Origin of the sequence: Ectopseudomonas alcaliphila, from assembly GCF_900101755.1 — a bacterium.
Classification (GTDB): domain Bacteria; phylum Pseudomonadota; class Gammaproteobacteria; order Pseudomonadales; family Pseudomonadaceae; genus Aquipseudomonas; species Aquipseudomonas alcaliphila.
The window spans coordinates 57,672-385,230 of sequence record NZ_FNAE01000004.1 but is presented as its reverse complement, the minus strand read 5'-3'; the positions used below and the strand labels follow the sequence as shown (position 1 = coordinate 385,230).

Annotated in this window: 301 protein-coding genes, 2 tRNA genes, 4 pseudogenes, 1 CRISPR repeat array and 2 riboswitches (1 of these 310 running past the window's edge); of the genes and pseudogenes, 153 read left to right on the top strand and 154 right to left on the bottom strand. The window is 62.8% G+C overall.

Translation table 11 applies throughout. The annotated features are described in order from the left end of the window. Positions 1-111 precede the first annotated feature (111 nt). The 4 genes from msrQ to ilvC form a co-directional block, all read right to left on the bottom strand. Positions 112-738: a protein-methionine-sulfoxide reductase heme-binding subunit MsrQ gene (gene msrQ / locus BLR77_RS16225; RefSeq protein ID WP_074679547.1), complete on the bottom strand. Its 627-nt coding sequence runs from the start codon at positions 736-738 to the stop codon at positions 112-114. Beyond that, positions 738-1,748, bottom strand: coding sequence for a protein-methionine-sulfoxide reductase catalytic subunit MsrP (gene msrP / locus BLR77_RS16220; protein ID WP_074679545.1), 1,011 nt, complete (start codon positions 1,746-1,748; stop codon positions 738-740). The genes msrQ and msrP overlap by 1 nt, the downstream gene beginning before the upstream one ends. Positions 1,749-1,814: 66 nt before the next feature. Continuing rightward, complete coding sequence (pssA, locus tag BLR77_RS16215) at positions 1,815-2,630, bottom strand: CDP-diacylglycerol--serine O-phosphatidyltransferase (RefSeq protein ID WP_074679565.1); 816 nt, start codon at positions 2,628-2,630, stop codon at positions 1,815-1,817. Between the two features lie 147 nt (positions 2,631-2,777). After that, positions 2,778-3,794 carry a ketol-acid reductoisomerase gene (ilvC, locus tag BLR77_RS16210; protein WP_037001483.1) on the bottom strand — a complete coding sequence of 339 codons (1,017 nt, stop codon included), beginning with the start codon at positions 3,792-3,794 and terminating at the stop codon, positions 2,778-2,780. Between the two features lie 126 nt (positions 3,795-3,920). Between ilvC and ilvY the strand changes: the two genes are divergently transcribed. Further along, the gene (ilvY, locus tag BLR77_RS16205; RefSeq protein ID WP_074679543.1) at positions 3,921-4,802 is read left to right on the top strand and encodes an HTH-type transcriptional activator IlvY; all 882 of its coding nucleotides are present in this window, start codon (positions 3,921-3,923) and stop codon (positions 4,800-4,802) included. Between the two features lie 53 nt (positions 4,803-4,855). Here the strand turns inward: ilvY and ilvN are convergent, their stop codons facing one another. Both ilvN and BLR77_RS16195 read right to left on the bottom strand, forming a co-directional pair. After that, positions 4,856-5,347, bottom strand: a complete 492-nt coding sequence (gene ilvN / locus BLR77_RS16200) for an acetolactate synthase small subunit (protein ID WP_003462832.1) — start codon at positions 5,345-5,347, stop codon at positions 4,856-4,858. A gap of 1 nt (position 5,348) precedes the next feature. Beyond that, the gene (locus BLR77_RS16195) at positions 5,349-7,073 is read right to left on the bottom strand and encodes an acetolactate synthase 3 large subunit (protein WP_074679563.1); all 1,725 of its coding nucleotides are present in this window, start codon (positions 7,071-7,073) and stop codon (positions 5,349-5,351) included. A gap of 401 nt (positions 7,074-7,474) precedes the next feature. Here BLR77_RS16195 and BLR77_RS16190 point away from each other — a divergent pair, with 401 nt between their 5' ends. After that, complete coding sequence (locus BLR77_RS16190) at positions 7,475-7,909, top strand: DUF4124 domain-containing protein (RefSeq protein ID WP_074679541.1); 435 nt, start codon at positions 7,475-7,477, stop codon at positions 7,907-7,909. Between the two features lie 18 nt (positions 7,910-7,927). Here BLR77_RS16190 and BLR77_RS16185 read toward each other — a convergent pair whose 3' ends face one another. The 3 genes from BLR77_RS16185 to mrcB form a co-directional block, all read right to left on the bottom strand. Next, positions 7,928-8,257, bottom strand: a complete 330-nt coding sequence (locus BLR77_RS16185; protein WP_074679539.1) for a YqcC family protein — start codon at positions 8,255-8,257, stop codon at positions 7,928-7,930. Then, on the bottom strand, positions 8,257-8,937 hold the full coding sequence (locus tag BLR77_RS16180) for a tetratricopeptide repeat protein (RefSeq protein WP_074679537.1): 681 nt from the start codon (positions 8,935-8,937) through the stop codon (positions 8,257-8,259). The genes BLR77_RS16185 and BLR77_RS16180 overlap by 1 nt, the downstream gene beginning before the upstream one ends. Positions 8,938-9,003: 66 nt before the next feature. Further along, on the bottom strand, positions 9,004-11,322 hold the full coding sequence (gene mrcB / locus BLR77_RS16175) for a penicillin-binding protein 1B (RefSeq protein ID WP_139203003.1): 2,319 nt from the start codon (positions 11,320-11,322) through the stop codon (positions 9,004-9,006). A 114-nt stretch (positions 11,323-11,436) separates the two neighbouring features. On the opposite strand from mrcB, the gene BLR77_RS16170 reads away from it, so the two are divergent. The 4 genes from BLR77_RS16170 (at position 11,437) to BLR77_RS16155 (ending at position 14,707) form a co-directional block, all read left to right on the top strand. After that, positions 11,437-12,999 carry a bifunctional aminoglycoside phosphotransferase/ATP-binding protein gene (locus tag BLR77_RS16170; protein ID WP_074679533.1) on the top strand — a complete coding sequence of 521 codons (1,563 nt, stop codon included), beginning with the start codon at positions 11,437-11,439 and terminating at the stop codon, positions 12,997-12,999. Between the two features lie 87 nt (positions 13,000-13,086). After that, positions 13,087-13,431, top strand: a complete 345-nt coding sequence (locus BLR77_RS16165; protein WP_017675297.1) for a pentapeptide repeat-containing protein — start codon at positions 13,087-13,089, stop codon at positions 13,429-13,431. A 100-nt stretch (positions 13,432-13,531) separates the two neighbouring features. After that, positions 13,532-13,804: a TfoX/Sxy family protein gene (locus BLR77_RS16160; RefSeq protein WP_074679532.1), complete on the top strand. Its 273-nt coding sequence runs from the start codon at positions 13,532-13,534 to the stop codon at positions 13,802-13,804. Between the two features lie 105 nt (positions 13,805-13,909). Then, on the top strand, positions 13,910-14,707 hold the full coding sequence (locus BLR77_RS16155; protein ID WP_017675299.1) for a cyclic nucleotide-binding domain-containing protein: 798 nt from the start codon (positions 13,910-13,912) through the stop codon (positions 14,705-14,707). Positions 14,708-15,076: 369 nt separating this feature from the next. On the opposite strand, the gene BLR77_RS16150 is transcribed toward BLR77_RS16155, so the two are convergent. From BLR77_RS16150 to BLR77_RS16125, 6 genes are all read right to left on the bottom strand, one after another. Continuing rightward, entirely contained in the window at positions 15,077-15,484 is a 408-nt protein-coding gene (locus tag BLR77_RS16150; protein WP_074679530.1) for a nuclear transport factor 2 family protein, read from the bottom strand. Between the two features lie 61 nt (positions 15,485-15,545). Further along, complete coding sequence (locus BLR77_RS16145) at positions 15,546-16,430, bottom strand: ChaN family lipoprotein (protein ID WP_074679528.1); 885 nt, start codon at positions 16,428-16,430, stop codon at positions 15,546-15,548. A 15-nt stretch (positions 16,431-16,445) separates the two neighbouring features. After that, positions 16,446-17,213: a heme ABC transporter ATP-binding protein gene (locus BLR77_RS16140; RefSeq protein ID WP_074679526.1), complete on the bottom strand. Its 768-nt coding sequence runs from the start codon at positions 17,211-17,213 to the stop codon at positions 16,446-16,448. Further along, complete coding sequence (locus BLR77_RS16135; RefSeq protein WP_074679524.1) at positions 17,213-18,253, bottom strand: FecCD family ABC transporter permease; 1,041 nt, start codon at positions 18,251-18,253, stop codon at positions 17,213-17,215. The genes BLR77_RS16140 and BLR77_RS16135 overlap by 1 nt, the downstream gene beginning before the upstream one ends. After that, entirely contained in the window at positions 18,250-19,149 is a 900-nt protein-coding gene (locus tag BLR77_RS16130; RefSeq protein ID WP_074679522.1) for a heme/hemin ABC transporter substrate-binding protein, read from the bottom strand. Before BLR77_RS16130 ends, BLR77_RS16135 begins: the two co-directional genes overlap by 4 nt. Before the next feature lie 59 nt (positions 19,150-19,208). After that, on the bottom strand, positions 19,209-20,273 hold the full coding sequence (locus BLR77_RS16125; RefSeq protein ID WP_074679521.1) for a hemin-degrading factor: 1,065 nt from the start codon (positions 20,271-20,273) through the stop codon (positions 19,209-19,211). Between the two features lie 301 nt (positions 20,274-20,574). Here BLR77_RS16125 and BLR77_RS16120 point away from each other — a divergent pair, with 301 nt between their 5' ends. Further along, on the top strand, positions 20,575-20,892 hold the full coding sequence (locus tag BLR77_RS16120) for a Rieske (2Fe-2S) protein (protein ID WP_074679519.1): 318 nt from the start codon (positions 20,575-20,577) through the stop codon (positions 20,890-20,892). A gap of 2 nt (positions 20,893-20,894) precedes the next feature. Here the strand turns inward: BLR77_RS16120 and sfsA are convergent, their stop codons facing one another. Then, positions 20,895-21,602: a DNA/RNA nuclease SfsA gene (gene sfsA, locus BLR77_RS16115; RefSeq protein ID WP_074679517.1), complete on the bottom strand. Its 708-nt coding sequence runs from the start codon at positions 21,600-21,602 to the stop codon at positions 20,895-20,897. Then, a complete protein-coding gene (locus BLR77_RS16110; protein WP_074679561.1) occupies positions 21,592-22,773 on the bottom strand; it encodes a pyridoxal phosphate-dependent aminotransferase in 1,182 nt (393 codons plus the stop codon). The genes sfsA and BLR77_RS16110 overlap by 11 nt, the downstream gene beginning before the upstream one ends. A gap of 258 nt (positions 22,774-23,031) precedes the next feature. On the opposite strand from BLR77_RS16110, the gene dksA reads away from it, so the two are divergent. The 10 genes from dksA to pgi all read left to right on the top strand — a co-directional run bounded on the left by dksA (position 23,032) and on the right by pgi (position 35,476). Beyond that, positions 23,032-23,478, top strand: coding sequence for an RNA polymerase-binding protein DksA (gene dksA / locus BLR77_RS16105; RefSeq protein WP_017675309.1), 447 nt, complete (start codon positions 23,032-23,034; stop codon positions 23,476-23,478). Between the two features lie 50 nt (positions 23,479-23,528). Continuing rightward, positions 23,529-24,413, top strand: a complete 885-nt coding sequence (gene gluQRS / locus BLR77_RS16100) for a tRNA glutamyl-Q(34) synthetase GluQRS (RefSeq protein WP_074679515.1) — start codon at positions 23,529-23,531, stop codon at positions 24,411-24,413. 142 nt (positions 24,414-24,555) lie between these two features. Then, positions 24,556-24,732 carry a hypothetical protein gene (locus BLR77_RS25135; protein WP_003244646.1) on the top strand — a complete coding sequence of 59 codons (177 nt, stop codon included), beginning with the start codon at positions 24,556-24,558 and terminating at the stop codon, positions 24,730-24,732. Further along, a complete protein-coding gene (locus BLR77_RS16095) occupies positions 24,716-27,670 on the top strand; it encodes a sensor histidine kinase (protein WP_074679513.1) in 2,955 nt (984 codons plus the stop codon). Before BLR77_RS25135 ends, BLR77_RS16095 begins: the two co-directional genes overlap by 17 nt. 53 nt (positions 27,671-27,723) lie before the next feature. Next, positions 27,724-29,157 carry a sigma-54-dependent transcriptional regulator gene (locus BLR77_RS16090; RefSeq protein WP_074679511.1) on the top strand — a complete coding sequence of 478 codons (1,434 nt, stop codon included), beginning with the start codon at positions 27,724-27,726 and terminating at the stop codon, positions 29,155-29,157. Positions 29,158-29,926: 769 nt separating this feature from the next. After that, on the top strand, positions 29,927-31,318 hold the full coding sequence (locus BLR77_RS16085) for a polynucleotide adenylyltransferase PcnB (protein ID WP_074679509.1): 1,392 nt from the start codon (positions 29,927-29,929) through the stop codon (positions 31,316-31,318). Then, positions 31,315-31,803, top strand: coding sequence for a 2-amino-4-hydroxy-6-hydroxymethyldihydropteridine diphosphokinase (gene folK, locus BLR77_RS16080; protein WP_074679507.1), 489 nt, complete (start codon positions 31,315-31,317; stop codon positions 31,801-31,803). The genes BLR77_RS16085 and folK overlap by 4 nt, the downstream gene beginning before the upstream one ends. Before the next feature lie 273 nt (positions 31,804-32,076). Beyond that, on the top strand, positions 32,077-32,877 hold the full coding sequence (gene panB, locus BLR77_RS16075) for a 3-methyl-2-oxobutanoate hydroxymethyltransferase (protein ID WP_074679505.1): 801 nt from the start codon (positions 32,077-32,079) through the stop codon (positions 32,875-32,877). Continuing rightward, positions 32,874-33,731 (top strand): pantoate--beta-alanine ligase, encoded by an 858-nt coding sequence (gene panC, locus BLR77_RS16070; protein ID WP_074679503.1) that lies wholly within the window; start codon positions 32,874-32,876, stop codon positions 33,729-33,731. Before panB ends, panC begins: the two co-directional genes overlap by 4 nt. 80 nt (positions 33,732-33,811) lie before the next feature. Further along, on the top strand, positions 33,812-35,476 hold the full coding sequence (pgi, locus tag BLR77_RS16065; RefSeq protein WP_074679501.1) for a glucose-6-phosphate isomerase: 1,665 nt from the start codon (positions 33,812-33,814) through the stop codon (positions 35,474-35,476). Between the two features lie 71 nt (positions 35,477-35,547). Here pgi and BLR77_RS16060 read toward each other — a convergent pair whose 3' ends face one another. Further along, positions 35,548-36,411, bottom strand: coding sequence for a DMT family transporter (locus BLR77_RS16060; RefSeq protein ID WP_074679499.1), 864 nt, complete (start codon positions 36,409-36,411; stop codon positions 35,548-35,550). A 115-nt stretch (positions 36,412-36,526) separates the two neighbouring features. On the opposite strand from BLR77_RS16060, the gene BLR77_RS16055 reads away from it, so the two are divergent. From BLR77_RS16055 to BLR77_RS16025, 7 genes are all read left to right on the top strand, one after another. Next, a complete protein-coding gene (locus tag BLR77_RS16055; protein WP_074679497.1) occupies positions 36,527-37,912 on the top strand; it encodes an aminotransferase-like domain-containing protein in 1,386 nt (461 codons plus the stop codon). 126 nt (positions 37,913-38,038) lie between these two features. Beyond that, positions 38,039-39,976: an acetate--CoA ligase gene (gene acs / locus BLR77_RS16050; protein ID WP_074679495.1), complete on the top strand. Its 1,938-nt coding sequence runs from the start codon at positions 38,039-38,041 to the stop codon at positions 39,974-39,976. Positions 39,977-40,055: 79 nt separating this feature from the next. Next, complete coding sequence (locus BLR77_RS16045; protein WP_074679493.1) at positions 40,056-40,928, top strand: oxygenase MpaB family protein; 873 nt, start codon at positions 40,056-40,058, stop codon at positions 40,926-40,928. A 100-nt stretch (positions 40,929-41,028) separates the two neighbouring features. Then, positions 41,029-42,045 (top strand): class I SAM-dependent rRNA methyltransferase, encoded by a 1,017-nt coding sequence (locus BLR77_RS16040; protein ID WP_074679491.1) that lies wholly within the window; start codon positions 41,029-41,031, stop codon positions 42,043-42,045. 102 nt (positions 42,046-42,147) lie between these two features. Further along, the gene (locus tag BLR77_RS16035; protein WP_074679489.1) at positions 42,148-45,030 is read left to right on the top strand and encodes a DUF748 domain-containing protein; all 2,883 of its coding nucleotides are present in this window, start codon (positions 42,148-42,150) and stop codon (positions 45,028-45,030) included. Continuing rightward, complete coding sequence (locus tag BLR77_RS16030; protein ID WP_074679487.1) at positions 45,027-45,335, top strand: DUF2845 domain-containing protein; 309 nt, start codon at positions 45,027-45,029, stop codon at positions 45,333-45,335. The genes BLR77_RS16035 and BLR77_RS16030 overlap by 4 nt, the downstream gene beginning before the upstream one ends. 13 nt (positions 45,336-45,348) lie before the next feature. Continuing rightward, complete coding sequence (locus tag BLR77_RS16025) at positions 45,349-45,651, top strand: DUF2845 domain-containing protein (RefSeq protein WP_074679485.1); 303 nt, start codon at positions 45,349-45,351, stop codon at positions 45,649-45,651. Between the two features lie 216 nt (positions 45,652-45,867). Here the strand turns inward: BLR77_RS16025 and BLR77_RS16020 are convergent, their stop codons facing one another. From BLR77_RS16020 to rlmE, 17 genes are all read right to left on the bottom strand, one after another. Next, positions 45,868-46,065, bottom strand: a complete 198-nt coding sequence (locus BLR77_RS16020; protein ID WP_013716987.1) for a CsbD family protein — start codon at positions 46,063-46,065, stop codon at positions 45,868-45,870. 57 nt (positions 46,066-46,122) lie between these two features. Then, on the bottom strand, positions 46,123-46,476 hold the full coding sequence (locus BLR77_RS16015; RefSeq protein WP_074679483.1) for a BON domain-containing protein: 354 nt from the start codon (positions 46,474-46,476) through the stop codon (positions 46,123-46,125). 1,216 nt (positions 46,477-47,692) lie between these two features. Further along, positions 47,693-49,798, bottom strand: coding sequence for a polyribonucleotide nucleotidyltransferase (gene pnp / locus BLR77_RS16010; protein ID WP_074679481.1), 2,106 nt, complete (start codon positions 49,796-49,798; stop codon positions 47,693-47,695). Positions 49,799-49,969: 171 nt separating this feature from the next. Beyond that, complete coding sequence (rpsO, locus tag BLR77_RS16005) at positions 49,970-50,239, bottom strand: 30S ribosomal protein S15 (protein WP_004424394.1); 270 nt, start codon at positions 50,237-50,239, stop codon at positions 49,970-49,972. Between the two features lie 170 nt (positions 50,240-50,409). Beyond that, positions 50,410-51,330 (bottom strand): tRNA pseudouridine(55) synthase TruB, encoded by a 921-nt coding sequence (gene truB / locus BLR77_RS16000; RefSeq protein WP_074679479.1) that lies wholly within the window; start codon positions 51,328-51,330, stop codon positions 50,410-50,412. 3 nt (positions 51,331-51,333) lie between these two features. Then, positions 51,334-51,726, bottom strand: a complete 393-nt coding sequence (gene rbfA, locus BLR77_RS15995) for a 30S ribosome-binding factor RbfA (RefSeq protein WP_004424397.1) — start codon at positions 51,724-51,726, stop codon at positions 51,334-51,336. A gap of 109 nt (positions 51,727-51,835) precedes the next feature. Continuing rightward, the gene (infB, locus tag BLR77_RS15990) at positions 51,836-54,310 is read right to left on the bottom strand and encodes a translation initiation factor IF-2 (protein ID WP_074679477.1); all 2,475 of its coding nucleotides are present in this window, start codon (positions 54,308-54,310) and stop codon (positions 51,836-51,838) included. A 27-nt stretch (positions 54,311-54,337) separates the two neighbouring features. Continuing rightward, entirely contained in the window at positions 54,338-55,819 is a 1,482-nt protein-coding gene (gene nusA, locus BLR77_RS15985; RefSeq protein ID WP_074679475.1) for a transcription termination factor NusA, read from the bottom strand. 160 nt (positions 55,820-55,979) lie between these two features. Continuing rightward, a complete protein-coding gene (gene rimP / locus BLR77_RS15980; protein ID WP_004424406.1) occupies positions 55,980-56,438 on the bottom strand; it encodes a ribosome maturation factor RimP in 459 nt (152 codons plus the stop codon). Positions 56,439-56,567: 129 nt separating this feature from the next. Beyond that, a tRNA-Met gene (locus BLR77_RS15975) sits at positions 56,568-56,644 on the bottom strand. Between the two features lie 97 nt (positions 56,645-56,741). Then, positions 56,742-56,827, bottom strand: a tRNA-Leu gene (locus BLR77_RS15970). Between the two features lie 7 nt (positions 56,828-56,834). Continuing rightward, positions 56,835-57,212: a preprotein translocase subunit SecG gene (gene secG / locus BLR77_RS15965; RefSeq protein ID WP_004424408.1), complete on the bottom strand. Its 378-nt coding sequence runs from the start codon at positions 57,210-57,212 to the stop codon at positions 56,835-56,837. 3 nt (positions 57,213-57,215) lie between these two features. Beyond that, a complete protein-coding gene (gene tpiA, locus BLR77_RS15960; protein WP_074679473.1) occupies positions 57,216-57,971 on the bottom strand; it encodes a triose-phosphate isomerase in 756 nt (251 codons plus the stop codon). Positions 57,972-58,036: 65 nt separating this feature from the next. Next, positions 58,037-59,374 carry a phosphoglucosamine mutase gene (gene glmM, locus BLR77_RS15955; protein WP_074679471.1) on the bottom strand — a complete coding sequence of 446 codons (1,338 nt, stop codon included), beginning with the start codon at positions 59,372-59,374 and terminating at the stop codon, positions 58,037-58,039. A gap of 13 nt (positions 59,375-59,387) precedes the next feature. Then, the gene (folP, locus tag BLR77_RS15950) at positions 59,388-60,239 is read right to left on the bottom strand and encodes a dihydropteroate synthase (protein ID WP_074679470.1); all 852 of its coding nucleotides are present in this window, start codon (positions 60,237-60,239) and stop codon (positions 59,388-59,390) included. 8 nt (positions 60,240-60,247) lie between these two features. Then, a complete protein-coding gene (ftsH, locus tag BLR77_RS15945) occupies positions 60,248-62,161 on the bottom strand; it encodes an ATP-dependent zinc metalloprotease FtsH (protein WP_055987051.1) in 1,914 nt (637 codons plus the stop codon). 172 nt (positions 62,162-62,333) lie between these two features. Beyond that, positions 62,334-62,957 (bottom strand): 23S rRNA (uridine(2552)-2'-O)-methyltransferase RlmE, encoded by a 624-nt coding sequence (gene rlmE, locus BLR77_RS15940; RefSeq protein ID WP_074679468.1) that lies wholly within the window; start codon positions 62,955-62,957, stop codon positions 62,334-62,336. 90 nt (positions 62,958-63,047) lie between these two features. On the opposite strand from rlmE, the gene yhbY reads away from it, so the two are divergent. Next, positions 63,048-63,359 (top strand): ribosome assembly RNA-binding protein YhbY, encoded by a 312-nt coding sequence (yhbY, locus tag BLR77_RS15935; RefSeq protein WP_074679466.1) that lies wholly within the window; start codon positions 63,048-63,050, stop codon positions 63,357-63,359. Positions 63,360-63,432: 73 nt separating this feature from the next. Here the strand turns inward: yhbY and BLR77_RS15930 are convergent, their stop codons facing one another. The 8 genes from BLR77_RS15930 to grpE form a co-directional block, all read right to left on the bottom strand. After that, positions 63,433-63,873 carry a DUF4149 domain-containing protein gene (locus BLR77_RS15930; RefSeq protein WP_074679464.1) on the bottom strand — a complete coding sequence of 147 codons (441 nt, stop codon included), beginning with the start codon at positions 63,871-63,873 and terminating at the stop codon, positions 63,433-63,435. Next, the gene (gene greA, locus BLR77_RS15925) at positions 63,851-64,327 is read right to left on the bottom strand and encodes a transcription elongation factor GreA (RefSeq protein WP_074679462.1); all 477 of its coding nucleotides are present in this window, start codon (positions 64,325-64,327) and stop codon (positions 63,851-63,853) included. The genes BLR77_RS15930 and greA overlap by 23 nt, the downstream gene beginning before the upstream one ends. Further along, positions 64,324-67,545 carry a carbamoyl-phosphate synthase large subunit gene (gene carB / locus BLR77_RS15920; protein WP_074679460.1) on the bottom strand — a complete coding sequence of 1,074 codons (3,222 nt, stop codon included), beginning with the start codon at positions 67,543-67,545 and terminating at the stop codon, positions 64,324-64,326. The genes greA and carB overlap by 4 nt, the downstream gene beginning before the upstream one ends. A 36-nt stretch (positions 67,546-67,581) precedes the next feature. Next, positions 67,582-68,730, bottom strand: coding sequence for a glutamine-hydrolyzing carbamoyl-phosphate synthase small subunit (gene carA / locus BLR77_RS15915; RefSeq protein ID WP_074679458.1), 1,149 nt, complete (start codon positions 68,728-68,730; stop codon positions 67,582-67,584). 190 nt (positions 68,731-68,920) lie between these two features. Beyond that, positions 68,921-69,724, bottom strand: coding sequence for a 4-hydroxy-tetrahydrodipicolinate reductase (dapB, locus tag BLR77_RS15910; protein WP_074679456.1), 804 nt, complete (start codon positions 69,722-69,724; stop codon positions 68,921-68,923). Between the two features lie 85 nt (positions 69,725-69,809). Continuing rightward, on the bottom strand, positions 69,810-70,937 hold the full coding sequence (gene dnaJ / locus BLR77_RS15905; RefSeq protein WP_074679454.1) for a molecular chaperone DnaJ: 1,128 nt from the start codon (positions 70,935-70,937) through the stop codon (positions 69,810-69,812). 135 nt (positions 70,938-71,072) lie between these two features. Then, positions 71,073-72,989, bottom strand: coding sequence for a molecular chaperone DnaK (gene dnaK, locus BLR77_RS15900; protein ID WP_074679452.1), 1,917 nt, complete (start codon positions 72,987-72,989; stop codon positions 71,073-71,075). A 99-nt stretch (positions 72,990-73,088) separates the two neighbouring features. Then, complete coding sequence (gene grpE, locus BLR77_RS15895) at positions 73,089-73,796, bottom strand: nucleotide exchange factor GrpE (RefSeq protein ID WP_274379657.1); 708 nt, start codon at positions 73,794-73,796, stop codon at positions 73,089-73,091. A 19-nt stretch (positions 73,797-73,815) separates the two neighbouring features. Between grpE and recN the strand changes: the two genes are divergently transcribed. Further along, entirely contained in the window at positions 73,816-75,492 is a 1,677-nt protein-coding gene (gene recN, locus BLR77_RS15890) for a DNA repair protein RecN (RefSeq protein ID WP_074679448.1), read from the top strand. 114 nt (positions 75,493-75,606) lie between these two features. Here the strand turns inward: recN and fur are convergent, their stop codons facing one another. Further along, positions 75,607-76,011, bottom strand: a complete 405-nt coding sequence (gene fur / locus BLR77_RS15885; protein WP_003240531.1) for a ferric iron uptake transcriptional regulator — start codon at positions 76,009-76,011, stop codon at positions 75,607-75,609. A gap of 94 nt (positions 76,012-76,105) precedes the next feature. On the opposite strand from fur, the gene BLR77_RS15880 reads away from it, so the two are divergent. Then, positions 76,106-76,624, top strand: coding sequence for an outer membrane protein assembly factor BamE (locus tag BLR77_RS15880; RefSeq protein ID WP_074679446.1), 519 nt, complete (start codon positions 76,106-76,108; stop codon positions 76,622-76,624). A gap of 69 nt (positions 76,625-76,693) precedes the next feature. Here BLR77_RS15880 and BLR77_RS15875 read toward each other — a convergent pair whose 3' ends face one another. Genes BLR77_RS15875 through BLR77_RS15865 form a run of 3 tightly spaced genes read right to left on the bottom strand, consistent with a single transcriptional unit; the run spans position 76,694 to position 78,845 of the window. Next, the gene (locus BLR77_RS15875) at positions 76,694-77,014 is read right to left on the bottom strand and encodes an RnfH family protein (RefSeq protein ID WP_074679444.1); all 321 of its coding nucleotides are present in this window, start codon (positions 77,012-77,014) and stop codon (positions 76,694-76,696) included. Further along, positions 77,007-77,441, bottom strand: a complete 435-nt coding sequence (locus tag BLR77_RS15870) for a type II toxin-antitoxin system RatA family toxin (protein WP_055987035.1) — start codon at positions 77,439-77,441, stop codon at positions 77,007-77,009. Before BLR77_RS15870 ends, BLR77_RS15875 begins: the two co-directional genes overlap by 8 nt. After that, complete coding sequence (locus BLR77_RS15865) at positions 77,442-78,845, bottom strand: sodium-dependent transporter (protein WP_074679443.1); 1,404 nt, start codon at positions 78,843-78,845, stop codon at positions 77,442-77,444. A gap of 128 nt (positions 78,846-78,973) precedes the next feature. On the opposite strand from BLR77_RS15865, the gene smpB reads away from it, so the two are divergent. After that, complete coding sequence (smpB, locus tag BLR77_RS15860) at positions 78,974-79,456, top strand: SsrA-binding protein SmpB (RefSeq protein WP_074679442.1); 483 nt, start codon at positions 78,974-78,976, stop codon at positions 79,454-79,456. Positions 79,457-79,514: 58 nt separating this feature from the next. Here the strand turns inward: smpB and BLR77_RS15855 are convergent, their stop codons facing one another. After that, on the bottom strand, positions 79,515-80,282 hold the full coding sequence (locus BLR77_RS15855; RefSeq protein WP_074679441.1) for an FCD domain-containing protein: 768 nt from the start codon (positions 80,280-80,282) through the stop codon (positions 79,515-79,517). A gap of 295 nt (positions 80,283-80,577) precedes the next feature. Here BLR77_RS15855 and BLR77_RS15850 point away from each other — a divergent pair, with 295 nt between their 5' ends. The 3 genes from BLR77_RS15850 to dld all read left to right on the top strand — a co-directional run bounded on the left by BLR77_RS15850 (position 80,578) and on the right by dld (position 85,231). Beyond that, positions 80,578-82,272 (top strand): L-lactate permease, encoded by a 1,695-nt coding sequence (locus tag BLR77_RS15850; RefSeq protein WP_074679440.1) that lies wholly within the window; start codon positions 80,578-80,580, stop codon positions 82,270-82,272. 84 nt (positions 82,273-82,356) lie between these two features. Then, positions 82,357-83,496: an FMN-dependent L-lactate dehydrogenase LldD gene (lldD, locus tag BLR77_RS15845; protein ID WP_074679439.1), complete on the top strand. Its 1,140-nt coding sequence runs from the start codon at positions 82,357-82,359 to the stop codon at positions 83,494-83,496. A 4-nt stretch (positions 83,497-83,500) separates the two neighbouring features. Further along, on the top strand, positions 83,501-85,231 hold the full coding sequence (gene dld / locus BLR77_RS15840; protein ID WP_074679438.1) for a D-lactate dehydrogenase: 1,731 nt from the start codon (positions 83,501-83,503) through the stop codon (positions 85,229-85,231). 112 nt (positions 85,232-85,343) lie between these two features. Here the strand turns inward: dld and clpB are convergent, their stop codons facing one another. The 4 genes from clpB to BLR77_RS15820 all read right to left on the bottom strand — a co-directional run bounded on the left by clpB (position 85,344) and on the right by BLR77_RS15820 (position 90,060). Then, complete coding sequence (gene clpB, locus BLR77_RS15835; RefSeq protein ID WP_074679436.1) at positions 85,344-87,908, bottom strand: ATP-dependent chaperone ClpB; 2,565 nt, start codon at positions 87,906-87,908, stop codon at positions 85,344-85,346. Positions 87,909-88,037: 129 nt separating this feature from the next. Continuing rightward, on the bottom strand, positions 88,038-88,775 hold the full coding sequence (locus BLR77_RS15830; RefSeq protein WP_074679434.1) for a nitroreductase family protein: 738 nt from the start codon (positions 88,773-88,775) through the stop codon (positions 88,038-88,040). Positions 88,776-88,909: 134 nt separating this feature from the next. After that, complete coding sequence (locus tag BLR77_RS15825; protein ID WP_074679432.1) at positions 88,910-89,395, bottom strand: glutathione peroxidase; 486 nt, start codon at positions 89,393-89,395, stop codon at positions 88,910-88,912. A gap of 179 nt (positions 89,396-89,574) precedes the next feature. Next, positions 89,575-90,060: an FKBP-type peptidyl-prolyl cis-trans isomerase gene (locus BLR77_RS15820; protein ID WP_074679430.1), complete on the bottom strand. Its 486-nt coding sequence runs from the start codon at positions 90,058-90,060 to the stop codon at positions 89,575-89,577. An 11-nt stretch (positions 90,061-90,071) separates the two neighbouring features. Between BLR77_RS15820 and BLR77_RS15815 the strand changes: the two genes are divergently transcribed. The 4 genes from BLR77_RS15815 to BLR77_RS15800 all read left to right on the top strand — a co-directional run bounded on the left by BLR77_RS15815 (position 90,072) and on the right by BLR77_RS15800 (position 94,826). Next, positions 90,072-90,356 carry a DUF3565 domain-containing protein gene (locus BLR77_RS15815; protein WP_074679428.1) on the top strand — a complete coding sequence of 95 codons (285 nt, stop codon included), beginning with the start codon at positions 90,072-90,074 and terminating at the stop codon, positions 90,354-90,356. Beyond that, the gene (locus BLR77_RS15810; RefSeq protein ID WP_074679426.1) at positions 90,357-91,541 is read left to right on the top strand and encodes an acetate kinase; all 1,185 of its coding nucleotides are present in this window, start codon (positions 90,357-90,359) and stop codon (positions 91,539-91,541) included. It begins immediately after the preceding gene. 9 nt (positions 91,542-91,550) lie between these two features. Then, entirely contained in the window at positions 91,551-93,644 is a 2,094-nt protein-coding gene (gene pta, locus BLR77_RS15805) for a phosphate acetyltransferase (RefSeq protein ID WP_074679424.1), read from the top strand. A gap of 285 nt (positions 93,645-93,929) precedes the next feature. Next, positions 93,930-94,826 carry an acyltransferase gene (locus BLR77_RS15800; protein WP_074679422.1) on the top strand — a complete coding sequence of 299 codons (897 nt, stop codon included), beginning with the start codon at positions 93,930-93,932 and terminating at the stop codon, positions 94,824-94,826. Positions 94,827-94,841: 15 nt separating this feature from the next. Here the strand turns inward: BLR77_RS15800 and BLR77_RS15795 are convergent, their stop codons facing one another. The 6 genes from BLR77_RS15795 to BLR77_RS15770 all read right to left on the bottom strand — a co-directional run bounded on the left by BLR77_RS15795 (position 94,842) and on the right by BLR77_RS15770 (position 104,205). Beyond that, on the bottom strand, positions 94,842-96,989 hold the full coding sequence (locus BLR77_RS15795; protein WP_074679420.1) for a putative bifunctional diguanylate cyclase/phosphodiesterase: 2,148 nt from the start codon (positions 96,987-96,989) through the stop codon (positions 94,842-94,844). 45 nt (positions 96,990-97,034) lie between these two features. Then, entirely contained in the window at positions 97,035-100,751 is a 3,717-nt protein-coding gene (locus tag BLR77_RS15790) for a response regulator (RefSeq protein WP_074679418.1), read from the bottom strand. A 252-nt stretch (positions 100,752-101,003) separates the two neighbouring features. Further along, positions 101,004-101,660 (bottom strand): YiaD family glycine zipper/OmpA-like lipoprotein, encoded by a 657-nt coding sequence (locus BLR77_RS15785; RefSeq protein WP_074679416.1) that lies wholly within the window; start codon positions 101,658-101,660, stop codon positions 101,004-101,006. A gap of 142 nt (positions 101,661-101,802) precedes the next feature. Further along, the gene (locus tag BLR77_RS15780) at positions 101,803-102,471 is read right to left on the bottom strand and encodes a YiaD family glycine zipper/OmpA-like lipoprotein (RefSeq protein WP_017675366.1); all 669 of its coding nucleotides are present in this window, start codon (positions 102,469-102,471) and stop codon (positions 101,803-101,805) included. Between the two features lie 64 nt (positions 102,472-102,535). Next, a complete protein-coding gene (locus BLR77_RS15775; RefSeq protein ID WP_074679414.1) occupies positions 102,536-103,183 on the bottom strand; it encodes an MBL fold metallo-hydrolase in 648 nt (215 codons plus the stop codon). Beyond that, positions 103,183-104,205: an AraC family transcriptional regulator gene (locus BLR77_RS15770; RefSeq protein ID WP_074679412.1), complete on the bottom strand. Its 1,023-nt coding sequence runs from the start codon at positions 104,203-104,205 to the stop codon at positions 103,183-103,185. The genes BLR77_RS15775 and BLR77_RS15770 overlap by 1 nt, the downstream gene beginning before the upstream one ends. A 212-nt stretch (positions 104,206-104,417) precedes the next feature. Between BLR77_RS15770 and BLR77_RS15765 the strand changes: the two genes are divergently transcribed. Further along, positions 104,418-105,263 carry a metal-dependent hydrolase gene (locus tag BLR77_RS15765; protein ID WP_074679410.1) on the top strand — a complete coding sequence of 282 codons (846 nt, stop codon included), beginning with the start codon at positions 104,418-104,420 and terminating at the stop codon, positions 105,261-105,263. A gap of 93 nt (positions 105,264-105,356) precedes the next feature. Here the strand turns inward: BLR77_RS15765 and BLR77_RS15760 are convergent, their stop codons facing one another. The 5 genes from BLR77_RS15760 to BLR77_RS15740 form a co-directional block, all read right to left on the bottom strand. Beyond that, on the bottom strand, positions 105,357-106,298 hold the full coding sequence (locus tag BLR77_RS15760; RefSeq protein WP_074679408.1) for an alpha/beta fold hydrolase: 942 nt from the start codon (positions 106,296-106,298) through the stop codon (positions 105,357-105,359). Positions 106,299-106,435: 137 nt separating this feature from the next. After that, positions 106,436-109,177, bottom strand: a complete 2,742-nt coding sequence (locus tag BLR77_RS15755) for a winged helix-turn-helix domain-containing protein (protein WP_074679406.1) — start codon at positions 109,175-109,177, stop codon at positions 106,436-106,438. A gap of 149 nt (positions 109,178-109,326) precedes the next feature. Further along, on the bottom strand, positions 109,327-110,694 hold the full coding sequence (locus tag BLR77_RS15750) for a DUF1329 domain-containing protein (RefSeq protein ID WP_074679559.1): 1,368 nt from the start codon (positions 110,692-110,694) through the stop codon (positions 109,327-109,329). A gap of 32 nt (positions 110,695-110,726) precedes the next feature. Next, a complete protein-coding gene (locus BLR77_RS15745) occupies positions 110,727-112,580 on the bottom strand; it encodes a DUF1302 domain-containing protein (RefSeq protein ID WP_074679404.1) in 1,854 nt (617 codons plus the stop codon). 216 nt (positions 112,581-112,796) lie between these two features. Then, on the bottom strand, positions 112,797-114,479 hold the full coding sequence (locus tag BLR77_RS15740; RefSeq protein WP_074679402.1) for a fatty acid--CoA ligase: 1,683 nt from the start codon (positions 114,477-114,479) through the stop codon (positions 112,797-112,799). 190 nt (positions 114,480-114,669) lie between these two features. On the opposite strand from BLR77_RS15740, the gene BLR77_RS15735 reads away from it, so the two are divergent. Further along, positions 114,670-115,845, top strand: a complete 1,176-nt coding sequence (locus tag BLR77_RS15735; protein WP_074679400.1) for a thiolase family protein — start codon at positions 114,670-114,672, stop codon at positions 115,843-115,845. A gap of 71 nt (positions 115,846-115,916) precedes the next feature. On the opposite strand, the gene BLR77_RS15730 is transcribed toward BLR77_RS15735, so the two are convergent. Then, positions 115,917-116,546, bottom strand: coding sequence for a LysE family translocator (locus BLR77_RS15730; RefSeq protein ID WP_074679398.1), 630 nt, complete (start codon positions 116,544-116,546; stop codon positions 115,917-115,919). A gap of 79 nt (positions 116,547-116,625) precedes the next feature. Here BLR77_RS15730 and BLR77_RS15725 point away from each other — a divergent pair, with 79 nt between their 5' ends. The 4 genes from BLR77_RS15725 (at position 116,626) to BLR77_RS15710 (ending at position 120,099) form a co-directional block, all read left to right on the top strand. Beyond that, a complete protein-coding gene (locus BLR77_RS15725) occupies positions 116,626-117,591 on the top strand; it encodes a 2-hydroxyacid dehydrogenase (protein WP_074679396.1) in 966 nt (321 codons plus the stop codon). Positions 117,592-117,715: 124 nt separating this feature from the next. After that, complete coding sequence (locus BLR77_RS15720) at positions 117,716-118,711, top strand: class I SAM-dependent methyltransferase (protein WP_074679394.1); 996 nt, start codon at positions 117,716-117,718, stop codon at positions 118,709-118,711. A gap of 37 nt (positions 118,712-118,748) precedes the next feature. Next, positions 118,749-118,869, top strand: a riboswitch (yybP-ykoY riboswitch). Between the two features lie 93 nt (positions 118,870-118,962). Further along, positions 118,963-119,544: a TMEM165/GDT1 family protein gene (locus BLR77_RS15715; RefSeq protein WP_139203007.1), complete on the top strand. Its 582-nt coding sequence runs from the start codon at positions 118,963-118,965 to the stop codon at positions 119,542-119,544. A gap of 111 nt (positions 119,545-119,655) precedes the next feature. Then, entirely contained in the window at positions 119,656-120,099 is a 444-nt protein-coding gene (locus BLR77_RS15710; RefSeq protein WP_074679390.1) for a ketosteroid isomerase-related protein, read from the top strand. Between the two features lie 53 nt (positions 120,100-120,152). Here BLR77_RS15710 and BLR77_RS15705 read toward each other — a convergent pair whose 3' ends face one another. Further along, positions 120,153-120,974 carry a M48 family metallopeptidase gene (locus tag BLR77_RS15705; RefSeq protein WP_074679388.1) on the bottom strand — a complete coding sequence of 274 codons (822 nt, stop codon included), beginning with the start codon at positions 120,972-120,974 and terminating at the stop codon, positions 120,153-120,155. A gap of 194 nt (positions 120,975-121,168) precedes the next feature. On the opposite strand from BLR77_RS15705, the gene BLR77_RS15700 reads away from it, so the two are divergent. After that, positions 121,169-123,319, top strand: a complete 2,151-nt coding sequence (locus tag BLR77_RS15700) for a methyl-accepting chemotaxis protein (RefSeq protein WP_074679386.1) — start codon at positions 121,169-121,171, stop codon at positions 123,317-123,319. 101 nt (positions 123,320-123,420) lie between these two features. On the opposite strand, the gene BLR77_RS15695 is transcribed toward BLR77_RS15700, so the two are convergent. From BLR77_RS15695 to BLR77_RS15685, 3 genes are read right to left on the bottom strand one after another with little or no spacing between them, the layout of a single operon-like run. Then, the gene (locus BLR77_RS15695; RefSeq protein ID WP_074679384.1) at positions 123,421-124,038 is read right to left on the bottom strand and encodes an SOS response-associated peptidase; all 618 of its coding nucleotides are present in this window, start codon (positions 124,036-124,038) and stop codon (positions 123,421-123,423) included. A gap of 27 nt (positions 124,039-124,065) precedes the next feature. Then, positions 124,066-124,326: a putative signal transducing protein gene (locus BLR77_RS15690; RefSeq protein WP_074679382.1), complete on the bottom strand. Its 261-nt coding sequence runs from the start codon at positions 124,324-124,326 to the stop codon at positions 124,066-124,068. Then, positions 124,326-124,508 (bottom strand): CPXCG motif-containing cysteine-rich protein, encoded by a 183-nt coding sequence (locus tag BLR77_RS15685; protein WP_074679380.1) that lies wholly within the window; start codon positions 124,506-124,508, stop codon positions 124,326-124,328. The genes BLR77_RS15690 and BLR77_RS15685 overlap by 1 nt, the downstream gene beginning before the upstream one ends. Positions 124,509-124,607: 99 nt before the next feature. Between BLR77_RS15685 and BLR77_RS15680 the strand changes: the two genes are divergently transcribed. Beyond that, positions 124,608-125,771 carry a 1-acyl-sn-glycerol-3-phosphate acyltransferase gene (locus BLR77_RS15680; RefSeq protein WP_074679378.1) on the top strand — a complete coding sequence of 388 codons (1,164 nt, stop codon included), beginning with the start codon at positions 124,608-124,610 and terminating at the stop codon, positions 125,769-125,771. 63 nt (positions 125,772-125,834) lie between these two features. On the opposite strand, the gene BLR77_RS15675 is transcribed toward BLR77_RS15680, so the two are convergent. Further along, on the bottom strand, positions 125,835-126,110 hold the full coding sequence (locus BLR77_RS15675) for a hypothetical protein (RefSeq protein ID WP_074679376.1): 276 nt from the start codon (positions 126,108-126,110) through the stop codon (positions 125,835-125,837). A gap of 273 nt (positions 126,111-126,383) precedes the next feature. Between BLR77_RS15675 and BLR77_RS15670 the strand changes: the two genes are divergently transcribed. Beyond that, positions 126,384-126,590, top strand: coding sequence for a hypothetical protein (locus tag BLR77_RS15670; RefSeq protein WP_004424534.1), 207 nt, complete (start codon positions 126,384-126,386; stop codon positions 126,588-126,590). A 61-nt stretch (positions 126,591-126,651) separates the two neighbouring features. On the opposite strand, the gene BLR77_RS15665 is transcribed toward BLR77_RS15670, so the two are convergent. After that, positions 126,652-127,236 (bottom strand): YajG family lipoprotein, encoded by a 585-nt coding sequence (locus BLR77_RS15665; protein ID WP_074679374.1) that lies wholly within the window; start codon positions 127,234-127,236, stop codon positions 126,652-126,654. A 166-nt stretch (positions 127,237-127,402) separates the two neighbouring features. Here BLR77_RS15665 and BLR77_RS15660 point away from each other — a divergent pair, with 166 nt between their 5' ends. Beyond that, complete coding sequence (locus BLR77_RS15660) at positions 127,403-127,633, top strand: hypothetical protein (RefSeq protein WP_074679372.1); 231 nt, start codon at positions 127,403-127,405, stop codon at positions 127,631-127,633. 462 nt (positions 127,634-128,095) lie between these two features. Next, positions 128,096-129,595: a malate dehydrogenase (quinone) gene (mqo, locus tag BLR77_RS15655; RefSeq protein WP_074679370.1), complete on the top strand. Its 1,500-nt coding sequence runs from the start codon at positions 128,096-128,098 to the stop codon at positions 129,593-129,595. Between the two features lie 56 nt (positions 129,596-129,651). Here mqo and BLR77_RS15650 read toward each other — a convergent pair whose 3' ends face one another. The 5 genes from BLR77_RS15650 to rplU form a co-directional block, all read right to left on the bottom strand. Beyond that, positions 129,652-130,113, bottom strand: coding sequence for a CreA family protein (locus BLR77_RS15650; RefSeq protein ID WP_074679368.1), 462 nt, complete (start codon positions 130,111-130,113; stop codon positions 129,652-129,654). Between the two features lie 18 nt (positions 130,114-130,131). Next, complete coding sequence (proB, locus tag BLR77_RS15645; RefSeq protein ID WP_045736328.1) at positions 130,132-131,250, bottom strand: glutamate 5-kinase; 1,119 nt, start codon at positions 131,248-131,250, stop codon at positions 130,132-130,134. A gap of 81 nt (positions 131,251-131,331) precedes the next feature. After that, positions 131,332-132,552, bottom strand: coding sequence for an Obg family GTPase CgtA (cgtA, locus tag BLR77_RS15640; protein ID WP_055986966.1), 1,221 nt, complete (start codon positions 132,550-132,552; stop codon positions 131,332-131,334). 166 nt (positions 132,553-132,718) lie between these two features. Further along, positions 132,719-132,976 carry a 50S ribosomal protein L27 gene (rpmA, locus tag BLR77_RS15635; protein ID WP_004424545.1) on the bottom strand — a complete coding sequence of 86 codons (258 nt, stop codon included), beginning with the start codon at positions 132,974-132,976 and terminating at the stop codon, positions 132,719-132,721. 37 nt (positions 132,977-133,013) lie between these two features. Then, on the bottom strand, positions 133,014-133,325 hold the full coding sequence (gene rplU, locus BLR77_RS15630) for a 50S ribosomal protein L21 (RefSeq protein ID WP_004424548.1): 312 nt from the start codon (positions 133,323-133,325) through the stop codon (positions 133,014-133,016). A 246-nt stretch (positions 133,326-133,571) separates the two neighbouring features. On the opposite strand from rplU, the gene BLR77_RS15625 reads away from it, so the two are divergent. Beyond that, positions 133,572-134,540, top strand: a complete 969-nt coding sequence (locus BLR77_RS15625; RefSeq protein ID WP_074679366.1) for a polyprenyl synthetase family protein — start codon at positions 133,572-133,574, stop codon at positions 134,538-134,540. A 146-nt stretch (positions 134,541-134,686) separates the two neighbouring features. Here BLR77_RS15625 and BLR77_RS15620 read toward each other — a convergent pair whose 3' ends face one another. Continuing rightward, the gene (locus BLR77_RS15620; protein WP_013717062.1) at positions 134,687-135,445 is read right to left on the bottom strand and encodes an SDR family oxidoreductase; all 759 of its coding nucleotides are present in this window, start codon (positions 135,443-135,445) and stop codon (positions 134,687-134,689) included. 108 nt (positions 135,446-135,553) lie between these two features. On the opposite strand from BLR77_RS15620, the gene BLR77_RS15615 reads away from it, so the two are divergent. From BLR77_RS15615 to BLR77_RS15575, 9 genes are all read left to right on the top strand, one after another. Further along, positions 135,554-136,288, top strand: coding sequence for a HugZ family pyridoxamine 5'-phosphate oxidase (locus BLR77_RS15615; protein ID WP_074679364.1), 735 nt, complete (start codon positions 135,554-135,556; stop codon positions 136,286-136,288). Positions 136,289-136,353: 65 nt separating this feature from the next. Next, positions 136,354-136,803: an FxsA family protein gene (locus BLR77_RS15610; protein ID WP_074679362.1), complete on the top strand. Its 450-nt coding sequence runs from the start codon at positions 136,354-136,356 to the stop codon at positions 136,801-136,803. A gap of 293 nt (positions 136,804-137,096) precedes the next feature. Next, complete coding sequence (locus BLR77_RS15605; protein WP_017675400.1) at positions 137,097-137,390, top strand: co-chaperone GroES; 294 nt, start codon at positions 137,097-137,099, stop codon at positions 137,388-137,390. A gap of 49 nt (positions 137,391-137,439) precedes the next feature. Next, a complete protein-coding gene (gene groL / locus BLR77_RS15600) occupies positions 137,440-139,086 on the top strand; it encodes a chaperonin GroEL (RefSeq protein WP_074679360.1) in 1,647 nt (548 codons plus the stop codon). A 202-nt stretch (positions 139,087-139,288) separates the two neighbouring features. Then, positions 139,289-139,993 carry a lipopolysaccharide kinase InaA family protein gene (locus BLR77_RS15595; protein ID WP_074679358.1) on the top strand — a complete coding sequence of 235 codons (705 nt, stop codon included), beginning with the start codon at positions 139,289-139,291 and terminating at the stop codon, positions 139,991-139,993. 359 nt (positions 139,994-140,352) lie between these two features. Then, positions 140,353-140,589, top strand: coding sequence for a hypothetical protein (locus BLR77_RS15590; protein WP_074679557.1), 237 nt, complete (start codon positions 140,353-140,355; stop codon positions 140,587-140,589). Between the two features lie 314 nt (positions 140,590-140,903). Further along, a complete protein-coding gene (locus tag BLR77_RS15585; protein ID WP_074679356.1) occupies positions 140,904-141,635 on the top strand; it encodes a carbonic anhydrase in 732 nt (243 codons plus the stop codon). 84 nt (positions 141,636-141,719) lie between these two features. Then, a complete protein-coding gene (locus BLR77_RS15580; RefSeq protein WP_074679354.1) occupies positions 141,720-143,231 on the top strand; it encodes a SulP family inorganic anion transporter in 1,512 nt (503 codons plus the stop codon). Positions 143,232-143,350: 119 nt separating this feature from the next. Continuing rightward, positions 143,351-144,181: an NYN domain-containing protein gene (locus tag BLR77_RS15575; protein ID WP_074679353.1), complete on the top strand. Its 831-nt coding sequence runs from the start codon at positions 143,351-143,353 to the stop codon at positions 144,179-144,181. Positions 144,182-144,832: 651 nt separating this feature from the next. Here the strand turns inward: BLR77_RS15575 and BLR77_RS15570 are convergent. Continuing rightward, complete coding sequence (locus BLR77_RS15570; protein WP_074679351.1) at positions 144,833-145,660, bottom strand: arylamine N-acetyltransferase family protein; 828 nt, start codon at positions 145,658-145,660, stop codon at positions 144,833-144,835. A gap of 179 nt (positions 145,661-145,839) precedes the next feature. On the opposite strand from BLR77_RS15570, the gene BLR77_RS15565 reads away from it, so the two are divergent. Continuing rightward, complete coding sequence (locus tag BLR77_RS15565; protein ID WP_238380581.1) at positions 145,840-146,043, top strand: hypothetical protein; 204 nt, start codon at positions 145,840-145,842, stop codon at positions 146,041-146,043. A gap of 210 nt (positions 146,044-146,253) precedes the next feature. Further along, positions 146,254-146,649, top strand: a complete 396-nt coding sequence (locus tag BLR77_RS15560) for a phosphatidylethanolamine N-methyltransferase family domain-containing protein (RefSeq protein ID WP_074679347.1) — start codon at positions 146,254-146,256, stop codon at positions 146,647-146,649. 214 nt (positions 146,650-146,863) lie between these two features. Here BLR77_RS15560 and BLR77_RS15555 read toward each other — a convergent pair whose 3' ends face one another. Continuing rightward, positions 146,864-148,360, bottom strand: coding sequence for a CoA-acylating methylmalonate-semialdehyde dehydrogenase (locus tag BLR77_RS15555; protein WP_074679345.1), 1,497 nt, complete (start codon positions 148,358-148,360; stop codon positions 146,864-146,866). A 101-nt stretch (positions 148,361-148,461) separates the two neighbouring features. Then, the gene (locus tag BLR77_RS15550) at positions 148,462-149,808 is read right to left on the bottom strand and encodes an omega-aminotransferase AptA (RefSeq protein ID WP_074679343.1); all 1,347 of its coding nucleotides are present in this window, start codon (positions 149,806-149,808) and stop codon (positions 148,462-148,464) included. A gap of 178 nt (positions 149,809-149,986) precedes the next feature. On the opposite strand from BLR77_RS15550, the gene BLR77_RS15545 reads away from it, so the two are divergent. From BLR77_RS15545 to BLR77_RS15515, 7 genes are all read left to right on the top strand, one after another. Beyond that, entirely contained in the window at positions 149,987-150,904 is a 918-nt protein-coding gene (locus BLR77_RS15545; RefSeq protein WP_074679341.1) for a LysR family transcriptional regulator, read from the top strand. Positions 150,905-151,090: 186 nt separating this feature from the next. Next, positions 151,091-152,467 (top strand): uracil-xanthine permease family protein, encoded by a 1,377-nt coding sequence (locus BLR77_RS15540; RefSeq protein ID WP_074679555.1) that lies wholly within the window; start codon positions 151,091-151,093, stop codon positions 152,465-152,467. 160 nt (positions 152,468-152,627) lie between these two features. Next, positions 152,628-153,290, top strand: a complete 663-nt coding sequence (locus tag BLR77_RS15535) for a TetR/AcrR family transcriptional regulator (protein WP_074679339.1) — start codon at positions 152,628-152,630, stop codon at positions 153,288-153,290. Further along, on the top strand, positions 153,290-153,874 hold the full coding sequence (locus BLR77_RS15530) for an IMPACT family protein (RefSeq protein WP_074679337.1): 585 nt from the start codon (positions 153,290-153,292) through the stop codon (positions 153,872-153,874). Before BLR77_RS15535 ends, BLR77_RS15530 begins: the two co-directional genes overlap by 1 nt. Then, complete coding sequence (locus BLR77_RS15525; RefSeq protein ID WP_074679335.1) at positions 153,871-154,440, top strand: DUF922 domain-containing protein; 570 nt, start codon at positions 153,871-153,873, stop codon at positions 154,438-154,440. The genes BLR77_RS15530 and BLR77_RS15525 overlap by 4 nt, the downstream gene beginning before the upstream one ends. A 353-nt stretch (positions 154,441-154,793) precedes the next feature. Beyond that, positions 154,794-155,480 carry an SDR family oxidoreductase gene (locus BLR77_RS15520; RefSeq protein WP_074679333.1) on the top strand — a complete coding sequence of 229 codons (687 nt, stop codon included), beginning with the start codon at positions 154,794-154,796 and terminating at the stop codon, positions 155,478-155,480. Between the two features lie 207 nt (positions 155,481-155,687). After that, positions 155,688-156,248: an MFS transporter permease gene (locus BLR77_RS15515; protein ID WP_074679331.1), complete on the top strand. Its 561-nt coding sequence runs from the start codon at positions 155,688-155,690 to the stop codon at positions 156,246-156,248. A gap of 345 nt (positions 156,249-156,593) precedes the next feature. On the opposite strand, the gene BLR77_RS15510 is transcribed toward BLR77_RS15515, so the two are convergent. From BLR77_RS15510 to BLR77_RS25110, 6 genes are all read right to left on the bottom strand, one after another. Then, positions 156,594-157,136, bottom strand: a complete 543-nt coding sequence (locus BLR77_RS15510) for a hypothetical protein (RefSeq protein WP_074679329.1) — start codon at positions 157,134-157,136, stop codon at positions 156,594-156,596. A 137-nt stretch (positions 157,137-157,273) separates the two neighbouring features. After that, the gene (locus BLR77_RS25125; protein WP_139202999.1) at positions 157,274-157,744 is read right to left on the bottom strand and encodes a hypothetical protein; all 471 of its coding nucleotides are present in this window, start codon (positions 157,742-157,744) and stop codon (positions 157,274-157,276) included. Positions 157,745-157,851: 107 nt separating this feature from the next. Beyond that, a complete protein-coding gene (locus BLR77_RS15505; RefSeq protein ID WP_074679327.1) occupies positions 157,852-158,259 on the bottom strand; it encodes a VOC family protein in 408 nt (135 codons plus the stop codon). Positions 158,260-158,353: 94 nt separating this feature from the next. Beyond that, entirely contained in the window at positions 158,354-158,719 is a 366-nt protein-coding gene (locus BLR77_RS25120; RefSeq protein ID WP_139202997.1) for a hypothetical protein, read from the bottom strand. 47 nt (positions 158,720-158,766) lie between these two features. Next, positions 158,767-159,369: a hypothetical protein gene (locus BLR77_RS25115; protein WP_139202995.1), complete on the bottom strand. Its 603-nt coding sequence runs from the start codon at positions 159,367-159,369 to the stop codon at positions 158,767-158,769. Between the two features lie 73 nt (positions 159,370-159,442). Further along, positions 159,443-159,937, bottom strand: coding sequence for a hypothetical protein (locus BLR77_RS25110; RefSeq protein WP_074679325.1), 495 nt, complete (start codon positions 159,935-159,937; stop codon positions 159,443-159,445). Between the two features lie 562 nt (positions 159,938-160,499). Here BLR77_RS25110 and BLR77_RS15495 point away from each other — a divergent pair. From BLR77_RS15495 to BLR77_RS15460, 8 genes are all read left to right on the top strand, one after another. Continuing rightward, positions 160,500-162,047 carry an ABC transporter ATP-binding protein gene (locus tag BLR77_RS15495; protein ID WP_074679323.1) on the top strand — a complete coding sequence of 516 codons (1,548 nt, stop codon included), beginning with the start codon at positions 160,500-160,502 and terminating at the stop codon, positions 162,045-162,047. Positions 162,048-162,058: 11 nt separating this feature from the next. Continuing rightward, on the top strand, positions 162,059-163,162 hold the full coding sequence (locus tag BLR77_RS15490; protein ID WP_074679322.1) for an ABC transporter permease: 1,104 nt from the start codon (positions 162,059-162,061) through the stop codon (positions 163,160-163,162). Positions 163,163-163,271: 109 nt separating this feature from the next. Next, entirely contained in the window at positions 163,272-164,198 is a 927-nt protein-coding gene (locus BLR77_RS15485; protein ID WP_074679320.1) for an ABC transporter permease, read from the top strand. A 140-nt stretch (positions 164,199-164,338) separates the two neighbouring features. Then, entirely contained in the window at positions 164,339-164,788 is a 450-nt protein-coding gene (locus tag BLR77_RS15480) for an REP-associated tyrosine transposase (RefSeq protein WP_074679318.1), read from the top strand. Positions 164,789-164,987: 199 nt separating this feature from the next. Continuing rightward, entirely contained in the window at positions 164,988-166,343 is a 1,356-nt protein-coding gene (locus BLR77_RS15475; protein ID WP_074679316.1) for an 8-oxoguanine deaminase, read from the top strand. A gap of 326 nt (positions 166,344-166,669) precedes the next feature. Further along, on the top strand, positions 166,670-167,752 hold the full coding sequence (locus BLR77_RS15470) for a BMP family ABC transporter substrate-binding protein (RefSeq protein WP_074679314.1): 1,083 nt from the start codon (positions 166,670-166,672) through the stop codon (positions 167,750-167,752). A gap of 192 nt (positions 167,753-167,944) precedes the next feature. Continuing rightward, entirely contained in the window at positions 167,945-168,910 is a 966-nt protein-coding gene (locus BLR77_RS15465; RefSeq protein ID WP_074679312.1) for a 2-oxoglutarate and iron-dependent oxygenase domain-containing protein, read from the top strand. A 198-nt stretch (positions 168,911-169,108) separates the two neighbouring features. Next, on the top strand, positions 169,109-170,056 hold the full coding sequence (locus BLR77_RS15460) for an adenosine deaminase (RefSeq protein ID WP_074679310.1): 948 nt from the start codon (positions 169,109-169,111) through the stop codon (positions 170,054-170,056). Positions 170,057-170,194: 138 nt separating this feature from the next. On the opposite strand, the gene BLR77_RS15455 is transcribed toward BLR77_RS15460, so the two are convergent. The 6 genes from BLR77_RS15455 to BLR77_RS15430 form a co-directional block, all read right to left on the bottom strand. Then, a complete protein-coding gene (locus BLR77_RS15455; RefSeq protein WP_074679308.1) occupies positions 170,195-172,279 on the bottom strand; it encodes a TonB-dependent copper receptor in 2,085 nt (694 codons plus the stop codon). 62 nt (positions 172,280-172,341) lie between these two features. After that, on the bottom strand, positions 172,342-172,716 hold the full coding sequence (locus BLR77_RS15450) for a DUF2946 family protein (RefSeq protein WP_074679306.1): 375 nt from the start codon (positions 172,714-172,716) through the stop codon (positions 172,342-172,344). After that, positions 172,716-173,210 (bottom strand): copper chaperone PCu(A)C, encoded by a 495-nt coding sequence (locus tag BLR77_RS15445; protein WP_174578091.1) that lies wholly within the window; start codon positions 173,208-173,210, stop codon positions 172,716-172,718. The genes BLR77_RS15450 and BLR77_RS15445 overlap by 1 nt, the downstream gene beginning before the upstream one ends. Before the next feature lie 44 nt (positions 173,211-173,254). Next, positions 173,255-174,655, bottom strand: coding sequence for a PepSY-associated TM helix domain-containing protein (locus tag BLR77_RS15440; RefSeq protein WP_074679302.1), 1,401 nt, complete (start codon positions 174,653-174,655; stop codon positions 173,255-173,257). A gap of 81 nt (positions 174,656-174,736) precedes the next feature. Beyond that, positions 174,737-175,123 (bottom strand): DUF2946 domain-containing protein, encoded by a 387-nt coding sequence (locus BLR77_RS15435; protein WP_074679300.1) that lies wholly within the window; start codon positions 175,121-175,123, stop codon positions 174,737-174,739. A gap of 106 nt (positions 175,124-175,229) precedes the next feature. After that, positions 175,230-176,144: a LysR family transcriptional regulator gene (locus BLR77_RS15430; RefSeq protein WP_074679298.1), complete on the bottom strand. Its 915-nt coding sequence runs from the start codon at positions 176,142-176,144 to the stop codon at positions 175,230-175,232. 105 nt (positions 176,145-176,249) lie between these two features. Here BLR77_RS15430 and BLR77_RS15425 point away from each other — a divergent pair, with 105 nt between their 5' ends. The 3 genes from BLR77_RS15425 (at position 176,250) to BLR77_RS15415 (ending at position 178,103) form a co-directional block, all read left to right on the top strand. Further along, positions 176,250-176,543: a putative quinol monooxygenase gene (locus BLR77_RS15425; protein ID WP_074679296.1), complete on the top strand. Its 294-nt coding sequence runs from the start codon at positions 176,250-176,252 to the stop codon at positions 176,541-176,543. 22 nt (positions 176,544-176,565) lie between these two features. Next, positions 176,566-177,582: a zinc-binding alcohol dehydrogenase family protein gene (locus BLR77_RS15420; RefSeq protein ID WP_074679294.1), complete on the top strand. Its 1,017-nt coding sequence runs from the start codon at positions 176,566-176,568 to the stop codon at positions 177,580-177,582. 338 nt (positions 177,583-177,920) lie between these two features. Then, positions 177,921-178,103, top strand: coding sequence for a hypothetical protein (locus tag BLR77_RS15415; protein ID WP_074679292.1), 183 nt, complete (start codon positions 177,921-177,923; stop codon positions 178,101-178,103). A gap of 81 nt (positions 178,104-178,184) precedes the next feature. Here BLR77_RS15415 and BLR77_RS15410 read toward each other — a convergent pair whose 3' ends face one another. After that, positions 178,185-178,841: a TetR family transcriptional regulator gene (locus BLR77_RS15410; protein WP_074679290.1), complete on the bottom strand. Its 657-nt coding sequence runs from the start codon at positions 178,839-178,841 to the stop codon at positions 178,185-178,187. Between the two features lie 179 nt (positions 178,842-179,020). Between BLR77_RS15410 and BLR77_RS15405 the strand changes: the two genes are divergently transcribed. Genes BLR77_RS15405 through adeC form a run of 3 tightly spaced genes read left to right on the top strand, consistent with a single transcriptional unit; the run spans position 179,021 to position 184,757 of the window. Beyond that, positions 179,021-180,169, top strand: a complete 1,149-nt coding sequence (locus tag BLR77_RS15405) for an efflux RND transporter periplasmic adaptor subunit (protein WP_074679288.1) — start codon at positions 179,021-179,023, stop codon at positions 180,167-180,169. A 14-nt stretch (positions 180,170-180,183) separates the two neighbouring features. After that, positions 180,184-183,327: an efflux RND transporter permease subunit gene (locus tag BLR77_RS15400; protein WP_074679286.1), complete on the top strand. Its 3,144-nt coding sequence runs from the start codon at positions 180,184-180,186 to the stop codon at positions 183,325-183,327. After that, the gene (adeC, locus tag BLR77_RS15395; protein WP_074679284.1) at positions 183,324-184,757 is read left to right on the top strand and encodes an AdeC/AdeK/OprM family multidrug efflux complex outer membrane factor; all 1,434 of its coding nucleotides are present in this window, start codon (positions 183,324-183,326) and stop codon (positions 184,755-184,757) included. Before BLR77_RS15400 ends, adeC begins: the two co-directional genes overlap by 4 nt. 258 nt (positions 184,758-185,015) lie before the next feature. Here adeC and BLR77_RS15390 read toward each other — a convergent pair whose 3' ends face one another. Continuing rightward, positions 185,016-186,032 carry an AraC family transcriptional regulator gene (locus tag BLR77_RS15390; RefSeq protein ID WP_074679282.1) on the bottom strand — a complete coding sequence of 339 codons (1,017 nt, stop codon included), beginning with the start codon at positions 186,030-186,032 and terminating at the stop codon, positions 185,016-185,018. A 164-nt stretch (positions 186,033-186,196) separates the two neighbouring features. Between BLR77_RS15390 and BLR77_RS15385 the strand changes: the two genes are divergently transcribed. Next, a complete protein-coding gene (locus BLR77_RS15385; RefSeq protein ID WP_074679280.1) occupies positions 186,197-188,023 on the top strand; it encodes a long-chain-acyl-CoA synthetase in 1,827 nt (608 codons plus the stop codon). 251 nt (positions 188,024-188,274) lie between these two features. On the opposite strand, the gene BLR77_RS15380 is transcribed toward BLR77_RS15385, so the two are convergent. Genes BLR77_RS15380 through BLR77_RS15365 form a run of 4 tightly spaced genes read right to left on the bottom strand, consistent with a single transcriptional unit; the run spans position 188,275 to position 191,895 of the window. Beyond that, positions 188,275-188,868 carry an HAD family hydrolase gene (locus BLR77_RS15380; RefSeq protein WP_074679278.1) on the bottom strand — a complete coding sequence of 198 codons (594 nt, stop codon included), beginning with the start codon at positions 188,866-188,868 and terminating at the stop codon, positions 188,275-188,277. After that, on the bottom strand, positions 188,865-189,734 hold the full coding sequence (gene tesB / locus BLR77_RS15375) for an acyl-CoA thioesterase II (protein WP_074679276.1): 870 nt from the start codon (positions 189,732-189,734) through the stop codon (positions 188,865-188,867). The genes BLR77_RS15380 and tesB overlap by 4 nt, the downstream gene beginning before the upstream one ends. Further along, positions 189,731-191,338, bottom strand: a complete 1,608-nt coding sequence (locus tag BLR77_RS15370) for a SagB/ThcOx family dehydrogenase (protein ID WP_139202993.1) — start codon at positions 191,336-191,338, stop codon at positions 189,731-189,733. Before BLR77_RS15370 ends, tesB begins: the two co-directional genes overlap by 4 nt. Then, positions 191,335-191,895 carry a GNAT family N-acetyltransferase gene (locus BLR77_RS15365; protein ID WP_074679274.1) on the bottom strand — a complete coding sequence of 187 codons (561 nt, stop codon included), beginning with the start codon at positions 191,893-191,895 and terminating at the stop codon, positions 191,335-191,337. The genes BLR77_RS15370 and BLR77_RS15365 overlap by 4 nt, the downstream gene beginning before the upstream one ends. Before the next feature lie 26 nt (positions 191,896-191,921). Between BLR77_RS15365 and BLR77_RS25940 the strand changes: the two are divergent. The 6 genes and pseudogenes from BLR77_RS25940 to BLR77_RS15335 form a co-directional block, all read left to right on the top strand. Next, positions 191,922-192,101, top strand: a pseudogene (locus BLR77_RS25940) (hypothetical protein); the annotation flags it as partial. 19 nt (positions 192,102-192,120) lie between these two features. Then, positions 192,121-192,738 carry a PAQR family membrane homeostasis protein TrhA gene (trhA, locus tag BLR77_RS15355; protein ID WP_074679270.1) on the top strand — a complete coding sequence of 206 codons (618 nt, stop codon included), beginning with the start codon at positions 192,121-192,123 and terminating at the stop codon, positions 192,736-192,738. A gap of 195 nt (positions 192,739-192,933) precedes the next feature. After that, positions 192,934-194,016: an L-dopachrome tautomerase-related protein gene (locus BLR77_RS15350; RefSeq protein WP_074679268.1), complete on the top strand. Its 1,083-nt coding sequence runs from the start codon at positions 192,934-192,936 to the stop codon at positions 194,014-194,016. A 13-nt stretch (positions 194,017-194,029) separates the two neighbouring features. Beyond that, positions 194,030-194,248, top strand: a complete 219-nt coding sequence (locus BLR77_RS15345; protein ID WP_074679266.1) for a hypothetical protein — start codon at positions 194,030-194,032, stop codon at positions 194,246-194,248. 27 nt (positions 194,249-194,275) lie between these two features. Beyond that, a complete protein-coding gene (locus tag BLR77_RS15340; protein WP_074679264.1) occupies positions 194,276-195,196 on the top strand; it encodes a histone deacetylase family protein in 921 nt (306 codons plus the stop codon). A gap of 60 nt (positions 195,197-195,256) precedes the next feature. Then, entirely contained in the window at positions 195,257-196,081 is an 825-nt protein-coding gene (locus BLR77_RS15335; RefSeq protein WP_074679262.1) for a class I SAM-dependent methyltransferase, read from the top strand. Positions 196,082-196,096: 15 nt separating this feature from the next. On the opposite strand, the gene BLR77_RS15330 is transcribed toward BLR77_RS15335, so the two are convergent. Then, entirely contained in the window at positions 196,097-197,230 is a 1,134-nt protein-coding gene (locus BLR77_RS15330; protein ID WP_074679260.1) for an aminotransferase class V-fold PLP-dependent enzyme, read from the bottom strand. A gap of 113 nt (positions 197,231-197,343) precedes the next feature. On the opposite strand from BLR77_RS15330, the gene BLR77_RS15325 reads away from it, so the two are divergent. From BLR77_RS15325 to BLR77_RS15310, 4 genes are all read left to right on the top strand, one after another. Further along, a complete protein-coding gene (locus BLR77_RS15325) occupies positions 197,344-198,579 on the top strand; it encodes a TIGR03862 family flavoprotein (protein ID WP_074679258.1) in 1,236 nt (411 codons plus the stop codon). A 178-nt stretch (positions 198,580-198,757) separates the two neighbouring features. Beyond that, entirely contained in the window at positions 198,758-199,759 is a 1,002-nt protein-coding gene (locus tag BLR77_RS15320; RefSeq protein WP_074679256.1) for a response regulator, read from the top strand. Positions 199,760-199,763: 4 nt separating this feature from the next. Then, positions 199,764-200,201, top strand: a complete 438-nt coding sequence (locus BLR77_RS15315) for a PAS domain-containing protein (protein ID WP_074679254.1) — start codon at positions 199,764-199,766, stop codon at positions 200,199-200,201. An 88-nt stretch (positions 200,202-200,289) separates the two neighbouring features. Further along, positions 200,290-200,655 carry a VOC family protein gene (locus BLR77_RS15310; RefSeq protein WP_074679251.1) on the top strand — a complete coding sequence of 122 codons (366 nt, stop codon included), beginning with the start codon at positions 200,290-200,292 and terminating at the stop codon, positions 200,653-200,655. An 86-nt stretch (positions 200,656-200,741) separates the two neighbouring features. On the opposite strand, the gene BLR77_RS15305 is transcribed toward BLR77_RS15310, so the two are convergent. The 3 genes from BLR77_RS15305 to BLR77_RS15295 form a co-directional block, all read right to left on the bottom strand. Next, entirely contained in the window at positions 200,742-202,085 is a 1,344-nt protein-coding gene (locus BLR77_RS15305; RefSeq protein WP_074679249.1) for an RNA helicase RhlE1, read from the bottom strand. A gap of 284 nt (positions 202,086-202,369) precedes the next feature. After that, the gene (locus BLR77_RS15300) at positions 202,370-202,972 is read right to left on the bottom strand and encodes a 3'-5' exonuclease (protein ID WP_074679247.1); all 603 of its coding nucleotides are present in this window, start codon (positions 202,970-202,972) and stop codon (positions 202,370-202,372) included. 8 nt (positions 202,973-202,980) lie between these two features. Beyond that, positions 202,981-203,460 carry a LabA-like NYN domain-containing protein gene (locus BLR77_RS15295; RefSeq protein WP_074679245.1) on the bottom strand — a complete coding sequence of 160 codons (480 nt, stop codon included), beginning with the start codon at positions 203,458-203,460 and terminating at the stop codon, positions 202,981-202,983. 102 nt (positions 203,461-203,562) lie between these two features. On the opposite strand from BLR77_RS15295, the gene BLR77_RS15290 reads away from it, so the two are divergent. From BLR77_RS15290 to BLR77_RS15280, 3 genes are all read left to right on the top strand, one after another. Then, positions 203,563-204,048 carry a YbaK/EbsC family protein gene (locus BLR77_RS15290; RefSeq protein ID WP_074679243.1) on the top strand — a complete coding sequence of 162 codons (486 nt, stop codon included), beginning with the start codon at positions 203,563-203,565 and terminating at the stop codon, positions 204,046-204,048. Positions 204,049-204,111: 63 nt separating this feature from the next. Beyond that, entirely contained in the window at positions 204,112-204,777 is a 666-nt protein-coding gene (locus BLR77_RS15285; protein WP_074679241.1) for a hypothetical protein, read from the top strand. A 34-nt stretch (positions 204,778-204,811) separates the two neighbouring features. After that, the gene (locus tag BLR77_RS15280; RefSeq protein WP_074679239.1) at positions 204,812-205,249 is read left to right on the top strand and encodes a VOC family protein; all 438 of its coding nucleotides are present in this window, start codon (positions 204,812-204,814) and stop codon (positions 205,247-205,249) included. 9 nt (positions 205,250-205,258) lie between these two features. Here the strand turns inward: BLR77_RS15280 and BLR77_RS15275 are convergent, their stop codons facing one another. From BLR77_RS15275 to BLR77_RS15265, 3 genes are read right to left on the bottom strand one after another with little or no spacing between them, the layout of a single operon-like run. Beyond that, positions 205,259-206,002 (bottom strand): substrate-binding periplasmic protein, encoded by a 744-nt coding sequence (locus BLR77_RS15275; RefSeq protein ID WP_074679237.1) that lies wholly within the window; start codon positions 206,000-206,002, stop codon positions 205,259-205,261. Then, positions 206,002-206,847: an SDR family oxidoreductase gene (locus BLR77_RS15270; RefSeq protein ID WP_074679235.1), complete on the bottom strand. Its 846-nt coding sequence runs from the start codon at positions 206,845-206,847 to the stop codon at positions 206,002-206,004. Before BLR77_RS15270 ends, BLR77_RS15275 begins: the two co-directional genes overlap by 1 nt. A gap of 32 nt (positions 206,848-206,879) precedes the next feature. Next, entirely contained in the window at positions 206,880-207,119 is a 240-nt protein-coding gene (locus BLR77_RS15265) for a CDGSH iron-sulfur domain-containing protein (protein WP_074679233.1), read from the bottom strand. A 90-nt stretch (positions 207,120-207,209) separates the two neighbouring features. Between BLR77_RS15265 and BLR77_RS15260 the strand changes: the two genes are divergently transcribed. Together BLR77_RS15260 and BLR77_RS15255 are read left to right on the top strand one after the other, a co-directional pair. After that, positions 207,210-208,301 (top strand): endonuclease/exonuclease/phosphatase family protein, encoded by a 1,092-nt coding sequence (locus tag BLR77_RS15260; protein ID WP_074679231.1) that lies wholly within the window; start codon positions 207,210-207,212, stop codon positions 208,299-208,301. A gap of 93 nt (positions 208,302-208,394) precedes the next feature. Beyond that, positions 208,395-209,129, top strand: coding sequence for a substrate-binding periplasmic protein (locus tag BLR77_RS15255; protein WP_074679229.1), 735 nt, complete (start codon positions 208,395-208,397; stop codon positions 209,127-209,129). A 4-nt stretch (positions 209,130-209,133) separates the two neighbouring features. On the opposite strand, the gene BLR77_RS15250 is transcribed toward BLR77_RS15255, so the two are convergent. Continuing rightward, positions 209,134-209,940: a TlpA disulfide reductase family protein gene (locus tag BLR77_RS15250; RefSeq protein ID WP_074679227.1), complete on the bottom strand. Its 807-nt coding sequence runs from the start codon at positions 209,938-209,940 to the stop codon at positions 209,134-209,136. A gap of 7 nt (positions 209,941-209,947) precedes the next feature. Beyond that, positions 209,948-212,482 carry an ATP-dependent helicase HrpB gene (gene hrpB / locus BLR77_RS15245; protein ID WP_074679226.1) on the bottom strand — a complete coding sequence of 845 codons (2,535 nt, stop codon included), beginning with the start codon at positions 212,480-212,482 and terminating at the stop codon, positions 209,948-209,950. A 131-nt stretch (positions 212,483-212,613) separates the two neighbouring features. Here hrpB and BLR77_RS15240 point away from each other — a divergent pair, with 131 nt between their 5' ends. The 5 genes from BLR77_RS15240 to BLR77_RS15220 all read left to right on the top strand — a co-directional run bounded on the left by BLR77_RS15240 (position 212,614) and on the right by BLR77_RS15220 (position 215,560). Continuing rightward, positions 212,614-213,033, top strand: a complete 420-nt coding sequence (locus tag BLR77_RS15240) for a polyribonucleotide nucleotidyltransferase (protein WP_074679224.1) — start codon at positions 212,614-212,616, stop codon at positions 213,031-213,033. 4 nt (positions 213,034-213,037) lie between these two features. Beyond that, positions 213,038-213,919, top strand: coding sequence for a cation diffusion facilitator family transporter (locus tag BLR77_RS15235; RefSeq protein ID WP_074679222.1), 882 nt, complete (start codon positions 213,038-213,040; stop codon positions 213,917-213,919). A 376-nt stretch (positions 213,920-214,295) separates the two neighbouring features. Then, complete coding sequence (locus tag BLR77_RS15230; protein ID WP_004424680.1) at positions 214,296-214,775, top strand: Lrp/AsnC family transcriptional regulator; 480 nt, start codon at positions 214,296-214,298, stop codon at positions 214,773-214,775. Positions 214,776-214,865: 90 nt separating this feature from the next. Then, a complete protein-coding gene (locus BLR77_RS15225; RefSeq protein ID WP_074679220.1) occupies positions 214,866-215,084 on the top strand; it encodes a DUF2788 domain-containing protein in 219 nt (72 codons plus the stop codon). A gap of 83 nt (positions 215,085-215,167) precedes the next feature. After that, on the top strand, positions 215,168-215,560 hold the full coding sequence (locus BLR77_RS15220; protein WP_074679218.1) for a globin: 393 nt from the start codon (positions 215,168-215,170) through the stop codon (positions 215,558-215,560). 217 nt (positions 215,561-215,777) lie between these two features. On the opposite strand, the gene BLR77_RS15210 is transcribed toward BLR77_RS15220, so the two are convergent. After that, positions 215,778-216,398, bottom strand: a complete 621-nt coding sequence (locus BLR77_RS15210) for a pseudouridine synthase (protein ID WP_074679214.1) — start codon at positions 216,396-216,398, stop codon at positions 215,778-215,780. 122 nt (positions 216,399-216,520) lie between these two features. Here BLR77_RS15210 and ahr point away from each other — a divergent pair, with 122 nt between their 5' ends. Then, the gene (gene ahr, locus BLR77_RS15205; protein ID WP_074679212.1) at positions 216,521-217,552 is read left to right on the top strand and encodes an NADPH-dependent aldehyde reductase Ahr; all 1,032 of its coding nucleotides are present in this window, start codon (positions 216,521-216,523) and stop codon (positions 217,550-217,552) included. A gap of 61 nt (positions 217,553-217,613) precedes the next feature. Beyond that, a complete protein-coding gene (locus tag BLR77_RS15200; protein ID WP_074679210.1) occupies positions 217,614-218,060 on the top strand; it encodes a GNAT family N-acetyltransferase in 447 nt (148 codons plus the stop codon). Between the two features lie 255 nt (positions 218,061-218,315). Here the strand turns inward: BLR77_RS15200 and BLR77_RS15195 are convergent, their stop codons facing one another. Next, a complete protein-coding gene (locus tag BLR77_RS15195; protein WP_074679208.1) occupies positions 218,316-219,659 on the bottom strand; it encodes an aminotransferase-like domain-containing protein in 1,344 nt (447 codons plus the stop codon). A gap of 80 nt (positions 219,660-219,739) precedes the next feature. Here BLR77_RS15195 and BLR77_RS15190 point away from each other — a divergent pair, with 80 nt between their 5' ends. Then, the gene (locus tag BLR77_RS15190) at positions 219,740-220,711 is read left to right on the top strand and encodes a threonine dehydratase (RefSeq protein ID WP_074679206.1); all 972 of its coding nucleotides are present in this window, start codon (positions 219,740-219,742) and stop codon (positions 220,709-220,711) included. 2 nt (positions 220,712-220,713) lie between these two features. On the opposite strand, the gene BLR77_RS15185 is transcribed toward BLR77_RS15190, so the two are convergent. Together BLR77_RS15185 and amn are read right to left on the bottom strand one after the other, a co-directional pair. Further along, on the bottom strand, positions 220,714-221,523 hold the full coding sequence (locus BLR77_RS15185) for a hypothetical protein (RefSeq protein WP_074679204.1): 810 nt from the start codon (positions 221,521-221,523) through the stop codon (positions 220,714-220,716). A gap of 103 nt (positions 221,524-221,626) precedes the next feature. Beyond that, complete coding sequence (gene amn / locus BLR77_RS15180; RefSeq protein ID WP_074679202.1) at positions 221,627-223,099, bottom strand: AMP nucleosidase; 1,473 nt, start codon at positions 223,097-223,099, stop codon at positions 221,627-221,629. A 127-nt stretch (positions 223,100-223,226) separates the two neighbouring features. Between amn and BLR77_RS15175 the strand changes: the two genes are divergently transcribed. After that, complete coding sequence (locus BLR77_RS15175; RefSeq protein WP_074679200.1) at positions 223,227-223,955, top strand: hypothetical protein; 729 nt, start codon at positions 223,227-223,229, stop codon at positions 223,953-223,955. Between the two features lie 9 nt (positions 223,956-223,964). Here BLR77_RS15175 and BLR77_RS15170 read toward each other — a convergent pair whose 3' ends face one another. After that, positions 223,965-224,645 carry an energy-coupling factor ABC transporter permease gene (locus BLR77_RS15170; protein ID WP_074679198.1) on the bottom strand — a complete coding sequence of 227 codons (681 nt, stop codon included), beginning with the start codon at positions 224,643-224,645 and terminating at the stop codon, positions 223,965-223,967. 52 nt (positions 224,646-224,697) lie between these two features. Then, positions 224,698-224,899: riboswitch (cobalamin riboswitch) on the bottom strand. A gap of 326 nt (positions 224,900-225,225) precedes the next feature. On the opposite strand from BLR77_RS15170, the gene BLR77_RS15165 reads away from it, so the two are divergent. Then, a complete protein-coding gene (locus BLR77_RS15165) occupies positions 225,226-225,969 on the top strand; it encodes a carbonic anhydrase (protein WP_074679196.1) in 744 nt (247 codons plus the stop codon). A 235-nt stretch (positions 225,970-226,204) separates the two neighbouring features. Beyond that, a CRISPR array of direct repeats spans positions 226,205-226,843; the repeat unit is 29 nt; unit sequence CGGTTCATCCCCGCTGGCGCGGGGAACAC. Positions 226,844-226,927: 84 nt separating this feature from the next. Here BLR77_RS15165 and BLR77_RS15160 read toward each other — a convergent pair. The 8 genes and pseudogenes from BLR77_RS15160 to BLR77_RS15130 form a co-directional block, all read right to left on the bottom strand. Continuing rightward, positions 226,928-228,577 (bottom strand): acyl-CoA dehydrogenase family protein, encoded by a 1,650-nt coding sequence (locus BLR77_RS15160; protein WP_074679194.1) that lies wholly within the window; start codon positions 228,575-228,577, stop codon positions 226,928-226,930. Then, positions 228,574-229,215: a TetR/AcrR family transcriptional regulator gene (locus tag BLR77_RS15155; RefSeq protein ID WP_074679192.1), complete on the bottom strand. Its 642-nt coding sequence runs from the start codon at positions 229,213-229,215 to the stop codon at positions 228,574-228,576. Before BLR77_RS15155 ends, BLR77_RS15160 begins: the two co-directional genes overlap by 4 nt. Positions 229,216-229,436: 221 nt before the next feature. Beyond that, positions 229,437-231,848: a hybrid sensor histidine kinase/response regulator gene (locus BLR77_RS15150; protein ID WP_074679190.1), complete on the bottom strand. Its 2,412-nt coding sequence runs from the start codon at positions 231,846-231,848 to the stop codon at positions 229,437-229,439. Between the two features lie 91 nt (positions 231,849-231,939). Beyond that, positions 231,940-232,749, bottom strand: a pseudogene (locus BLR77_RS25815) (ABC transporter substrate-binding protein); the annotation flags it as partial. 77 nt (positions 232,750-232,826) lie between these two features. Next, positions 232,827-233,423, bottom strand: coding sequence for an iron chelate uptake ABC transporter family permease subunit (locus tag BLR77_RS25810; protein ID WP_274379658.1), 597 nt, complete (start codon positions 233,421-233,423; stop codon positions 232,827-232,829). A gap of 127 nt (positions 233,424-233,550) precedes the next feature. Continuing rightward, positions 233,551-234,699 (bottom strand): annotated as a pseudogene (locus tag BLR77_RS25805) (iron chelate uptake ABC transporter family permease subunit); the annotation flags it as partial. A gap of 116 nt (positions 234,700-234,815) precedes the next feature. Then, a complete protein-coding gene (locus BLR77_RS15135; RefSeq protein ID WP_074679186.1) occupies positions 234,816-235,583 on the bottom strand; it encodes an ABC transporter ATP-binding protein in 768 nt (255 codons plus the stop codon). 195 nt (positions 235,584-235,778) lie between these two features. Next, positions 235,779-236,939 carry an MFS transporter gene (locus tag BLR77_RS15130; RefSeq protein WP_074679184.1) on the bottom strand — a complete coding sequence of 387 codons (1,161 nt, stop codon included), beginning with the start codon at positions 236,937-236,939 and terminating at the stop codon, positions 235,779-235,781. 143 nt (positions 236,940-237,082) lie between these two features. Between BLR77_RS15130 and BLR77_RS15125 the strand changes: the two genes are divergently transcribed. From BLR77_RS15125 to BLR77_RS15100, 5 genes are all read left to right on the top strand, one after another. Then, a complete protein-coding gene (locus BLR77_RS15125; RefSeq protein WP_074679182.1) occupies positions 237,083-237,880 on the top strand; it encodes a hydroxymethylpyrimidine/phosphomethylpyrimidine kinase in 798 nt (265 codons plus the stop codon). Beyond that, on the top strand, positions 237,877-238,506 hold the full coding sequence (gene thiE, locus BLR77_RS15120; RefSeq protein WP_074679180.1) for a thiamine phosphate synthase: 630 nt from the start codon (positions 237,877-237,879) through the stop codon (positions 238,504-238,506). Before BLR77_RS15125 ends, thiE begins: the two co-directional genes overlap by 4 nt. 22 nt (positions 238,507-238,528) lie before the next feature. Beyond that, positions 238,529-239,818: a glutamate-1-semialdehyde 2,1-aminomutase gene (gene hemL / locus BLR77_RS15115; protein ID WP_074679178.1), complete on the top strand. Its 1,290-nt coding sequence runs from the start codon at positions 238,529-238,531 to the stop codon at positions 239,816-239,818. Then, positions 239,818-240,450 (top strand): DUF6962 family protein, encoded by a 633-nt coding sequence (locus BLR77_RS15110; protein ID WP_074679176.1) that lies wholly within the window; start codon positions 239,818-239,820, stop codon positions 240,448-240,450. The genes hemL and BLR77_RS15110 overlap by 1 nt, the downstream gene beginning before the upstream one ends. A gap of 250 nt (positions 240,451-240,700) precedes the next feature. Next, positions 240,701-241,249, top strand: a complete 549-nt coding sequence (locus tag BLR77_RS15100) for a tetratricopeptide repeat protein (protein WP_074679172.1) — start codon at positions 240,701-240,703, stop codon at positions 241,247-241,249. A gap of 137 nt (positions 241,250-241,386) precedes the next feature. On the opposite strand, the gene BLR77_RS15095 is transcribed toward BLR77_RS15100, so the two are convergent. Next, positions 241,387-241,710, bottom strand: coding sequence for a DUF1820 family protein (locus BLR77_RS15095; RefSeq protein WP_013717157.1), 324 nt, complete (start codon positions 241,708-241,710; stop codon positions 241,387-241,389). A 109-nt stretch (positions 241,711-241,819) separates the two neighbouring features. On the opposite strand from BLR77_RS15095, the gene BLR77_RS15090 reads away from it, so the two are divergent. From BLR77_RS15090 to lnt, 6 genes are all read left to right on the top strand, one after another. Then, the gene (locus BLR77_RS15090) at positions 241,820-242,614 is read left to right on the top strand and encodes a hypothetical protein (protein WP_074679170.1); all 795 of its coding nucleotides are present in this window, start codon (positions 241,820-241,822) and stop codon (positions 242,612-242,614) included. Positions 242,615-242,681: 67 nt separating this feature from the next. Beyond that, the gene (gene miaB / locus BLR77_RS15085; RefSeq protein ID WP_074679168.1) at positions 242,682-244,025 is read left to right on the top strand and encodes a tRNA (N6-isopentenyl adenosine(37)-C2)-methylthiotransferase MiaB; all 1,344 of its coding nucleotides are present in this window, start codon (positions 242,682-242,684) and stop codon (positions 244,023-244,025) included. An 87-nt stretch (positions 244,026-244,112) separates the two neighbouring features. Further along, positions 244,113-245,105 (top strand): PhoH family protein, encoded by a 993-nt coding sequence (locus BLR77_RS15080; RefSeq protein ID WP_074679553.1) that lies wholly within the window; start codon positions 244,113-244,115, stop codon positions 245,103-245,105. Beyond that, the gene (ybeY, locus tag BLR77_RS15075; RefSeq protein WP_074679166.1) at positions 245,098-245,577 is read left to right on the top strand and encodes an rRNA maturation RNase YbeY; all 480 of its coding nucleotides are present in this window, start codon (positions 245,098-245,100) and stop codon (positions 245,575-245,577) included. Before BLR77_RS15080 ends, ybeY begins: the two co-directional genes overlap by 8 nt. Before the next feature lie 6 nt (positions 245,578-245,583). After that, on the top strand, positions 245,584-246,423 hold the full coding sequence (locus BLR77_RS15070; protein WP_074679164.1) for an HlyC/CorC family transporter: 840 nt from the start codon (positions 245,584-245,586) through the stop codon (positions 246,421-246,423). 231 nt (positions 246,424-246,654) lie between these two features. Then, complete coding sequence (lnt, locus tag BLR77_RS15065; RefSeq protein ID WP_074679162.1) at positions 246,655-248,178, top strand: apolipoprotein N-acyltransferase; 1,524 nt, start codon at positions 246,655-246,657, stop codon at positions 248,176-248,178. A 107-nt stretch (positions 248,179-248,285) separates the two neighbouring features. On the opposite strand, the gene BLR77_RS15060 is transcribed toward lnt, so the two are convergent. Beyond that, positions 248,286-249,056 (bottom strand): YdcF family protein, encoded by a 771-nt coding sequence (locus BLR77_RS15060; protein ID WP_074679160.1) that lies wholly within the window; start codon positions 249,054-249,056, stop codon positions 248,286-248,288. Between the two features lie 104 nt (positions 249,057-249,160). Next, positions 249,161-249,589 (bottom strand): hypothetical protein, encoded by a 429-nt coding sequence (locus BLR77_RS15055; protein ID WP_074679158.1) that lies wholly within the window; start codon positions 249,587-249,589, stop codon positions 249,161-249,163. 178 nt (positions 249,590-249,767) lie between these two features. Between BLR77_RS15055 and leuS the strand changes: the two genes are divergently transcribed. The 6 genes and pseudogenes from leuS to lipA all read left to right on the top strand — a co-directional run bounded on the left by leuS (position 249,768) and on the right by lipA (position 257,000). Next, entirely contained in the window at positions 249,768-252,380 is a 2,613-nt protein-coding gene (gene leuS, locus BLR77_RS15050; RefSeq protein ID WP_074679156.1) for a leucine--tRNA ligase, read from the top strand. Positions 252,381-252,434: 54 nt separating this feature from the next. After that, on the top strand, positions 252,435-253,046 hold the full coding sequence (locus tag BLR77_RS15045) for an LPS-assembly lipoprotein LptE (protein ID WP_074679154.1): 612 nt from the start codon (positions 252,435-252,437) through the stop codon (positions 253,044-253,046). A gap of 57 nt (positions 253,047-253,103) precedes the next feature. Then, positions 253,104-254,138, top strand: a complete 1,035-nt coding sequence (gene holA / locus BLR77_RS15040) for a DNA polymerase III subunit delta (protein WP_074679152.1) — start codon at positions 253,104-253,106, stop codon at positions 254,136-254,138. Between the two features lie 131 nt (positions 254,139-254,269). Further along, a pseudogene (gene arfA / locus BLR77_RS15035) lies at positions 254,270-254,416 on the top strand (alternative ribosome rescue factor ArfA); the annotation flags it as partial. Between the two features lie 81 nt (positions 254,417-254,497). After that, positions 254,498-255,754, top strand: coding sequence for a lytic murein transglycosylase (locus BLR77_RS15030; protein ID WP_074679148.1), 1,257 nt, complete (start codon positions 254,498-254,500; stop codon positions 255,752-255,754). A gap of 193 nt (positions 255,755-255,947) precedes the next feature. Beyond that, the gene (lipA, locus tag BLR77_RS15025) at positions 255,948-257,000 is read left to right on the top strand and encodes a lipoyl synthase (RefSeq protein WP_074679146.1); all 1,053 of its coding nucleotides are present in this window, start codon (positions 255,948-255,950) and stop codon (positions 256,998-257,000) included. 201 nt (positions 257,001-257,201) lie between these two features. Here lipA and lipB read toward each other — a convergent pair whose 3' ends face one another. The 11 genes from lipB to BLR77_RS14970 form a co-directional block, all read right to left on the bottom strand. Next, positions 257,202-257,819, bottom strand: a complete 618-nt coding sequence (gene lipB / locus BLR77_RS15020; protein ID WP_074679144.1) for a lipoyl(octanoyl) transferase LipB — start codon at positions 257,817-257,819, stop codon at positions 257,202-257,204. Positions 257,820-257,824: 5 nt separating this feature from the next. Then, the gene (locus BLR77_RS15015) at positions 257,825-258,103 is read right to left on the bottom strand and encodes a DUF493 domain-containing protein (RefSeq protein WP_072424419.1); all 279 of its coding nucleotides are present in this window, start codon (positions 258,101-258,103) and stop codon (positions 257,825-257,827) included. Between the two features lie 190 nt (positions 258,104-258,293). Beyond that, positions 258,294-259,454 carry a D-alanyl-D-alanine carboxypeptidase family protein gene (locus tag BLR77_RS15010; RefSeq protein WP_074679142.1) on the bottom strand — a complete coding sequence of 387 codons (1,161 nt, stop codon included), beginning with the start codon at positions 259,452-259,454 and terminating at the stop codon, positions 258,294-258,296. A 112-nt stretch (positions 259,455-259,566) separates the two neighbouring features. After that, entirely contained in the window at positions 259,567-260,580 is a 1,014-nt protein-coding gene (locus BLR77_RS15005) for a septal ring lytic transglycosylase RlpA family protein (RefSeq protein ID WP_074679140.1), read from the bottom strand. Beyond that, entirely contained in the window at positions 260,577-261,587 is a 1,011-nt protein-coding gene (gene mltB, locus BLR77_RS15000) for a lytic murein transglycosylase B (RefSeq protein WP_074679138.1), read from the bottom strand. Before mltB ends, BLR77_RS15005 begins: the two co-directional genes overlap by 4 nt. Positions 261,588-261,606: 19 nt before the next feature. Further along, positions 261,607-262,752, bottom strand: a complete 1,146-nt coding sequence (rodA, locus tag BLR77_RS14995; RefSeq protein WP_074679137.1) for a rod shape-determining protein RodA — start codon at positions 262,750-262,752, stop codon at positions 261,607-261,609. Further along, complete coding sequence (gene mrdA, locus BLR77_RS14990) at positions 262,749-264,641, bottom strand: penicillin-binding protein 2 (RefSeq protein WP_074679135.1); 1,893 nt, start codon at positions 264,639-264,641, stop codon at positions 262,749-262,751. The genes rodA and mrdA overlap by 4 nt, the downstream gene beginning before the upstream one ends. Positions 264,642-264,651: 10 nt before the next feature. Then, a complete protein-coding gene (rlmH, locus tag BLR77_RS14985; RefSeq protein ID WP_003240195.1) occupies positions 264,652-265,119 on the bottom strand; it encodes a 23S rRNA (pseudouridine(1915)-N(3))-methyltransferase RlmH in 468 nt (155 codons plus the stop codon). 9 nt (positions 265,120-265,128) lie between these two features. Continuing rightward, positions 265,129-265,482, bottom strand: coding sequence for a ribosome silencing factor (gene rsfS, locus BLR77_RS14980; RefSeq protein WP_003240193.1), 354 nt, complete (start codon positions 265,480-265,482; stop codon positions 265,129-265,131). Between the two features lie 66 nt (positions 265,483-265,548). Continuing rightward, positions 265,549-266,208 (bottom strand): nicotinate-nucleotide adenylyltransferase, encoded by a 660-nt coding sequence (nadD, locus tag BLR77_RS14975; RefSeq protein WP_074679133.1) that lies wholly within the window; start codon positions 266,206-266,208, stop codon positions 265,549-265,551. Then, the gene (locus BLR77_RS14970; RefSeq protein ID WP_074679131.1) at positions 266,209-267,474 is read right to left on the bottom strand and encodes a glutamate-5-semialdehyde dehydrogenase; all 1,266 of its coding nucleotides are present in this window, start codon (positions 267,472-267,474) and stop codon (positions 266,209-266,211) included. It lies immediately after the preceding gene. Positions 267,475-267,725: 251 nt separating this feature from the next. Between BLR77_RS14970 and BLR77_RS14965 the strand changes: the two genes are divergently transcribed. Together BLR77_RS14965 and BLR77_RS14960 are read left to right on the top strand one after the other, a co-directional pair. Continuing rightward, on the top strand, positions 267,726-268,445 hold the full coding sequence (locus tag BLR77_RS14965; protein WP_074679129.1) for a DNA-3-methyladenine glycosylase: 720 nt from the start codon (positions 267,726-267,728) through the stop codon (positions 268,443-268,445). Then, positions 268,442-269,758 (top strand): bifunctional DedA family/phosphatase PAP2 family protein, encoded by a 1,317-nt coding sequence (locus BLR77_RS14960; protein ID WP_074679127.1) that lies wholly within the window; start codon positions 268,442-268,444, stop codon positions 269,756-269,758. The genes BLR77_RS14965 and BLR77_RS14960 overlap by 4 nt, the downstream gene beginning before the upstream one ends. Before the next feature lie 9 nt (positions 269,759-269,767). Here the strand turns inward: BLR77_RS14960 and BLR77_RS14955 are convergent, their stop codons facing one another. The 3 genes from BLR77_RS14955 to BLR77_RS14945 all read right to left on the bottom strand — a co-directional run bounded on the left by BLR77_RS14955 (position 269,768) and on the right by BLR77_RS14945 (position 271,630). Beyond that, positions 269,768-270,352 (bottom strand): LON peptidase substrate-binding domain-containing protein, encoded by a 585-nt coding sequence (locus BLR77_RS14955; protein ID WP_074679125.1) that lies wholly within the window; start codon positions 270,350-270,352, stop codon positions 269,768-269,770. A 205-nt stretch (positions 270,353-270,557) separates the two neighbouring features. Continuing rightward, positions 270,558-271,274 carry an LrgB family protein gene (locus BLR77_RS14950; protein WP_074679123.1) on the bottom strand — a complete coding sequence of 239 codons (717 nt, stop codon included), beginning with the start codon at positions 271,272-271,274 and terminating at the stop codon, positions 270,558-270,560. Continuing rightward, the gene (locus BLR77_RS14945; RefSeq protein ID WP_074679121.1) at positions 271,271-271,630 is read right to left on the bottom strand and encodes a CidA/LrgA family protein; all 360 of its coding nucleotides are present in this window, start codon (positions 271,628-271,630) and stop codon (positions 271,271-271,273) included. The genes BLR77_RS14950 and BLR77_RS14945 overlap by 4 nt, the downstream gene beginning before the upstream one ends. 243 nt (positions 271,631-271,873) lie before the next feature. Here BLR77_RS14945 and BLR77_RS14940 point away from each other — a divergent pair, with 243 nt between their 5' ends. The 6 genes from BLR77_RS14940 (at position 271,874) to BLR77_RS14915 (ending at position 278,513) form a co-directional block, all read left to right on the top strand. After that, the gene (locus BLR77_RS14940) at positions 271,874-272,329 is read left to right on the top strand and encodes a MaoC family dehydratase (RefSeq protein WP_074679119.1); all 456 of its coding nucleotides are present in this window, start codon (positions 271,874-271,876) and stop codon (positions 272,327-272,329) included. A 134-nt stretch (positions 272,330-272,463) separates the two neighbouring features. After that, positions 272,464-274,188 carry a C13 family peptidase gene (locus BLR77_RS14935; protein ID WP_074679117.1) on the top strand — a complete coding sequence of 575 codons (1,725 nt, stop codon included), beginning with the start codon at positions 272,464-272,466 and terminating at the stop codon, positions 274,186-274,188. Between the two features lie 30 nt (positions 274,189-274,218). Then, on the top strand, positions 274,219-274,860 hold the full coding sequence (locus tag BLR77_RS14930; protein ID WP_074679115.1) for an oxidoreductase: 642 nt from the start codon (positions 274,219-274,221) through the stop codon (positions 274,858-274,860). Between the two features lie 16 nt (positions 274,861-274,876). Next, on the top strand, positions 274,877-275,218 hold the full coding sequence (locus BLR77_RS14925; RefSeq protein WP_074679113.1) for a DUF5629 family protein: 342 nt from the start codon (positions 274,877-274,879) through the stop codon (positions 275,216-275,218). Between the two features lie 3 nt (positions 275,219-275,221). Next, on the top strand, positions 275,222-275,833 hold the full coding sequence (locus BLR77_RS14920) for a class I SAM-dependent methyltransferase (RefSeq protein WP_074679111.1): 612 nt from the start codon (positions 275,222-275,224) through the stop codon (positions 275,831-275,833). 70 nt (positions 275,834-275,903) lie between these two features. Further along, positions 275,904-278,513: an EAL domain-containing protein gene (locus tag BLR77_RS14915; protein ID WP_238380579.1), complete on the top strand. Its 2,610-nt coding sequence runs from the start codon at positions 275,904-275,906 to the stop codon at positions 278,511-278,513. Positions 278,514-278,523: 10 nt separating this feature from the next. Here the strand turns inward: BLR77_RS14915 and BLR77_RS14910 are convergent, their stop codons facing one another. Together BLR77_RS14910 and BLR77_RS14905 are read right to left on the bottom strand one after the other, a co-directional pair. Beyond that, complete coding sequence (locus BLR77_RS14910) at positions 278,524-279,162, bottom strand: response regulator transcription factor (protein WP_074679109.1); 639 nt, start codon at positions 279,160-279,162, stop codon at positions 278,524-278,526. A gap of 134 nt (positions 279,163-279,296) precedes the next feature. Continuing rightward, positions 279,297-281,231: a sensor histidine kinase gene (locus BLR77_RS14905; protein ID WP_083366075.1), complete on the bottom strand. Its 1,935-nt coding sequence runs from the start codon at positions 281,229-281,231 to the stop codon at positions 279,297-279,299. Between the two features lie 141 nt (positions 281,232-281,372). Here BLR77_RS14905 and BLR77_RS14900 point away from each other — a divergent pair, with 141 nt between their 5' ends. From BLR77_RS14900 to BLR77_RS14875, 6 genes are all read left to right on the top strand, one after another. After that, positions 281,373-282,992: an acyl-CoA synthetase gene (locus BLR77_RS14900; protein WP_074679107.1), complete on the top strand. Its 1,620-nt coding sequence runs from the start codon at positions 281,373-281,375 to the stop codon at positions 282,990-282,992. Positions 282,993-283,117: 125 nt separating this feature from the next. Further along, positions 283,118-284,491, top strand: a complete 1,374-nt coding sequence (locus tag BLR77_RS14895) for a solute carrier family 23 protein (RefSeq protein ID WP_074679105.1) — start codon at positions 283,118-283,120, stop codon at positions 284,489-284,491. Between the two features lie 59 nt (positions 284,492-284,550). Then, positions 284,551-286,323: an acyl-CoA dehydrogenase C-terminal domain-containing protein gene (locus tag BLR77_RS14890; RefSeq protein ID WP_074679103.1), complete on the top strand. Its 1,773-nt coding sequence runs from the start codon at positions 284,551-284,553 to the stop codon at positions 286,321-286,323. A 132-nt stretch (positions 286,324-286,455) separates the two neighbouring features. Next, positions 286,456-287,634, top strand: a complete 1,179-nt coding sequence (locus tag BLR77_RS14885) for an acetyl-CoA C-acetyltransferase (RefSeq protein WP_074679101.1) — start codon at positions 286,456-286,458, stop codon at positions 287,632-287,634. A 79-nt stretch (positions 287,635-287,713) separates the two neighbouring features. Continuing rightward, complete coding sequence (locus tag BLR77_RS14880) at positions 287,714-288,580, top strand: MBL fold metallo-hydrolase (RefSeq protein ID WP_074679099.1); 867 nt, start codon at positions 287,714-287,716, stop codon at positions 288,578-288,580. 165 nt (positions 288,581-288,745) lie between these two features. Continuing rightward, positions 288,746-289,225, top strand: coding sequence for a YbaK/EbsC family protein (locus tag BLR77_RS14875; protein WP_074679097.1), 480 nt, complete (start codon positions 288,746-288,748; stop codon positions 289,223-289,225). 155 nt (positions 289,226-289,380) lie between these two features. Here BLR77_RS14875 and BLR77_RS14870 read toward each other — a convergent pair whose 3' ends face one another. The 4 genes from BLR77_RS14870 to mpl all read right to left on the bottom strand — a co-directional run bounded on the left by BLR77_RS14870 (position 289,381) and on the right by mpl (position 292,094). Further along, positions 289,381-289,668, bottom strand: coding sequence for a YceK/YidQ family lipoprotein (locus tag BLR77_RS14870; RefSeq protein ID WP_074679095.1), 288 nt, complete (start codon positions 289,666-289,668; stop codon positions 289,381-289,383). Then, positions 289,665-289,949, bottom strand: coding sequence for a DUF2845 domain-containing protein (locus BLR77_RS14865; RefSeq protein ID WP_238380578.1), 285 nt, complete (start codon positions 289,947-289,949; stop codon positions 289,665-289,667). Before BLR77_RS14865 ends, BLR77_RS14870 begins: the two co-directional genes overlap by 4 nt. A 14-nt stretch (positions 289,950-289,963) precedes the next feature. Continuing rightward, positions 289,964-290,593: a flavin prenyltransferase UbiX gene (ubiX, locus tag BLR77_RS14860; RefSeq protein WP_074679091.1), complete on the bottom strand. Its 630-nt coding sequence runs from the start codon at positions 290,591-290,593 to the stop codon at positions 289,964-289,966. A 148-nt stretch (positions 290,594-290,741) separates the two neighbouring features. After that, on the bottom strand, positions 290,742-292,094 hold the full coding sequence (gene mpl, locus BLR77_RS14855) for a UDP-N-acetylmuramate:L-alanyl-gamma-D-glutamyl-meso-diaminopimelate ligase (protein ID WP_074679089.1): 1,353 nt from the start codon (positions 292,092-292,094) through the stop codon (positions 290,742-290,744). Positions 292,095-292,377: 283 nt separating this feature from the next. Between mpl and BLR77_RS14850 the strand changes: the two genes are divergently transcribed. After that, entirely contained in the window at positions 292,378-292,833 is a 456-nt protein-coding gene (locus BLR77_RS14850) for a GNAT family N-acetyltransferase (protein ID WP_036998299.1), read from the top strand. 27 nt (positions 292,834-292,860) lie between these two features. Here the strand turns inward: BLR77_RS14850 and BLR77_RS14845 are convergent, their stop codons facing one another. Next, positions 292,861-294,444, bottom strand: a complete 1,584-nt coding sequence (locus BLR77_RS14845; protein ID WP_074679086.1) for a serine/threonine-protein kinase — start codon at positions 294,442-294,444, stop codon at positions 292,861-292,863. A 114-nt stretch (positions 294,445-294,558) separates the two neighbouring features. Between BLR77_RS14845 and BLR77_RS14840 the strand changes: the two genes are divergently transcribed. From BLR77_RS14840 to BLR77_RS25100, 4 genes are all read left to right on the top strand, one after another. Next, entirely contained in the window at positions 294,559-295,386 is an 828-nt protein-coding gene (locus tag BLR77_RS14840) for a M90 family metallopeptidase (protein WP_074679084.1), read from the top strand. 78 nt (positions 295,387-295,464) lie between these two features. After that, a complete protein-coding gene (gene ppa / locus BLR77_RS14835; RefSeq protein WP_074679082.1) occupies positions 295,465-295,992 on the top strand; it encodes an inorganic diphosphatase in 528 nt (175 codons plus the stop codon). A gap of 216 nt (positions 295,993-296,208) precedes the next feature. Continuing rightward, a complete protein-coding gene (locus tag BLR77_RS14830) occupies positions 296,209-297,417 on the top strand; it encodes a tyrosine-type recombinase/integrase (protein ID WP_074679080.1) in 1,209 nt (402 codons plus the stop codon). 57 nt (positions 297,418-297,474) lie between these two features. Beyond that, positions 297,475-298,269 (top strand): hypothetical protein, encoded by a 795-nt coding sequence (locus BLR77_RS25100; protein ID WP_139202991.1) that lies wholly within the window; start codon positions 297,475-297,477, stop codon positions 298,267-298,269. Between the two features lie 73 nt (positions 298,270-298,342). On the opposite strand, the gene BLR77_RS14825 is transcribed toward BLR77_RS25100, so the two are convergent. Further along, on the bottom strand, positions 298,343-299,407 hold the full coding sequence (locus BLR77_RS14825) for a YagK/YfjJ domain-containing protein (protein WP_074679078.1): 1,065 nt from the start codon (positions 299,405-299,407) through the stop codon (positions 298,343-298,345). A 272-nt stretch (positions 299,408-299,679) separates the two neighbouring features. Beyond that, entirely contained in the window at positions 299,680-299,907 is a 228-nt protein-coding gene (locus tag BLR77_RS14820) for a helix-turn-helix transcriptional regulator (RefSeq protein WP_074679076.1), read from the bottom strand. 337 nt (positions 299,908-300,244) lie between these two features. Between BLR77_RS14820 and BLR77_RS14815 the strand changes: the two genes are divergently transcribed. From BLR77_RS14815 to BLR77_RS14785, 7 genes are all read left to right on the top strand, one after another. Further along, positions 300,245-300,574 (top strand): hypothetical protein, encoded by a 330-nt coding sequence (locus BLR77_RS14815; protein ID WP_074679074.1) that lies wholly within the window; start codon positions 300,245-300,247, stop codon positions 300,572-300,574. Between the two features lie 91 nt (positions 300,575-300,665). Beyond that, positions 300,666-301,634 carry a DUF932 domain-containing protein gene (locus BLR77_RS14810; RefSeq protein WP_074679072.1) on the top strand — a complete coding sequence of 323 codons (969 nt, stop codon included), beginning with the start codon at positions 300,666-300,668 and terminating at the stop codon, positions 301,632-301,634. A gap of 75 nt (positions 301,635-301,709) precedes the next feature. Continuing rightward, the gene (locus BLR77_RS14805) at positions 301,710-302,714 is read left to right on the top strand and encodes a YqaJ viral recombinase family nuclease (RefSeq protein ID WP_074679070.1); all 1,005 of its coding nucleotides are present in this window, start codon (positions 301,710-301,712) and stop codon (positions 302,712-302,714) included. Positions 302,715-302,802: 88 nt separating this feature from the next. Beyond that, the gene (locus tag BLR77_RS14800) at positions 302,803-303,753 is read left to right on the top strand and encodes a recombination directionality factor (RefSeq protein ID WP_074679068.1); all 951 of its coding nucleotides are present in this window, start codon (positions 302,803-302,805) and stop codon (positions 303,751-303,753) included. Further along, positions 303,725-304,222: a JAB domain-containing protein gene (locus BLR77_RS14795; protein ID WP_074679066.1), complete on the top strand. Its 498-nt coding sequence runs from the start codon at positions 303,725-303,727 to the stop codon at positions 304,220-304,222. Before BLR77_RS14800 ends, BLR77_RS14795 begins: the two co-directional genes overlap by 29 nt. Before the next feature lie 13 nt (positions 304,223-304,235). Then, positions 304,236-304,445 (top strand): hypothetical protein, encoded by a 210-nt coding sequence (locus tag BLR77_RS14790; protein WP_074679064.1) that lies wholly within the window; start codon positions 304,236-304,238, stop codon positions 304,443-304,445. 60 nt (positions 304,446-304,505) lie between these two features. Beyond that, positions 304,506-304,811: a hypothetical protein gene (locus BLR77_RS14785; RefSeq protein ID WP_074679062.1), complete on the top strand. Its 306-nt coding sequence runs from the start codon at positions 304,506-304,508 to the stop codon at positions 304,809-304,811. On the opposite strand, the gene BLR77_RS14780 is transcribed toward BLR77_RS14785, so the two are convergent. Further along, the gene (locus tag BLR77_RS14780) at positions 304,798-305,145 is read right to left on the bottom strand and encodes a helix-turn-helix domain-containing protein (RefSeq protein WP_074679060.1); all 348 of its coding nucleotides are present in this window, start codon (positions 305,143-305,145) and stop codon (positions 304,798-304,800) included. The genes BLR77_RS14785 and BLR77_RS14780 overlap by 14 nt on opposite strands. Before the next feature lie 137 nt (positions 305,146-305,282). Here BLR77_RS14780 and BLR77_RS14775 point away from each other — a divergent pair, with 137 nt between their 5' ends. Both BLR77_RS14775 and BLR77_RS14770 read left to right on the top strand, forming a co-directional pair. Continuing rightward, on the top strand, positions 305,283-305,636 hold the full coding sequence (locus BLR77_RS14775) for a hypothetical protein (RefSeq protein ID WP_074679058.1): 354 nt from the start codon (positions 305,283-305,285) through the stop codon (positions 305,634-305,636). 131 nt (positions 305,637-305,767) lie between these two features. Then, a complete protein-coding gene (locus BLR77_RS14770; RefSeq protein WP_074679056.1) occupies positions 305,768-306,556 on the top strand; it encodes a hypothetical protein in 789 nt (262 codons plus the stop codon). A gap of 529 nt (positions 306,557-307,085) precedes the next feature. On the opposite strand, the gene mads8 is transcribed toward BLR77_RS14770, so the two are convergent. From mads8 to mads1, 8 genes are read right to left on the bottom strand one after another with little or no spacing between them, the layout of a single operon-like run. After that, positions 307,086-312,644 carry a methylation-associated defense system ATP-binding protein MAD8 gene (gene mads8, locus BLR77_RS25685; protein ID WP_074679054.1) on the bottom strand — a complete coding sequence of 1,853 codons (5,559 nt, stop codon included), beginning with the start codon at positions 312,642-312,644 and terminating at the stop codon, positions 307,086-307,088. After that, complete coding sequence (mads7, locus tag BLR77_RS14760) at positions 312,641-314,314, bottom strand: methylation-associated defense system protein MAD7 (protein WP_074679052.1); 1,674 nt, start codon at positions 314,312-314,314, stop codon at positions 312,641-312,643. The genes mads8 and mads7 overlap by 4 nt, the downstream gene beginning before the upstream one ends. Next, entirely contained in the window at positions 314,314-318,474 is a 4,161-nt protein-coding gene (gene mads6 / locus BLR77_RS14755) for a methylation-associated defense system protein kinase MAD6 (protein ID WP_074679050.1), read from the bottom strand. Before mads6 ends, mads7 begins: the two co-directional genes overlap by 1 nt. Before the next feature lies 1 nt (position 318,475). Then, entirely contained in the window at positions 318,476-319,867 is a 1,392-nt protein-coding gene (gene mads5, locus BLR77_RS14750) for a methylation-associated defense system restriction endonuclease subunit S MAD5 (RefSeq protein WP_074679048.1), read from the bottom strand. Continuing rightward, positions 319,864-320,520: a methylation-associated defense system protein MAD4 gene (gene mads4 / locus BLR77_RS14745; RefSeq protein ID WP_074679046.1), complete on the bottom strand. Its 657-nt coding sequence runs from the start codon at positions 320,518-320,520 to the stop codon at positions 319,864-319,866. Before mads4 ends, mads5 begins: the two co-directional genes overlap by 4 nt. Further along, a complete protein-coding gene (gene mads3, locus BLR77_RS14740; protein WP_033997110.1) occupies positions 320,517-321,854 on the bottom strand; it encodes a methylation-associated defense system AAA family ATPase MAD3 in 1,338 nt (445 codons plus the stop codon). The genes mads4 and mads3 overlap by 4 nt, the downstream gene beginning before the upstream one ends. Beyond that, positions 321,851-323,857 (bottom strand): methylation-associated defense system DNA methyltransferase MAD2, encoded by a 2,007-nt coding sequence (gene mads2, locus BLR77_RS14735; RefSeq protein WP_074679044.1) that lies wholly within the window; start codon positions 323,855-323,857, stop codon positions 321,851-321,853. The genes mads3 and mads2 overlap by 4 nt, the downstream gene beginning before the upstream one ends. Positions 323,858-323,885: 28 nt before the next feature. Continuing rightward, complete coding sequence (gene mads1, locus BLR77_RS14730; protein WP_074679042.1) at positions 323,886-324,101, bottom strand: methylation-associated defense system helix-turn-helix domain-containing protein MAD1; 216 nt, start codon at positions 324,099-324,101, stop codon at positions 323,886-323,888. A 385-nt stretch (positions 324,102-324,486) separates the two neighbouring features. Here mads1 and BLR77_RS14725 point away from each other — a divergent pair, with 385 nt between their 5' ends. The 3 genes in view from BLR77_RS14725 to BLR77_RS14715 are tightly spaced (at most 4 nt apart) and all read left to right on the top strand, a layout consistent with a single transcriptional unit that may run on beyond the window. Further along, positions 324,487-326,124 carry a methyl-accepting chemotaxis protein gene (locus tag BLR77_RS14725; RefSeq protein WP_139202989.1) on the top strand — a complete coding sequence of 546 codons (1,638 nt, stop codon included), beginning with the start codon at positions 324,487-324,489 and terminating at the stop codon, positions 326,122-326,124. A 2-nt stretch (positions 326,125-326,126) separates the two neighbouring features. Further along, entirely contained in the window at positions 326,127-326,621 is a 495-nt protein-coding gene (locus BLR77_RS14720; protein WP_074679038.1) for a chemotaxis protein CheW, read from the top strand. 4 nt (positions 326,622-326,625) lie between these two features. After that, positions 326,626-327,559 carry the 5' portion of a CheR family methyltransferase gene (locus BLR77_RS14715; RefSeq protein ID WP_074679036.1) on the top strand. The gene runs 314 nt beyond the window's last position, so only the first 934 of its 1,248 coding nucleotides appear in the window; its start codon is at positions 326,626-326,628; the stop codon falls past the right edge of the window.

Below are 327,559 nucleotides of genomic sequence, written 5' to 3'. Positions count from 1 at the left end.
CAGCTTTGCAAACCCTTCATTCAACTTAACTTATTGATTAACAAGCAGTTTTTGAAGCGCTTCATCGCTGAAGTGGCGCGCATTCTACCGCCAGCAGAATGCGCGTCAAGCTTATATTTCAATTTTCTTTGGATTCTCTCGAAAAAAGGCGCCCGCTCGCTGCAATACACCCGCAACAGCGGAGAGACGCATCAGCAGCAGCGCGGCACCGATCAGCGCATAAGCGAGCCATTCCCCCAGATCAGCACGCACCACCCAGAGCATATGCAGCAAGGCCAGCAGCAGGATGGCGTAAACCAGGCGATGCAGCGTCTTCCACTTACGACCCAGTTTTCTGATGCTGAAACGGTTGGAGGTAACGGCCAGAGCCAGCAAGCCAACAAAAGCCAATGCGCCCACAATGATGTACGGGCGTTCGGAAAGATCGCGCAGTACCAGCTCCAATCGCAACCCGGCGATAAACAGGACATAGCCGGATAGATGTAGAACGACGTAGGCAAAGCACCAGAGTCCTAGCTGTCGCCGCACGGCAATCCACCCTCCCCAGCGAGTCAACTGCTGCATAGGCGTCATTGCCAGGGTGATCAGCAGAAGGATCAGGGCGCCTAGCCCCAGGTTGTCCACCAACACCTTGCCTGGGTCGGGGCCCAGAAGACCGAAGACAGCGCAATACAGCCAATAAAGCGGTGGCACGGATGCAGCCAGGAATACGCTGACGCGCCAGAGCTTGTAGCGCATCAGTAGTACCTCGCCAGATCCATGCCGGTATAGAGGTCAGCGACCTCTTCATAACCATTGAACATCCGAGTATCGATCACATTCGGACTGAACAGACCGCTGGGTAGACGCCGTTCGGTCGCCTGCGACCAGCGCGGGTGGTCCACCTGCGGATTGACGTTGGCATAGAAGCCATACTCGTTCGGCGCAATGCGCTCCCAGGTAGTCTTGGGTGCCTCATCCACCAGACTGATACGCACGATGGACTTGATGCTCTTGAAGCCATATTTCCAGGGCACCACCAGGCGCAAGGGAGCGCCGTTCTGGTTCGGCAGCACTCGGCCGTACATACCGACGGCCATAAAGGCCAACGGATGCATGGCCTCATCCAGACGCAGCCCCTCCACATAGGGCCAGTCGATCAGGGAGAACCCGGAGCGCTGCCCCGGCATGCGCTCGCGATCGACCAGTGTCTCGAAGCGCACATAGCGCGCCGCCGAGGTTGGTTCCACCTGTTTGAGCAGATCAGCCAGCGGAAACCCCAGCCAGGGTATGACCATGGACCAGGCCTCGACACAGCGCAGCCTGTAGATGCGCTCTTCGAATGCATGTGGCTTGACCAGATCCTCGATGGAATAGCGTCCCGGCTTGCTCACCTCACCATCGACCATCACCGTCCAGGGCTCGACCTGCAGTTTGCCGGCATTGGCTGCCGGATCACCCTTCCCGGTACCGAACTCATAGAAGTTGTTGTAGTGCGTGGCGTCCTTGAAGGGCGTGATGCTTTCACCCTCAGCGGTTATCGCTTGCCAACGCGCGCCCGCCAACTTCTCTTCGAACCAGCCCGGAGCCTTCGCCGGCTCGACATTGGAGTACAAGCCTTGAGCTTCGGCTCTGGCCCAACCAGGCATCGTAGCCATGGCCGCCAATGCCAGCGAGCCCTGCATCAGCTTGCGACGAGAGAGATAAACGGATTCAGGGGTGACTTCGGACTCGAGGGCCCGAGAGGGAGGAGGAACTCGGATGAGCATGGTGACTCCGCGACTACAGTTCGGGAAACGAACTGTAGACCACGGAGTGCGGGAGAAATTACAGCGTCAGGCAGATTTACGACGACGCAATTGCAGCAGGTACTGAATCGGGCCGGAAACCGCATAAGCCAGGAAGATCAGCAGCAGGATACGCGGCGGATCACTGAACACCACTGCGAAGACCAGGACCACGGCCAGAATGGCAACGAAGGGTACGCGCCCCTTCAGATCTAGATCCTTGAAGCTGTAGTACTTGATGTTGCTGACCATCAGGCAGCCAGCGGCGGCAACGAGCAGCGCCACGGCGAAGGACATGTTCGAGCCCTTGATGCCGAAATCGCTGAATGCCCACACTGTACCGGCAACCACGCCTGCCGCAGCCGGACTGGCCAGGCCGATGAAATAGCGTTTGTCGACGCTGCCGATCTGCGTATTGAAGCGCGCCAGACGCAATGCCGCGCCAGCGACATAGATGAAGGCGACCATCCAGCCCACCTTGCCCATGCTACCCAGCGCCCACTCGAATGCGAGCAGAGCCGGCGCAACGCCGAAGGCCACCATATCCGAGAGCGAATCGTACTCAGCGCCGAATGCACTTTGCGTATTGGTCAGGCGCGCCACGCGACCGTCCAGACCATCGAGCACCATGGCAACGAACACCGCGGCGGCAGCCACGTAGAAATTGCCGTTCATCGCGTTGATGATGGAGTAGAAACCGGCGAACAGGTTTGCCGTGGTGAACAGATTGGGCAGCAGGTAGATGCCACGATGGCGCACCTTGCGCCCTTCCGCGTCCTGCCCTTCCTCTATGTGCTCGTCGATCGGCAGCAGGCTTTCCAGATTGTCGCCAGCCGGCTTTTGATCCTCGGGACCTTCACTCATGAACAGCACCTTGCAACGGGTTTGACGAATTTCGACCGGGACGACTGAACTCAGTTCGTCTTCCGGTGAGCTGGCTTTATACCAGAAGCCTCGCCACAGAATGAAAAAACGCGGCATAAAGCCGCGTTCTTTCGCACATCGCAGACCTTAGTTCTTGGCCTTGTCGACGATCTTGTTGGCAGCGATCCACGGCATCATCGAGCGCAGCTGCTCGCCGATGACTTCGATACCATGAGCGGCGTTGTTACGACGCTTGGCGGTCATCGACGGGTAGCCAGTGGCGCCTTCGCTGATGAACATCTTGGCGTACTCGCCGTCCTGGATGCGCTTGAGAGCGTTGCGCATGGCCTGACGGGATTCGGCGTTGATCACTTCCGGACCGGTCACGTACTCGCCGTACTCGGCGTTGTTGGAGATCGAGTAGTTCATGTTGGCGATGCCGCCTTCGTACATGAGGTCAACGATCAGTTTCAGTTCGTGCAGGCACTCGAAGTAGGCCATTTCCGGCGCGTAGCCAGCTTCGACCAGGGTTTCGAAACCGGCCTTGACCAGCTCGACGGTACCGCCACAGAGAACGGCCTGCTCACCGAACAGGTCGGTTTCGGTCTCGTCCTTGAAGGTGGTTTCGATGATACCGGTACGACCACCGCCAACGCCCGAGGCGTAGGACAGGGCGACGTTCTTGGCATTGCCGGAGGCGTCCTGGTAAACCGCGATCAGGTCAGGAATGCCGCCGCCTTTGACGAACTCGGTACGTACGGTGTGGCCCGGAGCCTTCGGCGCGATCATGATCACGTCGAGGTCGGCACGCGGCACGACCTGGTTGTAGTGAATGGCGAAGCCGTGGGAGAAGGCCAGAGTGGCGCCCTTCTTGATGTTCGGCTCGATCTCGTTCTTGTACAGCTGGCCCTGGAATTCGTCCGGGGTCAGGATCATGACCAGGTCAGCAGCGGCGACGGCAGAAGCCACGTCGGCAACTTTCAGACCGTGAGCTTCAGCCTTGGCAACGGTGGCAGAGCCTTTACGCAGACCAACGGTGACATCGACGCCGGAGTCTTTCAGGTTGCAGGCCTGGGCGTGGCCCTGGGAGCCGTAGCCGATGATGGCGACTTTCTTGCCCTGAATGATGGAGAGGTCGCAATCTTTGTCGTAATAAACTTTCATGTTCTGGGCTCTTTTGAATCGAAAGGGATGGGGTGCGAAGCACCGCGACGCAGACACCTTAAGTGATCCATACCATTGCGTAAAATGATATATTTGCAACACAACATGCCGAAATGTGAAACATAAATGGACAGCCATTCCCTCAGGCTTTTTCTTTCCCTGGCGGACAACCTGCACTTCGGTCGAACCAGCCGCGAGCAGCACGTCAGCCCTTCCGCGCTCAGCCGCAGCATCAAGCAGCTCGAGGACGAACTCGGCGCCGCACTGTTCGTTCGCGACAACCGTTCGGTTCGCCTGACTCGCGAGGGCCAACAGTTTCGCGAGTACGCGAGTGAGGTCATGAATGGTTGGCAGGCCATTCGCCAGACCTTCATGCAGGACCAGTTGAATCTGCATGGCGAGCTGTCCCTCTACTGCTCGGTCACCGCGAGCTACAGCTTCCTCTATGACATCCTCAGCAGTTTTCGTCAGGACTACCCACGCATTGAAATGAAACTGCACACCGGTGATCCGGCCAAGGCCGTCGAACGCGTGCAGCAAGGCCTGGAGGACCTGGCCATCGGCGCTCTCCCCGACAGCCTGCCGGGCGGTGTGGAATTTCAGTCGATCACGCGCTCGGAGTTGCGTTTTATCGGCCCCCAGGCCCCCCAGCTACTGAACGAAGAACAGCTGCGAAACCCAACGGCCGAGAACTGGAAGGACGTGCCGATGATTCTCTCCGAGGAAGGCCTGGCCCGGACACGCACTGATCGCTGGCTGAAAAACCACAACATCAAGCCGCGCATCTATGCGCAGGTGAGCGGCAACGAGGCAATCGTCAGCATGGTCAGCCTGGGCTTCGGTATCGGCGTGGTGCCGCAGATCGTGCTGGACAACAGCCCACTGACCGCTCGCATCCGTATCTACGACATCCAACCACCGCTCACCGCTTACGACATTGGCCTGTTCGCGCTGGAAAGGCGTCTCAAGGATCCGTTGATCGCCGCTTTCTGGAACCGCCAACGCTGAATTTCGGGCAATAAAAAGCCCCGCACCAGGCGGGGCCTTGTTCACCACAGCGATCAGATACTCAGTACCTTGTCGCCGCGAGCGATACCCGTGACACCACTGCGTACAGTTTCCAGGATCGACGCAGTGCCGACGGCCTGAATGAAGCTGTCCAACTTGTCGCTGGTGCCGGTCAGCTGCACGGTGTAGACGCTGCTGGTCACATCCACGATCTGGCCGCGGAAGATGTCGGTGGTGCGTTTGACCTCGGCGCGCTGAGCGCCAGTGGCCTTGATCTTCACCAGCATCAGCTCGCGCTCGATGTGGGCGCTTTCCGACAGATTGACCAGCTTGACCACCTCGACCAACTTGTTGAGGTTCTTGGTGATCTGCTCGATCACCTCATCCTGACCAACGGTGGTGAGGGTCAGACGCGACAGCGTCGGATCCTCGGTTGGCGCAACGGTGAGGCTTTCGATGTTGTAGTTACGCTGGGAGAACAGACCAACCACGCGCGACAGGGCGCCCGGCTCGTTTTCCAGCAGCAGGGAAATGATGTGTCGCATCTTAGGTCCGCTCCGTCTTGCTCAGCCACATGTCACGCATCGCACCGTCTCTGATCTGCATCGGATAGACGTGCTCGCTGGAATCCACCGCGATGTCGAGGAACACCAGGCGATTCTTCAGGGCGAAGGCTTCCTCCAGCTTGGGCTTGAGGTCCTTCAGCGAGGTGATGCGCATGCCGACATGGCCATAGGCCTCGGCCAGTTTGACGAAGTCCGGCAGCGACTCCATGTAGGAGTGCGAATAACGGCTGTTGTACTGCATGTCCTGCCATTGGCGGACCATGCCGAGGGTGCCGTTGTTCAGGTTGACGATCTTCACCGGCAGGTCGTACTGCAGGCAGGTCGACAGCTCCTGGATGTTCATCTGGATGCTGCCCTCACCGGTGACGCACGCCACATCGGCTTCCGGGAAGTTCAGCTTGATGCCCATCGCAGCGGGGAAACCGAAGCCCATGGTGCCCAGGCCGCCGGAGTTGATCCAGCGGTTGGGTTTGTTGAACCGGTAGTACTGCGCCGCGAACATCTGGTGCTGACCCACATCGGAGGTGATGAAGGCATCGCCCCTGGTTACGTCACACAGGGTTTCGATCACGGTCTGCGGCTTGATGATCGAACCGTCGCCCTCGTTGTACGGGAACAGACGGCCGCTACCACGCCACTCTTCGATCTGCTTCCACCAGCTGGCAACGGTGTCCTTGTTCGGGGTTTCGCCGATTTCCTTGAGGATGGCGACCATCTCGGTCAGCACGCTATCCACCGGGCCGACGATCGGGATGTCGGCCTTGATGGTCTTGGAGATCGAAGCCGGGTCGATGTCGATATGGATGATCTTGGCGTTCGGGCAGAACTTGGCCGCGCCGTTGATCACGCGGTCATCGAAGCGCGCACCGACCGCGAGGATCACGTCGGCATGGTGCATGGCCAGGTTGGCGGTGTAGCTGCCGTGCATGCCGAGCATGCCGATGAACTGGCGGTCAGTACCCGGGTAGCCACCGAGCCCCATCAGGGTGTTGGTCACAGGCAGATTGAGCATCTGCGCCAACTCGGTCAGCGGCGCGGAAGCACCGCCCATGATCACGCCGCCGCCGGAGTACATGACCGGACGCTTGGCGGCCAGCAGCATCTCGGCAGCCTTGCGGATCTGGCCGGAGTGGCCACGTACCGCCGGGCTGTAGGAACGCAGCTTGACCTTCTTCGGATAGACGTACTCGAACTTCTGCGTCGGATCGCCCATGTCCTTCGGAATGTCGACCACGACCGGACCGGGACGGCCGGACTCGGCGAGGTAGAAGGCCTTCTTCAGCACTTCGGGGATTTCCGAGGGGTGCTTGATGATGAAGCTGTGCTTCACGATCGGTCGGGAAATACCGACCATGTCGGTTTCCTGGAAGGCATCGGTACCGACCATGGCGCTCGGCACCTGGCCGGAGATCACCACCATCGGAATGGAATCCATGTAGGCGGTGGCGATGCCGGTGATGGCATTGGTCGCGCCGGGGCCAGAGGTCACCAGCACCACACCGGCCTTGCCGGTGGCGCGGGCATAGCCGTCAGCCATATGGGTCGCTGCCTGTTCGTGACGAACCAGGATGTGGGTCACTTCCGGTTCTTTGAACAGAGCATCGTAAATATGCAGGAGAGCACCGCCAGGGTACCCATAGATATGCTTAACGCCTTCGTCACGCAGGAAGCGGACGACCATTTCAGCGCCGGATAAAAGCTCCACGTTGTTCACCTCTTGAACGCCAGTGTGCCACCCACAAACGGGTAGCCCTAAGTAGGTTCTTACTGTCAGCGGACACGCACGACGGTGATCGTGGATTCGGAACATCAGCTTGACGAGTAACGGAGCAGCCCATGGTCTTGCGGGGCTGGCCCTCCCAGCGCGAGGTAACGCGTTGCGGGTGTCACGGTTCGGCGCGGGTAGCGCCTCTTTTCCCGGAGCTGGAGGACGCTTGCGGCGGACTCCACTGCGGGGAAGGCTGGATTGTTCGGGTTCGGCGAGGGCAAGTCAAGCGATGGCGAACCTATTATTCAACCTGCTGCTGTGACGCAGCGCAGGATGAAGATTGCCGGGTTTTGGTTATAGTAACCATCAGCACCGCCGCTCTCGATAAAGGAAACAGCATGCGCCACATGATTCTTACTGGCACCTTGATGCTCGCTTTGAGCACCTCTGCCATGGCCAGCCAGGTTTACAAGTGGGTAGATGACAAAGGCGTGACCCACTTCGGCGCGCAACCTCCGCAGGGCCAAGAAGCCACGACCATCAATACCGCAACCCCACCTCCCCGACCTGCGCCAAGTGAGCCGGCGCCCAGTTTCGATGAGCAACTCGACCCCGAGCAGGCGGCCATCGACAAGAAGGTCAAGGAAGATGTGGCGAAGCAGGAAACCGAGCGCAAGCAATACTGCGAGACAGCACGCACCAACCTTGCTCAGCTGGAAAACAACCCACGCGTGAGGATTGAAGACGGTGGCGAGCTGCGCCGCATCGGCGAGGATGAACGTCAGGAACGCATCGCGGAACTGAAGAAATCCATCACAGAAAGCTGCAAATAATGAGCTACGCGCACGCCCTCAAGGCGTGCGCGTGAGCAGACGATCGAACTCGCCGAGCAGCTCAAGCAACCGACGCGCAATGCCCGGCTGCTGCTGATAGACCATCTCGGCCATGGCCTGAATGCCTGATACCGAGGGCAACGCGGCGCCGGTTTCCAACAGAACTTTCATACGCGGCAGAAAAATCCACTGCAGCCATTGCTCGAACGTCAGCGTATCGACACAGAACGGCTCCGGGCTGGCCAAGGCCTCGACGCTCGGCGCCTCCTCCTGCCACCAACCCAGCACACGCAACTCACGCTCGATCAGCAGCAAGTGTTCGGCCAGTGCGCTTGCGCGAGCATCCATCAGAGATTGACTCGAGCGCGTTCACGGGCCTGGGCAGCACCAGCAGGATCACCCTGACGCTCGCGAGCCTGGGCGATCAGATCCCACAGACTGGCCTGCAACGCCGGACGACCGCTGGCGTAAGTCAGGCCACGACGGGCGAACTGCTCGGCCTGGGCAGCATCACCCTGAGCCAGGCGAACCTCGGCAAGGCGGTAAAGCACCTGAGGCTCACGCGGTGCGATGCGCTGGGCACGTTCCAGGCTGGAGGCTGCGCCATTCAGATCGCCACCGCCCTGCTGCTGTTGAGCGGTCGTCAGCAGCGCGAGAACCGGACCATCCAGCTGCTCGTCCGCAGCCAGGCCGCCACCGCTGGGAATGCCACTGGGCATACTCGGTGCCGAGGAGCCGAAGCTGCCTTGACTCGGTGCAGACGGCTGGCTGCTCACGGGCGGGTCGAAGGTCAGGCCGCCACTGGAGGTGATCGGCTGCGAGTCGGTCTGCAACGGCGTCGAGACAGCCCCCTGCGGCACCATCACAACTACGCCGGAATCCTCCTCGATGCGCTGCGGCGCAGCTGCGGGGCCCGGGCCAGTCGCTGGACCAGATCCGCCCGACGACAGCGGAGAGCCGGCATCGATCACCGGAATCGAACCCTGGGGTACCGTGCTGCAACCACTCAGAACCGCCGTTGCCAGCATAGTGGCAAGCCACTTCTTGTTCACATCCAATCCTCTTAGGTAACACCGAATCACTCGACCCGGCCGTTATTCCAACCAGCCCCGCACCCAGTCCATCACCGACTCGACCGGCGCCTGGATACCGCACGCGGAACCGGCGGCAGGTTCACTGCCGCGAATATAAGGCATCTGTACCGCATTCGGGCAGCCCGAAGCCGAGCCCAGACCAGTCTGACGGTCCACCCAGGCCTGGGTGACGTTGTCAGGCAGCGGCATGTCCAGCGGTAGCGGGTCTGCCTTGCGCATGAAACCTGTCCAGACCTGCAGTGCACCACTTGCGCCAGTCAGAGGAGTCGGACCATTGTCATCGCGCCCCAACCACACCACTGACAGCAGGTCCTGACTGAAACCCGCGAACCAGCTGTCGCGCGAGTCGTTACTGGTACCGGTCTTGCCAGCCAGATTCAACGAGCTAGGCAGTTGGCTGTATACCGAACGTCCAGTGCCCTCACGCATGGTGCGCTGCATGGCGTTCTGCACCAGGTAGATGGCGCCCGGATCGAAGCGCTGCTGAATCTGGAACGGGTAGCGTCCGAGCGGCTCGCCGTCAGCGGTCAGCACGCTGCGAATGCCGCGCAACGGCGTATTGAAGCCACCGTTGGCCAGGGTCTGGTACATGCCTGCCACTTCCATCGGCGTCAGAGCCCCCGCACCGAGCAGCATCGACGGATAGGCCGGCCACTTGCGCTCGACGCCCAGCCGCTCGAGAGTCTTGAGCACGTTGGGCACGCCGATCTCCAGGCCGAGCTTGGCCGTGGACAGGTTGTAGGACTGCGCCAGCCCCTGATACAGGTAGATGGTGCCGTGAGCCTTGCGGTCGTAATTCTGCGGCGTCCAGACCTGGCCATCCTGGCCCTTGATGGAGAACACCTCGTCCTCCAGCCAGCTGGTCAGGGTGTACTGACTTGGACGCTCCAGCGCCGACAGGTAGATCGCCGGCTTGATCAGCGAGCCAATCGGCCGCACGGCATCCAGCGCACGATTGAAGCCGGCAAAACGCGGCTGACGGCTGCCGATCAATGCCTGAACTTCCCCGGTCTCGGGGTTGGTCACCACCATGCCGGCCTGCACTTCGTCCACGCCCTTGCGCCCGGCCAGGCGCTTCAATGTCTCGGCGAGCGCCTCTTCGGCCTTGAGCTGCAGAATCGGATCGAAACTGGTGAAGATGCGCAGGCCTTCTTCGGTCAGATCCTGCTCACGATAGTCTTCACGCAGCTGACGCTTGACCAGATCGAGGAATGCCGGAAACGAACTGTCTGCCATGCTGCCGCGCGAGCTCACGCCGAGCGGTTTCTGCTTAGCCGCTGCGGCTTCCTCGGCGGTGATCGAACCTTGTTCGGCCAGCAGGTCGATCACCAGATTACGACGGGCCAGCGCACGCTCTGGGTTACGCCGCGGGTTGAAGTAGGTGGGTCCTTTGACCATGCCCACCAGCAGCGCGACCTGCTCCAGCTTCAGCTCGGAAATCGGCTGGCTGAAGAAGTACTGGCTGGCCAGACCGAAGCCATGCACCGCACGCTGACCGTCCTGACCGAGGAACACCTCGTTCATGTAGGCTTCGAGAATCTCACGCTTGTCGTAGTGCAGCTCGAGCAGCACCGCCATCATCGCTTCGGTGGCTTTACGCACCAGGGTGCGCTCGTTGGTCAGGTAGAAGTTCTTCACCAACTGCTGAGTCAGGGTACTGCCGCCCTGCACCAGGCGCCCGGACGTGGCGTTGATCCACATCGCACGGGCGATGCCCTTGGGTGACACGCCGAAGTGATCGAAATAGTCGCGATCCTCGACCGCCACCAGCGCATCGATCAGATAGGCCGGCACCTGATCCAGCTTGATCAGGATGCGATCTTCCTGATGCGCCGGGTAAAGCCCGCCGATAAGCAGCGGCTCGAGTCGTGCCACCGCCAGGTTGCCACCGTTGGCCTGGGTCAGACCGGCGACGTAATCGCCAGAGAAGCGCACGCGCACCTTCTGTGACGGTTCGGCACCTTCATAGAACTGAAAGCCGCGACTGTGCAGTTCGATGTTGTTACCGGCCACCGACACTGCGCCCGGCCCATTGACTGCGCTCTCGCGGCGGTAGCCCAGCGCGTCGAGTTCACGCAGGAAATCGTCCTTGGCCAGCTTCTGCCCGACGAAGAGCTCGAGCGGCCTGGCATAGACCTTCGCGGGCACAGTCCAGCGCTTGCCGGAGAATTTTTCCTGCACCACGGCATCGAGATACACGGCAAAGCCGGCCAGGATCACCAGGCCAACCAGACCGAGCTTGAGGCCCCAGGCAAACCAGGGACGCATACCGGACGAGCGGGATTTTTTGTTTGAGCGGGGGGAGCGTTTTCGAGTCATGGCGGGATTATACGCACTTTACATAGGCGCCAGCAGGCCGCCCGAATGGTTTGCAGAGCAGCTCACAGCGGCCATAATGCCCAGCTCGAACAGCGTCTAGAACAAGGATCGAACGTGAGCCAAGCCCTGATTGCCGCATTGCAGAACCCGGCCCTGTATCCGCATCCTGTGGAAGGGTTTCAGGTCATTGAGACCCACATTTCCTGGGTTTTGCTCACTGGCCCCTACGCCTACAAGATCAAAAAACCGGTCAATTTCGGTTTTCTCGACTTCACCGACCTTGAGGCACGTCGTCATTTCTGCGAAGAAGAGCTGCGCCTCAACCAGCGCCTGACCCAGGATTTGTATCTGGACGTGTTGCCGATCGGCAGCAGTGAAGATGCTCCCGACCTCGCAGGCAGCACACCCGCCATCGAATACGCACTGAAAATGCGCCAGTTTCCCCAGGAACAGCTGCTCAGCGCCATTCAGACACGTGGCGAGCTGAACGACGCCCATATCGACGCCCTGGCCGAACAGATCGCCACCTTCCACCTCAACGCACCGAAGGTGCCGCTGGAACATCCGCTGGGCAGCGCAGAAGCGGTCATGGTTCCGGTGCAGCAGAATTTCGAGCAGATCCGTCCCATGCTCAGCGAGCAGGCGGACTTGCAGCAACTCGACGCCCTCGAAGCCTGGGCTCAGTCCAGCTACGAACGCCTGCAGCCACTGCTGAGCGAACGCAAGGCGCAAGGCTTCATTCGCGAATGCCACGGCGACATTCATCTGGGCAACGCCGCTCAGATCGACGGGCGGGTGGTGCTGTTCGACTGCATCGAGTTCAACGAACCCTTCCGCTTTACCGACGTTACTGCGGATATCGCCTTCCTGGCCATGGACCTCGAAGATCGCGGCCTCAAATGCCTGGCTCGACGTTTTATCAGCGGCTGGCTGGAGCGCACCGGCGATTATGCAGCCCTGCAACTGCTGAACTTCTACAAGGCCTACCGCGCCATGGTTCGCGGCAAAGTCGCGCTGTTCCGCCTGGGCCAGGAACAGGACTCGGTGCAGCGTGCCGTGATCCTGCGCCAGTATCGCGGCTATGCCGCACTGGCGGAGAGCTACAGCGCCATTCCATCGCCCTTCCTGGCCATCACCCATGGTGTCTCGGCAGTCGGCAAGAGCCACGTCGCCATGCGCCTGGTGGAAGCGCTGGGCACCATCCGCCTGCGCTCCGACATCGAGCGCAAGCGCCTGTTCGGCGAGCAGAGCGCCGAAGCCAAGGATCAGCTGGCCGCCGGTATCTACAGCACCGACGCCAGCCAGGCGACCTACCAGCGCCTGCATCAACTGGCGCGCCAGACACTACTGGCAGGCTTTCCCGTGGTGATCGACGCAACTTATCTCAAGGCAGCGCAACGCCAGGCCGCCAGCGAAGTCGCCGAAGAGACCGGGGTACCCTTCCTGATTCTCGACTGCCATGCGCCGGAAGCCGTGATCGCCAGTTGGCTGGAGCAGCGCCGGAACGAAGGCGAAGACCCGTCCGATGCGACGCTGGAAGTGATCCACGCCCAACAAACCAGCCGCGAGCCGCTCGATGATGAGGAGCAGAGCCACAGCAAGCGCGTCGATACGCATGACAGCGCAAGCCTGGACAGCCTGGTCGAACGTATTCGCCAGCGCCTGCCAGGGATCTGAGCGTCGCGCCAAGCAGTTGGTGCTTCCTGCCAGGCAAACCCTGGCAGGACTTCTATACTGCCGGTGTAGCCACCACCGGTACCTGCCATGAGCCAGCCACGCCAGCTTGATCATCCGCTCTACCACCTCCTGCACAACGACGATGTGAAAGGCTTCAATGCGCAGAAGCCAAAGGGCGTGGAGGTGGATCTGTCCGGTGGCGACTTTCGCGGGCTCGACCTGCGCAACATGGACACCGACGCCGTCAATTTCAACGACGCGTACTTTCGCGGAGCAGACCTGCGCGGCCTGGACTTTCGCAATGCCCAGATCGAAGGGGCCAGCCTGGCCCACGCGCAGATTTCTGGCGCCTACTTTCCTGCCGAACTGACCGCCGACGAGATTCTCATGTCGGTCAATTTCGGCACCCGCCTGCGCTATCGCACCAAGTAGAGCACTACGAACGACGACGCGAAGCACTCAGGCCATTGGCCGCTACACTTTTTGGCAGGCACGCCAACGTGAACCTTTCACCCACACGCACGGAGGCCCGATGAACGACGAACTGCAACACCTGAAGAACCTGGGCAAGACCTCGGCGCAGTGGCTGCACGCCGTAGGGATTCACAGCGCCAACGACCTGCGTCGCTACGGCGCTGTCGGAGCCTATCGCGCGGTCAGGGCGCGCGGCTTTCGTGCATCCAAGGTGCTGCTTTACGCCATCGAGGGTGCTCTGCTCAATGTGCATTGGAGTGAGCTCCCCCCCGCGCACAAGGCTGAGTTGAACGGCAAACTGGACGAAGCCCAGGGCCACAACAAGAGCTAGCTCACAACACCAGTGCAAGGTGATTTACTCGAAGAGCCGCACAGCCTATTGTTTCAGGGACCTTCGTGTGGTCAGCCAGCCCAGCCAGTTCAAGGAATTACGGTTATGTATTTACTCGGGGAGCAACCGGCCTACGCCGATCAGTTGATCAACCGTCTGCAGAGCATCCCCACTCAGTTGCTGGAAGGGCTGCAACCCGCGGGTGAGCCGCTGCGTCTGGAGCGTGTCGATGACCTGGCTCAGGTACTGCCTGGCAACCAGCTATTCATCATCGAAAACGGCCTGTTGCATGCACTGGTCGATGAGCGCCCGCTGTTCTATCTGCAAGAGGGTGACCTGGTTGGCCTGCGCCAGGGCATCGACCTCCCCTCCTGCCGCTACAGCAGCGAAGAACCCATCAGCCTGATTCCCTATTCGCGCAGCGAAACCTTCCAGCACATCTATGCCAGCGAGCAGCGCCAGGAACAGTTCATTCAATATCTGATCGGCCATACCGCCCTGCTGTCCGACGCATTGGCGCGCCTGAAGCAGCCGGAGATCCGTCCGGCGACGGGCTTCCAGCATTTCGCTGCCGGCGAGGAGCTGATTCATCAGGGCGATGAAGCTGACCACGTGTTCATCATCATCGAGGGCCACGCCGAGGCCTACGTCGACGGACAGAAGGTCGGCGATGTGCAAAAGGACGAAATCTTCGGCGCCATGGCTGTTTTCACTCGCGAGAAGCGCAGCGCCACGGTGGTCGCCAGCGAGCCCTGCACGGTCATGGTGATTCCCAAGGAGCAGTTCCTCAGCCTGATGCAGAGCAACCCGCGTATCGCTCACAGCCTGATCGAAAGCATGGCCCGACGCATCGATCTGCTGAACAAGGAAGTCACTCAGTTGCGCTTGCCTGGGGAATCCTGAGTCTCCATCCCGCATGAACGAACCCCGGCCCGAAGCCGGGGTTTTGCATTTCTGGGCCTGACAAAAACTTTCTGAGAAAAATTCTCAAAAGGGCGTTGACTATGAAATGAGAATTGTTATTATTATCTCAACTGGTCGCGAGATCAGCCGATAAGCTAAAGAGACCATTCAGTCGGACTCTTCAGATTATCTCCTCATCAGGCTAATCACGGTTATTGACCCGGCTCTTGCCGGGTCTTTTTTTGCCCGGACGAAAGTGCGTTCTGCAACCTGATGCTGTTCACGGAAGAAACGCCATGACGCGATCAGCCCCTCGCCTCTCCGGGGAAGGGGGCAAACCAGTACGGCCTCAGGCGCCCTTAGCGGGTCTCAATCGTCAACCTGCGCCAGCCAGTCAGGCAGATTGAAATGCAAACTGATGCGTGCGATCAGCCCGTCCTGGATCTCGAAGAAGGCGCCCACGCGCATCTCGTAACGCTGCCCGCAGGCCTCCGGCAGGCCATCGTCGGTAGCCAGGTACTCGCCGATGACGCGGTACTCGCAGGCGGCATGTCGCCCTTGTGGTTCGACCAGGATCACCAGCGACTCGATCATCTCGCGATAGCAATGCAGCTGCCGCTCCAGAAAAGCCGCGAATGCATCGCGCCCGTGTTCGGTGAAACCCTGATTGGGCTCCAGAATCAGCTCGTCGCTGACCAGTGCCATACAGGCGCGGATATCACGGTCATTGAGGGCGTTGAAATAACCTTGCAGCAGGTCGCGAACGTCGATGGACATAGGCCAGGCTCCGAATCGGCAAAGCGCCGAGGATACCTTGCAGGCCGCCTGCGAAAGGCGGCTAGGGTCGCAGTTTGGCGCAGTGATCCTGCTCCGGCTGCGCTGCCGTGAACCAGACGTAATCAGCCATGGATGCGTCCACCGAACGACCGACTTCGGCCAGTATCAGCACCACATTGCCGGTGTGCGCGCCGAGGTCGGCCAGATGCAACGGTGCGCCGAGGTCCTTGCGCACATGAAAGGCACCGGCCAGTAGCAGGCTGGGCTGCGGCGCCGACAGCAATGTCTCGGCCATGCGCCGGTCACGCTGCTGCTGCACGGCGAGCATCGCTGGCAACTGACTGTCCGGCAGCAGGCCGCAGTGCGATTCGCGGATATCCGCCAGCAGACGCTCTTGTACATCGCTGGCGCTGGAGTGCTTGCCCTGCAACGTCGGGCGCTGACGGTAGATCTGCATGATATCGACGCGGTCCAGATTAGCCGCAAGCAAGGGATAAGGCTGACGCAGTTGATGCAGCACCAGCGGCCCGTAAAGCGACCAATCCCATCCCGGTTGCCAGGCCAGGGTATCGAACGGATCGGTAATTTCCTGCCCCGCGCGCGCAGCTGCCTGAGCCTGATCGACCTTGTTCTGCTGATCGGGATTGAGCATCTCCATCGACACACTGCCCTGCGGACGCAACCTGGATAGCTCGCGCAACAGCCAGAGCTGTAGGGCATGGTGATCGGGATTGTCGTGCTGCTCACCAACCAGTACCCGCTCGGCCGGTGCCAGGCGATCCAGCAACTGCTCAGGGCTGATAGTGCGTCCGCTGGCCAGATCGACGATACGCCCCAGATCAGCATGCTCGCGCCCCAGCGGAGCGAGCGGCGCTGGCGGCGGCAACATGGGTCGGCTCTGGCAGGCAGCCAGCAGCATCAGACAGCTCAGCAGTACGACTCGCATTCAGGGCTCCAACATTCAGCGTGCGACGATCAGCGGGTGGCCGCGCTCGGGATGAGTCTGCACCAGCACCTCCAGACCGAACACGGCCTGCAGGGGCTCGGCCCGCAAGACTTCGGCAGGCGTACCCAGCGCATGCGCCCTGCCCTGCTCCAGCAACAACAGGCGATCACAGTAACGCGCAGCCAGATTGAGGTCGTGGAGGATCACCAGCACAGCTGCGCCGGACTCGGCCAGACGACGAACGGCCTGCAGACAGGTGTGCTGGTGCAGCGGATCGAGCATCGAAGTCGGCTCATCGAGCAGCAGGATCTGCCCCTCGCCGCCCGGCCACAGCTGCGCCAGCACCCGCGCTAGGTGTACGCGCTGACGCTCCCCGCCGGACAACGCCAGGTAGCTGCGCCCCGCCAGGTGTACAGCATCGGCTGCCTGCAGTGCCTGCTGGACGATCTGCGCATCGCGCACGCGGCCACTGTCATGCGGCAGGCGGCCCATGGCGACCACTTCTTCTACGCGGAAGGCGAAATTCAGACTGGAACTCTGCGGCAAGACGGCCAGACGCCTGGCACGCTCCGGCCCGGACCAGTCATCGAGCGCACGCTGATCCAGCGTGACCTGGCCGGAGCTGGCCGGCAACTCGCCGGTCATCGCTGCAAGCAAGGTGCTCTTGCCCGCACCGTTGGGCCCCAGTACACCCAGCACTTCGCCGGGGTGCAACTGCAGATCGATGCCAGTGAGCACCACACCCTGCCCGCGGCGGACTTCCAGCTGTTCGACCCGCAGCATCAGTTTCGCCCCCGCACCAGCAGATAGAGAAAGAACGGCGCACCAATCAACGCCGTGACGATGCCGATCGGCAACTCGGCAGGCGCCAGCGCCAGGCGCGCGACCAGGTCGGCCAGCAGCAACAGGCTCGCGCCGGCCAGTGCGGATGCCGGTAACAACAGGCGATGATCAGGCCCCACCAGCAAGCGCATCAGGTGCGGCACCACCAGGCCGATGAAGCCGATCAGGCCAGCAGCGGCCACCGCGGCGCCCACGCCCAGCGCCGTACAGAACACCAGTTCCCGCTTGAGTCGCTCCACGTCGAAACCAAGGTGACGGGCCTCCGACTCGCCCAGGAGCAAGGCATTCAACGCGCGCGCCCGTCGTGGCAGCCACAGCGCCACGGCCAGCGTGGCCAGCAACAGCGGCCAGAGCCGGGCATAACTGGCGCCATTGAGGCTACCCAGGTTCCAGAAGGTCAAGGTGCGCAGGGTCGCATCGTCCGCCAGGTAGGTGAACAGGCCGATGGCCGCACCCGCCAGCGCGGTCAACGCGATGCCTGCCAGCAACATGGTCGCCACGTTGGTCTGCCCGTCACACCGCCCCAGACGGTAGACCAACGCCGTGACCAGCAAGCCACCGACGAAGGCACAGGCCGACAGCAGATAGGGTGCGAAGGCTTCGGGTAAACCACCGAATGCGGCGCCGCCGACAATGGCCACCGCGGCGCCCAGCGCAGCGCCGCTGGAAACGCCGACCAAACCGGGGTCGGCCAGGGGATTGCGGAACAGCCCCTGCATCGCCACGCCACAGAGCGCCAGCACCATGCCTACGGCCAGTCCGAGCAGGGTGCGCGGCATGCGTATCTGCGACAGGATCAGTTCGGCCTGCTGTACCGACGCATCCGTCGCGAGAGGCAGGCCCAGCAGACGCAGTGCTGCACGCAAGGTATCGCCCAGTGGCAGACTGACCGGTCCGAGCGCCAGCGAAAGCCACAGCACGAGCACGAGCAGCAGGCCCAGTGCGGTGAACAACAGGCGCATCGAAAAAGGTGAGGTCATGGCTCGCGCTTGGCTTCGGCTGTCGGGAATTGGCTGGCAGGATAAAAGCCTGCGGCGAGCATCGCCAGCCCATCCGGCACGCGCGGCCCCAGGCCACCGACCAGCAGGGTCGGGTCCAGCGCCAGCAAACGTCCCTCGCGCGCCGCGCGGGTACCGGCCAGGGCCGGGTTCTGCTGCAGCAGGGCCTGCCTGGCTGCATCACCCTCCAAGGCACGATCGGCCACCACCACGACCTGCGGGTCGAGCGCCAGCAGCGCTTCGCTGGACAACGCCTTGTAACCACTGTGGCTGGCCAGATTGCGGCCGCCGGCGCGGCTGATCAGCCAGTCGGCAGCGGTGTCGATACCACCAACCAGCGGACTGCCACCGGCATGCCCAAGCAACAGCAACACACCGGGCGCGTCTTGGCTGCGCTGCGCCTGCTCGACCCATTGCTGCTGGGTCTGCAAGCGCGCCTGGTAATCAGCGAAGGCACGTTGCCCTGCCGCCTCATCACCGAGCAACTGGCCCAGGCGCAGCAGGTTGGCCTGCAGGCTATCCAGCTCGGCTCGCGCAGTCAGGCGTTCGATACGCACACCCGCCGCTGCCAGTTGCGCGAGCACCGGCGGCGGGCCCATTTCTTCACTGCCAAGCAGCAGGTCCGGACGCAGGGCGAGAATGCCCTCGGCCGCCAGTTGGCGTTGATAACCGACGCTGGGCAGCTTGGTCAGCGAGGCGGGATGACGACTGGTGGTATCGACGCCCACCAGCTTGCTCTCACCGCCAAGCAGCACCACCCACTCGCTCAGCGCACCGCCGGAACTCACCCAGCGCTGCGGCAGCGGCTCGGCCGCCAGTACCAGATTGGGAAACAGCAGGACGGCCGCCAGGCCGCCCAGGATATTGGCAAGACGCATGATCTCGACTCCTCGAACGTGACATCGACCGGCCCCTGCGGGAGGCCGGCACACTCGGCTCAGGCCCGCACAGGCAGTGATTCGGCCAGCTCGCGCCAGTCGTCGCGCTCGGCCATGCCCGGCTTGCGCGCACCAAACAGCTGGACCACCATCCCGCCCTCGGCATCGAAGGCCTCCAGACTGGTGATCACGCCGTCGATGCTGGGTTTGCGCACGCGCCACAACTCGACCACGCCGCGCGTCTGCAGGTGCAGGTTGAAGTCGGGGTCGAGCACGTTGAACCAGCTGTCCATCCAGCGCAGGTTGCTCACCGGGCCGGTGTGAATCTGGATGCAGTGACGGTTGCCGACGAACACCATGATCGGCACTTCACGGGCAGCGGCCTGCTCCATCAGCACCGTCAACTCAGATGTCGCCAACGGCTGCGCCCATTGCTCGCCCGCCAGACGCAGCGCCTGGGTGCGGGCCACCTCATGCTTCTTCAGCAGGGCGAAGAAATGATGGGTGTCCTGCAGCGTCGCCCAGCCGTCACGCAACGCCTGACTGTCGATATCGGCGTCAGTCTTGCGCAGCGGCGCAGCAGGCGGCGGCAGCAACTGCAATTCGGCGTTCTGCTCACCTGCGAAACGCTCGATCAACGGCTGCCAGGCGCTCAGCTCACTGCGTTCGGTCAGGTAAACCTTGTGCACGGCAACGCCCTGCTGGTCGAACACCTGGATACTGCGCTGGGTGCCCTTGGCGGTTTCCTCGGCGACGGCGAACACACTGGCCCAGCCACCCAGGAAAAGACGCAGGTCGATATCGGCAGACACCACCAGGCCCATTTGCCCGGATGCGGAAACACTCACCTCGCGGTACAGCCCCTTGCGTTCATGGACGCAGTGCTCGTTGCGAGTCAGCACCATCACATGCCCCAGCTGAGCAAAAGCCGACAGCAACTCGGCCCAGTCCGGGCGCAGCCGCTGCGTGTCGACACCCAGACGGCTGGCGATCAGCTCGGCCTCGCTCACGCCCAGCTGCGCTGCCGCTTCGCGAGCGCGCAGGCGTGGTTGCTGCAGACGCAGCGCTTGCCAGGCCTGATAGATATTGACCGCCTGAGCGGCGGCAGTTGGAGCGGTACTCATGGGGGCAGTCCTTTCTCGCGGGCGATTACCAGTATCGTTAGCGGCACTGACGCTAGGTCGGCACCAACAAAGAAGAGCGATAATCTACATGAGAATCACTTATATAGAGTAGTAATCTGCCGCCCCAATCATTGCAACGCCGCCAGCCTTGGGCATAGGCGTCGTCCCTGAGCATGGATGCGTCCTCTTTCTTCTTGCGGGATAATCCGCCCCTCTTGCGGCGCTGTGCGCCACCTTCTCCGGAGGGAGAAGGTCATCAGAGGTCGCCACCGTGCGACTTCCACGCTAACGGGAAACCGCGATGATTCGCTTGTGCGCCCCACACGAACTGGCCGAAGGTCAGAGCCGGGGCTTTGTGATCGACCAGCTGAACCTGCTCGCCGTGCGCAGGGCTGGCCAGGTGCATGCCTACCTCAACCGTTGCCCGCATCGCGGCATTGCACTGGAATGGCAGAAGGACGATTTTCTCGATGACAGCGGCAGCCTGATCCGCTGTGCGACCCATGGCGCGCTGTTTCTGATCGAGAACGGCGAATGCGTGGCGGGCCCCTGCGAGGGGCAGGCACTGCTAATGCTGGAATGCAGGGAAGATGCGAACGGAATCTGGATAGCCCAGTAGCCCTACGCCAGCACCTCCAGCCGGCGAACCAGGGCGATCCCCTCGGGACTGAGCTCGGCGCCGTAAGCCAGCACCTCAACCCCCGCGGCCTTGGCTTCGCGCAAGCCGGCAGCGTAAGCCGGATCGATTTCCTCGGCAGCGCGCACGGCACGGATTCCCGAGAGGTTCACGCAATACAGCTGCACGGTGCGCACACCGGCACGCGCCAGCGCCGCCAGCTCACGCAGATGCTTGGCGCCGCGCTGCGTCACCGCATCGGGAAAGGCCGCCACATCGCTGTCAGCGAAGCCCAGCGTCACGCTCTTGACCTCCACAAAGACCGGCCCGTCCGGGTATTCCAGACGAAAGTCGGCGCGGCTGTTCTCCACCCCGTAGGGCACCTCGCGCTTGAACGCGGTGAAGCCGGCCAGCTCCGTGATCAGCCCGGCGCGCAGCGCCTCTTCCACCAGCGCATTGGCCCGCGCGGTATTAATGCAGGCCAGGCGCCCTTGCGGCGTTTCGCTGATTTCCCAACTGCCCGGTAACTTACGCTTGGGATCGTTACTGCGGCTGAACCACACCCGGCAACCTTCGCTCATGCAATTGAGCATCGAGCCGGTGTTGGCGCAGTGGATGGTCATCTGCTCGCCGCTGGCGGTCTCGATATCGGCGAGAAAACGCTTGTAGCGACGCAGCAGGCGCCCTTCTTCCAGCGGTGGATCAAAGCGCATCGGGCTTCCAGCTCTTCAGGCCGCGGGCGATACGCTCGACCGCCTGCTGCAGGCGCTCGACGTTCTGCGTATAGGCGAAGCGCACATGGTGCCCGGCCTGATAGCGGCCGAAGTCCAGCCCCGGTGTGAAGGCCACATGCTCGGTTTCGATGAAGTGCCGGCAGAAAGCGAAAGCGTCGCCGCCGAAGGCGCTGATATCTGCATATAGATAGAAGGCACCTTCCGGCTCAACGGCGATACCGAAGCCCAACTCGCGCAACGCCGGCAGCAGGTAGTCGCGGCGGCGCTGAAATTCGTGACGTCGCTCTTCGAGAATCGCCAACGTGGCCGGCTCGAAGCAAGCCAGCGCGGCATGCTGGGCCATGCTCGGTGCGCTGATGTAGAGGTTCTGCGCCAGCTTCTCCAACTCAGGCACGGCCGCCTCGGGCGCCACCAGCCAGCCCAGGCGCCAGCCGGTCATACCGAAATATTTGGAGAAACTATTGAGCACGAAGGCATCGTCATCCACCTCCAGTACGCTCGGCGCGTCGCAACCGTAGGTCAGGCCATGGTAGATCTCGTCCACCACCAGATGGCCGCCACGCTGCTTGAGGCACGTCGACAAGGCTGCCAGCTCGTCCTTGTGCAGCAGGGTGCCGGTCGGGTTGGCCGGCGAGGCCACCAGGGCGCCGACGCTGTCCGAGTCCCAGTGCCGTTCGACCAGTTGCGGGGTCAGTTGGTAACGCACGTCCGGGCCGACCGGCACCAGTTGTGCAGCGCCTTCGACCAGGCGCAGGAAGTGGCGGTTGCAGGGATAGCCCGGGTCGGCCAGCAGCCAGTGCTTGCCTGGATCGACCAGCAGGCTGGCAGCCAGCAGCAACGCGCCCGAGCCGCCCGGCGTAACCAGAATGCGCTGCGGGTCGATGTTCAACCGATAGCGTTCGGCATAGAAACCGGCGATGGCTTCGCGCAGCTGCGGCAGGCCACGCGCGGCGGTGTAGCGGGTGTGCCCGGCGGACAGTGCGGCCTGCCCGGCGCGGATGATCGGCTCGGCGGTGGTGAAGTCGGGCTCGCCGATCTCCAGGTGGATCACATCGTGACCAGCCGCCTGCAATTCGTTGGCACGCGCCAGCAAGGCCATCACATGGAAGGGTTCGATAGCGCGGCTGCGCGCACTGTAGAGCTGGGCCATGGGTCTGTCTTCAGGGTTGCGAGGCGCGGATTCTAGCAGGGCAGCTTCAGCCAGCGGCAAGGGCGCCAAAGCGCCGCTACGCTTACTGGTCAGTCCCATGCAGATTTCGTTCACACCCCGGACAGGGCAGAGACAACCGGGAGTAGCGCGCCCCGATTCGATCTGGTAAGTTCGCCGGCTTGCAGTCGCAGGGCCGGACAAACGCCTGGCAATGGAATAACCTGCGCGATGGATTAGAAAGAGTGAGAGGCGTCATCCATGCCCACAAAAGAAAAAGCCAAAAGCACCAGCCAGCTGATTCGTGGTTTCGAGCCTTATCAAGAGAAGAAGGGCGAGGAATACATGAGCGAGCCGATGCGCGCTCACTTCACCAGCATCCTCAATAAGTGGAAGCTGGAGCTGATGCAGGAAGTCGACCGTACCGTGCACCATATGCAGGACGAAGCGGCCAACTTCCCCGATCCGGCCGACCGCGCCAGCCAGGAAGAAGAATTCAGCTTGGAACTGCGCGCCCGTGACCGCGAGCGCAAGCTGATCAAGAAGATCGACGAGACGCTGCAACTGATCGAAGACAACGATTACGGTTGGTGCGACTCCTGTGGCGTCGAAATCGGCATTCGCCGCCTCGAAGCCCGCCCGACTGCGACTCTGTGCATCGACTGCAAGACGCTGGCGGAAATCAAGGAAAAGCAGATCGGTTCCTGATCTGACGACGGGGCGCTTAGGCGCCCCGCTCTGTTTCTGGCCTTGGCCCCATGAACACTGCCTATATCGGGCGCTTCGCCCCCACGCCCAGCGGCTATCTGCACTTCGGTTCGCTGGTCGCCGCCCTCGCTTCCTACCTCGATGCCCGCGCCGTTGGCGGCCGCTGGCTGCTGCGCATGGAAGACCTTGACCCGCCACGGGAAGTACCCGGCGCCCAGGATGCGATCCTGCGCACGCTGGAATGCTATGGCTTCGAATGGGACGGCGAGCTGGTGCGCCAGAGTGAGCGCCACACCGAATACGCCGCGGTAATCGCCCGGCTGTTCAGTCAGGGCCTGGCCTACGCCTGCATCTGTTCGCGCAAACAACTGGAAGGCTACGCCGGCATCTATCCCGGTTTCTGCCGCAACGCCTGTCACCCCGATCACGACGCAGCCATCCGCCTGCGCGTACCGGAGCTGGACTACCACTTCATCGACCGTGTACAGGGCGAGTTTCGTCAGCACCTGGGGCGCGAGGTGGGTGACTTCGTGATTCGCCGCCGCGACGGCCTGTTCGCCTATCAGCTCGCCGTGGTGCTGGACGATGCCTGGCAGGGTGTGACTGACGTGGTGCGCGGCGCCGACCTGCTCGATTCCACGCCGCGCCAGCTCTACCTGCAGGAATTGCTCGGGCTGCCGCAACCGCGTTATCTGCACGTGCCGCTGATCATCCAGCCGGACGGACACAAACTGGGCAAGAGCTATCGCTCCCCGCCGCTGCCTGCCGATCAGGCCAGCCCTTTGCTGTTACGCGCCCTACGAGCCTTGGGCCAGCAGCCACCCACCGACCTGCAAGGCGCGGCACCTGCCGAGCTTCTGGTTTGGGGCATCGTCAACTGGGATGCCACGCGCATTCCACGCAGCCGCACCCTGGCAGAAGCACAATTGAGGTAGGGTGCGCCGCGCGCACCGATGACCACCAAGCGAACCGTGTACGGTCTCGGTGCGCACAGCGCATCCTACGGTAAGCCTCAAGTTTGTGGCTTGCAACGCGCGGCTTCCTTTACCATCGCGGCATCTTTCGACGAGATGCCACATGTATATCTACCGACTGGTTCTGATCCTGGTAGTGGGGATCTACCTGTTCTCACCGGCCATCATGGACTGGTGGATCGACCCCAATGGCGCCTGGTATCGGCCTTATCTGCTGTGGCTGATCCTGATCGTCGTCACCTTCATTCTTCAGAGCCAACGCGATGCTGACGAGCTTTAGCCTGAGCGAACTGATCCTGATCAGCGCCGGCTATCTGCTGGTGTTGTTCGGCGTCGCCTGGGTCAGTGAACACGGTCTTATCCCCCGCTGGATCATCCGCCACCCGCTGACCTATACCCTGTCGCTGGGCGTCTATGCCAGCGCCTGGGCCTTCTACGGCACGGTGGGCCTGGCCTATCAGTACGGTTACGGTTTCCTTGCCAGTTACCTGGGCGTTTCCGGTGCTTTCTTGCTGGCACCGGTGCTGCTCTACCCGATCCTGCGCATCACCCGTACCTACCAGCTTTCATCGCTGGCCGACCTGTTCGCCTTTCGCTTTCGCAGCACCTGGGCCGGTGCACTGACCACCCTGTTCATGCTGATCGGCGTGCTGCCGCTGCTGGCCCTGCAGATTCAGGCGGTGGCCGACTCCATCGGCATCCTCAGCCGCGAGCCGCTGCAGGAAAAAGTGGCGCTGAGCTACTGCGGCCTGATCATCCTCTTCACCATCCTGTTCGGTGCACGCCATATCGCCACGCGCGAGAAGCACGAGGGCCTGGTGTTCGCCATCGCCTTCGAATCGCTGGTCAAGCTGGTCGCCCTGGGCGTCATCGGCTGGTACGCGCTGTATGAGGTGTTCGGCGGCCCGCGCGAGCTGGAATTGTGGCTGGTGCAGAACCAGGCGGCACTGGCCACGCTGCACACACCGCTACAGGAAGGCCCGTGGCGCACCCTGCTGCTGGTGTTCTTCGCCTCGGCCATCGTCATGCCGCACATGTACCACATGACCTTCACCGAGAACCTCAATCCGCGCGCCATGGTCAGCGCCAGCTGGGGCCTGCCGCTGTTCCTGTTGCTGATGAGCCTGGCCGTACCGCTGATTCTCTGGGCCGGTCTCAAGCTTGGCGCCACCACCAACCCGGAATATTTCACCCTGGGCCTGGGCATCGCCGTGAACAGTGAGGCGCTGGCGCTGCTGGCCTATGTCGGCGGCTTGTCCGCCTCCAGCGGGCTGATCATCGTTTCCACCCTGGCGCTGTCGGGCATGGCGCTGAACCACCTGGTGCTGCCGCTCTACCAACCACCGGCGGAAGGCAACATCTACCGCTGGCTGAAGTGGACCCGCCGCACGCTGATCGCCTGCATCATCATGGCCGGCTACGGCTTCTACCTGCTGCTCGGCGCCCAGCAGGACCTGGCCAACCTGGGCATCGTCGCCTTCGTCGCCACCCTGCAGTTCCTCCCCGGCGTGCTCTCGGTGCTGTATTGGCAAACGGCCAATCGTCGCGGCTTCATCGCCGGCTTGCTGGCTGGCATCAGCGTCTGGACACTGACCATGCTGCTGCCACTGCTGGGCAACCTGGAAGGCTTCTATCTGCCGCTGTTCAACGTCATCTATGTACTCGACGACGCCAGCTGGCACCTCGCAGCCATCGCCTCGCTCGCCGCCAACGTACTGGTGTTCACCCTGGTGTCGCTGTTCACCGAGGCCAGCCCCGAGGAAAAGAGCGCCGCCGAAGCCTGCGCGGTGGACAACGTGCGCCGCCCGCAACGACGCGAGCTGGTCGCCGTGGCGCCGCAGGATTTTGCCGCGCAGCTGGCCAAACCACTTGGCGCCAAGACCGCACAACGTGAAGTCGAACAGGCCCTGCGCGACCTGCATCTGCCCTTCGACGAAAGCCGCCCCTATGCCCTGCGCCGCCTGCGCGACCGCATCGAGGCCAACCTGTCCGGCCTGATGGGGCCGAGCGTTGCTCAGGACATCGTGGAAACCTTCCTGCCCTACAAGTCCGGCAGCGAGGGTTATGTCACCGAAGACATCCACTTCATCGAAAGCCGCCTGGAGGACTATCAATCGCGTCTCACCGGGCTGGCCGCTGAGCTCGATGCCCTGCGCCGCTACCACCGCCAGACCTTGCAGGAGCTGCCGATGGGCGTGTGCTCGCTGGCCAAGGATCAGGAGATCCTGATGTGGAACCGGGCCATGGAAGAGCTCACCGAGATTCCCGCGCAGCGTATCGTCGGCTCGCGCCTGAGCACCCTGAGCGAACCCTGGCAGAGCCTGCTGCAGGACTTCATCGAACGCCCGGACCAGCATCTGCATAAACAGCACCTGGCGCTCGACGGCCAGATCCGCTGGCTCAACCTGCACAAGGCGGCCATCAACGAACCGCTGGCACCCGGTAATAGCGGCCTGGTGCTGCTGGTCGAGGACCAGACCGAAACCCAGATGCTCGAAGACAAGCTGGTGCACTCCGAGCGCCTGGCCAGCATCGGCCGCCTGGCCGCTGGCGTCGCCCACGAGATTGGCAACCCGATCACCGGCATCGCCTGCCTGGCGCAGAACCTGCGCGAAGAGCGCGAGACCGATGGCGAGCTGATCGAAATCAGCGGGCAGATCCTCGAACAGACCAAGCGCGTCTCGCGCATCGTCCAGTCGTTGATGAGCTTCGCCCACTCCGGCAGCCACCAGCGCAGCGACGAACCGGTGTGCCTGGCCGACGTGGCACAGGACGCCATCGGCCTGCTGTCGCTGAACAAACGCAACTTCGACATCCAGTTCTACAACCTGTGCGATCCGCAGCACTGGGCCTGTGGCGATCCGCAGCGTCTGGCCCAGGTATTGATCAACCTGCTATCCAACGCCCGCGACGCCTCACCACCGGGCGGCGCCATCCGTGTGCGCAGCGAAGCCAGCGAACATACCGTCGACCTGATCGTCGAGGATGAAGGCAGCGGCATTCCCAAAGCGATCATCGACCGCCTGTTCGAGCCCTTCTTCACCACCAAGGACCCAGGCGAAGGAACCGGCCTGGGCCTCGCGCTGGTCTATTCGATCGTGGAAGAGCATTATGGACAGATAACAATCGACAGCCCGGCTGACCCCGAGCGCCAATTGGGCACTCGAATTCGGGTCACCCTGCCAAGGCATGTCGAGGCGACGTCCGTAGCGATGTAAACAGCGAGAGAGGCTGCCAACGGCACCTCCGTGACCGTCGAGAGACCGAATTGATGCCACATATTCTTATCGTCGAAGACGAAACCATTATCCGCTCTGCCTTGCGCCGCCTGCTCGAACGCAATCAGTACCAGGTCAGCGAAGCTGGCTCGGTACAGGAAGCCCAGGAACGCTACAGCATTCCCACCTTCGACCTGATCGTCAGCGACCTGCGCCTGCCCGGCGCACCAGGTACCGAACTGATCAAACTGGCCGAAGGCACTCCGGTGCTGATCATGACCAGCTACGCCAGCCTGCGCTCGGCGGTGGACTCGATGAAGATGGGCGCGGTCGATTACATCGCCAAGCCTTTCGACCACGACGAAATGCTGCAGGCGGTCGCCCGCATCCTGCGTGACCGCCAGGAAGCCAAGAGCGCACCCGCGCCAGCCGCCGCGAGCAACGCACGCAGTGGCAATACCGAGAAAATCGTCGACAACGCCAACGGCGAGATCGGCATCATCGGTTCCTGCGCGGCCATGCAGGAGCTCTACAGCAAGATTCGCAAGGTCGCCCCCACCGATTCCAATGTACTGGTGCAAGGTGAGTCCGGTACCGGCAAGGAGCTGGTCGCACGCGCCCTGCACAACCTCTCCAAGCGCGCCAAGGCCCCCCTGATCTCGGTGAACTGCGCCGCCATTCCGGAGACCCTGATCGAGTCCGAACTGTTCGGCCACGAAAAAGGCGCCTTCACCGGCGCCAGCGCCGGCCGCGCCGGTCTGGTGGAAGCGGCCGACGGCGGCACCTTGTTCCTCGATGAGATCGGCGAGCTGCCTTTGGAGGCTCAGGCGCGCCTGCTGCGCGTACTGCAGGAAGGCGAGATTCGCCGGGTCGGCTCGGTACAGTCGCAGAAGGTCGACGTACGGCTGATCGCCGCCACCCACCGCGACCTGAAGACGCTGGCCAAGACCGGCCAGTTCCGTGAAGACCTCTACTACCGCCTGCACGTCATCGCGCTCAAGCTGCCAGCATTGCGTGAGCGCGGCAGCGACGTGACCGAGATCGCCCAGGCGTTCCTGGTGCGCCAATACACGCGCATGGGCCGCGAGCCGTTGCGCTTCGCTCATGACGCTGAGCAGGCGATCCGCCACTATCCCTGGCCGGGTAACGTGCGTGAACTGGAAAACGCCATCGAGCGCGCGGTGATTCTCTGCGAGGGCGCGGAAATTTCCGCGGACCTGCTGGGCATCGACATCGAGCTGGATGATCTGGATGACGATGACTTCGGCCTGCCAGCGGCTGCCGGGCAGAGCAGTGGCAACAGCCACGAACCTACCGAGGATCTGTCGCTGGAAGACTACTTCCAGCACTTCGTCCTCGAGCATCAGGACCACATGACCGAGACGGAACTGGCACGCAAGCTGGGCATCAGTCGCAAATGCCTGTGGGAACGTCGTCAGCGCCTTGGCATCCCACGACGCAAATCCGGTGTGACCAGCGGCCCTTGACGCCACGCCATCGGTGACAACCTGCCCGCACACGGGTTCCACAGGTTGTTACCGTTTCAATATCTCGTAACAAAGGCCGGGTCTATCGGTAACGAAAACCCGACCTTTTCCTCCCACACCGAACCCCCTTGAATGCCGCAAGACCTTGATTTACAAGGAATCGTAAAAACTGGCACGGCATCTGCTTTATCTCTGGCACAACAACAATAACAAGCAATGCCCTACACAATAAGAACAAGACGTAACGACTCCAGAACAACAAAAACAACAAGGTACGGAGGCGCAGCTAACTGATTCTTTTGGAGAGGAGTTGCCGCAAGGGGTTCGCCCCAGCGACCAGACTGAGAACAATAAAACTGCCTCGAGGCAGCGCCGGAACTGGTTGATTAAGGCAGCATCAGCGTCCAAAGAAATCCGTTTGCTATTGGCTCCCCTCTCTGGGGAGCACCCGGTAAGCCACGGCAAACCGGGAAGGGCCGAACAACAAAAACAACAGGCCCTCAATAACAATAAAAACAGAGCACGCACCAATTTAGGGGGGAGCTTCGGCTCCCCCAGTAGCTTCCGCTCCCCGGATCCCCGCCTGCCGCCCTTCTACACACCTTCTCCCGACACGATGCTAGAATCCGCAGCAATCATGCGGTCATCGTTTCGCATGCAGTTGAAAAACCTTGCCGAAGCAAACTGCCTTTAACGCCGTGATGCCCACGCAATTCGATTTTCAAGCGCATGCGCAGCAGGCCGGCCACTACTCCAAACAGTGCATCCCATGCTGAAAAAGCTGTTCAAATCTTTCCACTCACCTCTGCGCCGTGCCCCACGCCCACGCAGCACTCCCGAAGTGCTGAGCAGTAGTCAACACCCGCTCAAACGCAACGAGATCAGCCGTCACGCCATCAGCGTGGTCGAGCGCCTGCAGAAGGCCGGCTACCAGGCCTATCTGGTCGGCGGCTGCGTACGCGACCTGTTGCTGGATATCGACCCCAAGGATTTCGACGTGGCCACCAGCGCCACGCCCGAGCAGGTGCGTGCCGAATTCCGTAACGCACGGGTGATCGGCCGCCGCTTCAAGCTGGTACACGTGCATTTTGGTCGCGAGATCATCGAAGTGGCCACCTTCCGCGCCAATCACCCTCAGGGTGACGAGGAAGAAAACAGCAATCTGGCGTCTCGCCACGAGAGCGGCCGCATTCTGCGCGACAACGTCTACGGCACCCTGGAAGACGATGCCCAGCGCCGCGACTTCACCATCAATGCGCTGTACTACGATCCGACCCAGGAACATATCCTCGACTACGCCCGTGGCATGCACGATGTGCGCAACCATCTGGTGCGCCTGATCGGTGACCCGGAACAGCGTTACCTGGAAGACCCGGTGCGCATGCTGCGTGCGGTGCGTTTCGCCGCCAAGCTCGACTTCGAGATCGAGAAGCACAGCGCCGCGCCGATTCGCCGTCTGGCGCCGATGCTGCGCGACATTCCCTCGGCGCGTCTGTTCGACGAAGTGCTCAAGCTGTTCCTCGCCGGTTACGCCGAATACACCTTCGACCTGCTGCTCGAGCACGACCTGTTCGCCCAGCTGTTCCCGGCCAGCGGCGCAGCGCTCAAGCAGAATCCGCAGTACACCGAGAAGCTGATTCGTCAGGCGCTGATCAACACCGACGACCGCATCCACGATGGCAAGTCGGTCACGCCGGCCTTCCTCTTCGCTGCGCTACTGTGGCCTGCGCTGCCGGCCCGGGTGCTGCAACTGCAGAACAAGGGCATGCCGCCGATTCCGGCCATGCAGGAAGCCGCCCATGAGCTGATCGCCGAGCAGTGCCAGCGCATTGCCGTACCCAAGCGTTTCACCATCCCGATTCGCGAGATCTGGGACATGCAGGAACGCCTGCCGCGCCGCAGCGGTAAACGCGCCGACCTGTTGCTGGAAAACCCGCGTTTCCGCGCCGGCTACGACTTCCTCCTGCTGCGCGAACTGGCCGGGGAAGACACCGGTGGCCTGGGCGAATGGTGGACGGACTATCAGGACGCCAACGACAGCGAGCGTCGGCAGATGATTCGCGACCTCGCCGGCAAAGGCGAAAGCACCGGCAACGCGCCACGCAAACGTCGCCGCAGCAACAATCGCCGTAAGCGCAGCGACGAAAGCAGCGGCGAATGATGGAGCGGGTTTATATCGGTCTTGGCAGCAACCTTGCCGAACCGCTGCAACAGCTGCGCGCGGCCTTGCATGCCATCGCGCAGTTGCCGCACAGCCAATTGCAGGCGCATTCGTCGTTCTACAGCAGCGACCCCCTTGGCCCGACTGATCAACCGCGCTACGTCAACGCCGTGGCGGCGCTGGATACCGAGCTGGAGCCCTGGCAGCTGCTCGATGGGCTGCAACGCATCGAGCAGGAGCAAGGCCGCGTGCGCAAGGCCGAGCGCTGGGGGCCGCGCACACTGGATCTGGACATCCTGCTGTTCGGTCAGCGTCTGATCGACGATGAGCGTCTGACCGTCCCGCACTACCACATGCAGGCACGCCCCTTCGTGCTCTATCCACTGGCCGAACTGGCCGCCGAGCTGCAACTGCCGGACGGTCGCAGCCTCGATGCATTGCTGGAAACCTGCCCCTTTACCGGGCTGGAACGCCTGGCCGAGTAGCCCAGCCGGCCTCTGCGGGAGGGGCTTGAGCCGCGCCCCGACAGGCGCGCCGCCAAAGCGCCTCCCACAGGGCGGTCCCTTGCGCAACCCGACATACCGCGCATTGGCGGTAACGCCAGTAACAGAGCGGTAACACCTGCAATTGACTTCACGCCCCCCCATCAGGACTATAGGCGTCCCGTCGCCCTGCGCCGGGCGCACCTTTGATGCCAATCCAGGCCGGATTGCAGCCAGATAGAAGCGGTATACCGAGCCTGAGCGAGGACCTTTGAAATGCCTGACGTTACCCTGACCACCCTGCAGAGCCTCAAGCAGAACGGTGAAAAGATCGCCATGCTGACCTGCTATGACGCCACCTACGCCCATGCGGCCTGCCAGGCGGGTGTCGACGTGTTGCTGGTCGGCGACTCCCTGGGCATGGTCCTGCAGGGCCACGACAGCACCCTGCCGGTCAGCGTCGAGGAAATGGCTTACCACACTGCCTGCGTCAAACGCGGCAACCAGGGCGCACTGATCGTCACCGACCTGCCGTTCATGGCGTATGCCACCACCGAGCAGGCCCTGAACAACAGCGCCAAGCTGATGCAGGCCGGCGCCCACATGGTCAAACTGGAAGGCGCCGGCTGGCTGGCCGAGCCGATCCGTCTGCTGGCGGAGCGTGGCGTACCGGTGTGCGCGCACCTGGGTCTGACCCCGCAAGCGGTGAACATCCTCGGCGGCTACAAGGTGCAGGGCCGTCAGGAAGCGCAGGCGCGACAGATGCGCGCCGATGCCATGGCCCTGGAACAAGCCGGCGCAGCCATGCTGCTGCTCGAATGCGTGCCGAGCGAACTGGCCGCAGAAATCACCCAGGCGGTGAAGATTCCGGTGATAGGCATCGGCGCCGGCAGCGCCACCGATGGCCAGGTGCTGGTGCAACACGACATGCTCGGGCTGTCGCTATCGGGCCGCGCACCGAAGTTCGTGCGCAACTTCATGGAAGGCCAAGGCAGCATTCAGGGTGCTTTCAGCGCTTATGTACAGGCAGTCAAGGACGGTAGCTTCCCCGCCGCCGAACATGGTTTTTCCGCATGAACACGGTGAAAACCCTGCGCGAGTTGCGCGCAGCCGTCGCCCAGGCACGGGCCGAGGGCAAGCAGATCGGTTTCGTCCCGACCATGGGCAATCTGCACGCGGGTCACGTGTCGCTGGTGGAAATCGCCGCCCAACGCGCCGACTTCGTCGTCGCCAGCATCTTCGTCAACCCTCTGCAGTTCGGCGCCGGTGAAGATCTGGACACGTATCCGCGTACCCTCGCCGCCGACCAGGAAAAACTGCTGGCAGCCGGCTGCCACCTGCTGTTTCACCCCGATGTCGCGGAAATCTACCCGCACGGCATGGGTGACCAGACCCGCGTCAGCGTTCCCGGTGTTTCCGAAGGCCTCTGCGGCGCCAGCCGTCCGGGGCATTTCGAAGGTGTGGCGACGGTGGTGACCAAGCTGTTCAACATGGTCCAGCCTGATCTGGCCGTGTTCGGCGAGAAGGACTATCAGCAACTGGCGGTGATCCGCGCGCTGGTGCAGGACCTGAACATGCCGATCCAGATCATCGGTGCGCCGACTCAACGCGCCGAGGACGGCCTTGCCCTGTCCTCGCGCAACGGCTACCTCAGCGACGAACAACGGGCCGCCGCACCAGCGCTGTATCGAGGTCTGCAAACGATTGCCGAAGAACTGCGCCGTGGTGCCCGCGACTACCCGCGGCTTATCGACAGTACCCAGGCGCAGCAGCGTGCCGCTGGTTTCGTGCCCGACTACCTGGAGATTCGCAACGCGCTGAATCTGCGCCCGGCACAGCTCGACGACCAGCACCTGGTGATTCTGACCGCTGCGCAGCTAGGTAATACCCGCCTGATCGACAATCTGGTGGTTGAGCTGCCACACCAGTAGCTGCCTGCAAAGGCAGGCGGTTACACTCTCAAAGGCCCGGATCGATCCGGGCCTTTTGCTTTTGTGGATCAGGAGCTCCGATGGCCTATTACCAGCAGCCTCAAGACGTCACCACCCTGCCCGCCTGGCAGGCCCTGCAGCAGCATCGCGCCGAGATGGCCGGTTTCAGCATGCGCGAGGCCTTCGCGGCGGACACAAGGCGCTACCAGCGTTTTTCCCTCGACAGCTGCGGCCTGCTGCTGGATTACTCGAAAAACCTGATCGATGAGCGCGGCCTCGAGTTGCTTATTCAACTGGCCGAGCAGGCCGGCCTGCAAGAGTCCATCGCCAACCTGTACAACGGTGAGCAGGTCAATGCTTCGGAAGGCCGCGCCGCGCTGCACACGGCCCTGCGCAGCCCGATCGGCCGCCGCCTGCTGGTCGACGGCAACGACATCATCCCCGAGGTCCATCGCGTCCTGAATCAGGTCACCGAGCTGGTCAGTCGCATTCATAGCGGCCTGTGGCGCGGCTACAGTGAAAAACCGATCAAGGAAGTGGTGAACATCGGCATTGGCGGTTCCTTCCTCGGCCCGCAACTGGTTTCCGAAGCGCTGCGCCCGTTCACGCAACGCGGTGTGCGCTGTCACTACCTGGCCAATATCGACGGCAGCGAGTTCCGCGAACTGACTGCCCGCCTCGATCCGGAAACCACGCTGTTCATCGTCTCCAGCAAGTCCTTCGGCACTCTGGAAACCCTCAAGAACACCCTGGCCGCGCGCGACTGGTACCTGGCCATGGGCGGCCCGGAAGAGCAACTGCACCGCCATTTCATCGCCGTGACCAGCAACCGCAAGGCCGCCATCGAGTTCGGTATCGGCGAAGAGAACATCTTTCCCATGTGGGACTGGGTCGGCGGCCGCTATTCGCTGTGGTCGGCCATCGGTCTGCCCATCGCCCTGGCCATCGGCGTGTCCAACTTCAAGGAGCTGCTGGCCGGCGCCTACGCCATGGACGAGCACTTCACCCAGGCGCCACTGGCCGAGAACATGCCGGTGCTGATGGCCCTGCTGGGCATCTGGTACACCAATTTCTGGGGCGCGCAGAGCCACGCGATTCTGCCCTACGACCATTACCTGCGTAATTTCACCAAGCACCTGCAGCAACTGGACATGGAGTCCAACGGCAAGAGCGTGCGTCAGGACGGTACGCCGCTGGACATCGCCACCGGCCCGATCATCTGGGGCGGCGTCGGCTGCAACGGTCAGCACGCCTACCACCAGTTGCTGCACCAGGGCCGCCTGCTGGTGCCGGCGGACTTCATCGTCCCGGTCAACAGCTACAACCCGCTCGCCGACCATCACCAGTGGCTGTTCGCCAACTGCCTGTCGCAGGCCCAGGCGCTGATGCAGGGCAAGACGCGCGAAGAGGCCGAAGCCGAACTGCGTGCCAAGGGGCTGAGCGAAGACGAGGTGCAGCGCCTGGCACCGCACAAGGTGATCCCCGGCAACCGACCGAGCAACATCCTGGTGATGAACCGCATCGCACCGTTCAACCTCGGCGCGCTGGTGGCGCTGTACGAGCACAAGGTGTTCGTGCAGAGCGCCATCTGGGGCATCAACGCCTTCGACCAGTGGGGCGTGGAACTGGGCAAGGAAATGGGTAAGGAGGTCTATCAGCGCCTCACCGGCGCCAGCAGTGAGCCGGCCAGTGACGCCTCCACCCAGGGCCTGATCGAGCACTTCCGTTCGCAGCATCGCGGCTAGCGGCGCGGACGGGGCCGGCCCTCAAGCGTGCGCTCGCCTTCACGGCCGGGCGCAGGCAGCCCCGGTGCCAATCACCCGGCGTGTCGCTTGGCACCGGCCACGCAGATCACGGCGCCCAGTGTCGCTACCAGCATCGTCCAGCTGACAGCCTCATGCAGCAGCAGCGCCGCCAGTCCCAGCCCCATGAAGGGCTGAAACAGCTGCAGTTGCCCCACGGCCGCGATTCCGCCTTGCACCAGGCCGCGGTACCAGAACACGAAGCCGATCAGCATGCTGAACAGCGAAACGTAGGCCAGGCCGGCCCAGGCCGGCCCCCGGATCCCGCTCAGTGATAGAGGCATGCTCAGTATCATCAGTGGCAGCATGACCGGTAGCGACACCACCAGCGCCCAGCAGATCACCTGCCAGCCACCGAGCGTACGGGACAAGCGTGCGCCTTCGGCATACCCCAGGCCGCACACCACCACGGCCGCCAGCATCAGCAGATCCCCCTGCAGCGAAGCCTCGATGCCTCCCTGGGCGGCATAACCGACAACAAAGCTGGCACCGGCCAACGAGAACAGCCAGAACACCGGCCGCGGGCGCTCGCCAGCGCGGAGCACGGCAAAGATGGCGGTGCACAGCGGCAGTATCCCCACGAACACGATCGAGTGCGCCGAGGTTACATGCTGCAGCGCCAGCGCCGTCAGCAGCGGAAACCCGACCACGACGCCCAGGGCCGTCACCACCAGCGCCGGGATATCGGAGCCGCTGGGCCGCGCCTGCCGGAAGGCCAGCAGCAGCGCCAGCCCCAGCAGCGCGGCAATGGTCGCCCGAACGCCAGTGAGGAAGACGGGCGAGAAGTCGGCCACAGCGACGCGGGTCGCAGGCAGCGAGCCGGCAAAGATCGCCACACCGATGAAACCATTGATCCAGCCACTGGTTGTTCTTTCCATTCCGGACTCCTTCTTCAACAGTGCCAGTAGACACTTGCCGGGAGACTACGAGACAGGCACGATCCAATACGATTTAAAAGAACTGTTATGCATTAGTATCCAGCACGGTTTCGATATGGCACGAAGCGGAACACGAATCCAGGCGGTGATGGCAGAGATCCGTTCACGGATCGTCTCGCGCACCTGTCTGCCAGGCACCCGGCTGCCTTCCGTGCGGGCGCAGGCCCGGGCGATGCAGGTTTCGGTGTCGACAGTGGTCGAGGCCTACGAACGGCTGGCTGCCGAGAACATCATCACCTCGCGCCCGGGCTCGGGTTTCTATGTGGCCGGGCCGGTCGCGCCGCTTGCGCTCACGCAGCTTGGCCCGCGATTGGACAGGGAGGTCGACCCGCTGTGGGTATCACGCCAGTCGCTGGAGATAGAGGCTGCGGTACTCAAGCCGGGTTGCGGCTGGCTGCCCGCTGACTGGCTGTACGAGGCCGGTGTACGCCGCGCCCTGCGTACACTGGCGCGGGCCGATACACCTGAACTGACCGAGTACGCCACGCCGCTGGGCCATCCGGAGCTGCGCCGGCTGCTCTCGCGGCGCCTGCACGGCATCGGCGTCGATGCACGGCCAGATCAGATCATGCTTGCCGAATCGGGAACCCATGCGATCGACCTGATCTGCCGCTTTCTGTTGTCACCAGGCGATAAGGTGCTGGTGGACGATCCCTGCTACTTCAACTTCCACGCCCTGCTCAAGGCGCACCGCGTGCAGGTCGTGGGCGTGCCCTACACGCCGCACGGGCCGGATGTCTCCTGCTTCGAGGCCGCGCTGCGGGAGCACTCGCCCCGGCTCTACATCACCAACTCCGGCATCCACAATCCCACCGGCGCGAGCCTTTCTCCCGTAACGGCGCACCGGCTGCTGAAGCTGGCCGACACCTCGAACCTGGTGATCGTGGAAGACGACATCTTCGCCGACTTCGAGACTAGTGCTGCACCCAGATTGGCGGCCTTCGACGGACTGGAGCGGGTCATCCACATCGGCAGCTTCTCCAAGACCATCTCCGCGTCGCTGCGCTGCGGCTATATCGCCACGCGCGGCGACTGGATAGAAAGCCTTGCCGATCTGAAGATCGCCACCACCTTCGGCGGCGGCAGGCTGGCGTCCGAGGCGCTGCTGATCGCCCTGACCGACAGCGGCTACCGCAAACATCTGGAAGCGCTGCGCCTACGCCTGGCAAGTCAGATGCAGAGGACCATTGTGCGGCTCGAATCGCTCGACATCCGGCCGTGGCTGGTTCCTCAGGCCGGGATGTTCCTCTGGTGCCGGTTACCGCCCGGCAGCGACGCCGCTGACATCGCCCGCGCCTGCCTAACCGATGGCGTGATACTGGCGCCGGGCAACGCCTTCAGCCAATCCCCAGACGCAGGCGAGTTCATGCGCTTCAACGTCGCGCAATCTGCCGATGAGCGGATCTTCGAGGTGCTGGGCCGGGCGCTGGAAGGCAGATAACAGGCGCCACCATGGCTGCTGCCGGTGTGGGCGCGGTGCGCCATGGCGCAACCGCCCCTTGAACCAAGCGCCCGCTAGGGTGCACCCTTGTGATTGTTGCGGACAAACAATTACAAGGAGCCCGCCATGTTCGAGATCACTCGCCATCCCGTGCAAGATGCCGTGCGCCAGCGTGCACACCTGGATAATGACGCCTATTTGCGCCTGTACCAGCAGTCCGTCGAGCAACCCGAAACCTTCTGGGCCGAGCAGGCCAAGGCCTTTCTTCAGTGGTTCAAGCCCTGGGATCAGGTGCACTCCAGCGACCTGAAACAGGGCCGCGCCGAGTGGTTCAAGGGCGGCCAGCTCAACGTTGCCTACAACTGCATCGACCGCCACCTGGAACAGCGCGGCGAACAGATCGCGATCATCTGGGAAGGCGACAACCCGGCCGAGTCGGCGCACATCACCTACAACAAGCTGCACCACAACGTCAGCCGCCTGGCCAACGTGCTCAAGAGCCGTGGTGTGAAGAAAGGCGACCGGGTGTGCATCTACATGCCGATGATCCCCGAAGCGGCCTACGCCATGCTCGCCTGCGCACGCATCGGCGCCGTGCATTCGGTGGTGTTCGGCGGTTTCTCGCCCGATGCCCTGCGTGACCGCATTCTCGATGCCGACTGCCGCACGGTGATCACCGCCGATGAAGGCGTGCGCGGCGGCAAGTACGTTGCGCTGAAGAACAACGTCGACAAGGCGCTGCAGAGCTGCCCGGACGTGTCCACCGTGGTAGTGGTCGAGCGCACCCAGGGCGACGTCGCCTGGGTGGAAGGCCGCGACATCTGGTACCACCAGGCGCTCAAGGACGTCAGCGCGGATTGCCCGGCCGAGCCGATGGACGCCGAGGATCCGTTGTTCATCCTCTACACCTCGGGCAGCACCGGCAAACCCAAGGGCGTGCTGCACACCACCGGCGGTTACCTGCTCGGCGCGGCGATGACCCACAAGTACGTGTTCGACTACCACGAGGGCGACATCTACTGGTGCACCGCCGATGTCGGTTGGGTCACCGGGCACAGCTACATCGTCTACGGCCCGCTGGCCAACGCCGCCACCACGCTGATGTTCGAAGGCGTGCCCAACTACCCGGACGCCTCGCGCTTCTGGCAGGTGATCGACAAGCATCAGGTCAACACCTTCTACACCGCCCCCACGGCCCTGCGCGCGCTGATGCGCGAGGGTGAAGGGCCGGTCAAGAGCACCTCGCGCAGCAGCCTGCGCCTGCTCGGCACGGTGGGCGAACCGATCAACCCCGAAGCCTGGGAATGGTATTTCCACGTGGTCGGCGACATGCGCTGCCCCATCGTCGACACCTGGTGGCAGACCGAGACCGGCTCCATCCTGATCACTCCGCTGCCCGGCGCCACCGACCTCAAACCGGGCTCGGCCACCCGCCCCTTCTTCGGCGTACAGCCAGTGCTGCTCGACGAGCAGGGCAAGGAGATCGAGGGCCCTGGCAGCGGCGTGCTGGCGATCAAAGCCAGCTGGCCAAGCCAGATACGCAGTGTCTACGGCGATCATCAGCGCATGATCGACACCTACTTCAAGCCCTACCCCGGTTACTACTTCACCGGCGACGGCGCACGCCGCGACGAGGACGGCGACTACTGGATCACCGGCCGCGTGGATGACGTGATCAACGTCTCCGGCCACCGCATCGGCACCGCCGAGGTGGAGAGCGCGCTGGTGCTGCACGATGCCGTGGCCGAAGCGGCAGTGGTCGGCTACCCGCACGACGTCAAGGGCCAGGGCATCTACGCCTATGTCACCCTGATGAACGGCCAGGAGCCATCCGATGAACTGAAGAAGGAGCTGCTGACCCTGGTCGGCAAGGAGATCGGCAGCTTCGCCAAGCCGGAGCTGATCCAGTGGGCGCCGGGCCTGCCCAAGACCCGCTCGGGCAAGATCATGCGGCGCATCCTGCGCAAGATCGCCTGCAACGAGCTGGAGAACATGGGTGACACCTCGACCCTGGCCGATCCGAGCGTGGTCGACAGCCTGATCGATCAGCGTCTCAATCGCTGATCCACCCGCCTCTTGCCCCGCACCAGCGGGGCAAGACGGTATCTTGCCTTGGGCTAGCCAAGCGCCGAAACTGCGCGCCATGGAAAGTCTACGTCGTCAGATCGAAAAACAGGTACACAGCCTCACCGGCGCCTCGCTGGGCGTGCTCGACCTCGACCAGCCGCGCGGTGATGCCGGCCTGTTCGGTCCCGAGTCAATGGTGTGGAAGGTCCATGCCGACTTTACCGCGATGATGGTCGGCGGCATCTCCGCCCTGCTCCTGCAGATGCTCCACCCGCTGGCGCTGGCCGGCGTGTGGGACCACTCCACCTTTCGCCAGGACATGCTCGGCCGCCTGCGCCGCACCAGCCTGTTCATCGCCGGCACCACCTACGGCGGCCTGCACGATGCCGAGCAACTGATCGACAAGGTGCGCCGCATCCATCTGCAGGTGGTCGGCAGCGCGCCGGACGGTCGCCCCTATGCCGCCAGCGATCCCGAGCTGCTGACCTGGGTGCATGTCTCCGAGGTCAGCCAGTTTCTCGCCGGCTACCTGCGCTACGTCGACCCGCAACTGGCGGTGGCCGAGCAAGACCGCTACTACCGCGAAGTGGCGTTGATCGCCGAGCGCCTCGGCGCGCAGGAGGTGCCCAAGTCGCGCCAGGCCATCAGCGACTACCTCGAGCACATGCGTGCGCAGTTGCTCTGCGACGAGCGCACCCGCGAAGTGGTGCGGCTGCTGTATGCCGCACCGATGCCCAACATTCTCGCCAGGCCCTTCGGTAATCTGATGATGCAGGCCGGCGTGGACCTGCTGCCGGACTGGGCCAGCGACCTGCTCGGCGAGCATCAAGCGACCTGGCGCCGTCCGCTGATTCGCAGCAGCGTGCACCGCACCGCCACACTGCTGCGCTGGGCGATTCGCAACAGCGCCGCGCAGCGCGCCCGCCGTCGTCTGAGCCCACACCTGTAGGGCGGCCACCATCGAGCAGGCGGGTTACACCCGCCCTACGGCCATACCCTGGCGCTTTTCTTGATAAACTGCCGGCCTTCCTTTCACCGAGACGCTGCGCATGCCTTCTCTTGACCAGGCGCTGCGCGCCGCCCTCGCTGCTCGCGAAAACCTGCTCGGCGAACTGCATGCCCAAAGCACCGACTGCTACCGCCTGTTCCACGGTAGCCAGGAAGGCGCGCCAGGCCTGACCGTCGACCGCTACGGCCCGCAGCTGCTGGTGCAGAGCTTTCATCAGCCGCTTGAAGCCAGCGACCTGCACAGCATCGTCAGCAACGTCGAAACCTATCTGGGGCAGCCGCTGCTGTTGGTCTACAACGACCGCTCCAAGGGCAACTCGCGGATCGACCGCGACCCGGCACTGTTCCAGGCCGACGATGCAGCACTGGAAGATCTGGTCGGCCGCGAATGGGGGCTGAACTACCGTGTACGCGGCCGTCATGCCGGACAGGACCCGCTGCTGTTTCTCGACCTGCGCAACGCCCGCGGCTGGGTCAAGGCCAACAGCGCCGGCAAGTCCGTGCTCAACCTGTTCGCCTATACCTGCGGCGTCGGTCTGTGCGCCGCGGCGGGCGGCGCGCGCGAGGTGACCAACCTCGACTTCGCCCAGGGCAACCTCGTCGTGGGCCGTGAGAACGGCGCACTCAACCCCGAATTGCCAACCATGCAGTTCATCCAGTCCGACTACTTCCCGGCGATCCGGCAGTGGGCCGATCTACCGATCAGCAGCCGACGCGGGCAAAAACTGCCGAACTACCCACGCCTGCAACCGCGCCAGTTCGACCTGGTTTTCCTCGACCCTCCGGCCTGGGCCAAAAGCGCCTTCGGCACCGTCGACCTGCTGCGCGACTACCAGAGCCTGCTCAAACCGGCGCTGCTGGCCACTGCCGAGGGCGGCACGCTGGTGTGCTGCAACAATCTGGCGAAGGTGGAGATGAGTGAATGGCGCGCGCAGGTGCTGCGCTGCGCCGAGAAGCTCGGCCGACCGGTGCAGGATTGCCAGGTGATCGCCCCTGCGCCGGACTTCCCTTCGCATGACGCCAGGCCGCCGCTGAAAACCCTGATCCTGCAGCTCTGAACCGGGATTTACGCGCAATCTGACTGCAGCGATGACGACCGGAACTGAACCGTCGTGCCATACTCCAAGTCGTCTCCTCGTCTGGATAGATGACGCCAAGCCATGCCCAAAGGACTGAAGCGCGCGTTAAGCGCACTGTTGATCGCCGTTTTCCTCTATAGCCTGATCGGCTTTCTGATTCTGCCGGGCATCGCCCTGCGCATCGCCAACCAGCAGTTGGCGCAATACGCCACGGTGCCGGCCTCGCTGCAGCGCGTGCAGCTCAACCCCTTCAGTCTCGAGCTCAGTCTCTGGGGCCTGAGTATCGGCGAGAGTGGCCAGGAGCAACTGAGCTTCCAACGCCTCTACGCCAACCTGCAGAGCGACAGCCTGTGGAGCGGTGCCCTGCACCTGAGCGACGTCGAGCTCAACGGCGCGCGCACCGAAATACTGTTCGGCAAAGACGGCACGCTCAATCTCACCCAACTGTTCCGTCTACCGCAAAGCCAGGCAGAACCCAAGGCCGAGAGCAGCGAGCCCTTCCCACTGCGCATCGACAGCATTCGTCTGCGTGAGAAGTCACTGCGCTTCCAGGACCTGCGCCCGAGTGAGGCCGTGGAATTCGCCTATGACGCGCTCGATCTGGAACTGCACAACCTCAGCACGCTGGCCGGTGACAACGCCGAAATGACCATGACCGCCAGCGGACCACACGGCGCGCAGATCGACTGGCGCGGTCAGGTCAGCCTGACGCCCATTACCTCGAGCGGCAGCCTGAGCGTCAGCGATGGCCGCCTGAGCACCTTCTGGCCTTATGTGCGCGACGCACTGCCACTGGTACTCAAGGAAGGCCAGGTCGACTTAAGCAGCGACTATCGCCTCGACCTGTCCAGCGGTACCGAGCTGCAACTGAGCAAGATCAAGGTGCAGTTGGCCCCCTTTGCCATCGACGACCCGCAAGGTAAACCGCTGGTACGCCTGCAACGCCTGGATATCGACAACACCAGCCTCGACCTGGCCAAGCAGCAGGTGGTGGTCGGCCAGGTGCGCAGCCAGGGCCTGGAGGCCTGGGCGGCGCGCGAAGCCGACGGCCAACTGGACTGGCAGAAGCTGTTCGCCAAACCCGAAAGCGCCAAGCCCGAGGCTGCCGAACCCACGGAGCAGGCCGGCGAGAGCAAGCCCTGGCAAGTGCTGCTGCAAGATGTGCAGCTGCGCGACTACAAGGCTCACCTGGCCGACCGTGTACCGCAGCAGGAAGTGGCCGTGGATGTCGGCCCGCTGAACCTCGACCTGAAGAACTTCGACAGCCTCGGCGACAAACCTTTCGACCTCAGGCTCGACACCGGCCTGGGCAAGCAGGGCAAGCTGCAGGCGGCCGGCAACGTACAACTGAGCCCAACCAGCGCTCAACTCAAGGTCGCCACGCAGGACATCGATCTGCGCCTGGCGCAGGCCTATCTGAGCCCCTTCATTCGCCTGGAACTGCGCAGCGGCCTGCTCGGCAGTGATCTCGACGTGCAGCTCAAGAGCACCGAGCCGCTGGCGCTCAGCGTCACCGGCAGCGCCAGGGTCGATCAGCTGCACACCCTGGACACCCTGCGCGAACGCGATTTCGTGCGCTGGAAGCAGGTACGGGTGGGCGGCATCGACTATCGCCATGGTCAAAGTCTGGCCATCGAGCGCGTCGAACTGGATCAGCCCTACGCACGCTTCGTGATCAACGAGAACCTGACCACCAACGTCAGCGAGCTGATCGTGCCGCAGCCGGCGTCGCCGAACGAGAGCAAGGCCGATGCAGGTAAGCCTCTGGCGATCCGCATCGGTGGCGTAGCCATCAATGACGGCTCGGCCAACTTCGCCGACTTCAGCCTGACCCCCAGCTTCGCCACCGCCGTTCAGCAGATGAACGGGCGCATCGGCGTACTCGACAATCAGAAGCCGCAAGCCGCCAGCGTCGATATCCAGGGTAAGGTCGACCGCTACGCGCCGATGAGCATCAAGGGCAAGCTGACGCCTTTCGATCCGCTCAACAGTCTGGATATCGCCACCAGCTTCAAGAATGTCGAGCTGACCACCATCACGCCCTACTCCGGCAAATTCGCCGGTTATCGCATCCGCAAGGGCCGCCTCAACCTCGACCTGCACTACCGCATCGAGAAAGGCCAGCTCAACGCCGAGAACAAGGTACTGGTGGAGAACCTGCAACTGGGCGAGCGAGTCGACAGCCCGGACGCCGTGGACCTGCCGATTCGCCTGGCAGTCGCCCTGCTCAAGGACACTCAGGGCCGCATCGCCATCGAGCTGCCGGTCAAGGGCGACCTCAACAATCCCGAGTTCAGTGTCATGCCCATCGTCTGGCAGACCCTGCGCAACCTGGTGCTGCGCACAGCCCAGGCGCCGTTCAAATTCATCGCCGGGCTGGTCGGCGGCGGTAACGTCGACCTCAGCACCGTGCCCTTCGCCGCCGGCTCTGCAGAGCTGGAGGGTGACGCGCGCCAGGCCCTGGACACGCTGGCCAAAGCGCTCGGGGAACGCCCCAATCTGCGCCTGGAGGTGGAAGGCCAGGCCGCACAGAGTGCCGATGGCCCGTTATTGGCCGAACAGCGTCTGCAGCGCGAATTTCGCGAAACCTGGTACAAGGTACTGCAACGCCGTGGTGACCGGGTGCCAGCCAGTCCCGATGAGCTGACGGTCGCCGAAGACGAACAAGCCGCTCTGCTCGAAGGCATCTATCGCACCCGCCTCAAGCAGCAGCCGCCGGCCGAATGGGCCGAACTGGACAAGGAGCAACGCCAGCAGAACATGCGCACGGCGGTGTTGGACTCCTGGGCTCAAAGCAAGCTGTTGCTGCGCCAACTGGCTCAGCAACGCGCTGCAACGATCAAGGATTATCTGGTTGAACAAGGCGGGTTGTACGATGAACGCGTCTACCTGATCGATGCCAACCTGGGTGAACCCGAAGCCGACGGCCGCGTGCTCACCACTCTGCACCTGGACAGCCAATGATCATGCGCAGCTTATCCATCATCACGCTTGTCACCCTGACTGCCGGCCTGCTCAGCGCCACCGCGCAGGCCGACACGCTACGCTGCGGCAGCGCCCTAGTCAGCCTCGGCGACCGTCCGTTCGAGGTCGAACGCAAATGTGGCGCGCCGGTGCACCGCGATCCGGTCGGCTACACCCTGGGCTCCTATGACCGCCGCGAGTACATGATCGAGGAGTGGGTATACGGCCCGAGCAACGGCATGCTCAGCATCCTGCGCTTCGAGGGTAACCGCCTGACGGCCATCGAACGTCGGCGCGAACGCTGAACAGGAGGCTCTCATGCGCAAAATCAGCTGCCTGCTCACCCTGCTCTGCCTGCCTCTGATGGCCGAGGCGTCTTCCACCTACCGCTGCGGTAGTGCCCTGGTCAGCAAGACAGCGCCCACCGCAGAGGTGCTGAACAAATGTGGAGAGCCGTCCAGTCGCGACTTTGTCGGTTACAAGGAAGTGGTCGACAGCTACGGTTTTCGTAATGAGGTGAGTGTCGAGGAGTGGATCTATGGCCCGAAAAGCGGCATGTACCACTTCCTGCGTTTCGAAGGCGGGCGCCTGACCGAGGTCCGCAGCAAGCGCGGCAGTTGATGCTGCGCTGCATGCAGCGCACTCGCAGTGACGATCGCATCGTGCGCCCTGCATAAAAATCAAGGCCCCGCCGGTCACACCGGCGGGGCCTTCGCGCCTCCATGCTTGTCGCTATCCGTGCTGATCAGGCGTCCTGCCTGTAGCCATCCGTGCCGGAGAGACATCCGTTTCTGAAGCTATCCGTACGTATGGGCATCCTTGCCAGGCAATCCGTGCTCAGAGCTTGTCGCTGAAATCGCGCAGCTCTTGCTGGGCCTTTTCCTTGGTCCAGCCGTAACGTTCTTGCAGCTTGCCGGCCAGGTATTCGCTGTGGCCCTCGGCGACGTCCAGGTCGTCATCGGTCAGGTTGCCCCAACGCTCCTTGATGCGACCGTTGAGCTGCTTCCATTTGCCTTTGATGATGTCGCTATTCATGGTCATTCTCCCAGTGACAGAAAGTGAGGCCGGGCTCTAGCCCGGCCGGCTCGGCTATCAGTCAGCGGTTTTCAGGGCATCGGCGGACACGTCACGCACACCCTCGATTTCCTTGGTCTTGGCGATAGCCAGATCACGCTCGGCATCGGTGGCAACAGTGCCGGACAGAGACACCACGCCCTGGTTGGTCTCGACCTTGATGTCCAGCGCGCTGAGGTTCGAGTCTGCAACGAAGGTGGACTTCACTTTGCTGGTGATCCAGGTGTCGGATACCGCCTGCTCGGCTTTATCCACAGTGTCATTGGCCGCCAGCATGGTCGGCTGTGCAGCGAAGGCCGCCGAGGCCAGAGACATGCTCAGTACGGCAGCGGTCAGGGTGGTAGCGGCAAAACGGTTGATTGGCTGTTTCATGATTCGACTCCTGTACATTCCAGACAATCTGCAAACCATCTCCTGGCTGCAGGTTCACCAGTACTGTTGCAGGGGCTGTGCCAGGTTTTAAAAATAAAATATTCCCTTTAAAAACAAAAACTTAACAAAATACCAAACCATGCTTTTGATTGCATTTCGCCGAGTTGGATGAAAAGCCCCGGGCAATTTGCATGATCTTGAAGTACTGATGTACTCGATCAGGCCCATGAGGGCATCAAAGGCACGCATGAAACGATATTGGCTCGCTGCCGCTGCCGGAAACTGCCTGCTGCAGGCCCTTGATGGCATGAACAGTGACCGGCGTACAGATCGCGATGCGCGCCCAGGAAGTCTCCGGTGCAAGCGGCAGAACCTGCCGATCAAGCACAAAAAGGCTTTTCGCATAGTTTGGAGCAAGTGCGAGTTGACACCGGACTGGCAAGTTTGTGTGCGTATCGCTTACTGACTTAGCACTATCCGTTACCGCGTGCGCTGAGCATTTGGGTTGCGCCCCTTACGGGCGCCACACCTTTCTTGCTTGCCCAAGAAAGGTGTGCCAAAGAAGGGCACCCCGACATCCGGGTTTCGCTGCGCGAAACTTCCCTCGCTCCGGTGCTGCTCCGGGTGCCGGCTTACATGGGCCATCCCTGGCCCATTAAGCCTCTCGCCGCATCCATGCGGCTCGCTCCCCTACACAGCACCTCCACTCGGCCTCCTGAAGGGGGACTAGGTCGCGAGCTTGCAAGATTTCCTCAGGCTCAAGCTCGACGGTGTCTGTTTTTGCTTTTTTTTGCTTTTGCTTTTAGGCAGCGATCACGCAGGCGACGCCCAAATCCCCTTCAGGAGGCCGAGTGGAATCGCCGCGTAAGGGGTTGAGCGACATGGATGTCGCGAGAGCTGCGATGGGCCAGGGATGGCCCTTCGCAGCGTGCCCCTGGAGTGGTGATGGAACGAGGGAACCACGGCGCAGCCGGGGCCGGATGGTGGGGTGCCCTTCTCTTTGGTTACTTTCTCTTGGGCAAGCAAGAGAAAGTGACTCGCCCGTAAAGGGCGAAACCCATCAGGCCAGGCGGCGTGCTAATGGATAGTGCCAAGTCATCGACAGCTAACACGTAATTGCCAGTCCGGTGTCAAACGTATCCTCCCCGCGAGAATGCGAAGAACCAAAAAAAGGGCTCCCGCAGGAGCCCTTCTCGTTCGAACAGACCAACCGTGCTTAGACGCCAGAGGCCTCGGCAGCAGCTACGTCCTTAATCGACAGCTTGATACGGCCGCGGTTGTCCACGTCCAGTACCAGAACCTTCACTTCCTGGCCTTCCTGCAGCACGTCGGTGACCTTCTCCACGCGCTGATCGCTCAGCATGGAGATGTGCACCAGACCGTCCTTGCCCGGCAGGATGTTGACGAAGGCGCCGAAGTCGACGATGCGCTCGACCTTGCCGACGTAGATCTTGCCGATCTCAGCTTCCGCGGTGATGGCCAGTACGCGCTGCTTGGCAGCCTCGGCCGCTTCCTTGGTTTCGCCGAAGATCTTGATCGAGCCATCGTCCTCGATGTCGATCGAGGCCTTGGTTTCTTCACAGATACCACGGATGGTGGCGCCACCCTTGCCGATCACATCGCGGATCTTGTCCTGGTCGATCTTCATCGCCAGCATGGTCGGCGCGTTGGCCGACAGCTCGCTGCGCGATTGGGCGATGACCTGGTTCATCTGACCGAGGATGTTCAGGCGGGCTTCCAGCGCCTGCTCCAGCGCCTGCTCCATGATTTCTTCGGTGATGCCCTGGATCTTGATGTCCATCTGCAGCGCAGTAACACCTTTGGCGGTACCGGCTACCTTGAAGTCCATGTCGCCCAGGTGGTCTTCGTCACCGAGGATGTCGGTCAGGACGGCGAATTTCTCACCTTCCAGCACCAGACCCATGGCGATACCGGCAACCGGTGCCTTCATCGGCACACCGGCGTCCATCAGCGCCAGGGAAGCGCCGCATACCGAAGCCATGGAGGAAGAACCGTTGGACTCGGTGATTTCCGACACCACGCGGATGGTGTACGGGAACTCGTCAGCGCTCGGCAGCATGGCGGCAACGCCACGACGGGCCAGACGGCCGTGGCCGATTTCGCGACGGCCAGTGGCGCCCATGCGACCACACTCACCGACCGAGTACGGCGGGAAGTTGTAGTGCAGCATGAAGGGGTCTTTCTTCTCGCCTTCGAGGGTGTCGAGCAGCTGCGCGTCGCGGGCGGTACCGAGGGTGGCCACGACCAGCGCCTGGGTTTCGCCACGGGTGAACAGCGCCGAACCGTGGGTCTTGTCCAGTACACCGACTTCGATGTTCAGGCCACGCACGGTGCGGGTGTCACGACCATCGATACGCGGCTTGCCGTTGACGATGTTCTCGCGCACGGTGCGGTATTCGATCTCGCCGAAGGCTTCCTTGACTTCACCGGCAGTAGGCTGACCTTCTTCGCCGGAGAACTTGGCCACGACCTGATCGCGCAGCTCGCCCAGACGCGCGTAGCGGTCCTGCTTGATGGTGATGGTGTAGGCCTGGGAAATCGCGTCACCGAACTCGCCACGGATGGCGTTCAGCAGCGCGGTGTTTTCCGGCTTCGGCTGCCAGTCCCAGGTCGGCTTGCCGGCTTCGGCAGCCAGCTCGGCGACAGCCTGGATGACAACCTGGAACTCTTCATGGGCAAACAGCACGGCGCCCAGCATCTGGTCTTCGGTCAGCTCTTTGGCTTCCGATTCGACCATCAGCACGGCGTCCTTGGTACCGGCCACGACCATGTCCAGGCTCGAAGCCTTGAGCTGCTCGTAATTCGGGTTCAGCAGGTAGCCGGTTTCCGGGTGGAAGGCCACGCGCGCAGCACCGATCGGGCCGCTGAATGGGATACCGGAGATGGCCAGGGCAGCCGAAGTACCGATCATCGCAGCGATGTCCGGATCGGTCTTCTTGCTGGTGGAAACCACGGTGCAGATGACCTGCACTTCGTTCTGGAAGCCTTCCGGGAACAGCGGACGGATAGGACGATCGATCAGACGCGAGGTCAGGGTTTCTTTCTCGGAAGGACGTGCTTCACGCTTGAAGAAACCGCCGGGGATCTTGCCGGCAGCGTAGGTCTTTTCCTGGTAGTGCACGGACAGCGGGAAGAAGCCCTTGCTTGGGTCTGCAGTCTTGGCGCCGGTTACGGCGACCAGCACGCTGACGTCGTCGTCAACGGTGACCAGCACTGCGCCGGAGGCTTGACGGGCGATACGGCCAGTCTCGAGGGTAACGGTCGACTGACCGAACTGGAATTTCTTGATTACCGGGTTCACGGTGTTTTCCTTCTCTTTGTTGCCTTGGGGGAAATTGGAAAGAAGCGCGGGAGTCGGACCCGATGCATCCCTCGAAAAGCCAAAAGCTGGGAGCCCAGCGCCCCGAGGTGAGGATCACTCCCCACTCGCGACGCCGAACTCCCAGCTTCCAACTTGTGCAGCTCGCGTCTATTAACGACGCAGGCCCAGGCGACCGATCAGGGCGCTGTAACGACTGGTGTCTTTACCCTTCAGGTAGTCCAGCAGCTTACGACGCTGGTTAACCATACGGATCAGACCACGACGGCTGTGGTGATCTTTGCCGTTGGCCTTGAAGTGGCCTTGCAGCTTGTTGATGTTGGCGGTCAGCAGGGCAACCTGCACTTCCGGGCTACCGGTATCGCCTTCAGCTTGCTTGTAGTCGTTAACGATCTGGGCTTTTTCTTCAACGCTGAGTGCCATGTTGGCTTCCTCTCATCTGGAAACTGCCGAAGCAGTCTCAATAGGCCGGGAATCGCTTCCCGTGTTTTAAAAAGAGGTATGACCGTGCCTACTAACAGCCACCCTCGCAGCACCTGATGACGACATCGTCAGCATCAGGTTTTCAGCCATCTCGGCCGAACCGTTCGGTGCTACGCACCGGTATAAATCAATCGACGCGGGGCGATACGCCCATCGTCGCTCACTTCACCGATACCGATGAAGCGACCATTGTGATCCTGCACCCGCACCATGCCGAACTTCGGCGCTTCCGGCGCACGTACCGGCTGCCCTTGCAACCAGTAGAACGCGCTGTGCTCGGAGAACTGCAGCAGCGGCCAGTCCTGCAGACCGCTATCGGCCGGCAACAGGAAGCGATCCAGCGCCTCGTTACCACCTTCGGCGTGTGCGGCCTCCAGTTCTTCCAGCGTCACGGTACGCGACAGGTCGAACGGGCCGGCCTTGGTACGGCGCAGCTCGGCGACATGTGCCCCGCAGCCGAGCAACTGGCCGAGATCCTCGACCAGCGTACGAATATAGGTGCCTTTGCTGCAATCAACCGCCAGGCGAGCCTGCTCGCCTTCGCAGGCCAGCAGTTCCAGGCGCGCAATAGTAACAGAACGCGCTTCGCGCTCCACTACTTCACCCGCCCGAGCCAGCTTGTAGAGTGGCTGACCATCCTTCTTCAACGCCGAGTACATCGGCGGTATCTGCTTGATTTCACCACGAAAGCGCGGCAACAGGGCCTCGATCTCGGCGCGACCGACGGTCACCGGGCGACGCTCGATAACATCGCCTTCGGCATCACCGGTGGTGGTGGTAACGCCAAGCTGAGCGACGGTCTCATAGCCCTTGTCAGCGTCGAGCAGATACTGGGAGAACTTGGTTGCCTCACCGAAACACAACGGCAACACACCGGTGGCCAACGGATCGAGGCTGCCGGTGTGACCGGCCTTCTCGGCATTGAGCAGCCAACGCACCTTCTGCAACGCGGCGTTGGACGTGAAACCGTGCGGCTTGTCGAGCAGGATGATGCCGTCGACCTTGCGGCGAATACGTTTGACCTGCGCCACGCCTTACTCCTTGGAACCCGCGGTGTCGTCGTGCAGACGATCTTCCGCCACGGCACGCTCGATCAGTGCCGACAGGTGAGCACCGCGCTGGACGCTCTCGTCGTAGTGGAAGTGCAGCTGTGGCACGCTGCGCAGCTTCATCGCCTTGCCCAGCTGCATGCGCAGGAAACCGGCAGCGTCATTGAGTACCTTGAGGCTCTCTTTGATCGCCTCGGCATCATCCTGTCCCATGACGGTGATGAAGACCTTGGCGTGACCGATATCACGGCTGACGTCGACTGCGGTGATGGTCACCAGCCCCAGACGCGGATCCTTGACCTCACGCCGGATAAGCTGGGCCAGTTCGCGTTGCATCTGGTCGCCGATACGCTGGGTACGGCTGTAATCTTTGGCCATTTTCTACTTACCTTTACTTCGTCCGCCATCTATTCGCCAGCGGACTCAAAAGCGGCAAACGCCCGGCCGCGCGAATGCGGGGCCGGGCGTTGCGTGTTGCGACTCGCGATTACAGGCTGCGAGCCACCTGGACTTTCTCGAACACTTCGATCTTGTCGCCGACCTTGACGTCGTTGTAGCTCTTCACGCCGATACCGCACTCCATGCCATTACGCACTTCGGCGACGTCGTCCTTGAAGCGACGCAGCGATTCCAGCTCACCTTCGAAGATCACCACGTCTTCGCGCAGTACGCGGATCGGACGGTTACGGAAGACAGTGCCTTCGATGACCATGCAACCGGCAACCGCGCCAAACTTCGGCGAACGGAACACGTCACGCACTTCGGCGGTACCCAGGATGTTCTCGCGAACATCGCTGCCGAGCATACCGGTGAGCGCCTTCTTGACGTCTTCGATGATGTCGTAGATGACGTTGTAGTAGCGCATGTCCAGGCCTTCGGCCTCGACGATCTTGCGCGCACCGGCGTCAGCACGGACGTTGAAGCCGAACAGCACGGCATTGGAAGCCAGCGCCAGGTTGGCATCGGACTCGGTGATACCACCGACGCCGCCACCGACCACACGCACTTGCACTTCGTCGTTGCCCAGGGTGCTGAGCGAGCCTTGTAGAGCTTCCAGAGAACCACGCACATCGGATTTGAGCACGATGTTGAGGGTTTTCTTCTCTTCCTGGCCCATGTTCTCGAAGATGTTTTCCAGCTTGCCGGCGTGAGCACGGGCCAGCTTGACCTCGCGGAACTTGCCTTGACGGAACAGGGCAACTTCGCGGGCCTTCTTCTCGTCGGCGACCACAGTCATGTCGTCACCGGCATCCGGCGTGCCATCGAGGCCGAGGATCTCGACCGGAATCGACGGACCGGCTTCCTTGATCGGCTTGCCGTTCTCGTCAAGCATGGCACGCACACGGCCATAGTTGACGCCGACCAGGACCATGTCGCCCTGACGCAGGGTACCGTCCTGAACCAGCACGGTGGCAACCGGGCCACGGCCCTTGTCCAGACGCGATTCGACCACCACACCACGGCCCGGGGCCGACGGAGTGGCTTTCAGCTCGAGGACTTCCGCCTGCAGCAGAACAGCTTCGAGCAGCTCGTCGATACCGGTACCCATCTTGGCCGACACATGCACATAAGGTGCATCGCCGCCCCACTCTTCCGGGATCACGTCGAGAGCGGCCAGGCCGTTCTTGATGTTGTCCGGGTTGGCATCGGGCTTGTCGATCTTGTTCACCGCGACCACGATCGGCACGCCAGCCGCTTTCGCGTGCTGTACGGCTTCCTGGGTCTGCGGCATCACGCCGTCGTCAGCTGCGACGACCAGGATGACGATGTCAGTCGCCTTGGCACCACGCGCACGCATGGCGGTAAACGCGGCGTGACCGGGGGTGTCAAGGAAGGTGACCATGCCACGGTCGGTTTCGACGTGGTAGGCACCGATGTGCTGGGTGATGCCACCCGCTTCACCGGAGGCCACCTTGGCGCGACGAATGTAGTCGAGCAGCGAGGTCTTACCATGGTCGACGTGGCCCATTACGGTCACGACCGGAGCACGGGAGAAGGCTTCACCTTCGAACTTCAGCGACTCGGCCAGGGAATCTTCCAGAGCGGTGTCGCTGACCAGCTTGACCTTGTGGCCCAGTTCTTCGGCGATCAGCTGGGCAGTTTCCTGGTCCAGCACCTGGTTGATGGTAGCCGGGGTGCCCATCTTGAACATGAACTTGATGACTTCGGCTGCCTTGACCGACATCTGCTGAGCCAGATCGCCCACAGTGATGGTTTCGCCAATGGCCACGTCACGCACCACCGGGCCGGCCGGAGCCTGGAAGCCATGCTGGTTGCGCTTCTTCATCTTCGACTTGCCGCGGCCACCACGACGGAAACTGTCGCTTTCTTCATCGACGCTACGCGGAGCGACGCGCGGAGCCGGCGCCTTCTCCTTGGTAGCAGGACGATGCTGGGTGTGCTTGCGATCGCGACGCTCGTCTTCATCAGAACGCGCCTTCTCGGGGCGACGCACTTCTTCTTTCTTGCGCTCGACTTCGACGACCGGAGCAGCAACCACCGGCTCGCTGACAGGCGTCGGCGCGGCGCTATCGGTCGCAGCAGCGGCAGGCTGACGCTTGGCTTCTTCGTCAGCCTTGCGCTTGGCTTCTTCCTCGGCCTTCAGACGCTCGGCCTCGGCAGCTGCGCGCTGCGCTTCCAGCTCGCGCTGCTTCTCGGCTTCGATCTCTTCCGGGCTGCGCTTGACGAAGGTCTTCTTCTTGCGCACTTCAACACTGATGGTCTTGCTACCAGCAACACGCAGGGTGCTGGTGGTCTTGCGTTGCAAGGTGATCTTGCGCGGCTCTTCGACCTTGTCGCCGTGACTGCTCTTGAGATGGGCCAGCAGGGCCTGTTTCTCACTATCGGTCACTACTTGTTCGGCACTGTCGTGGGACAGGCCAGCTTCACGCATCTGCTGCAGCAGGCGCTCAACCGGGGTGTCGACCACTGTGGCCAGTTCTTTCACCGTGACTTGCGTCATGCATCTTTCTCCTCAGGCCGCAACCGCTTATTCGAACCAATGGGCTCGGGCGGCCATGATCAGCTTGCCGGCACGCTCTTCGTCGATGCCGTCGATGTCGAGCAGGTCGTCAATCGACTGCTCGGCCAGGTCTTCACGGGTAATCACGCCGCGCAGCGCAAGCTCTAGAGCCAGCGCCTTGTCCATGCCTTCCAGTTCCAGCAAATCATCTGCCGGATGGGCATCGGCCAACTTCTCCTCGTTGGCGATCGCCTTGGTCAGCAGACGATCCTTGGCCCGTGCACGCAGCTCATTGACGATCTCCTCGTCGAAGCCATCGATGCTGAGCATTTCTTCCATGGGTACGTAGGCAATCTCTTCGAGACTGGTGAAACCCTCTTCGACCAGGACTTGAGCCAGTTCTTCGTCGACTTCCAGCTCGTCGATGAAGGACTGCATGATGTCGCCGGTTTCTGCCTGTTGCTTGGCCTGAATGTCCGCTTCGGTCATCACGTTCAGGGTCCAGCCGGTCAACTGACTGGCAAGACGCACGTTCTGACCGCCACGACCAATGGCCTGGGCCAGGTTGTCTTCGCCAACGGCGATGTCCATGGCATGGGCATCTTCATCGACGATGATCGCAGCCACTTCAGCCGGCGACATGGCGTTGATTACGAACTGCGCGGGGTTGTCGTCCCACAGCACGATATCGACGCGCTCACCGCCCAGCTCGCCGGAAACGGCCTGGACGCGCGAACCACGCATACCGATGCAGGCACCCTGCGGGTCGATACGTTTGTCCTTGGAGCGCACGGCAATCTTGGCGCGCGAACCCGGATCACGGGAGGCGGCCTTGACGTCGATCAGCCCTTCGGCGATTTCCGGCACTTCGATGCGGAACAGCTCGATCAGCATTTCCGGCGCGGTACGCGACAGGATCAGCTGCGGGCCACGGTTCTCGGTACGAATTTCCTTGAGCAGGGCACGCAGACGCACGCCAACGCGGAAGGTCTCGCGCGGGATGATGTCTTCACGGGCCAGCAGTGCCTCGGCGTTGTTGCCCAGGTCAACGATGACGTTGTCGCGGGTAACCTTCTTCACGGTGCCGGAGATGATCTCACCCAGGCGCTCGCGGTAGGCGTCGACGACCTGAGCACGCTCGGCCTCGCGCACTTTCTGCACGATGACCTGCTTGGCGGTTTGTGCGGCGATGCGGCCGAACTCGATGGAATCGATCTTCTCCTCGAGCACGGCACCGATCTTGGCGTTGGCCTCGACGGCCTGCGGCATATCCTCGGTCACCTGGTAGGCCGGGTCCTCGAACTCGGACTCGTCGACCACGGTCCAGCGCCGGAAAGTTTCGTAGCTACCGTTCTGACGGTTGATCGACACGCGCAGATCGACTTCGTCCTCGAAACGTTTCTTGGTGGCGGTCGCCAGAGCCAGCTCCAGCGCCTCGAAAATCACGCTGGCCGGTACACCCTTTTCATTGGATACCGACTCAACAACCAGCAGTACTTCTTTGCTCATCGTACGCCTCGCCTTTCGCAATCCATTGGTTCTGCGCAATCCGCGTCACGTTCACGCCATTGGCGCTACATTCGTGCGCTGCCGCGCTACCTTCGCGCCATCTGTGTCGCTCGCGCTGCGCCGACAATCGGCAATCCAGCAGCGCCACAGAATCCGCATCTCAATCAAATCGGGGGATGATATTGGCCTTGTCGATCAGGTCGATCGGCAACAGATACTCGTGGTCATCCACCTGAACCACCACGTCCTGCTCCTCCACACCACGAAGGAGGCCCTGGAAGTTACGACGCCCATCGAAAGGCGAACGCAGCTTGATCTTCACCTGTTCACCGGCATGCGTCGCAAACTGTTCGAGGGTGAACAACGGACGATCCATGCCAGGGGAAGAAACTTCCAAAGTGTACTCAGAGGTAATCGGATCCTCGACATCGAGTACACCACTGAGCTGACGGCTGACGATTTCACAATCATCGATCAGGATGCCATCGGCTTTATCGATATAGACACGCAGCAGCGAATGACGCCCCTGCGACAGGAACTCGATGCCCCAACATTGATAACCGAGCGCTTCGATTACCGGGGCCAACAAGGCCTGCAACTGTTCTAGCTTGCTCGACACTTAACGGCCCTCGTGCATGCTGTGCAAATAAAAAATGGGCGAAACGCCCATCCCTTCAATCCGCCGTAAACACCAACGGACATTGTCTTTCAGCTAACAAAAAGCCCCTGAAAAGGGGCCTGCTGAAACTGGTTGCGGGGGCAGGATTTGAACCTACGACCTTCGGGTTATGAGCCCGACGAGCTACCAGACTGCTCCACCCCGCGTCAAAGCTGGGCCGGAATTATACGGCCACCCCCTTGCAGGGGTCAACCAAACACTCCAGCAACAAGAAAGCCCGCGAACTGCGGGCTTTCTTGAGTATGGTACCGAGGAGGGGACTCGAACCCCTACAGCCTATGGCCACTACCACCTCAAGGTAGCGTGTCTACCAATTCCACCACCTCGGCAAAACTGTTACTGCTCTGGAGCCTCCGGCACGTCCGAAGCATCGGACGCTGGAGCTTGCTCTTCGAGCACCGGCACGTCTTCGACAGCCGGTTTTTGTTGAACTTCCAGAACCGCTGGATCTGGCAGACCAACCTGAGTCAGTGCATCAGCTTTTTCTTTAGCAAAGAACGCTAAACCCAAGCTGGTAATGAAAAAAGCCGCGGCGAGTATACCAGTAAACTTACTCAGAAAGGTAGAGGAACCTTGGCTTCCGAATACAGTTGCCGAAGCACCCGAACCGAACGACGCACCCGCGTCAGCGCCCTTACCCTGCTGCAACAGCACCAGCACCACAATCCCGATCGCACCCAGCAGGTGCAGAACAACAATGACTGTTTCCAGCATTCTTCAGTTTCCTGCAGCGCGACAGATCGCACCGAATTCATCCGCATTCAGAGAGGCACCACCCACGAGCCCCCCATCGATATCCCGCATGCCGAACAACTCGGCAGCACTGGCGGCCTTCACACTGCCGCCATAAAGAATTCTCAGCTCACTCGCGACACCAGCATCGAGCTGCGCAACTTGCGCGCGGATAGCTGCATGCACTTCCTGAGCCTGCTCAGGCGTAGCGGTCAACCCGGTGCCAATGGCCCATACGGGCTCATAGGCAACTACGGCGTTCTTCAGCGCATCGACACTCAGCGCATCGATCACTGCGGCCAATTGGCCACCCACCACACCCAGCGTTGCATTCGCTTCACGTTGCACGCGGGTTTCACCAACGCAGAGCACGGGAGTCAACCCCGCCGCCTGCACTGCCGCGAACTTGCGCACGACCACTTCGTCGCTCTCACCCAGAATCAGGCGACGCTCGGAGTGACCAACCAGCACAAACTCACAACCGCCATCAAGCAACTGGCTCACTGCCAATTCGCCAGTCAAGGCGCCCTGCTCAAGCTGAGCCGCACAGTTCTGGGCCCCAACTTTTACCGCATTCCCAATCAGACCTTCTACGGCCTGAGCGATATGCAGACTGGAGGGGAAAACCGCGACATCAACAGCAGCGGGCAAGTCTTGCTGACACAGCCCTTCGATCAGCTCTGCGACGCTGGCGCGGGTACCGTGCATTTTCCAGTTACCTGCGACCAAGGGGCGACGCATGTTTTACCTCGTCGATCAAAGAGGGCGCAGATGTTACCCAAGAGCACCCTCGGTAGCAAGCTCAATCAAGCACAGACTTCAGCAACAATCTTAGCCAATTCATCGGCATAGCCGCGGACCGAACTTTCCTCGTCACCTTCGACCATCACCCGAACCAGTGGCTCCGTGCCGGACTTGCGCAGCAGCACCCGACCGCGCCCCGCCATGCTCTCGGTAACGCGCGCGCAGGCTTCTTTCACCGAAGGATGCTCGAGCGGGTCGAGCGCACCGGAGAAACGCACGTTGACCAGCACCTGCGGACACTTCTTCAGATCGCTACGCGCATCGACCAGGCTCTGGCCACGACGCTTGAGCGCCATCAACACCTGGAGGGCCGCGATGATCGCATCGCCAGTCGTAGTGTGCTGGAAGCACACCAGATGCCCGGAGTTCTCGCCACCCAGTTGCCAATTGCGCGCCAGCAATTCAGCGATCACATAGCGATCGCCCACATTGGCGCGAATGAATGGGATGTTCAGATCGGCCAGGGCCAATTCCAGACCGAGGTTGCTCATCAGCGTGCCGACCACACCGCCACGCAGCCGCCCACGCTCCTGCAGATCACGCGCAATGATGAACAGCAGCTCATCACCATCGACCACCGCACCATATTGGTCGACCATCAGCACGCGATCAGCATCACCATCGAAGGCGATCCCCAGATCAGCCTGCTGCGCAACCACTTCAGCCTGCAGCGCCGCAATATGAGTGGAGCCACAAGCATCATTGATATTGAGGCCATCAGGCTGCGCCGAAATGACCCGGACCTCAGCACCCAGCTCGCGAAACACACTCGGCGCAACCTTGTAGGCAGCGCCATGGGCGCAATCGATGACGATCTTCAGCCCCTTGAAGCTGGTGCCACTGGGCACACTGCCCTTGCAGAACTCGATATAGCGCCCAGAGGCATCGTTGATCCGCGAAGCCTTACCGATTCCGGCAGATTCGACCACGGTCATCGGCTGATCGAGCAGCTCTTCGATCATCAGCTCGACATCATCCGGAAGCTTGGTGCCTTCGCTGGAGAAGAACTTGATGCCGTTGTCATCATGCGGATTGTGCGAAGCACTGATGACGATACCGGCATCGGCCTGGAATGTGCGGGTCAGATAGGCAATGGCCGGCGTCGGCATCGGGCCGAGCAGCTGCACGTCAGCACCCGCTGCAGCCAGCCCCGCCTCCAGGGCGGACTCGAACATGTAGCCGGAAATACGCGTGTCCTTGCCGATCAGGATGCGGCACTTGCCCTGCTTGCGAAACGCCATGCCAGCTGCCCAGCCGAGCTTGAGCATGAAATCCGGAGTAATGGGAAACTGGCCGACGCGACCACGAATGCCGTCGGTGCCGAAGTACTTTCTAGCCATAACGCTTTCCTTGTTATTGCGCCGCTTCAACCGCAGCGATCATGCGCACCACGTCCACCGTTTCGGCGACATCGTGCACACGCAGAATATGTGCGCCCTTGGTCAACGCCAGAGCAGCCAATGCCAGGCTGCCGTAGAGGCGACCGCCAACCTCATGACCGAGCACCTTGCCGATCATGCTCTTGCGCGAAACACCAACCAGCAAGGGCCGACCCAACGCAGAGAGCTCACTCATGCGCTTGAACAGGGCGAGATTGTGCTCCAGGGTCTTGGCAAAACCAAAGCCCGGATCGAGCAGGATCCGCTCAGCAGGAATACCGGCTGTCGCACAGGCGGCCATGCGCTCGACGAGAAAGTCACGCACCTCAGTGACGATATCCGGGTATTGCGGATCGTCCTGCATGTTGCCCGGCTCGCCGCGCATGTGCATCAGGCACACCGGCAGACCACTGTCTGCCGCCGCATCCAGAGCGCCATCACGCTGCAACGAACGCACATCATTGATCAGCCCCGCACCCAGCCTCGCGCTTTCGCGCATGACCGCCGGCGTCGAGGTGTCCACAGAAATGATCACGTCAAGCTCACGGGCAATAGCTTCGACCACCGGCGCGACCCGCTCCAACTCCTCGGTCGGCGAAACGCTGCGCGCACCAGGGCGTGTGGATTCACCACCGATATCGATCAGCGTCGCACCTGCGGCGACCATCTGCTCAGCGTGACGCAATGCAGCATCGCGCGCCGTAAAGCGCCCGCCGTCGGAAAAAGAATCAGGAGTGACATTGAGGATGCCCATCACCTGCGGACGGGACAAATCAAGAAGCCGGCTACCACAGGGTAGCCGGCTCGGGTATTGCGCGTTGAACATAGACGCTCTTAGTGCTCGGCCGCCGGCCCACCAATGGGCTTTTCAGAACGATCTGGCTCGTCGACCTTGGCCTGCGGCGCACCGGAGTCACCGCCACCATCCCAGCCGCGCGGTTCACGAGGCTCGCGACCGTTCATGATGTCGTCGATCTGATCGGCATCGATGGTTTCGTACTTCATCAGCGCTTCGGCCATGGCATCGAGCTTGTCGCGGTTCTCTACCAGCAGTTTCTTGGCCGTGGCATAGCATTCATCAATGATGCGACGCACTTCCTCGTCGATCTGCTTGGCAGTCTCGCCGGAAACGTTGCTGGCCTGGCTGCCCATGCTACGACCAAGGAAGACTTCACCCTCCTCTTCCGCATACATCAGCGGGCCCAGCTTCTCGGACAGCCCCCACTTGGTGACCATGTTCTTGGCCAACTGGGTGGCGCGCATGATGTCGTTCGAGGCACCCGTGGTGACACCATCGAAGCCCAGGGTCATCTCTTCGGCGATACGACCACCGAACAGCGAGCAGATCTGGCTGATCAGGGCACGCTTGCTGAGGCTATAACGATCTTCTTCTGGCAGGAACATGGTCACACCCAAGGCACGACCACGCGGAATGATGGAGACCTTGTAAACCGGGTCGTGCTCTGGCACCAGGCGCCCAACGATGGCGTGACCCGCCTCATGGAACGCGGTGTTGAGCTTCTCCTTGTCGGACATGACCATGGTCTTGCGCTCGGCGCCCATCATGATCTTGTCCTTGGCCAGCTCGAACTCCTTCATTTCCACCAGGCGCTTGCCGGCGCGAGCGGCGAACAGGGAAGCTTCGTTGACCAGGTTGGCCAGGTCGGCACCGGAGAAACCCGGCGTACCGCGCGCGATGACTGCGGGATTGACGTCGTCACCCATCGGCACCTTGCGCATGTGCACTTTCAGAATCTGCTCACGACCGCGAATATCCGGCAGACCAACGACCACCTGGCGGTCGAAGCGGCCAGGACGCAGCAGCGCAGGGTCGAGAACGTCAGGACGGTTAGTGGCAGCGATGACGATGATGCCGTCGTTCATTTCGAAGCCGTCCATCTCTACCAGCAACTGATTGAGCGTCTGCTCACGCTCGTCGTGACCACCGCCCATGCCGGCGCCACGATGGCGACCCACGGCGTCGATCTCGTCGATGAAGATGATGCACGGCGCGTGCTTCTTGGCCTGGTCGAACATGTCGCGAACACGGCTAGCACCAACACCGACGAACATCTCGACGAAGTCGGAACCGGAAATGGTGAAGAACGGCACCTTCGCCTCACCGGCCACGGCCTTGGCCAGCAAGGTCTTGCCGGTACCCGGCGAGCCAACCATCAGCACGCCGCGCGGAATACGACCGCCCAGGCGCTGGAACTTGCCCGGATCGCGCAGGAATTCCACCAGCTCGCTGACTTCTTCCTTGGCCTCGTCGCAACCGGCGACGTCGGCGAAAGTAGTCTTGACTTGGTCTTCGGAGAGCAGACGCGCCTTGGACTTGCCGAAGCTCATCGGCCCGCCCTTGCCGCCGGCACCGCCCTGCATCTGGCGCATGAAGAACATGAATACGGCGATGATCACCAGGATCGGGAAGCTGGCGACCAGCAACTGAGTCCAGATGCTCTGCTGCTCAGGCTGCTTGCCTTCGATGACCACGTTGTTGTCGATCAGGTCGCCAATCAGGCCACCGTCCTGGATCGCCGGACGGATGGTCTTGAAGCCCTCGCCATCGGTGCGCTTGCCAGTGATCACGTAACCATCGACGGTGACGCGCTCGACGCGCCCTTCCTTCACCTGCTCGATGAATTGCGAGTAGCTCAGGGTCTGCGGCTCGCTCGGGCTGGAGAAGTTGTTCATCACGGTAACCAGCACCGCCGCGATGATCAGCCACAGGATCAGATTCTTTGCCATGTCGTTCAATTAGCTACCCTCTGAAGCAGGCCTCGTGGCGAAGCGGGCTTCCCATGACGACCAATGATATACCGACTAACTTACACCAAACGCCCGCGTCCCGCAGGCGCCGTCTGTAACCCTTTATGAGGTTTCTGCCACTGAGACCGACAAGGCGGACACCAGTTTCAACTCACACCCCGCGAAACCCGCGCGCCAACATATATTGCTCACGAGAACGATCACGCGAGGACAGCGGCTTGCGCATCTGCACCTTGTCGAAAGTCTCACGCACCTGCTTGTGGTAGGCGTCGAAACCTTCACCCTGGAAAATCTTGATCAGAAAATCGCCACCTGGACGCAACACACGCCCGGCCAGATCCAGCGCCAGTTCGCACAGATACATCGCACGCGCCTGATCGGCGGTTCTTACCCCACTCATATTGGGGGCCATATCGGAAATAACAAGGTCCACCGGATTTTCGCCGATGGCCTCGAGAATCTGCGCGAACACGGCGTCATCGGTGAAATCACCCTGAATGAAGGTGACATCGGGAATGCTGTCCATCTCCAGGATGTCGGAAGCGATCAGACGCCCTTTGTCGCCGATCACTCGACTGGTGACCTGCGACCAGCCGCCCGGTGCGGCGCCGAGATCGACCACGGTCATCCCGGGGCGCAGAATGCGATCCTTCTCCTGGATTTCCAGCAATTTGTAGCTGGCGCGCGAACGATAGCCGTCCTTCTGCGCCATCTTCACGTAAGGATCATCGAAATGTTCTTTCAGCCAACGCTGGCTGGTCTTGGAACGTGCCACTTAAACCTCTGACTCAACGGGTCATGAATAACTGCGCGGGCTCGGGTAAGATAGGCGCCGTTTTCCAGACCGAATTAGGTACTAACGATTATGCCGCTCACTCAAGAGCAGAAGAAACAATTCAAATCTATCGGCCACCACCTGAAACCTGTATTGATCGTGGCTGACAATGGTTTGACCGAGGGCGTGCTGGGCGAACTGGACCGTGCCCTGAACGATCACGAGCTTATCAAGGTACAGCTGCGCCTCACCGAACGCGAGGATCGCCAGGCAGCCATTGTAGCCCTGTGCGAAAACGGACGCGCTGAACTGGTCCAGTCGATTGGCAAGGTCGCCCTGCTCTATCGCAAGAACCCCAAGCCGAATCGCAACCTGTCCAACGTTATCCGTTACCAGGGTTGAGGTGCTTCTATCGCGATCATGGGCAAGCGTTGCGCGTCCTGATCGCGAATGAATTCGCGCCTACACAACGCCGCTAGCGCCTGACCGGCGCCCCAGGCACCGGCTGCAGCACCAGCAACAGCCCACAAAACGCCATCACCAGGTAGCTGAAACGCAGCCAGTACTCGGCCTCGGGCCAGTAGCGCAACACAGCGAAGTAGCTCAGGGCCATGACCGCAACGGTCAGCAGTAGTTGCCCACGCATATCCCGCAGCAGGCTCGATAGCCCTTCACTGCTCAGCAAGGCAAAGGCCTGCAGCGCAACGCATACCGCTGCCAGACCGACCAGCAGCGGCACCAGCCGCGCTGCGATCTCCTGCACCAGCAGAGGCGCCAGACCGCTTTGGCCGATGGCCGGCAGAATGACGAACTGCAACAACCACAAACCGCCAACCCAGAGGGTCTGGGCCAGCTGCCAACTGACGGCAGCCGCCCGCGACGGTTGCTTAGGCCTAGATATGGCGGACTTCGACAATCTCGTACTCGACCAGGCCACTGGGGGTCTGCACCGCGACCACATCACCCTCGCTCTTACCCACCAGGGCACGGGCGATGGGCGAGCCGACGGAGATCTTGCGCTGTTTGATGTCGGCTTCGTCCTCACCCACGATCTGGTAGGTCACGCTCTCGTCAGTCTCGACGTTGGCAATCTCCACCGTGGTGCCGAAAATCACCTTGCCGGTGTGCTCGATGGTGGTGACATCGATGATCACCGCGTTCTGCAGACGACCTTCGATATCGCGAATTCGCGCCTCGACCATGCCCTGCTGCTCACGCGCGGCGTGGTACTCGGCGTTTTCCTTGAGGTCACCGAGCTCACGTGCGGTACCGATATCCTGGCTGAGCTTGGGCCGCACCACCTTGGTCAGGTGCGCGTGTTCTTCCTCCAGGGCGCGAGCGCCCTGGACAGTCATGGGGTATTTGATCATGCCTTGATTCCTGCATGCAGATCCTGCAGCCGGCGCACAGTCTTCTCCGGGCCGAACTTGAGCGCTTCACAGACCGCCTGACCAGCCGCGATGGTGGTGGTGCAGTAGATCTTGTGCTGCAGGGCGTTACGACGGATCGAGTAGGAGTCAGCGATGGACTGACGCCCCTCGGTGGTATTGATGATCAGGGTGACCTCATCATTCTTGATCATGTCGACGACATGCGGACGACCTTCAGTCACCTTGTTCACGCGACGAACTGGCAGACCAGCAGCCTCGATCACCTTGGCGGTGCCGGCAGTGGCAACCACTTCAAAGCCCAGCGCAACCAGGTCACGGGCAACCTGAACGGCTTCCGGCTTGTCATCTTCACGCACGCTGATGAACGCGCAACCGGAGTTCGGCAGGATCTCGCTGGCACCCAGCTGGGCCTTGGCGAAGGCTTCGCCGAAGGTGTCACCGACACCCATGACCTCACCGGTGGACTTCATCTCCGGGCCGAGGATCGGGTCGACGCCGGGGAACTTGGCGAAGGGGAACACCGCTTCCTTGACGCTGAAGAACGGCGGGATGATTTCCTTGCTGTAACCGGCCTCGGCCAGGCTCTTGCCGGCCATGACGCGGGCAGCCACCTTGGCCAGCGACTCGCCGACGCACTTGGAGACGAACGGCACGGTACGCGAAGCGCGCGGGTTCACCTCGATGACGTAGATGTCCTCGCCCTGCACGGCCATCTGCACGTTCATCAGGCCGACCACACCAAGCTCCAGGGCCATTTTCTTGACCTGGTCGCGGATCTCGTCCTGGATGTGCATCGGCAGCGAATACGGCGGCAGCGAGCAGGCGGAGTCACCAGAGTGCACGCCCGCTTGCTCGATGTGCTGCATGATCGCGCCGATCACCACGCTCTCGCCGTCGCACACCGCATCCACGTCCACCTCGATGGCGCAGTTGAGGAAGCGATCGAGCAGCACCGGGCTGTCGTTGGAGACTTTCACCGCTTCGCGCATGTAGCGCTTGAGCTCTTCTTCCTGGTAGACGATTTCCATCGCCCGGCCGCCCAGTACGTAGGACGGACGCACCACCATCGGGTAACCGATGTTCTTCGACAGGGCCAGTGCCTCGTCTTCGCTGCGCGCGGTGGCGTTGGCCGGCTGACGCAGGTTCAGGCGCTGCACCATCTGCTGGAAGCGCTCGCGGTCTTCGGCGCGGTCGATGGCCTCGGGGCTGGTGCCGATGATCGGTACGCCCGCTTCTTCCAGCGCGCGGCAGATCTTCAGCGGAGTCTGGCCACCGTACTGGACGATCACGCCCTTGGGCTGCTCGACACGGACGATCTCCAGCACGTCTTCCAGGGTCACCGGCTCGAAGTACAGGCGGTCGGAGGTGTCGTAGTCGGTGGAGACGGTTTCCGGGTTGCAGTTGACCATGATGGTCTCGTAACCGTCTTCACGCATGGCCAGCGCGGCGTGTACGCAGCAGTAGTCGAACTCGATGCCCTGGCCGATACGGTTGGGGCCGCCACCGAGAATCATGATCTTGTCACGGCTGCTCGGGTTGGCTTCGCACTCTTCCTCGTAGGTCGAGTACATGTAGGCGGTGTCGGTGGCGAATTCGGCGGCGCAGGTGTCCACGCGCTTGTACACCGGCAGCACCTTGAGCTTGTGGCGATGGGCGCGCAGGCTCTTCTCGGACACACCGAGCAGCTTGGCCAGGCGCGCATCGGAGAAGCCCTTGCGCTTGAGCTTGAACATCAGGTCACGATCGATGGCCGACAGACCGAGGGTCTGCACGGTCGCCTCGTCCTTGATCAGATCTTCGATCTGCACCAGGAACCACTCGTCGATACGGGTCAGCTCGAACACTTCGGCGACGGTCTTGCCGGCACGGAAGGCATCAGCCACGTACCAGATACGGTCGGCGCTGGGCACGGTCAGCTCGCGACGCAGGGTGCTTTCCGCTTCCGGGTCATTCAGGTCGAGCTTCGGATCGAAACCGGCAACGCCGACTTCCAGGCCGCGCAGGGCTTTCTGCATGGACTCCTGGAAGGTACGGCCGATGGCCATGACTTCGCCCACGGATTTCATCTGGGTGGTCAGGCGGGCGTCGGCTTTCGGGAATTTCTCGAAGGCAAAGCGCGGCACCTTGGTCACGACATAGTCGATGGCCGGTTCGAACGACGCCGGGGTACGCCCACCGGTGATGTCGTTGGACAGCTCATCGAGGGTGTAACCGACAGCCAGCTTGGCGGCGATCTTGGCGATAGGGAAGCCGGTGGCCTTGGAGGCCAGCGCCGAGCTGCGCGATACACGCGGGTTCATCTCGATGACGACCATGCGACCAGTGTTCGGGCAGATGCCGAACTGCACGTTGGAGCCACCGGTTTCCACGCCGATCTCGCGCAGTACCGCCAGCGAGGCGTTACGCAGGATCTGGTATTCCTTGTCGGTCAGGGTCTGCGCCGGCGCGACGGTGATCGAGTCGCCGGTGTGTACGCCCATCGGGTCGAAGTTCTCGATGGAGCAGACGATGATGCAGTTGTCCTTCTTGTCACGGACCACCTCCATCTCGTACTCCTTCCAGCCGATCAGCGACTCGTCGATCAGCAGCTCGCTGGTCGGCGACAGGTCGAGACCGCGGGCACAGATTTCTTCGAACTCTTCACGGTTGTAGGCGATGCCGCCGCCGGTGCCGCCCATGGTGAAGGACGGACGGATGATGCACGGGAAGCCGACCTTCTCCAGCACGCCATAGGCATCTTCCATGCTGTGGGCGATACCGGATACCGGGCAGGCCAGACCGATGTCTTTCATCGCCTTGTCGAAGCGCGAACGGTCTTCAGCCTTGTCGATGGTGTCGGCGTTGGCACCGATCATCTCGACGCCGAATTTCTCCAGCACACCATGGCGCTCCAGATCCAGCGCACAGTTCAGCGCGGTCTGACCGCCCATGGTCGGCAGCAGCGCGTCGGGGCGCTCCTTCTCGATGATCTTGGCCACGGTGGCCCACTTGATCGGCTCGATATAGGTGGCGTCGGCCATCGACGGGTCGGTCATGATGGTGGCCGGGTTGGAGTTCACCAGGATGACGCGGAAACCTTCTTCCTTCAGCGCCTTGCACGCCTGAGCGCCGGAGTAGTCGAACTCGCAGGCCTGGCCGATGACGATGGGGCCGGCGCCGAGGATCAGGATACTTTTGATGTCTGTACGTTTTGGCATTTTATCTCTCTCGAATCCTTGGGTCAGTCGGCGGGCTTAGCGGCGCTTGGCCATGGCTTCGATGAAGCGGTCGAACAGTGGCGCCACATCGTGCGGGCCTGGGCTCGCCTCGGGGTGACCCTGGAAGCTGAAGGCATCCTTGTCAGTGCGCTCGATGCCCTGCAGGGTGCCATCGAACAGCGACTTGTGGATTGCACGCAGGTTGCCCGGCAGGCTGCTTTCGTCCACGGCAAAACCATGGTTCTGGCTGGTGATCATCACCACGCCGCTGTCGAGATCCTGCACCGGATGGTTGGCACCGTGGTGGCCGTGGCCCATTTTCAGGGTCTTGGCGCCGGAGGCCAGGGCCAGCAACTGGTGGCCGAGGCAGATGCCGAATACCGGAATATCGGTCTCCAGAACGTCCTTGATCGCCTTGATCGCATAGTCACACGGCTCGGGATCGCCAGGGCCGTTGGAGAGGAACACGCCATCAGGCTTGAGTGCCAGCACGTCGCTGGCCGGAGTTTGCGCCGGCACCACGGTCAGGCGGCAGCCACGTTCGACCAGCATGCGCAGGATGTTCAGCTTCACGCCGTAGTCGTAGGCGACCACGTGATAAGGCAGCTCGCTGGCCGGGACTTCCGGGTGGCTGTCGGACTGCAGGTTCCAGGTGCTTTCGCGCCACTCGTAACGCTCGGTGCAGCTGACCACCTTGGCCAGGTCCATGCCCTTGAGGCCCGGGAAGCTGCGCGCCAGTTCCAGTGCTTTCTCTTCTGTCGCGTCGTCACCGACCAGGATGCAGCCGTTCTGCGAACCCTTCTCGCGCAGGATGCGGGTCAGGCGGCGAGTATCGATACCGGCGATGGCGACGGTGCCGTTGGCTTTCAGGTACTCGTCCAGCGGCTGCTTGTCGCGCCAGTTGCTGGAAATCAGCGGCAGGTCGCGGATGATCAGGCCAGCAGCCCAGACACGGTTGGACTCGGCATCTTCCGGCGTGGTGCCGGTGTTGCCGATGTGCGGGTAAGTCAGGGTAACGATCTGCTGGGCATAGGATGGATCGGTAAGGATTTCCTGATAGCCGGTCATGGCGGTGTTGAACACCACCTCTCCGATCGTCTGGCCATCGGCCCCGATGGAATCGCCGCGAAAAATGCTGCCGTCAGCAAGGGCCAAAATGGCAGGTTTGGGGGCTGGCTTAGTCAAGAAGACCTCCGTCTCGATCAAGGCTTGAAGCAAACGCAGGTTGTAAAAAAGCGGGATGACGTGTGAAGGTCATCCCGCTTTTTTATTTGAGCCATTCTGCGTAACTTTTAGTGGACACACTAAAACAGGAAGCTTACAGGAAAACCCTTTTTCGGTCCACCCGATAAGACGCCTCAGTCACACATTCGCATCAGCGCAGACCCAGCACGTCCTGCATGTCATACAGAGCGGCATCACGCCCCTGCAGCCACAGCGCCGAACGCACCGCGCCCTTGGCGAAGGTCATGCGGCTCGAGGCCTTGTGGGTGATCTCTACTCGCTCGCCATCGGCGGCGAACAGCACGGTGTGGTCACCCACCACGTCACCGGCACGCACGGTAGCGAAACCGATGGTCTCGCGCTCACGGGCGCCGGTCTGACCTTCACGACCGTAGACAGCGACCTTCTGCAGATCACGCCCCAGCGCATCGGCGACCACTTCGCCCATACGCAGCGCGGTGCCGGACGGCGCGTCGACCTTGTGCCGGTGATGCGCCTCGATGATCTCGATATCCACATCATCACCCAGCACGCGGGCAGCGGTATCCAGCAGCTTCAGGCACAGGTTGACGCCGACACTGAAGTTGGCGGCGAAGACGACAGGAATCTGCTTGGCCGCCTCGCTCAGTTGCTGCTTCTCTTCCACGGTGAAGCCGGTGGTACCGATGACCATCGCCTTGCCAGCCTGACGACAGACCTCCAGGTTCTTCAGCGTCACCGACGGATGAGTGAAATCGATCAGCACGTCGAAATCATCGACCACTGCCGCCAGATCACCCACCAGGGTCACCCCGATCTTGCCCAGACCGACCAGCTCACCGGCATCGGCACCGATCAGGCTGCTGTCGGCGCGGTCGATAGCGGCACTGAGCTTGGCACCCTCGGCCTGACTGACGGCCTCGATCAGGGTCTTGCCCATACGCCCGGCGGCGCCCATCACTGCAATACGTTGCATAACATCAGCTCCAAGCTGCGGACCTCAAGCTGCAAGCCAAGCGCAATACCCTCTTGCCACTTGTGACTTGCCGCTTGACGCTCAATTAAACGTCGCCGAAGAAGCGCTTCACGCCCTCGAACCAGCCACTGGCCTTGGGCGAGTGGGAATCGTCACCCTGCAGCGACTTGCGGAACTCATCGAGCAGTTCGCGCTGACGCTTGTTCAGGTTGACCGGCGTTTCCACCGCGACCCGGCACATCAGATCGCCAGCCGCGCCACCACGAACAGGGGCCACGCCCTTGCCACGCAGACGGAACAGCTTGCCGGTCTGAGTACCTTCCGGAATCTTCAGCTTGACCCGACCATCGAGGGTCGGCACTTCCAGCTCGCCACCCAGCGCCGCGTCGGCGAAGCTGATCGGCACCTCGCAATACAGATGCTTGCCGTCACGCTGGAAGATCGCATGCTCACGGACGTTGACCACCACATACAGGTCACCGGCCGGACCGCCATGCGTGCCAGCCTCACCTTCGCCGGACAGACGAATGCGATCACCGGTGTCGACACCTGGCGGCACCTTGACCGACAGCGTCTTGCTCTCTTCCACGCGACCCTGGCCATGGCAGCTGCCGCAAGGGTCGGTGATCATCTTGCCGCTGCCATGGCAGCGTGGGCAGGTCTGCTGCACGGAGAAGAAGCCCTGCTGCATGCGCACCTGACCGATACCACCACAGGTGGTACAGGTGACCGGGCTGGTGCCCTTCTTGGCGCCCGTGCCATCGCAGGTCTTGCAACCGACCAGGGTCGGCACGCGAATGGTCACGGTGGTGCCGCGTACCGCTTCTTCCAGGTCCAGCTCGAGGGTATAGCGCAGATCCGAGCCACGCTGGGCACCGCCACGCGAACCGCCGCGAGCACCGCCAAAGAAGTCGCTGAACACGTCGCCGAAAATATCGGAGAAGTTGGCGCCACCGAAACCGGCCCCACCACCGCCGCCCATCTGCGGATCGACCCCGGCGTGGCCGTATTGGTCGTAGGCCGAACGCTTGGCTCCGTCAGAAAGCACTTCGTAGGCCTCGTTGGCCTCCTTGAATTTCTCTTCGGCGTCCTTGTCGTCCGGGTTGCGGTCCGGGTGATATTTCATCGCCAGGCGCCGGTAGGCCTTCTTCAGCTCGGCTTCACTAGCGCCGCGCTCGACCCCCAGGATCTCGTAATAATCACGTTTTGCCATAGTTGTGCTGCACTCTCAGATTCGTGAGCTCCAGATACGCCGACGCGGGAGAAGGCTCCCGCGCGGCGAATCCTGCCCGTCGCGAGCGACGGTGGAGCGTAAAGAAGAGGCGGCCCGCCGAGCAGGCCGCATCCCTTACTTGTTCTCCTTGACCTCTTCGAACTCAGCGTCGACCACGTCGTCACCGGCATCCTTGGCGTCGCCGGCGTCAGCCTGGGCGGCACCGCCCTGCGGCTGCTCGGCGTACATCTTCTGCGCCAGCGGCGTGGTGGCCTCGGACAGCGCGTTCATCTTGGCTTCGATGGCAGCCTTGTCGTCGCCCTTCACGGCCACTTCCAGCTCGCCAATGGCCTTCTCGATGGCCGCCTTCTCGTCGGCAGTGGCCTTGTCGCCTGCTTCGGTGAGCATCTTGCGGGTGGCGTGCACCAGCTGATCACCCTGGTTACGCGCAGTGGCCAGCTCTTCGAACTTGCGGTCTTCCTCGGCATTGGCCTCGGCATCACGCACCATACGCTCGATTTCGTCATCGGACAGACCGGAGTTGGCCTTGATCACGATGGACTGCTGCTTGCCGGTGGCCTTGTCCTTGGCGGACACGTGCAGGATGCCGTTGGCATCGATGTCGAAGGTCACTTCGATCTGCGGTACGCCACGCGGAGCCGGCGGAATCTCGGCCAGGTCGAACTTGCCCAGGGACTTGTTCTGCGCGGCCTGCTTGCGCTCACCCTGCAGCACGTGAATGGTCACGGCGCTCTGGTTGTCATCGGCAGTGGAGAACACCTGCGACTTCTTGGTCGGAATGGTGGTGTTCTTCTCGATCAGCGCAGTCATCACGCCACCCATGGTTTCGATACCCAGGGTCAGCGGGGATACGTCCAGCAGCAGCACGTCCTTGACGTCACCGGCCAGAACGGCACCCTGAATGGCAGCACCCATGGCCACGGCTTCGTCCGGGTTGACGTCCTTGCGGGCTTCCTTGCCGAAGAACTCGGTCACCAGCTTCTGCACCAGCGGCATGCGGGTCTGACCACCGACCAGAATCACATCGTTGATCGAGCCGACGTCGACACCAGCATCTTTCAGCGCGATACGGCAAGGTTCGATGGTGCGCTGCACCAGGTCTTCGACCAGCGATTCGAGCTTGGAACGGGAGATCTTCACGTTCAGGTGCTTCGGACCGGTAGCGTCTGCAGTGATGTACGGCAGGTTGACGTCGGTCTGCTGGCTCGAGGACAGCTCGATCTTGGCCTTCTCGGCAGCTTCCTTCAGGCGCTGCATGGCCAGCGGGTCGCCCTTGAGGTTCATGCCGGTTTCTTTCTTGAATTCGTCGACGAGGTAGTCGATCAGACGAATATCGAAGTCTTCACCGCCAAGGAAGGTGTCACCGTTGGTGGCCAACACTTCGAACTGGTGCTCGCCATCGACTTCGGCAATTTCGATCACGGAAACGTCGAAGGTACCGCCACCCAGGTCATAGACGATCACGGTGTGGTCGCCCTTGGCCTTGTCCATGCCATAGGCCAGCGCAGCCGCAGTCGGCTCGTTGATGATGCGCTTGACGTCCAGACCGGCGATACGGCCGGCGTCCTTGGTAGCCTGACGCTGACTGTCGTTGAAGTAGGCCGGAACGGTGATGACCGCTTCGGTGACCGCTTCGCCGAGATAGTCTTCGGCGGTCTTCTTCATCTTCTTGAGAATTTCAGCCGAAATTTGCGGCGGCGCCATCTTCTGGCCGTTCACTTCAACCCAGGCGTCACCGTTGTCAGCCTTGGCGATCTTGTACGGCACCATCTGAATGTCTTTCTGTACGACTTCTTCGTCGAAGCGACGACCGATCAGTCGCTTCACCGCATACAGGGTGTTGTGCGGATTGGTCACGGCCTGACGCTTGGCCGACTGACCGACGAGGATTTCACCGTCGTTGGCGTAAGCGATGATGGACGGCGTGGTACGAGCGCCTTCGGCGTTCTCGATTACCTTGACGTTGCCATTTTCCAGAATGGAGACACAGGAGTTGGTGGTCCCCAGGTCGATACCGATAATTTTGCCCATGAATATTCTCCCGAAACTTTGATTTTTCCGTCGCCTCGTTTCTCAGGCGCCGGCAGCACTAAAACGCTTGACTTAAAAATGGGGTCGTTACGGCTGATTTCAAGCCTGCTCGTCGATACTCGGCGGCGGCGTCATTGGCGCCTTGCTGACCACGACCATGGCCGGGCGCAGCAGACGACCGTTGAGCAGATAGCCCTTCTGGAACACCTTGAGCACCGAGTTCGGCTCGGCATGAATGCTCTCTTCCATGGCCATGGCCTGGTGATGCTCCGGATTGAACGGCGCACCATGCGGGTCAATGGCTTCCAGGTTGTAGCGAGCCAGCGTGTCGTGGAACAGCTTGAGGGTCAGCTGCATGCCCTCACGCACGGCCTTGATCGATACATCGTCGGGGCTGGACAGCTCCAGGCCGCGCTCCAGGCTGTCGATTACCGGCAACAGGTCGCCAGCGAACTTTTCCAGCGCGAATTTATGTGCCTTCTCTACATCCTGCTCAGCGCGACGACGCACGTTCTGCAGATCGGCAGCCATGCGCAGCGACTGATCCTGCGCAGCGGCCAGTTGCTCTTCCAGCGTTTGCACGCGAGCAGCCAGGTCGTCACCAGGCGCCACAGCTTCTGCTGCCTGCGCCTCGGGATTCTGCGTATCCAGGGTCTGTTCGTCAGCCATGCCTTTCTCCTCTCGAAAAAACTGGCGCGATACCGACTCGCGCTCCTGCCGCCTATATGGAGTCAATTCCACAGGTTTCAAGGGGCGATAGGGAGGATTGCCAGAGAAAGAAAAAACACTGTATAAATAACCAGACATAAATTCGGGAGCGTTCGCCATGCTGGTGCACCTGTCCATTCACAACTACGCCATCGTCGACCACCTGGATCTAGAGCTGGATGCCGGCATGAGCGCCATCAGCGGCGAAACCGGCGCCGGCAAGTCGATCATGCTCGATGCCCTCGGCCTGTGCCTGGGTGATCGCGCCGACAGCGGCGTGGTACGTCCCGGAGCGGACAAGGCAGATATTCTCGCCAGCTTCGACCTGGCGGACATTCCCGAAGCCCGCACCTGGCTCGCCGAGCGGGATCTGGACAACGACGGCCCGTGCATCCTGCGTCGGGTAATCACCGCCGAAGGCCGCTCGCGCGGCTATATCAACGGCAGCCCCTGCCCACAGGCCGACCTCAAGGCTCTCGGCGAGCTGATCATCGACATCCACAGCCAGCACGAGCATCAGTCGCTACTCAAGACCGACACCCACCGCCGCCTGCTCGACGAATACGCCGGCAGCCAGGACCTCGCGCGCCAGGTGCAACTCGCCGCACAACGCTGGAAACAGACGCGCAATGAACTGGAGCGCATTTCCAGCCAGGGCGACGAACAGCGCGCCCGCCATCAACTGCTCAGCTATCAACTGGAAGAGCTGGAAAATCTGGCGCTGGGCGACAGCGAACTGGAACAGCTGGAACAGGAGCACAAGGCGCTGAGCAATGCCGAAGCATTACTCGCGGCCTGTCGCCAAGTGCTCGAGCTGTGCAGCGAGAGCGATGCCGGCAACGTGCTGTCGGCGCTGACCTCCAGCCTCAACCGCCTGGGTGCCTTTGGTGGCCAGGGTGGCGCCTTGAACGAAGCCAGCAACCTGCTGGCCAGTGCGCAGATCCAGGTGGAAGAAGCCGTGGGCGAGCTGAATCGCTTCCTCGATCACTTCGATGCCGACCCGGAGCGTCAGCAGTTTCTCGAAGAGCGCCTGGACACCATCTACACCCTGGCACGCAAGCACCGCATTCAACCCAGCGAGCTGGCCGCCCTGCAACAGCAGCTGTTCGAGGAGATTGAAGGCCTGAACGCCGACGACCAGGCCAGCGAACGCCTGGCCGAGGAGCTGGCCGCCTATGAACGCCATTATCAGGAAAAGGCTGGCGAGCTCAGCGCACTGCGCAGCAATGCCGCCGAACGCCTGGCCGCTGCAGTGGAGCAGGAAATGCAGGCGCTGGGCATGCCTGGCGGCCGCTTCAACATCCAACTCCAGGCCATGAGCAGCGAAGAGCCGCATGTCAGCGGCCTGGAAACGGTGGAGTTCCTGGTCAGCGCCAACCCCGGCCAGCCGCTACGCGGCCTGGCCAAGGTGGCCTCGGGTGGTGAGCTGTCACGCATCAGCCTGGCGATCCAGGTAATCACCGCACAGACCTCGCGCGTACCGACCCTGGTGTTCGACGAAGTGGACGTCGGCATCGGCGGCCCGACTGCCGAAGTGGTCGGGCAACTGCTGCGCCGCCTCGGCGAACGCGGTCAGGTGCTCTGCGTCACCCACCTGCCGCAAGTCGCCGCGCAAGGTCATCAGCACCTGTTCGTGCACAAGCGTCGCGGCGAGGACGCCACCTCTACCGCCGTGAGCAAGCTGGACGAAAGCGGCCGCGTCGAGGAAATCGCCCGTATGCTCGGCGGCGTTGATCTGACCGAGGAATCCCTGGCTCACGCCCGCAAGATGGTCACCAGCGCGCAGGCTGCCTGAAGCGACATAGCCCGGATGCAATCCAGGGGCACCAAGCCTCCCCGGATTGCATCCGGGCTACGACAAAACAAAAAAGGCGACCCAAGGGTCGCCTTTTTCATTGCCGCAGAAGCATCAGCTCTTCTTGCGTACGTACAGCACCAGGTTGTGGTCGACCAGCTCGAAACCGTGCTCTTTAACGATCTCTTTCTGGCGCTTCTCGATCTCGGCGTCGAAGAACTCGATCACTTCACCGGAGTCGACACAGACCATATGGTCGTGATGGCCGCTGTCAGCCAGCTCGAATACGGCATGACCGCCATCGAAGTTGTGACGCACCACCAGGCCGGCGGCCTCGAACTGGGTCAGCACGCGGTACACAGTGGCCAGGCCAACGTCCTCACCCGCCTCCATCAGTGCCTTGTAGACATCCTCCGCGCTCATATGGCGGTGCTCGGCGTTGTCGAGCATTTGCAGGATTTTGACTCGTGGCAGAGTCACCTTCAGTCCAGCTTTGCGCAGTTCGTTATTTTCAACCATGGTCTGCTTTCTCATGGATGCTGCTTCGCAGCACCCTTCAATACGGGTATGATCCGGGGTTCAAGTTGCCCAAGATAGTGGAAGTCACCCTCCGATGCAAAAAACCAAGCTCTTGCTGACCAGCCTGTCGCTGACCGGGCTCTTCGCACTCGCCGGTTGTTCATTCCCCGGGGTTTACAAGATCGACATTCAACAGGGCAATGTCGTGACACAGGACATGATAGACCAGCTACGCCCGGGAATGACCCGACGCCAAGTGCGGTTTATCATGGGCAACCCGTTGATCACCGACACCTTCCATGCCGATCGCTGGGATTATCTGTACAGCATCCAGCCTGGCGGCGGTCAGCGCCTGCAGGAACGCGTCAGCCTGGTATTCGACGGCAGCGACCAACTGGTTGGCCTGGCCGGTGACTTCATGCCCGGCGTCAGCCGCGACCAGGCAATCATGGGCGAAGGCAGCGACACCAGCAGTGCGCAGCCGCAAGCCAAACCACAGGACGAAACCCCGCCAGCACCCGGCTCGCTGCTGGAGCAGATTCAGCGCGAGGTGGATCAGGTCGAAACCGTTCCGGTTCCGATTCCCGAGCCGCTGGACACCGATCCGCAGTAACACGCGGACACGAAAAAGCCCGGAGCGAATCCGGGCTTTTTCATATCTGGCGCCTTACCAGCTGACGGGTCAGCTCGACTCTTCGCCTTCTTCCTTGGCCTTGGCTTTGGCCGCACGCTGCTTGCGCACCTCCTTCGGATCAGCGATCAGCGGCCGATAGATCTCGACCCGCTCGCCCTCCTCCAGCACTCGCTCTTCCGGCTTGCCTACCGCTTTGCCAAAAATGCCCAACGGCGCCTGACTCAGATCCAGCTCCGGAAAGAACTGCTGCATGCCAGAACGCAGCGCGGCCTCGCGCACGGTGGTGCCGGCCGGTACGGACAGCCGCAGCAGTTTCTGCCGTTCGGCAAGGGCGTAAACCACTTCGATAGCGATGCTGGGCTTATCCATACAGCTGCTTGGCTCGCTGGCAGAAGGCGTCGACCATGGTATTGGCCGCCTGATTGAACAGCGGGCCCAGCGTGGCACGTACCAGTGGCCCGGCATAGTCGAAGGTCAGGTCCAGGCTGATCTTGCAGGCCTTGTCACCCAGCGCCTTGAATTCCCAGACGCCATGGAGGCTGGTGAAAGGCCCTTCCTGCAGGTTCATTTCGATACGCTGCCCAGGCTGCAACACATTACGCGTGACGAAGCGCTGACCAATGCTGCCCTTGGCCACTTCGAGGCTGGCCAGCATGTGCGTCTCGCTGACCTCCAACACCTCACTGGCGCGGCACCAGGGCAGAAACTGCGGATAACCGGCAACATCGTTGACGAGATCAAACAGTGCCTGCGCCGGGTAAGGCAGCAACGCCGAACGCTGGATTCGAGTAGCCATTTACTTGCTCAGCTCCGCAATGAAAACGATCAGCACGCCGATTGGCGCAACGATGCGAATCAGCCAGAGGGCCAGATTGAACAGCAGCGGGCTTCTGATGGACAACTCTTCACGCACAGCGTCACGGCTCAGCACCCAACCCGCGAACAGGGCGAAAGACAGACCGCCCAGTGGCAGCAGGATACGGCTGGTGAAGTAATCGATGCTGTCGAAGAACGTCTTGCCGCCCTCGGCGCCCCACTGCAGCAAATGGAAACCGTCCTCGGCGAAGACGAAGAACTTGGCCTCGGCCCAGAGATTGAACGACAGCACCGTGCCCATCCCCACCAGCCAGCACAGCAGTGCCAGCGCGGCGGTTACCTGCGCGCGGCTGCGCCCGGTTTTCTCGACGAAGTAGGCCACGGCCGGCTCCAGCATGGAGATCGACGAGCTCCATGCGGCGACAGCCACCAGGACGAAGAAGACCAGCCCCATCACCTGACCGAAAGCGATATTGCCGAAGGCAATCGGCAGGGTGACGAACATCAGCCCAGGGCCACCACCCGGCTCCAGGCCGGCGGCAAATACGATGGGGAACAGTGCCAGGCCCGCAGTCAGCGCCACCAGCGTATCGAGTAACCCGACAGTCAGCACCGTGGCGCCTATCGATGCCTTCTTCGGCATATAGGCACCGTAGACCATGATCGAGCCGACACCCACGCTCAGGGTAAAGAAGGCATGGCCCATGGCGGCCAGAATGCCGTCCTGCACCTTGCTCGGATCGAAATGAAAGAGGAAGTCGAACCCTTCGCGGAAATGCCCGGTGGTGAAGCTGTAGCCCAGCAGCACCAGCAACAACACGAACAGCAGCGGCATCATGATACGCAGGCTGCGCTCCAGACCCGCCACCACACCCTTGGCGATGACGAAGCCGGTGACCAGCATGAACAGGCTGTGCCACAGGGTCAGTCGCCACGGATCGGAGGTCAGACCGCCGAACGCCGCACCTGCCCCATCGGCGCTGATGCCGGTGAAGTCGCCACGGCCCATGCCTATGATGTAATCCAGCGACCAACCGGCTACCACGCTGTAGAAGGACAGGATCAATAGCGCAGCGACCATCCCCATCAGCGCAGCGAGCGACCAGTGCTTCGAGGCTCCGGCTTCGATCGCCAGGCTCTTCATCGCATTGACCGGGCTCTGCCGGCCGCGGCGGCCGATCATGGTTTCCGCCAGCATGATCGGCACGCCCACCAAGGCGATGCAGAACAGGTACATGACGACGAACGCGCCGCCGCCGTAGACCCCGGTCATGTAGGGGAATTTCCAGATATTGCCGAGACCGACCGCCGAACCGGTTGCCGCCAGAATGAACACCCAGCGACTGGCCCAGGCACCATGAATCGAAACTTTGTCGCTCGCCATTGCGGCCAAGACCCCATACTGCGGGAAAAAAGATCGCGCATTGTCGGAGATTCCCTGCATGGGCTCAAGCTTGACTCGGCAAAGCCCCCATGGCGCACGCGCAGACGACTCCCTATAATGCGCGCCCTATGGCTAAGCAAAAGAAACATCCCCAAGGCACCATCGCGCTGAACAAGAAAGCGCTGCACGACTATTTCATCGAACACAAGTTCGAGGCCGGCCTGGTGCTGTCCGGCTGGGAAGTGAAAAGTCTGCGTGCCGGCAAGGCACAGCTGGTCGATAGCTACGTGCTACTCAAGGACGATGAGGCCTGGTTGATGGGCTGCCACATCGCGCCACTGAAAACCGCCAGCACCCATGTCATCGCCGACCCGACCCGCACGCGCAAGCTGCTGCTGAACAAGCGCGAGCTGGAAAAGCTGTTCGGCTCCGTGCAGCAGAAGGGCTATACCGCCGTTGCGCTGTCGCTGTACTGGAAGCAGCACCTAGTCAAATGCGAAATTGCCCTGGCCAAGGGCAAGAAGGACTTCGACAAGCGCCACACCGAGAAGGAACGTGACGCCGATCGCGAGGTTCAGCGTGCGATGCGCAGCAAGGGCAAGGACGACTAAGAGCGGCTGCACGCTGCAAGTCAAAGCGACTCTGGCTCTTTCTTGCAGCTTGCGCTGCCTATAGCCCCAGCCGACGCTGCGCGCGCGCTACGCGCTGGGCTTCCAGCTGCACTTCCGAAAGGACTTCCTGCACATAGTCGATATGCTGATTGGAGAGCTCGCGGGCATCTTCCGCTCGGCCTTCGATGATCGCCAGGTACAGCGCGCGATGCTGCCCGATCAGCATGTCGCGGGTTTCTTCGCGCTGGGCATACATGCCACCGATGTTGGTCACCACGTTGCGCTTGAGCAGGTCGAACAGACCACGAATGGTATGCAGCAGCACCGCGTTATGGCTGGCCTCGGCAATCGCCAGGTGAAAACGCGCATCGGCCGCCCCTTCCTCGGCCCGGGTCACCTTGCCGACTCGCGCATAGCAATCCTGCAAGGCTTCGAACGCTTCGGTGAGACGCTGCCGGTCGATATCGGTGGCGCGCCTGGCCGCGTAGTAGGCGCAGGAGCCTTCCAGCGTGTGACGGAATTCCAGCAGGTCGCGCTGGGCATCTTCCTTGTGCTCCAGCAGTTGCAACAGCGGGTCGCTGAAGGTCGAGCCGAGTGATTCGGCGACATAGTTACCGCCGCCCTGGCGACTGACCAGCAGCCCCTTGGCCACCAGTTTCTGGATCGCCTCACGCAGGGACGGACGAGACACACCGAACTGCTCGGCCAGCGCACGCTCTGCGGGCAGCCTCTCGCCGGCACGCAAGGTGCCCTCGAGAATCATGGTTTCCAGTTGCGCGACGATGTCGTCGGAGAGACGCCGCTGCCGCACTTGACCTACTTCCATTACCCGCATCTCCATTGGTTTGACCAGGCCACAAGTCTTATGGCGCAAGCCTATAGCGCCCGTCTTGGCTGAACAAGCAAGCACTATACGACCAAAGTCTTAGCATCTCGATTTGACAGCCTATTGAGCAACTTTTAACCTGAGCCCGCTACTTTGTAAATTGGTATTACCAATTTAACCAACAAGAACAACAAACCATCGAGGTCACGCCATGACAGCCCTATGCGCTGCAAGCCTGTTCGATAACGCCTCATCCCTGCCGCGCCAGCCGCGCGTTCGTGTGGAGTAAGTCCCAATGTCCAACGGAATTCTCGCCCTGCTGGCGTTCTCGCCGATTCTGCTTGCTGCCGTTTTGCTGATCGGTCTGCGCTGGCCGGCCAAACACGCCATGCCGCTGGTTTACCTGGTGACAGCCGCTGTCGGCCTGTTCGCCTGGGACATGACCTTCAATCGCGTCCTGGCCTCCACCCTGCAAGGCCTGCTGATCACTCTTGGCCTGCTGTGGATCATCTTCGGTGCCATCCTGCTGCTGAACACCCTCAAGCATTCCGGCGGCATCACCGCCATTCGTGCCGGCTTCACCACCATCAGTCCTGACCGGCGCATCCAGGCGATCATCATCGCCTGGCTGTTCGGTTGCTTCATCGAGGGCGCTTCGGGCTTCGGTACACCAGCGGCCATCGCTGCACCGCTGCTGGTGGCCATCGGTTTCCCGGCCATGGCCGCGGTGTTGATGGGCATGCTGGTACAGAGCACGCCGGTGTCGTTCGGCGCCGTCGGCACGCCGATCATCGTCGGTCTCAACACCGGCCTGGACACCGCCACCATCGGCGCACAGCTGGTCGAGCAAGGTTCGTCCTGGGCGCAGTTCCTGCAATTGATCACCAGCCAGGTGGCGATCATCCATGCCATCGTCGGTGTGGTCATGCCACTGGTGATGGCGATGATGCTGACCCGCTTCTTCGGTCAGGAGAAAAGCTGGAAAGCCGGCCTGGAAGTGCTGCCGTTCGCCATTTTCGCCGGCCTTGCATTCGTCCTGCCGTATGCGGCCACCGGGGTGTTCCTCGGTCCGGAATTTCCCTCGCTGCTGGGCGGGCTGATCGGGCTGGCCATCGTCACCAGCGCCGCGCGCTTCGGTTTCCTGGTGCCGAAGAAGACCTGGGATTTCGCCCCGGCCGACAAATGGCCGAGCGAATGGCTGGGCACCGTCGAGATGAAGCTGGACGAACTGACCGCCAAGCCGATGAGCACACTGCGCGCCTGGCTGCCCTATGTGCTGGTCGGTGCGTTGCTGGTGATCAGCCGCGTCTTTCCTGAAGTCGGCAATGCGCTGAAGGCGGTGGTGGTGAACTTCCCCGACCTGCTCGGCGAAACCGGCGTCAGTGCCAGCTTCCAACCGCTGTTCCTGCCGGGCGGCATTCTGGTTGCCGTGGTCCTGGCCACCTTCTTCCTGCATGGCATGAAGGCACGTGACCTGGGCAAGGCGGTGAAGGAGTCGTCCAGCGTATTGCTCAGCGCCGGCTTCGTGCTGCTGTTCACCGTGCCGATGGTGCGCATCCTGATCAACTCCGGGGTCAACGGCGCCGAGCTGGCCAGCATGCCGATCCTCATGGCGCGCTGGGTGGCCGACAGCGTTGGCGGCATCTATCCGCTACTGGCCCCGAGCATCGGCGCCCTGGGCGCCTTCATCGCCGGTTCCAACACCGTCAGCAACATGATGTTCAGCCAGTTCCAGTTCGGCGTCGCCAGCAGCCTGGGTATCTCCAGCGCGCTGATCGTTGCCGTACAGGCCGTGGGCGCCGCCGCCGGCAACATGGTTGCAATCCACAACGTGGTGGCGGCTTCGGCCACCGTTGGCCTGCTTGGTCGCGAAGGCAGTACCCTGCGCAAGACCATCTGGCCGACGCTGTACTACCTGCTGTTCACCGGCATCATTGCGATGATCGCGATCTACGTGCTGGGCGTCAGCGACCCGCTGGTCGTGCGCTGACCCTAACCCGTCGAATGCGCCCCGGCCATGCCGGGGCTCTTGCCGTCAGGCTACGCTTCCCTTTTTCAGCAACAGGATGAGCCCATGATCATTTCTGCCTCGACCGACTATCGCGCTGCCGCGCAACGCAAGCTGCCGCCCTTCCTGTTCCACTACGCCGATGGCGGCGCCTATGCCGAGCACACCCTGCGCCGCAATGTCGCCGACCTGTCGGACATCGAACTGCGCCAGCGCGTGCTGAAGAACATGTCCGAGCTGGACCTGTCCACCGAGCTGTTCGGCGAGAAGATGTCGATGCCAGTAGGCCTGGCGCCAGTCGGCCTGACCGGCATGTTCGCTCGCCGTGGCGAGGTGCAGGCGGCCAAGGCAGCTGCTGCCAAGGGCATTCCCTTTACCCTGTCCACCGTGTCGGTGTGCCCGATCGAGGAAGTGGCGCCGGCCATCGACCGGCCGATGTGGTTCCAGCTCTACGTGCTGAAGGACCGCGGCTTCATGAAGAACGCACTGGAGCGCGCCAAGGCCGCCGGCTGCTCGACGCTGGTGTTCACCGTGGACATGCCGGTGCCCGGCGCCCGCTACCGCGACGCTCACTCCGGCATGAGCGGCCCGAACGCCGCCCTGCGCCGCATGCTGCAGGCCATGACTCACCCGCAGTGGGCCTGGGACGTCGGCCTGATGGGCAAGCCGCATGACCTGGGTAACATCTCCGCCTACCGCGGCAACCCGACCGGCCTGGCCGACTACATTGGCTGGCTGGGCGCCAACTTCGACCCGTCGATTTCCTGGAAGGACCTGGAGTGGATCCGCGACTTCTGGGACGGCCCGATGGTGATCAAGGGCATCCTCGACCCCGAGGACGCCCGTGATGCGGTGACCTTCGGTGCCGACGGCATCATCGTCTCCAACCACGGTGGTCGTCAGCTCGACGGCGTGCTGTCCAGTGCCCGCGCCCTGCCGGCCATCGCCGACGCGGTCAAGGGCGAACTGAAGATTCTTGCCGACTCCGGCATCCGCACCGGCCTCGACGTGGTGCGCATGCTCGCCCTTGGCGCCGACACCGTGCTGCTCGGCCGCGCCTTCCTCTACGCCCTGGCCGCAGCCGGTGGCGCCGGGGTGAGCAACCTGCTCGACCTGATCGAGAAGGAGATGCGCGTAGCCATGGTGCTGACCGGTGCCAAGTCCATCGCCGAAATAACCCCGGATCTGCTGGTAAAGGAGCGTTGAGCCAATGACTGCCGCCGTCACCACCTCCGTCACCCGTGACGCCCTGCTGGCACAGATGCGCCAGATCGTCGGAACCCGCCATGTGCTGACCGACGAACAAGCCACGCGGCGATTCCGCAAGGGCCATCGCACGGGCGAGGGCAATGTGCTGGCGGTGGTGCGCCCTGGCTCGCTGCTGGAGCAGTGGCACATCCTCCAGGCCGCGGTAGCAGCCGACCGCATCGTCATCATGCAGGCGGCCAACACCGGCCTGACCGGCGGTTCCACGCCCGACGGCGAGGACTACGATCGCGAGATCGTACTGATCAGCACCCTGCGCATCACCGGCGTGCAGCTGGTAAACGATGGCGAGCAGGTAGTGTGCCTGCCCGGCGCCACCCTCGACCGCCTGGAACAGGCGCTGGCGCCACTGAACCGCGAGCCACATTCGGTGATCGGCTCGTCCTGCATCGGCGCCTCGGTGCTCGGCGGCATCTGCAACAACTCCGGCGGAGCCCTGGTGCGTCGCGGCCCGGCCTACACCGAGCTGGCCCTGTACGCGCAGGTAAACGATGACGGCTCGCTGGAGCTGGTCAACCACCTGGGGATAGACCTGGGTGACAGCCCCGAGGAGATCCTCACCCGCCTGCAGAACGGCGATTACACCCCGCAGCAGGTGCGCAACGAGGCAACCGCCAAGGCCTCCGACGCCCGCTATGGCGAACACGTGCGTGATGTCGATGCCGACACTCCGGCGCGCTTCAACGCCGACCCGGCGCGCCTGTTCGAGGCCTCGGGCTCGGCCGGCAAGCTGTGCCTGTTCGCCGTGCGCCTGGACACCTTCCCGAAGGAGCCGAGCACGGTGTTCTACATCGGCAGCAACGACCCGCACGACTTGACCGAAGTGCGTCGCCACTTGCTGGCCAAGCTGCCGCGCCTGCCGATTGCTGGCGAGTACATTCACCGCACCGCTTTCGATATAGGCGAAAAATACGGCAAGGACACCTTCCTGGTGATCGACAAGTTCGGCACCGCCAAGGTACCGGCGGCCTTCGCCATGAAGAGCCGCGTCGACGGCTTCTTCGAGCGCTTCGGCCTGCGTGGCGTGACCGACAAGGTCATCCAGGCGCTGATGAACCTGCTGCCCAGCCACCTGCCTGCGCGCATGCGCGAATACCGCGATCGTTTCGAGCATCACCTGCTGGTGCGCGTATCCAACGACACCCTGGAACAGACCCGCGCCTTCCTCACCGAATACTTCACCGGCAGCACCAGCGGCGCCTGTTTCGAGTGTGATGCCGATGAAGGCCGCAAGGCCTTCCTGCATCGCTTCGCCGTTGCCGGCGCAGCGATCCGCTACCGCGAGTCACACCGCAGCAGCGTCGAAGACATCCTCGCGCTGGACATCGCCCTGCGTCGCAACGACCGCGACTGGGTCGAAACGCTGCCGGCGGAAATGGAAGAGCAGATCATCCACAAGCTCTACTACGGCCACTTCTTCTGCCATGTGTTCCACCAGGACTACATCGTCAAGAAGGGCATCGACCCGATCGCGATGGAGCACCGCATGTGGAAGCTGCTGGACGAACGCCGCGCCGAGTACCCGGCCGAGCACAACGTTGGCCATCTCTATGTGGCCAAGCCGGCCCTGGCCGGGTTCTACCGCGAGCTGGATCCGACCAATACCTTCAACCCCGGCATCGGCCATACCTCGAAGAAGAAGCATTGGGGTGGGTGCTGCGGGCAGGAGCATTGAGCGTAGCCCGGATGCAAACCGGGACTACCTGAGGCCGACTTCCCGGATTTCATCCGGGCTACAAACGCAAAGGCCCGCCGATTTGGCGGGCCTTTGTTTTGACGCGACTGGATCAGGCGAAGACGATCTCCTCGCCCTCCACCTTGGCATGCACCAACGCGCCCGGCGCGAAATCTCCGGCCAGGATGCGCTGCGCCAGCGGGTTCTCGATCCAGCGCTGGATCGCACGCTTGAGCGGACGCGCCCCATACACCGGGTCGTAACCGACAGCGATCAGCTTGTCGAGCGCCTCCGGCGTCAGCTCCAGGCTGAGTTCGCGCTCGGCCAGGCGACCGCGCAGGCGCTGCAACTGAATCTCGGCAATGCCGGCGATCTGCTCACGGCCCAGCGGCTCGAACACCACCACTTCGTCGATACGGTTGATGAACTCGGGGCGGAAGTGGCTGCTCACCGCATCCATCACCGCCGCGCGCTGCGCTTCCCTGTCGCCGACCAGTTCCTGGATCTGCGCCGACCCCAGGTTCGAGGTCATCACGATCACCGTGTTCTTGAAGTCCACGGTGCGGCCATGGCTGTCGGTCAGACGACCATCTTCGAGCACCTGCAACAGCACGTTGAACACGTCCGGATGCGCCTTCTCGACCTCGTCCATCAGCACCACCGAATACGGCTTGCGACGCACCGCCTCGGTCAGGTAACCGCCCTCTTCATAACCGACATAACCGGGCGGCGCACCGATCAGGCGGGCCACCGAGTGTTTCTCCATGAACTCGGACATGTCGATGCGCACCAGCGCCTCCTCGGTGTCGAAGAGGAACTCGGCCAGCGCCTTGCACAGCTCGGTCTTGCCCACCCCGGTCGGGCCGAGGAAGAGGAACGAACCGCTCGGCCGATTGGGGTCGGACAGCCCTGCACGGGAGCGGCGCACGGCGTTGGCCACGGCAACCACCGCCTCGTTCTGGCCGATCACGCGCTGGTGCAGCAAGCCCTCCATCTTCAGTAGCTTCTCGCGCTCACCTTCGAGCATCTTGCTCACCGGAATACCGGTCCACTTGGACACCACCTCGGCGATCTCCTCGTCGGTGACCTTGTTGCGCAGCAGCTGGTTCTCAGCCTTACCGTGCTGGTCGACCATCTGCAGGCTGCGCTCGAGATCGGGAATGATGCCGTATTGCAGCTCGGCCATCCGGTTGAGGTCACCCTTGCGCCGTGCGGCCTCGAGCTCGGTCTTGGCCTGCTCGATGCGTTGCTGGATCTGCGCCGAACCTTGCACCTCGGCTTTCTCCGACTTCCAGATTTCCTCCAGGTCGGCGTATTCCTTCTCCAGGCGGGCGATGTCCTCCTTGAGCTTTTCCAGACGCTTGAGCGCTGCGTCATCGTCCTCCTTCTTCAGCGCTTCGCGCTCGATCTTCAACTGAATCAGGCGGCGCTCCAGGCGATCCAGCTCTTCGGGCTTGGAGTCGATCTCCATGCGGATGCGGCTAGCAGCCTCATCGATCAGGTCGATGGCCTTGTCCGGCAACTGACGGTCGGTGATATAGCGATGACTGAGCTTGGCCGCGGCGATGATCGCGCCGTCGGTGATGGTCACGCCGTGGTGCACCTCGTAGCGCTCCTTCAGGCCGCGCAGGATGGCGATGGTGTCTTCCTCGCTCGGCTCATCCACCAGTACTTTCTGGAAGCGGCGCTCCAGTGCGGCGTCCTTCTCGATGAACTGGCGGTACTCGTCCAGCGTGGTGGCGCCGACGCAGTGCAGCTCACCACGGGCCAGCGCCGGTTTGAGCATGTTGCCGGCGTCCATGGCACCCTCGGCCTTACCGGCGCCGACCATGGTGTGCAGCTCGTCGATAAACAGGATGATGCGCCCTTCCTGCTTGGAGAGCTCATTGAGCACCGCTTTCAGGCGCTCCTCGAACTCGCCACGGAATTTGGCACCGGCGATCAGCGAGCCCATGTCCAGCGACAGCAGGCGCTTGTCTTTCAGACCATCGGGCACTTCGCCATTGATGATGCGCTGGGCCAGGCCCTCGGCGATGGCGGTCTTGCCGACGCCGGGCTCGCCGATCAGTACCGGATTGTTCTTGGTGCGGCGCTGCAGCACCTGGATGGTGCGACGAATCTCGTCGTCACGGCCGATCACCGGGTCGAGCTTGCCCTCTTCGGCACGCTTGGTCAGATCGACGGTGAACTTGTCCAGGGCCTGGCGCGATTCCTCGACGTTGGGGTCATTGACTGCCTGACCACCGCGCAGGTTGGCGATGGCGTTTTCCAGGGCCTTCTTCGACACGCCCTGGCCGAGCAGCAGCTTGCCCAGTTTGGTGTTCTCGTCCATGGCGGCGAGCAGCACCAACTCGCTGGATATGAACTGGTCACCGCGCTGCTGTGACAGGCGGTCGGCCTGGTTGAGCAGGCGCGCCAGATCCTGCGACAGGTTGATGTCGCCGGTGGGGTTCTGCAGCTTGCCGAGCTGATCCAGCTCACGGGCCAGAGCCTGACGCAGGCTGTTGATGTCGAAGCCAACCTGCATCAGCAGTGGCTTGATCGAACCGCCCTGCTGCTCGAGCAGCGCCTGCATCAGGTGCAGGGGTTCGATGGCGGCGTGGTCCATGCCCACGGCCAGGGATTGGGCGTCGGAAAGTGCAAGTTGCAGCTTGCTGGTCAAACGATCGATACGCATATATGTCCTTCCTCCAGAATGGCGGGCCGGGACAACATCCCCGAAAAACGAAACCCACCGAGATGCAGACTAGATAAGGACGATTACGCCGTATTCAAGACAAGGCGATTTGATCCAAGTCAAACCTGGTTACCGCCAGGTGACCTGCTGCTCCAGCGCAAAGCGCAGCCGCGGGTTGTACACGCCCTTCTCGCCCTGGCGCCCGACAGCCAACAGCATGATGGGAATGGCCTGGCGCGGGATGTCCAGCACGCGGCGCAGGCGCACTTCGTCGAATCCCTCCATCGGACAGGTGGCGTAGCCATGGCTCTGAAAGGCCAGCAGCAGGTTCTCCGCCGCCAGCGCGGTGGACTTCACCGCCCACAGGCGCATGTCGGCCTTGCTGTTGGGCGTGCGCATCAGCGGCTTGCGCAAGCCCACCAGGCGCACCAACTGACGCTTGAACAAACCCAGCAAGCCCAGCGTCCCCTGGTTGTACTGGAACGGTGCCGTCTTGCTGTAGAAGCTGCGAATGCGCGCCGGCACCTCGGCCTCCGGCCAATGGTCGATGACGTTGCGGCAGGCCTGCCGCCAGGTGTCCGGGCGCGCCAGCACGGCGATGATCAGCGGCGCACGCGCGGCGTTCTGGCTCATGCACACCGGGTGCAGCTGCGCCAGCAGCGCCGCATCGCGAATTACCTGAAAGCTCCAGGGCTGCAGGTTGCAGGAGTTCGGCGCCAGCACGGCCAGCTCCAGGCAGTCTCGAATAACATCCTCGGGCACCGGCTCAGGCGTGAAGCGGCGCACTGCACGGCGGCTTTCGATCAGCGCACGCAGCTCAGCCGGTGAAGCCATGGCTGGCAATTGCTCGTTGGGGAAGCTGGTCATGGGCGCACTCCTCGGCATGTCGCCCGATTAAGCAACCGGGCGGCCATGCGAACAAGAGCACAAGGGGAAATGGCCGTGGATTTGGCCGATTAGCCTCACCCGTGCCCAGGACAGAGAGCACAGGTGCCGCTATTTCACAGACCGAGCGCTTTCTCGATCGCCTGGATCAGCGCCGGATCGTCCGGCGTGGTACGCGGCGAGAAACGCGCCAGCACGCGGCCGTCCTGGCCGACCAGAAACTTCTCGAAATTCCAGGTGATGTCGCCTGGAAACTCGGCACCCTCACCAGCCAGCAGGCGATAGAGCGGGTGACGAGCAGGGCCGTTGACCTCCAGCTTGCTGCCCAGCGGGAAGCTCACGCCGTAGTTGAGGCTGCAGAAATCGCGAATTTCCGCTTCGCTGCCGGGCTCCTGGCCGGCGAACTGGTTGCAGGGTACGCCGAGCACGGTGAAACCGTTGCCCTTGTACTGCTGATAGAGTTTTTCCAGCCCGGCGTATTGGGGTGTCAGGCCGCACTTGGAGGCGACGTTGACCACCAGCACCACCTGGCCCTTGTAGGGCGCCAACGGCAGTTCCTGGCCGTCCAGCGCACGCAGATTGAGATCGTGAAAAGCACTCATGACGAACTTCCTCAGCGAATTCAGTGCAGCGGGCCCGCGGCCCCGTAAATCATCAAGGCAGCTGCGAACGAGCCCAGCCGACATGCATAAAAAAGGCGCCCTGAGGCGCCTTTATCGCAAGCTTGAGCTTAGCAGCGGTTGATCCAGTCGGAACGACCGCAAGTCGCCTTACAGGCAACTTAGTGGTGGTGACCACCTTCGCCGTGGATATGACCGTGGGCCACTTCCTCTTCGCTGGCGTCACGCACGTTCACCACCTTGACCTTGAAGTTCAGGCGCTGGCCGGCCAGCGGGTGGTTGCCGTCGACGGTCACGTCATCACCGTCGATATCACGGATGGTGACGATCTGCATGCTGCCGTCCGGGCCGGAGGCGTGGAACTGCATGCCCACTTCCAGGGTATCGACGCCTTCGAACATGGCACGGCTCAGGGTCGCGACCAGCTCGGCACTGTACTCGCCATAGGCTTCTTCCGGCTCGACGGAAACGTCCAGCTCATCGCCGACCTGCTTGCCAACCAGGGCCTTCTCGAGACCGGCGATGATGTTGCCGGCACCATGCAGATACACCAGCGGCGCGCCGCCAGCGGAGCTGTCGATCACCTCACCGGCATCGTTGGTCAGGGTATAGTCGATGGAGACGGCCTTGTTGGCGGCGATCAGCATGGGGAGACCTTTTGCAAAAGAGAAATGAACGGTCAAGTTTAACCAAGGCCAGCCGGGATTGCGACCCGAGCCCAGACAAACGGGCCGTGCGTATCGTTGATTTTCGTCAGGACGATCACGGCGACTGGGTGGCAGTCTTGTCTTGTGGCCATACTCAGCATGTACGCCACCGACCACCCTGGCAGAATCGTCCCTGGGTACTCGATCCGGAGCAGCGCCAAGCCAGGCTGGGTAGCCTCTTTCCCTGTGGCTGGTGCGCCATGGATCGGTCGCACGATGAATTCAAGGAAGCTTAAATGTCTGCACGCAACATTCTGGTGATCAACTGCGGGAGCTCGTCGATCAAGTTCGCCTTGGTCAACGAAGCGCAGGAAACCTTCATTCTCAGCGGGCTGGCCGAGCGTCTTGGCAGCCCCGAGGCGGTGCTGCACTGGCAACAGGGCGAACACAAGGACAGCCTGGTCCTGCCGGGCGCCGACCACCGCTTGGCCCTGTCTCATCTTCTACCTGTCGTGCAGCAGGCCGCAGCCGGCGCGCTGCACGGCATCGGCCACCGCGTGGTGCATGGCGGCGAGCACTTTTCCGGCGCCTCTCGCCTGGACGCCGCCAGCCTGCAGGCCATCCGCCAAGTCGCGCCGCTGGCCCCGCTGCATAACCCGGCCAATCTGCAGGGCATCGAGGCGGCGATGAAGCTGTTCCCGAACCTGGTCCAGGTGGCGGTGTTCGATACCGCCTTTCACCAGAGCCTGCCCGAGCACGCCTACCGCTATGCCTTGCCGCAGGCGCTCTATGCCGAACACGGCGTGCGCCGCTATGGCTTCCACGGTACCAGCCACCGCTATGTCAGCCGCAAGGCTGCGCAGATCAGCGACCTGGCGTACGACGCCAGCAGTTGGCTGGTCGCTCACCTCGGCAATGGCAGCTCCACCTGCGCAGTGGAAAACGGCCACAGCCGCGACACCAGCATGGGCCTGACGCCGCTGGAGGGGCTGGTGATGGGCACACGCAGCGGCGATGTCGACCCCAACTTGCACGGCCACCTGGCACGCACCCTGGGCTGGAGCCTGGAGCAGATCGACAGCATGCTCAACAAGGACAGCGGCCTGCTCGGCCTGTCCGGTCTGTCAAACGACATGCGCACGCTGGAGCAGGCCCGCGAACAGGGCCATGCCGGCGCTACCCTGGCCATCGAGGTGTTCTGCTACCGCCTGGCCAAGTCACTGGCGGCGATGAGCTGTGCCCTGCGCCGTCTCGATGGCCTGATCTTCACCGGCGGTATCGGCGAGAACTCGGCGCTGATCCGCAGCAAGACCGTGGATCATCTCGGCCTGCTCGGGTTGAAACTGGATACCCAGGCCAACGCCCGCTGCGTACGAGGCGTCGCCGGTGCCATTCATGCCGACGGCCACCCGCGCGTGCTGGTGGTACCGACCAACGAAGAGCGGCAGATCGCCCTCGACACCCTTGCCCTGCTCGACTGAGGCTTTTTCATGCATACCTTCTTCATCGCCCCCACCGGTTTTGGTGTCGGCCTTACCTCCATCAGCCTCGGCCTGGTCGGCGCGCTGGAGCGCAGCGGCCTCAAGGTCGGTTTCTTCAAGCCCATCGCCCAGCCACATGCCGGCGATCTCGGCCCGGAGCGCTCCAGCGAGCTGATCGCCCGCACCCACGGTCTGAACTCGCCCAAGCCGCTGCCGCTCAGCCATGTCGAGCGCATGCTCGGCGATGGCCAGCTGGATGAACTGCTGGAAGAGATCATCAGCCTCTATCAACAAGCGGCCGCCGACAAGGACGTGGTCATCGTCGAAGGCATGGTGCCGACGCGCCACGCCAGCTACGCTGCACGAGTCAACTTCCACCTGGCCAAGAGCCTGGATGCCGACGTGATTCTGGTCAGCGCGCCTGAGGACGAGAGCCTCACCGAGCTGTTCGATCGTATCGAAATCCAGGCCCAGCTGTTCGGCGGGCCGAAGGACCCGAAAGTGCTCGGCGTGATTCTCAACAAGGTGCGCAGCGAAGATGGCATCACGGCCTTCGCCGAGCGCCTGCTAGAACTCTCACCCTTGCTCAAGAGCCAGGATTTCCGCCTGCTCGGCTGCATTCCCTGGCAAGACGAACTGAACGCACCACGAACCAAGGACATCGCCGAACTGCTCGGTGCACGCATCCTCAACGCCGGCGATTACGAGCAGCGGCGCATGCTCAAGATCGTGCTCTGCGCACGTGCCGTGGCCAACAGCGTGCAGCTGCTCAAGCCGGGCACTCTGGTGGTAACGCCGGGTGATCGCGACGACATCATCCTCTCCGCCAGCCTCGCTGCGATGAACGGCGTGCCGCTGGCCGGGCTGCTGCTATGCAGCGACTTCGCCCCCGATCCGCGCATCATGGAGCTGTGCCAGGGCGCCCTGGCCAGCGGCCTGCCGGTGATGACCGTGAGCACCGGGTCCTACGACACCGCCACCCACCTCAACCGCCTGAACAAGGAAATCCCCCTGGATGACCGCGAACGCGCGGGCAAGGTCTCCGACTTCGTCGCCAGCCATATCGATCACGACTGGCTGAGCGCCCGTTGCGGCACGCCGCGCGAGCTGCGCCTGTCGCCACCGGCGTTCCGCTACCAATTGGTGCAACGGGCCAAGGCGGCCGCCAAGCGTATCGTCCTGCCCGAGGGCAGCGAGCCGCGCACCGTGCAGGCGGCGGCCATCTGCCAGGCGCGCGGCATCGCCCGCTGCGTGCTCCTGGCCAAGCCGGAAGACGTGCACGCAGTGGCCCGCGCGCAGGGCATCGAGCTGCCGGAAGGCCTGGAAATTCTCGACCCGGACCTGATTCGCGGTCGCTACATCGAGCCGATGGTCGAGTTGCGCAAAGGCAAGGGCCTCAACGCGCCAATGGCCGAAGCACAACTGGAAGACACCGTGGTGCTGGGCACCATGATGCTGGCGCTGGACGAGGTGGACGGCCTGGTGTCTGGCGCCATCCACACCACCGCCAACACCATTCGCCCGGCGCTGCAGCTGATCAAGACCGCACCAGGTTACAACCTGGTGTCCTCGGTGTTCTTCATGCTGCTGCCCGACCAGGTGCTGGTCTACGGCGACTGCGCGGTCAACCCTGACCCCAACGCCGAACAACTGGCCGAGATCGCCCTGCAGAGCGCCGCCTCGGCGCAGGCCTTCGGCATTCCGCCGCGCGTGGCCATGCTCAGTTACTCCACCGGTGATTCAGGCAGCGGCGAAGAAGTGGAGAAAGTGCGCACCGCCACTCGCCTGGCCCGCGAGAAACGTCCGGACCTGCTGCTCGACGGCCCGCTGCAGTACGACGCCGCGGCCATCGAGAGCGTCGGCCGGCAGAAGGCGCCGAACAGCCCGGTGGCCGGCCGCGCCACGGTGTTCGTGTTCCCTGACCTGAACACCGGCAATACCACCTACAAGGCGGTGCAGCGCAGTGCCGAATGCATCAGCGTCGGTCCGATGCTGCAGGGTCTGCGCAAGCCGGTGAACGACCTGTCGCGCGGTGCGCTGGTCGATGACATCGTCTATACCATCGCTCTGACGGCAATCCAGGCGGCCGATCTGCCGAGCTGAAGCCAGGCAGGACCTAGGGTGCACCGCGTGTTCAGCCGGCGCACCAGGAAGGACGCCCTCGTTCGCCGGTCAAAAAAGCCGGTGCCTATGGCCTACCCTGCAAGCCAGTGAAACCAATTGGTCATCGCTGGCACTTGCAGGTCAGTGCACAACCGTTACCCTTGGCGCCGAACCAGCTCGCCGCACGGAACGCCGCAGCTCTTTCGACTGATACGGGGCGCAGAGAAAGCCCCCTTCTCAGGCTGCCCGCCGGGCGTGCAGCCTGCTTACGGAGGCGTTTGCCCGATGCTGCACTTTCTTCCCGCGCCGCTGCGCGGCCTGATCGCGAGCCTGCTGCTGGCTCTCAATACCCTGTTCTGGTGCTGGCCGCTGTTCTTCGTCGCCCTGCTCAAGCTGCTGCTGCCATTCGCCCCGATCCAGCGCGCGCTGCGCTTCGTCATGCACGGCATCGCCGAAAGCTGGATCGGCATCAACAAATTCTGGATGCGTCTGGTCGGCCATATCGAATGGAACGTCCAGGGCCTGGAGCGTTTCGATACCCGTCACTCCTATCTGGTGACCAGCAACCACCAGAGCTGGGTGGACATTCTGGTGCTGCAGTACCTGCTCAATCAGCGCATGCCGCTGCTGAAATTCTTCCTCAAGCAGGAGCTGATCTGGGTGCCGGTGATCGGCCTGTGCTGGTGGGCGCTGGAATTTCCATTCATGAAGCGCTTCAGCAAGGAGTACCTGGCCAAGTACCCGGAAAAGCGCGGCCAGGACCTGGCCACCACGCGCAAGGCCTGCGCGCGCTACAAGACCAACCCCGTGGCGGTATTCAACTTCCTCGAGGGCACCCGCCTGACCCCGGCCAAGCATGCGCAGCAGCAGTCGCCATTCAAGTACCTGCTCAAGCCCAAGGCTGGCGGCATCGCCTTCGTACTCGATGCCATGGGCGAACAGCTGCACGCCATCGTCAACGTCACCATTCACTATCCCCATGGCGTACCAGGCTTCTGGGACCTGCTCTGCGGGCGCCTGGATGCCGTGCAGGTGATTTTCAGGCAGGTCGACATCCCGCGCGAATTCATCGGCCGCAACTACGATCAGGACGACGACTACCGTCTGGCATTCCAGCAGTGGGTCAATCGCCTGTGGGAAGAGAAGGACGCGGAGCTCGCCAGCCTTCACCAGCAAGCCTGAAGCGTCACCGCCGCTTCATTCACCACGCGGCAGGGGCAACTTGCTCCAATCCAGCTGCGCCGGCACCTGCATCGCGGTGCCGGCCGGCACACCCGGCGCCACCAGAAAGCCCTGCATGATGTTGCAGTGGTGCCGCGTCAGCCACTCGCGCTGCTCCTGAGTTTCGACACCCTCGGCGATGACCTCCAGCCCCAGATGCCGACCAAGATCGATGATGGTGCTGACCACCGCGGCGTCACGCGGTGAGTCGAGCATGTTGGAGACGAACAGGCGGTCGATCTTCAGCGTATCCAGTTCGAAATGACGCAGATAAGCCAGTGACGAGTAACCGGTGCCGAAGTCATCGATGGCGATCTTCACCCCCAGCTCACGCAGCTGACGCAGCTGCGCCTGGGTCAGTTCCAGATCCTGCATCAGCGCACTCTCGGTAACCTCCACCTCCAGCTGACTGGGCTTCAGACCGTGGGCGTCGAGCACACGCTGCAGGTCCGTCACCAGTTGCGGCATACCGAACTGCACCGGGCTGACGTTGAGGCTGAGCACCATGTCTTCGCCAAACTGTTGCTTGAACTCCGCCAACTGCCTGGCGCCCTCACGGAAGATCCACTCGCCGAGACGATTGATCAGACGGGTTTCTTCGAGCAGTGGAATGAACACGTTCGGTGCCACGGTGCCAGCGACACGATGCTGCCAGCGCAGCAAGGCCTCGAAGCCGCGCAGGCGCCCGCTATCGAGATGGAACTGGGGTTGATAGACCAGCACGAAGTCATCGTTCTCGATGGCGTGACGCAGGCTTTCTTCGAGCATCAGCCGCGAACGCGCACGGCCGTTCATCTCCGGTGAGAAGAAGCGGTATTGCTGGCGACCGGCGCGCTTGGCTTCGTACATCGCCATGTCGGCGGAACGCAGCAGGCCTTCGACGCTCTGCCCGCATTCGGGAAAGCAGGCGATGCCGACGCTGGCGCCGAGGGTGAAATCCACACCATCGAGGTTATGCCGCACCGAGACCAGTTCGATCAGCTTCTCCGCAACCTTGGCCGCATCCTCGGGGTGGCCGAGGTTGTCCAGCAGCGCGGTGAATTCGTCACCGCCGATGCGTGCCAGGCTGTCGTAGGGGCGCAAGCAGGCCTTGAGCTGCTCACCGACGCGACGCAGCAACTGATCGCCGACATCATGGCCCAGCGAGTCATTGATGCGTTTGAAACCGTCCAGGTCCAGGTACAGCACCGCGACCCGCTGGCCGCTGCGCTCGATACGCGCCAGCGCCGACTCCAGCGCCTGATGGAAGCCGCGGCGATTGAGCAGGCCGGTCAGCGCGTCAGTGACTGCCTGCGACTCCAGCTGCGCGTGTAGATTGCGCACCACCGACATGTCCAGGGCGATCAATACCATGGCGCGTTGCGGTCGGGGCAGTGGCGAGCAGGACAGCGCCACGGGCAGGCAACCGCCCTTGAGCGTGCGCATGATCGCTTCGTGCACGCGGTAGGTCGCCTCGCGCTTGAAGTGCAGGTAGAACTCGGATTGCTGCCAACCGTCTTCGCTGGCCGGATTCTTGAGAAACGACAGCAGATCGACGCCCTCAAGATCACCTACCTCGCCATCGAGCATCTGCGCCATGGCTGGGTTGGCGAACTGGATGCGGCCGTCCTCGCCGACCACCAGAATACCCTCGGCAGCATTGGCCAGCACCGAGGCGTTGAAGGCTCTGGCTCTTTCCAACTGCTGGGAAAGTGTCTGCAATTCGCAGCGATTGTGCTCATGCTCCAGCAGGCTCTGAATCTTGTGGCGCAGCACACTGGAGTCAAAGGGTTTGAGCACGAAGTCCACAGCGCCAGAGCTGTAACCACGCAGCACGGCATCATGGGTCTGCGCGATGGCGGACACGAAGATGATTGGCGTCAATCGCGTACGCGGGTTGCCGCGCATCAACCGGGCGACTTCGAAGCCATCCATACCCGGCATCTGCACGTCGAGCAGCACCAGCCCTACATCCTCTTCGAGCAGACAGCGCAGCGCTTCCTCGCCGGAACTGGCACAGCGCAGCAGCCAGTCTCCATCTTCGAGCAGTGCCTGCATGGCCTCGAGGTTCTCTATGCGGTCATCCACCACCAGCAGAACCTGCTTGGCGGGTACGGCGGCGTTCTTGCTCTGCGCCTGGGCCATCGTCACTCCTCTATCCATCTGCCCTTGCACGAATCACTCCTGCCTTCAGGTTAGTCCATTGCCAGACGAAGGCACGGGCGGCATCGCCAACCAGCGCTCCAGCAGTGCCAGCAGCTCATCACGCTTGATCGGCTTGGCCATGTAATCGTCCGCGCCAGCGGTGATGCATTTTTCCCGGTCGCCCTTCATGGCGTGGGCCGTGAGCGCGATGATGGGGATCACGCAGCCATGCTCCTGCTTGAGCAGACGTGTCGCGGTGTAGCCGTCCATATTGGGCATGGCCATGTCCATCAGAATCAGGTCGAAGGGATCACGCTGGTAACTGGCGATGGCCTCCAGGCCGTCCTTGGCGGAGCTGACGCGCAGCCCCACTTCATCCAGCAGGGCCGTCAGCGCATAGACGTTACGTACGTCGTCATCCACCAGCAGAATGCGTTTTCCCTGCAAGGGGTTGAGCCGTTCATGAGCGGGTTGCGGCGCACGCACGTCACCGAGAAAACCCTGTACCGCCTGGCACAGCGCGTCGGTGTCATCGCCATGCTTGCGCACCACCACGGCGCTATAGCGGCGCAGTCGTTGCAGGGTTTGTTGAGTAACGTCCACACCGGTGTTGATCACCACGCGCGTACCTTGCAGCGGGCGCAACTGGTTGAGGCTGTCGAGCAGGGCGAAACCGTCCTGATCCGGCAGGTCGAGATCGATCACCAGCGCGCAGAACTGGCCCTGCGCATAGGCCTCGCGCGCCTGCTCGCCATCGGCGCAGGCGATGACCTGAAACCCCAGCTCTGTCAGTTGCTCGCGGTAGTGCTCACGCTCCACCTCGACATCTTCCACCAGCAGCAACGCCTGCTCCTGCTGCGCACCGTGCTGCAGCTCGATGAACACCTGTTCCAGCTCATCGCGGCCGATGGGTTTGACCAGATAGCGCGTGCCATCGTCGTTCCAGCCCACCGGTTGCGGGACGCAGGAGATGATGTGCACCGGCGTATGCCGATGGCTCGGCTGGGCGCGCAGACGACGGAACAGCTGCCAGCCACTGAGATCGGGAAGCAGGATGTCGAGGATCACCGCGTTGAACGACTCTTGCTGCAACAGCCCCAGCGCCTGCAGACCGGTACGGCAGTGCACGCTGGAAAAACCATGGGCGTGGGCCTCCTCGGCGATCACCGCGGCGAAATTGGCATCGTCCTCGATGATCAACAGCGGCGGACCGTCACCTGCACGCTGCGGCCCCTCGAGCGGCGCTTCGACGCTGAGTGAGCCCGCCTGCACCGGCAGTCTGACGGTAAAGGTAGACCCCTGCCCCGGCGCACTCTGCAGGCTGATATCGCCATCCAGAGCCAGCACCAACTGACGGGTGATGGCGAGCCCCAGGCCGGTACCGCCGAAACGCCGGCTGGTAGAACCGTCGATCTGTTGAAAAGCCTGGAATACCTGTTGGTGCTGGGCCGGATCGATGCCAATGCCGGTATCGCGCACGCTGAAGCAGAGCAGCTCGCGCTCGTCCTCCTGGCGGCCCTGGCTGCTGACGCTCAGCGTGACCTCGCCCTGGTCGGTGAACTTCAGGGCGTTGGACAGCAGATTGCGCAGTATCTGATGCAGACGCACGCGGTCGGTATGGATAACCCGCGGCACGCCGGCTTCCAGCTGGGTGTGCAGACGCAAGCCCTTGAGCTCGGCCATCGGCCGCAGGCTGGCATCCAGCTCCACCAGTACGTCCTGCATGTTGATCGGCTCGAGCTTGAGCTGCATGCGCCCGGACTCGACCTTGGCCAGATCGAGCACATCGTTGATCAGTTGCAGCAGATCACCACCGGCGCGGTGCACGATATCGGCGTGTTTGGTCTGCTTCTCGGTGAGATTGCCAGCCAGATTCTGCCGCAGTTGGTCGCTGAGAATCAGGATGCTATTGAGCGGCGTGCGCAACTCATGGGACATGTTGGCGAGGAACTCGGATTTGTAGCGGTTGGCCAGCAGCAATTGCTCGGCCTGCTCACGCAGCTTCTGCTCGGCCGCCTTGCGCTCGCTGATATCGATGATCACCGCCTGCACCAGCGTCTCGTCGCCACTGCGAATCGGCGACAGGCCAACCTCCAGAGGAATCATGCCGCCTTCGCGGTGCTGCCCGAACAGCTCGCGATTGCCCCCCATGCGGCGCTGCTCGGGCATGGCCTGGTAACCACGACGCAGCGCCACATGACTGCCGCGCTGCGCTGCAGGCAGCAGCATTTCCACCGGCTCGCCGAGCAACATCTGCCGCTCGTAACCGAACAGCAGCTCGGTCTGTCGATTGACCATGGCGATGCGCCCCAGGGCATCGACCAGCACGATGGCGTTGGGCGAAGCCTCAACCACCAGACGAAAACGCTCCTCGGCCACCTTGCGCGCACGCAGGTCCACCAGGTTGATCAGGTAGCTGCTGCCCTCGTGCAACGGGTTGAGGCTGATGCTGACCGGAATCGACTCACCGCGTAACGTGCGCACCATGCGCTCGTCGCTCTCGACCAACTGCTCCTGCAGGTCTTTCGGCGATTCGATATTGGGCAGTACGCGCAGCACGGTTTCTCCGGGCAAGGCATTGAGCGGGCAGTCGAACAGCTCGGCAGCGCTGCGATTGGCCATTTCAATGCGGCCCCTGTCATCACAGAGCAGCGTCGCCACCGGCAACCGTTCGACCAACAGACGAAAGCGCTCTTCGCGCTCGCTCAGGGCCACGGCAGCCCGCTCACTGATCTGCAGCTTGCGCTCGCGCTGATAGAGAAAACCGCCGACCAGAATCGACAGCAACAGCGTCGCGGCCAGCCCCGCCCAGAGACCGAGCATGCCGGTGCGGTCGACCAGGCTGCGCTCGTACTCAGGGGTGCCGATAACCTCAAGCGCCCAGGTGCGGCCATACAGCGACAACTCCTGCTGACTGCGAAATCTCGGCTGCCAGCCATTGGCCTTGGTTCCGCCACTGAGTAGCTGAAGGTCAGTTGCCTGCGGATCTTTCAGAACGATGTCGAACAAACGCGTCTGGGGGCCGAGAATCCCGTCGATCAGGTCATGGCTGCGAAAAGCTCCATGCACCAGCCCCAGCAATGCAGAGCGACGTTGCTCAGCGGTATTGGCGGGTAACCCTGGACGAAACACCGGCAGGTAGAGCAATACGCCAGACTGCACGTCTACATCGACCTCCTGACGCAAGATCAGCGGAGCGCTTAGGCTGGCGTCGCCGGTCTGGACACTGCGCTCGATAGCCACCCGCCGCACCGCTTCGCTGAGCATATCGAAGCCAAGGACGCGCCGATTGCGCCAATCCGCCGGGCTGACGTAATCAATGGGTAGATAATGGTCACGCTCACCGGAAGGAAAGATCTGATAGTCGAGGCGACCATCGGCCGCCACCTCGGCGGCGAAGCCAGCCAGTTGCTCCGGCAGCAGATAACGTGACCAGGCCACGGCCTGTATACCGGGATAGCGATCCTGAACCTGCAACTGATCCAGAGCGCGCTCCCACTCGGCGAGCGAGACCTGATCACTGCCTATCATCAGCCCGGATACGCCGCGCAACACCATCTCGTACGTACGCATGCGCGCCAGCACCCGCTGGCCTATTTCCTGTGCCTCCAGCTGAAAGCGACGGTGACTGTCCTCGTGCTCACGCTCCTGCAAGGTATTCCACTGCCAGAAAATCAGGCCCCCCAGCCCAAGCAGCAGGCCAAGCGCAACCAGCAGCGGCGTCCAGGGCCTTGGCGGCCGCTCGACAGCTCTGTCGTCCATTCGCTCTCCTTCGGTCATCCAGAACCAACGCGCACGGTATATCCGCACGCGGACATCACAGAACCACAGCAAGCATTCTAGTCAGGATTTGAATCAGTGGCCTTTTGCCAGAAGGCACACGACGGGCGGTCACGAACATGGCCGGAAACGCCCGTCACATCGTCGTCGAAATGGATGCAGAGGTGACTGCATGCGACAAGCGGGCATAAAAAAGCCTCCCATCGGGAGGCTTTCATTCAACGCGGCGAGGCCTTAGAGCGGACGCAGGTTGATCTCGACACGACGGTTCTGCGCACGACCCGCATCGGTAGCGTTGCTGGCAATCGGCTGGCTAGGGCCTGCACCGTATGCGGAGATGCGCTGACCCGGTACACCGTTGGCGGTCAGGTAGTTGGCCACACTCTGTGCGCGACGCTGCGACAGGCTCTGGTTCAGCTCCTGCGAACCGGTGCTGTCGGTATGACCGACGATGTTCACGCCGTTCTTGTTGAACTCCTTGAACACCAGCACCAACGAATTGAGCGTCGGGTAGAAACTGCTGGAGATATCTGCCGAGTTGCTGGCGAAGGTGATGTTGCCCGGCATGATCAGCTTCAGATCATCGCCATTGCGTTGCACCTGCACGCCAGTGCCCTGCAGGGTCTGGCGCAGCTTGGCCTCCTGGGTATCGACGTAATAGCCGTAACCGCCACCGGCAGCACCACCGACGGCCGCACCAATCAGCGCGCCCTTGCCGCGGTCTTTCTTGCTCGAAGTCGCAGCACCGATCACGGCACCGGTCGCTGCGCCGATACCACCATAGATACCGGCTTTGCCGGCCTGGCTCTCGCCGGTATAGGGGTTGGTGGTACAGCCGGCCAGCAAGGCCATGAGCGCAGTGGCTGCGATCAGATTACGCCTGGTCTTCATAACATTTCCTTAGGATTTCTTCTGGTATCGGGCAGACATGCCGCAGCCTTCGAGCCGCCAAGACGCGGTGAAGTTCCGCCCAAGCTTATCAGCCTGGGGATCTCAGAACTGCGAAGCAGAGCAGATCGGCCCGATACGTACCTTACTGCACACCGGGCAGCGGTCGCAGCGTTACTTCGACCCGGCGATTCTGCGCACGGCCTTCGGCGGTGGCGTTGCTGGCCACCGGCTGATCCGGGCCCATACCACGGGTACTCAAGCGGCTGGGGTCGACACCCTGCGCCAGCAGATAGTCGGCCACGCTCTGCGCACGGCGCTGCGACAGCCCCATGTTGTGACTGTGCGAACCGGTGCTGTCGGTATGACCGACCACCTCGATGCTGTTCTGGTTGTACTGGCGGAAGGAATTGGCCAGGTTGTTCAGCGGCTGATAGAAGCTGCTGGCGATCTGCGCCGAGTCGGTGGCGAAGGTGATGTTGCCCGGCATGATCAACTGGATCACATCGCCCTGGCGCTGCACCTCGACGCCGGTGCCCTGCATGCTGCGACGCAGTTCTTCTTCCTGCTTGTCGGCGTAGTAGCCATAACCTGCCGCTGCGGCACCGGCCACCGCAGCACCAATCAAGGCGCCCTTGCCGCGGTTGTCGTGATTGATCAAGGCGCCGGCAGCCGCGCCGGCCAACGCACCGATACCACCGTAGGTGGCGGTGCGGTTGGAACTCGGTGCGCTCTGATCATAGGGGTTCTGCGAGGCGCAGCCGCCGAGCAGCAGCGCGGAAGAGCACAGGGCAATCAGGGGAATGCGGAACATGAAGGAATCTCCATGAACGGTGGGTGATGGCTCTTTGAGTTCCGGCGCGGCCATTAGTGCCCCGTCAGGCGCGAATAAAGGGGTTCTCCCGCATTTCGTCGCCCAGGCGGGTATCCGGGCCATGCCCGGTGACCACGGTGGCATCCTCATCAAGGCTGTACAGGCGCTGCCTGATCGAGCGTTCGATAGTGGCGTAGTCGCCGCCCCACAGGTCGGTACGGCCGATACCGCGACGGAACAGCGTGTCACCGGCGATCAGCAGCTTGGCGTCCTCGAACCAGAAACTCATCGAGCCCGGTGTGTGCCCAGGCGTATGCAAGGCCACGCCGCAGCCGCAAGCCAGCTCCTCGTCATCGGCCAGCCAGCGATCCGGCGCCGGCACGGGCGTGTAAGGCACACCGAACATGCTGCACTGCATCTCCAGATTGTCCCAGAGGAACTGATCCTCCTTGTGCAGGTGCAGCGTGGCGCCGGTCTTCTCCTTCATCTGCCCCGAAGCGAGGAAGTGATCGAGATGAGCATGGGTGTGGATGATGCTCACAACCTTGAGCCCATGCGCCTCCAGACGCGCCATGATCAGATCGGGGTTACCACCCGGATCGACCACGATGGCCTTCTTCGTAATCGGGTCGCCGATGATGGTGCAGTTGCACTGCAGCGGGCCGACGGGGAAGGTTTCACGGATCAGGGCAGGACGTTCGGCAGAGCTCATCAGGGAACCTCGTTTCTGTAATCGCTGGGCAGTTTACCGGTCCACTTGCGGAATGCACGGCGGAAGTTGGACGGGTCGCTGAAGCCCAGCAACTGGGCGATTTCATACAACGGCAGGTGCGTGGTAGTCAGGTACTGCAGGGCCAGGCGCTTGCGTACCTCATCGAGTACCTGCTGGTAGCTGGTGCCCATCTGCGCCAGGTGCCGGCGCAGGCTGCGGCCGCTGGTATGCAGTGCGCTCGCGGCGCTTTCAAGATCAGGAAAGTCGCCCGGACGTGTCAGCAACAATCGGCGCACCCGCGTGAGCAGGCCGTCCTGCACATCGAGGCTGGCCAGCAACGCTTCGCACTGTTGCTCGCACATCTGCACCGTGGCCGGGTTGGCCAGCGCCATCGGCCGTTGCAGGTAGTGGCGGGGCAACCGCAGCCAGTGAAAGGGCTGCTCGAACTGCGCGGCCACCCCGAACACCTCGGCATAGCGCTCGGCGTAGTCCGGCGCGGCATGCGCGAAGCCGACGGCGAGCCCCTGCAGTTCCTCGCCGAGGAGAAAGCGGGCGATGGTGTGGATGCTGGTCAGCAGACCTTCGGCGGCAAAACGCGATTGCGACCCCATGGGGAATGATTCGACCGCACGCAGCTCCAGCGTGTCATCCCGGTCCACCAGCTCCAGCTCGAAAGCCAGGCCGAGCACACGGTAGTACTTCAGGGCGAACTGCAGCGCCTTGCCCAGATTGGCGCTGGACAGCACCGCGTAGCCGAGTATGCCGTGGGTGGAGACGTTCAGGCGCTGGCCCAGCACCAGGCCCAGCGCCGGTTCGCCGCAACGCTCCAATGCGGCCTGCGTCAGCGAGTGAAAGTCGAGAAAGGACAATCGACCATTGGGGCTGCCGAGTACTTCAGGACGTACCCGCGCGGCGGCAAACAACTCGACACGCGCCAGACCGAGCTCTTCGGCCAGCGCCAGCAACGCCTCGGCGTAGGCGACGGGAACCAGTTCAGCGGTGAAGTTGAAGGTTTGCTTCATGGTGTTTTGTTCCGACGGCTGGCCGCAAATGACCTTCCTGATGACGAACCTTAACTCAGCAAATCTGTGCTTGCTGCCCTGCCGCCGCCCCAACTTTCTACTGGAATAGCGCAATGGCCGGATATGACTGTCACCTTGGCTGTTACGAACCTGTGCTCCACGGCGCATCACGCCCATAGTGGAGTCCAGTCAAACAGCGCAATGGGGCTCTCATGGCCAGCACCACACCAGAAGGATTGCAGATTCGTCCCAGACACATGGATTTCGATCTGCCCAACCCGCTGCCGCGTCACTGGAACGGCGGCGACGCCTTCAAGACCCATTTGTTCGACGCCATGTCGGTGTTGTTTCCCGACGGCGAGCGCTTTTTCATCGATTCGGTGCGCCACTTCCGCGACCGCATCGAAGACCCCGTACTCAATGAACAGATTCGCGGTTTCATCGGCCAGGAGGGCCATCACAGTCGTGAACATCTGGAGTACAGCCAGCGCCTGCGCGATCTGGGTTACGACGTCGAACGCATCGAGAAACGCGCCCGGACGCGCATCCGCTACACCCAGAAGAAGTTCTCGCCACAACGCCAGTTGGCCGCAACCGCAGCGCTGGAACACATTACCGCGATCATGGCCGATGGCCTGCTGAGAAATGACGCGTACATGGTCGACGCTCATCCGACCCTGGCTCGCCTGTGGCGTTGGCACGCCCTCGAAGAGACCGAGCACAAGGCGGTGGCCTTCGACGTTTACAACCAGGTGTGCGGCAGCCGCAAGCTGCTGCGGCGGGCAATGCTCATGGGCACTTTTTTCTTCGTGCTCGATACCACCCGTGGCCTGGCACACATGCTCAAGGTCGACGGCCTGCTGTGGAACTGGCGCGTATGGCGTGACGGCATTCGCTGGATGTGGGGCAAGGAAGGCGTGTTCCGCCCGCTGATCAGCACTTATCTGGACTTCTTCAAGGACGGCTTCCATCCCTGGGAGCACAACAACCTGGATCTGCTGTACGCCACCCGTGAGGAATTCGACGCTACCCCACTGGCTCAGGCCGGAGCCGCCTGAAACGCAGCACCTGCCACGTAATACAAACAAGCCCGGAATCTGTCCGGGCTTGTTTCGTGGCCCGGATTGTCTCTGGGCCTTTCCAACGCTCATTCAACCCAGCAGAAATTTCATTGCATCGGCGGCGCTCTGCTCGGGAATCTCTTCCATGGGAATGTGCCCGACACCGGGGTAGACCTTGACCTGAATGCCCGGCAAATCGCGCTGCCACAACGGTACGTGCCTGGGTGAGATCCAACGATCGCGATCGCCCCACATCAGCAGAGTAGGCACCTTGATCAGCGCGACCCGCTCTGGCGTCGTGTGGAGCTCTTCCTTGTTGACCTTCAACAGCACACGGAAGATATCCATCATGCCGCGGCGGTTGCCTGGGCGCCGCGACAGGTCGTAGTAGCGGTCGACCACGCCTGGCTTGATTCGCCCTGGCTCACCGTACACCTCCTTGATGCCTTGGGCGATCAAGGCGCGCGGCATCCACATCGGCATGGCGACAGTAGCGCCGGGCAGCGCAGCGGCGGCGATCATCCACGGCACCTTGTGCATCGGATAGCCGGCCGGGTCGATCAGCACCAGCTTGCCAACGCGCTGCGGCTGCGTCAGGGCGAAGTTCCAGGCGATATAGCCACCGAGGGAGTTGCCGGCGACATGCGCCTTGTCCACCTGCAGGTAATCGAGCAGTTGGCCAAACACATCCATCATGCGCTCGACCGAATAGACGCCGTCGCGCGCCGGACCGGTGAGGCCGAAGCCCGGAACGTCGAAGCGGATGATGCGGTAATGCGGGGTGAAGGCCTGCACCCACCCATCCCAGGTGTGCAGAGAGGCGACCACACCGTGGATCAGCACCAACGCAGGCTTGTCACGGCTACCTTCGTCGCGGTAATGAACATTGAAACCGTCGATCTCGACATAGCGGGAACCCTGAGCCGCGTTGCCATAACGCGATTTCAGGCGCTCCAGCGGCAAAGAACCGAAGCCCAGGCGGGCGAAGCCGACAGCCAACGGCGATTGCAAAAACAGTCTATTGGCAGACATGCGCGATACCTCGATTCTTGCAGTAGGTATCCGTGATCAGAACATGAGTAGACGCCAAACACTGCCCAACCTAGGTTGAGCCGAGCACCGCCATGGTGCTGCTCGAGGTTCTCCAGGCTGGCCCTGCAATGCCCGGATCAGCGCAGTAGACCGAGGCCCTTGGCCCGCGCAACCGCCTGAGTGCGCCGCTCGACGCCGAGCTTGCTGTTGATGTGCCGGGCGTGGGTCTTGACCGTGTGCAGGGAGATGAACAGACGCTCGCTGATCTCCTGATTGGAACAGCCGCGCGCGATCAACTGCAGCACGGCCAACTCGCGGCTGCTGAGCTTTTCCGCCAAGCTGGTCTCATCTACTACCTCCTCCACGTCCGAATCCCGACTGTCCGGCAACTGGGCGAGCAGCGCGTCGCGCAGCGGACACGCCGAACGCAACTGCAGGCGCTCGCGCAGCCACCGCGGCTGATGCTGCAACAGCTCGATGAAAGGTAGCAGCGCACCGCCCTGAGCGAGATCCAGGCAACTATCGAGCTGCTGCTGCGCCTCCCGCTCTCGCCCAGTCTGCTTCAGTAACTGAGCGAGCTGCGCCTGCGCCGCCAGAGCGACCAGTTGACCACCCAGCCCCTGCGCACGCTGTTGCAACGCACGCAGACGACGCTCTGCATGCTCCAGCCCGCCCTGCAGGCGCTCCAGAGCCGCCTGCTGCAGATCGATATGCAACGCCAGTTGCGGGTGAAACTCCGGCGCCAGCGCCCGCCCCTGCTCACCATAGGTTTCCGCCAACTGAGGTAGCCAGGCGGCAGCCAACTCGACCTGTCCTTGCCGCAGCCACAGCTCACACTTGATCAGCGTGATCATCGCCAGGTAGTAGATCGCCGGCACATCCCAGACATGCATCAGGCGCTCGGCCTCGCCAAGCAGCGCAAACGCCTCGGCTGGCCGTCCATCACGCCCTTCCAGGCTGGCCAGCACGCAATACCCAATCAACGCACCGACGTCACGACAAGCCCTGGCTTCGGCAATACCCGCCCGTAAACGCTCCACGGCCTCCGGCTGCAGGCGCAGGCTGAGCAGATAGCCCTCATAAATCGTCAACCGCGCCCGCACCGAGTAACTCCGCTGTGCAGGCAGACGCTGCACCAGCAGCAATCCCTGATGCACCTCCTCCTGCGCGCGCAGCACCTCACCACGCGCCTGCAACACGCGGGCGCGCTCATAGTGGGCAAGCGCCTCGAGCAGAGGGTTGTCGATACGCTGCGCCAGCTCCAGGGCGTCGCGGTTCAGCCCACGCGCACGCCACAGATCGCCACGCACCATGGCCAGGTTGGACAACGCCGACAGGCACATGAAATGTGGGCCATAACGCTCCGCCGGTAACCCGGCCAAGGCCTCGCTACATTGCTGCTCGGCACGGGCGCCATCGCCACGGCCACGGGCGATGACCCCATCGAGCGCCTGCCATTGCGCCAGCAGGCTGCGCTGGGCGGCAGGCTCGGCAGCCGGCAGGAAGCGCCCGAGCTGATCAAGCAGCTCTTGTGCGGCATCCAGCTGGCAGGCCAACGCCAGCGCCCAGCCATAGAGCATGATCAGTCGTGGTGTGCTGGCCAGCAGATCGTCCGGCAGATTGGTTTTCCAGCGCAGCAGCATGGCGATGTTCTGTTCCGCCAGCATCTGCTCCTCGGAAAGGTTCTGCACCAGGCTGGCGGCCACGTCGGCCTGCCCTGCCAGCAACGCCTGTTCGATGGAGGCATCCAGCATCCCCTGTGCAGCGAACCAGCGACAGGCACGCAGATGGGTGCTGCCGTGCGAGCGACTCAACTCCTCGGCGGGGCGCGCATTGAGCAGATCGGAAAACAGGTGGTGATAGCGAAACCAGCGCCCCTGCTCGTCGAGCGGCACCAGAAACACCTGATTGGCCTGCAAATGACGAATGATCGCGGCGCTGTCATGGCTGTCACGAACCGCATCGCACAGTTCAGCGCAGAAGCGCTCCATACAGGCGGTATCGTAGAGAAACTGTTGCACTTCGACAGGCTGCCGCTCGATGACCTCTTCGAGCAGGTATTCACGAATCAGCCCTTCGCCGCCGTGCAGCTGCAACCCCTCGCCTGCTTCCGCCAACTCCTCGACAGCCAACAGCCAGAGACGCAAACCAGCGATCCAGCCCTCGCTGCGCTGCAGAATCCCGCTGACCTGCTGCTGCTCGAGGCGCGCGCCCTGGCTCGCCAACAATGCGTCCAGCTCGGCAGCCGTCAGGCGCAGATCCTGTTCGTTGAGTTCGAGCAGCTGTCGCGACAGGCGCAGACGCGCCAGATGCCAGTCCGGTCGCTGGCGACTGGTGACCAGTAAAAGAACGCCGGGAGGCAGATGATTGAGGAAGAACTGCAGACAGCGATCAAGCACAGGGCCCTGCGCCAGATGATAATCATCCAATACCAGCAACAGCGGCTGACCATCATCGAGTTGTTGGGTCAGTTCATCGAGCAAACCGTCGAGCCACTGCTCGAAAGCAAAGGGTTGGTGGCGCTGACGCATCTTCAGCAGCCCGAGCGCTTCCTCGCCAAGGCCAGGGTAGAGCTGCTGTAGCCCCTGCAGTAAACGCTCGAGAAAACGCCCCGGGTCACGATCACGCTCACTCAGCCCTAGCCAGAGGCTATGCCAGTGCTCGGGCAGGCGTTCGCAAAACTCGATGGCCAGCGAGCTTTTACCAAAACCGGCTGGCGCGCTGACCAGCAGCAAGCGCCCCTGCAGTCCCTCTTCGAGACGCTCGCACAACCGCGGCCGCGGCATATGCCCTGCTGGCAACGGCGGACGATAGAAACGCGCTTCCACCGGAGTAGCCGGCATATAGGGAGAACCTGGCGAGCGGGAAAGATCTGTCATCGGCCTATTCTTGGAAGTCTTCTGTATGCATCGGCGGGCTCGATCTGAACCCAGCCTAGCGACTTGCAATGGCCATTTGAAGCGCCCGCTACAGTCCGTAACGAAAAAGCCGGCACAAGGCCGGCTTCTTCGTGTTGCTTGAGGCGGTTTTAGCGAACGCCAGCCTGACGCAGAGCGGCCGGGGTGTAATCGCTGCCAGCGGCCTTGTAGTTGAAGTCGTAGGCTTGTTTCTCCTCGTTCTTCATACCCAGCGCCAGGTAGCGACCGGACAGCAGGTCGTACAGGGTTTCCACGGTGTACCACGGCACTTGCTTGTCGTAGTAGTACTGGGCATGCGCCTCAGCCACGCGCCACAGGGTGCCACGGCCATCGTAGTGGTCAATCAGAGCAGCTTGCCAGGTGTCCTCGTCGATGTAGAAGTCACGCTTGGCATAGATATGACGCTCGCCCGACTTCAGGGTCGCGGTCACGTGCCATACGCGGTGCAGCTCGTAACGAGTCAGGTCCTGGTTGATATGACCGGCCTTGATGATGTCGGAATACTTCAGGCTCGGCGAGTCCAGCTTGTAGGCGTTGTAGGGGATGTAGATCTCCTTCTTGCCAACCAGCTGCCAGTCGTAGCGATCCGGCGCACCGTTGTACATGTCGAAGTTGTCGGAAGTACGCAGACCGTCAGCGGCGGTACCCGGACCGTCGTAGGACACCTGCGGCGCACGACGTACGCGGCGCTGACCGGCGTTGTACAGCCACGCCAGACGCGGCTCCTTCACCTGGTTGAGGGTTTCGTGCACCAGCAGCACGTTACCAGCCAGACGCGACGGAGCGGTTACGCGTTGTTTGAAGTAGAACAGTACGTTGCTTTCCTTGCTCGGATCGAAGTCGGTCAGCGCATCACGGAAGGTGAACTCATCCTGGAAATAAACCAGCGAGTAGGAACCGTTCGGCTGCGGAGTCGCCTGGGTCACCAGACGGCGCACGCTGCCACCGCGGTAGCGGGTGATGTGGTTCCAGATCGCTTCCAGACCATTCTGCGGGATCGGGAAGGGGTTGGCGGTCTGGAAGTTCTCCAGGCCGTTACCACCCTCCACCATCCGCGTGTTCACCGCGTTCTGCTTGGTCGCCTCCAGCACCGCAGCCGGCAGGCTGGCCGAACGGTGAGTTGGGTAGACCGGCATCTTGTAGCTTTCCGGGTAGCGCTTGAACATCGCCAGCTGGCCAGGAGTCAGCTTGTCCTTGTACTGGTCAACGTTCTGCGCGGTGATGGTAAACAGCGGCTGCTCGCTGGCGAACGGATCGGCCAGGAAGCCACGTGGATCGACCGCACCGGCGTTGGCCGGCAGACCGCCGGTCCAGGCTGGAATCGAACCATCGGCATTGCCTGCCATCTCGGCACCGACCGGAGTCAGGGTGTTGCCCAGCTTCGCCGCCTCGTCGGGCGACACTGCCGCCATCACGCTGGTTGCCAGCAGTGAAAGGGTCAGGACACCGCTTTGCCACAGTTTTTTTGTTGTTTTCATTTGCATCATGATTCCTCGAAATTCCTGGCCGCTTAGAAGTTCAAACCGAAGCTGAGCGCGACGAAGTCACGGTCAACGGAAGTGTTGTACTTGCCATCAAAGAAGCTGGTGTAGGACAGGTCTGCGGTATAGGTATTCTGATATTCAGCATTAAGAGCCAGGCTCACAGCCTTGGCTCCTTCAGTGAAAAGACCATTGGGACCGTAACCCTCTACGTCATGAGACCAGGCAACACTGGGGCGAAGATTCACGCCTGCTAGAGCATTCGGATAGTCCCAGATTGCACGAGCTCGGTACCCCCACGATGTGCTAGTTACAAAACCATCGTCTTCGCAGTACTTCGATACGTTAGCCGAGGAAGCACCAGGACCTGCACCTGCAATGGTGTTGCTGTTCAGCCCTTGGCAAGTCGCCCCAGCGAGCGGGCCTGGACCAAAGACGGGATCACGCCCATAGCGAACTTTTGAACTATCCTCCAAGCCGCCAACATGAACGACCCCAACCTCACCAACAAGAGTCAAGCGCGACGCGCCCATAACCTGGTCGAAGAAATGAGTGAAAGTCGTCTGGAACTGACTGATCTCTTTGCGGCGGTAGCCGTGCTGATCTTGTCCTGGTACCCCTTGCAGCAAAGATACCCCACCACGCCCCGGCAAAGGCGTCAGGCCTGAGAACAGAATATCTGTGCTATTTAGCTGCACTGGAGCATTGGGGCGGTAGCTGAACTCACCACTCCAGGCAGTACCGGTTGGTAACGTAGTAGAAAAGCTAAGGCCGTATAACCGAATATCTTCAGGATACTCCATAAAGTAAGAAGAGTTCCCTGCAATAATAAGCGGTGCCAGCGGACTCGCTGCCACAGCAGTATAAAGGGACGCAGGAGCACCAGTAGCGCTAAAAATCGGCGCTCGGCTGTGATAGTTGATGAAGTAAAGACCAAATTCCGTATCAATACTTTCGGCTAGATAACGGAAGGCCGCTCCCCACTGCCCGCTATCACGCGCATCACGATCCCCAGAGCGAGCGACACGCACGCCCTCTTCGTTGACATCGACCCCAAAACTCGAAAGCCCCGCAAGCGCTGCACCACTGAGAGTGGAGCGTTTGTTAAGCACCCGAAGATTATCATCACATCCATCAGCGACGATGTCAGCCTGAGAAAAGAATGTTCCACAGTTATCGACAACTGTTTGATCCCACTCAAGCTGATAAAAAGCCTCAGCAGACAGATTCTCTGTCAGGCTCTGCGATACGTAAAACATATTTACAGGAATCAAGCCTTCTTTAACTTCTGCACCAGGGCGACGAAACGCAGAGACGTCAATGGGATTGATAGCATTTATGCTATTACCAATAAACGTACTCTCACCCCAGCTAACAACCTGCTTGCCTAGCCGCACGGAGCCAGGCTGATTAGCAACTGCATAGTTGTGGTAGATAAACGCATCGAGTATTTCCGCTCCAGATGACTGAGCCCCCTCTTTGCGATTACTGTCGCTAATATCTTTGAACTGGCGACTCTCGTCTTTCAGCTCAAAGTCATACCAGTACTTCCCTCGCACGAACACACCAGTATCACCATACTTCAGCTCAAGGTCGTGGATACCTTTAAATATTTTGGAGAAGGTTTCACCGCGTTTAAAATTAGCATGGCCATCGTCAGAGGTTTGCGACAGGCCACGACCACCGTTGTTCAAGCCAATCAGATCCTTGTCTGCGCTCTGGGTAGACCAACTCGCCCCCACCGACAGCGACGAGTCGAACTGCCCTTCGATCTCACCGATATTGAAAGTGACGCCGAATGCCGGAGCGGCAAGGGTGGAAGCGAGGCTGACGGCCAGCGGCAGTTTTGCCAGGCGCCAGTAGGGTTTTGTTTTTGTTTTCATCGACGCTACTCCATGTGTTTTTTGTTATGGATGCTTTGACTATAGCCAGCGGGTGGTACTGCTTGATCCCTCGAAAGTGTGATTTGCAGCCCTCAGCCACTCTGGCTCGCAGGTTTCAGGCGCTGCCCTAGCCAAGCATGGACGTGAAACAGCAATTAGCAAGCCAAACGCTTGTTTGACTGAGCGGTCACTTTCACCGCCCAGTCAATTCGCACCTCACAGCGTGGACAAGAACGCGCTGCCAGCCTCCTGCCACTGGGCGATTTCGACGCGAATGCGCTTCTTGTCCAGTTTGCCGACGCTGGTCTTGGGAATTTCAGTAACAAGCGCGATCTGCGAGGGAATCGCCCACTTGTTGATGTGGCCCTGCTCGACGAAAGGCTTGAGATGGTCCTTCAAGCTCTTGGCATCCAGCCCCTGTTCTTCACGCAGTACCAATAGCGCGAACGGGCGCTCGCCCCACTGCGGGTCGGGGACACCCACCACCGCCACCTCACGCACCGCCGGGTGACGGCTGATCAGGTCCTCCAGCTCCAGCGAGGAAATCCATTCACCGCCGGTCTTGATCACATCCTTGATTCGGTCGCGGATTTCGATGAAACCCATACCATCGATGGTCGCCACGTCACCGGTGTGCAACCAGCCGTGGGCCCAAAGCTCCTCGCCCTTCTCAGGCTCGCGGAAATAGCCCTGGGTCAGCCAGGGCGCGCGCAACACCAGCTCTCCCTGGGACTCGCCATCGCTCGGCAATAATTTGCCGTCCGCATCCATGATTGCGGCCTCCACCAGCGGCACCGGAATACCGGCCTTGATCCGGTAAGTGGTGCGTTCATCCTCCCCACCCGCACGCAGCTCTTCGTTGAGGTAAGCACAGGAGATCAGCGGACAGGTCTCGGACATGCCGTAGGCCGCAGTAAGCTGGATGCCACGCTCCTTGGCCGCCTCGTAAAGGGAGCGATTGAGCGCGCTACCGCCGATGATCATCTTCATGCCACCGAAATCATGGCCTTGCGCACCCGGCGCGCCCAGCACCATCTGCAGGATGGTCGGTACGCAGTGGGAGAAGGTGACCTTCTCTTCCTTGATCAGGCGGCAAAGCATGTCCGGTTCGTAGCGACCGGGATAGACCTGCTTCACCCCAAGCATGGTGGCCACATACGGCACGCCCCAGGCATGCACATGGAACATCGGCGTTATGGGCATATAGACATCGTCATTGCCCAGCAGGCGGATACTGTCCAGGCCGCCCATGGTGGTTGCCATGGACATGGTGTGCAGCACCAGTTGCCGGTGGGTGAAGTACACGCCCTTGGGGTTGCCGGTGGTGCCGGTGGTATAGAAGGTAGTAGCCACCGAGTTCTCGTCGAAATCGGCGAAATCGTAGTGCGGGCTGGCCGCGGCTAGCAGACTCTCGTACTCACCGACGAGGTTTGGCAGTTCGGCGCTCTTGTCCTCGCCATCGGTCAGCAGCAGGCTCTTCTCGACCGTGGTCAGTTGCCCGGCAATGCCGTTGTACAGTGGCACGAACTCACTGTTGACCAGCACGAAGCGGTCCTCGGCGTGGTTCATGGTGTAGAGGATCTGGTCCGGCGACAGGCGAATGTTGATGGTGTGCAGTACCGCGCCGAGCATGGGTATGGCGAACATGCACTCCAGATAGCGGTGGCTGTCCCAGTCCATCACCGCCACGGTATCGCCGGCCTTGACCCCCGCCTCGCTGAGCACGTTGGCCAGCCTCGCGACACGCTCGTTGAAGGTGGCGTAGCTGTAACGCAGCTTGTCGCGATAAACGATTTCGCGGGTCTTCTCGTAGCGACTACCAGACAGCAGCAGACGCTTGATCAGCAGCGGATAGGCGTGGGCGTTGTTGGCGGGAGGGATCAGTCGAGTCTGCAGCATGAAGTCACCTTGAGGCACGCGAGGAATGGGTATGCAGCGACTCTAGAGCGCCTGCTGCACAGCGAAATCAGCCCAAAGAATGATTTGCCACGTGACCCTATGGCCACTTTTGGTCACAGGTTAGAATCAGGCCAGCAAGCCAGTCTATAAACAGACTTCACCGAGCCACACTTTCGTTCGAGGTAACACCATGTCCGATATCGTCATCGTCAGCGGCGCCCGTACTCCCATGGGCGGTTTTCAAGGCAGCCTGGCCAGCGTGCCTGCCGTCGAGCTGGGCGCTGCCGCCATTCGTGAAGCAGTCAAGCGTGCCGGCATCGAGCCGGCCGACGTACAGGAAGTGATCATGGGCTGCGTACTTCCCGCTGGCCTCAAGCAAGGCCCGGCCCGTCAGGCGTCGCTCAATGCTGGCCTGCCCTCCGCCACCGGTTGTACCACCATCAACAAGCTGTGTGGCTCGGGCATGAAGGCCGTGATGATGGCCTTCGACTCACTAAAGGCCGGCAGCAACCAGGTAATGATCGCTGGCGGTATGGAAAGCATGTCCAACGCGCCCTATGTGCTGGAGAAAGCCCGCACCGGCCTGCGCATGGGCCATGGCGAGATCAAGGACCACATGTTCCTCGACGGCCTGGAAGATGCGCGCACTGGCCGTCTGATGGGCTCCTTCGCCCAGGAAACGGCAGACCAGTACGGCATCACCCGCGAGGAAATGGATGCCTACGCCATCGAGTCACTGCGCCGTGCCCAGGCAGCGATCAAGGACGGGTCGCTGGACGCGGAGATCGTTCCGGTCACCGTCACGTCGCGCAAGGGCGAGATGGTGGTCAAGGATGATGAGCAGCCGCTGACGGCCAACCTGGACAAGATTCCTGCGCTCAGACCCGCCTTCAAGAAAGACGGCACCATCACCGCGGCCAACGCCAGTTCGATTTCCGACGGCGCCAGCGCACTGCTAATGATGACTGCTGATGAAGCCGCCAAGCGCGGCCTCAAACCACTGGCCAAGGTGGTTGCCCATGCCACCCAGAGCCAGGACCCGAGCGAGTTCACCCTGGCGCCCATCGGCGCCATGAGCAACCTGCTGAAGAAGAGCGGCTGGAGCAAGGACGAGGTCGACCTGTTCGAGATCAACGAAGCCTTCGCCATGGTGACCATGCTGGCCATGCGCGAACACGGTCTGGACCATGCCAAGGTCAACGTCTTCGGCGGTGCTTGCGCCCAGGGCCACCCGGTCGGTTCCACCGGCTCGCGGATCATCCTCACCCTGATCAACGCCCTGCAGAAGAAAGGCGGCAAGCGCGGTGTCGCCTCGCTTTGCATCGGCGGCGGCGAAGCCACCGCAGTCGCCATCGAACTGCTGTAAGCCGGCCCACTGACGAAAGAGCCCCGCAACTGCGGGGCTCTTTCTTTTAGCAGGTTGTTAAGAACTACCTGCTAGCGCATTTCAGTCAGCGCCAGCTTCACGCCGATCCCGACCAGCACTGCCCCCATCAGCCGATCGAACCAATGCCCCATGCGGGCGAAACCGGCGCGCACGCGTGGCTGGCTGAACAGCCAGGCCACCAGACAGAACCAGAACGCCGTCGCCAACGCCAGATAGAGGCCATAACCAGCCTGAACCGCGACTGGGGTATGCGGGTTGATCACCACGGTGAACAAGGAAAGGAAGAACAGCGTCGCCTTGGGATTCAAACCGTTGGTGACGAACCCCGTGACGAAAGCACCACGACCGCTACGCTCGCCTGCTGCCAGATTCAACTCGGCGCTGGCCGGGTCGGCCGGACGCGCACGCAGCGCCTTGATGCCGATATACAACAGATAAGCAGCCGCCAGCCATTTCAGCGCGTTGAACAGGACGATGGACTGCGACACGATCAGACCAATACCGAGCAACGAATAGGTGACATGGACAAGAATCCCGGCGCCCACACCGAAAGCGCTGAACAACCCAGCGCGTCGACCGTAGCCGACACTTTCGCGCACGACGATGGCGAAATCCGGCCCCGGGCTGGCCACAGCCAGCAGGTGAATCAGGGCAACGGTGAGAAATTCAGTCCAGTACATGGCGGCTCCGCATCGACGATGAAGGTCTGGTAGGCTCGCCAATCTACTCTTGCGACCCTCCTGCGAAAAGGTACAGCTGATGAGCAACAGCCCACGCGCCGTCTTCCTCGACCACGCCTCCCTCGACCTTGGCGACCTCGACATGCAACCGCTGCATCAGACGTTCGCCGAGCTGACCCTGCACGCGCACACGCGGCCGGATCAGGTCGCCGAACGCCTGCAAGGTGCCCAGGTCGCCATCAGCAACAAGGTGCCGCTGGACGCCGCCACCTTCGCTGCCTGCCCAGAGCTGAAACTGGTTCTGGTAACCGCCACCGGTACCAACAACATCGACCTGAAAGCCGCCAGCGCCCATGGTGTGACCGTCTGCAACTGCCAGGGCTACGGTACTCCGTCCGTGGCACAGCACACCTTGATGTTGCTGCTGGCCCTGGCCACGCGCCTGCCTGACTACCAGCGCGACATCGCCGCAGGCCGCTGGCAGCAAGCCAGCCAGTTCTGCCTGCTCGATCACCCCATCGTCGAACTCGAAGGCAAGACCCTAGGCATGCTCGGCCATGGCGAACTGGGCGGCGCCGTCGCCCGCCTGGCCGAAGCCTTCGGTATGCGCGTGCTGCTCGGCCAACTGCCGGGCAGACCCGCGCGCGCTGATCGCCTGCCGCTGCACGAACTGCTGCCGCAGGTCGATGCGCTGACCCTGCACTGCCCGCTCAACGAACAGACGCGCAACCTGATCGGCGCAGCTGAGCTGGCCCTGATGAAACCGCGCGCGTTCCTGATCAACACCGCGCGCGGCGGCCTGGTCGACGAACAGGCATTGGCCGATGCCCTGCGCCGTGGTCATCTGGGCGGCGCCGCAACCGACGTGCTGCTGCAGGAGCCACCGAAGGACGGCAACCCCCTGCTGGCAGCCGACATTCCTCGCCTGATCGTCACCCCGCACAGCGCCTGGGGAAGCCAGGAAGCGCGCCAGCGCATCGTCGGCCAGGTCGTGGAAAGCGCCGCCGGCTTCTTCGCCGGTGCGCCGCTGCGAGCCGTCGGGTAAGCTGCGCAGCTTTTTTAGGGAGCGACGGGCCAGCGTTGCCCTTTGGCAGCGATGCCCAGGTTTCGCAAACCGAGATCGCTCCTGCCCCTCTTACTTTTCCGCATCACAGATTTCAGGAAGCACCATGGACCCGCGAAGCGAAGTTCTCCTGCGTCAGGCCGAGTTGTTCGGTGGCGAGCTGCTGTTGGCTGGCCTGCCGGCTGACGACCTGCTTGGTGCCTTGCCGCAGGCACGTGGCTGGAACTGGCATGCCGGCGATCATGCAGTGCTCGCCGCGCGCTTTGCCGGCCGTAACCACTTCGACACACGCATGCCGGAAGGCGACTACCGCGCCGCCGTGCTGTTCCTGCCCAAGTCACGCGAGCTGACTGACTACCTGCTGCAAGCACTGGCCTCGCGCCTTGCAGGCAAACCGCTGTACCTGGTCGGTGAAAAACGTGGCGGTATCGAGCGTGCGGCGAAACAGCTGGCTGCTTATGGCAAACCGCGCAAGCTCGACAGCGCGCGACATTGCCAACTCTGGTGCGTCGAGGTGGAACAGGCGCCGCCCGTACCCGACCTGCACGCCCTGGCACAGAGCTACCCATTGCAGCTGGCCGACGGGGCACTGGAGATCGTTACCCTGCCCGGCGTATTCGCCCATGGCCGCCTGGATCGCGGCAGCGCGTTGCTGCTGGAGCATCTGGATGACCTGCCCAGCGGGCACCTGCTGGACTTCGGTTGCGGCGCCGGCGTACTCGGCGCCGCACTCAAAAGACGTTACCCAGACAACGAGCTGAGCCTGCTGGATGTCGACGCCTTCGCCCTGGAAAGCAGCCGGCTGACCCTGGCACGTAACGGCCTGTCAGCCAACCTGATCGCCGGCACCGGAATCGAATCGGCGCCAGAGGGGCTCAGCGCCATCGTCAGCAACCCGCCGTTCCACCAAGGTGTGCACACCGACTACCAGGCCAGCGAGAACCTGCTGAGTCAGGCGGCACGCCACTTGCTCAAAGGGGGCGAGCTGCGCCTGGTGGCCAACAGTTTCCTCAAATACCCGCCACTGATCGAGCGTCATCTCGGCCCCTGCCGCACCCTGGCAGACGCCGATGGCTTCCGCATCTATAGTGCACGACGCTGAATTGGGGTTGCCCCCAACGCAGCGCTTGGGCACAATTGCGCCCGTCCTAGGGGAGTAGTCTCCCGCGAGCGCCCTGCTCGCCCGGTATACGTCAACACACTTGCTCCGCAGAGCATGGCGTATACGACCCAAGGCCTTCACAGAGAGGCCTGCAGTTTGACAAGACCTATGACACGCACAACCTAACCCGGGGCGGGAAGGTCGTTCGTGTCATAAGCCGTGTCGACCCGCCCCCTGTAGGAAACCTGATGCTGGAATCGCTGTTCGTCCCCACCCTGATCGTTGCCCTGGCCGAAATCGGCGACAAGACCCAGTTGCTCGCCCTGCTGCTGGCCGCCCGTTTTCGCAAGCCCTGGCCAATCATCTGGGGCATAGTCGTCGCCACCCTGGCCAACCATTTCGCCGCAGGCGCCGTCGGTAACTGGGTCGCCGGTTTCTTCTCCCCTGCCACGCTCAGCTGGATTCTCGCCGCCAGTTTCGTCGCCGTAGCGGCCTGGACCCTGGTGCCGGACAAGCTCGACGACGACGAGGAATCCGGCCTGAAGAAATACGGTCCCTTCCTCACCACCCTGATCGCCTTCTTCCTCGCCGAGATGGGCGACAAGACCCAGGTCGCAACCGTGATGCTGGCCGCGCAGTACCCGCACTTCATTCTGGTGGTGGTCGGCACCACACTGGGCATGTTGATCGCTAACGTACCGGTGGTACTGGCGGGCAATTTCGCAGCCGAACGCCTGCCGCTGACCCTGATCCGACGCCTGGCCGCCTGCGCCTTCGCCGCGCTGGCAATCTATGCCGGCTACCAGGCGCTGAAGCTGAGCGGCCTGATATGACGAACCACTGACGTCAACAGACCGGCATCTCGGCCAATCCCAGCCCCCTCCTGCCTGCTGCTAAAGTGCGTGCCACGTCACAGGGTTCAGGCCGGTAGTCGGGAGGGCTGCATGTCATTGGATGATCGCAAGAAGGTGGTGTGCCAGCACATCGATCTGGTCTGGAACAAGGGCCGCCTGGCGCTGGCCGAGCAACTGCACAGCCGTGACTTTCTCTATAAGAGTTCGTTCATTGGTCGGCCGCTCGACAGCGCCGGTTTTACCCAGATGGTGCAAGACATCCGCAGCGCCATGCCGGACCTGCAAGTGGTGGTCGAGGAGTGCATCGCCGAGGGCTACAAGGTGGTGACCTGGAGCACGCTGATCGGCACCATCCAGAAACCCGCGCTGGGCTACCCGCCTAGCGACAAGGTGCTGAGCATCTCGGCCATGGCGTTCTGGACGCTCACCCCGGGCAACGAAATCCAGGAAATCTGCACCATGTTCGACATGGAAAGCTTCCGCGCTCAGCTGGGCCTGCAAACCCGTCCACTTGCCGAAACCGCCCTGCCCTGAAACGCAAACGGCGCGCCGTGAACCATCACGCCGCGCCGTTTCCTGGCCCGAAATTAACGCCCGGCCTTGGCCTGCTCGTACAGCGGCATCACCTTGGGGATCGCTGCCTGCAGCGAAGCGATACGGCTGCTGGACGACGGGTGGGTGCTCATGAACTCGGGCGGTGCACCACCACCGGCGGCCTCCATCTTCTGCCACAGGCTGATGGCCGCATTCGGGTTGTAACCCGCGCGGGCGGCCAACTCCAGGCCAATCAGGTCGGCCTCGTTCTCGTTGCTGCGACTGTTGGGCAATGTCAGGCTGTACTGCACCACCGTATCCGCCATGGCCATCCCGCTCTCGCCCAATCCGAGCAGGGCACTGGCGCCCTGTTTGGCCACCTGAATTCCGTAGGCCTTGGACATCGCTTCACGACTGTGCTCGCGCAGAGCATGCGCCATCTCGTGGCCCATGATCGCCGCGATCTCGTCATCGGTCAGTTTCAGTTTCTCGATGATGCCGCTGTAGAAGATGATCTTGCCGCCTGGACCGCAGTTGGCGTTGAGCTCGGGGCTCTTGATCAGATTGACTTCCCACTGCCAGTTGGCGGCATCCGGGCGAAAACGCGGTGCCTGCGGAATCAGACGAGCGGCGACGGTCTGCAGGCGTTTGGCGTTGTTGCTGGTCTTGTCCAGCACGCCCTTGCTTGATGCTTCGCTCAGCGTCTGCTGATAGGACTGCGCGTACATCCGGTTGACTTCGTCGGCTGACAGCATGCTGAACATGTACTGCTTGCGCTCAACACCAACCGCACCACCGCTGGTGGTATTGACTGCCTGGCAGCCTGCCAGCAGCACGGCCGTCGCCAGGCCACCCAGATATAGAACCTTGCTCATCGAGCCTTCTCCTTGAATCGGACGCCCTATGCTAGGCCGCCCCCGTGGCACGAGCAACCGCGTTACTTGCGCGATAGCCGCGCGCCATCTTTGCTAAATGCAACAGCAGCCAGATGCTTCGCACCAATCCATTAAGGTTTTGCCCTGTCACGGCCGATAGTTCGTAACAGGCCACACTGCGCTCGGGAGCTACCATGAAGTTCAAGTCGATCCAGTTTTCCGTCGCATTCCTCGCTGGAGCCAGTGTGCTGGCAGTGGTCGTGGCACTGGTGCTCTATGCCCTGTTCGCCAGCGACCGAACCCAGAACCTAGTGCAGCAACGCACCCAGGTTCTGCTCGAACAGATCATCGAACAGCGCCTTTCCTCACTGGCGCATGCGCAGGTCAGCGAAATTCAGCGTGAACTGGAAGCGCCCCTGCAGATCACCGCCGACCTGGCACGCGTCAATGCCATGCTCGGCATGACAGATGGCAACGGCAACCCACTGCTCAGTATCAGCCGCGAAGAACTGGCCAACCTGGTGCATGAAACCACGGCACAGAATCCCAAGTTGCTCGGCAGCTACCTGGGCTGGGAGCCGAACGCCTTCGATGCCAGCGACGATATCTACGCCGGCAGCACAGAAAATGGCTACGACGGCACCGGCCGCTTCCTGACCTGGTGGTACCGCAACGCCGATGGCAGCCTCGGTGTCGATGCCATCGGCTCGACCGAGAGCGAGGAGCTGCTGCCGACCGGCGTGCGCGCAGGCGAATACTACCTGTGCCCCAAAGAACGCAAACGCCCCTGCGTGATCGACCCCGCCCCCTACGATGTCGGCGGCAAGATGACCATGCTCGCCTCCTTCACCTCGCCAATTCTGGTCAACGGTGAGTTTCGCGGTATCGCCGGCGCCGACCTGGCGGTCAACTTCATTCAGGAGCTGTTGGTCAAGGCCGACGCCCAGCTCTATGGCGGCGCCGGCGAGATCGCCCTGATCGCCAGCAATGGTCGTATCGTCGCCTCGACCCAGGCCCCGGAAAAGCTCGGCGAGCCGGCCACCGAGCTGCTCGACGCCAACGAACTGGCCAACCTGAGCAGTCTGCAGCCAGGCCTGCCGAAGTACGACGTGCATATCGAGGACGATCCCGCCGACAGCCACATCGAGCTGTTTCTCAGCTTCACCATCGGCCAGACCGACGCTCGCTGGGTGCTGATGCTGGTACTGCCGCTGGACACCGTGATGGCTGACCTGCGCCAACTACAGGCTGACCTGGCAGCGCAACGCGACGGCGACACCCTGGGCATGACGCTGGTCGGCCTGCTGATCGCAGGCCTGGGTCTGCTGGTGATCTGGTTCGTCGGCTACGGCATCGCCCGCCCACTGCGGCAGATGGTCGGCATGCTCGACGACATTGCCAAGGGCGACGGCGACCTGACTGTACGCCTGCACGTCGACCGCACAGACGAGCTGGGGCAGATCGCTCAAGGCTTCAATGCCTTCCTGGCCAAACTGCAGACGATGATCGCCTCCGTGGTGACCTCGGTGCAGCAAGTCAGCGACTCCTCCGAGCACACGGCCGACATCGCCATCCGCACCAACCAGGGGGTACAGAAGCAGCTGGCCGAGATCGAACTGGTGGCCACTGCGGTACACGAGATGACTGCCACCGCGCAGGACGTCGCGCGCAACGCCACTCATGCTGCCGAGGCGGCCAACCACGCCGACCGTGCAGCCAATCAGGGCAAGCAGGTGGTGCAGGAAACCTCCACTGCCATCGCCGCCCTGGCCAGCGAGATCGGCCGCGCCGTGGGCGTGGTGCAGAACCTGGCCAAGGACAGCGAGAACATCAACGCCATCCTCGTCGCCATTCGCGGTATTGCCGAGCAGACCAACCTGCTGGCGCTCAATGCCGCTATCGAGGCTGCCCGTGCCGGTGAGCAGGGCCGAGGCTTCGCCGTGGTCGCCGATGAGGTGCGCAACCTGGCGCAGAAGACCCAGCAGGCCACCGAAGAAATCCAGAACATGATCCAGCAGTTGCAGCAGGGCACCCGCGAAGTGGTCAAGGTGATGGAGCAGAGCCAGAGCAAGACCGACGACAGCGTGGAGCACGCCAACCAGGCCGCTCAATCGCTGCAGTCCATCACCCAGGCGGTGTCGGTAATCAACGACATGAACACGCAGATCGCCAGCGCAGCCGAGGAGCAGAGCGCCGTGGCCGAGGATATCAACCGCAACGTCACCAACATCGGCCAGGTCGCCAACGAGGTGGCCGGCGGCGCCGACGAAGCCAGTCAGGCCAGCGCCCAACTGACCAAACTGGCCGAACAGCAGCGCAGGCTGATCAACCAGTTCAAGGTGTAAGGGGTTTTCACCGAGGAGAGGTAGAGTGCGCGACGCGCACCGGTTCTAGGCCAATCGCGGTGCGCACAACCTGGGCGCCCCCGCGACACCCTGCGCGGGCCTCAAGCGGGGGTCAGGCACTCCGGTGCATCCAGCTGTGGATCATTGACCAGTGTTGCCAGCGCGCGTTCACGCAGCGCAACCTGCGGCTTGGCCAACAGCGCTGTCAGCTGTTCGGGCGGCGTGTCATTGCTCAACCACAACGCCTGTTCATGCTCACCGAGAATCAGCGGCCGCCTCAGCGTGGCGGCTTCCTGGGTGATCAGCGCCACGCTCAGGTATTCATGCCCGCCAACCGGATATACCTCCCACAACGCCGCGAAATACATCAGCGGGTCACCGTTGGTAATCCAGTAAGGCCGCTTGCGCGTAGCACCGCGCCACTCATAGAAGCCGTTGGCCGGCAGCAGCGCGCGGCGCTGGCGGAAAGACTCACGGAACATCGGCTGCTGGGCCAGGGTTTCGGCGCGCGCATGAGCCGGCGTCTTGGACAGATCCTTGAGCCAGGCCGGCGTCAGCCCCCAGCGCGCCGCAGCCGCTCGCGGCCCACTCTCGCCGGCGTGCAGCATCAGCACCTGGCCGTTGGGCGCCAGGTTCCAGTGCGGCTTCTGGTCAGCGGGAAAGCCGGGCAACGCCGCAAAGGCGGGCGACCAGCGGAACAGGGCATAACGTCCACACATGAAACGACTCGACAGGCAGGGGGCGCGTCAACAGAGCAACACGCCCTGAAAGGACTCTGGCTCATCGCCAGGCACAGGTTGCGCCGCATTGTACTCAGCGATCAGCGTACGCGCCCGCTCGGCGTAGTCATCAGCGACGACCAAACCGAGCAGGCCGCATGCCGGCAACTCCCCCACCGCCCCGACCAGATGCTGACCGAGCAGGTGCGCCTCGACGCCCTCACTGGCCAGCATGTCCACCAGCATCTGCCCTTCCAGCAGGTTTTCCGGCTCGTAGATTCGTTGCATCAGTCGTTCTCCCCGCGAACGTCCAACTCCCACTCGGTGCCGTCCGTACGCAGCTCGAACTGAATCGGCCGGCAGCACACCGGACAGTCTTCGATGTAGGACTGATCCCCGCCCGACAGATCCAGCAGCGCCTCGGCCGGCTCGCCGCAATAGGGGCAATAATACAACTGGCTTTCCAGCATCGCGGCCTCCTTGTGACTTGGCGGTATAATCGCCGGTCTACTGCTCACCCTGTTTAAGCAGACACCCTTTCAACCTTAGCCGTTCTAGAACAAGAGAGCATGATGGGCGCATTCGATGCCATCCGACCCTATGCCGATGCAGAAGTGCGCCCCGTACTGGCGCGCCTGCTCGCCGACCCGGCGTTTCTCGGCACCCTCACCCGTTTTCGCTTCCCGCGCCTGGCCGGACCACTGGGCTGGCTGCTCAAGCCGCTGATTGCCGCGCGGCTGCGCAGCGAATTCGCCAGCATCGACTCGGTCGCCGGCCTGCAGGAGAAGATCGAGCCCTACATCGATCGCACCATCGAGCACGCCAGCGACGGTATCAGCTACTCCGGCCTGGAACACCTGCAACCCGGCAAGCCCTACCTGTACCTGGCCAACCACCGCGACATCGTCATGGACCCGGCCTTCGTCAACTACGCCGTCTACCATGCTGGCCTGCAGACGCCGCGTATCGCCATCGGCGACAACCTGCTGCAGCGCCCCTTCGTCAGCGACCTGATGCGCCTGAACAAGAGCTTCATCGTGCACCGCTCGATCAGCGGTCGACGCGAGAAGCTGGCGGCCTATCAACTGCTTTCGGCCTACATCAACCACTCGATTCGCGAAGATGGCGAATCGATCTGGATCGCTCAGGCCGAGGGCCGCGCCAAGGACGGTGACGACCGTACCGACTCGGCCATCCTCAAGATGTTTCACATGAGCCGCAAGGACGAGCCGTTCGCAGGCGTCATCGACTCGTTGAACCTGATCCCGGTATCGATCAGCTACGAGTACGATCCCTGCGACCTGGCCAAGGCCCGCGAGCTGTGCGTGCGCGCCGCCACGGGCAGCTATAACAAGGCGCCGGGCGAAGACGACGCCAGCATCGCCCTGGGCATCACCGGCTACAAGGGGCGCGTGCACCTGCACTTCAGTCCGCCTGTCGCCGGCCTGGAGGACACCAAGCAGCTTGCCCAGGAGATGGATCGTCACATTCTCGGCCAGTATCGCCTGTTCCCCGTGCACTACCTGGCCTACGCCATGTGGGATGGCCGCGAGGCCGAGCTCAACGTGCCGGCGGCAAGCGAACTGTTCCCCGCCGCGGAGCTGACCAAGGCTGAGGCCGAATGGCAAAAGCGCCTGGCCGCCTGCAGCGCCGAAGAAAAGCCGTTCCTGATCCTGCAGTACGCCAACCCGGTGCGAAACCAGTATCGGATCAAGGCCGGCCTGCCTCTGTAAGGTCTACGGGCAGGAACGAAAACGGCAGCCCTTGGGCCGCCGTTTTCGTTTATCGCTCAAGCGTCAAAGCCGTGTGCTGAACCAGGACAGCAGCAGGGCTGCCCCCAGGCAGGTCGAGCCGAAGCGATAGAAGAAGCGATTGATACGCAGAGTACGCTCGTCCAGAACCTCGGCTTCATCCAGCTCGCCCTGAGCCAGCACTCGCGCCATACCGCGCTGCTCACGCACGCGAGTCATCAGACACAGCCAGGCACCCGCCAAAGCGAAGAACAATGCCAGCGAATTCACCGCCCCGGCCGGATGGGCGAGGAACAGCGACCACAACATCTGCAGCGACATGCAACACCTCAAGAACAGAATGGTGCAGCAACCCCGCCACCGCACCAGAATGGGGATCTCGGCTGAATAACCGTACGTTTCAGCCCGCTAAAATCGTCGCGCAGTGTACTGAAATACCGCTTTTATAAGGTTCGTTTCCGACGAACGCAGCCCGCTATCCCGAAATCGTCTGAAAACTGTCATATGCCTGGCCTAGGGTTTGTATCTCCAATAGTGACCAAACAGTCACGACTGTTGCTGGAGCCAAACCTCAACGTCCCTGGAGGACCTGCCATGCTTAATTCACAACCGCTGGATCGCGATTACCTGATCGACTCGCTGGATGAAGTGGACGCCGTGGTCGACGAACTCTCCTTCAACGTGCAGGACCAGCACTGGCTGGTGTACTGCGCCCTCGGCGGCCATGAGCATTACGACCTGCCGGATATCGACAACCGCACTGGTATGAGCCTGCCGGAGTTCTACGCCGAAGCGGCCTGAAGACCCAGGACAAATGAAAACGCCCCGCAATGCGGGGCGTTTTTCGTAGCGGCGTCAAGAGTTACTGAAGCAGAACCTGGCCTATGGTCGGGTCCTTGAACGCGCGGGTCAGCGCGTCACTGAGCACGTCACCGACCAGCTTGGTGTTGGTCTGCTGGTTCGGTGCGGTGCCGAAGCGCTGGTTCAGCGAGGCGCCGTAACGGCCGGTATAGCGACGGCTGCCACCTTGCACGTCGGCACGAATGGAGGCCGAGATATCCGCCTCGGTGACGTACATACCCTCTTTGGGCGACTGATACTTCAGCTCCGCCAGAGTGATGGTCAGCTGCGGCGCGTTGTAGGCGTTGGCCGACGGGGTGAAGCCGAGCAGACGCACAGCAGCCTCGGCCTCAGCCTGCAGCTTGGGCAGCACGTAATCGCCACTGACGCTGATGGAGCTGGTTTCCGGATACAGGCCGCCGCGGGTGCCAAGCACCGGCGAAGGACGGCCATCGACCACGCGCACCACCACCGGCTGCCCCTGACCCACGGCGGTCAGCGAGCTGGTGAGTTTGGGTTGCGGGGTGAGTTGCTGAGGGCTGAGGGCGCAACCGGCCAGAGTCAGGCTGGCGGCAGCAAGCAAGGCGATCAACGCACGGTGCAGCATGCTCATCTCTCCGAGTGAGGTAAAAGTGGCCGGCAGTATACCCAGCGTGGCCTGAGGCCGACAGTGGTGCTGCATCGGACCGTCAGCACGACATTGCGGTTCCTGTCATCAGCCTGTCACCGCGCCCTGGCATAAAGGCACCTGTTACCACGCTGGAGCCTTCGCCATGCTTTTGCGCCGCCTGTTGAGCCGCTCTCGCCCGATGCGCCATTTCGCCCTGATCGATGGTCAAGGGATTTGCCGCGCCCTGCGGCAGATGCAGGAACACCCGAGCCAACCTGGCTGGGTGGAAGTTCGCGAGCCGAGCATCTCCTGGTTGGGCTCCCCCTTGCCCGCCAGTGCCCGGCTCACCCCGGTCGTCACACACGCACCAGCCGCTCGCCCGTTGGCGGCCTGACCGGCGGAAGAATAAAAGTCACGCAGGGGCGATCAATTTCCCCTCATTCACCGTTATAATCGCGCCCCGATTATAAGGACGTCTCCTGATCGGGCCGCACGACCTCGCCGATGCAACGTCATCGCCCCGCCCCAGAGAGTCGCCCACTTCGCGCTGCCAAGTCTGGCCAGCCGCTTTTAGCCCATATGCAGAGCCGATAGCAGCCATGCATTGCATGTTTTGCACGGGCAAAAGCGCGCCGAGGCAGTCGAGCTTTTGAGGTTCACCGCTCCAAAAGAGCGTGAAAAAACGGTTTTTACAACTTCACAAGAGTGTGGCGAACAAATGAACAGTTTTGCGTCCGCAAATCCCAGCCTTGACCCTCCCCGCCCAACGACAGGGCATCACGCCTGAGTCTGCCGGTATCGCCCTGAAAGGCCGAACGGCCGTCCATCTGGTGCAGTTTTTCTTGGAGAGAGGTTAATGGCGCATAACGATTACCAAAGCGTAGATGTGGTGCTGGTTGGCGCCGGCATCATGAGCGCGACCCTGGGCGTGCTGCTCAAGGAACTCAACCCCGGCATCACGCTGGAAGTGGTAGAGCTGCGCGAGTCCGGCGCAGTGGAAAGCTCCAACCCCTGGAACAACGCCGGCACCGGTCACGCCGCGCTGTGCGAGCTGAACTACACCCCGGAAGGCGCAGACGGCAGCATCGACATCAAGAAGTCGGTGAACATCAACGCCCAGTTCGAGGAGTCCAAGCAGTTCTGGGCCTACCTGATCGAAAAAGGCGCGATCAACTCGCCGAAGACTTTCATCAACCCGGTCCCGCACATGAGCTTCGTGCGCGGTGAAAGCGGCATCGCCTTCCTCAAGAAGCGTTTCGAGGCCCTGCGTCAGCATCACGCCTTCACCGAGATGGAGTACACCGAGGATCGTGCCACCATTGCCGAATGGGCGCCGCTGCTGATCCCGGGCCGTGACACCAACGAGCCGCTGGCGATGACCCGCGTACAGGCGGGTACCGACGTCAACTTCGGCGCGGTCACCGAGCAGATGCTCGCCTACCTGACCACCCAGCCCAACGCCAAGGTCACCTGCAACCAGAAGGTCACCGACCTCAAGCGCGACGGTGAAGGCTGGCTGGTGGACATCAAGGACACCCGCTCCGGCGCCACGCGCAAGCTCAGGAGCAAGTTCGTCTTCCTCGGCGCTGGCGGCGGCGCGCTGCCGCTGCTGCAACTGTCCGGCATCCCCGAAGGCAAAGGCTTTGGCGGCTTCCCGGTGAGTGGTCAGTGGCTGCGTTGCGACAACCCGGAGATCGTCAAGCAGCACCAGGCCAAGGTCTACAGCCAGGCGGCCGTGGGCTCGCCACCGATGTCGGTGCCGCACCTCGATACCCGCGTGGTCGATGGCAAGAAATCCCTGCTGTTCGGCCCCTACGCCGGCTTCACCACCAAGTTCCTCAAGCACGGCTCGTTCCTCGACCTGCCGCTGTCGGTACGCCCCAACAACCTCGGCCCGATGCTGGCGGTGGCACGCGACAACCTGGACCTGACCCGCTACCTGATCAAGGAAGTGATGCAGTCCGAGGAGCAGCGCCTGAACACCCTGCGCGGCTTCTACCCCGAAGCCAAGGCAGAGGACTGGCGCTTGGAAGTCGCTGGCCAGCGTGTGCAGATCATCAAGAAGGACAGCAAGAACGGCGGCGTGCTGCAGTTCGGCACCGAACTGGTGGCGGCTGCGGACGGCACCATCGCCGCATTGCTCGGCGCCTCGCCGGGTGCGTCGGTCACCGTGTCGATCATGCTCGACCTGATCCATCGCTGCTTCCCCGAGCAGGCCAAGAGCGACGACTGGCGCAGCAAGCTGGACGAGATCTTCCCGGCCATGGCCGATGTTCTGTCCAACGACGCCGCACGCTACCACGAAGTGCAGACGCAATCGAATCAGCGCCTGCAGCTCGACATCCCCAGCGCCTGATCGTCACGCACAAAAAACCGCCCTTCGGGGCGGTTTTTTTATGGGCGCTGATCAGGCTACTGCTGACCCCAAGGCAGGATCGGAATGGCCGTCACCGCATTCTGCGGACTGCCCTCGATCACCCGATCGCTATAGACCAGATACACCAGGGTATTGCGCTTGGCGTCGAAGAAACGCACCACCTGCATGGTCTTGAATACCAGCGAAGTGCGCTCCTTGAACACCTCCTCGCCATCCTTGAGCTTGCCCTTGAATACAATGGGACCGACCTGGCGGCAGGCGATGGAGGCTTCGGCACGATCCTCGGCCAGGCCCAGGCCACCTTTCACGCCACCGGTCTTGGCGCGCGACAGGTAGCAGGTCACACCGTCCACCTTGGGGTCATCGAAAGCCTCGACGACGATCTTGTCGTTCGGCCCAACCCATTTGAACACCGTCGAAACCTCACCAATGGTTTCGGCCAGCGCCAGTCCGGGCAGCACCAGCAGGCCCAGCACATATCCCTTGAACAGATTCACCGCACTCTCCTTTCGCGTTCAAACCAGGATCAGGTTATCCCGATGCACCAGCTCCGGCTCATCGACATAGCCCAACAGCTTCTCGATGGCATCCGACGGCTGGCCGATGATCTTCTGTGCTTCCAGCGCACTGTAGTTGACCAGGCCGCGGGCAATCTCACGACCGTCAGGCGATACGCAGACCACCATCTCGCCACGGCGGAAGCTGCCCTGCACGGCCTTCACACCGACCGGTAGCAGGCTCTTGCGATCCTGGCTCAGCGCCTTCACCGCACCGGCGTCCAGCACCAGCGTGCCACGGGTCTGCAGGTGGCCGGCCAGCCACTGCTTGCGCGCCGCCAGCAGGCCGCGCTCGGGCGCCAGCAAGGTGCCCAGACGCTCGCCCGCCTTGAGCCGCGCCAGCACCTGCTCGATGGCCCCGCCGACGATGACCGTGTGCGCGCCGGAGCGCGCAGCCAGACGCGAAGCACGCAGCTTGGTCTGCATGCCGCCGCGACCCAGTGCACCGCCGACGCCACCGGCCACTGCATCCAGTGCCGGGTCATCGGCGCGGGCCTCGAAGATCAGCTCGGCATCGGGGTTGTGGCGCGGGTCGGCGTTGTACATGCCGTCGCGGTCGGTAAGGATCACCAGCAGATCGGCTTCCACCAGGTTGGCCACCAGCGCCGCCAGGGTGTCGTTGTCGCCGAAGCGGATTTCATCGGTAACCACGGTGTCGTTCTCGTTGATCACCGGGATCACGTCGAGATTCACCAGCGTGCGCAGGGTGCTGCGCGCATTGAGGTAGCGCTTGCGGTCGGAGAGATCGTCGTGCGTCAGCAGCACCTGTGCGGTACGGCGACTGTGCTCGGCGAAGCTCGACTCCCAGGCCTGCACCAGGGCCATCTGGCCAATGGCGGCAGCGGCCTGCAGCTCATGCATCGCGCTGGGTCGGCTGGTCCAGCCCAGGCGGCTCATCCCGGCCGCCACCGCGCCGGAAGACACCAGCACCAGCTCCACGCCCTGCTCACGCAGCGCGACCATCTGTTTGACCCATACAGCCATGGCCGCACGATCCAGGCCACGTCCGTCGGCGGTCAGCAGCGCACTGCCGATCTTCACCACCCAGCGCCGCGCGCCGGTCACCTTGTCACGCATGATCTTCCAACCTTAGCCAGAAAATGATGGGGCCCACCCCACCTACAAAAACGCCGCAATTAAGCGGCGTTGGAAATTTGCTTAATCCCGGACGTAAATGATTTCCGGGCCATCGTCGTCTTCTTCGTCGAGGAAGTCATCGTCCTCGTCGATATCGTCGACGCTGCGCACACCGGATTTACGCAACGCACGCTGATCATCCAGCGCCTGCAGACGGGCACGCGCCTCGTCTTCGATACGTTGATCCAGCTCGGCCAGCTCCTCGGCGAATACCGGGTCCTCGGCGATGCGTTCGGCACGGACTTCCAGGTAATGCATGATGTCGCGGCTGATGCGCTCGGTGCCGTCGCGGCTGATGGCCGAGACCACATAAACCGGGCCCTGCCAGTTCAGACGGGCAACGATATCGGCCTTGCGCGCCTCGCGCTCGTCCTCGGGCACCTGGTCCATCTTGTTCAGCACCAACCAGCGATCGCGCTCGGCCAGCGCCGGACTGAAACGGCCCAGCTCGTCGATGATCACCTGCGCAGCCTCGGCCGGATCGCTCTCGTCCAGCGGCGCCATGTCCACCAGGTGCAGCAGCAGGCGGGTACGCGCCAGGTGCTTGAGGAAGCGAATGCCCAGACCGGCACCATCGGACGCGCCTTCGATCAGCCCTGGAATGTCGGCGACGACGAAACTCTTGAAGCGGTCGACGCTGACCACACCCAGGTTCGGTACCAGGGTAGTGAAGGGGTAATCGGCGACTTTCGGCTTGGCCGCGGAAACGGCGCGGATGAAGGTGCTCTTGCCGGCATTGGGCAGGCCGAGCAGACCGACGTCGGCCAGCACTTTCAGCTCGAGTTTGAGATCGCGCGACTCGCCCGGCTTGCCCGGCGTGGTCTGCCGTGGCGCACGGTTGGTACTGGACTTGAAGCGGGTGTTGCCCAGCCCGTGCCAGCCGCCCTGGGCGACCATCAGGCGCTGACCGGCCTTGACCAGGTCGCCAATCACTTCCTGAGTCGCCACGTCGATCACCGTGGTGCCAATCGGCACCGGCAGAATCAGGTCTTCGCCCTTGGCGCCGGTGCAGTCGGTGCTGCCGCCCTTCTCGCCATTCTGCGCGTTGAATTTACGCGTGTAGCGGTAATCGATCAGGGTATTGAGGTTGGCGGTGGCCTCGAGGAATACCGAGCCACCGTCGCCACCGTCGCCGCCGTTGGGGCCACCCTTCTCGATGAATTTCTCGCGACGGAAGGCCATCATGCCGTTACCGCCGTCACCGGCTTTTACAAAAATCGAAACTTCGTCGACAAATTTCATGGATACGCCTCCCGCAAGCGCTGCGGGTCAACAGAACAACGTAAAGGCCCTTGCCGGATGACCCCACGCAAACAGCGTGGCGTTACGGGTGATCGGGCAAGAACCCAAGGATACAGAAACAAAAAAGCCCCGTCCTACGGACAGGGCTTTTCCAGCGCGTAGGCGATTAGGCCTGAACGACGCTCACGTAGCGACGGCCGAAAGCGCCCTTCACTTCGAACTTGACCACGCCTTCGACTTTAGCGAAGAGGGTGTGGTCTTTGCCCATGCCCACGCCGAAACCGGCATGGAACTCGGTGCCGCGCTGACGAACGATGATGTTGCCGGCCTTGATGACCTGACCACCATACATCTTCACGCCAAGGCGTTTACTTTCGGAATCGCGGCCGTTACGGGTAGAACCGCCAGCTTTTTTGTGTGCCATGAGTCAATACTCCTATAAAGGGATCGGGGCCGACGAATCAGGCCTGGATACCGGTGATTTTGATCTCAGTGAACCACTGACGGTGGCCCTGACGCTTCATGTGGTGCTTACGACGGCGGAACTTGATGATGCGCACTTTGTCGTGACGACCTTGCGACACGACTTCGGCAACCACTTTAGCGCCGTCTACGACCGGAGCGCCGATCTGAACGTCGTCGCCATTGCCGATCAGCAGAACGCGATCGAAAGTCACGGCTTCGCCGGTGGCGACTTCGAGCTTCTCGATCTTGAGGAATTCGCCTTCGGTGACTTTGTATTGCTTGCCACCAGTAACAATTACTGCGTACATGGTAAATCTCCGTTGATCCTGCTCACCCAGCGCTTTAGAAAAGTCGTTATTGGCTGGCATGGCTGCTTGGGGCCGGAAGTGACACCCTTGCAATTGCGTAAGGCAGGGAAATGCCCAGGGGGAAGTTCAGGGTGCGCGATTGTACGCAAGCGCCGAACGCTTCGCAAGGGGCGCCAGTGCTTGCCTTGACAGCCCCTACCCTGCCACCTAGCATGCCGCGCAACCTCAAAGGAGCACTAGTCGCCGATGCAACCCCAGGCTTTCTACCGCGTGGTAGCGGACGATTTCACCGCCGTCGATGGCATCATTCGCCAACAGGTGGTTTCCCGCGTGCCGCTGGTGGAAAAGATCGGCGACTATATCATCTCCGCTGGCGGCAAGCGCCTGCGTCCACTGCTGGTACTGCTCAGCGGCCGGGCACTGGGCTATCAGGCCGACGACCTGCGCCTGCTGGCCGCCACCATCGAATTCCTGCATACCGCCACCCTGCTGCATGACGACGTGGTCGACATGTCCGACATGCGCCGCGGGCGTAGCACCGCCAACGCCCAGTGGGGCAACGCGCCGAGCGTGCTGGTGGGCGACTTCCTTTATTCACGCTCGTTCGAAATGATGGTCGAGCTCGGCTCCATGCCGGTAATGAAGATTCTCTCCCACGCCACCCGCGTGATCGCCGAAGGCGAAGTGCTGCAACTGTCCAAGGTGCGTGACGCCAGCACCACGGAAGAGACCTACATGGAAGTCATCCGTGGCAAGACCGCGATGCTGTTCGAGGCCTCGACCCACAGCGCCGCCGCGCTGGCCGGCGCCAACGAGGCGCAGCGCGAAGCCCTGCGCACCTTCGGCGACCACCTGGGGATCGCCTTTCAGCTGGTCGACGACCTGCTCGACTACAAGGGCGACGCGGCCGAGCTGGGCAAGAACGTCGGCGATGATCTCGCCGAGGGCAAGCCGACCCTGCCGCTGATCTACACCATGCGTGAAGGCACCGAGGAACAGGCCGCCCTGGTACGCCGTGCGATTCAGAAAGGTGGCATCGAAGACCTGGAAAGCATCCGCGCCGCCGTGGATGCCGCCGGCGCCCTGGATTACACCGCGCAACTCGCCCGCGATTACGCCGAACGCGCCATTGCCTGCCTGGAAGTGCTGCCGGCTGGTGAATATCGCGATGCGTTGATTGAGCTGAGCCGTTTCGCAGTCGCTCGTACGCATTGAAAGCTGCGGTGCGCACGGCGCACCCTACAGAGCAAGCCGCACGCATTAAGCAGGACGCCAGCCCGTAGGGTGCGCCGTGCGCACCAGCAGCCAGAAACGAAAACGCCCCGAACCAGTCGGGGCGTTTTTCGTTCCGGCGCGGCGGATTACAGACGCAGACCGCCGTCCAGCTCCAGAATACGGCCGGTGTAGTAGTCGTTTTCCAGAATGTAGGCCACCGAATGCGCGATCTCGGCCGGCTTGCCCATGCGCTTGAGCGGAATGCCCGAGGTCATTTTCTCCAGGGCTTCCGGCTTCATGCTGCCGGTCATCTCGGTTTCGATGAAGCCCGGCGCAACGCCCGCCACGCGAATGCCGTAGCGCGCCAGTTCCTTGGCCCAGACCACGGTATCGGCAGCCACGCCGGCCTTGGCCGCGGAGTAGTTGGCCTGGCCCATGTTGCCGGCACGGGAGATGGAAGAGATATTGACGATCGCGCCTTCATTCTTCAGCTCGATCATCTTCGCCGCCACTTCACGGGTGCAAAGGAACACGCCGGTCAGGTTGACGTCGATCACCGCCTGCCACTGCGCCAGGCTCATCTTGGTCATCTCGCCATCCTTCACACGGATGGTCAGGCCATCGCGCAGGATGCCAGCGTTGTTGACCAGGCCGTTGATGGCGCCGAAGTCATCGGCGACCTGAGCGACCATATGGGTCACCTGCTCTTCATCGGCCACGTTGCACAGATAGGCACGGGCGTCGCCACCGGCGGCCTTGCAGGCAGCCACGGCCTCGTCGAGTTTTTCCTGGTTCAGATCGACCAGCGCCAGCTTGGCGCCCTTGGCCGCCAGGTACTCACCCATGGCGCGGCCCAGTCCCTGGCAACCGCCAGTGATGATGATGACTTTGTCTTTCAGTTGCATCGCTTTATCCCCTCAAGGTGCAGCATTTACCGACCCCGCTGATGCCCGCTAACCGCTATGCTAGGGCGTCTGTCCGTTTCTGACGGATTCTTTGCGAGGAGTCATAAGGTGAGCGTGAAAGCCGGCAAGCATGCACGAGAATTGCTGCTCAAGGAATACCGTGGCGTGCTCAGCACCCACTCCAAGGCCATGCCGGGTTTCCCGTTCGGATCGGTGGTGCCCTACTGCCTGGATGCCGAGGGCCGGCCGCTGATCCTGATCAGCCGCATCGCCCAGCACACCCATAATCTCGGGCAGGACGCCAAATGTTCGCTATTGGTCGGCGAACGTGGCGCAGAAGATGTGCAGGCGGTCGGCCGCCTCACTTTGCTCGCCGAAGCACGACAGTTGCATGACGAAAGCGAAATCGAAGCGGCCGCACAGCGTTATTACCGCTTTTTCCCCCAGTCGCGCGACTACCATCGGGCGCATGATTTCGATTTCTGGCGGCTGGAGCCGGTGCGCTGGCGTTTCATCGGCGGTTTCGGCGCGATTCACTGGCTCGACCAGGTCGCCCTGGCCAATCCCTTCGCGACGGACGGCAGCGAAGCGAGCATGGTCGAACACATGAACGACGACCACGCCAGCGCCATCGCGCATTACGTCGAAATGGCCGGCCTGCCGCAACACGAACCCGCGCAGATGGCCGGTGTAGACAGTGAAGGCTTCCATCTGCGCATCGGCCAGAGCCTTTACTGGCTGCCGTTTCCCGCGCCCTGCAGCAATCCCGGCGCCGTGCGCCAGGCGCTGGTGCAGCTGGCTCGAGCCGAGAGTTGGCCGACCAGTGGTACGCCTTCAGCTTGAATTCAGGCCATTACCCCATACTTAATTCCTACTGGAAGCTCGCTTCCGTCAAGGACCCTCTGAAAATGCGCGCGTTTCTGTTTCTATTCCTGCTGTTTCCGATCATCGAACTGGCCCTGCTGATCAAGGTCGGCAGCGCCATTGGCGTGCTGCCCACGCTGATGCTGGTGATCGGTACCGCTATCCTCGGTAGCGTGTTGCTGCGCGTTGCAGGTGTCGCCACTGCATGGCGCGCCCGCGAGAAGCTTTCGCGGGGTGAGTTGCCCGAGCAGGAAATGCTCGAAGGCCTGCTGATCGCCGTCGGTGGTGGTCTGCTGCTGCTGCCGGGTTTCATCAGCGACATCTTCGGTGTGCTCTGCCTGATTCCGTTCACTCGTCGCCTGCTGGTCGGCAAGATTCGTCGCCGCGCCGAAGAGCAGGCCCTGCGCCAGCGCGCCTTCTTCGACGACATGGCGGCCCGCTCCGGAAAAACCAGGCCGGACGTGCTTGAAGGCGAGTACGAACGCCGCGACTGAGCGGTACGAGCGATCGCTTGCCGGCGATCACCCTACAGGCTGATCGTCGGCGGTTCGGGTCTCTACCAAGTGGCACGATTTCCCCCTCCCACGCGCAAAAAATTTCACCCCCGCCCCTTGAAATGCCCTTGCCCGCCCACATGTAGCAGTCACCGCAAGGTGCCTGCCCACTGAGGCAGTCCGACTTTCGCGGTGCGCCCAGCGTGCCGCGCCCGGCCTCGCCGGATTTTACAAACCCGCCGACCAAGCAAGAGTCGGCAAGTTGGCCATTCAATTGTTAGGAGAGATCGACAATGAAGCTTCGTCCTCTGCATGACCGCGTCGTAATCCGTCGCAGCGAAGAAGAGACCAAAACCGCAGGCGGCATCGTGCTGCCGGGTTCGGCCGCCGAGAAGCCGAACCAGGGTGAAGTCGTTGCCGTCGGTACCGGTAAGGTTCTGGATAACGGCGAAGTCCGTCCGCTGGCCGTCAAGGTCGGTGACAAGGTGGTATTCGGCCCTTACTCCGGCAGCAACACCGTCAAAGTCGACGGCGAAGACCTGCTGGTAATGGGCGAGAACGAAATCCTCGCTGTCGTCGAAGCCTGATTCCCACGAATCTCCGTTTTAACCTTCAAGAATTTGAGGACTGATCAACATGGCTGCTAAAGAAGTCAAGTTTGGCGATTCCGCCCGCAAGAAAATGCTCGTTGGCGTCAACGTACTGGCCGACGCCGTCAAAGCCACCCTCGGCCCGAAAGGCCGTAACGTGGTTCTGGCCAAATCCTTCGGCGCCCCGACCATCACCAAAGACGGTGTATCGGTTGCCAAGGAAATCGAACTGAAAGATGCCTTCGAAAACATGGGCGCCCAGCTGGTCAAGGACGTAGCGTCCAAGGCCAACGACGCGGCCGGCGACGGCACCACCACCGCTACCGTTCTGGCTCAAGCCATCGTCAACGAAGGCCTGAAGTCCGTCGCTGCCGGCATGAACCCGATGGACCTGAAGCGCGGCATCGACAAGGCCACCATCGCCATCGTTGCCCAGCTGAAAGAACTGGCCAAGCCGTGCACCGACACCAAGGCCATCGCCCAGGTAGGCACCATCTCCGCCAACTCCGACCACTCCATCGGTGACATCATCGCCGAAGCCATGGAAAAGGTCGGTAAAGAAGGCGTCATCACCGTTGAAGAAGGCTCGGGCCTGGAAAACGAACTGTCCGTCGTAGAAGGCATGCAGTTCGACCGCGGCTACCTGTCGCCGTACTTCATCAACAAGCCGGACACCATGGTTGCCGAGCTGGAAGGCCCGCTGCTGCTGCTGGTCGACAAGAAGATCTCCAACATCCGCGAACTGCTGCCGGTGCTGGAAGCCGTTGCCAAGGCTGGCCGCCCGCTGCTGATCGTGGCTGAAGACGTCGAAGGCGAAGCCCTGGCTACCCTGGTCGTCAACAACATGCGCGGCATCGTCAAAGTCGCTGCCGTCAAGGCTCCGGGCTTCGGCGACCGCCGCAAGGCCATGCTGCAGGACATCGCCATCCTGACCGGCGGTACCGTGATCTCCGAAGAAGTTGGCCTGTCCCTGGAAAGCGCCACTCTGGAACACCTGGGTAACGCCAAGCGCGTCGTGCTAAACAAGGACAACACCACCATCATCGATGGTGCTGGTGCCCAGGTCGACATCGAAGCCCGCGTTGCACAGATCCGCAAGCAAGTCGAAGAAACCTCTTCCGACTACGACAAAGAGAAGCTGCAAGAGCGTCTGGCCAAACTGGCTGGCGGTGTTGCCGTGATCAAGGTTGGCGCTGCCACCGAAGTCGAGATGAAAGAGAAGAAAGCCCGCGTTGAAGACGCCCTGCACGCTACCCGCGCTGCCGTGGAAGAAGGCGTGGTACCTGGCGGTGGCGTGGCCCTGGTTCGCGCCCTGCTGGCAATCGACGAGCTGAAAGGTGACAACGAAGACCAGAACGTCGGTATCGCTCTGCTGCGTCGCGCTGTCGAAGCGCCGCTGCGTCAGATCGTTGCCAACGCCGGCGGCGAGCCGAGCGTAGTGGTCGACAAGGTCAAGCAGGGTTCGGGCAACTTCGGCTTCAACGCCGCGACCGACACCTACGGCGACATGATCGAGATGGGTATTCTCGATCCGGCCAAGGTCACCCGTTCGGCGCTGCAAGCTGCTGCCTCCATCGGCGGCCTGATGATCACCACCGAGGCCATGGTTGCCGAAGCGGCTGACGACAAGGCTCCGGCCATGCCTGATATGGGTGGCATGGGCGGTATGGGTGGCATGGGCGGCATGATGTAAGCCCCCCACGCAGTACAAAGAACCCCGCGCTAGTCGCGGGGTTTTTTTATGCCCGATGAAAAGCGATACAGGCCGAAAAATCCGATGACATTTCCTGTGGACTCAGGAACGTTGTTTGCTTATGTTTTGTTACAACCCTGAACGACGTAGTACCCGTTCACGAGACGAGCGCTGCGCCAACCTCCAATAGAAGAACAAGAATATGGCCCTTTGCAGCACGAGCGAACTCCCTCAGCAGGCATTCCAACACTGGTGGCAACAGCAAGGTGATTGGGTCGAAGAGCCCAATGTTCGCCGTGGCGGCCAGAGTGGCGTACAACGCCTGCTGGATGAAACCGGTGTGCTCTACGCCAAGAAACAGATCGGCCATATCTACCGCAGCCTGCTGCACCCACAAGGGCGCCCGACCGTGCTGCGCGAACGCAGTGCATTGCTGGCTCTGGACGCACTGGGCGTGCCCGTTCCCAAGCTGATCTACTGCGGCGTCGAACACGACCCACAGCAAGGTTGGCGGGGCCTGCTGGTAACCGCTGAGCTCCAAGGCTTCATGGACATCGAGAGCTGGTACGCCAAAGGCGGCCGCGAAGCCTGTGGTGAAGCCGTACACACCCAGCTGCTGCAACTCGCTGGTGCGACGCTGGCGCGCATGCACCTGGGCCGCTGGCAGCACGGTTGCCTGTATGCAAAACATATCTTCGTTAACGTTACCGGCGAGACGCCGCAGGTTGCCCTGCTGGATCTAGAGAAAAGCCGTCGCCGTCTGACACGCATCCAGGCCGCTCAGCACGACCTGCCCCAGCTACGACGCCATAGCCCCTGGTCCGACGCGGACTGGCAGCAGCTGCTGCAGGGCTACCGCCAGATCTTCGCCGATGGCGCCAAAGGCCTCGGCACGGCTATTGCCTGAGTAACCGGCTGCCGGCCTGGGTCGGCAGTGTTTTATCCGCAACACCTCGCTCCATCCGCACCATCCCCCACCAGGAAGTGGCTCTACCTCGCACCTTTGCGCTGGGTAGCAAGAAAAGCTGCAGGCGACTGCAACTGCCAGGGCCGGCTGTTACAGGGCGCCGTGACCGGCACCCAAGGTAACGTTGATCCGTTACCCGCAACATTGTTGAACCAACCGACAAAGCCCGTGTCCCAGCACAGCCCCTGGCTGATGCCAGCTACGCGCTAAGACCGTTCGTCGCATGAGACGACGAAAAGGCAATGGGTGATCTAGGTTTAGCGAACAGCGTTTGGCAGCGCTTTCAAGGGGTTAGCAAAATGAAATTAGAAATAGCACGAGGTTTGTTCTTGGGCCTCGCACTCAGCGTAACGGCAATCGCCGCCGCAGCCTGGCAAGAGCCAGGCCCACGTGTGCTGCAAGCGCACGACTGCACAGTTACAGAGCCCTGCCCCAGTGCACCTTTGCGCAAGCAAGTGCAGCCCGCCGCCAAACCCGATGCCAACCTGCTAGTGCTGATGTTCAGCCTCAGTGGCGCGATGAAGGGCGAGCAGTAAGCCACACGCTCGGCCACACCTCGTCAAGCGGGCTGACCTGCATCAGCAGGTGGCCCGCCAGGTGCTGCCTCTTGGCACTTATACCCTCGCAGGTGGCCCCCGCCCTGCTCCTCCATACCCCCTATTACTCGCTCAGAACCTCTGGCCCCAAAGGCCAAGTTCCTGAGAGTGCCCGCATAGTGGCGTTTTAGAGCCTCTCGTTCAGTTTTGATTAAGTAAGAATCTTTATCGTTGCTCCGAAAGTGACCAGCTGGTCACAGGCGTTTGGCTGGCAGTCGAGAACGTCACCGATGAAAATCACAGGAGATGCAACGATGAACTCAACCGCTTCCCGAACCGGCAAGACCCTGCGCCCCGTCGCCAAGGACAACGCCCAGGCCGCCCTGCAGCAATTGCTGCAGGGCTTTCGCCGTTTCCGCCAGGAGGTCTACCCGCAGCAGCAGGCGTTGTTCAAGCGTCTGGCCTCGGCGCAGTCGCCCAGCGCGATGTTCATCACCTGCGCCGATTCGCGCATCGTCCCCGAGCTGATCACCCAGAGCGACCCCGGCACCCTGTTCGTCACCCGCAACGTGGGTAACGTGGTACCGCCCTACGGGCAGATGAACGGTGGCGTTTCCACCGCCATCGAATACGCCGTACTGGCGCTCGGCGTGCAGCACATCATCGTCTGCGGCCACTCCGACTGTGGCGCGATGAAGGCCGTGCTAAACCCGGCCAGCCTCGACGGCATGCCCACCGTGCGCGCCTGGCTGCGTCATGCCGAGGTGGCGCGCAGCGTGGTGGCAGACAACTGTAACTGCGGCAGCGCCCATGAAACCCTCGGCGTGCTGACCGAGGAAAACGTGGTGGCCCAGCTCGACCACCTGCGCACCCACCCTTCCGTTGCCGCACGCCTGGCCAGCGGTCAGTTGCAGATCCATGGCTGGGTCTACGACATCGACAGCGGCAGCATCCGCGCTTACGACGCCGCCTCGGGCAACTTCCTTGCGCTCGATGGTGACGAGCAGCCCTGCGCCACCCCGCAACCTCGTTACGCCAGCGCCTGACCCCCCCATTTCCCCCGAGCCTGCCTCCATAGATGGAGGCGGGCACGGGCTGCTTTTGCCCGCAAGTCGGGCCAGGAGATTCCCATGAACCTGTTTCGCACATTGCCACGGGACGCGCTGGCGTCCGTAGTGGTCTTTCTCGTCGCCCTGCCCTTGTGCATGGGCATCGCCATCGCCTCTGGCATGCCGCCGGCCAAAGGACTGATCACCGGCATCATCGGCGGTCTGGTGGTCGGTTTCATCGCCGGAGCACCGCTGCAGGTGAGCGGCCCGGCTGCCGGCCTGGCCGTGTTGGTGTTCGAGCTGGTACGTACTCACGGCATGGCCGCGCTAGGCCCAGTATTGCTGCTGGCTGGCCTGATACAGCTGGTCGCCGGCACCTTGCGCCTGGGCGGCTGGTTTCGCGTCACCGCACCGGCGGTGGTCTACGGCATGCTCGCCGGCATCGGCATCCTTATCGTGTTGTCGCAGGTGCATGTGATGATCGATGCCGCACCCAAGGCCTCCGGCCTGGACAACCTGCTGGCCTTCCCCGGCGCCGTACGTGAGGCGCTGAGCCTGCTCGGCAGCAACGCCATGATCGCCGGTACAGTGGGCCTCGGCACCATCGCCAGCATCTGGCTGTGGGAGCGTTTTCGCCCGACGCCGCTGCGCTTTCTGCCCGGCGCTCTGGTCGGCGTGACGCTCGCCACCCTGGCCAGCCTGTGGCTGGCGCTGCCGGTCAAGCGCGTCGAACTGCCAGCCAACCTCGCAGACGCCATCGACTGGATCACCCCGCAAGGGCTGGCCAGCCTGGCCGATCCGCAACTGCTGGTTGCAGCACTGGCGCTGGCCTTTATCGCCAGCGCCGAGACGCTGTTGTCCGCCGCCGCCGTGGATCGCATGCACGACGGCCCACGTGCGCGCTTCAACCGCGAACTGTCCGCCCAGGGCATCGGCAACATGCTCTGCGGAGCGGTCGGCGCCCTGCCGATGACCGGCGTGATCGTGCGCAGCTCGGCCAACGTGCAAGCCGGCGCTCGCGGCCGCGCCTCGACCATCCTCCACGGCGCCTGGCTACTGGCTCTGGTAACTCTGCTGCCGGTCGTACTGCAGAGCATCCCGGTGGCCAGCCTCGGCGCGGTGCTGGTGTACACCGGCTGCAAACTGGTCGACCCCAAGGCCATGCGCAACCTCGGCCAGTACGGCCGTGCCCCGGTGTTCATCTATATCGCCACGGCGCTATGCATCGTCTTCACCGACCTGCTGACCGGCGTGCTGGTGGGCTTCGCCCTTACCTTGCTGAAACTGGTGTGGAGCGCCTCGCGCCTGCGCGTGAAGCTGGTGCCCACCGGCCCGGATAGCGCCGAACTGCGCATGAGTGGCGCCGCCACCTTCCTCCGTGTGCCACAACTGGCCAAGCTGCTGTCCAGCGTCGAGCCCGGCACACGCCTGCATCTGAGCCTGGCGCGGGTCAGTTATATCGACCATGCCTGCATGGAACTGCTGGAAGACTGGGACCGCTCCGCCCGCGCCCAGGGCGGAGGATTGGCGATCATCGAAGGTGCGGCGTTGAAACGCCGAGTGGAAGGTAGACAGCGCACCGCTTTGGCCTGATTGCACCTGGCTCGCTCACGTTCACAACTGAGTGAGCCAGGTCAACGGATCGACTGATGGGCTGTGGCGCCACACCACCATTCGCAGTATGGTCGATCCATCCCCAGCAAGGACGCACCATGGCCAGCAAACCCAATACCTCCCGTCAGCACAAGCACTTCGCCGTCCTGATCGACGCGGATAACGCCCCCGCCGCCATCGTCGAAGGTCTTTTCGAAGAAATCGCCAAGTACGGCGTCGCCAGCGTCAAACGCATCTATGGCGACTGGACGCAGCCCAACCTCGGCAGTTGGAAGAAAGTCCTGCTCGACCACTCCATCCAGCCAATCCAGCAGTTCGCCTACACCAAGGGCAAAAACGCCACCGACAGCTCGCTGATCATCGACGCGATGGATTTGCTGTATACCCGCCGCTTCGACGGCTTCTGCCTGGTATCCAGCGACAGCGACTTCACCCGCCTGGCGGCACGGATACGTGAAGAAGGTCTGGAAGTGATCGGTTTCGGCGAACAGAAAACGCCAAAGCCTTTCGTTTCGGCCTGCGACAAGTTCATCTACACCGAGCTGCTGCGCAACGACGCTCCGGCCGTAGAGCCAGAAAGCACCATCAGTGACGTGTCTGCGGCACCACCGACACCTGTCACCTCGGCGGAAAGCAAATCCACTGCACAACCGGCACCGAACAAGGTTAAACCGCTGAAAGTGCCAGTGGACTTCATTGCCAAGGTTATCGACGACAACTCCGACGAGGACGGTTGGTGCCATTTGGGCTTGCTGGGCTCGAACATCAGCAAACTACGCTCGGACTTTGACTCGCGGATGTATGGTTTCAAGAAACTGAGCGATCTGGTCAAGGCGCAGAATGGGCGCTTTGAACTGCAAGTACTGGGGGCGACCACAACCGGTGGTCAAGCGCTTGCCGTTCGAAATAAAAAACCGAGCAAATTATAAGGTGCCACCGTTCGGCCCCTACTTGCTGCAGCGCAACGATCTCTCTGTCCTGCGCCAATCGCCCCTTCAGAAGGCCGAACGGAATCGTTGCGTAGAGGGTTGAGCGGCATGGATGCCGCGACGACTACATGGATGTAGGAGGTAGAGCGACGCAGGATGCCAAAGCCGAGAGCCGCGATGGGCCAGGGATGGCCCTTCGTCGGGGGGCCGCCTAGGTCGTGCCCTCGGAGCGACGATGGAGTGAGGGGAGTCGAGCGAAGCGAGACCCGGATGGCGGGGCACAGACCTTTTGGTTCCTTTTGGGGCGTTTGCCAAAAGGGACTCGCCGTAAGGGCGAAACCGTAATTTCAGACAACGAATGTGCGGCGTCGGAGTGCAAAACCAAAAGCACCCTCTCCCCTAGCCCCCGCCCTGCGCCCCAGCCCTTCGCAGAGCTCAGGGCGCTTCAGCGGGCGAAGCAGTGCTTCGCTATTTCCGCTTACGCCCCATAAATGGGAGAGGGGAACTGATTGCGTTCCTTCAGCAATCTCAACGGGCGTTCGAGGCTTCCGAGATTTTCGCGGCTGAAGCCGCTCCTACAGATTTGGGTGGCTTCGGGTCGCGGCTGAAGCCCCTCCTACAAGAGCGTGGCGATGCCAGCCGGCCTTGCCTTCACGCCCCCGCGATCAATCGCTCGATGATCTCCCGCCGCTCAGGATGCTCCGGCACCTGAATGCCAAACTCCTCGCGTAACACCCTCAGCACCTCATCGACACCCTGCAACTGCACCCGCTCACTGGCCTGTCCCAGACGATGGATGGCGAAGCTGCCGTTGTTCAACGTCTTGCGCAAGCCTGGCCCGGTGCGGGCGGCGATCATCTGGCCGAGGAAGGGCGACTCCGGGTGGGTGCACACGTACCAGTTACCCACCACGTAATCGATATCCGCCACTTTCTGCAGATCGAACACGTACATCGCCCGCCAACCGCCGGCGACCAATGCGCGCAGGGTGTAGGTGCCGTCCACCAACGTCAGCCGATAGGGCTCATGCGGTGTGGTCTGCTCGGCCTCGCTGTCGAGCAGCAGTGGACCGGTCGGCACCATGCCACCAAAGCCGACGTCAGTGATGTAGCGCACGCCAGCGATGGTCACCAGCACCAGCATATGGGTGCGCGCCGGCAGGGCATCTTCCGGGCCGCCCATGACCACGCGACCGGTCAGCCCACGCGCGTCGAAGCCCAGCGCCTGCAACAGCAGCAGGTACAGACGGTTGAGTTCGAAGCAGTAACCGCCGCGGCGCTGACGTAGCAGCTTGTCCTGGATCGCGGCGGGTTCGACCTCAACCGGCACGCGCAGCATGCTCGCCAGGGTTTCGAAGGGGAACTCGGCGGTGTGCCGCTCTTGCAGCTCGCGCAGGGCGTCGAGGGTCGGTGGTGGCGCCGACGAGTAACCCAGGCGCTCGAGGTATGTGTGTAGATCCAGCATGAATGGCTCGGTCATCGTGCATCTTCCTTTTCTACCTGCCGACTGTTTTACCAGAGGGCGTGGACAGACGATATGCAACGAGCGGCATGGCGTACTCGAATCCGTGCTATCGGTTTGCGGTAGCCGGCACACACAAACCGGCAGAAATGCGCCAATCTATCGCTCATCGCACGAGCTTGCCCGAGGACTCCATGATGCACCTGCGCCGTTTCTGTACCTTTTCCCTGTTACTCGCCCTGGCCGGCTGCGGCGCCGGTGAGACGGCCGCCACGGCGACACTCCAGGCTGAGCAGGCCAAACAGGCTCAGCAGCAAATGGAGCAACTCAAGCAGCAGATCGACCAGGCCAATGCGGCGAACACTCAGCGCTTGCAGGAGGCCATCGATCAGGCGCAGTGAACGACGTCTCGTGGAGGGTGCATTTCCATCCACCGGCGCCGGATCGGCAACACCGCGCCGCCTGAGAACAGGAAGGTCGGTCACAAGACCGGCCTTTTTCTTCAATGCCCTGTAGCTATTCACTTGTAGCGGACAGTTGGCACTTCCATGATGGCTATAAGCCTTTATAGTACGCGCCCCTATCAGCACTACGACAAGGATGTAATCCGGATGTTTTCCCTCAAGTCTGCCGCCATGCTGGCAGCCGCGCTTATCGTCAGCGGTTGCTCCACTGCCACCTGGGTCAAGCTCCCCGACGATAGCGCGCTCATCGTCAACGAGCGCCCGACTCTCCACAAACAGGGCCTGATCAAGACGCGCCCATTTTCGTGGGGTGCGGCAGGAGGCGTGCCTTATCGTCTGGAGGACAGGCAATCTCATGTCATCCAGAGTGGTCGCCTGAAAACACGCTTCCGCGTTGCCTCGATCTTCTGGCCCCCGGTCGGCATCGCCTATTGGCCGATGGGCTTCGGCCAGCGTTGCTACGACCTGACTGGCCCGGCGCCACAGACCTGCACCCATCAGGATCTGATCGACCTGCGGAAAAACCATCGCCTCTCCCGCTGACGAAAACGGGGAGCCAATGGCTCCCCTTTTTTCTGCCTGTTTGAATCAACGAGTGCTACCAGCGCCGTAGGTTGGGTTGGTAGTGAATTGTCCGTGGTGGCACGTTCATTCGCGGCTGAAGCCGCTCCTACCAGAAGCCTGATCACCACAAGACTGCACCCAAGAAAAAGGCCGATCTCGTGATCGGCCTTTTTCGTGAAACGCTTGCGCTCACTCAGCCATTGCTGGGGAAGGCGAACTGCGCCGCTTCGTGGCTCTTGCGTGCCGGCCAGCGTTGGGTGATGGCCTTCTTGCGGGTGTAGAAGCGCACGCCATCCGGGCCGTAGGCATGCAGGTCGCCGAACAGCGAACGCTTCCAGCCGCCGAAGCTGTGGTAGCTCACCGGTACCGGCAACGGCACGTTGACGCCGACCATGCCCACTTCGATCTCGTCGCAGAACAGGCGCGCGGCTTCACCGTCGCGGGTGAAGATGCAGGTGCCGTTGCCGTACTCGTGATCGTTGATCAGTTGCATGGCTTCTTCCAGGCTGCCGACGCGAACGATGCACAGCACCGGGCCGAAGATTTCGTCGGTGTAGATGGTCATGTCCGAGGTCACTCGGTCGAACAGGGTGCCGCCGACGAAGAAGCCGTTTTCATTGCCCGGCACCACCAGACCACGACCATCGACCACCAGCTTGGCGCCCTGGGCGACACCGGCATCGATGTAGCCCTTGACCTTGTCACGCGCAGCGGCAGTGACCAGCGGGCCCATGTCCAGGCCGCAGGAGGTGCCAGCACCGATTTTCAGCGCCTGGATCTGCGGGACGATCTTCTCCACCAGCGCATCGGCGATCTGGTCGCCGACGCATACGGCCACCGAGATGGCCATGCAGCGCTCGCCGCAGGAGCCGTAGGCCGCGCCCATCAGTGCGCTGACAGCGTTGTCCAGGTCGGCGTCGGGCATCAGCACGGCGTGGTTCTTGGCGCCGCCGAGGGCCTGCACGCGTTTGCCGCGCTTGGTGCCTTCGCTGTAGATGTACTCGGCGATCGGGGTCGAGCCGACGAAGCTCAGGGCCTTGACCTCGGGCGCTTCGATTAGCGCATCGACCGCGTCCTTGTCACCGTTGACCACGTTCAGCACGCCCTTGGGCAGGCCGGCCTGGTTCAGCAGCTCGGCGATGAACAGGGTGGAGCTGGGGTCGCGCTCGGAGGGCTTGAGGATGAAGCAGTTGCCGCAGACGATGGCCAGCGGGTACATCCACAGCGGCACCATGGCCGGGAAGTTGAACGGGGTGATGCCGGCAACAACGCCGATGGGCTGCAGGTCGGTCCAGGCGTCGATGTTCGGGCCGACGTTGCGGCTGTACTCGCCCTTGAGGATTTCCGGAGCAGCGCAGGCGAACTCGACGTTCTCGATGCCGCGCTTGAGTTCACCGACGGCGTCTTCGAGGGTCTTGCCGTGCTCGGCGCTGATCAGCGCGGCGATTTCGTTCTCGTTCTGCTCCAGCAGTTGCTTGAAGCGGAACATGATCTGCGCGCGCTTGGCCGGCGGTGTGTTGCGCCAGGCCGGAAAGGCGGCCTTGGCGGCATCGATGGCCAGTTGCATGGTGGCGCGGTCGGCCAGGCCGACGGCGCTGGTGGAGTCGCCGGTGGACGGGTTGTACACCGGGGCACTGCGACCGTTGCCGGCAACGCGCTCGCCGTTGATCAGGTGAGGGATATGGCTCATGGGGAAGCTCCTAGACGTAATTATTGTGGGTAGGAGCCGGCTTGCCGGCGATCTGTTCTACAACATCGCCCGCAAGCGGGCTCCTACAGAAATGGGTGCTCTTAATCCAGCTTGTTCAGCACGTCGCCAACGGCGTTAAAGACGCGGTCGAGGTCTTCCATCTTGGCGTTGAAGGTTGGGCCGAACTGCAGGGTATCGCCACCAAAGCGCACGTAGAAGCCGGCCTTCCACAGGGCCATGCCGGCCTCGAACGGACGGATCACGGCATCGCCGTCACGCGGGGCGATCTGCAGGGCGCCAGCCAGGCCGCAGTTGCGGATATCGACGATGTGCTTGGCGCCCTTCAGGCCGTGCAGCGCGGCCTCGAACTTCGGCGCCAGCTCGGCGGATTGCTGGATCAGGTTCTCGCGTTTGAGCAGCTCCAGCGTCGCCAGGCCGGCGGCGCAGGCCACCGGGTGCGCCGAGTAGGTGTAGCCGTGGGTGAACTCGATCATGTGCTCCGGCGACGGCTGCTGCATGAAGGTGTTGTAGATCTCGCTGCTGGCGATCACCGCACCCAGCGGGATGGCGCCGTTGGTGATCTGCTTGGCGACGTTCATCAGGTCCGGGGTCACGCCAAAAAACTCCGCGCCGCTCCACTTGCCCATGCGGCCGAAGCCGGTGATCACTTCGTCGAAGATCAGCAGGATGTTGTGCTGCGTGCAGATCTCGCGCAGGCGCTGCAGGTAGCCCACCGGCGGCACGATGGCACCGGCCGAACCGGACATCGGCTCGACGATCACCGCGGCGATGTTGGAGGCGTCGTGCAGTTCGATCAGCTTGAGCAGTTCGTTGGCCAGCTCCACGCCGCCGGTCTCGGCCATACCCTTGGTAAAGGCCATGCCCGGTTGCAGGGTGTGGGGCAGGTGGTCGGCGTCCATCAGTTGGCCGTACATCTTGCGGTTGCCGCCGATGCCGCCGAGGGCGGTGCCGGCGATGTTGACGCCGTGGTAGCCACGGGCACGGCCGATGAAGCGGGTCTTGGAGGCCTGGCCTTTCAGACGCCAGTAGGCTTTGGCCATCTTCACAGCGGTGTCGGCGCACTCGGAGCCGGAACCGGTGAAGAACACGTGGTTGAGCTCGCCCGGCATCAGGTCGGCGACCTGCTCGGCCAGCTTGAACGACAGCGGATGGCCGTACTGGAAGCCCGGCGAATAGTCGAGAGTGCCGAGCTGCTTGGCCACGGCTTCCTGGATTTCCTTGCGCGAGTGACCGGCGCCACAGGTCCACAGGCCGGACAGGCTGTCGTAGATCTTGCGGCCCTGGTCATCGGTCAGCCAGTTGCCCTCGGCCGCCACGATCAGGCGCGGGTCACGCTGGAAGTTGCGGTTGGCGGAGAACGGCATCCAGTGCGCATCCAGCTTGAGCTGGCTGGCCAGGGACGGGGTTGCGGTCTGCGGCATGTTCATTGGAGGAGCCTCGCACTGGACGGTGTCGTGGGAGGGGCTTTAGCCGCGAAGATCGACAGCAATCGCGGCTGAAGCCGCTCCTACAAGGGAATTGAATCAGTTGCCAGCAAAGGTGCCACGGGCATAGAGTCAGTAAAACAGCACTCTTCTTATCTTCAGTTCAGGGTCTACTAAACAAATGAGCAGCCGCCGTCCCGATCCGCTGGCCCAGGTCAGCGACTTTGAAATCCGCCTGCTCAAGCTGTTTCGCAGCGTGGTGGAATGTGGCGGTTTTTCCGCGGCGGAAAGTGCCCTGGGGATTGGCCGCTCGGCCATCAGTCAGCAGATGAGCGACCTGGAACAGCGCCTCGGTCTGCGCCTGTGCCAGCGTGGTCGCGCCGGCTTCGCCCTGACCGAAGAAGGCCGCGAGGTGTATCAGAGCACCCTGCAGCTGCTAGCGGCGCTGGAGAGCTTTCGCACCGAGGTCAACGGCCTGCACCAACACCTGCGCGGCGAGCTGAACATCGGCCTGACCGACAACCTGGTAACCATCCCGCACATGCGCATCACCAACGCCCTGGCGCGCCTCAAGGTGCAGGGGCCGGACGTGCGCATCCACATTCGCATGACGCCGCCCTCGGAAGTGGAGCAGGGCGTGCTCGACGGCCGCCTGCATATCGGCGTGGTGCCGCAGGTCGGCGCCCTCTCCGGCCTGGAATACCAGGCGCTGTACGACGAGCGCTCGCTGCTTTACTGCGCCGTCGGCCACCCGCTGTTCTACGTCGATGACCAGCAACTCGAAGACCAACGACTCAACGTTCAGGAAGCCATCGCCCCGACCTTCCGCGTGCCACCGGAGGTGCAGAACCATTACCAGGCACTGAACTGCACGGCCAGCGCCTCGGATCGCGAGGGCATGGCCTTCCTTATTCTGACCGGGCGCTATATCGGCTACCTGCCCGACCACTACGCCCAGGCCTGGGTGCAGCAGGGTCGCCTGCGCGCGCTCAAGGCTGGCAGCCGCTACTACGACATCAACCTGGCAGCGGTGACGCGCAAGGGCCGACGCGCGCACCTGGTGCTGGAGAGTTTTCTCGACGCGTTGGCCGAAGCCTGAGCCCGCACCATGGCCGCGCATGCCGAGCCAGCACGGTGCATTGCGAACGCAGCAAGGCCGCCGGACACAAGCCGATCAGGGGTCTGTATCCAATAAAGACCATGCTGCGGCGCACACCCCCTAAAAACTGATCATATGGACAGCTTCTTGCATCAGGGCGAGCGCCCTCTGCTGCGAGAACACGCCATGACCACCGAATCACCGACATCGTCCGAACTGCTCTACGGCCTGGACGACCGCCCTGCGCCGCTGCCGGCCTTCTTCGCCGCGCTGCAACATGTACTGGCCTGCTTCGTCGGCATCGTCACCCCCACCCTGATCATCGGCGGCGTGCTCGGCCTGCATGAACAACTGCCCTACCTGATCAGCATGGGCCTGATGGTGTCCGGCGTCGGCACCCTGATCCAGGCGCGCCGCCCGTTCGGCATCGGTGCCGGGATGATCTGCGTGCAGGGCACCAGCTTCGCCTTCCTCAGCGCCGTGCTGGCCGCCGGCCTGATGGTCAAGGCGCGCGGCGGCAGCCCTGACGACATCCTGGCGATGATCTTCGGCGTATGCTTCTTCGGCGCCTTTATCGAGATGCTGTTGAGCCGCTTCATCGGCCGCCTGCAACGCGTCATCACGCCGCTGGTGACCGGCATCGTCATCACCATCATCGGTGTCAGCCTGATCAAGGTGGGCATCACCGATGTCGGCGGCGGCGCCAAGGCGGAGAACTTCGGTGCACCGATCAACCTGGCTCTGGGCGCCCTAGTGCTGCTGACCATTATCGTGCTCAACCGCCTGAGCAATCCCTGGCTGCGCCTGTCGGCGATCGTCATCGGCCTGCTGGTGGGCTCGCTGGCAGCCTGGCTCAGCGGCGTGCTGGTGCCCAAGGCGTTGCCCGAACTGCCGCTGGTGAGCCTGCCGATTCCGTTTCGCTACGGTTTCGATTTCGACTGGATGGCCTTCGTCCCGGTGGCCCTGATCTACCTGATCACCGCCATCGAAACCACCGGCGACCTGACCGCCAACTGCATGATCTCGAAACAGCCGATCAAGGGCCCGCACTACTTGCAACGGATCAAGGGCGGGGTGTTCGGTGACGGCGTCAGCTCGCTGATCGCCGCGGTGTTCAATACCTTCCCCAACACCACCTTCAGCCAGAACAACGGGGTGATTCAGCTCTCCGGGGTCGCCAGCCGCCATGTGGCTTACTACATCGGCGCGATCCTGCTGATCCTCGGCCTGTTCCCGGTGCTCGGCGCCATTCTCCAGCAGATCCCCAAACCGGTACTGGGCGGCGCCACCCTGGTGATGTTCGGCACGGTCGCAGCCGCCGGTATTCGCATTCTTGCCCAGGCGCCGCTGGATCGGCGCAGCCTGCTGATCATGGCCACCAGTTTCGGCATCGGCCTGGGTGTATCCAGCCAGCCGGACCTGCTGAGCCAGATGCCCAGGCTGGTGCAGAACGTGTTCGGCTCGGCGATCACCAGCGGCGGCCTGACCGCCATCCTGATGAACCTGCTGTTGCCGCTGGAGTCAGCCAGCGCGCGCACAACTGGGCACGAGCAGGAAACCTGAGGTTTCCATGTGCACGGGCACCGGCCCGCGCACAAACCTGGTGCACAAGCGCAGCGTCAGGGTATTCCCTGCGATTTTTCCGCGACTTGCGCTTGTCACCCGGACGGCGCTGGGGTATCAGTGCAATCGCGCCGCTCCCAGATCAGTTCGGAATTGCCCCATGACCTTCGAAGTACCCGCCCACAGCGCCAGCGACAAACCCGCCGGGCGCATTCGCCAGAAGAACGAAGAAGCCATCATCAAGGCTGCCGAAGAAGAGTTCGCCCGGCATGGTTTCAAGGGCACCAGCATGAACACCATCGCGCAGAACGTCGGCCTGCCCAAGGCCAATCTGCACTACTACTTCAACAACAAGCTGGGGCTGTACCTGGCGGTGCTGAGCAACATACTCGAACTGTGGGACAGCACCTTCAATAATCTGAGCGTCGATGACGACCCGGCCGAAGCACTGGAGCGCTACATCCGCGCCAAGATGGAATTCTCCCGGCGCCAGCCGAAGGCCTCGCGCATCTTCGCCATGGAAGTGATCAGCGGCGGCGACTGCCTGTCGCAGTACTTCAACCAGAACTACCTGGACTGGTTCCGCAGCCGTGCCGCGGTATTCGAAGGCTGGATCGCCGCCGGCAAGATGGACCCGGTCGACCCGATCCACCTGATCTTCCTGCTCTGGAGCAGCACCCAGCACTACGCCGACTTCGCCTCGCAGATCTGCCGCGTGAAGCAGAGCTCGCGCCTGACCAAGCAGGACTTCGAGCAAGCATCCGACCAACTGGTGCAGATCATCCTCAAGGGCTGCGGCCTGACACCTGCCGCCAAAGCCTGATGGCGTTCACCCTGCTCGGCCCTTGCGAATACCGCGAGGAGATTCGCAAGAGCCGCTTCATCGCCATCGCCGCGCCGGTTGTCAGCGCGGCCGAGGCGCAGGCCTTCATCGACAGCCACAGCGACCTGGCCGCCTCGCACAACTGCTGGGCATGGAAGGTCGGCAATCAATACCGCTTCAATGACGACGGCGAACCGGGCGGCACGGCTGGCAGGCCGATCCTCGCCGCCATCGAAGGGCAGGACTGCGATCAGGTGGTGGTGCTGGTGATTCGCTGGTACGGCGGCATCCAGCTCGGCACCGGCGGCCTGGCCCGCGCCTACGGCGGCAGCGCGGCCAAATGCCTGCAGGCCGGCGAGCGCCGTGAACTGGTGCTGCGCCAGACATTCACCTGTCATTTGCAGTTCGCCGAACTGCCGGTGTTCAAGTCGCGCCTGAACGAGTTCGACAGCCTGATCGAAAGCGAGGATTACGACGCCACCGGCGCGCGCCTGCAACTGGCCGTGGCGCCGGCCGAGCGCGCTGCGCTGGAGCGCCTTCTTGGCGACATCAGCCGTGGCCGCGAGAGCCTGAGGGCGCCATGAAGCGGACGATCGTTACACTTCTGCCTCTGCTGCTGTGGCTGGCCCTGACGGCCCAGGCCGAAGTGCAGGAGCATTTGCAGGAACAGTACTACGACCTGCAGGTGGCCTCCGGCCAATCCCTAAGTCGCGCCCTCAACCAGGCCTCGCCGATTCGCCAGAACGGGCAGATCTACCATGCCTACACGCGTTGGCAGGTGCAGTGGAAATTCTGGTGGCGCGAACAGCGTGACGGTCGCTGCCAGATCGATCTCACCCGTACCCAGTTGAACGCCACCATCACCCTGCCCCGCCTTGGCGGCGGCGACGCGCAGCAACGCCAGCGTTTCGAGCAGTACCTGGGCGCACTGCGCGAACATGAACTGGGCCATTACCGCATCGGTCAGGCAGCCGCCGCCGAGATCGACGCCGCGCTGCTGCAGACACCCGAATACCCCAGTTGCGCCGAGCTGCAACAGCAGGCCAACCGGCGCGCCAACGCCATCCTGCAGCGCCATGCCGAACAGGAACGGCAGTACGACCAGCAAACCGGCCATGGCCGCAGCCAGGGCGCCTGGTTGACGGAATAACACTGCAGCAAAATGCAGGAGCAGCGCCCCGCCGCGAATCGTGGCCGGATGCCCTCGAAAAGCTCCGCCCCGAGGCGTAATGCTGTTCACTTAAGGTTGCAAACGTTTGGCTCCCCTCTCCCATTTATGGGAGAGGGGCTGGGGGAGAGGGCAGAAAACACCGCAAAACTGCCAGTTTCCCCCTCTCCCTAACCCTCTCCCCGGAGGGGCGAGGGGACTGATCGAGCTCGACCGTTTCCTAAGTGAACAGCATTACGCCCCGAGGCAGGGCTCCTACAGAGGATTGCCGTGCCGGGTTTATCGGATCGACATTCGCTATGCTGATCGTCTTCTCATCCGCCATGGAGCCTGACATGACTGCCTCCCGATCCATTCTGATCATCGGAGCCTCACGTGGCCTCGGCCTTGGTCTGGCCAGTGAATTCGCCGCCCAGGGCTGGGCCGTGACCGCCACCGTGCGCAGCGCCGCGCAGCAGGCACCGTTGCAGGCACTGCCCGGCGTGCGCGTGGAACAACTGGAAATGACCGACCCGGCCAGCCTGGAACAGCTTGCCGGTCGCCTGAACGATCAGCAGTTCGACGTCATCTTCGTCAACGCCGGGGTTGCCGGACCGGCACACCACAGCGCCGCACAGGCCAACGCCGAGGAAATGGGTCAGCTGTTCCTGACCAACGCCGTCGCTCCGCTACGCGTGGCCGAGCGCCTGCTGCCGCACCTGGCCGCCGAGCAGGGTCTGATCGTGTTCATGAGTTCGATCCTCGGCAGCATCGAGGCGGGTGCCGGCCTGGGCATGCCGCTGTACGGTGCCAGCAAGGCCGCGCTCAACCACCTCGTACAGTGCTTCGTGCGCGCTCAGGACAATCCGCGACTCGCCGTACTGCTGATGCACCCGGGCTGGGTGCGCACCGACATGGGCGGCGCCGACGCCCCACTGGACATCACCAGCAGCTGCAAGGGCATGGCCCTACAGGTCAGCGCCGCCATCGGCCAACCCGGCCTGCGCTATCAGGACTTCGAGGGCAATCCGTTGCCCTGGTAAGCATCACCGCTGGATATCGGCCCGCCACCTGCGGACCAGGCACGATTGCTCCCACGCTCCGGCGCGGGAGCGATACACCTGGGCGAGCGAGCAAGCCATTTCGCGCCATAACGCACGCCACAAACATCCTGACATTCGTATACTCTGCCGCCCTCTGAACACTCGCAGGATGCGAGCCTCCCACCACCATTACTCGGGACTAGGTCAATGGACAACCTGTATCAGACACCCAAAGCAGAGCTGCTGGACGAACAATCCCATTCCCGTGGCGCGTTCTTCGTCACCTCACAGAACAAGCTCTACTTGCTGTACTTCACCACCTTCGGCCTGTATTCCATCTACTGGTTCTACAAACAGTGGAACAGTCAGCGCAGCGCAATGCTGCCGAAAAAGATCTGGCCGGCGCCGCGCTCGATCTTTCAGATATTTTTCACCCATTCGTTATGCCGCCTGATCAACGAGCACAAACAGCGCCAGGGCCAGGCGCCCTGGGCTTACTCGGGCACCGCCTGGGCCTATGTGCTACTGACCCTCGTCAGCGATGGCCTGACACGAACCGATGGCCCAGGCGGTGCTCTTGAATTGCTGCTGACGATCGGCGTCGTCATTGTTCCGGCCATTCCCCTGGCGCTGATTCAGCAACAGGCCAACCAGGCGAGTGGCGATGACAATGGGCAGACCAACGCGTCTATCAGCGGTCTCAACTTGCTGTTCATCGTCCCCGGGGCGCTACTATGGCTGCTCTTCTTGGGCGCACTCTTTTTCTAAATCCCCAAGCGCAGACATCGCACTTGCAGGATGGGTTGAGCACAGCGACCCATCAGACCCAGGAATCCAGGTACCGCTCCGCTCAACCCAGGCTACTTGCTAGACAGACAAGTGTTTTCTTGTGGTTGTGGTGAATAGCGAAACGGTCGGAACAGGCGAGTCCTGCCGCGGAACAAGGCCGAACCAATACTGATCCCAGGGATCGATTGAACGCTCGGCCCCGCTGCGCGAACTACAGAATGGCCAGGACGGAAAAGCCCAAAATAAGCCGAATATGCGAATGCAACCGCGCTGACGACAGGTGCAAAAGAAAAGCTTTGCTCGCTACTTGTGGAGAGGGTCCATCTAGGAACGAGGCTCAACTTGCCTGGAAAGATAATTCATGACTTCGTACTCGGCTCCAAGATACGCAAACAATTCGTTACCCAATGGTTCTGAGGCTTGAATGTGTAGAACCAAGTGCTCGATGTAGAGCAAGTCAAAGCCAGAGCCGTTTTCCAAGTGCAAGCGCTCGCTGCCAATAACATGAACCTGCGGCTGTTTGTATCTCGTAAAGAATAACGTAGGCGATCCGTCGACCTGACGCCACTTATAACTTCCATAGGTCGGCGTATCCAGCGCCTCCGCTAACGCAGCCTTCGAGGCCTGGCGTGCGAACGCTAGTGCCTGCTCTTGGGACGGAAACGCCTCCAGCTGGTCAACAGATTGACTCAATCCGTCATAGTCGTACAGATCGCGTGACGCCACGACAATATATGAATTTTTCTGTAGACGCCTGCGTTCAGCCTGTAATCCAGACTCGACAGCGGCAATGAAGGAAGTAATGTACCTTCCGTTCCAGCACGGCAAGATAGTACTTGCGAAAGCCAGCGTATTTTCTGTGCTCATGCCACTTCCTGCGGAGTTCAACCGCAGGCCTCCGTTGTTGAAATAGTATCTACGTGGTTTCGCCTAACGCTCAAAGCAGCGTCGCGCATTAGCGGGTCCAGCCCAGAGGGCGATGCTGCCTTTGCTTGTTATACGTTTCACCACAATTTCCACCAAGGCTTCATACCTACGCTTATTTCAGGGTAGCCAGTGCCTGCTGTGGAATGTTGCTCCACACCGCTAGGTACATCAGCACCTAAGCGATTTGGAAATGGCTTCAACTCACCAAGAATGAGATTAGATACTAAAAAATCTAACAGATGTACATCATACTCATTGTCTGTGGCACCATATTGCGCTGAATTCCGATTTACACGGGCATTCTCAACCACATATCCATCATCGTTTTTTCTTAACCCAAAATCAAAAACGCACACGCCAGTCCAGCTTCTGCACACATAGAAAGAGTCTTCAAAGAAATAGCCGTTCCACTTCTCGTCCATGCTATTTGCAGTTAAACCAAGTTTTAATTTTTCATACTCACCCTCAGAAAACACTCGGCGATAATCTATTCGCGAATTTTCATCTGGCATTTTTTTGAGCTCAGCAAATTGTTCGCTAGTAATCATAAGTCCCTTACGTATAACGCCACGCACACCGGCGCGAGTTTGCGAACATCCGGTAGTCGGAGGCTGCGTAGTACTGCGTTTGGTTATGTGTTGACTCTGCCGCCACATTAATCTGATAGGTTGAGTTGCCAAGACACGCCATACCTATCCTTCAGCCATCCAAATTTCTGACTAAAGCCATAGTTATCCAAAGGCATCAGTTCCGAGCCGCCTTCGGCTAAGGCCTGAAAGATTTCCTCAATCTCCCTCGTCGACTCACATTCAACATGCAATGACATGGAGGGTGTAAAATTAAATTGGTGGTCAAGGTGGCTGTCCAGCGCCATAAATTCGGTACCGTTTATCGTAAACCGAGCCATTTTGGTAGAGCCTTCTGGTTCATGCTCACCGATACCGTAGCGCTGAATATCGATGATCTCTGAGCCAGGAAATAAAGAGATATAGAACTTGATTGCTTCCTCGGCTTTCCCAGCCTGCTCCCCGACAAACATGAGCGAGGTCTTAATGGATTTCATCTGTTCCTCCGTTCTGATTTGTACACATAACGTTTGGTTAAGGGGCGGGCTTTAGCCCGTCCCAGTGAGCGAAGCGAACGATTTGAACCACTGGTCAAGCAGGCTGCCACAAAGCAGATGGGAATATGCCCGTTACTTTTCCGAGCCCTATTAGCCTTATGAATTGCCTTGGGTTTACCGGTAAAGCCATATACTCCTGTGCTCTAGGGTTCATCGCAATCGTTTGTTTCTCATTCCACCAGCACAGATCACCATTATCTGTAATAGCCCATAACGAATAGGCCTCTAGTCTCAGATCATGCCATTCTTCGGTTTTTATATCCTGCCATATTTCATTCTGCTTGATTAGATCAAGATTCGAGTTTTCTGAATGACGCAGGATATTGAAAAAGCTGTATGGGTAGACGCCGCAATCTTCAATCAGCGAATCAATTTCAACGAATAGCTTTGAGTGATCCATGATCTGCCTAACGCTGCAATCACGCGCTTGTCGCGTGCATTGCCTTGTTAGCTCCTTGGTTTAATTTGTTTTGGCAATTTTGCAGGATACATCCTCTTCAGCCCTTCCAAGGCCATTTGGTGACTCTCAAAGACCTCTGGCTCTAAGTTAAATTTTCCGCCTTCGATTACGTAAAGATAAACGGAATTTCCTTTTGAGGAATCTAGCAACTCATTCGTCATTGTAAGAGCGGCGGGAATATGCCTTTCCGATGATTCGATCTCCTCAATAGAAGAACCAATACAGCATATTAGGACAGACCCTCCTACCCCTCTCTTTCGTGCCAAAATCGCAAGCGAATATTTTTTATCAACTCCGCGCCTTTCAATATATGGCCGAAAGTATTCCTTAATTTTCGGCCCTAGCTTCGCGTCATAGATTTCATCAAGAAATTTCGTTCCTGCCCAGCCCCCTAAAAATACTGATATTCCAATTAATGCGTCTAGCCCGGACAGAAAGGCTGTAGGGCGAGAAACTATTCTTAGATCTACGTCGTCAGCACACGGATACTCTTTCGCAACCTCTTCAATCACCTCGCCGACCGGAATCGCCACTTCCTTCACGAAAATGTTTTGCCCGAAGGCCAAGTATCTCTCTGATATTTCAATCACGGATCGAATCCTTTCTCAAGCTAACGGGCAAATTTGTAGCGCAGCAAAAATTTTGTCCCTGTGCCTGTGATTGTTAGGAGTCATCTTCACCGGTGTTGACTCTTATCAGCTGAATTGACACCACACTAGCCGATGCCTGTATAGCTTCTACATAACCAAACCCATGAAAGGTTTTTCCTAAAATACGAGCAAGATAATGTTGGGCTGTACTCCACTCCGCGATTTCTATAGGGACAATATTCTGAGACTCCGCGACAAGTTTAGCTCCTTGTTGTAATGGCAGCGGAGTGACGATAATAGCCCCGGCACCTCCAGTATCAAGAATTCGAAAAGCTAAACCACCAAGAGATTCTTGGTTCAGTCGTTTAGCAGTGTAACGTCGGCACTCCAAGATAAGAAAACCACCCTCATCCAGACATGTCGCCGTTCCTTCGACATGCCATTTAGTGCCAGAACTCCCAGACAGCACAGCCTCACCGCCAACCGAAATAATTCCTAGCTCCGATGCGAAATGTTGCAGTATTTCTCTTGAAGCAGATTCGTAACGCTTCCAGTCAGGTTGAGACATAAACGTGGCTCCTAACAGTGATTAGATGGAAGGCGGTACTAATCCGATAGTAGAGCGCTCCATCTAACTCCGCACCATCCCGTTTCACTTAGCGCTAAAAAACCTTCTCAATCATAGCGTTATCGCAAACACCCCAGCCGGCCGCTGTATTCGCTTGACCTCTTCTTTTTGCTCAAGCATTACGACTGTACAAAAACACGCCACCAAAAGGCGCCTTACCCAACCTGCCCGAAAGAGCACTTTACGCCGCCACTGGCATTCGGCGGCAGCTCGCTGTGTGGCCACCAAGCTGGGGCTTTGAGGAAGCTCTGGAATGCATCCGGGCTAAGGCTAAGGGTCGCGCCTCAAGCTCCTCCCACTGCCAGATGGCAAATTGGTTGGAGAGGCTTTAGTCGCGAACGCGCGGATACAGTGCGCTGAGTACTACCGATGGTGAAGCTCGCACCAATGCTGAGCATGAATCTGCATGCGCCCTGCAGCGAGGCTCCAGACAGAGAGTTTTCTGACCTCATGGCCAGGTTTTTGCTTTAGTCCCGCTCAGTCATGTTCATGAGCGCTTTCCATGTCCGCCCCACCCGACTCCCCCCGTTTGCAGCTAACAGCCATCAGCAAGCAGTACCCCGGCTGCCTGGCCAACGACCGCATCGATCTGGCCATCGCCCCTGGCGAGATCCGCGCCCTGCTGGGCGAGAACGGTGCCGGCAAGAGCACGCTTATGAAGATCATCTATGGCGTCACCCAACCCAGCAGTGGCGGGATCCACTGGCAGGGCGAGCGGCTGACGATGCGCGATCCGGCCATGGCTCGCAGCCTGGGCATCGGCATGGTGTTTCAGCATTTCTCGCTGTTCGAAACGCTGAGCGTGGCCGAGAATATCGCTCTGGCCATGGGTGCGGACGCCGGCACGCCGAAGCAACTGGAGGCGAAGATCCGCGAGGTGTCGCAGCGCTACGGCATGGCGCTGGAGCCAACCCGCCTGGTGCACAGCCTGTCCATCGGCGAGCGCCAACGCGTGGAGATCGTTCGTTGCCTGATGCAGGACATCAAACTGTTGATCCTCGACGAACCCACCTCGGTGCTGACCCCACAGGAAGCCGACGAGCTGTTCGTCACCCTGCGCCGCCTGGCCGCCGAGGGCTGCAGCATTCTGTTTATCAGCCACAAGCTCGGCGAAGTGCGCGCGCTGTGCCAGAGCGCCACGGTGCTGCGTGGCGGGCGAGTGTCCGGCCATTGCGTGCCGGCCGAGTGCAGCGATCTGGAGCTGGCGCGGCTGATGGTCGGCGACGCCGAGGGCCTGGAGAGCAGCTACCCGAAAGTCAGCGGCGGCCTGCCACGGCTGCGCGTCGATGACCTCAGTTGGCACAACCCCGACCCCTTCGGCTGCTCGCTCGAGCGCATCCGTCTGGAGGTACGCAGCGGCGAGATCGTTGGTATCGCCGGTGTCGCCGGCAATGGCCAGGACGAACTGCTCGCCCTGCTCAGCGGCGAAGTCCGCCTGCCACGCGGCGAACGCGAGCGGGTCAGTATCGATGCCGCGCCGGTGGCCAATCTGCATCCCGATGCACGGCGCGGGCTGGGTCTGGCTTTCGTGCCTGCAGAACGCCTCGGCCATGGCGCCGTGCCGGAGATGAGCTTGGTGGACAACGCCCTGCTCACCGCCTTCGGCCAGGGTCTGGTCAGGGGCGGCCTGGTGCAGCGCGGCAAGGTGCGCGCGCTGGCCGAAGAAATCATCCGCCGCTTCGCGGTGAAAACGCCGGATGCCGACGCAGCGGCGCGCAGCCTGTCCGGCGGCAACCTGCAGAAATTCATCCTCGGCCGGGAAATCCTGCAACAGCCCAAACTGCTGGTGGCCGCGCACCCAACCTGGGGCGTGGACGTCGGCGCGGCGGCTGCCATCCACCGCGCGCTGATTGCCCTGCGCGATGCCGGCGCGGCGATCCTGGTGATCTCCGAAGACCTCGACGAGCTGTTCCAGATCAGCGACCGCATCGGCGCGCTGTGCAGCGGGCGCCTGTCGCCGCTGGCCGACACCGCGCAGGTCAGCACCGTGGAAGTAGGCCGCTGGATGGCCGGTGAATTCGATCAACCCGCCGCTGCTGCGGCCTGCTGACGGAGCCCGTCATGCTGTTATCCCTGGAACCGCGCGGCCAGGAGTCGCGCCCCATGCTCTGGCTGTCGCCGCTGTTGGCCGCCGTGCTGACCCTGGTGAGCGGCGTGCTGCTGTTCGCCCTGCTCGGCCATGACCCGCTGGAGACGCTGCACACCCTGCTGATCGCCCCGGTCAGCGACTGGTATGGCGTGTCCGAACTGCTGGTCAAGGCATTGCCGATCCTGCTCTGCGCCCTGGGTTTGGCGGTGGCCTACCAGGCGCGCATCTGGAACATCGGCGCCGAAGGCCAACTGTTGATCGGCGCCCTGGCCGGCAGCGCCATGGCCCTGCAACTGATCGACTGGGACAGCCGCTGGGCACTGGCCTGGGTGGTGCTGGCCGGCACCTGCGCGGGCGCGGCGTGGGCCGGGCTTACCGCCTGGCTGCGCACGCAGTTCAACGCCAACGAAATCCTCACCAGCATCATGCTCAACTACATCGCGCTGAACCTGCTGCTGTTCTTCGTGCATGGCCCGCTGAAGGACCCGGCCGGTTTCAACTTCCCCGAGTCGGCCATGTTCGGCGATGCCAGTCGCCTGCCGCTGGTCAGCGAGGACGGGCGCCTGCACGGCGGCCTGTACCTGGCGCTGCTGGCCCTGGTGGCGGTGTGGGTGCTGCTGCACAAGAGCTTTCTCGGTTTTCAGATCAAGGTGCTGGGCCTCGACAGCCGCGCCGCCGGTTTCGTCGGCTTTCGCGAGAAGCGCCTGGTGTGGTTCGCACTGCTGGTCAGCGGCGCACTGGCCGGGATGGCGGGAGTGGGCGAAGTGGCCGGCCCCATCGGTCAACTGGTGCCGCAGGTCTCGCCCGGCTATGGCTATGCGGCTATCACCGTGGCCTTTCTCGGCCGTCTCAACCCACTCGGCATTCTGTTCGCCAGCCTGCTGATGGCGCTGCTCTATCTGGGCGGAGAGAACGCGCAGATGAACCTCAATCTGCCCCAGGCGATCACCCAGCTGTTCCAGGGAATGATGCTGTTCTACCTGCTGGCCTGTGACGTGCTGATCCTCTACCGGCCACGGCTGAAGTGGAAATGGTCGAAGCGCGACGCCAAAAACAACACCGAGGCCATGGCCTGACAAAGAACCTGTAGGAGCGAGCTTGCTCGCGATCCTTGCCGACACTGATCGCGAGCAAGAACTGGGCGTCCCCCTCGCTCCTACAAAGCTATGCACAAAGGAACTCCCCATGGATCTCGACCTGTTGACCAATATCTTCTACGCCATGGTGCGCACCGGCACGCCGCTACTGCTGGTGGCCCTGGGCGAGCTGGTGTGCGAGAAGAGCGGCGTGCTCAACCTCGGCCAGGAAGGCATGATGCTGTTCGGCGCGGTGATCGGCTTTATCGTCGCGCTCGCCACCGGCAGCCTGTGGCTCGGCGTGTTGCTGGCGATTGCCGCCGGCATGCTGCTGTCGTTGCTGTTCGCCGCCGTGGCACTGGGCTTCAATGCCAACCAGGTGGCCACCGGCCTCGCCCTGACCATCTTCGGCGTGGGCCTGTCCACCTTCGTCGGCGCCGCCTGGGTCGGCAAGCCACTGTCCGGCTTCGAGCCCATCGTCATCCCGCTGCTGTCTGACATCCCGCTGATCGGGCGCATGCTGTTCGCCCAGGACGTGCTGATCTATCTGTCCTTCGCCCTGTTCGCCCTGGTGGCCTGGTTGCTGCTGAAGAGCCGTATCGGCCTGATCATCCAGGCCGTCGGCGAGAACCCGGATGCCGCCAGCGCCATGGGCCTGCCGGTGCTGCGCGTACGTACCCTGGCAGTGCTGTTCGGTGGCGCCATGGCCGGCCTGGCCGGTGGTTACCTGTCGCTGGCCTACACGCCGATGTGGGCGGAAAACATGACCGCCGGGCGCGGCTGGATCGCCCTGGCCCTGGTGGTTTTCGCCAGTTGGCGCGTATTGCGCGTGCTGCTCGGCGCCTACCTGTTCGGCCTGGCCAGCATTCTCCATCTGGTGGCGCAGGGCATCGGCCTGTCGATCCCGTCGAACCTGCTGGCCATGCTGCCCTACGTCGCCACCATCGTGGTGCTGGTGCTGCTCTCGCGCGATGCGATCAAGACCCGGCTGTATGCGCCGGTATCGCTGGGCCAGCCTTGGCAGCCGGGGCATTGAGGCTTACCAGTCGCGGCTGAAGCCCCTCCCACAAAAGCCGCTCCCACAGGCTGCATTGTTGCTGTGGGAGGGGCTTCAGCCGCGACCAGGCGATCCATTCCCTGCTATACCTTTGCCATTCCCATTCAGGAGGCAAAGGAATGCCCCATTCAGCCCGCTTGCGCGCCGGTCGCTTCTCGGAGCCGCAGCACATCTACCTACTCACCGCTACGACCGAAAACCGTGAAACGCTTTTTTCGAACTTCACGATTGGTCGTCTGGTCGTTGCTGAACTCAAAGCTGCGCAGCAGGACGGCCTGGCAGAATCACTGGCCTGGGTGGTAATGCCCGATCACCTGCACTGGCTGATTGCACTGCAGCAAGGCTCACTCAGCGAATTGATGCGGCGCATCAAGGGACGCAGCGCCAAGCGAATCAACGCATTGGCCAGTCGCCAGGGAAAGCTCTGGCAGGATGGGTTTCATGATCGAGCGTTGCGCCGCGAGGAAGATGTTCTGCCCGCCGCGCGTTATATCGTCGCCAATCCCCTGAGAGCTGGCTTGGTCAACCGGGTGGGAGATTATCCATTGTGGGATTCGGTGTGGCTCTGACCTTGTGGGAGTCGCGGCTAAAGCCCCTCCCACAAGAACAACACTGATCCGTGGGAGGGGCTTCAGCCGCGACAGGTTTGTTGCTCCTGACTCCAGAGTCAGCTATCTTCCCCAGCTCGTCATTCCCGACGAACCTGGATCAGCAGACAGGGTCAACACTGAGCTGGCTTACCTGAAATCAACCTCAGAGGAGCCACTCATGGCTGCTACTCGTATCTGGATCAAGAACCCGCTCGCCATCTTCACTGCCAACGACCTGGACGCTTCCTCCGGCCTGGTGATCGAGGATGGCCGCATCAGTGAGGTGCTCGGCGCCGGCCAGCAACCCGCCGCGCCCTGCCAGCAGGTGTTCGACGCGCGCGAGCACGTGGTGCTGCCGGGCCTGATCAACACCCATCATCATTTCTACCAGACCCTCACCCGCGCCTGGGCGCCGGTGGTCAACCAGCCGCTGTTCCCCTGGCTGAAGACGCTCTACCCGGTCTGGGCACGCCTCACTCCCGAGAAACTGGCCCTGGCCAGCAAGGTGGCGCTGGCCGAGCTGCTGCTGTCCGGCTGCAGCACGGCTGCCGACCACCATTACCTGTTCCCCGGCGGTCTGGAGAACGCCATCGATGTGCAGGTGGAGGCCGTACGCGAGCTGGGCATGCGCGCCATGCTCAGCCGCGGCTCGATGAGCCTGGGCGAAGACGACGGCGGCCTACCGCCGCAACACACGGTGCAAAGTGGCGAGACGATCCTGGCCGACAGCCAACGCCTGATCGGCCAGTACCATGAACGTGGCGATGGCGCGCAGATCCAGATCGCCCTGGCGCCCTGCTCGCCATTCTCGGTCACACGCGAGATCATGCGCGCCAGCGCCGAGCTGGCGGACGAACTCGACGTGCGCCTGCACACCCACCTGGCCGAAACCCTCGACGAAGAGGACTACTGCCTGCGCCAGTTCGGCCTGCGCACCGTGGATTACCTGGAAAGCGTCGGCTGGCTGGGACCACGTACCTGGTTGGCCCATGGCATCCACTTCAACTCCGAGGAAATCGCCCGCCTCGGCGCTGCGGGGACCGGCGTCTGCCACTGCCCCTGCTCGAATATGCGTCTGGCTTCGGGCATCTGCCCCGTGCACGACCTGGAAGCGGCCGGCGTACCGGTCGGCCTGGGCGTCGACGGCTCGGCCTCCAACGATGCCTCGAACATGATCCTCGAAGCGCGCCAGGCCCTGTATATCCAGCGCCTGCGCTACGGCGCCGAAGCGATCACCCCCGAACGCGCACTGGGCTGGGCCACCCGAGGTTCGGCACGCCTGCTCGGACGCAGCGATATCGGCGAGCTGGCGGTGGGCAGGCAGGCCGACCTGGCCCTGTTCAAGCTTGATGAGCTGCGCTTCTCCGGCAGTCACGACCCCATCGCCGCACTGCTGCTGTGCGGCGCCGACCGCGCCGACCGGATGATGATCGGCGGCACCTGGCGCGTCATCGATGGGCAGATCGAAGGACTGGACGTGGCGCAGCTGATCGCCGATCACCGTCAGGCAGCGAAGCAGTTGATGAACGCCTGATCCCGAACCGTAGGGTGCGCCGTGCGCACCGAAAAACTGCCGGTGCGCACGGCGCACCCTACGGGCTAAAGCCCCTCCCACCAGAACAACGTCAGCCTGTGGGAGGGGCTTCAGCCGCGACCGTCGTTTCGTCGGTGTCACTACAGGAGCGACGCACCACAACACGACATGCAAGGCCGCCACGCACCAATACCGCTCCGCTCCCTAGCCATCTCCAAACAGCGAACCCCGCCACCCGGCTATCTGTCTTGTTGGTCAGCTTTTTGCAGTCATGGGATCAGCCAACCAACGGCCATCCCAACACCAAGACTGGAGCTGCACCCACCATGCACAAGAAGAGCAAGAAACCGCTGCTGCGCACCCTCGTCGCCGCCCTGGGTTTTGGCGCCATGCTCAGCGCCTCGGCAGCCGATCCATTGAAGGTCGGTTTCGTCTACATCGGCCCCATCGGCGACCACGGCTGGACCTACCAGCACGAGCAGGGCCGGCAGATGCTGATCAAGGAAATGGGCGACAAGGTCACCACCAGTTTCGTCGAGAACGTGCCAGAAGGCGCCGACGCCGAGCGCGTCATCCGCAACATGGCCAAGGGCGGTTTCGACCTGATCTTCACCACCTCCTTCGGCTACATGAACCCGACCATCAAGGTGGCCAAGCAGTTTCCCAAGGTCACCTTCGAGCACGCCACCGGCTACAAGCAGGACAAGAACGTCGGCACCTACCTGTCGCGCTCCTACGAGGGGCGCTACGTCGGCGGCTTCCTCGCGGCGAAGATGACCAAGACCAAGAAGGTCGGCTACGTCGCCTCCTTCCCGATCCCCGAGGTGATCCGCGATATCAACGCCATCCAGCTGGCCCTGGACAAGTACAACCCGGGCACCGAGATCAAGGTGGTATGGGTCAACACCTGGTTCGATCCGGGCAAGGAATCCGATGCCGCCAACGCGCTGATCGACCAGGGCGTGGACGTGATGTTCCAGCACACCGACAGCCCGGCACCGATCCAGACCGCCGAGCGCCGTGGCATCTACTCGGTGGGCTACGCCTCGGACATGGCCCACTTCGGGCCCAAGGCCGTGCTCACCTCCATCGTCAACGACTGGGGCCCGCACTACGTCAAATCCACCCAGGCGGTGATCGACGGCTCCTGGCAGCCGCAGGATTTCTGGGGCGGCCTGGCCGAGGACACCATCGAACTGCCGATCAGCGACCTGGTACCGGCCGATGTGAAGAGCGAAGCCGAGCAGATCATCGCCGACATTCGCAGCGGCAAGTTCCACCCCTTCACCGGCCCGATCAAGGATCAGAGCGGCGCGGTGCGCATCGCCGAAGGCGTGAGCGCAACCAACGCCGAGCTGGCCTCGATGAACTACTACGTGGAAAACGTGAAGGCCGAGCTGCCGAAGTAAGCGCATAGCATCGCGGCTGAAGCCGCTCCTACTCCCACGCCTGTAGGAGCGGCTTCAGCCGCGATAACTTGGAGATTACCGATGCCGTCCCTGCTTATCTCAGCAGAACCGCATCACCGTGGCGCCGGCCTTTGGTGCCACGCATCGCTGCCCTGGGTACGAGAAGACTCGCAGCAACACCCCGGAGCTTTTATGAACAGCCTCCCCATCATCGACATCGCCCCGCTCTACGCCGACGACGCTTCGGCATGGCCCGCCGTGGCCGAACAGATCGACCGCGCCTGCCGCGACTGGGGCTTCTTCTATATAGTCGGCCACCCTATAAGCAGTGAACGTATCGACGCCCTGCTCAGTGCAGCGAAGACCTTCTTCGCCCTGCCGGCCGAAGAAAAACTCAGGATCGACATCACCCAGACCGCCCACCATCGCGGCTATGGGGCGATCGCCACCGAGCAGCTCGACCCGAGCAAACCGAGCGACCTGAAGGAAACCTTCGACATGGGTTTCCATATGCCCGCCGATCACCCCGAGGTGCTGGCCGGCAAGCCGCTGCGTGGGCCGAATCGCCACCCGGATCTGCCCGGCTGGGCCGAGCTGATGGAACAGCATTACGCCGACATGCAGGACCTGGCCAGGACCCTGCTGCGCGCCATGGCCATGGCGCTGGACATCGCGCACGATTTCTTCGATGCGCGCTTCCATGAGCCGATCAGCGTGCTGCGCATGATCCACTACCCGCCGCGCCACACCGCCAGCAGCGCCGAACAACAAGGCGCCGGGGCGCACACCGATTACGGTTGCATCACCCTGCTCTACCAGGACGATGCCGGTGGCCTGCAGGTGCGCGCGCGGGGTGGCGAGTGGATCGACGCACCACCGCTTGCCGGCAGCTTCGTGGTCAACATCGGCGACATGCTGGCGCGCTGGAGCAACGACCGTTACACCTCGACGCCGCACCGGGTGATCAGCCCGTTGGGGGTGGATCGCTATTCCATGCCGTTCTTCGCCGAACCGCACCCGGACACCCTGATCGATTGCCTGCCGAACTGTTCCAGCCCGGACAACCCGGCCAAGTACCAGCCGGTGACCAGCGCCGAGTACCTGCTGTCGCGCTTTGCCGATACCTATGCCTATCGGCGTGAAGAGGCGCAGGGCTGATCTGATGGCTCCCACGCTCCGGCGTGGGAGACCAGCCTGGGACGCTCTGCGTCCCACAGATGCGGAGCGTCTGCAACTGCATTCCCACGGGGAGCGTGGGAACGATCAAGCCGGACCGGATACGCCCACCGGCGCAGCACAATCCTGTCCCACCGGTTAAACTTTGCGACCAACCAAGCCTGACAACGAGAACCGACCATGCCCGAATGGCTCAACGCCCTGCCCAAGGCCGAACTGCACCTGCACCTGGAGGGCTCGCTGGAGCCTGAACTGCTGTTCGCCCTGGCCGAACGCAATCAGATCGCCCTGCCCTGGGCCGATGTCGAGACCCTGCGCGCGGCCTATGCCTTCAACAACCTGCAGGAATTTCTCGACCTGTATTACGCCGGCGCCAACGTGCTGCGCACCGAGCAGGACTTCTACGACCTGACCTGGGCCTACCTGCAACGCTGCAAGGCGCAGAACGTCATTCACGTAGAGCCCTTCTTCGACCCGCAGACCCATACCGATCGCGGCATTGCCTTCGAGGTGGTGCTGCGCGGCATCCAGCAGGCGCTGCTCGATGGCGAGAAGCAACTGGGCATCAGCCATGGCCTGATCCTCAGTTTCCTGCGTCACCTGCCCGAGGAAGAAGCGTTCAAGACCCTGGAACAGGCCATGCCGTTCCGCGATGCCTTTATCGGCGTCGGCCTCGACAGTTCGGAGAAGGGCTTCCCGCCCCGGCTGTTCGAGCGGGTGTTCGCCAAGGCGCGTAGCGAAGGCCTGCACGCGGTGGCGCATGCAGGCGAGGAAGGCCCGCCCGAATACATCTGGGAAGCGCTGGACCTGCTCAAGATCAAGCGCATCGACCACGGTGTGCGCGCCATCGAGGACGAACGGCTGATGCAGCGCATCATCGACGAACAGATTCCACTGACCGTCTGCCCGCTGTCGAACATCAAGCTCTGCGTGTTCGAACACATGAGCCAGCACAACATCCTCGAGATGCTCGAACGCGGCGTGAAGGTGACGGTGAACTCGGACGACCCGGCCTACTTCGGTGGCTACGTCGGCGAGAACTTCGCCGCCCTGCACGAACACCTGGGCATGACCGAAGCACAAGCCAAGCGCCTGGCACAGAACAGCCTGGACGCGAGGCTGGTGTAAGACGCCTGGGGCGCACGCAGCGATCGCCAGGCGGGTTCCTTGGTGTGCGCGGCGCACCCTGCCGCGGCGGTCCCGTGGGAGGGGCTTGAGCCGCGACGCAAAAGCTCGCCGCTACAGCGCCTCCCACGGCTGATCACTTCAGAAGTCGACATCCACCTTGGCCCAGAAGGTGCGGCCCGGTTCGTCGATGCGGGTGTCGGCCGGGAAGCCAAAGCCGGCGTCGCCGGCCCGGTTGAGGTGCTCGGCGTAGCGCTTGTCGAGCAGGTTATCCACACCGGCGCTGAGCTTGACCTGCTGGCTGACGCGGTAGGCGCCGTTGAGCGAGAGCACGCCGAAGCCGGCACTGTCACCGAAGTCCTGCCCAACCACGTTGCCGCGCCCGTCGGCGATGCGCCCCTGGCCGTCGACCACACGCCAGAGCGCACCGGCGCTCCAGGCGTCACGCTGGTAGCTCAGCCCCAGGCGCGCCTCCAGCGGTGGCATCTGCGGCAGTGCCTCACCGTCGCTGCTGTTCTTGCCCCAGGCGTAGGCCAGGGTTGCATCGGCCTTCCAGTTGGAGGCGAAGGCGTAGGCCACGCCCAGTTCGCCGCCCATGATGCGCGCGTCGACATTGTCGGCCTGGGTACCCATACCGCGATAGTCGAACAGGATGTAGTCCCGCACCTGCCCGGCATAGGCCGATGCCCAGGCCTGCAGCACCTCGCCCTGATACTGGATGCCGATGTCGAACTGGGTGGTCTTCTCCGGCTCGATACCATCGAAAGCGTTGCGCGAGCCAGCCGGGCCGTTCAGCCCTGCCGAGAACAGCTCCCAGTAATCCGGGAAACGCTGCACATGGCCGAGGCCGGCATAGAGGGTGGTCGGCGAACCGGACAGGTCATGCTCGTAGCGCACGAAGCCGCTGGGCAGGGTCTCGGCGCGTGTCTCGCCCGCCGTCGGGTTGGGCCGCACCATGCCCATCATGCTGCGAAAACTCTGCCGGTAATCCTTGGCCGATGCACGATCCACGCGCGCCCCGGAGACCAGGCGATCACGCTCGGCCAGGCTCCAGGTGGCCTCGGCGAACGCGCCGTAGTTGTGCATCAGCGCGTCCTTGTTCCAGGGGAAGCGATCGGCGTCGGTGTAGCCCGTCATCATGCTGTAGGTGGAGCGGCGGGCACGGTGCTCGCTGCGCTGCGCATCGATGCCGGTGATCAGTTCGAGGTCGTCCCACGTCCAGGTCGCGGCCAGGCGTGCGCCCAGGGTACGCCGGTCGACCTGCGAGGCCATGGGCATGGCCATCATGCTGGTCGGGTTCGGCATGCGCAGGCGGAAGTTGTCCATGATGTGGTCGGCGTAGTTGTAGTAGATCTTGGCCTCGACCTTGTCCAGCACACCGCCGAGGTTGCTGCGTTCGATGCGCAGGCCCAGGCTTTCGCGCTTGAACTGGGTGCCGTCCATGCCGCGCCCGGCGTAGCGCGCCTCGCCATCGCCACGGCCGGCGCTTAGCTCGATCAGGGTGTCGGCATCCGGCGTCCAGCCCAGTGCGACATCGGTGTTCCACTTGTCCCAGCGCGAGGCGATGGTGTCGCCATCACCGTTGTCGTAGTCGTCCGAGTGCGAACGGTTGGCCATCACCCGCAGGTAACCCTGCTCGCTGCCGACGGCGCCGTCGATCAGGCGGTCGAAGCGGCCATTGGAGCCGGCCAGCACGCTGGCATGCAGGCGCGCGCCGAGTTCGCCGAAGCGCGCCGGCTCGCGCTCGAAGCGCACCACGCCGGCGGAGGCACCGGGGCCCCAGATCACCGTCTGCGGGCCCTTGGTCACGGTCAGCAGATCATAGGTTTCCGGGGCGATATAAGAGCTGGGCGCGTCCATCCGACCGGGGCAGGCACCCAGCATCTGGCCGCCGTCGGTGAGCAGCAGCAGGCGCGAGCCGAACATCCCGCGCAGCACCGGGTCGCTGTTGCTGCCGCCGCTGTGAATCGCGGAGAAACCGGGAATGGTCTTGAGGTAGTCGGCGGCATCGCTGGCCGGCACCGGCTGGCGTGGGTCCTTGGGATCGGCCACCACGGTCAGCGGCGAGCTCTGCTGGATCGCCGTGATCACCGTGGGCGGCAGTTGGTGGACATGCTCCTCGGCATGCAGCGGCGCGATGACACTCAGGCCACAGGCAACGGCCAGGGCAGACAGGGGAAAACGAGGGCGCACGGAAGCGGCGCCCGTAACGAAGGAAACGGACATGCGGATACCTGAAAAGTCGATTGGCGAAGAGGCCTGGCAAACGCCTCAATAGCTGGAAAACTTCAGGTGAGAAACGGCGGTGCGCGTGACAGCGCATGAGGGAAATGGGCAGTTTGCAGCGACTGCGCCGGTAACGCTCCGCACACCTCATGGCGCGGCCGCAGGCGCCCAGCAGCGGACCAGTTACTTTCGGCCAGCGCCGGGCAGTGGGAGAGCAACGAACAGTAGCCGCAGGCGTCCACCTGCAGCACCGGCTGGCTCCTGTCGAGCGCGACCGGCACGCTGCCCGCCCCGTCATGACAGCCGAGCTGGTTCAGCCAGCGCCAGTCAGCCGGTTCGGCACGCAGTTGCGACGCCAGTGGTGCCAGCACGATCAGGACGAACGCCAGCAGCCCGAGCTGGGCGGCGAGCGTACGTCTGCGTGCCGTGAACAGCATCAGTGCTGATGCTTGCCGTGGTCGTGGGCGTCGCCATGATCATGGCCAGCCGGCGCGTCTTGCTGCACGGCGACGTCGACCTCGACCTTGCCAGCCTTCTCGAACGTCAGCGTCAGCGGGAAGCGCTCACCGTCCTTGGCCTGCTGCTTCAGGTCGAACAGCATGACGTGGTAGCCCATGGGCTCGAATTTCACCTCGCCACCGGCAGGGATGGCGACGTCCTGCACCTGCTGCATCTTCATCACGCCATCTGCGTGCACATGCTCATGCAGCTCGGCCTTGCCGGCCACCGGAGTGCTGACGGCCAGCAGGCGATCGGCCTCGCTGCCCTTGTTGTGCACAACGAAATAGGCAGCCGCGGTCGGCGCCACTGGCGGCATCTCGCGCGACCAGGGGTGATCGATATGCAGCTGGCCGACTTCGTACTCGTGGGCCTGGGCCAGCATTGCGGGCAGGATCAGAACAAGGCCTAGCAGGGTTTTGCGCAGGTTCATGCGGGTTGTCTCCGGGTTGGTATCGTTGAGAATCATGGCACGCCTCAACTGGCGAGACGCGTGCTGGGAAGCAAGCCGAGGGAGCGGTCGAGCGCCCACATCAGCAACAGTGAGGCGCCCGCCAGCGGGAATATCATGCCCAGCGCGATCATCACGCCGATGGCGGTCTTCCAGCGCGGCAGATCGTGGCGCAGCGGCGGTACGCCGAGGCGACCGGCCGGGCGGCGCTTCCACCAGATCACCAGGCCACTGACCGCGCTGAAAATGATCAGCAGGCAGACCAGCGCCATCAGGATCTGGTTGGCCAGGCCGAACATCTTGCCTTCGTGCAGCTTCACGCCGCTCTCGACGGCTCGTGCAACCATGCCGTAATCAGCCCAGCGCACATCGGCCAGCACCGCACCGCTGTATTGATCCAGATGCAGGGTGGCGTCGTTGCGCGGGTCATCGGCGAACAGCGCGACGCTGTAAACGCCACTGGCACCCTGCGGGAAGCTGATGCTGTAGCCGCGTTGCACGCCGCGAGCGTCGGCCGTATCGACCACCTGCTGCAGGCTGATGCGTGGCGCAGCCGGGCCCTGGTCGTGACCGGCATGGCCGCGATGCGCCGCATGCGGATCGGACGCCGGCAGCGGCGTGACCTCCGCCGCCCAGGACACGGTCTGTTCGCGGCTGCTGTTGAGGCTGCCGGCGAGCTGCCCGGACTTCGGCACGTCATCCCACATCGCCGCGGGAAACTGGTTCCAGGCGCCGGCGAACTGAGCACCCCAGAAGCCGGTCCAGGTCATGCCGGTGAGCAGCATGAACAACAGCAGCAGGGAACCCCAGAACCCGGTCACGGCATGCAGATCGCGCCACAGCAGGCGCCCTCGGGCATGCAAGCGCGGCCAGAGTACGCCGGCCGGATTGCTGCCGCGCGGCCACCACAGGTACAGGCCGGACACCACCAGCACGATGCCCCAGCCAGCGGCCAACTCGATCAGGCGGTCGCCCAGGGTGCCGATCATCAGATCGCCGTGCAGGGTGCGCGCCACCGCCTGCAGGTTCCATTGCGCGTCCTGCTCGCCGAGCAGGGTGCCACGGTAGGGATCGACGAACAGGTTGAGCAGGCGGCCGTCGCGCTCGATGACGAACTGCGCACTGCGTCCTTCGCCGACCGGAGGCAGGTACTTGCTCATCGTCGCGCCAGGATAGAGCTGCTCGACCAGCGCCAGCTGCTGGTCGGCACTGACGCGCTGCTCGCTGGCCGGCGCCAGCATCAGGTGCGGATACAGCCAGGTGTCGAGCTGCGGTTTGAACAGATAGATGATCCCGGTGACCGACAGCAGAATCATGAACGGGATGACGAACAACCCGGCATAGAAATGCCAGCGCCAGGCCAGGTTGTAGAACGACGGGGCCGCACGCTCACGGGCAGGTGCGGTGCAATCGGGGGAAGACGCCATGAAGCTTTCTCCAGCCCGCCGCAGTCGTGGACACACGGCGAGGCATTCGCATGATAGGGACGCCCTGAGCGGGCGGACGGATCAGGCGAGCAAAGGAGAAGCGCGGGGATTGGCTGGTGGCCAACGATAGCGGGTGAGTCGCGGCAGATGCAGCGCGGACAGCGGCCAGCTGCGCTCGGCAGCCAGCAGCCCGAGCAGGCCGAAGAAGGCGGCGAGAATGATGGCGCTGAACAGGCTGGCCAGGGCGCAGTTGGCGCCGGTAGCCGGATTCGGTGCGACGATGCCGGAGCCGCTCAGGTCGGCGCCTGCGCCGAAGTTGCCATCGAACGAACAGTACTGCCCGTCCAGACCACTGAGCTGCATGCCGGCCATCTGGCCGTGGCTGATGGCGCAGACGAACGCACTGAACAGGATGCTGAAGTACAGCACCCAGGCAGTCAGTGAGCGGTCGTTACGGGCCAGTTTCATGGGGCGCGACTCTAAACAGAGGATGCCAGTGCGACACTGCGGTGCGTTGCCGCAGGCGTTGTGTACGAGAGTCTAGCAGGGGTTCGGAGCTTTATAGCGTTGAGTGCTAACACCACGGCGCAGCGTCCAGCAAACGCTGGCAGCGCAGTTGCACGAACTCGCGCAGCAGATGCACCGCCTTGCTCAGTTGGGCACGGTGCGCGCACACCAGATACAGCGGCGTCGGCTCGCCCAGCCAGTTAGGCAGCAGCACCTGCAGACGCCCTTCACGCACGTCTTCGGCGACATCCAGCCAGGACTTGTACACCACGCCCCGCCCTGCAACGGCCCAGCGCCGGGTGACATCGGCATCGTCGCAAACCCGGTTACCCGCGACACTCATCAGCACCTCGCGCTTGCCATCCTGAAAGCGCCAACGGTCATGCGCGCGGCCATGCAGCATATAGAGGAGGCAGTTGTGATCGCGCAGATCCTCCACCGTCTGCGGCGCACCGTAGCGAGCGAGATAGGAAGGCGAGGCGCAGAGCACCCGACGATTGTTCGGCGCCACCGGCAGCGCCACCAGGCTGGAATCCTCCGGGGCGCCGTAGCGCAGGGCGATATCCACCGGCTCACGAAACAGATCGGCTACCCGGTCTGCCAGCAGCAGACGCAGCTGCAGTTGCGGATGCTCGTCCTGGAACTCGTCGAGCCAGGGCAACAGCGTATTGCGACCGAGATCCGAGGGTGCCGACAGCTGCAATACACCGCAGATACCCTCCTGACTGCCGACCAGTTGCTGACGCCCCTCCTCCAGACTCTGCAACGCCAGCCGGGCATGCACCAGATACAGCTCGCCCTCGGGCGTCAGACGCAGGCTGCGCGTCGAACGCGCCAGCAGGCGCACCTGCAACTGCTGCTCCAGTCGCTTGAGGGCGGCGCTGGCGACTGCCGGCGATACATCCAGCTGCCGCGCCGCTGCGGACAGGCTGCCAGTCTCGGCGGTACGCACGAAGAGTTGCAGGTCGTCGAAACGCAGCATGGTGGCTCACTTTCAAATTAATGATGAAAGAGACTCTATTACCAGCTGCTTTTTCTTGCCACACAAATAAACGAGCATGGCTCCAATCCCCTACCGGAGCCCGCCATGACCACTGCTCTCACACTGATCGCCACCATCAAGGCCCTGCCAGGTCATGCCGAGGCGGTGGCCGCGGGCCTGCAACGCCTGGTCACGGCCACCTGCGCAGAGCCCGGCTGCCTGCAGTACGCGCTGCACCGCAACAAGCTGGACCCGGACCAGTTCGTGATGATCGAACAATGGCGCGACGCCGAGGCGTTGGACCAGCACCGCGCAGCGCCCCATTTCCTATATTTCACCAACGCATTCGGCGAGCGGCTGGCGGGCATCGATCTGCTCCCACTGCAACCCCTTACCTGAATACTCGAAGAGGACCATTTCCATGAAAGCCGTCGCTTACTACCAATCCCTGCCGGCAGACCACCCCGAAGCGCTGCAGGACGTGCAACTGAGCGAGCCCACTCCGGGTGCGCACGATCTTCTGGTCGAGGTTCGGGCCATCTCGGTCAACCCGGTCGATACCAAGATCCGCCTAGGCGTCGCGCCGGAGAACGGCGCGGCCAAGGTACTGGGCTGGGACGCGACCGGCATCGTCAAGGCCGTGGGCAGCGAAGTCAGCCTGTTCCAGCCCGGTGACCGGGTGTTCTATGCCGGTGCCATCGACCGCGCCGGTGCCAACAGCGAGCTGCACCTGGTCGATGAGCGCATCGTCGGCCATATGCCGGGCAGCCTGTCGTTCGCCGAGGCTGCAGCCCTGCCGCTGACCGCCATCACCGCCTGGGAACTGCTGTTCGAGCGCCTGCAGGTTGCCGAGGGCTCGGCGGATCAGGGCCAGAGCCTGCTGATCGTCGGTGCCGCTGGCGGCGTCGGTTCGATCCTCACCCAGCTGGCGCGCTGCCTGACCGGCCTGACCGTGATCGGCACCGCCTCGCGTCCGGAAACCCAGGCCTGGGTCCGCGAGCTGGGCGCGCATCACGTGATCGATCACAGCAAGCCGCTGAGCGAGGAACTGGCGCGCATCGGTGTCGGCCAGGTCACCCATGTCGCCAGCCTGACCCAGACCGACCAGCACTACGCGCAACTGGTCGAGTGCCTGGCGCCGCAGGGGCGTCTGGCGCTGATCGATGATCCGCTGCAACCGCTGGATGTGATGCAGCTCAAGCGCAAGAGCCTGTCGCTGCACTGGGAGCTGATGTTCACCCGTTCGCTGTACCAGACCGCAGACATGATCGAGCAGCATCGTCTGCTGGAGCGGGTCTCCGATCTGGTCGACGCCGGCGTGATCAAGACCACCCTCGGTGAGCATTTCGGCACCATCAACGCCGCCAACCTGCGTCGCGCTCATGCGCTGCTGGAAAGTGGCAAGGCCAAGGGCAAGATCGTGCTCGAAGGCTTTTGAGGCGCGACGGTGGGCTGGGTCGGTGTGGTGGGCTGAAACGGAAAACCGCCCGGCCCACCCTACAGACTGAATCTCAGCCCTGATTGCGATGTCGTAGGGTGCGCTGTGCGCACCGAAAAAACCGGCTAGTACCTGGTGCGCACAGCGCACCCTACCTCTCTGCTTCAGCCCCACCTCGCCTGACCCAGTCACGTCGACTTCGCGGTACCGCTTATCGCAAAGCGGCCGTCACGCTGGTCGGCTGTTTGACCCAGATCAGAAAATGGTCATGCAAGCGGACTATCCTGACTGTCCCCAAGTAGCGCCGACGACTCGTCGCACTCAAGGAGGTGGTCAGCATGAAGATTGTCGTCCAACCGCAGAACCAGGGCGGCGAACGCCTGTGGCAGGTTCGCCTGGATCAACATTGCGTGAGTTTTCGCAGCGAAGCAGAGGCGCACCAGTTCGTCGCCAGGCTGGAAGCGCGACTGCGCGCGCCACATCGTTTGCCGGAGCTGCCCGAACAGCGCCGCGCGAGCTGAAGCTCAGCCCCGATTGCGCTGTCGCAGGGTGCGCTGTGCGCACCGAAAAAACGGGCTAGCCCCTGATGCGCACAACGCACCCTACCCCTTGCCAGACACCTGACCGCCCGGCGTCAGGCGCAACGCCGGGCTGTGCAGCATGTCCAGCACGGTATCGACCAGCGCAGGCGCCTGCTGCGCCAGGTCGAAGTTGGGCACCAGCAGCCAGTTGGCCTCGATGCCTTCCATATAGGCATGCAAGCAGACGGCCGCACGCGCGCAGTCCAGCTCGCCCGGCAACTGGCCCTTGTTGACCGCGTTGCTCAGCGCCTTGGCGATGCGCTGATCGCATTCAAGACTCAGCGCCTGCATGCGCTCGCGCAGACCGAGCAGTTCACCGGTGTATTCGCACTTGTAGCGCAGGATGTCGTGGATGCGATGGGTCTGCGGCTCGCTGGCCAGACGCGTCAGCGCCTTGATCAGCAACTCACGCATGCAGCCCAGAGGGTCCGGCTCGTCCTCGCTCTCGCTGGCTCGCGCTAGCTCCTCGAGCGGCAGGCGCAGACGTTCGAGCATGGCCTGGAACAGGTCTATCTTGTTCTCGAAATGCCAATAGATGGCGCCGCGGCTGACACCAGCCTCTTTCGCCACCTCAGCCAGAGACGCACGGGAAACGCCCTGGGCATGGAACACCCGCTCGGCGGCATCGAGTATCTGCACCCGTGTCGCCTGCGCTTCCTCTTTGGTTCTTCTGGCCATCTGTCACCTGCTGTCGCATTGCCGTAACCCTTCGGTAAGGAAGGACGGGCGAGAGTATGCAGGCAGCTTTAGGCATTTACAAACATTCACGTACGTAAGTATATTCCTCCATCGATTTTTTCCCCTGCCTTCGTCCCCTTCGCCCCTTGGGCCATGATTCGATAAAACGAGGTTCTCAGATGCACTCGAAGCCAGCCTTCGCTGTCTTGGTTTCCGCCATCGCCGTGGCAATGCTCAGTCTCACCGGCTGCCAGGAATCCAGCGCCCCACAGACCCAGCAAACGCCGCAAGTCGGAGTGGTCACGCTCGAAGCCAAACCCTTTGCACTGACCAGCGAAGTACCGGGGCGCACCAGCGCTTATCGCATCGCCGAGGTGCGCCCGCAGGTCAACGGCATCATTCAGAAGCGCCTGTTCACCGAGGGCAGCGAGGTCAAGGCAGGTCAGCAGCTGTACCAGATCGACCCGGCCACCTACCAAGCCACGTTCAAGAGCGCACAAGCCACGCAGCTTTCCGCCAAGTCCCTGGCTGATCGCTACAAGCTGCTGGTCGCCGACAAGGCCGTCAGCCAACAGGCCTATGACGAAGCCCGCGCTGCCGGTCTGCAGGCCGATGCCGCATTGGAACAAGCGCGCATCGACCTGCGCTACACCAAGGTGATGGCGCCGATCAGCGGTCGCATCGGCCGCTCCGCGGTGACCGAAGGCGCGCTGGTCAGCAACGGCCAGGCCAACGCCATGGCCACCATCCAGCAGCTCGACCCGATCTACGTCGACGTCACCCAGTCGAGCAAGGAACTGCTGCGCCTGCGCCGCGACCTGGCCGAGGGCCGTCTGCAGAAGGCCAGCGACAGCGCCGCCAAGGTCGCGCTGAAGCTGGAAGACGGCAGCCGCTACGCCCATGAAGGCACGCTGGAGTTCTCCGAAGTGGCGGTGGACGAAAGCACCGGTTCGGTGACCCTGCGCGCGGTGTTCCCCAACCCGGACCACCTGCTGCTGCCGGGCATGTTCGTGCATGCCGAGCTGCTCTCCGGGGTCAAGCAGAACGCCATTCTCGCCCCCCAGCAGGGCGTGACCCGCAACCAGCGCGGCGAGCCGACGGCGATGGTGGTGGGTGCAGACAACAAGGTTGAACTGCGCGTGCTCAAGGCCGATCGCACCGCCGGCAGTGCCTGGCTGGTGGAGGAAGGTCTGAACGAAGGCGACCGTCTGATCACCGAAGGCCTGCAGTTCGTGCAGCCTGGCGCCGAGGTCAAGGCCGTGCCGGCCGGCAACGTCAAGACCGAACAGCCTGCCCAAGACGCCGAACAAGCCAGCGGCCAGGACTAACGGAGAAGTACTGAATGTCCAGATTCTTTATCGACCGGCCGATCTTCGCCTGGGTGATCGCCCTGGTGATCATGCTGGCGGGTGGCCTGTCCATCCTCAAGCTGCCGATCAACCAGTACCCGAGCATCGCGCCGCCTGCCGTTGCCATCCAGGTCAGCTACCCGGGCGCCTCGGCGCAGACGGTGCAGGACACCGTGGTGCAGGTGATCGAACAGCAGCTCAACGGCATCGACGGCCTGCGCTACGTCAGCTCGTCGAGCAACTCCGACGGCAGCATGGAGATCATCGTTACCTTCGAACAGGGGGTGAACCCGGATATCGCCCAGGTCCAGGTGCAGAACAAGCTGCAGCTGGCCACCCCGCTGCTGCCACAGGAAGTCCAGCAACAGGGCATCCGTGTGACCAAGTCGGTGCGCAACTTCCTCATGGTCATCGGCGTGGTGTCGAAAGACGGCAGCATGACCCGTGAGGACCTGTCGGACTACATCGTCTCCAACCTGCAGGACCCGATCTCGCGGACCAAGGGCGTCGGCGACTTCCAGGTGTTCGGCGCGCAGTACGCCATGCGCATCTGGCTCGACCCGGCCAAGCTCAACAGCTTCCAGCTGACCCCGGTTGACGTGCGCAGCGCCATCCAGGCGCAGAACGTGCAGATTTCCTCCGGCCAGTTCGGCGGCCTGCCGGCATCGCCGGGCAACCAGCTCAACGCCACCATCATCGGCAAGACGCGCCTGCAGACCCCGGAAGAGTTCCGCAAGATTCTGCTCAAGGTGCAGGCCGATGGCTCCCAGGTGCGTCTTGGCGATATCGCCAAGGTCGAGCTGGGCGGCGAGAACTACGCCATCAACGCGCAGTTCAACGGCCTGCCAGCCTCGGGTCTGGCGATTCGCCTGGCCACCGGTGCCAACGCCCTGGACACCGCCAAGGCGGTACGCGAAACCATCTCCAATCTCGAGCCGTTCTTCCCGGCCGGCATGGAAGTGGTCTTCCCCTACGACACCACGCCGGTAATCTCGGCCTCCATCGAAGGGGTGGTGCACACCCTGTTCGAGGCCATCGTGCTGGTGTTCCTGGTGATGTTCCTGTTCCTGCAGAACCTGCGCGCCACCATCATTCCGACCATGGCGGTGCCGGTGGTACTGCTCGGCACCTTCGGCATACTTGCCGCGTTCGGTTTCTCCATCAATACCCTGACCATGTTCGCCATGGTCCTGGCCATCGGCCTGCTGGTGGACGACGCCATCGTGGTGGTGGAGAACGTCGAACGGGTGATGCGCGAGGATGGGCTATCGCCCAAGGAAGCGACGCGCAAGTCCATGGGCCAGATCCAGGGCGCACTGGTGGGCATTGGCCTGGTGCTCTCGGCAGTATTCTTGCCGATGGCCTTCTTCGGCGGCTCTACCGGGGTGATCTACCGGCAGTTCTCCATCACCATCGTCTCGGCCATGGCCCTGTCGGTGCTGGTGGCGCTGATCTTCACCCCGGCGCTGTGCGCCACCCTGCTCAAGCCCATCGACAGCGACCACCACGAGGCCAAACGCGGCTTCTTCGGCTGGTTCAACCGCACCTTCGACCGCGGCAGCAACGCCTATCAGCGCGGCGTCGCCGGCATGCTCAAGCGCAAGACACCCTACCTGCTGCTGTATCTGGTGATCGTCATCATCATGGCGTGGATGTTCACCCGCATCCCCACCGCCTTCCTCCCCGAGGAAGACCAGGGCGTGCTGTTCGCCCAAGTGCAGACGCCATCGGGCTCCAGTGCCGAGCGTACCCAGGTGGTGGTCGATGAAATGCGCCAGTACCTGCTGGAAGACGAAGCGAGCACGGTCAAATCGGTGTTCACCGTCACCGGCTTCAACTTCGCCGGCCGCGGCCAGAGCTCCGGTATGGCCTTCATCATGCTCAAGCCCTGGGGGGAACGTCCCGGCGCCGAGAATGGCGTAGCTGCGCTGGCGCAACGTGCGCAGATGCACTTCTTCAGCTTCCGCGATGCGATGGTGTTCGCCTTCGCCCCGCCGGCGGTCATGGAGATGGGTAACGCCACCGGCTTCAACTTCTTCCTGCAGGATCAGGCGGGTGTTGGCCACGAGGTCATGAACGAGGCACGCGACAAGTTCCTGCAACTGGCCAACCAGCACCCGGTGCTCGACAGCGTGCGCGCCAACGGCCTGCGCGACGAAGCGCAGTACCAGTTGCTGATCGATGACGAGCGCGCCCGCGCCCTCGGCCTGTCGCTGTCGGACATCAACAGCACCCTGTCGATTGCCTGGGGCGCCAGCTACGTCAATGACTTCATCGACCGCGGTCGGGTGAAGAAGGTCTACCTGCAAGGCGCGTCCGAAGCGCGCATGAGCCCGGAAGATCTGAACAAGTGGTACGTGCGCAACGACCAGGGCCGCATGGTGCCGTTCAGTGCCTTCGCCAGTGGCGAATGGACCTACGGTGCACCCAAGCTGGCGCGTTACAACGGCGTCTCGGCAGTGGAAATCCTCGGCGCGCCGGCGCCCGGCTACAGCACCGGTGATGCCATGGCCGCCGTCGAGGAAATCGCCACGCAGCTACCACAGGGCGTGGGCTATTCCTGGACCGGTCTGTCCTACGAGGAACGCCTGGCCGGCTCGCAGACCACCGCGCTGTTCGTGATCTCCGCCATCGTGGTGTTCCTCTGCCTGGCAGCGCTGTACGAGAGCTGGTCGATCCCGTTCTCGGTGATGCTGGTGGTGCCGCTGGGGATCATCGGCGCCTTGATGTTCACCGAGCTGCGTGGCCTGTCCAACGACGTGTTCTTCAAGGTCGGCCTGCTCACCACCATCGGCCTCTCGGCGCGTAACGCGATTCTCATCGTCGAGTTCGCCAAAGCCCAGTACGAACAGGGCATGACCTTCGCCGAAGCGGCCATCGAAGCCTGCCGCATGCGTCTGCGCCCGATCATCATGACCTCGCTGGCCTTCATCCTCGGCTGCCTGCCGCTGGCCATCGCCAGCGGTGCCGGCGCCGGCAGCAAGCACGCCATCGGCACCGGAGTGATCGGCGGCATGCTCAGCGCGATGATCCTGGCGATCTTCTGGATTCCGCTGTTCTACGTCGTGGTCTGCTCGATTTTCGAGAAGAAGCGCCCCGAGCCGACCCGTGAAAACGAGAAGGAGGTACTGCAATGAGGCAGTCCCTGTTGTCCCTGGCCGTGGCCGCCGCTCTGCTCAGCGGCTGCAGCCTGATTCCCGACTATGAGCGCCCGGATGCTCCGGTTGCCGCCGACTGGCCGCAAGGCGAAGCCTATGGCAGCGCCGCCAGCGAAGGCATCCGCGCGGCGGCCGACCTGCAATGGCGCGAGTTCTTCCGCGACCCGGCGCTGCAGCAACTGGTGCAGGTGGCGCTGGAAAACAACCGCGACCTGCGCGTCGCCGCGCTGAACGTCGAAGCCTACCGCGCGCTGTACCGCATTCAGCGCGCCGACCTGCTGCCTTCGGTCTCCGCTGATGGCGCCGGCACCCGCCAGCGCCTGCCAGCCGACCTGAGCCAGACCGGTGAAGCCCGCACCAGCGGTCAGTACAGCGCGACACTGGGCGTCAACGCCTGGGAGCTGGACTTCTTCGGTCGTATCCGCAGCCTCAGCGAGCAGGCCCTGCAGCAGTACCTGGCCACCGAACAGGCCGCGCGCAGCACGCAGATCAGCCTGGTGGCCAGCGTCGCCAACGCCTACCTGCAGTGGCAGGCGGATCAGGCGCTGCTCGAACTGACGCGGGACACCCTGAAGGCCTTCGAGGAAAGCTACCAGCTGACCCAGCGCAGCTTCGACGTCGGTGTCACCGATGCTCTGGCCCTGAGCCAGGCGCGCAGCGCGGTGGACAGCGCCCGCGTCAGCCTGGCGCAGTACCAGCGCCTGGTCGCTCAGGACCGCAACGCCCTGACCCAACTGCTTGGCACCGGCCTGCCTGCCGATCTGCCGCAGGGGCTGGCATTGAACGCCGAACTGCTGGAGCAGGTACCCGCCGGTCTGCCAGCCGACCTGCTGCAGCGTCGCCCCGACCTGCTGCAGGCCGAATACCAGCTCAAGGCCGCCAACGCCAATATCGGCGCGGCGCGCGCGGCGTTCTTCCCCAGCATCAGCCTGACCGCCAATGCCGGCACCGCCAGCAGCCAGTTGTCCGGCCTGTTCGACAGCGGCTCGGGCACCTGGCTGTTCCAGCCGCAGATCAGCCTGCCGATCTTCAACGCCGGCCGTCTGCGCGCCAACCTCGACTACGCCGAGCTGCAGAGCGATATCCAGGTCGCGCAGTACGAGAAAACCATCCAGGTGGCCTTCCAGGAAGTCGCCGACCGCCTCGCCGCGCGCACCACCTACCGCCAGCAACTGGACGCCCAGCGTGCCCTGCTGGAGACCACAGAGACCTATTACGACCTGGCCGAGCGCCGCTACCGCACCGGTGTGGACAGCTACCTGACCCTGCTCGACGCCCAGCGTCAGCTGTTCAGCGTGCGCCAGCAGCTGATCACCGACCGCCTGGCCCAGCTCAGCAGCGAAGTGGAGCTGTACAAGGCCCTGGGTGGTGGCTGGAGCAATACGGGGAGCAACGCCCCGCAAGGTTGATCGCGCGTAACCCGCTTCAAGGACGACCTTACCCAACGCGCCGCCCCCGCAGTCTTTGCGGGGGCGTTTTTTTGTCGATTCGACACTCCGTCGTACCTGAGTCCAGGCCATACCTGTGAGAGCGACACCAGTCTTTCGAAAACCACTGGCAAGCCGCCCTCACACACAATTTGCCCGGCGCAGCGGGTGTTCTGGTTTGGAATGGGTTTTCGACAGCGGCCAGCCGGGGCGCCGCGATGCCTCCACAGTGGCGAGACTCTATGCGTCCCGGCCAACCTGGTAAGCTTTGGGAGTCACTCCGAACCAGCCCTTGAATGCCTTGTAGAAAGCGCTCGCTTCGGCAAAACCCAACTCGCGACTGAGCTGTTCGACTCGGCACCCCGGCTGCGCCAGGCGCTGCACGGCATAGTTTCGACGTACCTCGACCAGCAATTCGGAAAAGCTGCACTGCTCCGCGCGTAGGCGGCGGTGAAGGGTCTGCCGACTGATCCCCAGGCGCCCCGCCACTCGCTGAACTGACAGCTCGCCGCTCGACAAGCCATACTCGATCTGCTGTTGTACCTGTGCGCGCAAGCTGCGCTGTGCCGGTAACTGCGCCTGCATATCGCTCACCCGCTGCTGCATCAACCCCTTGAGATAGGGGTTTGCACTTGTCACCGGCAACTGCAAATCACTCGCCTGCAACTCCAGGTAGTCCGCGTCCTCGCCGAAACGCACCGCCACGCCGAACACCTGGCGGTAGACCACCGGTGCCGCCAGTGGCGCATGACGAAAGCCCACCGCCTGTGGCACCAGGCGCACCGCCGTGAGCTGGCGCGCCCAGCACAGCGCCGAGCTGAGACTGTGCTCGCAGGCCACGGGGTGGCCGAGCAGCGGTGCATGGAACAGGAAGTGAATGCGAACGCGCGTGCCGAGCACCTCGACCCGCAGGCTCTCGCCCTCACTCATCACCGGGATGTAGCGACGGAACAACTCCAGCGCCTCGCCCAAGGTAGCGCTCTGCGCTGCCAGGTGGGCGACCGGCCCACGGGTATGCAGGCCGCGCCGCTGGCCGACCAGCAGGCCAATCTCAGGTGGAGCCCCACGACTGGCGGCATGGTCCCAGAGATGCACAGCCCAGCGCACCGGCACACGCATCTCCAAGTTTCTTAGCTGTTCCAGCTCGATGCCCAGCACCTGCAGATCCGTCGAACCAACCAGCCCGAGCCCTTGCAGCGACAGGTACAGGTCCAGCAGCTGTGAGGCGGTAGCGCTGGGGCTGTTCGCCAACGACATGGAATGCTCCTTGCGCCAATCGAGGGAGTCCGATTGTGCGCCGCCCATGAGACGAATTGCCAGTTTCGTGCAACCCCTGGCTATCAACAGCGGGGCGCTGACTGACTAGATTGGCCGAAAAACAACAAGACCGAGTGCCTCGCACCAACTGGAGTCCCGCCCCAATGAGCCACGCCGACCTGATCACCCTGCCCCGTTTGCTGTCCCGACTACCGCGTCTGCTCGTAGACCTGCCCGGCATCGTCAAAGGCCTGCACATCGGCAATCGCAGCCGCGGTGCCTACCCCGCCAGCCTGGCCCGCTGCGTCGAGACGGCCGCGCGAGAAAACCCCGAGGGCGTAGCCTTGATCCAGGACGACGAGCAGCTCAGCTACGCCGAACTCGATCGCTGGAGCAACCAACTGGCGCACTACCTGCGTGCCCATGGCCTGTGCCAGGGCGACAGCGCAGCGCTGATGTTCGAGAACCGCTTCGAGTTGCTTGCTGCGGTCATCGCCTGCGCCAAGCTCGGCGCGGTCAGCGCGCTGATCAACAGCAGCCAGCGCGGCCGCGTGCTGGCACACAGCATCGGCCTGGCGGCGCCGCGCATGGTGCTGGTTGGCGAAGAGCTGCTGGAAGCTTTCAACGAAGTAGCAGGCGACACGGCGCTGCCCGACGACGCCCGCTTCTACTTCGCCGACCGCCCGACCTGGCGCGACCCAGGCGAGGCGCCGAGAGGTTGGCTGCATCCGGCCGCGACGCTGCAAGACTACCCCGTTGAGGCGCCAGTGCTGGAGCGCGCCGTGCGGGCCGACGACCCGTGCTTCTTCATCTATACCTCGGGCACTACTGGCCTGCCCAAGGCCGTGGTGTTCAACCACGGGCGCTTCCTCAAGGGTTACGGCGCCTTCGGTTTCGCCGCCGTGCGCCTGGGCCGCAAGGACCGCATGTACGTCAGCCTGCCGTTCTACCATGGCACCGCCATGGTGGTGTGCTGGGGCTCGGTGTTGGCAGGCCAGTCGGCGCTGATCATGGTGCGCAAGTTCAGCGCCAGCCGTTTCTGGGAGGAGGTGCAGCAGCATCGGGCAACCGCCTTCGGCTATGTCGGCGAGCTGTGTCGCTACCTGCTAGACCAGCCGCCGCACCCCGGGGATACCAATAACCCGATCCGTGTAATGGTAGGCAACGGCCTGCGCCCAAGCCTCTGGCAGGCATTCAAGCAGCGCTTCGCGGTCGAGCGGGTCATCGAACTGTATGCCTCAAGCGAGGGTAATGTCGGTTTCACGAACTTGCTCAACCTGGACAACACGGTTGGCTTTTCGCCCTACCCCTACGCCATCGTCCGCTACGACCAGGAACACGAGGCGCCGCTACGTGAGAACGGCTGCCTGCAGCGCGTGGCAAAGGGCGAAACCGGTCTGCTGCTGGGCAAGATCACCGACAAGACGCCCTTCCACGGCTATACCGACGCGCGTGACACAGAGCGCTGCATCCTGCGCGACGTGTTCGAGCCGGGCGACGCCTGGTTCAATACAGGCGACCTGATGCGCGACATGGGCTTCCGCCACGCGCAGTTCGTCGACCGTCTCGGCGATACCTTCCGCTGGAAGGGCGAGAACGTCTCCACCACCCAGGTCGAGGCCGTACTAGACAGCATCGAGCACATCAGCGAGACGGTAGTCTACGGCGTGGAAATCGCCGGCACCAACGGCCGCGCCGGCATGGCCTGTGTGCGCCTGAACTGCGCGGCAGAGGATTTCGACTTCCACGCCCTGCTCGGGCAACTGCGCCTGGCACTGCCGGCCTACGCCATCCCACTGTTCCTGCGCCTGAGCGCGCAGATGGAGACCACCGGTACCTTCAAGCACAAGAAGGCACCGCTCAAGGAGCAGGGCTTCGACCCGCAATGCTGCAGCGACCCGCTTTATGCCTGGCTGCCAGGCACCGAGCGCTATATCCCGCTGACCCACGAGCTGCACGCCGCAATCCTCACCGGCACCTACCGCTACTAGCCGCCGCGTAAAGCCAGTCGCCCCCAGCAGAAGTCGGTCCGTGAGGACCGACTTTTTAGCATGGCTTCGTCGCGTCTAGACCGACACGAAGCTGCAGCGGCGCCACCAGCGTATCCAGCAAAGACTCGCGACAGGCGCCATCTGCGGCGAACAACAGCGCCAGCAAGCCCCTGGGTAATGGCTGGAGCAATACGGGGAGCAATGCCCCACAAGGGTGATCGCGAGCTACAGGATTGGTGCTGCTTCGCCGCTCAGCTCAGCCCCGCCAACAACTGCGCGCAATCCTGCGCATGCAGCTCGGTCAGCTCCGGCCAGGGGTTGTCCGGCAGGTTGACCAGCACACTGCGCGCACCGGCGGCCTGGGCGCATTCCAGGTCGAAGCGGTAGTCGCCGACCATTACCAGCTCGCGCGGCGTAACGCTCCAGCGCTCGGCCAGGTGTAGCAAACCGCCGGGATGCGGCTTGGGCGGGGCTTCATCGCGCCCGAGGATGTCCGCCCTGGCAAAGCAGTCATCCAGGCCGATGGCCTGCAACGTCAGCAAGGCCAGCGAGTGAGCATTACGCGTGAGGATGCCAAGCTGGCAACCTCGCTCGCACAGGGTGCGCACCAGTTCGATGGCGCCCGGCGCCGGGCGCGAGGCCACTGCCAGCTCGCGTTCGTGCTCCAGCAGCCAGGCATGCTTGGCCGCGGCTTCCTCTGCCGGCAGCGCCGCCAGGTGATGGAGGATGTCGTCCTCCTGGGGAATGCCCAGCGCCCGCTTGATCGCCGGAAAATCATGCACCGCCAGGGTCAGGGTGCCGTCCATGTCGAACACCCAGTGACGTGCTTCGCGCAGTGCCTTCACTTCCAGTCCTCACGCACGCGGGTCAGACCTTCCTGGGCAGCCGAGGCCACCAGTTCGCCCTGGCGGTTGTAGATGCTGGCGCGGGAGAAGCCGCGCGCATTGCCGGCCCAGGGGCTGTCCATGGCGTACAGCAGCCAGTCGTCCATACGCAGGTTGCGGTGGAACCACAGCGAATGATCGAGGCTGGCCACCTGCATGAACTTCTGGAACACCGACACGCCATGCGGCTGCATCGAGGTGGTCAGCAGGTTGAAGTCACTGGCGTAGGCCAGCAGGTACTTGTGCAGCTGCGGGTCGTCCGGCAGATCGCCGGCGGCGCGGAACCACACGTACTTGACCGGTTCACAGGGCTGCGGCGCGAAGGGGTTGATCAGGGTCACCGGGCGGATCTCGATGGGCTTGTCGCTGGTCAACCGCTCACGCATGCGCTCGGGAATCATCGGCGCCACCATGCGCGCCAGCTCGGTTTCCGATTTCAGATCCTCGGGACCGGGGACGTCCGGCATCTCGCTCTGGTGATGAAAGCCTTCCTCGTCGTACTGGAAGGACGCGCTGCAGAAGAAGATCGGCTGACCCTTCTGCACCGCCACCACGCGACGGGTGCTAAAGCTGCCGCCATCACGGGTGCGCTCGACCTGATAGACCACCGGCAGGCTGGCATCGCCAGGGCGCAGGAAATAGCCGTGCATGGAATGCACGTGGCGCGCCTCCTCGACCGTCTGGCTGGCAGCGGAGATGCACTGGCCAAGCACCTGGCCGCCGAACAGCTGGCGAAAACCGAGATCCTGGCTGCGGCCACGGAACAGGTTTTCCTCGATCTGCTCCAGGCTGAGCAGCGCCACCAGATCATCGAGAACCTGAGTCATGGGGTATCGTCTCCTTGCACGGGGGGTATACGCGATTGCGGGTAGGCCGGCAGCGATGTCAGGCGTTCGTCCCACACGGCGCGGCCAAGAGTGAAATGGTAAAGACTTTGCAGCCCGCTGTCGGCATCTCCGAGCAACTCGCGCAAAGCATCGTCGAAATAACAACCAATGCCAGTACCGGAAAGCCCGGCCGCTTCGGCTTCCAGATAGAGCAACTGACCAATCTGGCCACATTCCCAGTAGAGCCGTGGATAGCGCCAGGCGCCACCCGCCAACACACGCTCCACCCGCGCCAGCATGGCCAGGGCCACGCAACCATCGGCGGCGATGTCCTGGCCGCAACTGAGAAAGCCCGCCAGGCCACGGGCATCGCCTTCGAGCAGGCGATACAGCGGCAGCTCCTCGTCCACCCGCTGCCACAGATAATCCTCGCGTAGCGGCTGCACGCCGCTGCCCGTGCGATCCAGCCAGTACAGACCCGGCGCCAGGCCCTGCACACGATGGACGAACAGCAGCAGGTCGATCTCGTTCGGCTCACCGCTCACGGCGAACGGCACCGGTGCTTGCTCCGGCATCAGACGGCGCAGCCAGGCCAGCAGCAGTGCAGCCTGAATGCCGCTGCGACCGTCCATGGCCTGCGCACTGCGCCGACGATGCAGGATCGGCCGCAGCGGCAGACCGGGATTGTCGGCATGTACGTCAGCTGCATCCAGGTTCCAGGCGGCGCGAGGACGTGCCGGCGCGCGGCACAGCCCATGTACGCGCTGCAGCTCGGGCCAGTGACGATACTCACGGGACAGGCGATTGGGCGAACCGGCCCGCTCAAGCTGCGCCACTGCCGTTAGCAGGGCCTCAGGCAGCGCGAATTCCATCGTTTGCGCCGGGCCGATCCACAGCAAACAGTCGCCGTGTTCGGCTTCGTGAAAGTCGTCCCCATCCAGCCCCAGCAGGCCGTCCAGACGCGCTTCGGCCACGCCGTGCAGCATGCGCACCTGCCAGCCCTGCACGCTGGCGGCGATGGCCAACGCCGCCAGGGCATGTCCCAGGTCGTGCTGGCAATAACGATAAGCCCGCTCGCCGTACTTCCAGGCCTCCCGCCAGGCGATGCTGCTCAAGCCGAGGAGAAAACCACCGGGCGGCAGGCTGTTCGCAAGCTGCTGGCCGAGGTGCGCAGGCAGGTCGCAGCGCACCTCCAGCGCATGGATATCCGGCGCATAGTGGGCCAGCACACCATCCTCGCCGACGACGCCTGGCGGCAACAGCAGATAGGCCTCGGTTGGGTGCAGGTTGCCGGATGACGGGTTGACCCGCAGCGCCCAGCGGCTGCCGCCAGCCTCCTTCCAGGCGGAAATGGCCAGGCTGTCGTACAGCAGTTGCGCGACGCTGGCGCGGTCCAGCGGCGCGGGCGGCGTCTGCGGCCCGGCGAATGCCGTGTCGTAGCCCGGCCCCTCTTCCAGCGGGCGGTGGTACAGCTCGATCAGCCGGGCACCCTCGTAACGGCGAAACGGTGCCGGCTGGGTCGCCCAGTCCAATTGCCCCGGCCCCGGTGCGAAGCGCTCGGGGGCGTGCTTGCTGAGCTGGTGATAGGCGAGCACATCCTTCATCGCCCGGCCTCCCACTGCTCGCGGCGAATGCGGCAGAGCACATGCGGCTGCAAGGGATGGCCAGCCGGCACGCGCGGATGGAGAAAGTCGGCAGCCGCGTCACGCTGCATGCCGATGCTGCGCATCACCGCCTGCGACGGCAGATTGGCCGGCACGGTGAAGCTCAGCACCTCGTCCAACCCAAGCTGCTCGAAGGCCACGGCCAGTGAAGCGCGCGCCGCCTCGCAGGCATAGCCCTGACGCCAATGGGCGCGCGCCAGGCGCCAGCCGATCTCCACAGCCGGGACGAACGGCGCATCGAAGCCGACGTGCGCCAGGCCGGTGACTCCGATCAGTTCGCCAGTGTCGCGCCGCTCCAGCGCCCAGAAGCCAAAGCCGTGCTCAGCGAAATGCGCCCGGATGCGCGCCAGCAGTTGTGCGCTCTGCTCCGCGTCCAGAGGCGACGGGAAATGGCGCATCACCTCGGCATCGGCATTGAGTGCGGTCAGCGCCGGCAGATCAGTGTCGCGCCAGGCGCGCAGCAACAGCCGCTCGGTGGAAGTTTCGATCAGGGGCATGGCGGTTGTCTCGATTGGCTGCGACCATAACGCGTCGACTCGATGAACCCTTATTGTATGCCGCATACAGCCCGCCCTTCGCGGCCAGGCATCGTTTCCCCATGAAGAAATTCCGCCTGCTGCGTGATCACCTGGTCGACAGCGACCTGACTGGCGAGCTGTCAGACGAGAACCCGCACAGAAAAGATCTGGCAAAGCCAGGCATAAAGGACGACGACAGATAGCATGTACCATGGAGAAAAATTCAACGCCTGGAGCCACCTGATCGGCGCCGTTCTGGCGGCCATCGGGGCGGTATGGTTGCTGGCACTGGCCAGCTCCACGGGCGACCTGTGGAAGATCGTCGCAGTGGCCATCTACGGCGTCACCCTGCTACTGCTGTACAGCATCTCCACCCTCTACCACAGCGTGCGCGGCCCGGCGAAACGGGTGATGCAAAAACTCGATCACCTGTCGATCTACCTGCTGATTGCCGGCAGCTACACCCCTTTCTGCCTGATCACCCTGCGTGGCCCCTGGGGCTGGACCTTGTTCGGCATCGTATGGGGGCTTGCGGTGATCGGCATGCTGCAGGAAATCAAACCCCGCTCCGAAGCACGCGTGCTGTCGCTGATCATCTACGCAGTGATGGGCTGGATCGTGCTGGTGGCGGTAAAACCCTTGATCGCCACCCTGGGCATGACCGGTTTCAAATGGCTGGCGGCCGGTGGCGTGCTCTACACCGTGGGCATCATCTTCTTCGCCTACGACAGCCGCTTTCGTCATTGGCATGGCATCTGGCACCTGTTCGTCATGGCCGGCAGCCTGCTGCACTTCGTGGCGATTCTGTTCTACGTGCTGTGACGACTTTCTTGCGCCGATTGAAAGACGTTCAATCTGGCTAGTCTTTTTCATCTTTGCTGATAAAGCCAAACTGTGCCCACTGCCTACCTGACGCAGGGCAAATCTCCTCCGTCGTTGATCACCGAGGCAGCCGCGACGGCGGATAACGCTTGTGCAGCGCATTCGCCCTTCCCAGCGCACAACAGGAAACCTGTAATGACGTCTCTTTCTCGCCCCATCCGCCGTGCGGCCAGCGCCACACTGCTGGCTCTTTCCATACCATTGTTCAACTCGGCCCTTGCCGCCAACGTCGGCGACCTGGAAGTGGTCGCCGAACTGCCGATCCGCCCCGGCAACGTCGCCCCCAGCGCGGACAACCGGGTGTTTGCCACGGTCCATCCCTTCGGCGCACCGGCTGCCGCTCAACTGATCGAAATCACCGGCCGCGACAGCTACAAGCCGTGGCCCACCAGCACGGTGCAACGCGGTACCGCCACTGCCAACGATGCGCAGATCGATACACCGCTGGGCATCGCCATCGATGGCAAGAACCGCCTGTGGATAACCGACATGGGCCTGAACCTGGGCAAGACACGCCTGTGGGGCTTCGATGTTGCGACTGGCAGTGAGCTGTATCGCATCGATCTGCCTGCCGATATCGCGCCCAAAGGCAGCTTTATCCAGGACCTGGCCGTCGACGACAACGCTGGCTGGATCTACCTGGCGGACATTGCCAACCCCGGGCTGATCGCCGTAGAAATCAGCAGCGGCAAGACGCGGCGCTTCAGCGGTCATGCCGCGCTGCAAGCAGAGCCCGACGCCAGGATGGTCATCGGCGGCGTGCCGATTCAGTTCCAGGGCAAGCCTGCCAACGTGGCGGTCAATCCGATCACCCTGTCGGCCGACCACGCCACCCTGTACTTCGGCGCCATGAACGGCAAGACCTGGTACTCGTTGCCCAGCAAGCTGCTGCGTGACGGCGCCAGCGACGAGCAAATCGCGGCTGCCATCCAGCGAGTCGGTGCCAAGCCAGTTTCCGACGGCGCCGGCACCGACGCCAAAGGCCGGCATTTTTTCACCAACCTCAACGACAATGGCATCGACCTGCTCGATACCGACGGCACGCTCAAGCCGCTGGTACGTGATGCCCGACTGGACTGGCCAGACAGCGTTCATGTAGGTCACGACGGCTGGCTGTATATCTCGGTCAATCAGCTGTACAAAACCCCGGCCTTCACCGGTGGCACCGACAGCGGCAAACCGCCTTATCGCGTGATGCGCGTGTGGCCGGGAGAGTAAGCCACCTCGTACCATGGCCCGCATCATCCATGCCCTGACAGCGATCATCGTGGGCACTGTGCCTATCGGTTTGATCACCGATTACATCACCAGGGTCGTTGCCCGCCAGGTCACTCCAGCAGCGCTGGCCGGTGCTTTGGGCCAGTGGAGGGTCAGTGGCGACATTCGCCGGCAGCTCGGAGAAGGTTTCGATCAGGGGCGTGGCGATTGTCTCGATTGGCTGCGACCATAGGGCGTCGATTCGATGAGCATTTGGTGTATGCCACTACCGCTGGTCTACCACGAGGATTACAGCCCGCCGTTCCCGGCCGGGCATCGTTTTCCCATGGAGAAATTCCGCCTGCTGCGCGATCACCTGGTCGACAGCGGCCTGACCAGCGATGCCGCGCTGCAACGCCCGGAGCTGTGCCCGGCGGAGATTCTTGCCCTGGTTCACTGCCCGGACTATATCGCCCGCTACATGGCCGGTGAGCTGTCATACGAGGACCAGCGTCGCCTCGGCCTGCCCTGGAGCGATGCCCTGGCGCAGCGTACCGTGCGCGCCGTGGGCGGCTCGCTGCTGACCGCCGAACTGGCACTGCGCCACGGCCTGGCCTGCCACCTGGCCGGCGGCACGCACCACGCGCACTACGACTTTCCCTCCGGCTTCTGCATCTTCAACGACCTGGCGGTGATCGCCCGCTACCTGCTCGAAGCTGGCCGCGTGCACCGCGTGCTGATTTTCGATTGCGACGTGCATCAGGGCGACGGCACCGCGCGGCTGCTGGAAGACGAACCGGACGCCGTTACCGTGTCGCTGCATTGCGAGCAGAACTTCCCGGCACGCAAGGCGCAGAGCGACTGGGATATCCCCCTGCCACGCGGCATGGGCGACGAGGATTACCTCAAGGTGGTGGACGACATCCTCAACTACCTGCTGCCGATCTACCAGCCGGACCTGGTGCTCTACGATGCGGGCGTCGACGTGCACAAGGACGATGCCCTGGGCTATCTGCAACTCACTGACGCCGGCCTGGCGGCACGTGACGAAGCCGTGCTGCAGCACTGCCTGGGCCGCGACATTCCGGTGCTGGGGGTGATCGGCGGCGGCTACTCCAAGGACCACGCCGCCCTCGCCCGCCGCCACGGCATCCTGCATCACAGCGCGGCACGGGTGTGGGCGGCGCGCGGGTTGGGTTGACCAGCACGTCTGGCGACACCTCGGCATAATCGCGTTTTGTCACTTCATGGAAATAGCGTCATGGACGATTCATTCGAGCTGAACAAGGCCAACTGGAACGAACGCGCCGCCCTGCACGCGGCCTCACCCGACTATCAGGTGCAGAAGTTCATCGACTCGGCCGAACACCTGTCCGATGTCGTGCGCTTCGACTTGCGTCGCCTCGGAGACATCCGCGGGCTGGAAGCGCTCCATCTGCAATGCCATATCGGCACCGACACCTTGTCGCTGGCTCGCCTGGGCGCGCACCTCACCGGCCTGGATTTTTCCTGCGCCTCGCTGGAACAGGCCCGCCGCCTGGCTGAGGCCTGCCAGCAGGGCATCCACTTCGTCGAAGCCTCGGTCTACGATGCGGCACAGGTGCTCGGCGAGCAGCGCTACGACCTGGTTTACACGAGCATCGGTGCCCTCAACTGGCTACCACGCATCGATGATTGGGCACAGAACGTCGCGGCCTTGCTCAAGCCGGGAGGGCGGCTGTTTCTGCGCGAGGCACATCCCATCCTGCTGAGCCTGGACGAGACCTGCGAGGATGAATTGCGCATCGCCCATCCGTACTTCGAACACCGCGAGCCAGTGGTCTGGGATGACGAGCAAACCTACGTGCAGACCGAAGCGACGCTCACAGCCAGCGTTACCCACGAATGGAATCACGGCCTGGGTGAGATCATCTCGGCCCTGCTGCGTCACGGCATGACGCTCACCGCGCTGGAAGAACACGACTGCCTGCCCTGGGAAGCGCTGCCCGGACAGATGCAGCTGGGCGCTGACGGCGAATGGCGTCTGCGTTCACGGCCCGAGCGCCTGCCGCTGAGCTACACGCTGCAGGCCGTGAAGAATCGCTGACGAGCCGAGCCCTGATCAGCCGGCCAGCACCTTATCCAGCGCCTGCTCCAGGGTCGCCACGGTACGTTCGATATTGCCCAGCTTGTCCAACCCGAACAGGCCGAGGCGGAAGGTCTGGAAGTCCGCCGGCTCGTCGCATTGCAGCGGTACACCGGCGGCGATCTGCAGGCCGACGGCGGCGAACTTGGCGCCGGTCTTGATCTGCCCGTCGTCGGTGTAGCAGACCACCACGCCGGGTGCCTCGAAGCCCTTGGCCGCGACGCTGTTGAAACCACGCGCGGCCAGCAGTGCGCGCACCCTATCACCGAGTTCCTGCTGCTGCTCACGCACCTTGGCGAAGCCGAGAATCTTCGCCTCGAGCATGGCATCGCGGAAACGCGCCAGGGCGTCGCTGGGCATGGTGGCGTGGTAGGCATGGCCGCCTTGCTCGTAGGCCTGCATGATCTGCAGCCACTTTTTCAGGTCACAGGCGAAGCTGGTGCTCTGGGTCGCCTCGACGCGCGCCTGGGCCGCTTCGCTGAGCATCACCAGGGCGCAACACGGCGAGGCGCTCCAGCCCTTCTGCGGCGCGCTGATCAGCACGTCGATGCCACAGGCCTGCATGTCCACCCACAGCGTGCCGGAGGCGATGCAGTCGAGCACGAACAGGCCGCCGACGGCGTGCACCGCATCGCTCACCGCGCGCAGGTAGTCGTCCGGCAGGATCATGCCCGAGGAGGTTTCCACGTGTGGGGCAAACACCACCTGCGGTTTCTGCTCGGCGATGGTGGCCAGCACCTCGTCCAGCGGCGCCGGCGCGAAGGCGGCCTGATGGCCTGCGGCGACCGGGCGCGCCTTGAGCACCTGGGCCTCGGCAGGAATCCGGCCCATCTCGAAGATCTGCGTCCAGCGGTAGCTGAACCAGCCGTTGCGGATCACCAGGCACTTCTGATCGGTCGCCAACTGCCGCGCCACCGCCTCCATGCCGTAAGTGCCGCTGCCCGGCACCACCGCCACGGCATGGGCGTTGTAGACCTGTTTCAGGGTGGCGGAGATATCACGCATCACGCCCTGGAACGACTGCGACATATGGTTCAGCGAGCGGTCGGTGTAGACCACCGAATATTCGATCAGGCCATCGGGATCGATGTCGGGGCAGATCTGGGACATAACGGACTCCAGCCGAAAAGGTTCGACCAGAACCTGCCCGAACCCCGGGCAAATGACAAGGCCAGGGAGCACTCGGGTAGAATGCGCAGCCCTTCTCCTGCCTGCTCACCACCATGACCAAAGCCGCCAAGCCCACCACTCATCACGTCGCCATCATCGGCGGCGGCCCTGCCGGGCTGATGGCTGCCGAAGTGCTGGCTCAGGGCGGCGTGCGTGTGGAGCTGTTCGATGCCATGCCCTCGGTGGGGCGCAAGTTCCTGCTGGCCGGCGTCGGCGGCATGAACATCACTCACTCCGAGCCCAAGGATGCCTTTATCGGCCGCTATGGCGAGCGCCAGGCCGAAGTCGCGGCGCTGCTGCGCGAGTTCGACGCCGATGCCCTGCGCGCCTGGATTCATGGCCTGGGCATCGACACCTTCGTCGGCACCTCCGGCCGCGTATTCCCCAGCGACATGAAGGCCGCGCCGCTGCTGCGCGCCTGGCTGCGCCGCCTGCGCGAACTGGGCGTGGCGATCCACACGCGCAGCCGCTGGCTGGGCTGGAACGCGGACGGCAGCCTGCGTATCGCCGGCGCGGACGGCGAACGCGCACTGGCCGCCGACGCCTGTGTGCTGGCACTGGGCGGCGGCAGCTGGGCACGCCTGGGTTCCGATGGCGCCTGGACGGCCCTGCTGCAAGCGCGCGGCGTCGAGGTGGCGGCGCTGAAACCGAGCAACTGCGGCTTCGAAGTGGCCGGCTGGAGCGAGTATCTCAGGGAGAAATTCGCCGGTGCGCCGCTGAAGAACGTAGCGCTGAGCCTGCCCGACCAGGCGCCTCGCATCGGTGAGTTCGTACTCACCACAGGCGGTATCGAAGGCAGCCTGGTGTACGCCTTTTCCGCTGCCATTCGCCGGCAGATCGAGGCTGAGGGCCAGGCGCTGATCCACCTCGACCTGCTGCCACAGATGCCGTTGGCCAAGCTGCAACAGGCGCTGGCCAAACCACGCGGCAAACACTCGATGGCCAAGCACCTGCATCGCCAGGCCGGCCTCGACGGGGTCAAGGCCGCCCTGCTGCGCGAGCTGGCGCCTGCCGCAGCCTTCGCCGAACCCACCGCGCTGGCACCCTGGATCAAGGCGTTGCCGATCACCCTGCTGCGCACCCGGCCGCTGGACGAGGCGATCAGCAGCGCCGGCGGCGTACCCTTCGAGGCAGTGGACAAAGGCCTGATGCTCAATGCCCTGCCCGGCGTGTTCTGCGCCGGCGAAATGCTCGACTGGGAAGCGCCCACCGGCGGCTACCTGCTCACCGCCTGCTTCGCCAGCGGGCGAGTGGCCGCGCAGGGCTTGTTGGCCTGGCTGAAGCCCTAGGCGCCCGCTTGCGGGCGATTGATGCTCGCCTGAAGCGGATCGCCCGCAAGCGGGCGCCTACAAAACGATCACGACGCTACATACACCGTGCGCTGAAAAAGCGCTGAAACCGCCGTGACGCCTCACGGGCTGCGGCTATGCTCAGAGTTAGCGCTTCCCACACAGGTAATCCCCCGCCGTGATCCCGCTGCTGGTCTGCGACGACTCCAACATGGCGCGCAAACAATTGATCCGCGCGCTGCCGGCTGAATGGCCGGTTTCCCTCAGCCAGGCAACCAACGGCGAGGAGGCGCTGGCCTTGATCCGTCAGGGCCTGGGCCCGGTCATGCTGCTCGACCTGACCATGCCGGTACTCGATGGCTACCAGACCCTGGCCGCGCTACGCGCAGAAGGGCTCAGCAGCAAGGTCATCGTGGTTTCCGGCGACGTGCAGGAAGAAGCCGTGCGCCGCGTGCGTGAGCTGGGCGCGCTGGCCTTCATCAAGAAACCCGCCGACCCCGAAATCCTGCGCCAGACGCTGATCGACCTGAAGCTGTTCGACCCGCAGGCCACACCCGCAGCGCAGGCCCAGGCCGCTGCGCTGTCGGACCTGAAAGTCAGCTTCCGTGACGCCCTGCGCGAAGTCAGCAACGTCGCCATGGGCCGCGCCGCCGCCCTGCTGGCCAAGGTACTGGGTGTGTTCGTGCAGTTGCCGGTGCCGCAGGTGAATATCTTCGAAGTCAGCGAGCTGCACATGACCCTGCTCGACGCCCAGCGCGGCGAACGCTTCAGCGCCATCTGCCAGGGGTTCATCGGCGAGGCCATCGCTGGCGAGGCGCTGCTGCTGTTCCATGACTCGGAAGTGAACGACATGGCGCGCCTGCTCGGCTGGCAGCCGAAGAACGAAGCGCAAACCTCGGAGATGCTGCTGGATCTGGCCAGCATCCTGATCGGCGCTTGTCTGGCCGGGGTCGCGGAACAGCTCGACCTGCGCTTCTCCCAGGGCCACCCGCAACTGCTCGGCCAGCACGCCAGCCTCGACCAACTCATCCAGATCAACCGCCAGCGCTGGCGCAAGACGCTGGCCGTGGAGATCAGCTACAGCCTGGAAGGTCATGCCATCCACTTCGACCTGCTGCTGCTGTTCACCGAAGATTCGATCAAACGCCTGACCGACAAGATCGGCTACCTGATGGAGTGAGGCGATGCCCGCACAGATCGATATCAAGGAAGTTCACTGGCTGCTCGACATCGTGCAGTGCATCGACGTCGGCGTGGTGGTGCTCGACCGCCAGTACCACGTCGAGGTGTGGAACGCCTTCATGGAAAACCACTCCGGGCTGGGGCCCGATCAGGTGCAGGGGCGTTCGCTGTTCGAACTGTTCCCGGACATCGACCGCCCCTGGCTGGAGCGCAAGGTGGAAAGCGTGGTGCAATTGGGCACCCGAGCTTTCAGCCTGTGGCAGCAACGCCCGTACCTGATGCGCTTCAAGAGTTACCAACCGATCACCGGCCAGGCCGATTTCATGTACCAGAACGTCACCCTGCTGCCACTGGCCGGGCAGCCAGTGGAGCACGTTTGCCTGGTGATCTACGACATGACGGCCGCGGCCGTGGCGGCACAGGCGCAACCGGCTCGATAAAAACGCCGTAGCCCGGATGCAATCCGGGGCCGGTGCCAACTGTTTCCGGATTGCATCCGGCTACCGTTCCAACGAAAAAGGGATTTACATGCTGCGCAGTGTTGAACTGAAAACCTTCGTCCCGGCACGGGACTTCGAACTGAGCAAGGACTTCTACCAGGCGATGGGCTTCAAGCCCGGCTGGTCCGATGAACAGCTGGCCTATTTCAGCCATGGCGAGCACTGCGCCTTCCTGCTGCAGAACTTCTACGTGAAGGAACAGGCGGAAAACTTCGTCATGCACCTGCTGGTGGAAGACGTCGATGCCTGGTGGGAACAGATTCAGGCGGCACGCCTGGATGAACGCTTCGGCTCACGCCTGGTGCCGCCGCAGGACCAGCCCTGGGGCATGCGCGACTTCGTGGTGATCGACCCCAGCGGCGTGCTCTGGCGCATCGGCCAGAACATCGACTAGTCGCGGCTAAAGCCCCTCCCACAGTTGCATGTCCTGCAATGTGGGAGCGATTCCGCGTTAGCCGCGAGCTCTTCCAGTCAGAGCCCTTACTTCTTGCCGCCCTTGGGCTTGCTGCCGAAGCTCGGCACCTTGCGCACCGCCTTGGCCTTGGGCTTGGCATCTTCTTCCTCGAACCAGCGGCCGAGGTGGATATTGCCCTTGCCGGCAGGCTTGGCCGCACCAGGGATCAGCTTCTGCTTGGGCTTCTTCGGCTTTTTCAGCACCTGGCCACCCACCGCCGTCAGCGGTACGCGGTGATCAGGAATGAAATCCGGCTCGTCGACACGCTTGAGCAACTGCTGGGTCAGATTCTCGATAGCCGCCAGCTGATCTACCTCGTCGGCACAGACCAGGGAAATCGCTTCGCCCGTACTGCCGGCGCGGCCGGTGCGACCGATGCGGTGCACGTAATCCTCGGCGTTGATCGGCAGGTCGAGGTTGACCACCAGCGGCAGGTCATGAATATCCAGGCCACGCGCGGCCACGTCGGTGGCCACCAGAATCTGCACCTCGCCGGCCTTGAAGCGCTCCAGCGCACGCAGGCGGCTCGGCTGCGGCTTGTCGCCGTGAATCGAATCGGCAGACACGCCCATTGCCAGCAGCTCCTGCTCCAGCTGGTCGACGCCCTTGCGGGTCTTGGCGAACACCAGCACCTGGCCCCAGCGCTTTTCCTGCAACAGGTGCAGGAACAACTCGCTCTTGCGCTTCTTGTCCACCGGGATCAGCCACTGCTTGACGCTCTTGGCGGCGGCGTTGCGCGGGCTGACTTCCACCGACAGCGGGTCGCGCAGCAGCTCGCCGGCCATCTGCCGGATAACGTCGGAGAAGGTGGCGGAGAACAGCAGGGTCTGGCGCTTTTTCGGCAGTGCGCTGAACAGCTCGTCCAGCTCGCGGGCGAAGCCCAGATCGAGCATGCGGTCGGCTTCATCCAGCACCAAGGTCTGCAACTGGGAGAACTTCACCGCGTTCTGCCGATACAGGTCGAGCAGCCGCCCCGGTGTGGCCACCAGCACGTCGACGCCCTTGCGCAACGCCATCATCTGCGGGTTGATGCTGACCCCGCCGTACACCGCGTAGCTGGTCAATGGCAGATTCTGGCCGTAGGCCTGGAAGCTCTGCAGCACCTGCTCGGCCAACTCGCGGGTCGGCGTCAGCACCAGCGCACGCACGGAGTTGCTCGCCACCTGCGGGCCTTCCAGGGTCAGGCGCTGCAGCAGCGGCAGGGCGAAACCGGCGGTCTTGCCGGTACCGGTCTGCGCCGCGGCCATCAGATCACGGCCCTTGAGCACGGCAGGAATGGCCTGGCTCTGCACCGGGGTCGGAGTCTGGTAGTCGAGGTCAGCGAGGGTGCGCAGCAGCGGCTCGATCAAACCGAGGGAGGCAAAGGTCATGGGGCAACCGAATCGGAAAGGAAACAGGCGCGCAGTTTACCCTGTCCCCCTGCCGAGCGCCTTCAACCTCGGTAAAGATCGCCGCTGAAGCGCCTCCCACAGGTGTCCAGCCGCACCACGGACTTTGACCTCACGTAGCCCGGATGAAATCCGGGACCATTGCCACCGCCTCCCCGGATTGCATCCGGGCTACCAACCCGCAGCAGCTTCAGCCGCAGCAATCCCGAACGCGCAAGAAAAACCGTGGGAGGGGCTTTAGCCGCGACAGCAGGTTCGAGGCAAACTCAGCTGGCAGCGGCCAGCAATGCTCGCACCTTGGCGGCGGAGAGGTTCTGCAACTGACAGAGAAACGCATGATCGGCCTGGTGCCGGCCATGGCGCTCGCGCAACAGGCCGAACAGGTGCAACGTCAGGTTCGCTGCCATCTCGGCGTCGGCCAGGGCGCGGTGAGCACGACCGGTGTCCGGCAGGCCGGCCCAGGCGTTGAGATTGCCCAGCTTGTGGCTCGGCGCCTCGGGCAGCAGACGGCGCGACAGCAGCAGTGAGCAGGCGAAGGGCTGCGCACGACGGCGACGCACGCGCGCCAGCTCGGCGTCCCAGAACTTCTGGTCGAAGGACGCGTTATGCGCCAGCAGCGGCCGTTCGCCGATGAAATCGGCCACCTCGTTCATCACCTGGTCCGACGGCGGCGCCTTGCGCAGCATGGCGTTGCTGATGCCGGTGAGCTGCTCGATGAACGGTGGCACCCAGGCACCGCTGTTCATCAGGCTCTGGTAACGGTCGACGATGCGGCCATCCTCGATGATCGCCACGCCGATCTCGGTGGCGCGCGCCTGGCTCGGCGACACACCGGTGGTTTCGAAGTCGATGACTGCAATGGATTCCACGTAAGGCCTCAGAAATTGCGCAACAGCAGATCGCCCTCAATGGGCACATACAGGCTGGCGGCGCGGATCAGCGACTGCGCCGTCAGCCCGGGCGCGCCATAGGCGATGGCCTCGACGCCCCGGCTGCGCACGCGCTCGAGCAGCAAGTCGAAGTCGCCATCGCCAGAGGCCAGAACGATTTCGTCGACGCGCCCGACGGCATCGAGCACGTCGATGGTGATGCCCACGTCCCAGTCGCCCTTGGCCGAACCGTCGCTGCGCTGGATATAGGGTTTGAGCTTCACGGTGAAGCCCAGCTTGCGCAGGATCTGCTGGAACTGCTGCTGCTTGGCGTCGCCACGGTCGATGGCATAGGCGTACGCTTCGACGATCACACCACGGCGGCTGACCTCCGCCCACAGCACGCTGTAATCGAAATGGCAGCCATAGACCTGGCGCACCGTGTAGTAGAGGTTCTGCACATCGGCGAATACGGCGATCTTCTTCACCGGGAGTCCTCGGGGGTCGACGAAGGCGCCAGTATGCCAGAGCTGGGCAGAGCATGCGGGCGGGGCTGGCCCGGGCGCGGCGCAAACCCTATCCTTGCTGCCATGACGCCTCTACAACAGCTTTGCCAGCGCAATCTCGAACTGCTGCAACGCCTGGATATCGCCCATCGCCTGGTCGAGCACGAGCCGGTGCTGGATTACTCCACCGCCCACGCCGTGCGCCAGCGTTTCGGCCTGCGCGGCGTGGAGAGCAAGAGCCTGTTCCTGCGCTTCGGCGCCGAGCGCTACGCGATGCTGGTTACCCTCGAAGGCGCTCGCGCCGACTGGACCAGGCTCAAAGCGCTGCTCGGCAGCCGCCCGCGCATTGCCAGCGACGAGGAACTGATCGAACACACCGGTTGCGTACCGATGTGCGCCTGCCCGTTCGGCCATGACACCCGCATCACCCTGCTGATCGACCGCGCGGTGCTGGCGTGCGACTTTCTGCTGTATTCACCTGGCCCACCCGAGCTGACCCTGGAAGTGCCCGGCGGCGAACTACCGCGTTTGCTCGCCGCGCTACCCAATGCGCAGCTGGAGTACCCTTGACCCCATTCGACTGCCCTGGTGCCTGGCCACAGAGCCCGCGCCCCTACACTTGGTAATCTGCCGATGAGTCCTCTTTCCATCCTGCGCGACGCCTGGTTCTTCTCCAGCCACAACCTGCTGGCCATTGCCCGCCTGACCCTGCCACTGCTGCTGCTCGAAGCCATCGCCCAGACGCTTCTGGCCGCCCAGCTCGGCGACGACGCCAACCCCGCCTATGGCGTACTGCTCGGCATTCTTTTCTATCCGTTGTACGCCGCGCCGCTGATTCTCTTCCTGCATGCCCGCAGCATCGGGCAGACGCCCGGCAACGCGCAGCTGTTCGCGGCAGGCCTGCAACTGTGGCCGACCTTCGCCCTGATGGCGGGGCTGAGCACGTTGGCGATCATGCTCGGCCTGTCGCTGTTCATCGTGCCGGGCATCTGGATCATGATGCGCCTGGCCTTCTCCGAGCTGATCCTGGTGCTGCGCCAGGAGCCGCCGCTACGCGCGCTGCAGGCCAGCTTCACCATGACCGAAGGTCGTTTCTGGCCGGTGTTCGCCTGCCTGGCCAACGTGCTGGTGCCGTTGTGGCTGCTCGACTGGTGGACGCAGCCGAACCCAAGCGACACCCTGCTGTGGGTGCTGCATCAGGCCGGCAACGGCTTCCTGCAACTGTTCGCCATCGTGGTGCTGTTCCGCCTGTTCATGCTGCTCGAGCCGCAGCAGGCGACCGATGAAAACACCGACTAGGCTTGCTGTTTTGGCCCACCAAGGAGAGCGCGCCATGAGCGAAACGAACCCCAGCATCCTGTCCCACGTCTCCATCGGCACCAACGACTTCGACGCCGCCAGCACCTTCTACGCCAAGGTCCTGGCCACCCTCGGTTGCCGGGAGATCATGCGCCACCCCGGTGCGGTAGCGTTCGGCCGCGAGTACCCGGAGTTCTGGGTGCAGACACCGATCAATGGCCAGCCGGCAACCCTCGGCAACGGCAGCCATTTCGGCTTCGTCGCCCCGGACAAGGCCTCGGTACATGCCTTTCACGAGGCAGCGCTGGCAGCCGGTGGCAAGGACGAAGGCCAGCCAGGCCCGCGCCCGGACTACGGCGAGCCCTACTACGGTTGTTTCGTCAGGGATCTCGACGGCCACAAGATCGAGGCGGCGTACTGGGATATGGAGCTGATGTACGAGCTGTACGTCGAGCCGCACGATCATGGCTGACACGGCCTGCTACTGATGCGCCACCACCGTCTGATAGCGCCGCGCCGCTCGCGCTACCCAGCCCTCGCGGAGCAGCGCCTCGAGCGCGGCCGCAAGTTGTGGCAAGCGGTCCAGGCGCTGACGGGAAAAGCCGATATAGAGTTCGGTGCGAGTCTCGGGACGGTAGGCCGCCTTGACGATGCGCCCGCCCAGTTCAGGGGTAAGCAAGGCGTAGTCGACCTGGCAGTCGGTGCCCACCAGTACGTCGATACGACCGCGCGCGAGCATCTCCAGTAACTGGCTCTCGTTACTGACCCCGACCTTGTTTAACGCCTGATCGCCATCGAATGGCTGGAAGTACACCGACTCCCGCACATGGCCGATGCGCAGCCCGCGAAGCTTCCCATAGTCGTCCAGGCGCGTGGCCAGCGCCGGATTGGCGTAGAAGCGCGGCGAGCAGGCGTAGTACGGCGCATCCAGATACTGGATGTAGCGCTCACGCTCAGCCGTCCTGGCCAGCCCGGTCATCAGGTCAGCCTTGCCCTGCTCCAGCGCAGCCAGACCTCTCGCCCAGGGCGCCCGCTCCACGTCGAAACGCAGCCCGGTGCGCCGTGACAGTTCGGCCAGCAGATCGATATCCAGCCCCTGCAACTGGCCGTTCTCGTCTTCCATGCGAAACGGCGGCCAGAGGTCGGTCATCACCCTCAAGGGTTGGCCTTCGCCGGCCCTGCACAGAGGCGCCAGGATCAGCAGTGCGAGCAGCCAGAGACGCATCAATTGCGCCCCGAGCCCTGCGGCCGCAACCCGGAAAGCCGCGGTAGCAGCACCCGTTCGAACAGCCTCGGGAAGAAGCGCGCCAGCACCCGGGCGCGCCAATCGACGTTGGACAACACCAGCAGACGCCGGCGTTTGAGCGCCCCACGGTAGATGGCCTCGGCGACATCCTGCGGCGAAGCCACCTTGCCCATCGCCAAGGGTGGTTGAGCGGCCACCGAGCCGTCACCGACCAGGGCGTTCTTGCGCAGGTCGGTGGCGGTAAAACCGGGGCACACCAGCATCACGTTCACACCCGAGCCCTTGAGCTCAAAGCGCAGCGTCTCGAACAAGCCGTGCAGCGCATGCTTGCTGGCGTTGTAGGCGCTGCGATAGAGCAAGGGCGCGATGCCCGATAGCGAGCTGAGCACGATGATCTGCCCGCCCCGGGCAATCAGGCTGGGCAGCGCGGCCTGCGTACAGTAGAGCGCGCCGAAATAGTTGACCGCCATGACCCGCTGGAAGACTTCCAGACTGGTCTCGGCGAAGGTGCTGCGATGAGTGATACCGGCATTGTTGACCAGCACATCGATACCACCGAAACGCTCCACCGCCAGCGCCACCGCGCGCTGCACCGCCTCGGCGTCCGCCACGTCGCAGAGCAGCCCCAGAGCCTCGGCGTTGTGATGATCGGCCAGGTGCTGCACCAGACTGTCCAGCGACGCCTGCTGCAGATCGAGAATCACCAGGCGCGCACCAGCCTGGGCCAGGCGCATCGCCAGGGCGCGACCGATACCGGCACAACCTCCCGTGATGAGTACAACCTTGCGGTCGAACACCTTGTTGGCGAATACCTTGCGATACATGCGTTGCTCCCGCTGCCCTGGCCTCGGCGACACTACAACCTGTTATGGCTGCCATCGCAACAGGGCGGCGTGGCTGTGTGCTTGCAGCCACAGAAAAATACCCGTTCGGCGCGCTCGGCATGGTACTTCTGAGGCGTCAGCCCGCTGCCCTTGTGGCTGCCATCGCACAATGGCTGGCTGGCGCTGCACCCGCAACGGCACCAGAAATAATCCCGCCCGGCCTCGACATCCACCGCGTAGGGGCCACGCTGGGCGATCAGCGGCTGGTTCATCGCAACCTCCCGGCAGGTTCCCGCATGCCTGGGCCGACAGGCCACAGTCAGGTATCCTCGCCTCCTTCCAGCATAGCCGCCCGTTTCGCCATGTCCCTGCCCCGCCCGCTTCGTCTGCTCCTGCTCATTGTGCTGTCATTGCTCGCCGTGCTGATCGCGCTGGTCTACAGCCTGACCTGGCGCCCGCTCCCGCAGGAGGAGGCAGCCGTGTCATGCAGCGGGCAAGCGGCGCAGCTGCAGCCCGGCCAGGCGCTCAAGGTGATGACCTGGAACGTGCAGTACCTGGCCGGCAAGCGCCATGTATTCTGGTACGACCTGCCCGGCGGCGATGGCCCGGACGAGCGCCCGAGCAGCGAGGACCTGGCACTGACGCTGGATGAGGTGGTGCGCGTGCTGCGTGACGAGCAACCGGACCTGGTGCTGCTACAAGAGCTGCACGATAACGCCAAGGCCAGCGACTACCAGGATCAGCTGGCCCTGCTGCAGGCACGCCTGAGCGACCTTTACCCCTGCAGCACCCAGGCGTTCTACTGGAAGGCCGGTTTCGTTCCACATCCGCGCATTCTCGGCAGCGTCGGCATGAAGCTCGGCACCCTCAGCCGCTTCCAGATCGCCCGCGCCGAACGCCTGCAACTGCCCATGCTCGAAAGCGACCCGCTGAGCCGGCAATTCCAGCTCAAGCGCGCCCTGCTGGTCAGTCATCTGCCGATTCGCGGTGGCGACGAGCTGGTGGCGATCAACACCCATTTCGATGCCTTCGCTCAGGGCGCAGACACCATGCAGCGCCAGGTGCAAATGACCGACGACCTGCTCCAGCAACTGCAAAGCGCCGACAAGACCTGGGTGCTGGGTGGCGATCTCAACCTGCTGCCGCCCGGCCAGTTCCAGCATCTGCCAGAGAACCAGCGCAGCTGGTACGCCGCCGACAGCGAACTGCAGGACCTGGCCCGTCGCTACCCGATGATCCCCAGCCTGCAGCAGGCCAGCGGTGACGAGCAGGCCAGGTGGTACACCCATTACCCCAATGATCCGGCCGCCAGCGGCCCGGACCGCACCCTCGACTACCTGTTCTATAGCCCTCGCCTGACGCCCTTCGCCAGCCAGGTGCGCCAACACGACACCCTGGCCATCTCCGACCACCTGCCGGTCATAGGTCGCTTCTTTCTGCCCAGCGGGGAATAACCGGGGCGAGACTGGACAAGTCCATCACGACTTGTCCATGCTCGCAGGGCACCAGCCAATAACGACAAGACGGCGCAGAGCCGCAATGACCGGATGCCAAGACGCTTCTGCCTGATACTCATCGCCCTGCTATGGCTGCAGGCTGCCCACGCTGCCGAGGCCAGGCAACGCATTTACGTGGGTTACTACGAGTTCCCGCCCTATTCCTATACCGACGCGCAAGGCCAGCCCAGTGGCTCAGGCCTGGAGCTGACCGCCCGCCTGCTCGATGAAGCAGGCTATCAGGCCGACTTTCGCGCCTACCCTGGCGCTCGGCTCTATAGCGGCCTGCTCGACGGCAGCATACAGATCTGGGCCGGCGCCTCAGGCAAGCCGGAGCTGGCCGAGCACACCCTCGAAGGCAAGCACCTGCTGGGTGAGATCACCCTCAACCTGTACTTTCGCCTCGACACCCCGGCCCCGATCATTCCAGACGACCTGCATGATCGCGGGGTGATCCTGATCACCGGCTACAGCTACTGGCAGGACGTCAATCAATGGCTGGAAGACCCGGCGCGCAACATCATCCATCACCGCACCCGCAGCCACACCTCGGCCCTGGAAATGCTTCAGCGTCGACGCGCCGACTACCTGCTGGACTATCGCGCCCCCGTCGAACAGGCCAAGCGCACACTGGGCATGGGCGAACTGCCCTTCGTCGAAGTGCAGCGCCTGCCGCTGCGGCTGATCTACTCCCGCCGCGCGCCCGATGCCGAGCGACTGCGCGATGATCTGGATCGGGTGTATCAGCAGTTGCTGGATGCCGGCGAGGAGCTATGGCTGTATTGACGCTTCAATCGCCCCGCAATCGGGCCAGCGCCCGCTCCAGGCTGGCATGCGACAGCTCGCCCAGATGACTGCCGACCTGCCGGCCCTCGGCGTCGTAGAACAGCGTGGTAGGTAACGCCCGCGAGCCTACCAACTGACCCAGTTGTACCTGCTCGTCGAGCAGCAGGTTGTCCAGACTCAGTTGCTGCGCGGCGAGGAAGTCACCCACCAACGCGGCACTTTCCCCCTGATTGACGAACAGGATGGTGATAGCAGCCTCACGCTGCTGCGCCTGCATCAACACCGGCATCTCGCGCCGACATGGCGGGCACCAGGTGGCCCACAGGTTGATCACCAGCGGCTGGCCGGCGTAGTCACGCAGGTTCACCGGATTGCCCTGCATATCCCGCACCTGTAGATCAGGCAACCGCGTGCCCTGCTCCAGCGCATGCAACATCAGACTGCCGCCCAGCCACAGCGCCAGGCCGACACCCATCGCCACGCCCAACGGCCGCCGCAGTTGCGCCTGGCGCCAGAGATACCAGGCGCCCAGCGCAAGCCCCGCGAGCACACCCGGCCAGGCGATGAAGCCCCCATCGCGAATATCCACCACTCGCCACGGCTCATCGCGGTAGTACCCGGCATACACCAGCACGAACGCCAGCCGCGCCACCAGCAGCCCCAGCATGAGCATGCGAAACAACTGACTTTCCGGATTGCAGCCGTGACGACGACCGATCAGCCAACCGACCAACGTCGCCAGCAACAGACTGCCAAACAGCAGCACATGGGATACACCAAGGGCCAGCGGCCCGACGTTCAGGGTCAGCATCGACTTCTCATTTTCTCGGCTTGGCCCGCGCGGTGGGTTCGGCAATCAGCGGGTCGTCCGGCCAATAATGCTTGGGATAACGCCCCTTGAGATCCTTTTTTACGTCCAGGTAGGTATTGGCCCAGAAGCTGGCCAGGTCCTGGGTCACCTGCACCGGGCGACGCGCCGGCGATAACAGGTGCAGTTTGAGGCCGAGGCGGCCACCGGCGATGCGCGGCGTCGCGGCCAAACCGAACAACTCCTGCAGGCGCACGGCGAGTACCGGCGGGTGCTCCGTGTAGTCGATGGCGATGCGCGAGCCGGACGGCACGCTCAGCGTGCGCGGCGCCAGCTCATCCAGCCGCTGTGGCAACGGCCAGGGCAGCAGGGTCTGCAGGATCGCTGGCAGGTCGAGGTTGGCAAAGTGACTGAGGCGATTGACCTTGCCCAGGAATGGCGTCAGCCACTGCTCGAGGCTGGCCAGCAGCGCAGCATCGGACAGGTCCGGCCATTCGCTCTGCCCCTGTTGCTGCAGGTCCAACTCGCGCAGCAGCGCCACGCGCGCCTGCCACTGACGCAACTCGGGCGTCCAGGGCAGCAACTCCAGCCCCTTGCGCCGCACCAGGCCGACCAGCGCACGGCAGCGCGCCTGCTCGTCCAATGCAGCCAGCGCCTGGCGTTCCAGCACCAGCTCGCCGACCTTGCGCTGGCGTTCGGCGCGCAGCACGCCTTCGCGCTCGTCCCAGTCGAGCACGTCCAGCGTCTCGACCTGCTCGGCCAGCTCGCGTTCGAACAACACCGGGTCGAGGTCGGCGGCCAGGTAGATGCGCTCCTCGCGCTGGCCCTGGCGACTGCCCAGGTCGGCCACCACCAGCCATTCGTGCTTCATCAGGGCATCGGTTTCGCCGAACTGCGCAGCACGCCCATTGGCCAGCCGGTAGTCGGCGCCACCGGCGCGGCGCTGCTGGGCGATGCGATCCGGGTAGGCGAAAGCCAGCAGGCAGCCGAGCCAGCGCGGGTGTTCAGCGTCGCTCACCGCCTGGCTCACCGGCCGCCCCTTGAGCAGGCCGTTGAACTGCCGCGCCAGTTGTCGGGCGCGCTGTATGCCACTTTGCGCCGAACGCCCAGCGCGGCTTTCGCCGCCAAGCAGGGCCAGGCGACTGTGCAGATCGGCACCAGCGCCACGCAATATGTCGCGCTCGGACAGCAGCGCCGCCAGATCGCAAGCCAGGGTGCCCAGCCCCAGCGCCTGGCCACGCAACAGCAGATGGGCGATGCGTGGGTGGCTCGGCAGCTCGGCCATGGCCTGGCCGTGGGCATTGAGCGCACCACGTGGGTCGAGGGCGCCCAGGCGACCGAGTAGATCCAGCGCCTGGGCGTAGGCGGCCGACGGCGGTACGTCGAGCCAAGCCAGCTCCTGCGGTGTCACGCCCCAGCGCAGCAGTTGCAGGGCCAGCCCGGCGAGATCGGCCTGGAGGATTTCCGCGCTGGAATAAGCGCTGAGTTGCTCGTGCTGCGCCTGCGACCACAGCCGGTAGCAGACGCCGGGCGCCAAGCGTCCAGCGCGGCCGGCGCGCTGGGTGGCGGAGGCGCGGGAGATGCGCTGGGTATCGAGGCGGGTCATGCCGCTGGCCGGATCGAAGCGCGGCACCCGCGCCAGGCCGGCGTCGATGACCACGCGCACGCCGTCGATGGTCAGGCTGGTCTCGGCGATATTGGTGGCCAGCACCACCTTGCGCTGGCCCGCTGGCGCCGGCTCGATGGCCGCGCGTTGGGCGGCCAGATCCAGTTCGCCATGCAGCGGGCAGAGCAGGACGTCGTCGCGGCCGGTCAGTGCCTCGCCCAGTTGCTCGGCGACGCGGCGGATCTCGGCCTGCCCGGGCAGGAACACCAGCAGGCTACCGGGCTCGTCGGCCAGCGCCTGCTGCACCGTCTGCAGCACACGCGGCTCGATCCATTCCCCCGCCTGAAACGGCGCGCCCCAGCGGATATCCACCGGGAACATGCGCCCTTCGCTGCGCAGCACCGGCGCCTCGCCAAGCAGCGCGGCCAGGCGCTCGCCTTCGAGGGTCGCTGACATCAGCAGCACCTTGAGCGGCGCCTCGCCACTGTCCGCACCGCGGAACATGGCACGGCCGTTGAGCGTCAGGGCCAGGGCCAGATCGGCGTCGAGACTGCGTTCGTGGAATTCATCGAAGATCACCAGACCGACACCGTCCAGCGCCGGATCATCCTGCAGGCGGCGGGCGAGGATGCCTTCGGTGACCACCTCGATGCGCGTGTTCGGCCCCACCTTGCTGTCCAGGCGAATGCGATAGCCAACCGTCTCGCCCACCCGTTCGCCCAGCTCGCTGGCCAGGCGCTCGGCCGCGGCACGGGCGGCCAGACGGCGTGGCTCGAGCATGACAATGCTCTGCCCGGCCAGCCAGGGCGCATCGAGCAATGCCAGCGGTACGCGGGTGGTCTTGCCGGCACCGGGCGGCGCCTCCAGCACCACTTCGTGGCGGGCGCTCAAGGCATCGCGCAGGGCGGGTAACAGGGCGTCGATCGGCAGGTCGTTCATGGTATCTCCACAACAAGCCGGCGATTATAACGGCGAACTGCCAGAGGCCCCGCGAGTCATAAGCAGCGGACAGCAGTTTTGCAATCATCGCCTTGCTATAGTTGCGCCACTTTTTTCCATGGAGGTGCTCGATGCGCACGAAATCCCGAGTTATCGCCGGCGTTGTCGCCGCAACCCTGTTCACTCAGCTGACCGCTTGCGGCTCGATCTTCTACCCGGATCGCCGCGGCCAGATCGAAGGCCGGATCGACCCGGTGATCGCCGGGGCCAACGCCATCGGCATCCTGTTCTACGTGATTCCTGGCCTGATCGCCTTCGCCATCGACTTCGCCACTGGCGCCATCTACCTGCCCGAAGGCCAGACCGCTCAGGTCGATCCGCAGCAGCTCAAGCAACTGATCGGCGAAGACGGCAAGGTCGACCAGTACGCACTCAAGACCCTGATCGAAACCAGCACCGGCCACCAGCTGCCGCTGGACGATCCACGCCTGATCCAGCACAGCGGCAGCGCCGAACAACTGGCTGCCTACGGCCTGCGTCCGGCTGCCTGAATCCATGCATGACCCGCAGCACGCCAGGCTGATGCGCCTGGCCACCCGGGCAGCGCTCAGCGTGGCGCTGACCCTGGTGCTGGCCAAGGCGATTGCCTGGTGGTTGAGCGGTTCGGTCAGCCTGCTGGCCGGCCTCACCGACTCGCTGCTCGATAGCGCCGCCTCGCTGATCAACCTGATCGCCGTGCACTTCGCCCTGCGCCCAGCGGACGAGGATCACCGCTACGGCCACGGCAAGGCCGAAGCCCTGGCCGGGCTAGGGCAGGCGCTGTTCATCGGCGTCAGCGCCCTCCTCATCGGCCTGCAGGGCATCGAGCGCCTGCAGTCGCCACAGCCGTTGGAGGCCGGGGGCATCGGCATCGCCGTCATGCTGCTGTCACTGGCGCTGACCGTCGCCCTGCTCATCTTCCAGCGCAAGGTGGTGCGCGAAACCGGTTCCACCGCCATCCATGCGGATTCGCTGCACTACCGCTCCGACATCCTGCTCAACAGCAGCATTCTGATCGCCCTGCTGCTGACCCACTTCGGCTGGCTGCAGATGGATGCGATCTTCGCCATCGGCATCGCCTTCTACATCTTCTGGAGCGCTATCAGCATCGTTCGCGGCGCCATTGCCGTGCTGATGGACGAGGAGCTGCCCGGCGAGACCACCCAGCACATGTACCAGCTGGCCACCTCGGTGCCGGGCGTTCTCGGCGCGCACGATCTGCGTACACGCATCTCCGGCACACGTTGGTTCGTCCAGCTGCATCTGGAGCTGCCGGGCGAGATGAGCCTGTCGCAGGCCCATGCTCACTGCGTGGCGGTGGAGCAGGCAATCCATGGGTACTACCCCCGCGCCGAAGTGCTGGTGCATGCCGACCCGCAGGAAGTGGTCCGGCACTGACCACAACGCCCCGCTGCCTCTCGAAAATCGCCAAAGCCCACGGGCCTCCAACAGAATTTCCAGGCAATAAAAAAGGGGCCTTGCGGCCCCCTCGGGAAATCTGTCCGGTGCTGGCGATGCTGTCGCCGCTTTCGTCGCCCGCCTGGTTGGGCAGTGCGGACCCGGGTGCCGGTGCGATCCGGTAGGACCGTCGGCGCCGGCTCACCTGGTTGGGCGAGGCCGGTAGGACTTGTCGTCCGGGCCGTGAAACTGAGAGAAAGCTTACGCCTGCCGCGCCGAAATAAGATTGCTAAGATTGCTTACAAACTTACCAATTGCGCAATTAACAACTAAAGGAGCACTATCTAGCGCAATCCAATAATGAGTCAGTTAAAAAATGGACAAACTCGACCGTTACGACCTGAACATTCTCGCCGAATTGCAGCGCAACGCTGCCCTGTCCAACCAGGAGCTCGCCGAGCGCATTGGCCTCTCGCCCTCGCCTTGCTCGCGTCGGGTCAAGCAGCTGGAAGACGACGGCTACATCACTGGCCAGGTCGCCCTGCTCGACCGCAAGAAGCTTGGCCTGAGCCTGACTGCCTACGTGCTGATCGGCATGGACCGGCATACACCCGAGCGCTTCGAACACTTCCAGGACGAGATCCGCAAGTGTCCCGAAGTGCTGGAGTGCTGCCTGGTGACCGGGATGGACGCCGACTACCAGCTCAAGGTGGTGGTACCGGACATGGATCATTACCAGAAGCTGCTGCTCGGCACCCTGACCCGTATCGACGGCGTTTCCAGCGTGCGTTCGAGCTTCGTGCTGCAGCAGATTCTCTCCAGCACGCAGCTGCCCTTGCAGCACCTGCGCGACTGAAAGTCGCAGGGTGAAGCGGATCATGCCGCGCTTCAGGTCAGGGCGCGTATAATTCCCGCCCTGCGTTTTCCGTCCGAATCATGAGGCACCATGGAAACCGAACAATTTGAAGCCCTGATGATGTACGTCCTGGTGGGCGGCCTGATGCTGTTCATGTTCTTCATCATCTGGGACCTCGCGAAGAAGTCCAAGGCGGGTCGCCTCGGCACCGCCATCCTGTTCCTCGGCCTGGGCCTGTGTCTGTTCGCCTTCCTCGCCAAGCCGATCATCACTTACATCATCGAGACCGCGCGCGACATTCACGGTTGAACGACCGCAGTAACCTGCGCTACATCTGATCGCCTCCCGGCCATCGTCTCGATGCGACCTGCCGCCTACTCAAGGAGTTACACATGAGCGCCGCCAATCTGGTGATGCAGAGCTATGGACGCTGCTGCGCCAGCCCCGATTTCTTCGACAGTTTCTACCGCCACTTCCTCGCCAGCTCGCCGCTGATCCGCGAGAAGTTCGTCGACACCGACATGGGCGCGCAAAAGCAGCTGCTGCGCCAGGGCATTCTCAACCTGGTGATGCACGCGCGCGGCATGCCCGACACCAAGCTGCGCGCCCTCGGCGAATCGCACTCGCGCCAGCACCTGGACATTCGCCCCGAACTCTACGACCTGTGGCTCGACGCGCTGCTGCTGACCATCAGCGAACACGACAAGGAGTGCGACGCAGACGTGCGCCAGGCCTGGCGTGAAGTGCTGAACAAAGGTATCGCCGTGATCAAGGCCGGTTATTGACTCAGGTCATGTCGCCAGGGCTCCGGCCCTGCGACAAAACGTCCGCTGCGCCGTGCGCCTCACTGATCACCGCGGCCGCCGCCGTTCTCCCCCTATACCCGTCCAGCGGCGACACGGGGACTATCGGCGTAACCCTGGTGCGCGCGGCGCGCCCTACAGGGACAACGCCGGCCGTAGGGTGCGCCGTGCGCACCCACTTCGCCTGCAATGACGCTCCCTATGGCAATAACGCCGGCACCTCACGCCACTGACCGGGCTGCAATCCGTCCAGACGCCAGGGGCCGATGGCCACGCGTACCAGGCGCAGGGTCGGCAGGCCGACGGCGGCGGTCATGCGCCGCACCTGACGATTGCGCCCCTCGCGAATCACCAGCTCCAGCCAGGCCGTCGGCACGCTCTTGCGAAAGCGTACCGGCGGGTTGCGCTCCCACAGCTCGGGCTCGTCCAGCCTTCGCGCTTCGGCCGGCAGGGTCGGGCCGTCATTGAGCGTCACGCCATCGCGCAACTGCCGCAGCTGCTCATCGCTTGGCTCGCCCTCCACCTGCACCCAATAGGTCTTCGGCAGCTTGTGTTTAGGGTCGGCGATACGCGCCTGCAGGCGACCGTCATTGGTCAGCAGCAATAGCCCCTCGCTGTCACGATCCAGGCGTCCGGCCGGATAGACGCCCGGCACGTCGACGAAATCCTTGAGCGTGGCGCGGCCCTGGTCATCGTTGAACTGGGTGAGCACGTCGAACGGCTTGTTCAATACCAGCAGGCGCGGCTGCGCAGGCGGCGCCTTGACCACGCGGCGCGGGGCTGCAGGACGGCGATTGGCGGGCGGACGAGGGCGTGACATGCAACTGACTTCGGTGGCACTGGGCCGCGCAGTGTAACTCACGATAAGCGGCGCTGATGGTGCTTCCACGCCCAGCCAGACCGACTAAGCTGCTGATTCACCCCTGCATTCAGGAGCCACCGATGAGCAACAGCGCCGAACTCGCCACCTTCAGCGGCTGGGCCGCCACCGCCCCCAGGGCACCGCTGGAGCGACTGAGCTATGACCCCGGCCCGCTGGGTGCCGAAGAGGTGGAAGTGGCGGTTGAGTATTGCGGCATCTGCCACTCCGACCAGTCGATGATCGACAACGAGTGGGGCAATGCGCGCTACCCCTTCATCCCCGGCCATGAAGTGGTCGGCACCATCGTCCGCCTTGGCGAGCAGGCACGCGGCCTCAAGCTGGACCAACGGGTCGGCATCGGCTGGTACAAGGGCAGTTGCATGCACTGCGGCTCGTGCATGGAAGGCTCGCACCAACTGTGCCGTTCGGTGAAACCGACCATCGTCGGCAGCCACGGTGGTTTCGCCGACCGCCTGCGCTCGCACTGGGCCTGGGCCGTGCCGCTGCCTGAAGGGCTCGAGCCGGCGCTGGTGGGCCCGTTGTTCTGCGCTGGCTCCACGGTGTTCAGCCCGCTGCTGGAGTTCGATATCAAGCCGACGGACCGCGTCGGCGTGGTCGGTATCGGCGGTCTTGGCCACCTGGCGCTGCGTTTTCTCAACGCCTGGGGCTGCGAGGTGACGGCGTTTACCTCCTCGCTGAACAAGCAGGACGAAGCCAAGCGTCTGGGCGCGCACAAGGTGGTGGCCTCCACCGACAGCGCGGCGATGAAGGCGATTGCCGGCAGCCTGGATTTCCTCCTGGTCACCGCCAGCGCCGACCTCGACTGGATCGCCCTGCTCGGCACCCTGCGCGGCAAGGGCCGGCTGCACTTCGTCGGCATCGTGCCGAGCGCCATCCCGGTGCACGTGTTCAACCTGATCCCGCAACAGAAGAGCCTGTCCGGCTCGCCGGTGGGCTCGCCATCAAGCATGGCAACCATGCTCGAATTCTGCGCGCGCCACCAGATCCTGCCGCAGGTCGAACACTTCCCCATGAGCCAGGTGAACGAGGCCATCGACCACTTGCGCAGCGGCAAGGCGCGCTATCGCGTGGTACTGGACGCCAGTAAATGACAGCACGGGCGCGGAGCTGGCATGCTCTGCGCCCCCGCTTTCTCCGCGAACACTGATTGCCATGCCGCTAACCCTCGATACCCCCACCACCGCCGACCTGCCCACCCTGGTGGAAATCTGGGAAGCCGCCGTGCGCGCCACGCACCACTTCCTGCCGGAAAGCGATCTGCAGGTGATCAAGCCGCTGCTGCGCGAGCAGTATTTCCCGGCCGTGCAACTGACCTGCGCACGAGACGAAGCGGGGCTGATCCTGGGTTTTCTCGGCAGCGCAGAAGGCATGGTGGAAATGCTCTTCGTCGACCCGGCCAGCCACGGCCAGGGCGTGGGCAGAAGGCTGATGCACCATGCCATCGACGAGCTGGGCGCCACGCGCGTCGACGTCAACGAGCAGAACCCGCAGGCCGTGGGCTTCTACCAGCATCTGGGTTTCGTGGTGAGCGATCGCTCAGCCCTCGATGGCGGCGGGCGGCCGTTTCCTATCCTGCATATGACGCTCAGCAGACCGTAGAAAAACTACCTGCGTTGCCATTGCTGCTTTAAAAGCAGGCTCGGAAAGCCGCTTGTGACTAACGCACGTTAGTGCGGCCCCAAAGGGGCGAGCGAAGCGAGTAATGCTCATTTAAGTCGAGCGCGACTCCGACCGTTCCTCGCCTGTTTTTGCGGGGCCGCCATCGGTATTGCACTGGCTGCCTCGGCTCGGGCTTCCTGCTTCACTCTACCTCCTGCATCCATGCAGTCGTCGCCTACGTTTTTCTAAGGCCTGCTAGCCGATAGGCCAGGCCGCGACGATCCCCTCCAATGCGCGCTTCAGTTCGACCCGGCTGGCGGCCGCCGCGAGGCTGACGCGCACGGCGTGCCCCGGATTGGCCTCGACCGCGAATACCTCGGCAGGTACCACCTCCACGCCATGCTGCCGACAGGCCTCGGCCAGGCCGGCAGGCGTCGCCCCGTCCAGCCACAGGTGCGGCGCCACCGCCCTGCCCTGGGGCATGCGTGGCCCGAGCACGCGCGCAGCCAGGCGCCAGCGCTGCTGCAGCTCCTCGATCTGCCAGGCCAGGCGCTGTTCGGCGACACCGCTTTCGACCCATTCACAGGCCAGCGCCAGGCTCAGTGGTGTCACCGCCCAGCGTGTGGCCTGGGCCTCGGGATCGATGCGTTCAAGCAACTCCGGTGCACCCGCGATAAAGCCCAGGCGCAACCCAGGCGCGACGCTCTTGGACAGGCTGCTGATCAGCAGGCAGCGCTCAGGAAGCCGCACCGCCAGCGGCGCCTCGCTGCCGAGCACGCCATAGACATCGTCCTCCACGATCCACAACCCACGCCGCCGGGCCACCTCGGCAATGGCTTCGCGGCGCTCGGCGTCCAGACTGGCGCCGGTGGGATTCTGCAGACAGGGCGTGAGTACCGCCACGCGAGCACCGGTGGCACGCGCCTGACGGTCGAGCTCATCGGGCAGGATGCCGTGCTCGTCCATCGCCACAGCATGCAGCGGCAGGCGCAACTGGCGCGCGGCGGCCTTGATCCCCGGCGCGGTGTAGCGCTCCACCAGAATCGGCTCGCCAGCCTCGCACAGTGCCAGCAGCGCCGCCGACACGCCCTGCTGGGCGCCTGCGCAAAGCAGCAGACCACCCGGCGCCAGCTCCAGGCCACGACGGCGCAGCCAGCTGGCGCCGGTCAGGTGCGCCCGCTCGACCAACGCTGCCGATGGGTAGGCCTGCAGCACATCCAGCTCGCCACGGGCCGCCAGGGCGGCGAGGCTGGCGGATAGATCACGGTTATCCGGGTCGTGTACCGGCACGTTGGTCGACAGGTCGATCAGCTCGCCCTGCGCGGCCGGCTGCTTGAGACGGAACAGGCTCGCCTCACGGCTGCCGGCGAGCACGTAGGTGCCGCGCCCGACCTCGCCGGAGACCAGATGGCGACGCGCCGCCTCGCGATAGGCGAGCATCACCGTGCTCGGGTTGATGCCCAGCGTCCAGGCCAGGCGGCGCTGCGGCGGCAGGCGTTCCCCGGGCTTGAGCTCACCGCAGCCGATGGCCGTGGCGATGGCCTCGACCAGCGCCAGGTAAGTCGGCAGAGAGCTGTCTTGAAGATCAGGAAGCCACATTGTTTGCCATGCAATATAAAGATTTACCCATACAATGCACCGCACTAGCATCGGGGTCAACGCCACCCGGAGCACGCCTCATGTTCGATCTCGCCCAACTGCGTCAGAGCGCTGAACTGGTTCACCGCCATATGGCGCCCACGCCGCAACTGGCCTGGCCGCTGCTGGCCCAGCGGCTGGGCTGCGAGGTGTGGGTCAAGCACGAGAACCACGCGCCTACCGCCGCCTTCAAGGTGCGCGGTGGGCTGGTCTATATCGACGCCCTGCTGCGCCGCGAGCCGCAGGTGCGCGGGCTGGTCACCGCCACCCGCGGCAACCACGGTCAAAGCCTGGCACTGGCCGCGCGCCAGGCCGGCCTGGCGATCCGCATCCTGGTGCCGCACGGCAACGCCCGCGAGAAGAACGCGGCGATGCGCGCCCTCGGCGCCGAGGTGATCGAGCACGGCCGCGATTTCGACGAAGCCCGCGCCGAAGCGGCGCGCCTGGCCGAACGCGACGGCCTGCACTGGGTGCCGTCACTGCACGAGGACCTGGTGCGCGGCGTGGCCACCTACGCCCTGGAGCTGTTCGAGGCCGTACGGGATTTGCGCCGGGTCTACGTGCCCATCGGCCTAGGCTCGGGCATCTGCGGGATGATCCGCACCCGCGACCTGCTCGGCCTCGACACCGAGATCGTCGGCGTGGTCGCCAGCGGTGCCGATGCCTATGCACAGAGTTTCGAGCAAGGCCTACTGGTACAGACCGAACGCGCCGACACCCTGGCCGATGGCATGGCCTGTCGCCAGCCACAGCAACTGGCGCTGGACATGATCCGCGCCGGCGCCGCGCGCATCGTACGAGTCGACGACCAAGCAATTCGCGCTGCCATCCGCACCTATCACGAAGATACCCACAACCTCGCCGAAGGCGCCGGTGCGGCGGCGTTGGCCGCGCTGATGCAGGAGCGCGAACGCAACGCCGGCCAGCGCGTGGCCGTTGTGCTCAGCGGCGCCAATATCGACCGCCTGGCGCTGGCCGAACTGCTGCGCGACGAGGCCCCGGCCGCTGCCTGAAATCAGGCCGACGGCACCGGCTCGATGAGCAGGCGGCTGGGCGTCTGCCGCAACCAGCGCGACACACCCCACTCCGCCGCGATCAGTGCCAGCAGCAATCCGAGCTGGATCAGCAGCGCGATATAGAACGGTTTGAAGACATGACCGATCTGCCGCTTGAGCAGCCCGAGGAGGAACTCGGCCTGGAACAGTTGCTCGACACGCGCATCCAGCACCTGGGTCAGCACCTTCTCGTTGAGCCCGCTGTAGCGCGCGGTTTTCTCTACCGCCAGCTCACCAATGGCCTTGCCCAGCAAGCTGGCGCGCAGCCGGTCGAGCAGATCGAAGGCAATGCGTTCCGAGGTCGATGCCTCGGCGCGCGCGTCAGCTTCCAGCAGTCGCTCGCTGCGTAGATAGTCCAGGGCCATCTGGTTGAGCACGGCCTGCACGCTGCTGTCGCGCATCGCCAGCAGGGCCTGCTCGTCCTGCGCCTCGACATAGGCCTGGAAGTCGCTCCAGATGTCATCGGCGAGTTCCTGCACCAAAGGCGCATAGCTGTCGAGATGGCGATTGATCTGCTGCTGGCTGCCGTACAACAGCCCGCCCTGGAAACCGAGAAAACCTCCGGCCAGGGGCAACAGCAGAAAGTAGAGCTTGAGCAACCAGTGGTGCCAACGCTTGTTGCGCGCCAGCCAGCCCAGCCGCTGCAGCTTGAGCGCCAACAAAAGGCCGGCGACCGCACCCAGCACCAGGGCCAGGCCGATGTGCAGGAAAAGACTGAATAAGCTGAAGGGTTCCCACAACGTGGTGAGCAGTAAACGCGCCTGTTCCATGCGTATTGCCTCGTTCATCCATGACGGGCGCGAGTCTAAACCAAAGCGCCGATGAGGACCGCCAGGGCGTGACCGGACTGTGCGCCAGGCCACGCCCCCGTGTTTAACGGAACGGCGGTTCGTCGAAGCTGCGCAACTTGCGCGAATGCAACGAATTGAGCTGGCTGCGCATCAGTTCCAACGCGGCAATGCCGATGTGCAGATGCTGGGTCACGGCACGCTCGTAGAAGGCGCCGGCCGCGCCGGGCAGCTTGATCTCGCTGTGCAGGGGTTTGTCCGACACGCACAGCAGCGTGCCGTAGGGCACCCGCAAACGGTAACCCTGGGCTGCGATGGTGCCGCTCTCCATGTCCACCGCCACCGCGCGCGACAGGTTGATCAACGGCCGTTCCTGCGCCCAGCGCAGTTCCCAGTTGCGGTCGTCGTAAGTCAGTACGGTGCCGGTGCGCAGGCGCTTCTTCAACTCATCGCCCTGCTCGCCGGTGACCAGCTTGGCGGCCTCCTGCAGCGCCTGCTGCACTTCGGCCAGCGCCGGCAATGGAATGTTCGGCGGCAGCACACGGTCGAGAATGCCGTCGCGGCGCATGTAGGCATGAGCCAGCACGTAGTCGCCGATGGTCTGCGATTGGCGCAAGCCACCGCAGTGGCCGATCATCAGCCAGCAATGCGGGCGCAGTACGGCCAGGTGGTCGGTGATGTTCTTGGCGTTGGACGGACCGACGCCGATGTTGACCAGGGTGACGCCGTGGCCGTCCTCGGCCTGCAGGTGGTAGGCCGGCATCTGGTAGCGGTGCCAGACCACATTCTCGATGATCGCCTGCATCTCGCCTTCGGCCATGCCGCGCTCGATCACCACGTTGCCCGGCAGCACCATGCGGGTGAAACGCGAGTCGCCCACCAGCATGTCCAGACCGTGGCGGATGAACTGGTCGACGTAGCGGTGGTAGTTGGTCAGCAGGATCCACGGTTGTACATGGCGCCAATCGCTGCCGGTGTAGTGCTGGATGCGCTTGAGCGAGAAATCGGTACGCGCCGCATCGAACAGCGCCAGCGGCAACGGGTCGATGTTTTCCCAGTCGTACAGGCCATCGGCGGTGCCGTCGGTGGCAGCGGACAGGTCGGTGCTGGGGAATACCCGTGCCAGCTCGGCGGCGGTCACGCCACTGCCGGCCAGCTCGTCGCCGCCCTCGACCACGTAGGGATAGGGAATGTTCTGCTGGCTACGGCCGACTTCCACACGCAAGGTGAAATCGTTCATCAGCGGGCGCAGCTGCTCCAGCAGGTATTTGCGGAAGGCCGCCGGCTGGGTCACGGTGATGGCATAGGTGCCCGGCACCTGCACCTTGGCGTAGGCACGCACGGTGGTCGGCACCTCGCCCTGGCACAGGTAGGTCAGGCGCAGTTCGGGGTAGCGGAACAGGCAGTGCTCGCTGGCATCCGGGCGAATGCGCTCCTTGAGGTAACGCTTGAGCGCGTGTCCCAGAGCACCGGTGGCTTCCTGATGCAGGGCGGCGAGACGGTCGACCGCCTCTTCGGGGGTGTGGGCAATGATGAAATCATCTGAGCAGGCTTTCACAGCGCATCTTCCTGACTGAACGTACGCCCCTATCTTGCCTGCATACGGTGACGAAAACATAGCGCGACAGGCCTCGCCTGTCGCTGCCAACGACTAGGCTTGGATCAGTTCGTCAGAGGTCACCATCATGCCTCGTGCAATCGTTCTGCTGTTGGTCATAGCCTCATGCTCAAGCGCTCGCGCCGGTGAACTCGATGGCCACTACCGGGCCACGCTCGACGGCCAGCCGAGCGAGCTGATCCTGCGCCAGAACGACGCCTTAGTGGAAGGCGAGTACGTGGAGAACAAGCGCCTGCGCCTGATCGTCAGAGGCAGCTACGATGGCACGCTGTTGCGCGCCGAGATCAGCGACCCGCAGTCCGGCCTGCTGCTGGCCAACATGAACGCCACCTATGCCAACGCCATGCTCAATACCAGCATTGCCGCGCGCGATCCACGCAACGGCGAGGTTCTGGAACGCCAGGTGCTATTCCAGCGCGAGGCGGCAGCAACGGCGGCGACGCCGTCTGCTGCAGGCGGTCAGGACCCGGCGCTGATTGGCATCTGGATGCACGAGAAGATCATCGACAGTGGTGGCGCCAGTTTCGCCTCGTTCAATACCCTGCTGACCCTGCAACTGAACGCCGATGGCAGCGTCACGCAATGGACTCGCTCGGTCGGCGGCGGCAGCGACTGGAGCTACGACAGCCCCGGCGAGGTGCAGTACAGCGGCCACTGGCGCAGTCAGGACGGCATGCTGATGGTGCGCCTGGCAGGCGCCGCCGACTATCAACCCGCCGCCTACTACCGCTTCAGCGACCCGTACCTGATCACCGAGAGCAATACCGGCCAGATGATCTGGCAGCGCCGCCGCTGAGTGACCGGCTCAGGCCGGCTGATGCAGACGCACGTTGAACAGCGGCCCCTGGCTGAAGCGCGACAGCGCCTTGGCCCCGGCCAGCACGCCCAGGTCGATCAGCGGCTCGATCAGGATCACGCTCATGTAGGCCAGGCCGAAACTGCCCACGGCTGCCAGGTTCTCGCTGGAGAAGCCGTGACCGTAGAAGGCCCAGAACGCGACCCAGGCGACGATGCCGCCCTGATAAGCGGTCGACAGCGCCAGCGCCTGCTTGTAGGAGAGATCGACGTAGGCGGTACCCGGCGCGACGATGCGCTTGGCCAGCAGGCTGATGCCCCACAGCGGGATCAGCAGCGTGGTTACGTTCATGCCGTACTGCGGCAGATCGAACTGGGCGAACAGCAGCCCCTGCAACAGCAGGCCTGCCGCCAGGCCGATGGCAGTAGCACCAGTGCCGAACAGCAGCAACAGAGTAGAACCGAGGATCAGGTGCACCTCGGAAACGCCCACCGGATGGTGCGGAAAGACTTCAAAGAAGCAGAACACCAGGCCGGTGGTCAGCAGGCTGCGTAACGCCAGAGCAGCGACACCACCGTTGTTGCGTGCACTGTCCAGGGCGAGTTTGGCGGTCAGGCCGAAGGCAGTGACGGCCGTTGCGTAGCTGAGAAGGATCTTGGCGCCTTCGACGACACCGGGTTCGATATGCATGCGAGTTCCTTTGCCGCGCCCACCGCGCGACGATTCGGATGAAGGGTGGGCGAAGCGCCCGTTGTCGATGGCAGGTCTCCTGGCTCACGGCTTGATACTTCGCCCGCCTTCCCGACCGCAGTCAGTGGCATCAGGGCATCGTTCGCCGCTTACAGTTGCGGGGGCAGCCAGGGCATTGGCGACGTACGCCGCACCCTGTTCCCTTTTCATCCACACGCGCCAAGGCGGGCGGAACCATCGGCGGCAACCTTACTCCGCAGCTCAGGCAAAGAACAGTGCTCACGCTCAAGGCACCGCCCACCTCCGTGCTGGGTGATGTCCCTCGGCAAAAATCCGGGCCTGCCACCTATACGCCTCAGGCTGCGCAACGCCCCCGAGATGCTCTCAGCTGCCAGACATCCTCAGCACCTGAACGGATGCTGTCTTGAACGCAGCCGAAGTTGCCGCAAATGGGTGATGCGTCACAGCACACTCAGGTAGATGTAACTTTTTATTACAAACCCTACGTAATCTCTCTGCACTCGCGCCGGCTGCTGGCCACGCGAGCCTGCAGATCCATCATCCAGTAACGAGAGCGCACATGAAGAAGACCCTGATCGTTGCGTTGACTGCTCTGTTCACAACCGCCGCCATGGCGGCCGAACAGCAACCGCACTGGAGCTACAAAGGCAAGGAAGGCCCCGAACACTGGGCTCAGTTGGACCCAGGCTACGAAACCTGTGCGCTCGGCCATGCCCAATCGCCGATCGACATCAGCCAGGCGACGCGCGCATCGCTGCCTCGCATCGCCTTCAACTACCAGGCTGGCTCAGCCGAAGTGGTGAATAACGGTCACACCGTCCAGGTGAATCTGAGCAACGCTGGCGGTATCGAGATCGATGGCAAGCCTTATCGACTGGTGCAATTTCATTTCCATACACCCAGCGAAGAGCACATTGCAGGCAAGGGCTTCCCGATGGTGGCTCACTTCGTCCACCAGACTACGGATGGCCGTCTGGCGGTAGTGGCTGTGCTGTTCAAGGAAGGCGAGAAAAACCAGGCACTGGAGTCCGTGTTCAATGCCATGCCGGACAAGCCGGGCGACAAAGTCGAGCTGACAGGCAGCTTCGCTCCGCAAACCGTACTGCCACAGCAACAGGGTTACTACGCCTTCGCCGGCTCACTGACCACCCCGCCGTGCAGCGAGAACGTGCAATGGCGCGTACTCAAACAGCCGGTCGAGCTGTCCCACGAACAACTGGCGCAGTTCCAGCACCTGTACGCGAAGAACGCCCGCCCGATCCAGGCGCTCAACGGCCGTGAAGTGCTGGAGAGCGACGACTGACCCCTGAGGCGCCGGCTGGATGGCCGGCGCATCCCCCCAACTCGTCATCCAGAGCACTTCATCCCCGCTGACGCGGGGACACATTGCCGCTGTCGAGGGGCATAACCCTACGACCGGTTCATCCCCGCTGGCGCGGGGAACACATGCCGATTTTCGCCCTGGTGGACTGCAATAACGGTTCATCCCCCTGGCGCGGGGAACACTGCAAGTCGTGGGTAGCCATCGAGCCAGAAGACGGTTCATCCCCGCTGGCGCGGGGAACACCGCGGCGAACTGTTCGTGCGCGGCAAGGCGGACGGTTCATCCCCGCTGGCGCGGGGAACACACCACGATGGACTCGCCGAACTGCACGGCTTCCGGTTCATCCCCGCTGGCGCGGGGAACACTTGCGGTTCCGGGCTAAGCTGGAATCCGCCTGCGGTTCATCCCCGCTGGCGCGGGGAACACGTTGGCTGGTGCGACGCGATGACCGAAAGCGACGGTTCATCCCCGCTGGCGCGGGGAACACATATTGCGGCGCTCGACACCGCTGCGCAGGGTCGGTTCATCCCCGCTGGCGCGGGGAACACTTGCTCGGCCAGCCAGGCCTGGAATACTGGGTCGGTTCATCCCCGCTGGCGCGGGGAACACCAGGCACCAGGGCGTTAACCCTGACCGGTCAGCGGTTCATCCCCGCTGGCGCGGGGAACACGAGGGTCTAGAATTTCGGTCATGTTACGCGGCCGGTTCATCCCCGCTGGCGCGGGGAACACAGAACTATCCCGATAAGCCCGCCAAGCGCGGGCGGTTCATCCCCGCTGGCGCGGGGAACACGGCATTGAAGCCATCAGTAAAGACCGTGACGGCGGTTCATCCCCGCTGGCGCGGGGAACACACTTAGCGTAACCAATTGTTCCTAAAAGGAAAAATCGGGCGCTAAAAATCTACCAACTTTGCCTTGTTAAAGATCGCCCTTGCATCAAAGCAGATTCGGTGTGCTGCGCGCCAGCAGTGCCTCGACGTCGACACCGCGCGGCAGGGTGCCGTAGACGCGGCCACACCCTTCCAGGCGGCTGGCAATAAAGGCGTCGCTGACCACGCTGTTGCCGGCCTCCAGCAACAGCTTGGCCTGCAGTGCCACGGCCATGTTCTCGGTGAGCTGACGGGCGCGGTACTGGATATCGGCTGTGTCAGCGAAATCTGCCTTGAGCCGCTGGATGTGCGCCTTGAGGCGGGTATCGCCGTGGCCATCACCCAGCTCGGCGAACAGCGCATCGAGCACACCGGGTTCCTTGGACATAGCGCGCAGCACGTCCAGGCATTGCACGTTGCCTGAGCCCTCCCAGATCGAGTTGACCGGCGCCTCGCGGTACAGGCGCGGCATGATGGTTTCCTCGACGTAGCCCGCGCCGCCCATGCATTCGCTGGCCTCGTAGATCATTTCCGGCGCGCGCTTGCAGATCCAGTACTTGCCCACGGCAGTGACCAGACGGGCGAACTTGTCTTCCTGCTCGTCATGCGCGTGATCCAGCGCACGGCCCATGCGCATGCACAACGCCAGCGCGGCTTCGCTCTCCAGCGCCAGGTCGGCCAACACGTTCTGCATCAACGGCTGGTCGGCGAGGATCTTGCCGCCGACCTGGCGATGCGCGCAGTGGTGCGCGGCCTGGGTCAGCGCCTGGCGCATCAGACTGCTGGAACCGACCATGCAATCGAAGCGGGTCATGGCCACCATTTCGATGATGGTCGGCACACCTCGCCCTTCCTCACCGAGCATCCAGGCGAAGGCACCGCGATATTCCACCTCGCTGGAGGCGTTGGCCCAATTGCCCAGCTTGTTTTTCAGGCGCTGGATGTAGAACGCGTTGCGTGTGCCGTCCGGACGGTGACGTGGCAGCAGGAAACACGACAGGCCCTTGTCGGTATAGGCCAGGGTGAGGAAGGCGTCGCACATCGGCGCCGAGCAGAACCACTTGTGGCCCACCAGTTCGTAGCCCTGCCCCGGCCCGCCGAGGCCGATGGGATAGGCGCGGGTGGTGTTGGCGCGCACGTCGGTGCCACCCTGCTTCTCGGTCATGGCCATACCGATGGTCACGCCGGCTTTCTGCTCCATCGGCAGGTTGCGCGGGTCGTACTCGGTGGCGAGGATCTTCGGCAGCCACTGCTCGGCCACGTTGGGCTGCAGGCGAATGGCGGGCACGGCAGCGAAGGTCATGGTCAGCGGGCAACCGCTGGCCGCCTCGGCCTGGCTGTGCATGTAGGTCAGGCCGGCGCGAACGACATGGGCGCCGGCGCGTGGGTCCGCCCAGGGCAATGACGGCAGGCCGTGCTCGACGGCCGTGCGCATCAGCTCGTGGTAAGCCGGGTGAAACTCCACCAGATCGATGCGGTTGCCGTAGCGATCGTGGCTCTTGAACACCGGTTTGTTCTCGTTGGCAAGAAAGCCGGCCTGCATCAAGGCGCCGCCTGCGAGGCCGCCATAGGCGCTCAGGCGCTCGTCCGCCCAGGCGCCGCCGTAACGGTGAATCCATTCCTGCAACGGCAGGTCGAGGCGATAGAGGTTGGCGCCGTCCAGGCTCGGCACCTGGTTGAACACCTCGTGGGTTTCGGCATGCAGACTGGGTTTCATCGGATTGACTCCTTGGCGCCCACGGCACGCAGGCAGAAAGTGGCAAGGCTGGCGCTGACCTGCGCCAGCTCCAGCGTGGGTTGGCCCGCTTCGCGAGCGGCGCGAGCAGGTGGCGACAGCGGGCCGACCAGGGCCTCGGCAATGGCGCCGACCAGGCAGGCCGCCATCAGGCCGATCTGCTCGACGCGAAACTCGCCGGCACCGGCGCCCTCCTCCAACAGGTCGCTGAACAGTTCGGCGTAGGCCTCGCGATAGAGCAGGCGCTGCTCGTCGACTTGCGGATCGACCGGTTCGGCGATCAACGCGAAGGCCAGACGGCGGCTGTGCCAGGCGCGGGCAGCGAACTGTTCGAGGCCGACGCGCAGGCGTTCACTGGGGCTACCCGGTCCGCGCAAGGCGGCAGCAAGAGCATCCACCTCACGTTGGCTGGCGCTGGCGAAAACTTCGGCGGCCAGTTCACCCTTGCTGCGAAAGTGGCGGTACAGGCTGCCGGTGGCGATGCCGACATCGTCGGCCAGCGCCTGCATGGTCAGGGCTGCGAAACCGCCCTCGGCTACCCGCAGCAAGGCGCAGTCGAGAATACGCGCGCGCAACGCTTGGTCGCGGTCGAGTCGGGCTTCGGTGGTGCGATAAGCCATGATCTGAATCCTGATTCACTTGCTTGCAGTGAATCAGGATTCAGATCATGGCTAAAGGGGCGATCCGGCCAAATCTGCCGCCGAATCGGGAATGAGGTTGCTCGTACAACGCTGCACTTGTATGAGCCAGCTTGCTGGCGATCATCGATCTGACAGGCGCCAAGCATCGCCGGCAAGCCGGCGCCTGCAGGACGGAGCGACTTAAACCCTACGAAGCAGCATCAGACCGGCGCGGCGCCACCGGAAACCGTTGCCGGGCGGCACAGTACCCAGTCATGCAGCAGCACGCGCAACTCGTCGAATTTCACCGGTTTCGCCAGGTAGTCGCTCATGCCCGCAGCCAGGCAGCGTTCGCGGTCGCCACTGTGGCTGTGCGCGGTGATCGCCAGCACCGGCAGCTCGGCGCAGCCCGGCAGGGCGCGCAGGGCGCGGCAGGTGGCAAAACCGTCCATCACCGGCATCTGGCAGTCGAGCAGCACCGCATCCACCGTCTCGCTGCGCAGCAACTCGAGGGCCTCGGCGCCGTTGTCGGCGGTGCGCACGCGGTAGCCGAGCTTGAGCAGCATGCCGCGGGTCACCAACTGGTTGATCGCGTTGTCCTCGACGATCAGTACCGTGCACTGCTGCGCCTGCCGCTGCAGCGCGCCGCCCTGCGGCCGCGCCGGGCGCACGCCGATGACCTGCGGCTGCAGCGGCAGGGTCAGCGGCACGTCGAGACGAAAACGACTGCCCTGCCCCGGTTGCGACTCGTGACTGAGGACGCCGCCAAGCAGGTCGACCAGGTGCCGGCAGATTGCCAGGCCAATACCCAGGCCACCGTACTTGCGCGTCATGGAACCATCGAGTTGATGGAAGCGCTGGTAGAGGTCACCGTCGCCGGGTGCGAAACCGATTCCCGTATCGCTGACCACTACGCTCAGCGGCAGGTTGCTGCCCCCGCTGCCGGCACGGCCAACCTGCAGGGCCACGCCGCCCTGGCTGGTGAACTTGATGGCGTTGTCCAACAGATAGCCCAGCGCCTGTGCCAGCTTGGCCGCGTCCCCTTCCAGGGTGTCGGGCAGGCTGTCGTCCAGCTCCAGGGCGAACGTCAGCCCCTTGTCCTCGGCACGCACCGCATACTGGGCGCGCAGGCCATCGAACAGCCCGCGCAGGCTGAACGTCTCGCGCCGCGGATAGAGCTTGCCGGCCTGCAGCTCGGTGAGGGCGAGGATGTCGTTGACCATGCGCATCATGTCGCGCGCGGACGCCGCAGCGGTCTTCTGGTACTGCTCCAGTTCGATGTCCATCTTCACCGTCTGCATCAGCTCCAGCGAGCCGATCACCCCGTTCATCGGCGTACGCAGCTCATGGGTGACGGTGGCGAGGAATTCGTCTTTGAAGCGGTTGCTGTCGGCCAGTTCCTGGTTCAGCGTTTCGAGCTTGCGTCCGGCTTCCTGAAGGATGCGCGTACGTTCTTCCTTCATCGCATTGATGCGGTCGGCCAATGCCAGCGACAGCAGGCCCACCTCCAGCGCCGAGCCGATCTGGCTGGCGTACATGGTGAGAAAGACGTTGGGCAGGTAGCCCAGCACCATCAGCGTGTTGACGATGCCGCCGATGAGAAAGGCGGTCCAGGCGAAGATGAAGTAACGCGCCACACGCATACCGCGCAGCCAGGCGAGGATGCCAGCGGCGAAGATCACCACGGTGAACAGCAGGGCCAGGTAGGTGGCCAGACGCAATGCCGTGGCATAGCTGACGCTCAGCGCCAGGATCATCACCACGGCGCCGCAGGCCATGAGCAGCAGCAACAGGCGATCGACCCAGGGACTGTGTTCGCCAGTGTGCAGGAAGCTGCGGGCGAACTGGCAGCCGAACAAGGCGGCCGAGCCGATCAGAAATGGCGTCGCGGCATTGGCCCACCAGGGGCTGTTGGGCCAGAAATACTCGATGCCGGCCCCGTTGACCGAGACCTGATACAGGCCGAACGAGGCGATATAAAGGATGTAATAGAGGTAGCTGGTGTCGCGCACGCTGAGGAAGATGAACAGGTTGTAGACCAGCATCACCAGCAGCACGCCGTAGATGATGCCTAGCACGTAGATACGCGCGGGCTGCTCTTCCAGATAGGCGTTGGGCGCCCACAGGGTCAGCGGCGCCTGGATCGAGCCCTGGCTTTCCAGGCGCAAATAGATGCGTTTGTTCTGGTTAGGCTCGAGGTTCAGCTCGAACAGGTAATTGTTCTGCCGGATCTGGCGGGTGTCGAAAGGCAACGAATCGCCAGTGCGCTGAGCCAGGGCGAAACCGCCAGCCTCGTCGGGGAGGTAGAGCTCAAGGTGATCGAGCGGCGGGTAAGCCAGCTCCAGCAGCCAGTTGCGGTCCCCCTGTGCCTGGCGCGGCGCATAGTGCAGATCCAGCCGCAGCCAGAACACCGAGCGCGAATAGCCGGCGTTGAGCACGGGCTTGTCATGCAGACGGAAACTGCCTTGCACGGCCGGCGAGGCGACATCGTCGATGCTGGCGTCGCCGCGCACGTCCTCGAACACGTACATGCTCTGCCCCAGAGGCAGAGTGCGCATCTGTTCGTCGAAGGTAACGGCGCCCACAAGCGAGGAAAAAACGAGGCTCACGATGAGCAGGAGCAGCCGGTACATACGACTCCAAAACCCTGTCGGACAACGCCCAGGCCCCCATTAGCCCATCAGATGGCGCCGTCACGCACGGCAGACTTATATTCGAATCGCTCTACTCTAGGGACTGTTGGGACGCTTTTCCAGATTCAGACGGCAGTTTAAGCAGTGCTTCAGCGATGGCCTCGGCCAGATACTGCAGGGAAAACACGCCGCCATAGGTCCAGGTCGAAGGCATCGCGGCGAAGCGCTGCTCACGCACGAAGGGCATCGCCTGCCATAGCGGCGAGGCGAACAGCTGCGCCTGCTGGGTGAAGGGCTCGATATGCAGCACCACGCCCTCCTCGATGCGACCGAGTGCGGTGATGGGTACCTGAGTGATGCCCCAGGGGCTCGGCGCCAGCTCCATCGCCGGCTGCAGACCGAGCAGCGCCAGCGCATGTTGTGGCATGGAGTTGGGGCCATTGATGAAGGCGGCCGTCGGCGACGAGAAGCGAATCACCGTGACCGCCGGCATGCGCTCCCCATAGTGGGCCCGCAGCCGCTCACGCCATTGCGCCAGCTCGGCCTCCATCGCCTGCAAGCGCTGTTCGGCCAATGCCTCACGTCCCAGCGAGCGTGCCAGATCGAGAAACGCCTCACGCTGCACCAGCTGATTGTCATGCTGCTGGCTGAAGCCCTGATACACCTGAACCGGGGCGATACGTTCGAGCAACGGGCGAATGTCTTCCAGCAAAGGGGGGATGACAATCAACTCAGGCTGCAGCTCGGCCAGCAATTCGAGATTCGGCTCCAGGCGCGAACCGCTCGACGGCACGCCTGCGGGCAGCGTCGGCCGCACCACCCAGGCGCGGTAGTCGCCGGCATCGGCCACGGTCAGCGGGGTCACGTCGAGCATCAGCAGGTGTTCGGTGGCCTCCCAGCTCAGCGCCGCCACCCGCGGCGCGTCGCCGGCCCACACCGGCGCCAGCCAGAGCAGCAGCACGCTCAGCAGCCACTGCCTCATCCCAGCCTCCCGCGAATAAGCAGAAACACGAAATATCCGCCGCACAACACCGAAGCGACGATGCCCACCGGAATCTGCAGCGGGAAGATCAGGGTGCGGCCGAGCCAGTCCGCCAGCAGCATCAGCACCGCGCCCAACGCGGCCGCCAGCAGCAGTTGTGGCATCACCCGACGCGCGCCGAGCATCACCGCGATATGCGGGGCCAGCAGCCCCAGAAACGCCACCGGTCCGAGCAGGCTGGTGACAAGGGCACAGAGCAGCGCCACCAGCACCAGCAGCACCAGACGCAAGCGCGGCACGTTCAGGCCGCGGCTGGCGGCCACCCCATCGCCGATGCCGATCAGCGTCAGCGCGCGCTGAAACAGCAGCGCCAGGGCGCCGAACAGCAGCACGCCAAATGACAGCCACAACGCCTGCGCAGGCGTGGCGCGATAGGTGGAGCCGGCCAGCCAGCCGAGCAACGCGAACGAGTCCCCGGTGCCCTTGGCCAGCACGAACTGCAAAGCGGCATTGAGCAGCGCGCCGAGGGAAATGCCCAATAATGCCATCAGGGCCGGCGAATAGTGATGACGCCGGCCCAGCAGCATCAACACCACCAGCACCGCCAGGCTGCCGACGAATGCCGACGAATGCCGCCAGCGGCGCGACGGCGCCGAGCAACGCGCCACCGAAGACGGTCAACGCCACCATCACCGCCAGCGTGGCACCCGCGGAAAGGCCGAGGATATCCGGGCTGGCCAACGGGTTACGCAGCAGGCGCTGCAGCAGCAGACCGGAAATTGCCAGGCCGGCGCCGGCCGCAGCCGCAGTGAGCACGCGCGGCCAGCGTAGCGACCAGACCAGGGGCGACGGCCACTGCAGGTGCCAGCCATCGACACCACGCGCCAGCCCGAGCGCCACGGTCAGCGCCAGCAGGGCGAGGGCCGCAACCCACAACGCACTGCGCCAGCCGAAACGCTCGGCGCCGCGCGGTAGCTGCAGGCCACGTGGGTCTTCCGCTGCCAGATGGCGCCGCGCCAGCCACAACAACACCGGCGCACCGATCAACGCAGCCGCCGCGCCACTGGGCACCAGTTGGCCGCTGATACGATTGGCCAGCAGCGCCAGAGCGTCGGTGCCGAGCAGCAACAAGGCGCCGAGTAATGTGCTGTACAGCAGCTCGTCACGCGCCGTGCGGGCGCCAAGCATCTTCGCCAGATTCGGTGTGAGCAGGCCGATGAAACCGATCAGGCCGACCGCCGTGATCGACACCGAACACAGCCACAGCGCCGCCAGAAACAGCACCAGCATCACCGGCCACAGGGCCAGCCCGCGAGCCTGAGCAGCATCGCTGCCGAGCTGCAGCAGGCTCAAGGGTCGCGGCGCCAGCATCAGCAGCGGCAAGGCCAATAGCAGCTTGGGCCACAGCCACTGCACCCAGTGCCAGTCGATCTGCGCCAGATCCCCCGCGCCCCAGACGAACAAGCCCTGGGTGTACTGGTTGTTGATCAGCACCAGGCCAGCGGCCAGCGCGCCGAGCAACAGATTCATGGCCATGCCGCCCAGCACCAGCGGCAGCCCGCCGATGCCGCTGCGCCCGGCAATCAACAGCACCAGGCCGACCGCGACCAGCGCACCGAGCAGTGCCGCCCAATGCGCGTGACTGGCGGCGAAGGTCGGCACCAGCAGGGTGGCCAGCACCAGCCCGAGCCAGGCCCCGGACGAGGCGCCGATGGTCATGGGAGAAACCAGACGATTCTGTGTGATCTGCTGCAACAGACTGCCGGACAGCCCCAGCGCAGCGCCCGTCAGCAAGGCCATGCTCAACCTGGGCAAAGCCGACAGCTGCAACTGCAGAAGCTCGAAGCTGTACTCTGCAGAAGCGAGCATCGCCCACAGTTCGAACGGATCAAGATCGGCCGCCAACCACAGATGCAGCAACGCCAGGGCGAGCAGCCCAAGCAGCGTCAGAAGGTACCGTGACGGCGCCGAAACAGCCGCCATGCTCAGGCCACCACGGCAATCTTGCGGGCGCTGCCGGGCTGTTCGATCAGTTCGATATCGATGTCGTAGAGCTGGCTGAGCAAAGGCCCGCTGAGCAGCTCGTCCGGGCTGCCGTCGAAGAAAATCCGCCCCTGTTTGAGGGCTATCACCCGGTCGGCATGCCGTGCGGTGAGGTTGATGTCGTGGAGGATGGCGACGATGCCGCGCTCGCTGTCGCGGTTAAGCTGGCGCAGCAGGCCCATCAGCTCGTACTGATGGGCCAGGTCCAGCGCCGAGGTTGGCTCGTCGAGCAGCAGCAGCGGTGATTGCTGAGCCAGCAGCATGGCGATCCAGGCGCGCTGGCGCTCACCGCCGGAGAGACTGTCGGCCAGGTGCTCGGCGTAGTGGGCGACATCGGTCTGCGCCAGCGCCTCATCGACGGCCGCGTGATCCTCGGCGCGCCAGCGACCCAGCAGGCCGCGCCAGGGAAAGCGCCCCAGACGCACCAGCTCGCGCACGGTCAGGCCGGCGACATCGGGCAGATGCTGCGGCAGAAAGGCCACACGCCGGGCGAAGTCACGGGCGGAAAAATCGGCCAGGGTTCGCCCGTCCAACTGCAGCGAACCGCAGGTCGGCTCCAGCTGCCTTGCCAGCAGGTTCATCAGGGTAGATTTGCCCGAGCCATTGTGGCCGAGGATCACGGTAAAGCGATCGCCTTCAAGGTGCAGCTCGTCCAGGGCCAGTGTCACCCGCTCGCCACGACGCACCTCGATATCACGCAACGTCAGCATGCCTGAACCAGCTCCTTGGGCAGGCCAATCAGTGCCCGGCAATGGCCGGCACGCCAGGGCAGGCTGGGACGAATCACATCGAGCGGATGATGGAGATCTTGCATCGCGGTGAACCCGGACGACGACGGCTGTGGCGGAGGACGAATTTAATCATCGATACGCAGATGCATCAAATTATCATTCGCCACTAAAGACTCACACCGCACGGGGTTTGCGCACCAGCAAGGGGAACAACGCCGCCGTCAGCAGCAGGCCGGCAGCGCCGACCCAGAACGGCATGGCCTGGCCGTAATGGCTGACCAGCAGCCCGGCGCCGTAGGCCGAGCCCATGTTGCCCAGGCACTGGAAAATGTTGATCTTGCTGAAGTCCACCGCGTAATGCTCTGGCGAACTGAGCTCGAACAACAGAGCATCGAGGCGCACGGTAACCTGATACAGCGCCCAGCCGAACAACACGCGGCCGAGCAGGATCAGCCACTGATCGCCGAAACCCTGAATGAAGGTGGCCGCCGCGCCCAGCAACAAACCGGCCAGAATGCCGTCGCGGGTGTTGCCCTGCCTGGTCGCGTGGCGTCCCCACCACAGAGCCAACACGGCCACTGCGCCGGGCAATGCATAGACGAAGCCGGCAGCCATCTCGCTGTTCCAGTGCGCCACCTGCTGCCAATAGACGGCAAAGAACGGCCGGGTGACGTAACCGACGAAGTAGAACAGCAGCATCACCAGGCACAGCCGGTAGATGGCCGGCAGGCTGCGTGACGCGTTCTTCACCGGCGCCTCTTCGTTCGCCGGCTGCTCACCCGGTGCCGGCAGGTAGCCGCGCACCAGATGCATGCAGATGGCCATCTGGATGAAGTCGCCGGCGGCCATCACCAGGAATACATCGCCGATGTTCATGATCTGCAGGATCAGCCCGCCCAGCGCCGCGCCGAGAATGGCGCCGAAGTGCACCACCACCGACAGCGTGCCGATGGTCTGGGTGTGGTTGTCCTGCTGCTGCAGGCTCATCACGTAGGGGTACATCAGCAGGTAGCTGCCCTTGAACACCACCATCAGCAGCGACACCACCCAGAACAGCGGCAGCGAGTCGATGAAGTAGCAGGCAGCGGTCAGGCTACCGGCCATCAGCTGCGCGCTGATCAGAATCCGTACCGGGTGCACGCGCTTGGCCAGACGCGCCCAGAGCGGGAACACCGCCATCACCACCAGGCTGACCACCGCCAGATAGAGGCCGACATGCTGCTCCGGCGGATTGTCGAAACGCTCGGCGAAGTACTGCGGATAGAAAGGAATGATCAGGTTGTCGGTGATCACCGCCAGGGCGGTCATCATGATCAGGCAGGCACGCAGCGTCATCGAAGGCAGTCGGGCAAGGCGGCAGGGCCGCGCATGATGCCATCGACAAGCCCGCAAATACCAATACGGACGAGAATCAGAACGGCTAGCAGCCGGCATGCCATGCAGCGACCGACGGGCTGTTAGTGATAAGCTCGCGCACCATGAAAACGCCAAACTCCCGCCCCGTAGTGCTGTGCATGTCCGGTCACGACCCCAGCGGTGGTGCCGGTCTGCAGGCCGATATCGAAGCCCTGCTGGCTCAAGGCTGCCACGCCGCCCCGACGGTGACTGCCCTGACCGTGCAGGATACCGTCAACGTCTCCGACTTCCGTGTGCTCGACAGCGACTGGGTGTTGGCCCAGGCCCGTGCGGTGATCGCCGATATGCCGGTCGCCGCCGTCAAGCTGGGCATGCTCGGCTCGGTGGGGATGGTCGAAAACGTACTCGAAGTGATGAGCCAGCTGCCCGGCGTACCACTGGTCTGCGACCCGGTGCTACGCGCTGGTGGCGGCGGCTCGCTGGGCAAGGACGACGTCGGTTTCGCCATGCGCGAGCGCCTGTTCGCCGTGTCCACCATCGCCACACCGAACCTGCCGGAAGCGCGCATCCTCGCCGAACTGCCGCAAGGCAGCTCCGATGAATGTGCCGAGAAGCTGCTGCCCTTCATCGAGCACCTGCTGATCACCGGCGGTCATGGCGACGAAGCCGAGGTGCATAACCGCCTGTACTGCCGCGACGGCAGCCGTCACACCTTCACCTGCGCGCGCCTGCCCGGCAGCTACCACGGCTCCGGCTGCACCCTGGCCAGTACCCTGGCCGGTCGTCTGGCGCTGGGCGAGGAACTGGTCAGCGCCGTCAAGAGCGCCCTGGATTACACCTGGCGCACCCTGCGCGACGCCGAACAACCCGGCCACGGCCAGTACGTGCCGCGCCGACTGCCGCTGGACTTCGCCCAATGACTGCGGCGCTGCGCGGTCTTTACGCCATCACCGACACGCCGCTGCTGGCCGGCGGCAAGCTGCTGCCCTACGCCGAAGCGGCGCTGGTCGGTGGCGCGCGCCTGCTGCAATACCGCGACAAATCAGGCGATGCCGTGCGCCGTTTCGATGAAGCGCAGGCACTGGCAGAACTGTGCCTGCGCCACGGCGCCACGCTGATCATCAACGATGATCTGGAGCTGGCTGCACGCCTGGGCGTCGGCCTGCATCTGGGCCAGACCGACGGTTCACTGGCCGCCGCCCGCGCCCGCCTCGGTGCCGATGTCGTGATCGGCGGTACCTGCCATGCCCAGCTGGAGCTGGCCGAGCGCGCCGCCGCCGAAGGTGCCAGCTACATCGCCTTCGGCCGCTTCTTCAACTCCAACACCAAGCCTGGCGCTCCGGCTGCCACCGTGGAGCTGTTGGACGAGGCGCGCGCGCGCTTTGCCCAACCCATCGTCGCCATCGGCGGCGTGACCTTAGGTACCGCGCCAGGCCTGATCGCCCGCGGCGCCAGCATGGTGGCCGTGATCCATGCCCTGTTCGCTGCGGACTCCGCCCTTGAGGTGGAAGACCGCGCCCGCGCCTTTGCCGCGCTGTTCGACTGATTCGTTTCCAGAGAGACCTGCCATGTCCCGTTCCGAAATTCTCTTCGCCAACGCCCAGAAACACATCCCCGGCGGCGTCAACTCGCCGGTGCGCGCCTTCCGTAGCGTCGGCGGCACGCCGCTGTTCTTCAAGCACGCCGAAGGCGCCTACGTCGTGGACGAAGACGACAAGCGCTACGTCGACTACGTCGGCTCCTGGGGCCCGATGATTCTCGGCCACAGCCACCCGGACGTGCTCGACTCGGTCCGCCGCCAGCTGCAGCACGGCCTGTCCTACGGCGCGCCGACAGCGCTGGAAACCGAGATGGCCGAATTGGTATGCAGCCTGGTGCCATCGATGGAAATGGTGCGCATGGTCAGCTCCGGCACCGAAGCGACCATGAGCGCCATCCGCCTGGCCCGTGGCTACACCGGCCGCGACAGCATCATCAAGTTCGAGGGCTGCTACCACGGCCACTCCGACAGCCTGCTGGTCAAGGCCGGCTCCGGCGCCCTGACCCAGGGCGTGCCGAACTCCGCGGGCGTGCCGGCAGCCTTCGCCAAGCACACCCTGACCCTGCCGTTCAACGACATCGACGCCGTGGCCGAATGCCTGGCGCAGGTCGGCCAGGAAGTCGCGTGCATCATCGTCGAGCCGGTGGCCGGCAACATGAACTGCGTGCCGCCGGCACCGGGCTTCCTCGAAGGCCTGCGCGAGCAGTGCGACAAGCACGGCGTGGTGCTGATCTTCGACGAGGTGATGACCGGTTTCCGCGTTGCCCTCGGCGGAGCCCAGGCGCACTACGGCGTCACCCCGGACCTGACCACCTTCGGCAAGATCATCGGCGGCGGCATGCCGGTGGGCTGCTTCGGCGGCAAGCGCGCGATCATGGAATGCATCGCCCCGCTTGGCCCGGTCTACCAGGCCGGCACCCTGTCGGGTAACCCGCTGGCCATGGCCGCCGGCCTGACCACCCTCAAGCTGATCAGCCGCCCGGGCTTCCACACCGAGCTTAGCGACTACACCACGCGCATGCTCGATGGCCTGCAACAGCTTGCCGATGCTGCCGGCATTCCCTTCGTCACCACCCAGGCGGGCGCCATGTTCGGCCTGTACTTCAGTGGCGCCGACGACATCGTCACCTTCGCCGACGTGATGGCCAGCGACAGCGCGCGCTTCAACCGCTTCTTCCACCTGATGCTGGAAGGTGGCGTGTACCTGGCACCGAGCGCCTTCGAAGCGGGCTTCACCTCCATCGCCCACGGCGACAAGGAGCTGGAGATCACCTTCGCTGCCGCCGAACGCGCCTTCGCCGAGCTGAAAAAAGCCTGATGCAATACAGCACCGCCTTCAGTGATGCGTTGCTGGCGCTGGCCTGTGCCGTCTGCGTCTGGCTTATCGGTCGGGCGCGCAGGCGCTATGGCGAGGGTGATCAGCCGGCGCTGTTCTGCGCCCTGCTCGGCTTCCTGCTACCGGCCGCCGCCGCCAGCGTCGGCGTGATTCGTTACGGCTTCGACCCGAGCTGGCAGGCCGCGCACCTGTGGCTCACCCAGGCCAGCAGCTTTCTCGGCCTGCCTTTGCTCGGCGCCGCGGCATTGGCGCTGGGTCGCGGCTGGGCCTGGAGCCGGCCGAACTGGGGGCGCATCGTCCTGGGCCTGTGCGCCTTCTTCGAGCTGTTCCGGCAGATGGGCTACCTGGAGGACTACCGCCTGGCGCTGAATCTGGCCACGCTGGTGCTGATCCTCTATGCCGGCGCCGTACAATGGCCGCGTCGCGCGCCTGCGATCAGCGCAGTTGTGGTGGTGGGATTGTTCCTGCTGGCCGGCCTGGCGGTCGGCACCGAAGGCGTGATCGGACCGCTGCGCCGCATCGACCTGCTCCATGTGCTGCTCACGCCAGCTTACCCGCTGCTGGCCTGGCTGCTGCTGAGCCTGCCGGGCAGTGCGAAACAACAGACCGGGTAACAGGCTGTTGAAAAACGTAGGCGAGGCAGGCAAGACAAGGCAAAAACGGCCGAAAAAGCGCAGTTTACGTGCTGTAAATGAGCATTTTGAGGCCGGTTTTAACGCAGTATTGCCAACGCAGGTAGTTTTTCGACAGCCTGGTAAAGCCTTTGTAACAAGCGCGCGGTTTATTCCATAATGCGACGGTCGGCACGTTTTGCGCCGACCGGGCACGTCACCCGCCCTGAACTGCCGAGGTCCCGTTATCCAGATGAACCGCACCGGCCGCACCCTGTCCCTGGGCTGCCTGTTGCTTTTCCTCCCGCTGTTTGCATTCGCAGGCGGCAATTCGCTGTTGATCCCCGCCAGCGGCAGCTGCGCGCTGAACGCCTCCCCCGAAGAGATGCCTGATGCCCTGGCCAGCTGCCAGGAAATGGCACGAGCCGGCAACATGCAGGCGGCCTATGAGCTGGGTGAGTACTACTACGACGGCAAACGCACCCCGCGCGATCTAAAGCAGGCCCTGACCTGGTTCGAACGCGCCTCGCTGCAGGGCCACGCCGACGCGCAGTTGCGCCTGGGCACCATGTTCTTCCGTGGCGAAGGCGTACCGGCCAACAACGTGCAGGCTTACATCGTATTGAAGATGGCATCGGTCAATGGCTCGGACGAAGCCATGGACAGCGCCGACCTGGTATCGGCGCAGATGCGTCGCGATGAGCTGGAAATCGCCAGCCAGGTGCTGGGACAGATCTTCCGCAGCTACCTGCTGGAGCTGCAGACCGCCGAAGGTCGTTCGCCCTTCGCGCCGCTGCCCTAACCACGCAGGGTGGGCCGGGCGGCGATCCGCTTGAGCCGTAGGGTGGGCTTCAGCCCACCAAGTAGCATCTCGATACCGCTGGTGGGCTGAAGCCCACCCTACTGCTGGTGCACAAGGCGCATCCTTCGGCTCTGCGCTTACTTGTCCGGCATCGGCATGGGGAATGGCATCACGTTGCCGCCCCCCTTGGCCTCGCTGATTTTCGCCGTGCCCAGGCGCTCCACCTCGTCGATGCGGATGATCGCGTGCATCGGCACGAAGCTGCGCACCACACCCTCGAACTGCGCCTTGAGCTTTTCCTCGCTGGGGTCGACCACCAGTTGGCTGCGCTCGCCAAAGACGAACTCCTCCACTTCCAGAAAACCCCACAGATCGCTCTGATAGATCTGCTTGGCATACATCTCGTACACCTGTCCCTGGTTGAGGAAAATCACCTTGTAGATGGGATCGCGCTTGCTCATGAAGACTCGAAGTCAGGAAAAACGGGGCGCGCAGGATAGCACAGCGTCCCGTGAGAAGACCTTACGCCGCTGACTGGAATAACATGCAGCGTCTTTCAAGGAAGAGCCCATGCCCCATCATCTAACCTCATACGCGTTACCGCTCATCGTCCTTCTGACGCTACCCGCGTATGCAGTGGCAAACGATTGCTCGGCGCAAGCGCTGCAGCGTCCGCTGGTCAACGCCCTTTTCTCCCGCGGCGATTACCAGGGCGCCATCGCTCGCCTGGAGCAGGTCAAGCAGCGCCAGGATGCCTGCAGACTCGAAACCCTGGATGCCAATTGGTACTGGCTACGCAGCGATCTGTCTCTCGCCTACCTCAGGGCTGGCCGTGAACAGGACTGTATTGCCCTGCTCGGACCACTGATCGACAACCCCGCCAGCGCGCAGGATATCCAGCACAATCTGGAACATGAGAGCCGTCTACAACGCGCCTTGCAAACCAACCAGCGACTATGCGATGCCGCTCACGAAGAGCGCCTGAGCCTCTACAGAGCGCCACCTTGCCCGCAAACCGTGGAAGGAGCCCTGGCCAATGTCGTGGCGGCAGCGGATAGCTGCCTGGTGCTCATGCCCGCCGTGGGAGCAGGAAATTGCCCGCAACTGGAACAATGGCAGCACGGAAAACGCCAGCGCATCCTGCGCCTCGCAGAGACCGATGCCGATAGTCCGTTAGCCGACACGTCCCGCTGTTGCAGCATTCAGACGTTGCGTGTGGCCGAGAATGACGGCCAGTACCACCTGCGCCTGACCGGTGAAGGGCGCGACTGCTATGGCGGCAGCGCCTACGACCTGATCGATACGCTCTATCTGCTGCAAGGCGATGAACTGGTACCAGAGCAGGATTATTCACGCACACGCTGAGCGGTGGCGCCGCCCCTGGCACACGCCTATAATGCGCGGTCATTTTTTAACCAATTCAGACAGTGCCATGACCAAGAAGCTCTATATCGAAACCCACGGTTGCCAGATGAACGAGTACGACAGCTCGCGCATGGTCGACCTGCTGGGCGAGCATCAGGCCCTGGAGGTCACGGAAAAACCCGAAGACGCCGACGTCATCCTGCTCAATACCTGCTCGATCCGCGAGAAGGCACAGGACAAGGTGTTCTCCCAGCTCGGCCGCTGGCGCGAGCTGAAGCAGGCCAACCCGGATCTGGTGATCGGCGTCGGCGGCTGCGTAGCCAGCCAGGAAGGCGCGGCGATCCGTGATCGCGCGCCCTATGTCGATGTGGTGTTCGGCCCGCAAACCCTGCACCGCCTGCCGGAAATGATCGACGCTGCACGCCTGACCAAGACCGCGCAAGTCGACATCAGCTTCCCCGAGATCGAGAAGTTCGACCGCCTGCCCGAGCCACGCGTCGACGGCCCCAGCGCCTTCGTCTCGGTGATGGAAGGCTGCAGCAAGTACTGCACCTTCTGCGTGGTGCCCTACACCCGTGGTGAGGAAGTCAGCCGGCCGCTGGCCGACGTGCTGCTGGAAATCACCCAGCTCACCGACAAGGGCGTCAAGGAAGTCACCCTGCTCGGGCAGAACGTCAACGGCTACCGCGGCCCGGCACCGGACGGCCGTATCGTCGACTTCGCCGAGCTGCTGCATGCGGTGGCAGCCCTCGATGGCATCGAGCGTATCCGCTACACCACCAGCCACCCGCTGGAGTTCTCCGACGCGATCATCGCCGCTCACGCCGAGATCCCGCAGCTGGTCAAATACCTGCACCTGCCGGTGCAGTCCGGCTCCGACCGTATCCTCGCGGCGATGAAGCGCAACCACACCGCGCTGGAGTACAAGTCGCGCATCCGCAAACTGCGTGCAGCAGTGCCGGATATCCTGATCAGCTCGGACTTCATCGTCGGCTTCCCCGGCGAGACCGAAAAGGATTTCGAGCAGACCATGAAGCTGATCGAGGACGTCGGTTTCGACTTCTCCTTCTCCTTCATCTATAGCTCGCGCCCCGGCACCCCGGCCGCCGACCTGGTGGACGACACCCCAGACGAGGTGAAGAAGCAGCGCCTGGCCCTGCTCCAGCATCGCATCAACCAGAACGGCTTCGAGAACAGCCGGCGCATGGTCGGCACGGTGCAGCGCATCCTGGTCAGCGACTATTCGAAGAAGGACCCGGGCATGCTCCAGGGCCGTACCGAGCAGAACCGCATCGTCAATTTCCGTTGCGATAATCCGCGCCTGATCGGCCAGTTCGTCGACGTGCACATCGACGACGCCCTGCCCCATTCGCTGCGCGGTACTCTGCTGGATGCCAGCACCCTCAACTGAAGCCGTAATTGCCCACACTTTGCGTTGTGGGCGACCGGCGTTATGCTGCCTTTCCATACCCAGACAAGTGACGATCACACCATCACCTTGAACGCCTCTCTAGAACCTCATCGTTTCACCCTCGAACCTTTCGAGGCCCGCCGTTTCGCCAACCTCTGCGGCCAGTTCGACGAGCATCTGCGCCTGATCGAAGAGCGCCTCGGCCTGGAAATCCGCAACCGCGGCAACCAGTTCGAGATGCTTGGCAGCACCGAAAAAACCCAGGCTGCCGAGCAACTGCTGCGCAAGCTGTACCGCGAAACCAAAGCCACCGAGCTGTCGCCCGACCTGGTGCACCTGTATCTGCAGGAGTCCGGCGTCGAAGAGCTGGTCAACCCCAGCAACCTGCCGCAAGTCAGCCTGCGCACCAAGAAGGGCGTGATCAAGCCACGCGGCGCCAACCAGCAGCGCTACGTCAAGGCGATCCTCGACAACGACATCAACTTCGGCATCGGTCCGGCCGGCACCGGCAAGACCTACCTGGCCGTGGCCTGCGCAGTGGATGCGCTGGAGCGCGAGCAGGTGCGGCGCATCCTGCTGGTGCGCCCGGCAGTCGAGGCCGGTGAGAAACTCGGCTTCCTGCCCGGCGACCTGGCGCAGAAGATCGACCCTTACCTGCGCCCGCTGTACGACGCACTGTACGAGATGCTCGGCTTCGAATACGTGGCCAAGCTGATCGAGAAGCAGGTGATCGAGATCGCGCCGCTGGCCTACATGCGTGGCCGCACCCTTAACAACAGCTTCATCATTCTCGACGAGAGTCAGAACACCACCGTCGAGCAGATGAAGATGTTCCTCACCCGTATCGGTTTCGGCTCCACCGCCGTGATCACCGGCGACATCACCCAGGTCGACCTGCCGCGCGGCACCAGGAGCGGCCTGGCGCACGTCATCGAGGTGCTGCGCGACGTGCCCGGCATCAGCTTCACCCACTTCAAGCCCAAGGACGTGGTGCGCCATCCGCTGGTGCAGCGCATCGTCGAAGCCTACGAGCGCCATGACGCGCGCCTGCACGGCAAGGTCGACAACAACGATGCTTGAGCTCGATCTGCAACTGGCCACCGACGGCCAGCATCCGGATGAAACGCAACTGCGCCGCTGGTGCGAACTGGCCCTGCGCCAGCGCACTGCCGACTCCGAGCTGACCATCCGCCTGGTCGACGAGGCCGAAGGCCGCGAGCTGAACCACACCTGGCGGCACAGGGACTACGCCACCAACGTATTGTCCTTCCCCGCCGAGATTCCCGACGGCATCCTCGACATTCCGCTGCTGGGTGACCTGGTGATCTGCGTGCCGGTGGTCGAGCGTGAAGCCGCCGAGCAAGGCAAGACACCGCAGGCGCACTGGGCACACCTGGTGATCCACGGTTGCCTGCACCTGCTGGGCTATGACCACATCGAGGAAGACGAAGCCCTCGAGATGGAAGAACTGGAACGACAATTGCTCGCCGAACTGGGTCATCCCGACCCGTACGCGGACGACGAATCTCCTATTGATAAGGACCCCGAGTAAAACGCCATGAGCGAAGACCGATCGAGCAACGAGCAGAAGTCCTGGTTCAACAAGCTGACCCAGGCTTTTGCTCATGAGCCGAGAAACCGCCAGGAACTGCTGGAAGTCCTGCGCGAAGCCCACCAGAACAAACTGCTCGACAGCGAAGCGCTGGCCATCGTCGAAGGCGCCATTCAGGTCGCCGACCTGCAGGTACGCGACATCATGGTGCCGCGCTCGCAGATGATCAGCATCAAGGCCAGTCAGAGCCCGCGCGAATTCCTGCCCGCCATCATCGACGCCGCGCACTCGCGTTACCCGGTGGTCGGCGAGAGCCTCGACGACGTCATCGGCATCCTCCTGGCCAAGGATCTGCTGCCGCTGATCCTGCAGGGCGACCAGCCCAACTTCAACATCAAGGATCTGCTGCGCCCGGCCACTTTCGTGCCCGAGTCCAAACGCCTGAATGTGTTGCTGCGCGAGTTCCGCGCCAACCACAACCACATGGCCGTGGTGATCGACGAATACGGCGGCGTGGCCGGCCTGGTGACCATCGAAGATGTGCTGGAGCAGATCGTCGGTGACATCGAGGACGAGCACGATGTCGAGGAAGACGGCTACATCAAGCCGCTGCCCTCCGGCGACTACCTGATCAAGGCGCTGACGCCCATCGACAGCTTCAACGAAACCTTCGACAGCCAGTTCTCCGATGACGAGTACGACACAGTCGGCGGCCTGGTGATGAGTGCCTTCGGCCACCTGCCCAAGCGCAACGAAGTCACCGAGATCGGCGAGTTCCGCTTCCGCGTACTCAACGCCGACAGCCGCCGCATCCACCTGCTGCGCCTGACCCCGGTCAGCCGCTGACGGCTGGTATCCGGGGATGGCCAGAGCGCCTCCCCGGATTGCATCCGGGCCAGGGAAACACTGAAAAAGCCGTCATACCCGCGCACGCGGGCATCCAGAACCTGCGAATCACCTGGGCACCCGCCTTCGCGGGAGTGACGATAGATGGCTTTTTAAGAACAGCCCTGGCACTTGCCGCCTGCCACTGCCTGCCCCTACCCTTGCGCCACCCCGCATCCAAGGATCTGCCCCATGTTGCAATGGATCACTCGCCCGGGCTGGCCCGGCCACCTGCTCGCCTGCGGCGCAGGCGCCCTGACCACCCTGGCGCTCGCCCCGTTCGATCTCTGGCCACTGGCCGTGCTGTCCATTGCCCTGTTCTATTTCGGCCTGCGCCATCTGCGCCCCGGCCAGGCAGCGCTGCGCGGTTGGAGCTACGGCTTCGGTCTGTTCGCCTCTGGCACCAGCTGGGTATACGTCAGCATCCATGACTACGGCGCTGCGTCGCCGGCGCTGGCCGGCATTCTCACCCTGGGTTTCGTCGCTGGCCTGGGCCTGTTCTTCGCCCTGACCGCCGCACTCTGGGCGCGCTGGATACGCCGCAGCGAGGCGCCGCTGGCCGACGCCCTGGCGTTCGCCGCGTTGTGGGTCGCCCAGGAAGTATTTCGCGGCTGGCTCCTCACCGGTTTTCCCTGGCTCTATGCCGGCTACAGCCAGCTCGACGGCCCGCTGAGCGGCCTGGTCCCGATCGGCGGCGTCTGGCTTTCGTCCTTCGTCATCGCCCTGTCGGCAGCGCTGATCATCAACCTGGAGCGCCTGCGCAAGCACAAACCGCGCTACGTCTGCGCCCTGCTCCTGCTGCTGAGCCCCTGGCTCGCAGGCCTGGCGCTGAAGGACCACAACTGGACGCGGGCAGCAGGCAACAGCCTGAGCGTGGCTGCGGTACAGGGTAACGTCGAGCAGAACCTGAAATGGGACCCGGCCCAGCTCAACGCACAGCTGGCGCTGTATCGCGACCTCAGTTTCAGTGCCGAGCGGGTCGACATACTGGTCTGGCCGGAAACGGCAATCCCGATACTCAAGGATCTGGCTCAGGGCTATATCGGCATGATGGATCGCTTCGCCCGTGACCGCAACACGGCACTGATCACCGGCGTGCCGGTGCGCCAGTCCAACGAGCATGGCGAGCTGCGTTATTACAATGCGATCACCAGCTTTGGCGAAGGTGAGGGCACCTACCTCAAGCAGAAACTGGTGCCGTTCGGCGAATACGTGCCACTGCAGGAAGTGCTGCGCGGCCTGATCGCCTTCTTCGACCTGCCGATGTCCGACTTCGCCCGCGGACCGGCCGACCAGCCACCGCTGCTGGCCAAAGGGCATCGCATCGCGCCATTCATCTGCTATGAAGTGGTCTACCCGGAGTTCGCAGCGGCACTGGCAGCGGACAGCGAAATTCTCCTGACGGTGAGCAACGACGCCTGGTTCGGCACCTCCATCGGCCCGCTGCAGCACCTGCAGATGGCGCAGATGCGCGCGCTGGAGGCCGGCCGCTGGATGATCCGCGCCACCAACAACGGCATGACCGTGGTGATCGATCCGCAGGGGCGTATCCAGTTCGGTTTGCCGCAGTTCGAACAAGGCGTGCTCTACGGCGAAGTGCTGCCAATGCAGGGGCTCACGCCTTATCTGCAATGGCGCATCTGGCCGCTGGCGATTCTCTGCGCGCTGTTGCTGGGCTGGGCGCTGCTGGCCAGTCGTATGGCCAAGACGCTTTAGATCCGGGCTACACGCTTTGCGTAGGAGCCAGCTTGCTGGCGATCAGTGCGGCCAGAATGCCCCCAGGATCGCTGGCAAGCCAGCTCCTACAGGAATCAGGCGCGCACTCAATCACGGCCGTAAATCAGCGGATAAGCCAACAAGCCGATCACTTCGTTGAGCAACTGACTGCTCTGCCAGATCACCCTCGACTCCGGCAGCCAGCCGCCCAGCGGACGCTCATAGCCGGCGCTGAGGTACCCCATCGGCGCGGTGATCACCTCGAAGCCAGCCTGCTCGAAACACCAGCGCGCCCGTGGCATGTGCCAGGCCTGGGTCACCAGCACCACGCGCTGCACCCCCTGCGCCTGCAACAGCTCGGCGCTCAGTTGAGCATTTTCCCAGGTGGTGCGGCTCTGCTCCTCCAGCCAGCGGATCTCCAGCCCATAATCGCGCCGCATCGCATCCGCCATCAGCGCGGCCTCACTGGGCGGCTGGCCGTAATGCAGGCCGCCGGTTGCAGCCAAGGGTAGAGCGGATGCTCGCGCCAGGCGAGCGGCGTAGCGCAGTCGTTCCAATGCCATCAGGCCGGGCTGATCGGTGCTGCCCCAGCCCGGATCGTTCTGCTCACGCCCGGCACCGAGAATCACGATGGCGTCGGCACGCTGCGCCAGCGTCGCCCATTGCGCCTCCTCCAGCACCGGCTCACGTTCGAGCAGTCCCGCCCCCCACTGCATCACCGCCGGCAGGCTCATCAGCCAGAGCCCGCCAAAACCCGTCGCGAAACAGGCCATCGCCAGTCGGGGAAACCGCCGGCGCAACCACCAACCCAGCAGCATCAGCAGCAGCAGGACGCCTGGTGGCATCAACAGTTGTTTGAGGATGTAGCGAATCGGCATCAGGCACCTCCTGGGCGCCCTAGCCTAGCAGGCCGCTGAAACCGCAGGCGACGCCTGTATGGATGCAGGAGGTAGAGCGAAGCAGGTAGCCCGAGCCGAGACCGCTAGCGGGGATGACCGCTACGAAACAACTTCGAACCACAGGCCTGACAGGCCTGGGCATGCAGGCCTCGCTGCCAGGCCACCGGCGTACCGCAGAGGGCACAACACAATGCCTGGCGCCGCTTGAGCAGCGGCTTGGTCTTGGCCAGCGGGCGAGCAGAGGGGCCCTTGCTCACCCGCACGGGCTGACGCTGAATAAGCGCCAGCTCCTCGGCCGCCGCATGCCAGCCCCGCAACCAGTGCAGGTCCCGATTGAGATAGGCACGAATCAGATCCAGCTCCGCCGGACTCAGGCCATCGAGCTCCAGCTCGCGCAGCGGCTCAGCATGCAGGCGACTGGCGGTATCGGCCTCCTCCAGCGCCAGGGCAAGCCGCTGCAGCAGTCGCTCGTAAAGGCCACCACCCCGTTCCGCTTGCCGTGCATCCGCCATCGAACACCTCGCGAGCCCCGACAACCGCGGGCCTTGAATAAAGCTTAGCGAAGGCCCCGCGCGCAGCCCGGCGCCGCGACAAACGGCGGACGCGGCACAATCTGGGTTTCCCTCGATAGACGGCGCTCATGTATGCTACGGCGTTTTCCGCAAGCCCCATTCCTTCAGCGCCAGAGCCATGCACGAACAGTACTCGCCCCGTGAAATAGAAGCCGCCGCGCAGTCCCACTGGGACGCGCAGAAATCCTTCGTCGTCAGCGAACAGCCTGGCAAGGACACCTTCTACTGCCTGTCGATGTTCCCCTACCCAAGCGGCAAGCTACACATGGGGCACGTGCGCAACTACACCATCGGCGACGTGATCGCCCGCTACCAGCGCATGCAGGGCAAGAATGTGCTGCAGCCGATGGGCTGGGACGCCTTCGGCATGCCGGCGGAAAACGCCGCGATGAAGAACCAGGTGGCGCCGGCCAAGTGGACCTACGAGAACATCGCCTACATGAAATCCCAGCTCAAGTCGCTGGGCCTGGCGATCGACTGGACGCGCGAAGTCACCACCTGCAAGCCGGACTACTACCGCTGGGAGCAGTGGCTGTTCACCCGCCTGTTCGAGAAGGGCGTGATCTACCGCAAGAACGGCACCGTCAACTGGGACCCGGTGGACCAGACCGTACTGGCCAACGAGCAGGTCATCGACGGCCGCGGATGGCGCTCGGGCGCGCTGATCGAGAAGCGCGAAATCCCGATGTACTACTTCAAGATCACCGCTTACGCCGAAGAGCTGCTGAGCAGCCTGGATGAGCTCGATGGCTGGCCCGAGCAGGTCAAGACCATGCAGCGCAACTGGATCGGCAAGAGCTTCGGTGCCGACATCGTGTTCGACTACGACGTCGCCAGCATCGGCGTGGAAGGCCAACTCAAGGTCTATTCCACCCGCCCCGACACCCTGATGGGCGCGACTTACGTCGCCGTGGCCGCCGAACACCCGCTGGCCCAGCGTGCCGCCGAAGGCAACCCGCAGATCGCCGCCTTCATCGCCGAATGCAAGGCCGGTTCCGTGGCCGAGGCCGACATGGCCACCATGGAGAAGAAGGGCCTGGCCACCGGCCAGTTCGTCATTCATCCGCTGACCGGCGACAAGCTGCCGGTATTCGTCGCCAACTACGTATTGTGGGGCTACGGCGAAGGCGCGGTGATGGCCGTGCCGGCGCATGATGAGCGCGACTTCGAATTCGCCAACAAGTACGACCTGCCGATCCAGCAGGTCTACGCCGGCGAGGGCAAAGACTACGACGCCAGCACCTGGCAGGACTGGTACGGCGACAAGGCCGGCCTGACCACCATCAACTCCGGCAAGTACGACGGCCTGGACTTCAGCGCCGCCTTCGACGCCATCGTCGGCGACCTTGAGGCCAGCGAGCACGGCGCACGCAAGACCCAGTTCCGCCTGCGCGACTGGGGCATCAGCCGCCAGCGCTACTGGGGCTGCCCGATCCCGATCATCCACTGCGACAGCTGCGGCGACGTACCGGTGCCGGAAGACCAGCTGCCGGTGGTGCTGCCAGAAGACGTGGTACCGGACGGCGCAGGCTCGCCGCTGGCGAAGATGCCCGAGTTCTACGAGTGCACCTGCCCGAAATGCGGCGCACCGGCCAAGCGCGAAACCGACACCATGGACACCTTCGTGGAAAGCTCCTGGTACTTCGCCCGCTACGCCAGCCCGAACTACGAGGGCGGCATGGTCGACCCGCAAGCGGCCAACCACTGGCTGCCGGTGGATCAGTACATCGGCGGTATCGAGCACGCCATCCTCCACCTGCTCTACGCACGCTTCTTCCACAAGCTGATGCGCGACGAAGGCCTGGTGTCGTCGAACGAGCCGTTCAAAAACCTGCTGACCCAGGGCATGGTGGTCGCCGAGACCTACTACCGCACCCTGGCAAACGGCGGCAAGGACTGGTTCAACCCGGCCGATGTCGAGGTCGAGCGTGATGCCAAGGCCAAGGTCATCGGCGCCAAGCTGAAGAGCGACGGTCTGCCGGTGGAAATCGGCGGCACCGAGAAGATGTCCAAGTCGAAGAACAACGGCGTCGACCCGCAGGACATGATCGATGCGTACGGCGCAGACACCTGCCGCCTGTTCATGATGTTCGCCTCGCCACCCGACATGAGCTGCGAATGGTCGGATGCCGGCGTCGAGGGCGCCAACCGCTTCCTGCGCCGCGTCTGGCGCCTGGCTCAGGGCCACGTCAGCGCCGGTCTGCCAGGCAAGCTGGATGTCGCCAGCCTGAGCGACGAGCAGAAGGCCGTGCGCCGCGCCATTCACCTGGCGATCAAGCAGGCCAGCAACGATATCGGCCAGCACCACAAGTTCAACACCGCCATCGCCCAGGTGATGACCCTGATGAACGTGCTGGAAAAAGCTGCCACCGCCACCGAACAGGACCGCGCGCTGGTGCACGAAGGTCTGGAGATCGTCACCCTGCTGCTGGCGCCGATCACCCCGCACATCAGCCACGAGCTGTGGCAGCGCCTGGGTCACGCCGATGCCGTGATCGATGCGCAGTGGCCGCAGGTCGACGAATCCGCTCTGGTGCAGGACAGCCTGACCCTGGTGGTGCAGGTCAACGGCAAGCTGCGCGGGCAGATCGAGGTACCGGCCAGCGCCAGCCGCGAGGACGTCGAGGCAGCCGCCCGCGCCAACGAGAACGTGCTGCGCTTCACCGAAGGCCTGAGCATTCGCAAGGTCATCGTGGTACCGGGCAAGCTGGTCAACATAGTCGCCAACTGATTAAGCTCGGCGCCACACGCGTGTGGCGCCGTGATCCGCCAAGGGGATATGAGAATGATGAAACGGAATCTGCTGGTCATCGGCCTGGCTGGCCTGCTCAGCGCATGCGGCTTCCAGCTGCGTGGCACCGGCGACGTGCAGTTCGCCCTCAAGGAACTCGACGTCAGCGCACGCGATGCCTACGGCGACACCGTGCAGCAAGTACGTGAAGTACTGGAGAACAACGACGTTCGCGTCTACTCCGGCGCGCCCTACAAGCTGGTGATCAGCCGCGAAACCGAAAATCGTCGCGGCGCCAGCTACAGCGGCGGCGCCCGTACCGCCGAATACGAGCTGACCATGGCCCTGGAGTATGAAATCCGCGGCGCACAAGACCTGCTGCTGACCGGTAACAAGGTCGAAGTACAGAACTACTATCAGCAGGACGACAACAACCTGGCCGGCTCCGACCAGGAAGCAGCTCAGCTGCGCAGCGAACTGCGCCGTGAAATGATCCAGCAACTGATCTTCAGCCTGCAGCAGATCACGCCCGAGCGATTGGACCAACTGCAACAGACCGCCGAAGCCCGCGCCAGGGCTGAAGCCGAAGCACTGGAAGCAGAGCGCCGGGCTCGCGAGAGCCAGGTCGCGCCGCAGCAGTCGCCGATCGAACTGCCGTCCCGCTAAAGGCCCAAGGGCCGCAGCCGCGGCCCGACGCCCTGCTCGCCTGATGACATCACCTCGATGAAGCTTGCCCCCGCGCAACTCGGCAAACACCTGCAAGGCGCTCTCGCACCTGTCTATGCGATCAGTGGCGACGAACCATTGCTGTGCCAGGAAACTGCCGACGCCATTCGTAACGCCTGCCGCCAGCAGGGTTTCGGCGAGCGCCAGGTGTTCAACGCCGAAGCCAACTTCGACTGGGGCAACCTGCTGCAAGCGGGTGCCAGCCTGTCGCTGTTCGCCGAAAAGCGCCTGCTGGAACTGCGCCTGCCTTCCGGCAAACCTGGGGACAAGGGCACAGCCGCCCTGCTCGAGTACCTGGCCCGCCCGCCCGAGGACACCGTTCTGTTGCTGAGCCTGCCCAAGCTCGACGGCAGCACGCAGAAATCCAAATGGGCCAAGGCCCTGATCGACGGCCAGGTGAGTCAGTTCATCCAGATCTGGCCGGTAGACGCCAACCAGTTGCCGCAGTGGATTCGCCAGCGCCTGGCTCAGGCCGGCCTGAGCGCCAGCGCTGACGCGGTGGAAATGATTGCCGCACGGGTGGAAGGCAACCTGCTGGCTGCCGCCCAGGAAGTGGAAAAGCTCAAGCTGCTCGCCGAAGGCAATCAGGTCGACGCCGAGACCGTGCAAGCAGCGGTGGCCGACAGCGCCCGCTTCGACGTCTTCGGCCTGATCGACTGTGCCCTCGGCGGCGACGCCGCCCACGCCTTGCGCATGCTCGAAGGCCTGCGCGGTGAAGGGGTGGAAACCCCGGTGATCCTCTGGGCGTTGGCGCGCGAGATTCGCCTGCTGGCCGGCATTGCCCACCAGCAGAGCCAGGGCATACCGCTGGACAAGGCCTTTTCCAGCGCGCGCCCGCCCGTCTGGGACAAACGCAGGCCGCTGGTTTCCAAGGCCTTGCAGCGTCACAGCAGCAAACGCTGGGGGCAGCTGTTGCAGCAGGCACAGTTGATCGACGCGCAGATCAAGGGCCAGGCACCCGGTGATCCGTGGAGTGAGCTGGCCATGCTGACCCTGCAACTGGCCGGGCAACGGCTGCGTCTTTCTCCGTAGGCCGGGTGCAACCCGCCACCCGATGATGGCGGGTTGCACCCGCCCTACGCCCCGTCTGGACATTTTCTGTACAGCGGCGCATAGTCTTCGCCGCCTGCATTGGCGCAGGCCAGTCTGCATGAGGAAACGCCATGAGCAAGAAAACCGGCAAACGGCCGAACAAGGCCAAATCCATCGTCGCCCAGCCACTGTTTCGCTCCCGCCAGGAACGACCACAGAAAGGCAAAGGCAGCTACCGCCGCGAAGCCTCCCACAATTGGGAGGCTTCTTGCTTTATGGGGCATGTTGATTCACTGATGGCCCTGCCTGTTGCCCGAGCATGCTAAGGTAAGCGCCTGCTTAAACGTCCTGAGATAGACATGCCACACCAGCTTCCTCGTCGCGTCCTGGCTCTGCTTCCTCTCCTGCTGCTGGCCGCCTGCGCCCAAGCCCCGGCGGAAAATCTGCCTACCGTCACAGCCCCTGCAGCGGCCCAGACTCCAGCCGAAAAACCCTTGCCCAGTTTCGCCGACTGGCGCCAGGCAATGCGCAGCGAAGCGATTGCCGCGGGCATCGACGCGGCGCTGTTCGATCGCGTGTTCGCCGGCGTCACCCCCGACCCGGCAGTACTCAAAGCCGACAGCAGCCAGCCCGAGTTCACTCGCCCGGTGTGGGAATATCTCGACGGCGCCGTCTCTTCCAGCCGCATCGGCCGTGGTCGGGTATTGCTGGCCCAGCACAACGCCATGCTGCAACGCATCGAGCAGCAATATGGCGTCGAAGCGCAGATCCTGGTGGCCATCTGGGGCCTGGAGAGCAACTTCGGCAACAACATCGGCAGCCACAGCGTAATCCGCTCCCTCGCCACCCTGGCCTATGACGGTCGCCGCCAGGGCTTCTGGCGCGCTCAGTTGCTGGCCGCCCTGCAAATCCTGCAGAACGGCGATGTGCCCAGCGAACGCATGATCGGCTCCTGGGCCGGCGCCATGGGCCAGACCCAATTCATGCCCACCACCTACAACCAGCATGCAGTCGACTTCGACGGCGACGGCAAGCGCGACCTGTGGAACTCCCAGGCCGACGCCCTGGCGTCGGCCGCCCATTACCTGCAGGCATCCGGCTGGCAGCGTGGTCAGCCCTGGGGGTTCGAAGTGAACCTGCCGAGCGGCTTCGACTACGCCCTGGCCGACCCGGATCAGCGCCGCACGCTGGCCGAATGGGCAGAGCTCGGCGTCCGTCCTCTGGCACCGACCGGCGCAGCCGCCAACGCCCGCGCCAGCCTGCAACTGCCTGCCGGCCACCAAGGCCCGGCCTTCCTGCTGCTGGATAACTTCCGCAGCATCCTCAAGTACAACAATTCCACGTCCTACGCGCTGGCCATCGGCCTGCTCGCCGACAACCTGCTACGCACCAGCGAAATCAAGGGGCAATGGCCCCGTGGTGAGCGTCAACTGGGTCGCAGTGAACGTGTCGAACTGCAGGAACTGCTGGCCCAGGCCGGCTTCGACCCCGGCCCGGCCGACGGCATCATCGGCGCCAACACGCGCAAGGCCATTCGCGCCCTGCAACTGCAGTTGAACTGGCCAGCCGATGGCTACCCCAACACCCAACTGCTGCAGCAGCTGCGCAGACGCTGAATCCAGGTGACACCCCGGGCGCTGCCATCACCGGCAAGCGCCTTGGCGAGCGGTCACAGCGACGCCCCCAAAAACGCCTCACGGGTATTTTGTCGACAGGCGGCCTCAGCGTCTGCATACACCTTCTGTGGTAGACTGGCCGGCGGCCAAAAGCCACCTGCCCACGGAGCCTCTACCGGAGCCCAGATTTCCGATGTCCGACACCTCCTCGCCCAAATCCGTCGCCAGCGGCGAAAAGTTTCGCACCGCCCAAGGCATCACCGCGATCAAGGATGGTCAGAAGCGCCGCGCCTCGGCCGAACCCCAGGTTTTCGAACCCAAGCCCAAGTGGCTGCGGGTCAAGGCGCCTGGCGGCAGCCGTTTCGAGGCGGTCAAGCGCAACGTCGGCGAACACCGCCTGAGCACCGTCTGCCAGGAATCGCACTGCCCGAACATGGGTGAGTGCTGGTCCAACGGCACGGCCACCATCATGCTGATGGGCTCGGTGTGTACCCGCGCCTGCCGCTTCTGCGCCGTGGACACCGGCAATCCCAATGGCTGGCTGGACCTAGAAGAACCGCAGAACACCGCCAAGTCGGTGGAGCTGATGGCCCTGCGTTATATCGTGCTGACCTCGGTGGACCGTGACGATCTGGAAGACGGCGGCGCTGGCCACTATGCAGCCTGCGTGCGAGCGATCAAGGAAAACACCCCGCAGGTGGTGGTCGAAGCCCTGACCCCGGATTTCGATGGCGATCACCAGGCCATCGAGCGCGTCGTCGACTCCGGCCTTGAAGTCTTCGCGCAGAACGTCGAGACGGTCAAACGCCTCACCCATGTGGTGCGTGATCCGCGCGCTGGCTACGAGAAGACCCTCAAGGTGCTCGAGCACGCCAAGAAGCACCGCCCCGACGTACTGACCAAGACCAGTCTGATGCTCGGCCTGGGTGAAACCGACGAGGAAATCCTGGAAACCATGGACGACCTGCGCGCCATCGGCGTGGACATCCTCACCCTCGGTCAGTACCTGCAACCCACGCGCAACCACCTGAAGGTGCAACGCTGGGTCAGCCCTGAAGAGTTCAATCGCCTGCGTGACATCGGCCTGGAGAAAGGCTTCATGGAAGTCGCCGCCGGCCCGCTGGTACGTTCCAGCTACCGCGCCGATCGCGTGTTCGAGAAGAACAATCTGGGCCTCGCCGCCCCCGTACCGGTGCCCGGCCAGGAGATCAACACCAGCCTGATTCCGGCGCTGAACCTGAACTGATCCAGCTCTTCACGACAAACGAAAGGGACGCCTCGGCGTCCCTTTTTCGTTTCTGACAGCAATGCGTGCGCTGAAAACCAGTGGCCTTATTGGTGTGCGCAGCGCACCCTACGCATGGCTCGCCCGGACACCGTCCGTAGGGTGCGCCGTGCGCACAGAGAAATCGCCGATATCGAACCACCTGTACGGCCCCGCAACACCCTACGCGTAGCCCAGACGGACACGCAGCGTCTGTTCCAGACGTTGCGACACCTCGTCGAACGCGGGCGGCGCTTGCAGCAGATCACGCATCTGCACCATCTTCAGCCCAGCGTAGCCGCAGGGGTTGATGCGCAGGAAGGGCGTCATATCCATATCGACGTTCAGCGCCAGGCCATGGAACGAGCAGCCACGGCTGACGCGCAGGCCCAGCGAGGCGATCTTGTCACCTGCCACGTACACACCAGGCGCATCCGCCTTGGGCGCAGCCTCGATGCCATAGCTGGCCAACAGCTCCACCAGGCTCTGCTCCATGGCGGTGACCAGCTCACGCACGCCCAGATCGAGACGACGCAGATCGAGCATCAGATAGGCCACCAATTGCCCGGGGCCGTGATAGGTCACCTGCCCGCCGCGCTCCACCTGAATCACCGGAATATCGCCGGCAGCGAGCACATGCTCGGCCTTGCCAGCCTGGCCCTGAGTGAACACCTTGGGATGCTGCAGCAACCAGATTTCGTCCGGGGTTTGCGCATCGCGCTCACGGGTCAACTTGCGCATGGCCTCCAGCGTGGGCTGGTAGTCGACCAGCCCGAGGTGACGGACGACAAGCTCGGGCATGACGATCACAGCACCATATGCACGCGGCCGGTGGCACGCAGGTCAACATGAATCGCCTGCAATTGCTCGACACCGGTGGCCGTGATCAGCACCTGAACGGAAATGAAGTTACCGTTGCGGCTGTCACGCATCACCAGCGTGGAGGCATCCAGATCGGGGGCGTGGCGCTGGATCACTTCGATCACCAGGTCGGAGAAACCCTCACCAGCGGTGCCGATCACCTTGATCGGGTAACGCTCGCAGGGGAATTCGATTTTTGGCGGTTGAACGTCGCTATCGGTCATGGCATCAGCGGGCTTGTGGCCCGTCCAGAAAGGGCCACTCCGGATTGGAGCGGCCGGGCTAAATCGGGAGCCTCTAAAGCGCAGACGGAGCAGTCAGGCGAAGAAGCGCGGCTTACAGCATGTAAATGGGCACTGCTTCAGCCTGTTTCAACGCCATGACGACAACGCTGGTCGCTTTCGGAGGTGGCCGTCAGTTGAACAGGCCGAAGAAGAACATCCGAATGCTATCCCACAGACGACGCAGCAAGCCGCCCTCTTCAACCGATTCCAGTGCTACCAGGTCAGTGCTGCGCACCACCTCGTCGCCCAGTTTGACTTCGACCTTGCCGATCACATCGCCCTGCTGGATCGGTGCGACCAGCTGCGGATTGAGGGTCATGCTGGCCTGCAGTTTTTCCAGCTGGCCCTTGGGCATGGTCAGGGTCAGGTCTTCGGCGAGGCCGGCCTTGACCTGGTGCACGGTGCCTTTCCAGACGGTGGCCTGGGCCAGTTCGGCGCCCTTCTGATAGAAGGTGCGGCTTTCGAAGAAGCGGAAACCATAGGTCAGCAGCTTCTGCACTTCGGCGGCACGGGCCTGCTCGCTGACGGTGCCGAACACGGCCGCGATCAGGCGCTGACCATCACGCACGGCGGAGGCGACCAGGCAATAACCGGCTTCTTCGGTATGGCCGGTCTTCAGGCCATCCACGGTGCTATCGCGCCACAACAGCAGGTTGCGGTTGGGCTGCTTGATGCCGTTCCAGAAGAATTCCTTCTGCTTGTAGATATCGTAGTGGGCCTGATCTTCGTAGATGATCGCGCGGGCCAGTTTGGCCATGTCGTGGGCCGAGGAATAGTGCTCCGGGTCCGGCCAGCCGGTGGAGTTCATGAAGTGAGTGTTGCTCAGACCCAGGCGCTGGGCATGGGTATTCATCATGTCGGCGAAGGCATCTTCACTGCCGGCGATGTGCTCGGCGATGGCGATGCTGGCGTCGTTGCCGGACTGGATGATGATGCCGTGCAGCAGATCGTCCACCGAGACTTCCTTGCCCACCTCGATGAACATCTTGGAGCCACCCTTGCGCCAGGCCTTTTCGCTGACGCGGACCATGTCACTTTCCTTGATCTGCCCCCGGTTGATCTCCAGAGTCGCGATATAGGCGGTCATCAGCTTGGTCAGGCTGGCTGGCGGCAGGCGCTCATCGCCGTTGTTCTCCACCAGGATCTGGCCGCTGGCTGCATCCATCAGCACATAGGAGGTCGCCGCCAGTTGCGGGGGCGCGGGTACGACTTGCTGGCTGGACCAGGCGAGCGGAGCGCTCAGCAGGCAAAGGAAGAGGAAGGCACGTTGCGCGAAGCTGGTGATGTTCATCCGTCTCTCGAGATTTATGCTTGGGTTTAGCGACCCTGCTAAGGGTCATCGTAAAGCTCGCCGCGAACGGCGAGCCTCGGATTTAGTCCGGCAAAGGCCGGTTAAGTTGCCATCAGTCGGCACGCACCAGCGTGGGCTGCCCCAGATTGGCCAGGCGCACGCTGCTCTGCAGTTGCTCAGCCTCGCCCTGGTTGCTGATCGGCCCCATGCGGACCCGATGCAGGATCTGCTGGTCGCGCACCACTGAGCTGATGAACACCGGCACACTGCTGTTCTGGCTCAGCTTGGACTTGAGCAGCTCCGCAGCGTCCGGATTGGCGAAGGCTCCCACCTGGAGATACAGGCCAGAGGCTCCGAGTGAATCGTTTTTTTTTGCGTCGATCTGCACGGGCACCACCGCAGCGGCGTGCTGCGTGGGCGGCGGCGAATAGTGCTCGACAGGCTGCGGCGCAGGCTGCGCGACGGGCTGGGCAACGGCAGCCTTGGCCGGCTGATTATTGGCCAGCACCAGCGGCACCGGACGGCCCTGCTGCGCCCACCACTCATGCGGATCGATGCCTTCGACCTTGACTCGCGCGGTGCCCTTTTCGGCGAAGCCGAGCTTCTTCGCCGCCGCGAAGGACAGGTCGATGATACGGTCGGAGTAGAACGGCCCACGGTCATTGACCCGCAGGGTCACGACCTTGCCGTTTTCCAGGTTGGTCACGCGTACGTAACTGGGCAGCGGCAGCGTCTTGTGCGCTGCGGTCATACCGTACAGGTCGTAGGTTTCGCCATTGGCAGTGGCCTGGCCGTGGAACTTGGTGCCATACCAGGAAGCCGGCCCTGTCGCCTGGTAGCGACGGGCATCCTGAATCGGGTAGTACTGCTTGCCGAACACCACATAGGGACTGGCCTTGACCGGCCCGTAATGGGGCATGGGGATGGCGTCCTGAATCTTCGAGACGTCCACGTCCCACCAGGGCGCGCCATCCTTGTGGGGTCGATTGAAATCTTCCGGACCAGAGATACCGGCCGACTGTCCGGGCACCACCGCAGGCTGCGCTGGACGCTTGGAAGAACAGCTCGCCAGCAACAGCGCTGCCGCTACGCAGGCCGCCAACGGCAGCAGTTTGGACGTACTCATCGATTACCCCGTGCTTCGACCAGCAGTTCGGCGAGTTGGTTGACCGCCATGGCATACATCACGCTGCGATTGTAGCGGGTGATGGTGTAGAAGTTGGGCAAACCGAACCAGTATTCGTCACCTTCCGCGCCCTGCAGACGAAACGCCGTCACCGGTAAATCTTCGGCCAGCTTGTCTTTGCTCTTCCAGCCCAGTTCGCGCAGCTCGGCGACGTTCTTCACCGGGTCCAGGCCTTGCGTCAGGCCTTCATCGACGCGAGCGCCGCTGGCCTCGACACGGCTGGCGACCTGACCGCCGGCCTGCCAGCCGTGGCGCTTGAAATAGCTGGCAACACTGCCGATGGCATCGGTCGGATTGCTCCAGATGTTGATATGGCCGTCGCCATCGAAGTCCACGGCGTAGGCGCGGAAGCTGCTCGGCATAAACTGCGGCAGGCCCATGGCACCGGCGTAGGAGCCCTTGAGGGTGATCGGGTCGACCTGCTCCTCACGGGTCAGCAGCAGAAATTCGCGCAGCTCCTTGCGAAAGAACGGCGCGCGCGGCGGGTAGTCGAACGCCAGGGTGGACAGCGCATCCATCACCCGCCAGCTGCCAGTGTTGCCGCCGTAGAAGGTTTCCACACCGATGATCGCGACAATGAACTGCGGCGGCACGCCGTACTCGGCCTCGGCCTTTTCCAGCGCAGCCTGGTTCTTGCTCCAGAACTCCACGCCCTGGGCGATGCGCTTGTCGGTAATGAAGATCGGCCGGTATTCCTTCCAGGGTTTGACCTTCTCCGCCGGGCGCGAGATGGCATCGAGAATCGCCTGCTTGCGCTCGACCTCGGCGAACAGGCTGACCAGTTGCTCACTGGCGAAGCCATAATCGCGGGTCATTTCCTCGACGAACTCGGCCACCTGCGGCGAGCCGTCGTAATCGGCCGCCAGTGCCTGAGCGCCGGTGCCGAACATGCCGGCAATGCCGACTCCAATCAACGTACGAGCAGCCCAACTACGCAGAGAATGCATTAACTCAAAACCCCCAAAATCAAACCTGAGCGATCCACTTTCTGTGGGTGTGGATCGCCATCAATACCCCGAAGCCTGACAACAGCGTGACCAGATGGGTTCCGCCGTAACTAATGAAGGGCAGCGGCACCCCAACCACCGGCAGCAGCCCGCTGACCATGCCGATGTTGACGAATACGTAGACGAAGAAGGTCATGGTCAGCGCCCCAGCCAGCAGCTTGCCGAACAGCGTCTGTGCCTGGGCGGTAATCACCAGGCCACGCGCCAGCAGCAGCAGATAGAGCAGCAACAACAGACAGACGCCGACCAGGCCGAACTCCTCCGCGAGCACGGCAATGATAAAGTCCGTGTGGCTTTCCGGCAAAAAATCCAGGTGCGACTGGGTACCCAGCAGCCAGCCCTTGCCCAATACACCGCCGGAGCCGATGGCAGCCTTGGACTGGATGATATTCCAGCCCGCCCCCAGCGGATCGCTCTCCGGGTTGAGAAACGTCAGCACACGGCGCTTCTGGTAGTCGTGCATGACGAAGTACCACATGCCCACCGCGATCGGTACCACGGCAGCAGCAGCGCCTACGATCCAGCGCCACTGCAGGCCGGCCATGAACACCACGAAGGCGCCAGAGGCCAGGATCAGCAGCGAGGTACCCAGATCAGGCTGCTTGGCAATCAGCACAACAGGCACACCGATCATCGCCAGACTGATGGCGATATGCTTGAAACGCGGCGGCAGGTTATGCCGCGACAGGTACCAGGCGATGGTCATCGGCATGATGATCTTCATCAGCTCCGACGGCTGGAAACGAATCAGCCCGGGGATGTTGATCCAGCGCGTCGCCCCCATCGCGGTATGCCCCATCAACTCGACCACCAGCAACAGGCCGACGCCAGCCACGTAGGCCAAGGGCACCCAGCGCGCCATGAAGCGCGGGTCGAACTGGGCTATCACCACTACCGCGAGCATGCCGATGCCGAAAGACGAGGCCTGCCTGATCAGAAGCTCGACGTTCTTGCCGCTGGCTGAATAAAGAATGAACAGGCTGCCAGTGCCCAGGATCAGCAACAGCAACAGCAACCAGCCATCGATATGCATGCGCTGCAGCAGGCTGGCGCGACGTCGCAGTACATCCTCATCGGACAGAGTGCGGTCGAAATTGCTAATCATCGCTGGCTGACCTCGGCAGTCTGGGGCAAGGCGAACTCGGCTTTGAGCTGACCGGTTTCTTTATCCAGCAGCCAGGCGTCCATCACCTGCTTGACCACCGGGGCGGCGACACCGGAGCCTGACTCGCCGTTCTCCACCATCACCGCCACGGCGATCTGCGGCTTCTCCGCCGGGGCAAACGCCACGAACAGGGCGTGGTCACGGTGCCGCTCCTGCACCTTGTTGCGGTCGTACTTCTCACCCTGCTTGATCGCCACCACCTGCGCCGTACCGCTCTTGCCAGCGATGCGATAGACCGAGCTGTCACCGACCTTGCGCGCCGTACCACGCGGGCCGTGCAATACCTCTTCCATGCCGCGAATGCCGTAATCCCAGAACTTCGGATCACGCAGGACGATATCCGCAATCGGATTGGGGTCCGAGGGCAGGCGGCCGTCGACGCTCTTGGCCAGGTGCGGACGAATCCACTTGCCACGCGTGGCCATCAGCGCGGTGGCCTGCGCCAACTGCAGTGGCGTGGTCTGCATGTAGCCCTGGCCGATGCCGAGAATCAGCGTCTCGCCCGGATACCAGGGCTGGCGATAACGCGCCCGCTTCCAGTCGCGCGAGGGCATCAGGCCGGCGGTTTCCTCGAACATGTCCAGCGCCACGCGCTGACCGAGGCCGAAGCGGCTCATGTAGTCGTGCATGCGATCGACGCCCATCTTGTGCGCCAGATCGTAGAAATAGGTGTCGTTGGAGCGGGCGATGGCCAGGTTGAGGTCGACCCAGCCGTCACCGTTGCGGTTCCAGTTACGGTATTTGTGGCTGTGGTTGGGCAACTGATAGAAACCGGGGTCGAACACCCGGGTCTGCGGCGTGACCACGCCGGCATCGAGCCCCGCCACCGCGACCATCGGTTTGATGGTCGAGCCTGGCGGATAGAGACCACGCAGCACCCGGTTGTACAACGGCTGATCGATGGAATCACGCAGCTCGCCATAGGCCTTGAAGCTGATGCCGGTGACGAAGGGATTGGGGTCGAAGCTGGGCTGGCTGACCATCGCCAGTACTTCACCGTTGTTCGGATCGATGGCCACCACGGCACCACGTCGACCACCCAGGGCGTTCTCGGCCGCCTCCTGCAGGTGTACGTCGAGGCTGAGAACGATGTCCTTGCCCGGTTTCGGGTCGACGCGCTTGAGCACCCGCAACACACGACCACGCGCGTTGGTCTCGACCTCTTCGTAGCCGACTTCGCCGTGCAGCTCGTCCTCGTAGAAACGCTCGATACCGGTCTTGCCGATATGGTGGGTGCCGGCGTAGTCGGTCGGGTCCAGACGCTTGAGTTCCTGCTCGTTGATGCGCCCGACGTAGCCGACCGAATGAGCGAAATGCTCCTGCTGCGGGTAATGACGCACCAGCTGTGCGGCCACCTCGACGCCCGGCAGACGGAACTGGTTGACCGCGATACGTGCGATCTGCTCTTCGGACAGTTCGAACAGGATCGGCACCGGCTCGAACGGACGCCGCCCCTGGCGCACGCGGCGCTCGAACAGCGCCCGGTCGTCATCGGCAAGCTCCAGCACCTCGACCACCGTATCGAGCACGCTCAGCCAGTCACCGGCGCGCTCACGGGTCACGGTCAGGCTGAAGCTCGGCCGGTTATCGGCGATGATCACCCCGTTGCGGTCGAAGATCAGCCCACGGGTCGGCGGCAGCGGCTGCACGTGGATGCGGTTGTTTTCCGCCAGCGTGCTGTGATGCTCGTACTGCACCACCTGCAGGTAGTACATGCGCATGATCAGCAGGCAGGTGAGCACGATGATTGCCACAGCACAGAACACCACCCGGCGCTTGACCAAGCGAGCGTCCTTTTCGTGATCCTTGAGGCGAATCGGCTGCGGCATGACTAGGTGATCACTTGTGATACGGGTGGCCGGACAGCACCGTCCAGGCCCGGTAGATCTGCTCGCCGAGCAGGATACGCACCAGCGGATGCGGCAGGGTCAGTGGCGACAGCGACCAGCGCTGTTCGCTGCGCGCGCAGACCTCCGGCGCCAGCCCTTCCGGACCACCGACCATGAGGTTGACGTTGCGCGCATCGAGACGCCAGCGCTCCAGCTCCGCCGCCAGTTGCTCGGTGCTCCACGGCTTGCCATGGACCTCGAGGGTGACGATACGTTCGCCGGGCTGCACCTTGCTCAGCATGGCCTCGCCCTCCTGACGAATCAGGCGGGCAACGTCGGCATTCTTGCCGCGGGTATTGAGGGGAATTTCCACCAGCTCAAGCGGCAGTTCGGCAGGCAGACGCTTGACGTACTCCTGCCAGCCCTCCTCGACCCAGCGCGGCATGCGCGAACCGACGGCGATCAGTTTGATCCGCACGGTTTGCGCTTACTCGGCGCTGTGCTGAGCGCGGCTCTGCTCGGCGCCTTGCCACAGGCGCTCGAGGTCATAGAACTGACGCGCGGTCGGCAGCATCACGTGAACGACGATGTCGCCCAGGTCGAGCAGGGCCCATTCGCCACTGTCCAGACCTTCGCTGCCGATCGGGCGCACACCCTGTTCCTTGACCTTCTCCAGCACGTTCTCCACCAGCGACTTGACCTGACGGCTGGAGCTACCGCTGGCGATCACCATGAAGTCGGTAATGCTGGTCTTGTCCTTGACGTCGATCACGGTGATGTCGGTCGCCTTGATCTCTTCCAGCGCCGCCACGGCGATCTTGACCAGCTCTTCGCTGGGCATGTTCTGCTTGCTCATAAATGACTCATTTGCCTCGTGTAATGGACGCCAGCGCACATGCGCGACGTTTCAAGCATTGGGCGCACGGTACAGATCGTGCGCCTGGATATAGGCCAGTACCGCATCGGGCAGCAGATATCGCGCCGAGCGGCCGGTTGCCAGTAAGTGGCGAATCTGCGTGGCGGAAATCGCCAGCGGAGTCTGCCAGATGAAACTGATTTGCCCGCCTGCGTCCTGCAGGCTCAACGGGTCGCTGACACTGCGTGCAGCCAGCAGATCGCGCAGCGCCTCCGGCGCCTCGCTGTCGGCATCCGGCCGCTGCAGCACCAGCAGATGGCAGTGCTGAAGCAGCTCCTGCCAACGATGCCAACTCGGCAGGCCGCAGAAAGCGTCCCAGCCGATCAGCAGAAACAGCTGATCGTCCGCCGCCAGCTCGGCGCGCACCGACTCCAGCGTGTCGACCGTATACGACGGTTTGTCGCGGCGCAGCTCGCGGTCATCGACCGTCAGCCGCGTCTCGCCGGCCACCGCCAGTTCGACCATGGCCAGACGCTGCTCGGCCGTTGCCTGCGGCGTGTCGCGATGCGGCGGCCTGGCGCTGGGAATCAGCCGCAGCTCGTCCAGCGCCATGAACTCGGCCACTTCCAGTGCGGCACGCAGATGCCCGATATGCACCGGGTTGAAGGTACCGCCGAGCAGGCCGATGCGTCGGGCGCCGATCCGTTTCATTTATGTGCGAATGTGTCCGTCGCCAAAGACCACGTACTTCTCGCTGGTCAGGCCTTCCAGGCCAACCGGGCCGCGCGCGTGCAGCTTGTCGGTGGAGATGCCGATCTCCGCGCCCAGGCCGTACTCGAAACCATCGGCGAAACGGGTCGAGGCATTGACCATCACCGAGGCGGAATCCACCTCGGTGAGGAAGCGCCGCGCATCGCTGAAGTTCTCGGTGATGATCGAGTCGGTGTGCTGCGAGCCGTAGTGGTTGATGTGCTCGATGGCCGCATCCAGCGAGTCGACGATGCGAATCGCCAGGATCGGCGCGTTGTACTCGGCGAACCAGTCGTCCTCGCTGGCTTGCAGCACATCGCTGCCGAGCAGTTCGCGGGTAGCGGCATCGCCACGCAGCTCCACGCCCTTGTCGCGGTAGATGGCAGCCAGCGGCGGCAACACACGATCGGCGATGGCCTGGTGCACCAGCAGGGTTTCCATGGCGTTGCACGGCGAATAGCGCTGGGTCTTGGCGTTGTCGCAGACGCGAATGGCCTTGTCGACATCGGCAGCAACATCGACATAGACGTGGCAGACGCCGTCCAGGTGCTTGATCACAGGCACCTTGGCGTCGCGACTGATGCGCTCGATCAGCCCCTTGCCACCGCGCGGCACGATCACGTCGACGAATTCGGGCATGCTGATCAGCTCGCCAACCGCAGCGCGGTCGGTGGTTTCCACCACCTGCACGGCGGCTGCCGGCAGATCGGCTTCGGCCAGGCCCTGCTGAATGCAGCGGGCAATTGCCTGATTGGAATGAATGGCCTCGGAGCCGCCCCGCAGGATGGTGGCATTGCCGGACTTCAGGCACAGGCTGGCGGCATCGATGGTCACGTTGGGACGCGACTCGTAGATGATGCCGATCACGCCCAGCGGCACGCGCATCTTGCCGACCTGAATACCGGACGGCAGGTAGCGCATGCCCTGAATCTCGCCGATCGGGTCAGGCAGGGTCGCCACCTGGCGCAGCCCTTCGATCATGCTGTCGATCACCTTTGGCGTCAGCGCCAGGCGGTCGACCATGGCCGGCTCCAGACCGCTGGCGCGGGCGGCAGCCAGGTCCAGTTCGTTGGCGGCGGTCAGCTCGGCGCGAGCGGCGTCGAGGGCATTGGCAGCGGCCTGCAGCGCGCGATTCTTCTGCGCGGTGCTGGCGCGGGCGAGCACCCTCGATGCCTGGCGGGCGGCCTGGCCCAGGCGGGTCATGTATGCGTGCACGGACTCGGTCATGGCGGCGGAGGTCTGGCAGTTGGAAAAAGGGGCTGATTATAGCGGGCTCGCAAGTCCACGCCCAGCGGCGTCTGGCAAGCGGTAGGCAGCTCGTCCGCCAGGTGATGAATGCCGGGCAATGCCGAACGTAGCTGGTGTACCGCGCCGAAGGGCAGACATTGGTACCAAGGGTGCTGGAACGTTCAGGCATTTTTAAGCTTCTTGTTGTTATGCTCGCCGCCCGAGACTCAGCCTACGCCCCCATACGACAGATGACGCCTGCCGAACCGCACCTCAGCTTGCCCTGGCCCGGCGCCAGGCCATTGCCCGATACCTTTTTCGATCGCGACGCACAGTTGCTGGCCCGCGAGTTGCTCGGCAAGGTCATCCGCCATCGCGTCGGCGCGTTGTGGCTGAGCGCACGGATCATCGAGACCGAGGCCTATTACCTGGTCGACAAGGGCAGCCATGCTTCGCTCGGCTACACCGAGAAGCGCAAGGCGCTGTTCGCTGATGGCGGGCACATCTATATGTACTACGCGCGCGGCGGTGATTCGCTGAACTTCAGCGCTCATGGGCCCGGCAACGCGGTGCTGATCAAATCCGCGCATCCCTGGGTCGATGCCATCAGCGGCCCCGATGCCCTGGCGGCGATGCAACGCAACAACCCAGGCAGCCTTGGCCAGGCGCGTGCGCCCGAACGCCTGTGCGCCGGGCAAACGCTGCTGTGCAAGGCCCTCGGCCTGAAAGTACCGGACTGGGATGCCCGCCGCTTCGACCCGCAACAGCTGTTCGTCGAGGACGTCGGCGAACGACCGCACTCGATCATCCAGTGTCCACGACTGGGCATTCCCAAGGGCCGCGACGAGCACCTGCCCTACCGTTTCGTTGATGCCGCCTACGCACGTCATTGCACACGCAACCCTTTGCGCCGTGGGCAGGTCGAAGGGCGTGACTATCGTTTGTTGAGCGTTGCAGGAGCAGAACGATGAGCGCCTGGCTGGATAACCTGACCACCTGGCTGAGTGGCAACCCACAATGGCTGGGTCTGGCGATCTTCCTTATCGCCCTGCTCGAGTGCCTGGCACTGGTGGGCATTCTGCTGCCCGGCGTAGTGCTGCTGTTCAGCGTGGCCCTGCTGGCCGGCAGCGGTGTGCTGACGCTGTGGCAGACCTTGCTGCTGGCCTACGCCGGAGCGCTGTGTGGCGACATGATGTCCTACGCTCTGGGCCGACGGTTCAAGCACAACATCGGCCGCCTGCCGGTGTTGCGTCACCATCCGCAGTGGATCCTGCGCGCCGAACTCTATTTCCGTCACTACGGTGTGGCCAGCCTGCTGGTCGGTCGTTTCATTGGCCCGCTGCGGCCGATGCTGCCCATGGTGGCCGGTATGCTGAACATGCCGCTGCTGCGTTTCGTTCTGGTCAGCCTGGTGGCGGCAGCCGGCTGGGCCGTGGCCTACCTGTTGCCGGGCTGGGCGACCGGTGCCGCCCTGCGTCTGCCGATGGCGGAAGGCTTCTGGACCGAGGCAGCGGTGCTGCTGGCCGGTATCGGCGTGATCCTGCTGCTAACCATTCAGGCCAGCCTGGCGGAAAAACCGCGGGCCAGCCTGCTGGGCGGAGGTCTCAGCCTGGCGCTGCTGATAGCCATTGTCATCGGCTGGCCGCACCTCGATGCGCTGGATCAGGGCCTGATGACTCTGGTACAGGAACAGCGCCAGACGCACCTGGACCAATGGATCGGCACCCTGACCCGACTGGGCGACTTCCATATCCAGCTGGTTGCGGCAGCCGTGCTGTGCATCTTGCTGTTGCTGGCACGCCGCTGGCGTCACCTGCTGTTCGCCGGCTCGACCCTGCTGGTCACTGCCCTGGGCAACACCACGCTCAAGCATGGCTTCGCGCGGGCGCGCCCCGACGTGCTGAGCGAGCCGCTGACCAGTTTCAGCTTTCCCAGCGGCCATAGCTCGGCAGCCTTTGCCTTCTTCCTGGTGCTGGGGGTGCTGGCCGGGCGCGGTCAATCGGCACGCCTGCGCCTGGCCTGGCTGGTGGTGGCGTGCCTGCCGGCCTTGGCGATCGCCTTGTCGCGGGTCTACCTGGGCGTGCACTGGCCCAGCGACATCATCGCCGGCGCCCTGCTGGCCTCGGCCATCTGCGGCCTGAGTCTGGCGCTGTGTCAGCGCCAGGAAACACTGCCAGCACTACCGGCGCGCCTGTGGTGGATCGTCCTGCCAGCCTGTATCGCGGTACTGGGCGCCATGGCGACCTGGCAGCTGTCCAACGCGCTGCTGCGCTATGCCTACTGACGCGTCGCCTCAGGCATCGCCCTGGAGCATTTCCAGCATGGCGTGCAGTTGCTCCAGACGCAGAGCCGGGTCATCGAGCTGAAGTAGCTGCAGTTTCTGCGCCGGCTCCAGCGGCAGCAGATAGGCCAGCTGATTGGCCAGTTGCTGCTGCCCGGCGACCACGCTCGTCATGTCCAGGCCCGCCACCAGTGGATGCTCGGCCAGGGCAGCGTGCAGTGCAGCCAGGTCGGCGTGCTCGGCCTGCAGTGGGCTGTTTGGCTGTTCCTCCAGCCACTGGACCTCGGCGACGGTCAGTTGATCCGGCAGAACCTGGGCGCGCTCGACGTGGAAACGCCGCCCGCCTTCGACGCGAATACCCAGCAGACCATTGGTGCGCTGCTGAAAGTCACGCACCAGAGCTTCGCAGCCAATGGCGGAGAAACGGCTGGCGGCCTCGCCGACTTCATCGCCCTCGACGATGCACACCACACCGAAACCACTGCCCTGTTTCATGCAGCGGCTGATCATGTCCAGGTAGCGCGCCTCGAATATCTGCAGGTCGAGCACGCAGCCGGGAAACAGCACGGTGTTGAGCGGGAATAGCGGGAGATTCATGGTTTCAAAGCCTGTTATCAATGCAATGGTGCCAGGGCATCGTTAACAGGCCGTTGAAAAACGTAGGCGAGGCAGGCAAGACAAGGCAAAAACGACCGAAAAAGCGCAGTTTACGTGTTGTAAATGAGCATTTTGAGGTCGTTTTTAACGAAGTATTGCCAACGCAGGTAGTTTTTCAACAGCCTGTTAATCGCCTGGCAGGCTCTCACAGCACCAGGACAATCGCCAGAGGCAACAGCACCGCGGTAATCACCCCCATCAGGCTCATCGCCAGCGCGGCGAATGCGCCGCACTCATCGCTCTCCTGCAGCGCCCGCGCCGTGCCCACGGCATGCGCGGTGATGCCCAGCGCCATGCCCTGCGCCGCCGGATGATGAACCCTGCACAGACGCAGAATGGACGGCCCGACGATGGCGCCTATGACCCCGGTAATCATCACGAACACCGCCGCCAGCGCCGCGATGCCGCCAATCTGATCGGCCACCAGCATGGCGATCGGCGAGGTCACCGATTTCGGCGCCATGCTCATCAGCATCAACCGCTCGGCGCCAAACAGCCAGGCCAGCCCTGCACCGAGCACGGTGGCGAAGGTGCCGGCGATCAGCAAGGTCAGGATGATCGGCCAGAACAGCTGGCGAATCCGTCGCAGATTGAGGTACAGCGGCACAGCCAGGGCCACCGTGGCCGGGCCGAGCAGCAGGGTCAGCGCCGCGACGCTGTTGCGGTACTCGGCGAAACTCAGACCGCAGAGCAGCAGAATGCCGATCACCGCGAGCATCGATACCAGCACCGGCTGCAGGAATACCCAGCGGGTGCGCTCGTAGGCGGCCATGGCCAACTGATAGGCGCCCAGGGTGATGCCGATGCCGAACAGCGGGTGATGGGTCAGCGCCTGCCAGGCGCCCTGCCAATCCGGAGTCATACGTCCTCCTGGCGCTGCTGGCGCTCGATCAGCTTCTGCATCAGCCAACCGGCGAAGGCCAGCGACACCAGCAACGACAGCACCAGTGCACCGACCACAGCCCAGAAGTCGGCGGCGATGTCGCTGGCATAGGCCATCACGCCCACGGCTGGTGGCACCAGAATCAGTGGCAGATATTTGAGCAGGCTGCTGGACGCGACGCTGAGCGGCTCCCCCACCTCGCCACGCAGCATGAGAAAGACGAACAACAACAGCATGCCGATGATCGGCCCGGGCAACATCGGCAGCAGCAGGACATTGATAACGGTGCCGAGCAACTGACACAGCACCAGCCAGGAAAGGCCGCGAAGCAGCATGTTTGAGGTCTCCAGAAGACGAACGATGGCCGTATTTCCGCTCGCGAGAGGGGATTCCGGGCATCTGTTGAGGCATGTCGGCCATTATAGGCGCGCTGGCCTCTGTATTGCTTCGTCAGGCAGGCCTATGCCGCGTCATTCATTACGCCAAGGCAGGCTTGACCCGATGCCGCCCCCATGATGATCTAGGCCGCAACGGTTTCACGCACACAAGAAAAACACCCGCGTCCTCAAGGAGGAACTATGCCGTTCGTACCCGTAGCAGAACTCAAGGACCACGTTGGCAAGGAACTCGGCAAGTCCGAGTGGCTGACCATCGACCAGCAGCGCATCAATCAGTTCGCCGAGTGCACCGGCGACCACCAGTTCATCCACGTCGACCCGGAAAAGGCCAAGCTGACACCCTTCGGCACCACCATCGCCCACGGCTTCCTGTCGCTGTCGCTGGTGCCGATGCTGATGGAAAAGATCATGATCATGCCGCAGGGCCTGAAGATGGCGGTTAACTACGGCCTCGACAGCGTGCGCTTCATCCAGCCGGTCAAGGTCGACTCCAAGGTGCGCCTGGTGGTGACGCTGACCGACGCCACCGAGAAGAACCCCGGCCAGTGGCTGCTCAAGGCGCGCGCCGTACTGGAGATCGAAGGTCAGGAGAAACCGGCCTATATCGCCGAGCCGCTGACCCTCTGCTTCGTCTGACCCTGCCTGTTCCCGTTTCCGGTGTCATCCGCCGGAGCGGGAACCTTCTCGCATCAGCAAAGCGTGCGACTCGGCAGCGCAAGCGTCCAGGCTTGCGGCATACTGCGGGCAAAGCACCGACCTGGACGTCCGTCATGAATCCCCTTGCCCTGCGTTTACTGCCTCTTTGCCTGTCTCTGCTGCTCGTCGGTTGCGACGAAGCACGCCCGCTGTTGCCAGCCAATGCCACCCTGCCTGATGGCGGTCAGTATCGCGGCGAGATAGTCGACGGGCTGCTGCAAGGCCCAGGGCGCCTGGACTACCGCAACGGCAGCTGGTTCGTCGGCCAGTTCAAGGACGGCATGCTCGAAGGCAGCGGGGAATGGCAAGGCCCCGGTGGTGAACACTACCTGGGCGAGTTCCACGAGGGCATGTTCCATGGCCAGGGCACCCTGACCTACAGTGATGGCAGCCGCTACCAGGGCGGTTTCGAACGCAACCGTTTCAGTGGCGTAGGCCTGCTGGAACAGGGTGGTCAGCGCTACCAGGGTGAATTTCTCAACGACCGTTTCCATGGCCTGGGCAAACTGGAGATGGCCGACGGCAGCAGCTTTCAGGGCCAGTTCGTCAAGGGCCAGCCGGAAGGCCAGGGCGTACGCAGTGACGCCTACGGCAACCAGTACAGCGGCGTGTTCGCCCAAGGGCTGCTCAGTGGCCAGGGCAGTTACCACAATGCCGATGGCGACAACTACAGCGGCGGTTTTCAGAATGACGAATTCCACGGCAAGGGCCGTTACCAGAGCGCCAGCGGCGAAACCTGGGCCGGGGAGTTCATCGATGGCGTGATGCAGGGCCCCGGTGAATACACCGACGGCGCCGGCACCCGTTATCTCGGCGAGTTCGCCGACTGGCAGTACGAAGGCGAAGGCCTGCTCACCCTGACCGATGGCAGTGCCTATCGGGGGCGTTTCTCGGGTGGCGAGTACAGCGGCGAAGGCACCCTGACCCTGGCCGACGGCAGTCGCCAGTCCGGCACCTGGCAGCGCGGCCGCCTGGTACGTGACGCACAGGGCAAGGTGCTGCCCGACAGCCTCGAGCTGGGCCTGCTGCAGCAAGGGCAGCTGCTCGATGAAGCCATCGCCGCGATTCCAACTTCAACCCCGGCGCGCGAGCTGTATGCGTTGACCCTGGCCGGCGACGGCAAGCAAAGCGTCTTCATGCGCGAAGCCGACTACGTCAGCCGGCTGATGCGCGAGCGCTTCGGCGCCTATGGCAGCATCAGCCTGATCAACCATCGCGACCATCTCGCCGACCGCCCACTGGCCACCCGCGAGAATCTCACCCGCGTGGTGCAAGCCCTGGCCGAACGCAGTGGCGAAGAAGACCTGATCTTCATCTACCTGACCAGCCACGGCTCGCGCCGTCACGAGCTCAATCTCGATCAGCCGCGCCTGCAACTGGCCGATCTGCCCGCCAGCGAGCTGGCCGCCCTGCTCGCTCCACTCAAGCAGCGCAACAAGGTGGTGGTGATCTCCGCCTGCTATTCCGGTGGTTTCATCCCGCCACTCAAGGACGAAAAGACCCTGGTGATGACCGCCGCGCGTGCCGACCGGGTGTCCTTCGGCTGCAGCGAGGAGAACGACTTCACCTACTTCGGCCGCGCCCTGTTCGCCGAGGCGCTGGGCGAGACCGACAACCTCGAGCGGGCCTTCGAACTGGCCAAGGAACGCGTCGCCGAGCGTGAGCAGAGCGACGGCTTCGAACCTTCCGAACCGCAGATCTGGGCGCCACGCGGCGTACTCCAGCACTGGCGCAACCTGCGCCAGAGCCAGGCCGAGCGTGCGCTCAGTGCCGTGGCCAGCGGTCCGGCAAAGGACTAAGCTGAACTGTAACGGACAAGAGACAACCGCATGTACCTGACCCCGCAGCACATCCTTATCGCCGGCGCCACCGGACTCACCGGTGAACACCTGCTCGACCGCCTGCTCAGCGAGCCGACGGTCGCCCGCGTGCTGGCGCCTACCCGTCGCCCCTTGGCCGCCCACCCGCACCTGGAAAACCCGGTGGGCGACCTGCAAGCGCTGCTGCCGCAGCTTTCCGGCCAGGTCGATACCGCGTTCTGCTGCCTGGGCAGCACCATCAAGCAGGCTGGCTCGCAGGAAGCCTTCCGCGCCGTCGACCACGATCTGGTGCTGGCCTTCGCCCGCCGCGCTCGCGAGCTGGGCGCACGGCATCTGGTGGTGATCAGCGCGTTGGGCGCCAACCCCAACTCCTCGGTGTTCTACAACCGCGTCAAGGGCGAGACCGAAGAAGCGCTGAAAGCCCTGGACTGGCCGCAACTGACCATCGCCCGCCCGTCGCTGCTGCTCGGTGCGCGGCACGAATTTCGTCTTGGCGAGCGTCTGGCGGCACCATTGCTGCGCTGGCTGCCGGGCAAGTACCGCGGCATCGACGCCTGCGCCCTGGCCCGTGCACTCTGGCGCCTGGCCCTGGAAGAGGAAGATGGCGTGCGCGTGATAGAGTCTTCCGACCTGCGCCGTCTGGGGCGCTGATGCCGTGGATGAAGCGATGAAACCGACAAGCCTGATCGAGGCCCTGCAAGACGCCGACATGCTGGAGATCGACGGCCTGTATGCCTGGCAGTTCGACCTCGACACCGAATTGCTGGCGCAGATCAGCGCCGGCACGGCGGGCAGCGACAGCGCCGCCAAACCGTTGCTGCAGGTGCACTGCATCGATGGCCGCGAGCGCCGCCTGTGGAAGTTTTCCCTGGCTTCGGTGCAGGCTGCGCGGTACAGCGAAACGGACGACAGCTGGCTGATCGAAGGCAACGAAGTCAGCCACAGCCTCAAGTGCTTCGCCGCCTACCGCGGCGATAACGATGACGACGACGGGCAAGACGAAGCCTGAGCCATGGGCCTCTATGACCGCCACGTGCTGCCGCATCTGATCGATTTCGCCTGCGGCATGGGCGCGGTGATGAAGGCACGTTCGCAGATCGTGCCGCTGGCCAAGGGCCGAGTGCTGGAGATCGGCATCGGCACGGGTCTAAATCTGAGTTTCTACGATCCGCAGCGAGTCGACCTGGTCGTCGGCGTCGATCCGTCCGCCGACATGCAGCACCTGGCCCGCGACCGCGCCGCACGTTGCCAGGTGCCGGTGGAAATGATCGCCCTGGAGCTGGGCCAGATTCAGGCTGAGGACGCCAGCTTCGACGACATCGTCTGCACCTTCACCCTCTGCACCATCCCCGATGCGGTGGCCGCACTGGGCGAAATGCGCCGGGTGCTGAAACCCGGTGGTCGTTTGCTGTTCTGCGAACACGGCCTGGCGCCCGACCTGCCGGTGGTGCGCTGGCAACGTCGCCTCACCCCGTTGTGGAAGCCGCTGGCCGGCGGCTGCCACCTGGACCGCGACATACCCGCACTGATCACGGCCGGCGGCTTTCATATCCGCCAGCTGGATACCGGCTACCTGAAGGGACCCAGACCCATGACCCACGTCTATCGCGGCTGGGCCGACTGAGCATCGCCCTGATGCTCGCATACTCGGCATAGAGGGCCATACTGCAGAACAGGCTGCTGGAACTCTGCCCATGGAAGTCGACCCGCGCATGAAGCCCCTCTTTTCACCCCGCCTCGTTCACCTGCTGCTGTGCCTGAGCCTGAGCCTGCTGGGCTGCGCCTGGAGCACTGCCGTAGAGGCACGAACGGTCAGGGTCGGCGTATACGCCAACGAGCCAAAGATCTTTGCTGATGCCAGCGGGCAACCATCAGGCATTCTCGGTGAACTGCTGCAGGCCATTGCCAAAGAGGAACGCTGGCAACTGCAGACCGTGCCCTGCGCCTGGCAGCAATGCCTGAAGCTGGTGCAGGACGGCGATATAGACCTGTTACCGGACGTCGCCTTCAGCGAGGAGCGCGCACAACTGATGGACTTTCATCAGGTGCCTTCGCTATTCAGTTGGTCGCAGCTGTACAGCCACGAAGAACTGCGCCTGCAGAGCGTGCTCGACCTGCGCGGCCTGCGCATCGCAGCACTGGAGGGGTCGATTCAGTTCCAGTATCTGCAGAGCCTGCTCGACAGCTTCGGCCTGCAGGCGCAGATGATTCCACTCAGCGACCTGAGCCAGGGCTTTGCCATGGTGCGCACTGAGCAGGCCGATGCAGTGGTAGCCAATCAGCTGTTCGGTGACTACCACGCCTCCAGCTACCGCCTGAGCGCGACACCGATTATGTTCCAGCCCGCACAGCTGTTCTACGCCACACGCAAGGGCGAAAACGCCGAGCTGCTAAGCGCCATCGACCAGCACCTGCAAAATTGGCAATCAGCGCCCGGCTCTATCTACTTTCAGGTGCTGCAGCGCTGGAGCGGCGCGCCTCAGCAGCGCAGCGTTCCCGTCCTGTTCTGGTGGGGACTGGCGCTGCTCGCTGCGCTGCTGACCCTGGCCATTGGCGGCAGCCTGCTGCTGCGCCGCCAGGTCGCGGACAAGACCCGACACCTCAAGACCAGCGAAGCCCGTCTGAACACCATCCTCGACAGCGTCGAAGCGCATATCTACATCAAGGACCCACAACTGCGTTATCAGTACGCCAACCGCAAGGTCTGCGAGTTGTTCGGCCGCAGCGCCGACCAGGTCATCGGGCATAGCGATGTAGACTTTTTCGACAGCGACACGGCACAGGCGCTAGGCATCAACGATCGGCGCGTGCTGGCTGGCGAGCGCATCGAGAGCGAGGAAACCAACCGTGATCGCTACGGCCGTAACGAGCGCACCTACTTTTCGGTGAAGCTGCCGCTGCGTGCGGCCGACGGTAGCATCTACGCCCTGTGTGGCATTTCCACCGACATCACCGAGCACAAGAGGAATCTCGAACAGATCCATCAGCTCGCCTATTACGACGCGCTCACCGGCCTGCCCAATCGCCGTCTACTGCTCGAACACCTGCAGTTCGCCCTGGCCCGCAGCGCGCGTAGCCGGCGTGAAGGCGCGCTGCTATTCATCGATCTGGACAATTTCAAGCAGCTCAATGACACCCTCGGCCACGACATGGGCGATCTGCTGCTGCAGAAGGTCAGCGAACGGCTGCTCAACCAGGTACGTCTCGAGGACAGCCTGTCGCGCCTTGGTGGTGATGAGTTCGTGCTGATTCTGGAAAGCCTCGACCCCGACCCTGAGGTGGCCATCGCCGCCATCGAGCACGTCGCCGACAAACTGCTGCGCGCCCTGGCCACACCATTCGAGCTGCCCGGCTATAGCCACAGCGGTAGCGCCAGCATCGGTGTGGCACTGTTCTCACAGCCTCATGAAAAGCCCGAGGAGCTGCTCAAGCACGCCGATCTGGCCATGTACGAAGCCAAGGCCGCCGGACGCAATACCCTGTGCTTCTTCGATCCGCGCATGCAGCAGGCGCTGGCAGCCCGCGCCACCCTGGAACACGAACTGCGCCGCGCCCTGAGCGATGATCAACTGCTTCTGCACTACCAGCCGCAAGTGGATGAACAGGGTGAGTTGCTCGGCGCCGAGGCCCTGGTACGCTGGCAACATCCGCAGCGTGGCCTGGTGCCACCCGGCGAGTTCATCCCGCTGGCGGAAAGCACCGGGCTGATCCTGCCCATGGGCCGCTGGATTCTGCACACTGCCTGTCAGCAACTCGCCTCATGGGCCAATGACCCCCAGCGCGCCGAGCTGACCGTGGCGATCAACGTCAGCGCCCGCCAGTTCCATCACCCGGACTTCGTCACCGATGTGCTCACCGCGCTGCAGGAAACCGGAGCCAACCCGCACAGGCTGGAACTGGAGCTGACCGAAAGCCAGCTGGTCCAGGACATCGAAGCGCTGATCAACAAGATGGAGCAACTCAGGGCCCACGGCGTGCGTTTCTCGCTGGACGACTTCGGTACCGGCTACTCATCGCTCAGCTACCTGAAACGCCTGCCACTCGATCAGTTGAAGATCGACCGCAGCTTCGTTCGCGATCTGCTCGACAATGCCAGCGACACCGCCATCGTCCGGACCATTCTCGCCCTGGGTAAGGCGCTGGAGTTGCGTGTCATCGCCGAAGGCGTCGAGAGCCAGGCTCAGCGCGATGCCTTGCTACGCCTGGGCTGTCGCCACTTTCAGGGCTACCTGTATGGCGTCCCGCAGCCGGCCGAACAGATCGGCGTCTACGGCAGGGCCACTCTAGACCTGCACCCGAGCTAAGCCTGAGGTTTCAGGCGCGCGCCGTCTCACGCAGCGCCAGGCTGTCCACCAACCCGGCAGCGATCACCATACCCACCAGCTCCGGCAGACTTTCGGCCTGCATGCGCTTCATCACCCGCGAACGATACAGATCGACGGTCTTCACGCTGATATCGAGCTGCTCGGCGACTTCGCGGTTGGTGTAGCCGCGCACCAGCGGCAGCAGCACGTCGCGCTCGCGCGGGGTGAGCTGATCGAGCCGCGCCTGCACCTCGGCCAGACGAGGATCCTGCTTCGCTAGCGGCGCGCGACGCTCCAGCGCCTGCTGCACACTGTCGAGCAGTAGTTGCTCGTTGTAGGGCTTTTCGATGAAGTCCACCGCGCCGGCCTTGAACGCGCGCACGACGATGGGCACATCGGCGTGACCGCTGACGAAGATCACCGGCAGATCGATGCCGCGCGCACGCATTTCCTCCTGCACGTTCAGCCCGCCCATGCCCGGCATGCGCACGTCGAGTAGTACACAGGCATTGGCGCTGGGGTCGCAGGCCTCGAGAAAGGCGCGGCCACTGGTAAAGGGCACGCCGGTCAGGCCCACCGACTCCAGCAGCCAGAGCGTCGAGTCGAGCATGCCCTGGTCGTCATCGACCACATAAACCAGTTGTTGCATCTACGTGCTGCTCCTCTTGTTGTTATGCGTTTCATCGGTCGCGGCTACGACTGCATGGATGCAGGAGGTAGAGCGAAGCAGGATGCCCGAGCCGAAAGCCCCTCCCACAGTTTGCATGCCCCGTGGGAGGGGCTTTAGCCGCGACTGTTCGACAACGACTCATCGTCCCTGCCCAGCGGCAAGCGGCATTCCAGACACAGCCCTCCGCCCTCGGCCGGAAAGGCCTCCAGCGCCCCGCCGAAGCCTTCGACGATGCTGCGGCTCATGGACAGACCAAGCCCCAGGCCATCGGCCTTGCTGGTGTAGAACGGCGTGAACAGCTTGCCCATCTGCTCGTCGCTGACACCCGGCCCCTGGTCGATCACCCGGATCCTCAGGTTGCCGTTGCCCTCGTCCGCCTCCAGGCGTATCTGCGATGCGCTGTCCGGATGCTGGTCGCGATTCGCCTCGATGGCATTGCGCAGCAGATTCAGCAGCACCTGTTCGAGCAGCACGCGGTCGGCAAATACCGGCGGCAGATTGTCCGGCAAGGCGTCGCTGACCGCCACCTGCGCCGTGCTCGCCTCCCAGTTGCACAAACGCACCGCTTCGCGCGCCACCTCGGCCAGGTTCAGCGCCTGCATGCGCCGCTGACCCTTGCGCAGGAAGGCGCGCAGACGCTTGATCACCGCCGAGGCGTGGTTGGCGTGCTCGGTGATACGCCCCAGGCCCTGAGCCACCTTGTCGACACCGGCCGGATCACCGCCGATGCCCTGCAGGTAGCGCTGGCTGGCGCTGGCGTAATTGACCACCGCCGCCAGCGGCTGGTTGATCTCGTGGGCGATGCCCGAGGCCAGTTCACCCAGGGTGATCAGCCGCGTGGTGTGCGCCAGCTCGTCTTCCAGGCGGCGTTTGTTCTCCTCGGCCTGGATGCGCGCGGTGATGTCGCGCGACACGCTGACCACCTCCACCACCGCGCCGGTGTAGGTCTCGCGGATGGCGCGGCTGGCGGTCTCGAACCACAGGTAGTGCCCGTCGCGGTGGCGGATGCGGTAGGTCATGGTGTGATAACCATCCTGCTCCAGCGCCTCGCGCGCCTGCTTGGCTTGCTGCAGCTGGTCCTGCGGATGCAGCAGGCCGTCGACCGCCATGCCGCGCAGTTCTTCCGGCCAGTAGCCGAGCAGCGTCCAGCTTGCAGGCGTGGCATCGAGAAACACGCCGTCCGGCGTGTGGCGGGAAATCAGATCGGTGGTGTTCTCGGTGATCAGGCGGTACAGCCGTCGCGCCCTTGCGGCTTCACGCTGCTCGCGGATTTCCTGGGTCGCTTCGCGGCAGCGCGCCAGCACTCGCTGCTCTGCCACGTCGGGGATAAAGTTCCAGATCAGGATGCGCTCGCCGTCCTGTGCCTCCACCGCCTCGATGGCCCGCGACTGCTGCAGGCAGGCGCGCACCAGCGGCAGATGATTGACCGGCAACAGCGCCCCGACCTGCGCCAACGAACGCTCGCCGAGTAGCGTCTGCAACGCCTGGTTGAACTCCAGCGGGTGCGCCTGTTCATCAAGCAGCAACGCCGGCTGCGGATCGGCCGATAGTAGCGGCGCGCTGCGCGCCATACCACCAGCCAGACCGACCAGTTGCGCCAGTAACTCGCGCAGCCAGGGCAACCATTCCAAGCCGGCGTTTTCGTCCACCTGCAGCAGCAACAGACCGGCGCCCCCCTCCTCCAGGCTCAGCGCCAGCGCCTGACCGTGATGAATCGCGGCGCGGCGCAGTCGCCCGGCCAGCCAGCAGGGCAGCTGACGCACAGTCTCCAGGCTCAGGCAGGGCTGCGTCGTCAACGCCTCGAACAAAGCCTGATCGCTGGCGGCCAGCGGATCACCCTGCCCCGGCGGCAAGCGTGGCCCACCATCGTCCTGGGCATAGGTGCGGCTGGCCGGCTGCCAGCTCAGGTACCAGGCCTGGCGTACCTGTGGGCAGCCAAGCACGGCGCGACGCAAAGCGGCCGCCCGCTCGTCGAGGGAGGGTGCTTCGCGCTGGATGCGCAGCCAGGCCTGCAGCGGCACGGCCGCCTGATCGCTTGAAAGAGTCATATAGTAATTATTCTATAAAACCTTGGTACAACTTCCATAAAAAATAGAAATGACCTATAAATTACCGCCAGCAAGCTTCGGTAATGCCTGCATCATTACCGGAATAACCAGAGCTAACAATCAGCCAAAGGTGTATCCGCCATGTCGATCTACGAGCAGGGCCTCGGCCGCGCCGCCGTCAACCACGTCGCCCTCAGTCCCCTGAGCTTTATCGAACGTACCGCGGCGGTATACCCGCACTACCCGGCCGTGGTGCATGGCTCGATTCGTCGTAACTGGGCCGAGACCTATGCGCGTTGCCGGCGCCTGGCCTCGGCGCTGGCCGGCCGAGGCATCGGCCAGGGCGACACGGTGGCGGTGATGCTGCCGAACATCCCGGCCATGCTCGAAGCGCATTTCGGCGTGCCGATGATCGGCGCGGTGCTCAACACCCTCAACGTGCGCCTGGATGCCGAAGCCATCGCCTTCATGCTGCAGCATGGCGAAGCCAAGGTGGTGATCGCCGACCGCGAGTTCTTCGATGTGATCCACGCCGCCATCGGCATGCTCGATCACCCGCCGCTGGTGATCGATGTCGACGACCCCGAGTACGGCGAAGGCCAGGCGGTCAGCGAGCTGGACTACGAGGCCTTCCTCGCCGAGGGCGACCCGGAATTCGCCTGGCAGTGGCCGACGGACGAGTGGCAGGCAATCAGCCTCAACTACACCTCCGGCACCACCGGCAACCCCAAGGGCGTGGTCTATCACCACCGTGGCGCCTTCCTCAACGCCATGGGCAACCAGATGACCTGGGCCATGGGCAACCACCCGGTCTACCTGTGGACGTTGCCGATGTTCCACTGCAACGGCTGGTGCTACCCCTGGACCATCACCGCCCTGGCCGGTGTGCACGTGTTCCTGCGCCGCGTCGACCCGGCGAAGATCCTCACCCTGATCCGCGACGAGCAGGTCACCCACCTGTGCGGCGCGCCCATCGTGCTCAACGCGCTGGTGAACATGCCGGCCGAGGCCAAGGCGGCCATCGATCATCCGGTCAAGGCCATGGTCGCCGGCGCCGCGCCACCGGCCAAGGTAATCGGCGCGGTGGAAGAAATGGGCATCGCCGTGACCCACGTCTACGGCCTCACCGAGGTCTACGGCCCGGTGACCCTGTGCGCCTGGCACGCCGAATGGGACGCGCTGCCGCTTGAGGAACGCGCCACCATCAAGGCGCGCCAGGGCGTGCGCTACCCGACCCTGGAAGGGGTAATGGTCGCCGACCCGAAAACCCTGGAACCGGTGCCACGTGACGGCCAGACCATTGGCGAGATCTTCATGCGCGGCAACACCGTGATGAAGGGCTACCTGAAGAACCCCAGCGCCACCGCCGAGGCCTTCGAGGGTGGCTGGTTCCACACCGGCGACCTGGGCGTGTGCCACGCCGACGGCTACGTGGAAATCCGCGACCGCCTCAAGGACATCATCATCTCCGGCGGCGAGAACATCTCCACCATCGAGGTAGAGGGCGTGCTCTATCGCCACCCGGCGGTGCTGGAGGCGGCTGTGGTAGCCCGCCCGGACGAGAAATGGGGCGAGACACCCTGCGCCTTCATCACCCTGAAGACCGGCCAGCAGGCCAGCGACAGCGAAATCATGACCTTCTGCCGCGAGCACCTGGCCGGCTTCAAGGTGCCCAAGACCGTGGTCTTCACCCAGTTGCCCAAGACCAGCACCGGCAAGATCCAGAAGTTCGTCCTGCGCGATATGGCCAAGGCCCTCTGATCACGTAGCCCGGATGCAATCCGGGGACGGCGATCCGGATTCCCCGGATTGCATCCGGGCTACGGCAAAACCGCACCGTTTGCACAACAACAAGAACCGGCCCAGGCGGCCGACGGAGAACCCTCATGCAAATTTTCAAGCGCCGTGACGGCGACGAACAACCGCACTGGCCCCTCGGCCCGTTCAAGGTACGCCTGCCATTCGTGCACTACCGCTGGGAAACCGCCGAGATGCTGCAGGCGCTGATCATGTTCGTGGTCAGCCTGGCGATGATCCCGCTGCTGGAGAAGTACCTCGGCCTGCCCTACGACGTGGCCCTGGCCTACGTGGTGGTGTGCGGCATCGGCTTCATGCTGCCGGCACTGCTCGGCGTGCCTTTCGTACCCGGCTGGATCACCCCCGGCATCCCGGTGGTGCTGCTGTTTCTCGGCAATTTCGAACCCGGCCCGCAGGCCATCCAGGCCCTGTTCGCCCTGCAGTTCCTGGTGTTCGTGATCTTCCTCGTGCTCGGCGTCACCCGCCTGGGCAGTGCCCTGGTGCGGCTGATCCCCAACTCGATGAAGGGTGGCATCATCATCGGTGCCGGCATCGCCGCGCTGATGGGCGAGATCAGCGCCGGCGGCCGCCTGGCCAACACGCCGATCTCCCTGGTGCTGGGCAGCCTGATCTGCCTGTACCTAATGTTCTCGGTGTCGTTCAAGGGCCTGACCGAGCGCGTGCCAATGGCGCGCAAGATCGTCAACTACGGCATGGTGCCGGGCATGCTGATCGCCATCTTCATCGGCATCGGCGTGGGCGAGTACAAGATGCCGGACGTCAAATGGGGCATCACCGCGCCGGCCTTCGGCGAGATGTGGAACTACCTGCCGTTCAATGTCGGCTTCCCCGGCCTCGACGTATTCCTGCTGGCCGTGCCCACCGCGGTGATCGCCTACGTGATCGCCTTCGGCGACATCATCGTCGGCCAGTCGCTGATGCAGCGCGCCGATGAACTGCGCACCGACGAGGTGATCGAAAACAACGTCGACCGCGTACACCTGGTGACCGCCTTGCGCAACGCGCTGCACGCCTTCTTCGCGCCCTACCCGGGCCTGGCTGGCCCGCTGTGGACGGCCGTGGCGGCGACCATGGCCGAGCGCTACAAGTACGGGCGCAAGGCGATGGATTCGATATACAGCGGCGCCGGCACCTTCTGGATCACCGGCTTCGCCGCGCTGTTCATGCTGCCGCTGGTCAGTTTCTTCCAGCCGGTGCTGCCGATCGCCCTGTCGCTGACGCTGATCCTCACCGGCTACATCTGCCTGATGGTCGGCTTCGAGCAACTGAACAACAACACCGAGCGCGGCATCGCCGGCACCATGGGTGTGGTGCTCGCCGTCTACGGCGCGGGCTGGGGCCTGGCCGCAGGCGCGGCGCTGTACATTCTGGTCGAACGTACCCATCTGCTTAAATTCACCAGCGTCAAGGATAAGCCGCAAAGTCCGGCGGAAGCCGACTGACGGATTTCGTTCCACACGCGCCGCGCTCGTCGCGGCGCCATTGCTGTCGAGGTTGCACCATGCCCGAGTTCAACGCCCCGCTGCGCGATATGCGCTTCGTCCTCCATGACGTGTTCCAGGCGCCCAGCCTGTGGGCACGCCTGCCGGCTCTGGCGGAAACCGTCGATGCCGACACCGCCGATGCCATTCTCGAAGAGGCAGCCAAGGTCACCGGCAACCTGATCGCCCCGCTCAATCGCAGCGGCGACGAGGAAGGCGCGCAGTGGGAAGGCGGCAACGTGCGCACCCCGGCGGGTTTTCGCGAGGCCTACGCCACCTACATCGAAGGCGGCTGGGTCGGCCTCTCCGGCAACCCGAGTTACGGCGGCATGGGCATGCCCAAGATGCTCGCCGTGGCCTTCGAGGAGATGCTCTACGCCGCTGGCTCCAGTTTCGCGCTTTACTCGGCGCTAAGTTCCGGCGCCTGCCTGGCCATCGACGCCCACGCCAGCGAGGAGCTGAAGACCACCTACCTGCCGCCGATGTACGAGGGGCGCTGGGCCGGTTCCATGTGCCTGACCGAGGCCCACGCCGGCACCGACCTGGGCATCATCAGGACCAAGGCAGAGCCGCAGGCCGACGGCAGCTACAAGGTCACCGGCAGCAAAATCTTTATCACCGGCGGCGAGCAGGACCTGACCGAGAACATCATCCATCTGGTGCTGGCCAAGCTGCCGGACGCGCCGGCCGGGCCCAAGGGCATCTCGCTGTTTCTGGTGCCCAAGGTGATGGTCAATGCCGACGGCAGCCTCGGCGCACGCAACGCGGTGAGCTGCGGCTCCATCGAGCACAAAATGGGCATCAAGGCCTCGGCCACCTGCGTGATGAACTTCGACGGCGCCACCGGCTACCTGATCGGCGAAGTGAACAAGGGCCTGGCGGCGATGTTCACCATGATGAACTACGAGCGTCTGTCCATCGGCATCCAGGGCATCGGCTGCGCCGAGGCTTCCTATCAGTCGGCCGTGGGTTATGCGCGCGAACGAATCCAGAGCCGCGCCGCCAGCGGCCCGGTCAATCACGACAAGGTCGCCGACCCGATCATCGTGCATGCCGACGTGCGTCGCATGCTGCTGACCATGAAGGCGCTGAACGAGGGCGGCCGCGCCTTTGCCTGCTACGTCGGTCAGCAGCTGGACCTGGCCAAGTACGCCGAGGACGCCAGCGAACGGCAGAACGCCGAGGCTCTGGTCGCCCTGCTAACCCCGGTATCCAAGGCCTTTTTCACCGATACCGGGCTGGAAAGCTGTGTGCACGGCCAGCAGGTATTCGGCGGCCACGGCTATATCCGCGAGTGGGGCCAGGAGCAGCTGGTGCGCGACGTGCGCATCGCTCAGATCTACGAAGGCACCAATGGCATCCAGGCGCTCGACCTGCTCGGGCGCAAGGTGGTAGCCAATGGCGGCGCCGCGCTGCGCCTGTTCGCCGCCGAGGTGCGCGACTTCGCTCATGCCCACGAGTCGCCCTTCGGTGATCGCCTGGTCGAGGCGCTGGAGCGCCTGGAGGCGGTCAGCGGCTGGCTGCTGGATCAGGCCAAGAGCGATCCCAACTCGGTGGGCGCCGCCTCGGTGGAATACCTGCACCTGTTCGGCTACGTCGCCTACGCCTACATGTGGTCGCGCATGGCCGCCGTGGCGCAGAGCAAGCAGGGCGAAGACGAAGCCTTCTACGGCGCCAAACTGGCCACGGCGGAGTTCTTCTTCGCCCGCCTGCTGCCGCGCACCCTGAGCCTGGAGGCGAGCATTCGTGGTGGTAGCCAGTCGTTGTATGGCCTGGCTGCCGAGCAGTTCTAAACCTGTTGAGCGTGTTGCGCGGCAGCTTCGGCGCCGCGCTTTTTTATTGCGTAGGGTGTCGCGGGGCCACCGAGCCGTGCGCACCGAATATCAGCACCGGTGGGCTCAATGTCCATCCGGCGAGGAACCTTTATGCGTGAAGTCGTAATAGTCGCTGCCTGCCGTACCGCCATCGGCAGCTTTCAGGGTGCGTTGAGCCGCACGCCCGCGCCACAACTGGGCGCTGCGGTGATCCGTGAGCTGCTCGCCCGCACCGGCATTGCAGGTGAGCAGATCGACGAGGTGATTCTCGGCCAGGTGCTTACCGCAGGCTCAGGGCAGAACCCGGCCCGGCAGAGCGTGCTGCTCGCCGGGCTGCCACATACGGTGCCGGCCATGACCCTGAACAAGGTCTGCGGCTCCGGCCTCAAGGCGGTGATCCTCGGCGCCCAGGCCATTCGTGGCGGCGATGCCGAGGTCATCATCGCCGGCGGTCAGGAGAACATGAGCCTGGCGCCCTACGTCATGCCCGGCGCCCGCAGCGGCCTGCGCATGGGTCATGCCGGGCTGGTCGACAGCATGATCCAGGACGGCCTGTGGGACGCCTTCAATAACTACCACATGGGCATCACCGCCGAGAACCTGGCCGAGCAGTACGGCGTCACGCGCGCCGAGCAGGACGCCTTCGCCCTGCGTTCGCAACAGCGTGCTCAGGCCGCCATCGAGTCCGGGCGTTTCGCCGACGAGATCGTCGCCGTGGACATTCCCCAGCGCGGCGCCGCACCACTGCGCTTTGCCCAGGATGAACAACCACGCGCCGGCACCAGCCTGGACAGCCTGGGCAAGCTGCGCCCGGCCTTCAAGAATGACGGCACCGTGACCGCCGGCAACGCCTCGACCCTCAACGACGGCGCCGCCGCAGTGCTGCTGATGAGCGCCGAGAAGGCCGACGAACTGCAACTGCCGGTCCTGGCGCGTATCGCCGCCCATGCCAGCGCCGGGGTCGACCCGGCGGTGATGGGCATCGGCCCGGTGTTCGCCAGCTGCAAGGCGCTGGAGCGCGCCGGCTGGAGCCTGGAACATCTCGACCTGATCGAGGCCAACGAGGCCTTCGCCGCCCAGGCCATCGCCGTCGGCCGCGAACTGCATTGGGACAGCGCCAAGGTCAACGTCAACGGCGGTGCCATCGCCCTCGGCCACCCCATCGGCGCCTCCGGTTGCCGCATTCTGGTCAGCCTGATCCATGAAATGCAGCGCCGCGACGCCCGCCGCGGCCTGGCCACGCTGTGCATCGGCGGTGGCCAGGGTGTGGCCCTGGCCATCGAACGCTGAAACAATCGCCGCTTCGGGTAGGGTGGATCACGCTGCATCGATCCACCCTGCAATCCCAGACAAGAACAAGAGAGCCCCCATGCGAACCCTGACCACCCTGACCGGCAACAGCCAGAAACTCGATGGCGGCGCCATGTTCGGCAACGCGCCCAAGGCCCTCTGGCAACGCTGGATGCCGGCTGACGAACTGAACCGCATCGACCTCGGCTGCCGCGCCCTGCTGGTACAGGAAGACGAGCGCAACATCCTGGTGGAAACCGGCATCGGTGCCTTCTTCAGCCCCGAACTGAAGCAACGCTTCGGCGTGCAGGAAGATCGTCACGTGCTGCTCGACAGCCTTGCAGCCGTCGGCCTGAGCGATGCCGATATCGATATCGTCGTGCTCACCCACCTGCACTTCGATCATGCCGGCGGCCTGCTTGCCGCCTGGCAAGCGGACCAACCCGCGCGCCTGCTGTTTCCCAACGCCCACTTCGTTACCGGCCGACGCCAATGGCAGCGCGCCTGCAATCCACACGCCCGGGATAAAGCCTCCTATATCCCGGAGCTACTCGACCTGCTGGAAAATAGCGGTCGCCTGCTACTGATCGATGAAACCGACCGCTGCGAACTGCTTGGCCCCGACTGGCGCCTGCACTGGAGCGATGGTCACACGCCGGGCCAACTGCTGCCGGAAGTGGCCATGCCGAGCGGGCCGGTGGTATTTCCCGGCGACCTGATCCCCGGCGCGCCTTGGGTCCATCTGCCGATCACCATGGGTTACGACCGTTTCCCCGAAGGCCTCATCGAGGAGAAGGAGGCACTGCTGGGCGACCTGGTCGCCCGCGATGGCCGGCTGGTATTCACCCACGACCCCGACGTGGCCATGGGCCGGGTAACGCGAGACGAAAAAGGCCGCTACGGGCTCGTTGAGGCGGTAAAAACAGCACATCTGCTGGCAAACTGACGCCATCAGGCCTTGACGCGTCGGTCATGCAGCGCGAGCATGGCCGCTTGTTTTTTCGCCGTGGTCACGACCACACCAGCATCCCCAGGGAGGGGGTTGTGCCTGGCCAGCGTGAGACTGGCCGTGGTGCCGTGCCCACCTCGACAGCCCTGGGGGGACCGTTTCATGAGCCTGGCCTCTGTACGCGCCTTCTTCGCCGCCAAGGCGCCCGATATCGCGATCATCGAATTGCCGTCCAGCACCGCCACCGTAGCGCTGGCGGCTGAAGCGCATGGCGTGGCAGCGGGCAAGATCGCCAAGACCCTGGCCTTTCGCATCGCCGAACGCGACGTGCTGATCGTCGCCCGTGGTGACGCGCGCATCGACAATCGCAAGATGAAGGAATGCTTCGGCGCCAAGGCGCGCATGCTCGATGCGCAGACGGTGGTGGAGCTGACCAGCCACCCGGTGGGCGGCGTCTGCCCGTTCGGCCTGGCCACCCCCCTGAGCGTCTACTGCGACCGCTCACTGCTGGCCTTCGACGAAGTGCTGCCGGCTGCCGGCGCCACTCACAGCGCGGTGCGCATCGCCCCGCAGCGCATGGCCGAACTGGTCGATGCCGAGTGGATCGACGTGTGCCAGGAAGTGGAAACCGAGCCCTGCTGAACGGGTCAACGTAAGCGTAGGGTGCGCCGCGCGCACCAAGGCGCTAGCGGATTGACTCCGGGCTATACGCCGCCGCAAAAATCCGGTGCGCACAGCGCACCCTACGGCGTCATGGCACCTCCCCGGATTATCAGAAAGTGGCGTATCTCGTTGGCCTACAGCCCGCCGCTAACCCCGAGGCTCACACCCAGCGCGGTGGCCAGCGAAAACGGCAACAACAGAGTATCGAGCAACGCACTGGCCGGCAGATCCAGCCCCGGATAACGCGGCGCCTCGGCACCAAAACGGTCCAGCGGGCAGCAACCGCCATTGATCGTGTACCAATCCAGCCGCGTACCGGCGTAGACCACCGGCGCACCAGGCTTGGCTGCGTCCAGTGTGCGCACCGTGGCGCAGCCGGTCAGGCTCAGCAGCGCCAGGCCGAACACCAGCCTGCGCCTCATCCGCGTGCGACCCTGATCTCGACCAGCTTGCCGTCGAGAAAGCGCAGATAGCGGTAAACGCCATTGCGTGGCCCGTACACCCACTGCTCCACCGTAACGCCGCCGCCCTGCGGGCTGCTGGGCGGAATCATCTCGCGCTGATCGGGCTCGCCGCATTTACGCAGAACATCTACCGTGAGTTCGCCCTCATTGATCAGCGTATTGCCGCAGCGCATCGACGCCTGCGCGGCAGGCATCATCGACAGAGCCAACAGGCAGCCCAGCAGGTAACGATTGGCCATGGACATCGCTCTCCCTATTCGTCCGATATCAAATGATGCTCGCCCCAACGAGGCAGCATGTCTTGCGGAATATTCAGGCAGTTGAGGATACGCGCGACGACGAAGTCCACTAGGTCATCCAGCGTCTGCGGCTGGTGATAGAAGCCGGGCGACGCCGGCAGGATGGTCACGCCCAGATTGGACAGCTTGAGCATGTTTTCCAGATGGATGCTCGAATACGGCGCCTCGCGCGGCACCAGAATCAGCTGGCGGCGTTCCTTCAATGCCACATCAGCCGCGCGTTCGATCAGGTTGTTGCAGGCACCCGTGGCGATGGCCGACAAGGTGCCGGTGCTGCACGGTACCACCACCATGGCGGTCGGCGCGCCGGAGCCGGAGGCCGCTGGCGCCATCCAGTCTTCCTTGCCGTAGACGCGGATCTGTCCCGGCGCCGCACCGGTGTACTCGGTGAGGAACTGGGCCATGGACTGCGGCTTGGCCGGCAGCGCCACGTCGGTTTCGGTGGCCATCACCAGTTGCGCGGCCTTGGAAATCAGGAAGTGCACCTCGCGATCTTCCTGCACCAGGCAATCGAGCAGGCGCAGGCCGTATTGCGCGCCGGAGGCGCCGGTCATGGCCAGAGTAATGCGTTCAGGACCGCTCATAAATTCACTCTCAAAGCTGCTGCGCTTGCTTATGCTGCGTTGAAAGCCTGCTCGGAATACTCATTTACTACAGTAAACTCCGCTTCCTCGCAGGCCTTCGCCTTGCCTAATCTGCGCTCGCGACGCTTTGAGCGCGAATTTCGGCTCTTTATGAAAGGGCCTTGGCCAGCTTGCCATGCAGGCCGCCGAAGCCGCCGTTGCTCATGATCACCACCTGGGTACCGGGACGCACCAGGGCCTTCACGCCGTCGATGATCGACTCCAGCGAGTCGCACACGCGGGTCGGGTTGCGCGCCTGCGCCACGGTGGCTGCCAGGTCCCAGCCGAGATTCGGCGGCGCGTACCAGAACACCGCATCGGCCTGTTCGGCCGACTCGGCCAGGCCATCGCGATGAGCGCCGAGCTTCATCGAGTTGGAGCGCGGCTCGATCACCGCGATCACTTGAGTTGCGTCGCCGACGCGCTTGCGCAGGCCATCCAGGGTAGTGGCGATGGCAGTGGGGTGGTGGGCGAAATCATCGAAAATGGTCACGCCACCGACCTCCGCGACCTTCTCCATGCGCCGCTTGGCATTGATGAACTGGCCCAGCGCTTCGATGCCCAGCGCCGGCACCACACCGACATGGCGCGCCGCCGCGAGCACGGCCAAGGCATTGGCGACGTTGTGCTGGCCGGTCAGGTTCCATTCCACGGTGCCCTCGACCTTGCCGTCGAAGCTCACCTCGAAACGCGAGCCATCCGCGCTGAGCAGGCGCGCCTGCCATTGACCGCCTTCACCGGTGGTCTGCACAGGCGTCCAGCAGCCCATTTCGATCACCCGCGCCAGCGCGGTTTCGCTGGCCGGGTGGATGACCAGGCCCTCGCCGGGGATGATGCGCACCAGATGGTGGAACTGCCGTTCGATGGCCGCCAGATCCGGGAAGATGTCGGCGTGATCGAATTCCAGATTATTCAGAATCGCCGTACGCGGGCGGTAATGGACGAACTTGCTGCGCTTGTCGAAGAAGGCGCTGTCGTACTCATCGGCCTCGACCACGAAGAACGGCGTGCCGCCCAGCCGCGCGGAAATCCCGAAGTTCTGCGGCACGCCGCCGATCAGGAAGCCCGGGCTCATACCGGCATGCTCCAGCACCCAGGCGAGCATGCTCGAGCTGCTGGTCTTGCCATGGGTACCTGCGACCGCCAGTACCCAGCGCCCCTGCAGCACGTGATCGGCCAGCCACTGAGGGCCGGAAACATAGGGCAGGCCCTTGTTCAGCACATATTCCACCGCAGGGTTGCCACGGCTCATGGCGTTGCCGACGACCACCAGGTCAGGCGCCGGCTGCAAATGGGCCGGATCATAGCCCTGCATCAACTCGATGCCCTGGGCTTCCAGCTGAGTGCTCATGGGCGGGTAAACGTTGGCATCGGAGCCGGTGACGCGGTGGCCGAGTTCCTTGGCCAGCACCGCGAGCGAACCCATGAAGGTGCCGCAGATGCCGAGAATATGGATGTGCATTGATGACCTCTGAACAAGCCCACGAACAGACCGTTGAAAACTACCTACGTTTTCAACAGGCCTGTTAAGGGGCGTGGAGCGATGGCGGCAGGTTAGCACAGCACCCGATGGGCGGCTGCTGCGCCCTGTTCAGACAGAGGCCTGGATACCAAGTTGCCGCGGCGAGAAAATCAAACGTTTGCTTGGATTGCGCTTTCAACTGGCTTTGAGGCAGCATCGGCTGGTCTGCTGGCACAACAGCTGCATCGTCCATCCAGTTCAATCACAGAAGCCGAGGCCCGCCATGCGCATCGTCCAAGCCACCCTGGAGCACCTGGACCTGCTGACCCCGCTGTTCGTCAAATACCGCGAGTTCTACAACGAGCTGCCCTACCCCGAGTCGTCGCGCAAATTTCTCGAGAAGCGCCTGCGCCGCAAGGAGTCGGTGATCTACCTGGCCCTGGCCGACGATGAAGACAAGCTGCTCGGTTTCTGCCAGCTCTACCCCAGCTATTCCTCGCTGTCGCTCAAGCGCGTGTGGATTCTCAACGATATCTACGTCGCCGAGGATGCTCGCCGCCAACTGGTTGCCGACCGCCTGCTGCATACCGCCAAGCAGATGGCCAAGGAAACCAATGCCGTGCGCATGCGCGTGGCCACCAGCCGCGACAACGAGGTGGCGCAGAAGGTCTACGAGTCCATCGGCTTCGTCGAGGACGAGCAGTTCAAGAACTACGTACTGCCCATCAACTCCGATTGATCGAGTCGCCGATGCAGCGGCTGCCCGTCAGCCGCCGAGACTGAGCAGCAGCCCCAACAGCAAGGGCAGCGTGACCAGCCCCAACGCAGCCAGGCGTGCCATCTGCAAGGGCGCCCGCCGCAGCGCCTGAGTGCGACGCGCCTGCAAGGGCTGCTGCAATGCCAGCTGAAACTCCGACAAGGCCTCGAAACGTGCCTGTGGCTGCGGCGCCAGGGCACGGGCGAGCACACCATCCCAGCCTTGCGGCACCTGCACGGTAAAGGTCGCCAGCGGCACGTAACAGTGTCCGGGGCGGACGTCACCGCGCGCCGCCTCCGGCCATTGCCCAGACATCAGCCAATAGACCAGCGCCGCCAGGGCGAACTGATCGGCGCGACCATCCAGCGCACGGCCGCTGCGCAGTTCCGGTGCCAGTGGCACAGCCTGTTCAGGCACTGGCTGACGCGCAACACCGGGCAGGATGACGGCCGCCCCGGGCAGAAACAGCACGCGTCCGTCATCACCGAGCAGAATCTGCCTGGGGTTCAACCAAAGCCCCTGCATGCCACGACGCTGCAGCGAACGCACGGCGGCGATCAATTGCGTCACCAAACTCAGCAATGTCTGTGCGTCGGGCTTGCCATGGGCGGCCACCCAATCGAACAGATTGCGCATGCCTCGGGGCGGTTTGGCCAGTACCAGGTACGCGTGACTGCGCGTCTGATGCGGCGACAGCACCTGCGGCAACGCCTGCTGCGGACTGCGCCGCAACGCCCACTCGCGCTGCCAGAAGGCTTCGCCTGCGTCCTCCTCGGCGAACCAGAGCACGGCTTCGCGTCCAGACTCATCACGCCCGACATACACCCGTTCAGGCGGCCCATAAAGACATTCGCGCAACAGCGTCCAGCCATCGAGTTGCTGACCACAGGCGATCTGCGTCAGTGCCGGGCGCGCCGGAGCAGACAGCGCCGGCGTCAGGCACTGGGTTTCACCCACGCACAGCAGAACTGCAGCGCCGGGGGCTTGCAACAGCGGCCGTAGCAGCTCGCCCAAGGCGCTCTCCGCCTGGATACACAGCCCTTGCAGATCACTCACATCGAGCAGCGGTTGCGGCGCCAGCAGCAGGCGCTCACCGCGGCTTGGCACCAGGCTGTGCTGAACCAGCGCCAGCTCGGCCTGAGCGCCGAGAGCCTGCCCCTCACGCCCCGCCAGGAGCTGCAGGACGCCTTTCTGTGCGCGCGCCAGGCCGACGCTGCCCGCCTGCAGAAACTGCAACTCATCGCCCTGCATCAGCAGTACACCGGCGTGCAACTCGGCGACGCCCTGCCCGGCCTGCTGCCGGCGAAACAGCTGGAGATTCAGCGCTGCCAGCACCTGCCGCGCCGCCTGGGTTTCACTCCAGCCCTCAGGTGTGCAACGAAAATCGGCGAACAGAGCGTCCAGATGACGCTCCAGGCTGTGCACCACATCGGGGCAATGGCGCGCCCAAAGCAGCACGACCAGCAACAACGGCGGACGCTGCTGGCGACCGGCCAGCCACATCGCCCGAGCGCGCGCGGCCTGGTGCGGCAAGTCCAGCCCGGTACCGGACGCCAGCGTGATTCCAGGGTGTTCCAGCAGTTGCAGCGCCATGCTCAGCCCTCCTGCATCAGCGAAGCTGCAAGTGGCGTTGCAGCCTTTGTGCCGACTTGTAGCGAAAGCCTGGCGCCCTTATGGTGGCCGGGTCTTCCCAACGAGCCTGCATGCATGTGGTCCTTCAAGGCCTGGCGCCGTCGTCGCACCCTCGAAAACAACCCTGTCGATCCCGCCCACTGGGCCGAAGTGCGCAGGCGTCTGCCGATTCTCGATGGCCTCGACGAACGCGAAGAGCAACAGCTGCGCGAGCGCGCCGTGCTGTTTCTGCATGACAAGCACCTGACCGCCCTGCCCGGCCTGGAACTCGGCCCGGTCGAGCATCTGCTGCTGGCAGCCCAGGCGCAGTTGCCACTGCTGCACCTGGGCGATCTGGACTGGTACCAGGGCTTCCACGAGATCGTCCTCTACCCGGATGACTTCGTGAGCCCGCAGCGCCACCGCGATGCCAGCGGCATCGAACACGAGTGGGACGACGCGCGCAGCGGCGAGGCCTGGCAGCAAGGTCCGGTGATCCTCGCCTGGCCCGGGGTCCAGGCCAGCGGCAGCTGGGAAGGCTACAACCTGGTGATCCACGAACTGGCGCACAAGCTGGACATGCTCGAAGGCGGCGCCAATGGCCTGCCGCCGCTGCACCGCGAGATGCGCGTGCAGGACTGGGCGAGCGCCATGCAGAGCGCCTATGACGCACTCAACGCCGAACTGGATGCCAACCCCGAGGCCGAAACCGCCATCGACCCCTACGCTGCCGAAGACCCGGCGGAATTCTTCGCCGTGACCAGCGAATACTTCTTCAGCGCCCCGGATCTGCTGGCACAGGCTTTTCCCGAGGTCTACCGGCAACTGGCGCTGTTCTACCGCCAGGACAGCCTGGAGCGTTTGCAGTGCTTGCAAGCGGAACACCCCGACTACAAGGCGGTCGAAAACGCGACCAATGGCTGAGTAGACCGCCGTAGTAACGCTCTGCGAATACGCCTATAATGCGCCCCACTTTTTTGGCCCTTCCTGGGAGTTTCCCCCATGAGCTACAGCAAGATCCCGGCTGGTAAAGACCTGCCGAACGACATCTACGTTGCCATCGAAATCCCGGCCAACCACGCGCCGATCAAATACGAAATCGACCACGACACCGATTGCCTGATGGTCGATCGTTTCATGGCCACCCCGATGTTCTACCCGGCCAACTACGGTTTCATCCCGCACACCCTGGCTGACGACGGCGACCCCCTCGATGTGCTGGTCGTGACCCCTTACCCGGTTGCTCCGGGTTCGGTGATCCGCGCCCGTCCGGTCGGCGTACTGCACATGAGCGACGAAGCCGGTGGCGACGCCAAGCTGGTTGCCGTTCCGCACGACAAGCTGAGCGTTCTGTACAAGGACGTTCAGGAATACACCGACCTGCCCGCGCTGTTGATCGAGCAGATCAAGCACTTCTTCGAGAACTACAAGGATCTGGAGAAGGGCAAGTGGGTCAAGGTAGAAGGCTGGGGCGGCGCAGAAGAAGCCCGCGGCCTGATCAACAAGGCAGTCGCGGCTTACCAAAAATAAGCCCTGACCACCTCCTAAAAGCCGGCCACAAGCCGGCTTTTTTTATGCCCAAAAAAAACCTATCCAATCCAAAACCCATATTGGTAGCCTTGGGGAATAAAGGGTTACAGCCTTTTTCTCACCCAACCGCGTTCAAAGCGACACAACCCCATCCGACGATAAAGTGGGGGGACAAGTGGGGGGACAAGAGAGAATGGCAACGCAGCAGGGGGCACGATGGGCAAGCTGAATCCGAAACAGGTCGAGAACCTCACAGAACCTGGCACCTACGAAGATGGAGACGGTCTTCGGCTGGTCGTCAAACCCACGGGACGCAAGTCTTGGTTACTACGCTTCCAGCTTGCTGGCCGCCGTCGGGAAATGGGCCTAGGTTCATACCCAGAGATTAGCCTCAAGAACGCACGTCTCGAAGCGAGTGCTAAGCGCCGCATCCTGATAGATGGTGTCGATCCACTAGCAGCACGTGATCAAGAGCGCCTAGCCCAGCGTGAGGCTCTGCGAGCCCAAGAAGCCAAACAACTCAAATTTAAGACGCTGGCCACTGAGTACTGGGTAGCGCACGGTGGCGCCTGGTCTGACCAGTGGCGCAGAGGCTGGATTCGCAAACTAGAACTGTACGCATTCCCGCAAATTGGCAACCTTTCTGCCGAGCAGATAGACACAGGGCATGTCCTCAAACTTCTTCAGCCAATATGGGCGACAAAGACACGTACTGCGGACGAGGTACGCGGGCAAATTGAGCAGATTCTAGATGCAGCCAAAGCACGAGGTCTTCGTGAAGGAGAAAACCCTGCTCGATGGCGTGGTCACTTGGACAACTTGCTCAGCCGGGCGGAAAAGAAAAAAGCAAGAAAGCGTGAGCACTTCCCCGCAATGCCATGGCAAGACGTACCAAAACTAATCCACCAACTGAAAGCGAATACGACAGCACCATCTCTTGCCGCACAACTGCTGATCATGACTGCCGCACGTGCACACATGGTGAGGTTCGCACGCTGGGCTGAATTCGATCTTGAGGCTCGTACGTGGTCACTTCCCGACGAGCGTATGAAAACACGTATAGCCTTCACGATTCCGCTTGCCGACGAAGTAATAGACTGCCTTGAAGCCATCCCACAAATTGGAGACAGTCCATATTTATTTCCAGGACAAGGGAAAAGCGGAGTAATGCATGCAAATGCAGTCCGCAACCTACTACACGAGATGGGTTATATATCTATTACTCGACACGGCTTTCGCTCATCATTCCGTGACTGGGCAGGTGAATGCACCCACTACCCAAGAGAGGTTTGTGAGATGGCCTTAGCGCACGATGAACGGGATCAAACTGAAGGTGCCTACTCTCGAACTGATTTCTTAGCCAAACGCAGAGCACTAATGAATGACTGGGCTAGATATTTAACATCCACACAGCGAGAAGCTTAAAGCAAATCGCGTCACATAACCTTTCCAATAAAAACTTATCCAGCAAATAGGTACTTTGTGAGTATAACCCTGGAAGAGATTCCTGACGGCCTCTCTGAACACATTCACTCTTGGACAAAAGATTCCTTTGAAGGCGCAGTAGAGTTTATTGAAAGCTGGCTCGATTATGCCCTCAAGAAAATGTACGGAAAACAAAAAGGCCTTGAACTAAAAGAGAAAATCCAGCAGAGAATTCGCAGCGGAAAAATTACAAACGATAAAATAAACAAGTACTGGAAAGTTATTGAAGACGGAGACAGAGATACAAGATATCTATACCCTTACCTCATTACACTTTACTTTGTTGCAAAAGCCAAAGCAGAAGACTTCCACAGAAAAGGACTGATTGCCGAGGCATTTTCAACGACCTCGCTTATGTCCTTCTGCGTAGGCTCACTCACAGAAAATGTAGAGACAAACATCGTTGGAATCCCCGACTACATGGAAGATCCACTAAGAACAAAAATTGCCAACCGAGCAGCAAGCGCAACGCACGCCGGCAGCAAAATAGTTCAAAACATTATAGCGAACTTAATATTACAAGAGAGTCCAGATGAGGGGTGGCCGTCAAAGAAAGCCGCCGCAACGCATGTTGAAAAAATATTAATTAAACAACTCTACATACCCACCCCCTCTTCCGATGGAAAAGAAGAATCTTACGAACCAAGACCTGATTTAAGTTTCAAGCTTAACCTAAACGCCACATCGCTACACGAAAGAATTCTAAAATGGATGAGCGCAGGCAAAGAAGGCGTCGGGGAAATCAACAAAGCCATACAAACAACACTAAGAAGAAAAACCAATGAGCATTGACTGCAGAACTTAAACAACAGAGAACCCACACCTTTAGGAGTAAGCGCAACGACCATTCAAACTACAAAAACGACTATTTGAGCGTCCGCCTTCTAGGTCGTCCCACTTTCCCTCCTTCAGTTGAAACACTAGACTTACCAAACATCCTCTCTTTATCATTTAAATTAGGCCTAATTAGCAAATCCTTTTTCACGAGATACTTCCCAGCCCACTTTAAGCTCTCGATCATTTCAGTATCATCCCAGGACACCATACCAATGCCTCGCCGACTATACCTTTCCTTCTGCCGATTACAGTTAAAATAACACCCCTGCCCATTGGTCACTTTTTTTGACCAAACCTCCCCAATCTCTTCGCACAAATTTACATCTTCCTGATGCCTCGCCCCGTCCAAAAATATCATCAAATGGTAATGGTATTGCTTTGTCGGCCCAAACTCTAACTTCCACACATATCCACAAAGAGATTCCTTGAGCCTGCCTCTACGCAGGAACCTCAGAAACACCGAAAAATCCCTCTTAACCCTATCCAAGCTGATTACAAAGCCTTGACCTTGCAGATAAGCCAGCGAATACCCTATATCCAGCCTTAAAACCAACATTCTAGAATGCCGAAGAAAAAGCAAATCAATAAAATCATCTAGTCCCTTAGCATTCTTGGCAACTGCTCGCTGACAGTTCCTCCAATGCGTTTTAAACTCACCAGAAGCAGTTTCTTGCCTGATCGAAATGATCGCTCGCCTGACAACATCAACCTCCTCGCTCGAAGAAAGAGAATCGTCGGTAAGTCTTTCGCCCCCACATACCTCCTGCAACTGCCTCTTGACTTTATGAAAAATATTCAGATACGGACTAAGCCGCCCCCCCCCTGCATAAATCCCTTGTAAATATTCAATGTCAATCCGCAACGCCCATAGAAGTTGCTTTCCCCTCTTAGTTAGACGAGACTGACGCCCATATGGGCCCTCCTCAATAAGAACCTCCCCCCCCACGACTTCCATCAACAGTCTTACAATCTCCGAAATATCCTGAACATGATCAACTTCAGGAAGGACAATTATTAACTCACCCTCTACATCACTCTCAAAGTAATACTGATCCTGCATTAGAAATTCATTAAACTTTTCACTCAATAACATACACAATCCTTTTCAGTAGACACCTCACACTTAGCTCTTAGCACCTCACCAACCCCACTACCCTCCACTAAACATAGTAGCAAGCCACACTCAGACACCTATACGCCCAACAACATCAGGTCAACATTCATCACTAAATAGACATTACTCAATAGATATACATACCAATAATCACCTCTTCCCAAGTCCTCGCAAAAACAAGAGAAAGAACAGTTCTTCCCCAACCACACCGAGAAAAAACACAGCAACCAACTTGTAAAGTTATGGTATATTCAATTAGTTCTTGATCGTTCAACCTGACACTCAATCCAAAAATCAACCTCCTCCTCCAGCCATGCAACACTGTTTTTTCCGATCTTAACTTTTTTGGGGAACGTTTCGTCATACCGCGGTGACGCAGGGTTAAGGCGATCCTCTATTGCACCTTTCTTTAGCCCAACGCGCTCAATAACAGTGGGAAGCCGAATCAATCTTTTAGGTTTACTCTCTCTATCGTGCATATCTGTTTCGCCAAGAAAACCGTTAGGCCCTCAGTTTATGAATAACCGGGAAATGTGATAGGCGGCTGCATAGCAGACGCTGATTTTTGCCCCCACCAAAGCGCAAGCACCGTTATCATCCAGCGCACATGGCATTCCTCCGATGCGCCGCTCAAGGCCACCAAATACAGGCTCTGGAACCAACCTGAACGACAGGTGGAACCAACTTTTCAGCCGCAGGAACTAACTTTTCACGCCTCAGCCCCCTCGCCTGAAGAAAAATGAAGTCGAAAACCAATTCAAACTTTCTTGGGCCATACATAACCGCAATGACATCAGCACCAAGGAGGTTCACCCCATGTCATTGCAGTGCCCTCGCTGTCACTCCCCCAAAGTCGCTTCCTTCCATCACGCCATGAAAGTCGGTGCCGCCATCGGCACCGTGGGCGGTGTTGCGCGCGGCGTCGGTGCTGCCCTGGCTGGCGGCCAGGCTGGCGCAGCTATCGGTGCGTTCGCCGGACCGGTTGGCATCACCCTCGGTTCCGTATCGGGCGCCATTCTCGGCGGCCTAGCCGGTGGCGTGGGCGGCTGCGCACTCGGTGCTCAGCTGGGTGAATCGCTCGACCGACACGTCCTCGCTCACAATCTCTGCCTGCTCTGCGGTCATCGCTTCAACCTGCCGGCCTGATCCGGCTCCTCTCTCCTCATTTCATTCGTCCGGACAGTGCTGCGCCTTGCGCAGCGCTTTATGCCGGCTTGCACCCAAAGGAATCGTTCACATGGCACATCTCGTCGAAACCATGGCCTACGCAGGCGCTACTCCGTGGCATGGCCTGGGCAATCAGCTCACCCGGAAACAGCCCATCGAAGTCTGGCAACGCGAAGCCGGCATGGACTGGCAGATCCTGGAAAGCCCCGTGCACTTCAAGTCGGATGCCGTCGGCCACCTGGGCGCGATCCACTCCTTCCCCGAGCAGAAGGTGCTGTTCCGTTCGGACACCAAGGCCCCGCTGTCGGTGGTCTCCCAGCGCTATCACACCGTGCAGCCGCGTGAGGTATTGGCGTTCTACCGCGACCTCACCGAAGTCTCCGGCTACGAGCTGGAAACGGCCGGAGTGCTCAAGGGCGGACGTAAGTTCTGGGCGCTGGCGCGTACCGGGCAAGGTGCTGCCCTCAAGGGTAACGACCAGGTGAACGGTTATCTGCTACTGGCCACTTCCTGCGACGGCACCCTGGCCACCACGGCAACCCCAACCACCGTGCGCGTGGTGTGCAACAACACCCTGACCATCGCCCTGGACGGCACCAGCCGCGCGATCAAGGTGCCGCACAACACCCGCTTCGATCCGAAGGCGGTGAAGAAGCAGCTCGGCATCGCCGTCTCGCAATGGGACGAATTCATGTACCGCATGCGTGCGCTGGCCGAGCGCAAGGTGCAGTGGCATGAGGCCCTGGGCTTCTTCATGAACGTGCTGTGCGAGACCAGCCCGACCGGTGCCCTGCCGGAGCAACTGCCCAACGAGCGTGCCCTGCGCAAAGTGCAAGAACTGTACGAAGGTCGTGGCCGTGGCAGCCAGCTGGACTCGGCACGCGGCACTGCCTGGGGCTTACTCAATGCCGTGACCGAGTACGTCGACCACGAACGCCGTGCGCGCAGCAACGAATACCGCATGGACTCGGCCTGGTTCGGCCAGGGCGCGCAAATCAAGCAACGTGCCCTGGATACTGCGCTTCGGCTCGCCGCTTAACCCTCACTTACCTCAACCCTCGCGCCCGGTCAGCCTTGTGCTGGTCGGGCGTTTTTATGTCTGCAGGTGAACACCATGAAAGCAACGTCATTGAACGGCAGCACCAGCAAGAAACGCCCTGCCCTGCGCCTGATCAGCACCAAGGAGCTGCCGCGCGAGGACTGGCTGCAGATCCGTAAGCAGGGTATCGGCAGTTCGGATGCTGCGGCTGCCGTGGGCCTCAACCCCTACAAGTCGCAGCTGGAGTTGTGGCTGGAGAAGACCGGCCGCGATGCCGGCATGCCCAAGGTTGATCCCCATGATGAGGAAAGCCCGATGTACTGGGGCAATGTTCTGGAGCCCATCGTGGCCTGGCATTACAGCAAACGCACCAAGAACAAGGTGCGCCGCATCAACGCCGTGCTGCAGCATCCCGATCCGGAGCTGCCCTGGATGCTGGCCAACATCGACCGCGAGGTGATCGGTGCCGACGATGTGCAGATCCTCGAATGCAAGACTGCTGGCATAAACGGGGCACGCCTGTGGAAGGAAGGTGTCCCCGAATATGTCCAGCTGCAGGTGATGCACCAGCTCGCCGTCACCGGCAAGCAGGCCGCGGATGTCGCCGTGCTGCTCGGCGGCCAGACGTTGGAGATCCACCGCATCGAGCGGGACGAGCAGATGATCGCCCGCCTGATCGAGCTGGAGCGCAAGTTCTGGCAGTACGTGGCGACCGACACGCCACCGCCGCCCGATGGCAGCGCCTCTGCGGAAGCAGCGCTGCGTTGCCTCTATCCGGAGGACAACGGCCAGGCCGTCGACTTCAGCGGCCATGCCGGACTGGCCGCTGCCTTCATCGAGCTCAAGGCCGTTCGCCAGTCGATTGCCGAAAAAGAAAAGCGCGAAGCCGAGCTCAAGCAGATGCTGCAGCAGGCCATGGGCGATGCCAGCCGGGCGGAGTTCTCCAGCGGCTACGTCAGCTGGCGCAAGGCCAAGAACAGCATCGGTCTCGATGTCGCTCAACTGCTCCAGGACAAGCCCTACCTGCAGGCCAAATACCCACTGCTGAAACCCGGTGCGCGGCGTTTCCTGGTCGGCTGATTTCCGTCTCCATCCCCCTTCCCTCCCCTTGGCCAGTCCATGCATCGCGCTGCGAGGCTGGCTTTTTTTCATTTCCAGGAGAGCCATCATGCTCAAAGGTTTGGCTATCACACCGCCGGTGCTCGGTCGCATCTCCATCGGCAAGGTCATCGAAAAGAACGGCAAGCGCCTGCCGGAGAAGGATGATCAGTTCACCATCACCTCCCAAGTGCAAGGCAAGGATGGCTGGCTGCTGCACCCGCTCAATGACGAGCTGCGTCAGGGCAAGGATGACAAGCTGCGCAGCATCCCAGTGCGTCTGCTGTTCAACGCGCCGGAGCTGAATTTCCGCGCCGACCACACCCTGTTCGACCGGCAGTCCGGACGCCCGCTGTGCGTCGGCAATGGCGAGACCTGCAAGCGCGTCACTCAGGACGGCATGCAGTCGCTGCCCTGCCCTTCGCCGGATGCCTGCTCGTTGGCCAAGGGTGGTGCCTGCAAGCCCTACGGCCGACTGAACGTGGTCATTGGCGATGACGATCCGTTGGGCAGCTTCGTATTCCGCACCACCGGTTTCAACAGCATCCGCACCCTGGCGGCTCGCCTGCATTACTTCCAGGCCATTTCCGGCAACCGCCTGGCCTGCCTGCCGCTAGAACTGCGCCTGCGCGGCAAGTCCACCCGGCAAAGCCATGGAACGCCGATCTTCTACGTCGACCTGACGGTACGCAGCGGTATGGACATGGCCGAAGCGCTGCTGGCCGCCAAAGAGCTCGATGCGCAGCGGCAAGCCGCAGGCTTCGATCAGGCCGCCTTGGATGAAGCGGCGCAACGTGGCTTTGGCAATGGCGCTTTCGAGGACAGCGAGGAAGATGCTGGCGCCGTCACCGAGGAGTTCTACCCCGCCGAAGAAAGCCCATCTCCAGCCACCCACACTCCCCAACGCTCTGCGAAAGCCAGCCTGGCCGAGAAGCTGGACGCGCAAGCCCGGCGCCATATCCCACCGACAGATCACCATCAAGGAGCCCAGCATGCGCCTGCACAAGCTGAAGGCCAGTGAATCGACCGGCACCTACCTAGTCGAGTCACCGGTCACCGAAACCGACATCCTGCTGATGGCCCGGCAGTTGGCGAATCTGCGTCTGCGCCGGGGGCGAGCACTGACCTCACCAAAGGAAGTATTCAGCCACATGCAGGCGCTGCTGGGCGATTACGAGCATGAGGTGTTCGCCCTGCTCCTGCTCGACAGCCGGCACCGGGTGATCGTCTTTCACGAACTGTTCCGGGGCACCCTGGACAGTGCCAGCGTCTATCCCCGGAAAGTCGTCAAGGCTGCCTTGGAGCACAACGCCGCGGCAACCGTGCTGGTGCACAACCACCCTTCCCGTGATCCGGAACCCAGCCAAGCGGATCTCACCCTGACCCACAAACTGCGGGAGGCCTTGAACCTGGTCGGGGCACGAACCCTGGACCATATCGTGGTGAGCCACGAGGGCTGCGTATCGCTAGCGGAACAGGGCTACCTGTGAGGAGGACACGACGATGAAGCTACTACGGATGTTTGCTGCCGTGTTCCTGTTCGCCGGCATCCTCGCAGGCTGCCTGGCCCTTCTGCTGCTGGTGCTTCTGATGGTGCGCTTTCCGCCCCTGCTGATCGCCGTACTGCTGGCATGCTGGATTTTCTGCCGCCTCGTGAAGGCACTGGCACCCGGAACAGCCGCGGCAGAGACCACCACTGCACCACCGAACTAATCACTACCCCTGAGCAGCCAGGCCTGCACTGGCCGCCTCAACTCGATAGGGAGCATGACGATGAACAGACAGTGTTTGATCTGCGACTCCAGCGCCGTGCTGACACGGGACGCAGCCAAAGGGCTGCCCCTGCTGGTCGGATTGCTCGATGGCGCAATCAAGGGCGCTCAGCGCCCACATGAAGGGAACGGCCACACCGATCTTCTCAGCGGCCTGGCAGCGGTCGCACCCGCGTCCCCAGAGGCCCGAAAGGCAGCAGAAGATGTCGTGCGGTTTCACTTCGCCGGCTTCGACTGCCTGTGCCTTCGCTGCGGCGCCTTGTTTGACGAGACAGGAGAAAGTAAGGAGGGCCTTAGCCCCGGCTGAGGCGATCCACCAGACGCTCCACAAATTCCAGCACCAGCGCACGATCATCCGAGTTCAACGTGGACAGCAGCCCCTGTAGTCGACGGGCCTGGTCCTCCGGGCGCGAGCTGCCCTCGGTCAGCAGGTCGGCCGTCTCGCAGCCGAAGATGCTCGCCAGCTCAGCCAGACGCTCGACGTTGGGCATCACGACGCCACGCTCGATGCGTGAAACGGCCTCACTACCAATCCCCAATCGCTCCGCGACCTGCTCCTGACTCAGCTTGCAGCGCACTCGTTGGCGAGCAATCGCTTGACCCACCACTTCCGCCAGCTGCTTCGAATCGGTTTTCGACATGCCACCCTCCAGACCAACCTGGATGGTTGAGCATCAACCTGTTGACATGAAGGACTTCACAAACCGAGACTCGACTTTAAAAGTCGATATTCGACTTTTCCTACAACATCAACGCCCGGCAGGGAGCACAGAACAGCATGAACGTCATCACCGGACTGAACGAAGCTCAGATCGACAGCCTCGTGCGAAACAGAGCGTCCTTCGAGATCAACGGCCTCAGGGGCAACTTCACGGCCGGCATCAAACTGGTCGAAACCAAGATTGAAAGCCTTGGGATGAAGTGCCGTGTCATCAGCGACTTGAAGGGTGCGGCCATGCGCGGCGGAATTTTTGGAGCTGCGGCCACCGTGATGTCAGCGCCAGCAACGCTCACCCTGGCGGCACTCGGCGTTGCTGCAGGTGTCGGCCATGCTCTCGTCACCTACAACCCCGATTACGAAATCATCAAGGACTACGTGAACAAGCGGCTCAGGGTCATCTACAAGAAATAACCCCCTCATTCCCACCACTACCAGCAGCGACGAGCTCCGTTGCGCTGCTGGATTCGTGTGCTCCGCCACCGGTCGTTAAACGGCCGGATCATCTTTCTCTCTCGCAAGAAACCACAAACTGGAGTTACCTCATGAAACGGATTCTCAGCATCCTGCTGCTCGCGTTCTGCGCCAATGCCAATGCCGTCATTGACCATTACGCCTGGAACAACATCGCCTTCCCGGACGAGACGTCCACCAACGGACTCCCCGAAGCGATCCCCTGCATCAACAAGAAAGCCTTCAATGGTCAGCCGCTGATCAAGTGCACCTGGCTGGAGACCTCCCGCGAAGTGCTCATCTGGGATGCTCAGCGCCAGCAGGATGTACGCTATGTCAACCAGGTAAGCGGTACGTGCCTGCGCGGCAAGTGCCGGACCAACGCCACCATCGTGGGTGACTGGAACCAGGATGTGTTCTTCACCCTATCGATCTGGTATCGCATCGGAGTCAGCACCGACGGCAAGCCAGTGGCCTACCGTGTCGATACGTCGCGTCAGGTGTCGTACGCCGAGGCGGGATCTCTCCTGTACCAGTTCTACCTGGACATTGGGGTCCCGGATAATCAACTTGTACCGACGTTCGACGGGCGTTACGAAGGCGGTTATGCAGCGTGGCAAGCCCAGAAGGGTGGTGCCCCAGCATCAACCCTGCAGTCACCCACCTCGGCCCAATCCGAATGGCCGGACGTGAAAAGTGCCTGGTGCAATCCGCGCATGGATGACGACTGCTATATCAACAATCAGAAGGTTCCGGTGGCTGAACTGGGCAAATGGCTTCCTTCAGTCAGTGAGTCCAACGTCGACCAGTTGGGCGGGTACTGCGAAACTATCCTCTGCTTCGATAGCAAGGATCAGCCATTGGGTTACCTCCTGCAATAACGGCTCTGAAACTCCGTAGGCCGCCAAAGGTAATCATCTCGCTGAGCAGAGAATTGGGGGAGGCACATGCCTCCCCTTTTTGATTTCATTTTTTTTTGCCACAACCGCAGTGGTCGCTATTTTCAGCGAGCAGATCGATGAGTGGCGGGACTGGCGTAATGAAGGGCAGCTGCCTTAGCTGGCAGTCGTAAACGGGCAACAGCCACCTCCAAAAGCTAATCGCTGCAATTCAAGAAAGCATCAAAACCCCATCTGAAGACCAGATAGAAAAATGTCAAACACTCTGGATCTCGGCATATCGCGCCGAGCTTGGAGAAGAAGCAATGGTCAACGCGGAACTGCTCAATGAGTGGAATGACTTGTGCATGGAAGGCAAGGTCCCTTAGCAAGCCCGTGCCTGCAATGCATTTAGTACTACCCGCCCGTCCCCGGAAGCAGTGCTCAACTTAGGTGGTGTAAGAATTCCCGCTCACACCACCTTTTTTCTTTGTTCTGCTAGTTGTAATTGAGTTTGCTCATGATGCGTCCATCACGAACTCTTAACCGCGACCCTAGTGGCCCCACCATGTTCAGTTACCCGTGGCCGACATCTGAGCTTTACGGCCCCCTTTGAAAACGACTCGTCAGTGGCCTTGCTTGACCAGATGTAAGCCTCGCCGGCCTTGAGCAGAGCCATACGTTCGGGCGTCAGATTGGCCAATGCGGCGTTGGCTTTCTGAATATGCTTCAGCCAGGCGGGCGAATTGAACTTGTGCATGATTATCTGGCTGGATAGCTCTATCAGGCTAACCGGAACAGATGGTGGGTCCTGACTCGCCACCATGATGCTCACCCCCTTGTGGCGCATCTCCCGAACCACCTCGATTAGTCCCGCAACCAGGTCTGGGCTTTCGATGTACTTGTGGGCCTCATCGAATACCACCAGTTTGTTGAAGCTGCGCCCATCAATTCGCGCATCTGCAAACAGCTGCAAGAGCACGACGAAGAGCCCCAGAGCCTCGTCTTTCTCGATGAACTCGTCTCGAAGGTCCACGATGATCAACCGCCCAGGCTTGACCACTTCGGTAAGCGAAGCTGAATCGTTGATGTACTCGGCAGCCAACTCAAGACGCATCCTGGCCAGTTCCTTCAGGTGCTCCGGGATAGGCGACGCTTCGACACCGGCTCGCAGCCCATCCAAAGTGATGTCATCGCGCATGGACTTCATGATGCGCATGATCTGCCGGATGTAGGTGGCTTGACTGCCCACCGCCCCCATAAGGAACTTCCAGTGCGAGGCTTGCAATTCCGATGCAGAGAATTGCAGCGGCAACACCTCGATATCAGGATACTCCACGCTCCGTTCTTCGATCTTATCTGCAGGCACGAGCAGCAAGACATCAGCCAAGGCCTTCGGCTCTGCACCGTACACCTCTTTGAGCGCTCGGACCTGATCCTCAACACTGTTGGCACCCACCATGGACGTGAACTCAGGCTTGTAGTCCATGGTCGGGCTGTAGTGGAAGATCACCGTGGACAGCGGCTCCGGTAGGCAGTTGATGCCAGGGATTGGCAAGGAGGCCATCTCCGCGACACTGCCCAAGGTGTAGCTCTTCCCGCCCCCTTGCACACCGAACAGGCTGATGGTGTGAGTCTGGTTCAGGTCTAGTGCAACCTTGCGCCCAGATACCTCTCCGAGCAAACCGTATTGAGGCGTTGATCCGATCGCGCCAAGCATGATGTCGTAGGCGACCCGGCCATTCAGGGGCTGAGCAACTTCAGACGAAGCAACTGAGGTTTCGGTGACTCTAACCGTCGCCACCCTCTCTTTGTCTGGCGCAAGCGGGGGCTTGGGGTCAGCGACGAAAGGTTGCTTCAGCTCTGGAACGGTGATCGGCAGCTGAGGCGGTTCAATCACCTCAGAGACCAACATCACGGCCGGCTCTGGTTCGCGCACCTGCACTGCGGGCATGAGGTTTGATGGGCTGTACGAAATTCGTGGCCTCTCGTCCCAAGCCAGAGTTCGATCACGAGGCGGACTCAAGAAAGCAGCGGTTTCAAAGGTCGGGACAGCTGGTGCCAAAGTCCTACGACGTAGCAGTTCCTGAGTCATCTCGCGCGACGTATCGGTGGATCGAACACTCTGCAAGCTCGCGATGGTCTCAGTGTCCGTTACCGCTGCTTCGACGAGCTGGCGAATCAGGTCACTGCCGATGCGGTAGAACTCGATGCCGTTCTCATGCTCAGCCGGTTCCGTGCCCGGCTTGCTGAAGTCGAACACCACGGCGCTTCGCGTGAACTGCAGTGTGTAGGGCCGCTCATCCAAGCGGCGCAAGAAGAAGTGCGCCTCTTCTGCAGCCTCAGGTAAGACAACACCGTAGCGCTCCGATCGGTCCAAATAGAAACCAAGCAGAGCTGCAAGGTCACGGTTCTTTATAGGGCGATCCGGGCGATCCACTTCAGCCAGCTTAGGGTCAAAGTGGTAGGCGAGAACGTGCTCCGTCTGCGCGATCTGCTCAGCAATGGATGCCTTCAATTGTGCATATGCTGCTACATCCCCAACTTGGCTGTAGCACTTCACCTCGACCAGCCTACAGGTCACGACACGGCTCATCGGATCAAGGTCGAACAGTGCGAGATCAGTTCGCCGGAAATTGACCTCGTCGCCCATTTCCTCGGAGCTCTGACGAAGAGCCTTGTACAGCTCCAAGTGAGCATCCAGGGGCACAACGACCTGGTTCTGAAACACACCTTGATGTTCAAGAAACAACCGTGAAAGCGCGAGCCCCATCGCCTCTGCTCTTTGCGAAGACGACGACAACAGCTTCAGGGCCAGCCGGCCGGATAGCGAGCGAAGCTGATCTAGCATCACCAAGGCATGACTGCCTGAATTTGGGAGGCCGTATTCGCCCAAGATCGGCACCAACAATGACTCCAACTCTGCCACTGAGCGAGAGGTGATTGCCAGCCGATGGCCCATCGCATTTGCCATGTCAGGCGAGTGATCAATCAGATAGTCAGGGCGAGTTGAGTGGCGTCGATGGTCAAAAAACTCGATGCCCAGGTTCCGATCAATGGTGAGCACCCAATCGCTAACCTCATGCACCTGATGGAGCATCGCGCGCTCGTCGGCAGACAAGCTCAACGCCACCACCGGCCGCGCATGTGGCAAATACTGGCTGCGCGAAACGGTCGCCACGGCAACCGAAACTGCACGTGAGATGCCTCCCATCAGATCGGACAAGGCCTCAGCCCCCTCAATCGGCTGCGCCACCCCATGCAGAGGGCGACGAAGCCAAGTGATTGATTGCTCGTCTTCCAGGTAATCCACCTCGAAGGGCTGGACAAGGCCATGGACGAAGGAAGAGTCATCCGAGTCCCGAACGTCTACAGCGCGAATTTCCTCAGCCGGAAACAAGTCAAATAAGAACGACAAATGCGCGGCATGCAAATCAGGCTCGTCGCGGAACTCCTTGATGGCGCGGATCGCCAATCGCAACTTGGGGTGCAGGTGGCTATCAGTCGGCGTAGAGAATGCGTCCGCCTCCTTCGCGCTGGTTCCCGAGTCAGGGACCAGCAGCTCCAACAGCGCCTCCCCGGTTGAAGGAGCCGCCGGATCGGGAACGAACAGCTTGATGTCGTACCGAAGATCAGCAAACTCGGAATGACGCTGCAGTGCAAGCAGCACTTCAGCCAAGGCCGCTGCCCGTCCCGCATTGAACGCGTTGATCGTCAGCGTTTCAACATACGGGTGCTGGATCAAATAACGCTGCACCCGAGCCGCCAAGTAGGCGCTATCGATGGTCGCACCGCCAATTGCTGGCTCGGGCAGACCCAGTGCGGCGCACACCTCCCCAACCAAACCACGCGGGTCTTCTTCGTCGGTCGCCGCGTACAGCGACCAGAATGGGTTGATGTTATCCACAGCCAGCGCCGTGCGGCCAAGTTCCTCACCGAAAGGCAATACAGGTGGAAACGCTGCAGGCGCAAGCTGCTTGATCACCGCGTCCCGGGTCGGCACGACAAACTCACGGCCACTCGCCTGGCTGCGCTCCATCCAGGTCTGCCCCAGCTGGCTCCAGGCGACGTGCCAGTTGGCGCGAAGAGGATGAGTTGGGCCCAAAAGAACGGCGTCACGTCGTCTACCCTGATAGTCCTCCAGGACCAAAGCAACCGAATCGATAGTTAGTGCGCAACGCAACTCTTCAAAAGCCTGACGTGCGATGGTGGCATCTGTTGAGCCGCAGCGAATAAACACAGCATCAATCCAAGCCAGGTAGGCTGCCGCATAGTTCTGAGCGGGCTCCTGCAGGCTCAGAAGGTCACTGGCCTGCATGATCAAGCGCTGATCGCCTTGCAAAACTGCGTCAAAGAGGGTTGCCCGAGACTCCCGAAACCTCGCTGCTTCATCCGAGGTCGGCCATTTGAAGGAGATCGTTGATCGCGTGGCAACGCCGGAAGCGTTGATCGACAACCTCAATCGATTGAGGCCATCCGGGTCGCCAAGAAAGGCGCGTTCCAGGCCAGCCAAGACGGCAGACACCAAGACATTCGCTTTCCCTTCTTTTCCCAGCCGGACCTCCAGGGTCTCACCACTGGCTGCAGCTTTGCTGCTTCGCTCCACCCAAGCACATCCCGTAATCGAGACAGAACTGGGGTCTCGATCCTGAGCCACGGCAGCAAAGCGCGCACGCAGCAGCGCATGCATCAAGCTTGGCTCGCGCGGCACCGCTCGCTGTGGGGGCTCAACCTCTACCTCGTCGTCGGTGACCACATAAAAGAGATCGCTCTCATTGGCATGGGCAAGGTTCTCGGAGGCATTGCTGTTGAAGCGAATAGGATTGCCCTCGCCGTCAGCAAGCGGAATACGGTCGCCGTCTTCGGTCTCCCCGTATACGCGAACAAAGTGCCAGCCCTCCTCCCAGTCGATCTTGCCAATCGACGAAAATGCGATCACCCCAGAATCCGTGCCCTTGGTCCACGCGGCCTTGCGGCGGCGCAAGCCTGTGGGGCCGTTGTCGCGCGACACCACTTCAGCCACGAATCGAGACAAGCCCTCCACCCTGGACGGAACAGGATCGACCCTGAAGGACACACTGAACTTTTTCAGCCCCGTCTTAGAGATAGGCAACACCCGGTGGCCGATCAGCTCTGCCAGACGGGGGTCTTCATTGTCGTCCTTAACCACCGGCAAATCTGGCAGCTCAACGTCGCCGATAAAGATGGCATCCGGATTGACGCCCCCGTCCTCAAACAGCCACTTGTTAAACGCGAGGGGCCAATTGACCCGATCGCGGACGATCAGTTGAGTCCACTCCTTCGGATTGGCAACACCAACCCTCGAAAAGAACTCACCAAGCTGCTTGCAGAAAACTGGATCGAGCAGGCCCAGCTCAAGGGCACGCACGCGCTCCGTTTTAGTTGACCATGTGACTTGCTCGACGCATTCGCGGTTGCGAGCCACCCGCGCAGGGGCACGTTCTGCCTGCTGGAACAACTCGAAATCTGGCACGAGGGCCAGCTCGAACAGCGCTGCGCCCATCGCATCCAGGTCGAAGCCGTTGACTTGGCATGTGAGCAGGTAGCGCACCACAGCGGCATCGTCGGCATATCGCCAGCGCGAGTCGCTCCGGCGCAGTTCACCCAAACAGGCTTCGACAGCAACCCGAAGGTTGGCCGGGATCTGTGCGATCAGCTGCTCATTCAGCTGAGCGTAGGCACCCTCAATCGACACTTCTTCAAACGTCGCGACACCGAACGAATCCTCGGCAGATGCGCGTAGATCGTTCGGCACAAAGACCAGCAGCGGAGGCCTTAGCTCGTCGTTGGGCAACGGATTACGCAGCTCAACAAGCTTGGTGCTCGTCACGGCCAATTCCGGTGCTTGGGCACGCAGGGCGTCGTCTGCGAGTAGAACCACATTGGCAGAAGGAACGGCCGCACGCAGCCCCCCGGCCAATCGAATCATCAGCTCACGATCCAAGTCCGTAACACGCATGCAATGCCCAAGATCGCGGGCAGCCAAGACCTTGCAAAGCCTCGGTAGCAAGACGGACTCAAGCGCCGCGCTCAGCTCTTGACTGGTGAGTTCACGCAGGCCCCGACTCATGTGCGCGCCCCTTCTGTTCGTTCTGCAATCGTGTAGCGCGGTACAACCGTCTGTGTCACATAGGCATCGGACAAATCGCGGTAGAAGCCAATCTCGCGCAGGCGTCCAGTAAATGCCTGAACATTGCTTCGTAGGGCTTTACGCTCATCGATGGTGGGCGTTGCGAACCCCTCGCCGGGTGGCAACTGATCGATATAAAGACCGTAGCGTTCACGCAGAAAGGACAGCAGATCATCTATCCGCATCTCGCCGGTGAAGTAGCCCTGGTCACCCCCTGGGCGCAGCACTGCGATCTGCAAAAGCACCTCTAACAGGCGGCTCTCCAGCGCAAACCGGCGCGGAGCGTTCCGTGCACGTGTTTGGGCCAGAAGCGCTCCCGACTTATTCTTCAGCATCGTCGCGTCAAGCGACTCGATAATGTATTTCCTGTGGAAGGCGCCGCGGAGGGTGACGAGAATCTCGATGTAGGTCTCAAAATCAGATAGCCCCATCTTGGTGATGGCCTCAACCTCGGCATCCAGGCCGGCATCCCCCTCTGACAGAGACTCCAAGAGCCCCGCCAAACGTTCGCCGAAAAACTTGTCCCGCTCTTCTGCGAAGGGTGCACCTTGAAGACCATACAGCTCGCCAACAGAGAACACTGAGTTCAAGGGGCGGATCAACTTACCGCGCCGGACCAGATGCTCAGAAAACTCGTCTAGCTTCTTCGCAACGAAGTACGCACGGATGAAACTCGGGATGCGCCGGTAAAAGCCATCGGCACTACGCTCAGCGAGCGTAGCGGTTGTTGAGTTGGCGCTGCCAGAGAGGTCAACAAACAACCCCAGCTTGTAAGGACAGTCACCCTGTGGTTCGCGCTGTTCACGGGGTTTCATCGGGCACGCTGACTCTGCGCACAGCGAATTCGCACCCTCCAGCTTTTGCCAGGCAGGCAAGAGCTTCAGCAGCCGCAAGTGGTAGAGGGCTAGGTGGAACGAGAGCAATACCTTCAGGTACTCCACCATCACCGAGCGTGGCATGAAGGGCTTATAGAACAGCAGGCGCTGAATGTCTTCGGCCATCAAGTCTGCCGACCCAATACACACCGGCGCGAAGCGGTCTCCACCGGCACGGGTATCCGCCGTGTCTTTGCGCTGCGACAGGAAGTGCAGCAGCGTGGCCGTTTCAATGTCTGTCAGCGCCTTGTCGTTCAGCTCTCGTGTGAGCTTGTCGAAGCCGTCAAAGAAGAAACCCTTCAGGTGCTCGATGGCCTTGTGCCCCGAAAGATGCCGGGCGTGGTGCAGCATCTGGTACAGGTGCTGGGCAGCGCCATAGTCACGTGAATACTTGGGATTGCGAAAGCGGTAGGTATAACCATGCAGGGGACGCGGGCCAGCCACCGCGGCATTCTTCTTGCCGCGATTGACGATGTCCATGAGGTGGGTTTCAACCCAGCGCTGCACCATGTCTCGGTGCTGAGCGAACCCCAAGAAACGCTCGCCGGCTTCGAGGATGTCGTCCACGAACTTGTCCACTGTCAGCTCGCGTTTGTCGCGAAACACGCTCGGATAGCCGCCATGTTCCAAGCGCTCAAACAAGCCCGTGAGCACGCGATCCATCTCGATGGTCTTGAAATCGAGGTAGCTGACTTTCGGGAGGCGGAACTCCCTGTCCTTCTTTTGCAACGCCATCAGTTCCCCCTGAAGCCTTGTGCTATGGCCTCTGCTTTGTGCCCACCGCTCCCCGCCCCTTGCAACAAGCGCATCTCCACCCGGCCGTCGTCATGACGAGCCAAACGGTAGAAGTCATGCCCTGTCGTGGTCAGCAAAATCTCCCGATAGGGCTGCGCATTGAGGCTGTTCTTGAAGACACCCAGACACAGGTAAAAGCCCTGCATCTCTTCGACGCTGGGCCGGTAGCCTTCATTCAGTCGGACCAACATCTCGAAAACATCGAGGTTGATGATCAACTCACTGGAGATGGCACCGAAACCCTGGCCCTGAAACTTCAGCAGTAGGCCCGTCGGCAGGTGCTCGACGAAGCGCGCGTTGGCGGCAAAGTCTTGCACCTGCAGACCAAAACCCTCCGCGGGGAAAAGCCGATAGCTGCGAACCGTACCGTGCTCAACCTGACGTAACTGCAATGCCAAGCTCGCCCCCAGGCGCTCTGGTCGTTGCAGCCCCTCGCCTCGGTTGATGGCATGCAGAATTTCGCTAGTCAGTGCATCAATCGAAGTTTCGCCACGAACGATTTCAACCATGCGCTTGGCCGAGCGGTACGGCAGCATTTTTTCCCAGCTCGCGTCGCGGCGTTCGAAAAAGTGCTTGCGCCGGGCCATCGCCACATACTCACGGTGCTTGCGTGCGCGCTGCCGAACGGACACGTCGCCCGCCCCACGAGGCAGATCAGCGAACAGACGCTTCAGCACTTCGAAATCGAATTGCCCCCGCCGCTCAAAACGGAACAGTGCCCGGTCATCCGGCTGCACAAAGTCCAGCCCTCTGTCAAAGCGTGGGTCTTCCTGTTTGCCCACATCGAGTTCGCCCAGCAAGGTGAGCAATCGATCCGAAGTAGGCCGCCCACCGCCCATCCAGCTGTTGAAGTAATAGCTGCGCGCCACTTCGTCATGCTTTCCGGCCATATACAGCGCATGAATCTCGCCGCAATCACGGTTGCCGATCAGCATGAAGGACAGCGCCGAACGCAGGTCACGCATCGTGATATGCAAACGACCACGCAAGTGCGCCATGGTGTAAAGGGTCTTGAGCCGTTCCAGCAAACGCGGGCCAGCAATCTCATCCTGGAAACTGCGTGCGTTATGCAAGGCATAGCAGCTGTTCTTCAGGTCGCAGCTTTCGCAGGCTGACCAGTTTTTGGGCTGCACGATGCTCTGCAGCGTGCGCTCCAGAATCGAGCCCCCTTCGGCTTCAGCCACCACGCTGCGCAGGTTCAAGTTCACCACTGCGACGCCAGACTCAGTTTCGCCCGTCGAGAACGCCCGCCGAACCAGCGCCGTCAACGCAGAAAAGTCGTGCTCATGCATCGCCAGGAAGTCCACCAAGCGGCCTTCATTGATTGCAATAAGGCGAGTTTCCTTCGGCGTCCAGGTTCTTGCATCGCTCCCCTTGAAGGGTGACAAGAAATCCAACAACACTTGGTTGTTGTCCTTGTTGCCTTCGTCCTGGCTCCCGTCGTAGTTGATAAGATAACGCTTGCCGCCCAATGCCAGCTCGCTGCCATTGGGCAACCCACGATTGGCTGATCCGCCACGGATTTCAACTTCCTTCTCCAGGCGCTGCAAGAAGGCCGTTTTGCCATCGCCCGCGTTGCCAGAGATCAACACCAAGCGGAACTCGCCTGACAGGACCGCTGGCAACAGCGCCCGATCCAAGCCGGTATCCACATAGGCTGAAAAGCCCAGTGCATCCATGCCGCGCGTACCGGCATTGCTGCGGTGGCTTTGGCTGTAGAGCGTCAGCAAGTGCGAAACGAAGGCATTGGTATTAGGCGCGGGGTCAGCCGACACAGAATGGCCGCTGCTGGCGGCTGCCATCGTAGCCAAGCTCACGGTTTGGATGCGCCGCGCGTGGCGCACCTCGGCCAGGGCATCACGGAAATCTGTGGCTGAAGCAAAACGCTCCGCACGACGCGGGGCGATGGCTTTCAGCACTACGCTCACAAGCTCTGGCGCAAAGTCAGAGAACCCCGACAACTCACGCGGGTCTGGCGCAGGCTTGTTGATGGGTGGCTCTGTCGTATCCCAGGGATACCGCGAGGTCAGCGCCTCATACAGCGTCAGCCCCATGGCATAAAGGTCGCGATCTGCGCGCTCCCCGTTATACGGGATGACCTCTGGGTCGAAGTCAGGTGGCAGATAACGACGCGAACCGCCTCCTCGCGACTCCTTATCATCAGCCCGCACCGACACATTGAAGTCGATGATCTTCGCGCCCTTCTGCGTCCACAGCAGATTCCGCGGTTTGATGTCGCAATGATGGAAGCCATGCGCATGCAAATGCACCAAGCCTTCTATCACCTGTTTGCCCAGCTCCAAGACGTCTTCGGACGACAGCAGGCGCTCCTGAATCATGTCACCAACGTCGGAGCCTTCAACGTACTCGAACACCAAGAAGGGAATGTCACGACCTGGGATAACATCCGCGTCCAGCACGCGTACTACGTGTGGATGCTCAGGGATGTGCACCAGATGACGGTACTCTTGCTTCAGGCGATCCAGAGTCGAGTGCCGGTCGCTGACGATTAGTTTTACCGTACGCGCCACATCGCCCAGCGTGTCGATCACCTTGTAGACCACGCCGAAACTGCCACGCCCCAGCTTCTTCTCGATGATGAACTTGCGGGTCAACCTGTAGCCCGCAGGCAGGTTCAGGTAGTCGGCTTGATCAGCAGACACCTCATTGGGCTCAAAAGCAGACACCTCAACGGGGACCGCCGCTTGTAGTGCCACAGGCTGCAGCAAGGCATTCAATGCCGCCAGCGCATTTGGGGCTGGTGGCCGCTTATGCTCGTCAAACGCGCACAGGCTTTGCAGCCATACATCGAAAGCGTCATTCAACTCCGGCCGCAGCACAGATGGCTTGTTCAGGAACTCACCTACACGATCCCACACCGTGGTCGGCTCACCCGCAAACGGGCGCTCTCCAGTGAACAGTTCATAAATGATGACGCCAGCCGAGAAGATGTCCGACGCGCTAGACGCTGCACCTGGCTCGCGGAATGCCTCTGGTGCGACATAAGCCTTCTCGACCAAATCGACAATATCCGCAGCAATGCTCAGGCTGCGGTTCTCGCCGGGCTTCGCGAAGTCGAAGTCCGTGATGCGGGTGGTGCCGTCTTGGCCGATCAGGATCGCGCCAGGTGTAAGGTTGCGATGCACCACGCCATGTTGATGGGCATGAGCCAGAGCCGCCAGCAAGTCTTTGGCAACACGCCATTTCTGGTCTAGGGTCAGCGCCAACTGAGGCCGCGCCATGTGCACGGTCAGCCCCTGGCCGGGCGCGTCATCCAGGATCAGGATGAAGGATTTGTCGTCGTCGGCGGGGAAGAAGTCCCGCGCGGCGACGATGTTGGGATGCAGCGGCAGCTTGGACAGTGCCCGGTAGGCATTGGCAATGCGGTTGACCTGGGCCTTGCGCACCGCCTCAGGCTGGTAGGGGTCCGCTTGATACACCCGCAGACGGGCCGTGCCACCCGCAAAGGCGTTCTCTGCACGGAACTCGCTGTAGGCCTGCGCCGCACCGAGCTTTTCCTTCACCTCCCAGTGGCCGAAGCGTTGCACGGCAGAGGCCGGTTTCACCACCTTCAAAGCATGCAGGATTAGCCCTTGCTGCTGCAGGATGTTCTTCGAAAAGCGCGCGGGAATGCGTGTGGCGTCTTTGAAGTAGCGCTCGGCGTCCTTCAACTTCACCACACGGTCTGAATCCAGCTGCTCACGGTCAATCAGATGCGCATCCGGCGCAGTGAGCAGGATGGCCGCATCCACATAGATGTCGTTCAGCTCATTCCGCCCTGGATGGGCCTGAGTTACCAGACCCTTGACCGTACGTGCATGCCCGCGCAGCTTGCCCAGCGGCGTCGGGTATGGTGCACGCCCCTCGGGATACCACTTGTTGCCATACACGTCGATGGTGCCACGCGTGCCCTTCACATCGATCAAGTACAGTGCGTGCGGCGTCAGCAGAGCGATGTCGATCTCGAAGCGCTCGCCCTGGCGCTCGATTTCGAAGTTGTGCAACAGGATATAGCTGTCTGGCAAGCGATCCCGCAGGTAAGCGATAGCGCTACGCTCTGCATCGTTGACCGGCTGACCAACGGGGATCACTTTAGCCATGTCATTCCCCTCCCAAAATTCTTGCTTCCAGGATGTCTCGTGCTTCACGCTCCCAAATGCAAGCTTGATCCCTCAATTCACGGGCTCGAATCGCTGGTGCACCAATCTCTTCGCGGTCGGCGCGCGAGGGCCACGGAATACGAATTCGCTTGACTCGTTGTTCATCTGTGTGCGGAATGCTGGAACCGGCGGCTTCACGAGATAACAATCGAACTCCATGCTCGCTGGCCAGCAGCGTGAATAGATAGCCTCCGTCGATGTCGTCCTCGGGAACGATCCGAATCATGTTGTTGCTGCAAGAAAACCCATCGAGATAGCTGCCCACCATCACCGAACGCCCGATCAGACCACCAAGCTGACCCGCTTCCTGCACAACGATCATTCCCTTCTTGAGTAGCAAGCGATATTCCGCGGCGACGCGTTTCATTAGGTGCTTGTCAGACGTAGGAGCCAACTCGAACACATCCCCACCAGTGATGTAAGGGCTGCCGAACTGAGGATCAGATGCATAAAGCCGCTTAAAGATGCCCGGAATGAAAACCTCCGCGACTTCTCCCAGCGGACGGTTCACGGTTACATCATCAAGAGCGCCACGAGACTCTGCGTTTCTGGCGCTGTAGTAGTACGCATCCCCTCGATCCTTAAAAGCCTCGCTGGAAACTGTGGCAACATCTGGCTTTGGCAAAGAGGCGATCGGTGTTGGCTTCTTGAGCCCGAGCCTCTTGTGCAAGCGACTGGCGGCTTCACGCAGCAACTCCACTGCCTCAGCGCGCGCAAGGGCAGCAGCGTCCACCTTTGTGGCGATAGCATGCTCCGTCGGAGTGTCAAATCTCGGGACCGGCAAGTCCGCAATATGAACCGGCTCGATGTGCTGAATGATGGCACCGTAGGTGCCCGAGACGACCAGGGGCACGCCGTAGCGGCTGGATAGGAAGGCGTACAGGTAGCCTGGTGGAATACGCTCCAAGTCAGGGACTACTCGCAAGACGTCTTCTGAGCAAGCGAGGCCAGCCATGTCCGGTCGCACATAGGCCATGCGACCGATAGTCCCTGAACGAGTAATCAGGGACCAGCCCTCCTCAATGAGGAGCTTGGGGTTTCGCGCCACTTGCTTGTTCGAGATAAGAGGTAAGTTGGCAAAGTCAGCGAGGTTAATCGCCGAGCTACCCATGTAGCGCACGCCGAACCTTTCATCATCTACCCAGTTCCGGCTCTCGCGACCAGAGTCGAACATCCCCAGTGTCACATCTCGCAACTTGTCCTTATGGCACGCAAGTCGCTTCAGGGCATCCCTCGCTTCCAACGCGCCCGACATGTAAGGGTTGCAATCGAGTCTCCGACCGCCCTCTTCAAGCCAAGCAGCCCGAACGATCTTTAGTCTGACGGCGGTCATGCTGGAATCTCCACCGGGAACCACGCCAAAAACGCCGCATGCATCTCGGCAAATGCTGCGTCCGTACATCCCTTGATCGAGATGTACTCTGCCAGCTCTTGATAGATTGCCGAAGAACGCGGCCGGCGGGTCTGCCTCAACACCCACTCCACCGCCTCCTTTGGCCGAGGTGGTTTGGCCACACCGGCAGGCCACCAACCGCTATCGGCCAGGTACTGGCGCAGGGGGTTTTCACCCTTGTAACGAAGCGCGTCCGCTACTTGCGGCTTGTCTTGCCATAGCCAGTTCTCCAACTCCGGCTCAATGGCGATCACCTTAACCGCATCTTCAGCCCAGCCACTTGTCACCAAACGTGCCGTGATGTGTTCAACAATGGCAGCCTTGTCCGGTGCGCCCTCCCACTCACAATCCAGTACCACCAACGCACGATGATGGCTGCTTTGGTAGGGACGTAGCAGCTCATGTCCCTTGGTATACACACCAGGATCGTTGCCACCCTCATCGACTAGCAGGTCAGCACCAACATCGGTGTTCATCTCAAAGGGCGCACAGCCAAGGCTCAGGTGCCAGCCGTCGCGCTTGAAGTAGCCACGGAAGGTGGCGGCCATGTTGCTATCGGCCACCAAGATGACGCAGGGGCGTTTGTTGATCATCCCAGCACCCCCGCTGCAAACAGACTGCCGAGATCGATGCCGCCACGCCATTCCTGCAGACGCGGGTGATCAGTGCCCGGAATAATCTCCACGCCACCGTCGCTGGCGAGCCTGGCGCACAACAATTGATCCAGCTTGGCGCGAGCCAGCACCACAGGTGAGTGAGATGACACCCACACTTGGCTGTCGTACATCGATGAAAGCGATTGCAGAACGGCCTCAATGGCGCGCGGATGAATGCCGTTCTCCGGCTCTTCGGTCACAAGGATGGCCGGGTGCTTACTGAGGTAAGGCAACAGCGTCAGCGTGAGGATGCGCAAAGTACCATCGGACAAACCAGGTGACGGCACCTTGAAATCTCCCTTGTAGCTGACCAAGAAGTAGGCGTGGTGGTCGTCTTCGCGCTCACGCACATCGATGTCGGTCACCTGCGGCAACGCGGTTTGCACATGGGCAATCCAGTCGGCATAGCGTTCGCTGCGGAAGTCAGCTGGGGCACTCTCCGGTGCGCCTTCGCGCTTTAATTCCAGTGCAAGCCAGGGAGTGTTGCGACCATTGGCCGTGATGACCTTGGGTTGGCCCGGTGGACTAGCTTGGCGCATGACCGACCAGTTGGGCTCCAGAAACACGGCATCAGTGGTCAACAGACCGTACAACCAACGGGCAGCGGGATAGCCCGCCTCGGACTCGAACAACACACGAGGCATAGCGAGCAGCGTTTCAGGCAGCCCCACTTTGGCAACGCTCGCCTGTGGTGTTTCGGGAGTGAACTCAGACTCGTAGCCAATCTCGCGCTTCAGCGTCAGGTGCCAGTGCTTCTTGCTGTCAGCAGCGACACCATGAAAGCCAGCCTGACGGCGGTCAGGCCCGTCCGACTCAGGGAACATGAACAGGTACTCGTAAGCCACCTGCAGAGCTTGATCGGCACCAAGCCGCAAGCCAACCTCGTAACGAATGTGGGTCGGCCAATGACGGCGATCCTCCTGCAATGCCTGTCGCGACCGTTCCGTGCGCTTTCTGGCGAACATGCCTTCAAGCACCTTGGATTGCACAACGTCCGGCAAACGCGCCTCAACAGCCAGCGAAAAATCGCTGCCGCGCCCGGCGAAAACCAGTTCGTTCAAATTACCCGCGCGAGGCGGCAGCTCAGGGCGGCGTTCCATGAAGGGAGCGGAAACGTTAGTGGCACGTAACAGGTCGCCGAAAAGTACCGGCAGATCGAGCAGCGTGGTCTTGCCGGAGCCGTTGGCCCCGACCAGCACCCGAAAGTCGCCGACATCAACTCCCAGGTGTTCAAAGCAGCGATAGCGCGTGGCTTCCAGTCGCGTGATCATTTGCCGGGCTCCGGGTATTTGACGCGAAACTCGGCATAGGCCTTGGCGATCTCGGGCAGGTCGTCGTCGAGAATGCGCTCTTTGCGATGAAGCGTGCGCACCTGTAGGCCACCACCAATGCGTACCTTCTCTTCATGGCTCACATCCACAAGGATTTCTTCGCCATCAGGGTGACGCTTGTAAAGCGTGTTGCCACGGCGATCGAAGCCCACCTTCTCTGCCACAGCCATGAACACGGGGTAGTCCTCCTTCTGGCCAAGGTCTTCCGCCTGAATGACTTCCGCAGGCTTACGCTTGAGGAACAGCAGGCTAGTGAGAATGTTGACGTTAGCTTCGACAATGAATGACTCCACTGGCAAGTCGACGCTGGCCAGCACCCAGCAATGCCGAAGAATCCAGTAGCGGATGAACTCGTCACCAGGGTTACCCAAGATGCCATCGGGCAGGACGATGCCAGCCCGGCCTCCCGGCTTGAGCCACTTCACACAACGCTCAATGAACAAAACCTCAGGCGAAACCGCTGGCTTGATGGCATTGGTCATCACAAAACCATCACCTTGCCGCTCCCAGCGGCGAGCCAGTTCGTATTGCTCCAGGATGGTCTTCTCGGTGACGGGGATGTCCGAGCCGAACGGCGGGTTGGTCATCAAGACATCAATCGTGCCGAGCGGGATGGCCTCTTTCGCAGCCTGAACGCCGGGCAGATGTCCCACCGGGAACTCCAGCGAGTTCATGTGATAGAGGTGGCCCAGCGAGTTGCCTGCCATCATCACGTTCATCTGAGCAGCCCGCACCAGGAAGGGGTCGAAGTCAGCACCGAACAGGTTCTTGGCAGCGTAGTTGGCCAGCCGATCACGGATGGACACGAACTCTTCAGTGTTCTCGTCGCCTGCCTTGATGCGCTTCTCTTCGTGGAAGACCGTGTTCAGGTAGTTCAGGGTCTCAACCAGGAACCCCCCCGTACCGCAGGACGAATCCAGCACACGCTCGTGCTCCTTGGGTGCGAGCATCTGCACCACAAGACTGATGGCTCCACGCGGCGTGAAGTATTGGCCGCGATCTCCGCGCAGGTTGGTGCCCACGATCTCTTGGTAGGCCGCACCTTTGGCATCGACATCGGTACGGCCGAAGTCGTAACGAGCCAGCTCCGAAACGATGAAAGCCAAAGCCCGGTCGGACAGTGTGATTTCTTCGTTGCCTTTGAAGAGACCGTCGTACTTCTTCTTCACTCGCTCAAAGAGTGGTTTGATCCGAAGGCGGATGGATTTCTGGCCTTCCGGGTCAAAAGGTTCGAATGGGCCTACGTAAAACCCACGGGCTTCATTGGGCTGCTGCTCGTCATACATCTTGCAGAAGATGAGGTACAGGAACTGCCAGAAGGCGGCGTCCTTGGGCATGCCTTCGTTGCCGTGGATGTAGTTGTGGCAACGGCGGAAAGCGGTGCGCAGCATCACTGGGTCCGCACGACGCATGCGGCCCATGGAGCGGCCTTCAACGCTGAAGGTGTCGTCACCCAATGGCCAGTCACCGATTGGTGTGAACTTGGTATCGAAGCGGGTGACTTCTTTCTTGAAAAAGAAGAACTCCAGGCCGTTCGTCCACAAACCGTAGTCGCAGCTATCGACCTCGGCCATCACGGCCTCCAGCACCTCGAATTCTTTGCGCGCCTCTTCTGGGTCGCGCATACGGTACGCACCTTTGGTGCCGATCTTGGGTTCTTTCTCAACCACCACGGCACGGTAGAGGTTGTCTATCGTGTGCGCCTGGCCAGGCTTGAAGATGGCGATGTCGATCTTGCGATTCTTGCCCAGTACCTTGACCTTGAAGTCGGGCTCCATGTCTTCGGCCGCGATACCGTACTCATGGATAATGGCGCGAGCAATGCGCTGGCGAACCTTTTCTTTGTCGCTGTCTTTCACCGGATTGCCGGTGATGTAGTCAAAGACCTTGCCCTCTTCGAGCGCGCGCTCTGGCGCTTGGGCTTCTTGATCAAGGTCGCTCATGTCGTTGCTGTCCTGTATGGGGCGCTGCTTAGGCATTGCGCGCCCCCTTGTCGTCAAAGTCATCACTGCTTGCAGCGGCACCGCCCTCTCGTACCCAGGCGTCCACGTCTTCCTTCTTGAATTTCCAGAAGCGCCCGACCTTGTGCCCCGGCATGCCTTTGGAAGTCACCCAGGTGTAGATGGTGTCTTTGGCCACACCGAGGTAATCGGCGATCTCATCGACGGAGAGCCAGCGGTCATCCATAGCGAAGTCCTGCTTGCATGCTGTATAAGAATCAGAGATGAGCTTACAGATATTCAGGCCTACTTGCATGGGTTAAGTCGGGTTAGCTTGGGTGAAGGCCTATTAGACCCATTCTTTACCCACACCAGGGCTCACACAAGGAAAGAGCCGACAGTCAGTTCTAAACCTCACGCACCGCCTGACTGGGGGGATGAATGGGGGGACAAAATTGATCCAAGACATAAAGACTATATAAATCAATTTCTTGAAGAATAAAAAAACCGGCCACAAGCCGGCTTTTTTATTGCCTTTCGCCAGGCAACCGGTACACATTCATTACCCTCAGGCAAAACGGCGCAACGCCGGTGTGCTGTAATCGATTAGCCAAACTGACCTGCCAGGCCCAATGAACATGATGCACCTGACCGTACGCAATCGAATCATTGTCAGCTTCCTGCTGATCATCGCCATTCTGGTCCTGCTGGCCGGCGCCTCGTATGCTCGCCTGGTGCAGATCGAGAACGAGGCCAATGGCATCCGCAATGAGTCGATCCCAGGCCTGTATTACCCGAGCAAGGCACAGGAGCTCTGGTCCCGTCACATGCTCGACACCCGCCGCCTGCTCCTGCGCGCCGTCGATGAAGACGTTGCCACCCTGTTCGACAACTACCGCGACCAGTTCGCCACGCTGGAGCAGGCGCTCGAAGAGGAATTCGGCCGCTACCAGAGCGCCACAGCCGACGAGCAGGAGCTTGCGCTGGCCGAACAATTTCGTCAGGTGCAGCGTCAGTATCTGAACCGCCACGGGCAATTGCTCGACAGTCTGCCGAGCGTCGAACTCAAGCAGGCCCGTCAGTTCAGTGCCGAACGCGTGTTTCCCGAGTGGGACAAAGGCGAGAGCCTGTTGAGCGAGCTGATCGAGATGAATCGCAGCCAGGCCGACGCCGCCGCGCGCGAAATTCGTAGCGCGGTACGTATCATGGAGGTGGGCTTGCTGGTCGCCCTCCTGCTGGCCATCCTCGTCTCCGCCGTATGCGGCTGGCTGCTGATGAACGCCATCACCACACCGGTGAACCGCATCGTCGGCACCCTCAAATCCCTGGAAAGCGGCGACCTGTCGGTGAAACTCGACCTGCACCGCCGTGACGAATTCAACGCCATCGAACTGGGCTTCAACAGCATGGTCGGCGAGCTGAAGAACCTGGTCGGCAACGCCCAGCGTTCGGCGGTGCAGATGACCACCTCGGTTACCGAGATTGCCGCCACCTCGCGCCAGCAGCAGGCCACAGCCACCGAAACCGCCGCCACGACCACAGAGATCGGCGCCACTTCACGGGAGATCGCCGCCACTTCGCGCGATCTGGTTCGCACCATGGGCGAGGTATCGGACAACGCCGAGCAGACCTCGATTCTCGCCGGCACCGGCCAGCTGGGTCTGGCCCGCATGGAAGAGATCATGCACCAGGTGATGGGCGCTGCCGACGTGGTCAACGGCAAGCTGTCGATCCTCAACGAGAAGGCCGGCAACATCACCCAGGTGGTGACCACCATCGTCAAGGTGGCCGATCAGACCAACCTGTTGTCGCTCAACGCCGCCATCGAGGCGGAGAAAGCCGGCGAGTACGGCAAGGGCTTCGCCGTGGTCGCCGTGGAAGTGCGGCGCCTGGCCGACCAGACTGCCGTAGCCACCTACGACATCGAACAGATGGTGCGCGAGATCCAGTCCGCTGTATCGGCCGGCGTGATGGGCATGGACAAGTTCTCCGAAGAGGTGCGCCGCGGCATCGGCGAGATGGCGCAGATGGGCGACCAGCTCAGCCAGATCATCCAGCAGGTGCAGGCCCTGGCGCCGCGCATCCAGATGGTCAACGAAGGCATGCAGGCGCAGTCCACCGGCGCCGAACAGATCAACCAGGCACTGGTGCAACTCGGTGAAGCCAGCAGCCAGACCGTCGACTCGCTGCGCCAGGCTGGCGCCGCCATCGATGAACTCAACCAGGTGGCCAACAACCTGCGCGTTGGCGTCAGCCGCTTCAAGGTCTGAACATGCCGGCCTCCAGCAAAGCAGCAGCGGGCGAACTGCACCTGCAGTTCAAGCTCGGTGACGATCGCTACGCCCTGCCCGCCAGCCAGGTGGTCGAAGTGCTGCCGCTGCGCCGCCTGAAACAGGTGCCCGAGGCGCCTCAGTGGGTTGCGGGGCTGTTCGAGCACCGCGGCCGGGTGACCCCGGTGATCGATCTCAGCCGCCGCGTGCTGGGTCGCCCCGCCCTGCCCCGCAGCAGCACGCGGGTGGTGCTGGTGCGCTTCGACATGCAACTGGGCGAGCAATCGCCGGTGCTCGGGCTGATTCTGGAGCAGGCCACCGACACCCTGCGTCTGCCCAGCGAGGCCTTCAAGGCCAGCGGCCTGGAAGCGGGCCAGGCGGATTACCTGGGGCCGCTGCAACGCGACGCCCAGGGCATGATCCAGCGCATCGAGGTCGCCGGGCTGCTCGACGAAGAGGTACGCGCCCTGCTGTTCCAACCAACGGAACGGGGCTGACGGCATGATCGAGCATATCGAACGCCTGCTGAAAAGCCGCATCGGCCTGGAAGCCGAATCGGTCGGCCGCACGGTGATCGAACGCGCCGTGCGCCAGCGCATGGCTGCCCTCGGCCAGCAGAACCTGGAAGGCTACTGGACCACCCTCGGCGGCTCGCCGCGCGAGCAGCAGGCGCTGGTGGAAGCCGTGGTGGTGCCGGAAACCTGGTTCTTCCGCTACCCGGAATCGTTCAATGCGCTGGCCAGCCTGGCCCAGGAGCGTCACACCCAACTGCACGGCGGCCGGCCGCTGCGCCTGATCAGCCTGCCCTGCTCCAGCGGTGAAGAGCCCTACTCCATCGCCATGACCCTGCTCGATGCCGGTTTTTCCGCCGAACAATTCCAGATCGAGGCGCTGGACGTCAGCGACAAGGTGCTGGAACAGGCACGCAAGGGCTTGTATGGGCGCAACTCGTTCCGCGGTGATGCCCTGGCCTTTCGCGATCACTTCTTCCATGAGCAGGAGTCCGGTGGTTTTCTCCTCGACGAACGGGTGCGTACCTGCGTCAGGCTGCGCACCGGCAACCTGCTCGACCCCAGCCTGTTCGCCGGCGAGCCCAGCTACGACTTCATCTTCTGCCGCAACCTGCTGATCTACTTCGACCGCCCCACCCAGGTGCGCGTGCTGGAGCTGCTCAAGCGCCAGCTGCAGGAAGGCGGCACGCTGTTCATCGGCCCGGCCGAGGCCAGCCTGGCCAGCCAGAACGGTTTGCAGGCGCTGGGCCGGCAGCAGACCTTCGCCTTTCGCATGGCCCCGGCCCAACCGACGATAAGCGTGCCGACGCGGGTACCCGCCAGCCGTACGCGCACAGCCACGGTCATACCGACGCGCACCATCCAACCGAGCAGACCACGCCCCGCGAGCAGAACCTTGAGCGCAGCGGCGCCACAAGCGCAGA

Excerpts from the sequence above, each read along its gene's own strand:
- msrQ (WP_074679547.1), bottom strand. The coding sequence starts at position 738 with ATGCGCTACAAGCTCTGGCGCGTCAGCGTATTCCTGGCTGCATCCGTG.
- msrP (WP_074679545.1), bottom strand. The coding sequence starts at position 1,748 with ATGCTCATCCGAGTTCCTCCTCCCTCTCGGGCCCTCGAGTCCGAAGTC.
- pssA (WP_074679565.1), bottom strand. The coding sequence starts at position 2,630 with ATGAGTGAAGGTCCCGAGGATCAAAAGCCGGCTGGCGACAATCTGGAA.
- ilvC (WP_037001483.1), bottom strand. The coding sequence starts at position 3,794 with ATGAAAGTTTATTACGACAAAGATTGCGACCTCTCCATCATTCAGGGC.
- ilvY (WP_074679543.1), top strand. The coding sequence starts at position 3,921 with ATGGACAGCCATTCCCTCAGGCTTTTTCTTTCCCTGGCGGACAACCTG.
- ilvN (WP_003462832.1), bottom strand. The coding sequence starts at position 5,347 with ATGCGACACATCATTTCCCTGCTGCTGGAAAACGAGCCGGGCGCCCTG.
- BLR77_RS16190 (WP_074679541.1), top strand. The coding sequence starts at position 7,475 with ATGCGCCACATGATTCTTACTGGCACCTTGATGCTCGCTTTGAGCACC.
- BLR77_RS16185 (WP_074679539.1), bottom strand. The coding sequence starts at position 8,257 with ATGGATGCTCGCGCAAGCGCACTGGCCGAACACTTGCTGCTGATCGAG.
- BLR77_RS16180 (WP_074679537.1), bottom strand. The coding sequence starts at position 8,937 with ATGCTGGCAACGGCGGTTCTGAGTGGTTGCAGCACGGTACCCCAGGGT.
- mrcB (WP_139203003.1), bottom strand. The coding sequence starts at position 11,322 with ATGACTCGAAAACGCTCCCCCCGCTCAAACAAAAAATCCCGCTCGTCC.
- BLR77_RS16165 (WP_017675297.1), top strand. The coding sequence starts at position 13,087 with ATGAGCCAGCCACGCCAGCTTGATCATCCGCTCTACCACCTCCTGCAC.
- BLR77_RS16160 (WP_074679532.1), top strand. The coding sequence starts at position 13,532 with ATGAACGACGAACTGCAACACCTGAAGAACCTGGGCAAGACCTCGGCG.
- BLR77_RS16155 (WP_017675299.1), top strand. The coding sequence starts at position 13,910 with ATGTATTTACTCGGGGAGCAACCGGCCTACGCCGATCAGTTGATCAAC.
- BLR77_RS16150 (WP_074679530.1), bottom strand. The coding sequence starts at position 15,484 with ATGTCCATCGACGTTCGCGACCTGCTGCAAGGTTATTTCAACGCCCTC.
- BLR77_RS16145 (WP_074679528.1), bottom strand. The coding sequence starts at position 16,430 with ATGCGAGTCGTACTGCTGAGCTGTCTGATGCTGCTGGCTGCCTGCCAG.
- BLR77_RS16140 (WP_074679526.1), bottom strand. The coding sequence starts at position 17,213 with ATGCTGCGGGTCGAACAGCTGGAAGTCCGCCGCGGGCAGGGTGTGGTG.
- BLR77_RS16135 (WP_074679524.1), bottom strand. The coding sequence starts at position 18,253 with ATGACCTCACCTTTTTCGATGCGCCTGTTGTTCACCGCACTGGGCCTG.
- BLR77_RS16130 (WP_074679522.1), bottom strand. The coding sequence starts at position 19,149 with ATGCGTCTTGCCAATATCCTGGGCGGCCTGGCGGCCGTCCTGCTGTTT.
- BLR77_RS16125 (WP_074679521.1), bottom strand. The coding sequence starts at position 20,273 with ATGAGTACCGCTCCAACTGCCGCCGCTCAGGCGGTCAATATCTATCAG.
- BLR77_RS16120 (WP_074679519.1), top strand. The coding sequence starts at position 20,575 with ATGATTCGCTTGTGCGCCCCACACGAACTGGCCGAAGGTCAGAGCCGG.
- sfsA (WP_074679517.1), bottom strand. The coding sequence starts at position 21,602 with ATGCGCTTTGATCCACCGCTGGAAGAAGGGCGCCTGCTGCGTCGCTAC.
- BLR77_RS16110 (WP_074679561.1), bottom strand. The coding sequence starts at position 22,773 with ATGGCCCAGCTCTACAGTGCGCGCAGCCGCGCTATCGAACCCTTCCAT.
- dksA (WP_017675309.1), top strand. The coding sequence starts at position 23,032 with ATGCCCACAAAAGAAAAAGCCAAAAGCACCAGCCAGCTGATTCGTGGT.
- gluQRS (WP_074679515.1), top strand. The coding sequence starts at position 23,529 with ATGAACACTGCCTATATCGGGCGCTTCGCCCCCACGCCCAGCGGCTAT.
- BLR77_RS25135 (WP_003244646.1), top strand. The coding sequence starts at position 24,556 with ATGTATATCTACCGACTGGTTCTGATCCTGGTAGTGGGGATCTACCTG.
- BLR77_RS16095 (WP_074679513.1), top strand. The coding sequence starts at position 24,716 with ATGCTGACGAGCTTTAGCCTGAGCGAACTGATCCTGATCAGCGCCGGC.
- BLR77_RS16090 (WP_074679511.1), top strand. The coding sequence starts at position 27,724 with ATGCCACATATTCTTATCGTCGAAGACGAAACCATTATCCGCTCTGCC.
- BLR77_RS16085 (WP_074679509.1), top strand. The coding sequence starts at position 29,927 with ATGCTGAAAAAGCTGTTCAAATCTTTCCACTCACCTCTGCGCCGTGCC.
- folK (WP_074679507.1), top strand. The coding sequence starts at position 31,315 with ATGATGGAGCGGGTTTATATCGGTCTTGGCAGCAACCTTGCCGAACCG.
- panB (WP_074679505.1), top strand. The coding sequence starts at position 32,077 with ATGCCTGACGTTACCCTGACCACCCTGCAGAGCCTCAAGCAGAACGGT.
- panC (WP_074679503.1), top strand. The coding sequence starts at position 32,874 with ATGAACACGGTGAAAACCCTGCGCGAGTTGCGCGCAGCCGTCGCCCAG.
- pgi (WP_074679501.1), top strand. The coding sequence starts at position 33,812 with ATGGCCTATTACCAGCAGCCTCAAGACGTCACCACCCTGCCCGCCTGG.
- BLR77_RS16060 (WP_074679499.1), bottom strand. The coding sequence starts at position 36,411 with ATGGAAAGAACAACCAGTGGCTGGATCAATGGTTTCATCGGTGTGGCG.
- BLR77_RS16055 (WP_074679497.1), top strand. The coding sequence starts at position 36,527 with ATGGCACGAAGCGGAACACGAATCCAGGCGGTGATGGCAGAGATCCGT.
- acs (WP_074679495.1), top strand. The coding sequence starts at position 38,039 with ATGTTCGAGATCACTCGCCATCCCGTGCAAGATGCCGTGCGCCAGCGT.
- BLR77_RS16045 (WP_074679493.1), top strand. The coding sequence starts at position 40,056 with ATGGAAAGTCTACGTCGTCAGATCGAAAAACAGGTACACAGCCTCACC.
- BLR77_RS16040 (WP_074679491.1), top strand. The coding sequence starts at position 41,029 with ATGCCTTCTCTTGACCAGGCGCTGCGCGCCGCCCTCGCTGCTCGCGAA.
- BLR77_RS16035 (WP_074679489.1), top strand. The coding sequence starts at position 42,148 with ATGCCCAAAGGACTGAAGCGCGCGTTAAGCGCACTGTTGATCGCCGTT.
- BLR77_RS16030 (WP_074679487.1), top strand. The coding sequence starts at position 45,027 with ATGATCATGCGCAGCTTATCCATCATCACGCTTGTCACCCTGACTGCC.
- BLR77_RS16025 (WP_074679485.1), top strand. The coding sequence starts at position 45,349 with ATGCGCAAAATCAGCTGCCTGCTCACCCTGCTCTGCCTGCCTCTGATG.
- BLR77_RS16020 (WP_013716987.1), bottom strand. The coding sequence starts at position 46,065 with ATGAATAGCGACATCATCAAAGGCAAATGGAAGCAGCTCAACGGTCGC.
- BLR77_RS16015 (WP_074679483.1), bottom strand. The coding sequence starts at position 46,476 with ATGAAACAGCCAATCAACCGTTTTGCCGCTACCACCCTGACCGCTGCC.
- rpsO (WP_004424394.1), bottom strand. The coding sequence starts at position 50,239 with ATGGCACTCAGCGTTGAAGAAAAAGCCCAGATCGTTAACGACTACAAG.
- rbfA (WP_004424397.1), bottom strand. The coding sequence starts at position 51,726 with ATGGCCAAAGATTACAGCCGTACCCAGCGTATCGGCGACCAGATGCAA.
- infB (WP_074679477.1), bottom strand. The coding sequence starts at position 54,310 with ATGACGCAAGTCACGGTGAAAGAACTGGCCACAGTGGTCGACACCCCG.
- nusA (WP_074679475.1), bottom strand. The coding sequence starts at position 55,819 with ATGAGCAAAGAAGTACTGCTGGTTGTTGAGTCGGTATCCAATGAAAAG.
- secG (WP_004424408.1), bottom strand. The coding sequence starts at position 57,212 with ATGCTGGAAACAGTCATTGTTGTTCTGCACCTGCTGGGTGCGATCGGG.
- tpiA (WP_074679473.1), bottom strand. The coding sequence starts at position 57,971 with ATGCGTCGCCCCTTGGTCGCAGGTAACTGGAAAATGCACGGTACCCGC.
- glmM (WP_074679471.1), bottom strand. The coding sequence starts at position 59,374 with ATGGCTAGAAAGTACTTCGGCACCGACGGCATTCGTGGTCGCGTCGGC.
- folP (WP_074679470.1), bottom strand. The coding sequence starts at position 60,239 with ATGTTCAACGCGCAATACCCGAGCCGGCTACCCTGTGGTAGCCGGCTT.
- ftsH (WP_055987051.1), bottom strand. The coding sequence starts at position 62,161 with ATGGCAAAGAATCTGATCCTGTGGCTGATCATCGCGGCGGTGCTGGTT.
- yhbY (WP_074679466.1), top strand. The coding sequence starts at position 63,048 with ATGCCGCTCACTCAAGAGCAGAAGAAACAATTCAAATCTATCGGCCAC.
- greA (WP_074679462.1), bottom strand. The coding sequence starts at position 64,327 with ATGATCAAATACCCCATGACTGTCCAGGGCGCTCGCGCCCTGGAGGAA.
- carB (WP_074679460.1), bottom strand. The coding sequence starts at position 67,545 with ATGCCAAAACGTACAGACATCAAAAGTATCCTGATCCTCGGCGCCGGC.
- dapB (WP_074679456.1), bottom strand. The coding sequence starts at position 69,724 with ATGCAACGTATTGCAGTGATGGGCGCCGCCGGGCGTATGGGCAAGACC.
- dnaJ (WP_074679454.1), bottom strand. The coding sequence starts at position 70,937 with ATGGCAAAACGTGATTATTACGAGATCCTGGGGGTCGAGCGCGGCGCT.
- dnaK (WP_074679452.1), bottom strand. The coding sequence starts at position 72,989 with ATGGGCAAAATTATCGGTATCGACCTGGGGACCACCAACTCCTGTGTC.
- grpE (WP_274379657.1), bottom strand. The coding sequence starts at position 73,796 with ATGTCTGGTTATTTATACAGTGTTTTTTCTTTCTCTGGCAATCCTCCC.
- recN (WP_074679448.1), top strand. The coding sequence starts at position 73,816 with ATGCTGGTGCACCTGTCCATTCACAACTACGCCATCGTCGACCACCTG.
- fur (WP_003240531.1), bottom strand. The coding sequence starts at position 76,011 with ATGGTTGAAAATAACGAACTGCGCAAAGCTGGACTGAAGGTGACTCTG.
- BLR77_RS15880 (WP_074679446.1), top strand. The coding sequence starts at position 76,106 with ATGCAAAAAACCAAGCTCTTGCTGACCAGCCTGTCGCTGACCGGGCTC.
- BLR77_RS15875 (WP_074679444.1), bottom strand. The coding sequence starts at position 77,014 with ATGGATAAGCCCAGCATCGCTATCGAAGTGGTTTACGCCCTTGCCGAA.
- BLR77_RS15870 (WP_055987035.1), bottom strand. The coding sequence starts at position 77,441 with ATGGCTACTCGAATCCAGCGTTCGGCGTTGCTGCCTTACCCGGCGCAG.
- BLR77_RS15865 (WP_074679443.1), bottom strand. The coding sequence starts at position 78,845 with ATGGCGAGCGACAAAGTTTCGATTCATGGTGCCTGGGCCAGTCGCTGG.
- smpB (WP_074679442.1), top strand. The coding sequence starts at position 78,974 with ATGGCTAAGCAAAAGAAACATCCCCAAGGCACCATCGCGCTGAACAAG.
- BLR77_RS15855 (WP_074679441.1), bottom strand. The coding sequence starts at position 80,282 with ATGGAAGTAGGTCAAGTGCGGCAGCGGCGTCTCTCCGACGACATCGTC.
- BLR77_RS15850 (WP_074679440.1), top strand. The coding sequence starts at position 80,578 with ATGTCCAACGGAATTCTCGCCCTGCTGGCGTTCTCGCCGATTCTGCTT.
- lldD (WP_074679439.1), top strand. The coding sequence starts at position 82,357 with ATGATCATTTCTGCCTCGACCGACTATCGCGCTGCCGCGCAACGCAAG.
- dld (WP_074679438.1), top strand. The coding sequence starts at position 83,501 with ATGACTGCCGCCGTCACCACCTCCGTCACCCGTGACGCCCTGCTGGCA.
- clpB (WP_074679436.1), bottom strand. The coding sequence starts at position 87,908 with ATGCGTATCGATCGTTTGACCAGCAAGCTGCAACTTGCACTTTCCGAC.
- BLR77_RS15830 (WP_074679434.1), bottom strand. The coding sequence starts at position 88,775 with ATGACCAGCTTCCCCAACGAGCAATTGCCAGCCATGGCTTCACCGGCT.
- BLR77_RS15825 (WP_074679432.1), bottom strand. The coding sequence starts at position 89,395 with ATGAGTGCTTTTCACGATCTCAATCTGCGTGCGCTGGACGGCCAGGAA.
- BLR77_RS15820 (WP_074679430.1), bottom strand. The coding sequence starts at position 90,060 with ATGCTGATCGCCGCCAACAAGGCCGTCTCCATCGACTATACCCTGACC.
- BLR77_RS15810 (WP_074679426.1), top strand. The coding sequence starts at position 90,357 with ATGTCTGCACGCAACATTCTGGTGATCAACTGCGGGAGCTCGTCGATC.
- pta (WP_074679424.1), top strand. The coding sequence starts at position 91,551 with ATGCATACCTTCTTCATCGCCCCCACCGGTTTTGGTGTCGGCCTTACC.
- BLR77_RS15800 (WP_074679422.1), top strand. The coding sequence starts at position 93,930 with ATGCTGCACTTTCTTCCCGCGCCGCTGCGCGGCCTGATCGCGAGCCTG.
- BLR77_RS15795 (WP_074679420.1), bottom strand. The coding sequence starts at position 96,989 with ATGGCCCAGGCGCAGAGCAAGAACGCCGCCGTACCCGCCAAGCAGGTT.
- BLR77_RS15790 (WP_074679418.1), bottom strand. The coding sequence starts at position 100,751 with ATGGACGACAGAGCTGTCGAGCGGCCGCCAAGGCCCTGGACGCCGCTG.
- BLR77_RS15785 (WP_074679416.1), bottom strand. The coding sequence starts at position 101,660 with ATGAAGACCAGGCGTAATCTGATCGCAGCCACTGCGCTCATGGCCTTG.
- BLR77_RS15780 (WP_017675366.1), bottom strand. The coding sequence starts at position 102,471 with ATGTTCCGCATTCCCCTGATTGCCCTGTGCTCTTCCGCGCTGCTGCTC.
- BLR77_RS15775 (WP_074679414.1), bottom strand. The coding sequence starts at position 103,183 with ATGAGCTCTGCCGAACGTCCTGCCCTGATCCGTGAAACCTTCCCCGTC.
- BLR77_RS15770 (WP_074679412.1), bottom strand. The coding sequence starts at position 104,205 with ATGAAGCAAACCTTCAACTTCACCGCTGAACTGGTTCCCGTCGCCTAC.
- BLR77_RS15765 (WP_074679410.1), top strand. The coding sequence starts at position 104,418 with ATGGCCAGCACCACACCAGAAGGATTGCAGATTCGTCCCAGACACATG.
- BLR77_RS15760 (WP_074679408.1), bottom strand. The coding sequence starts at position 106,298 with ATGTCTGCCAATAGACTGTTTTTGCAATCGCCGTTGGCTGTCGGCTTC.
- BLR77_RS15755 (WP_074679406.1), bottom strand. The coding sequence starts at position 109,177 with ATGACAGATCTTTCCCGCTCGCCAGGTTCTCCCTATATGCCGGCTACT.
- BLR77_RS15750 (WP_074679559.1), bottom strand. The coding sequence starts at position 110,694 with ATGAAAACAACAAAAAAACTGTGGCAAAGCGGTGTCCTGACCCTTTCA.
- BLR77_RS15745 (WP_074679404.1), bottom strand. The coding sequence starts at position 112,580 with ATGAAAACAAAAACAAAACCCTACTGGCGCCTGGCAAAACTGCCGCTG.
- BLR77_RS15740 (WP_074679402.1), bottom strand. The coding sequence starts at position 114,479 with ATGCTGCAGACTCGACTGATCCCTCCCGCCAACAACGCCCACGCCTAT.
- BLR77_RS15735 (WP_074679400.1), top strand. The coding sequence starts at position 114,670 with ATGTCCGATATCGTCATCGTCAGCGGCGCCCGTACTCCCATGGGCGGT.
- BLR77_RS15730 (WP_074679398.1), bottom strand. The coding sequence starts at position 116,546 with ATGTACTGGACTGAATTTCTCACCGTTGCCCTGATTCACCTGCTGGCT.
- BLR77_RS15725 (WP_074679396.1), top strand. The coding sequence starts at position 116,626 with ATGAGCAACAGCCCACGCGCCGTCTTCCTCGACCACGCCTCCCTCGAC.
- BLR77_RS15720 (WP_074679394.1), top strand. The coding sequence starts at position 117,716 with ATGGACCCGCGAAGCGAAGTTCTCCTGCGTCAGGCCGAGTTGTTCGGT.
- BLR77_RS15710 (WP_074679390.1), top strand. The coding sequence starts at position 119,656 with ATGTCATTGGATGATCGCAAGAAGGTGGTGTGCCAGCACATCGATCTG.
- BLR77_RS15705 (WP_074679388.1), bottom strand. The coding sequence starts at position 120,974 with ATGAGCAAGGTTCTATATCTGGGTGGCCTGGCGACGGCCGTGCTGCTG.
- BLR77_RS15700 (WP_074679386.1), top strand. The coding sequence starts at position 121,169 with ATGAAGTTCAAGTCGATCCAGTTTTCCGTCGCATTCCTCGCTGGAGCC.
- BLR77_RS15695 (WP_074679384.1), bottom strand. The coding sequence starts at position 124,038 with ATGTGTGGACGTTATGCCCTGTTCCGCTGGTCGCCCGCCTTTGCGGCG.
- BLR77_RS15690 (WP_074679382.1), bottom strand. The coding sequence starts at position 124,326 with ATGCAACGAATCTACGAGCCGGAAAACCTGCTGGAAGGGCAGATGCTG.
- BLR77_RS15685 (WP_074679380.1), bottom strand. The coding sequence starts at position 124,508 with ATGCTGGAAAGCCAGTTGTATTATTGCCCCTATTGCGGCGAGCCGGCC.
- BLR77_RS15680 (WP_074679378.1), top strand. The coding sequence starts at position 124,608 with ATGATGGGCGCATTCGATGCCATCCGACCCTATGCCGATGCAGAAGTG.
- BLR77_RS15675 (WP_074679376.1), bottom strand. The coding sequence starts at position 126,110 with ATGTCGCTGCAGATGTTGTGGTCGCTGTTCCTCGCCCATCCGGCCGGG.
- BLR77_RS15670 (WP_004424534.1), top strand. The coding sequence starts at position 126,384 with ATGCTTAATTCACAACCGCTGGATCGCGATTACCTGATCGACTCGCTG.
- BLR77_RS15665 (WP_074679374.1), bottom strand. The coding sequence starts at position 127,236 with ATGCTGCACCGTGCGTTGATCGCCTTGCTTGCTGCCGCCAGCCTGACT.
- BLR77_RS15660 (WP_074679372.1), top strand. The coding sequence starts at position 127,403 with ATGCTTTTGCGCCGCCTGTTGAGCCGCTCTCGCCCGATGCGCCATTTC.
- mqo (WP_074679370.1), top strand. The coding sequence starts at position 128,096 with ATGGCGCATAACGATTACCAAAGCGTAGATGTGGTGCTGGTTGGCGCC.
- proB (WP_045736328.1), bottom strand. The coding sequence starts at position 131,250 with ATGCGTGACAAGGTGACCGGCGCGCGGCGCTGGGTGGTGAAGATCGGC.
- cgtA (WP_055986966.1), bottom strand. The coding sequence starts at position 132,552 with ATGAAATTTGTCGACGAAGTTTCGATTTTTGTAAAAGCCGGTGACGGC.
- rpmA (WP_004424545.1), bottom strand. The coding sequence starts at position 132,976 with ATGGCACACAAAAAAGCTGGCGGTTCTACCCGTAACGGCCGCGATTCC.
- rplU (WP_004424548.1), bottom strand. The coding sequence starts at position 133,325 with ATGTACGCAGTAATTGTTACTGGTGGCAAGCAATACAAAGTCACCGAA.
- BLR77_RS15625 (WP_074679366.1), top strand. The coding sequence starts at position 133,572 with ATGCAACCCCAGGCTTTCTACCGCGTGGTAGCGGACGATTTCACCGCC.
- BLR77_RS15620 (WP_013717062.1), bottom strand. The coding sequence starts at position 135,445 with ATGCAACTGAAAGACAAAGTCATCATCATCACTGGCGGTTGCCAGGGA.
- BLR77_RS15610 (WP_074679362.1), top strand. The coding sequence starts at position 136,354 with ATGCGCGCGTTTCTGTTTCTATTCCTGCTGTTTCCGATCATCGAACTG.
- BLR77_RS15605 (WP_017675400.1), top strand. The coding sequence starts at position 137,097 with ATGAAGCTTCGTCCTCTGCATGACCGCGTCGTAATCCGTCGCAGCGAA.
- groL (WP_074679360.1), top strand. The coding sequence starts at position 137,440 with ATGGCTGCTAAAGAAGTCAAGTTTGGCGATTCCGCCCGCAAGAAAATG.
- BLR77_RS15595 (WP_074679358.1), top strand. The coding sequence starts at position 139,289 with ATGGCCCTTTGCAGCACGAGCGAACTCCCTCAGCAGGCATTCCAACAC.
- BLR77_RS15590 (WP_074679557.1), top strand. The coding sequence starts at position 140,353 with ATGAAATTAGAAATAGCACGAGGTTTGTTCTTGGGCCTCGCACTCAGC.
- BLR77_RS15585 (WP_074679356.1), top strand. The coding sequence starts at position 140,904 with ATGAACTCAACCGCTTCCCGAACCGGCAAGACCCTGCGCCCCGTCGCC.
- BLR77_RS15580 (WP_074679354.1), top strand. The coding sequence starts at position 141,720 with ATGAACCTGTTTCGCACATTGCCACGGGACGCGCTGGCGTCCGTAGTG.
- BLR77_RS15575 (WP_074679353.1), top strand. The coding sequence starts at position 143,351 with ATGGCCAGCAAACCCAATACCTCCCGTCAGCACAAGCACTTCGCCGTC.
- BLR77_RS15570 (WP_074679351.1), bottom strand. The coding sequence starts at position 145,660 with ATGACCGAGCCATTCATGCTGGATCTACACACATACCTCGAGCGCCTG.
- BLR77_RS15565 (WP_238380581.1), top strand. The coding sequence starts at position 145,840 with ATGCACCTGCGCCGTTTCTGTACCTTTTCCCTGTTACTCGCCCTGGCC.
- BLR77_RS15560 (WP_074679347.1), top strand. The coding sequence starts at position 146,254 with ATGTTTTCCCTCAAGTCTGCCGCCATGCTGGCAGCCGCGCTTATCGTC.
- BLR77_RS15555 (WP_074679345.1), bottom strand. The coding sequence starts at position 148,360 with ATGAGCCATATCCCTCACCTGATCAACGGCGAGCGCGTTGCCGGCAAC.
- BLR77_RS15550 (WP_074679343.1), bottom strand. The coding sequence starts at position 149,808 with ATGAACATGCCGCAGACCGCAACCCCGTCCCTGGCCAGCCAGCTCAAG.
- BLR77_RS15545 (WP_074679341.1), top strand. The coding sequence starts at position 149,987 with ATGAGCAGCCGCCGTCCCGATCCGCTGGCCCAGGTCAGCGACTTTGAA.
- BLR77_RS15540 (WP_074679555.1), top strand. The coding sequence starts at position 151,091 with ATGACCACCGAATCACCGACATCGTCCGAACTGCTCTACGGCCTGGAC.
- BLR77_RS15535 (WP_074679339.1), top strand. The coding sequence starts at position 152,628 with ATGACCTTCGAAGTACCCGCCCACAGCGCCAGCGACAAACCCGCCGGG.
- BLR77_RS15530 (WP_074679337.1), top strand. The coding sequence starts at position 153,290 with ATGGCGTTCACCCTGCTCGGCCCTTGCGAATACCGCGAGGAGATTCGC.
- BLR77_RS15525 (WP_074679335.1), top strand. The coding sequence starts at position 153,871 with ATGAAGCGGACGATCGTTACACTTCTGCCTCTGCTGCTGTGGCTGGCC.
- BLR77_RS15520 (WP_074679333.1), top strand. The coding sequence starts at position 154,794 with ATGACTGCCTCCCGATCCATTCTGATCATCGGAGCCTCACGTGGCCTC.
- BLR77_RS15515 (WP_074679331.1), top strand. The coding sequence starts at position 155,688 with ATGGACAACCTGTATCAGACACCCAAAGCAGAGCTGCTGGACGAACAA.
- BLR77_RS15510 (WP_074679329.1), bottom strand. The coding sequence starts at position 157,136 with ATGAGCACAGAAAATACGCTGGCTTTCGCAAGTACTATCTTGCCGTGC.
- BLR77_RS25125 (WP_139202999.1), bottom strand. The coding sequence starts at position 157,744 with ATGATTACTAGCGAACAATTTGCTGAGCTCAAAAAAATGCCAGATGAA.
- BLR77_RS15505 (WP_074679327.1), bottom strand. The coding sequence starts at position 158,259 with ATGAAATCCATTAAGACCTCGCTCATGTTTGTCGGGGAGCAGGCTGGG.
- BLR77_RS25120 (WP_139202997.1), bottom strand. The coding sequence starts at position 158,719 with ATGGATCACTCAAAGCTATTCGTTGAAATTGATTCGCTGATTGAAGAT.
- BLR77_RS25110 (WP_074679325.1), bottom strand. The coding sequence starts at position 159,937 with ATGTCTCAACCTGACTGGAAGCGTTACGAATCTGCTTCAAGAGAAATA.
- BLR77_RS15495 (WP_074679323.1), top strand. The coding sequence starts at position 160,500 with ATGTCCGCCCCACCCGACTCCCCCCGTTTGCAGCTAACAGCCATCAGC.
- BLR77_RS15490 (WP_074679322.1), top strand. The coding sequence starts at position 162,059 with ATGCTGTTATCCCTGGAACCGCGCGGCCAGGAGTCGCGCCCCATGCTC.
- BLR77_RS15485 (WP_074679320.1), top strand. The coding sequence starts at position 163,272 with ATGGATCTCGACCTGTTGACCAATATCTTCTACGCCATGGTGCGCACC.
- BLR77_RS15480 (WP_074679318.1), top strand. The coding sequence starts at position 164,339 with ATGCCCCATTCAGCCCGCTTGCGCGCCGGTCGCTTCTCGGAGCCGCAG.
- BLR77_RS15475 (WP_074679316.1), top strand. The coding sequence starts at position 164,988 with ATGGCTGCTACTCGTATCTGGATCAAGAACCCGCTCGCCATCTTCACT.
- BLR77_RS15470 (WP_074679314.1), top strand. The coding sequence starts at position 166,670 with ATGCACAAGAAGAGCAAGAAACCGCTGCTGCGCACCCTCGTCGCCGCC.
- BLR77_RS15465 (WP_074679312.1), top strand. The coding sequence starts at position 167,945 with ATGAACAGCCTCCCCATCATCGACATCGCCCCGCTCTACGCCGACGAC.
- BLR77_RS15460 (WP_074679310.1), top strand. The coding sequence starts at position 169,109 with ATGCCCGAATGGCTCAACGCCCTGCCCAAGGCCGAACTGCACCTGCAC.
- BLR77_RS15455 (WP_074679308.1), bottom strand. The coding sequence starts at position 172,279 with ATGTCCGTTTCCTTCGTTACGGGCGCCGCTTCCGTGCGCCCTCGTTTT.
- BLR77_RS15450 (WP_074679306.1), bottom strand. The coding sequence starts at position 172,716 with ATGCTGTTCACGGCACGCAGACGTACGCTCGCCGCCCAGCTCGGGCTG.
- BLR77_RS15445 (WP_174578091.1), bottom strand. The coding sequence starts at position 173,210 with ATGAACCTGCGCAAAACCCTGCTAGGCCTTGTTCTGATCCTGCCCGCA.
- BLR77_RS15440 (WP_074679302.1), bottom strand. The coding sequence starts at position 174,655 with ATGGCGTCTTCCCCCGATTGCACCGCACCTGCCCGTGAGCGTGCGGCC.
- BLR77_RS15435 (WP_074679300.1), bottom strand. The coding sequence starts at position 175,123 with ATGAAACTGGCCCGTAACGACCGCTCACTGACTGCCTGGGTGCTGTAC.
- BLR77_RS15430 (WP_074679298.1), bottom strand. The coding sequence starts at position 176,144 with ATGCTGCGTTTCGACGACCTGCAACTCTTCGTGCGTACCGCCGAGACT.
- BLR77_RS15425 (WP_074679296.1), top strand. The coding sequence starts at position 176,250 with ATGACCACTGCTCTCACACTGATCGCCACCATCAAGGCCCTGCCAGGT.
- BLR77_RS15420 (WP_074679294.1), top strand. The coding sequence starts at position 176,566 with ATGAAAGCCGTCGCTTACTACCAATCCCTGCCGGCAGACCACCCCGAA.
- BLR77_RS15415 (WP_074679292.1), top strand. The coding sequence starts at position 177,921 with ATGAAGATTGTCGTCCAACCGCAGAACCAGGGCGGCGAACGCCTGTGG.
- BLR77_RS15410 (WP_074679290.1), bottom strand. The coding sequence starts at position 178,841 with ATGGCCAGAAGAACCAAAGAGGAAGCGCAGGCGACACGGGTGCAGATA.
- BLR77_RS15405 (WP_074679288.1), top strand. The coding sequence starts at position 179,021 with ATGCACTCGAAGCCAGCCTTCGCTGTCTTGGTTTCCGCCATCGCCGTG.
- BLR77_RS15400 (WP_074679286.1), top strand. The coding sequence starts at position 180,184 with ATGTCCAGATTCTTTATCGACCGGCCGATCTTCGCCTGGGTGATCGCC.
- adeC (WP_074679284.1), top strand. The coding sequence starts at position 183,324 with ATGAGGCAGTCCCTGTTGTCCCTGGCCGTGGCCGCCGCTCTGCTCAGC.
- BLR77_RS15390 (WP_074679282.1), bottom strand. The coding sequence starts at position 186,032 with ATGTCGTTGGCGAACAGCCCCAGCGCTACCGCCTCACAGCTGCTGGAC.
- BLR77_RS15385 (WP_074679280.1), top strand. The coding sequence starts at position 186,197 with ATGAGCCACGCCGACCTGATCACCCTGCCCCGTTTGCTGTCCCGACTA.
- tesB (WP_074679276.1), bottom strand. The coding sequence starts at position 189,734 with ATGACTCAGGTTCTCGATGATCTGGTGGCGCTGCTCAGCCTGGAGCAG.
- BLR77_RS15370 (WP_139202993.1), bottom strand. The coding sequence starts at position 191,338 with ATGAAGGATGTGCTCGCCTATCACCAGCTCAGCAAGCACGCCCCCGAG.
- BLR77_RS15365 (WP_074679274.1), bottom strand. The coding sequence starts at position 191,895 with ATGCCCCTGATCGAAACTTCCACCGAGCGGCTGTTGCTGCGCGCCTGG.
- trhA (WP_074679270.1), top strand. The coding sequence starts at position 192,121 with ATGTACCATGGAGAAAAATTCAACGCCTGGAGCCACCTGATCGGCGCC.
- BLR77_RS15350 (WP_074679268.1), top strand. The coding sequence starts at position 192,934 with ATGACGTCTCTTTCTCGCCCCATCCGCCGTGCGGCCAGCGCCACACTG.
- BLR77_RS15345 (WP_074679266.1), top strand. The coding sequence starts at position 194,030 with ATGGCCCGCATCATCCATGCCCTGACAGCGATCATCGTGGGCACTGTG.
- BLR77_RS15340 (WP_074679264.1), top strand. The coding sequence starts at position 194,276 with ATGCCACTACCGCTGGTCTACCACGAGGATTACAGCCCGCCGTTCCCG.
- BLR77_RS15335 (WP_074679262.1), top strand. The coding sequence starts at position 195,257 with ATGGACGATTCATTCGAGCTGAACAAGGCCAACTGGAACGAACGCGCC.
- BLR77_RS15330 (WP_074679260.1), bottom strand. The coding sequence starts at position 197,230 with ATGTCCCAGATCTGCCCCGACATCGATCCCGATGGCCTGATCGAATAT.
- BLR77_RS15325 (WP_074679258.1), top strand. The coding sequence starts at position 197,344 with ATGACCAAAGCCGCCAAGCCCACCACTCATCACGTCGCCATCATCGGC.
- BLR77_RS15315 (WP_074679254.1), top strand. The coding sequence starts at position 199,764 with ATGCCCGCACAGATCGATATCAAGGAAGTTCACTGGCTGCTCGACATC.
- BLR77_RS15310 (WP_074679251.1), top strand. The coding sequence starts at position 200,290 with ATGCTGCGCAGTGTTGAACTGAAAACCTTCGTCCCGGCACGGGACTTC.
- BLR77_RS15305 (WP_074679249.1), bottom strand. The coding sequence starts at position 202,085 with ATGACCTTTGCCTCCCTCGGTTTGATCGAGCCGCTGCTGCGCACCCTC.
- BLR77_RS15290 (WP_074679243.1), top strand. The coding sequence starts at position 203,563 with ATGACGCCTCTACAACAGCTTTGCCAGCGCAATCTCGAACTGCTGCAA.
- BLR77_RS15285 (WP_074679241.1), top strand. The coding sequence starts at position 204,112 with ATGAGTCCTCTTTCCATCCTGCGCGACGCCTGGTTCTTCTCCAGCCAC.
- BLR77_RS15280 (WP_074679239.1), top strand. The coding sequence starts at position 204,812 with ATGAGCGAAACGAACCCCAGCATCCTGTCCCACGTCTCCATCGGCACC.
- BLR77_RS15275 (WP_074679237.1), bottom strand. The coding sequence starts at position 206,002 with ATGCGTCTCTGGCTGCTCGCACTGCTGATCCTGGCGCCTCTGTGCAGG.
- BLR77_RS15270 (WP_074679235.1), bottom strand. The coding sequence starts at position 206,847 with ATGTATCGCAAGGTATTCGCCAACAAGGTGTTCGACCGCAAGGTTGTA.
- BLR77_RS15265 (WP_074679233.1), bottom strand. The coding sequence starts at position 207,119 with ATGAACCAGCCGCTGATCGCCCAGCGTGGCCCCTACGCGGTGGATGTC.
- BLR77_RS15260 (WP_074679231.1), top strand. The coding sequence starts at position 207,210 with ATGTCCCTGCCCCGCCCGCTTCGTCTGCTCCTGCTCATTGTGCTGTCA.
- BLR77_RS15255 (WP_074679229.1), top strand. The coding sequence starts at position 208,395 with ATGCCAAGACGCTTCTGCCTGATACTCATCGCCCTGCTATGGCTGCAG.
- BLR77_RS15250 (WP_074679227.1), bottom strand. The coding sequence starts at position 209,940 with ATGCTGACCCTGAACGTCGGGCCGCTGGCCCTTGGTGTATCCCATGTG.
- hrpB (WP_074679226.1), bottom strand. The coding sequence starts at position 212,482 with ATGAACGACCTGCCGATCGACGCCCTGTTACCCGCCCTGCGCGATGCC.
- BLR77_RS15240 (WP_074679224.1), top strand. The coding sequence starts at position 212,614 with ATGCGCACGAAATCCCGAGTTATCGCCGGCGTTGTCGCCGCAACCCTG.
- BLR77_RS15235 (WP_074679222.1), top strand. The coding sequence starts at position 213,038 with ATGCATGACCCGCAGCACGCCAGGCTGATGCGCCTGGCCACCCGGGCA.
- BLR77_RS15230 (WP_004424680.1), top strand. The coding sequence starts at position 214,296 with ATGGACAAACTCGACCGTTACGACCTGAACATTCTCGCCGAATTGCAG.
- BLR77_RS15225 (WP_074679220.1), top strand. The coding sequence starts at position 214,866 with ATGGAAACCGAACAATTTGAAGCCCTGATGATGTACGTCCTGGTGGGC.
- BLR77_RS15220 (WP_074679218.1), top strand. The coding sequence starts at position 215,168 with ATGAGCGCCGCCAATCTGGTGATGCAGAGCTATGGACGCTGCTGCGCC.
- BLR77_RS15210 (WP_074679214.1), bottom strand. The coding sequence starts at position 216,398 with ATGTCACGCCCTCGTCCGCCCGCCAATCGCCGTCCTGCAGCCCCGCGC.
- ahr (WP_074679212.1), top strand. The coding sequence starts at position 216,521 with ATGAGCAACAGCGCCGAACTCGCCACCTTCAGCGGCTGGGCCGCCACC.
- BLR77_RS15200 (WP_074679210.1), top strand. The coding sequence starts at position 217,614 with ATGCCGCTAACCCTCGATACCCCCACCACCGCCGACCTGCCCACCCTG.
- BLR77_RS15195 (WP_074679208.1), bottom strand. The coding sequence starts at position 219,659 with ATGTGGCTTCCTGATCTTCAAGACAGCTCTCTGCCGACTTACCTGGCG.
- BLR77_RS15190 (WP_074679206.1), top strand. The coding sequence starts at position 219,740 with ATGTTCGATCTCGCCCAACTGCGTCAGAGCGCTGAACTGGTTCACCGC.
- BLR77_RS15185 (WP_074679204.1), bottom strand. The coding sequence starts at position 221,523 with ATGGAACAGGCGCGTTTACTGCTCACCACGTTGTGGGAACCCTTCAGC.
- BLR77_RS15175 (WP_074679200.1), top strand. The coding sequence starts at position 223,227 with ATGCCTCGTGCAATCGTTCTGCTGTTGGTCATAGCCTCATGCTCAAGC.
- BLR77_RS15170 (WP_074679198.1), bottom strand. The coding sequence starts at position 224,645 with ATGCATATCGAACCCGGTGTCGTCGAAGGCGCCAAGATCCTTCTCAGC.
- BLR77_RS15165 (WP_074679196.1), top strand. The coding sequence starts at position 225,226 with ATGAAGAAGACCCTGATCGTTGCGTTGACTGCTCTGTTCACAACCGCC.
- BLR77_RS15160 (WP_074679194.1), bottom strand. The coding sequence starts at position 228,577 with ATGAAACCCAGTCTGCATGCCGAAACCCACGAGGTGTTCAACCAGGTG.
- BLR77_RS15155 (WP_074679192.1), bottom strand. The coding sequence starts at position 229,215 with ATGGCTTATCGCACCACCGAAGCCCGACTCGACCGCGACCAAGCGTTG.
- BLR77_RS15150 (WP_074679190.1), bottom strand. The coding sequence starts at position 231,848 with ATGTACCGGCTGCTCCTGCTCATCGTGAGCCTCGTTTTTTCCTCGCTT.
- BLR77_RS15135 (WP_074679186.1), bottom strand. The coding sequence starts at position 235,583 with ATGCTGACGTTGCGTGATATCGAGGTGCGTCGTGGCGAGCGGGTGACA.
- BLR77_RS15130 (WP_074679184.1), bottom strand. The coding sequence starts at position 236,939 with ATGACGCTGCGTGCCTGCCTGATCATGATGACCGCCCTGGCGGTGATC.
- BLR77_RS15125 (WP_074679182.1), top strand. The coding sequence starts at position 237,083 with ATGAAAACGCCAAACTCCCGCCCCGTAGTGCTGTGCATGTCCGGTCAC.
- thiE (WP_074679180.1), top strand. The coding sequence starts at position 237,877 with ATGACTGCGGCGCTGCGCGGTCTTTACGCCATCACCGACACGCCGCTG.
- hemL (WP_074679178.1), top strand. The coding sequence starts at position 238,529 with ATGTCCCGTTCCGAAATTCTCTTCGCCAACGCCCAGAAACACATCCCC.
- BLR77_RS15110 (WP_074679176.1), top strand. The coding sequence starts at position 239,818 with ATGCAATACAGCACCGCCTTCAGTGATGCGTTGCTGGCGCTGGCCTGT.
- BLR77_RS15100 (WP_074679172.1), top strand. The coding sequence starts at position 240,701 with ATGAACCGCACCGGCCGCACCCTGTCCCTGGGCTGCCTGTTGCTTTTC.
- BLR77_RS15095 (WP_013717157.1), bottom strand. The coding sequence starts at position 241,710 with ATGAGCAAGCGCGATCCCATCTACAAGGTGATTTTCCTCAACCAGGGA.
- BLR77_RS15090 (WP_074679170.1), top strand. The coding sequence starts at position 241,820 with ATGCCCCATCATCTAACCTCATACGCGTTACCGCTCATCGTCCTTCTG.
- miaB (WP_074679168.1), top strand. The coding sequence starts at position 242,682 with ATGACCAAGAAGCTCTATATCGAAACCCACGGTTGCCAGATGAACGAG.
- ybeY (WP_074679166.1), top strand. The coding sequence starts at position 245,098 with ATGCTTGAGCTCGATCTGCAACTGGCCACCGACGGCCAGCATCCGGAT.
- BLR77_RS15070 (WP_074679164.1), top strand. The coding sequence starts at position 245,584 with ATGAGCGAAGACCGATCGAGCAACGAGCAGAAGTCCTGGTTCAACAAG.
- lnt (WP_074679162.1), top strand. The coding sequence starts at position 246,655 with ATGTTGCAATGGATCACTCGCCCGGGCTGGCCCGGCCACCTGCTCGCC.
- BLR77_RS15060 (WP_074679160.1), bottom strand. The coding sequence starts at position 249,056 with ATGCCGATTCGCTACATCCTCAAACAACTGTTGATGCCACCAGGCGTC.
- BLR77_RS15055 (WP_074679158.1), bottom strand. The coding sequence starts at position 249,589 with ATGGCGGATGCACGGCAAGCGGAACGGGGTGGTGGCCTTTACGAGCGA.
- leuS (WP_074679156.1), top strand. The coding sequence starts at position 249,768 with ATGCACGAACAGTACTCGCCCCGTGAAATAGAAGCCGCCGCGCAGTCC.
- BLR77_RS15045 (WP_074679154.1), top strand. The coding sequence starts at position 252,435 with ATGATGAAACGGAATCTGCTGGTCATCGGCCTGGCTGGCCTGCTCAGC.
- holA (WP_074679152.1), top strand. The coding sequence starts at position 253,104 with ATGAAGCTTGCCCCCGCGCAACTCGGCAAACACCTGCAAGGCGCTCTC.
- BLR77_RS15030 (WP_074679148.1), top strand. The coding sequence starts at position 254,498 with ATGCCACACCAGCTTCCTCGTCGCGTCCTGGCTCTGCTTCCTCTCCTG.
- lipA (WP_074679146.1), top strand. The coding sequence starts at position 255,948 with ATGTCCGACACCTCCTCGCCCAAATCCGTCGCCAGCGGCGAAAAGTTT.
- lipB (WP_074679144.1), bottom strand. The coding sequence starts at position 257,819 with ATGCCCGAGCTTGTCGTCCGTCACCTCGGGCTGGTCGACTACCAGCCC.
- BLR77_RS15015 (WP_072424419.1), bottom strand. The coding sequence starts at position 258,103 with ATGACCGATAGCGACGTTCAACCGCCAAAAATCGAATTCCCCTGCGAG.
- BLR77_RS15010 (WP_074679142.1), bottom strand. The coding sequence starts at position 259,454 with ATGAACATCACCAGCTTCGCGCAACGTGCCTTCCTCTTCCTTTGCCTG.
- BLR77_RS15005 (WP_074679140.1), bottom strand. The coding sequence starts at position 260,580 with ATGAGTACGTCCAAACTGCTGCCGTTGGCGGCCTGCGTAGCGGCAGCG.
- mltB (WP_074679138.1), bottom strand. The coding sequence starts at position 261,587 with ATGCATTCTCTGCGTAGTTGGGCTGCTCGTACGTTGATTGGAGTCGGC.
- rodA (WP_074679137.1), bottom strand. The coding sequence starts at position 262,752 with ATGATTAGCAATTTCGACCGCACTCTGTCCGATGAGGATGTACTGCGA.
- mrdA (WP_074679135.1), bottom strand. The coding sequence starts at position 264,641 with ATGCCGCAGCCGATTCGCCTCAAGGATCACGAAAAGGACGCTCGCTTG.
- rsfS (WP_003240193.1), bottom strand. The coding sequence starts at position 265,482 with ATGCCCAGCGAAGAGCTGGTCAAGATCGCCGTGGCGGCGCTGGAAGAG.
- nadD (WP_074679133.1), bottom strand. The coding sequence starts at position 266,208 with ATGAAACGGATCGGCGCCCGACGCATCGGCCTGCTCGGCGGTACCTTC.
- BLR77_RS14970 (WP_074679131.1), bottom strand. The coding sequence starts at position 267,474 with ATGACCGAGTCCGTGCACGCATACATGACCCGCCTGGGCCAGGCCGCC.
- BLR77_RS14965 (WP_074679129.1), top strand. The coding sequence starts at position 267,726 with ATGACGCCTGCCGAACCGCACCTCAGCTTGCCCTGGCCCGGCGCCAGG.
- BLR77_RS14960 (WP_074679127.1), top strand. The coding sequence starts at position 268,442 with ATGAGCGCCTGGCTGGATAACCTGACCACCTGGCTGAGTGGCAACCCA.
- BLR77_RS14955 (WP_074679125.1), bottom strand. The coding sequence starts at position 270,352 with ATGAATCTCCCGCTATTCCCGCTCAACACCGTGCTGTTTCCCGGCTGC.
- BLR77_RS14950 (WP_074679123.1), bottom strand. The coding sequence starts at position 271,274 with ATGACTCCGGATTGGCAGGGCGCCTGGCAGGCGCTGACCCATCACCCG.
- BLR77_RS14945 (WP_074679121.1), bottom strand. The coding sequence starts at position 271,630 with ATGCTGCTTCGCGGCCTTTCCTGGCTGGTGCTGTGTCAGTTGCTCGGC.
- BLR77_RS14940 (WP_074679119.1), top strand. The coding sequence starts at position 271,874 with ATGCCGTTCGTACCCGTAGCAGAACTCAAGGACCACGTTGGCAAGGAA.
- BLR77_RS14935 (WP_074679117.1), top strand. The coding sequence starts at position 272,464 with ATGAATCCCCTTGCCCTGCGTTTACTGCCTCTTTGCCTGTCTCTGCTG.
- BLR77_RS14930 (WP_074679115.1), top strand. The coding sequence starts at position 274,219 with ATGTACCTGACCCCGCAGCACATCCTTATCGCCGGCGCCACCGGACTC.
- BLR77_RS14925 (WP_074679113.1), top strand. The coding sequence starts at position 274,877 with ATGAAACCGACAAGCCTGATCGAGGCCCTGCAAGACGCCGACATGCTG.
- BLR77_RS14920 (WP_074679111.1), top strand. The coding sequence starts at position 275,222 with ATGGGCCTCTATGACCGCCACGTGCTGCCGCATCTGATCGATTTCGCC.
- BLR77_RS14915 (WP_238380579.1), top strand. The coding sequence starts at position 275,904 with ATGGAAGTCGACCCGCGCATGAAGCCCCTCTTTTCACCCCGCCTCGTT.
- BLR77_RS14910 (WP_074679109.1), bottom strand. The coding sequence starts at position 279,162 with ATGCAACAACTGGTTTATGTGGTCGATGACGACCAGGGCATGCTCGAC.
- BLR77_RS14905 (WP_083366075.1), bottom strand. The coding sequence starts at position 281,231 with ATGACTCTTTCAAGCGATCAGGCGGCCGTGCCGCTGCAGGCCTGGCTG.
- BLR77_RS14900 (WP_074679107.1), top strand. The coding sequence starts at position 281,373 with ATGTCGATCTACGAGCAGGGCCTCGGCCGCGCCGCCGTCAACCACGTC.
- BLR77_RS14895 (WP_074679105.1), top strand. The coding sequence starts at position 283,118 with ATGCAAATTTTCAAGCGCCGTGACGGCGACGAACAACCGCACTGGCCC.
- BLR77_RS14890 (WP_074679103.1), top strand. The coding sequence starts at position 284,551 with ATGCCCGAGTTCAACGCCCCGCTGCGCGATATGCGCTTCGTCCTCCAT.
- BLR77_RS14885 (WP_074679101.1), top strand. The coding sequence starts at position 286,456 with ATGCGTGAAGTCGTAATAGTCGCTGCCTGCCGTACCGCCATCGGCAGC.
- BLR77_RS14880 (WP_074679099.1), top strand. The coding sequence starts at position 287,714 with ATGCGAACCCTGACCACCCTGACCGGCAACAGCCAGAAACTCGATGGC.
- BLR77_RS14875 (WP_074679097.1), top strand. The coding sequence starts at position 288,746 with ATGAGCCTGGCCTCTGTACGCGCCTTCTTCGCCGCCAAGGCGCCCGAT.
- BLR77_RS14870 (WP_074679095.1), bottom strand. The coding sequence starts at position 289,668 with ATGAGGCGCAGGCTGGTGTTCGGCCTGGCGCTGCTGAGCCTGACCGGC.
- BLR77_RS14865 (WP_238380578.1), bottom strand. The coding sequence starts at position 289,949 with ATGGCCAATCGTTACCTGCTGGGCTGCCTGTTGGCTCTGTCGATGATG.
- ubiX (WP_074679091.1), bottom strand. The coding sequence starts at position 290,593 with ATGAGCGGTCCTGAACGCATTACTCTGGCCATGACCGGCGCCTCCGGC.
- mpl (WP_074679089.1), bottom strand. The coding sequence starts at position 292,094 with ATGCACATCCATATTCTCGGCATCTGCGGCACCTTCATGGGTTCGCTC.
- BLR77_RS14850 (WP_036998299.1), top strand. The coding sequence starts at position 292,378 with ATGCGCATCGTCCAAGCCACCCTGGAGCACCTGGACCTGCTGACCCCG.
- BLR77_RS14845 (WP_074679086.1), bottom strand. The coding sequence starts at position 294,444 with ATGGCGCTGCAACTGCTGGAACACCCTGGAATCACGCTGGCGTCCGGT.
- BLR77_RS14840 (WP_074679084.1), top strand. The coding sequence starts at position 294,559 with ATGTGGTCCTTCAAGGCCTGGCGCCGTCGTCGCACCCTCGAAAACAAC.
- ppa (WP_074679082.1), top strand. The coding sequence starts at position 295,465 with ATGAGCTACAGCAAGATCCCGGCTGGTAAAGACCTGCCGAACGACATC.
- BLR77_RS14830 (WP_074679080.1), top strand. The coding sequence starts at position 296,209 with ATGGGCAAGCTGAATCCGAAACAGGTCGAGAACCTCACAGAACCTGGC.
- BLR77_RS14825 (WP_074679078.1), bottom strand. The coding sequence starts at position 299,407 with ATGTTATTGAGTGAAAAGTTTAATGAATTTCTAATGCAGGATCAGTAT.
- BLR77_RS14820 (WP_074679076.1), bottom strand. The coding sequence starts at position 299,907 with ATGCACGATAGAGAGAGTAAACCTAAAAGATTGATTCGGCTTCCCACT.
- BLR77_RS14815 (WP_074679074.1), top strand. The coding sequence starts at position 300,245 with ATGTCATTGCAGTGCCCTCGCTGTCACTCCCCCAAAGTCGCTTCCTTC.
- BLR77_RS14810 (WP_074679072.1), top strand. The coding sequence starts at position 300,666 with ATGGCACATCTCGTCGAAACCATGGCCTACGCAGGCGCTACTCCGTGG.
- BLR77_RS14805 (WP_074679070.1), top strand. The coding sequence starts at position 301,710 with ATGAAAGCAACGTCATTGAACGGCAGCACCAGCAAGAAACGCCCTGCC.
- BLR77_RS14800 (WP_074679068.1), top strand. The coding sequence starts at position 302,803 with ATGCTCAAAGGTTTGGCTATCACACCGCCGGTGCTCGGTCGCATCTCC.
- BLR77_RS14795 (WP_074679066.1), top strand. The coding sequence starts at position 303,725 with ATGCGCCTGCACAAGCTGAAGGCCAGTGAATCGACCGGCACCTACCTA.
- BLR77_RS14790 (WP_074679064.1), top strand. The coding sequence starts at position 304,236 with ATGAAGCTACTACGGATGTTTGCTGCCGTGTTCCTGTTCGCCGGCATC.
- BLR77_RS14785 (WP_074679062.1), top strand. The coding sequence starts at position 304,506 with ATGAACAGACAGTGTTTGATCTGCGACTCCAGCGCCGTGCTGACACGG.
- BLR77_RS14780 (WP_074679060.1), bottom strand. The coding sequence starts at position 305,145 with ATGTCGAAAACCGATTCGAAGCAGCTGGCGGAAGTGGTGGGTCAAGCG.
- BLR77_RS14775 (WP_074679058.1), top strand. The coding sequence starts at position 305,283 with ATGAACGTCATCACCGGACTGAACGAAGCTCAGATCGACAGCCTCGTG.
- BLR77_RS14770 (WP_074679056.1), top strand. The coding sequence starts at position 305,768 with ATGAAACGGATTCTCAGCATCCTGCTGCTCGCGTTCTGCGCCAATGCC.
- mads8 (WP_074679054.1), bottom strand. The coding sequence starts at position 312,644 with ATGAGTCGGGGCCTGCGTGAACTCACCAGTCAAGAGCTGAGCGCGGCG.
- mads7 (WP_074679052.1), bottom strand. The coding sequence starts at position 314,314 with ATGGCGTTGCAAAAGAAGGACAGGGAGTTCCGCCTCCCGAAAGTCAGC.
- mads6 (WP_074679050.1), bottom strand. The coding sequence starts at position 318,474 with ATGGCTAAAGTGATCCCCGTTGGTCAGCCGGTCAACGATGCAGAGCGT.
- mads5 (WP_074679048.1), bottom strand. The coding sequence starts at position 319,867 with ATGACCGCCGTCAGACTAAAGATCGTTCGGGCTGCTTGGCTTGAAGAG.
- mads4 (WP_074679046.1), bottom strand. The coding sequence starts at position 320,520 with ATGATCAACAAACGCCCCTGCGTCATCTTGGTGGCCGATAGCAACATG.
- mads3 (WP_033997110.1), bottom strand. The coding sequence starts at position 321,854 with ATGATCACGCGACTGGAAGCCACGCGCTATCGCTGCTTTGAACACCTG.
- mads2 (WP_074679044.1), bottom strand. The coding sequence starts at position 323,857 with ATGAGCGACCTTGATCAAGAAGCCCAAGCGCCAGAGCGCGCGCTCGAA.
- mads1 (WP_074679042.1), bottom strand. The coding sequence starts at position 324,101 with ATGGATGACCGCTGGCTCTCCGTCGATGAGATCGCCGATTACCTCGGT.
- BLR77_RS14725 (WP_139202989.1), top strand. The coding sequence starts at position 324,487 with ATGAACATGATGCACCTGACCGTACGCAATCGAATCATTGTCAGCTTC.
- BLR77_RS14720 (WP_074679038.1), top strand. The coding sequence starts at position 326,127 with ATGCCGGCCTCCAGCAAAGCAGCAGCGGGCGAACTGCACCTGCAGTTC.